Origin of the sequence: Streptomyces longhuiensis (genome assembly GCF_020616555.1) — a bacterium.
GTDB classification, from domain to species: Bacteria; Actinomycetota; Actinomycetes; order Streptomycetales; family Streptomycetaceae; genus Streptomyces; species Streptomyces longhuiensis.
This window is the reverse complement of sequence record NZ_CP085173.1, coordinates 7,483,574-7,944,946: the sequence shown is the minus strand read 5'-3', so window position 1 is coordinate 7,944,946 and position 461,373 is coordinate 7,483,574. Positions and strand designations below refer to the sequence as shown.

386 protein-coding genes, 2 tRNA genes, 8 pseudogenes and 1 riboswitch (1 of these 397 running past the window's edge) are annotated in these 461,373 nt (G+C 70.9%); of the genes and pseudogenes, 165 read left to right on the top strand and 231 right to left on the bottom strand.

The annotated features are described in order from the left end of the window. Positions 1–361 precede the first annotated feature (361 nt). The 5 genes from LGI35_RS36170 to LGI35_RS36150 all read left to right on the top strand — a co-directional run bounded on the left by LGI35_RS36170 (position 362) and on the right by LGI35_RS36150 (position 6,317). Entirely contained in the window at positions 362–916 is a 555-nt protein-coding gene (locus tag LGI35_RS36170; protein WP_227298479.1) for a hypothetical protein, read from the top strand. A 561-nt stretch (positions 917–1,477) separates the two neighbouring features. Further along, positions 1,478–2,356, top strand: coding sequence for a nucleic acid/nucleotide deaminase domain-containing protein (locus tag LGI35_RS36165; RefSeq protein ID WP_227298478.1), 879 nt, complete (start codon positions 1,478–1,480; stop codon positions 2,354–2,356). Continuing rightward, entirely contained in the window at positions 2,353–4,041 is a 1,689-nt protein-coding gene (locus LGI35_RS36160) for a WD40 repeat domain-containing protein (RefSeq protein ID WP_227298477.1), read from the top strand. The genes LGI35_RS36165 and LGI35_RS36160 overlap by 4 nt, the downstream gene beginning before the upstream one ends. Before the next feature lie 99 nt (positions 4,042–4,140). Then, entirely contained in the window at positions 4,141–5,721 is a 1,581-nt protein-coding gene (locus LGI35_RS36155) for a WXG100-like domain-containing protein (RefSeq protein ID WP_227298476.1), read from the top strand. A 20-nt stretch (positions 5,722–5,741) separates the two neighbouring features. Continuing rightward, positions 5,742–6,317: an SUKH-4 family immunity protein gene (locus LGI35_RS36150; RefSeq protein ID WP_227298475.1), complete on the top strand. Its 576-nt coding sequence runs from the start codon at positions 5,742–5,744 to the stop codon at positions 6,315–6,317. Positions 6,318–6,807: 490 nt separating this feature from the next. On the opposite strand, the gene LGI35_RS36145 is transcribed toward LGI35_RS36150, so the two are convergent. From LGI35_RS36145 to LGI35_RS36115, 7 genes are all read right to left on the bottom strand, one after another. After that, positions 6,808–7,473 (bottom strand): hypothetical protein, encoded by a 666-nt coding sequence (locus tag LGI35_RS36145; protein WP_227298474.1) that lies wholly within the window; start codon positions 7,471–7,473, stop codon positions 6,808–6,810. 40 nt (positions 7,474–7,513) lie between these two features. After that, positions 7,514–8,167, bottom strand: coding sequence for a hypothetical protein (locus LGI35_RS36140; protein WP_227298473.1), 654 nt, complete (start codon positions 8,165–8,167; stop codon positions 7,514–7,516). 819 nt (positions 8,168–8,986) lie between these two features. Continuing rightward, positions 8,987–9,349 (bottom strand): hypothetical protein, encoded by a 363-nt coding sequence (locus LGI35_RS36135; protein WP_227298472.1) that lies wholly within the window; start codon positions 9,347–9,349, stop codon positions 8,987–8,989. Between the two features lie 169 nt (positions 9,350–9,518). Continuing rightward, entirely contained in the window at positions 9,519–10,799 is a 1,281-nt protein-coding gene (locus LGI35_RS36130; protein ID WP_227298471.1) for a tyrosine-type recombinase/integrase, read from the bottom strand. 493 nt (positions 10,800–11,292) lie between these two features. After that, the gene (locus tag LGI35_RS36125) at positions 11,293–11,739 is read right to left on the bottom strand and encodes a helix-turn-helix domain-containing protein (protein ID WP_227298470.1); all 447 of its coding nucleotides are present in this window, start codon (positions 11,737–11,739) and stop codon (positions 11,293–11,295) included. A 356-nt stretch (positions 11,740–12,095) separates the two neighbouring features. After that, a complete protein-coding gene (locus LGI35_RS36120) occupies positions 12,096–13,049 on the bottom strand; it encodes a TRM11 family SAM-dependent methyltransferase (RefSeq protein ID WP_227298469.1) in 954 nt (317 codons plus the stop codon). Then, positions 13,046–13,696 (bottom strand): hypothetical protein, encoded by a 651-nt coding sequence (locus tag LGI35_RS36115; RefSeq protein ID WP_227298468.1) that lies wholly within the window; start codon positions 13,694–13,696, stop codon positions 13,046–13,048. Before LGI35_RS36115 ends, LGI35_RS36120 begins: the two co-directional genes overlap by 4 nt. A 188-nt stretch (positions 13,697–13,884) precedes the next feature. On the opposite strand from LGI35_RS36115, the pseudogene LGI35_RS36110 reads away from it, so the two are divergent. After that, positions 13,885–14,010 (top strand): annotated as a pseudogene (locus LGI35_RS36110) (IS481 family transposase); the annotation flags it as partial. A gap of 57 nt (positions 14,011–14,067) precedes the next feature. Further along, on the top strand, positions 14,068–14,190 hold the full coding sequence (locus tag LGI35_RS46195; protein ID WP_264484695.1) for a hypothetical protein: 123 nt from the start codon (positions 14,068–14,070) through the stop codon (positions 14,188–14,190). 138 nt (positions 14,191–14,328) lie between these two features. Here LGI35_RS46195 and LGI35_RS36105 read toward each other — a convergent pair whose 3' ends face one another. Next, positions 14,329–14,988, bottom strand: a complete 660-nt coding sequence (locus tag LGI35_RS36105) for a pentapeptide repeat-containing protein (protein WP_227298467.1) — start codon at positions 14,986–14,988, stop codon at positions 14,329–14,331. 509 nt (positions 14,989–15,497) lie between these two features. Between LGI35_RS36105 and LGI35_RS36100 the strand changes: the two genes are divergently transcribed. After that, positions 15,498–16,016, top strand: coding sequence for a hypothetical protein (locus LGI35_RS36100; protein WP_227298466.1), 519 nt, complete (start codon positions 15,498–15,500; stop codon positions 16,014–16,016). A 16-nt stretch (positions 16,017–16,032) separates the two neighbouring features. Here the strand turns inward: LGI35_RS36100 and LGI35_RS36095 are convergent, their stop codons facing one another. Both LGI35_RS36095 and LGI35_RS36090 read right to left on the bottom strand, forming a co-directional pair. Beyond that, the gene (locus LGI35_RS36095; RefSeq protein ID WP_227298465.1) at positions 16,033–16,308 is read right to left on the bottom strand and encodes a DUF6233 domain-containing protein; all 276 of its coding nucleotides are present in this window, start codon (positions 16,306–16,308) and stop codon (positions 16,033–16,035) included. Between the two features lie 53 nt (positions 16,309–16,361). Next, positions 16,362–16,931 (bottom strand): SMI1/KNR4 family protein, encoded by a 570-nt coding sequence (locus tag LGI35_RS36090; protein WP_227298464.1) that lies wholly within the window; start codon positions 16,929–16,931, stop codon positions 16,362–16,364. A gap of 469 nt (positions 16,932–17,400) precedes the next feature. Between LGI35_RS36090 and LGI35_RS36085 the strand changes: the two genes are divergently transcribed. The 10 genes from LGI35_RS36085 to LGI35_RS36040 all read left to right on the top strand — a co-directional run bounded on the left by LGI35_RS36085 (position 17,401) and on the right by LGI35_RS36040 (position 29,779). Then, a complete protein-coding gene (locus LGI35_RS36085) occupies positions 17,401–18,156 on the top strand; it encodes a hypothetical protein (protein ID WP_227298463.1) in 756 nt (251 codons plus the stop codon). A gap of 299 nt (positions 18,157–18,455) precedes the next feature. Then, positions 18,456–18,848, top strand: a complete 393-nt coding sequence (locus tag LGI35_RS36080) for a pilin (protein WP_481006951.1) — start codon at positions 18,456–18,458, stop codon at positions 18,846–18,848. A gap of 296 nt (positions 18,849–19,144) precedes the next feature. Then, entirely contained in the window at positions 19,145–20,803 is a 1,659-nt protein-coding gene (locus LGI35_RS36075) for a hypothetical protein (protein WP_227300677.1), read from the top strand. A gap of 7 nt (positions 20,804–20,810) precedes the next feature. Further along, positions 20,811–21,713: a PrgI family protein gene (locus LGI35_RS36070; protein ID WP_227298462.1), complete on the top strand. Its 903-nt coding sequence runs from the start codon at positions 20,811–20,813 to the stop codon at positions 21,711–21,713. Next, on the top strand, positions 21,710–23,542 hold the full coding sequence (locus tag LGI35_RS36065) for a VirB4 family type IV secretion system protein (protein ID WP_227298461.1): 1,833 nt from the start codon (positions 21,710–21,712) through the stop codon (positions 23,540–23,542). Before LGI35_RS36070 ends, LGI35_RS36065 begins: the two co-directional genes overlap by 4 nt. Next, positions 23,539–25,929, top strand: coding sequence for a DUF8128 domain-containing protein (locus LGI35_RS36060; protein ID WP_481006950.1), 2,391 nt, complete (start codon positions 23,539–23,541; stop codon positions 25,927–25,929). The genes LGI35_RS36065 and LGI35_RS36060 overlap by 4 nt, the downstream gene beginning before the upstream one ends. A gap of 47 nt (positions 25,930–25,976) precedes the next feature. Further along, positions 25,977–26,951: a replication-relaxation family protein gene (locus tag LGI35_RS36055; RefSeq protein WP_227298459.1), complete on the top strand. Its 975-nt coding sequence runs from the start codon at positions 25,977–25,979 to the stop codon at positions 26,949–26,951. Continuing rightward, positions 26,909–27,892 carry a C40 family peptidase gene (locus tag LGI35_RS36050; RefSeq protein ID WP_227298458.1) on the top strand — a complete coding sequence of 328 codons (984 nt, stop codon included), beginning with the start codon at positions 26,909–26,911 and terminating at the stop codon, positions 27,890–27,892. The genes LGI35_RS36055 and LGI35_RS36050 overlap by 43 nt, the downstream gene beginning before the upstream one ends. Further along, positions 27,889–28,713 (top strand): extensin, encoded by an 825-nt coding sequence (locus LGI35_RS36045; protein ID WP_227298457.1) that lies wholly within the window; start codon positions 27,889–27,891, stop codon positions 28,711–28,713. The genes LGI35_RS36050 and LGI35_RS36045 overlap by 4 nt, the downstream gene beginning before the upstream one ends. A 250-nt stretch (positions 28,714–28,963) precedes the next feature. Beyond that, a complete protein-coding gene (locus LGI35_RS36040; protein WP_227298456.1) occupies positions 28,964–29,779 on the top strand; it encodes a helix-turn-helix domain-containing protein in 816 nt (271 codons plus the stop codon). Between the two features lie 72 nt (positions 29,780–29,851). On the opposite strand, the gene LGI35_RS36035 is transcribed toward LGI35_RS36040, so the two are convergent. Then, positions 29,852–30,205, bottom strand: a complete 354-nt coding sequence (locus LGI35_RS36035; protein ID WP_227298455.1) for an SH3 domain-containing protein — start codon at positions 30,203–30,205, stop codon at positions 29,852–29,854. Between the two features lie 424 nt (positions 30,206–30,629). Here LGI35_RS36035 and LGI35_RS36030 point away from each other — a divergent pair. Then, positions 30,630–30,839, top strand: a pseudogene (locus LGI35_RS36030) (MerR family DNA-binding protein); the annotation flags it as partial. 96 nt (positions 30,840–30,935) lie between these two features. On the opposite strand, the gene LGI35_RS36025 reads toward LGI35_RS36030, so the two are convergent. After that, a complete protein-coding gene (locus LGI35_RS36025) occupies positions 30,936–31,223 on the bottom strand; it encodes a hypothetical protein (protein ID WP_227298454.1) in 288 nt (95 codons plus the stop codon). Positions 31,224–31,458: 235 nt separating this feature from the next. On the opposite strand from LGI35_RS36025, the gene LGI35_RS36020 reads away from it, so the two are divergent. Further along, entirely contained in the window at positions 31,459–32,589 is a 1,131-nt protein-coding gene (locus tag LGI35_RS36020) for a site-2 protease family protein (RefSeq protein WP_227298453.1), read from the top strand. 193 nt (positions 32,590–32,782) lie between these two features. Here the strand turns inward: LGI35_RS36020 and LGI35_RS36015 are convergent, their stop codons facing one another. From LGI35_RS36015 to LGI35_RS35905, 23 genes are all read right to left on the bottom strand, one after another. Further along, the gene (locus LGI35_RS36015; protein ID WP_227298452.1) at positions 32,783–33,091 is read right to left on the bottom strand and encodes a DUF7701 domain-containing protein; all 309 of its coding nucleotides are present in this window, start codon (positions 33,089–33,091) and stop codon (positions 32,783–32,785) included. After that, positions 33,088–33,513 carry a RipA family octameric membrane protein gene (locus tag LGI35_RS36010; RefSeq protein WP_227298451.1) on the bottom strand — a complete coding sequence of 142 codons (426 nt, stop codon included), beginning with the start codon at positions 33,511–33,513 and terminating at the stop codon, positions 33,088–33,090. The genes LGI35_RS36015 and LGI35_RS36010 overlap by 4 nt, the downstream gene beginning before the upstream one ends. Before the next feature lie 119 nt (positions 33,514–33,632). Beyond that, on the bottom strand, positions 33,633–35,648 hold the full coding sequence (locus LGI35_RS36005) for a hypothetical protein (RefSeq protein ID WP_227298450.1): 2,016 nt from the start codon (positions 35,646–35,648) through the stop codon (positions 33,633–33,635). A gap of 417 nt (positions 35,649–36,065) precedes the next feature. Then, positions 36,066–37,541 carry a hypothetical protein gene (locus tag LGI35_RS36000; RefSeq protein WP_227298449.1) on the bottom strand — a complete coding sequence of 492 codons (1,476 nt, stop codon included), beginning with the start codon at positions 37,539–37,541 and terminating at the stop codon, positions 36,066–36,068. A 103-nt stretch (positions 37,542–37,644) separates the two neighbouring features. After that, positions 37,645–38,145, bottom strand: coding sequence for a hypothetical protein (locus LGI35_RS35995; RefSeq protein WP_227298448.1), 501 nt, complete (start codon positions 38,143–38,145; stop codon positions 37,645–37,647). A gap of 130 nt (positions 38,146–38,275) precedes the next feature. Further along, complete coding sequence (locus LGI35_RS35990; RefSeq protein ID WP_227298447.1) at positions 38,276–38,689, bottom strand: hypothetical protein; 414 nt, start codon at positions 38,687–38,689, stop codon at positions 38,276–38,278. A gap of 41 nt (positions 38,690–38,730) precedes the next feature. After that, positions 38,731–39,207, bottom strand: coding sequence for a hypothetical protein (locus LGI35_RS35985; RefSeq protein ID WP_227298446.1), 477 nt, complete (start codon positions 39,205–39,207; stop codon positions 38,731–38,733). A gap of 123 nt (positions 39,208–39,330) precedes the next feature. Further along, positions 39,331–41,172: a vWA domain-containing protein gene (locus LGI35_RS35980; protein ID WP_227298445.1), complete on the bottom strand. Its 1,842-nt coding sequence runs from the start codon at positions 41,170–41,172 to the stop codon at positions 39,331–39,333. An 89-nt stretch (positions 41,173–41,261) separates the two neighbouring features. Next, the gene (locus LGI35_RS35975; protein WP_423835780.1) at positions 41,262–42,332 is read right to left on the bottom strand and encodes an AAA family ATPase; all 1,071 of its coding nucleotides are present in this window, start codon (positions 42,330–42,332) and stop codon (positions 41,262–41,264) included. Between the two features lie 343 nt (positions 42,333–42,675). Further along, positions 42,676–42,969: a hypothetical protein gene (locus tag LGI35_RS35970; protein ID WP_227298443.1), complete on the bottom strand. Its 294-nt coding sequence runs from the start codon at positions 42,967–42,969 to the stop codon at positions 42,676–42,678. Positions 42,970–43,703: 734 nt separating this feature from the next. After that, the gene (locus LGI35_RS35965; protein ID WP_227298442.1) at positions 43,704–46,397 is read right to left on the bottom strand and encodes an AfsR/SARP family transcriptional regulator; all 2,694 of its coding nucleotides are present in this window, start codon (positions 46,395–46,397) and stop codon (positions 43,704–43,706) included. Further along, positions 46,397–46,855, bottom strand: coding sequence for a pilus assembly protein TadG-related protein (locus LGI35_RS35960; protein WP_227298441.1), 459 nt, complete (start codon positions 46,853–46,855; stop codon positions 46,397–46,399). Before LGI35_RS35960 ends, LGI35_RS35965 begins: the two co-directional genes overlap by 1 nt. Further along, complete coding sequence (locus tag LGI35_RS35955) at positions 46,852–47,268, bottom strand: TadE/TadG family type IV pilus assembly protein (RefSeq protein ID WP_227298440.1); 417 nt, start codon at positions 47,266–47,268, stop codon at positions 46,852–46,854. Before LGI35_RS35955 ends, LGI35_RS35960 begins: the two co-directional genes overlap by 4 nt. Positions 47,269–47,278: 10 nt before the next feature. Continuing rightward, positions 47,279–47,635 carry a TadE/TadG family type IV pilus assembly protein gene (locus LGI35_RS35950; RefSeq protein ID WP_264484694.1) on the bottom strand — a complete coding sequence of 119 codons (357 nt, stop codon included), beginning with the start codon at positions 47,633–47,635 and terminating at the stop codon, positions 47,279–47,281. Between the two features lie 46 nt (positions 47,636–47,681). Further along, a complete protein-coding gene (locus tag LGI35_RS35945) occupies positions 47,682–47,873 on the bottom strand; it encodes a hypothetical protein (RefSeq protein ID WP_227298438.1) in 192 nt (63 codons plus the stop codon). Between the two features lie 33 nt (positions 47,874–47,906). Continuing rightward, positions 47,907–48,806: a type II secretion system F family protein gene (locus LGI35_RS35940; protein ID WP_227298437.1), complete on the bottom strand. Its 900-nt coding sequence runs from the start codon at positions 48,804–48,806 to the stop codon at positions 47,907–47,909. After that, entirely contained in the window at positions 48,803–49,675 is an 873-nt protein-coding gene (locus tag LGI35_RS35935) for a type II secretion system F family protein (protein WP_227298436.1), read from the bottom strand. Before LGI35_RS35935 ends, LGI35_RS35940 begins: the two co-directional genes overlap by 4 nt. Beyond that, entirely contained in the window at positions 49,672–50,985 is a 1,314-nt protein-coding gene (locus tag LGI35_RS35930; RefSeq protein WP_227298435.1) for a TadA family conjugal transfer-associated ATPase, read from the bottom strand. The genes LGI35_RS35935 and LGI35_RS35930 overlap by 4 nt, the downstream gene beginning before the upstream one ends. Next, positions 50,985–51,827, bottom strand: a complete 843-nt coding sequence (locus LGI35_RS35925) for a MinD/ParA family ATP-binding protein (protein WP_227298434.1) — start codon at positions 51,825–51,827, stop codon at positions 50,985–50,987. Before LGI35_RS35925 ends, LGI35_RS35930 begins: the two co-directional genes overlap by 1 nt. Continuing rightward, the gene (locus LGI35_RS35920) at positions 51,827–52,447 is read right to left on the bottom strand and encodes an SAF domain-containing protein (RefSeq protein WP_227298433.1); all 621 of its coding nucleotides are present in this window, start codon (positions 52,445–52,447) and stop codon (positions 51,827–51,829) included. The genes LGI35_RS35925 and LGI35_RS35920 overlap by 1 nt, the downstream gene beginning before the upstream one ends. Positions 52,448–52,633: 186 nt before the next feature. Further along, positions 52,634–53,182, bottom strand: coding sequence for a hypothetical protein (locus tag LGI35_RS35915; RefSeq protein ID WP_227298432.1), 549 nt, complete (start codon positions 53,180–53,182; stop codon positions 52,634–52,636). Positions 53,183–53,484: 302 nt separating this feature from the next. After that, the gene (locus LGI35_RS35910) at positions 53,485–53,865 is read right to left on the bottom strand and encodes a hypothetical protein (RefSeq protein WP_227298431.1); all 381 of its coding nucleotides are present in this window, start codon (positions 53,863–53,865) and stop codon (positions 53,485–53,487) included. Positions 53,866–54,568: 703 nt separating this feature from the next. Continuing rightward, positions 54,569–55,117 (bottom strand): ATP-binding protein, encoded by a 549-nt coding sequence (locus LGI35_RS35905; RefSeq protein WP_227298430.1) that lies wholly within the window; start codon positions 55,115–55,117, stop codon positions 54,569–54,571. 446 nt (positions 55,118–55,563) lie between these two features. Between LGI35_RS35905 and LGI35_RS35900 the strand changes: the two genes are divergently transcribed. Further along, positions 55,564–56,250, top strand: coding sequence for a hypothetical protein (locus LGI35_RS35900; RefSeq protein WP_227298429.1), 687 nt, complete (start codon positions 55,564–55,566; stop codon positions 56,248–56,250). 27 nt (positions 56,251–56,277) lie between these two features. Then, positions 56,278–56,393 (top strand): annotated as a pseudogene (locus LGI35_RS46415) (IS630 family transposase); the annotation flags it as partial. 168 nt (positions 56,394–56,561) lie between these two features. On the opposite strand, the gene LGI35_RS35895 reads toward LGI35_RS46415, so the two are convergent. Both LGI35_RS35895 and LGI35_RS35890 read right to left on the bottom strand, forming a co-directional pair. Further along, entirely contained in the window at positions 56,562–57,131 is a 570-nt protein-coding gene (locus LGI35_RS35895; RefSeq protein WP_227298428.1) for a hypothetical protein, read from the bottom strand. Positions 57,132–57,485: 354 nt separating this feature from the next. After that, positions 57,486–58,214 carry a phosphotransferase gene (locus LGI35_RS35890; RefSeq protein WP_227298427.1) on the bottom strand — a complete coding sequence of 243 codons (729 nt, stop codon included), beginning with the start codon at positions 58,212–58,214 and terminating at the stop codon, positions 57,486–57,488. A 152-nt stretch (positions 58,215–58,366) separates the two neighbouring features. On the opposite strand from LGI35_RS35890, the gene LGI35_RS35885 reads away from it, so the two are divergent. Next, on the top strand, positions 58,367–58,861 hold the full coding sequence (locus tag LGI35_RS35885; protein ID WP_227298426.1) for a GNAT family N-acetyltransferase: 495 nt from the start codon (positions 58,367–58,369) through the stop codon (positions 58,859–58,861). Between the two features lie 78 nt (positions 58,862–58,939). Here LGI35_RS35885 and LGI35_RS35880 read toward each other — a convergent pair whose 3' ends face one another. From LGI35_RS35880 to LGI35_RS35865, 4 genes are all read right to left on the bottom strand, one after another. Continuing rightward, positions 58,940–59,095 (bottom strand): hypothetical protein, encoded by a 156-nt coding sequence (locus tag LGI35_RS35880; protein ID WP_227298425.1) that lies wholly within the window; start codon positions 59,093–59,095, stop codon positions 58,940–58,942. Next, complete coding sequence (locus LGI35_RS35875) at positions 59,092–60,216, bottom strand: radical SAM protein (RefSeq protein WP_227298424.1); 1,125 nt, start codon at positions 60,214–60,216, stop codon at positions 59,092–59,094. The genes LGI35_RS35880 and LGI35_RS35875 overlap by 4 nt, the downstream gene beginning before the upstream one ends. 403 nt (positions 60,217–60,619) lie before the next feature. Next, positions 60,620–61,132, bottom strand: a complete 513-nt coding sequence (locus tag LGI35_RS35870) for a DUF6415 family natural product biosynthesis protein (protein WP_227298423.1) — start codon at positions 61,130–61,132, stop codon at positions 60,620–60,622. Next, positions 61,125–61,658, bottom strand: coding sequence for a hypothetical protein (locus tag LGI35_RS35865; RefSeq protein WP_227298422.1), 534 nt, complete (start codon positions 61,656–61,658; stop codon positions 61,125–61,127). The genes LGI35_RS35870 and LGI35_RS35865 overlap by 8 nt, the downstream gene beginning before the upstream one ends. 218 nt (positions 61,659–61,876) lie before the next feature. On the opposite strand from LGI35_RS35865, the gene LGI35_RS35860 reads away from it, so the two are divergent. The 5 genes and pseudogenes from LGI35_RS35860 to LGI35_RS35840 all read left to right on the top strand — a co-directional run bounded on the left by LGI35_RS35860 (position 61,877) and on the right by LGI35_RS35840 (position 67,965). After that, a complete protein-coding gene (locus LGI35_RS35860) occupies positions 61,877–63,163 on the top strand; it encodes an NsdA family TPR-like regulatory protein (protein ID WP_227298421.1) in 1,287 nt (428 codons plus the stop codon). Further along, positions 63,160–63,699: a GNAT family N-acetyltransferase gene (locus tag LGI35_RS35855; protein ID WP_227298420.1), complete on the top strand. Its 540-nt coding sequence runs from the start codon at positions 63,160–63,162 to the stop codon at positions 63,697–63,699. The genes LGI35_RS35860 and LGI35_RS35855 overlap by 4 nt, the downstream gene beginning before the upstream one ends. A 130-nt stretch (positions 63,700–63,829) precedes the next feature. Beyond that, a pseudogene (locus tag LGI35_RS35850) lies at positions 63,830–63,982 on the top strand (IS5/IS1182 family transposase); the annotation flags it as partial. 83 nt (positions 63,983–64,065) lie between these two features. Continuing rightward, positions 64,066–64,239: an ATP-binding protein gene (locus tag LGI35_RS35845; protein WP_227300776.1), complete on the top strand. Its 174-nt coding sequence runs from the start codon at positions 64,066–64,068 to the stop codon at positions 64,237–64,239. A 183-nt stretch (positions 64,240–64,422) separates the two neighbouring features. Continuing rightward, positions 64,423–67,965, top strand: a complete 3,543-nt coding sequence (locus tag LGI35_RS35840) for an nSTAND1 domain-containing NTPase (protein ID WP_227298419.1) — start codon at positions 64,423–64,425, stop codon at positions 67,963–67,965. Here the strand turns inward: LGI35_RS35840 and LGI35_RS35835 are convergent, their stop codons facing one another. The 16 genes from LGI35_RS35835 to LGI35_RS35760 form a co-directional block, all read right to left on the bottom strand. After that, the gene (locus LGI35_RS35835; protein WP_227298418.1) at positions 67,966–68,268 is read right to left on the bottom strand and encodes an NIPSNAP family protein; all 303 of its coding nucleotides are present in this window, start codon (positions 68,266–68,268) and stop codon (positions 67,966–67,968) included. It abuts the gene before it with no gap. 103 nt (positions 68,269–68,371) lie between these two features. Then, complete coding sequence (locus LGI35_RS35830; RefSeq protein ID WP_227298417.1) at positions 68,372–68,800, bottom strand: hypothetical protein; 429 nt, start codon at positions 68,798–68,800, stop codon at positions 68,372–68,374. 212 nt (positions 68,801–69,012) lie between these two features. Beyond that, positions 69,013–69,474 carry a hypothetical protein gene (locus tag LGI35_RS35825; protein WP_227298416.1) on the bottom strand — a complete coding sequence of 154 codons (462 nt, stop codon included), beginning with the start codon at positions 69,472–69,474 and terminating at the stop codon, positions 69,013–69,015. Positions 69,475–69,476: 2 nt separating this feature from the next. Beyond that, positions 69,477–69,974: a hypothetical protein gene (locus LGI35_RS35820; RefSeq protein WP_227298415.1), complete on the bottom strand. Its 498-nt coding sequence runs from the start codon at positions 69,972–69,974 to the stop codon at positions 69,477–69,479. Between the two features lie 28 nt (positions 69,975–70,002). Beyond that, positions 70,003–71,295 (bottom strand): hypothetical protein, encoded by a 1,293-nt coding sequence (locus tag LGI35_RS35815; RefSeq protein ID WP_227298414.1) that lies wholly within the window; start codon positions 71,293–71,295, stop codon positions 70,003–70,005. 71 nt (positions 71,296–71,366) lie between these two features. Next, positions 71,367–71,795: a hypothetical protein gene (locus LGI35_RS35810; protein ID WP_227298413.1), complete on the bottom strand. Its 429-nt coding sequence runs from the start codon at positions 71,793–71,795 to the stop codon at positions 71,367–71,369. 30 nt (positions 71,796–71,825) lie between these two features. Beyond that, positions 71,826–73,163: a type VII secretion-associated serine protease mycosin gene (mycP, locus tag LGI35_RS35805; protein WP_227298412.1), complete on the bottom strand. Its 1,338-nt coding sequence runs from the start codon at positions 73,161–73,163 to the stop codon at positions 71,826–71,828. Positions 73,164–74,971: 1,808 nt separating this feature from the next. Further along, entirely contained in the window at positions 74,972–75,520 is a 549-nt protein-coding gene (locus LGI35_RS35800; RefSeq protein ID WP_227298411.1) for a hypothetical protein, read from the bottom strand. A 476-nt stretch (positions 75,521–75,996) separates the two neighbouring features. Next, positions 75,997–76,467 carry a hypothetical protein gene (locus tag LGI35_RS35795; RefSeq protein ID WP_227298410.1) on the bottom strand — a complete coding sequence of 157 codons (471 nt, stop codon included), beginning with the start codon at positions 76,465–76,467 and terminating at the stop codon, positions 75,997–75,999. A gap of 619 nt (positions 76,468–77,086) precedes the next feature. Beyond that, positions 77,087–79,276 carry an AIPR family protein gene (locus LGI35_RS35790; protein WP_227298409.1) on the bottom strand — a complete coding sequence of 730 codons (2,190 nt, stop codon included), beginning with the start codon at positions 79,274–79,276 and terminating at the stop codon, positions 77,087–77,089. A gap of 122 nt (positions 79,277–79,398) precedes the next feature. Beyond that, positions 79,399–80,913 (bottom strand): HsdM family class I SAM-dependent methyltransferase, encoded by a 1,515-nt coding sequence (locus tag LGI35_RS35785; RefSeq protein ID WP_227298408.1) that lies wholly within the window; start codon positions 80,911–80,913, stop codon positions 79,399–79,401. A 79-nt stretch (positions 80,914–80,992) separates the two neighbouring features. Further along, the gene (locus tag LGI35_RS35780) at positions 80,993–82,546 is read right to left on the bottom strand and encodes a class I SAM-dependent DNA methyltransferase (protein WP_227298407.1); all 1,554 of its coding nucleotides are present in this window, start codon (positions 82,544–82,546) and stop codon (positions 80,993–80,995) included. Beyond that, on the bottom strand, positions 82,543–83,958 hold the full coding sequence (locus LGI35_RS35775; protein ID WP_227298406.1) for a restriction endonuclease subunit S: 1,416 nt from the start codon (positions 83,956–83,958) through the stop codon (positions 82,543–82,545). The genes LGI35_RS35780 and LGI35_RS35775 overlap by 4 nt, the downstream gene beginning before the upstream one ends. Continuing rightward, positions 83,955–87,641, bottom strand: coding sequence for a DEAD/DEAH box helicase family protein (locus LGI35_RS35770; protein ID WP_227298405.1), 3,687 nt, complete (start codon positions 87,639–87,641; stop codon positions 83,955–83,957). Before LGI35_RS35770 ends, LGI35_RS35775 begins: the two co-directional genes overlap by 4 nt. 97 nt (positions 87,642–87,738) lie before the next feature. Continuing rightward, positions 87,739–88,035 (bottom strand): HAD-IA family hydrolase, encoded by a 297-nt coding sequence (locus tag LGI35_RS46650; RefSeq protein ID WP_423835747.1) that lies wholly within the window; start codon positions 88,033–88,035, stop codon positions 87,739–87,741. Positions 88,036–89,341: 1,306 nt separating this feature from the next. Beyond that, positions 89,342–89,415, bottom strand: a tRNA-Pro gene (locus tag LGI35_RS35760). 150 nt (positions 89,416–89,565) lie between these two features. On the opposite strand from LGI35_RS35760, the gene LGI35_RS35755 reads away from it, so the two are divergent. Together LGI35_RS35755 and LGI35_RS35750 are read left to right on the top strand one after the other, a co-directional pair. Further along, a complete protein-coding gene (locus tag LGI35_RS35755) occupies positions 89,566–90,279 on the top strand; it encodes a thiamine pyrophosphate-dependent enzyme (RefSeq protein ID WP_227298404.1) in 714 nt (237 codons plus the stop codon). A 73-nt stretch (positions 90,280–90,352) separates the two neighbouring features. Further along, complete coding sequence (locus tag LGI35_RS35750) at positions 90,353–91,267, top strand: transketolase family protein (protein ID WP_227298403.1); 915 nt, start codon at positions 90,353–90,355, stop codon at positions 91,265–91,267. Here LGI35_RS35750 and LGI35_RS35745 read toward each other — a convergent pair. Together LGI35_RS35745 and LGI35_RS35740 are read right to left on the bottom strand one after the other, a co-directional pair. Next, entirely contained in the window at positions 91,233–92,657 is a 1,425-nt protein-coding gene (locus tag LGI35_RS35745) for an MFS transporter (protein ID WP_390955225.1), read from the bottom strand. The two genes, LGI35_RS35750 and LGI35_RS35745, sit on opposite strands and share 35 nt — an antisense overlap. A gap of 110 nt (positions 92,658–92,767) precedes the next feature. Then, entirely contained in the window at positions 92,768–93,130 is a 363-nt protein-coding gene (locus tag LGI35_RS35740) for an MmcQ/YjbR family DNA-binding protein (protein WP_227298402.1), read from the bottom strand. Positions 93,131–94,039: 909 nt separating this feature from the next. Between LGI35_RS35740 and LGI35_RS35735 the strand changes: the two genes are divergently transcribed. Then, positions 94,040–97,429 carry a ThuA domain-containing protein gene (locus tag LGI35_RS35735; RefSeq protein WP_227300675.1) on the top strand — a complete coding sequence of 1,130 codons (3,390 nt, stop codon included), beginning with the start codon at positions 94,040–94,042 and terminating at the stop codon, positions 97,427–97,429. A gap of 11 nt (positions 97,430–97,440) precedes the next feature. Beyond that, the gene (locus LGI35_RS35730; protein ID WP_227298401.1) at positions 97,441–98,286 is read left to right on the top strand and encodes a sugar phosphate isomerase/epimerase family protein; all 846 of its coding nucleotides are present in this window, start codon (positions 97,441–97,443) and stop codon (positions 98,284–98,286) included. Positions 98,287–98,322: 36 nt separating this feature from the next. Here LGI35_RS35730 and LGI35_RS35725 read toward each other — a convergent pair whose 3' ends face one another. The 5 genes from LGI35_RS35725 to LGI35_RS35705 all read right to left on the bottom strand — a co-directional run bounded on the left by LGI35_RS35725 (position 98,323) and on the right by LGI35_RS35705 (position 103,523). Next, positions 98,323–99,975, bottom strand: a complete 1,653-nt coding sequence (locus LGI35_RS35725; protein WP_227298400.1) for a transposase — start codon at positions 99,973–99,975, stop codon at positions 98,323–98,325. Beyond that, positions 99,972–100,547, bottom strand: a complete 576-nt coding sequence (locus LGI35_RS35720) for an IS607 family transposase (RefSeq protein ID WP_227298399.1) — start codon at positions 100,545–100,547, stop codon at positions 99,972–99,974. Before LGI35_RS35720 ends, LGI35_RS35725 begins: the two co-directional genes overlap by 4 nt. Positions 100,548–100,708: 161 nt before the next feature. Further along, positions 100,709–101,530 (bottom strand): ABC transporter ATP-binding protein, encoded by an 822-nt coding sequence (locus LGI35_RS35715; protein ID WP_227298398.1) that lies wholly within the window; start codon positions 101,528–101,530, stop codon positions 100,709–100,711. A 37-nt stretch (positions 101,531–101,567) separates the two neighbouring features. Further along, positions 101,568–102,596 carry an ABC transporter substrate-binding protein gene (locus LGI35_RS35710; RefSeq protein ID WP_227298397.1) on the bottom strand — a complete coding sequence of 343 codons (1,029 nt, stop codon included), beginning with the start codon at positions 102,594–102,596 and terminating at the stop codon, positions 101,568–101,570. Between the two features lie 63 nt (positions 102,597–102,659). After that, complete coding sequence (locus LGI35_RS35705) at positions 102,660–103,523, bottom strand: ABC transporter permease (protein WP_423835746.1); 864 nt, start codon at positions 103,521–103,523, stop codon at positions 102,660–102,662. Positions 103,524–103,782: 259 nt separating this feature from the next. On the opposite strand from LGI35_RS35705, the gene LGI35_RS35700 reads away from it, so the two are divergent. Next, positions 103,783–104,796 carry a LacI family DNA-binding transcriptional regulator gene (locus LGI35_RS35700; RefSeq protein WP_341483506.1) on the top strand — a complete coding sequence of 338 codons (1,014 nt, stop codon included), beginning with the start codon at positions 103,783–103,785 and terminating at the stop codon, positions 104,794–104,796. Between the two features lie 73 nt (positions 104,797–104,869). Here LGI35_RS35700 and LGI35_RS35695 read toward each other — a convergent pair whose 3' ends face one another. The 8 genes from LGI35_RS35695 to LGI35_RS35660 all read right to left on the bottom strand — a co-directional run bounded on the left by LGI35_RS35695 (position 104,870) and on the right by LGI35_RS35660 (position 115,747). Beyond that, positions 104,870–105,769: a LysR family transcriptional regulator gene (locus LGI35_RS35695; protein WP_116507520.1), complete on the bottom strand. Its 900-nt coding sequence runs from the start codon at positions 105,767–105,769 to the stop codon at positions 104,870–104,872. 143 nt (positions 105,770–105,912) lie between these two features. Further along, positions 105,913–107,127, bottom strand: a complete 1,215-nt coding sequence (locus tag LGI35_RS35690) for a glycine C-acetyltransferase (protein WP_227298395.1) — start codon at positions 107,125–107,127, stop codon at positions 105,913–105,915. A gap of 58 nt (positions 107,128–107,185) precedes the next feature. Continuing rightward, positions 107,186–108,214 carry an L-threonine 3-dehydrogenase gene (tdh, locus tag LGI35_RS35685; protein WP_227298394.1) on the bottom strand — a complete coding sequence of 343 codons (1,029 nt, stop codon included), beginning with the start codon at positions 108,212–108,214 and terminating at the stop codon, positions 107,186–107,188. A 213-nt stretch (positions 108,215–108,427) separates the two neighbouring features. Continuing rightward, positions 108,428–110,653 (bottom strand): right-handed parallel beta-helix repeat-containing protein, encoded by a 2,226-nt coding sequence (locus tag LGI35_RS35680; RefSeq protein ID WP_227298393.1) that lies wholly within the window; start codon positions 110,651–110,653, stop codon positions 108,428–108,430. A gap of 8 nt (positions 110,654–110,661) precedes the next feature. Next, positions 110,662–112,104, bottom strand: a complete 1,443-nt coding sequence (locus LGI35_RS35675; protein ID WP_227298392.1) for a M1 family metallopeptidase — start codon at positions 112,102–112,104, stop codon at positions 110,662–110,664. After that, positions 112,101–113,774 (bottom strand): type 2 periplasmic-binding domain-containing protein, encoded by a 1,674-nt coding sequence (locus tag LGI35_RS35670; protein WP_227298391.1) that lies wholly within the window; start codon positions 113,772–113,774, stop codon positions 112,101–112,103. The genes LGI35_RS35675 and LGI35_RS35670 overlap by 4 nt, the downstream gene beginning before the upstream one ends. Positions 113,775–113,838: 64 nt before the next feature. After that, positions 113,839–114,699, bottom strand: a complete 861-nt coding sequence (locus LGI35_RS35665; protein WP_227300673.1) for a carbohydrate ABC transporter permease — start codon at positions 114,697–114,699, stop codon at positions 113,839–113,841. Between the two features lie 91 nt (positions 114,700–114,790). Continuing rightward, a complete protein-coding gene (locus LGI35_RS35660; RefSeq protein ID WP_227298390.1) occupies positions 114,791–115,747 on the bottom strand; it encodes an ABC transporter permease in 957 nt (318 codons plus the stop codon). 298 nt (positions 115,748–116,045) lie between these two features. Here LGI35_RS35660 and LGI35_RS35655 point away from each other — a divergent pair, with 298 nt between their 5' ends. From LGI35_RS35655 to LGI35_RS35635, 5 genes are all read left to right on the top strand, one after another. Continuing rightward, the gene (locus LGI35_RS35655) at positions 116,046–117,032 is read left to right on the top strand and encodes a hydroxyacid dehydrogenase (RefSeq protein ID WP_227300672.1); all 987 of its coding nucleotides are present in this window, start codon (positions 116,046–116,048) and stop codon (positions 117,030–117,032) included. Between the two features lie 125 nt (positions 117,033–117,157). Continuing rightward, the gene (locus LGI35_RS35650) at positions 117,158–118,252 is read left to right on the top strand and encodes a LacI family DNA-binding transcriptional regulator (protein WP_227300671.1); all 1,095 of its coding nucleotides are present in this window, start codon (positions 117,158–117,160) and stop codon (positions 118,250–118,252) included. A 460-nt stretch (positions 118,253–118,712) separates the two neighbouring features. Continuing rightward, positions 118,713–120,095, top strand: coding sequence for a M60 family metallopeptidase (locus LGI35_RS35645; protein ID WP_227298389.1), 1,383 nt, complete (start codon positions 118,713–118,715; stop codon positions 120,093–120,095). Positions 120,096–120,134: 39 nt separating this feature from the next. After that, entirely contained in the window at positions 120,135–122,573 is a 2,439-nt protein-coding gene (locus LGI35_RS35640; protein WP_227298388.1) for a polysaccharide lyase 8 family protein, read from the top strand. Positions 122,574–122,669: 96 nt separating this feature from the next. Next, a complete protein-coding gene (locus LGI35_RS35635) occupies positions 122,670–124,577 on the top strand; it encodes a DUF2264 domain-containing protein (RefSeq protein WP_227298387.1) in 1,908 nt (635 codons plus the stop codon). A gap of 5 nt (positions 124,578–124,582) precedes the next feature. Here LGI35_RS35635 and LGI35_RS35630 read toward each other — a convergent pair whose 3' ends face one another. The 4 genes from LGI35_RS35630 to LGI35_RS35615 all read right to left on the bottom strand — a co-directional run bounded on the left by LGI35_RS35630 (position 124,583) and on the right by LGI35_RS35615 (position 128,134). Next, a complete protein-coding gene (locus LGI35_RS35630) occupies positions 124,583–125,176 on the bottom strand; it encodes a GTP-binding protein (protein WP_116507536.1) in 594 nt (197 codons plus the stop codon). Next, positions 125,154–125,525: a DUF742 domain-containing protein gene (locus tag LGI35_RS35625; protein WP_227298386.1), complete on the bottom strand. Its 372-nt coding sequence runs from the start codon at positions 125,523–125,525 to the stop codon at positions 125,154–125,156. Before LGI35_RS35625 ends, LGI35_RS35630 begins: the two co-directional genes overlap by 23 nt. A gap of 2 nt (positions 125,526–125,527) precedes the next feature. Further along, positions 125,528–125,962: a roadblock/LC7 domain-containing protein gene (locus LGI35_RS35620; RefSeq protein ID WP_100591713.1), complete on the bottom strand. Its 435-nt coding sequence runs from the start codon at positions 125,960–125,962 to the stop codon at positions 125,528–125,530. Between the two features lie 114 nt (positions 125,963–126,076). Then, on the bottom strand, positions 126,077–128,134 hold the full coding sequence (locus LGI35_RS35615) for a sensor histidine kinase (RefSeq protein WP_227298385.1): 2,058 nt from the start codon (positions 128,132–128,134) through the stop codon (positions 126,077–126,079). A gap of 344 nt (positions 128,135–128,478) precedes the next feature. Between LGI35_RS35615 and LGI35_RS35610 the strand changes: the two genes are divergently transcribed. Beyond that, the gene (locus LGI35_RS35610) at positions 128,479–129,258 is read left to right on the top strand and encodes a phosphotransferase (RefSeq protein ID WP_227298384.1); all 780 of its coding nucleotides are present in this window, start codon (positions 128,479–128,481) and stop codon (positions 129,256–129,258) included. A 186-nt stretch (positions 129,259–129,444) separates the two neighbouring features. Here LGI35_RS35610 and LGI35_RS35605 read toward each other — a convergent pair whose 3' ends face one another. Further along, positions 129,445–130,665, bottom strand: a complete 1,221-nt coding sequence (locus LGI35_RS35605; RefSeq protein ID WP_227298383.1) for an MBL fold metallo-hydrolase — start codon at positions 130,663–130,665, stop codon at positions 129,445–129,447. 367 nt (positions 130,666–131,032) lie between these two features. Between LGI35_RS35605 and LGI35_RS35600 the strand changes: the two genes are divergently transcribed. The 4 genes from LGI35_RS35600 to LGI35_RS35585 are packed head-to-tail and all read left to right on the top strand — an operon-like array spanning position 131,033 to position 137,185. Further along, positions 131,033–132,190, top strand: coding sequence for an acyl-CoA dehydrogenase family protein (locus tag LGI35_RS35600; RefSeq protein WP_227298382.1), 1,158 nt, complete (start codon positions 131,033–131,035; stop codon positions 132,188–132,190). 26 nt (positions 132,191–132,216) lie between these two features. Next, positions 132,217–133,830, top strand: coding sequence for a 5-guanidino-2-oxopentanoate decarboxylase (locus tag LGI35_RS35595; protein ID WP_227298381.1), 1,614 nt, complete (start codon positions 132,217–132,219; stop codon positions 133,828–133,830). Further along, on the top strand, positions 133,827–135,014 hold the full coding sequence (locus LGI35_RS35590; RefSeq protein ID WP_227298380.1) for a glutamate dehydrogenase: 1,188 nt from the start codon (positions 133,827–133,829) through the stop codon (positions 135,012–135,014). The genes LGI35_RS35595 and LGI35_RS35590 overlap by 4 nt, the downstream gene beginning before the upstream one ends. Further along, positions 135,011–137,185, top strand: a complete 2,175-nt coding sequence (locus LGI35_RS35585; protein WP_227298379.1) for an acetate--CoA ligase family protein — start codon at positions 135,011–135,013, stop codon at positions 137,183–137,185. The genes LGI35_RS35590 and LGI35_RS35585 overlap by 4 nt, the downstream gene beginning before the upstream one ends. Here the strand turns inward: LGI35_RS35585 and LGI35_RS35580 are convergent. Beyond that, positions 137,126–137,971, bottom strand: a complete 846-nt coding sequence (locus tag LGI35_RS35580; protein ID WP_376223125.1) for a helix-turn-helix domain-containing protein — start codon at positions 137,969–137,971, stop codon at positions 137,126–137,128. The genes LGI35_RS35585 and LGI35_RS35580 overlap by 60 nt on opposite strands. A gap of 130 nt (positions 137,972–138,101) precedes the next feature. Between LGI35_RS35580 and LGI35_RS35575 the strand changes: the two genes are divergently transcribed. Further along, positions 138,102–138,509, top strand: coding sequence for a hypothetical protein (locus tag LGI35_RS35575; RefSeq protein WP_227298378.1), 408 nt, complete (start codon positions 138,102–138,104; stop codon positions 138,507–138,509). An 83-nt stretch (positions 138,510–138,592) separates the two neighbouring features. Here the strand turns inward: LGI35_RS35575 and LGI35_RS35570 are convergent, their stop codons facing one another. Continuing rightward, the gene (locus tag LGI35_RS35570; protein WP_227298377.1) at positions 138,593–140,152 is read right to left on the bottom strand and encodes an APC family permease; all 1,560 of its coding nucleotides are present in this window, start codon (positions 140,150–140,152) and stop codon (positions 138,593–138,595) included. Between the two features lie 239 nt (positions 140,153–140,391). On the opposite strand from LGI35_RS35570, the gene LGI35_RS35565 reads away from it, so the two are divergent. Further along, positions 140,392–141,009, top strand: a complete 618-nt coding sequence (locus tag LGI35_RS35565) for a TetR/AcrR family transcriptional regulator (protein ID WP_227298376.1) — start codon at positions 140,392–140,394, stop codon at positions 141,007–141,009. Positions 141,010–141,116: 107 nt separating this feature from the next. On the opposite strand, the gene LGI35_RS35560 is transcribed toward LGI35_RS35565, so the two are convergent. Both LGI35_RS35560 and LGI35_RS35555 read right to left on the bottom strand, forming a co-directional pair. After that, a complete protein-coding gene (locus LGI35_RS35560; RefSeq protein ID WP_227298375.1) occupies positions 141,117–141,908 on the bottom strand; it encodes an SGNH/GDSL hydrolase family protein in 792 nt (263 codons plus the stop codon). A gap of 231 nt (positions 141,909–142,139) precedes the next feature. Beyond that, on the bottom strand, positions 142,140–142,955 hold the full coding sequence (locus tag LGI35_RS35555) for a M23 family metallopeptidase (RefSeq protein ID WP_227298374.1): 816 nt from the start codon (positions 142,953–142,955) through the stop codon (positions 142,140–142,142). Positions 142,956–142,957: 2 nt separating this feature from the next. Beyond that, positions 142,958–143,139: riboswitch (cyclic di-AMP (ydaO/yuaA leader) on the bottom strand. Between the two features lie 407 nt (positions 143,140–143,546). Here LGI35_RS35555 and LGI35_RS35550 point away from each other — a divergent pair. Next, the gene (locus tag LGI35_RS35550; RefSeq protein WP_227298373.1) at positions 143,547–144,344 is read left to right on the top strand and encodes a tyrosine-protein phosphatase; all 798 of its coding nucleotides are present in this window, start codon (positions 143,547–143,549) and stop codon (positions 144,342–144,344) included. A gap of 26 nt (positions 144,345–144,370) precedes the next feature. Here the strand turns inward: LGI35_RS35550 and LGI35_RS35545 are convergent, their stop codons facing one another. The 20 genes from LGI35_RS35545 to LGI35_RS35455 form a co-directional block, all read right to left on the bottom strand. Continuing rightward, the gene (locus LGI35_RS35545; RefSeq protein ID WP_227298372.1) at positions 144,371–144,544 is read right to left on the bottom strand and encodes a DUF6126 family protein; all 174 of its coding nucleotides are present in this window, start codon (positions 144,542–144,544) and stop codon (positions 144,371–144,373) included. Then, positions 144,541–145,182: a helix-turn-helix domain-containing protein gene (locus LGI35_RS35540; protein ID WP_227298371.1), complete on the bottom strand. Its 642-nt coding sequence runs from the start codon at positions 145,180–145,182 to the stop codon at positions 144,541–144,543. The genes LGI35_RS35545 and LGI35_RS35540 overlap by 4 nt, the downstream gene beginning before the upstream one ends. Before the next feature lie 115 nt (positions 145,183–145,297). Next, a complete protein-coding gene (locus LGI35_RS35535; RefSeq protein ID WP_227298370.1) occupies positions 145,298–146,683 on the bottom strand; it encodes an aspartate aminotransferase family protein in 1,386 nt (461 codons plus the stop codon). Next, entirely contained in the window at positions 146,680–148,593 is a 1,914-nt protein-coding gene (gene dxs / locus LGI35_RS35530) for a 1-deoxy-D-xylulose-5-phosphate synthase (RefSeq protein WP_227298369.1), read from the bottom strand. Before dxs ends, LGI35_RS35535 begins: the two co-directional genes overlap by 4 nt. Before the next feature lie 26 nt (positions 148,594–148,619). Further along, complete coding sequence (gene ispG / locus LGI35_RS35525; protein WP_227298368.1) at positions 148,620–149,786, bottom strand: flavodoxin-dependent (E)-4-hydroxy-3-methylbut-2-enyl-diphosphate synthase; 1,167 nt, start codon at positions 149,784–149,786, stop codon at positions 148,620–148,622. Positions 149,787–149,793: 7 nt separating this feature from the next. Then, entirely contained in the window at positions 149,794–150,816 is a 1,023-nt protein-coding gene (gene hpnH / locus LGI35_RS35520) for an adenosyl-hopene transferase HpnH (RefSeq protein WP_116507572.1), read from the bottom strand. A gap of 5 nt (positions 150,817–150,821) precedes the next feature. After that, positions 150,822–151,481, bottom strand: coding sequence for a phosphorylase family protein (locus LGI35_RS35515; protein ID WP_227298367.1), 660 nt, complete (start codon positions 151,479–151,481; stop codon positions 150,822–150,824). Then, complete coding sequence (gene shc / locus LGI35_RS35510; RefSeq protein WP_227298366.1) at positions 151,481–153,490, bottom strand: squalene--hopene cyclase; 2,010 nt, start codon at positions 153,488–153,490, stop codon at positions 151,481–151,483. The genes LGI35_RS35515 and shc overlap by 1 nt, the downstream gene beginning before the upstream one ends. Before the next feature lie 104 nt (positions 153,491–153,594). Continuing rightward, complete coding sequence (locus tag LGI35_RS35505; RefSeq protein WP_227298365.1) at positions 153,595–154,725, bottom strand: polyprenyl synthetase family protein; 1,131 nt, start codon at positions 154,723–154,725, stop codon at positions 153,595–153,597. After that, a complete protein-coding gene (gene hpnE / locus LGI35_RS35500; RefSeq protein WP_376223114.1) occupies positions 154,722–156,137 on the bottom strand; it encodes a hydroxysqualene dehydroxylase HpnE in 1,416 nt (471 codons plus the stop codon). The genes LGI35_RS35505 and hpnE overlap by 4 nt, the downstream gene beginning before the upstream one ends. Next, positions 156,134–156,283: a DUF6380 family protein gene (locus LGI35_RS46645; protein WP_423835745.1), complete on the bottom strand. Its 150-nt coding sequence runs from the start codon at positions 156,281–156,283 to the stop codon at positions 156,134–156,136. The genes hpnE and LGI35_RS46645 overlap by 4 nt, the downstream gene beginning before the upstream one ends. Then, positions 156,283–157,233 (bottom strand): presqualene diphosphate synthase HpnD, encoded by a 951-nt coding sequence (gene hpnD / locus LGI35_RS35495; protein WP_227298364.1) that lies wholly within the window; start codon positions 157,231–157,233, stop codon positions 156,283–156,285. Before hpnD ends, LGI35_RS46645 begins: the two co-directional genes overlap by 1 nt. Continuing rightward, a complete protein-coding gene (gene hpnC, locus LGI35_RS35490; RefSeq protein WP_227300668.1) occupies positions 157,230–158,135 on the bottom strand; it encodes a squalene synthase HpnC in 906 nt (301 codons plus the stop codon). The genes hpnD and hpnC overlap by 4 nt, the downstream gene beginning before the upstream one ends. 428 nt (positions 158,136–158,563) lie before the next feature. Next, positions 158,564–159,361 carry an ABC transporter ATP-binding protein gene (locus tag LGI35_RS35485; protein ID WP_227298363.1) on the bottom strand — a complete coding sequence of 266 codons (798 nt, stop codon included), beginning with the start codon at positions 159,359–159,361 and terminating at the stop codon, positions 158,564–158,566. Continuing rightward, positions 159,354–160,283 carry an ABC transporter permease gene (locus LGI35_RS35480; RefSeq protein ID WP_227298362.1) on the bottom strand — a complete coding sequence of 310 codons (930 nt, stop codon included), beginning with the start codon at positions 160,281–160,283 and terminating at the stop codon, positions 159,354–159,356. The genes LGI35_RS35485 and LGI35_RS35480 overlap by 8 nt, the downstream gene beginning before the upstream one ends. A gap of 97 nt (positions 160,284–160,380) precedes the next feature. Beyond that, positions 160,381–161,253 (bottom strand): glycosyltransferase family 2 protein, encoded by an 873-nt coding sequence (locus LGI35_RS35475; RefSeq protein WP_423835779.1) that lies wholly within the window; start codon positions 161,251–161,253, stop codon positions 160,381–160,383. Between the two features lie 8 nt (positions 161,254–161,261). Next, the gene (locus tag LGI35_RS35470; RefSeq protein ID WP_227298360.1) at positions 161,262–162,041 is read right to left on the bottom strand and encodes a CDP-alcohol phosphatidyltransferase family protein; all 780 of its coding nucleotides are present in this window, start codon (positions 162,039–162,041) and stop codon (positions 161,262–161,264) included. Further along, on the bottom strand, positions 162,019–163,083 hold the full coding sequence (locus LGI35_RS35465; RefSeq protein WP_227298359.1) for an iron-containing alcohol dehydrogenase family protein: 1,065 nt from the start codon (positions 163,081–163,083) through the stop codon (positions 162,019–162,021). Before LGI35_RS35465 ends, LGI35_RS35470 begins: the two co-directional genes overlap by 23 nt. Further along, a complete protein-coding gene (locus LGI35_RS35460; protein WP_100591690.1) occupies positions 163,071–163,823 on the bottom strand; it encodes a phosphocholine cytidylyltransferase family protein in 753 nt (250 codons plus the stop codon). The genes LGI35_RS35465 and LGI35_RS35460 overlap by 13 nt, the downstream gene beginning before the upstream one ends. After that, positions 163,820–165,643: a DUF5941 domain-containing protein gene (locus LGI35_RS35455; RefSeq protein WP_227300667.1), complete on the bottom strand. Its 1,824-nt coding sequence runs from the start codon at positions 165,641–165,643 to the stop codon at positions 163,820–163,822. The genes LGI35_RS35460 and LGI35_RS35455 overlap by 4 nt, the downstream gene beginning before the upstream one ends. Positions 165,644–165,905: 262 nt before the next feature. On the opposite strand from LGI35_RS35455, the gene galE reads away from it, so the two are divergent. From galE to idi, 4 genes are all read left to right on the top strand, one after another. Further along, positions 165,906–166,889, top strand: a complete 984-nt coding sequence (galE, locus tag LGI35_RS35450; RefSeq protein ID WP_227298358.1) for a UDP-glucose 4-epimerase GalE — start codon at positions 165,906–165,908, stop codon at positions 166,887–166,889. Between the two features lie 156 nt (positions 166,890–167,045). Beyond that, positions 167,046–167,978, top strand: coding sequence for a cation diffusion facilitator family transporter (locus LGI35_RS35445; protein WP_227298357.1), 933 nt, complete (start codon positions 167,046–167,048; stop codon positions 167,976–167,978). Positions 167,979–168,191: 213 nt separating this feature from the next. Further along, positions 168,192–169,445, top strand: coding sequence for a GNAT family N-acetyltransferase (locus LGI35_RS35440; protein ID WP_227298356.1), 1,254 nt, complete (start codon positions 168,192–168,194; stop codon positions 169,443–169,445). A gap of 114 nt (positions 169,446–169,559) precedes the next feature. Next, a complete protein-coding gene (gene idi / locus LGI35_RS35435) occupies positions 169,560–170,153 on the top strand; it encodes an isopentenyl-diphosphate Delta-isomerase (protein ID WP_227298355.1) in 594 nt (197 codons plus the stop codon). Between the two features lie 9 nt (positions 170,154–170,162). On the opposite strand, the gene LGI35_RS35430 is transcribed toward idi, so the two are convergent. Beyond that, positions 170,163–170,669, bottom strand: coding sequence for an ATP-binding protein (locus LGI35_RS35430; protein WP_227300666.1), 507 nt, complete (start codon positions 170,667–170,669; stop codon positions 170,163–170,165). Positions 170,670–170,982: 313 nt separating this feature from the next. Here LGI35_RS35430 and LGI35_RS35425 point away from each other — a divergent pair, with 313 nt between their 5' ends. Continuing rightward, the gene (locus LGI35_RS35425) at positions 170,983–171,741 is read left to right on the top strand and encodes an enoyl-CoA hydratase/isomerase family protein (RefSeq protein ID WP_227298354.1); all 759 of its coding nucleotides are present in this window, start codon (positions 170,983–170,985) and stop codon (positions 171,739–171,741) included. Between the two features lie 44 nt (positions 171,742–171,785). Here the strand turns inward: LGI35_RS35425 and LGI35_RS35420 are convergent, their stop codons facing one another. Together LGI35_RS35420 and LGI35_RS35415 are read right to left on the bottom strand one after the other, a co-directional pair. After that, positions 171,786–172,421: a DJ-1/PfpI family protein gene (locus LGI35_RS35420; protein ID WP_227298353.1), complete on the bottom strand. Its 636-nt coding sequence runs from the start codon at positions 172,419–172,421 to the stop codon at positions 171,786–171,788. Between the two features lie 14 nt (positions 172,422–172,435). Beyond that, positions 172,436–173,443, bottom strand: coding sequence for a GlxA family transcriptional regulator (locus tag LGI35_RS35415; protein ID WP_227298352.1), 1,008 nt, complete (start codon positions 173,441–173,443; stop codon positions 172,436–172,438). A gap of 186 nt (positions 173,444–173,629) precedes the next feature. Between LGI35_RS35415 and LGI35_RS35410 the strand changes: the two genes are divergently transcribed. Both LGI35_RS35410 and LGI35_RS35405 read left to right on the top strand, forming a co-directional pair. Next, the gene (locus LGI35_RS35410) at positions 173,630–174,505 is read left to right on the top strand and encodes an SCO6745 family protein (RefSeq protein ID WP_227298351.1); all 876 of its coding nucleotides are present in this window, start codon (positions 173,630–173,632) and stop codon (positions 174,503–174,505) included. Positions 174,506–174,605: 100 nt separating this feature from the next. Then, complete coding sequence (locus tag LGI35_RS35405) at positions 174,606–177,098, top strand: Tex family protein (RefSeq protein ID WP_227298350.1); 2,493 nt, start codon at positions 174,606–174,608, stop codon at positions 177,096–177,098. Between the two features lie 333 nt (positions 177,099–177,431). Here LGI35_RS35405 and LGI35_RS35400 read toward each other — a convergent pair whose 3' ends face one another. Together LGI35_RS35400 and LGI35_RS35395 are read right to left on the bottom strand one after the other, a co-directional pair. Then, the gene (locus tag LGI35_RS35400; protein WP_227298349.1) at positions 177,432–179,075 is read right to left on the bottom strand and encodes an ABC-F family ATP-binding cassette domain-containing protein; all 1,644 of its coding nucleotides are present in this window, start codon (positions 179,073–179,075) and stop codon (positions 177,432–177,434) included. 68 nt (positions 179,076–179,143) lie between these two features. Then, on the bottom strand, positions 179,144–180,169 hold the full coding sequence (locus tag LGI35_RS35395) for an oxidoreductase (RefSeq protein WP_227298348.1): 1,026 nt from the start codon (positions 180,167–180,169) through the stop codon (positions 179,144–179,146). Positions 180,170–180,235: 66 nt separating this feature from the next. Between LGI35_RS35395 and LGI35_RS35390 the strand changes: the two genes are divergently transcribed. Further along, the gene (locus tag LGI35_RS35390) at positions 180,236–181,195 is read left to right on the top strand and encodes an FAD-dependent oxidoreductase (RefSeq protein ID WP_227298347.1); all 960 of its coding nucleotides are present in this window, start codon (positions 180,236–180,238) and stop codon (positions 181,193–181,195) included. A 25-nt stretch (positions 181,196–181,220) separates the two neighbouring features. Here LGI35_RS35390 and LGI35_RS35385 read toward each other — a convergent pair whose 3' ends face one another. The 3 genes from LGI35_RS35385 to LGI35_RS35375 form a co-directional block, all read right to left on the bottom strand. Next, entirely contained in the window at positions 181,221–182,834 is a 1,614-nt protein-coding gene (locus LGI35_RS35385) for a BCCT family transporter (protein ID WP_264484732.1), read from the bottom strand. A gap of 108 nt (positions 182,835–182,942) precedes the next feature. Continuing rightward, positions 182,943–184,244: a M14 family metallopeptidase gene (locus LGI35_RS35380; protein ID WP_227298346.1), complete on the bottom strand. Its 1,302-nt coding sequence runs from the start codon at positions 184,242–184,244 to the stop codon at positions 182,943–182,945. After that, complete coding sequence (locus LGI35_RS35375; RefSeq protein WP_227298345.1) at positions 184,241–186,208, bottom strand: Xaa-Pro dipeptidyl-peptidase; 1,968 nt, start codon at positions 186,206–186,208, stop codon at positions 184,241–184,243. The genes LGI35_RS35380 and LGI35_RS35375 overlap by 4 nt, the downstream gene beginning before the upstream one ends. Positions 186,209–186,411: 203 nt before the next feature. On the opposite strand from LGI35_RS35375, the gene LGI35_RS35370 reads away from it, so the two are divergent. Further along, positions 186,412–187,902 (top strand): M1 family metallopeptidase, encoded by a 1,491-nt coding sequence (locus LGI35_RS35370; protein WP_227298344.1) that lies wholly within the window; start codon positions 186,412–186,414, stop codon positions 187,900–187,902. 105 nt (positions 187,903–188,007) lie between these two features. Here the strand turns inward: LGI35_RS35370 and LGI35_RS35365 are convergent, their stop codons facing one another. The 4 genes from LGI35_RS35365 to LGI35_RS35350 all read right to left on the bottom strand — a co-directional run bounded on the left by LGI35_RS35365 (position 188,008) and on the right by LGI35_RS35350 (position 191,331). Continuing rightward, positions 188,008–188,904: an oxygenase MpaB family protein gene (locus LGI35_RS35365; RefSeq protein WP_227298343.1), complete on the bottom strand. Its 897-nt coding sequence runs from the start codon at positions 188,902–188,904 to the stop codon at positions 188,008–188,010. 67 nt (positions 188,905–188,971) lie between these two features. Next, positions 188,972–189,295, bottom strand: a complete 324-nt coding sequence (locus tag LGI35_RS35360) for a hypothetical protein (RefSeq protein ID WP_227298342.1) — start codon at positions 189,293–189,295, stop codon at positions 188,972–188,974. Between the two features lie 9 nt (positions 189,296–189,304). Then, positions 189,305–189,817, bottom strand: a complete 513-nt coding sequence (locus tag LGI35_RS35355; protein WP_227298341.1) for a macro domain-containing protein — start codon at positions 189,815–189,817, stop codon at positions 189,305–189,307. 41 nt (positions 189,818–189,858) lie between these two features. Next, positions 189,859–191,331 carry an amino acid permease gene (locus LGI35_RS35350; protein ID WP_227298340.1) on the bottom strand — a complete coding sequence of 491 codons (1,473 nt, stop codon included), beginning with the start codon at positions 191,329–191,331 and terminating at the stop codon, positions 189,859–189,861. 345 nt (positions 191,332–191,676) lie between these two features. On the opposite strand from LGI35_RS35350, the gene LGI35_RS35345 reads away from it, so the two are divergent. Beyond that, positions 191,677–192,408, top strand: coding sequence for a MerR family transcriptional regulator (locus LGI35_RS35345; RefSeq protein ID WP_227298339.1), 732 nt, complete (start codon positions 191,677–191,679; stop codon positions 192,406–192,408). Positions 192,409–192,434: 26 nt separating this feature from the next. On the opposite strand, the gene LGI35_RS35340 is transcribed toward LGI35_RS35345, so the two are convergent. From LGI35_RS35340 to LGI35_RS35315, 6 genes are all read right to left on the bottom strand, one after another. Beyond that, entirely contained in the window at positions 192,435–194,615 is a 2,181-nt protein-coding gene (locus tag LGI35_RS35340; RefSeq protein WP_227298338.1) for a 3-hydroxyacyl-CoA dehydrogenase NAD-binding domain-containing protein, read from the bottom strand. A gap of 38 nt (positions 194,616–194,653) precedes the next feature. After that, the gene (locus tag LGI35_RS35335; protein WP_227298337.1) at positions 194,654–195,868 is read right to left on the bottom strand and encodes an acetyl-CoA C-acetyltransferase; all 1,215 of its coding nucleotides are present in this window, start codon (positions 195,866–195,868) and stop codon (positions 194,654–194,656) included. 68 nt (positions 195,869–195,936) lie between these two features. Further along, on the bottom strand, positions 195,937–197,079 hold the full coding sequence (locus LGI35_RS35330) for an acyl-CoA dehydrogenase family protein (protein WP_116507633.1): 1,143 nt from the start codon (positions 197,077–197,079) through the stop codon (positions 195,937–195,939). Positions 197,080–197,099: 20 nt separating this feature from the next. Then, a complete protein-coding gene (locus LGI35_RS35325) occupies positions 197,100–198,125 on the bottom strand; it encodes an LLM class F420-dependent oxidoreductase (RefSeq protein WP_227298336.1) in 1,026 nt (341 codons plus the stop codon). Next, positions 198,125–199,261, bottom strand: a complete 1,137-nt coding sequence (locus tag LGI35_RS35320) for a CaiB/BaiF CoA transferase family protein (RefSeq protein WP_279348672.1) — start codon at positions 199,259–199,261, stop codon at positions 198,125–198,127. The genes LGI35_RS35325 and LGI35_RS35320 overlap by 1 nt, the downstream gene beginning before the upstream one ends. A gap of 189 nt (positions 199,262–199,450) precedes the next feature. Then, positions 199,451–199,771: an MmcQ/YjbR family DNA-binding protein gene (locus LGI35_RS35315; RefSeq protein ID WP_227300663.1), complete on the bottom strand. Its 321-nt coding sequence runs from the start codon at positions 199,769–199,771 to the stop codon at positions 199,451–199,453. Positions 199,772–199,982: 211 nt separating this feature from the next. Here LGI35_RS35315 and LGI35_RS35310 point away from each other — a divergent pair, with 211 nt between their 5' ends. Next, a complete protein-coding gene (locus LGI35_RS35310; protein ID WP_227298335.1) occupies positions 199,983–201,185 on the top strand; it encodes a saccharopine dehydrogenase family protein in 1,203 nt (400 codons plus the stop codon). Positions 201,186–201,608: 423 nt separating this feature from the next. Here the strand turns inward: LGI35_RS35310 and nfi are convergent, their stop codons facing one another. Next, the gene (gene nfi / locus LGI35_RS35305) at positions 201,609–202,313 is read right to left on the bottom strand and encodes a deoxyribonuclease V (protein WP_227298334.1); all 705 of its coding nucleotides are present in this window, start codon (positions 202,311–202,313) and stop codon (positions 201,609–201,611) included. 55 nt (positions 202,314–202,368) lie between these two features. Between nfi and LGI35_RS35300 the strand changes: the two genes are divergently transcribed. Next, positions 202,369–202,668, top strand: a complete 300-nt coding sequence (locus LGI35_RS35300; RefSeq protein ID WP_227298333.1) for a YciI family protein — start codon at positions 202,369–202,371, stop codon at positions 202,666–202,668. Between the two features lie 17 nt (positions 202,669–202,685). Here LGI35_RS35300 and LGI35_RS35295 read toward each other — a convergent pair whose 3' ends face one another. After that, on the bottom strand, positions 202,686–203,810 hold the full coding sequence (locus tag LGI35_RS35295; protein WP_227298332.1) for a WD40/YVTN/BNR-like repeat-containing protein: 1,125 nt from the start codon (positions 203,808–203,810) through the stop codon (positions 202,686–202,688). Between the two features lie 245 nt (positions 203,811–204,055). Between LGI35_RS35295 and ssgD the strand changes: the two genes are divergently transcribed. Then, a complete protein-coding gene (gene ssgD, locus LGI35_RS35290) occupies positions 204,056–204,472 on the top strand; it encodes a spore wall synthesis regulator SsgD (protein ID WP_227298331.1) in 417 nt (138 codons plus the stop codon). A 27-nt stretch (positions 204,473–204,499) separates the two neighbouring features. Here the strand turns inward: ssgD and LGI35_RS35285 are convergent, their stop codons facing one another. After that, entirely contained in the window at positions 204,500–205,345 is an 846-nt protein-coding gene (locus tag LGI35_RS35285; protein WP_227298330.1) for an isocitrate lyase/PEP mutase family protein, read from the bottom strand. Positions 205,346–205,425: 80 nt separating this feature from the next. Beyond that, positions 205,426–206,151, bottom strand: coding sequence for a GOLPH3/VPS74 family protein (locus LGI35_RS35280; RefSeq protein ID WP_227298329.1), 726 nt, complete (start codon positions 206,149–206,151; stop codon positions 205,426–205,428). Positions 206,152–206,458: 307 nt separating this feature from the next. Here LGI35_RS35280 and LGI35_RS35275 point away from each other — a divergent pair, with 307 nt between their 5' ends. From LGI35_RS35275 to LGI35_RS35265, 3 genes are all read left to right on the top strand, one after another. Continuing rightward, positions 206,459–208,093: an ABC-F family ATP-binding cassette domain-containing protein gene (locus LGI35_RS35275; RefSeq protein ID WP_227298328.1), complete on the top strand. Its 1,635-nt coding sequence runs from the start codon at positions 206,459–206,461 to the stop codon at positions 208,091–208,093. A gap of 190 nt (positions 208,094–208,283) precedes the next feature. Beyond that, positions 208,284–209,060: a dimethylargininase gene (gene ddaH, locus LGI35_RS35270; protein ID WP_227298327.1), complete on the top strand. Its 777-nt coding sequence runs from the start codon at positions 208,284–208,286 to the stop codon at positions 209,058–209,060. Positions 209,061–209,225: 165 nt separating this feature from the next. Then, positions 209,226–210,203, top strand: coding sequence for an acyl-ACP desaturase (locus tag LGI35_RS35265; RefSeq protein ID WP_116507652.1), 978 nt, complete (start codon positions 209,226–209,228; stop codon positions 210,201–210,203). A 74-nt stretch (positions 210,204–210,277) separates the two neighbouring features. Here LGI35_RS35265 and LGI35_RS35260 read toward each other — a convergent pair whose 3' ends face one another. Further along, complete coding sequence (locus LGI35_RS35260; protein WP_227298326.1) at positions 210,278–210,541, bottom strand: WhiB family transcriptional regulator; 264 nt, start codon at positions 210,539–210,541, stop codon at positions 210,278–210,280. A 105-nt stretch (positions 210,542–210,646) separates the two neighbouring features. Then, on the bottom strand, positions 210,647–211,438 hold the full coding sequence (locus tag LGI35_RS35255) for a VOC family protein (protein WP_227298325.1): 792 nt from the start codon (positions 211,436–211,438) through the stop codon (positions 210,647–210,649). Positions 211,439–211,765: 327 nt separating this feature from the next. Between LGI35_RS35255 and LGI35_RS35250 the strand changes: the two genes are divergently transcribed. Continuing rightward, a complete protein-coding gene (locus LGI35_RS35250) occupies positions 211,766–212,992 on the top strand; it encodes a glycoside hydrolase family 64 protein (RefSeq protein ID WP_227298324.1) in 1,227 nt (408 codons plus the stop codon). Between the two features lie 12 nt (positions 212,993–213,004). Here the strand turns inward: LGI35_RS35250 and LGI35_RS35245 are convergent, their stop codons facing one another. Then, positions 213,005–214,594, bottom strand: coding sequence for a GMC family oxidoreductase (locus LGI35_RS35245; protein ID WP_227298323.1), 1,590 nt, complete (start codon positions 214,592–214,594; stop codon positions 213,005–213,007). A gap of 91 nt (positions 214,595–214,685) precedes the next feature. Next, positions 214,686–215,660 (bottom strand): multicopper oxidase domain-containing protein, encoded by a 975-nt coding sequence (locus LGI35_RS35240; RefSeq protein WP_227298322.1) that lies wholly within the window; start codon positions 215,658–215,660, stop codon positions 214,686–214,688. Between the two features lie 208 nt (positions 215,661–215,868). Between LGI35_RS35240 and LGI35_RS35235 the strand changes: the two genes are divergently transcribed. Beyond that, positions 215,869–218,385, top strand: a complete 2,517-nt coding sequence (locus tag LGI35_RS35235) for a ThuA domain-containing protein (RefSeq protein ID WP_376225514.1) — start codon at positions 215,869–215,871, stop codon at positions 218,383–218,385. 5 nt (positions 218,386–218,390) lie between these two features. Beyond that, the gene (locus tag LGI35_RS35230; protein ID WP_227298321.1) at positions 218,391–220,592 is read left to right on the top strand and encodes an OmpL47-type beta-barrel domain-containing protein; all 2,202 of its coding nucleotides are present in this window, start codon (positions 218,391–218,393) and stop codon (positions 220,590–220,592) included. A gap of 40 nt (positions 220,593–220,632) precedes the next feature. Here LGI35_RS35230 and ligD read toward each other — a convergent pair whose 3' ends face one another. Then, a complete protein-coding gene (gene ligD, locus LGI35_RS35225) occupies positions 220,633–221,658 on the bottom strand; it encodes a non-homologous end-joining DNA ligase (RefSeq protein ID WP_227298320.1) in 1,026 nt (341 codons plus the stop codon). Positions 221,659–221,738: 80 nt separating this feature from the next. Between ligD and LGI35_RS35220 the strand changes: the two genes are divergently transcribed. Continuing rightward, positions 221,739–222,800, top strand: a complete 1,062-nt coding sequence (locus tag LGI35_RS35220; protein ID WP_227300661.1) for an ATP-dependent DNA ligase — start codon at positions 221,739–221,741, stop codon at positions 222,798–222,800. A 124-nt stretch (positions 222,801–222,924) separates the two neighbouring features. Beyond that, entirely contained in the window at positions 222,925–223,872 is a 948-nt protein-coding gene (locus LGI35_RS35215) for a DUF3048 domain-containing protein (protein WP_227300660.1), read from the top strand. Between the two features lie 49 nt (positions 223,873–223,921). On the opposite strand, the gene LGI35_RS35210 is transcribed toward LGI35_RS35215, so the two are convergent. Then, positions 223,922–224,383: a MarR family winged helix-turn-helix transcriptional regulator gene (locus LGI35_RS35210; RefSeq protein ID WP_227298319.1), complete on the bottom strand. Its 462-nt coding sequence runs from the start codon at positions 224,381–224,383 to the stop codon at positions 223,922–223,924. 278 nt (positions 224,384–224,661) lie between these two features. On the opposite strand from LGI35_RS35210, the gene LGI35_RS35205 reads away from it, so the two are divergent. From LGI35_RS35205 to pcaDC, 7 genes are read left to right on the top strand one after another with little or no spacing between them, the layout of a single operon-like run. Then, positions 224,662–225,444, top strand: a complete 783-nt coding sequence (locus LGI35_RS35205) for a CoA transferase subunit A (protein WP_227298318.1) — start codon at positions 224,662–224,664, stop codon at positions 225,442–225,444. Continuing rightward, positions 225,444–226,088 (top strand): CoA transferase subunit B, encoded by a 645-nt coding sequence (locus LGI35_RS35200; RefSeq protein ID WP_227298317.1) that lies wholly within the window; start codon positions 225,444–225,446, stop codon positions 226,086–226,088. The genes LGI35_RS35205 and LGI35_RS35200 overlap by 1 nt, the downstream gene beginning before the upstream one ends. Then, the gene (locus tag LGI35_RS35195) at positions 226,085–227,287 is read left to right on the top strand and encodes a thiolase family protein (RefSeq protein ID WP_227298316.1); all 1,203 of its coding nucleotides are present in this window, start codon (positions 226,085–226,087) and stop codon (positions 227,285–227,287) included. Before LGI35_RS35200 ends, LGI35_RS35195 begins: the two co-directional genes overlap by 4 nt. Before the next feature lie 18 nt (positions 227,288–227,305). Next, the gene (pcaH, locus tag LGI35_RS35190) at positions 227,306–228,076 is read left to right on the top strand and encodes a protocatechuate 3,4-dioxygenase subunit beta (RefSeq protein ID WP_227298315.1); all 771 of its coding nucleotides are present in this window, start codon (positions 227,306–227,308) and stop codon (positions 228,074–228,076) included. Further along, positions 228,073–228,651 (top strand): protocatechuate 3,4-dioxygenase subunit alpha, encoded by a 579-nt coding sequence (gene pcaG, locus LGI35_RS35185; protein ID WP_227298314.1) that lies wholly within the window; start codon positions 228,073–228,075, stop codon positions 228,649–228,651. The genes pcaH and pcaG overlap by 4 nt, the downstream gene beginning before the upstream one ends. Continuing rightward, positions 228,648–229,982 carry a 3-carboxy-cis,cis-muconate cycloisomerase gene (gene pcaB / locus LGI35_RS35180; protein ID WP_227298313.1) on the top strand — a complete coding sequence of 445 codons (1,335 nt, stop codon included), beginning with the start codon at positions 228,648–228,650 and terminating at the stop codon, positions 229,980–229,982. The genes pcaG and pcaB overlap by 4 nt, the downstream gene beginning before the upstream one ends. Then, positions 229,979–231,127 (top strand): bifunctional 3-oxoadipate enol-lactonase/4-carboxymuconolactone decarboxylase PcaDC, encoded by a 1,149-nt coding sequence (gene pcaDC / locus LGI35_RS35175; protein ID WP_227298312.1) that lies wholly within the window; start codon positions 229,979–229,981, stop codon positions 231,125–231,127. Before pcaB ends, pcaDC begins: the two co-directional genes overlap by 4 nt. Positions 231,128–231,223: 96 nt before the next feature. Here pcaDC and LGI35_RS35170 read toward each other — a convergent pair whose 3' ends face one another. After that, positions 231,224–233,896 carry an ATP-binding protein gene (locus LGI35_RS35170; RefSeq protein WP_227298311.1) on the bottom strand — a complete coding sequence of 891 codons (2,673 nt, stop codon included), beginning with the start codon at positions 233,894–233,896 and terminating at the stop codon, positions 231,224–231,226. 174 nt (positions 233,897–234,070) lie between these two features. Between LGI35_RS35170 and LGI35_RS35165 the strand changes: the two genes are divergently transcribed. Beyond that, the gene (locus LGI35_RS35165; protein ID WP_227298310.1) at positions 234,071–235,141 is read left to right on the top strand and encodes a DUF2510 domain-containing protein; all 1,071 of its coding nucleotides are present in this window, start codon (positions 234,071–234,073) and stop codon (positions 235,139–235,141) included. 203 nt (positions 235,142–235,344) lie between these two features. Here LGI35_RS35165 and LGI35_RS35160 read toward each other — a convergent pair whose 3' ends face one another. After that, on the bottom strand, positions 235,345–235,965 hold the full coding sequence (locus LGI35_RS35160) for a TetR/AcrR family transcriptional regulator (RefSeq protein WP_227298309.1): 621 nt from the start codon (positions 235,963–235,965) through the stop codon (positions 235,345–235,347). Between the two features lie 149 nt (positions 235,966–236,114). On the opposite strand from LGI35_RS35160, the gene LGI35_RS35155 reads away from it, so the two are divergent. Both LGI35_RS35155 and LGI35_RS35150 read left to right on the top strand, forming a co-directional pair. Continuing rightward, positions 236,115–237,161: a phosphatase PAP2 family protein gene (locus LGI35_RS35155; RefSeq protein WP_227298308.1), complete on the top strand. Its 1,047-nt coding sequence runs from the start codon at positions 236,115–236,117 to the stop codon at positions 237,159–237,161. After that, positions 237,158–238,198 carry a DMT family protein gene (locus tag LGI35_RS35150; RefSeq protein WP_227298307.1) on the top strand — a complete coding sequence of 347 codons (1,041 nt, stop codon included), beginning with the start codon at positions 237,158–237,160 and terminating at the stop codon, positions 238,196–238,198. The genes LGI35_RS35155 and LGI35_RS35150 overlap by 4 nt, the downstream gene beginning before the upstream one ends. 129 nt (positions 238,199–238,327) lie before the next feature. Here the strand turns inward: LGI35_RS35150 and LGI35_RS35145 are convergent, their stop codons facing one another. After that, positions 238,328–238,918, bottom strand: coding sequence for a TetR/AcrR family transcriptional regulator (locus LGI35_RS35145; protein WP_227298306.1), 591 nt, complete (start codon positions 238,916–238,918; stop codon positions 238,328–238,330). A gap of 304 nt (positions 238,919–239,222) precedes the next feature. Here LGI35_RS35145 and LGI35_RS35140 point away from each other — a divergent pair, with 304 nt between their 5' ends. Continuing rightward, positions 239,223–240,722 (top strand): MFS transporter, encoded by a 1,500-nt coding sequence (locus LGI35_RS35140; RefSeq protein WP_423835744.1) that lies wholly within the window; start codon positions 239,223–239,225, stop codon positions 240,720–240,722. A gap of 20 nt (positions 240,723–240,742) precedes the next feature. On the opposite strand, the gene LGI35_RS35135 is transcribed toward LGI35_RS35140, so the two are convergent. The 4 genes from LGI35_RS35135 to LGI35_RS35120 form a co-directional block, all read right to left on the bottom strand. Then, on the bottom strand, positions 240,743–241,705 hold the full coding sequence (locus LGI35_RS35135) for an LURP-one-related family protein (RefSeq protein WP_227298305.1): 963 nt from the start codon (positions 241,703–241,705) through the stop codon (positions 240,743–240,745). A gap of 133 nt (positions 241,706–241,838) precedes the next feature. Beyond that, entirely contained in the window at positions 241,839–243,896 is a 2,058-nt protein-coding gene (locus tag LGI35_RS35130) for a phosphocholine-specific phospholipase C (RefSeq protein ID WP_227298304.1), read from the bottom strand. 192 nt (positions 243,897–244,088) lie between these two features. Beyond that, positions 244,089–247,178, bottom strand: coding sequence for an alpha-mannosidase (locus LGI35_RS35125; RefSeq protein WP_227298303.1), 3,090 nt, complete (start codon positions 247,176–247,178; stop codon positions 244,089–244,091). A 117-nt stretch (positions 247,179–247,295) separates the two neighbouring features. After that, the gene (locus LGI35_RS35120; RefSeq protein ID WP_227298302.1) at positions 247,296–248,624 is read right to left on the bottom strand and encodes a 6-phospho-beta-glucosidase; all 1,329 of its coding nucleotides are present in this window, start codon (positions 248,622–248,624) and stop codon (positions 247,296–247,298) included. Positions 248,625–248,680: 56 nt separating this feature from the next. On the opposite strand from LGI35_RS35120, the gene LGI35_RS35115 reads away from it, so the two are divergent. The 3 genes from LGI35_RS35115 (at position 248,681) to LGI35_RS35105 (ending at position 252,235) form a co-directional block, all read left to right on the top strand. Then, entirely contained in the window at positions 248,681–249,520 is an 840-nt protein-coding gene (locus LGI35_RS35115) for a hypothetical protein (protein WP_227298301.1), read from the top strand. 130 nt (positions 249,521–249,650) lie between these two features. Next, on the top strand, positions 249,651–250,994 hold the full coding sequence (locus LGI35_RS35110; RefSeq protein ID WP_227298300.1) for an MFS transporter: 1,344 nt from the start codon (positions 249,651–249,653) through the stop codon (positions 250,992–250,994). A gap of 101 nt (positions 250,995–251,095) precedes the next feature. After that, the gene (locus tag LGI35_RS35105; protein ID WP_227298299.1) at positions 251,096–252,235 is read left to right on the top strand and encodes a lactonase family protein; all 1,140 of its coding nucleotides are present in this window, start codon (positions 251,096–251,098) and stop codon (positions 252,233–252,235) included. Positions 252,236–252,433: 198 nt separating this feature from the next. On the opposite strand, the gene LGI35_RS35100 is transcribed toward LGI35_RS35105, so the two are convergent. Next, a complete protein-coding gene (locus LGI35_RS35100; protein WP_227298298.1) occupies positions 252,434–253,048 on the bottom strand; it encodes a hypothetical protein in 615 nt (204 codons plus the stop codon). Between the two features lie 398 nt (positions 253,049–253,446). Here LGI35_RS35100 and LGI35_RS35095 point away from each other — a divergent pair, with 398 nt between their 5' ends. The 5 genes from LGI35_RS35095 (at position 253,447) to LGI35_RS35075 (ending at position 262,569) form a co-directional block, all read left to right on the top strand. Next, positions 253,447–253,674 (top strand): type A2 lantipeptide, encoded by a 228-nt coding sequence (locus tag LGI35_RS35095; protein ID WP_116507716.1) that lies wholly within the window; start codon positions 253,447–253,449, stop codon positions 253,672–253,674. A 101-nt stretch (positions 253,675–253,775) separates the two neighbouring features. Then, on the top strand, positions 253,776–254,579 hold the full coding sequence (locus LGI35_RS35090) for an HlyD family efflux transporter periplasmic adaptor subunit (protein ID WP_227298297.1): 804 nt from the start codon (positions 253,776–253,778) through the stop codon (positions 254,577–254,579). Further along, positions 254,564–256,819 (top strand): NHLP family bacteriocin export ABC transporter peptidase/permease/ATPase subunit, encoded by a 2,256-nt coding sequence (locus LGI35_RS35085; RefSeq protein WP_227298296.1) that lies wholly within the window; start codon positions 254,564–254,566, stop codon positions 256,817–256,819. Before LGI35_RS35090 ends, LGI35_RS35085 begins: the two co-directional genes overlap by 16 nt. 67 nt (positions 256,820–256,886) lie before the next feature. Continuing rightward, entirely contained in the window at positions 256,887–259,679 is a 2,793-nt protein-coding gene (locus LGI35_RS35080; protein ID WP_227300658.1) for an NHLP bacteriocin export ABC transporter permease/ATPase subunit, read from the top strand. Positions 259,680–259,944: 265 nt separating this feature from the next. Next, complete coding sequence (locus LGI35_RS35075) at positions 259,945–262,569, top strand: glycoside hydrolase family 31 protein (protein WP_341483467.1); 2,625 nt, start codon at positions 259,945–259,947, stop codon at positions 262,567–262,569. 74 nt (positions 262,570–262,643) lie between these two features. On the opposite strand, the gene LGI35_RS35070 is transcribed toward LGI35_RS35075, so the two are convergent. After that, positions 262,644–263,354, bottom strand: coding sequence for a FadR/GntR family transcriptional regulator (locus LGI35_RS35070; RefSeq protein WP_227298295.1), 711 nt, complete (start codon positions 263,352–263,354; stop codon positions 262,644–262,646). A 164-nt stretch (positions 263,355–263,518) separates the two neighbouring features. On the opposite strand from LGI35_RS35070, the gene LGI35_RS35065 reads away from it, so the two are divergent. The 5 genes from LGI35_RS35065 (at position 263,519) to LGI35_RS35045 (ending at position 271,099) form a co-directional block, all read left to right on the top strand. After that, a complete protein-coding gene (locus LGI35_RS35065) occupies positions 263,519–264,793 on the top strand; it encodes a CynX/NimT family MFS transporter (RefSeq protein ID WP_227298294.1) in 1,275 nt (424 codons plus the stop codon). A gap of 91 nt (positions 264,794–264,884) precedes the next feature. After that, positions 264,885–265,670, top strand: coding sequence for a pentapeptide repeat-containing protein (locus LGI35_RS35060; RefSeq protein WP_227298293.1), 786 nt, complete (start codon positions 264,885–264,887; stop codon positions 265,668–265,670). Between the two features lie 16 nt (positions 265,671–265,686). Beyond that, the gene (gene eccD, locus LGI35_RS35055; RefSeq protein WP_227300657.1) at positions 265,687–267,051 is read left to right on the top strand and encodes a type VII secretion integral membrane protein EccD; all 1,365 of its coding nucleotides are present in this window, start codon (positions 265,687–265,689) and stop codon (positions 267,049–267,051) included. A gap of 11 nt (positions 267,052–267,062) precedes the next feature. Beyond that, a complete protein-coding gene (locus LGI35_RS35050; RefSeq protein WP_227298292.1) occupies positions 267,063–269,057 on the top strand; it encodes a hypothetical protein in 1,995 nt (664 codons plus the stop codon). Between the two features lie 152 nt (positions 269,058–269,209). After that, the gene (locus LGI35_RS35045; RefSeq protein WP_227298291.1) at positions 269,210–271,099 is read left to right on the top strand and encodes an AMP-dependent synthetase/ligase; all 1,890 of its coding nucleotides are present in this window, start codon (positions 269,210–269,212) and stop codon (positions 271,097–271,099) included. 73 nt (positions 271,100–271,172) lie between these two features. Here the strand turns inward: LGI35_RS35045 and LGI35_RS35040 are convergent, their stop codons facing one another. The 4 genes from LGI35_RS35040 to LGI35_RS35025 are packed head-to-tail and all read right to left on the bottom strand — an operon-like array spanning position 271,173 to position 276,023. Further along, positions 271,173–272,330, bottom strand: a complete 1,158-nt coding sequence (locus LGI35_RS35040) for a thiolase (RefSeq protein WP_227298290.1) — start codon at positions 272,328–272,330, stop codon at positions 271,173–271,175. Next, entirely contained in the window at positions 272,327–272,728 is a 402-nt protein-coding gene (locus LGI35_RS35035) for a Zn-ribbon domain-containing OB-fold protein (RefSeq protein ID WP_227298289.1), read from the bottom strand. Before LGI35_RS35035 ends, LGI35_RS35040 begins: the two co-directional genes overlap by 4 nt. Further along, positions 272,725–274,878, bottom strand: coding sequence for an acetate--CoA ligase family protein (locus LGI35_RS35030; protein ID WP_227298288.1), 2,154 nt, complete (start codon positions 274,876–274,878; stop codon positions 272,725–272,727). Before LGI35_RS35030 ends, LGI35_RS35035 begins: the two co-directional genes overlap by 4 nt. After that, positions 274,875–276,023, bottom strand: a complete 1,149-nt coding sequence (locus tag LGI35_RS35025; RefSeq protein ID WP_227298287.1) for an acyl-CoA dehydrogenase family protein — start codon at positions 276,021–276,023, stop codon at positions 274,875–274,877. The genes LGI35_RS35030 and LGI35_RS35025 overlap by 4 nt, the downstream gene beginning before the upstream one ends. A 280-nt stretch (positions 276,024–276,303) precedes the next feature. On the opposite strand from LGI35_RS35025, the gene LGI35_RS35020 reads away from it, so the two are divergent. Next, entirely contained in the window at positions 276,304–276,774 is a 471-nt protein-coding gene (locus LGI35_RS35020; protein ID WP_227298286.1) for a LysR family substrate-binding domain-containing protein, read from the top strand. A gap of 29 nt (positions 276,775–276,803) precedes the next feature. Here the strand turns inward: LGI35_RS35020 and LGI35_RS35015 are convergent, their stop codons facing one another. The 3 genes from LGI35_RS35015 to LGI35_RS35005 are packed head-to-tail and all read right to left on the bottom strand — an operon-like array spanning position 276,804 to position 279,990. Further along, complete coding sequence (locus LGI35_RS35015) at positions 276,804–277,709, bottom strand: HpcH/HpaI aldolase/citrate lyase family protein (protein ID WP_227298285.1); 906 nt, start codon at positions 277,707–277,709, stop codon at positions 276,804–276,806. After that, positions 277,706–278,599 (bottom strand): HTD2 family dehydratase, encoded by an 894-nt coding sequence (locus tag LGI35_RS35010; protein ID WP_227298284.1) that lies wholly within the window; start codon positions 278,597–278,599, stop codon positions 277,706–277,708. Before LGI35_RS35010 ends, LGI35_RS35015 begins: the two co-directional genes overlap by 4 nt. A 5-nt stretch (positions 278,600–278,604) precedes the next feature. After that, positions 278,605–279,990 (bottom strand): MFS transporter, encoded by a 1,386-nt coding sequence (locus tag LGI35_RS35005; protein ID WP_227298283.1) that lies wholly within the window; start codon positions 279,988–279,990, stop codon positions 278,605–278,607. Positions 279,991–280,272: 282 nt separating this feature from the next. Between LGI35_RS35005 and LGI35_RS35000 the strand changes: the two genes are divergently transcribed. The 4 genes from LGI35_RS35000 (at position 280,273) to LGI35_RS34985 (ending at position 284,736) form a co-directional block, all read left to right on the top strand. Beyond that, positions 280,273–281,496: an MmgE/PrpD family protein gene (locus LGI35_RS35000; protein ID WP_227298282.1), complete on the top strand. Its 1,224-nt coding sequence runs from the start codon at positions 280,273–280,275 to the stop codon at positions 281,494–281,496. Further along, the gene (locus tag LGI35_RS34995; protein WP_227298281.1) at positions 281,493–282,725 is read left to right on the top strand and encodes a CaiB/BaiF CoA transferase family protein; all 1,233 of its coding nucleotides are present in this window, start codon (positions 281,493–281,495) and stop codon (positions 282,723–282,725) included. Before LGI35_RS35000 ends, LGI35_RS34995 begins: the two co-directional genes overlap by 4 nt. Then, entirely contained in the window at positions 282,722–283,888 is a 1,167-nt protein-coding gene (locus tag LGI35_RS34990) for an acyl-CoA dehydrogenase family protein (RefSeq protein ID WP_227298280.1), read from the top strand. Before LGI35_RS34995 ends, LGI35_RS34990 begins: the two co-directional genes overlap by 4 nt. 104 nt (positions 283,889–283,992) lie before the next feature. Then, complete coding sequence (locus LGI35_RS34985; protein WP_227298279.1) at positions 283,993–284,736, top strand: GntR family transcriptional regulator; 744 nt, start codon at positions 283,993–283,995, stop codon at positions 284,734–284,736. A gap of 49 nt (positions 284,737–284,785) precedes the next feature. On the opposite strand, the gene LGI35_RS34980 is transcribed toward LGI35_RS34985, so the two are convergent. Next, positions 284,786–286,753: an oxidoreductase gene (locus LGI35_RS34980; RefSeq protein WP_227298278.1), complete on the bottom strand. Its 1,968-nt coding sequence runs from the start codon at positions 286,751–286,753 to the stop codon at positions 284,786–284,788. Positions 286,754–286,811: 58 nt separating this feature from the next. After that, a complete protein-coding gene (locus LGI35_RS34975) occupies positions 286,812–287,420 on the bottom strand; it encodes a TetR/AcrR family transcriptional regulator (protein ID WP_227298277.1) in 609 nt (202 codons plus the stop codon). A gap of 168 nt (positions 287,421–287,588) precedes the next feature. On the opposite strand from LGI35_RS34975, the gene LGI35_RS34970 reads away from it, so the two are divergent. After that, the gene (locus LGI35_RS34970) at positions 287,589–289,055 is read left to right on the top strand and encodes an APC family permease (protein WP_227298276.1); all 1,467 of its coding nucleotides are present in this window, start codon (positions 287,589–287,591) and stop codon (positions 289,053–289,055) included. On the opposite strand, the gene LGI35_RS34965 is transcribed toward LGI35_RS34970, so the two are convergent. Beyond that, a complete protein-coding gene (locus LGI35_RS34965; protein WP_227298275.1) occupies positions 289,001–289,729 on the bottom strand; it encodes a Mut7-C ubiquitin/RNAse domain-containing protein in 729 nt (242 codons plus the stop codon). The two genes, LGI35_RS34970 and LGI35_RS34965, sit on opposite strands and share 55 nt — an antisense overlap. 364 nt (positions 289,730–290,093) lie before the next feature. Here LGI35_RS34965 and LGI35_RS34960 point away from each other — a divergent pair, with 364 nt between their 5' ends. From LGI35_RS34960 to LGI35_RS34935, 6 genes are all read left to right on the top strand, one after another. Further along, positions 290,094–291,155 (top strand): beta-ketoacyl-ACP synthase III, encoded by a 1,062-nt coding sequence (locus LGI35_RS34960; RefSeq protein ID WP_227298274.1) that lies wholly within the window; start codon positions 290,094–290,096, stop codon positions 291,153–291,155. Between the two features lie 76 nt (positions 291,156–291,231). Beyond that, a complete protein-coding gene (locus tag LGI35_RS34955) occupies positions 291,232–291,534 on the top strand; it encodes a phosphopantetheine-binding protein (protein ID WP_227298273.1) in 303 nt (100 codons plus the stop codon). Then, a complete protein-coding gene (locus LGI35_RS34950) occupies positions 291,531–292,772 on the top strand; it encodes a beta-ketoacyl-[acyl-carrier-protein] synthase family protein (protein ID WP_227298272.1) in 1,242 nt (413 codons plus the stop codon). Before LGI35_RS34955 ends, LGI35_RS34950 begins: the two co-directional genes overlap by 4 nt. 101 nt (positions 292,773–292,873) lie before the next feature. Then, on the top strand, positions 292,874–293,866 hold the full coding sequence (locus LGI35_RS34945) for a 3-oxoacyl-ACP synthase III family protein (protein WP_227300656.1): 993 nt from the start codon (positions 292,874–292,876) through the stop codon (positions 293,864–293,866). Continuing rightward, entirely contained in the window at positions 293,863–294,561 is a 699-nt protein-coding gene (locus LGI35_RS34940) for a carboxymuconolactone decarboxylase family protein (RefSeq protein ID WP_227298271.1), read from the top strand. The genes LGI35_RS34945 and LGI35_RS34940 overlap by 4 nt, the downstream gene beginning before the upstream one ends. Next, entirely contained in the window at positions 294,558–295,775 is a 1,218-nt protein-coding gene (locus LGI35_RS34935) for a cytochrome P450 (RefSeq protein ID WP_227298270.1), read from the top strand. Before LGI35_RS34940 ends, LGI35_RS34935 begins: the two co-directional genes overlap by 4 nt. An 18-nt stretch (positions 295,776–295,793) precedes the next feature. Here LGI35_RS34935 and LGI35_RS34930 read toward each other — a convergent pair whose 3' ends face one another. Then, positions 295,794–296,324, bottom strand: coding sequence for a hypothetical protein (locus LGI35_RS34930; protein WP_227298269.1), 531 nt, complete (start codon positions 296,322–296,324; stop codon positions 295,794–295,796). 379 nt (positions 296,325–296,703) lie between these two features. Between LGI35_RS34930 and LGI35_RS34925 the strand changes: the two genes are divergently transcribed. Continuing rightward, a complete protein-coding gene (locus LGI35_RS34925) occupies positions 296,704–297,942 on the top strand; it encodes a L,D-transpeptidase (RefSeq protein ID WP_227300655.1) in 1,239 nt (412 codons plus the stop codon). A gap of 82 nt (positions 297,943–298,024) precedes the next feature. Here the strand turns inward: LGI35_RS34925 and LGI35_RS34920 are convergent. The 4 genes from LGI35_RS34920 to sucC form a co-directional block, all read right to left on the bottom strand. Then, positions 298,025–298,109, bottom strand: a tRNA-Leu gene (locus tag LGI35_RS34920). A 171-nt stretch (positions 298,110–298,280) separates the two neighbouring features. Then, positions 298,281–299,885, bottom strand: a complete 1,605-nt coding sequence (locus LGI35_RS34915) for an aldehyde dehydrogenase family protein (protein ID WP_376570997.1) — start codon at positions 299,883–299,885, stop codon at positions 298,281–298,283. Between the two features lie 110 nt (positions 299,886–299,995). Continuing rightward, positions 299,996–300,904 (bottom strand): succinate--CoA ligase subunit alpha, encoded by a 909-nt coding sequence (gene sucD, locus LGI35_RS34910; RefSeq protein WP_227298268.1) that lies wholly within the window; start codon positions 300,902–300,904, stop codon positions 299,996–299,998. A 43-nt stretch (positions 300,905–300,947) separates the two neighbouring features. After that, on the bottom strand, positions 300,948–302,078 hold the full coding sequence (gene sucC / locus LGI35_RS34905; RefSeq protein ID WP_227298267.1) for an ADP-forming succinate--CoA ligase subunit beta: 1,131 nt from the start codon (positions 302,076–302,078) through the stop codon (positions 300,948–300,950). Between the two features lie 144 nt (positions 302,079–302,222). Between sucC and LGI35_RS34900 the strand changes: the two genes are divergently transcribed. The 5 genes from LGI35_RS34900 to LGI35_RS34880 all read left to right on the top strand — a co-directional run bounded on the left by LGI35_RS34900 (position 302,223) and on the right by LGI35_RS34880 (position 310,210). Continuing rightward, positions 302,223–303,905 (top strand): thiamine pyrophosphate-binding protein, encoded by a 1,683-nt coding sequence (locus LGI35_RS34900; protein WP_227298266.1) that lies wholly within the window; start codon positions 302,223–302,225, stop codon positions 303,903–303,905. A gap of 11 nt (positions 303,906–303,916) precedes the next feature. Beyond that, the gene (gene frc, locus LGI35_RS34895) at positions 303,917–305,158 is read left to right on the top strand and encodes a formyl-CoA transferase (protein WP_227298265.1); all 1,242 of its coding nucleotides are present in this window, start codon (positions 303,917–303,919) and stop codon (positions 305,156–305,158) included. A 3-nt stretch (positions 305,159–305,161) separates the two neighbouring features. Continuing rightward, a complete protein-coding gene (locus LGI35_RS34890) occupies positions 305,162–307,315 on the top strand; it encodes an acetate--CoA ligase family protein (protein ID WP_227298264.1) in 2,154 nt (717 codons plus the stop codon). A gap of 122 nt (positions 307,316–307,437) precedes the next feature. Beyond that, complete coding sequence (locus LGI35_RS34885; RefSeq protein WP_227298263.1) at positions 307,438–308,823, top strand: OFA family MFS transporter; 1,386 nt, start codon at positions 307,438–307,440, stop codon at positions 308,821–308,823. A gap of 1 nt (position 308,824) precedes the next feature. Next, positions 308,825–310,210 carry an OFA family MFS transporter gene (locus LGI35_RS34880; protein WP_227298262.1) on the top strand — a complete coding sequence of 462 codons (1,386 nt, stop codon included), beginning with the start codon at positions 308,825–308,827 and terminating at the stop codon, positions 310,208–310,210. Positions 310,211–310,285: 75 nt separating this feature from the next. Here LGI35_RS34880 and LGI35_RS34875 read toward each other — a convergent pair whose 3' ends face one another. The 16 genes from LGI35_RS34875 to LGI35_RS34800 all read right to left on the bottom strand — a co-directional run bounded on the left by LGI35_RS34875 (position 310,286) and on the right by LGI35_RS34800 (position 329,903). After that, positions 310,286–311,443 (bottom strand): sugar phosphate isomerase/epimerase family protein, encoded by a 1,158-nt coding sequence (locus LGI35_RS34875; protein ID WP_227298261.1) that lies wholly within the window; start codon positions 311,441–311,443, stop codon positions 310,286–310,288. Between the two features lie 52 nt (positions 311,444–311,495). Then, positions 311,496–312,920: an alkaline phosphatase family protein gene (locus LGI35_RS34870; RefSeq protein WP_227298260.1), complete on the bottom strand. Its 1,425-nt coding sequence runs from the start codon at positions 312,918–312,920 to the stop codon at positions 311,496–311,498. Next, entirely contained in the window at positions 312,917–314,086 is a 1,170-nt protein-coding gene (eboE, locus tag LGI35_RS34865) for a metabolite traffic protein EboE (protein WP_227298259.1), read from the bottom strand. The genes LGI35_RS34870 and eboE overlap by 4 nt, the downstream gene beginning before the upstream one ends. Positions 314,087–314,089: 3 nt before the next feature. Beyond that, on the bottom strand, positions 314,090–314,938 hold the full coding sequence (locus tag LGI35_RS34860; RefSeq protein WP_227298258.1) for a TatD family hydrolase: 849 nt from the start codon (positions 314,936–314,938) through the stop codon (positions 314,090–314,092). After that, positions 314,938–315,576, bottom strand: a complete 639-nt coding sequence (locus tag LGI35_RS34855; RefSeq protein ID WP_227298257.1) for an EboA domain-containing protein — start codon at positions 315,574–315,576, stop codon at positions 314,938–314,940. The genes LGI35_RS34860 and LGI35_RS34855 overlap by 1 nt, the downstream gene beginning before the upstream one ends. Next, the gene (locus LGI35_RS34850) at positions 315,573–316,424 is read right to left on the bottom strand and encodes a sugar phosphate isomerase/epimerase family protein (RefSeq protein ID WP_227298256.1); all 852 of its coding nucleotides are present in this window, start codon (positions 316,422–316,424) and stop codon (positions 315,573–315,575) included. Before LGI35_RS34850 ends, LGI35_RS34855 begins: the two co-directional genes overlap by 4 nt. Next, on the bottom strand, positions 316,421–317,395 hold the full coding sequence (locus LGI35_RS34845; RefSeq protein ID WP_227298255.1) for an SCO3242 family prenyltransferase: 975 nt from the start codon (positions 317,393–317,395) through the stop codon (positions 316,421–316,423). The genes LGI35_RS34850 and LGI35_RS34845 overlap by 4 nt, the downstream gene beginning before the upstream one ends. Next, on the bottom strand, positions 317,392–318,510 hold the full coding sequence (locus LGI35_RS34840; protein WP_227298254.1) for an inositol-3-phosphate synthase: 1,119 nt from the start codon (positions 318,508–318,510) through the stop codon (positions 317,392–317,394). The genes LGI35_RS34845 and LGI35_RS34840 overlap by 4 nt, the downstream gene beginning before the upstream one ends. Before the next feature lie 95 nt (positions 318,511–318,605). Continuing rightward, positions 318,606–319,964, bottom strand: a complete 1,359-nt coding sequence (locus LGI35_RS34835) for a ThuA domain-containing protein (protein WP_227298253.1) — start codon at positions 319,962–319,964, stop codon at positions 318,606–318,608. 15 nt (positions 319,965–319,979) lie between these two features. Continuing rightward, entirely contained in the window at positions 319,980–322,436 is a 2,457-nt protein-coding gene (locus LGI35_RS34830; protein WP_227298252.1) for a PQQ-dependent sugar dehydrogenase, read from the bottom strand. A gap of 215 nt (positions 322,437–322,651) precedes the next feature. Then, on the bottom strand, positions 322,652–323,656 hold the full coding sequence (locus LGI35_RS34825; RefSeq protein WP_116507835.1) for a sugar phosphate isomerase/epimerase family protein: 1,005 nt from the start codon (positions 323,654–323,656) through the stop codon (positions 322,652–322,654). Between the two features lie 13 nt (positions 323,657–323,669). After that, the gene (locus tag LGI35_RS34820) at positions 323,670–324,872 is read right to left on the bottom strand and encodes a Gfo/Idh/MocA family protein (RefSeq protein WP_227298251.1); all 1,203 of its coding nucleotides are present in this window, start codon (positions 324,870–324,872) and stop codon (positions 323,670–323,672) included. A 54-nt stretch (positions 324,873–324,926) separates the two neighbouring features. Continuing rightward, on the bottom strand, positions 324,927–325,970 hold the full coding sequence (locus LGI35_RS34815; RefSeq protein ID WP_227298250.1) for a substrate-binding domain-containing protein: 1,044 nt from the start codon (positions 325,968–325,970) through the stop codon (positions 324,927–324,929). Between the two features lie 20 nt (positions 325,971–325,990). Next, complete coding sequence (locus LGI35_RS34810) at positions 325,991–327,001, bottom strand: ABC transporter permease (protein WP_227298249.1); 1,011 nt, start codon at positions 326,999–327,001, stop codon at positions 325,991–325,993. A gap of 86 nt (positions 327,002–327,087) precedes the next feature. Further along, a complete protein-coding gene (locus tag LGI35_RS34805) occupies positions 327,088–328,623 on the bottom strand; it encodes a sugar ABC transporter ATP-binding protein (protein ID WP_227298248.1) in 1,536 nt (511 codons plus the stop codon). Positions 328,624–328,721: 98 nt separating this feature from the next. Beyond that, complete coding sequence (locus tag LGI35_RS34800) at positions 328,722–329,903, bottom strand: ROK family transcriptional regulator (protein ID WP_227298247.1); 1,182 nt, start codon at positions 329,901–329,903, stop codon at positions 328,722–328,724. A gap of 209 nt (positions 329,904–330,112) precedes the next feature. Here LGI35_RS34800 and LGI35_RS34795 point away from each other — a divergent pair, with 209 nt between their 5' ends. After that, positions 330,113–331,369, top strand: coding sequence for a low temperature requirement protein A (locus tag LGI35_RS34795; RefSeq protein WP_227298246.1), 1,257 nt, complete (start codon positions 330,113–330,115; stop codon positions 331,367–331,369). A gap of 58 nt (positions 331,370–331,427) precedes the next feature. On the opposite strand, the gene LGI35_RS34790 is transcribed toward LGI35_RS34795, so the two are convergent. The 4 genes from LGI35_RS34790 to LGI35_RS34775 form a co-directional block, all read right to left on the bottom strand. Continuing rightward, the gene (locus LGI35_RS34790) at positions 331,428–332,105 is read right to left on the bottom strand and encodes a GntR family transcriptional regulator (protein ID WP_227298245.1); all 678 of its coding nucleotides are present in this window, start codon (positions 332,103–332,105) and stop codon (positions 331,428–331,430) included. Between the two features lie 131 nt (positions 332,106–332,236). Next, a complete protein-coding gene (locus tag LGI35_RS34785; RefSeq protein WP_227298244.1) occupies positions 332,237–333,184 on the bottom strand; it encodes a beta-ketoacyl-ACP synthase III in 948 nt (315 codons plus the stop codon). Between the two features lie 147 nt (positions 333,185–333,331). Beyond that, a complete protein-coding gene (locus LGI35_RS34780) occupies positions 333,332–333,469 on the bottom strand; it encodes an MFS transporter small subunit (RefSeq protein WP_227298243.1) in 138 nt (45 codons plus the stop codon). Further along, positions 333,435–334,772: an OFA family MFS transporter gene (locus LGI35_RS34775; protein ID WP_227298242.1), complete on the bottom strand. Its 1,338-nt coding sequence runs from the start codon at positions 334,770–334,772 to the stop codon at positions 333,435–333,437. The genes LGI35_RS34780 and LGI35_RS34775 overlap by 35 nt, the downstream gene beginning before the upstream one ends. 191 nt (positions 334,773–334,963) lie before the next feature. On the opposite strand from LGI35_RS34775, the gene LGI35_RS34770 reads away from it, so the two are divergent. The 5 genes from LGI35_RS34770 to fdhD are packed head-to-tail and all read left to right on the top strand — an operon-like array spanning position 334,964 to position 341,570. Continuing rightward, positions 334,964–335,941, top strand: a complete 978-nt coding sequence (locus LGI35_RS34770; RefSeq protein ID WP_227298241.1) for a 2-dehydropantoate 2-reductase — start codon at positions 334,964–334,966, stop codon at positions 335,939–335,941. Continuing rightward, positions 335,938–337,878, top strand: coding sequence for a molybdopterin oxidoreductase family protein (locus tag LGI35_RS34765; RefSeq protein WP_227298240.1), 1,941 nt, complete (start codon positions 335,938–335,940; stop codon positions 337,876–337,878). The genes LGI35_RS34770 and LGI35_RS34765 overlap by 4 nt, the downstream gene beginning before the upstream one ends. A gap of 8 nt (positions 337,879–337,886) precedes the next feature. Beyond that, positions 337,887–339,827, top strand: coding sequence for an NAD(P)H-dependent oxidoreductase subunit E (locus LGI35_RS34760; protein ID WP_227298239.1), 1,941 nt, complete (start codon positions 337,887–337,889; stop codon positions 339,825–339,827). Then, positions 339,824–340,684, top strand: a complete 861-nt coding sequence (locus LGI35_RS34755; RefSeq protein WP_227298238.1) for a 2Fe-2S iron-sulfur cluster-binding protein — start codon at positions 339,824–339,826, stop codon at positions 340,682–340,684. Before LGI35_RS34760 ends, LGI35_RS34755 begins: the two co-directional genes overlap by 4 nt. A gap of 7 nt (positions 340,685–340,691) precedes the next feature. Beyond that, positions 340,692–341,570, top strand: coding sequence for a formate dehydrogenase accessory sulfurtransferase FdhD (gene fdhD / locus LGI35_RS34750; RefSeq protein WP_227298237.1), 879 nt, complete (start codon positions 340,692–340,694; stop codon positions 341,568–341,570). 99 nt (positions 341,571–341,669) lie between these two features. On the opposite strand, the gene LGI35_RS34745 is transcribed toward fdhD, so the two are convergent. Then, entirely contained in the window at positions 341,670–342,116 is a 447-nt protein-coding gene (locus LGI35_RS34745) for a MarR family winged helix-turn-helix transcriptional regulator (RefSeq protein ID WP_227298236.1), read from the bottom strand. 93 nt (positions 342,117–342,209) lie between these two features. Between LGI35_RS34745 and LGI35_RS34740 the strand changes: the two genes are divergently transcribed. From LGI35_RS34740 to LGI35_RS34730, 3 genes are all read left to right on the top strand, one after another. Beyond that, positions 342,210–343,133, top strand: a complete 924-nt coding sequence (locus tag LGI35_RS34740; protein ID WP_227298235.1) for a quinone oxidoreductase family protein — start codon at positions 342,210–342,212, stop codon at positions 343,131–343,133. A gap of 135 nt (positions 343,134–343,268) precedes the next feature. Beyond that, positions 343,269–345,170 (top strand): exo-alpha-sialidase, encoded by a 1,902-nt coding sequence (locus LGI35_RS34735; protein WP_227298234.1) that lies wholly within the window; start codon positions 343,269–343,271, stop codon positions 345,168–345,170. A 10-nt stretch (positions 345,171–345,180) separates the two neighbouring features. After that, entirely contained in the window at positions 345,181–346,434 is a 1,254-nt protein-coding gene (locus LGI35_RS34730) for a hypothetical protein (RefSeq protein ID WP_227298233.1), read from the top strand. Here LGI35_RS34730 and LGI35_RS34725 read toward each other — a convergent pair. Continuing rightward, positions 346,367–347,383: a bile acid:sodium symporter family protein gene (locus LGI35_RS34725; RefSeq protein ID WP_227300653.1), complete on the bottom strand. Its 1,017-nt coding sequence runs from the start codon at positions 347,381–347,383 to the stop codon at positions 346,367–346,369. The genes LGI35_RS34730 and LGI35_RS34725 overlap by 68 nt on opposite strands. 159 nt (positions 347,384–347,542) lie before the next feature. Between LGI35_RS34725 and LGI35_RS34720 the strand changes: the two genes are divergently transcribed. After that, positions 347,543–348,412: a LysR substrate-binding domain-containing protein gene (locus tag LGI35_RS34720; RefSeq protein ID WP_227298232.1), complete on the top strand. Its 870-nt coding sequence runs from the start codon at positions 347,543–347,545 to the stop codon at positions 348,410–348,412. Here LGI35_RS34720 and LGI35_RS34715 read toward each other — a convergent pair. Next, a complete protein-coding gene (locus LGI35_RS34715; RefSeq protein ID WP_376596962.1) occupies positions 348,409–348,555 on the bottom strand; it encodes a hypothetical protein in 147 nt (48 codons plus the stop codon). The genes LGI35_RS34720 and LGI35_RS34715 overlap by 4 nt on opposite strands. Positions 348,556–348,569: 14 nt before the next feature. Here LGI35_RS34715 and LGI35_RS34710 point away from each other — a divergent pair. The 6 genes and pseudogenes from LGI35_RS34710 to LGI35_RS34685 form a co-directional block, all read left to right on the top strand. Then, positions 348,570–349,040 (top strand): annotated as a pseudogene (locus LGI35_RS34710) (hypothetical protein); the annotation flags it as partial. Between the two features lie 203 nt (positions 349,041–349,243). Then, positions 349,244–351,070 carry an AMP-dependent synthetase/ligase gene (locus tag LGI35_RS34705; RefSeq protein WP_227298231.1) on the top strand — a complete coding sequence of 609 codons (1,827 nt, stop codon included), beginning with the start codon at positions 349,244–349,246 and terminating at the stop codon, positions 351,068–351,070. 155 nt (positions 351,071–351,225) lie between these two features. Then, a complete protein-coding gene (locus tag LGI35_RS34700; protein ID WP_227298230.1) occupies positions 351,226–352,482 on the top strand; it encodes an ABC transporter substrate-binding protein in 1,257 nt (418 codons plus the stop codon). 12 nt (positions 352,483–352,494) lie between these two features. Then, a complete protein-coding gene (locus LGI35_RS34695) occupies positions 352,495–355,227 on the top strand; it encodes an ABC transporter permease subunit (RefSeq protein WP_227298229.1) in 2,733 nt (910 codons plus the stop codon). Continuing rightward, a complete protein-coding gene (locus tag LGI35_RS34690; protein ID WP_227298228.1) occupies positions 355,224–356,009 on the top strand; it encodes an ABC transporter ATP-binding protein in 786 nt (261 codons plus the stop codon). Before LGI35_RS34695 ends, LGI35_RS34690 begins: the two co-directional genes overlap by 4 nt. A 184-nt stretch (positions 356,010–356,193) precedes the next feature. Continuing rightward, positions 356,194–356,985, top strand: a complete 792-nt coding sequence (locus LGI35_RS34685) for an aldo/keto reductase (RefSeq protein ID WP_227300652.1) — start codon at positions 356,194–356,196, stop codon at positions 356,983–356,985. Between the two features lie 107 nt (positions 356,986–357,092). On the opposite strand, the gene LGI35_RS34680 is transcribed toward LGI35_RS34685, so the two are convergent. Then, a complete protein-coding gene (locus LGI35_RS34680; protein ID WP_227298227.1) occupies positions 357,093–358,055 on the bottom strand; it encodes a helix-turn-helix transcriptional regulator in 963 nt (320 codons plus the stop codon). 39 nt (positions 358,056–358,094) lie between these two features. Here LGI35_RS34680 and LGI35_RS46410 point away from each other — a divergent pair. The 3 genes and pseudogenes from LGI35_RS46410 (at position 358,095) to LGI35_RS34660 (ending at position 360,119) form a co-directional block, all read left to right on the top strand. Then, positions 358,095–358,569, top strand: a pseudogene (locus tag LGI35_RS46410) (hypothetical protein). Then, on the top strand, positions 358,569–359,033 hold the full coding sequence (locus tag LGI35_RS34665; RefSeq protein ID WP_227298224.1) for a hypothetical protein: 465 nt from the start codon (positions 358,569–358,571) through the stop codon (positions 359,031–359,033). Before LGI35_RS46410 ends, LGI35_RS34665 begins: the two are co-directional and overlap by 1 nt. Before the next feature lie 96 nt (positions 359,034–359,129). After that, positions 359,130–360,119, top strand: a complete 990-nt coding sequence (locus LGI35_RS34660) for an aldo/keto reductase (protein ID WP_227298223.1) — start codon at positions 359,130–359,132, stop codon at positions 360,117–360,119. A 77-nt stretch (positions 360,120–360,196) separates the two neighbouring features. On the opposite strand, the gene LGI35_RS34655 is transcribed toward LGI35_RS34660, so the two are convergent. Together LGI35_RS34655 and LGI35_RS34650 are read right to left on the bottom strand one after the other, a co-directional pair. Further along, positions 360,197–360,910 carry a class I SAM-dependent methyltransferase gene (locus LGI35_RS34655; protein WP_227298222.1) on the bottom strand — a complete coding sequence of 238 codons (714 nt, stop codon included), beginning with the start codon at positions 360,908–360,910 and terminating at the stop codon, positions 360,197–360,199. A gap of 6 nt (positions 360,911–360,916) precedes the next feature. Further along, positions 360,917–361,222: a 4a-hydroxytetrahydrobiopterin dehydratase gene (locus LGI35_RS34650; RefSeq protein ID WP_227298221.1), complete on the bottom strand. Its 306-nt coding sequence runs from the start codon at positions 361,220–361,222 to the stop codon at positions 360,917–360,919. An 84-nt stretch (positions 361,223–361,306) separates the two neighbouring features. Between LGI35_RS34650 and LGI35_RS34645 the strand changes: the two genes are divergently transcribed. Both LGI35_RS34645 and LGI35_RS34640 read left to right on the top strand, forming a co-directional pair. After that, positions 361,307–362,128 (top strand): helix-turn-helix domain-containing protein, encoded by an 822-nt coding sequence (locus tag LGI35_RS34645; RefSeq protein ID WP_227298220.1) that lies wholly within the window; start codon positions 361,307–361,309, stop codon positions 362,126–362,128. Positions 362,129–362,290: 162 nt separating this feature from the next. Then, positions 362,291–363,151 (top strand): helix-turn-helix domain-containing protein, encoded by an 861-nt coding sequence (locus LGI35_RS34640; protein ID WP_227298219.1) that lies wholly within the window; start codon positions 362,291–362,293, stop codon positions 363,149–363,151. Positions 363,152–363,294: 143 nt separating this feature from the next. Here LGI35_RS34640 and LGI35_RS34635 read toward each other — a convergent pair whose 3' ends face one another. From LGI35_RS34635 to LGI35_RS34620, 4 genes are all read right to left on the bottom strand, one after another. Continuing rightward, the gene (locus tag LGI35_RS34635) at positions 363,295–363,720 is read right to left on the bottom strand and encodes an OsmC family peroxiredoxin (RefSeq protein ID WP_227298218.1); all 426 of its coding nucleotides are present in this window, start codon (positions 363,718–363,720) and stop codon (positions 363,295–363,297) included. Between the two features lie 93 nt (positions 363,721–363,813). Beyond that, complete coding sequence (locus LGI35_RS34630; protein WP_227298217.1) at positions 363,814–365,199, bottom strand: amino acid permease; 1,386 nt, start codon at positions 365,197–365,199, stop codon at positions 363,814–363,816. A gap of 86 nt (positions 365,200–365,285) precedes the next feature. Beyond that, positions 365,286–367,367, bottom strand: coding sequence for a phage holin family protein (locus LGI35_RS34625; protein WP_227300651.1), 2,082 nt, complete (start codon positions 367,365–367,367; stop codon positions 365,286–365,288). Between the two features lie 156 nt (positions 367,368–367,523). Further along, positions 367,524–367,955 (bottom strand): hypothetical protein, encoded by a 432-nt coding sequence (locus LGI35_RS34620; RefSeq protein WP_227298216.1) that lies wholly within the window; start codon positions 367,953–367,955, stop codon positions 367,524–367,526. Positions 367,956–368,039: 84 nt separating this feature from the next. On the opposite strand from LGI35_RS34620, the gene LGI35_RS34615 reads away from it, so the two are divergent. Together LGI35_RS34615 and LGI35_RS34610 are read left to right on the top strand one after the other, a co-directional pair. Beyond that, positions 368,040–368,813 (top strand): MBL fold metallo-hydrolase, encoded by a 774-nt coding sequence (locus LGI35_RS34615; protein ID WP_227298215.1) that lies wholly within the window; start codon positions 368,040–368,042, stop codon positions 368,811–368,813. Positions 368,814–368,839: 26 nt separating this feature from the next. Then, on the top strand, positions 368,840–369,472 hold the full coding sequence (locus tag LGI35_RS34610; protein ID WP_227300650.1) for a DedA family protein: 633 nt from the start codon (positions 368,840–368,842) through the stop codon (positions 369,470–369,472). Here LGI35_RS34610 and LGI35_RS34605 read toward each other — a convergent pair. The 3 genes from LGI35_RS34605 to LGI35_RS34595 form a co-directional block, all read right to left on the bottom strand. Further along, positions 369,452–370,477 (bottom strand): MBL fold metallo-hydrolase, encoded by a 1,026-nt coding sequence (locus LGI35_RS34605; protein ID WP_227298214.1) that lies wholly within the window; start codon positions 370,475–370,477, stop codon positions 369,452–369,454. The genes LGI35_RS34610 and LGI35_RS34605 overlap by 21 nt on opposite strands. After that, on the bottom strand, positions 370,474–371,733 hold the full coding sequence (locus LGI35_RS34600) for an aminotransferase class I/II-fold pyridoxal phosphate-dependent enzyme (protein WP_227298213.1): 1,260 nt from the start codon (positions 371,731–371,733) through the stop codon (positions 370,474–370,476). The genes LGI35_RS34605 and LGI35_RS34600 overlap by 4 nt, the downstream gene beginning before the upstream one ends. A 219-nt stretch (positions 371,734–371,952) precedes the next feature. Further along, a complete protein-coding gene (locus LGI35_RS34595; RefSeq protein WP_227298212.1) occupies positions 371,953–373,584 on the bottom strand; it encodes an ATP-binding cassette domain-containing protein in 1,632 nt (543 codons plus the stop codon). A gap of 92 nt (positions 373,585–373,676) precedes the next feature. Here LGI35_RS34595 and LGI35_RS34590 point away from each other — a divergent pair, with 92 nt between their 5' ends. From LGI35_RS34590 to LGI35_RS34565, 6 genes and pseudogenes are all read left to right on the top strand, one after another. Continuing rightward, positions 373,677–375,182, top strand: coding sequence for a bifunctional phosphatase PAP2/diacylglycerol kinase family protein (locus LGI35_RS34590; RefSeq protein WP_227298211.1), 1,506 nt, complete (start codon positions 373,677–373,679; stop codon positions 375,180–375,182). A gap of 109 nt (positions 375,183–375,291) precedes the next feature. After that, positions 375,292–376,131 (top strand): class I SAM-dependent methyltransferase, encoded by an 840-nt coding sequence (locus LGI35_RS34585; protein ID WP_227298210.1) that lies wholly within the window; start codon positions 375,292–375,294, stop codon positions 376,129–376,131. A 118-nt stretch (positions 376,132–376,249) separates the two neighbouring features. Then, the gene (locus tag LGI35_RS34580; RefSeq protein WP_227298209.1) at positions 376,250–376,609 is read left to right on the top strand and encodes a VOC family protein; all 360 of its coding nucleotides are present in this window, start codon (positions 376,250–376,252) and stop codon (positions 376,607–376,609) included. Positions 376,610–376,694: 85 nt separating this feature from the next. Beyond that, positions 376,695–377,385: pseudogene (locus LGI35_RS34575) on the top strand (GntR family transcriptional regulator); the annotation flags it as partial. A gap of 205 nt (positions 377,386–377,590) precedes the next feature. Next, positions 377,591–378,889, top strand: coding sequence for an amidohydrolase family protein (locus tag LGI35_RS34570; protein ID WP_227298208.1), 1,299 nt, complete (start codon positions 377,591–377,593; stop codon positions 378,887–378,889). Beyond that, positions 378,886–380,067: an amidohydrolase gene (locus LGI35_RS34565; RefSeq protein WP_227298207.1), complete on the top strand. Its 1,182-nt coding sequence runs from the start codon at positions 378,886–378,888 to the stop codon at positions 380,065–380,067. Before LGI35_RS34570 ends, LGI35_RS34565 begins: the two co-directional genes overlap by 4 nt. Before the next feature lie 25 nt (positions 380,068–380,092). On the opposite strand, the gene LGI35_RS34560 is transcribed toward LGI35_RS34565, so the two are convergent. After that, positions 380,093–382,087 (bottom strand): DUF5107 domain-containing protein, encoded by a 1,995-nt coding sequence (locus tag LGI35_RS34560; RefSeq protein WP_227298206.1) that lies wholly within the window; start codon positions 382,085–382,087, stop codon positions 380,093–380,095. Between the two features lie 146 nt (positions 382,088–382,233). On the opposite strand from LGI35_RS34560, the gene LGI35_RS34555 reads away from it, so the two are divergent. After that, positions 382,234–382,587, top strand: coding sequence for a DUF6204 family protein (locus tag LGI35_RS34555; RefSeq protein WP_116507928.1), 354 nt, complete (start codon positions 382,234–382,236; stop codon positions 382,585–382,587). On the opposite strand, the gene LGI35_RS34550 is transcribed toward LGI35_RS34555, so the two are convergent. The 7 genes from LGI35_RS34550 to tatA all read right to left on the bottom strand — a co-directional run bounded on the left by LGI35_RS34550 (position 382,556) and on the right by tatA (position 390,743). Next, a complete protein-coding gene (locus LGI35_RS34550; protein WP_227298205.1) occupies positions 382,556–383,110 on the bottom strand; it encodes a GNAT family N-acetyltransferase in 555 nt (184 codons plus the stop codon). The two genes, LGI35_RS34555 and LGI35_RS34550, sit on opposite strands and share 32 nt — an antisense overlap. A 196-nt stretch (positions 383,111–383,306) precedes the next feature. Next, positions 383,307–385,127: a CocE/NonD family hydrolase gene (locus LGI35_RS34545; RefSeq protein WP_227298204.1), complete on the bottom strand. Its 1,821-nt coding sequence runs from the start codon at positions 385,125–385,127 to the stop codon at positions 383,307–383,309. Positions 385,128–385,250: 123 nt separating this feature from the next. Then, on the bottom strand, positions 385,251–386,189 hold the full coding sequence (locus tag LGI35_RS34540) for a S66 peptidase family protein (protein ID WP_227298203.1): 939 nt from the start codon (positions 386,187–386,189) through the stop codon (positions 385,251–385,253). Next, a complete protein-coding gene (locus tag LGI35_RS34535) occupies positions 386,186–388,192 on the bottom strand; it encodes a dipeptidyl-peptidase 5 (RefSeq protein WP_227300649.1) in 2,007 nt (668 codons plus the stop codon). Before LGI35_RS34535 ends, LGI35_RS34540 begins: the two co-directional genes overlap by 4 nt. An 87-nt stretch (positions 388,193–388,279) precedes the next feature. Further along, positions 388,280–389,614: a M20/M25/M40 family metallo-hydrolase gene (locus LGI35_RS34530; protein WP_227298202.1), complete on the bottom strand. Its 1,335-nt coding sequence runs from the start codon at positions 389,612–389,614 to the stop codon at positions 388,280–388,282. Further along, positions 389,607–390,440 carry a M55 family metallopeptidase gene (locus LGI35_RS34525; protein WP_227298201.1) on the bottom strand — a complete coding sequence of 278 codons (834 nt, stop codon included), beginning with the start codon at positions 390,438–390,440 and terminating at the stop codon, positions 389,607–389,609. The genes LGI35_RS34530 and LGI35_RS34525 overlap by 8 nt, the downstream gene beginning before the upstream one ends. 114 nt (positions 390,441–390,554) lie before the next feature. After that, on the bottom strand, positions 390,555–390,743 hold the full coding sequence (gene tatA / locus LGI35_RS34520; protein WP_227298200.1) for a Sec-independent protein translocase subunit TatA: 189 nt from the start codon (positions 390,741–390,743) through the stop codon (positions 390,555–390,557). 114 nt (positions 390,744–390,857) lie between these two features. Between tatA and LGI35_RS34515 the strand changes: the two genes are divergently transcribed. The 3 genes from LGI35_RS34515 to LGI35_RS34505 all read left to right on the top strand — a co-directional run bounded on the left by LGI35_RS34515 (position 390,858) and on the right by LGI35_RS34505 (position 393,250). After that, the gene (locus LGI35_RS34515; RefSeq protein ID WP_227298199.1) at positions 390,858–392,384 is read left to right on the top strand and encodes an LCP family protein; all 1,527 of its coding nucleotides are present in this window, start codon (positions 390,858–390,860) and stop codon (positions 392,382–392,384) included. A gap of 143 nt (positions 392,385–392,527) precedes the next feature. Further along, the gene (locus LGI35_RS34510) at positions 392,528–392,794 is read left to right on the top strand and encodes a GlsB/YeaQ/YmgE family stress response membrane protein (RefSeq protein ID WP_227298198.1); all 267 of its coding nucleotides are present in this window, start codon (positions 392,528–392,530) and stop codon (positions 392,792–392,794) included. Between the two features lie 54 nt (positions 392,795–392,848). Beyond that, positions 392,849–393,250, top strand: coding sequence for a hypothetical protein (locus tag LGI35_RS34505; RefSeq protein WP_227298197.1), 402 nt, complete (start codon positions 392,849–392,851; stop codon positions 393,248–393,250). On the opposite strand, the gene LGI35_RS34500 is transcribed toward LGI35_RS34505, so the two are convergent. The 4 genes from LGI35_RS34500 to LGI35_RS34485 all read right to left on the bottom strand — a co-directional run bounded on the left by LGI35_RS34500 (position 393,218) and on the right by LGI35_RS34485 (position 399,698). After that, positions 393,218–393,940, bottom strand: a complete 723-nt coding sequence (locus LGI35_RS34500; protein WP_227298196.1) for a class I SAM-dependent methyltransferase — start codon at positions 393,938–393,940, stop codon at positions 393,218–393,220. The genes LGI35_RS34505 and LGI35_RS34500 overlap by 33 nt on opposite strands. 127 nt (positions 393,941–394,067) lie before the next feature. Next, positions 394,068–396,509 (bottom strand): ATP-binding SpoIIE family protein phosphatase, encoded by a 2,442-nt coding sequence (locus LGI35_RS34495; RefSeq protein ID WP_227298195.1) that lies wholly within the window; start codon positions 396,507–396,509, stop codon positions 394,068–394,070. Between the two features lie 154 nt (positions 396,510–396,663). Continuing rightward, positions 396,664–399,075, bottom strand: a complete 2,412-nt coding sequence (locus LGI35_RS34490; RefSeq protein ID WP_227298194.1) for an MFS transporter — start codon at positions 399,073–399,075, stop codon at positions 396,664–396,666. A gap of 179 nt (positions 399,076–399,254) precedes the next feature. Then, a complete protein-coding gene (locus LGI35_RS34485; protein WP_227298193.1) occupies positions 399,255–399,698 on the bottom strand; it encodes an SRPBCC family protein in 444 nt (147 codons plus the stop codon). 143 nt (positions 399,699–399,841) lie between these two features. On the opposite strand from LGI35_RS34485, the gene LGI35_RS34480 reads away from it, so the two are divergent. The 3 genes from LGI35_RS34480 (at position 399,842) to LGI35_RS34470 (ending at position 403,227) form a co-directional block, all read left to right on the top strand. Further along, positions 399,842–400,888, top strand: a complete 1,047-nt coding sequence (locus LGI35_RS34480; RefSeq protein ID WP_227298192.1) for an Rv2578c family radical SAM protein — start codon at positions 399,842–399,844, stop codon at positions 400,886–400,888. 135 nt (positions 400,889–401,023) lie between these two features. After that, positions 401,024–402,598 carry an alpha/beta hydrolase gene (locus LGI35_RS34475; protein ID WP_227298191.1) on the top strand — a complete coding sequence of 525 codons (1,575 nt, stop codon included), beginning with the start codon at positions 401,024–401,026 and terminating at the stop codon, positions 402,596–402,598. Positions 402,599–402,657: 59 nt separating this feature from the next. After that, positions 402,658–403,227 (top strand): GNAT family N-acetyltransferase, encoded by a 570-nt coding sequence (locus tag LGI35_RS34470; protein WP_227298190.1) that lies wholly within the window; start codon positions 402,658–402,660, stop codon positions 403,225–403,227. Here LGI35_RS34470 and LGI35_RS34465 read toward each other — a convergent pair. Further along, positions 403,217–403,816 (bottom strand): adenylosuccinate lyase, encoded by a 600-nt coding sequence (locus tag LGI35_RS34465; protein ID WP_227298189.1) that lies wholly within the window; start codon positions 403,814–403,816, stop codon positions 403,217–403,219. The two genes, LGI35_RS34470 and LGI35_RS34465, sit on opposite strands and share 11 nt — an antisense overlap. 353 nt (positions 403,817–404,169) lie before the next feature. Between LGI35_RS34465 and LGI35_RS34460 the strand changes: the two genes are divergently transcribed. From LGI35_RS34460 to pssA, 9 genes are all read left to right on the top strand, one after another. Continuing rightward, positions 404,170–405,975, top strand: a complete 1,806-nt coding sequence (locus LGI35_RS34460) for a 3-hydroxyacyl-CoA dehydrogenase family protein (RefSeq protein ID WP_227298188.1) — start codon at positions 404,170–404,172, stop codon at positions 405,973–405,975. 127 nt (positions 405,976–406,102) lie between these two features. Beyond that, positions 406,103–406,933, top strand: a complete 831-nt coding sequence (locus tag LGI35_RS34455; protein WP_227300648.1) for a TetR family transcriptional regulator — start codon at positions 406,103–406,105, stop codon at positions 406,931–406,933. Positions 406,934–407,684: 751 nt separating this feature from the next. After that, positions 407,685–409,022: a crotonyl-CoA carboxylase/reductase gene (ccrA, locus tag LGI35_RS34450; protein WP_227298187.1), complete on the top strand. Its 1,338-nt coding sequence runs from the start codon at positions 407,685–407,687 to the stop codon at positions 409,020–409,022. 21 nt (positions 409,023–409,043) lie between these two features. After that, positions 409,044–411,092, top strand: a complete 2,049-nt coding sequence (locus tag LGI35_RS34445) for a protein meaA (RefSeq protein WP_227298186.1) — start codon at positions 409,044–409,046, stop codon at positions 411,090–411,092. After that, positions 411,089–412,054 (top strand): HpcH/HpaI aldolase/citrate lyase family protein, encoded by a 966-nt coding sequence (locus LGI35_RS34440; protein ID WP_227298185.1) that lies wholly within the window; start codon positions 411,089–411,091, stop codon positions 412,052–412,054. Before LGI35_RS34445 ends, LGI35_RS34440 begins: the two co-directional genes overlap by 4 nt. Positions 412,055–412,059: 5 nt before the next feature. Further along, on the top strand, positions 412,060–412,572 hold the full coding sequence (locus LGI35_RS34435; RefSeq protein ID WP_116507973.1) for a MaoC family dehydratase: 513 nt from the start codon (positions 412,060–412,062) through the stop codon (positions 412,570–412,572). Positions 412,573–412,574: 2 nt separating this feature from the next. After that, a complete protein-coding gene (locus LGI35_RS34430) occupies positions 412,575–413,780 on the top strand; it encodes an acyl-CoA dehydrogenase family protein (protein ID WP_227298184.1) in 1,206 nt (401 codons plus the stop codon). 171 nt (positions 413,781–413,951) lie between these two features. Further along, positions 413,952–414,608 (top strand): phosphatidylserine decarboxylase, encoded by a 657-nt coding sequence (locus tag LGI35_RS34425; RefSeq protein ID WP_227298183.1) that lies wholly within the window; start codon positions 413,952–413,954, stop codon positions 414,606–414,608. Next, positions 414,595–415,449: a CDP-diacylglycerol--serine O-phosphatidyltransferase gene (gene pssA, locus LGI35_RS34420; protein WP_100591520.1), complete on the top strand. Its 855-nt coding sequence runs from the start codon at positions 414,595–414,597 to the stop codon at positions 415,447–415,449. The genes LGI35_RS34425 and pssA overlap by 14 nt, the downstream gene beginning before the upstream one ends. A gap of 58 nt (positions 415,450–415,507) precedes the next feature. Here pssA and LGI35_RS34415 read toward each other — a convergent pair whose 3' ends face one another. Continuing rightward, the gene (locus LGI35_RS34415) at positions 415,508–416,554 is read right to left on the bottom strand and encodes a zinc-binding dehydrogenase (RefSeq protein ID WP_227298182.1); all 1,047 of its coding nucleotides are present in this window, start codon (positions 416,552–416,554) and stop codon (positions 415,508–415,510) included. Further along, positions 416,551–417,729 (bottom strand): LLM class flavin-dependent oxidoreductase, encoded by a 1,179-nt coding sequence (locus LGI35_RS34410; protein WP_227298181.1) that lies wholly within the window; start codon positions 417,727–417,729, stop codon positions 416,551–416,553. Before LGI35_RS34410 ends, LGI35_RS34415 begins: the two co-directional genes overlap by 4 nt. Positions 417,730–417,853: 124 nt before the next feature. Here LGI35_RS34410 and LGI35_RS34405 point away from each other — a divergent pair, with 124 nt between their 5' ends. After that, positions 417,854–418,705, top strand: coding sequence for a PaaX family transcriptional regulator (locus tag LGI35_RS34405; protein WP_227298180.1), 852 nt, complete (start codon positions 417,854–417,856; stop codon positions 418,703–418,705). Positions 418,706–418,846: 141 nt separating this feature from the next. Continuing rightward, a pseudogene (locus LGI35_RS34400) lies at positions 418,847–419,046 on the top strand (helix-turn-helix domain-containing protein); the annotation flags it as partial. Positions 419,047–419,094: 48 nt separating this feature from the next. On the opposite strand, the gene LGI35_RS34395 reads toward LGI35_RS34400, so the two are convergent. After that, entirely contained in the window at positions 419,095–420,246 is a 1,152-nt protein-coding gene (locus LGI35_RS34395; RefSeq protein WP_227298179.1) for a glycerate kinase, read from the bottom strand. A gap of 259 nt (positions 420,247–420,505) precedes the next feature. Here LGI35_RS34395 and LGI35_RS34390 point away from each other — a divergent pair, with 259 nt between their 5' ends. From LGI35_RS34390 to LGI35_RS34380, 3 genes are all read left to right on the top strand, one after another. Continuing rightward, a complete protein-coding gene (locus tag LGI35_RS34390; protein WP_227298178.1) occupies positions 420,506–421,567 on the top strand; it encodes an ADP-ribosylglycohydrolase family protein in 1,062 nt (353 codons plus the stop codon). Positions 421,568–421,611: 44 nt separating this feature from the next. After that, positions 421,612–422,109 carry an NUDIX domain-containing protein gene (locus LGI35_RS34385; RefSeq protein ID WP_227298177.1) on the top strand — a complete coding sequence of 166 codons (498 nt, stop codon included), beginning with the start codon at positions 421,612–421,614 and terminating at the stop codon, positions 422,107–422,109. A gap of 69 nt (positions 422,110–422,178) precedes the next feature. Next, positions 422,179–422,916: an SIR2 family NAD-dependent protein deacylase gene (locus tag LGI35_RS34380; RefSeq protein ID WP_227298176.1), complete on the top strand. Its 738-nt coding sequence runs from the start codon at positions 422,179–422,181 to the stop codon at positions 422,914–422,916. 30 nt (positions 422,917–422,946) lie between these two features. On the opposite strand, the gene LGI35_RS34375 is transcribed toward LGI35_RS34380, so the two are convergent. The 5 genes from LGI35_RS34375 to LGI35_RS34355 all read right to left on the bottom strand — a co-directional run bounded on the left by LGI35_RS34375 (position 422,947) and on the right by LGI35_RS34355 (position 427,341). Beyond that, positions 422,947–424,182: a cytochrome P450 gene (locus LGI35_RS34375; RefSeq protein WP_227298175.1), complete on the bottom strand. Its 1,236-nt coding sequence runs from the start codon at positions 424,180–424,182 to the stop codon at positions 422,947–422,949. Between the two features lie 24 nt (positions 424,183–424,206). Then, entirely contained in the window at positions 424,207–425,598 is a 1,392-nt protein-coding gene (locus LGI35_RS34370) for an NAD(P)/FAD-dependent oxidoreductase (protein WP_227298174.1), read from the bottom strand. Further along, complete coding sequence (locus LGI35_RS34365) at positions 425,588–425,812, bottom strand: ferredoxin (protein ID WP_053747430.1); 225 nt, start codon at positions 425,810–425,812, stop codon at positions 425,588–425,590. Before LGI35_RS34365 ends, LGI35_RS34370 begins: the two co-directional genes overlap by 11 nt. A gap of 111 nt (positions 425,813–425,923) precedes the next feature. After that, positions 425,924–426,562 carry a hypothetical protein gene (locus LGI35_RS34360; protein ID WP_227298173.1) on the bottom strand — a complete coding sequence of 213 codons (639 nt, stop codon included), beginning with the start codon at positions 426,560–426,562 and terminating at the stop codon, positions 425,924–425,926. A gap of 140 nt (positions 426,563–426,702) precedes the next feature. Further along, on the bottom strand, positions 426,703–427,341 hold the full coding sequence (locus LGI35_RS34355; protein WP_227298172.1) for a TMEM175 family protein: 639 nt from the start codon (positions 427,339–427,341) through the stop codon (positions 426,703–426,705). A 128-nt stretch (positions 427,342–427,469) separates the two neighbouring features. On the opposite strand from LGI35_RS34355, the gene LGI35_RS34350 reads away from it, so the two are divergent. Then, entirely contained in the window at positions 427,470–428,897 is a 1,428-nt protein-coding gene (locus tag LGI35_RS34350) for an alpha/beta hydrolase family protein (RefSeq protein ID WP_227298171.1), read from the top strand. 115 nt (positions 428,898–429,012) lie between these two features. On the opposite strand, the gene LGI35_RS34345 is transcribed toward LGI35_RS34350, so the two are convergent. From LGI35_RS34345 to LGI35_RS34295, 11 genes are all read right to left on the bottom strand, one after another. Continuing rightward, positions 429,013–429,501 carry a methylated-DNA--[protein]-cysteine S-methyltransferase gene (locus LGI35_RS34345; RefSeq protein ID WP_227298170.1) on the bottom strand — a complete coding sequence of 163 codons (489 nt, stop codon included), beginning with the start codon at positions 429,499–429,501 and terminating at the stop codon, positions 429,013–429,015. A gap of 13 nt (positions 429,502–429,514) precedes the next feature. Then, complete coding sequence (locus tag LGI35_RS34340; protein WP_227298169.1) at positions 429,515–430,981, bottom strand: DNA-3-methyladenine glycosylase 2 family protein; 1,467 nt, start codon at positions 430,979–430,981, stop codon at positions 429,515–429,517. An 88-nt stretch (positions 430,982–431,069) separates the two neighbouring features. Then, a complete protein-coding gene (locus LGI35_RS34335; protein ID WP_227298168.1) occupies positions 431,070–431,585 on the bottom strand; it encodes an O-acetyl-ADP-ribose deacetylase in 516 nt (171 codons plus the stop codon). Next, the gene (locus tag LGI35_RS34330; protein ID WP_227300647.1) at positions 431,582–432,991 is read right to left on the bottom strand and encodes a phytoene desaturase family protein; all 1,410 of its coding nucleotides are present in this window, start codon (positions 432,989–432,991) and stop codon (positions 431,582–431,584) included. The genes LGI35_RS34335 and LGI35_RS34330 overlap by 4 nt, the downstream gene beginning before the upstream one ends. A gap of 170 nt (positions 432,992–433,161) precedes the next feature. Then, positions 433,162–434,013 (bottom strand): inositol monophosphatase family protein, encoded by an 852-nt coding sequence (locus LGI35_RS34325; protein ID WP_227298167.1) that lies wholly within the window; start codon positions 434,011–434,013, stop codon positions 433,162–433,164. Between the two features lie 116 nt (positions 434,014–434,129). Next, a complete protein-coding gene (locus tag LGI35_RS34320; protein ID WP_227298166.1) occupies positions 434,130–435,974 on the bottom strand; it encodes a gamma-glutamyltransferase family protein in 1,845 nt (614 codons plus the stop codon). Between the two features lie 19 nt (positions 435,975–435,993). Next, complete coding sequence (locus tag LGI35_RS34315) at positions 435,994–437,040, bottom strand: ABC transporter ATP-binding protein (RefSeq protein ID WP_227298165.1); 1,047 nt, start codon at positions 437,038–437,040, stop codon at positions 435,994–435,996. Next, a complete protein-coding gene (locus tag LGI35_RS34310) occupies positions 437,037–438,074 on the bottom strand; it encodes an ABC transporter ATP-binding protein (protein ID WP_227298164.1) in 1,038 nt (345 codons plus the stop codon). Before LGI35_RS34310 ends, LGI35_RS34315 begins: the two co-directional genes overlap by 4 nt. Further along, entirely contained in the window at positions 438,071–438,946 is an 876-nt protein-coding gene (locus tag LGI35_RS34305; protein WP_227298163.1) for an ABC transporter permease, read from the bottom strand. Before LGI35_RS34305 ends, LGI35_RS34310 begins: the two co-directional genes overlap by 4 nt. After that, positions 438,943–439,896 (bottom strand): ABC transporter permease, encoded by a 954-nt coding sequence (locus tag LGI35_RS34300; RefSeq protein WP_116513313.1) that lies wholly within the window; start codon positions 439,894–439,896, stop codon positions 438,943–438,945. Before LGI35_RS34300 ends, LGI35_RS34305 begins: the two co-directional genes overlap by 4 nt. Before the next feature lie 80 nt (positions 439,897–439,976). Next, the gene (locus LGI35_RS34295) at positions 439,977–441,548 is read right to left on the bottom strand and encodes an ABC transporter substrate-binding protein (RefSeq protein WP_227298161.1); all 1,572 of its coding nucleotides are present in this window, start codon (positions 441,546–441,548) and stop codon (positions 439,977–439,979) included. 325 nt (positions 441,549–441,873) lie between these two features. Here LGI35_RS34295 and LGI35_RS34290 point away from each other — a divergent pair, with 325 nt between their 5' ends. Further along, positions 441,874–442,734 (top strand): AraC family transcriptional regulator, encoded by an 861-nt coding sequence (locus tag LGI35_RS34290; RefSeq protein WP_227298160.1) that lies wholly within the window; start codon positions 441,874–441,876, stop codon positions 442,732–442,734. 35 nt (positions 442,735–442,769) lie between these two features. Here LGI35_RS34290 and LGI35_RS34285 read toward each other — a convergent pair whose 3' ends face one another. Together LGI35_RS34285 and LGI35_RS34280 are read right to left on the bottom strand one after the other, a co-directional pair. Next, complete coding sequence (locus LGI35_RS34285) at positions 442,770–443,432, bottom strand: response regulator (RefSeq protein ID WP_227300646.1); 663 nt, start codon at positions 443,430–443,432, stop codon at positions 442,770–442,772. Positions 443,433–443,449: 17 nt separating this feature from the next. Continuing rightward, positions 443,450–444,625, bottom strand: a complete 1,176-nt coding sequence (locus LGI35_RS34280; protein WP_227298159.1) for a sensor histidine kinase — start codon at positions 444,623–444,625, stop codon at positions 443,450–443,452. Positions 444,626–444,825: 200 nt separating this feature from the next. Here LGI35_RS34280 and LGI35_RS34275 point away from each other — a divergent pair, with 200 nt between their 5' ends. Together LGI35_RS34275 and LGI35_RS34270 are read left to right on the top strand one after the other, a co-directional pair. Next, positions 444,826–445,830: a carboxymuconolactone decarboxylase family protein gene (locus LGI35_RS34275; protein WP_227298158.1), complete on the top strand. Its 1,005-nt coding sequence runs from the start codon at positions 444,826–444,828 to the stop codon at positions 445,828–445,830. A gap of 154 nt (positions 445,831–445,984) precedes the next feature. Beyond that, the gene (locus LGI35_RS34270; RefSeq protein ID WP_227298157.1) at positions 445,985–446,638 is read left to right on the top strand and encodes a hypothetical protein; all 654 of its coding nucleotides are present in this window, start codon (positions 445,985–445,987) and stop codon (positions 446,636–446,638) included. Between the two features lie 16 nt (positions 446,639–446,654). Here the strand turns inward: LGI35_RS34270 and LGI35_RS34265 are convergent, their stop codons facing one another. The 9 genes from LGI35_RS34265 to LGI35_RS34225 form a co-directional block, all read right to left on the bottom strand. Continuing rightward, positions 446,655–448,175 (bottom strand): NCS1 family nucleobase:cation symporter-1, encoded by a 1,521-nt coding sequence (locus tag LGI35_RS34265; RefSeq protein ID WP_227298156.1) that lies wholly within the window; start codon positions 448,173–448,175, stop codon positions 446,655–446,657. A gap of 150 nt (positions 448,176–448,325) precedes the next feature. Continuing rightward, positions 448,326–449,345, bottom strand: coding sequence for a TIGR03842 family LLM class F420-dependent oxidoreductase (locus tag LGI35_RS34260; protein WP_227298155.1), 1,020 nt, complete (start codon positions 449,343–449,345; stop codon positions 448,326–448,328). Between the two features lie 17 nt (positions 449,346–449,362). Continuing rightward, on the bottom strand, positions 449,363–450,769 hold the full coding sequence (gene hydA, locus LGI35_RS34255) for a dihydropyrimidinase (RefSeq protein ID WP_227298154.1): 1,407 nt from the start codon (positions 450,767–450,769) through the stop codon (positions 449,363–449,365). Between the two features lie 25 nt (positions 450,770–450,794). Then, on the bottom strand, positions 450,795–451,637 hold the full coding sequence (locus tag LGI35_RS34250; RefSeq protein WP_227298153.1) for a nitrilase-related carbon-nitrogen hydrolase: 843 nt from the start codon (positions 451,635–451,637) through the stop codon (positions 450,795–450,797). Positions 451,638–451,739: 102 nt separating this feature from the next. Continuing rightward, positions 451,740–453,284: a PucR family transcriptional regulator gene (locus LGI35_RS34245; RefSeq protein WP_227298152.1), complete on the bottom strand. Its 1,545-nt coding sequence runs from the start codon at positions 453,282–453,284 to the stop codon at positions 451,740–451,742. A 50-nt stretch (positions 453,285–453,334) separates the two neighbouring features. Beyond that, on the bottom strand, positions 453,335–454,621 hold the full coding sequence (locus LGI35_RS34240) for an aspartate aminotransferase family protein (protein ID WP_227300645.1): 1,287 nt from the start codon (positions 454,619–454,621) through the stop codon (positions 453,335–453,337). Between the two features lie 47 nt (positions 454,622–454,668). After that, entirely contained in the window at positions 454,669–455,511 is an 843-nt protein-coding gene (locus LGI35_RS34235; protein WP_227298151.1) for a nitrilase-related carbon-nitrogen hydrolase, read from the bottom strand. A 174-nt stretch (positions 455,512–455,685) separates the two neighbouring features. Next, positions 455,686–457,020 carry a hypothetical protein gene (locus tag LGI35_RS34230; RefSeq protein ID WP_227300644.1) on the bottom strand — a complete coding sequence of 445 codons (1,335 nt, stop codon included), beginning with the start codon at positions 457,018–457,020 and terminating at the stop codon, positions 455,686–455,688. A gap of 118 nt (positions 457,021–457,138) precedes the next feature. Beyond that, positions 457,139–457,390: a helix-turn-helix domain-containing protein gene (locus LGI35_RS34225; protein WP_227298150.1), complete on the bottom strand. Its 252-nt coding sequence runs from the start codon at positions 457,388–457,390 to the stop codon at positions 457,139–457,141. A 52-nt stretch (positions 457,391–457,442) separates the two neighbouring features. Here LGI35_RS34225 and map point away from each other — a divergent pair, with 52 nt between their 5' ends. After that, a complete protein-coding gene (gene map, locus LGI35_RS34220) occupies positions 457,443–458,210 on the top strand; it encodes a type I methionyl aminopeptidase (protein WP_227298149.1) in 768 nt (255 codons plus the stop codon). Positions 458,211–458,247: 37 nt separating this feature from the next. On the opposite strand, the gene LGI35_RS34215 is transcribed toward map, so the two are convergent. Together LGI35_RS34215 and ggt are read right to left on the bottom strand one after the other, a co-directional pair. Next, positions 458,248–458,946, bottom strand: a complete 699-nt coding sequence (locus tag LGI35_RS34215) for a glycoside hydrolase family 75 protein (protein ID WP_227298148.1) — start codon at positions 458,944–458,946, stop codon at positions 458,248–458,250. Between the two features lie 171 nt (positions 458,947–459,117). Continuing rightward, complete coding sequence (gene ggt, locus LGI35_RS34210; protein WP_376566135.1) at positions 459,118–460,986, bottom strand: gamma-glutamyltransferase; 1,869 nt, start codon at positions 460,984–460,986, stop codon at positions 459,118–459,120. A gap of 103 nt (positions 460,987–461,089) precedes the next feature. Here ggt and LGI35_RS34205 point away from each other — a divergent pair, with 103 nt between their 5' ends. Then, on the top strand, positions 461,090–461,373 hold the beginning of the coding sequence (locus LGI35_RS34205; RefSeq protein WP_227298147.1) for a hypothetical protein. The gene runs 475 nt beyond the window's last position; only the first 284 of its 759 coding nucleotides appear in the window; the start codon lies at positions 461,090–461,092; its stop codon lies off the right edge, out of view.

The window sequence follows — 461,373 nt, the reverse complement described above, 5'->3', positions numbered from 1 at the left end:
GCGCCGCGACGAGCATGGGGACTGAAACGCAGCCGCCCGGAAGAGCCTCCTCAACCCCATGCTCGGCCAGCACAGACCTCCGATGCGGCGTCAAGCCAACGACCGGCGGAGGATGAACGGTCGGTGCGGCTTGTACTCTCGATCGTCTACGCGGCTGCCGAGTTCCGTGATAATCCCTAGGGATTACGAGGTCGAGCACGATCATTGGTGAGGTCAAGTGCCCCAGAGGCGAGCGCGGTTGAGGGTTCGGCAAGTCACTCCGCGCCCTCCTATGGCTGCCGCCAACCGGATTCGTGGGGCGGGCTGCATCGCCCGCCTCAGGCGCTGGTATCAGCGCTCCGACTGGGCCAGGCACACAGCCGTGCTCGCGGCTGTCGTGGCCGCAGTCAGCCTCGCAATCACAGCCTGGGGAACCTACAAGTCCGCCCAGGTCGCAGATGATCAACTCGCTCAGTCTAAGGAGGACGGCGAGAAGGAGGCACGGAGCCAGGCCGTACGCGTATCAATGTGGGGAGATGGCAAGGTCTCGGTTGTTGCGAACCGTTCCCTGGACCCGGTGTGGGCAGCCTTCTTCCTGAACGACGAGCAACGGCGAGAGAAGCACGACGACTCGGTCACGTACGTGTTTGTTGGGGTTGTACCGCCGTGCACAGCCGTAAGCGTGCCGAAGGCTGTCACCTTCGCCAAGGCGACGAGGTTCACCGAGCCCTCCGGGCCCCGCACAGGTTGGATTTTTCAGGGACTGCACTTCATGGGGAACGACGGCCAAGCATGGGTGCGCTGGAACAACGGCGTACTGAGCAAGACCGCGGGCCCGCCCTCGAAAAGGGTCATCCGGCAACAGAAGGAGGGGGGCTTGATGGCTGACGATCGGGCGAAACAGAGTCGCCTCTCGGAGTGCGGCACGTCAGACTGAGATCCAAGATCATTTTTGCACAATTGCGCAAGCCCCGGATCTGTTCTTCGGTGGCCGCTCCCGATTCAAGCGCGAGGCCTCCACGTTCCGGGCGGAGAGATTCCCTTCGGGGTCAGAAACAGCGGTCACAGGTGCAGTGGCCGCGGAACAGCCGCTCCGTGCGTCGCTGTCGCGGCAGCTGCTGTTGCAGCCGGCCGGGCTAGGCCAGGGGTCGATGCGCGTGCCGTTCTTGCACTGCGGGCAGTCGACCGGCCGGGAGTTGCTGTCCCTCACGGACCGGACTTCGGCGCGGGTGAGTTCGGGGACTTCGTACGACTGGCTCATGCGGCGATCTCCAGGCCTCCGAGCGGCTGCCTGGCGTTGATGCGGTCGTGGAGCTGGCGCAGGCATCAACAGCTGTTCGACTCCAACCCAGGTATCGGGGAGTCTCCCGGTCTCGGCCCCGGGTGAGAAGCGTTCCCCTTTGGGCTCGTCGTGGAGGTCCTCGCATCCGGTTTCAGCGCTTTGCGCCGCGCCTACTAGGGTCAATGTCGACCGTCCCCCACCGTGAGAGGTAACCCGATGTCCGAGTCCTCCCCGGATCCGTCCGTCGCCCACTTCGGTCCCGACGGCGTGCGGTGCTTCACCGTGCCCAATGCCTACCAGAGCCGCCTGCCGGGAGAAGCGCTGCGCGTACTGGAGAATACGGGTGTGCCGCTCCATGTCTCTCCCTACTTTGCGGCGGCGAGGCAGACGGACAGCCTGACACTCAGACTCTTCGCTGGGCACCACGGGATCTCCCGCATCGGCAGCGACCTGGGTGACTGGCTCCGACTGGGGACCGACGGCCTGGCCCACCTGTGCCTGCGGCCCGACGGCGCCGTACAGGCGGTGTTCCTCGGCAATGAAGAGCCGGACATGTTCGTCAGCTCCGACGTCCCTGCTTTCAACACTGCGCTGGCCACGCTGGACCGGAGGCTGCCGGTCATCGCGGCATCGACGAGCTTGCCCGTGGCGGCCGCCGCGTTCCGTGAACTGAACGCGGAACTGCACCAGATTGATCCAGCCGCTTTCGAGGACCGGGAGAGCTGGTGGCAGCGAGTCCTCGACGACGTGCGGCACACCCTCAACTTCCCCTTCTCGGCGGCCATGGAGTACGCGGACGCGGCGGGCGAGAAGCAGATCGCCACAGAGATGACCGCGCCCGGCAGAGCGCACCCCGAGGAGCTGCTGTGGCAGCGGCTCCAGTCGGAGGGAGTGGAGGCACACCAGGTCCGGAAGGTGTACTGCGAGCTGGAACCGTGCATGATGCCCGGCCACTACTGCGCTGTGTGGATGCAAAGAGCCTTCCCGCAGGCTGAGTTCACCCACAGCTTCGACTACGGGGCAACCGCGGACTCGCGTGAACAGGGCATGAAGGACCTCATGACCTACGCCGCGCAGCAGGCCGGACAGCAGTGACAGAGGAAACCTGGGAACGCCCGACAGCAGGGCGGGAACCCGCAGGCGCGGCGCTGCTGGCCTGGCTGGCTGATCCCGATGCGCCGCGGCTGTGCGTGGTCACCGGCAGTGAAGGCTGCGGCAAGTCGGCCCTCGTGGCTTGGCTCGTTGGACATGGATCGCGTCCCGGCACGCGTTCGGAACGGCGGGTGCACGGCTTCGTTCCGCTCGCTGGCCAGAGCGCGACGACCGCAGCCTGGACGCTGGCTGAACAGCTGTCCTTGGCTGCGCGCACGCCAGGAGAACTGGTCAGCAAGTTGGGTGACGACGCGCGGCGCACCGTCTTGGTCCTGCCTGACCTGCATGATGCCAAGGGTCCTGAGGCCGTCAGCGAGTTCGTGACGCACCTCCTGCGCCTAGCTCACATCCGAATCGTGGTGGAGGTCCGCACAGGTCACCCCGAGGCCGGTCTCCTTTCGGCGCTGAAACCCGCGGTGATGGACCTCGACGATGCCCAGTGGACCGACGCTGCCCGGTACGCGGCATGGCGTGAGGCCCGCTCCCCCACATCGACGACACGTGCGGCGCAAACCGAGCGCCAGAGTCCTGCGACAGTCGATCTGAATGACGCCGCCGCGTTGTGCACGAGTGACCCGTGGGAGATATCCCGGCGCTTCGAAGAGTCCGAGGAGGAGCACGGAGGACTGCGGAGCGCATGGCTGCGTGTCGGCCCATCGCTGACCCGTGACCTGCCTCCTGCCGATCGGGCCCTGACGCTGCTGTCGGGGCTCGGGGACGATGCTGACCCCCGGCTACCGGACCAACTCCGCTCACTGGCAACGGGATCGGCATGGCGGATGGTGTGGCGCCGGGTCCGTGGGGACGTCAGGCCACCGTGGCCTGGCCCGGCCCGCGCCATGGTTGTGGGCCACTCGGCGCTCTCGGGAACGCTGGTGGTCGCCGACCACCAGGGGACAGTGAGAGTGCTCGATCTGCACGATGGCGCGTCCCGGGGACGCCTCCCGACCTTTCCAGGAGGGGCGCGGTCGGTAAGCACCTGCTCGGACGGCACCGTGATCGCCCTGAATGACCTTGGCGCCGCCCTTCACGCGCAGAGCTCATATGCCACTCCCAAGCCCACGGGAATCGCGGCGCTGCTCAACAACGGTCCACGACCGCTGGAAGCGCTCTTGGAGACTGCGAACGGCCTGCTGCAGGAACGTCACGGCACGGTCGTTGCTTCGTCCACGACCATGCTCGCTGTAGCGGACAACCGTGGATCCGTTCACGCACACGCCCTTGACGGTGCCGAGGAGCGGCATCTCACCACGAGGCTGCACGACGGCAGCGTGACCGCACTCGCAGTCCTTGAAGCCCCAATAGCCGACGGGCGGCACGCGCCACTCGTCTACAGCGGCGGAGCCGACGGGCACGTGCGGGTCTGGCAGCCCGGCGCGGACCCGCTCACTGCCCCTATCACGTCTCGGAATTGCCCGGTGACGGCCTTGGCCGCTGTCGACGTGGTGGATTCCGGCCCCGTTCTGGCCATCGGCTGGGCGGATGGGACTGCCGAGTACGTGTTCCTGGAGTCGGGCACTGTCCGTGCATTCCGCCCTGGTCCTCCGGTGCAGTCGGTGGCCTTGACCCGGGAGGGCCACCTGGCTGTGGGGACGGATGAGACGCTCGTCTGCCTGCAGCCATCGTGAGTCGTGGCACAGGTGGCTCGATCTGAGCTCTTCGATCTTGACGAGATTTTAGATTCCGGAAAGGGTAAGGGGGTTGACGTCTCACGGGGGGGATGACAAGTGGGCAAGACGCTGCCCGACGATCTCGTAAGTGTGCTGGATCTGGTCGGAGTCAACTGGCCAAACATCGACGAAGACGAAGTACGAGGCTCCGCCAAGGACTACCGCGACCTCGCTGACGGCCTCCGCGATGTCATCACCGAAGGCAACAGAGCCTGTGGCCACATTGTCAGCGGCAAGAGCAAAGGCAAAACGGTCCAAGCGATCGACCGACGCTGGGGCAAGCTCACCACCAAAGACCTGACGACCTTCATCAAAGCCCTCGACGACCTTGCCAACGCCCTCGATGACTGTGCCGGCTTCGTCGAGGGCTGCAAGATCGCCTGTATCACCGAGCTCACAGCAACGGCAGCGACCGCCACGGCCGGCGTCATCGGCATGTTCTTCACCGTGGGACTCAGCGGTCTGCTGAGCGCTGCCGCAATCGGCGCCTGCCGAATAGCCTTGCATGAAGCCATCGACTACGCGATCGGCGAGATCACCTCGGTCGTGACCGACAAGATCGAGGCGAAAATCCTCGGGAAGATCGAAGACCTCTTCACCGACCACCTCGACGCCCACGACGACAACCAGCTCGACCAGTACGCCACCGGCAGCGCGGACATGGCGCAGGACCTGGTCATTGAGTTCGACGACTTCGACAAGGCGTCAGGCGACTACGACAAGACGAAGAAGAACTTCGACAAGAAGAAGGGCCTGCACAAGGCCGGCGGGGGCAAGCGCCGCGGTTCCGTGAAGAAGGACAGCCGCTTCCACAAGCTCGCCGCTGTGATGGACAAGGCCGAGGACGCCGTCGACAAGAAGGCGGACGAGACCGTCCACGTGCTGGAGAAGCATGGCGGCAAGATTGACGCCAGCAAGAAGGAACACAAGAAGAGCGACAAGAAGACCAAGACCGATCTCGACAGCTGCGAGACCGGCAAGCCGATGTACATGGTCAACATCGACGGCTCGGTTGTCGAGCTCCACGCTGACGGCACCACGTCTGCCGTCAGCAAGGCCGACAAGTCCGGTATCAACATGCTGCTCACGGAGAACGGCGGCACACGGACCTGGCGCCCCAGAGACGGTGAGCCGAACCCTTACGGCGTCAAAGAGTCCGACAAGGACCGCGTCGAGTCCAAGCCCATCAAGCCCGGCTCAACGGAGCTCGCGCAAGCCACACAGGCAGCGCGCTATGCCCGCAAAGACTGGTCTGGCAACAACTACGCGGCCGGCAACTTCAACGACGGCAAGGGGCACGAGTTCGTACTCGTCGGCTACAGCAAGAGCGTCCATTCCGAACGCTCTGTCGGCTACCCCTTGCTCAAGGCCAAACAGCAAGACGGCCTCCAGAGTCTCTATACCGAGCGCGAGCCGTGCCAGAAGGCACCGTCGTACTGCGACCGCTGGACCGCCAAGTACTTTGACAAGGATCTTCCCGTCACGCACTCACAGTCCTACGACCAGTCACTTGAGCGGGAACCCGGCGAGAGCGACTACAAGTACAGGAAAAGAGTCGACGGCGAGCACATGCAATACCGTAAAGACCTCAAAAGCTGGTACAAGACCCACACCCCGCTCACGCCCTACCAGGGCTGAACGGACCACGGCAGGAACACATGATCTTCGACCTCTCCCACGGCGACCTGGTTCAGACCTTCGGCGCCGAACACGTACACCAGGTCCCCGAGGCAGCTGCCCAGGCCGCCGGATTCAGCGGTGAGACTCTCGCATTCCTCACCACGGTCGGGCTCCCGGAGAACGAGTTCGTCTCCTTCCCCAAGTTCACCGACGCAGCCGCTCGCTTCCGCCCCGTGGTCTCTGACGAGACCGAGACTCAGTGGGACCTGCCTCCCGCCGCAAGCCAGTGGATCACGTTGGGCAACTTCGAGATCAGTGCCATCGTCATGGCCCCCCAGTACGGGGAAGTGTACGAACTCGCCGAGGGCATCATGCGCCCCGTGCTGCTACACAAGGACTTGTCGTCGCTGGTGCACACCATCACCGAGCTGACGAAGATTGTCCAAGGGCTGCCCGAGGACTATGACGACGACGATGAGTACATGGAGCAGCTCGAAGAGACCCTGGACAGCCTCAAGGACGAGGTCGGCTCCCAGGACCCCAACCCGTTCAGCGGCGAGCACAATGAGTGGGTCGAGATCATCACCAACATCGGTGCCGGAATGTGGGGATAGCGCGCCACAGACCCACAACAGAGTCTCCCGCCTGCCCAGAACCACCCAAAGGCCACAAGCCCCGTGATCCATTGGCGCGGTGAGCCCGAGTCTGATACTCAAGACCCGAGTTGGGGGTCCTGGCCTGCGCCTGTGGCTCTCCGCCGGCTCTTCATGACGGCTGTCCAGCGTGCGCTGGACGGCGCGCCACGCGTCGCCCTCGTTGAGCCCGACCTCGGCGCCGATCGCCCGGTATGACATGCCGGTTGAGCGAAGGTCGGCGGCTCGGGCGTCGCGGGCGGCGGCGTGGTCGAGGGTGCGGATGCAGTGCCATTTGCAGTCGCGGGCTAGGCCGGGCGGTGGGGGCGGCTCGGCTGGCACCGGTGGTGCGTTGCTGGTTGGCACGGCCTGGTGGTAACGAGGGTGCGCAACTGGGCGGGATGGTGCGCGCAGGCCAGAGGCGGGCCTTCCTGATGCGCACGGGAAGGGCGGGCCTCTGGTGTGCTCAGGGTTACGCGGCGCGCGCTTTGCGGCACTCCGAGTTGACGACGTCGAGCGTCTCGTCGGTCAGTCGCTGGTCCTCAGGGGTCAGTGCTGGGATGCCGGAGGTGGTGGCCTGTTGACTGGCGAGAGCTGACATGAGGCGTTGAAGCGTGTTCATGCTGTCGGCGAGCCGGTTCCAGCGAGGGTCTTTGCTGGCCGCGGACGCGGCGGTATCTGCAATGTCGTTGAGGCCGTCCGCGACGTCTGCCCAGTCCACGGGAGCTTCGTCGTCGGTGTTTGTGTTGGGTACGGAGCCCATCCCGGCGCCCATGTCGACGCAGGCGGCGCGGGCTTGGGCGAGGCCCTCGTCGGCGCCCGAGCTGCAAGCGGTGAGGAGTGCGGCGGCAAGCAGGGTTGCTGCCATCGGTCTCAGGTCCCTGGCCCCCATGGTGAGTTGGATTGTCCGCCCGGGTGGCCCTCGCCGAGCTACAGCACGCCGTGCCGCCTCAGCCTTTCGGTTCAACGCGTTCGTCATCCGCACAGCCGCAATCGTGGCGAGGATGCCGACTGCGACGAGCAACACCTGAGTGACCACGCTGACGACCGCAATATCCTTCGTCGTGTTAACAATGATCAGCATGATCGCACTGCCCGACACCCATGCGGACCAGATGCGGAGCTTCTCGACCCGCACGGCCCTCTGTGTGTCGCTGTAGCTTGGCATGGCGGTCCCCCTACTTCACGTCACCCGTGAAGATCGCTGTCTCGGTCTCGAAGTCCGGTGACACCTCGATCTGCACCGTCCTCTCCGACTTCGGCAGCACGCACCCCCAGGTCACCGTTAGGGACCGGCCGGCGAGGAGCCGAGTGGTGGGCCCGCCGTTCACCCCGCGCTCGGAGTCGATTACGAGCTCGCCCTCCTTGCCGTCCTCGCCGTACGCGCAGCTCACGGAGAATGACGTCGTGTCGATGGTCGATGTCCCACCGTTCTTGACTCGGACCTCGAACTTCAGGTACGGCGTATTCTCCGGGGCGGCTGTGCTGCTCGACATGCGGCGGGAGAACTTCGACAGGCTGACCTCGACCTTGTTGTTGTACGTGACTATGTCGTTCAGGCCGAACACCTCCGGTCCAGTGTCCTCCGGCTCAGGCTCCTCGGTCGGCTCGTCGGCAGCAATCACGTCATCGCTGGTAGCAGAATCGGCGGCGCTCGCCGTGTCTGAACTCTTGGCGTCGTCACGGCTGTTGATGACGACGATGCCGGTGGCGACTATCGCCGCGATCACGGCGGCGGCCGATCCGATGATGGCGGCGTTCGTGCGACTCTTCTTCGCCGGCGGAGGCTGCGGCGGGAAGGCGGGCGGCGGTGGCGGCGTGGTGTTACTCATGGGTCCCCCCTGCGGTTTTGCTCTCTCTGCGCATGATGCTCCGTTGTGTGGGAGCCGTGAAGGTCACGTGTTGAATTCGTGACACGGCATCCGGTCACGAACTCATCACTCCCACACCCGACATCACGCCCGTACGCCAGATTCGCTCGCATGCCAGACACCATCACCGCGCGAGGCTGGCGGCCCTCGCGCACCATGAGAACCGTCGGAGAGATATTCGACCCGAAGGCCCCGTGTGCACCGACGAGCACCAAGGCTGACGTGCACGGTTGAGCCCACCAGTGCTGCCACCGTCGGCGTCGCCAAAGCTGTCGCGGCGACCCTCGCGAAGAAGCTCACATCCAAGTCGCCGGGACTAGACTTGGGGGGACGGGATGAGCGCAGGCATGTGTATGCCCGTTTCCAGGCGTCGCGCCCTGCGTCTCATCGGCGCCGCCGGGCGCCCGCGCCGAGGGCCGCCTACGTCAACAAGGAACCTTCGTACCCGAAGGGTTCTCGACACAGCTCCTCGCTCGCCCGTCTCTCCGTCCCCGGGACGCGCTTGTACTCGCTCAGGAACCCCGACGGTCCCCAGCCCTGGCTCGGGACTGGCTACCTCGATCGCGCGGGCGACCTCAACTCGTGTGCCTGGCATTTCAAACTCGCCGACAACCCAACCTTGTTGCCCGAGTGCGTCGCCGACCTCGCCTCCGAGTCCGTCAGCCGGTGGCGCAGCGGCATATCGTGGCGTCGGCGTCTGGCCTGCCTGCGGCGGCCCGGGCGGATCACATCCGTCCGGGCCGCCTGGGGCTCACCCCCGTTCAGGAGCGGTCACACCGGTTAGCGGTGGACCTTGAGGCACGGGTTCCCCGACGACTTGGTGGCCACCGCGCACAACCACGTCCCGTTCGGGAACTTCCGGTTGATCTTCCACGAGGCCGAGGCGAACTTCGTCATGCCGGCGCTGGTGAATTTGGCCAGCTTCCAGCGGGTCACGTTAGAGCTGCTGGCCGAGCTGCCCGTGTGCTTGTACACGCGGAACTTCTCACCGTTGCGCTGTTTGTCGGACGACACAGTGATGCGGTCAACGTGCAGTCCCTTGCCTTCGACGTAGATCGATACCGACCCGTCGGTGTCGTCCCCACTCATCGGTACTGACGCCGAGGAGGCGGGAGCGAGCAGCAGGACAACGGAAGCGGTCATCAGACCGGCCTTGATCACATTTTTTCGCATGATCGCCCTAACTCACATGCCGATCATGCAGATACGGCCCCCTCGACGATGATCACCCCGGGGAGCGATTTATATGACCGCGTCAGGTGTGCGATGTCATCTGAACCGGTGCCCCGCCCCTTGCGCCCGATCCCCTGGCTCATTGCAGCGCATCTTGGGCGGCCGCGGTGGGCGCCAAGGCGTGGTGGGTGAGAGAGCGTTGCCAGCGGGCTTCCAGGGCATCGAGGAGGCGGGCGTCGACGCTGTCCGCTACGTGGGCGTAGACGTCGGCGATGCCTTTGAGGGTGTGGCCCAGGCGGCGGGCCTGGGCTACTTCGGGGATGTTGTCCTCGATGAGCCAGGTCTTGTGGGTGTGGCGGAGGTTGTGGAAGGTGAGGCCGGGTTTGAGCGCGGGCCAGGCGGTGCCGTCGGTCAGGGTGGTGCCGCGGGAGGCGGGGGCCCACACCCGGCGGCTGAACGTGGAGCGGCGCAGGAGCTTGCCCTTGGTGCTAGTGAAGAGGTGTTCGCGGTCGTGGTGGGCGAGGTCTTGCTGGAGGAGGGTGTTGAGGAAGGGAGGGAGGGTGACGGTGCGGACGGAGGCGGCGGTTTTGGGCGGGCCGTAGCTGTGTCGGCCGTCGACTTCGAGGAGGTTGCCCGCGTTGGGGTGGATGGTCAGGGTTGCGGCCTGGGGGTTGTGGGCGGGGCGGCGCAGGGCGGCGAGTTCGCCCCAGCGCATGCCGGTGTACGCGGCAGTGATCACGAGTAGGCCCTGGTTGGCGTCGGCGAGGTGGGTGACGCGCCGGGCCAGAGTGATGACTTCGTGTTCGGCAGCCCATAGTTGGTCCTCTCCTTGGCGTTCGCGGCCGCGCTGGCGCGGGATGCGTACGGGGTTGTCGGGGAGGAGGCGTTCGATGACGGCGGCGGCCATGACCAGAGCGAAGAGCTTGCCAATAGAGGTGGTGGTGGCGCGGGCGTAGCGCTGTTGCAGGGACTTGAGCCACACGGTGACGTCGCTGGGTGCAATGAGGTGCAGGGGCATGGCACCCCAGCGGGGAAGGATGTGGTTCTTGAGGAGACTGCGGTAGTGGGAGGCAGTGTTGGGGCCGATGTCGAGCGTGAGCCACCAGCGGTGCACCCAGTCCGTGAGCAGGGTCTCCCGTGCCTCGAATTGCGGGGGCGCAGGCAGCACGGCCCCGGTGAGTGGCGGTGCGAACGGGACGGGCAGGACAGCCGATCGAGTCAGAGCCTGCGGTGACAGGACCCGCTGGCCGCCGGGTACGGCCCGGACGATCTCCGGGCGGGGCGCCCAGCCACGCGGCGGCAGAGCCGCGGCAGCGGCCCTCGGTGCGCTCCCCTGCTCCAGGGTGGAACGGTCCTCGCTGCCCGCATCGGCTCCCGCGCCCACGCCGCTGACGGGCAACTGCGGTGGCCATGGGACCACATACACCCCCTGGGTGTGCTGCGTCGGTTGGAGCAGCTGCAGAGTCGCGGGAGGAGCCGGTGGAAATGCGAGACGGACCGGGACGGCCCCAAAGACCGCTGGCGCGGAGGCCTCAACGCTCCCCGATGCGGGCGGTGTTGGGGTAGTGCGGGAGTTGGGGACAAGGGTGGCGGCGTGCGCGGCGGCGGCATCAGATGTGGGGAACACTCCGGCGCTACCAGCACGGCCGTCCGGTGTCCAGTAGCGCACTCGGTATCGGTTACCACGGCGTTCGACCCAGGCCATTGGATTCTCCTCACTGATGGTTCCGCCCTCAGCGGCACGTCATCCGCGCGAGGGTTGTGATGCGGTGGGGCGCTCGGGAGGGGGTCCCGATGCGGCACATGGGGACCCCCTCCCGGCGTTGAGGCACCCGGGTTATGTGCGCCCCGGGTGCAGGACCATCGACGCTCCATCAACAGCCGAAGGGGAAGCGGATCACGTGTGCGGGCCGTCACCCGTTCCGGGCATCAGGACCTCTCTGCCCCTGCGCGATGAGAGCGCGCAAGTCGCTTGTGCTGAAACGCAAGTGACGGCCGATCCTCGTGTGCCGGATGGAACCAGCCGCGGCCTTCTTGCGCAGCCACGATGGCGGCACTTGCAGCGCCTGCGCCGCCTGCTCAGCGGTGAACAGCCCCACCACATCGCTGCCGCTGCTGTCCGCCGCGTCGTTGGCCCCAACGGATCGAGGAGTTTGTTCTCGAGGCGAGGGACGTGAGCCGCGCTGGTCCTTACGAGAACTCACGGTTGTCCGGCGCTCAGCACAAATCACGGTTCCGACGGCTGGTGTCGGCTTGTCCGAGGAGGCAGGAGCACCGCCCGGGGGCAACGCCAACAGGGAGGTGATGTCCACCTCCGCACGGTCCGTCGGCGCCGGCACTTCGCCGGCGCCAGAGGTCATGCCGCACTCCTGAAGGCACGAGCCACGACCCGCACACAGGCGCATGTCGACGTACACCACGACACACGATGCCGGGCTCTACCGCGGTGGAGGTCGGGGGTCAAAGCGTCGCGCCCGATCATTCGGCAGCAGTCTCTAAGCGCAGGGGTAGGGGGACTGCACCCGTCATGTCGCGGTACTCGCCGACCGCACCGGCCTGGAGGTCGTGGTGCCGACTGAGCTACCCAGACTCGAGGACAAGAGAGCCCGGCGGCGGTGAGGACGCCGTACGGGGCGTCGACCCTGGGCGCCCCGGCGCACAGGCTGCTGATGCGCAGACTGGTTTCGCGACGTGCAGCGATGCAGCGGGCCATGGGTCAGGTCACCGCCCCGCCGAGGGTGAGGGACTGACTGCAGATGCGGTGTGCCGGGTGAGCGGGACCGTCGTCGGGGTGCATAGTCGGCGTGCCCTTCGCCGGGGCCGGGAGGGCCGGGCGTCGAACGACGAGGGTGTCTTCGTGCTGGATGACTGCGACGGGCAGGCCGCGGCGGCGGGCGTCGCGGACGTTCTTCATCTGGAAGAAGGAGGGGCGGGTGACGAGTTGACCGTCCCGGATGCCAGCGAGGAGGGCGACGCAGCGTTCGACGGGGGTGAGGCCGGCGCTCTCGGCGGCGGCCAGGACGGCGGTTGGCAGGTCGATGAGTTCGCCGCGTTCGCGCCAGGGTCGGGTGGTGATCACGGCGTGACCGCCCGGGCGGAGCAGGTGGCGGCACTGAGTGAGGATCTCGGTGAAGGCCTCAAGGAGGGTTTCGAGGCCGACGTGGGCGAGGTTCGCGGGGTCGTGGCTGTAGCGGTAGTCCTTCTTGACGACGCCGCGTTCGCCGCTCTCCCTGGTGGAGCGGACCTGGCCGTGGACGCTCGCCCCGTACGGGGGTGAGGTGAGCACAAGGTCTACCGTGCCGTGGAACGCGCCCGGGATCAGAGTGGTGAGGCGGCGGGCGTCGCCGCGGTAGACGGAACCGGCCCCGGGCGCGCCCTGGAGGTCTGCGTGGCGCAGGTTCCGGTCGGCGAGGTCGGCCCACTGCGGCTCGTATTCGGTGCCCAGGGCGTGGCGGCCGAGGTGGACGGCTTCGACGAGGGTGGTGCCGATGCCGCACATCGGGTCGAGGACCAGGCCGCCTGGGCGGGTGTAGGTGGTGATGGCGTGGGTGGCGATCGCTGGGAGCATCTTGGCCGGGTGGGCCGCGGAGCCAGGCACGTAGCGTCCCTTGCGCTGGGCAGGGGCGGAGGTGGGGGCGGTGTTCCACACTGAGTGCGGGCTCGGGTTCATGGCCGACTCCCTTGCGCACGCAAGACGAGCAGGTCGCTGTGGATGAGCCCGGGCGGGGCGTCGTCGGGTGGGGCGGGCACGATGCGGTCGCCGACCGGGTGGCCGTGGACGATCACGATGTGCTGGAGGTAGCGGAATCCGGCAGTGCGGGCGGCCGCGACGAGCAGGCCGAGTGGGTCGGTCAGCCGGTCGGCGTCACGGCGCTGGCGGGTGGCGAGCAGCAGGAGGCCGTTTCCGCGTAGGAGGCGGTGAGCGCGGTGGAAGAAGCCGGGCCAGGCGTCGTCGATGGCGCCTTGTTCATCGCTGCCGTACCGGCTGTGCACCTCGGCCATGGGGAGGGTGGCGGGGTGGAGTTCCGCGAGGAGCACCGGCGTGCTGTGTGATGCGTTGTGCGGGTGGACGGGGTCGGTGTCCTGCGTGCACGGGGTCCGGGCGTCCATGCCCTCGTCTGTGTCGCTGATGGCCAGGCGCAGGAGCGGGGCGGGCGTGCGTCCCGGACGACGGGTGAACTCCGTGCGGATCTTGTCGATGGCCCAAGAGGGCAGGACCGCCGGAGCCGTGGGCGAGATCTCCGAGTCGCGAGGGCCGGGCAGCCAGACAGTAGCCGGCAGCGGCGATGGGCTCGTCGTGGTGCGGGGCTGCGTCATGGGTGGACGCGCTGAGCGGGCCGGGCGGCCGAAACGTGCTGACACTCCATTAAGGAGGTTTTCGGTGGCCGATCGTGCCAGCCGCTAGGTGTATTGAGCATGAGCGTTGTTGACGTGTGGGTCTTGATGAATGGCGAAGACCTCCGATGTGGTGGAGCTGTCTAGGACCGCACCACACGGAGGCCTTCATGCCCCACCGTAACGCCCGGCTGACCCTTCACGGCAGGCGGATCCTGGTCGACCGCGTCTGCTCCGGCCGGCCGATCGCCCACGTCGCAAAGGAAATGGGCATCTCCCGCCCCACCGCCTACAAGTAGTCCTGGACGCCGACCACGAACGCGAAGTACCCGTGGTCCTACCTCGCCGTGCCGGTGCTGCGCATCGCACCCGACCCGAGCGTCGCCCGGCACATCCCCAGCAAGACGCCGGACGAGGCGTCCCGCTTCGAGTTCGATGTCCTGCACGGCACCGCTCAGCCCGCCCGGGACCCGTGACCCGACGACGCGCCGCCCGTCGTCATCGACGAAGAAGGACCGAGGGCCGCCCTCATCCAGCCGGGCCTGTTCTTCACCCTCGACCTGACCTCGCTCGCCCCGCCTGCCCGCTGACGGCCGGCACGCTGGTGCACGCATCTACGCGTCTCTCACCGTGAGACCGAGGACCTGGGCCAGTGCTGGTGCCAGGTCCAGGAGCTGATGGGTACTGATCGTCGCGCCCTTCAAGGCTTCGAGCCCGGAAGCGATACTCAGCCCGGCAGCCTCCCGCAGGTCGACCTTCGTCATCTTGGCGTTGTCGAAGTGTGCTCGGTCCAGGGTCGAGCCGGGGAAGGTGATGTTGGTGAGCACGGCTCCGCCGAAGTCGACGTCGCGCAGGAGACAGTCCACGAACGAGACATTCCTCAGCTTGGCCATACGGGCGTTCACCGAGTCGAACTTGCAGTTGTAGAAAGCGACGCGGTTCATGTGGGAGCCGGAGAGTTCCGTGCCGGCGAGGACCACGTCGCCACACTCGCTGTCCATCCAGGTGGTCTCTGCGAGGTCGGTCCCCACCATGCGCACGGTGTTCAGCCAGACGTCGTCGAACTGGGAGCGCCGGTAGCGGCCACGAGTCAAAGTCACTGCGGAGAACGCGGACTCGGTGAAGCCGGAGCTTCCGCCATCTACGTCCTCGAGAACGCAGCCGTCGAAGTGAAGCCACTCGTAGGTGCCCTCTCGTTCCATTGCCCCGGTGAACGGCGTCAGGCGGTGTGCGTACGGAAGCCTGGCGAGTTCACGGGGAGATCGGGCTCGCATCACGTTTCTCCAGGAGGCAGGGACCGGTCAACTGCCCGGGGCAGGGTGGACTCACCCAGGCGCCATTGGCATGGCGCCTGGCAAGAAGGGAGGCCCCTGTCTATCGCGGCTCGGCGCACTTTGCTCAATCGCCGAGATCCGGAATTCTGCTGCCCGCATAGGCGGCATCGCACGGAACACGGGCGGACATAAGGTGCATAGGCCGCATGAGGCGGCGGGGCTGCGTAACTGGACCCGAAGCCGGAGATGACGGTGCGTGCCCACGGAACCCCTCGCGGTGGGCAACTACCTTTGCTCAACTGGTTGTTCGGCCTCCCGTGGGAGGCGGGTGAGCGTCACTCGTCCCCGTGCAGCGACTTCCGTGAAATTGATTTTGCGCTCGGCCCACTCATCGCCCGATCCCACGAATGCAGCGACGTCCGTTCTGGACGAACCCTGTGCTGGGCTCCGGGGAACCTCTCTTCGCAGAACCCGGGAAAGCCATGCACAGCGTGCTGTAGGACTGCCTCATGGACGCAGGATTGGCCGCTGTCATCGCGGGGGCATCAGGGGCCGCTGGCGCGGCCTTGGCCGCATGGGCGACCGGGCGGGCGATGGTCCGTCAGGTCCACGTGCAGGCGCAGCAGGGCTTCGACCAGTGGCTCCGTGAGCGCCGGCAGGACGCGTACGCGGCGCTGCTCAGCGCTGGCGACGCCGTGCACGACGCGCTGGATGGTGTCATGGACCAGACGGTAGAGCCTGGGGGACCCGGTGCACGGCGGGCGGCATGGCGCGCGGTGAACGGCGCGCTCCGCACCTTTGACCGGGCTGGGCGCACGGCCGACATCGTGAGCCCTCCTGACGTCGGCTCGCAAAGGATCCTCATGCGTGAGGCCCTACAAGATGTTGTCGCTGTATGGCGCGCCCCCTCGGACCCACCGCTCGACGAGCGCCTCATCGCCCACGCCGCCGCCGATAGGGCATGGAGGGAAACCTCGGCGCGCTACCTCGCGCTGATCCAAAAGGACATGCAGAGCTTCGACGCCTAGGCCTCTACGCCCTGGCTCAGGCGTGCTCGTCGTCGTCGGGCACGGTGCGGCCGAAGACCGGCTCCAGGACCCTGGCGGCATCGCACTTCTTGCACGCCTTCGCCCCCGGCTGAGCGAGCGCGTCCAGCGCCTGCATGGCGTCGAGTTCGCTCGGGCCCCGCGGACTGTCCTCACACTCGTACTCGTGGACGATCGTGCCGGTGACGCGGCCCCGCCCGTTCGTCACCCGCTGCACGGCGAACGCCCACGTCGCCTGGGGCGGCTCGCTCGGCCGCAGGCGCCGAGTCACCACGTCCTCGGCGGGGTCGCACGGGGCCCTCTTGAGTGGGCTCAGATGCTCAGCGCCTACTCGGGTTGTGCCAGCACCTCATCCCATACGTTGCCGCCGTCTGCCCAGGTCCACAGCCACTGGCGCAACGACGGCGCCGCGTACCGCAGGCCGTCGTGAGGATCCTGGTCCCAGTCCGGTTCCCAGCCGTCGGCATCCCAGAGCAGCACCGGGTGGTCAACTGCTATCAGCGAGACGTGCCACTGCATGGTGCAGCCGCCGCCCGTCAGGAAGAACCACGATGCCGATGCCCCCCAACCTGGCTGCTCGGCGTGGATGGTTGTCGCACAAGGCCAGTCCGGCTCATACCAGTGCGGAACGCGGCGCGGCGTCAGCGATGCGAGGCCGCCCTCCGGTCCGAATCCCCCGTCACCGATCTCGGTGTAGATGCGCCGGAGCAGCTGGGGCAGCCGATATCCGAGCTTGCGTTCCGCGCGCTCGACTTCGGCCATCGCGAGCGGGGGGAACGGTTGGTCCGGGAGGCAGCCAGGTGACGGGATCACCCCCTCCGCACCCCACGCCAGGACGTGCAGCCTCTCCAGAAGCGCGTCATCATCCGCAGCAGTGCGGTGGGCAGCATCGGTCACGAGCCGTGACTGTAGTACGGGAGACGGGCACCTTCTTGGTCGAAGGCCCTGCGCAGTCTCAGACCTTAAAGAACAAGCTCAGCGTGCTCGCATCACGGAAGTTGAGCCAGAACGGTTCTTGTGGACACACCCATTGGGCATCACGCTCGCGTACCACCAGCAGATGAAGCAGGGGCAGGTCAGTACGTGATTTGCCGCGGCGGCGGCGCGCCAGACAGAGAGCGACGCGGGCCTCGAACCCGAGGTGGCGGGAGGCAGGTTCAGAGAAATTTCTCCGAGGTCCTTCTCCGGTGGCCTGATGCGGCAAAGGTGCAGGTCGGTTGCAGATCCGCCATGACGGGTCAGGGGTGTGGCGGGACCGTGGCGGGGCGGCGGCGCGCGTGCGGCTCGATGACGGCGGGGGCGTGGCGGGGGTGGCTGTCGGGATGGGTGGCGTCCGCTTCGCAGCTCGTAGGCAAGGAGCCCCGTCATGCGACGTACGAACATCCGCCCCTCTCGCCCGGTCCTGTCTGTCTCGCCGTTGGAGGAGGTCGAGTCGGCGTTTCTCGCTCTGGCTTCGCCGCCGTGGCCCCTCACGCTGCCGGGGTCGTTGCTGCCCGAGCCGGAGGTCGGGATGCTGGCGGTGACCCGGGTCCGTTCGCGGATGGCGCATCCCAGCTGCACCGCTGAGGCCCGTGCCCGTGTATGGCGGGAAGTGCTGCGCCGCCGCCAGGCGCACGGTGAGCCGTGGGGCACCGTGGCGGTCGGCTTCGCCATCCCCGGGCTGCGGCGCGCGCTGTCGCGGCTGCCCCGGCTGGCGGAGGTCGAGGCGTGCGAGCTGGAGCAGGAAGTGCTGACCGCGGTGACCACCGAGCTCACGGCCATGCCGCTGGGGACGGAGGAGGCCGGACTGCGGCTGCTGCGGGCCGGGGACCGGGCCGCGCACCGCCTGCTGTACGCCGCGCAGCGGGCGCGGCGCACGGCCCCCGTGCCGCTGGACGAGAACACGGTCGCGCGGCCGCTTCCCGTCGGCGGTCACGCGGAGGTGTTCGAGGTCCTGGAGCGGGCCGTGGGTGCTGGGGTTCTCGGGAAGGAGGAGGCCGAACTCATTGCACAGACACGGCTGGAGCGCCGGTTCATGGCGCAGGCGGCGAGCGAGGTGGGCATGAGTGTGCGCGCTGCCTTCCGGCGTAGGTCTGCGGCTGAGCAGCGTCTGGCCGCTGCGCTGGCCGTGGGGGAGTTCTGAATCCGGCCCCTGGCCCTGGCACGATCGCGTCCGGTTTTTCTCCTTAGAAGTGTGAAGGCATCTGCGGCAACTCCCGTTCCGTAGAGCTCCTTCTGCCTCATCTGTCCCTGGGGATTCGGGCACGGCGTCCCGTGCTGACACTCGGCTCCGCCCCTCCGCGTTCCAGTAGCTCGCCTTCCCCCATGAAGGAGGTGAAGCGCTGTTGCGGGCCAGCCCGAACCCCCGGGGACGAGGCACCACTTCTCCCCCGCTCCTTCCCCTGCTTTCTCCCCTTGTGCCGCTCCAGGAGGTGTGTGCACGTGCTCGTACGTCTGCGCCCACCGCGGGCCGGAGCCCGCCGACATGCCCGGCGGCGCCGCGCGGGCTTGATCGCGGCCCGGCTGCTCTTCATCGTGGCCTTCGCGCTCGTCACGCTGCTGTCCGATCCGCCGTCGTCGTGGGCGGTCGCGGACATCCCCACGGTGATCAACAATCTGCGGAACTGGATTGTCGGTCTCCTGGCCGGGCTTGCCACGCTGTTCCTCACGTTCGGCGGCCTGCGCTACCTGATGGCCGGCGGCGACCCGGGCGAAGTCGAGTCCGCCAAGCGGGCTTTGAAGGCCGCGGCGATCGGATACGGGCTGGCCGTCATGGCCCCCGTCCTGGTCACCGTGCTTCAAGGCATCGTCGGCGCCGGCGGGGGCGGACAATGACCCCTTCCCGCCGCCTCACCGGCGTCCTGCTCCTGCTCTTCGTCTCCCTGGGGTTCGCTCTCGGGCCGCTGTCTTCCCCGTACGCCCTGGCGGCCCCACGCCATGCACCGGCCACGCCGGCCGATCCGGAACCTCGTCCCGCGCCCGGGCCCGCACCCGATCCGCCTCTGACGCCCGCGCAGCCTGAACCTTCGCCCTCACCCGGCCCCTCGCCCGCCCCCGGACGACCCAACCCCAAGCCGAAGTCGCCCTCCGCCCCTGAACCTGCCCCCGGTCTGATCCCGCCGGCCTGCGAGGTGGAAGGCACCGACTGCACGCCGGGCGAAGGCTTCGGCGCTCTCCTCGATGTCCCCGCAATGATCGTGAACGCGGTCACCTCATTCCTCGGCAAGCTCGTCGAGCAGGTCATGAAACCCGTCCGCGAACTCCTGGCCGTCACCCTGCTCGCCACCCCGGACGTGACCCGGCAGGCCGACATCAAGCGCCTGTGGACCGGCTCATTGGGGATCGCGGCAGGGATCTACGTGCTCTTTGTGACCGCCGGCGGGATCACGGTCATGGGCTACGAGACCGTCCAGACCCGCTACGCCCTCAAGCAGATCGCCCCGCGGCTGCTGATCGGGATGATCGCCGCCGCCATGTCGCTGACCGTAATGGGCAAAGCAATCAGCCTTGCGAACGCCCTGTCGTACGCGGTGATGGGCACCGACCTGTCGGACGCTGGCCAGGGACTGGTGGAGCGGGTCATCCCGTTCGCGCTGTTCGGCGTCGCCGGGCTGCAGCTCTACCTGCTGATGCTCACCGTCATCATGGTCGTCCTGATCGTGGCTGTCCTCATCGGATACATCATGCGCGTGGCCGTGATCGCGCTGCTCGCCGTTTCGGCGCCGCTCGCGTTGTCCTGCCATGCGCATCCGGTCACCGATCCGCTGGCGCGCATGTGGTGGCGGGGGCTCGCGGGCTGCTTGGCGATCCAGGTGGCGCAGTCGATGACGTTCATTGTCGCGCTGAAGCTGTTCTTCGCCCCGGGTTCCAGCCTGCTGGGCTTTCCCAAGCCGAGCCAGCTGGGCACCACACTCGCCGGACTCGCCCTGTTCTGGATACTTTTCAAAATTCCCGGCTGGTGTCTGCGCTCCGTCCTGCGCTCCACCCCCGTAAGCCTCAATGCGCCTGCGCCGCTGCGGATGCTCCAGTCCGTCGCCATGTGGCGGCTGTTGAACCGTGCGGCGCCCGGACTGGGCGCTCTGCGTCCCGTCGGGGTCGGTCGAGGCGGCGGCTGGGGTGGCGGCGGCCGTGGGCGCCCTCGTGGCGGTGGCCCACCCACACGAGGGCCACGCGGTGGCGGAGGCGGCGGACGACCTGGCCGAGGTCCCGCGGCGGGCGGCCTGCCGCGGCCAGGGGGCGTCGCCGGGTTCGCCGTCCGCCGCGGTAGAGCCCTGCTGACCGGGCTCCGGGCACGCGCCACCCATGTCGCCTCCGGCTCCGGTGCGACAGCCGGAGGGCAGACCAACGCACAGACTGCTGCTCGGCGCGGCGGTGCGTCGTCCGGGCCATCGCGTCCGGCAGGAGGCCCTCGCTCCGTGATCCACCCCGCGCAGGCGCGGCATAAGCGGCAGTTGACTCTGCCCATCCCGGCGAAACGTGTCCCCGCTCGTCCCGGGCGGCCGACTCAGCTGCGTCTGCCGATCGCAGCCCAGCGTGTTCCCCGCACTGCACGCGCTCTCCCCGGCGGTGTTCCCCGCACGGGCAGTTCCGGACCAGGCCTCCAGCCCATCGTGCGGCCGGGTGGGCAGCCGAGCGTGACTGCCGCGCCTGCCGCCACGGCCAATCAGAGGCGTAGGCCGCAGCAGCTGGCCCTCCCCGTGCCTGCCGCCCGTGTCCGCAAACGCCCCGCACGCCCAGTGCAGTTGCGCCTGCCCCTGGAACCGCCCACTCCCCCAGCCTCCCGGAGATGAATCCGCTGTGACTGACCTGGATGACGAGTACGTCGCCTCGGCCCGTATCCCGGCCGACGTGAGCAAGTCGGATCAGGTGCTGGGCCCGCTCACTGCGCGGCAGACCGCCATCCTGGCCGTGGCCGGCCTCCTGCTGTACGCCGGGTACTGGGCAACGCGCCCGTTCATGGCACCGCTCGCCTACCTGGCACTCGTCGCACCCATCGCCGTCGTGGTGACCGTGGTCGCGGTGGGTCGGCGGGACGGCATCGGCATGGACCGGCTGCTGCTGGCCGCGGTCCGCTTCCACCGCACGCCGAAACGGCGTGTACCCGCCCCTGAAGGAGTCCGCCCGATGCCGGGCCTCGTCCCCGGCGCGTGGCGTGTGCAGGCCGGCCGGGAACCGGCCGCTCTGCGGATGCCGTGCCGCGAGGTCAGCGACACGGGTGTAGTGGACCTCGGTCACGAGGGCCGGTCCGCGCTCGCGGTGTGCAGCACGATCAACTTTCACCTGTGCACCGGAGGCGAACAGCAGGCGCTGACCGAGGCGTTCGCCCGCTGGCTCAACGCCCTCACCGGCCCCACCCAGATCCTGGTGCGCGCCCACCGTCTGGACGTCGCCCCACTCGTCGACGAACTGACCGACGAGGCACCGCAGCTTCCGCATCCGGCGCTCGAGCAAGCAGCACTCGCCCACGCCGACTTCCTCGATCAACTCGCCGCGGAGCGCGACTTGCTCACCCGCCAGGTCCTGCTCGTGGCCCGCGAACCGTCCTCCTCAGGCGGCGCACGGGCCGGCCACCGCCTCACCGAAGCAACGCGCGCTTTGGAAGGCGCCGAGATCACCGTCACCGCGCTGGATGCGGAGGCCACTGCCCACACGCTCCGGCTCGCCGCCGATCCCGAGGCCACCCCGATGGGAGGGGCATGATGCTCCGCTTCTCGCAACGCTCCGCTGAGCACGATGAGTTGGTAAACGCGCGCGAAGAGTTCGCTCACCTGGGCCCCGACGCCATCGAGGTACACGCCCGAACCCTCGCCGTCGGCGACTATCTCGCCGCCACGCTCGTCGTGACCGGGTACCCCGCCGAGGTGGTACCGGGGTGGCTGGACCCGTTGCTGACCTACCCCGGACGCCTCGATGTCGCCCTGCACATCGAGCCCGTCACGAGCGCGCTCGCCGCGCAGCAGCTCAAGAAGCAGCGCGCCCGTCTGGAATCCTCCCGCCGCGCCGGATCGGACCGGGGGCGGCTGGACGACCCTGACACCGAGGCAGCCGCGCAGGATGCGGCCGAACTGGCCTACCGGACCGCCCGCGGTGAGGGAAAGCTCTTCCGCCTCGGCCTGTACATGACCGTCTACGGCGAGAGCGAGGAACACCTTGCAGATGAAGTGGCGTTGGTCCGCTCGATCGCCGAGTCCCTGCTGGTGTCCACCGCTCCCGCCACCTACCGGGCGCTCCCGGGCTGGTTGGCCACGCTCCCGCTGGGCATCGACACCTTGAACGTGCGCCGCACGTTCGACACCGAGGCGTTGGCTGCCTGCTTCCCCTTCGCCTCCCCCGACCTGCCCGCTGACGTGGCGATGGCCCCGGGCGGCGTCCTATACGGCGTCAACACGGCCAGCGGCTCTCTGGTCCTTTGGGACCGCTTCGCCCAGGACAACTACAACTCGGTGCTCCTGGCCCGCTCCGGGGCCGGCAAGTCGTACCTGACCAAACTGGAGCTGCTCCGACTGCTGTTCACCGGCACGCAGGCCATGGTCATCGACCCGGAAGAGGAGTACGTCCGCCTCGCCGAAGCCGTCGGCGGCACCGTCATCCGTCTCGGCGACCCCGCGGTACGGCTCAACCCCTTCGACCTGCCGCACGAGAGCGGCACCGAGTCGGATGCCCTCACGCGCCGCGTCCTGTTCCTGCACACGTTCCTGACCGTGCTGCTCGGCGGGGAGCTGTCCACGGCGGAACGTGCGGTCCTGGACAAGGCCGTACTCGCCGCCTACGAGCTGGCGGGCATCACGTCCGATCCGGCCACGTGGTCCCGGCCCGCGCCGCTGCTCGCCGATCTGTCCGCCCAGTTGCTCGCGATGAAGGACTCCGCTGCCTCCGAGCTGGCGACGCGTCTGGAGCCGTACATCACGGGCTCCCACCGGCAGCTGTTCGCCGGGCCGAGCACGACCCGTCCCACCGGTCACCTGGTCGTCTTCTCGCTTCGCGAGATCCCCGAGGAACTGAAGACCGCGGGCATGCTGCTCGCACTGGACGCGATCTGGCGCCAGGTCGCCCATACCGGCAACCGGCGCAGACGCCTGGTCGTCGTCGACGAAGCGTGGCGCCTGATGCGCGAAGCGCACGGTGCGCGCTTCCTGTTCCAGATGGCCAAGGCAGCCCGTAAGTACTGGGCCGGGCTCGCGGTGGTCACGCAGGACGCCGACGACGTCCTGGCGTCCGAACTCGGCCGGGCCATCGTGGCCAATGCCGCCACCCAGCTTCTGATGCGCCAGGCTCCGCAGTCGATCGACCAGATCGCCACCGCGTTCCGCCTCTCGCGCGGCGAACGGCATCACCTGCTGGCCGCGCCTCGTGGCTGTGCCCTCCTGCTGTCCGGCCGGACCAAGATCTCCTTCAGCCCGATCGCCTCCGATACGGAGCACGAGCTGATCACCACCGACCCCGTCGAACTCCACGAAGCCGAGAACGCCGAGCAGGGCGAGGCGAACGATCTCTACGGACTCCCCGATCTGACCGGGCTGGAGCTGTGAACGCCCCTTCTCCGGGCGGGCCGTTTGGCACGTTCCTGACGGATCCCAGCCACTCCTGGCCCGCTCTGGTGGCGTCCAGCGGACGCTTTCTCGCCGACGCTTGGCCGTGGCTGGCGCCCATCACGGTGCTGGCCTGCGTCGGCGTCTTCGGTCTGCGCACCTGGGTGCAGCGCGATAGGCAGCGATCGCTTGCCGCCGGGGCCCGACTGGTCACGATCCTCGCCCCGCCCGCCGTGCCCGCCAAGGGCGGCGAAGTGCTGTGGGCGCAGCTTTCCGGTCTGCTGCGCCCCTGGTATCGGCGTCTCCTGCACGGGCAGCCGCACATCGGCTTCGAGTACGCGTGGAACACTGGTGGACTGGCGGTTCGGCTGTGGCTTCCCGGCTCCATCCCCACCGCCCTTGTCCGCCGCGCTGTCGAGGCCTCATGGCCTGGGGCCCACACCACTGTCACTGATGCCGAACCACCTTTCTCTTCGGGTCACTTGACTGCGTCGGGCCGCCTCCGCTTGGCCCGGATGGAGGCGCTGCCTCTGCGCACGGACCACAAGGACGATCCGCTGCGCGCACTGCTCCAGGCGGCCACCGGCATGGCGGAGGACGAGCACGCTTTGGTGCAGTTCCTGGCCCGGCCCGCGACCGGCGCCCGGCTGCGCCGCGCCAAACGGATGGCCCGCCGGCTCAAGGCCGGGCACACCGCGCCCCGCCTCTCCTCCGTCTTCCGGCTGTTCACCCATGCCCCGCAGCGCACCTCGCCCGCAGCTACCGACCCCTCGCACGGCGTTGAGGTGCGCCAGAGCGTCGGCAAACTCAGCGGCCCGCAATGGGATGTGCAGATCCGCTACGCCATCGCCCTCCCGGCGAAAACGCAGGAGGTGCAGGCGCGGCTGCGCGGTCGCGCCCACGCCATCGCCTCCTCGTTCTCCCTTTACGCGGCACGGAACTGGCTGGCCCGCTACCGTCTGCGCGAACCACATGCGGCACTGAGTGCCCGCCGCTTCCTTCACCGCGGTGACCTCCTGTCGGTGCCCGAACTCGCCGCCCTCGCCCACCTGCCCGTGGATTCTGACGCCCCCGGTCTGGCCCGGGCCGGCGCCCGTTCCATCGCACCGCCCCCGGCGATCCCAGCCCCAGGTACTGGCGTCAAACCGCTCGGCACAGCGGACACCGGTGCTCACCGTGGGGTCGGCTTGGCCGTCCCAGATGCCCGACACCACCTCCACCTCATGGGCGCCACGGGCTCCGGCAAGTCCACTCTCGTTGCCCAGCTCGTCCTCGACGACGTGACAGCAGGCCGTGGCGCGATCGTCATCGACCCCAAGGGCGACCTGATCACCGACCTTCTGCACCGCCTCCCGCCCTCATGCGCCGACAAGCTCGTGGTCATCGACCCCGACGACACCCACACCCCGCCCTGTCTCAATGTCCTGGACGGCGCGGACATCGACGTCGTCGTCGACAACATCACCGGCATCTTCCGCCGCATCTTCAGCGCCTTCTGGGGACCGCGCACCGACGACATCATGCGCGCGGCCTGCCTCACCCTGCTGCGTCACGCCCAGGCCACCAACCGCCTGGTCACCCTCGCCGACATCCCCCGCCTCCTGGGCGAGTCCGCCTACCGGATCCGCATGATCCCCACCATCAAGGACCCCGTCCTCAAAGGCTTCTGGCTCTGGTACGAGTCCCTGTCCGAGCCATCACGCGCCGCCGTCGTCGGACCGATCATGAACAAGCTGCGTGCCTTCCTGCTGCGCTCGTTCGCCCGCCAGACCATCGCCTCCGGCGAGTCCACCTTTGACCTGGCCGACGTCCTGGACGGCGGGATCCTGCTGGCCCGCCTGCCGAAGGGCGCGCTCGGCGAGGAGACCACCCGGCTACTCGGTTCCTTCATCGTCGCCAAGACCTGGCAGGCCACCACCGCGCGCGCCCGTACCCAGGAACGTGACCGGATCGACGCCTCCCTCTACGTCGACGAGGCACACAACTTCCTGACCCTGCCCTACCCATTGGAGGACATGCTCGCCGAGGCCCGCGGCTACCGCCTCTCCATGGTCCTCGCCCATCAACATCTCGCCCAACTCCCCCGCGACCTGCGCGAGGGCATCTCCGCCAACGCCCGCAACAAGGTCTTCTTCAACGCCTCCCCCGAGGACGCCGGCGCCCTGGAACGCCACACCCTGCCCACCCTCGGCGCCCACGACCTCGCCCACCTCGGCCCCTACCAAGCCGCCGCCCACCTGTTGGCCCACGGCGCGGAATCCTCGGCCTTCACCCTCACCACCCGGCCTCTAAGTCCGCCGGTGCCGGGTCGATCGGCCGAACTGCGGGCTGCCGCTGCCGCCCGGGTCGGCGGCACCACCAGCCGCTCCCGCTATCTCCCTCTGTAACCCCACCAGAGGTCCTCCGCGCGCCGAGCTTTCGACGAGGAGAGGTCATGCCCACGACCAGTCCAAACCCTGGCTACGTCCCCCGCGCCGCCTCCCGGCGGCGCCGACCGGTCCAACCCACCCGGGCCCGCACCGACCTCTCGCAGCTCGCCACTCGCCTCACCGCACGCGACGTGTGGCTCATCGAAATGCTCTACGAGCACAAGGTGCTGACCTCGCACCACATCACCGCGCTCGCCTTCACCGGCCACCGCACCGCAAACCGCCGCCTGCGCGAGCTGTACTTCATGGGCGTCACCGACTCCTTCCGCCCCCTGCGCCAGCGCGGCTCCGCCCCCGAGCACTACACCCTCGGCCGCGCGGGTGCCGAACTCCTCGCCGCCCGCGCCGGCACCGACCTGGCCGCCACCGGCTGGCGCAAGGACAACTGCGCCCGCATCGCCTTCTCCCCCACCCTTGACCACACCCTCGGCGTCAACACCCTCCTCATCCAACTCGCCACCACAGGCCACCTGACCGAGTGGCTGTCCGAGCGCTCCGCAACACGGCTCTGGGGCGACTGGATCCGCCCCGACGCCTACGCCCACCACACCGCCCCCAGCCATCAACTCCTACCGTTCTTCCTGGAGTACGACACCGGGTCCTACAACCTCGCACGCGTCGAGGCCAAACTCCCCGGCTACGCCGCCCTCGCCTCCACCACCGCCACCCACACCCCGCTCCTCATCCACACCGCCACCGCCCGCCGTGAATCAGCCCTGCGCCACCGCATCGCCGAGAGCGCGGACCGCCTCGAAATGCCCATCGCCACCGGCAATACCCAGCTCGCTGAACCAGCCGGCGCCGCCTGGCTCCCCCTCGGCCCCGCCCCGGCCAGGCGCCTCACCCCCGCCCAGCTCGCCGGCCACTGGAAGGGCCTCATCCCCGCGCTCACGCGTGACGCGGCGCTGTCTTCGCCCGGCCGCCCCACAGCCCTTCCGTGGCATCCGGTTCCGCCTCAGCCGCCGACTCCCGGCGGCTGACCGTGAGCGCGCTCGCCAAAACGGCCGCCGGGGTGGGCTGTGCCGTCCTCGCCCTACCGCTGCTCGCAGCCCTCGTCGTCGCCGCGCTGATCAGCTCAGCGATGCCTGGCACCAGTGGCGCGGCCGCCTCGCCCAGCAAGCACGCGCTCGCCGACATTCCGCGGGTCATGCTGGCCCTATACCAGCGGGCCGCGCCCGAATGCCGGGGGCTGTCGTGGACGATCCTGGCGGCGATCGGCAAGGTCGAAACCGACCACGGCCGCCACCCCACCATGATCTCCTCGGCAGGTGCGGTGGGACCGATGCAGTTCCTGCCGTCCACCTTCAAGTCCTACGCGCACCCGGTCCCGGCCGGCGGGAAGAACCCGCCCACCCCCTGGGATTCGGTCGACGCCGTGTACGCGGCAGAGCGGATGCTCTGCGCCAATGGCGCGAAGAACGGCCGCAACCTGCGCTCCGCGATCTTCAGTTACAACCATGCCGACTGGTACGTGGACAAGGTTCTGAAGATCGCAGCCCAGTACGAGGCCGCCGCCCCCGCACCCACTGCGGCCGCCGCGAAGGCCGTCGCGTTCGCCCGCGCCCAGCTCGGCCAGCCCTACGTCTGGGGCGGCGACGGAGCTGCCGAGGGAGGCTTCGACTGCTCCGGCCTCACCCAGGCCGCCTACCGCAAGGCCGGGATCAGCATCCCGCGCGTCGCCCAGGCGCAGTACGCCGCCGGCCTCCACCTCTCGGCCAAGTCACCTCTCGCACCGGGCGACTTGCTTTTCTTCGGCAGCAGCCCTGCCCACATCACCCACGTCGGCATCTACAGCGCGCCAGGCCGCATGATCGACGCCCCCCACCCCGGAGCCGTCGTCCGCGAACGTGCCATCGATCCCGCCGCCAGAGGCGACTTCCAGGGCGCCACCCGCCCCGCCGGCCACGGAGGTCCACGGTGAGCGCTCCCGCCCCGGCCGAGGCCCAGGCGCTGCTGAGCGCGCTCACCCGGGCTCTGGCCGGAGTAGCCGTCCTCGCGCTGGTCTTCACCGCAGTGAACGTCACCCTGTTCGCCACCAGTCGCGGCGTCGCTCCCGCTATCGCCATCCTGCTCGATCCGATGGTGGCCCTGGCCCTCGCCGCGATCCTGTACGCGGACGCCCGGCTCGCCGCCTGGGGCATCCGCCCACCCCGCTGGTCGGCAGCACTGCGCTGGTTCACCGGGATCACCGCCACACTGATGAACACCTGGGACTCGATCTGGCCCGACCGACAGATCGGAACACCGATCCACGCAGATCCCGCAGGCATCGTCCTCCACGGAGTACCGACCGTCCTCCTAATCCTGCTCACCGAAACCATCGCCGCCTACCGCCGCACCGTCGCCCCACTCCTCGACCCGATCACCCCCACCGCCCCCACACCCGACCCCGATCCGAGCGGCCCAATGCGATCCGGCGAACCGGTCGCGCTCTCCCACCCGTTGCGATCACCAGGACCAGCCCCGGGTGAGGGCACCGCCGCCGGTGGGCCCCACAGCGCCGACAGTCCGCCCGCCACACCCCCCGGCTCGCCCGCAGGTCTTGATCGCCCCGTTGGGGCGATCGACGCGGCCCTGTGGGCGCATGCCGTGGCGATCGACGATGCCGTGCGCACGGCGACCGGACGGCCGGCCAGCGTGTGGCGGCTGCGCTCCGAGCTGCACCTTGGTCCGGATCGGGCCAAACAGATCCACGCCCAGCTCCTCAAGCACGGCCCCGATGGGGCGCCACCACTCTCGTGACCAGCACCGATCGTCCTTTCTTGCTGTGATCGGAGAGTAGGGCGAGCGGCTTGACTTCGTCCCGGGCCAGAGCGTCCATGGTGGTCCACCCACCGGGCCTCGGGGTTCACGTATCCCGAGACCTGGCGGGCGGATCGGCGGGAGCATTCCGCGCTGCGCACGCGGCCCGCCGAACCCGCAACCGCCCCTGCGGCTGCACCCCGGCCGGGGACCTCACCCACCCTCAAACGCACTGGAACGAGGCCCCACCATGTCCGAGACCACCACCGAAGGCCGCACCTGCCGCGCCGTCCCCACTCCCGAACCGCTCACCGGCCTGACGGGCGCACCCGCCGCGATCTACAGCGAGCTCCTCGCCTCCCCCGGCGCGACCGTCACCGAACTCGCCCTGGCCGCAGGCATCGGCCGCTCCACCGCTGGCAAGGCCCTCACCACCCTCGAAGAGCACGGCCTGGCCATCCGTGACCAGGGCGAGCGCACCGGGCCCCGCCGCACCCCCGACCGCTGGAGGTGCGCCCAGGGCGAGCCCACCGACAGCGGCGAAACGGAGGAGCCCGACGACACCGTCAGCGCCACCCCGAACGAGTCCTCTGCCACGAAGCCTGTCCGCACGGAGGAGGCCGCGAAGACCGACGCCTCGCCGACGCCGGGTGATAGCCCCGCGACCGAAGTGGCCGCGAAGGCGCCGGCACACGGCGTAGCCCATCGCGCGCCCGAGGCGAACAGCGACACCGCGACTCTGGCGCCCGACTGCGCTCCCCAGGCAGCCGGACCTGCCAAGCCCGCCGCCGATGAGCCCCGCCACGCCGAGGGAAGGACACAGGTGCCGGTTCTGGCCCCGAAGACACGGCTGGCCCCCGGTGCGCTGCGCCAGAGGGTCATCGACCACCTGCAGGCCCACCCGCAGGACGCGTTCACCGCGACCCGGATCAGCCGAGTGATCGAACGGAGCTCTGGCGCAATCGCAAACTCTCTCGTCATCCTCGCCCGGCAAGGCATCGCCGAGCAGGTATCCGACAAGCCGCGCGCCTACCGCCTGGCCAGCCCGGAAGCGGCTACCGAGTAGACGCGAGCACCAGCACGGTGGCGGTCACCCCGGGGCGGGGTGACCGCCGCCGGACCTCATGGCACTGAACAGTCAGGGCCCGGTCTGGGCCAGCTCCTCCTTGCCCCAGGCGACGAGAGAAGAGTGCACATACCCGGTAGCACCGGTGCCCTTCATCGTCACCTTGACCCACGCCCCGTCACCCCCAGCCCATCGATGCGCTGTACAGGTGTCACCCTTGTACGCCGTACCCATGGCTGAAGCATTCTTGCGCGGCTGGGCGCGGACCGTGGCCGAGGATGCGGTGATGCGGCAGAAGTCCTTCTTGGCGACCACCTGTGCGACAGGCGCTTGCCCGGCCGGGGCGGCAACTGCGGGAGACGACATGGCGATCAGCGGGGCGGCGAGCATTCCGACGGTGAGCGGCAAGACGTGGCGGCGTGACAACAGACGTTCCTTCCGGCGTGTTCAGCCCCCGTGTGGTGAGGGGCGTCGCAAATCTCTCACCTACCAGCCGCGCTTTGACCAATTTCTAGATCGATTACATCGTTTCGAGTGATTGTCCCTAGATCGCCCCGGGCGCAAGGTAGGCCAGCAGGCCAGGCAGATTGGGTCGACGGTGCGCGGTTCCCAGGACCGTCCTCGCTTGCGTCTGGCGCTGACTTCAGCGCGCCACTTCGGCTGAAGGGCGCCGGGCGCCGCAGCGCGAGGCAGTCCATCGGAGTAATACCGGGCGAGGTTGATCCTTAGGCGGACGTCCGACTTCGATGCCTAGTTGCGACTTGTCCTGCAACACGGCGGTCCCAGTCTGGCGGGAGGACGCTGATCGAAGACAGCAACAACACCTGAAACGTGTCGTCCCCGCCGACGCCGCACCGCGCAGGCGCTCGGATTCTCACTGGCGGAGATCTCACGGCACGGCGAGGAATTGCGCGACGCGCCGGATGCCGCGAAAGCACCGTCTGCGTTGCTTGAGGAAAAGGTCTAACTCATCGACACGCGCATGGCCGAGCTCGCCACCCTGCGAGCCGACCTTGAGGTGCATGTCGGCACCGGATGCCCGTGGCAGGCAACCTATTGAGAAACCCTCACTGATTGCACGAGAGGTGCGGGGTCCGTCGGGCTGCGGAGAGCAGGCTGCGCACGTGACCCTGCCCGCAGTCGCGCAGTTGGGAGCTCACAGCATGGGACGCTCCGGCATGGGCTGCTCTACGCCGTCCAGCTCCAGCGTGCATCTGGGCTTGGACGGGGCGAGGTGCGGCTCTCGTATCCGGACCCGGAACTGGCGGGTGGGCTCTTCGGGAAGTTCGCCGGTCAGCAGGCTCGTCCCGGGGCCGTGCTCCAGCTGGCATGCGACCACCTTTCCGTTGACCAGGAGCTCGATCTCTCCGTTTCTCCCGGGCCCGACGTTCACGGTGATCGAGTGATCACCCTTATCTAGGTGGAAGTGGTGGCTGTGCTCCATGACGCACCTCCCAGAGCTGGAGGTACGTCCAGCCTAGATCCGGTGCTCTCCTCACCCGTACTTGCGCAGCGAGGTGATGAACGGAGTTCACGGAACCGAGAAGCGAGCGTCCCCTGGGCCTCTCGCCGACCGCGGGGAGCGACAATGGTGGTGGGTGCCGTGCTAGTCGGTTTGCGGAGCGCAGGTTGCGAGATCTTGCCCGGTGGACCGGTTCCGGAGCCGGCAGGAGACGACGATGAACGGCTCGGTTCGTGTCGGACAGGTGGTCGGGATACCGCTGCGCATGCACTGGAGTGTGCCGGTGCTGGTGGTTGTGTTCGCGTACGGTCTCGGCCGCCAGACCCTCCCCGTATGGACTCCAGGGCGCTCGAATGCGGTGTACACCTTCGCCAGTGCCGTAGGAGCCGTACTGCTCATGGGCAGCCTGCTGCTCCATGAGACCGCGCACGCGGTGACTGCCCGCAGGAAGAAGATCGCGGTCGAGGATGTGACGCTGTGGGCGCTGGGCGGGATGACCCGGATGGGGCGCCCGCGGACCGCGGCGGTGGCGTTCGCCGTGGCGGTCAGCGGGCCGCTCACCAGCCTGGCCATTGGGGGCTCCGCGCTCGGAGCGGGAATCGGGCTGCACCAGCTGTCGGGCTGGGCGGTGCCCGCAGCCGTTCTGGTGTGGCTGGGCTGGGCGAACCTGTTCCTGGGCGCGTTCAACCTGCTGCCCGCTGCGCCGCTCGACGGCGGAAGGGTGGTGCAGGCGGCGTTGTGGTGGCACACCGGAGACCGGGAACGTGCGGATCGGGCGGCCTCCCGAAGCGGTCAGGTCGTGGGTGTGCTGCTGACGGTTGTCGGCTGGATAAGCCTCCTGCGCGGGGGGCCGGGCGGGCTGTGGCTCGTCTTCGTCGGCCTCTTCATCACGGTCGTCGCCGGTGCGGAACGGCAGCGCGCCGTGATCCACACGGCACTGAGGGGCGTGCGGGTGGACAGTGCCATGTCCAGCCCGGTGACCACCGGTGCCGACTGGCTGACCGCCCAGCGGTTCATCGACGAGGTGGCAGTGAAGTCCCGCCATTCAGCCGTGCCGCTGCTCGATTTCGAGGGCCGTCCCAGCGGGATCGTTCAGGTACGCACGCTTGCCGGGATACCAGAAACGCGCCGGGAGGATCTTCGTGTGTGCGATGTGGCGATCCCGCTCGCTCAGTGCGCGGTTGCCGCTCCCAGTGATCTTCTGAGTGAGGCTCTCGACCGGCTCCGCCCGAGTACCGGCATGCGCATCCTCGTCGTGGACGACGGCCATCTGGTGGGGATCATCACCGCGAAGGACATCTCACGGCTGATGCGGCAGCACACTCTGCGGGGCCGAGGGTCCAATTGATCGATCCATGGAAGATGCCACACGCAAGTCGGCACTGTACGACGCCGCCCTACGGCCGGTGCTCAGCGCACGACAGTGAGCGGTTACGGTCAGCGATCAGCATCGACCTCATCACCGATTGCGCCTGGTGCAGATGAGACTCCCCGGAAACCGAAGACTCATCGACGCTGCCATCGCGGGTTGGGATCCGGTCTCACCCGCGTCGAGCGTCGCCCGCGCACCGTTCGGCCGCCGCGTGGATCGCGTGGACGTAGGCGGCGTCCAGCGCCTGCACCTCACCAGAGAGTTGCTCGAAGGGAACGAGGCTCCGGTGGTCGCTGCCACGACTCAGCATCCAGGCCGTCCACGCGTCGTGGACGTCTGAGGCGGTCGTCCGGGTGCCCTTGGCCCGCATCAGCACCGCGTACCCAAGGAACAACGACTCGTCGTCGCCCGGGGGTTCGGCGGTGGGAGGTAGGAGGCTCCGGATGAGCCGGGCCGCTTCGGTGAGGTACGTGGTCATCCGCTCAGTCTGCCCACGAGAAGCAGAACATGCAGGGCCGCCAGGAGAAGGGGGATGAGACGTTCGGTCTCGCCCAGTTCGAGGTACCTGAACTGGCGTAGTCTCCGGCGCTGCTTCAGGCTCGTCCACTCGTCGGTGTAGATCTTGGCTGGCAGCTGTTCCTCCAGCTTGTTGATGACTTCGAACTTTGCCTGGTTGAGCAGCTGGTAGCTGCGGAGTTGCAGCCACCAGAAGGCGGAGAGGGTGCAGCCAGTCAGGGCGATGGTCAGTGCCGCGTACCAACTGACGCGGTGGGCGGTTGAGTCCACCAGGCCGACACCGGCCAGCAGCGTGGTCTGGATGCCCAAGAAGAAGCTGTTGGCAGCACCGCGTCGGGCCGAGACCCGGTCCGCCATTTCGACGGCCAGTGCGTAACCGGCCATGAAATCCGGATTCCTGACGGTGGGTGAGGCGGGCTGTGGGGTGGAGGCGGGGTCCGACTGCCCGGGGACGGTGGGGCCGGTCCGGCGCAGGGCTGCTCGGCGCCCCGGATCGTCAGTGGTCATTTCTGCCCCGGCATCGCCGATGAGGCGCCCGACAGGATACTTCGTAAATGGTTCATGAGTGGAGTGAGGCGACTCTTGGCGACAAAACTGTCCATCCGGAAATTTCCGCTTACTGTAGAGGTGTTCACGGAAACCAGATGAGGTTCGCAATCACTGGTGAAATAGACCATGTACTTGAACCAGAACGCCCGATCGACTGGAGAGGAAAGGTAGTCGGGCAGTTCGGGAAGGAGGGGCGTCTCCCAGGACTCGCCGTATCGGCTCTTAAGTTCGTACAGCACGCCTTCCGCCTCCGCGACACTCGAAGCCTTGAAGCGTCGGTATTCAATCGGGTCCGTCACCAGCAGGACGAGCCGTGTGGGGTGTCTGCGGCGGAGGACCTCGGCGTACTCCCAGAGCGTTCCCGGCCCGGGGCCGGTCCCCATGATGATCACACCCGCGTTCTCGATGAGCCGGCCGACGGTGCCTTTCCAGTCGTCGAGCGGTAGGTACATACGCGCCGCCCCCGCGCCGCCCGGCACCTGCTCACCGGGGCTGCCGACCGCCAGCAGCGGCCCGAATTCGGTAAACAGGGCGCTGATGCGTTCCTCGTGGCTGCGGTGGGACTGCATGATCCACGTGCCCGGGTTGTTGAAGAAGTTCAGGTTCTTGCCGAGGGGCGTTGCCGCGGAGGCACCGACATCCTGGCCGAACGGCCGGAGATATAGGACGTACGACCCGCTGGAAATATGGTCCGGGGACGTGACGATATTGGCCAGGTACCGGTTCGCCTTCATCGCCGGGACGGAGGCGAATACCAGGACCGCGGCACCGGCCGTTCCGACCAGCAGGAAAATCACGAGAAGGATGTACCAGGGGGGCCCGTGATATCCGGGCAGGTCGGGAATCGTGGATACCGATTTCATTCCCAGGGCGGCGAGGAGCAGTACGGCCGTTCCCCCAAGGCGCATCGCCCAACTCGCTGTCCGCAGGGCCCAGCCGTGGACCCGGCGGCGCCGGGGAAGAGGTGCGCCGTAGCCTGCGCCCGTCCCGAGCAATCGCTGGGCTACGCGCCAGGCGGCCAGCGCTACCCAGATGTCCCAGCCGCCGACGCACAGGCTCATGAGGTCGAGGAGAAGGGTGTGCGGTGAGGACAGGTGCGACACCGTCGCCACGAGGTCGCCCACCGCGAGACGCAGGCTCACGAGCACGACGGCGAGCCCGGCTGTTCCGGTCGCCAGGCTCGTGAGCTGGATGGAGCCCACGCGCAGCTTCCGCGTGGTCGACAGGCGCCTCGATGGGCCAGGCGTCGCCAGCCCGAAGTGCCGCCTGGCGGCATTCCCGGCGACCGTTCCGAGCCGGAAGGCGACGACACCGACGGCTGCGGCGGACACACTGAGCGCGAGAACGAGGAGGAATGCCAGGCGGTCCGCTCCCGGCCGGGCCAGGGTGACCGAGGCCGCGTACACGGAGAAGGCGACCAGTCCGGCGCCTGCCGTTCTGCAGAGCCAGTGGGCCAGGCGCAGCGTCCACCCGGTCCAGAACGCGGCCCGCGTCACAGCTCGTCCCCGTCGGTCGGCCGTGCGACGCAACTCCCGTCCTGCCAGGAACACCGGTACGGAACAGAGGGCGATTCCGAGATTGACCAGCCACGTGAACCCGCCGCGCGCGGTAAGCACGAACATCTGCCCGCCCAGGACGAGAAGCCAGGCGCTGAGCCAGAACAGGGCGCCACCAGCTGTTCGAAGCGATCTCCGTTGGGGGTGTGGGGCGGGCTCCTCGGAGGCAGGTGGGGCGAGTGCGGCGTCAGGGCCGGGCGGGGCGGCGGGAATGGCCGCCCACGCCCCCAGGCCGAATACGAGCAGGGCCAGGACGATGCATGCGTGATCGAGAAGAAAGACGGAAAGATACGTGCGCGGTACGGAGCCACTGCCGGACGCCGGCCAAACGCCTGCGGGACGGGAGAGCGGCGCCGCCACGACCGCGAGGGTGAGGAAGAGGGTCCCCAACTTGAAGCAGCCCGACGCCACCATGTCGCGCGTCCATAACCATGCCCGTTGCCGGTATCCGCGGGCTTTGCTGCTGGCTCTACTCACCGTGAGTAGCCCCCCCTGCCTCGACGAGTTCACGATAGATGGCACTCGCGAACGCGGGCAATCGTTTCCCCGTTCATCGTCCGCATCGGTCCCGCTCGCGCCCATCGCGGCGACCCGCGCCGTCTTCAGCGGGTGCCCGCTCGGCGCCTGGTCGGCCGCGGTCCGTCCGACTCCAAAGCCCGCAGCGGCGATGTTCTGCCACCTCGCAGCCGACCTGCGAGGCGGAACTCAAACGGATGTAGATCAAGGAGCCGGCACTCCGTGGAGCAATAGGTGCGCCGAGGAAGCCCGTTTGCGATGAAATCGTTGATACAGCCAGCCGAACATGAGCGACACCGCGGTCCTGGGACAGCCTCACGGCCGTGCCCGCGGGGCAAGTTCAGCCCCGTCGAAGGCGAGTTCCGCTGGGATGGCATCGTCCAAGGCCCGGATCAGCCGCTGCCCGCCGCGATACCAGGCCGGATCGACTCCGACGCTACAGCCGCACCGTCCGATCAAGTTGCGCTCAGGACCCCACCGTTCGAGCGCAACGACGTCGTCGAAGCGGAGTTCGTGGTGGGCGCCGGGTGTGCACGAGACCACTGACTCGCCGGTAAGGATCACCCTGTGCCGTTCCGCTGTGCGCCTGAGTGCGCGTTTCGCCAGCGGTGGGCGGAACACCTGTCCCCACGGAGGGATTTCGTCCCAGGTCCAGCAGGAAGTGCACCACAGCCGACGCCCGTCGGGGCCCGTGAGGTGAAGCAGTAGACCTTCCGGGACGACCAATTGGGCGCGTTCCATTGCCCGTTGCCAGGCGTCGCGTACGTCCCGCGGGGTCACGCACTCCAAGGCACGGCGTCGGCTGCCTTCGTCGAGGAAAGGGGTCCCGAACAACTCCGCACGGGCTGCGTCGTCGAGGGTGACCAGCTCTTCCCGGGCCTCTTCCGACGGGGAACGGTGCCGGGCCACCTCGGCCGGAGCAGGTTCCTTGCTGGCCAGGCTCATTGCCTCCGACCACATCGTCGCAGCCGTACCCTCAGCATCGCCCGCAAGGGTCGGGGTGAGAAGTAGACGCACCACCGTGAGGGAGTCGTGCAGCGCTGTGGCCGCCTCAGTTGAGGCGGCGGGCATTGACTGGCCAGCGACAGCGGCGGTCACCCGTTCTCGGAGAATCCGGTGGGCGACTGACGCCGCCGCGGATGCGACGGGGGTTTCAACGGTCAGCGCAACGCCGTCGATGTTCCGGTGGGTCCAGGTGGCGCGTGATTGGCGGGCCTGGGGTGGGGAACGACGTGGGCGATCGCCCGGGGGCAGTGGGAGCCGCAGGCCCGCGGGGTTCGGTCCGGTCAGGGTCAGGACGGCGTTGGCCCTTGTGAACCAGGCCGCGGCGTGCCGGAGCAGCATGTCCGGCGTGGGCAGGTAGTGCGAGCTGCGCTCGTGCCCCTCGAGGCCCGTGGCCTGAGTGCCGTACCGGGCGTTCAGCGCACCCGCGGTTCGCAGGTCCAGGGGGCTCGCGACTTGGCCGTCGAGTTTGTGCGCCACTTCGCTGAGCTGTCCGACTGGCAGGTCGGACAGTGCGGCGCAGAGTGCTTCCAGGCAGTCGGAAACTTCTTGGTGGGTACCCGAGACGGTGAACCGAGTCTCCTCGAGGGTGGTGGACACTACGGGCTCCGCCAGCTCCGGGATCTGCTGCCGCGTCGCATGCGCGGCAAGGGTGGCGACCAGGCGGCTGATGCCGAGCGTACGGTACGTCTCGTCGCGTGCACCGATCCCGAAGCGCAGGGTCGCGTGGAGTGGCCCAGGCTCGGAGAGCCGGAAGACGGCTACGCCATCGACGTGGCTACGGTGCATGTCCGCACCCTAACCAGGACGTCTAATCGCCCCACAAGCAGGCTGCCGTGCCCGTGGCCGGCCCCTGGCGGCCCAGCGGCGCGGGGCGGCCAGAGGCACGTGTTCAGCGCCGTCCTGTACAGCCAGCGTGGCCGCAGCCGCCGCAGAACCCGCCTGTGCTGCATGCGCAGGTGCAGGGGCCTGCCGAGCGGCGCCGTGCGGGCCGTTTCGGGGCCGGGGTGGGGTGCGGCAGGTGCAGGGTGGTGATGGGACGGGTTTCGGTACGGCGTGCGGCCTCGGCCACCAGCATGGTGCGCTCGGCGTACGGGAGTTGATCGAGTGCGGTGAGGTGATCGGGCAAGCCGGTGTCGGTGAGCCGGGCGGGGTGGTCGGGGTTTGCGCACAGCAGCAGGCAGCGGGCTGCCTCCTTCACCGCCCAGCATCGTGACTGCGGTACACCGTCGAAGAGTTCAGTCTCCTCGATGCCGGCGGCCGCCTGGACAAGTACGTCTACGAGGCGGGTGGTCGTCTGCTGTCCCTCGCTGGCGGTGATCAGGGCATACGCGTGAGTGAGGATCCGGTGCGCTGCGTTGCGGTGGTGGCGCGGCAGGTGGATTCGGGGCATGGGGGGCGATCCTTTCGGGAGGACGAGCGCAACACGGGGGCTCGGGATGCGCCGAAGGATCCGGTGCCGGCCGAGTCGTGCATCCCCGGTGCCCGAGGGTGGGCGCTGGGGATGCGGCGTGTGGTGGTTGTCAGGGGGTGCTCTGACGGGCGGTTCGGTAGGTGTCGAGGACGAGCCCGAGTTGGTTCAGCTGTTGGGCGCAGCGTGCTGCGAGGAGGTCGGTGCTGTGCCCGCATGGGCCGAGCAGTCCGCTGACGGGGATGAACGCTGTGGTGCGGCGGTGGTCGAGGGCTTCGGTGAGGCGGTCACGGGAGTACGCGGCTTGCAGGCGCAGTCGGTCGTAGAGCCGGTCGGCCTCTCGGGCGGTTTCCATGACCAGTTGGGCCAGGGCGGCGTGAGGGCCGTCGGCCTGGGCCTGGGTCCGCAGACGCTGGTGGGCGTCTGGGCCGAGGAGGTCGTGCACGACCTGTTCGCCGGGGCGCTGCGGGGTGGCGGGCGGAGCGGTCTGGGTGGCGCCGTGTACGCGGCTGGAGGGGTTGGTCATGGTCGGTTGCCCTTTCGTGCCGTGGGATGGGCGGGATGGCGTTAGAGGTGCTCCCCGTAGCGGCAGGTGTCGGTGTGGCCCTGGTCACGGTCGAAGGTGTCGGGGGTTCCGCCCTGCCGGTCGCAGTCCGCGATCTGGAGGGGGCCGCGCGCCAGGTAGTCGCCGAGGTCGGCGAGGTGGCGGACCGTGGCGGCCGGGACGTCGGCGAAGCACGCCGGGCAGGGCCCGAGCAGTTCGAAGGGCTCGTCGTCGTAGACGGGGTAGCGGAGCAGGAAGCGGTACGTCTCTTTGGTGTCGGGGCAGGTGGCGGTAGCCAGTACGGGTTCGCCTGGTGTGGTGCGGCGACGGAGCCAGTCCGGTTCGGTGGTGATCTGGTCGAGGCCCAGCCCGAGGAGGGCGGCCAGGCGGATCGCGGTGCGGGCGTGTTCCTCGCCCCGGTAGCGGCCGTGTGGGCTGACGGCCATGTTGTGGCGGATGAACACGGCGGCGGCGTGGGAGCGTTCGGCGATCGAGGCCATGACGGGGGTGCTCCTTCGTGTGAGTTGGTCCGGTGGGTGGTGTGGGGGCCGCCCGCCCGGCAGGCGGGCAGCCCAGGGCGCTCGGGGTGTGGCGCGGCCGCAGGTGGGGCGGCCAGGGGGTGGTCAGGTGTGGGTGGCGGCGGTCAGGGCGGCGCTCGCGGCTGTTGCGATTGCGGCGGCGGCCTGGGCGGGGTCGGTCAGTTCGAGGAAGATGGCGCCGTCCAGTGGGCGGGCGTTGGGGGCGAAGGCGAGCCAGAGGACTGCGCAGCCGGTCGCGCGCAGGGCGGTGATGCGTGCGGCGGCGTTGGCGGCTTCTTCGGGGTAGTAGTGGCCGTCGGAGGCGATCACCAGGAGGCGGCCTGCTCCGGGGTGGTCGAGGCCGAGTCCGGCGGTGAGGGCGTCGATGGCTTCGGCCAGGCGGTGGCCGCTGCCGCTCGCGTCGAACTCGGTGACCCGGGCCGGGGTGCGGCCGGGGGCGGTGATGGCGGTCAGGGCACGGTCGTAGGCGACGGTGGCGCTGCGGGAGTCGGGGTCGGTCAGGGCGGTGGCGCGGGCCAGGATCCAGGCGGCCGAGGCGATGGGTCCGGCTGCCGAGCCCATGGAGCCGGACACGTCGACCGCGATGGCGACCCTGAGGGGTGGGGTGGGGGTGTGTTTGCGCTGGGTGTGGATCCAGGGGGTGGCGGTGGGTACGGCTCCGGCGGCTTGCTGGGCGTCGCGGGCCAGGGCCTGGCGCATGTTCAACCGGCCAGGGGGCGCTGCCGAGGCGGTGATGGTGGCGGTGCGTTCGCGGTAGGCGGCCGCCCGCAGGGCGCGGGCCAGGCGTCCGGCTGCCGCCTTCTCCGGCCCGGTGGGGGTGCGGGTGCCGGTCACCGGTGAGCGCAGTTTCCTGCGCGGTTGCGGGCGCCTGCCGGGCAGAACCGGGCGGGCGCCGGGCGTGAAGACCTGGCTTGCGGTCTGGGCGGCTTGCCGCTGTTGTTGGGCCTGTTCGGCTTTGGCCCGCGCTCGTTCCTGGCGGGCGGCGTCGGCCTGCTGACGCGCCTGGGCTTGGGCTTGTTCGTTGCGGCGTACTGCGCGGACCGTCTGGCCGACCGCCTCGGCCAGGGCACCGGATGCGCCGTGTGGCGGGGCGCAGGAGCCGGGGGTCGGGGGTGGTTCGGAGGCATGGGGTTTTTGGTCGAGCGCCTGGCACCAGGCCCGGCCGTGGCCGAGCATCGCCTCGGTGTCGTCATCGGCCGTGGCATGGGCGGCCGTCCAGATCGCGGCGAGCTGGGTGAGGAGGTCGGGGCCGAGGATCGCGGTGACTGCCTGCTCGACCGGTTCGCTTTCGTCGGGGTCGAGGATTCCGGCATCTCGGCGGGCGAGCAGGAGTCCGGCGATGAAGGCGGCGTGCCATCGGTCGGCGGGAGCCTGGGCCATCATCTCGGCCATCACCACCGTGTGCACCGTGGCCCGCAAGAAGCGTCGGTCGTCGGGGCGGCGCGCGAGGTGGGCGGCCTCGGCGCGGGACTCCTCCAGCATTTCGGCCGCCGCCCGCTGAGCGGTGCCGCTGGGCACGGTTGGGGTGAGCCATCGGGAGTGGGCGGCGTGTGCGGCTTCGTGGATCATCGCGCCCCAGGCCACCGGGTAGCGTTCCTCGTCCCCTGCCCGCTGCGGGTGCAGGGTGCGGGGGCGGTGCGGGGTGAACAGGGCCGCGTCGATCTCGAGGTTGGCGGTGGCGGGGAAGAAGGCGGCCGGGGCGCCGGAAAGGGTGCCCGGGGCGCAGGTCACCAGGATGTCCTGGCGTCCGGCGAGTTCGGGCAGGCGCTCGGTCAGTTCCGCCGAGATCCGCAGCCACTCGGCCGCCTCCGGGCGCGGCGCCGTGTCATAGAGCGGGCCGCCGTCGTCCTCCCAGCGGGCGAGTGCCTCCTGCGTCTCGGTCCGGGCGGGCGGGCGGTGCACGTGGGCGGGGGCAAGCGTGGTCATCGCAGGGTCCTTTCGAAGCTGTTGCGCGCAGGGGGCGGCCGGGCCGTACCGCCGGGGCGATACGGCAACCGGCAGGTGGGGGTGGGGTGTTAGAGCTGGCGGCCCAGGGCGAGGGCGGTGACCGGGTTACCGATGGCCTTGGTGACGATCTCGGTGACCGTGTCCCGGTCTTCCAGGGGTGCGATGCCGACCAGGTTGGCGAAGGCCACTGCGGTGCCGAGTACGTCGGCGATCTTCTGGAAGGCGATCAACTCGCGCAGTTGCGGGGCCCAGCCGACTTCTCCGGCCTCCTGGCGTGTGGCGAGGTTGCGGGCGACCCTCACGGCCGTGCGGTTGATGTTCAAGGAGGCGGCCAGGTCGTAGTCGGAGCCGACCTGGATCTGCATGCTGAACCGGGAGGCCAGGGCCTCGGTGAGGACCGCGCCGTGCACGCCCGGGTTGTGTCCGGCGATCACGTAGAACCCGTCGGCTGCCGTGATCGTCTCGCCCTTGTGCGCCTTGACCTGGATCTGCCTGCGGCCGTCCATCGCCGGGTACAGGGCGGCCAGGACTTTCGGGGAGATCAGGGTCGCGTCGTCGAGGAGGAGGGCGCGGCCCTCCTGCATGGCCGTGACGAGGGGGCCGTAGATGAACTCGTAGCCGCCCTGGTCGTCCTGGGTGTACTCCCCGATCAGGTCGCCGACCGTGGTGTCCCCGTCCCCCGCGACCGTGATCAGGTCCCCGAAGGCGGCCTCGATAAGGGAGGTCTTCCCGGTGCCCGGCGGCCCGTAGAGGAGGACCGGGACGGTCGCTTCGCGCAGGCGCTGGAGCGCCTCCACATCGGGCAGGTTCGCCAGCGCCCTGGGGTGGTAGCGCTGCCCGTTGGGGCGGGTGACCGGGGCGGGGCGCCCGCTCGGCGGCGGTGCGGGTGCGGGCACCGCGCCCACCTGACGGGGCCGAGGTGCGCTCGGGGCTGAGGCGGACGGAGTGTGCTGTGCGGCGGCGGCCGTGGTCGATGTCGCCCGGTAGGTACGGGGCTTGTCACGGAGCCGCTCCGCCTCGCCCCGGGTGACGAGGGTTTCGCAGGCGTTGCCGACCGCACCGCCCGAATGCCCCAGCTGCTTGGCCAGTTCGGTCACCGTGTACCGGCCCTGCGGACTGGTCGCCAGGATCCCGGCAATCCGGGCCCGCAGTTCACCAGGGCGGGACTTCCCTGATACGGCGGGCGTGGAGGTCGAGGGGGCAGGGGTGCTTGCGGCCATGGCAAAGCCTTCCTCTCACTGTCTTAAGGAGAAATCGGTGGGGGTTCGCGCCAGCCCTCTGCTCACTCGGCGCTCACCCGGCACGGCATGCGGGGCCGCCAGGGGCGGGCGATGGGGGCGGCGTAATTTCGGCATCGAGGTGCCGAGGTGCGGACCTGGAGGTGTGGTGGCAGTGGGGGTGCCGTCGCGGGGCGGGCCAAGGGCTGGCGGGCGGCACCGCAATACGAGGTTGGTCAGGGACGCGGCGGGCCGAGGCCCAGGGTCAGTCCTCGAGGTCGGTCAGCGTGACCGTGATGTGGCTGCCGAGCACCGAGGTGATCTCGACCGGCTGGCGGGTCGCCGGGGCGGTGACGCGCACCCGGACCCGGGACCAGGCCCGGCCCCTGGTGTGACCGTTTTCGACCGCCACGAGCGTTCCGCGGAACTTCACTCGCGTCCCGAACTCGCCGAAACCGAGTTCTTCCCATTCGTCATGGCACACGAGAGTTTCGAACTCGATCCAGTTCAGCGCGTCCGCCTGACACAGCTCTACCGCATTCACCTTATAGCCGCCCACCCGAATCCCCTTTCCATATTCGGCCACCCATTCGGAGAATCTCCCGCTGGGCACTTTCGGCCTTTCCGTCCCCGCCTTTCGGGAACAATTTAAATATAGCTCGATCCGGGGGTGCAGTGAAGGTGGAATTCCGGCTTGATAATGCTGGAATTCTCGCGAATTCGCGACGCTTATTGCGGCGAATTCGGGGCCGCTCAACGCTTCCGGTCGTGCCGCCGCGATTCCACGACCGAAGTCAAGGCCTGCCAGGGCGCCGGCGGAACCGGAAAATCGAGCGCACGCTCGAACGAGCCCCGGCGGCACGGCCCCGGCGGCACGGCCCCGGCGGCACGGCCCCGGCGGCACGGCCCCGGCGGCACGGCCCCGGCGGCACGGCCCCGGCGGCACGGCGGGCGCCTCCGGCTACGCCTGGGCGCCCGCCTCTTCCGGCCCGGGGCCGGCGAACCGGCTCAAGCAGAGAAGGAGGAAAGGAAGGGAGGGGATTGGAGGAGGAAGAGCAGGTGACAGCAATGGTGAGCAGAGAGGTAGTGAGCTGTGTAGAAGGGGAGAGCAGGGGTGGGCCGCCAGTTCCGCAGATCGGGACAGGTTCTCGTACCGATATGCAGGCTGGCCCGGTCCGCGGTGGCGGATCGAGCCGTGACCTGGGCTGACGCGCCTGCGGGGTGCTCCTGTGCAAGCAGGACGGCGGGATGGATCCCCGTGACAGGACGGGGGTCGGGACGAGCGGGAGGACTTCACCGTCGGATTGACGAGCTCCTGGCTGGAGTCGAGCGCGTGGGCGGGGCCTGGTTGAGGAGTGCGAGGGTGGCGGGTTCGGGTGCCTCGTCGATGGCGGCGAGGCGGTCCGTGAGCAGGCTCAGGGTGCGGTGGGCGGCATCGTCGCGTCCCAGGGTGATCTGGAGCTGGATGATGCGCCGGTAGACGCGCTCGTTTTCGGGGTCGAGGTCGGCGGCCTGGTTGAGCAGGTCAAGGGCGGGTTCGGGGTCGGTGGAGTGCTGTGCGGTGTGTTCGGCGAGGAGCATCAGGGCGTCGAGGGCGCGGCGGTGCAAGGCGGTCCTGAGGCCCTGGGCCCACAGGTAGTCGGCGCCTTCGCAGAGCTGTCCGGTGTAGAGGGCGGTGGCGTGCTGGAGGGCTGTGGCGCGTTGGTACGGGGAGTCGGCGCGGGTGGCCTGGGTGAGGGCGTCGGTGAACGCGGTGACGTCCGTGGAGATGTATTGCGGGTCGAGGCGGTGGATGGGGCCGCTGAGGGTGATGAAGGCGACCTCTTTTTTTCCGGTGGCGCTGCGGAAGACGCGTCGGGCGGCGCGCCGTAGGTTTTCGAGTTCGGATTTCATTTCGGTCGGGTCGTCTGCGAGTTGCATCTTCTCGGCGATTTCTTCGCCTCGGAGACCGTTCGCGTGGGCGGCGAGGAGGGCGATGAATTCGCGGGTCTCTTCTTTTCTGGTGTCGGCGAGTGTGCATTCTTTGCCGTGGACGAGGAGTTTGAATCCTCCGAGGAGAGAAAGGTGCACCGGGCGGGTCGGCGGCCCGGCGGCCTTAGCGGGATCAGGGGGCTGGGGGCGCGGGCTTGGACGGGCATTGTGGGGGCGATGAGGTGCCGTGGCGGGGCGTGGTTCGGGGGTTGAGGCGTCGGCGGGGCCGAGCGGGACGGTGTGGTGTCCGTGAGCGGCCAGCAGACCTTGGGCGAGTTCGTTGGCCGTGTCGGGGGTGAGGACGAACATCGTGGCGCTGTCCAGGGCGGCGGGGGCGCCGGTGCAGGTGCCGTCCCCGGCGATGGAGAGCTGGTGCTGGGCCCTGCCGCGCGTGCCGCCGAGGGCGACGACGGCGAGTTGGCCGGCGTCGGCTCGTGCGGCCAGGGCTTGCAGGCGACCTGCGTCTGTGTCGGGGCTTTCGCCGTCCAGGAGGAGCAGATGGAGGGCGGGTGCGTCGTGTTCCAACGCCTCGGTGTCCATGCGCTGTTGGTGGCGGGCGTGCTCGAGTAGCGCGTGCTCAGCGAGTTGGATCGCTTCGGTGGGATGTTCGGTGAGGGTCCAGGCCGGGACGGCTGCCTCGATGCCGAGCAGCAGGCGGCGCACGGTCGCTGTGTCCGCGAGGAGTTGTACGCGGGGCGGGGTGGGGCGTAGTCGCTGGGCGGCACCGGCGATGGCGATGAGCAGGTGGCGGGCGGCGCCGTCGGCGCCTGGCCCGTCCAGGTGTACGCCGCCGGGTACGGCGAGGGCGTCGATGTGTACTTCCCGGCCGGTGCGTTCGGCGATGGTGACGGTGCCGGGCTGCTCGGGGTCGGCCGGGGCGGTGCGCCGGGTCATGGTGTCGGGGTTGTGGTGGCGGGTGGCTCGGCTGGCCAGGTGGGCTTGGTTGCTGCGGTGCAGGGCCTGGCCCAGCTGAAGGTCGTCGTCCTCCAGGGGCGTGGCGAGGGTGTCGAGGCTGGGGGTGCGGCGTCGTGCAGCGTGCCAGCGGGCGAAGCCGAGGGCCGCCGCGATGCCAGCAGCGGTGGTGACGCCGATGGCGGAGGCGGTGCCGAGCGGGATGGTCGCCGGGCGATCGTCCGGGTCCGTCCGGCCATCCTGTTGCTGCTGGTCCGTCTGACGGTGCTCGTTGCCGTGTTCGCTGCGGTCGGGGGGCTGGTGCTCCTCCGGCTCAGGGGTGGGCGTCGGTGTGCTGGGGGACGGCGCGGGCGTCTCGGTGGACGGCCGGGGCGGGCGTGGCGCGGGTGCGGGCGAGTTGTGGACGGGCAGGTGAAGTCTCCAGCCCGGTTGGATGTGGTCTGGGTCGGAGAGTAGTTCGCCGTCGGATTGCCGGATGGCGCAGCTGAGTTGGTAGATCTTTGGCCAGTGCAGGGGGTCGCCGAGGTGCTGTTCGGCGATGTCCCACAGTGTGTCGCCGGGTTGCACGATGTAGGTGGCGTGCTCTGGCCGAGCGGTTCGCGTGGGTGGCGCATGCAGGGGCGCTGAGGTCGCAATCGGTGCTGCGGCGGGGTTCGTGGCAGGGGCTGTGGCGTGCGCGACGGGCAGGCGCCACATGGCGATCAGGGCGATGAGGAGGGTGCCGACGAGGAGTGCGGCGGCGGCCCGGTGGGCGGGCAGCGTTGCGGTGTGTCGCCGTAGGAGCGCCGTGTCCCGTACGAGCGTGGGAAGGCGCCGTAGCAGCCAGAGCGCTTCGCGCAGCACGGTGGCCGTGAAGTACGCCCAGCAGGCCCAGCCCACGAGCGCGAGGATCTGGAGGACGAAGGGGTCGCTGATCGGTTGCCCAAGGCGCGTGGCCAGCTCGTTGAATGAGGTGACTTGGCTGGGCCAGGGCGTGCCGAGGGTGGTGAGGAGAACGTAGGGGATGCCGGCCACCGCCGCGGTGAATGCGCTGCCGGAGGCCAGGAGTCGCACGGCGGCAGTCAGCCGGTTTGGTGTGTGGGGAGCCGGGGCCGGTCTTGTCATCAGGGCGCTCCTTGGGTGCCCTGATCCCAGGGGGTGGTGGTGCCGAGTTCGATGTGGGCGGTGGCGGATGCGGTGGTTGTGAGCCGGTCCAGGCCGACCAGTGAGAGAACCTGGGTTTTCTGGATGTGGGTGACGTTGACTCGTACCTGGTCCTCGCGTACCTGCACGCGGGCGGTGTCGCCGACGGCGGCCACCCGTCCGCGTGCCACGGCAGCCGCCTGTGGTGTGTTGAGTCTGGTGCGGTGGGTGGCGCGCAGGTAGTCGAGGTCGACTTCCTGGCAGGCGGCGCGCGCGGCCTCCTGCGCGGTGTCTGCGGCGCGTACCTTCCCGGCCAGGGCGAGGCCGCCGTCGATGACGAGTCCGGCGAACAGGAATAGTCCGGCCACCGACACGACGACGACTGCGGTGACCTGTCCCGAGTCTTCGCACGCCGCGCGTCGTCGGTATTTACGTCTCATGGCTCTACTCCCCGATACAGGTCGACGACGGAAGCGGCCGAGGCTGTGACATCCACGCTGCGCATGCCTGGGACGTCGAGGGAGACATGGCACGTCACTGTCACGCGCACCACTCCCCCGGGGGCGAAGGCGCCCAGTTCGGGGGCGATCCGGGGGCTGGTGCATGAGGATCCGGCTCCGGTCAGGCTGCGGTTGGCCGCCTGGCCGGCATTGGCCCGGGCCGCGTCGGTGGAGCGTGCCAGGCAGGCGGCGCGGGCCGCCTGGTGGGCGGCTTCGTCGGCGTCCAGGCGCGCGCCGACGAGCTTGCCGAAGGCGACGGCGACCAGCGCCAGCAGGATCAACAACGGTGTCACCAGGACGAGTTCGGTCGTCGCCGACCCGGCATCCCGTGGCCTGTGTAAGTGAGTGGTCACGTGCATCCGATCACCCTGTCTGTGCCGCCCATCTCTCGGTCGGTCCCGCAGCGTTTCCTGCCACCCGCAGATGCAGTCCCGGTACCACCGCAACGACCTCGCCCTCGACATGTGTCACCACGTTCTCGGCGCCGCGGCTGACCTTCACTGTGGGATGTGTGAGGATCCGGCCGCCCAGGAGTCGCAGCGTGGCCGCGGCGCGCGCGTCTCCGGCCGCGGCGGTGGCGTGCTGGGCTCGGGCGGCCGCCAAGGCGCGGGAGGCGGCCGTCTGCGCAATGTGCTGGGCGTGGAGCGCGAGGGCGAACTGCACGATGAGTAGCAGCAGGGTCATCAGCAGCGGGACCACGAGGACCAGCTCGGCACTCACGGCCCCACGGTCCGCCGGCCGCTTCATGCGTCGTCGTTGGCTTCCTTTAGCCAAGGTCGATCCCGCCCGCTTTGGCGGTCACCTTGGAGGCGATGATGCCGATGACCGCGAGGCCCATGATGACGAGGAGGGCGGTGACGATGACGGTCTCGGTGGAGTACCCGGCATCCTGGGCCATCGCCCTTCTGGCGCGTCGCCACCAGGTGCGGGTCCGGGCTTCGATCGAGCGAAGGTTCACGGCAAGCTCCGTTTTCGTAGTGAGTGTGTGTGGCTACAGGCCGGCGAGAACGTTCTGCAGGGCCGGGTAGCCGATGAAGACGAGGAAGCCCGCGAAGAGGACGACGACGGGCAGCGACATGCGTTCGGTGGCGGACTGCGCGGCGCCGTCGGCCTCGGCGAGGCTGCGGGTGCGCATCGCGGCGGCCTTGGCCTCCAGCGACACGCGGATCTTGGCGCCTTCGCTGCCGGCGAGTGAGACCGTCGCCGCGAGTTCCGTCAGTTCCCGCACGCCGGTGCGGGCTCCCAGTTCGCCCAGCTCGTGCCAGACGTTGGTTCGCCCGACCTCCGCGGCGGTCAGGGCGCGGCGCAATTGGGCCGCGCCCCATCCGTGCGCATTGGCTCCGGCGTCCGCGAGGGACTGGTGGATGCCGGCACCGCCCGCCAGGGCGATGACGACGAGGTTGAGGAAGACGGACAGGGTGTGGCGCAGTTCCTTGCGGCGCTTGCGGGCCTCGGCGCGTACGGACAGGTCTGGGGTGAAGAACAGCACCGTGCCGGTCAGCAGTGAGCCGAGGACCGTCAGTCGCACACCGAATCCGCTGCCGGTCAGCGCCCAGAGCAGCAGTGACGCGACGCTCGGCGCGAGAAGGCCGGCGAGGAAGGCGGCCGCCTTCTCTGCCAGGAAACGCTCGACCGGCACCTCGGCGACCGTGAGGTCGTCGCGAAGGCTCCGCGTGGGCAGGCCCAGGGCCTTCAGTGTCGGCACGGCACGCCACCCGAGCCGCGTCGCCCAGCCCTCTACCTTGTCTTCCACGGCCGCCGATGGTGGTGCGGCCGGGGGGTTGCCGAGTCTCGCGAGTGTGTCGGCGAGGGAGGCGCGGGGCGGGTTGATGCCGTACACCGCAAGTGCCAGGAATCCGCCGAGACCCAGCCCGAGAAGAATCACGGTCATCGGACCCCCGCCTCCCCCGGCGCGGGACGTACGGTTTTCAGGACCCGGGGTTCCTCCTCCAGGGTGGCGATCTTCATCAGCCACCAGAAGGCGAGGGCGAACAGGCCGCCCACCAAGGCGAGGACGAGTTGTCCCTCAGCGCTCGCGTACGGAGTGAGGTAGGGGCGGTTGAGGACGACCAGTCCCCCAGCCATGCCCAGAGTGGTGCAGGTGATGACGCGCACCGAGGTCCTCACCCGCCCGCGCCCGGCCTCCGTCTTGAGCCGCATGGTCACCTGTTCCCGGGTCGCGGCCGCCAACTGTCCCAGCAGTCCGGAAAGTTGGCGGGCTTGGCGTTCGGCGGCCATGACCAGTGCGGCCGTGACCATGTCGCAGGTGGCGTCGTCGACCTCGTCGGCGAAGGTGCGCAGCGCTTCACCCAGCGGATGCCCGTCGTCGATGCGGGTCGCAAGGCGGGCCGTCTGCTCGCGCAGGGCGGGCGGGGCGATGGGGGCTGTGGCGAGGATCGCCTGTTCCAGTCCGGCCGCCGCGGACAGGGTGTCGCGCAGCATCTCTGCCCAGGTGGCGACGGCTTCCAGCCTGGTCGTGCGGGCCGCTGCTTGGCGGTCTCGTCCCAGCAGTCGCGGCAGGGTGAGTACGCCGACCATGGTGAGGAGCCCTGCAACTGGCCAGCCTGTGAGGGCCATTGTCAGGGCGGCGGTGACAGCGGCGACCAGCCACTGCCGCCCGCTCGCCTGCAGGGGCAGTCGCAACCGCCGTTGTGCGGTGCGGCGGCCGGGCGGGCTCGGCAGGGCGCCGTACACGGTCAGCCAGAGGGACAGGGCGAGCCCTGCTCCCAGCAACAGTCCGATGAGCACGTGGTGGGTCATGGAGTCCTCCGCCGCTCGGCGCGCAGGAGGTCCACGTCCAGGCCTGCGTCGACGAGCTCGTCGAAGGTTTCGGTGCGCACCGGCGCCCCTGGCGCGGCGCGCCCGTCGGGGCCGGGCTTGTAGACCTCGTTGGAGACGATCTGCGTGCCGTCGGCGTCCACGACCTCGCGGATCGAGTCGATGACGCGCCTGCCGTCCGCGTCCCAGCCCACATGCACCACGAAGTGCACGGCCGAGGCGACCAGCAGATTCGTCGCCTCCAGCGAAAGCCGCTCCGGTGACTGGGCGGCGTAGGCGGCGAGTTTCGTGAACACCCCGCGTGAGGTGGAAGCGTGGATGGTGGAGAGGGAGCCGTCGTTGCCCTGGCTCATGGCGTTGCACATCGGCACGACCTCCGGGCCGCGGATCTCCCCGACGATCACCCGGTCCGGAGACATCCGAAGCCCCCAGCGCACCAGCTCCGCCTGGTCGACGGCGCCCTCGCCCTCCAGGTTCGCTTCACGGGCCTGCAGGGCCATCACGTTGGGGTGCGCGAGCGTGTCCTCGTGCAGCCCTAGTTCGAAGGTGTCCTCGATCGTCACCAGCCGCTCGTACGGTGGGATCACCGAGGCCAGGGCGCGGGCTAGGGTGGTCTTTCCGACGTTGGTGCCGCCGCCGATGATGATGTTCTTCCGAGCCCGCACCAGCGCGGTCAGAAGCGCTGCCAGGCGCCGGTCGCACACGCCGAGGCGGTCGACCAGGTCGTCCATGGTCACGCGCTTGAAGCGATGCCGGCGGATCGTCAGCCCCACACGGTGCGAAAGTGCCATGACCGCGAACAAGCGGGACCCGTCCGGCAGGCAGACGTTCAGGCTCGGTGATCCGCGGTCGAAGCGCCGTTCCTCCAGGCCCGAGCGCGCCGCGATCTGCCGTACGAGATCGACGAGTTCACCGTCGGAGGCGGCCACGGGGGCACGCTGCTCCTCGGTTCCGTCGGCGTAGCGGACGAAGACCTGGTCCGCGCCGTTGATCTGGATGTTCTCGATTCGCCCGTCGTCCAAGAGCTCCTGTAGCGAGCCGAGGCCGAACAGGGACTCCATCACCGAGCGTTCGATGCCCTCCCTTTCCACATCACTCAGGGCAGGCTTTCCCACTCTCAGTCGGCCCTGGTTGTGGGAGGCGATCTCATCGGCGAGCAGCTTCCTCGCCAGCGTGCGACGTTCACCACCGCTCTGCACCGGCAGTCCAGCCTCACTGCGCGAATGCGCGAAGCCGGTCAGGTTCGCGGCGATGTTCTCCCGGAACTTCTCCGCGGCCACGACATGGTCCATCACTGCGCACCACCCTTCTCCAGCGACCGCAATGCCCCGGACCGGCCGAGCAGCTGGCTGGGCAGGGCGCGCGAGCCGAGCTGCGCCAACTCGCCGCACAACCCGCCACGCGCCACGCCCGCATCGGCCCCTGCCAGCCGCCGCGCCAGGACGAATGCCGCCCGGGCCAGCGGCGACCGGCGCCACCGCCCTTCGGTCACACGCGCAGTACCGGCGAACGCCTCCGCGGCCCGGACATCCCAGGGCAGCAAGTGGATCCTGTCCCGCTCCATCTCGAGCGCCTGGGCGATGTCGGACTCGGAGTAGCGGCACTTCCCGACGACGGCGAGCTCCGTCGGGATTCCTTCCAGCCATTCGGGGCGAGCGGCCACATGGGCCAGGGCGTCCGCGCTGCCCCGGGCCACCAGCACCAAGCGGTCCGCCGCCCGCGCCAGCTCCCGCGACGGGGCAGCACCAAGGTGCCCGAGATCGAGCAGCACCGTCCCCTCGCTGCCGGCATCACCGCGCAGCACGGGCAGGCATGCCGCTACCTCCGCGACGCTCGGCAGGGCCTGATCCACTCCGGTCGGCGCCACCACCACACGCAGACCTCCCGCAATCTCCTGCGTACAGGCCTCAAGGTCCCGCTCCGCCCCAGGCCGCCGGGCGCCGGCCGCCAACGCGAGCAGGCCCGCCATGTCCGACAGTCCGAACCTCACTGCAAGGTCGCCCCCGGAAGCATCCGCCTCCACCACCAAGGGCGGCACCGCACCGCTGGGCGGCCACGCCGCGGCCAGTGCCAGAGCAAGCGTGCTCACCCCCGCCGCTCCCTTGAGTGACCCGAGCGCCACGATCTGCCGCATCAGGACACCGCCTTCACAGACGTGCTCAACACCGCGACCCTCGGGTCGCTCATCTGCGCCACCCGGCGCACCGCCCCGGCATCCACGAGCACCGTCACAGCGCCCTTGCCGGACGCCGACTCCGGCCGCCCCACCGCGTTCACCACACCCAGCACCGGATCCGGCACCTTCGCCTCTGCGTCAGCCGTGCCACGTCCGCCCGGCAGGGCGCCGGGCACCACAGCGATCCGCTGTCCCTGCGCCAGTCCAGCGGGCAGCATCCCCGGCTCCACACCCACGACGACGAGCGCCTGCCCATCCGGCGGGAACCCGGCCGCGTCGCCCAGCTGCCCGGGCGCGAGCAACTGCCCGGACACCAAAGGCACCACGGCCCGCCGACCGATCACCGCATCCCGATGGCCAGCGAGGACCAACTGCGTGGCATCATCGACACCAAGTCGTACGACACCCACGTCACGCGCCTCGATCACCTCACCCGCAGCCACCGGACGCACCACGGACAGCACCGGCTGCCGCTCTCCGGCATTACCTACCGTCCACGCGACACCGCCCGCGCAGGCGATGGCCCCGGCGACGCCGAGCGCGACCAGCCCCGGCCGCCACCGCCGCGGCGCCCCCACCGGCCCGCCACCTGCAGGCGGGCCCTCGGCCGGCTGCCTGGGCGGCCTGAGCCGCGCCCACGCACCGTTCGCACCCGCCGACCTGGAAGAAGACAAAGAGGTACCCACACTTCACCTAACTCGTTCTCGTTCAAGAAGATCTGGCCCAGGGCCCTCCGGCCCCGGTACTTTCGCCCTTCTCGGCAATCAGGCGGTGACCAGCGCCTGTGCCTCAGCGACCCGCAAGGGCATCTGCGCCTGGGTCTGCAGCCCCGGAATGAGGCCCTGCTGGCCCCCGCCGCGCCATTCCACGTCCCACGTGACAGTCACCGACACGGTGTAGGCGTCGTCCGGCTGGCCGGCGGAGGAGCGCACGTATGTGTGCCCACAGTCTGGAGAGCTCGAATCCGCGACGAACTTTGACGAGTACGGCGTCCCAGAGCCTTCGCACACCTCGGTTTCGCCATCGCCCATGCGCCATGTCGCCGAACGCGGTGTAGCCGTAGCCGTCACCGAAACCCCAGGCACCTTCGCGGTCTTCGCCACCGGCTTCCACATCGCCCCGTCCAACCACATCCAGGTCGGCACCCGCACCAACTGCGCGTGCTTCTCGTCCGGGCTGGTCTGGATCACCGGATCGGGCAGCACCAACTCCCGCACCACTTGCTGCGCGACCGCCGCGGGATCCGGCTTCGGCTCCACATCACGTCCCCGCGGCTTCGCCTTGTCACCGTCGAATCGAGGGAGGATCCCCATCCCATTACCGAGGTCGTACTCCCAGCCATCCGACTCGATCGTCGGTGGCCCCTTCGGACCATCACCTCCATTTCCCGCCGAAGCCCTGTGCGGCGAGGACGCCTTCGGCCTCCCCTCATTCGCCGGACGTGCCCTGCTCCTCGCGCCGACACCACACCGCCCCGGCTGGCGGCACTTCACTCCCGTTGCGACGTCCCAGGTCGAACCTCCGTCACCCGCCCAACTCGGCGTCGCTAGTGGCCAGAAGAGACACAGGGACAGCGTCACTGCAACGCCCCAGCGCGGCGCCGGGAGACCCCGCCTCACGTCATGCATGAGCCTGCCTCCGCCGAGTAGAGCTTGGAGACCTTCCACTGTCCGGAGGAGTGGCGAACAACAGTCGCTTCAGTGCGGTAGTGGCCTCCCGGCACGCCATCCGCCTGTCCGCCTGGCTTCACCTTCATCCACTTGGATCCGTCGAGGCAGTCCAGTAGCTCGACCTTGGTCCTGCTCGACTTCACCACCGTAGGCGCAGCTCTGGGCGCGCCCTGACTGGCCACCCCAGCCTTGCGGGACTGCTGCATCACGTACTGAAGGAGCCACAAAGCGTTCTTCTCTGCGTGATCGTCGAGCCGCGGATGTTTTGGATCCGAGGTCCGGGAGGCTTCGGCGGCGTCCTCCCACATAGCCTTGTAGGCAGCCACGGCCTCACCATCCGCCTCGCCGGTCGCAGAGGGGGACACCGAGACTCGAGGCTCCGAAGCTTGGGAACCTTTCCCGCTCTCCGGGCCGCGCGCACTGTGAGTGCACGCCCCCAACCCGCATGCCAGGACTACAGCGATGGACACAACCGCCCCCGTGCGCGCACTATTTGCTCTCACGTCTCCCCCGCTCCCACCTGCTACGCATCACTCAGCGTGGCCGACTCGTCACCATCACCACTGCAACCGTCATGCCCCAGGATTCTGGCGAGACAAACAAGATCCAGAAGATTCGCGTCCCGTTCACTCTTACGGTGCGAATAACCGGCGATCTCACTGCTCGCTGTCACGCCAATTCACCTGCATGGGTTCGGAGTTAGACGTGTCGATCAACCTGGAGCCGGGCAGTGGAGTCCGCCGCTGCAGCAGCGCACCTGCGGACCATGCCGTCAAACCGCTGAGCAAAGCGCCTCAAAGTCCGATGGACGGCGGCCTCCGGAGAACAGCCGCGGGTGCTTCGGAGAGGGCGCGTCTGCAGAGGCTGCGAACATCAGGGAGGCCCGAGTTCGGAGCCGGGCGACGGGGCGCCTACCTCCACGCCCGCGGGGACGGCCGGCTCGACCCGGGCCTCAGTGGGGACCGGCCTCCCGGGTCGGGCGCACACCGTGTGGATCAGCCCTCACAATCCCTCTCCGACTCTTCTGTCTCAACGATCCAGATCGTAGGCACGCTCGGCGCATTCGGATGCCTCATCGCGAGCACCGTTTTCCGGTCGCGTGACGATCTCTGTGAGGAGCGGCGGCATGTTTGCCGGGAACCGCGCCCACGCGACCTTCGTGGTGCGTGTGCACGTGAAACCCCAGGCTCCGCAGGTGAGTTCGTTCACGATGGAGAGCCCTCGGCCACGCTCGGCGAGTAGGTCCAGCAGGGCATCCAGCCCTCCTCCACGCCCTTCGGGGTCGGGAGCGAAGAGGGCACCCGAGGGAAATGCTGGAATCTCAGGGACGTGCGGATCTCTGTCCTCGATCTCACAGATGTACTCAGCCGCAGTGATCCGCAGCCTCAACTCGTACGGTCCCAGAGCGTGTTCAGTCGCGTTGGCCACGAGCTCGGACACGGCCAACACCGCATCACTGATCGCCTCACCGCTCAAACCGAGTTGGTCAAGGATGCGACGTAAGGCAGCTCTGGCCTGCGCCGACGGATTGGGGGTGCAACTCGTCCAACGCAACAAGACACAGGGGTTCGTGCTCATAGGCCGGGGGCGGGGCCGGTGCGGACGGTTCATCGCCGCCCTCCCCTCGCCGCATGCCGTCCTCGGGGGACGCGTCGGTGACGGCCAGGCCCCGGGCCCACGCGCGTACGCGCTTCGACGACGGCGAAGGGGCCCGCCAGCGCTACGGATGGCAGCATCAGAAGGGCGGTAGCCAAAAGAGGGACCACGATAGATACCTCCACGGTGATCGCGGTTGGGACGCGACCACGACACCGTGAATCTGCGAAGAGCGGACCACCCCTCACCCAGGTCTTTCAGGAACCAACAACTGGTGCCGCATCAGGTAACGTTCGCCCTCACCAGGGAGAGCCAGCCTGGGCTACCCGTAGCGGGGAGTGTCAGTAGGCAGTGCGATGCTGACGCCAACAACTCTGCTCACGGTGATCAATGGGGGACCGATGCCTGGTGAACGATCAGGATCTGACTTGTCCTCGGTCGGATTCGACTCCGCTTGGTGCGCCACCGACTTGGGTGAATACCGACCCTGCCGCTACACCTACGAGTACTACCCCTACGAGAGCCTGCCGCCGCTCGACTCCACCGAGTTCACGGGCGCCTTTCAATGGCTCGGTGGTACCGGCGAACCTGTTCCCGGACAGGTCACGACCCTGAATCGCTTGGCAGAGAACCTTGCAGCCAAGGGCTTGACGCTGCCTCGGGACTTCGTCACCTTCGAGGCCGACTCGAAGCTGCACTGCTCGCTGGATGACGTCTCGGTGACCTGCTGCTGGACCGATATCTCAGAGCCTCTGCCCAGTCCGGTCGAGCCTGGTGCCTTCCTTGTGCGATTCCTGCGGGATCAACAGGACTGTGTCATCTGGTACCTCTACCTCCGTTTTTCGGGTGAGGCGTTCGTGGTGCACTCCTATCTCGACTACGAATACGAGTACGAGGCACGGCGTGATGGGGAGGAGACGGAGACCGATCTCGACGATCCGGAGGAGCAAAGGGCTGCAATCCTCTGGTGTGCACCTACGTTCGAGGAGTTCGCCCATCGGTTCTGGATCGAGAACCGTCTCTGGCATGCCCTCAACGGCAATGAGCTGTCCGGACTCGAGCCTCAAGTGCGTGACTACCTGCGCCACTACACGCCGCCCGGGATACCCACATAACCGTGCATTGAACGAGATGGTGTGGGGGTGACAGAGCGGGTACGCGTTCCCGAGATCGATGACGACGAGGGGCAGCGCCTGCTGCGGATCATCCGTCGAGGCACCGTCCGGTGGTGACCTGGCGGCGGGCACAGATAGTGCTTGCTGCGCCGTGCCGGACGCTGGGCGATCCGGCGGGCAGGCTTGGGCAGGGCGACTGGCGTGGCCGGCTCAAGCGTGTGGCTGGCTGTCGTCCAACTCTAGGACTTGTCCGGCCGATCAGGTCACGGAGCTAGATGAAGGTGTCGGTCCGGTGCCGGTTAGCTCGGGGGTTAGAGAGGCGCCAACTCGACCCTGCCTGTGAATCGGCCGCCCACTTGATCCGCGAGCCAGTGGACGCGGGCGGTCTGTTCGCCGTTCCGGTTTCGAACGTGCACGTGGATGGTGTGGTCCTGCGACGGCTTCTCCTGATAAAGGTCCCGGGAATTCACCGTCAGGGTCAGGTACGCCCACTTCTGTGAGATCTCCTCCAGTCCCACTTCAGGAACCGCAGGCCATGCATCCAGATCCCACCGAACAGCCGCGAGGTCTGGTCCCAGAGCGGCGATGAAGGGCTCGGCGCGGTCCAGCGGACGGCACCAGTCGAATACGCGGATCGGCAGACAGTCTGCAGGGTCGTCGCCGGCCTCCGACGAGCCGTGCTCCTTGCCGGCCGATGCCCACCATTCGAGGTCGGGCAGGACGTCACGTACGTGCGCCAGGACGTCCGACGACCTGATGACGGCTTCCAAGTCGACCTCGCTCTGACGGACATCTGCGATGTCCAACAAGGTACGCACCGCACGTATCGCTTTAGCCAGGTCCTCGGTGGTGAGGATGGCAGCAGCCACAGAGTTGCTCATCCCGGAACCATAGGACAGCAGACGGCCCCTGCTCTCGCGCCTCTGACTTCACTCACGCTTGCCAGGACCGGAACCACATGGCTAGCGACGCTGCGGTGACCGTGCCGAGGAAGATGTAGCCACGCTTGTCGCCCCAACTGGCCACGGCTCTTGAGTGCTTCCGCGTGTTGACGGCCCTCGCCCTGCCAAGAGCCTGGATCCGCGCTGGACGGGCCGACCCTTGAGCAGTCGCAGGCGTACCACCGAAGTCTCTTGCGGTCCGTCGAAGTCAACTGAGCCGAGCCGGTGACGGATGCGTTCGGGGTCGTCCCACAGTCGACCGGGGGTGGAGAGTGCCAATTTCGGAGATCCTCGTCAGGATCTCGTCGCCGCGGCCCATGCTCCTGCCGCATCGCGTACGCGAGACACCCATGGCGCGTCGCTTGCCTCCGCGATGTCCTCCCACAGGGCCGTGGTCATGGCGGCGTGGGCGTGGCATGCGGCGGGGGCGGCGGCCTGGTAGGTGGGCACCCGCGAGGCCCAGGCGTGGGCGGCGCTGGGGGTATGACCGGATGCGACGAGCCAGATGCCCCAGGCTGCGGCATCGAGCCATGGGGCGCCCAGGGTGGCCCATCCCCAGTCGACGAGGTGAGCTGTGCCGTCCTTGGTGAGGAGGACGTTGTGCGGGTTCAGGTCGGTGTGGAGCAGCGTGTTGCCGGCGACGTGCCGCAGTTGGTCCTCCGTGCCGTACGCGGAGAGGCGTTGCTCGGCTCTGCGGAGGTCGACGCCCTCGGGGGTGGGAAGCCGGGCGATTTCCTGCAGAAGGTTGGCGATGGAGGCGAGGTCTACGGATTCGGGCCGGTAGTCGGCGTGGCGGGCGTCGTTGAGGTAGTCGAAAGCGACGAGATGCCAGCCTGACGTGCGGATCTGCCAGCGCGCCCGAGGCCCAAGTCCGTGCAGGTGACGGCTGATCTCGTACTCGCGGCGCTGTGTCGCGACCCTGCCCGGTGACGTGTCCGGCAGTCCCTTGACGAAGAGCGGTCCGAGGGCCGTGTCGAGGCGTACGGACAAGGGGCTGTTGTGCCCCGCAGCAATCGGGCTCATGGCCAGGACAGGGCCTGTCTGCCGTGCGACGGCGTCACGGACTGGGGCCGGCAGGCCGGCCAGAGTGACGGCTTCCATGTTCCCCATCCCTGTCTCTCTGCCCACGTAGGCTTCCTGGGTCGCAACGAGTCTGGAGCGTCTTCTTGTACACCATGCGTCTTGCCACCCTGGGCGACCACGACGCTATCGAGCGCCTGGCCGCAGACCGTTTCCAGTGGATGGCCGACCGCGGTTACGCACCTTGGCCGCAGCGTGCCGACGAGATCGCCGACAAGGCCGGCCATGCCCCCATGTGGTGCCTCCTCGACGGCGAGCGACTGTGTGGCGTCACGATCGTCGTAGACCGGCTCGGCACCGCTGCGTGGACCGAGGAGGAGCGCCAGGAGGCGAGTCGCCTATTGACCTCGACCGTCACCGACCCCGCCCGGGCCGGGCAGCGGCTCGGCACGCGCATTGCTTCGTGGGCGGTCGACTACGCCGCCCGTGAGGGAGCTCGCTGGGTTCGTCGCGTCACGACCGAGCGCCGGCTGGCCGTGTACTACCAGGAGCAGGGCTTTTCCCTGGTGCGCGAGCGCGAGTTCAACGGACGGCCGCTCTACGCCCTCCAGCGTCCGGCCCAGCGCCTCCCGAATCCCTTGGGGAACTGAGCGGACCCGGGGGCCCGCCGAGAAGCGGGCCCCCGGGTCTAGAATGCGGTGCTGCGTGGTCTGGGCGGCGGTGCCGGTCTAGTAGGGGTTGTCGTCCCCGGCGTTGCAGCTGCACTTCTCGCTCTCGACGATCGTCTCCAGGTCGTCGACGAGGGTGATCACGCTGCTCTTCACCGGGGCGATCTCGACGGGCACGGGCCCGGTCGCGGGTCGTTCGGTCGTGGTGGCGGTCATGTCGGTACCTCCAGTTTCGGGTGCTGGCAGTACATCTGCAGTGGTGCCTTCGCCTCCTGGTAGAGCTTGGCGAGCGGCCTGCACACCCGGCAGGTGCCGGACAGGGCGCAGCCGGAGCAGCCACCGGTGCGAAGCATGAGGCGATCCGCGATCTGGCCGAGGCGGCTGAGGCCGTCGACGCCCTCGGTGACGAGGTCGATCTGTTCGTCCCGGCCGACCTTGCAGATCGAGGTGCGGCCGTGCGGATCGGAGTGGAAGAAGGTGTGGCCGGCGTGGCAGCCGCCGAACGGCTTGCGTTCGCGCAGGTGGTCCTTCGACTGGGCGGGCAGTGAGTCGGCGCCGCCGTAGATCGTCGGGGACATGTTGGAGAACACGTGGTACGGCAGTCCCCACTGCTGGGCCATGCCGATCATCTGCCGCTCCTCGTGGGCGCAGCTCTCCGTGATGATCAGGTTGAGGGACAGGGCGAGCCCGGCATCCAGCGCGGCCTCGACGCCGCGCTGGAACTTGCGGAACGATCCGCGGCGCTTGGTGAGCCCGTCGAAGGATTCCTCGGACGCCCCGTAGACACTGACGGTGATCCGGTAGGGCCGCTGGCCGGTGAGCAGGGCGATGTTCTCCGGCTTCCACATCACCGAGGCGTTCGTGCTGACCGACAGCATCATGCCCAGGTCCCAGGCGTACCTGTAGGTCTGCGCCCACAGGCGGTCGATCATCGGTTCACCACCGGTCATCTGGAGCCAGACGACGCCGGCGTCACGCATCGCGATCAGCAGCTTCTCGCGGTCGGGCCAGTCCAGGCCGGCGAAGCGCTTCTGTGCCAAATAGCAGTGAGCACAGTCGAAGTTGCAGCCCAGGTTGAGCTCGTAGGAGGCGCGGCAGTAGCCGTAGCGCGATGCCTCGCGGACGAGGACCGAACCATCCATAGCCCGTCCCGCAAGGTGCACACCCCATGCCTGCTGGGCCGTGTCGGCGAGCCACTGCGGTGCTGTTCCGCCCCGATTCACGGTGTCGCGCAGCTCCTCATACATCGGCGCCGGGATCACGGCGCCTCGCTGCTGTCCGGGCCGCAGGAGTAAGTGCTTCTCCAGGAACGGCGCTACCAGAACCTCATAGGTCATCAGGGATCCTCCTGGGGGTGTAGGCGGACGAGCGACTTGGGTTGGGACCCGCGCCCCGGCCGTGCGACGGGGCGCGGCACGACCGGAGGCGGGAGTCGGGACACAGGGATCGGGCGCTTCGCGACGAAGTAGGCGCGGGCCTTGGCGGTCAGACGCTGGATGCACGGCTCGCAGGCGTAGAGCGGTGCGGCCGGGCCGTCCCACTGGACCGGGCCAAACCAGAGCACCGGGACCCGGGTGCGCTCGCACCACAGCCAACAATCGCCTGTGACCAACTCGCGTTCCACGATGGTCCCTTCGTTGCGTCAGTACTGGCTCCGGCCGCCCCCGTCAGGGCACGGGGCGAATGGCGGCCGGAGCCTCCTCGGAGACAAGGCGCATAGCCCCGAGGGGTCTTGGAAAGTCACTCACTGGCAGGGGCTGGCGACGGCAGCCGCTGCCTGTCGGTCAGGGGTCTGAGTCCGTAGCGCGCGCGGCAGGACACGCAGGCGAAGAGGGAGCCGCCCGGGCCGCTGCCGGCCTCGATGACCTGGATGAGGCGCGGGTCATCGCCGTAGTCCTGGCACCAGGTACACAGGATGCGGCCCCCACCGACGGACACGACAATGTTGGCCAGGAGCCGACAGACCGTCGCGAGGTGGTCGACATGCCACGTCGCGTCTACGAACTTCGGAGGACTGCAGGTCCGGTCGAGAAGGCGAAGCGTCCAGCCGAGGATCCGGGTGATCGCCTGCCGTTGGACGTCCAACTCTTCCGGGAGGCTGCCGAGGATGTCCCGCGTCTTCGGCAACAGGGACTGTGCCCACTCACGCAGCTGCTTGTCCCACTCGGCTGCCTCGCCTGCCGTACTGAGTGCGGGCACTCTTGCACCGAGGATGCGCAGGATCTCAACGGGTTCGGTTGCGTGGTCATTCATCGTCGGCTCTCTCCGCCGCGGCTCGCTTGAACCTGCCGTAATCGATGAGTTGCCTGACCGCGTGCGGGGAGCAGAGATCGCCAGGGCCGTCTATCGGCACGACCCAGTGGCAGCGGGCCTCACTCGGATCGTCGCGGCCAGGGCGTGGCACACCGAGGAAGGAGTTCCCACCGAGGCACTCGGCGTCAGGAACGGCGTTGTTCCGCCAGACGGGGCGCCTCGACGTGCTTGCCGGCACGAGGGCGTAGAAGCGGCGCGAGGACTGGTCAGCGAAGACGGGGCCGCGCAGCACGTGCGACAGGTAATCGCCCACCGCCGCCGGCTCGTCGGTCCCCACAGCTGCATAGACGACATCGGCATGGATGCGGACGGCCGTGAAGATGCCACCGCAACGGAGCACGGCCAGGCCGGATTGCGCCCATTCCGCTCTCGCGGCATTGGCCTTCGGGGCAGCCGCCAGGAGCCAGTGCTCGGCGGCGAGTGCTCGGTCTTCTGCCGTGTGCAGAGTGGCGCTACCGACGGTCACCGGTGTTCTCGCCGAGTTTGGGTTGCTCATGACTCTGTCCCGTCCACGCTGGAAGGAGGTCGCGCGGCCGCTCGCACTGAGGGACGGCCTACGACCAGACAACCCCCTTACGCAGTAGGCCGGTTAGGGTGAACAGAGAGACATCGGGCGGATTACCCTAGGGCGATTTGACCTTTCAATTACCTAACGCTCACGGACCCCAGCGCTACTGTGCGTGAATGGACGCCACGCAGAACGAAGCACTGACGGCGTGGATGGACGAGCACGGTTACAGCTCCAACACCCTTGCTGAGGCAGTCAACGAGGCCATCGAGCGACTTTCCGGGCGAACCGGCGGCCTGGACGGTTCATCAGTCCGGGACTGGAAGGCGGGCCGGGTCCGATGGCCAAAGTCCCTCACCCGCGCCGGCCTTGAGACCGTTACCGGCTTACCCGTCACCGACTTAGGGTTCGTGCCGCGGGGTCGGACAACGCCCACGCCTACCCCACCGCAGGAGGATCCCGACATGAAGCGCCGTACCCTCGTCGGCGGGGTGGCCGCGACTGCTGCCGCCGCAGCAGCAGCACCCGGCATTGCAGCCCCCCGCCGTATTGGCATGGGCGATGTCCAGCGACTGCAAAGCCGGTTCGCCGAAATCATTGCCAGCGACCACCGCCACGGCGGCCAGCTCGGCACCGAGGAGCGAGCCACCTCTCTCGCCAACGAAGCGCTCACCCTCCAGAACGCCGGCAGTGCCACGCAACGCGTGCGCAGCCACTTGTACGCGTCCGCGGCCGGTTTCCGTTCCTCCGCGATGTGGGCCGCTATCGACGGTCGCCGCTACAGCGAAGCCATCACGCACATGCGCGAGGCTCAGACGCTCGCCGAAATGTCGGGCGACCAGGCGATCAAGTTCCGCATCTGGAGCCACGCGGGCACCATGTACCGGCACATGGGACGCCCGGCCGACGCCCTCGCCGCAAACGACGTCGCCCGCGGGCTGCACATCACGCGCCGCGACCCACTATTCGCATCCCTCGGCCTGGCCCGTCAGGGCGCCATCCTCGGCGTAGCGCAGAACCGCACTGGCGCCCGCCTCGCGTTCGACCAGGCACAGGACGCCATGGACCGAGCGACCCCAGATGCCCACCGTCCCGTGTGGCTGGTCGCCTTCTACGACCAGGCGGAGCTGGATTCCCTCGCACTTTCCGCGTACCTCTCGCTCGGGCAACACCAGACCGCCGAGTTCCACGCACACCGCTGCCTGTCTGCTCTGCGCCCCCACATGCGCCGGTCGCGGGCCATCACCACAACCCGCCTCGCACACGCACAGCTCGCACAGGGCGACGCAGACACCGCCACGGCCACCGCCATCTCCGTCCCCGCCGACGCTGCCACCCAGCACGCCCGGGTAACCCGCATGCTCCAGGAGTTCGGAGCAGGCTTGCGCGCCACCGCTTCGAACAGCTCCACTGTTCAGATCTGGACCACGCACACTCGCGAAGCCTGGAGGACCACGGCATGACGACGGCACCCGCTATCGAACTCCGAACCACTACAACCCTCGAGCCGGTCCGCGGCGACCTGCTCAACGTGTACGCCGCCGTCCGCGCCCCACTCCTGCACCTGCCGAACTACGCCGTCACCTCGTTCGGTGAGCGCCTGGACAGGCACGGCGACGAGCCCGGGTTCGTGGCCGTACTCGCCTATGCCGGCGGCGAGCCGGTCGGATACGCCTACGGCAACACGATCGAGCACGGCGACCGGTACTGGCAGCGAACCAGCCCCGAGCCGACGGAGAAGTACACCCAGCACCCCGCCCTCGCCCTCAAGGAGATCGGCGTCGTGCCTGCATGGCGTGGAACCGGGACTGCGCTGCGCATTCATGACGCGCTCCTCTCCGCCCGAGACGAGCCTCACGTGACACTCATGGTGAACTCAGCGGCCGGCGACGGAAGGGTCCACGCTCTCTACCGGTCCTGGGGGTACGAGGACATCGGACAAAGCCAGCCATCGGCCGCTTCACCGGTACTCACGGTGATGATCCGCGCCATCCGCTGACCCTCGCACAGATTTGGCAGGAGGCAGCCCCGCCCGCCTGGGTTCACGCGGGACGGGGTTGTCAGAACGAACGCACCGTACCGCCAGGACTGACAACAGATGTGAAAGGAACTCGTTGACGCGGCCGTGATTCGGGATATCGAAGTCAACGGCGCACCGGCGGTTCCTGATCTGGTCCCGGGCAGGTGTGCGGGGCCTGCACGAGGCGATCCTGCACCGGTTCAACGACGCCAGCCTGCTCGACTTCTCCGGAGCGGTCGACTCCGCCCATGTGAGGGCGAAAGTCAGCGACCTCGTGACCAACTCCGTTGTCCACGCGTCGAGTTCGCCGGACATCTCTCCGTCCTCATCGAGTACGCCGGGGGCGTGCACATCGCCGTACGCGATACGAGCCCGGGGCTCCCCGCGCCGAGTATTGATCTGTCCGGCGACGCCGAGTGCGGCAGAGGCTTGATCCTCGTCGCCGCCCTCAGCACGGCCTGGGGTACGACCGTGTACAGCAGCGGCGACAAGGTCGTCTGGGCGAACCTGCCCCTCTGATAACAGCATCTGGAACCCGCGCGTGTCCGGTTCCTTCAAGGGCTGTTGAGATTGTCTGCCTGACCGCAGATGATGTTCTACGGGCCTCGGACATCGAAGCCGGGACGTGGTGACGGCTGAGTGGGGGCGGGAAGTGCGACGACGGCGTAGTGACCAGCATGCCGGTGTTGCATGAGAAACCGGATGCAGTTGCTGCTGCAGGTCATGCTGGTGCTCGTCGCCAGTCTGCTGGGGATCGTCACGAACTACGCGACCAACGAGGATGACGCACCGTGGATGTTGCACACGTTGCAGCGCGTTGCCATCCCCGCGATCGGTCTGTTGATCGTCACGATGGTGATCGTCCAGGTTGTGGTGTACCGCCTGGAGAACCCGGCACCGCCACCGACCTCTTGGCCACGTGATCGCGCTCCCTACCCCGGCCTGGACGCCTTCACCGAGGACGAGGCCCCGGTCTTCTTCGGCCGACGCGACCAGTCCGAGGACCTGACACGGCGTCTGCACGAGGCCCATGAGCGGCCCACCGACAGGTTCGTCGTACTCGCGGGCGCCTCTGGCAGCGGGAAGTCGTCTCTGGTGCGGGCGGGTGTGATGCCTCGGCTGCGCACCCGTCGCTGGTCGGTGCTCCCGGCCTTCTCGCCCGGCCCGAATCCCATGGGTGCCCTGGCTTCCGCACTCGCCTCCACCCGCACGGACCACGAACCGATCAGTGCCATCCTGCGCCGCCTGCGCAGCGAGCCCGGCGCGCTGCTCGCCGAGTTGGCGCGACTACGAGGCGGCAGATTCCGCCAAGTTCTCCTCGTCGTTGACCAGTTCGAGGAGGTCGTTACGCTCGCCGGGCAGCGCGAGCGCGAGGAGTTCCTCGACGCGCTGCGGGCCTGCGTCACGCACGATGCACGGGTGCGGGTCCTGGTGACGTTACGCGTGGACTTCCTAGGCCAGCTGCTCGCCGGCCGTCACGCCGGACTCTTCGAGCATCCGATCACCATCGGCGCGCTCAGCCGCAGCCAGCTTGCCCAGGCGGTGGAGCAGCCGGGCGCGCTGATGGACCTCGCGTTCGCCCCCGGCGTCGTCGATGCCATCGCCAACGAGGTCGGAACCAATGACGCGCTGCCGCTGCTCGCCTACCTGCTCCAGGAGCTGTACTTCGCCTCCGGGCCGGGCGAGACGGTCACCGAGGAGCTGTACCTCCGCCACGGCGGTGTGGCCGGCGCCCTCGCCCGTCAGGCTGACTGCACCGTGGCCGAGCTCGGCTCCGCGAACATCGGCATCGATGACATCCTGGGAGCGCTGCTGAAGTTCGTCACCGTCCAGGGACAGGAGGTAGCCCGCCGCCGCGTCCCGCTGGACGAACTGATGGCGCAGGAGCGGCACGTCGTGGACGCCTTCATTGATGCCCGCCTCCTGGTCTCCGACGCGGACACCGGTGAGTCGCCGTTCGCCCAGGTGGCCCACGAGGCGCTCTTCCGTCAGTGGGCGCCATTACGACAGGAGGTCGAAGCCCGAACCGATCAATTGCGACAGCGTGCGGAACTGGAACGCTGGGCTGAGGACTGGGAGCGATCCGGTCGCAGCAACGACTACCTCCTGACCGGCGAGCGACTCGCCCGCGCGCAGGGCTGGCTGCGCGCCCTAGAAGAGGGTGGCCAGGTCTCCCCCGCCGCGCAGTCACTGGTGGAGTCTTCGCAGCGGCGCGATCGCACGTTCCTGGAGCGTGTCTCAGAGAGCGTCGGGCAGCGTGCGCTCGACACCGTGGAGCAACACCCCGAGCAGGCATTGTTGTTGACCCTGACAGCGGTGGCGGAATGTGCATCCACGCCGACAGCCCGGCGGGCACTGATGACCGCGCTGGCATTCAGCCATCTACGTAACCAACTCGCCGTGCACACCGACACCGTCCGGCATGTCGCCTGGTCGCCGGACGCCCGCATGCTGGCCACAGCGTCACGTGATGGCACTGCGCGTCTCTTCGACGCCGACTCGGGTCGATGCATGAGGGTTCTACCTACCGAGGGCGGCGTCATGGTCGAAGGCGTGGCCTGGTCACCGGACTCCGCGCAGGTTGCCACGATCGGCCGCGACCACGTCGTACGGCTTTGGGACACCATCACCGGAGAGCCGCTACAGCTGCTGACTGGCGCTCGCGACATCGGCCGCCAAGTCGCTTGGTCTCCCAACGGGCGCTGGATCGCGGGCACCTGCCGCGACCGCACAGTGCGCGTGTGGGACGCGGCCAACGGCGCCCTTGTCCACGAACTGCACGGTCACACCGACGACGTGTGGGGCGTAGCCTGGTCTCCCAACAGCACGCGGCTGGCCACCGCCTCCCATGACCAGACCGCCCGCGTGTGGGACCTGGCCACCGCATCGGTCGCGGAGACGCTGACCGGCCACTCCGATTTCGTCGAAGGCATCGCCTGGTCCCCCGATGGCCGGCGCATCGCCACCGGCTCCGGAGATCACACCGTGCGCGTCTTCGACGCCGGCACTGGCGCCCTACAGCTCCTGCTCCGCGGCCACACAGACTACGTATGGAACGTCGCTTTCTCCCCCGACGGCCGGTACATCGCCTCGGCCTCATCCGACCGCACCATACGCATCGTCGACGCGCAGGACGCCAAGGTCATCGCGATCCTACGCGGGCACACAGACACCACCTGGGGCGTGTCCTGGTCACCGGCCGGAGACCAGCTCGCCACCAGCTCCACCGACTCCACAGCACGCGTCTGGGACCTGCGCCCCCACGGAGCCGAACACCGGCTCCTCGACGGACACCGCGGCCCCGTGAACCAGGCTGCTTGGTCCCGCGAAGGCACCCGCATCGCCACCGCCTCCGACGACCGGACCGTACGCGTCTGGAACGCCGCCACCGGCACAGCCACCGAGCTGGCAGCCGAGCAAAGGGACCGTGTCTGGAGTACGGCCTGGTCGCCATTCGACGACCGCCTGGCCCTCAGTAGCAACGACGGAACTCTCCGAGTCCTCCATGCCGATCGCACCACCGACCTCGTGCACCAAGGCTCCGTGGTGGAGTGCATGGCTTGGGCCCCGGACGGCACTCGCATCGCCACCGGTGACCACGACGGCACGGTGGCCATCTGGTCAACCCCCGCAAACGGCAGGGCACTTGCCCCGATCGCCAGCCTGACCGGACACCAGGACTGGATCAGCCGCATCGCCTGGTCCCCCAGCGGACGCCTGCTCGCCAGCGCCTCCGACGACCGCACCTGCCGCCTGTGGGACATCACAGAGAGCCGTCAACTCACCGTCCTGCGCGGCCACGACAACTACGTCGACGACGTCACCTGGTCCCCCGACGAAACCCGCGTGGCCACGGCATCCGGAGATTGGACGGCCGCAGTGTGGGACGTGACCACCGGCCGGCGCATCGATATCCTCAAAGGACACGAGGGCCGTGTGCGCGGTATCGCGTGGTCCCCCGACGGTCGTCGCATCGCCACCGCCTCGGACGACCGCACCGTACGCATCTGGTCCGCGGCCACTTTCGAGGAGGTCGCCATCGTGGGTGTCCATCAGGACAAGGTGTCCTCCGTCGCCTGGTCCCCCGACGGCACGCAGCTGCTCACCGCCTCCTTCGACGGCACTGCGCGGATCTGGCTCGTCTCCCCCGATTTCGACCACTTGGAAGCGACTGCCCGCGGCCGAGTCTTCCGCATCCTCAACGACGACGAGCGGCGTCAGCACATGCTCCCTGCCGCCCCGTGATCAGAGTTGCATGGGCTCGACCATCCGGTCATCGGTGGACACCAGATAGTCATCCGGGTCAAGGTCCATTGCCTTCCGCTTCGGCGAGGCCCAGTAGAGGGCGTTGCGCTCGGCGAACGACTCGGGACCTTCGTAGGCAATCAGCCACACGAACTGATTCCGCTCCCGGTCAACCCAGGCTCCACCGATCTCAAAGCCCAACTCCAGGCGTAGCGGCAAGATTTCTTCCCTCCACCGCGCCACCCACTCATCGAGGAGGCCCTCCTTGACCGTGTAGGTGCGCAGCTGCGTGGTCCTGGGCATGCAGGCTCCTCCAAGTCATCGACAGTGGCATCTTACGAGCGGACGACGATCAGCGATCAGTGTTGACGGAGAACCAGGCTCTGCTGGACGTCGTGCGGGACAGTCACGGTTTGTGCGTTCCTCGCCACGTCCAGCCAGCCGTAAGCACGACTTTCTGCAGCGGGTCGCGCAGGTCGTTCGAGTCGAATCTGAATTCGTCAACGCGCTGGCGACGGCCGTCAGGGCCCTTCTCGTAGTGCCCCCTCCAGGACTTCACACGGGTTCGCGGTCCTTTGCCTTTCATGCGCGCTACGACACGCTGGGGTGGGTCACCGGCCCGGGTCTCTTCCCGCACGTCGGCGCAGACCCGTACCTCGTGGGTCGCCCCGTCCAGACGCATGCGGAACTTGAATGTCCGCTCGACCTGTCGGCGTGCCATCCCGCTGCCCCAGGCCGGCTCGAGCATGTGCCACTCCGCCACCACGTCGGCCTTCTCCTCCGCGAGCGCGGTGCGCACGCGGTAGGGCTTGTTCGGGCCGTTGAGCGCGAACATGGCTGCCTCTACGTGGGAGCGCGCCAACGGCTCGACACCCTCGTCCGGGTATCTGGTTCCCGTCCGCCAATCCTGGAAGCGGCCCACTGCTGGTTCTCCTCCTGCGCGCTCGGGTGCGCGGTGCGAACGAAGTTCTCGAAGTCTTCGAGGACTTCGTGGTGCTGTTCTGTGGTGGATGTCAGCGCCGCTGTCCGCGGGCGGTTCCCCCATCGTCAGAGCCTGAACACCCCCCGCCAGGTCCACCCGGCGCGCAGCACCGTGCCCTCCAGGGGGTTTGTCATCTCTCGGGTGTCGAAACGGAACACCTCTACCCGTTGTTTACGGCCGTCGGGTCCCGTCACGGTCTCTCGCTGCGGGTACACCGCAGGCGCGTGGCCGCGTCCGTACTGCCCGTTGGCGTTACCTGCGGAACGGTTCTCCCACCGCTCGTGGATCACGCGAACCTCATGCTTCTCTGGGACCAGGCGCATGCTGGTCTTCAGCCTCACACCAACCCTCTTGATGTGGCACTCCGCCACCAGGTCCGCCTTTTCTCCCTGCTGCCCTTCACGCACGTTGTAGGGCACGTCCGGGCTGTTCAGTGCAAGCAGCGCGTCGCGCAGGTCTGCCTCAGGCTTCGGGGTGACAAGGCCATCGGGGATCCTTGTGCCGGTCCATTTACTCAAAAGGCCCATGGCTATGCTCGCGTCCCCGTGTCGGAGTGAATTGTGCGGATGAAGTCCTGGAATTCCCCCAGAACCTCGTCGTGCTGAGCCGCGGTGGCGGTCAGTACCAGCCGGATCACTACGCGGTTGGCTGGATTCTCGATGTCGGGCAGAGACAGGTACGCCTGTGTCTGGACGAGGTCGTGATGTGTGCCGTTGACGGTGGTGGAGAACGCCAGCCGCTGAGTCAGGGCGGGGGCGTCGGCGGGTCCCACCTCGCGGCGGTGTTCCACAATCACCGGCTCGATAACCTCGCGCAGGCGCTCGACCGACTCGTCCGCGATGTCCGCCAGCGTCGATGCCTCGGGAAGCACCTCGCCGGCGACGGTGATGTTCGCGGCGAATCCGGCATCCGGCTGCGGATGCACCGCCGCAAAAGCCACCTCCTCGGCCTCGGCCGTCTCCGGGCGGGCGGGAAGCCAGCCCTCCGGCAATCGGAAGTCGATCGGGATTGGCAAGGGTGTGGGCATCTCCTGCCCTCCTTCCTAAAGGGATGGATCAGTCAATCCAGCCGGTGACGGTGTCCTTGAGGGAACTGGCCCCGTCGCCGATGGCCTCTGCTCCGTCGCCCACCGCATCGGCGAGATCGCCAGCGGATTCACTGAACTTGTGCGGATCGACCGTGATCTCAAGCCCAACCGCCCCGCCGAGTATGGGGGAGGCGCCGGCCTTGCCCCCAAGATGGAACTCGCCGTTGTCGTCTTTCTTGTAACCCCACCACGCTTCGGCACCGGGACCGGCCCAGCCCTCGGCGGTCCCGCCGATGCCGATCCCGGCGACCTCGAAGCCCCCGGCTCCGGTTACCTTGCCCCCTGCGAATGCCTTCGCGCCAACAGTGAGCTCGTCTTTGGTGGCCTTGGCGTTGACGCCCGCTTCAGCACCCACGAAGCCCTCGCCCCGTGCATACCCGCCGACCCAGGGGCCGTACTCGGCGCGGCCTTCGGTCAATCCGCGTACTCCCGCGGATACCTCGGCCTTGCCGACGATGCCCTTGTTGTTGAATCCGTAGTTCGCGGTGGCCCGACCGCCGCCGTAGATGTCAGCGATCCCTGAGAGCGTCAGGTCTCCCTGTGTCAGCGTGCCCTTGGCGGTCTCGTGGAAGGCGTCGATGTACGCCTTGAGTGAGCCTTCCTTGCCGTACTTGGGGCCGGTGACCGTGAACCCCATGTGCGGCCACCCGTCAGTCTTGGTGTGGGGATCCTTCTTCTTGCCGAGGTACTGGTCGATGTCGCCGTGGGCCTGGCCGTTGAAACCGTTGGCGGTGCCGTCAAGGGGGTCGCCGTCCACCACCACCGACTGCAGGGCGGTCTGGACGTCCTTGTCGGCCGCGTCCGCGTCCTTCACGCACTGGTCAATGACCAACTGCCAGGCGCTGACAGCTTTGTGGATGCTGCTCTGGTAGTCAGGGTCGTGGACCATCGCGCTGCGCTCAGCGTCGGTCAGGTCCGTCGTGTCGAAGGACACCACCCCTTGGTCGGAGACCTTCATCCCTGCCTTGATGGCGTCGTCGCGAACCGATTCGAGTTGCTTGCGCAGGCTCGTGAACCCGGTGTGTGCGTCGCGGAGCAGAGAGGCGACGGCCTTCGCCTCCGTCTGAGCTTTCTGGAACTCCTTGAGGGTGACGTCGAAGCGCCCGTTGGCTGCCTGCGCGCTGAGCCCCGTCCAAGTGTTGCCCATGGAAATGCCGTGCACGTCACGGCGGTACGCGCTCTCCAGGTCATGGAACCTCTTAGTCGCCATGCGCTCCCACTGGTCGGCGGCCGTGGTGAGCGTGGACAGGTCGGTCGTCATGATCTCGTGGTACGTCGGCATGGGTTCCCCGTTGGATGATGCAGCGGCGTTGTCCGCCGGAACGGCTGGGATCAGAACGTGTCGAGAGAAGACGAGGAGCGCACCCCGGACCCGACCCCGACATCCGTTCCGGTCAACGTGGTGTTGCTGCCGCGCAATGCCGTCTTCTCGGAGGACAGCCGGCTCATGAGGTGCTGCACCTGGTCCCCCCACGCCTTGTGGGCCTTGCTCATCGCGTTGGACGTGAGCCACCCATGCCCGTCCTTCGGCCCGAAGGCCTTCACGACGCCTTGCGTCTCTTCGTCGGCCGCATCGCCCGCCTCCTTGGTCTCGGGCTGGATGTGGTCCTCGATAGCCCGTGCGGCCGCCTTCTTCTGCGCCGGACTCGACGCGAGATCCGGCTGTCCGCCGCGGGCGGGCCCTTCACCGGCGGGAGTCTGGTTCAGCCGCATACCGACCGCACCGTCCGGCGTGTGCTGTTCCCCGTTCGAGTCCGTCACGAAACCCGCCCCCACTCGATCCACGTCATGTCACGGCCTACCCGTGTGGTTGGTGTCCTGATACGGCCACGGCTGCCCCTGTCCCGGCTGCGGGCCTGGGTGAGGCGGCTGCGCCCATCCGTGCTGCGGCGTCGGCGGCACAGATGCGGTTAGGGCCGCGCGGCGCCTGTCGTTACGCACGGCGAGCGCCCCACCGCCAGCGCCCATCAGTACGAGCGCACCCACGCCCGCCAAGATCCACGGCAGGGCCCTCGATTCGTCACCGGAAGCCGCCGCAGGTGACGCCGACGCGCCCGTGGACGGCTTGGCGCTGGCACCTCCCTGCGCCGCTGCTGAGCCTCCCGGCTTATAGTCCGGCAGCGGGTACTCATCGGCCGGGCCCGGGTTCCCGGGGTCGGTGAGAGCGATCCGGGGACGCACGGCGCCGTATCCGATGGAGTCGGTGCGCTCCTTGCCGCTGACCGGGCCGCTCGCGGTGTTCAGCAGGACCCGCAGGACCTGGTTGTTCGTCCAGTCCGGATGCTGCGACCAGACCAGCGCAGCAGAGGCCGAGGCGAGGGCGGTGGCGTCACTGGTGCCGTGGGACTCACACAGCCCGGTCTTTCCGGTGCAGGCAGCGATCATGTCTGCCCCGGGGGCAACCAGATCGACTTGCGGTCCCTGCTGGGATTCCTTCGTCTTCTTCATGTCCTTGCCGATCGCGCCGACACCCACCACACCCGGCGTCGCGGCCGGGTACTGCAGCGGATTGGTCCCCGTTCCGAGGTTGCCCACGCCCGCGAAGATGAGCTTGTTCTTGGACAGCGCGTAGGCGACGGCCTTGTCCAGCTCCGACGAATTCCAGGTGCTGGCCTGGGAGATATTGATGACCTGAGCGTCCGAGTCGGCCGCGTAGCGGATGGCCTTGGACATGTAGGTGGGATAACTGTCCTGATTGCCGTCCTTGCGGGCGTTCTCGATGAAGTCCGGGACCCGGATCGGGAGGATCTTCGCCCCTGGAGCCAGGCCGTACGAGCCCGTCGTACTCCCCCTTGCTCCGGTACCGGCGATCAGGACTCCCATGCTCGTGCCGTGACCGTCGTAGTCCGAGTGCTCGTCGCCGGGATGACGGGAATAGTCCTTGCCCGGCAGGATCTGCCCGCGCAGATCGGCGAGATCCGCGTCGACTCCGGTATCGACGACAGCAACAGTGACGCCCTTGCCGGTGCTGGTCTTCCACATCTGCTCCGCGCGCATGGCATCCAGGTACCACTGCCGCTCACGCACGGTCTCCGCGTACGCGGGGGTGACTGCGATGCCCGCGAGCACGACGCCGGACAGGGCCGACGCCAGCCGAAGTCTGCGGACCTGCTTGGTACGGGTACCCATGGTCATCCTTCGTTGTCGTGCCTCGTCGTCGGGGGCATGCCCGGGAGACGCAGCGGGGGCTGCGGGGGCGCGGCCTGCTCGGGCTCTGCTTCCGCCCTCGCTGGTCGCTCCCCGCGTGGACGCTCCGCAGAAGTCTGTCGAGTCTCATCCTTACGGGCAGCAGTTGAGGAGCCACGAGCGGGTCCACGGCGCTGCGCCTCTGCGGCACCGCTGTCCGCTCCGCGTGCGTCTCCTGTTCCCGTGGTCGTCGCCGACGGCTGCCGCCGCGTCTTCGGCTGCTGAGCCTGTCCGCCGAGGACGCCGTCGGAATGCGCGGGCATGCGTGCTCCGGCCGATCCGCTCCCGCGCGCGCTGCTAGGGCCAGCCGCGCGACCAGGTGTCGCCTCGGTCCGTGGTTGGGTCGAGCCGCTGCCACGTAGACCAGGTGACTGCTGGGCCGGGGAACCGCCGACGACGGTGCCCCGAGGAATCGCACCTGTGGCGCGCCCCGTCTGCGGTGACGCCGGACGGCCACCTGCGATCCCGTTGGCCGGGCGTCCCGGGCTCGTGCTGCTCGGCCCCCGTACCGGCGATGCGGTGCCGCCCTGCACGCCCGGAATCCCCGGCCGTGCCGCCGCTGGAACGCCACGTCCGGGTGTACCCGTCCTCGGCGCGCCCGCTGCTCCCGGCGTGGAGCCCGCTGGTGCACTCAGCGGCCCACGTGGGCCAGAGGAGGACGGCACGCGGCCATTCCCTACCCCGCGCTGCGGAGCAGTGGAACGGCCCGCGCCTCCGAACATCGGCGACGCTCCCGGCGGCGGCGCGCCGAGGCCCGAGGTTCCCCCGGGCAGTGCAGACGGCGGCGATGTTGGCGAGGACGGCGCCGCCGTAGGACCAGTAAGGGACGGAAGGGTCCCCGCTCGGTCAAGGGAGGTACTCGTTCCGACCGAGGGCAGATCTCGAACCGGCCCTGTAACATGGGCGGTTGGGGCGGTGCTGTGCTGATGCCCGCTCGCCAACGAGGCGCCACGAGACGCTTCACCAAGCGCGGCAGCACCTACCGCGGCAACGCCCACTCCTCCTACCGCAGCCGCCGTCCCGGTGTTCGACGAGTCGCCGGTGGACATGGAGGCGTCCTCAGCGCCATGAACGTCTCTGGGCACGAACTGCTCCGGCAGCTTCGGGAACTCCGGTGCCTTCAACGCCCCGATCTGCTCCGTCGACGCCGAGTACGACTGGGCCAACTTGATCATCAACTGGGCTGCCTCGGCCCGGTCGTTGTCGTACTGCGTCTTGGCCGACTTCACGGAGGACTCCGACGGTCCGCCGTCGTGGTTCCCGACATCCGTCGCCTTGACCGCGTGCGCGTCCAGGATGGCGCTCGCCGAGGCACTGGAATTCTTCAGAGACTCCAGCTGCGGCTTGACCTCGTGCAAGGTGTCCGCCGCATGCCCCAGCCACTTCCCGGCGGACTCACTGTAGTCGCCCAGACTCAGCGTCGTCAGCGCGGCGTGGTCGATCCACTTCCGAAACGCGTCCCCGCCCTCGCCGTCCCACTCGACCGACGTGCTGTGCGTCTTCAGGTCGTCGCCGATACTCTTGATCGTCTTCGCTGCCGCCGTCAGCAGCACTCCGAGATCCGCAGCCGTCGCGCCGTCCGCCGGCTCGACCATCGCCCACAACTGCTCCGGGGTGTGCACGATGAAGCGGTACTGCTTGGCCATGCCCCACAGGTGAGAGCCCAGCTCACTCATGCCTCGTACCCCCCTTCCACGGTACTGATCTCAGTGTCGAGTGCGGCCGCGGCCTCGTCGCCAAAGCGTGACCCGTCACAGGCCACCCGCCTCGCTGTCCGTCGCCTTCGGCATGGGCTCGCCACCAGACGCGCCACCCGAACCACCATGGTCCGAACCCGGCGCCGCCTTCGTACCTGGGCCCACCAGTGCGTCTGCCTGTGTCCGGATGCGGCTCAGGCGCGCACGTATGTCATCGTCGAGATTGCCGTAACCCGCTTTCGACGCATCGACCGTCACAACCAGGCCCTCGATCTGCAAGGCCAGCATCTTGGACAGGTTCTCCAGTTGGCTGTGAACGTGCGTGTAGGCGGAGTGCAGCGCGTCCGCCTCATCGAATGCGCCCAACCGTCCGGCGGGCAAGGCCCCGTTCGCGATCGACTTCGGCGCTGCCTTCGACTTCTCCAAATTCCTCAACAGCTCATCGACCCTGCGCTTGAATGCCGAGAGCGTCTCACCCTCGACCCGCATAGCCTGCGCCACAGCCGCACCGCCGGCCGCAAGAAGCGACGCAGTCAAACTCCCCGCTGCCGCGCCGACTCCGGCCGCTGCCGACTGCGGCGCATCCCCCGTGCCGTCGGACACGATCTGACCCTCCCCGTACAACCCGCCCTCGGCAGGCGTCCAGTCCCGCCGAGGCTCTTCGTGATGTTCTCATCTGTAACAGATGCAACCTGAGCACGATATCCGGGCCCTACATCCCCTGCAGAGCCTCAACGGGTTCAGGCACGCGCAGTGGCCGAAAACGGCCGACATCTCAAGCTTCAGGAAGTCCGAGAACCACCAGCACGAGACAGCACGGCCCACGCGATTCCGCAGGCCAGCTGGATGGTAGAGGGCTCTGCACGCTGCTCTGGGTACCCATATCCCTCGCACTCACCGACATGGTCAGCGCGGGCGTCCGACGCCGTTTGGCGGCTTCTCACCGTTCGTGGAACCGCTCGTCGTTCCCACTGAACTTGCAGTCCGTAACGCCGTCTCGTCCCACTGGCTGCCACCCTACGGGCATCAACACGACGAAGCCACGAAGGGCCTACGACCAGCGGACTCGTCCGCGTCTCTCACTGGGGTGCCAGTTTGCCGTCAGTTGTGGCCCAGGGGATAGATGCGAGCCCGCCCAACGCCGACAAGGCCCGGCAACCGCCATGGGGTGCCGGGCCTCCGTACATTGGGTCTGGTGCACGATCGGGTGACATCTTCCCGTCCCGGTCCCGCAGGAAGCATCGGAACCGGTCCACCCTGTCGCGCAGGTCCATCATCAGGTTGCGGGCCTGCTGGGCCACCCCCTCCCCGTTCGGGTGGGTGGTGATGCCGAGGATGTGCACCCGGCGCGTTTCGACCTTCATCACGAACAGCACGTACAGACGCTGGCAGAAAGCGGTGTCCACATGGAGGAAATCGCAGGCCCGCAGCCCGGAGTCCTGGACGTGTAGGAAGGATGACCAGCTGTCGCGCGCCCGCTGGGGCGCGGGCGGCACCTTCGCCCGCCGCAGCACTGCCCGGACGGTGGCCGCCGACACTGCGACGCCCAACCTGGCCAACTCTCCCTGTACGCGCCGGTGCCCCCAGCGGGATCTCCCTGTCCAGGCGCAGGATCAACTCCTGTGTTTCCTGGGGGTATTGGCGGCCGTCCAGCTTTCTTGTTGGGGAAGGTCCAAGCGTCCGCGACCAACTCTCGGTGCCAGCGCAGCAGCGTCGCCGGGGTGACGAAGAAGCTCCCCCAGCGCTCCTTGGGCAGCAGCCGCGACAACGCCGCGAGCAACACCCGGTCTCCCGGCTCCAACTCAGGTCGGCCGACCTGTCGTCGCAGCACCGCAATCTGACGCCGCAGTACCAGGATTTCGACGTCCTTCGCCGCACTGCCCAGCATCCGCAGGCCCGCCAGCTCCAGCGCCCGGCGCGCCACCAGATAGATCCATGACCACCGCATGCCCCGATCATGTCCGAGCCGGCAGCCCTCCTGCAGCCGGTCATCGCAGACCAGCGGCCCAAACCCGGGTCTTCACGCGGGACAAGGCCGTGCAACAGGCCCGGAACGTCGCCACCTCGGCTAATGGGGGAGATCAAGGTGACTTCACTCCCGCCCGAAGGCCTCAGCCTCGTCCTCCCGCCTGCCGCAGCAGGAGCAGCAAGAGAACGCAGCCCTCTCGGTCAGCTTGTCTCTTGCTCACCCAATCCATCGCTCTCCATGTCTTCGAGCAATCGACGAGCGAGGTCAACGAGGGTGTCTCCGCCCTCAGTCGCCCAACGAGCCGTGCCCTGGTTGGAGACGGGACGCTCCTCCCATTCAGCGAGCTCCCACATGCGGGCGATGAGCCCGGAGGGCGAGTAGCGGTTGCCGTCGGCGGCCCACAAAAGCGGCTTGGTGTGGTGATTGACCCACGTGGCTCGCGCGCGCAGTTCGTTGGCGGCGAGCCAAGGCTCCAGGGCTTTGCGCTCGGGCTCGATGTAAGTGTGCAGGAACATCGGCGCGCCATCCTTCAACGCACCCTGACCTACGATGACGTGTACAGCATTGGGCCGACGGCGCTTGCGTTCCCGGGTCGGAAGATTGCGGTACTTCTCCGGGAGTTCACTACCGACGGTCGCCCCCGAGTCAAGGGTGTCGAGTACGTCCGTCACCAGCGCACGCACCGACCCGGCATCCGCGCACAGATACTGGATACGGGAGCGCTCGCCGATCGCATCCATGGCCATGACCAGAGCGGGGACGGCGCGAGCAAGCAGCCCCGGCACCTGACGGATGGCGTTCTGCGCCCAAGCAAGCGTGGGATCGGGTTCCTCGATGGTCCCGTCGGCCTCGTCCGCGTCACGGAGCTGCCGGAACACCAAATGGGCGATGAGGTACGTCCCGTGCTCGACGGCGGCGGCGGCCCTGCCTGAGTAGCTCTTGCGAAGTTCGGCCAATCCCGCGCGTACGGCACGCAGCACTCTCACCGCGTTCCATAGCAGGAAGACGCTCGGCTGCGGGCGGAAGAGCGCGTCGTACACGCCCTGTCCGCCCCGCTCCCAGAGAACGTCCAGGTTCGACGCGATGCGGGCCGCGTACTGGCTTCCCGGATGTGCACAGGCAAGGGCACACGCCGCCTCCACCACGGAGCAGCCGGCGTCCTGCATCGGTTCCAGCTCGCCACGCCGCACCCCGTAGGCGAGGCCGAACTCGGCCTCCATCTCCTCGATGAGGGCTGCCTGTACCGGGTCGAGGGAGATGAAGTCCCTTGCCTCCACGCTGTTTTGACGGTTGGTAGCGCGGGTTGCCTGTTTCGCGAACTCCGTCGCCCCACCGGTGACGATGACCCTGATCCCGACGTCCGCCGCGTACGCGTCGTTGCCGCCCTTGGCGACGGCATCGGCGATCGAGCGGACCGTCTGGGCGCCGTTGACGACGCTCGCTCCATGGATCTTCAGGTTGAGTGGATACCTCTCCGGCACTCCGATCTGCCGGTGCGTCGCCTCCAGGGACTCGCATAGGACAGTGATCCCGTTGTTGAAGTACCAGAAGTGATTGGGCTCTTCGACGAGCGTGGTGACGAGTTCGTTGTTGATCGAGGTCAGGCCGAGCGGGTTACGGATGTTGCGCGCGAAGAGACCATTGCCCGCCTGCGCCCATGAAGCGACCTGATCCGCTGACACCACGCCCTGATAGGACTCGTACAGGTTGGGAAGCTTGAACCAAGGGCTGAGGTCGGCTTCCAAGTCGATGGGCTCGTCCGCTATGTCGTCGCGCACCAGGGCGTAGATCTCGCGGGCGAGGATGACCTTGTGGCCAAGCCGGTCCCCGTGGTGATTGAACTCCCGTTCACCGTTTTCCAGAGCCTGGCGCAGCTCAGCCGACAGCGGATCGGTCCCCATGAGCACGATGACCTGCGTAACCGGAGCCATGCCACTGACCATCAGCTGCTTCGCCTGCTCCGCGAGGAGCCGCCCGCGCGGGTTGAACTGGGCGAACTGCTCGCTGTCGATCAGCCGCAGGCCGGCGAAGAGACCGTGGATCACAGGGAGCTTCGCCGTGGCGTTCCCCTTGTTGGACCACTTGCTCTGCACCAGGTAGACGTGCTTACGGTCGTGGTCCACCGCGATCGCGTCGATGCCCTGGTCGGCTCCACCGTCGATGACGGTGAGCGCGGCATCACTCGGGCTCCAGCCGGTGACAATCCGTACGGCGTGCGCGGCCAGCGCCCGGCTCCGGAAATTGCTGACCCGACTGTCCTCGGAGTGGTTGGCGAAGTCGCTGACGTCGATGAGGTCGGCATAGGTCTCGTCCAGGGCCCGGGCGACCTGACGGACCTGAGTGGGCACGTCCTGAGTGGATGGACGAGAGGTGCGGTGCGGTGCGGGCATGTACGCGAAATCCCCGTTCTTCCGTGCGACGACGGGCTTCGTCGACATGTTGCGGCTGTGTGCGGCTAGTACGGGCAGAGAACTACCCAGCGGTGCGACTCCCCCGGCGGACTCGACCGGCCTTACGCAAGGCTCTCCGCCACCGTGCGGAAGCGTTTTCCCGCCTCGTCAAGGTGCTCGGCAATGGACAGAGCGATCTCTCCGGGGGAGCCGAAGTCGTCGAGGGTTGCGGCGAGGCCAGCCTTCAAATCAAGGCTCACACCTGGCCCTTGGAGCAGCTCGCTCACCGGGTACGAATGAAATCGCGGGGACGTGGTGCGCCCTCTATGGTCGAGCTCGCCGGGCCGGTAGGCGGCGAGGAAGTCCGCGAAATCGGCCTCGGTGAGGGGCCTTCCCGTGTCCGTGTGGTGGTTGTCGGTCCGGGCGTCGTACACCCACAGCTCGCGGGTGGCAGGCTCACCGGTCGGCCGGGGAACGGACTTCGTGAAGAAGAGGATGTTCGACTTGGAGTTGGTGCCGTGGAAGATGCCCGTGGGGAGCCGCAGCAGAGTGTGGACGTCACAGTTCTTGAGGAGCGCTTCGCGGACGGTAGCCGCAGCACCGCTACCGAAGAGGACCCCGTCGGGAACGAACACAGCGGCCCGAGCGCCCTGCGGCAACGTGATGGCGAGGTGCTGGAGGAAGTTGGTCGGCAGGTCGGCCTTCTGCGCCCAGAAGTCGTCGCGCTGGTCGGTGTCGGGCACGACGTCGCCGCTCTTGAACGGGGGGTTGCAGATAGCCACGGTCGCGGCCACGTCTCGGTGGTACCGGCGGGTTGCGACGCCCTTTGCCTTGAGGGAGTCTGCGCGCAGGACGGGCGGCATGTCCGAAAGGACGCGTCCTGTGTTGAGCAGGATATTCATGGTGGCGAACCGGCACATCTGGGCATCGATGTCGGCCGCCGCGATAGCGGTCGAGTCGACATACGTGCCGGAGGCGGCCATCTCCCGGTGCGCAGCAATCAGCGTGCTGCCGAGGCCACCGGCCGCGTCGATCACTCTGTCTTCCCCGGTAACGGCGAGGGCCTTCGCGACGACGGCGAGGAGCGGAGGCGGGGTGAGTATCTGACCGGTCTGTCGCTTGGTGAGGAAGTCCTCTCGACACTCGGCGAGTATGGAGGAGAACGCTTCACCGAGGGCGCTCTGCGGTACGGCGGTCCACTGGTAGGGGGCGAATTCCTCGACGACGAGCCGCCTGAGCTCGGACATCCGGTCTATGTTCCAGGGCTGGGCATCGTGGAAGAGGACGCTCGCGGTAGCCCTGCGTGGATCAGTGGGGTTGGGGGCGCCGAGCTCCTCCATCAAGCGGGCGAGGAAGGCGTGCAGGTCCTCCCCGTTGAGGTCGGTGAGCGTGGGCCAGGTGCCGGCCGGGGCGATGGGCAGTTTGGCGAACCGCCCAGGGCGCTGGGTGTGTTCGTGGTCGAGCTTGAGGAAAAGCAGGTAGGCGATGTGCTCGACGAACTCAAGACGGGTCAGGGCCTTGGTGCTGGTCTTCTCCCGATAGAACTTCCACAGGCGCTCCGTGATCCGCCTGCTCGTCCATTCGGTTTCCTGCCGCTCCCCCGCCGCTCCTCGACCGATGCCCCGCCCGACCGTCATGCTTCGCCCTACCTTCCGTCGTGCTCCCGAGCGGGCCTGGGCCTCACGGCCCTGTCGACCCGCTCGGGGTGACGGCGGCTTACCGCTCTTGCGCTTCTTCGCCTTCGGTGGTGCTGTCGTCCGCGGTCTGCACACCCGTCTTGAGTGCGCGGGCCACTGTGGTGAACTGGGCCAGGGCCGTCTCCAGTTCGTCCACGATCTCCTGGGCGATCACGTCGGGAGACGCGAAGGCTGTGTCGGAGGACGAGGCGGACTGAAGGACCGACAGGTCCAGGTTGACCTTGTCGCGAGCGATCAACTCATCGTAATCGAACGCACGGAACCGTTCACTGGGCTTTCGCGACGAGTAGTCGGAACCGCCGGAGTGATAGGCCGCGACGAAGTCGTCGAGATGCTCGCGGCGCAACTGGCGCTGCTTGAGGGTGAAGCGCTGATCGGTGCGGAAGTCATAGACCCAGAGTTGGCGGGTGCCGGGGCGGCCGCCGGAACGCTGACCGGTCTTGTCAAAGAACAGGACATTGGCCTTGACGCCGTTGGCATAGAAGATGCCGGTCGGGAGCCTGAGGAGGGTGTGCACGTTGCACAGGTCGAGGAGATTGCGGCGGATCGTGGTGCCCGCGCCACCCTCGAAGAGGACGTTGTCGGGAAGGATGAGGGCGCCCCGCCCGTTCGTCTTCAGCAGGTTGTAGATGTGCTGGACGAAGTTGAGCTGCTTGTTGGTGGTGGGGGCCCAGAAGTCGGTACGAGCGGTGTACGCCTCGCCGGTCACGGAACCGACGCCGAAGGGCGGGTTGGCGAGCACGATGTCGTAGTGCTTGTGGATCGGCTTGGCCAGCGAGTCCTGAATGGTGATCAGCGGTTTGGCCTCGGAGGTTCCGATGCCGTGCAGCAGCATGTTCATCAGGGCGAGGCGGGCGGTCTCGCGGACCAGCTCGTAACCGGTGATCGAACCGGTCTGGAGCTTGCGGCCCTCGTCGCCGTACAGCTCGTCCTCGTAGTGAGTGGCGATGTGGGCGTGCGCGGCGATGAGGAAGCCGCCAGTACCGCAGGCCGGGTCGGTGATCGTCTCGCCGATCTTCGGCTGGATGCAGTCAACCATGGCGTCGATGAGCGGGCGGGGGGTGAAGTACTGGCCCGCACCCGTCTTGCGGTCTTCCGCACCACGCTGGAGGAGGCCTTCGTAGGCGTCGCCCTTGAGGTCCTGGTTCTCGGTGGTCCAGGTGTGCGGGTCGATCAGATCCTTGATCAGACGTTCCAGGACGGCCGGCTCATGGATCTTGTTCGACGCCTTGGTGAAGACCTCGCCGAGCATGGTGCCGCCGCGCTGACCGAGGTCCTTGAGGATGAACTCGTAGTGGTCGAGGAGCGCTTCGGCGGACCGGGTGGTCAGGCTCGTCCAGTCGCGGCCCTCGGGGACGAGGGGTGCCTCGGGGGCTTTGCGGCGAAACTTGGCGGGGCGCTTGGCGCGCTCGTCGGCCATCTTCAGGAAGAGGAGGTACGTGAGCTGCTCGACGTAGTCGAGAGTCGAGACGCCGGAGTGGCGGAGCAGCTCGCAGTACGACCAGAGGCGGTTGACGAGGGTGGAGGTCGAGACCGGGGCGGCCTGCTTGTCGGTACTCACGGCGGTGCTCACAGGGGAAGTTCTTCCTGGCCCGAAGAGGCCGGCTTGCTGGTGGTCTTGCGTGGGGTGCGCTTGCGTACGGGCTTGACGGCAGCCTGACGCTGGGCGCAGATGCGGTCGAGCAGAGCTGAGGCGGGCTCGTCGGCGGGGTCTTGGGGGACGAGGGTGCCGGTGAAAGCGGCGTGGAGGAGAGCGCCACGGAGCACTTTTGCCTGCACACTCGCATCCTCGATCACCGTGTGCATTGCAGCGACTTCGCTGCGACGATGTGCCAGCTCCGCCAGTATTTCCTTCTGGCGGCCCACCGGGGGAAGTGGAACGCGAATCTTTTTAATAAGACCCAGGCTCAGATTCGGCTGAACACCACCAGAGGCCAACGCCCTATTCTCCTCATACAGGGCCTCAAGGAGCGCCACCACCCACGCACGCCTCGATTCATACTCAGGATCAAGCTCGATTCCCGCACATGCCTGATTGGTGGTCGCACGAATTCCTAGCACAGCACATTTGCCACGAGTCTTCCCTTCCCCGTACATCGCCATAAGGATCGTCCCCGGAAGGTACTCCTTCACCGATGTCTCAGCTAGCGCAAGATTCGTAATGAACTTATCTGCGCGATCGACATACGTTTCGTTAAGAAGGGAACTGGTAACCCACGGCACAGACCCATTGTCATAATAGTCCGCCCTAGCCTTCAAAGGGGTAGCGCCTGATGAAACCTTGGCCATGTCACCAATCGTCAAGCACTCCCACGAGGGGGCCTCCGGATTCGCCTTCGTAGCCCGAGCGAGTAGCATCACTTCAAAGGTGCCCAACTGGCTCCGGGCTTCCGCAAGAGCCGCCTCGCCGACCTCGATGTGGGTGAGCTGTTCGTCCAGCTTGGCAACGATTCGGCGCTGCTCAGAGAGGGGCGGAACCGGGATTTCAAGGTTCGCCAGATAAGAACGCGGCACTCGGCGCTGCCCAACCGCGCCAGACATGTGCTGTTCGGCGACGCGTCGCACGTTTCGCTGAAGAAGGTAATGCATCAGATATTCAGGGAGAACTCCCCCCGCACTGCGGAGCACGTGGAACTCAGTACTCCCCAACGCCCGACCTCCAACGAGGCCTTGCGCCTTGGCAATTTTCCCATTCTCCATGCACGGCGTGATCTTCGCAAAGAGAACGTCGTTCTCCTGAAATCTGGTCAGCGATTTCTTCTTGAAGTCACCGAACCGCACTTGCGTCGAAGCATCCACCCGACCCGATTCCGCCTCAACCAAGGCCATCGGAACCTGAGAGATCAGGTCATCGTCGTCCGGTTCTTCGTCGAACGCTCGCGGATTAACCTCGCATAGTTCCCCGATTCGAGCGCGAACCCACCCCTCCGGCAGCCCCTCCCCCGGCGCGATCGCCACTGAATCCCCCACGCCCGAGTCCGTCACGCGCCCAGCTCCTTGTCCAGTTCGTCAATGATTTCTTCCGCCCGATTCGCACCGAATTCGGCGAGGAATCCGTCCGTTCCGTTGCGCGTGGTGAACGGGGCGTAGTCAAGGTCGGCGGTGTCGAAGCGTACACGCTCGATGGTCGCACCGACGATGTGGTCGAGCCACCAGCGTTCGCGCGTACTGAAGCTGACGCCGGACTGTTCCTGGCGTGCGAGCCAGGCCGAATACCGCTCCTGTACGGCCTCTTCGTGAGGGCGGGGCGCCGGGGCTCCGCGTTCTGCACCGCCGGCCAATTCGTAGCGCAGGAGGGCGAGGAGGTCGGCAGCGGTGCGCTTGGCCCGCTTGCGCACCAGTGCCTGGCCGAGGTTCTCGTACGCCTTCCAGAGGGTGTCGGGGGTCCAGGAACGCGGCGGCCTGGCTACGCTGCGGGCCACGTCCTGGAGGCGTCGTAGGGCGGCGGCGGGTGGGATGTCGGAGTCGGCGCCGAAAGCGATGGTCAAGGCCGCGATCTCGTCGCGGTTGTCGTCGATGTACTGCTTCCAGCCGCGGACGGTGGCCTGTGCGCTCTCCTCGTCGTCGACGGCCGCGCCCGCCCGGACCAGCGCGTCACGGCTGTTCTCGTCGTACAGGATGTCCTTGGCGCGGCGCATCTCCAGGAGCCTGGCGCGCAGTACCGGTGCGGCGGCAAGTGGTTTCAGAGCACGTTCGATGAGGTCGCGGACCGCACGTTCGGGGTCGCGGCCGGCGCGCTCGGCGGCCTCGCGGGCCTCCAGCTGGTCATCAGTCGAGACCGCTTTGACCATGCCGTGGACGATGTCCTTCAGCGATACGCCACCGCTGATTCGTTCGATCTCGGCGCGCTCCTCGCTCGTCATCTGGAGATCGAGTTTGGCGAGGCGCGAGGCGAGCGTGGATACCTCTTCCTCTTCAATCGTGTGCGCGGCAGTCTTACGGAGCAGCTTCTCCAGACTGATCTGCTTGTCACTGTGGCGCTCCAGGGGCGCGGCGTCGACCTTCGGCTTTCGTGTGACGCCGACCGCGTCGACCATGACGAAGCGGGTCTTGGGGCCGACGCCGGGTGTCACCCGCTCGAAATCGGTGAGGGAAAGGGTGCGCGCACCCCGGCCCTTCATCTGCTCGAAGTAGGCCCAGCTCTTGACGTCCCGCAGGAAGATCAGGCATTCGAGGGGCTTGACGTCCGTGCCTGTGGCGATCATGTCGACGGTGACCGCGATACGGAGCTGGGGAAGGTTGCGGAAGTCGGCGAGCCGTTCGGCCGGTTTCCGGGCCGCGTGCGTGATCTTGGTGCAGAAGTCGTTGCCCTTGCCGAAGACGTCCCGGATGACTTCGACGATCTCTTCGGCATGGTTGTCGTTCTTCGCGAAGACCAGGGTCTTGGGGACGTACATCTCGTCCCAGAGCAGTGCGCCGGTATCCCGGTCCCGCTTGGCGCGCTCCGGGAAGATCTCTGTAAAGAGACGGTCCCGGAAGGTCTGGATCACCGTGCGCAGCTGGTCCTTGCTGATGATGCCGACGCCGACCTCCTTCGCTCCGTACTCGATGTCCTCGGCGATGTCCTCGTAACGCTGGCGGCGGGTACGGCGGTCGCGGACCGGGACCGTGCCCTGGGCAATGACCCCGCCCTCGCCTGTTATCCGTGTCTCGATCTCGTACACGGAGAAGTCGACGTTGACTCCGTCGGCGACGGCCTCCCGGTAGGTGTACTCGCTGACCAGGTTGCCGTTGAAGTAGCCGAAGGTCTGGGCGACGGGGGTGGCAGTGAGCCCGACGATCGGGGCGTCGAAGTACTCCAGGACAGAACGCCACTTGCCGTAGATGGAGCGGTGACACTCATCAACGACGATTAGGTCGAAGGCTTCAGGAGGGATGGTGTCGTTGTAGCCGACCTCGATATCTCCAGGCACGTCGTACGGCAGATCGGCTTCGCTGCCCTCGCCTTCAGGCAGCGAATCGGGAAGACGACGGCCGGTGAGCTCCATGTAGAGGCGCTGGACGGTGGAAATGACGACCTTCGAGGAAGCCAGCATGCCTTCGGCGCCCAGCCGCTGGACGTTGAAGAGGTCGGCGAACTTCCGGTGGGTATCCGGGGTGGTGAAGTTCTCGAATTCAGCGAAGGCCTGTGCGCCCAGGTTGTTGCGGTCCACGAGGAAGAGAACGCGTTCGGCGCGAGCGTGTTTGAGCATGCGGTAGGCGAAGGTGACCGCCGTATACGTCTTGCCGGCCCCGGTGGCCATCTGAACAAGGGAGCGGGACTGGCCCATGCCGTGCTGGCCTCTGCCGAGGGCAACGGAGTTCTCCACTCCCTGGACGGCGGTGATCTGAGCCGGGCGCAGCGGGCGCTCGTCGAGTTCGGGCATCCGCAGCCGCAGCCGGGCCCGGTAGCTGGGGGCCTGGGGGTCCTCGTCGGCTTGGCGCATCCAGCGTGCCAGGGTGCGCGGTTGGTGGAAGGAGAAGATCCGGCGGGTGCGGGAATCGGGGTCGAGTGTGGAGCGGAAGCGGGTCTCGCCTCCATCGCTCACGTAGCGGAACGGCAGCGGGGTGCGCCAGGCCACCAGACGCTGCTGTGCGTCCGTGAGGTGGTCGGCATATCCATTGGCCTGGGTCTCTGCTGCCGAGAGGTCGGCGCCCTCCCTCTTGGCCTCGATGACGCCGACGAGCTTGGCCTCCACGTACAAGGCATAGTCCGCGCGGCCGCGTGCGGTGGTCACCTCACGTACGGCGACTCCGCTGCCGCGCCGGTCGCCCTGAACATGAAGGTTGAGGCCCGATGCGGCGTTCTGGACGTCCCAGCCAGCCTGCGACAGCATCTCGTCGAGCCTGGAACGGACCTGGGCCTCGGTGAGGGGCTCTCGGGAGGCCTGCTCCGCATTGTCGAGGAGGCGAGCGCGCTCCGCGACCGCGGCGGAGGCAGCGGCGGTGCTGGTGGCGTCGGCCCGGTGCCGGTGAGCACGCTCCCGGTCGGCCGCCGTCTCGATGGCCGCCAGCTGCGCCTGCATAGCGGCGACCTGGCGGGCCAGCTCCTCGCGCTCAGCCTGGGCCTGGGCGAGTTCGCGCTCGGCGGCGGTGCGCGCATCCTGCTCGACCTGGGCCTGGGATGCCTGGTCCTGGTAGCTGAGCCGGGCCTCCTCGAGTGCCTTGCGGGCAGCGGCGACATCGTCCGCCAGCCTGGCGTTCCGAGCGGCTAGAGTCCGGTCCGGACTCGGCGGTACGAAGGTGAGCTGTTCACGGGAGCCGGTGAGCAGACGGTGGTACCAGACGCCGAGCCGGAAACAGGCACGCAAAGCGCGGAAAGCATCTTCGGCACTGTCGTGGCCTTTGTGGTTGGCGTCATTGCCGAGTGTGCGGACCTCGTGGAACGCTTTGCCGACGTCTCCGTGGAGATAGCCCTCCCGGTCCAGAGCCTTGAGGCGGTCGAACTGGGCACTTCCCTCGACCCGGACCCGGCCGCGGCTCACCAAGTCCTCCGCGAGGGCTTCTCCGAACTGCCGCGACTTGATCAGCGAGGTGTTGGGATCGTCGAAGACGTGGCTCTCGGCAGCAGCCCCGTAGGCGACGAGGAGCGGAAGGTCGGGCAGAAGGAATCCAAAGTTCCTGGATTGCTGAGCGAGTCGTGCCAGCCTGGCGTCCGCCGCCGAACCGCCTGCGCTGCCTGCACTCATGTGACCCTGCCGCCTTCTCCAACTAGTCCGTGCCCACCCATTGGACCCGGGCGTGAACACGCTTCTCACCAGACGGGTGCGTGATCCTCCATCGACCCTAACGGTGCAGGTCCTCACACCGCCAAGATTTCTGGCGACACCGAACGAGGCCGCAGTTGGGCTCACGCGGCGCGAACCGCAGTGACGTCGAGGATGGCCTCCAGTTCGGACACCACCGCGGCCTGTCCGTGACGTGCATAGTGGCGATCCCCAGCTCGATCGCAGGCGGAAGATTCACCGCATGATCGTCCGCGAAGACACACCGCTCGGCAGGCAACCCGATGCACTCCAGGGCGAGCCGGTAGATCGATGGATCCGGTTTGGCCGTCCCGACCAACTCCGTTACGACATGCACGTCGAACGGGTCTCAGATGCCGACGTGCTCGTACGGGTCGAGGCCGTAGCTGTTGACAGCAGGGCGAGCCGATGACCGGCGGCACGCGCGAGCGGATCATGCGACGAGGCACAGGCACCTCGGACCAGGGCCGCCCCATCAAGTTCACCGGATCCAGATGCGCCCCGAGAGGGGCAGCCGTGCCCTCGTTCCACGAACCGCTGGGCCGCATCCATCCTCAACTTCTCGCGGAAGCCCCGCCGCTCGTCGGTCCGCCTCCTTGTGCATACCGCATGCAGTCGGCATACCGGAGGGATCACGGACCGTCGGCCCCTGCCGACACCACGCTTTAAACGTCAGCAGTACCCCGGCAAAACCGAGGATCAGGCCGCGCTGCTCACGCCCGGATCAACCATCAGCTGTGCTTGCCGTCGCCCAGATCGAGCAAGGCCGTGATGACGCTGTCGACGCTTTCGCGTCGCGACGTGGCTTCGAGCGGCAATGCCGTCGATGCGCTTCTCAGCTTCCGGCGGTGACACCCTGGGGCCCGCAACAGCTCGCCGATGCGGGGGCATGCCGACGATCGTCGCCCACCCGCGGGGGCTCCGCCCGTCGGGTGCAGCCAGTCTTCGCCCGGGCTCTCGCAGGGTCGAACACGAGTAACCCCGCTCGGCTTCACCGACTGCCTATACCGCCGGCGAAGAGTCCGCTTCTGTCGGTGGTCGCGCGGGGCGCTCGCCGGTCAAGCCCCCGGCCCGTCGAGGCCCTGGGCTCGGGCGAAGCCCGCCGTTGGCGGTGCCTCGCCCGACGGTGAGGCAATTGGCGGGGGGAAGCCCGATCTACAGCTGCAGCGAGCCCGCTCTGTTTCCCGTCTGCTGCACCTCTCACCTGCGCAGCATCTCCCAACCGCGTTCAACTTCTCGATGCTGCACGCAACGGCCCGGACAGGAATCCGGCATATGGGGTCCCTGAAATCGGACATGGGGCCAGGATTTCGCATGGCCCCATACCGTCGGTTCCAGTTATGGGGACGCCGCTCCCAGCCCCGCTCCCACTGGGAGCGAGTGTGACCTGTGCGAAGAGCACAAGCCCATACCCAAAAGGCCCCCCGAACGAAGGGGAGCCAGCCGTCACAAAACGGGCACGAATGTGAACGCATGGCCAAGAAATCGAATATGTGGCCAGCGGGCCGAGTGGGAGCAATCCGTTACGGGGACTGCGAGGGAGCGTACTCCCTCCCATCGCTCCCAGGGAGCGGGCCCGGAAACAGAAAAAGGGCCGTTATAAAAACGGCCCTTCACCTGCGACGTTCGATACGTTCGAACTGTCGGGACGACAGGATTTGAACCTGCGACCCCTTGACCCCCAGTCAAGTGCGCTACCAAGCTGCGCCACGTCCCGGTGCTCGTCTGACCTGGGCTTTCCCCTGGCCGAACGCGCACGGAAACCATACCGCACTCGGAGCCGTGGTCGCGCACCCCTTTCCTCCGAGGCCGGCGCGTGGCAGGTCGCTCTTGACCTCAAGCTGGCTTGAGGTTGCACGCTCCTGTCATGACAACGACAGCGGCACGTACAGCGGCGGCCTCCTACTCCTACGAAGACCTTCCGGCCCTCATGGCACGCATGACCGGCGACGAGAAGCACGGCCCTGCGGCGACCTCCACCCTCGATGTCCTGTGGGTGCTCTACGACCGCGTACTGCGGGTGACGCCCGACGGCGTACGGGATCCGGAACGTGACCGGTTCCTGCTGTCGAAGGGCCACGGCCCCATGGCGTACTACGCGGTGCTCGCGGCGAAGGGGTTCGTGCCGGTGGAGTGGCTGCCCGGCTTCGGGTCGTACGACTCCCCGCTCGGGCACCACCCGGACCGGGTGCTCGTCCCCGGCGTGGAGATCGCGAGCGGGTCCCTGGGGCACGGGCTGCCGATCGCCGTCGGGACTGCACTCGGGCTTCGCGCGCAGGGTTTCGCGGAGCCTGCGGTCTGGACGCTGATCGGGGACGCCGAGCTGGACGAGGGCAGCAACCACGAGGCCATCGCCTTCGCGGGGCCCGCCGCCCTCGACCGGCTGCACACCGTCGTTGTCGACAATTCCTCGGCCAGTCACGCCCGGCCCGGCGGTATCGCCGCCCGCTTCGAGGCGGCCGGCTGGTCCGCCGCGACCGTCGACGGACGCGATCACGAGGCCCTGTACGCCGCCTTCGCCGCGCCGCACCCGGGAAAGCCGCGCGTGGTCGTCGCCCGTGTCGAGCCCAAGAACGGCTGAGGCGCGGCGCCTCTCTCTGCGCCGCCCTCTCTCCTCCGCTCGCTTCTCTCTTCCCAGGAAGGACACCCACGTCATGGACACCATGCGTGATCGATTCGCCCCTGTCGTCTCCCGGCTGCTCGACGAGGACCCCCGGGTCGCCGTCGTCCTCGCGGAGATCGGCAGGGACCGCTTCGTGGAGGCGGAGCGCCGGCACCCGGACCGGGTGATCAATGTGGGCATCAGGGAGCAGCTGCTCATCGGGACGGGCGCGGGGCTCGCGCTGACCGGGATGCGGCCCGTCATGCACACCTTCGCCAGCTTCCTGGTGGAGCGCCCCTTCGAGCAGGTCAAGCTCGACCTCGGGCACCAGGACGTGGGCGGGGTCCTGGTGAGCGCCGCTGCCTCCTTCGACTGGCCGTCCGGAGGCTTCACGCACATGGCGCCGGGCGACGTGGCCCTGCTCGACACCCTCGACGGGTGGACCGTGCATGTGCCGGGGCACCCGGACGAGGCCGAGACGCTGCTCCGGCACGCGGTCGGCGCCGGTGACGACCGGGTGTACGTCCGCCTTTCGGTGCAGTCGAACAAGGACGCACTCGCCGTCGACGGGGAGCGCTTCCTGACTGTCCGCGAAGGCCGGGGCGGCGTCGTGGTCGCGGTCGGGCCGATGCTCGACGCGGTCCTGGCCGCTACGGAGGGCCTCGACGTGACCGTGCTCTACGCGACGACCGTGCGGCCCTTCGACGCTGGAGCGCTGCGCCGTGCCGCCGGTGCGGCCGACGCCTCCGACGTGGTGATCGTCGAGCCGTATCTGGCGGGCACGTCGACTGCGGCCGCCAACGACGCGCTCGCCGATCTGCCGCACCGCGTGCTGGGGCTGGGCGTGGGCCGCCGTGAGCTGCGCCGGTACGGACAGATCGAGGAGCACGTGGCCGCGCACGGCCTCGACCCCGCGTCTCTGCGGGATCGGATCAGCGGCTTCCTCGGCGGGCGGGCTCGCGGCTAGAGGCGGCCTTGTCCAGGCTCCGGCCCGGCACCGGCACGGTGCTGTCCACCCGTATCAGGCCCCTGATCGCGGGGACGGAGAGCAGGGCCGCCGCCACGAGGACGGTCGTGACGCCACCCGCGAGCAGGACGTGGCGGGTGCCGAAGACCCCGGCGGCAGGGCCCGCGAGCGCCTGGCCGACCGGTGTCATCGCGAGGGAGCCCGCGACGTCGTAGGCGTGTATGCGGTTGAGGACGTCGCGCGGGACCTGGGTCTGGATGCTGGTCGCCCACATGACGCCCCAGAACGACATGCCCGCGCCCGCGACGACCGCGCCCGCCGCCATCCACTCCACGCCGAATCCGGCGCCCACGGTCGCCGGGAACAGGCTGAAGCCGAACAGGGCGACGGCGCCGGCACGCAGCATCCGGCGGGGGCGCAGCCGCAGGGCGCAGACGCCGCCGATGACCGTGCCCAGGCCGAGCGCCGAGTTGACCAGGCCGTAGGCGCGCGGGCCGTGCTCCTGGACGACCTGCGTGGCGATGAGCGGGACGGCCGGGCCCCAGGCGGCGATCATCAACACGCACCAGATCGCAATGACTCCCCAGAGCCACGTGCGCGATCTGAACTCCCGCCAGCCCTCGACGAGATCGGCCCGGAACCCGCTGCCCCGGATCGCCTCGGTGCCGGGCTGGGCCGGAGGCAGCCGGAGCAGGAGCAGGCACAGGGCGCTCAGACCGTACGTGCCCGCGTGAGCCGCGAAGACGACTCCCGGCGAGGCGAACGCGACGAGCATGCCGGCGACGGCCGGACCCGCGAGCTGCGCCACCGACTCGGCCACGCGTATCGCGCCGTTCGCCGCCTGTACGTCGGTGGCGAGGCGCGGGACGGTGCTCGCGACGCCGGGCTGGAAGAGGGCGGCGGCCGCGCCGTTCACCGCGCCGATCACACAGATCTCCCACAGCACCACGTGCCCGGAGAAGAACATGACCGCGGCGAAGGACTGGGTGACGAGACGTGTGAGGTCGGCGCCGATCATCAGCAGCCGGGTGTTGAACCGGTCGGCGAAGACGCCGCCGAAGATGACGAGCCCCGCGAAGCAGGCCACGGAGGCGGCCATCGCGAGGCCGACGGCGCCCGCGCCGTACCCGTGCTGGAGCAAGCCCGCGGCGAGCGCCACCGGCAGCATCGTGTCCCCGAGCTTGGCCACGGCACGCGCCGAGAAGAACAGACCGAAGTCCCGCGACCAGATGCCCCCGCGCGGCCGTCTCGGTTCGCTGGGACCAGCGTTCGATCCCCCAGCCGAATCCCGCGGCCGCCCCGATTCATCAGGACCAGGAATCGCCCCCCCAGCCGAATCCCCAGCCCGCTCCCGGTCCTCCCCCGGCCCCCGTGGCCCTTCCTTCGACATTCCGCCCATGCCTGCCCGTACCCTCCCCGGCGGCGCGGCGGCCCCAGCGGCTCCGCGTCCCCCACCCCTGCCGGATCATGCCACGCGGCACTGACAGAGCCCCGCGAATATCAGCCCGTCGACTCCGGCGGGCCCAACTCCGGGTGGGCGTCCAGGAGTCGGCCCGGGGCGGCCTGGCGCCAAGAATCGGTGAGGATGTCACGCAGCTCGTCGCCGTCGTCGAGCGCTGCGAGCCTCACCCGCACCCACGCGAAGCCGGCCTCGTGGTCCGCGATCCAGAACTTCTTCGGCTCCGCGAGAACCAGTTCGTCGCGCTCCACCTTGGGGCAGCGCACCGCGATGGAGGTCTCCTCCTCGGGCATCGTGGCGAACATCTTCCCCGCGACCCGGAACGTCGGCATGCTCCAGGCGATCTTCTCCGTCACCTCCGGCAAAGCGAGTGCGATGGAACGTACGTCGTCGGCGTCTTGCATGCCAGAAACCGTAGCCAAGCCCACTGACAATCGCCGGTCGGAACGTATGCGCGGGCGGGCGGTCCACCGGTTCGGGCACGACCGGCACCGGGTCCCCAAACAACAGCCAGTCGGCCCGCCAGTTCGGGCGCCACCAGCACCAGGCCTCCACGAACGACTGCCGACCGGCCCACCAATTCGGACGCGACCATGCCCTGCGCCCCGCAAACAACGACCGGCCCGCCCTCCACTTCCGGCGCCACCGCCATCAGCCCTCCGCGAACGGCGCCCGGCCGGCCCACCAGTTCGAGCGCCACCGACACCGGGCCCCAGCCCCGCGAACAACAGCCAGTCGGCCCGCCAGTTCGGGCGCCACCAGCACCAGGCCTCCACGAACGACTGCCGACCGGCCCACCAATTCGGACGCGACCATGCCCTGGGCCCCGCGAACGGCGACCGGCTCACCACTTCCGGCGCGACCAGCGCCAGGCCCCCGTAAACAGCGACCAGCCCGCCCACCACTTCAGGCACCACCACCGCCCCACCATCGACACCCACCCCACGCCTTCGCCGGTGGCTGTCACCCGATCCTCCGCGATGGCGCCGCCCCCTCCCCACCCCCTGGCCCGTTCGGACCCATTGACCCCTCTCCGCCCGGAACCTACGCTAGCGACGCCATCGGGAAAGCGCTTTCTAGGCGCTCCGGCATTCCCGCAGCACTCACCGCACGCCCGAGTCGGCCCACCGGCCAACAGCCCAGGGAGCGCCATGAGTTCTACGAGTTCCGCCACACCCGTACCGTCCGGGAGACACGGTCCTCCCGTGCGCACCACGTCCACCGCGCGAAGCCCACTCAGGCGGCGAGGCCCGCACAGGTGCTCGCCCTGGACCGTTCTCCTCGCGCTCGTCGCCCTCGTCGTCGGCCTCGGTCTGGCGGCCCCGCCGCGCGCCGAGGCCGCGGCCTCGTACCGCGTGCTCGTCTTCTCCAAGGTCACGAACTTCGCCCACGACTCGATCCCGGCGGGTATCGACGCGATCAAGAAGCTCGGCAGTGAGAACGGCTTCGAGGTCGAGGCGACCGACGACGCCGCCGCGTTCACCGACGAGAACCTCGCCCGCTTCAAGGCGATCGTCTTCAACAACACCAACTCGACGCCGGAGTCGGGCGATCTGCTCGACGCCGACCAGCGCGCGGCCCTCCAGAAGTACGTCCGTGGGGGCGGCGGCTGGGTCGGCCTGCACGCCGCTTCGGCCAGTGAGCGGGACTGGGGCTGGTACGAGGGGCTCGTCGGAGCCATCTTCGACCAGCATCCCGCCGTACAGACGGGCCGGATCAAGGTCCTCGACCACGCGCACCCGTCCACGAAGGGGCTTCCGGAGCTCTGGGAGCGTACGGAGGAGTGGTACAACTGGCGCACCAACCCCACCGGGAAGGTGCACACGCTCGCGCAGGTCAAAGTGCGCGACGGGGTCACCGGCCTCGACGAGGGCGTCGACCACCCGTGGTCGTGGTGCCAGAACTACGACGGCGGACGCTCCTGGTTCACCGCGGGCGGGCACGCCAAGTCGGCGTACGAGGAGGCCGGTTTCCTCCAGCACATCCTCGGCGGCATCCAGTGGGCGGCCGGCGACAAGCCGGGTGACTGCTCGGCGACCAGGACCGGCAGCTTCCAGCGCACTCCGCTCGCGACGGCCGACCTCGCCGACCCGTTCGAACTGGCCGTGGCGCCGGACCGGCGCGTGTTCTTCATCCAGCGGACCGGCAAACTGAAGATCATCGACCAGGAGACGCTGAAGGTCACCACGGCGCTCGACCTCGCGTACACGCCCGAGATGACGAGTCAGTCGGACGGTCTGCTGGGGCTCGCGCTCGATCCGAAGTTCGCGGACAACCACTGGATCTATCTGCTGAACTCCGACAAGACCGAGAAGCGGATCAATCTCTCGCGGTTCACCGAGTCGGGCGGCAAGGTCGACCCGGCGTCGGAGAAGCGCCTGCTGACCCTGCCGACCTGGCGGGGCGAGGGGCGCGCCAACTCCCATATGGCGGGCTCGATCGCGTTCGACAACAAGGGTGACCTCTACATCGCGACGGGCGACAACACCGACCCCTTCGCGTCGGACGGGTTCAACCCGATCGACGAGCGTGAGGGCCGGCGTGCCTGGGACGCGCAGGGCACCGCGGGCAACACGAACGACCTGCGCGGCAAGGTGCTGCGGATCACCCCGAAGGCCGACGGGACGTACGGGGTCCCCGAGGGGAACCTGTTCGCGCCCGGCACCGACAAGACCCGGCCCGAGATCTACGCGATGGGCATGCGCAACCCGTTCCGGATCACGACGGATCCGGTCAGCGGGGCGCTCCTCGTGGGTGACTACGGTCCCGACGCGCGCAACGCGGTGGCCGACCGCGGGCCCGAGGGCACGGTGGAGTTCAACCGCATCACCGAGGCGGGGAACTACGGCTGGCCGTACTGCATCGGCGACAACACCCCGTTCAACGACTACGACTTCGAGTCGAAGACGTCCGGGGCGAAGTTCGACTGCGGCCACCTCGTGAACGACTCGCCGAACAACACCGGCCTGCGCGACCTGCCACCCGCGCACGCGGCGTCGGTCTGGTACGCGTACTCCGCCTCGGAACAGTTCCCGGAGCTCGGCACCGGCGGCGGTGGCCCGATGAGCGGTCCCGTGTACGCCTACGACCCCGCGAACCCGAACAAGACCAAGTTCCCCGAGTACTTCGACGGGAAGTGGTTCAACTACGAGCTGACGAGGCAGTGGTTCAAGACCTTCTCGATCCAGGACAAGGACCAGACGTTCACGGATCCGCGGTTCAAGCCGGCGAGGGCCGGCGATCTGCAGTCCATCAACTCCGTGTTCGGCGACATGAAATGGAACCAGCCCTTCGACGCGGACTTCGGTCCCGACGGGGCGCTGTACGTCATCGACTTCGGGCTCGGCAGCGGCACGGGCCGCGGCGGGAGCAACGAGGGTGCCGGCATCTACCGGATCGACTACGTCGCCGACAGCCGCCTGCCGGACGCGCGGGCAGCAGCTGCGCCTGACAGCGGTTCGGCACCGCTGGCCGTCACGTTCTCCAGCGCGGGTTCGGGTCTGCCGGACGGCAAGCCGGTCACGTACGCCTGGGACTTCGACGGGGACGGCACCACCGATTCGACCGACGCGAACCCGAAATACACGTACACGAAGAACGGCGTGTTCACGGCGCGGCTGACGGTGACCGGGCCGACAGGGCTGACCGGACTGGCCGTGCAGGACATCACCGTGGGGAACACGCGGCCCAAGGTGACGATCCAGCAGCCGCCGAACGGCGGGACGTTCAGCTTCGGCGACACGATCCCGTTCAAGATCAAGGTGGCCGACCGGGAGGACGGGCGTCCGATCGACTGCTCGCGCGTCGTCGTCCAGTCCCAGCTCGGCCACGACTCCCATCTGCATCCGCTGGACAACTACACGGGGTGCGCCGGGGAGATCGTGACGGACGCCGGGGACAGCCACGGTCCGGGTCAGAACCTGTACTACGGCATCAGCGCCCAGTACGAGGACAAGGGCGGGGCGGGCGGCGTGCCCGCGCTGACCGGGTCGGCGTCGCTCTCGCTGCGTACCTCGTTCCGTGAGGCCGAGCACTTCACGAAGACCGGTGGCGCGCACGACGGCGTCGTGGTCGCGAGCCGCGCGGACGCCTCGGGCGGCAAGCGGCTCACCGAGATCGAGCACGGGGACTGGGTGTCCTTCGATCCCGTGCACCTGAAGGGCGTCGACTCGGTGACCGTGGGCGCCGCGTCCGGCGGGATCGGTGGCGACGTCGAGTTCCGCGTGGGCTCCCCGACCGGCGAGCTGCTCGGCAAGGTGTCGGTCCCGAACACGGGAGACTGGGGCAACGTGGTGTCCCCCACCACCCAACTGGCCGACTACGACGGCACGTTCCCGCTCTACGCCGTCTTCACCAATCCGCAGTGGAGCGCCGACAAGCCCGACCTGTTCGCGGTCGACTGGCTGCACTTCAACGGGCCCGGGGTGGAGAAGCGCGCGGGCGCCAAGGTGAAGGTGAGCGCGACCCCGGAGGCCGGTGCACCGCCGCTCACCGTCGCGCTCAAGGGCACAGTGAAGCTCCCAGAGGGCCGTACCGCGGCCTCGTACCACTGGGACTTCGGGGACAACGGCAAGCCGAGCGGTACGGAGGGCGCCGACGCCCAGCACGCGTACGCGCGCGCGGGTGCGTACACGGCGCATCTGACCGTCACCGACGACAAGGGCGACACGACCACCGGCTCGGTCCGGATCACGGTGAAGTGAGAGGTGTGGGCATGAAGAGCAGCAGAAGGGCCTTTCTCGGTACGTCGTTGGGGCTCGCGGCAGCGGTCGGTACGGCGCTGCCCGCGTCGGCCGGGCAGCGGCGGCGCATCCCGCGCGGTGGCATCGGCATGCACCTCTACACGATGCGTGACGTCCTCGCGAAGGACTTCGCCGGCACCGTGGAGCAGCTCGCGGAGATCGGGTACGCGACGGTCGGTGTGAGCGGGCGGCACGGGTACGGGGCGGCGGACATCCGGCGGATGCTCGACACGGTCGGCCTGCGCGCGGTCCTGGAGCATGTCGCGTACACGACGCTGACGGGCAGCGGGCTGCCGCAGGCGCTGGAGGATCTGCACACCCTGGGCGCCAGGTGGCCGGTGGTGCCCAGCCTGCCGGGCTCGATGCACAGTCCGGCCGGATACCGGGAAGCGGCGAGGGAGTTCAACCGGATCGGGGCCGCGTCGCGCGAGGCGGGGCTCGGCCCCGTCCTGTTCCACAACCACGACGGCGACCACGACGTGCTGGACGGGGAGAACCTGTACGACATCCTCGTCCGCGAGACCGATCCGCATCTGGTCGCCTTCGAGCTGGACGTGTACTGGGCGTCGAAGGGCGGCGCCGATCCCGCCACGTACTTCGTGCGGCACCGGCGCCGCTTCCCCGCCCTGCACGTGAAGGACATGGCGCCCGACGGCGGGTTCGCCGACGTGGGGTCGGGGACGCTCGACTTCGCTGCCATGTTCGACGACGCACAGGTCGGCGGCGTGAGGCAGTGGCTGGTGGAGCACGACACCCCGAAGGACCCGTTCGCGACGGCCCGCAACAGCTACGAGTACCTGGCGGCGCTGCGGTACTGAGGAGGCCGGTGCAGGAGACCGGAAAAGGGACCGTTCCTAGTCAGTGTGCAGGAGTGAGTCTTGGACCCACTGCCCGGCACTGCGCGCATCCCGAACGGTTTTGGATGCACTGGTCACCCGCGTCCCCTGTTGTGTACCCGCTCGGGCACGTGCATCGTGTGCACGGTCCGTGACGCGTGGGCGGGTTCCCTCACGCTCCCGGATACCCGGTCGGGCCTGGACGGTCCGATGCCCACGACGATCACTCTGGTCGTCGTGGGGCGGTGCCGTCCGTCGCCGGATCGGGTGCCCGAGGGCGCGTCGCCCGATCGCGATGCCGGCGGCATCGTGACGGGACATCGTGCGGCGGGGTGTCCGCATCGGCTTGCGCCAGTGCTGGTCGCCCCACATCGAGGTGTAGGCCGGATCAACGGCCACGATGGACAAGCCCACCTCGGCGGCCATGGAGACGAGCCGGGCCTTGAGCTTCCCGGTCGGGATCCCTGAGATCAGCTGCCGGAACCCCTTCTTGCGGCCGTGCTTCTCGCGGGTCTTCTCGGCGGTGAAGTCCAGGTTCTCGATCCCGATGGCGGCAACGCCGCAGCTTTTCGCCCAGTGCAGGAGCCGGGTGATGGCGTGCCGGATCTGCGCGTCCCGGTGGCCCGCCGTCCCGCTGAGGCCGTAGGAGAAGCAGTGCGGGTCGCCTACCGGGTTGCCGTGCGGGTCGAGCCGGTACGCGGCGAAGTGATCCGCGTTCGTGTCCACGCCGATCATGCCCTTGGCGCGTGCGCTCTCCAACGGGATCGTGTGGACCACCGGCCGCTGCCACGAGGCGGTCAGGTACCAGCGGCCACGTTCCACGTCGTAGTGGATGCGGTAGGCGACAGCCCGGTTGCCCTCGATGCGGTCGGCCCACTCCTGGCCCCGATGCGCGAAAGCGACCCTGGAGACCAGGACATACCGGCCGTGCTTGCTGTTCGCCAGGCTGGCGAGCGGGGCCGGCAGCTTGATGGACACTTCGCCGTCGGGGGTGACGCGGATCGTCTCGTTCCCGTACCGCTTCCCGGACTCGCCGTCAGCCTGGAGGAACCAGCGCTGGGCCTGCCAGCGTTCCCGCCACTGGGCCTCGGTGAGCTGCGTGGCTTCGAGGTGGTGCCGGTTGCCCAGCAGCTTGCGGCCACCACGCACCACCTGCACGACACCGGCCTCCCAGTCCGCACGCGCCACGTCGAGACGGTGTTCCAGGATCGCCAGGCGCCGCGATTTGTGGAACCACTCGCCCTTGGAGCGGTAGCCGCCCGCAGCACCCTTGGCGCCCTTGTCACCGAGCGGAAGGGACAGACGGTGCCTCAGCATGCGCACACCGGCCTCAAGGCCCTGGATGTGGGCGAGCTGGCAGCGGCGGGACAAAGCCCACTGGTCGTGCGTGGCCTTCGTGATCGCTCCGGCCCACCGCGACGACGAGGCGCCCGTCAGGTCCCGCTTACGCGCCGCCCACCTCTCGGCGCCATGGTCACCCGCGTCCCGGCAGCGGGCCTTAAGGTCGCGGGACGCGAGGCGTCCGAGGTGTTCGCCGGCCAGGCGCAACACCTTGATGTCCTCGGGCGTGAGGTGCTTGAGACGGTCGCGTATCGCAACACCGGACGGCCCCAGGGCGACGAACGGCGCATCGATGGCACGCAGCTGCTGCTTCTTTTTCGGCTCAGTCATCGGACTCCAGCCGCCTCAAGAGCCTTCTTTGCCCGGTTCTTCGCGGAACGACGCCCGTACAGGCGGGCGCAGAACGAGGTCAGTACCTCCGCCATGTCCCGCACCAGATCGTCTTCCACCTCACCCTCGTCCAGGACCACCAGACGGCGGCCCGTCGCGGATAAGGCGGCCTCGACGAGTTCCACGTTCATCCGGCCCAGGCGGTCCTTGTGCTCGACCACGACCGTCGTCACATCCGGGTCGGCCAGAAGGCGCTTCGCTCTGGACCGGCCACCGTTCATGCCCGACCCGATCTCGGACTCCACACGCACCACCCGGTGACCGGTGCTGGCCGCCCAGACGGCCAGGCGCGCCAACTGCCGCTCCAGATCACTCTTCTGGTCATGCGAGGAGACACGGGCATACAGGCCCAGACCGCCCGTCACGGACGGTGAAGAGTCTGCCTCGATGTTCACCAGGATCGTGCGCGGACCGACCCGCTGAGCAGGTACCGGCAACGTGCCCTCACGGAACCAGCGATACGCGGTATGCGGATGCACACCATTCACTATCGCCCACTCCTTGAGGTTCACACGAAAAACATAACACCCACTCAGAAGCTTTAATACACAATAGAGTTGACTCAATCACGAGCAGTTCTGAACCCCGCACCCCGTGACGCTTGCGGAACAGCGTCGCGGGGTGCGGGGTCCCTGCCGTGTGCGTAAGGCGTACGCGTGGTGCCGGTGCGGGCTCAGTCGTGCGCCGAGACCGCCCCCAGAAGTTCACGGATGCGGCCCGTCGCCGTGCGGAACTCCGGGGTGGCGAGCGTCGCCGCGTAGTCCCGCTCCGCCGGCAGGCCGACGTCGATGATCTCGGTGACGGTGCCGGGGCGCGGGCTCATGACGACGACGCGGTCCGCGAGGTAGACGGCCTCCGCGATGGAGTGGGTCACCAGGAGGACGGTGGTGCGGGTCTGGCGCCAGATGCGGTTCATCTCGACGTTGAGCTGCTCGCGGGTGAGCGCGTCGAGGGCGCCGAACGGCTCGTCCATGAGCAGGACGGGCGGCTCGTGCAGCAGGGCCCGGCACAGGGCGACCCGTTGCTGCATGCCGCCCGACAGCTCGTGCGGATAGGCGTCCTCGAAGCCGGTGAGGCCCGTCATCCGGATCAGTTCGTCGGCACGCGCGCGTGCCGCTTCGGTGGCCATGCCGCGCATCTCCGCCTGGAGCAGGATGTTGCGGCGCGCCGAGCGCCACTCCAGGAGGGCCGCGCGCTGGAACACGTACCCGATGTCGTGGCGCGGGCCGCGCACCCGCTCCCCGTAGAGGCTGACCTCACCCGACGAGGGTGCGAGGAGCCCCGCGACGAGCTTGAGGAGTGTGGACTTGCCGCAGCCGGACGGTCCGACGATGGCGACGAACTCGCCGGCCGCGACGTCGAGCGAGACGTCGGCGAGCGCGGTGACGTCCTTCTTCTTCGTACGGAAGCGGACGTCGACGTCCGCCGCGCGCACGGCGGCCCCGACGTGTGCGCTCGCTCCGTCGGCCTTCTTCAGTGTCGCGTCCTTCGGCATGGTGCAGCTCTCCTTGTGGGCTGTACGGGACGAGTGCTCAGCCCTTGATCCCGTTGGCCGAATCCCAGTAGTCCGCCACCGGCTTCGGGCTCTTGACCATGCCCGCCTGGGCGAAGACGTCGATGGTCTGCTGCCAGTCGGCCTCGGTGTTGGCGCCGGGCGCCTTGCCCTGCGTCGCGTCGGTGTGCAGGAGGGTCAGGGTCGTCTTGAACTGCTCGGACAGCACGGTCTCCGGCGGGAGTTGCTCGGACGCGCCCTTCATGGAGGCGACGGCGGGCTCGGGGCTCTTCTCCGCTGCGGCCCAGGACTCGCTGACGGCCTCGACCATGCGCTTGGCCAGATCATCCTTGCCCTGAAGGGTCTTGGGGCCCGCGATGAGCCCGTTCGAGTAGAAGTTCAGGCCGTGCTCGGAGAAGCGGAGGTACGAGACGTCCTTCTTGGCCTTGTTCTGCATGGTGGGGCCCTGGTCGCTCGCGTAGCCGAGGAGGGCGTCGGTCTTGCCCGACATGACGGCGGCGATCTTGCCGGCCGGGTCGGTGTTCTGGACCTTGACGTCCGACTCGGCGAGGCCGTTCTTCTTCAGGAAGATGGGGAACGTCTTGGAGAGCGCGTCGCCCGCCGTCCCCGCGATGGTCTTGCCCTTGAGGTCCGCCGGGGACTTGATGTTCTGGCTCGCGAACGACTGCACCGACGCGGGCGTCGTCTGGAGGAACACGCCGAGGCTCTTCACGTTGACGCCCTGGTCCACGCCCGCGAGCACGGCGGGGGTGTCGGCCCAGCCGAAGTCGGTCTGGCCCGCGCCCGTGGCCTGCACGGTCTTCTGCGAGCCCTGTCCCGCGCGGATCTCCAGGTCGATGCCGTGCTTCTCGAAGATCTTCTGCTTCTTGCCGTAGTAGAACGGCGCGTGTTCGCCGTACGGGTACCAGTTGAGCGTCAGCGTGACCTTGTCGAGCTTCTTGCCCGAGTCGCTGGTCGTCGTGGATCCGGAGTCGTCGCCGCAGGCCGTCACCGTGAGGGCGACGAGCGTCAGGGGGACGAGTCCGGTCAGGAGTCTGCGCGCGTGCATGGGGCGGCCCTTCTCGCGGCGGTCGGTGGGTGGTCCGGGGCGGTTCGGGGGGAATGCCGGCGTTCAGTACGCCGTGGTCGCCGCGACGTCGCGGCGGCTCGCGTGCCACGGCAGGAGTAGCTTCTCGGCGATCTCGACGAGGACGAAGAGCACGACGCCGATCAAGGACATGACGAGCAGGCCCGCGAAGAGCATCGGGGTGTCGAGGTTGCCGTTGGCCTGGAGGATGACGTAGCCCAACCCTTCGTTCGCGCCCACGAATTCACCGACGACGGCGCCGGTGACGGCGAGCGTGACGGCCACCTTGAGGCCGGAGAACAGGTGGGGCAGGGAGGCCGGGAAGCGGATCTTGCGGAAGGTCTGCCAGGGGCTGGCGCCCATCGTCGCGGAGAGCTGGAGCATCTCCGGGTCGACGGCCTTGAGTCCGGTCACCATCGAGATGACGACCGGGAAGAACGCGATGAGCACGGCGATGAGGATCTTGGGCGCGATGCCGAAGCCGAGCCAGACCACGAACAGCGGCGCGATCGCGATCTTCGGGACGACCTGGGCGAAGAGCAGGATCGGGTAGAGGGTCTTCTCGACGGTCGACGAGTAGACCATGATCACGGCGGAGAAGATGCCTACGCCGACGGCGATGACGAAGCCGAGCAGCGTCTCGTACGTGGTCACCCAGGTGTGCTGCCAGAGGTAGTCCGGCTTGTCGAGGATGACGTCGAGGGTCCGGCCCGGCGACGGCACCAGATACGGCTCGACCAGCTCCGTCGCGGCGATCACCCACCAGGCGACGAAACAGACGACGAGCAGCGCGACGGGGCGCCAGCTCCGCTCGGCCACGTCCGCGGCACGCCGGCGCAGCCCGGGCGTCTGCCGGTCTGCAACTCCGGCTGTTTTGACGGGAGTTGCGGGCAGTGTGCTCTGACTCACGATGAACTCCTACGGAATCGGGAGGCAGTTGAGGAGAGCCGGGGTATCGGACTCGCGAGGTCGCGGATCCATGCTCACTACGGTGACGAAGTCCAGAAATCGCTTTCAGAAAGCGCTTTCTGGTACGATGTCAGCCACGCTAATGACTCGTGGAGCACAGGGTCAATAGGCCGTTCCGAAGTTTCCTGCGACCGGTGCCGCAACCGGAATCCGAGGGGGCAGAGTGAGCGAACCGCACGGGCACCCGCAACAACCGCACGTGACCCTCGACGCGGTGGCCCGCACGGCGGGGGTCTCCCCCGCGACGGCGTCCCGCGCCCTGAACGGAACCACCCGCGTCCGCGACGACCTGTTGCGCCGGGTACGCGCCGCGGCCGACGAACTCGGCTACATCCCGAACGCGCACGCGCAGGCCCTCGCCAGCGCCTCCAACAACACCGTCGGCGTCATCTGCCACGACGTGGGCGACCCCTACTTCGCCGCGATCGCCAGCGGGATCATGGCGCGGGCCGCCGAGCGCGGGCTGTTGGTGATGCTGTCCAGCACGTTCCGCGCGCCCGAGCGCGAGATCGCGTACATCTCCATGCTGCGGGCGCAGCGGGCCCGCGCGATCCTGCTCATCGGCTCCGGCTTCCAGGACCCCGCGTGGGAGCGTTCGCTGGAGTCCGAGGTCGCTCCCTATCTGCGCGGCGGGGGCCGGGTCGCGGTCGTGAGCCGGCACCGCAGTCTGCGTGTCGACACCGTGCTGCCGGAGAACCGGGCGGGGGCGGCGGCGCTCGCCCGGGCCCTGCTCGGTCTCGGGCACCGGGAGTTCGGGGTGCTCGCCGGGCCCGCACGGCTGACGACCGTCGCGGACCGGCTGACCGGATTCCGGCAGGGGCTCGCCGAGGCGGGGGTGCCCCTCGTGGACGCGCGGGTCGTCGAAGGCGCCTTCACGCGCGACGGCGGATACGCGGCGGCTAGCGAACTGCTGCGCCGCACACCCCGGCCCACGTGCGTCTTCGCCGTCACCGACGTGATGGCCGTGGGGGCGCTCGCCGCGTTCCGCGACCACGGGCTGCGCGTCCCTCAGGACATCTCACTGGCCGGCTTCGACGACATCCCTCTGGTGCGCGAACTGACCCCGCCCCTCACGACGGTGGCCCTCCCCCTGACCGGCATGGGCCGCGCCGCTCTCGACCTCGCGTTACGTGAACCTAGGGGGCCACGCTCGCGGGTTGAGCGGATCGTGGGCGAGGTACGGATACGGGCGAGCACGGGGACGCCGGGGTGACCGAGGGGCCGGGGTGACCGAGAGGCCAGGGTGACCGAGAGGCCAGGGTGACCGAGAGGCCTGCCGGCCCCGGCTACTCGGCGGCTTCCCCGAGCGCTTCCAGGACGGGCCTGATCAGGGGGTGCTCCTCCGCTCCGCAGCGGACCGCCGCGAAGACCCGGCGGGTCGGGGCCACCCCGTCCACCGGGCGGACGACCGCGTCGGACAGGTCCATGCCGCGCAGCGCCGAGCGCGGCACCAGAGCGACGCCCGCACCCGCCGAGGCGAGGGCGACGACGGCACGGAAGTCGTCCGAGGAGTGTTCGACCCGCGGCTGGAAACCGGCGTGCTCGCAGGCCAGGACCACCACGTCGTGACACGGATTGCCGGGGAACGGGCCGATCCAGGTGTCCTTGGCCAGCTCGGCGAGCGGCACCCGGTCGGACGCCGCGAGCCGGTGCGCCGCGGGAAGCACCGCGTCGAACGGCTCGGCGTACAGCGGTACGCGGGTCAGGCGGGCGTCGTCCGCGCCCGGCGCCCCCCGGTACTCGACGGCGACCGCGACGTCGACCTGCCGGTCGAGGACCATCGGCAGGCTCGCGTCGCCCTCGGCGTCCTGGACGCGGATCCGGATGCCGGGCGCCGTCCGCGCGAGGCGGGTCAGAGCCGGGGCGACGACCAGGCCGATCCCGGTGGCGAACGCGGCGACGGTGACCGTGCCGGCCGCCCCCGAGCTGTACGCGGCGAGCTCGGCCTCCGCCCGCTCCAGCTGGGCGAGGACCGCGTTCGTGTGCGTGAGCAGGATCTCGCCCGCCGGGGTGAGCCGGACGCCCTTCGCGCCCCGCTCGACGAGCCGGTGACCGGTCTCCTGCTCCAGGGCCGTCAGCTGCTGGGAGACCGCCGACGGGGTCAGATAGAGCGCGGCGGCAGCCGCCGTCACGGTGCGGTGGTCGGCCACCGCACGGAGGATGTGCAGCCGCCGCGCTTCGATCATGCGACCGATTCTCCCAAATGTGCCGCCGATGTCCGAACCGGGGGCTTGTCCGGCGGATCAGGCCGGAACCGGGTTGCCCGTGACGGTCCGTGCCGGAGCTCCGGACCCCAGGCCCCGGCGTGATCCGCCTGACAGGCCCCAGGTCAGCCGGCCGCCACGGCGGTCTCCGCGTCGAGCTCCGCGCGCGCCGCGACGAAGGCGTCCACAGCCCGGTTCACGTCCTCGGTGGAGTGCGCCGCGGAGAGCTGGACGCGGATGCGGGCCTTGCCCTGTGGGACGACCGGGTACGAGAAGCCGATCACGTACACGCCGCGCTCCAGGAGCAGCTCGGCCATGCGGCCCGCGACGGACGCGTCGCCGATCATGACGGGCGCGATGGCGTGGTCGCCGGGCAGGATGTCGAAGCCCTCCTGCGCCATGCGGGTGCGGAAGAGCGCCGTGTTCGCGGCGAGCCGCTCGCGCAGCTCGCCCGCCGACTCCAGGAGGTCGAGGACCTTGAGGGACGCGGCCGCGATCACCGGGGCGAGGCTGTTGGAGAAGAGGTACGGGCGAGAGCGCTGACGCAGCAGCGCGACGATCTCGGCGCGGGCCGCGACATAGCCGCCGGAGGCGCCGCCGAGCGCCTTGCCGAGGGTGCCGGTGATGATGTCCACGCGGTCCATGACGCCGTGCAGCTCGGGGGTGCCGCGGCCGCCGGGGCCGACGAAGCCGACGGCGTGCGAGTCGTCGACCATGACCATGGCGTCGTAGCGGTCGGCGAGGTTGCAGATCTCGCGCAGCGGCGCCACGTAGCCGTCCATGGAGAAGACGCCGTCGGTGACGATCAGGCGGCGGCGCGCGGTCTGCGCCTCCTTCAACTGCTGCTCCAGGTCCGCGAGATCGCGGTTGGCGTAGCGGAAGCGGCGGGCCTTGGAGAGGCGGATGCCGTCGATGATCGAGGCGTGGTTCAGCGCGTCGGAGATGACGGCGTCCTCCTCGCCGAGGAGCGTCTCGAACACACCGCCGTTGGCGTCGAAGCAGGAGGAGTAGAGGATCGTGTCCTCCTGGCCGAGGAACGCGGACAGACGCGCCTCGAGCTCCTTGTGGACCTCCTGGGTGCCGCAGATGAAGCGGACGGAGGCCATGCCGTAGCCCCAGCGGTCGAGCGCCTCGTGGCCGGCGGCGATCACCTCGGGGTGGTCGGCGAGGCCGAGGTAGTTGTTCGCGCAGAAGTTGAGGACCTCGCCGGGGCGGCCGCCCGCGGTGACGGCGACCGTCGCGGACTGCGGCGTGCCGATGACGCGCTCGGGCTTGTGCAGGCCCGCGGCGGCGATCTCGTCGAGGGTGGCCTGCAGATCGTCGCGTACGGAGTCGAACATGGTGACTTCCTTTAAAGAAGAGGTCGGTCAGGAGGTCGGGGGCTCACCGAGCCGGAAATCAGCTTTCCCAGTCGAGGATGACCTTGCCGCCGCGGCCGCTGGCCGCGTCGTCGAAGGCCGCCTCGAAGTCGCGGTGGCTGTAGCGGCCCGTGATCACGGGGGCGAGGTCGAGGCCGCCCTCCAGGAGGACCGACATCGCGTACCAGGTCTCGAACATCTCGCGGCCGTAGATGCCCTTGATCGTGATCATCGAGGTGACGATCCGGGACCAGTCGACGGCGAACTCCTCGGCGGGCAGGCCGAGCATGGCGATCTTGCCGCCGTGGGTCATGTTGGCGAGCATGTCGCGCATGGCGACGGGGTTGCCCGACATCTCCAGGCCGACGTCGAAGCCCTCGCGCAGGCCCAGGGAGCGCTGGCCCTCGGCGATCGTGGACTCGGCGACGTTCAGGGCGAGGCTGACGCCGATCTTGCGGGCCAGGTCGAGCCGCTCCTCGCTGACGTCGGTGACGACGACGTTGCGGGCACCGGCGTGCCGGGCGACGGCCGCGGCCATCAGGCCGATGGGCCCGGCGCCGGTGATCAGGACGTCCTCGCCGACCAGCGGGAACGACAGGGCGGTGTGCACGGCGTTGCCGAACGGGTCGAAGATCGCGGCCACGTCGAGGTCGACGGGCACCCGGTGGACCCACACGTTGGCGGCGGGCAGGGCGACGTACTCGGCGAACGCGCCGTCGCGTCCGACGCCGAGACCGACCGTGGAACGGCACAGGTGGCGCCGCCCGGCGAGACAGTTGCGGCACTTGCCGCAGACGAGGTGGCCCTCGCCGCTGACACGGTCGCCGATGGCGATGTCGGCGACGTCACGGCCGGTCTCGACGACCTCGCCGACGAACTCGTGGCCGACGATCAGCGGCGCGCTGATCGCCTGCTGCGCCCAGCCGTCCCAGTTGCGGATGTGGAGGTCGGTGCCGCAGATCCCGGTCCTGAGGACCTTGATCAGCACATCTCCGTGGCCGATGCCCGGCTCGGGCACGTCCGTCAGCCACAGTCCCGGCTCGGACTTCTCCTTGACCAGCGCCTTCAACGCACCGCTCCCGTCGTCGCACCCCGCGTCACGGCATGCCGGGACCGGCCGCCGTGCGAGGGGAAGAGTGAAATGACAGCACGGACGGGCGCCTTGGTGCGGCTGCGGCGCGCCCTGCTGCCGACGGGGGCAAATCTGCCGTACGGCGGCGCTCTTGGTCCATCGAGGATTTCTTAAGCGCCGCCGCAGGTTTCCTTCAGGCCTCCACCGGATCTACGGGTGGACCAGGACGTGGGCGAGTGCCACGCGTCCCGTTCCCGTGAGCTTGATCCGTACGTAGCGGGCCTCGGTGCCCCTGTCGGTGTCCAGGACGGTGGGCCGCAGGGCCTTGCCCGGGACGTGGAGGGTGGTGGCGTCGGCGAAGTCCGCGGTGCGGGCCAGCTGGACGTCGAAGCCGGTCGTGGTCATCGAGGTGTTGTTCCAGACCTCGACCTGGCCGACGCGCTGTACGGACCCCAGGTCGACCTGCCACCAGGCGCCCGCCTCGGACAGGGTGCGGGTGTCGGTGGACGTGTCGCCGTCGGTCGCGGCGGCCGCGGTGGCGGTGCCGTCCGTTGAGGACTGCGAGGCGGTGCCGGTGCGGGCGAGGTCGGGGCGCAGCTGTTCCACGCGGTCGTGCCCCTGGGCGCCCGCGGAGGCGGCGACCTTCAGCGCGTCGGCGGGGAGCCGGTCGAGCTTGGTGTGATTGTCGGCCGTCGTCGAGCCGGTGCCGGCGAGGGCGGGGGCGTCGGTGTCGGTCCAGTTGCCGGTGGCGTGGTTGTCGATGCCGTAGTCGGCCCAGTTGGACACCCATTTGTAGCCGAGTCGGGTGAGGACGTTGCCCTCGACGCGGATGTGGCTGGATTGCTCGTCGAGGTAGATGCCGTTGCCGTCGCGCTCCGTGTTGCCGAAGGCGCTGCGGTTGATGTAGTTGCCGGAGATGACGGTGCCGGGCTGGGCGCCCTGGGTGTAGATGGCGCCGCCGTCGTGCTGCTCGTGCTCGACGCGCATGACGTTCGTGATCCGGTTGTTCGTGATCCGGTTGTCGCGCAGGACGGACTTCTGCGCCTCGGGCTGGTTCCAGCCCCAGCCGACGGAGATGCCCGAGTAGGGCAGGTCGTCGAGGGTGTTGTGGTCGATGACGGTGGCGGCCTCGTAGCCGGCCCAGATGCCGACGGCGTCGGTGAACTCCACGCCGGTGCGGCGGATGGTGTTGTACGCCACCGTGTTGCGCGCGCCCACGAGTTCGGCGGCGGGCATGGGTTCCGTGTCGCCGATGTAGGCGGCTCCGGAGGACAGGTCCGTGAAGCGGGACCGGGTGACCGTCGAGTCCTGTGTACCGGCCTCGAAGACCACTCCGGCGCCGCCGAGGTGGCTGAACCCGACCTGGTCGACGGCCACATGCCTGCCGCCGCGCACGGTGAGGGCGGCGGAGGGCTTGGTGTAGTAGCGGCCCGCGTGGTCGACGGGGCCGGTGGCGCCGGTGAGCACGAGTCCCGCCTGCATGCCGGCGTAGCCCTCGTCGGTGGAGGGCTGGTGCCAGGCCGCGTACCGCAGCGCGATGCCCTCGACGCGTACGTCGTGGGCGCTGTCGAGGACGAGGAGCTGCTCGGTGGCGGGGGTGACCGCCTTGGCGCGGCGCATGTCCTCGCCCTTGCGCGGCAGGTATGTGAGGGTGCGGGCGTCCGAGTTCCAGACGAACTCCCCCGGCTGGTCGAGGAGTTCGGGTGCGTTCTCGAAGTACTTGACCTGCGTGTAGCGCGATGAGTCGACTGTCGTGGTGTCCCAGGCGGGGCCGGTGCGGTTCGTGCCGGAGGCGGAGTTGGTCCAGCAGGGCTGGGCGAAGGTCAGGACGTCGCCGGTGACGGAGTCGATGCGGCAGTGGTAGTTGCGCCAGCGGACGCTGATGACGGCCTCGGCGTCGGTGGGGCGGGCCCAGGAGGAGATGCCGGTGGCTTTCGCGCCGGTCATGCCGGTCTTGGTGGCGTCGCACACGGAGGCGGCGCACGACGCGCCGCGTGCGCGCACGGCCCGTACCCCGTCGACGAAGAGCTGGCGGGGCGTGACGCCTTCGGGGACGTGCGTGGTCCAGGTCCCGTCGGCGTTGCCGGCCCAGCCCTTGAGGGTCCTGCCGCCGGAGAGTACGGGGTGGGCGCCTCGCTCGGCGGTCCAGGTGACGGTGTGCCCGTCGCGCCCGGAGTCGGCTGCGCCGAGTTCCAGCGGCCTGCTCAACGCGTAGGTTCCGTCGGCGAGTTCGACGCGTACGTCGCGGCCTTCGACGGTGCGGGCGGCGTCGCGGGCGCCGTCCAGGGAACAGGGGCGGCCGTGCGTACAGGCGGTGCCGGAGCCGTCGGGGGCGGCGTGCAGGACGCGGGCGGACGGGTCGGCATGTGCGGCGGGGGCGGTGGACAGGAGGGCGGCCGTGGCGGCGAGGGCGACGGCGATGCGGGTGCCGTTCATGGTCGGCGTCAGCTCCAGTCGGGGTGGCCGGGCATGGGCGGGTTGTCCTTGCTGAACAGCCAGTCCTCCAGGAAGGGCCGCAGCGACGGGTCGTGCGTGACCCGTACCGCGTTGTCGATGAAGTCCTGGGAGTCGGCGTTGGCGTGCCGGTGCTTCGTGAGCCAGGACTTCATGATCGCGTCGTAGTCGTCCTGTCCGACCTGCTGGTTGAGGGCGTACAGCACGACGGCGGCCCCGTCGTAGATGTTGAATCCGCCGAGTTCGGTGGGCAGTCCGGGCGGCCCGTCGGTCTTGCGGACGGCGTCGAGCTTCCCGTACGCCGTCCGCATCTTGTCCTCCATGGAGGCGGTGCCCTGCTGGTCGGCCCACAGGGCTGCGTAGTAGACGGCCGGCCCCTCGTTCAGCCAGGCGCTCTGCCACGTGGTGGGCGTGACCGAGTCACCGAACCACTGGTGGGTCATCTCGTGGACCATGACGTTCGTGTATGTCGTGGACGTGGACGCGTTCTTGAACCAGCCCGGCCCGAACAGTGACAGGGTTTGGTTTTCCAACGCGTCGCTGTAGCCGTCGCGGACGATCTGCATCCCGTAGGTGTCGAACGGGAAGCGCACGCCGAGCGTCTTCTCCAGCCACGCGATCTGGCCGCCGGTCTGCTCGACGATCGGCCGGTACGTGGCCACCTGGTCGTCGGGGACGTAGTGGCGCAGCGTCACGCCGTGCGGTCCCTTGCCGGTCAGGAGGGTCTGCTTCTCCACGGAGATGCCGAGGAGTTCGGAGGCCATGGGGGTGTTCAGGCGGAAGTCGGAAGTGGTCTTCCCCTCCCCCGCGGGGCGGGTGCCGGTCAGGGTGCCGTTGGCGCCCGGCGTCCAGCCGTCGGGGGCGGTGAGGTGGAACGTCCAGCTCGCCTTGTCCATCGTGGTGTCGTTGACGGGGGCGAACGTGTCGGCGCGGGAGGACTGCGCGGCGGAGGCGAATCCACCGTCGCTCATGTAGCGCCAGCCGGGGGCGCCGATGGGCTTCGTCCTGCCGTTGCCGTGATAGGTGACGGCGACCTCGAAGGGCGTGTTGTCGTGCAGGCCGCCGGCGGGGGTGACCGTCAGTTCCTGTCCGCTCTTGCCGAGCGACACGGCGAAGGCCGCGTCCTTGCCGTCGACCTTCACCGCGTCGATGGCGAGCGAGTCGATGTCGAGGTTGAAGGAGGAGAGGTCCTGGGTGGCCTTCGCGCTGATCTTCATGGTGCCGGTGAAGTCGTATGTCACCGGCGTGAAGTCGAACGACAGGTCGTAGTGCCGGACGTCGTAGCCGCCGTTGCCGAGCGTCGGGAAGAGCGGGTCCCCGACGCCGTCCGCGCCGGGCTTCGGGTCGAACGGGTGCGCCTGCGCGGGCGCGGCCAGGGCGAGGGCCGCGCAGGCCGCGGCGGTGGCGACGGCGGCGCGTACGGTGCGGGTCACTTGTCGGTTCCCTTCTGGGCGGCGTCCTCGAATTCGGAGCGGCACTGCTCGCCGCCCTTGGCGAGGTAGTCCTTCACCAGGGCGTCGTAGTCCTTCATGGACTTGCGGCCGGAGATGATGTCCTTGAGCCCGTCCCCCTTGAGGGTGAGCAAGCTGCCGTACCCCTTCGAGTCCCAGGTCGGGGACGTGTAGTCCAGGTAGTCGGACTTCTCCAGCATCGGGATGAGCTTCGTGTACGCCTCGTGCGCGTACGTCACCGCGTCCTTCGACGTCGGCGAGAAGAGGGCCGGGATTCCGGAGGCGAGCTTGCCCCAGGGGACGCCGATGTCCTGGCTGCCGGTGGGTGTGAGCACCGGGATGCCCTTGGCGTCGCGCTTGAAGTCGGTGCCCTCCACTCCGAAGTTGATGAGGGTGTACTCCTCGGTGCCGAAGGGCGCGGCGATGAAGTCGAGGAGGCGAAGGATCTGTTCGACACGCGCCTTGGGGGCCTTCTTCACGAAGGACTCGCTGAGCGTGGCGTTGTCGGTCCAGGTGACGGCCTTCGTCCCGACCGGCACGAAGGGCCGGACGTCGTAGCTCTTGTCGATGGCGGCCATCGCGTCGACGTATCCGCTGGAGGGCTGAAGGTAGGCGGGCATGCCGTCGTAGACGTACGCGCCCTTGCCGTTCTTGAAGAGGTCCGTGTACTGGGCCTTCTGGGCTCCGGTCATGGCGAGGGTGCCCGGGTAGTAGCAGCCCGCCTTGTAGAGCTTGGCGGCCATCTCCACGGCGGAGCGGTACTCGTCGGTCTCCAGGTCCGCGGTGAACTTGCCGGTCTTCTGGTCCATCGACCAGAAGTAGGGGGCGCCCGCCGACATGGCGAGCATGCTGGTGGCGCCCGCGATGATCGCGTACTGCTTCTTCTTCGGCTGCGTCAGCTCCTTGCAGACCTCGAAGAAGCGGTCCAGGCCGGTGATCTGGTCGAGGCTGTCGACCCCGACCTCCTTGAACAGGTCGTGCCGGTAGAAGCCGGCGCCCGAGGTGCCGTAGCGCGTGACCGGAACGCCGTAGAGCTTGTCCCCGTAGAGGGCCTGCTGCCACGCGCTCGCCGGGATCGCCGCCAGGTTCGGGTACGCCTTGACCTTGTCGCCGGACAGGAAGGGCGTCAGGTCGGCGCACTCGGCGGCGAGGAAGGCCGCCTTGTGGTCGACGCCGCCGGTCTCCGGATACATGAAGACGTCCGCGAGGTCACCGCCCGCGACCATCGTCGAGAACTTCGCCGGGTAGTCGTCGGCGGCCACGGCGGTGATGTCGACCGTGCCGCCGAGCCGCTTCTCGATCGCCTGCCAGGCGGCGTTCCTGCCGCGGGCCGGGGCGGGCGGCGCGTAGGTCTCGGTGATCGCCTTGACGGTCTTGGCGCCCTTGAGCGGAGTGCCCTCGACGGAGCGGACCGGGCTCTTCGGGTAGCTGTAGAAGGCGTTGGGCACACCGGCGGCCGTGCCGGGGAGGTCTGCCTTGACGGTGTTGGCCGTGACGGTGGACGGCAGCACCTTGCGGCTCTTCGCGGCGGACTTCTCGGCGGCGCCGCCGTCACCGCAGGCGGTCAGCAGCGGGGCCGCGGCGAGGCCGAGGCCCAGGCCGAGGGATGTCCTCAGCAGGGTTCTGCGATTGATGGGGGTGGAGCGCGGCACGGTGAACTCCTCGGTGACGGAGGGGACATGGGCGCGGGGGGGTGTGGGACGGGGCTGTGCGAGGTCAGCCCTTGATGGCGCCGGTGAGGACGCCCTTGGTGAAGTAGCGCTGGAGGAAGGGGTAGACGCACAGGATCGGCACGACGGCGATCACCAGGACGGCCATCTGCACGGCCTGCTGGGGCGCGAGCGCCTCGCCGGCCGAGGCCCCTTCCAGGGACTGGCCCTGGAGGACGAAGGTGCGCAGGACCATGGAGAGCGGCCACTTGTCGTTGTCGCTCAGGTAGAGCATCGCGTTGAAGAAGGCGTTCCAGTACGTCACCGCGTAGAACAGGCTGATCACGGCGATGACGGCCTTCGACAGCGGCAGCACGATGCGCACCAGGGTGCGCAGATCGCCCGCGCCGTCCACCTTCGCGGCGTCGTACAGCTCCTCGGGCAGGTTCATGAAGAAGGAGCGCAGGACGACCAGGTTGAACGCGCTGACCATGGTGGGCAGCACGAGTGAGGCCAGGGTGTTGTACAGGCCGAGTTCCTTGATGGTGAGGAACTTGGGGATGATGCCCGGGTCGAAGAGCATCGTGAACAGGGCCGTCATGAGGATGAAGCGGGAGCCGGTGACCTCGCGGCGCGAGAGGCCGTACGCCATCCCGATGGTGACGAGGACGCTGGTCGCGGTGCCCACGAGGGTCACGCCGACGGAGATGAGCAGCGCGTGCGTGACGACGCCGCCGCTGAAGACCGTGCGGTACGCCTCCAGCGTCGGGTGGTCGGGCCACAGGACCAGGCCGGGGCTGCGGATGATGTCGGACTGCGAGGCGAAGCTCGTGCCGATCACGCCGAGCAGCGGGTAGGCGACGGCCGCGACCACCAGGACCAGCACAAGTCCCTTGAGGAACAGGCCGGTTCGGGTGGGCTTCTCCATCCAGGGCGGGCGGCCGTCGGACACCCTGACGCCGGTTTCGGCCGGGGCGGCCGGCTTGCGTGTGCGGCGTCCGGCGGCCGCCGTCTGCGTCTCAGCGGTCAGCACCGCGGTACACCCCTTCGTGGCCGAGCCGGTGGGCGAACTTGTTGGCGCCGAGGACGAGGACGGTGCCGATGACCGCCTTGACCAGTCCTACGGCGGCCGACGTGCCCCAGTCGTTGTTCTTGATCCCGTGGAAGTACACGTAGGTGTCGAGGACTTCACCGGCGGCGGGGCCGACCGCGTCGCGCTGGAGCAGGATCTGCTCGAAGCCGACGGAGAGGATCTGCCCCAGGTTGAGGATCAGGAGCAGGATGATCACCGGGGAGATGCCGGGCAGCGTGACGTGCCACAGGCGCCGGGCGCGCCCCGCCCCGTCGATCGCCGAGGCCTCGTACAGGCCACGGTCGATGTTGAGCAGGGCGGCGAGCATGATGATCGTGCCCCAGCCCGCATCCTTCCAGGCCACCTGGAGGGTGAGGAGCCAGGGGAAGGCGGCCGGGTCGGTCGTCATGTCGTAGCGGGGCAGGCCGAGTTGGCCGAGGAGGTCGGGCAGGACGCCGGCGCCGCCGAGGATCTGCTGGAAGATCGAGACGATGATGACCCAGCCGATGAAGTGCGGCAGATAGACGACGCTCTGCACGAACCGGCGGACCTTGTCGCTGACGATGCTGTTGAGCAGCAGCGCGAGGGCGATGGGGACCGGGAAGAAGAACACCAGCTGGACGAGCGCGATCTTCAGCGTGTTGCCGGTCGCCGACCAGAACGCCGGGTCGGCGAAGGCGGACGTGAAGTTCGAGACGCCCGCCCAGGCGCTGTGCATGTAGCCCAGATACGGCTGGTAGTCCTGGAACGCCACCACGTAGCCGAGGAGCGGTACGTAGTGGAACACGCAGAAATAGAGCAGGCCCGGCAGGGTCAGCAGCAGCATGACCTTGTCCCGCTTGAGCCGCTGCCCCAGCGAGAGGCGGTGAACGGCCTGTGGCGGGGAGGGCGTTGTGTCAGCCATGGGGCGGCAAGTTAGTAATCGGTTACCCCTCACGTCAATAGGTCCGGGCAACACCTGGGTTAAGCGAGTTTTTCAACTGACCGTTCCTGACGGGTATTTGGCGCTATCTCGGGTTAAGGCGGTCAAGGGTCAGGGTCGGCATGCTTGACGCTCCCCCCTCGTGATCCCTAGCGTGCGGTGACTTCATAGAACACGTTTACTGTCCGGAGGCAGGGTGCGTACCACTGACGAGTCGCCGGTCCAGGCCGACTCCGCCGGCTCCACACGGCCCCCACGCAGGCCCCGTACCGTCCTGGCGATGGACGCGGGGCTGCTCGACGACGTCTTTCCGCCCGCCGTACGGCTCCGGCTCGAGGAGTCCGCGGACATCCGGCCGCCACAGGTGGTGGGCGAGTTCGGGAGTCCCGAGGCGGTGGCCGCGCTCGCCGAGTGCGAGGTCCTGCTGACCGGCTGGGGCTGCCCGCACATCGACACGGCCGTGCTCGACCGGGCGCCGCGGCTGCGCGCGGTGATCCACTCGGCGGGCACGGTCAAGACGTTCCTGACCCCCGAGGCGTACGGGCGCGGCATCGCGGTGTCGTCCGCCGCGGCCGCCAACGCCGTACCCGTCGCGGAGTTCACCCTCGCGGCGATCATCATGGGCGCCAAGCGGGCCTTCCCGCTCGCCCAGCTGTTCCACACCCGCCGCTCCCACCGCACTGCGGCCGACCTCGACCGCCACCACTGGCTCGGCACGCACGGCATCACCGTCGGCGTGGTCGGCGCGTCACGCACCGGACGCAGGGTCATCCAGCTGCTGCGCTCCATCGACGCCGACGTACTGCTCCACGACCCGTACGTGAGCGACGCCGAGGCGGAGCTGCTCGGGGCCACCCGCACCGACCTCGACACCCTCGTCGCGACCAGTGACGTCGTGACCCTGCACGCGCCGTCCACTCCCCTCACCCACCACCTGCTCGACGAGCGGCGCATCGCGCTGATGCGCCCGGGCGCCCTGCTGATCAACACGGCACGCGGCCCACTCGTCGACACCGAAGCCCTCACCGCGCACCTGGTCAGCGGCCGGATCGACGCCGTACTCGACGTCACGGACCCCGAGCCGCTGCCCGCCGACCACCCCCTGTGGGACCTGCCCAACGTCTTCATCACCCCGCACCTGGCGGGGGCGCAGGGCAACGAGGTGGGGCGGCTCGGCGCGCTCGCGGTCGACGAACTCGCCCGCTACGCGCGCGGGGTGCCGCTCAACCACCCGGTCCTCCTGGAGGAACTGGAGCGGATCGCGTGAGCGGGGGCTCCGTGGACGCCATAGGCTCTGCGCACAGGAGGGTCGCGGGACAGGTCGCGGGGCCCTCCGCGCAGACCGGTGACCAGGACGGTCAGGACGACCACGACGACCAGGGGGAGGTCCGGATGCCCCGGCAGGGCTCTACGGCGAACGGACGGCGCGCGACCGTCGTGGACGTGGCGCGTCTCGCGGGCGTGTCGACCGCGACCGTGTCCCGCGTGATGAACCGCAACTACCCGGTCGCGGCAGCCACCCGCGAGCGCGTCGAGGAGGCCATGGAGGAGCTGGGCTATGTGGTCAACGCCCACGCCCGCGCCCTGGCCGGTGTCTCCGGACGCACCGTCGGCATCATCATCAGCGACGTGGTCGACCCCTTCTACGCCTACATCGCGCGTGGCGTGGAACGCGAGGCGACGGCGGGCGGCCGGCTCTGCCTGGTCTGCAGCACCCAGGGCGACCCGCAGCGCGAGCTGGCCTTCATCGAGCTGATGCACGAGCGCCGCGCCGACGCGGTGATCCTCGTCGGCGGCAGCGTCGCCGACCGCGGCTACCGCACCGAACTCGAACGCCGCGCCCGCGAATTGGACGCCGGCGGCTCGAAGCTCGTGCTGTGCGGCCGCCCCTCCCTCGGCAAGGACGCGCCCACGGTCGGGGTCGAGTACGACAACGAGGGCGGCGCCTTCGCGATCACCGACCACCTCCTGACCGAGGGCCACGAACGAATCCTGTACCTGGGCGGGCCGCCGGGGCTCTCCACCACCAAGGAACGGATCGCCGGCCACCGTCGCGCCCTGGAGCAGCGTGGGCTGCCGCGCGATCCGGCGCTCGTGCAGCCCGGGGCGTTCAGCCGCCAGTTCGGCCACCGCCGGATGACGGAACTGCTGCGCGAGGGACCGGAGTTCACCGCCGTCTTCGCGGCCAACGACATCGTGGCGGCGGGCGCGGCCCAGGCCCTGGAGGAGGCCGGGATGCGGGTGCCGCAGGACGTCTCCCTGGTCGGCTACGACGACGTGCCCGTGGCACAGGAGCTGCGACCGCGCCTCACCACCGTGCACATCCCGCTCGAGGAGATGGGCCGCCAGGCCGTCCGCGTCGCCCTCGCGGGCGGCGACGAGGACGACTGGCGGGCCCCGACGACGGGCACGCTGCGCCTCGGTACGCATCTGGTGGTACGCGATTCCGTGGCGGCGCCGCGTGGGGTGCGCCGGCGCCGGGGGTGAACTGCGTCCCGGCTTGGGGTGACTCGGCACAAGGCGCCTCGGCTTGGGGTGACTCGGCTCAAGGCGCCTCGCCTTGAGGTGCTTCGCCTTGAGGCGTTCCGGTTCGGCTTGCGGCGCCGCGGCTCACGACGTCCGGGCTCACGAAGTCCGGGGCCGGCTTACGACGCTCCGGCTCACGACGTCCAGGTCCGGCTTACGACGCTCCGGCTCACGACGTCCGGGTCCGGCGGTGCCGGCCTCGCGACGTCCTGGTCCGCCTTGCGACGCCCCGGCTCACAGCATGCCGTCCGGAGCCATTCGGCGGCTCTCCGCCCACCACTGTTCACCGGTTTCCTCCCTGACGTCGTAGTAACAGACAGAAACTTGCCGGACCCTCTTGCGGCGGGATAGCAAACGCTTACATGCTGGCGCGCAGCCCGCACATCACTCCGATGCTGTTGATCCCCATGGGAGTCTCTGGATGCGCCCTGCCCGTATGTCCTCCGCCGCCTCGGCCGACGCCGCTGTCCCCGCCGACACCCCTGCCACCTCGGGCTTCTCCCGTCGTGCGGTGCTCGCCACCCTGGCCGGCGCGGGAGCCGCCACCCTCCTCGGCACCGGCACCGCAAGTGCCCACGCCCCGGGCGGTGCCACCGTCCCGCTCATCGCACGCCCCTCCGCCGAGACCGAGCGCCTCCGCCTCGGACAGGCCCTGCGCGCCACCGAGTTCCAGCCGACCGGGCAGTACGTCCCGGCCGGGACCGCGCTGCGCTTCGACGTGCTGCCTCACGACGACCTCGTGCCCACGCTCTGGATCGGGCAGTGGGACTACTACGGCACGGTGACGGAGCCGCGCAGCTATGCGCTGAAGCCCGGCGCCAACACGGTCACCGACCCGCACGGCGGTCCCGTCTACTTCTCCCTGGAAGGCCACGGCGAACGCGCCGCCGTGAAGTTCAGGGCGGGCGCCACCCCGATGCCTGTCTTCAGGCTCGGCCACACCTCCGAGGCCGACTACCAGCGGCAGTTGGACACCCTCACCGACGTGCCGGTGGTCGAGCTGCACGCGCCGCGCACCATCATGACGCTCACGCGCGACGGCGCACTCCTGTACCGCGACCAGGACCACGCGGCGCTGCTCCGGCTCGTCGAGGAGATCATCGAGGCCGAGTCGCGGATCAGCGGGCTCGACGGGTCGAAGCCGGTGCACCGGCCGAAGGCGGGCGGTTATCACTTCACCGAGGTGTCGGTGGTCCCGTCCGGCGTCGGCGCCTACGCCACGCACGGCTACAACGGCTTCCCGCGCGCCTATCTCGACCGCGCCACCACCGTCGACGGACTGCGCACCCGAGGCTGGGGCCTCTACCACGAACTCGGGCACCTGCATCAGCAGATGGCGTACAAGCCGACGGGCCTGACCGAGGTCACGGTCAACATCTACTCGCTCGCGGTGCAGCGGGCCCTGAGCCAGCCGTCGAACCTTCTGACCGTCGACCCGAAGACCGGCCTCAACCCCTTCCAGTCCGCACACGCGAAGTTCGGCACGGACGGGCTGACGTACGAGAAGTCCTTCGGCGCCTACGAGAAGCTCGTGCCGCTGCGGCAGCTGGAGCTGGCCTTCGGCGACGACTTCTGGCCGCGGTTGCACCGGCTTGTGCGCGAGGAGAACCCGCAGTCCGACTACACCGAGACCGCCAAGCGGTATCGCGCCCTGTCGACCTACGCCAGCCGGGTCTCCGGCCGCGACCTCACGGACTTCTTCGTCCGTGACTGGGCCTTCCCCATCGACGCCACGGGACTGGCCGAGATCGCCGCGCTCCAACTGCCGAAGCCGACCGTCGAACCGGCCACGCTGACCGACTGACCCGACTGACGTGACCGACCCGGAGGGGACCCACCGAACATGGACCTCACTCGCAGACAGACCCTGACCCTCGCGGGCGCGACCGCCGCGGCGGCGCTCCCCCTGACAGCGGGCGTCGCGACGGCGGCGGACGCCGTGGAAGCGGCGGACGCCCCTGCCGCCGACGCTTTCGACGTACTGCTGGCGCGCGCCGAGGAGCAGCTCACCGGCGGCGCGTTCGACACCGCCGATCCGGACTTCGCGGCGGCCGTCAAGGCCCTCGACACTCAGGCGTCCGCCTGGTGGAAGGACCTCGACCGCAGCGCGGGCAGGAAGGCGCTGTGGGCCGACCTCTCCCCCGCGTCGGACCCCGGAATGTTCGGGCAGAGCTATCCGCGCCTGCGCACCCTGGCCACCGCCTGGGCGACCCCGGGCACCTCGCTGACCGGCAGCTCCGAGGTCGCCGACGCACTCGTCGCGGCGCTGGGATTCCTGGGCAGCACCGGCTACAACCCGGCCCGCGGCGAGTCCGGCAACTGGTGGTTCTGGGAGATCGGCGCACCCCGAGCGCTGATGGACACCTGCGTGCTCCTGCGGTCGAAGCTGCCTGCCGCGGATCTGGCCGGATACGTCGCGACCGTCGCGAAGTTCTGCCCGAACCCCGACCGCCGCACCAACTCCCCCTCCCTCTCCGAGACCGGCGCGAACCGCGCCGACAAGGCCGTCATCGTGGCCCTGCGCGGACTGCTCGCCCGGGACGCGGCCACCGTCGCGCTGGCCCGCGACGGCCTGTCGGACGTGCGGGACAGCGGACGCCGCAGCCTGTTCACCTATGTCACCTCGGGCGACGGCTTCTACGAGGACGGGTCGTTCGTCCAGCACGACAGCGTCGCCTACACGGGGACGTACGGGAGTGTGCTGCTCGGCAGTGCGGGGCAGCTGATCGCGCTGCTCGCCGGGTCGGACTGGGCCGTGAACGACCCGAAGGTGTCGGTGCTCTACGAGGCGGTGGAGCGGTCCTTCTCGCCCGTCGTGTTCGACGGGCTGATGATGGACGCGCTGCGCGGGCGGGCGATCTCCCGCGAGCGGGCCCGCGACTACAACGACGGTGCCGTCACCCTGACATACATCCTTCAGCTCGCCGCGGGCGCCCCGGCCCCGTACGCCGACCGCTGGCGTGCGCTCGCCAAGGGGTGGATCAGCCGCAACAAGGTCAGTCCGTACGCGGGTCTCGTCGGCGTCCCCGCCTTGGCGCGCGCGAAGGCGGTCCTCGACGACAAGGCGATCCCGGCGGCGGAGCGTCTCACCGGTCACTTCTCGTTCGCCGACATGGACCGCGTGGTGCACCGGCGCCCCGGCTGGGCGCTCGCCCTGTCGCTCTCCTCGAAGCGCATCGCGGCGTACGAGGCGGGCAATGGTGAGAACCTGCACGGCTGGTACACCGGCGACGGCATGACGTACCTGTACGACGGTGACGACCTCGGCCAGTTCGGCGACGGGTTCTGGCCGACCGTCGACCCGTACCGGCTGCCGGGCACGACGGTGGACACGCGCGCGCGTGCGGACCTCGGCACGGGGGCCGGCACCGGAACGTACCGCCCGAAGAACGCCGTGGCGGGCGGCGCCGTCCTTCAGGACCGCTATGGCGCGGCTGCCATGGAACTCATCGCCGACGGCAGCACCCTGCGGGCGCGGAAGGCGTGGTTCTGCCTGGACAACGCGGTCGTCGCGCTCGGCGCGGGGATCACCGCGAGCGACGGCCGCACGATCGAGACGGTCGTCGAGAACCGCAGTCTGCGTACGGACGGAGCGCCGCGCCTCCTGGTGGAAGGGCGGCGGCAGCCTGGCGAGCAGGGCTGGTCCGCATCGCTGTCCGGAGCCGAATGGGCGCATCTGGAGGGCACGGGCGGCTATGTCTTTCCCGACCATCCGGGACGGAGAGCGGGCGGCGGCGTCCCGCTGAGAGCGCTGCGGGAGGAACGTACCGGCACCTGGGGCGCCCTCAACTCCGGCGCGGACACCGGCGGCGACACCGACCCGGTCACCCGCCGCTACGTCACGCTGTGGTTCGACCACGGCTCCTCCCCCACCGACTCCACGTACGCCTATGTGCTCCTGCCGGGTGCGAGCGCCGTGGCGACCGGGGTCTGGGCGCACTCGCGGCCCGTGCGGATCGTGGCGAACGACGCCACGGTCCAAGCCGTCGAGGCGCGCCGCCTCGGACTCCTCGCCGCGCACTTCTGGGGTCCCGGCAGCGTCGGCGGCCTCACGTCGTCCGGTCCCGGCACCGTCCTGGTGCGGCGGCACGGCGACACCGTCGCGGTCGCCGTGGCCGACCCCGGGCGCACCGGGTCGACGCTCACGGTCGAACTCCCCTTCCCCGTACGCAAGGTGACGCGTGCCGACGACACGATCACGCTCACCCCGGGCCGCCGGCCCGTCCTGACGGTCGACGTCGCGGGCTCACGCGGGCACAGCCACACGGCGGAGCTCGCGTGAGGTCATGTCCGTCCGTTCCGACCGTCGACGTCCGTCCCAGGCGCGCATAGGGTCACCCCCGGCCGCCCACTTCCGATCAAGGAGCGACACGCCCCGATGCCCGCACCGCACCTTTCACTGCCGCCCACCGACCGTGTCCTGTCCCCGCTCACGGGCTGGACGCGGGCCCACTGGGAGACGCTCGCCGACCGGCAGTTGGAGGCGCTCGTCCCGTACGCGACGCCTGGGTTCGCGCAGTACCGGCTGCCGGGGCGGGCCAGCTGGTCGGGCGTCGTGTCGGACGGGCTCGAAGGGTTCGCGCGGTCATTCCTGCTGGCCTCCTTCCGTATAGCGGGCGCGGGCGGGGACGTGGATCCCCGACTCGTGGAACGCTACGCGGAAGGTCTGACAACGGGCACCGACCGCGGCCGCGGCACGGGCCTCGACGGCGAGGCGTGGCCCGAACTCACCGACTGCTCCCAGCAGATGGTGGAGGCCGCGTCCATCGCGATCGGGCTGCACGAGACCCGCCCCTGGATCTGGGACAAGCTCGACTCCCGGGTCCAGGAGCGGATCGTGGACTGGTTCTCCGGCTTCGTCGGCGGCCGCACCTGGGACAACAACTGGCGCCTGTTCCAGGTGGTCTCGGAGCAGTTCCTGGCCTCGGTCGGAGCCCCGTACAGCCAGGACGACATCGACGGCGGCCTGGACCGTATAGAGGACTGGTATGTCGGCGACGGCTGGTACACCGACGGAGACGGCCGCAACTTCGACTACTACATCGGCTGGGCCATGCATCTGTACCCGCTGCTGTGGGCGCGGATGGCCGGCCCGGACGGTGACGGCGGCCGCGCGAAGGTCTACCGGGAGCGCCTGTCGCAGTTCCTCACCACCTACCCTCACTTCTTCGGCGGTGACGGCGCGCCCGTGCACCAGGGCCGCTCACTGACGTACCGTTTCGCCGCCACCGCGCCCGTGTGGATGGGCGCGCTCGCGAACTGCACCCCGCTGGAGCCGGGACTCACCCGGCGCCTCGCGTCGGGCACGGCGCGGCACTTCGTGGAGCGCGGCGTCCCCGACGAGCGGGGCCTGCTGCCGCTCGGCTGGTACGGGACGTTCCTGCCGACGACGCAGCCGTACTCGGGCCCCGCCTCGCCGTACTGGGCGAGCAAGGGGTTCCTCGGGCTGCTGCTGCCCGCCGACCATCCCGTGTGGACCGAGCGCGAGGCGCAGCTGCCCGTCGAGAGGTCCGAGCAGTACACGGCACTGCCCGCGCCCGGCTGGCTGCTGCACGGCACGCCCCACGACGGGATCGTGCGGCTGATCAACCACGGCAGCGACCACAACCCGCTCGAAGGTCCCGCCACGGACGATCCGCACTACGCGAAGCTCGCCTACTCCACGGCGACGGCGCCCGAGTCGGCCCCGCACGCCTGGCAGCGGAGCGTCGACAATCATGTGGCGCTCGTCGCGGAGGACGGCACCCCCTCACGCCGCCGCCGCATCCACCCGATCTCCTGCGAGGGGCGCGTCGCCTCGTCCCGCCATGACGCCCAGCTGCCGGGATTCGACGAGGAGTTCCCGATCGAGTCGACGACCGTGCTGCACGGGCCGTGGGAGATCCGCGTGCACCGGGTGCAGGCTCCCGGGGGCGTGACGGTGCGCGAGGGCGGCTACGCGGTCGCCGACGAGACCAGCGTCCACGCCGAGCGCGGACCGGGCTGGGCGCTGACGCGCACGGAGTCCGGGGTGACCAGCGCGGTGGTGGCGCTGCACGGCTGGGACGAGGAGGCCGGTGTCGCACGGGAGGTCGAGGCCAATGCCTACGGCCCGCACTCGGCGACGCCCTACCTCCGCTCGACGGGCCACCCCGGAGGATCCGGCGTACACGTCACGCTCGCGGTCCTGACGCGCGACGTCGTGCATCCGCAGGCCCTGCGCGAGTCGATCTCATGCGTGGCGGACCCCGAGGACGGCGGGCAGGTGCGGATCACCTTCCCCGACGGCGGGACGGTCACCGTCTGAGGCCGTCATGTGCGGGCCCCGTACGTCGGGGCGGGGGCGTGGGCGAGGAGGTGCCTGACGAGGGTGAGGAGGGTCTGGATGCCCGAGCTGGAGATCCGGGCGTCGCACCGCACGACGGGCACCTGCGGGTCGAGGTCGATGGCCGCCCGCACCTCGTCGGGGTCGTAGCGGTAGGCGCCGTCGAACTCGTTGACGGCCACGATGAACCCCATGCCGCGCTCCTCGAAGAAGTCGACGGCTGCGAAGCAGTCCTCGAGACGACGGGTGTCCGCGAGGATCACCGCGCCGAGCGCCCCCTCGGAGAGCTCGTCCCACATGAACCAGAAGCGCTCCTGCCCGGGCGTGCCGAACAGATACAGCACGTGCTCCGGGTCCAGGGTGATCCGCCCGAAGTCCATCGCGACCGTCGTCTCGACCTTGTTCTCGATGCCTTCGAGGTCGTCGGTCTCGGCGCTGACCGTGGTGAGCAGCTCCTCCGTGCTCAGCGGGGCGATCTCGCTGACCGCTCCGACGAAGGTCGTCTTGCCGACACCGAAGCCACCCGCGACCAGGATCTTCAGCGCGGTGGGGAAGGCGTCAGAGCTGTCGTCGTAGTCCATCGAGCACTGCCTCCAGTAGGGACCGGTCAGTGGGGTTGTCGTGGAACGTGGGGGGCTTGGTGGTGATCGCCCCGCAGTCGACGAGGTCGGACAGCAGGACCTTCGTGACGGCGGCGGGGAGTTTCAGATGGGCCGCGATCTCCGCGATCGATGTGGGGTGGGCACACAGTTTGAGCGCCTCGCTGTGTTCGGGCCCCAAGTAGCCGAGCGGGGTGGCCCCGGTCGCCATCACCAGCGACAGGAGATCCAGCACAGTGGTCGGCTGCGTCCGCCCGTTGCTCACCGTGTACGGGCGGACGAGGCGGCCGGCCGCTGCGTCGAGCCACGGCCCGTCCTGCGGGGCCGTCATGCTCAGTTCCTCATCGCCGTGGGTTCGGCCGCGTGCTGGCGGGGTGCCGTCATCAGGTACGGGCGCACGCTCTTGACCAGCATGGCCATCTCGTAGCCGAGCACCGCGGCGTCGGCCTCACGCCCGGCGAGCACGGCGAGGCACGTGCCGGAGCCCGCGGTGGAGACGAACAGGAGGGTGGAGTCCAGCTCGACGACGACCTGCCGGACCTCACCCCCGTCCCCGAAGCGGACGCCCGCGCTACGGCCGAGGGAGTACAGGCCCGACGCCAGGGCCGCCATGTGGTCGGCGCTGTCGGCGTCGAGGCCGTGGACGGACTTGACCAGCCCGTCGGACGAGAGGAGGACGGCGCTGCGGGTGTGCGGCACACGCTGGACGAGGCCGCTCATCAACCAGTCGAGATCGGACACATGACCCGTCGGCACATCGCTCGCCATGGGGGATCGACTCCTTGGTGGACTGCTGGGGGTGCGTTGACTGTGGGAAGTGCGGTACTGCTTGCGGCACTTGGCGGGCGCTCGGGGGGTGGGCGCACCGGTGGCGGGCGAACGTCATCCGGCCGTATCGCTCCCGTCGTGCGGTGCGTCCGGTTCGTAGGCGTCGAGTGACCCGGTGGCGGGGCCGCCGGTCGGCTGGGGACCGGCCTCCGGCAGGTCGCGCACCCCGAGGGTCAGGTCCCGCGCCTCGGCCGCCTCCGCGAGCCCGATGCCGCGCTGGAACGCCGCCATCAGACCCGGGTCGTGCAGTACGGGCGCCTCGTTCTCGGGGCGGTCCTGCCGCTGTGCCGGGCCACCCCTCAGCTGCGGCGCGAGGTGTTCCTGGACACGACGCTTGGGAAGTTGGGGCCGGCCCATGGTGCCGCGCACGGCGCCGATGACCGGGGTCGGCAGGGCGGACGTGCGCTCCCCGCCGGCCTGCCGGTCCTCGGACCGGATGCCGGGCAGCGCGTCGGCGGGTGTCCGTCGCTCGTCCCTGGCGGTACGCAGGGGGAGGGGCGGCGCGACGCCGTTCGCCCCGGAATGCCTGCCGTCGGAGGCACCGCCCTGAGGCTGCCGCGGGACGACGGCCACGCCGGCGTGCGGGGTCTCTCGGGGCGGCGGGGGTTGATGGGGTGCCGGGTACTGCTGGGGGTCGAACGGCTGAAGGCCGGGCTGAGCGGGGCGGTGGAGCTGGTTCTGGGGCTGGATCTGGGGCTGGATCTGGGGTTGGGGCTGGGATTGGGGCTGGGGTGGCCGGCGGTGGGACTGTGGCTGAGGCTGCTGTTCGAGCTGGTGTTGCCGTTCCTGCTGGCTCTGGTGTTGCGAGAGTCGCCGTTCATGCGCCTGGTGCCGCTGGTGCATGGTCTGGGCGCTGTCGTCCGTCGCGTCCGCGGCGCTGCGTGGCCTCGGCGCGGACTCGATCTCGTCGCCGCCGAGCAGGCTCTGCGGCACGACGAGGACCGCCTGCACACCACCGTAGATATTGCTCTGGAGCCGGACCGTGATGCCGTGTCTGCGGGCGAGCTGCGAGACGACGAAGAGGCCGATGCGCCCGTCCTGGAGGAGACTCGCGACGTTGACCTGGTCCGGGTCGGCCAGCAGCGTGTTCATCTTGTGCTGCTCGGTGACGGGCATTCCGAGGCCGCGGTCCTCGACCTCGATGGCGAGACCGGACGTGACGGTGTTGGCGCGGAGCAGGACTTGGGTGTGCGGGGCCGAGAACACGGTGGCGTTCTCGACGAGTTCGGCGAGCAGGTGGATGCAGTCGGCGACGGCGTGCCCGCGCAGGGTCCCGTCGACCGGCGGGACAAGCTTGACCCGTGAGTACTGCTCGACCTCCGCTATGGCCGACCGCATGACCTCGGTCATGGAGACCGGGCGGCTCCACTGGCGTCGGGACACCGCGCCGCCGAGCACGGCCAGGTTCTCGGCGTGCCTGCGGATCCGGGTGGCGAGGTGGTCGACGTGGAACAGGCCCTTGAGCAGGTCGGGGTCCTCGACGTCGTTCTCGAGTTCGTCGAGGATCGAGATCTCGCGGTGCACGAGGGACTGCAGGCGCCGGGCCAGATTGACGAAGACCTCGACCTTCTGTTCGCTGCCCGCGTGGCTGGAGAGCTGGGACGCCTGGACGACGGCGGTGACGGCCACGTCCTGGGCGCGCGTCATGTCCGCGGCCAGCAGTTCGAACTCGTCGGCGCCCGGACCGGCCGCGGGGGCCTGCCTGCGGGGCGGCGGCCCCTCCCCCTTACGCAACTGCTCGACGAGACCGCGCAGTTCACCCTGCCCGCGCGCACTCGCACGGCGCAGGACACCGACCCGCTCGCGTACGGTCCTGGCCGCCCGATCGGCGGCCACGGCGGCGATCACGATGCCGGCCAGGGTGACGAGGCACGCTCCGGCGAGGACGGCCCAGAGGGCGAGCCCGGGGCGGGCGCCCGTGGAGCGGACGGTGAAGAGAACGGCCGCGCTGCCGCTCAGGGCGACGGCGAGCGGGGGAAGTACGGCAAGGCGCAGAAGCTGGGGCCGTATGTGGGTCTCGGGCTGCGGGGGGACGGACCGGCCACCCGGCCTGCCGTGCCGACCGCCCTCTCGGCGGTCTGCGCGGGGGGCCGGTGGGCGAAGGTGAGACATTCGGCGTCCTCGTACGTGGGGGCTCCTGCGGGTCGGCGCGAGGCGGGCAGGCGGCATCGCGCTCCCGGCCGGGAGCGGGTGGGAATGCCGCCGCTGCGTCGCTCAGCGAGCACACACGGTAGTCGGGGACGGCTCACATGCGGTGGGCAGTTGCCAAAGTCCGGCGGCCAAGGTCCCGCTCTGGTATGAGGCTTCGTACGACAGACCGATAACAGGGCCGGGCGCCCGATCGGTCATGGGTACGGATGTTCCATCGCCGGAGAGACGTCGCAGTGGGGACGGACGCCTGTCGGGAGCAGCCGTCGAACAGCTGCGGGCGCCGGCCTGTCGATACGCTCTCCGGCGTGATCGAGGACGGCGAGACAGACCAGGGCACCGTGACGACGGTTCAGCGGGTGGGCGACACCATCAGGCGCCCTCCAGGCCGTTGGACCCCGCTGGTGCACGCGCTGCTCGCCCACCTCGAGGCGGCCGGATTCCAGGGCGCTCCGCGGGTACTGGGCTTCGACGAGGGCGGCCGCGAGGTGCTGTCCCTGCTGCGCGGCGAGCCGGGGATGAATCCGTGGGGGCCGGCCCTCAAAGGCGAGGAGGGGCTGAGGCAGTTGGGGCGGTGGGCCCGCGACTACCACGAGGCCGTTCGCGGCTTCCGGCCGCCGCGGGACACCGAGTGGTTCGCGCCGGACGCGCGGTGGCGCCCGGGCCTGATCGTGCGCCACGGCGATCTGGGGATGTGGAACTCCATCTGGAGCGGCGATCGGCTGGCGGGGTTCATCGACTGGGACTTCGCGGAGCCCGGCGAGCCGGTCGACGATCTGGCCCAACTCGCCTGGTACGCGGCGCCGCTGCGTGACGTGGGGGTGCAGGCTCGCTGCGGCTTCCCGGACGGCGCCCCGGTGCGCGAGCGGTTCCTCGGCCTCTGTGAGGCCTATGGCGGCGGCATCGGGCCGGACCGGGTGCTGGCGGCGCTGGACCGCATGCAGGTGCGCGAAGCGGCCCGCATCCGCGAGCAGGGCGGGCGCGGCAGGGCCCCGTGGGACCTGATGCTGCGGCGCGGCGACGCCGAGGAGATCGACGCGGAACGCGCATGGCTGGCCCGCAACAAGGCGGTTCTGCTGGGCGGGTGAACGCCACCGGGGGTACGGCGGCCCACCGGACTCGCGGAGGTATGTCGGCGACCCACCGGACCCGCGGTGATACGGCGGCCCACCGGCCCCGTGGACCCAAGGACCCGGCAGGAGCGGCCCGCTCCTGCCGTCCCGCTCGCTCGACGGGGCGTCGAGCGCACCGCTGACCGCCCCGGTCCGACCGTCTCAGACCGCCGGTACCGCCTCCTGCTCGCCGGAGCCGGCCCCGGCGCCCGCGCCCTTTCCAGCTGCCGCGCCGGTGTCCGGCCGGTCCGCCGGCTCCGTCTCGGGCCAGCCTTCCGCGGGCTGCGTGGCGACGCCGCGCCACCACGGCTGGACGGGGAGCGTCTCGGCCGTGGGTTCGAAGGGCTCGCCCGGGCACGGGAGCGCGACCTTGGCCCCGGCCCGCTGTCCCGCCGCGAGCGTGCCCTCGCCGGGCTCGGACCACGGGTGCGGCGCCAGATTGAACGTGCCCCAGTGGATCGGCAGCATGGGACCGCCGCCGGGCCCGCCCTGGAGGTCGAGGTGGGCACGCATGCCCTCCTCGGGACGCATGTGGATGTCGGGCCAGAAGTCGCTGTACGCACCGATCTGGATCATCGTCGCGTCGAACGGCCCGTGCTCCTCGCCGATGTCCTTGAAGCCGGGGAAATAGCCGGTGTCACCGCTGTGGTAGACGCGGTGCTCGGGACCGGCGACGACCCAGGACGCCCACAGGGTGTGCTGCTCGTTGCGCAGGCCGCGGCCGCAGAAGTGGCGCGCGGGCGTGGCGGTCAGGGTCAGCCCCGCCACCTTCGTCGACTCGTTCCAGTCGAGCTCGCGGAGGCGGTCCGCGGGGACGCCCCAGTGCTCCAGGTGCGCGCCGACGCCGAGCGGCACCGCGAACACCGTGTCCGTGTCGGCCAGCGCACGGATCGTGGGCAGGTCCAGGTGGTCGTAGTGGTCATGGGAGATCACCACGACGTCCACCGGACCGAGCGCGGCGAGCGGCAGCGGTACGGGGTGCAGCCGCTTGGGGCCCGCGAAGGAGAACGGGGAGCAGCGCTCGCCCCAGACGGGGTCGAGCAGCACGCGGCGGCCGTCGATCTCGGCGAGGACGCTGGAGTGCCCCATCCAGGTGAGGCGCAGGCCGCTCGCCGGGGGCTTGGCGAGGTCGGCGAGGGTCGTGGAGTGCACGGGGACGGTGCCGGCGGGCGCCCTGCGGACGCGCCCCTCCTTGGCGAAGAAGACCTTCGCGAACTCGATCATGGAACCCGCGGGCCGGGTGCGTGCGCCCACCGGGTTCTGGAAGCTGCCGTCCGCGAAGTTCGGCGACCTCCGGATCCGCTCGAGTCGCTCTCCCGCCGGGTCCGCGCCGAAAGCGGCAGGCCGCAGCGGGCGGAGCCCGGAGCTCAGGGAACGTGACACAGCGCCTCCCGGTGGATCGATCGGGGTTTCCCGATCAGGGATTCCATTATGGGCGGCACCGCCGACAGTGCCCGATCCGGGCCCTGGACGCACAAGGAATTCCAAGGCACGCCCCGGTTGCGTGGCGCCGATGTCACTCGGCGTCACGGTCGGCACCCGGCGCGTGTCCCGCTCGGAGCCTCCCCGCGCGCCGGACAGGCGGAAGCCGCTGCGCGTGGCGTCGAAAAAACTGATCCATCATTCAGTAGCCGTTGCGTTGACATCGGTCTTCACGGGCTCGGATACTGACTGGCGATTCAGTAATCGGGGCAGTGATCCGCGCCGGTCGCGACCCCCTCGTCGGTATCCGTCAGTTTCTGGAGGCACCGTGTCAGAGCTCCCCATCGAGCTGGTCCCCCTCACCCCGGAGCAGCGGGACATCGTGGACCTCACGAGGACGTTCGCGCGTGAGGAGATCCGCCCGCGCGGGCGCGCCGTGGACGAGGCGGACGTGGAGACGCCCTGGGATCTGTGGCGCGCGGCCGCGAAGGTCGGCATCACCGGATTCATGCTGCCCGAGGAGTACGGGGGCGGCGGGTTCACCGACGTGTTCACGCAGGTCCTCGTCCAGGAGGAGCTGTGCGTCGGTGACCTGGGCATCGGCAACCTCCTGTGCTCGAACGGCTTCTTCGCCGACCCGGTCATGGAGCTGGGCACCGAGGAGCAGAAGCGCGCGTGGCTGACGCCGCTGGCCGGGCCCGACACCCCGATGACCTCGCTGGCGACGACGGAGCCGGGCTCCGGGTCCGACGCCGCGTCGATCGTGACGACCGCGACGCGCACGGCGGGCGGCTACCTCCTGAACGGCCAGAAGGCATGGATCTCCAACGCGGGCGAGGCCGAGCAGTACGTCGTCTTCGCCAAGACCGACCCGTCGCAGCGTTCGCGCGGTGTCACGGCGTTCCTGCTGCGCAAGGGCGCGGAGGGGCTCACGTTCGGTGAGCCGATGCGCAAGATGGGCCAGCGCGCGATCGTGTGCCGCGAGGTGTTCTTCTCCGACGTGTTCGTGCCCGACGCCGACCGTCTCGGCGACGAGGGACAGGGCTTCGCAGGCCTCATGCGGACGTTCGACATCTCGCGCGCCGTTCTGGGCGCGGCGGCCACGGGTGTCGCGCGGGCCGCGTACGAGTACGCCCGTGACTACGCACGCACGCGCGTGCAGTTCGGCAAGCCGATCATCGAGCACCAGGCCGTGGCGTTCCGCCTCGCGGACATGCGGACGCGGATCGAGCAGTCCCGTCTGATGACATGGCGTGCCGCGCGGCGTCTGGACGCCGGACTCGACGCGACCGCCGAGGCGGCCATGGCCAAGCTGACCGCGTCGGAGACGGCGGCGTACTGCACCTGGGCGGCCGTGCAGACGCTCGGCGGCTGGGGCTACTCGCGGGAGTTCCCGGTCGAGCAGTGGATGCGGGACGCCAAGCTGGAGGAGATCGAGGAAGGCACCTCCGACATCATGCGCCTGGTCATATCGAGGTCGCTGTGACCGAGGAGACGGTGACGGAGCATTCGGTGACGGAGCAGACGCAGACGTCGACCGGCGGCGAGGCGCTCGTCAGGGCGCTCGCCTCCCATGGGGTCTCCACCGCGTTCGGCATTCCGGGGACCCACAACCTGGAGATCTACCGGCACTTGGCGGCGTACGGCATCACGCATGTCGCCCCGCGTCACGAGCAGGGCGCCGGGTACGCGGCCGACGCCTACGCGCGCGTGACGGGCGATCCCGGGGTGGCGATCACGACGACGGGGCCCGCTCTCCTGAACATCGCGGCCGCAGTCGGGCAGGCGTACTCGGACAGCGTGCCGCTCCTCGTGGTCTCGCCGGGCATGCCGCTGCGCCATCCGCGCCAGTCGACGGGCCTGCTGCACGAGATGCGCAGCCAGACGGAGGCACTGCGGAACGTGGCGGCCTTCAGCCATCGGGTGTCCTCGGTGGAGGAGATCGGGGCGGCGGTGGCGCGCGCGTTCAGCCTGTTCCGTACGGAGAGGCCTCGGCCCGTGCACATCGAGGTGCCGCTCGACCTGCTCGAAGCGACGGAGTCCGCCGGGCCGGTACGGCGCGCTCCCCTGGCGGCGCCCCGCGCGGCGGACGGTCCGTCGCTCGACGCGGCGGCCGCCCTCCTCGCCGGCGCGATGCGCCCCGGCCTGGTCCTGGGCGGCGGCGCCCGCGGTGCTGCCGGGCAATGCCGGGCGCTGGCCGAGCAGTTGGGCGCTCCGGTGGCGACCACCGCGAACGGCAAGGGCATCGTCGACGAACGGCATGCGCTGTCCCTCGGTGTGTCCCTGCACAGCCCCGCCGTGCAGAAGTGGCTGGCCGACTGCGACGTCGTGCTCGCCGTCGGGACGGAGCTCGCCGAGTCGGACCTGTGGTCCGCGCCGCCCGCGCTCGGCGGCAGACTGATCCGTGTCGACGTCGATCCGGCGCAGATGTACGCGGGCCTCCCCTCGGACGTCGCTCTGGTGGGCGACGCGCAGGCCACGATGCAGGCGCTCGAGGAGCGGCTCGCCAAGGTGCCGGGCCCCGCGTCCACGGACGCGGCCACGCGGACCACGTCCGCCGTGCGCGCCGCACGCGACGACGAGACACGCGCGCGTGACGCTCGTTGGGTGCCGTATCTCGAAGCGATCAGGAGCGTCCTCGCGGCCGATGCCGTGGTGACCTCCGACAGCGCCCAGTGCTGCTACTACGGCGCGCTCCCGCACCTCCCCGTCGGCCCCGAGGGGCGCTATCTGCACCCCACCGGGTTCGGCACGCTCGGCTACGCGCTGCCCGCCGCGATCGGCGCGAAGACCGCCTGCCCCGACCGGCAGGTGATCGCGATCAGCGGGGACGGCGGGCTCCAGTTCTCCGTGCAGGAGCTGGCCACGGCCGCACAGCTCCAACTGCCGCTGCCCGTCGTCGTGTTCGACAACGGTGGCTACGGCGAGATCCGCGACGAGATGGCCGCACGCGGCGACGCACCGGCCGCCGTCGACCACGCACGCGTGGACCTCGCCGGCCTCGCGCGGGCCTTCGGCGGCAGGGGTGCCCCCGCGCACTCCCCCGGCGAACTCGCCGCGCTCCTGACCCGCGCCCTGGCCACCCCCGGACCCACCCTGCTCACCGTCCCCGAGGAGACCGCATGACCGCGCCCGCCACCCCCCTGATGTCGCTCACCTGGACCGACCACGTCACCGGCAGGCACGGCTACCTCGTCGTCGACCGGCTGGTGCGCGGCGTGTCCAGCGGCGGGCTCCGGATGCGTCAGGGCTGCACCCTCGACGAGGTCGCCGGCCTCGCGCGCGGGATGACGATGAAGGAGGCCCTGCACTACAACCCGCAGGGCCGCTACATCCCGCTGGGCGGTGCCAAGGGCGGCATCGACTGCGACCCGCAGGACCCGGAGGCGTACGGCGTCCTCGTGCGCTACCTGCGGGCCATGCGGCCCTACATCGAGTCCTTCTGGACGACCGGCGAGGACCTGGGGCTCACCCAGGACCTCGTCGACAGGGCGGCCGAGGAGGCCGGGCTCGTCTCGTCCATCCAGGCCGTCTACCCGCTGCTCGACGACGAGGCGGCCGCTCGCCGGCGCCTCGCCGACGCCTTCGCGGTCGATGTCGACGGCATCGGCCTCGACGAACTCGTCGGCGGCTGCGGGGTCGCCGAGTCGGTGCTCGCGGCCCTGGACCGGGCGGGCGTCCCGTACGAGGGGACCCGGGTGTCCGTGCAGGGCCTGGGCACCATGGGCGGGGCGACCGCCCGGTTCCTGGCACGCGCGGGTCTGCGGGTGGTGGCCGTCGCGGACGTGAAGGGCACCGTCGCCAACCCCGAAGGCCTGGACGTGGACGCGCTCCTCGCCGCCCGTGACGCCTACGGGACGGTGGACCGTTCGGCGCTGCGCGAGGGTGACCGTGAACTGCCGGGCGACGCCTGGCTGTCGGCCGACGCCGAGGTCCTCGTGCCCGCCGCCGTGTCGTACGCGGTGGACGCGGCGAACCAGGAACAGATCACGGCGCGCTGGATCGTCGAGGCAGCCAACATGCCCGTGCTGCCCGAGGCGGAGGAACTGCTCGCGCGGCGCGGCATCACCGTCCTGCCCGACGTCGTCGTCAACTCCGGTACGAACGCCTGGTGGTGGTGGACCCTCTTCGGGGACATCGAGGCCAACGCGGACGAGGCGTTCGCGTACACGCGGCGCTCCATGCGCGCGCTGATCGACCAGATGCTGGCCCGGGCCGAGGCGGACGGGACGACGCCGCGTGCCGCCGCGCACGCGATCGTCGCGGACCGTCTTCCGGTGATCGCGGAGCGGTTCGGGTGGTACAGGTGACGCCCGCGCCGGACGCCGGCGTGCACGCGCGCGTGGAGCTCGACGCGCTCTTCGACCCTCGGTCGGTCGCCGTCGTCGGGGCGTCCGACAACCCGGAGAAGTGGGGCTACTGGCTGGCGTCGGGGGCCCTGTCGGGCCGTGACCGCCGGGCCGTCCACCTCGTCAACCACCGCGGCGGCGCCCTGGACGGTGAACCGTTCCTGCCGGATCTCGCGTCGCTGCCCGTGCCGGCCGAACACGTCGTCGTCGCCGTGCCGCCCCGCCATGTGCGGCCGGTGGTCACGGACGGTCTCGCGGCGGGCGCCCGGTGTTTCACCGTGATCACGTCGGGCGGCGCCACCGCCGAGGAGGAGCGGGCGCTCGCCGAGCTCGTCACCGCCCGGGGAGCGCGGCTGCTGGGCCCGAACTGCATGGGCGTGGTGGACACGACGAGCGAACTACGCCTCAGTTGGGGTGAGTTCCCCTCCGGCGGCCTCGGTCTCGTGTCCCAGAGCGGGAATCTCGCCCTGGAGATCGGCCGTCTCCTCGCGCGCTCCGGGCAGGGCTTCTCCCGGTTCGTCTCACTGGGCAACCAGCGGGACATCGACGCGGCGGACGCCCTGGAGTCGCTGATCGCGCACGGCCCCACGAGAGCGCTCGCCGCGTACATCGAGGACTTCCGCGACGGCCGGCGGCTCGCACAGGTCCTGGCGGCCGCGCACGCCGCCGGGAAGCCCGTCCTGCTCCTGACCGTGGGGCGCAGCGCCGCGTCCGGGCGCGCCGCCGCGTCCCACACCGGCGCCCTGGTGAGCGCGCGCGCCACCGTGGAGGCGGTGTGCCGCGATGCCGGCGCCCTCCTGCTCGACACGGCGGGCGAACTGGTCGACACGGCCGTGTACTTGCTGGCGCAGGGTGTACGCGACCGGAGTGCGGGGCACGCCCGGTCCGGCGCCTCGCCCCACCTCCGGAGCGTGGCCGTGGTCGGGGACAGCGGAGGCCAGGGCGCCCTCGCCGCCGACGCGTTCGCCGCTCAGGGTCTCGACGTGCCCGCCTTCGCGGAGGGCACGCGCGAGGCGGTCGCGGAGCAGTTGCCGGGCGGAGCCGGGTGCGGCAACCCGGTCGATCTGGCGGGCGCGGGTGAGGCGGATCTCGGCAACTACGCGCGCGTGGCCGGCACTCTGCTGCACTCGGGAGACACCGACGCCGTCGTCCTCACGGGCTACTTCGGCGACTACGCGACCGCCAACCCGGCCCAGACGGACCGCGAATGCGAGGTCGCACACGCCCTCGCGGACGCCGCCGCCGCATCCGGGCGCGCCCTCGTGGTCCACACGATGGCCCGCGACACCCCCGCCCTGACGGTTCTGCGGCAGCGCGGTGTGCCCGTCTACGAGCGCATCGAGCAGGCCGCGACCGCCGTCGCCGCGGCGGCCCGCCTCGCGGCCCCTCCGCTCACCCGCGAGGATCCGCCGGCCCCGGCGACGTACAGGCTGGCGGACGGCGGTTACGAGAGCGTGCGGGAGCTGCTCACTTCCTATCAACTCGCCTTTTCCGCAGCCGAGTTCGTGACCGATGCGGACGGTGCCGTGGAGGCGGCGGAGCACAGGACGGGGTATCCCGTTGTCCTCAAGGCGATGGGGCTCGCGCACAAGACCGAGGCGGGCGGGGTCGCCCTGTCCATCGCCGACGCCGACGCCTTGCGGGCCGCGTTCGCCCGTATGAAGGCGGCGACGGGCGCGGACCGCTACGCCGTGGAGGCGATGGCCACACCGCCGTACGGACACGAACTGATCGTCGGTGTGCGGCGCGACCCGTCGTTCGGGCCCGTCGTCATGGTCGGCATCGGAGGGGTGACCGCCGAACTGCTCGCCGACACGGCGCTGGCCCTCGCACCCCTCACGCCCGCACGCGCGCGTGCCCTGCTCCTGCGGCTGCGGCACGCGCCGTTGCTGACGGGCTGGCGTGGCGCGCCCGGAGCGCATCTGGACGCGGCGGCCGCCGCCGTGTGCGCGGTCGCGCGGGCCGCCGTCGACCATCCGGAGCTGACCGAACTGGAGGTCAATCCCCTGCTCGTGCACCCGGGCGGCGCGATCGCCCTGGACGCGCACGGGGTGCTCGACCAGGCCGGCACCTCACCGGCGCCCGTCCATGGCGTCGGCGAGGAGGGCGGCGGTCTCCTGGTCGAGGGGTAGGAACGCCTCCAGTTTCAGCTCGGCGAGCGTGACGTCGACCGCCGTCCCGAAGTGGGTGAGCGTGCTCAGAAGGCGCAGCTCGCCCCACTTCGTGCGCAGTCGCAGCGGGACGGCGAAGCCGAGGTAGTCCGGACCGGCCTGTCGGGGCCGGTCCGGCACCATGTCCTCCAGTTCGGCGACCAGCTCCGTGAGAGCCCGGTTGGAATTCCGTACGGACTCGTCGTGCAGTCCGTCGATGACGTGCCAGGCCCACTCGTCCAGGTTCACGATCCGCGGCGCGAGGCCGCGCGGATGCAGCAGCACGCGCGCGATGTTCACCGGCGCCGAGAGCAGCGCCGGATCGACCCCTTCGGTCAGCGCGTCGAAGGCCTCGTTGCGCGAGACGAGATCCCCGCGCCGGTCGATGATGACCGCCGGATACGGCAGATGCGCCTCCATGACGCGCTCCAGGGCCGTACGGACCGCGGACAGCTGCGGGCCCCCGAAGTGCGACTCCTGGTACGCGGGTGCGTAACCCGCCGCAAGGAGCAGGGCGTTGCGCTCCCGCAGCGGCACCTTCAGCGCCTCCGCCAGGCGTACGACCATGGCGCGGCCCGGCACCGAACGGCCGCTCTCCACGAAGCTGACATGCCGCTGCGTGGTCCCCGCGCGCGTGGCCAGCTCCAGCTGGCTGACGCGCCGCCGCACCCGCCACTCGCGCAACGCGTCACCGAGCCCGCCCTGCGCCGCCCTGCCCGAGAGCCCTGCCCCTGCCCCTGCCTCAGCCGGTTCCGCCTGCGTCGTCACCGGACCGTGTCTACCCGACGGCGGGGTCTACGGGCCATTCCCTGCGGGGAATTGTCGCGCCGCACCCCGCCGCGCAGAGTTCACCCATCACAAACAGCCATCAGGGACAGGACAGAAAGCGAGCGATTCCATGCCGCACATCGACGCACAGGAGCTGGCCGGCCGGTACGCGGCCGTCTGGAACGAGCGGGACCCCGAGCTGCGCCGCAAGGCGGTGCACGCCCTGTGGTCCCCTGACGGCGTGCACGCCCTGCTGCCGCCGCAGGAGTTGCGGGAGACGGCCGTGCGCCTCGGCTTCCCCACGGCCGCCCTGGAGGCGCGCGGTCACGACGAGCTGGAGGCGCGGGTGGCGCGGGCCCACGAGGAGTTCGTGGCGTCCGGCGAGTACACGTTCAGGGCGACGGCCGCGCACGCGCAGCAGTTGAACGACGTCGTCACGTTCCGCTGGGAGTCGGTTCTCACGCAAAGCGGCGAAGTGACGGGCGGAGGACTGGAGTTCGTCGTCGTGGCGGAGGACGGGCGCATCGTGGGCGTCTGACCCGACGAGACGTTCCGTCGGGACCCGACACACCGGAGGGCCCTCCCCGCCCCGGGGAAGGCCCTCCCATGCGCGCGAACGCGCTACTCGCCCACGCGCCTGCGCGTCCGCGCGCCCATCGCGTAGAAGACGAGCCCGATGCCGACGAAGAGCAGCAGGGGCAGCACCTGGCTGAGTGTGTACTGGGCGCGCTGGCCTGCGAACGACTCGGGCAGTGAGTCCGCCGCGCTGCCCGCCGAGCCGAACCAGCCGACCCCGAAGCCGGGCCAGATCAGCACGATCACGGTGAACGCCACGAACCCGGTGGCGAGGACGCTCACGACCCATGCGCCCACGCGTCCGCCCGGGACGGCGTACGGGCGTGGCGTGTCCGGGTACTTGCGGCGCAGCACGGCGAGGCTGGGGAAGGTGATGACGTACGAGATGAAGGTGGTGCAGATCGTCAGGCCGAGACCCGCGGCGAAGTACTTCTCGCCGTTGCCGCCCGTGAGGTTGAGGGCGACCACGAAGAGGATCGAACCGAGGACGGCGGAGAGCAGGTTCACCCGCACCGGCGTCCCGTGCTTCTCGGAGATGTGGCCGAGCCACGCGGGACCCGCGCCGTCCGCGCAGGCGACGGCCTGCGCGCGGTGGGCGCCCATGGCCCAGGTGACGCCCGAGGTCAGCAGGCCGATGATCAGGCCCGCCGCGGCGACCCCGCCGAAGACGGAGCCGAGGCCGGTGAGCGTGACCGTGCCGTCGGCCGCGATCGACCCGCCGTAGACCGTGAACACGGCCTTGCAGGCGTCGATGAAACCGCCGAGGCTGCCGATCTCCTTGCTGGGCAGCACGAAGAGGATGCCGAGGATCGGGCCGCCGTAGAGGAGCACCGCCGCGAAGCCCGAGCGCAGGATCGACAGAGGGATGTCGCGCCTCGGGTTCGTCATCTCCTCTGCCGCGGAGCTGGGCAGTTCGAAGCCGACGTAGTTGAAGATCAGGACCGGGACCAGCGCCACGAAACCGGCGTACGTCGGGACGAACTCACCGGCGGGCAGCGCGTGCACGCCGTGCTGGACGGCGAACACCACCACGGAGACGAGGAAGAACCCGAGGAGCACGATCCGGGCGACGGCGCCGGCGATGGGCACCCACTTGCCGATGCGCACGGACTGTACGACGGCCAGCGCGCCGCCCCAGATGAAGACGAGGCCGGCCGCGTACTTCCAGAATCCCGGCAGCGGGGTGAAGAACTCCTCCCACGTGGTGAGCGCGATGATGCACAGGCTGCCGCCCACCCAGACGGGGTTGGAGATCCAGTAGAGGAGCTGGTTCACACCGGCGACGAGCCGCCCGAACGCCAGGCGCGTCCAGACGTAGGGGCCACCCTGCACGGGGAAGGCCGAGCCGAGTTCGGCCACGAGCAGCCCGTACGGGAGGAAGAACGCGAGGGCGAGGATCGCCATCCAGGTCAGGCCCTGCGGACCCTGGGCGGCCACGGAGCCGATCGTGTCGAGGCCGACGAGGGTGCAGATCAGGAAGAACAGCACGTCCAGCCTGCGCAGGTCCTTCTTGAGCCGGGAGCGCTGTTCACCCCACCCCTCGGACAGGTCGGGTGCGTCCTGGGCGGACGGCTCGGTCGGCGGTATCGGCGGCGCTTGGGTCACGGGGAAACTCCTGCTGCACGGCGGGGCACGGGGCGTGACGGTTGTTCTCGGACTGGACTGCGGCTCCTCTTGCGACGGTGCCGCTACTGGCTGTCCGGTCGCCCTATTGACTGAACGGCCAGTCAGTAAGCGAGACTGTGACGGGCACCACTGGGCACTGTCAAGAGTCGTGCACGAGGCGTTCGCGCCGGGTTCGCCACTCGGCGCCCACCGCCGGTGCCCGTGTGTAGGGTTACCGCGTGGCAAGAGTGCGGTTGAGCGTGGCCGAGCGGCGTGAAGAGTTGCTGCGGGCCGCCATCGAGCAGATCGAGGCGCGGGGCGTGGCAGCCGTGCGCATCGCCGACGTCGCCGCAGCGCTCGGGGTGAGCAACGCGCTGGTTCTGTACCACTTCTCGACGAAGGAGAAGCTCGTCTCGGCCGCGTTCGCGCACGCCGCGGAGGGCGACCTCGCACATCTGCGCAAGCTGCTGGGCAAGCGCACGACGGCGCTGCGCCGGCTGCGTTCGGCCGTGCGCTGGTACGCGCCGACCGGGCAGGCCAAGGGGTGGCGGCTGTGGATCGAGGGCTGGTCCGCGGCACTGCGCGAGCCCGCGCTGCGGGAGGTCACGCGCGACCTGGACAAGCAGTGGAAGGCGGCGCTCACGGAAGTCGTCGCGGAGGGCGTGGCGGCGGGCGAGTTCCGCTGCCCGGACCCCGCGGGCGCCGCACTGCGCCTGACGGCGCTCCTCGACGGTCTCGCGGTGCAGATGACCGCGTACACCGGGACGGTCTCACGGGCCCGCATGCAGGAGTGGGTCGACGACGCGCTGGCCCGCGAGCTGGGACTCGAGCGGGCGGACCTGACGGCGTCGGGCTGACGGCGCCGCGACGTCGGGCCCCGAACGGAGCCCGACGTGACCGCGTGGAAATGACGCGGGGGAGCCGCCCCCAAGGGCAAGCTCCCCCATGACGCGCGCGGCTGCTGTCAGAGCGGCAGCAGATCCGGCCGCTTCGCCGCCACATGGTCCCCGGACGACTCACCGCGCAGCCGTCGGCCGATCCACGGGACCAGGAACTCCCGCGCCCAGTGGATGTCGTCGCGCCGCACCTCCAGCGTGCCGCGCGGCGGCTGCGCCGGCCACGGCTGGTCCGGGTCCGCCGGTACCTCGACGCCGAGCGCCTGCCCCGCCCGCAGCGCGACCCGCGTGTGCCCCTCGGGCGAGAGGTGCAGCCGGTCGTCGTCCCAAGCACGACGGTCCTGGACGGTCTTGAGGGACCACAGGTCGAGCACCGGGCAGCCGTAGCGGTCGGCGACCGCGCGCACATGTCCGTTGTACGTCGCTATCTTGCCGCGCAGATGCTTGAGGACCGGGACGTCCCGGGTGTCGAAGCCGGTGGTCACCATGACCGTGCCGACGGCGGAGGTCAGCCGGGCCACGGCCTTCTCGAAGCGCTCGGCGACGTCGTCGGGGTCGGTGCCGGGACGGATGATGTCGTTGCCGCCGGCGGCGAAGGTCACCAGGTCCGGGGCGAGTTCGACGGCCCGCGGGAGCTGGTCCTCCACGATCTGGTCGAGGAGCTTGCCGCGCACGGCGAGGTTCGCGTACCGGAAGGAGTGCTCGGGGGTCCGGTCGTCCAGGAGGACGGCGAGACGGTCGGCCCAGCCCACGAAGGCCCCGTCGGGACCGGGGTCCCCGACGCCTTCGGTGAAGCTGTCCCCCACCGCCGCGTAGGACCGAATCGTGCCGCCGCTGAGTGATCTCGATTCGTTTGCCACGACCACACATCTTTCACCCTGCGATGTGACCTACGCGACCGTAGGAAGGGGTTGACGGGTGGTGATATAGCCCACCCGGTCAGTTCCGCGATTTCAGGAATACGACGGGACACGACGGAGGGGCACGACGAAGGGGCGGGCCCGGAACCGGACCCGCCCCTTCACCTCACGCCTCGACGAGACACCCGCACGTCACACCGTCAGGGTCGGAGCGACGTCACATCGTCGGGGTCAGATCGAGACCCCGTGCGCACGGAGGTACGCGATCGGGTCCACGTCCGAGCCGTAGCTCGGGGTGGTGCGGATCTCGAAGTGCAGGTGCGGTCCCGTGACGTTGCCGGTCGCGCCGGAGAGGCCGATCTGCTGGCCCCCGGTCACGGTCTGCCCGGAGGAGACGGAGAGGGACGACATGTGGGCGTACTGCGAGTACTTGCCGTCGGCGTGCTGGATGACGACCTCGTTGCCGTACGCACCGTCAAGACCGGCCGACACGACGGTGCCCGCGGCTATGGCCTTGAGCGGGGTGCCCGTCGGGACCACGAAGTCGACACCGGTGTGGTAGCCGCTGGACCACATGCTGCCCGCGGTCTTGTACGCCGTGCCGACGGAGGCGCTCTGGACGGGCAGCGCGTAGCCGGAGCCGGTGGCGGCCTTGGGTGCGGAGGCCTGCGTGGCGGTGGCCGGGGACTTCGCGGCGGGGGCCGCGGCCTTCTGGCCGATCGTCAGCTTCAGGCCCGGGTGGATCAGGGACGGGTTGCTGCCGACGACCGAGCGGTTGTCGGAGTAGAGCTTCTTCCAGCCGCCGCTGACGTGCTGCGCGTCGGCGATCTTCGAAAGGGTGTCCCCGCTCTTGACGACGTAGGTCGTGGCGGCGGCGGGAGCGGCCGCGGCCTGGACGACCGAGTGGGCGGCCGCGGGAGTCGCGGCGTGGGCGCCGGCGGCACCCACCAGCGGCAGCGCGAGCGCGGCGCCGCCCACTCCGGCGACGACGAGCGTGCGTGCGAAGCCCTGGGACTTGGGACGGCGGTGCTTACCCTTCGCGGGCATGGGGGTTTCCTCTCCGTCGCCTGCGAGGTGAGCTGTCGGGTTCGGGCTGGAGTTGCCCGGCCGCGCCCTTTCGGGCACGGCTTCACCCCGAGCCGCTTCCGGTGTTCCGGAAACGGCGGTCCACCTGGGTCCCCCGCTCCTGCCGAGCACGGATCGATGTGCGGATTCCGGGCGGCGGCAGGATTAGGCGGTCCGTCCGGATTGCGCCGAACGTAAGCGAGCGGGGAGCGCGGGGACAAGCCGCGAATTCCCCTGGGCATTCCGGTTCTTGATCCTTGAATGATCCTTTCCGGAAAAGGCCGTCACGCTCCGTCGATTCACGATCTTTGCAACTGCGTTACCTACGGGGAATTCATTCGGCCCCACCGCCACACACGGTCACCGCTATGACCCTGCTCACCCATCGACCACCATATGGCCTCATTTCAGGCTTAGTTATTCCGTAAGGCGCGATTGCCTGCTTTCAGTCTCATTTCGGGCATTTAGCGTGAAATCATCAGCCTCCGCTCACATGGTTGCCCCTGGCAGCCATGTCGTATCGTCGAAGTCGCCCGCAGCGAGCAGCGCCGCGGCCGACCGGGAGGAGCCCCCGTGACGCAGCAGGTCCCGTCCACCGAGCCCGAGTTGGCCGGAGTGCGCAACTTCCGCGATGTCGGTGGTCTCCCGACCGTGGACGGCCGGCGGGTCAAGCAGGGCGTGCTGTTCCGCAGTGGTCACCTCGCGCACGCCACGGACGAGGACGCCGCGTTCCTCTCCTCGCTCGGGCTGCACACGATCTTCGACTTCCGCAACGCCGCCGACCAGCGGCTCGAAGGCCCCGACGTCACGCTGCCCGGCGTACGGAACGTGAATCTGCCGCTGACCGACCCGGCGGACGGCGCCGAGTTCTGGCAGATGGTGCGCGACGGCAACCTCGACGACCTGCGCGCCGCCCTCGCCGAGGGCCAGGCCGCGAACCGGATGATCACGTCGTACCGGGCGATCATCACGGAGCGCACCGCCGAGCACAGCCAGGTCCTGCACTCCCTCGCCGAGGACAGCGTGCCGGCGCTCATGCACTGCGCGGCCGGCAAGGACCGCGCGGGCCTGTCGATAGCGGTCACGCTCCTGGCCGTGGGTGTGGAGCGCGACGCCATCGAGGCGGACTACCTGGAGTCGAACGCGACGCACCGCCGCTACAAGGTGCACCGCAGCAGTGCCTCGAAGGACGCGATGTCCCCCGAGGTCATGGAGCTGCTGAGCCCGCTGTTCGACGCCCGCGCCTCGTATCTGGCGGCCGCCTTCGAGCAGGTCGCGCAGACCTGGGGCTCCACGGACCGCTACCTGGAGGAGGGCCTCAAGCTGTCCCCCGCCCGGCGCGAGCGGCTGCGCGAGCGCCTCCTCGACTGAGACTCACCGGCCACGCGCGGGGCACGTCACCCGCGCGACGCCCCCAGCGTGAACAGCAGATAGATGAAGGCCGCGACGATGTGCCCGGCGAAGACGTAGACGAGCAGCCGCACCCAGATGCCGCGCGGAAGCTTGTCCTCCACGTCACGCCGGGCGGGCTGCCGCTGCGGCTCGGTCATGTCGTTCGGCTCTGCGTTCATCGAAGGCCTCCCTGGATCTGTTCGCCGCCGCTCGTCGCCGGGCCGAGACACAGCGCGGCGGACGGGCTCTGCAGCAGGGTGTGTACGAAGAGGAGCTCGGCGCCGTCGCGGTCGGCGGCGGCGATCCGGTGCGGGGTGAGCGAGTCGAAGTGCGCGCTGTCCCCCGGCGCGAGCGCGTACGCGGTGTCCCCGAGGCGCAGCCGCAGCCGCCCTTCGAGCACGTACAGCCACTCCTCACCGGGGTGGACCCGCACGATGTCGCCCTGGGCGCCGAACGGCACATGCACGCGCAGGGCCTGCATGCCGCGCCCCGGGGCGCCCGCCTGCCGGTAGATCCAGCCGCCCGCCTCGGTGGGCTCCATGTCGGCGGAGCGCACGACGGCGTCCCTGTCGGCGGGCGTCTCGCCCAGGAGCTCGGAGACCGTCGTACCGTAGGTGCGGGCGAGTGCGAGCAGCATGGGGAGCGAGGGCTGGCGGCGGCCCGTCTCCAGGCGGGAGAGGTGCGCGGGCGAGAGCCCGGCGGCGCGGGCCGCGGCCTCCAGGGTCAGGGCGGCGCGGCGGCGGAGTTCGCGCAGCTGCGGGGCGACGGCGGGCAGCTCCGTGGGTTCCGGATCCGGCTCCGGAGGGGCAGGGCTCATACCGTCGATTGAGCCAGAGCCGTACCTCTGAGGCAAATTTCTTGCCCCAGAGGCAAACGGTGTCCTGCTTGAACAAGCACCCCTACGAACGTGAACAAGCGCCCCTACGAAGCGGTCAGCGGTTGGCGACCGCCTGCTTCACCAGTGTCTTGCCGAAGTCCCACATCAGCCCGCCGCCCGAGTGAGCGTCGTCCATGACGGCGGTGAACGCCTCGACGAAGCGGTCCACCTCGCGCTCCCCGATGATCAGCGGCGGGATCAGCTTGATGACCTCCAGATGGTCGCCGGAGACCTGCGTGAGGATCCGGTGCTTCTGGAGCAGCGGCACGACGACCATCTGCGCGAAGAGACCCTTGCGCGCGGCCTGGAGCATCGTCCAGCGGCTGCGCAGCTTCAGCGACTTCGGCCGCCCGAACTCGATGCCGATCATCAGGCCTCGGCCGCGTACGTCGCTCAGCAGCTCGTAGCGGTCGACGAGCGCGGTGAGCCGGGACTTCAGGAGCTCGCCGGTCGCCCGGGCGTTCGCCACGACCTCCTCGTTCTCCATCACGGAGAGCACGGCGAGCCCTGCGGCCATGGCCTGCGCGTTCGAGCCGAAGCTGGCCGAGTGCACGAGCACGCGGTCCATGGACGAGTAGACCTTCTTGAAGATCCAGTCCTTGCCGAGGGTCGCGCCGACGGGCACGTAGCCGCCGGAGAGCGCCTTGGCCACGCATACGAGGTCGGGTTCGACGCCGTCCTCGTGCTGGTAGGCGTAGAAGTCGCCCGTCCTGCCGAGGCCCGTCTGCACCTCGTCCGCGATGAGCAGCGCCTTGTGCTGGTGGAGCAGCTCCTGGGCGGCGCTCAGATAGCCGGGCGGCGTCCCGTGGACGCCCTTGCCCTGGATGGGCTCGACGATCAGCCCGGCCACGTCGCCCTTGGCGAGCTCGGCGCGCAGGGCGTCGAGGTCGCCGAGCGGCACCGCCGTGTCCGGGAGGAGCGGCGCGAAGCCGTCCCGGAATCCGGACTCGCCGTTCACGGACAGAGACCCGGTGGTCAGCCCGTGGAAGGCGTGACCGCAGTACAGGACCCTGGGCCGGCCCGTGGCGTACCGGGCGAACTTCAGCGCCGTCTCGACGGCCTCCGTTCCGCTGTTGCCGAAGAAGACCCGGTCCAGGTGCGGGCTGTGCGCGAGGAGCCGTTCGGCGAGGAGGCCCGGCAGCGGCTGGCAGTCGAAGCGGGTGAGGTCGGCGAGCGAGGCGTCGAGGACGTCGTGCAGCGCCTTGCGGACCACGGGGTGGTGCCGGCCGAGGCCCATCACGCCGAACCCGGCGAGCATGTCCAGGTAGTCGTTGCCGTCCTCGTCCCAGAAGTAGGCGCCCTCCGCCCGCTCGTAGACCTTGTCGAAGCCGATGGTGTGCAGCATGCGCGGGAGCTGGTGGTTGAGGTACTTGGCGTGCAGCTCGTAGCGCTCGGCGCCGCGGTCGGCCAGGAGTCTTGCGAGATCGAACTCCTTGCTCATACGTCGTCGTTCTCCTTGCCGGCCACGAGGGCCGCGGTCTCGGCCTTCAGGGCCATGCTGGTGCCGATCCGTCCGGCGATCTCGACGGGCGTGAGCCCGATGTCGGCGAGCACCTCGCCGCGCTTGGCGTGCGCGAGGAACTGGTCGGGGATCCCGAACCGCCGTACGGGTACGTCGACCTCGGCCTCGCCGAGCGCGAGCGCCACGGCGGAGCCGACGCCGGCCGCCTTGCTGTTGTCCTCGACGACGGCGACGAGCCGGTGCCGTGCGGCGAGCGGCGCGAGGTCCGGGTCGACGGGTTTGACCCACCGCGGGTCCACGACCGTGCAGTTGATGCCGCGCGCCTTCAGGAGTTCCGCGACCTGGAGGCACACCGGCGCCATCACGCCGACGGAGACCAGAAGGACGTCCGGGTCATCGGCCCGGTGCAGCACGTCGAGGCCGCCGATCCGGTCCACCGCCGGGATCTCGGGGCCGACCGACTCCTTCGGGAAGCGGATCAGCGTCGGGGCGTCGTCCACCGTGACCGCTTCGCGCAGCTGCGCCCTCAGCTGCTCGGCGTCCCGGGGCGCGGCGATGCGCAGGCCGGGGACGACCTGGAGGACGGACATGTCCCACATGCCGTTGTGCGAGGCGCCGTCGACGCCGGTCACGCCGGCCCGGTCGAGGACGAAGGTGACACCGCAGTTGTGCAGTGCGACATCCATGAGGAGCTGGTCGAAGGCGCGGTTGAGGAAGGTGGCGTAGACGGCGACGACCGGGTGGAGGCCGCCGGTCGCGAGTCCGGCCGCCGAGACCGCCGCGTGCTGCTCGGCGATCCCCACGTCCCACACCCGGCCGGGGAACTCCTCGGCGAACTTGGTGAGTCCGACCGGGTGCAGCATCGCCGCGGTGATCGTCACGACGTCGTCACGCTCCCGTCCGATGCGGGCGATCTCGTCGCCGAACACCGAGGTCCAGGACGGGCCGTTGGACGGCGCGAGGGGCTCGCAGGTGAGCGGGTCCATCACGCCGACGGTGTGGAACCGGTCGGCCTCGTCCGCGAGGGCGGGCTCGTAGCCGCGGCCCTTCTCGGTGAGGCAGTGCACGAGCACCGGCCCGTGGAACCGTTTCGCGCGTCGCAGCGCCGACTCGACCGCGCCCAGGTCGTGCCCGTCGATGGGCCCCACGTACTTGAGCCCCAGGTCCTCGAACATGCCCTGCGGCGCGAAGGCGTCCTTGAACCCCTTCTTGGCGCCGTGCAGGGACTCGTACACGGTGTGTCCGATGACGGGGGTGCGCAGGAGGACGTCCTTGCCCCAGGCGAGGACCTTCTCGTAGCTGTCGGTGGTGCGCAGGGTGGCCAGGTGGTTGGCGAGGCCGCCGATGGTCGGGGCGTAGGACCGTTCGTTGTCGTTGACGACGATGATCAGCGGGCGGTCCCTGGCGGCCGCGATGTTGTTGAGCGCCTCCCAGGCCATGCCGCCGGTGAGCGCACCGTCGCCGATGACGGCGACGACGTGGCCCCGCTCCCCCAGGACCTGGTTGGCCTTGGCGAGGCCGTCCGCCCAGCCGAGCGCGGTGGACGCGTGGCTGTTCTCGATGACGTCGTGCTCGGACTCCTCGCGCGAGGGGTAGCCGGACAGGCCGCCCTTCCCGCGCAGCTTCGAGAAGTCCTGACGCCCTGTCAGTATTTTGTGCACGTAGCTCTGGTGGCCGGTGTCCCACAGGATCCGGTCGACCGGCGACTCGAAGACCCGGTGCAGGGCGATCGAGAGTTCCACCACTCCGAGGTTGGGTCCCAGGTGGCCGCCGGTCCTCGCGACCGCGTGGACCAGGAACTCCCTGATCTCCGCGGCCAGTTCGTCGAGCTGTTCCTCGCTCAGCGCCTTCAGATCGCGCGGCCCCCGGATGCTTTCCAGAATTGTCACGCTCGGGCCCCCTCTCCGGTTGTTCCTCAGCTCACGGTGACGTCAGGGGTGCCCGAGGCCACCCCGGCGTCCGTCATCTGCTCGGCGATCTTCATCGCCTCTTCGATGAGGGTCTCGACGATCTTCGACTCGGGGACGGTCTTGATGACCTCGCCCTTCACGAAGATCTGACCCTTGCCGTTGCCCGACGCGACGCCGAGATCCGCCTCGCGCGCCTCGCCGGGACCGTTCACCACACACCCCATGACGGCGACCCGAAGGGGCACCTCCATCCCGTCGAGGCCCGCGGAGACCTCGTCGGCCAGCTTGTAGACGTCGACCTGCGCCCGCCCGCACGACGGGCACGACACGATCTCCAGACGCCGCTCCCGAAGCCCCAGCGACTCCAGGATCTGGATGCCGACCTTGATCTCCTCGACCGGCGGCGCGGACAGCGAGACGCGGATCGTGTCGCCGATCCCCTCACTCAGCAGCGCCCCGAAGGCGACCGCCGACTTGATGGTGCCCTGGAAGGCCGGACCCGCCTCGGTCACGCCGAGGTGCAGCGGATAGTCACTGGCCGCGGCGAGCTGCCGGTAGGCGTTCACCATCACGACCGGGTCGTTGTGCTTGACCGAGATCTTGATGTCGCTGAACCCGTGCTCCTCGAAGAGCGACGCCTCCCACAGCGCCGACTCGACGAGCGCCTCGGGCGTCGCCTTGCCGTACTTCTTCAGCAGACGGGCGTCGAGCGAGCCCGCGTTCACGCCGATACGGATCGGGGTCCCGTGATCCTTCGCCGCCTGCGCGATCTCCTTGACCTTGTCGTCGAACTGCTTGATGTTGCCCGGGTTCACCCGGACCGCCGCGCAGCCCGCCTCGATGGCCGCGAAGACGTACTTCGGCTGGAAGTGGATGTCCGCGATGACGGGGATCTGCGACTTCCTGGCGATGGTCGCGAGCGCGTCCGCGTCGTCCTGCGTGGGGCACGCCACCCGCACGATCTGACAGCCGGACGCCGTCAGTTCGGCGATCTGCTGCAGCGTGGCCCCGATGTCCGAGGTCCGTGTCGTCGTCATCGACTGCACGGACACCGGCGCTCCGCCCCCCACCGCCACCGGTCCGACGTGGATCTGCCGACTCGTCCTGCGGTCGGCGATCGGTCGGACCGGCAGCGAAGGGAGCCCCAGTGAAACGGGCTCTCCGGAGGTCATGGCGGTGTCACCCGCGGTTTCCGGAGACGGTCTCGCGGGCCGCGCGGATCGACTCCTTGAGCGAGCCCATCGTGGCGAGGACGGCCGTCGGCTCGTAACCGCAGTGCGCCATGCAGTTGTTGCAGCGCTCGTCCTTGCCGCGCCCGTAGGCGTCCCAGTCGGTCTTCTCGATGAGGTCCTTGTACGTGGTGACGTACCCGTCCGCCATCAGGTAGCAGGGCTTCTGCCAGCCGAAGAGCGAGTAGTTCGGGATCGCCCACGCCGTGCACGGGAAGTCGACCTTGCCCTCGAGGAAGTCGAGGAACAGCGGCGAGTGGTTGAGGCGCCAGCGGCGCCTGTTGCCGCCCGCGAAGGCCTTCTTGAAGAGCTCGCGGGTCTGCTCCACGCCCAGGAAGTGCTCCTGGTCGGGCGCCTTCTCGTAGGCGTAGGCGGGCGAGAGCATCATCTCGTCGACCTCGAGGTCGTCGTTGAGGTAGTTCAGGACCTCGATGATGTTCTGCGGGGTGTCCGTGTTGAAGAAGGTGGAGTTCGTGGTGACGCGGAAGCCTCGCTTCTTGGCCTCCTTGATCGCCTCCACCGCCTCGTCGAAGACGCCTTCCTTGGCGACGGACTCGTCGTGGCGCTCCCGCATCCCGTCGATGTGCACCGTGAAGGCGAAATACGGCGAGGGCGTGAACTTGTCCATCTTCTTGCGCATGAGCAACGCGTTCGTGCAGAGGAAGACGTACTTCTTCTTCGCCACCAGCTGCCGGACGATCTCGTCGATGTGCGGGTGCATGAGCGGCTCGCCGCCGGCGATGGACACCATCGGCGCACCGGACTCCAGGACGGCGCCCACGGCCTGCGCCACGGGCATCCGCTGCTTCAGCACCCCGGCGGGATGCTGGATCTTTCCGCAGCCCTCGCACTTGAGGTTGCAGGCGTACAGCGGCTCCAGTTCGACAATGAGCGGGAACTTGTCGCGCTTGCGAACCTTCTGTTCAAAGAGGTACGTCGCGACCTTGATGGACTGACGAAGCGGCATGGCCATCTGGCTCACCTCCGGGGGAGCAGCAAAGAACGGTGCCATTCGAAAAATGCGGGAAGCACGGCACGAAGAACGCGGAAAGCCGATATTCCACCGCGCACCGTGCTGATACGGACGAGTTCATGTTCTGGAGCGTCCACGACCACTCGGACGGCCGCAACCGGACGTGGGCCCCGCGCGGCCGCCGTGCGCAGCGTGGTCGCGGACTCCATGTCCACGGCGATCGCGCCCGTGGCGAGCAGGTCGCCGCGCTCGTGACCGCGCACGACATGGTCGGATCCGGTGAGTGGACCGGTGTGCACGGTCCGTCCCGGTACCGCCCTGATCAGCTCCTTGACGAGGAGTTCCGTGCCGGTGCACGGCGTGGAGCCGTACGGGTCGCGGGTCTCCTCGGCGACGACCAGGTCGCCCGGGTGCATCCCGGGGGCGAGGCCGGCGCAGAAACCGGTCGCGACGACCGCCGCGTCCTGCAGGGCGGGGTCCTCAAGGACCTTGGCCACGGACCGTTCGGCCGCCTTGGGGCCCATGCCCGTGCGCAGCACGGTCACGGGGGCCGGTGCTCCCGTACGGGCGCCGGTGCGCAGGGCGAGGTGCTCGATGCCGAGCGCACAGGCGACCAGCAGCGGGGTGGTGTCCGGCGGGCGCGGGGCCGCCGGGGATCGGGCCATCAGCTCCCCTTGCCCGGCAGGGACGCCTGGTCGGCGAACGGCTCCCCATGGACGTACCGGCCGAGTGCCGTGAGCGGGAAGACATGGCGGTAGAGGTGGTAGTTGATCGAGAAGTCCCACGGGAAGCCGGTACCGGTGAAATACGGCTCGTCCCAGGTGCCGTCCTCCAGCTGGGTCTCGGTGAGCCAGGCGGCGCCCCGCTCGACGGCCTTGGAGTCCCGCTCCCCCGCCGACAGGAGCGCCATCAGCGCCCAGCCGGTCTGCGAGGCGGTCGAGACGCCGTGGCCCTTCCAGTCCTCGTAGCGGTAGGAGCGCAGGTCCTCGCCCCAGCCGCCGTCGTCGTTCTGGACGGATTCGAGCCAGGCGACGGCGCGGCTGACCGCGGGGTGCGAGGGGGGCAGCCCGGCGGCGGTCAGGGCGGGCAGCACCGACCCTGTCCCGTATACGTAGTTGACGCCCCAGCGGCCGAACCAGGCGCCGTTCGGCTCCTGTTCGGCGAGCAGCCACTCGATTCCGCGCCGGGTGCGCGGGTCGTGCGACATGCCCTCGACGGCGAGCATCTCCACCACGTGCCCGGTGACGTCGGCGGACGGGGGGTCGATGACCTCGCCGAAGTCGCAGAACGGCAGCCTGTTCGGGAACGGGCTGGTGTTGTCGACGTCGAAGGCGGCCCAGGCGCCGTTCCTCGACTGCATACCGAGGTTCCAGCGCACACCGCGCTCGATGGCCTTCTCCATGCGCACGCGGTCCGGGTGCCGGACGCGGCGCAGCGCGAGGACCACCTCGGCGGTGTCGTCGATGTCGGGGTAGTTGTCGTTGTGGAACTCGAACGCCCAGCCGCCGGAGGCGAGTTGGGGCCTGCGGACGGACCAGTCGCCGGGCCGGTCGATCTGCTCCCGGAGCATCCAGTCGGCGGCCTTGACCAGCCGGGGGTGGTCGGCGGGCAGGCCGGCGTCAGCGAGGGCGATCACGGCCAGGCAGGTGTCCCACACGGGCGACTGACAGGCCTCGATCATCCGGGCCCCGTCCTCGCGCCACACGGCGAACCGGTCGAGTGACTCCAACCCCGCCTTCATCACGGGGTGTTCGAGGTCGTAGCCGAGCAGGTGGAGGGCGATGACGGAGTACACCGCCGGGGGCTGGATCCCGCCCCAGCAGCCGTCGTTCTCCTGGCGCTCGATGATCCAGCGGGCGGCCGAGTTCATGGCCGCCTTGCGCAGCCTGCGCGGCGCAACCTTGCGGTACAGGTGCATCGCCTTGTCGAGCCGCTCGAATACGCCGTCCCAACTCGCCACCGGAGCAAGGGGCTTGGCCGGGTTGGGGTTCCGGGCGTCGGTGTGCAGCTCGTCGAGCGGGAAGGGCGCGGGCCGAACAGGGCGCTTCGCGGAGACGACCGTGAGCGGCACGATGGTCTGGCGGGCCCAGCAGCCGAAGTCGTAGATGTTGAGCGGCATCCACTTCGGGAAGTAGATGAGTTCCGGGGGCAGTTCGGGCAGGTCTTCCCACTTCCACCAGCCGAACAGGGCCAGCCAGATGCGGGTGAAGACGCGGCTCGCGGCGATGCCGCCCCGCTGCCGGATCCAGGCCGAGGCCTTCGCCATGTGCGGCGCGTCGGGGGCGTCCCCGGCCAGGCGCAGGGCTACGTACGCCTCGATGGTGGTGGAGAGTTCGCCGGGGCCGCCGAAGAAGGTGGCCCAGGTGCCGTCGTCGCGCTGTTCACCGCGGATGAAGAGCCCGGCGGCGCGGGTGGTCGCCTCGTCCCCGATCCCGAGGAACTGCCGCAGCAGCAGGTCCTCGGCGTCCATCGTGACGTTCGTGTCGAGGTCGCCCTTCCACCAGCCCTGGGCGTCCTGCCGAGCGAGCAGGAAGTCCGTGGCGCGCTGGACGGCGAGGGTGGCGGCGTCGTGCGTCCCGGCCGCCCCGGGGCTCGTGTCGGTCAATTGGGCAGTGGTGGCCGAGGTCGCGCCGGGAGCTGCCGCTCCGCTGCTTCCGTCGGTCGTCGCTGTCATGGCTTCCCCTTCGTGCAGTGCTCGATCTCTGCTGGGTCCGCCGTCGGCCGATGCCCTGGATGGACACCGGCCGGCGACTGCGAGTCATATACGGCCGATAGTGATCATCTCTTTCGTACGACGACGAAGTCCGCGAGCGCGACGAACTGCGCCCGCACGTGGTCCTGCATCTGGACGGAGTCCAGGGCCTCGATGGCGACGGCGTACTGCCGGCGCGCCTCCTCGGCGGTCCAGTCGCGGCCGCCGGCCTCCTCGATGAGGGCGGCGCGGGCCGCGAACTCCTCCTCGGAGAAGGTGTCGAAGTCGTTGCTCTTCGCGTCGGCGGCGAGGAGTTCACCGAGCCGCTCGGACGCGGGGCCGCCCGCGGCGAGCGCGGCGACGACGGGCAGCGACTTCTTGCGCTGGCGCAGATCGCTCCAGGTCTGCTTGCCGGTGGCCTCCGGGTCGCCCCAGATGCCGAGCAGGTCGTCGACGGCCTGGAAGGCGAGGCCGAGGTGGTAGCCGTACTTCTCCAGCTGGTCCGCCGTCCGGTCGTCGGCGCCGCCGAGCACGGCGCCGATGGAGGAGGCACAGGCCAGCAGGGCGCCGGTCTTGTTGCCCTCCATCTCCAGGCACTCCTCGACGGTGACCCGCTCGCGGTGCTCGTAGCTGATGTCCTGCGCTTGTCCGTCGATCAGGGCGCGCGAGGCGGCGGTCAGACGGCGCGTGGCGCGGCCGGCCTCGACGGTGCCGAGTTCGAGGAGCACCTCGTTGGCGAGGGCGAAGAGCGCGTCGCCGACGAGGATGGCCTGCGCCGGGCCGTGCACCTTCCAGACGGTGTCCCGGTGGCGGCGCTGTTCGTCGCCGTCCATCAGGTCGTCGTGCAGGAGCGAGAAGTTGTGCACGAGCTCGACGGCGACCGCGCCGGGCACGCCCACCTCGGGTGCCGCGCCGGGGACCTGGGCGGACAGCACGGCGAGCGCGGGGCGTACGGCCTTGCCGCCGTCGCCGTCGGCCGGGTTGCCCTGGGCGTCGATCCAGCCGAAGTGATAGGCGGCGACGGTGTCCATCGGGGGTGCGAGGCGGTCCACGGCGGCCCGCAGCACCGGGGTGGCCAGGGTCCGGCCGCGCTCGAGCAGCGCGGTCACGTCCACCGCGTCGGCAGCCGGTTCGGCCGAGGGCACAGCGGGCACAGGGTCTCCTTTTGTTGCGTCGCCGGGGGCCGGATGGTCCGCCCCCTGGAGATCGAGCTTCATGCCGCCTCCCGGAACAGATGACCGCGTGGGCGGTCGAGTGCGGCGAGAGCGGCATCGGCGGCGCTGACACCGCTGCGTACCGCGCTTTCCATGGTCGCGGGCCACCCGGTGGCGGTCCACGCGCCGGCCAGGTACAGGCCGGGGGCGTTGGTGCGGGCCGTGGGCCGCAGCGCGCCGACGCCGGGGGCCGGCGCGAAGGTCGCCGTGCGCTCCCGGGTGACGAAGAAGTCGAGTACCTTCGCGCCCCGCGCGGCGGGCAACAGCCGCTCGAACTCGGGCAGGTAGCGCTCGCGGAGCACGGCGACGGGCTCGTCGATCTCGTCCTGCGCGGCGGACTGGGACACCGCGAGGTACTGCCCCTCGGTGAGCCCGGACGCCTCCGTGCGGTCGAAGACCCACTGCACCGGCGAGCCCAGCGCGGTGAAGAAGGGCCGCTTGAGGACCTTGCGGTCGTAGACCACGTGCAGGTTGAGGATCGGCGCGGTCCCGATGGCGAGCAGCCGCTCGGCGTCGTCGAGCGCGCCGTCGGGCAGCAGGTCGTACGTCTCGCGCTGGGGCACGGCGAGGACGACGGTGTCCGCCGCGATCCGCTCCCCGGGAACCTCCACGCTCCAACGTCCGTTCTCGGTACGGGAGATGGAGGTGACGCGTGTACGGAGTTCGGTGCGTACGCCCGCGGAATCGAGCGCCTTGCGGGCGAGGGTGTCGTGGAGTTCACCGAGGGGGACGCGCGCCCAGCCGATGTCGGCCGCGCCCGGTTCGGACAGCAGCCCGGTCTTGAACACCATGGCGGCGAGCCCGAGCGAGGACTCGCCGGCGACGGCGTTCAGGGTGGCGACGCCCACCAGGTCCCACAGGGCCTCGACGGCGCGCCGCGACTGGCCGTGTTCGGCCAGCCAGCTGCCGAAGTCCCGTTCGTCCAGGGCAGGATCGCCCAGGTCGAGCCCCTTGAGGGCCAGCGCGGCACGCCCCACGTTGGCGCGCTCGGCGAGCGAGAGATGCGGATACGTGGCGAGGCTCGCGGCGAGGTGCAGCGGCACGGGCAGTGCGGTGCGGCGCAGTCTGCCGAGCCGGTTCCTGTCGGCGTCGAGGACGGGTACGTCGAGACGTTCCTGCAGGGGCGACAGGGCCGTGCCGTCGATGCGGTCGAGGAACCAGCGGTAGGCGGTGCAGCAGCGCAGGTACACGTGCTGGCCGTTGTCGACGGTGAGGTCGCCGCGCTTGAAGGAGAACGCGAGACCGCCCAGCCTCGGGCGCCCTTCGAGCAGGGTGACGTCGAGGCCCGCGTCGGCGAGCGCGAGTGCGGCCGTGGTCCCGGCGAGACCACCGCCGACCACGACCGCGGTCTGCCGTCCGGTGCCTTCGGCGGTGTCCGCGCCCGGCCCGTCGGGCCGCATGTTCCCGGTACTCATGCGCCCTCCCTTCCAGCCGTTCCGTCAGTGTGCGCGCGATGGTTGAAAGACGCACGGCAGGCCGCTGAAGTCATGGACGCGGCGTCGGCGCGGAGGGTTGCCCACCGTTTCCCGTCGGTGCGGACCGCTCTGTCGGACGTGCTCATCAGACACGCCTCCTGAGGTGCTGCCGGGAGACGCTGCGGGCGTCGAGACCGGACAGGCCGCGCACGGCGACGTAGGCCTTCTCGCGTCCGGGGAGCGAGACGCGGCCGCGCAGGACGGCCTCGGGCTCGCGCTCGATGCGGTCCAGGAGGCGCCGGTAGATGCCGGCCATGGCGGCGACACAGGCACCGCTGCGCCGGTCGAGCAGCGGAAGGAGCCGGTACCCCTCGGCGAACAGGGCGCGGGCGCGGCGCACCTCGAAGTGCACGAGACCCGCGAAGTCCGACCCCACCGGCGGTGTCGGGGCGTCGAAGCCGGCCGAGCAGCCGAACTTGGCGAGGTCGTCGGCGGGCAGGTAGGTGCGGCCGTCCGCCGCGTCCTCCCGCACGTCGCGCAGGATGTTGGTGAGCTGGAGGGCGAGCCCGAGCGTGTCCGCGTACTCGGAGGCGCGCTCGGCGCCGCGCGCGCCCGGCTCGGTCCCGAAGATGCCGAGCGAGACCCGGCCGATGGCGCCGGCGACGCAGCGGCAGTAGACCTTGAGGTCGTCCCAGGTCTCGTACGTCTCGCCGCGCAGGTCCATCAGGACCCCGTCGATGAGTTCGTCGAGGCCACCGAGAGGGATCGGGAACCGGTGCGCGGCATGCGCGAGGGCGACGCCCACCGGGTCGGTGTCGTCCTCCGCCACGTCGCCGTCGCGCACCCGGGCGAGCAGTGCCCGGGTCTCGTCGAGCCGGTCGGCCTTGACGTCCGGCGGCAGCGCGCCGTCGCCGATGTCGTCGACGCGGCGCGAGAACGCGTACACCGCCGACATGGCGCGCCGCTTGGCCGTCGGCAGCAGCCTGATGCCGTAGGCGAAGTTACGTGCCTGCTGTCCGGTCACGGTCTCGCAGTAGCTGTATGCGGCGAGCACCGCTGCCGACACGTGCTGGTCTGACTCCACGGTCCGGCTCACCCCTCTCCTCGCAGAGTCGCTCCCACCTCACGCAGCAACCGGAGCTTGGTGGGCTTGGGCGGTCCAGGAAGTACGTCGTACGAAACGGCGGCGATCGCGTCGACCGCCGCCTTCCCCCCTGCCACGAACCCGGCAAGCAGCAGCTTCAGCCTGCCGTGGACGCTACCCACGAGGGGGGTGCCTTCATTCAGGAGACCGAGGGCGCGTTCGGCCTCGAACGCGACCAGGGCGCGCACCGATGCGCCCGCCGTGGGTACGGCGAGGTCGGACTCCTGGACGTGGAACTGTTTCATGTCCTCGGCGGGCAGGTAGATGCGGCCCTGCCTCAGGTCCTCTCCGACGTCCTGAAGGTGTTCGACGATCTGCAGCCCGGTGCACACCGCGTCCGAGAGGCGGACGCGCTCCGGGGTCGCGGTGCCGGTGATCGCGAGGACGAGGCGGCCGACCGGGTTGGCGGAGAGCTCGCAGTAGGCCAGCAGGTCGTCGTACGTCTCGTAGCGCTTGACCAGTTGGTCCTGGCGGTTGGCCTGGACGAGGCCGAGGAAGGGTTCGGGGGTGAGGTCGCGGCGGTGCACGGTGGGCTGCAGGGCGCGCAGGAGGGGGTGACGGGGGGTGGAATCGAACACCCGGTGAAGGTCGGCCTCGAGGGCGTCGAGCAAAGCCAGCCGGTCCCCGTCGGCCCGTTCGGGTGACACGCCCAGGAGGCGGGCGTCGGCGCCGCCGGGAGCGAGGTCGCCGTCACCGATGTCGTCGACGAGACGGGCGAAGCCGTAGACCGCCATGAGGTCGTCGCGCCAGTCCCGGGGCAGGAAGAAGGGGGCCACCGGAAAGTTCTCGTCGGAGGCCTTGTCGAGGGTCGCCCCGGCCGGGGACCCGGCGGGCGCTCGCGATGATCCCGTCACCACGCGCTGCCCGGTACCAGGACGGCGAAAGCATCGTGGAGCTGGAGAGTTTCCATAGCCATTGCCGTCACATCTCCCGTTCTACACTGCTGACCCAAAACATCCTATTTCGGACACGCCGCCCATCCTTATGCGCGGCATACCAACCCCCGAGTCAGGATGTCGCGCTTTATCGCCCCTTTGCCGCGAATCGGCACCGGTACAGCTTACGTTGTACAACCGGCCCCACTCCGGCGGGGTTTGCTTTAGGTCACAACAACACACCGATCGGCCCCAAGATTCCCTGCGCGCAAGGAAGTTGACCTTCACTTGACCCTCGGCGGGAATCAATTGTCACCTACATGCATATCAAGGCCCCGCCGAAGAGATCCCGGCGGGGCCTTGAGACGCGAAAACGGGTGCAGAGGGTTGCCCAAGGGCCGCCCCGGCTACTTGCCCGTGAACTTCTCGTACTCCTTGAGTACCTCAGCTGTCGGTCCGTCCATACGCAGCTCGCCACGCTCCAGCCAGAGCACGCGGTCGCAGGTGTCGCGGATCGACTTGTTGTTGTGGCTGACGAGGAAGACCGTGCCGGCCTCCTTGCGCAGCTCGCGGATGCGGGCCTCGGAGCGCTTCTGGAACTTGCGGTCCCCCGTGGCCAGGGCCTCGTCGATCATGAGGACGTCGTGGTCCTTGGCCGCCGCGATGGAGAAGCGCAGCCGCGCCGCCATACCGGAGGAGTAGGTGCGCATCGGGAGCGTGATGAAGTCGCCCTTCTCGTTGATGCCCGAGAAGTCGACGATCTCCTGGTAGCGCTCCCGGATCTGCTCGCGGGACATACCCATCGCGAGCCCGCCGAGTATGACGTTCCGCTCGCCCGTCAGGTCGTTCATGAGCGCCGCGTTCACACCGAGGAGCGAGGGCTGGCCGTCGGTGAACACCTTGCCCTTCTCCGCCGGCAGGAGCCCGGCGATCGCGCGCAGCAGGGTCGACTTGCCGGACCCGTTCGAGCCGATCAGACCGATCGCCTCGCCGCGGTACGCGGTGAAGGTGACGCCCTTGACGGCGTGCACCTTGCGCACGCCGCGCTCCTCGCCGCGCTTGACGATACGGCTCAGCGCTGAGGTGGCGCTCCCCTTGCCCGTCTTGGCACCGTTGACGCGGTACACGATGTGCAGCCCGTCCGCGATGACGGTCGGGATGTGTCCCTTGCCTGCGTTCTTGCCCAGGATGTCTTCGTCAGCCACGGCCGTACCGCTCCTCTGCCTTCCAGAAGTAGACGAAGCCGCCGACGGCGACCAGCACCGCCCAGCCGGCCGCGACCGCCCACACATGCGGCGGCAGGTTCCCGGAGCCGTATCCGTCGATGAGCGCGAAGCGCATCAGGTCCATGTAGATGGCGGCCGGGTTCCACTGCAGGAGGTCGGCGACCCACGCCGGCTTGTCGGCCAGCATGATCGGGATGGAGAACATCACGCCGGACGCGTACATCCACGTACGCATCACGAACGGCATCAGCTGCGCCAGGTCCGGGGTCTTCGAGCCCAGCCTCGCCATGATCAGCGCGAGTCCGGTGTTGAAGAGGAACTGGAGCGCGAGCACCGGGATGATCAGCAGCCAGGACAGACCCGGGTAGCTGCCGAAGCCGATCGCGACGATGAACAGGACGATCATCGAGAACAGCAGCTGCTGGAGCTGCTGGAGCGCGAACGAGATCGGCAGCGAGGCCCGTGGGAAGTGCAGGGCGCGCACCAGGCCCAGGTTGCCCGAGATCGCCCTCACGCCCGCCATCACCGAGCTCTGCGTGAAGGTGAAGACGAAGACGCCCGTGACCAGGAACGGGATGTACACGTCCATCGACATGCCCCGGCTGGCGTGCAGGATGAGGCCGAAGATGAGGTAGTACACGGCCGCGTTCAGCAGCGGCGTCGCCACCTGCCAGAGCTGGCCGAGCTTGGCCTGGCTGTACTGGGCGGTGAGCTTCGCCTGCGAGAAGGCGAGGATGAAGTGACGCCGCCCCCACAGCTGGCTGACGTACTCGAACAGGCCTGGCCTGGCGCCACTGACGGTCAGACCGTACTTGGTGGCCAGGTCGGCCGGGGCGAGCCCCTCGTCGGGCGACGGACGCGCGGTCACCGCGACACCGCCGTCATGCGTTGTCTCACTCACTAGTGGAAACTTTCGTCTTCAAAGTGCGCAGCCTGGTCGGGCGTAGGCACGGGCCTGGGACCGGGGTGCGGGCCGAATGCTCTCAGACACGAGCTTGTCAGATGATGGGAGGTCGGCCCAGTCGGGTCAGGCGCCACACCGTACGCCACTTCATGGGACGCCTGGGCCCGCACGGGCTCGTCCAGCCTTCCTTGAACCCGCCGAACCAGGCCTTGAGCGCAGGTCCGGAGGGGCGGCGGGCGAGCGTGAGGAGCAGCCAGACCCCGAGGTAGACGGGGACGATGAGCGCGGGCAGATTGCGGCGGGCCAGCCAGACCCGGTTCCTGGCGACCATGCGGTGGTAGACCGCGTGCCGGGAGGGAGCCGTGGTCGGGTGGTGCAGCACCATGTCCGCGCGGTAGTCGATCATCCAGCCCGCGTCGAGGGCACGCCAGGCGAGGTCGGTCTCCTCGTGGGCGTAGAAGAACTCGTCGGGCAGGCCGCCGACCTCGGCGAGGACGCTGGTGCGCACCGCGTTGGCGCCGCCGAGGAACGTGGTGACGCGCGAGGAGCGCATCGGGTCGGCGGCGCGCAGGCGCGGGACGTGACGGCGCTGGGTGACACCGGTCTCCGGGTCGGCGATCCGGAAGCTGATGATGCCGAGCTTCGGATCGGCCTCGAAGGCCACGCGGCACAGCTGAGCGGTGTCGGTGTTCGGCAGGAGGCCGTCGTCGTCGAGGAAGAGCAGCACGTCCACGTCGGAGCCCGAGGGCCCGAAAGCCTCGATGCCGACGTTGCGGCCGCCGGGGATACCGAGGTTCTCGGGCAGTTCGACGGTGCGGACACCGGCAGGGACGTCCGGGACCGGGGAGCCGTTGCCGACCACGACCACCTCGACCCGGTCGCCGTCCTGCTTGGCGACGGAGTCGAGGAGGGCGCGCAGCTCCTCGGGGCGGTTGCCCATGGTGATGATCACCGCGCCGACCTTCATCCGCGTACTCACTTCAGCCTGCTCGACGCCAGGATGGACACCAGGTGCAGCAGGGTCTGGAGCAGCGCGATGCCGGCCAGAACCGCCACGCCGAGGCGTGTGAAGAACAGGTCGCCGCGGATCTGGTCGACGATCGCGAGGACCAGGATCAGCAGCGACGCCTCGATGCCGAGGATGAGGCGGTGGAACTTGAGCGCCGACGCCGCCCTGCGGGCGAGCGCCATGCCGGAGGCCCGGATCTCGGAGGCGGACTCCTTGACCTGCTCCTTGCCGTTCTGCGCGCGGGCCACGCCGACCAGGTCCGTCTCGGCCTTGATCAGGATGGCGCCGAGCGCGGCGAGCGTGCCGAGGAAGGCCCACAGCCAGTCGATCCGGCCCGAGCCCCACAGGTCGGCGGCGCGCAGACCGAAGCCGACGAGGACCGCGGCGTCGGTCAGGTACGCGCCGACGCGGTCCATCCAGACGCCGGCGAGCGAGTACTGCTTGCGCCAGCGGGCGATCTCGCCGTCGACGCAGTCGAGCAGCAGGTACAGCTGGACCGCGACGACGCCGAGGACGGCGCCCCAGACACCCGGGACCAGCAGCGCGGGCGCCGCGAGGACGCCGCACACGGTCATCAGGTAGGTCAGCTGGTTGGGGCTGACCTTGGTGTTCACGAGGTGGCGGTCTATGCGCAGCGAGATCTCGCGCATGTAGAGCCGCCCGCCCCAGTGCTCGCCGCTGCGCCGGTCCTTCACACCCGGAGGGTGAACGACCGGGCGCAGCTCAGCTACCGATGGCTTTTGCATAGTCGGCGTAGGCGTCCCTGATCTGGTCGGTGGACAGATTGAGGTGCTCGAGGATCGTGTACCGGCCCGGACGGGTCTGCGGCGCGAACTCCACGACCTGGACGAACTCGTCCACGGTGAAGCCGATCTCCTCGGGGGTCACGGGCAGACCGTGCCTGCGCAGGACCTCGACCATGTACAGCGACTCCTCGCGCGCTCCCCGCAGGAACATCGCGAAGGCCGCGCCCAGGCCGCACTGCTCGCCGTGGCTCGCGGCGCGCTTGGGGAAGAGGAGGTCGAAGGCGTGGTTGATCTCGTGGCAGGCGCCGGAGGCCGGACGGGAGTCGCCCGACACCGACATCGCGATACCGGTGAGGACCAGCCCCTCGGCCAGGACCTGGAGGAACGAGTCGTCCCCCACGCCGCCGGGGTGGCGCAGCACGGCCTCGCCGGCCTGGCGGGCCATGGCGGCGGCCAGGCCGTCGATGTCCTCGCCGCGCTCGCGCGCGGCCAGCTCCCAGTCCGCGATCGCGGAGATGTTGGACAGGGCGTCACCGATACCGGACCGCACGAAGCGGACCGGGGCCTCACGGATGATGTCGAGGTCGATGACGACGGCGATCGGGTTCGGCACGCCGTACGAGCCACGGCCCGCGTCGTTGTCGAGCGTCGCGACCGGCGAGCACAGGCCGTCGTGCGACAGGTTCGTCGCGACGGCGACCAGCGGCAGGCCGACGCGCGCCGCGGCGAACTTGGCGCAGTCGATGATCTTGCCGCCGCCGAGGCCCACGACCGCGTCGTAGCGGCCCTTCTTGATGGCCTCGGCGAGCTTGATCGCGTCGTCGAGCGTCCCGCCGCCGACCTCGAACCACTCCGCACGGGGCAGCTGCGGCTCGAGGCGCTTGCGCAGGACGGCGCCCGAGCCACCGCTGATCGCGATGGCCAGGCTTCCGGTGGACGACGAGATCCGCTGGTCGGCGAGAACGGTCGCCAGGTCGTCGATCGCCCCCGCCCGGATGTCGACGACAACCGGCGAGGGGATGAGCCTCGTCAGTACTGGCACGCGATCTCACGTCCCTTGGCGAGGTCGTCGTGGTTGTCGATCTCGACCCACTTCACCTCGCCGATCGGGGCGACGTCGATCCTGAAGCCGCGGTTCACGAGCTCCTGGTAGCCGTGCTCGTAGAACTGCTGCGGGTCCGTCTCGAAGACGGTCTTGAGCGCGTCGGCGAGCTCGTCGGCCGCCTCGCCCTCGATGAGCGTGACGCCGATGTACTCACCGGTCGCCTCGGCCGGGTCCATCAGCTTGGTGATCTTCGTCATGCCGCCCTCGGGGCCGACGACTACCTTCATCTCCTCGTCGGCGAGGGACTTCACCGTGTCGAGGGCGAGGATGATCTTCTTGCCGTCGCCGCGGGCGGCGAGCAGCGTCTTCTCGACGGAGACCGGGTGCACGGTGTCGCCGTTGGCGAGGATCACCGAGTGCTTGATCGCGTCACGGCCGCACCACAGGGAGTAGGCGTTGTTCCACTCCTCGGCCTTGTCGTTGTCGATCAGGGTGATCTTGACGCCGTACTTCTGCTCGAGCGCCTCGCGACGCTCGTAGACGGCCTCCTTGCGGTACCCGACGATGATCGCGACCTCGGTGAGACCGATCTCGGCGAAGTTGCCGAGGGTCAGGTCCAGAACCGTGAGGCTCTCCTCGTCACCCTCGGGGCCGACCGGCACCAGGGCCTTGGGCAGGGTGTCGGTGTAGGGACGCAGACGCCGTCCGGCGCCGGCAGCCAGCACGAGGCCGATCATGCGGGTTCTCCTTCATCGTGTACGGCGGGTGCGCCGCGCTTGTGGGCGGTCACCCAGTAGCGGATGCTCTCGACGAGCACCACCAGTGCCACGGCCACGGCGCAAACCGTGAGCGCGACTGTGAAATCTGTGTCGGTGAGCAGTGCGGCGATCACGGTGACCACCAGCGTCCTGCCCTCGTGCCCGCCGATCGCCCGGACCAGCCAGTGCGGGGGCGCGCCGGTGCCACCGCGGATGCGGTACACCGTGTCGTAGTGATGGTAGGCGACCGCGGCCACCAGCCCGAAAGCCGCCGGCAACGCTCCGTTTACGTCCGCTTTCGCTGCGATCAGCAGGATCGTGCCGTATTCGGCGGCGCGGAAGACGGGCGGGACGAGCCAGTCGAGGGGGCCCTTGAGGGGGCGCGAGACGGCCGCGGCGGAGGTCAGCGCGTAGACGGCGGCGCCGAGGACGGGCCACCAGCTGCCGTAGTCCGACAGCGCGGTGGCGAGTACGAGGACCAGGGCGCCGAGCGCGGCGATCGCGGGGGCCGTGTGACGAGGCACACCGCGCACCGCGCGCTGGAGCAGTTCGCTCAGCGGCCCGCTGTCGGAGAGCTCCGCGAGGGCCTGCGCGGCCCGGTCCGTGCGGGTGGCCCTGCGGGTCAGCGAGCGCAGGACGCGGCCGGCCGTGGTGTACGTCGCCGCGAGGGCGCAGCCGATCAGCAGGACGATGAACGTGATGCGTGGCGTCGTCAGTGCGGTGAGCACCGCGATCAGGGCCCAGCGTTCGCCGATCGGCAGCACTATCATCCGGCGCACCCAGACCGTCCACCCGACGCTGTCGAGCTTGTCCGAGAGGGCCGCGGTGGGGCTGGTGTTGGCCGTCGCGTCGTGGTTCGCCTCGTTGAAGGAGAAGTCCACGACATGGCGGCAGGTCTGCAGGACCATCGCGCCGAGCGCGAGCGCCCACACGTCGTCGCCGCCGCGGGCCGCGCCGAGCGCGAGGCCCGCGTAGTAGGCGTACTCCTTGGCGCGGTCGAAGGTCGCGTCGAGCCAGGCGCCGAGCGTCGAGTACTGCAGGGAGTAGCGGGCGAGCTGCCCGTCCGTGCAGTCCAGGACGAAGGAGAAGAGGAGCAGCAGGCCCGCGGCGACGAAGCCGACGCGGGTGCCGGTGGCCGCGCAGCCCGCCGCGATCAGCGCGGTGAACAGCGAGGCGGTCGTCACCTGGTTCGGGGTGAGACCGCGCCGGGCGCACCAGCGGGCGATGTAGCGGGAGTACGGGCTGATGCAGTAGGTCGTGAAGAAACCGTCGCGCGCCTTGACCGCCGTACGCAGCCGGATCGCCTCGTCGTCGACGGCGGCGACCGCCTGGCGGGCCTCGTTGCGGGCCTGCGGGTCGGCGGGGACGGCGGCGACGAGCTCACCGAGCTCGGGGTGGTGCACGTCGGTGCCGGTCGCGGTCAGGCGCTCGGCGACGCGGTCGGCGAGCACGCCGGCCAGGGTGTCGGCCCGCGTACCGAAGTCCGTCGCGGAAGGCCCCTGGGCGGTGTCACGCAGGGCGCCGGTCAGCGCCTCGCGGGCCGCGGGCTGTACGGAGACGGCTCCGGGGACGGCCGAGGCGGCGAAGCGGGGGTCGGTGAGGCCGAGGCGCAGGGCGTGGGTGTGGCCCACGAAACCCGCGTCGACGAGCGCGACCCGCTGTCCTGCCGGGACCGCGGCGAGCGCCGCCCCTGCCTGTGCGGCGTCCGGGGCGAGCCGCACGTCGAAGCCGAGTGCCCGCAGCTCACCCTCGAGCGACGACCCGGGTACCGGCTGACCGGTGACGATGGCGGTCGACAGACGAACTCACTCCTTGGATTGCCTGCACGCCGGCGCAGCGGGCACAGGCGTGGTGGGGGCGCCCCGGGCCGAGATCGGCCGGGCGGCACGTCGGCAGAGGCTATCGGATGATGAGAAGCGGACGTTCACCGCCCGTTTACGGCCCGATAAGAGCGGTCTGCGTGTGCGCGACCGCCCCCGTCATCATTGTCGATCAAGGCCCTGCCCCACAAACCGCAGGTCGCGGGAGGGCACATACGAGCACGGCCTAGGGTGGTCGACCATGACATGGCTGATCACAGGTGGAGCGGGTTATATCGGGGCACATGTGGCGCGGGCGATGGCTGCCGCCGGTGAGGCCGTGGTCGTCCTCGACGACTTCTCGACCGGGGTGTCCGAGCGGCTGCCGTCGGACATCGAGCTGGTCACGGGCTCGGCCCTGGACCCCGAGCTGGTGCAGCGGGTGTGCGCCGAGCACTCCGTGACCGGTGTGGTGCATCTCGCGGCCCGCAAGCAGGTCGGGCAGTCCGTGGAGCGGCCCGAGCTCTACTACCGCGACAACGTGGGCGGCCTGGCGGTACTCCTGGACACGATCGCCGCGGCCGGGGTGCGCCGCTTCGTCTTCTCCTCGTCCGCGGCCGTGTACGGCAATCCGGATGCGGACCTCATCACCGAGTCCACCCCCTGCGCGCCGATGAGCCCCTACGGCGAGACGAAGCTGGCGGGCGAGTGGCTGGTGCGGGCGGCGGGCCGCGCGCACGGCATGGCGACCGTGTGCCTGCGCTACTTCAACGTGGCGGGCGCCGCCGCCCCCGAGCTCGCGGACACCGGCGTCTTCAACGTGATCCCGATGGTCTTCGACCGGCTGAGCCGTGGCGAGGCCCCGCGGATCTTCGGCGACGACTACCCGACGCCGGACGGCACGTGTGTACGTGACTATCTGCACGTCGCCGATCTCGCCGAGGCCCATCTCGCGGCCGCGCGCCGGCTCGCGGAGCCGGGCGCGACGGGCGATCTGACGGTGAACATCGGCTCCGGCGAGGGCGTCTCCGTACGCGAACTGGTCGACCTGATCTCCGAGGTCAGCGGCGACCCGCGGGCGGCCGTGGTCGAGCCGCGCCGCGCGGGCGACTCCCCGCGTGCGGTGGCCTCCGCGGAACTCGCGGCGAAGGAGCTCGGCTGGGCGACGAGTCGCGGGGTGCGCGAAATGGTCGAGTCGGCATGGGCGGGCTGGCGGCTGGTGCACCCGGAGACCTCCGGCAACTGACCCTCGCGCCTCCTGACCTGCACCCATTTCCGCAGGTCAGGGCACATGACAACGGTGTTCAGTGCAGTGTTTGCGGATACCCCCTACCCGTAGTTCACTGTGATCGCGGGGGCGGCCGACGAGGTGCGCCGAGGAAACGGACGGAGGGCGGTTTCCATGGGGGCCGGACACGATCACGGGCACAGCCACGCGCCCACGGGCACGGCCTCGGCCGCGCATCTGGGCCGGCTGCGCATCGCGCTCGGGATCACGCTGACCGTGATGGTGGTCGAGATCGTCGGCGGGGTCCTCGCGGACTCGCTCGCCCTGGTCGCGGACGCGGCACACATGGCGACCGACGCGCTCGGCCTCGGCATGGCGCTGCTCGCCATCCACTTCGCCAACCGCCCCGCGAGCGAACAGCGCACCTTCGGCTTCGCGCGCGCCGAGATCCTGGCCGCGCTCGCCAACTGCCTGCTGCTGCTCGGCGTCGGCGGCTATGTGCTGGTCGAGGCGATCCAGCGGTTCATGGAACCCGCCGAGACCGAGGGCGGGCTCACGATCGTCTTCGGCGTGATCGGCCTCGTCGCGAACATGATCTCGCTGTCGATCCTGGTGCGCGGCCAGAAGGAGAGCCTCAATGTGCACGGCGCCTTCCTCGAGGTGGCCGCGGACGCGCTGGGCTCGGTCGCCGTGATCGTCTCGGCGACGATCATCCTGGCCACCGGCTGGCAGGCCGCCGACCCGATCGCGTCGATCGCCATCGGCCTCATGATCGTCCCGCGGACCGTGAAGCTGCTGCAGGAGACGCTGAACGTGCTGCTCGAAGCGGCTCCGAAGGGCGTCGACATGGCGGAGGTGCGCGCCCACATCGCGGGGCTCCCCGGCGTCCTGGACGTCCACGACCTGCACGCCTGGACGATCACCTCGGGCATGCCCGTCCTGTCCGCGCACGTCGTGGTGAGCTCGGAGGCCCTCAACGCCATCGGGCACGAGAAGATGCTCCACGAACTCCAGGGCTGCCTCGGCGTCCACTTCGACGTCGAGCACTGCACGTTCCAGCTGGAGCCCGTCGGACACGCGGAGCACGAGGCGAAGCTCTGCCACTGACCGCTCGGAACCCGCGGCGGGCGCGCACGCTGCGTGCTACGTTGGCCATGGATCTTTGAGGAGGTGGGTTGATGACTGTCGTCGCGGTGAGCGCTGCCCCGCGCAGCGACAGGTGCATCCCCATCTTCCGGGCCACCGGCTGACCCTCCCCCTCCCCTTTTGGGTTGTCGGGGTGTGCGTCGGCGGGGCCCACACACCCAAGGGTTCAAACCGTTGACAGACAACGTCGTACGTGACGCCTTCTTCGCCCTGCACCACGGACTTCCCCGGCAGGGCCCCGGCTCCGACTCCACCACCCTGCGACTCCTCTCCCTCGTGGGGCCGCTGCCCGAGCGCCCGCGCGTGCTCGACCTCGGCTGCGGTCCCGGCCGCTCCGCTCTGCTCCTGGCCGCCGAGACCGGCGGCGAGGTCACCGCGGTCGACCTCCACGAGCCGTTCCTCGACGAGCTGCGCGCCGCCGCGAAGGCGCGGGGCCTCGCCGACCGGATCCACCCCGTCGACGCCGACATGGGCGAACTCCCCTTTCCGGATGCCTCGTTCGACCTGATCTGGGCCGAGAGCTCGGCGTACTCCATCGGCTTCGACAACGCGCTGCGGCAGTGGAAGCGGCTGCTCGCCCCGGGAGGCTCGCTCGTGCTCACCGAGTGCGAGTGGACCGCCACCGACCCGTCCCCCGAGGCACGCGCCTTCTGGGAGCCGCACTACGCGCTGCGGACGACCGAGGGGAACGTCCGCGCCTGCACCGGCGCCGGATACTCCGTGCTCGGCGTCCATCCGCAGCCCGAGTCCGACTGGGACGAGTACTACGGCCCGCTGGCCGAGCGCGCCGACGCCGCGGACCCGCAGGCACCCGGCATGGCCGAGGCCGTCGCGGGCGCGCGCGCCGAGCTGGCGATGCGGCGTGACCACGGCCAGGAATACGGCTACACCGGCTACGCGCTGCGCCCCGCGGCGTCGTGGCCCACGCGGCCGGAGTCGGCCGCCGACGCCGCGGCCGTGTACGCCGTGAACGCCGCCGCCTTCCCGACGGAGGCGGAGGCCGACCTGGTGGACGCCCTGCGGGCGGACGCCGACGCGTGGCTGCCCGGCTTGTCGTACGTCGCCGAGGCGCCGGACGGCACCGTGGCGGCGCACGCGCTGATCACCCGCTGCCTGGTCGGCGGCGTACCCGCGGCGGCCCTGGCACCCGTCGCGGTGCTTCCGCGACACCAGCGCACGGGCGCCGGTTCGGCCGTCGTCAGGGCGGTGCTCGACGCGGCACGCGCGCGTGGGGAGCGGCTCGTACTCGTGCTCGGGCACCCGGAGTACTACCCGAGGTTCGGCTTCACGCAGGCCTCCGGGTACGGCATCCGACCAGGGTTCGAGGTGCCCGACGAGGCGATGATGGCGCTCGTCGTGGGCGCGGCGGACGGTTCCTGGCAGGTGCCGCAGGGCACGATCACCTACCCGGCCGCTTTCGGCGTCTGACCCTGTGCATGTCCCGCCCGGCCCCCGGGCGGGACATGCGGGCGCCGCCAAGTGCCAGGACTGTCTGCCCGGTACGGCAGACTTGGGGTTCGAGGACCGAAGCGAAGGATGGGTATGCCGACCACACCTGCCACCGCGGCGAACAGTTCGTCGAACGGCACCGGAGAAGCGATCTTGCTGGAACTCGTGGACGAGGACGGCAGGACGATCGGCACGGCGGAGAAGCTCTCCGCGCATCAGGCGCCCGGACAGCTGCACAGAGCGTTCTCCGTGTTCCTCTTCGACGAACAGGGCCGGCTGCTGCTCCAGCAGCGCGCGCTCGGCAAGTACCACTCCCCCGGCGTGTGGTCGAACACGTGCTGCGGGCACCCGTATCCGGGCGAGGCGCCGTTCGCCGCGGCCGCCCGCAGGACGTTCGAGGAGCTGGGCGTCTCGCCCTCGCTGCTCGCGGAGGCGGGGACGGTGCGCTACAACCACCCGGACCCGGACTCGGGCCTGGTGGAGCAGGAGTTCAACCACCTGTTCGTGGGGATGGTCCAGGCGCCGCTGCGGCCGGACGCCTCCGAGGTGGGCGAGACCTCGTACGTGACGGCGGAGGAGCTGGCCGCGCGGCACGCCCAGGGGCCGTTCTCGGCATGGTTCATGACCGTGCTGGACGCGGCGCGGCCGGCGATCCGGGAGCTGACGGGGCCGTCCGCCGGCTGGTGAGTCCGCCGCTCAGACGCCGGCGGGTTTGAGGGGCAGGGCGGCCCAGATCACCTTGCCCCCGCTCGCCGTGTGCTCGACGTCGCACACCCCGCCCGCCTCGCGGGTGACCTCGCGTACGAGGAGGAGGCCGCGCCCGCCCGTCTGCCCGTCGGTGGCTTCCAGGGCGGTCGGGCGGTAGGGGTGCTCGTCCTCCACGGAGACGCGCACCCACTCGGCGCCGACGGCGACCTCCACCGCGAGGACGGGCGAGAGCAGGGCCGCGTGCCGCACGGCGTTGGTGACCAGCTCGGAGACGATGAGCAGCAGCCCCTGGACGAGGTCGTCGGAGGCGGGTACGCCTTGGCGGACCAGCAGGTCACGTACGGCGTGCCGGGCCTGCGGAACGGACGCGTCGACGGCCTGCGCCGTGAAGCGCCAGACCCCCTCGTACGGCAGCGGACTCACCGGTACCTGCTCGGGGGGCGCTCCCCCAGTGCCTTGAGGACGCGGGCGGGACCCCCACCCCTGGTCGCTCATCGTCCGGTCGCCGCCCTTGCGCTCGATTGTCACCACGCATCGAGTGTTGGGAATCCACTGGTCCATACCGAATGACTGACCAGAAGTCAGCGAGTATCGACGCAATTTGACCGTTGGCGTATGACAGCGTCAGGTGTGCGACTGATCCTGCCGTTCTAGTTTCCTCTTCCAGGGCTATTCAGGTTGTACGCGTCGGGACTCGTCATCGGCCGTCCTGATCCCTACGACGCGTCGACCGGACGCGCCATGGCACCTCCGCGCCCGCCACCCCTTGTTGATCGCGCGTTCGGGCCCTGCGGATAGCATCCGGCGCATGTCGCACACACCGCCGCAGCTCACGCACTCGGTCACCGACGGCATCGCCACCATCGTCATCGACCACGCCGCCAAACGGAACGCCATGACGGACGGTATGTGGCACTCGCTCCCGCCGCTGCTCGCCCGGCTCGATGCCGACCCGGCCGTGCGGGTGCTGGTGCTGACCGGGGCGGGCGGGACGTTCTGCGCGGGCGCCGACATCTCCACGCTCGGCGGCTCGGGGTCGCGGGCACAGGAGCTCGCGGTCGAGGCCGAGGAGGCGCTCGCGGCCTTCGCCAAGCCGACGCTGGCCGCGGTGCGCGGGTACTGCGTGGGCGGCGGCTGCCAGCTGGCGGCGGCCTGTGACCTGCGGTTCGCTGCCGAGGACGCGCTGTTCGGAGTCACCCCGTCGAAGCTGGGGATCGTCTACCCGGCGGGCTCGACGCGCCGCCTCGCCTCCCTGGTGGGCCCGGCAACGGCCAAGTACCTGTTGTTCTCGGGCGAGTTGATCGGTACGGAGCGTGCCCTGCGGACGGGACTCGTGGACGAGGTGCTCGCCGGGGACGAACTGGACAAGCGCGTCGGTGAGTTCGCGCGGATCCTCGGTGAGCGTTCGCAGCTGACGCAGGCCGCGGCGAAGGAGTTCGCCGACGGGCGCGTGGACCGGGCCGCGCACTGGGCCGAGCAGGCGCGTGGAAGCGGCGACACCGCGGAGGGCGTCGCCGCGTTCCTGGAGCGCAGGAAGCCGCACTTCACGTGGACCACGTCAGGGTGAAGCGGGCCTCCTGGACCGCCGCGGGATGAAGCCGGTCTCCTGGACTACTTCAGGATGAAGCGGCTCTTCGCGCGGAACTCCTCGACGAGGTGCGCGGGGGCCTTCTCGGGCGAACCCGCGTCGTAGGGCGGCTGCGGGTCGTACTCGGTGAGCAGCTGTACGGCCTGCGCGTGCTCGTCGCCCGCGATCGTGCCGACGAGGGTCAGGCCCATGTCGATGCCGGAGGAGACACCGGCGGCGGTGACGTACTTGCCGTCGACGACGACGCGTTCGGCCGTCGGCTCGGCGCCGAACTCCTTGAGCATGTCGCGCGCCAGCCAGTGCGACGTCGCGCGCCGGCCGTCCAGCAGACCCGCCGCGGCGAGGAGCAGGGAACCCGTGCACACGGAGGTCGTCCAGGTGCTGGTGGTGTCGGCGGCGCGCAGCCACTCGATCAGCACCTCGTTGTCCATCTGCGCGCTCTGGCCCGGGCCGCCGGGGACGACGACGATGTCCGGGTCGGTCAGCTCCGACAGTGCCTTGTCGGCGGTGAGGGCGAGCCGCCCGGTGTCCGACCGCACGGGCCCGGTCCGCTCGGCGACGAAGGTGAGCTCCGCGTCGGGGAGTCTGCCGAGCGTCTCGTAGGGGCCGACGGCGTCGAGCGCGGTGAAGCGGTCGAAGAGGACGATGGCGATCTTCATCGGATGCCTTTCGGTCAGGATGTGAGGGATTCGGACGGGCGCCGCCCCGGAGTACGAGTGCCGGCTGCGCAGAAACGGCGGCGGTACTCGGCCGGGGACGCGCCGAGCGTTCTGGCGAAGGCGCGGCGCATCGCTTCGGGGGTGCCGTAGCCACAGGCGCGGGATATCTCCTCGACGCCGTCGGAGGTGTCCTCCAGGAGGCGGCGCGCCTGTTCGAGGCGGACCCGGTCGACGTACCGGCCCGGAGTCATGCCGGTCTCCGCCTGGAAGGCGCGGGCGAAGTGGCGTGGCGAGAGGCGGGCTCGGGAGGCGAGCGACTCGACGGAGAGGTCGTCGTCGGGGTGCTCGGTGATCCAGTGCTGGACCTCGCGCAGCGGCTCGCGCCGCGCGGTCTGGGCGGAGAGCTGGGCGCTGAACTGGGCCTGGTTTCCCGGGCGTCGCAGGAACACGACGAGGTGGCGGGCGACGGTCAGCGCGGTGTCGCGGCCGTGGTCCTCCTCGACGAGCGCGAGGGCGAGGTCGATGCCCGCGGTGACGCCGGCCGAGGTCGCCACGTTCCCGTCGCGTACGTAGATGGGGTCCGGGTCGACCTCGACGGCGGGGTGGTCGCGCGCGAGGCGGTCGCAGTACGCCCAGTGGGTGGTCACCCGGCGGCCGTCGAGCAGGCCCGCCTCGGCGAGCAGGATGGCGCCCGTGCAGACGGAGACGAGGCGCTGTGCGTGCGGGCCGTGCTCCCGCAGCCAGGCGGTCAGGCGCGGATCCGGGCGGCGCGTGCCGCGGCCGCCGGGGACGAGGAGCGTGTGCGGCTCGGGCGCGTCGGCCAGTGCGTGGTCGGGGACGAGCGTGAGCCCGCTGGACGTGCGGACGGGACCGCCGTCGAGGGAGGCGGTGCGGATGCGGTACGTGTCGGCGGGGCGCGGCCCTTGGCAGAGGGCGGCGCCGGCGAAGACCTCTGCCGGGCCGGTCACGTCCAGGCTCTGGACGTCGTCGAACAGCGGGATGAGCACGGTGCGGGCGGCCATACGGCCAGTGTTCGGGCCCGGCACGACGGCCGCAACGACGAGTACCCCACCTTTCCTGCCATCGCGGGCCGGGAGCGGTGGGAGGGGTCCGGTCAGCGGCTCGGCGAAGGCTTCGGCGCATGGTTTCGCCGCATGGTTCGCGCCCCGCACGTTCCACCCGTACCAACCAGTCGGTAACGTACTCGCATGACGACCTCCCCGGCCTCAGACCCCCGCGCCGCCCGCCGCTGCCACAACATGCTCAACCCGTTCCACTCGATGCACTACTTCTCGCCCGACCTGGGCAAGGAGCTGGGCGCCATCGGGATCACCCACCGCAGCGCTGCGTACTTCGCGGCCCGCGCGGCGGCGATGGGAGCTGTCGGCGCCGGCACCGTGACGGCGACGTTCTACAACTTCAAGCACGAGCTCGTCGCCGAACACGTCCCCGCGGTGTGGGAGACGGCCTCCCCGGAGACGGTCCTCGCGGCACGCGCGCGTGCCGTCGACTCGACGCTGCGCAGGCTCCTCGGCGACGAGACCGTGACCTCCCCGGAAATGGCCGAGGCGGCGACTCTCGCGCTGCGGGCCACGGAGGCCTGCACCCGCCACGCCCGGCCGCTCTACGCCGGCCACGCCGACCTGCCGGTGCCCGAGGAGCCGCACCTCGCGTACTGGCACGCCGCCACCCTGCTGCGTGAGCACCGCGGCGACGGGCACCTGGCCGCGCTGCTCGCCGCCGACCTCGACCCCGTCGAGGCGCTGGTGAGCCATGTGGCGACCGGCAAGGGCATGGCCCCGAAGTGGCTGCTCGCCACGCGCGGCTGGACCCGCGAGGACTTCGACGCGGCCGCCGACCGGCTCCGGGAGCGCAAGGTGCTCGACGCGCAGGGCGAGTTGACCGAGCTCGGGGTGGCGCTGCGCCGCGACCTGGAGGCGCAGACCGACCGGCTCGACCGGGAGCCGTACGCGCACCTGGGCGAGGCGGGCGTGGCCCGGCTCACGGAGCTGGCGGGCGGTTTCATGGGCACCGCGGTCGGCGCGGGCGCGTTCCCGGCCGACCTGATCGGCAAGGCCGCCTGAAAGGCCACCAGGCGCCCGCAGGCCGGTGGGCTACCCCCCGTTGTCGGCGCCACCTGCCACAATTGCCGCGCACCCTCAGTTGAGAAGGCGGTACGGCATCGTGGCAACACCCAGCGCAGGTCCCATCACGGGGTCCATCGAAGGCAGGATTGCCGAGGAGCTCGGCGTACGGGAGCGGCAGGTGAAGGCCGCCGTCGAGCTGCTCGACGGCGGTTCGACCGTCCCGTTCATCGCGCGCTACCGCAAGGAAGCGACCGAGATGCTCGACGACGCGCAGCTGCGCACGCTCGAGGAGCGGCTGCGCTACCTGCGGGAGCTGGAGGAACGGCGCGCGGCGGTCCTCGACTCGGTCAGGGAACAGGGCAAGCTGACCGACGAGTTGGCGGCGCAGATCATGGCCGCCGAGACCAAGGCGCGCCTCGAGGACATCTACCTGCCGTTCAAGCCGAAGCGCCGCACCAAGGCGCAGATCGCGCGTGAGGCGGGGCTCGAGCCGCTGGCGGACGGGCTGCTCGGGGACCCGACGGTGGAACCGGCCGCCGCGGCGGCCGCGTTCGTCGACGCCGACAAGGGCGTCGCGGACGCGCAGGCCGCGCTCGACGGCGCCCGCGCCATCCTCACCGAGCGCTTCTCCGAGGACGCCGACCTGATCGGCGAGCTGCGTGAGCGCATGTGGGGCCGGGGACAGCTGGCCGCCAAGGTCCGTGAGGGCAAGGAGGAGGCGGGCGCGAAGTTCGCCGACTACTTCGACTTCTCGGAGCCGTTCACCGCGCTGCCCTCCCACCGGATTCTCGCGATGCTCCGCGGTGAGAAGGAGGACATCCTCGACCTGACCCTGGAGCCGGAGGAGCCGGGGGACGCGGCCGGTGGCCCGTCCTCGTACGAGCCGATCGTCGCGGACCGGTTCGGGATCAGGAACCAGGGGCGGCCCGGGGACAAGTGGCTGGCCGACACGGTGCGCTGGGCCTGGCGGACCCGCATCCTGGTGCACCTCGGCCTCGACCTGCGGCTGCGGCTGCGCACGGCGGCGGAGGACGAGGCCGTGCACGTCTTCGCGGCGAACCTGCGGGACCTGCTGCTCGCCGCCCCGGCGGGCACGCGCGCGACGCTGGGCCTCGACCCCGGTTTCCGTACGGGCGTGAAGGTCGCGGTCGTCGACGCGACGGGCAAGGTCGTGGCGACGGACGTCATTCACCCGCACGTGCCCGCGAACCGGTGGGACGAGGCGCTGGCCAAGCTGGCCCGTCTCGCCCAGGAGCACAAGGTCGACCTGATCGCGATCGGGAACGGCACGGCGTCGCGCGAGACCGACAAGCTCGCCGGTGAACTGATCACCAAGCACCCGGAGTTGAACCTCACCAAGGTGATGGTGTCGGAGGCGGGCGCGTCGGTGTACTCGGCGTCGGCCTTCGCCTCGCAGGAGCTGCCCGACATGGACGTGTCGCTGCGCGGCGCCGTGTCGATCGCCCGCCGCCTCCAGGACCCGCTGGCCGAGCTGGTGAAGATCGACCCGAAGTCGATCGGCGTCGGCCAGTACCAGCACGACCTGTCCGAGGTGAAGCTGTCGCGGTCCCTGGACGCGGTCGTCGAGGACTGTGTGAACGGCGTGGGCGTGGACGTGAACACGGCGTCCGCTCCGCTGCTCGCCCGTGTGTCCGGCATCAGCTCGGGCCTCGCGGAGAACATCGTGGCGCACCGCGACGCGAACGGCCCGTTCACGTCGCGCAAGGGCCTCAAGGACGTGTCCAGGCTGGGCCCGAAGGCGTACGAGCAGTGCGCGGGCTTCCTGCGGATCCGCGGCGGCGACGACCCGCTCGACGCGTCGTCGGTGCACCCGGAGGCGTACCCCGTGGTGCGGCGGATGGTGAAGACGACGGGCGGCCAGGTCGCGTCCCTCATCGGGAACGCGGCGGCGCTGCGGTCGCTGAAGCCGGCCGAGTTCGTGGACGACACGTTCGGTCTGCCGACGGTCTCGGACATCCTGAAGGAGCTGGAGAAGCCGGGGCGCGACCCGCGTCCCGCCTTCAAGACGGCGACCTTCAAGGACGGCGTCGAGAAGATCTCCGACCTGGCGTCCGGGATGGTCCTCGAGGGCGTGGTGACGAATGTGGCGGCGTTCGGCGCGTTCGTGGACGTCGGCGTGCACCAGGACGGGCTCGTGCATGTGTCCGCGATGTCGAAGACGTTCGTGAAGGACCCGCGGGACGTCGTGAAGCCGGGTGACATCGTCAAGGTGAAGGTCCTCGACGTGGACATCCCGCGCAAGCGGATCTCGCTGACGCTGCGTCTCGACGACGAGGCGGCGACGGGCGAGCCGGGTGCCGGTGGCGGGGCAGGGGCAGGGGCCGCCGCCGGCGGCCGCCGCGAACGCGGCGGGCGCCCGCCGCAGCAGCGAGGGCAGCAGCGCCAGGGCCAGGCACAGGGCGGTCAGGGTCAGGGCGGCCAGGGCCGCCGCCAGCAAGGGCAGGGCCAGGCCCAGCGGCAGCAGTCCCAGGGGCAGCGGCGGGGTGGCGCGTCCGCGCCCCCGCCCGCGAACAGCGAGATGGCCGAGGCGCTGCGCCGCGCGGGCCTGCTCGACCCGAAGGGGCGCTGACACACCCGGGGCCGGTCACCACACAGGTGACCGGCCCCGGGCGCCACGCCGACGCGGCCGGCCTCACGTCAGCCCCGAGCCACGCCTCGGGCCGCGCGGCTCACGTCTCTCGCGTCTGCCCTCGCGGCACACGTCTCACGCCAGCCCCACACCACACATCAGCCCTCGCCGCACACGTCTCACGCCAGCCCCACACCACGCGGCACACCTCAGCCCACGCGCCACACATCGGCCCGCGCCGCACACGTCTCACGTCAGCCCGCGCCGCACACGTCTCACGTCAGCCCGCGCCGCACACGTCTCACGTCAGCCCGCGCCGCGCACCGCAGAACGTCAGACGGAGAGCTCCGTCACCTTGCCGTCGGCGACCTCGAGGCGCCGCTGCGTCCTGACGGCGTCCAGCATGCGGCGGTCATGGGTGACGAGCAGGAGCGTGCCCTCGTAGGAGTCGAGCGCCGACTCCAGCTGCTCGATGGCGGGCAGGTCGAGGTGGTTGGTCGGCTCGTCCAGGACCAGCAGGTTGACGCCGCGGCCCTGGAGCAGCGCCAGCGCGGCGCGGGTGCGCTCGCCCGGCGACAGCGTGGCCGCCGACCGCAGGACGTGACCGGCCTTCAGGCCGAACTTCGCGAGCAGCGTGCGCACGTCGGCCGGCTCGGTGTCCGGCACGGCCGCGCAGAACGCGTCGAGCAGCGACTCCGAGCCGTGGAACAGGGCCCGCGCCTGGTCGACCTCGCCGACGACGACACCGGAGCCGAGCGTCGCGTGCCCCGCGTCCAGGGGCACCCGGCCGAGGAGCGCGCCGAGCAGCGTCGACTTCCCGGCGCCGTTGGCCCCGGTGATGGCGATGCGGTCGGCCCAGTCGATCTGGAGCGAGACCGGACCGAGCGTGAAGTCGCCGCGCCGCACCTCGGCGTCGCGCAGCGTGGCGACGACGGCGCCGGATCGCGGCGCCGCCGCGATCTCCATGCGCAGCTCCCACTCCTTGCGCGGCTCGTCCACGACGTCGAGGCGCTCGATCATGCGCTGCGTCTGCCGGGCCTTGGCCGCCTGCTTCTCGCTGGCCTCGCTGCGGAACTTGCGGCCGATCTTGTCGTTGTCCGTGGCCTTGCGGCGGGCGTTCTTGACGCCCTTGTCCATCCAGCCGCGCTGCATCTGGGCGCGGCCTTCGAGGGCCGCCTTCTTGTCGGCGTACTCGTCGAACTCGTCGCGGGCGTGCCGGCGGGCGACCTCGCGCTCCTCCAGGTAGGCCTCGTATCCGCCGCCGTAGAGGTTGATCTCCTGCTGGGCGAGGTCGAGCTCCAGGACCTTGGTGACGGTGCGGGTCAGGAACTCGCGGTCGTGGCTGACGACGACCGTGCCGGCGCGCAGCCCGCGCACGAAGGACTCCAGGCGCTCCAGGCCGTCCAGGTCGAGGTCGTTGGTCGGCTCGTCCAGCAGGAACACGTCGTAGCGGGACAGCAGCAGCGAGGCGAGGCCCGCGCGCGCGGCCTGGCCGCCGGAGAGCGAGGTCATCTCCTGGTCGAGGCCCACGCCGAGGCCGAGGGAGCCGGTGATCTCCTCGGCGCGCTCGTCGAGGTCGGCGCCGCCGAGGTCGAGCCAGCGCTCCAGGCTGACGGAGTAGGCGTCGTCGGCCCCCGGGGCCCCGTCGACGAGGGCCTGGGTGGCCTCGTCCATGGCGCGCTGTGCGGCGTCGACGCCGGTGCGCCGGGCGAGGAACTCGCGCACGGTCTCGCCGGGGCGGCGCTCCGGCTCCTGGGGCAGGTGCCCCACGGTCGCGCCGGGCGGTGAGAGCCGCAGCTCGCCCTGCTCGGGGGTGTCGAGGCCGGCGAGGAGTTTGAGGAGCGTGGACTTCCCGGCGCCGTTGGCGCCGACGAGCCCGATCACGTCGCCGGGCGCGACCACGAGGTCGAGCCCGGAGAACAGGGACCGGTCGCCGTGCCCGGCGGCGAGGTTCTTGGCTACGAGAGTGGCAGTCATCAGACCGCCGATTTTAGCGATCGGGCGGACCGCCCACGCCCGCCGCTCCCCGTCAGCGCATGACCCCCTCACCGGGCCATGGGCGCCACCAGCACGCTCCCCGTGGTGCGGGCCACGACGAACGACTCGCCCCTGGTCGCCTTCGGGTCGAGCGCGATGCGGTGGCGGCCCGGTTCGAGTACGGCGTCGAAGACGTCCTCGGCGTGGGTGCGGTAGAGCCGGTCGAGGCGGTACGCGGTGAGGCGGACCCGGCAGGCGGACGTGACCTCCAGGCCCGCCTCCCCGTCGGCGGCGACGAGGCGGGTGAGGCGCCGCTGTGGGGCGGCGCGGCGGTCCAGGGCGCTCTCTATCTGGGCGACGAGGAGCGGGACGATCGGGGCGAGCCCGTCCACGTACGCCGCCTCGGCGCCCGCCCGCTCGAACTGTTCGCGCACCGCGGCCCGGTCGGACTCGCTGACGGCGCGCCCGAAGGCGACCGCGCCGTAGGTACGCAGTTCCTCGGGCGGCACACCGCTCGCGTCCTGGGTGATCTCGGCGCCGATGCCGATCGTGCGCAGCGCGGCGGCGAGTTTGGCGAGGACGGCGACGCGGGCCCCGATGAGCAGGACACGGCGGGCCGGGGCCGGCTCCGCGGCGCCGTCGAGCAGCGGCCTCAGCGCCTCGCGGTACGCGGCGCCGAGGAAGCGGAAGGGGCCTATGCCGTGGTAGCCGTTGAGCTCCAGGTCGGCCTGCTCCTCGGTCTGCCAGGCGAAGTCGCGCCAGATGACGTCGGGCCCGTCCGCCTCGATGACCGCGGTGACGGCCCCGCATTCGAGGCCCTCGCACTCGGGGCACCCGTAGATGACGTAGCGGTCGCCGGGCAGCGGCGCGTCCGCTTCGAGGAGCAGGCTGCGGACGTGGGCCGTGAAGATCGCCGGCGGGATGTCGGAGGCGAGCGGGGAGACGGCGTCGAGGTCGGAGAGCTGGAACAGCAGCGGCGAGCCGTTCACGATGAAGTCCAGGAACTCCCGGTGGACTTGGTAGTCCCCGTTCGTGAGAACTCCACCGGCGCGCATGGCCGGTGCCAGGCCGAAGGTCGCGTACTCGGCAGACATGTCCGGAGTATTCCCACCCACGTGCTGATGTGAGCACGGCATGACTCATTCCGCTACGGTCCGCTCGTGGACAGTGACGCGAGCAGTGATGTGATCGTGGTCGGCGGCGGGGTCATCGGCCTGACGACGGCTCTTGAACTCGTGGGTACGGGGCGGCGCGTGCGGCTCTGGACGCGGGATCCCACCGCTCTGACGACGTCGGCGGTCGCGGGCGCGCTGTGGTGGCCGTACAGGATCGACCCGGTGGCGCGGGTCACCGACTGGTCGCTGCGGTCCCTGCGCGTGTACGAGGAGCTGGCGGCGCGGCCCGGTCCGGCGGGCGTGCGCATGGCGGAGGGCGTGCACGCCGACACCGTCCTCGACGGTCTGGGGCCCTGGGCCGGCGGGGTGGCGGGGCTTCGTCCGGCGACCGCGGCGGAGTACGGGGGCGGCGCGGGCCTGTGGGCGCGGCTTCCGCTGGTCGACATGCCGGTGCACCTGGAGTGGCTGAAGGAGCGCTTCCTGGCGGCCGGCGGGCGCGTGGAGACGCGGGAGATCACGGACCTCGCGGAGGCGGGCGCGGCGGCTCCGGTCGTGGTGAACTGCTCGGGCATCGGAGCCCGGACACTCGTACCGGACGATTCGGTACGCCCCCTGCGCGGGCAGCTCGTCCTCGTGGAGAACCCGGGCGTGGACACGTGGTTCACCGGCGGCGGCGACTCCCCCGACACCTCGACGTACTTCTTTCCGCAACCCGGCCGGCTGATCCTGGGCGGCACGACACAGGAGGACGACTGGTCGCTCGAACCCGATCCCGCCGTGGCGGAGGCGATCGTGGCGCGGTGCGCGGGGGTGCGGCCCGAGATCGCGGGGGCGCGGGTCATCGGGCACCGCGTGGGGTTGCGGCCGACGCGGCCCGAGGTACGGGTGGAGCGTGAACGGGCACCGTGGGGCGGGGTGTTGGTCCACAACTACGGCCACGGCGGGGCCGGTGTGACGGTCGCGTGGGGCTGCGCCCAGGAGGCGGCCGGGCTCGCCGTCTCCTGAGTGCTTCGGCCGCACGGACCGGGGGCTAGCCGATCGGGTCGCCCTCGCGCTCCGTGCCCCGGCCCGGCCCGATCCGGATCTCGAAGTCGCCGTCGTACTGCTCGTGTCCGGCGATGACCGCCGCCTCGACGGCCTCGACACCCATGTCGCCGCGGACGATCAGCGGGTCGTGGCGCAGGTCCCGCATCAGGGCCACGCACATCCCGATCATGACGAGGGTGAAGGGCGCGGCGACGAGGATCGTCAGGTTCTGCAGTCCTGTCAACGCGTTGCCCGCGCCGTTGCCGATGAGGAGCATGACGGCGGCGACGGCTCCGGTGACGACGCCCCAGAAGATGACCACGAAGCGGCCGGGTTCGAGGGCACCCTTCTGCGAGAGCGTGCCCATCACGATGGAGGCCGCGTCGGCGCCCGACACGAAGAAGATGCCGACGAGGATCATCACGAGCAGGCTCGTCGCGGTGGCGATGGGGAACTCGTGCAGCACACCGAAGAGTTGGGCCTCGGGGGTGGCGGCATTGGCGAGTGCACCGCCCTCCTTCAGGCTCATCGCCGTGCCGCCGAAGACCGCGAACCAGATGAGACTGACGGTGCTGGGGACGAGGATGACGCCGCCGACGAACTGCCGGATCGTGCGGCCCTTGCTGATGCGGGCGATGAACATGCCGACGAACGGCGTCCAGGAGATCCACCACGCCCAGTAGAAGACCGTCCAGCTGCCCAGCCAGGCCGCGACGCCCTTGCCGCTGGACGCCTCCGTCCTGCCGATGAGCTGCGGCAGTTCACCGAGATACGCGCCCAGGGACGTGGGCACCAGGTCGAGGACCAGGATCGTCGGCCCGGCGATGAACACGAACACGACCAGGATCAGCGCGAGGACCATGTTGATGTTGGACAGCCACTGGATGCCCTTCTCCACTCCGGACACCGCCGAGGCGACGAAGGCGACGGTGAGGACCGCGATGATGGTGACGAGGAGCCCCGTGCTCGCCTTGTCCATCCAGTGGAGCACCTCGAATCCGCTGCCGATCTGCAGGGCGCCGAGGCCGAGGGACGCGGCGGAGCCGAAGAGCGTGGCGAAGATCGCGATGATGTCGATGACGCGGCCCCAGGCGCCGTGCGCGTGCCGCTCGCCGATCAGCGGGACGAAGACGGAGCTGATGGTCTGCCGGCGGCGGCGCCTGAACGTGCTGTAGGCGATGGCCAGTCCGACGACGGCGTAGATCGCCCAGGGGTGCAGCGTCCAGTGGAAGAGGGTCGTGGCCATGGAGGTCTCCATGGCCTGCGCGGAGTCGACGGGCCGGGTGCCCGGCGGGTGCGTGGTGTAGTGGGCGAGGGGCTCGCTGACTCCGTAGAACATCAGGCCGATGCCCATGCCGGCGCTGAACATCATGGCGACCCAGGAGACGGTCCTGAACTCGGGCGTCTCGCCCTCGGCGCCGAGCGTGATCTTCCCGTACCGGCTGATCGCCAGCCAGAGGGCGAAGACGACGAAGCCGGACGCGGCCAGCATGAACGCCCAACCGCCGTTGTGGATCAGCCCTTTGAGGAGGCGTGTCGAGACGTCCTCGAGGGAGTCGGTGGCGACGGAGCCCCAGATGACGAACGCCACGGTGAGTGCGGCTGTCACGCCGAACACCACCCGGTCGGTCGTCGGACTCCGTCGCCCCGTCGCCTCCGCGGCAGGTTTGATTTCGGGATTATTCACCCCTCAGGACCTACCACACATGACGAGATCGCCCCGGATTCAGCAGGTTGTGTCGGGCTCCCCCTCGATGAGGTGGTACGGAGCACGCGCGTCGAGGAGCAGGGTCACGAGCGCCCGTTCGGACTGGCGCAGCGGCACGAACGCCCCTTCCCCTGCCCGGTCCTTGCGCACGGTGATCCCGTGCAGCGCCAGCCTGTCCTTCACGGACGCGTACTGCGCCGCGTCGAGACGGTAGCCGCACGGCGGGTCCTGGATGATCTCCGCGGGTTCGGCCGGGTCGTTGTCCGCTCCTCCGACGTAGACGGGTCCGCGGTCGCGGTACCCGGCCACGCGGGCGGCGCCGGTGGCCGCCTCGATCCTGCCGCGGTGCCGGTCGGTGAACGTGAACAGGCCGCCGAGCGCGGAGAGTTGGCTCTTGACCCGGCGCCGGTTGTTGAGCGCCGGGTCGGCCTTCTCCGCGTCGGTCTGGGGGTCGACGCGGCTCTCGATGAGCAGTCCGACCGCGTGCTTCACGCCGGAGACGTTGCGCAGGATGCGCTCCTGCCCGTCCCCCGCGGTCTGCTTGACGGGCTCACCGGTCACCGGGTCGGTCCAGATGCCGTACGTGCCGGTGGAGTATCCCCCGGAGTTGGCGGCAGGACGGACGTACGCGGTGGAGAGGGTCTCCGCCTCGTCGTGGACCTGGGTGTCGGTGTTGAGATTGCGCGGCCAGAGGTCGAAGAGGTCCTTGTCGTAGTACTTGGGTGTGGCCCCGTACTCGTGGAGGTCGTAGATCACGTCGGGCTTGCGGTCGCGGATGACGGCGGCCATGGCCCGCGCCTCGGCGGTCTCCAGGGCGATGTGGTCGCGGTTGATGTCGACGCCGTCGGAGTTGCCGCGGGTGTTCGCGGCGCGGCCGTCGGGGTTGGCGGTGGGGACGACGAGCAGCGTGGTGCGGGACAGGAAGGCCTTCGTCTTCTTGTCCTTGGCGTAGGCGAGGTCGCGGATCGTGGTGAGACACGCCTCGCGGCCGGACGGTTCGTTGCCGTGCTGGCTGCAGATGAGCAACACGGTGTTCGCGGTCTGGTGCTCGCCGATGCGGACGAGCTGGACGGGCCTGCCCTGCTTGGTGGTGCCGGCTGTGTCGACGGAGACGCGGTCACTGCCCTTGTCGACCGCCGCGAGGAAGTCCTGCTCCTCGGGCTGACTGGTCCAGCCGGCTCCGTCGCGCTGCTCGAAGCCGGTCCGCGGCACCGCCGGGGACGCCTGGGCCGGGGCCGTGAGCAGGGGTGCGGCGAGGGCGGCCGCCGTCGCGGCCAGGGCGAGGGTACGGAGACGGGGTGTCACCGAGCGCGGTGTCATCGAGCGCTGCCTCCCGGGACGGGGCGGAACGGACGGGGGTCGGCCAGGCGCTCGGGAGCCGACGTGCGCGGCGCGGCGGTGTGGGTGCCGGCCGTGGCGGACGCGAACGCGTGGGCTCCGCCGACGAACGGGACGCGCGCGGACGTCCTGGCCAGGTCGAGGGTGAGCGTGGGCTTGGTGGACGGCGGGTCGATGAGGTCCTTGTCGGTGCCCGCGACGATCAGCGCGAGGCGGTGGCCCGCCGGGACGACGTGGTCGCTCGGGGCCAGGTCGAGGGTGATCGTGTAGGGCTTGCCCGGGGTGAGCGGCTTGCCCGTGCGGTCGGAGGCGTAGTTGCCGAGGTCGGCCCAGCCGCGGCTGAACACGGTCCGGTCGACGTCGGCGGTCTTGGCCTCGGTCCGCAGGAAGCAGGAGCTGTCGCCGGCCGTGCTCGCGCCCCAGCAGGTGCGGTCGGCGAGCGTGGTGATGCCCTCGCCGGAGTCGGCGTAGTCGCGGATGGTGGCGGGGCCGAGGTCGACGAGGACGGCCGAGAGGTGGGCGGTCGTGGTCGACGGGGTCGCGGTGACGGTGACCTTCGACGAGCCGGACAGGCGCAGGTCCTTGCCGAGCGGCTCGGTGATGAACCCGGCCTTGTCGGGCGTCGACCTGTCGATCTGCGCGGCCCAGTCGGTCTCGCTCAGCTTCGGGTCGTCGGTGAACACCTCGGTGCCCGAGCCCTGCTTGAGGCCGAGCTTGCCGACACCGGCCGCGCTGCCCTTGGCGGGGCTCAGGCGCACGGCGTCGGTGGTGCGGGGCGGCCAGACGCGGTCGGTGCTCCAGTGGTCGGGGGTGCGCTCGATGTCGGCCATCGGCTCGCGGTCCACGCCGTTGTCGTAGCCGAGGAGCTCATGGTCGAACCAGCGGTGGAGGGTGTCGACCCAGGCACTCCGGCGGGAGTCGAAGGGGTCGACGTGGCCGGTCTGCGCGAGCCAGATCTTGCGGTCGACGCCCGCCTTCGCGAGGGCGTCCCACCACTGGCCGAAGTGCTTGGCGCGGACGTTGAGGTCCTGCATGCCGTGCACGACGAAGACGCTGGCCTTGACCTTGCCGGCGTCGGGCACGTAGTTCCGCTCGTCCCACAGGCCGGTCCAGTCACCGGTCCTGGGCGCCTCGTCGACAAGTCGCTTCTGCACGGCGGCGCAGCGCGCGCGGGCCTCGGGGCTCTCGACGTAGTCGGACAGCCACTCGGGTCCGCTGTCGTACAGGGGCGCGCCCTGCTGGAAGTAGTAGTCGTACCAGGAGGAGATGCCGCCGATCGGGACGATCGTCTTCAGGCCCTCGACTCCGGTGGCGGCGACGCCGTTCGCGATGGTGGCGTCGTAGCTCTTGCCGATCATGCCGGTTCTGCCGTTGGTCCAGCCGGCCTTGGCGCGTTCGGTGCCCGTGCGGGTCGTGTAGCCCTTGCCGCGGCCGTTGAGCCAGTCGACGACGGCCTTGCCGGACTGGATGTCGGAGCGGCCGCCGACGTCGACACAGCCGTCGGAGCGGTTGGTTCCGGCGAGGTCGACGGCGACGAAGGCGTAGCCGCGCGGCACGAAGTAGTTGTCGTAGTACAGCGGGAACTGGACGACGTTCCCGTTCTTGTCGTACGTCTTCAGCTGGCTCTCGTTGCCGCGGCCGCAGCAGGAGTAGTACGGGCTCGCGTCCATGATCACCGGGACTTTGCGGCCCTGCTGTGCGGGTTCGCGCGGCCGGATGATGTCGACGGCGACCCGGTCGGTCTTTCCGTCGCCGTCCCCGTCGAGCCGGGTGTCGACCCAGACGGATTCGCGGATGGCCTTGTCGTACGAGTAGACGGGCTTCGACTCACGGGGCGCGGCGCTCTGGGCGGCCCCGGGAGAGACGAGGACGGCAAGGAGTGCGGCGGTGGCCGCTGTCGCAAGCGTCCTCCACAGGGGGCGCGTGCGTCTCTCAGGTATCGGCATGGGGCGGAAGCTACCCCGGTGAACTCCCTTGCAAAAGAGGGCAGTCCGTGACGAGCGAAGGTGCGATGAAAGGTCCATGGGACGATTGGCACATGTCGGCCGAATGGCGATCGTGTGACACATGAGGCCATGGACATGACCGGGGCGAGAGGGACTGAATAGGGTCGGCAACAACGTTCACGGGCCTACGACTTGGAGCTTTCGTGTACCGCAGACTCATCGCCCCGGGCGCACTGGCGGCCGCTCTCATGCTGGCGATCCCGGCATCGGCGGCGGACTTCACCCCTGGGGCTTCCGGCATCGGTGACCCCTACTACCCGGACTACGGGAACGGCGGCTACGACGTCTCCCACTACGACCTGCGGCTGAAGTACCAGCCGAAGACGGACCTCCTGGAGGGCACGGCGACGATCCTCGCCACGTCCACGCAGGACCTCTCGCGCTTCGACCTCGACTTCGGCCTCAAGGTCAGCGAGGTCCTCGTCAACGGCAAGAAGGCCAAGTTCGCCACCTCCGGCGTGGAGGAACTCGAGGTCACTCCGCCGGCGGGCCTGCCCAAGGGGTCGACGTTCACCGTCGTCGTCCGCTACGCCGGCAAGCCGTCCGAGGTGAAGCTGTACGGCTTCACGTCCTGGCAGCGCACCCCGGACGGCGGTGTCGGGGCGAACGAGCCGGAGTCCGCGGCCTGGTGGTTCCCGTCGAACGACCACCCGCGCGACAAGGCGACGTACGACGTGTCGGTGGCCGTGCCGGACGGGACGCAGGCGATCTCCAACGGCGTGCTCCAGTCGCAGTCGTCGAAGCTCGGCTGGACGCGCTTCAACTGGCGTTCCAACAAGCCGCAGGCGACGTATCTGACCACGCTCGCGGTCGGCAAGTTCGACATCACGACCGACAGGACGGCGGACGGCCTGCCGGTCGTGAACGCCTACAGCAAGGACCTGGGCGACAACTACGGCGCGGCGCGCGCCAGCGTCGAGCGGACCACCGAGGTCGCCGAGTGGCTGGAGACGAAGTTCGGGAAGTACCCGTTCAACGCGCTCGGCGGCTACGTCCCGAACGTGCCGTCCAGCTTCGCACTGGAGACGCAGACGCGGCCGTTCTACAGCCCGAAGCAGTTCGCGAACGGGTCGAACGTGTCGGTGATCGTGCACGAGCTGGCGCACCAGTGGTACGGCGACAGCGTCTCGGTCGACGGCTGGAAGGACATCTGGATCAACGAGGGCTTCGCCCGCTACAGCCAGTGGCTGTGGTCGGAGAAGGAGGGCGAGGGCACGGCGCAGGAGCTGGCGGACTACACGTACGCGCAGCACCCGGCCGACGACGCGTTCTGGCAGGTCAAGCCCGGTGACCCGGGCGCGGAGAACCAGTTCGACATCGCCGTGTACGACCGCGGGGCGCTGGCCATCCAGGCGCTGCGCAACGAGGTCGGCGAGAAGAAGTTCGCCGCGATCCTCAAGGGCTGGCCGCAGGAGCACGCGTACGGGAACGCGAAGGTCTCCGACTTCGTGAAGTTCGCCGAGAAGGTCTCGGGCAAGCCACTGGCGGGTCTCTTCGACACATGGCTCTACCAGCCGTCGAAGCCGGGCACGGCCGCGGCGCAGCGGGACCGGGTGGCGCGGGCCGGGGTGGCACCGGCGAAGCCGAAGTCGTGGAAGCAGATCGCCGCGACGAACTCGGTGCACGACCACTGACGCCTGATCGCGCCGTGGTGCAGTGGCCCTTGCTCGGGCCAGTGACCTTCGGGGGCAGCGGCCTTTAGGGGTCAGTGACCCCTCAGAGTCAGTGGCCCTTCAAGGTCAGTGGTCGCTCTGGGTCGCGGCCCTACGGGGTCGGCGGGCGCGGGTCGCTTCGGCGGCTCGCGCCCGTCTCGCCATCGGCAGATAGCGCAGGCGTTCCGGCAGGAGCGGCACCACCCGTCGTACGACCGCGCCGAACCGTCGCAGCCTGCGCTCCTGGACCGGGGTCCACGGCAGGCCGATGGCCTCCCGCGCGTCGGGCGGCATCAGCCCGATCGTGAGGAAGCGGCGGAAGCGGGCCAGCGGGGGCAGCAGCACCGGCCACAGTGCGCGCAGCACGAGCCTGACCGGCAGCGGCCCACGGTCGGGCGGCGGGACTGGCACGTCGACCGCGACGAGCTCACGGACGACGGCCGTCAGCTCGATCTCGTCGGCCAGGACCTTGCGGTAGTAGGGCCAGAACTCCTCGACGGTCTGCGGCATGTCGCGGTCGTGCAGGCCGAGGATCCGGCCGACCTGGAGCCACTCCGCGTAGAGCCGGCGCTCCTGCGCCTCGGTGAAGGGGCGGCGGCCGAGGTAACGCTGGGCCTGGCGGTAGACGGGGAAGCCGGTGGCGTGGACCCAGGCGTAATTGGCGGGGGTCAGCGCGTGGTAGCTGCGGCCCCGGGTGTCGGTGCCGCGGATGGTGCGGTGGAGCTGCCTCAGGCGGCGCCCCTCCTCCGCGGCGGCGTCACCGCCGTAGACCCACAGCATCACCGAGCGCAGCGACCGCTCGCCGCGGCCCCAGGGGTCCGTGCGGAACACGGAGTGATCGTCGACGCCGGCGCCGACGGCCGGGTGGGCGACCTGAAGGGTGAGCGCCGCCGGAAGCGCGAGCAGGGACCGCGCCTCACCTGCGATGTCCCACAGGACGCCGCCGGGCGGGGGCGGCTCCGGATCGGGCTCGTGCTGCTTCATACGGCTCCCCAGCGATTCCCGGGTGATACGTGATCCAGTATGCGACCGCGGGGCCAGGTGGTACCGGTCAGGGGTATGCCATGCCGCCCCTGCCCTGCGACTCGCTGCCCAACCGGGACGCCAGGTCGGACGCGAGCTCCGAGACACAGGTGCGCAGGTCCGCCTCGGCGGCGGCGACCGGGCCGCGCGGCACGCCGGTGAGGTCCGCACTGGGCCGGACGGGGGTGCACTGGCAAGGCTGAGGCGGTTGCTCGCACCCAGGGGCCGCCGTGCCCGGCGCTCCGGCCCACCGCCGCGCCCGGCCGAGGACACCGACCGCGAACAGGGCGACCGATGCGCCGACTTGACCCACCTTGAGGTGGAATTCCAGGGGCAGGGGTACGAGGGCCATGCCTTGGGCCTACCCGACCACCACCGCCTCGCAACGTACGGCTCGGTCCCGGTGGTCGTACACCGTCACCGCGATGCCGCGGGCCACGAGCCGGTCGGATATCAGTGGTTCGACCCGCGACCACTTCCCGCCCGCGAGACCGCATCCGATGCGCGGCATGTGCACGGAGGCGCCCAGCTCGGCCGCCTTGGCCGCGATGTCGGTGAGGCCGGCGTCCATCGCCTCGTAGCGGACGGGTACACCCTTACCGCCCGTGCGCGTGCCGCGCTGCCCGATCATGTGCGCGATCCACAGGTGGCGTTCGACCTGGACGTACTGGACTGCGCCGAGGCCGAAGTCGTTCTTCGCTCGCTCGCGGTGCCAGCGGCGGTACGCGGCCTCGGGCTCCGGCCGGCGCCGGGACAGCGCGAGGACGAAGCCCTTGCCCCGGCCACCGATGTCGTTGCAGACATGCGTGACGATGCGCGTCACCTCGCCCAACGGCAAGGTGGCGTCACCTCGGACATACGCGATCTCCGACATGACGCCACCGTAGGAGCTGCCACTGACAGTGGGGGGCGGCGTTACTCGCCGTCGGTCAGCTTGGTCAGTTCCTGGGTTGCCTCGCGCTGGATGCGGCGGCGGGCGGCGAACCAGCCGGCGACGAGCAGGACCGCGATGACCGGGATCAGCATCAGGGTCTTGCGGCCCGTGTCCGGGTCGTTCCACATGAGGCCGAGCACGAGCAGCAGGAAGACGATCGTGACGATCTCGGTGACCGGGGACCAGGGCAGGCGGAACGACGGCCGCTTGATCAGGCCCTGCTTGGCCCGCCGGACGAAGGCCAGGTGGGCGACCATGATCATGACCCAGGTGCCGATGATGCCGATCGAGGAGACCTCGATGACGATCTCGAAGGCGTCGTGCGGGAGGAGGTAGTTCAGGCCCACGCCCAGGACGCCGACACCGGCGGTGAGCAGGATGCCGCCATACGGCACCTGGCTGCGGTTCATGCGGGCGGTGAACTTCGGCGCGGAGCCCGACATCGCCATGGAGCGCAGGATGCGGCCCGTGGAGTAGAGGCCGGAGTTGAGGCTGGACATGGCCGCGGTGAGCACGACCAGGTTCATGATGTCGCCGATGCCGCCGACGCCCAGCTTGCTGAACAGCGTGACGAACGGGCTCTCGTTCGACGAGTAGACCGAGGACGGCAGCAGCAGCGCGAGGAGCAGCACCGAGCCGCAGTAGAACAGGCCGACGCGCCACATGATCGAGTTCACCGCGCGCGGGACGACCTTCTGCGGGTCGGCGGTCTCGCCCGCCGCGACACCCACCAGCTCCAGGGCGGCGTACGCGAAGACGACACCCTGCATGACGAGGACCACCGACATGGTGCCGCCCGGCATGAATCCACCGTGGTCCGTGATCATGCTCAGGCCCGGGGTCTGGCCGTCGATCGGGTGCTGGGTGGCGACCAGGAAGATGCCCACGAACAGGAAGGCGACGAGCGTGGCCACCTTGATGATCGCGAACCAGAACTCCATCTCGCCGAAGTACTTCACCGAGATCAGGTTCACGCCGAGCACGACCGCGAGGGCGATCAGTGCGAGGACCCACTGCGGGATCGTCGTGAAGGCACTCCAGTACTGGGTGTACAGGGCGATCGCGGTGATGTCCGCGATGCCTGTCATCGACCAGTTCAGGAAGTACATCCAGCCGGCGACGTAGGCGCCCTTCTCGCCGAGGAACTCGCGCGCGTACGACACGAAGGAACCGGAGGACGGCCGGTACACGACCATCTCACCGAGGGCGCGCACGACCAGGTACGCGAAGACTCCGCAGACGAGGTACGCGACGGCGAGTGCGGGGCCCGCCGAGTGGAGGCGGCCGCCCGCTCCGAGGAACAGTCCGGTACCGATCGCGCCACCGATCGCGATCATGTTGACGTGACGGGCCTTGAGGTCCTTGCTGTAGCCGGCGTCACCCGCGTCGGCGGGCGCCTGGGACGCATCTGTGCGGGATGCGTCCAGAGCCGTGTTGGCGGCTTCCTTGCTCACGTGGGGGGATCCCTCTGTGGTGCCCGGATCGCTCCGGGGTCCGGATGTGCTGCGGCCCGCGACATTCCTGACATGGCGCGGACCGACTGTGCACCTTCCCCCACGAGGCGAGCGGCACGCGGTGGCGGAGATCACATAGCGGCACTTCTCACATGATGATCAGCCTCTGTACAGCGGGTTCGGCGAGGCGTATAAGCACTCACTGATTCCTGAACGCCCCCTGCGCGTCCGCCTTTTCGGCCGAACCGCGCTTTCACAACATTGGTGTGTCAGCAATACTGTTGAACCTACCGGGCGTGGAGCCGGAGCACGGCACTACGCGGGAACCGAGAAGCGAGGCGCAGCATGACGACGGACACCGAGGAGCCGACGCTCACGGTCGACGAACTGGCCGCGCGCGCGGGCGTCACCGTCCGTACGATCCGCTTCTACAGCACGAAGGGCCTGCTCCCGCCGCCCGTGATCGGGCCGCGCCGGGTCGGCCACTACGGCCGGGACCACCTCTCCCGGCTCGCGCTGATCGAGGAGCTCCAGCACCAGGGCATGACACTCTCCGCGATCGAGCGGTATCTGGAGCAGCTGCCGACGGACCTGAGCGCCGACGATCTGGCGATCCACCGCGCCCTGGTCGCGACCTGGGCCCCGGACGCGGCGGAGGACGTCACGCGCGCCGAGCTGGAGCGCCGGGCGGGGCGGGCCCTGTCCGGGGAGGATCTGGACCGGCTCGCCGCGATGGGCGTCGTCGCGTACCTGGAGGAGAGCGACAGTTTCCGCGTGGACCCCGGTCTGCTGCGGCTCGGGGTGGAACTGCTCGGGGTGCCGATCGCGCACGAGACGATCCTCGCGGCGCGCACCGTCCTCATGAAGCACACGCGGGACGCCGCGCAGGAGCTGACACGGCTGTTCCGCGATGAGGTGTGGGGGCCCTACCGGGAGCAGGAATCGGACCCGGAGCACGTGGCGGCGATGAAGTCGCTGTCGGCCCATATGCAGCCGATGGTGGTGCAGGCCCTGGTGACCGCCTTCCAGCGGTCGCTCAAGGAGCAGCTGCGGGAGGCGTTCCGCGCCGAGGGCTGAGCCCCCGGCGCGGAACCCCGTGACGGTCAGGCGTCGGTGAAGGTCTCGCCCTTCTCGGCCTTCTCGACGAGCAGCGCGGTCGGCCGGAACCGCTCGCCGTAGCGCTCGGCGAGCTCGCGCGAGCGGGCCACGAAGCCGGGCAGGCCACCTTCGTAACCGTTGATGTACTGCAGGACTCCGCCGGTCCAGCCCGGGAAGCCGATGCCGAAGATGGAGCCGATGTTGGCGTCGGCGACCGAGGTCAGGACGCCCTCCTCCAGGAGGCGCACCGTGTCGAGCGCCTCGGAGAAGAGCATGCGCTCCTGCATGTCCTCGAACGGGATCTCGTACCCGGGCTTGGTGAAGTGCTCACGCAGGCCCGGCCACAGGCCGGCGCGCTTGCCGTCCACGTACTCGTAGAAGCCCGCGCCGCCGCTGCGCCCGGGACGGTCGAACTCCTCGACCATGCGGTCGATGACGACGTCCGAGGGGTGGCCGGCCCAAGTGCCGCCCGCCTCCTCCACGGCCCGCTTCGTCTCGTTACGGATCTTGCGGGGCAGGGTCAGCGTCAGCTCGTCCATGAGGGACAGGACCTTGGCCGGGTAGCCGGCCTGGGCCGCGGCCTGCTCGACGGAGGCGGGCTCGATGCCCTCGGCGACCATCGCGACGCCCTCGTTGATGAAGTGCCCGATCACGCGCGAGGTGAAGAACCCGCGCGAGTCGTTCACGACGATCGGGGTCTTGTTGATCTGGCGGACCAGGTCGAAGGCGCGGGCGAGCGCCTCGTCGCCGCTCTGCTCGCCCTTGATGATCTCGACGAGCGGCATCTTGTCGACGGGCGAGAAGAAGTGCAGCCCGATGAAGTCGACGGGCCGCTCGACGCCCTCGGCGAGGAGGGTGATCGGCAGGGTCGAGGTGTTGGAGCACAGCAGCGCGTCGGGCTCGACGACGTGCTGGATCTCCTTGAAGACCTTGTGCTTGAGCGCCGGGTCCTCGAAGACGGCCTCGATCACGGCGTCGCAGCCCGCGAGGTCCTGCGGTTCGGCGGTGGGCGTGATGCGGGCGAGGAGCGCGTCCGCCTTCTCCTGCGTGGTACGGCCGCGGGAGACGGCCTTGGCGCAGAGCTTCTCGGAGTAGCCCTTGCCCCGGGCGGCGGCGTCGGCGGTCACGTCCTTGAGGACGACCTCGATGCCCGCGCGGGCACACGAGTAGGCGATGCCCGCGCCCATCATGCCGGCGCCGAGGACGGCGACCTTGCGGACGGTGCGCTTCTCGATGCCCTTGGGGCGGTTCGCGCCGGAGTTGACGGCCTGGAGGTCGAAGAAGAACGCCTGGATCATGTTCTTCGCGGTCTGGCCGGTGACGAGCTCGGTGAAGTAGCGCGCCTCGATGACCAGGGCCGTCTCGAAGTCGACCTGGGAGCCCTCGACGGCCGCGGCGAGGATGTTGCGCGGGGCCGGGTAGGGGGCGCCGTTCAGCTGCTTCTTGAGGTTGGCCGGGAAGGCGGGCAGGTTCGCCGCGAACTTCGGGTTGGCCGGGGTGCCGCCCGGGATGCGGTAGCCGGGCTTGTCCCAGGGCTGCTGCGACTCGGGGTTGGCGTCGATGAAGGCGCGCGCCTGGGCGAGCATCTCCTCGGGGGTGGCCGCCACTTCGTGGACGAGGCCGTTCTCCAGGGCGCGCGTCGGGGTGTACTGGGTGCCCTGGAGGAGCACCTTCAGCAGGGCGTCGGTGATGCCCATGAGGCGTACGGTGCGGGTCACGCCGCCGCCCGCGGGGAGCAGGCCGAGCGTGACCTCCGGGAGGCCGATCTTGGAGCCGGGCGCGTCGAGGGCGATGCGGTGGTGGGAGGCCAGCGCGATCTCGTAACCGCCGCCCAGGGCCGCGCCGTTGATCGCCGCGACGACGGGCTTGCCGAGCGTCTCGATGCGGCGCAGGGAGTTCTTGATGCCGGTGCCGGTCTCGAACGCCTGCTGGGCGTTCTCGGGGCCGGCCTTCATCATGTCCTTGAGGTCACCGCCGGCGAAGAACGTCTTCTTGGCGGAGGTGTAGATGATGCCGCGGATCGAGTCCTTCTCGGCCTCGGCGCGGTCGGCGATCGCGGCGATGGAGTCCTTGAACGCCTGGTTCATCGTGTTCGCGGACTGGTTGGGGTCGTCGAGGACGAGCGTGACGATGCCGGTCTCGTCCTGTTCCCAGCGGATGGTGGTACTCGCCGAAAGTGCTGTCATTGCTGCTGCTCCGTAGATGCCAGTGCGGGAAAGGACGGTCAGAGACGCTCGACGATCGTGGCGATGCCCATGCCCCCGCCGACGCACAGCGTGGCGAGGCCGTAGCGCTTGTCCTGGCGCTCCAGTTCGTCGATGAGGGTGCCGAGGATCATCGCGCCGGTGGCGCCGAGCGGGTGGCCGAGCGCGATGGCGCCGCCGTTGACGTTGACCTTGTCGAGGGACAGGCCCATGTCCTTGACGAAACGCAGGACGACGGCCGCGAAGGCCTCGTTGATCTCGACGAGGTCGATGTCGCCGATGGTCAGACCCGCCTTGGCGAGGGCCTTGCGGGCCGCGGGCGCGGGACCGGTGAGCATGATGGTGGGCTCGGAACCGGAGACGGCCGCGGAGACGATCCGCGCGCGCGGGGTCAGACCGTGGCGCTCGCCGACCTCCTTGGTGCCGATGGCGACGAGGGACGCGCCGTCGACGATGCCGGAGGAGTTGCCCGCGTGGTGGACGTGGTCGATCTTCTCGACCCAGTGGTACTTCTGCAGCGCGACGGCGTCGAAGCCGCCGAGGTCACCGATGTCCGCGAACGACGGCTTCAGCTTGGCGAGCGAGTCGGCGGTCGTGCCGGGGCGCAGGAATTCGTCGTGGTCGAGGACGGTCAGGCCGCTGCGGTCCTTGACGGGCACGACGGAGCGGGCGAAACGGCCGTCCTTCACGGCGGCGGCCGCGCGCTCCTGCGAGAGCGCCGCGTACTCGTCGACGTCGCGCCGCGAGAAGCCCTCGATGGTGGCGATGAGGTCCGCGCCGATGCCCTGCGGCACGAAGCCCGTCTCGTAGTTGGTCATCGGGTCGGCGAACCAGGCGCCGCCGTCCGAGGCCATCGGGACGCGCGACATCGACTCGACGCCGCCGGCGAGGACGAGGTCCTCCCAGCCCGAACGGACCTTCATGGCCGCCAGGTTGACCGCTTCGAGGCCCGAGGCACAGAAGCGGTTCTCCTGCACACCGGCCACGGTGTCGGGCAGTCCGGCGGCGATGGCCGCGATCCGCGCGATGTCGGATCCCTGGTCGCCGACCGGGCCGACGACGCCGAGCACGATGTCGTCGATGGCGGCCGGATCGAGGTCCGGGAAGCGGGCCTGGATCTCGTGGATGAGGCCGACGACCAGGTCGATCGGCTTGGTCCCGTGCAGGGAGCCGGTCGCCTTGCCGCGTCCGCGCGGGGTGCGGATCGCGTCGTACACGTACGCTTCGGTGCTCACTCGCTTGCCTTTCAATGAGGGTGGGCCGGGCGACGAGGGTGGGCCGGGCCGGGAGGTCGGTGGGGGGGTCAGCCGAGCAGGGAGCGCCCGATGATCTCCTTCATGATCTCGGTCGTGCCGCCGTAGATCGTCTGGATGCGTCCGTCGGTGAAGGCCTTGGCGACGCGGTACTCCGTCATGTAGCCGTAGCCGCCGTGGAGCTGGAGGCAGCGGTCCGCCACGCGCTTCTGGAGCTCGGTGGCCCACCACTTGGCCATCGAGGCGTGCACCGCGTCGAGTTCGCCGTTCGAGTGGTCGACGATGCAGCGGTCCAGGAAGGTCCGGGTGACGGCGCACTCGGTCGCCATCTCGGCTATCTCGAACCGGATGTGCTGGAGCTTGGCGAGCGGCCGGCCGAAGGCCTCGCGCTCCTTGACGTAGGTCGTGGTGATCTCCAGGAGGTGCTCCGCGGCGGCGATCCCGGCGACGGCGATGCCCATGCGCTCCTGCGCGAGGTTCGTCATCAGGTGGACGAAGGCGCCGTTGAGCTCGCCGAGGAGATTCTCCTTCGGAACGCGTACGTCGTTGAAGAAGAGCTCGGCCGTGTCCTGGGACTTCTGGCCGATCTTGTCGAGGTTGCGGCCGCGCTCGAAGCCCTCCATACCGCGCTCGACGACCAGGAGGGACAGGCCGTGGGCGCCGCCGTCGGGCGTCGTCTTGGCGACGACGATCACGAGGTCGGCGAGGATCCCGTTCGAGATGAACGTCTTGGAGCCGTTGAGCACCCAGTGGTCGCCGCGGTCCTCGGCCGAGGTGCGGATGCCCTGGAGGTCGGATCCGGCACCCGGCTCGGTCATCGCGATGGCGGTGATCAGCGAGCCGTCGCAGAATCCGGGAAGCCAGCGGCGCTTCTGCTCGTCCGTGGCGAGTGAGGTCAGATACGGCCCGATGATGTCGTTGTGGAGACCGATCGCGAGGCCGGCGGCTCCCGCGCGCGTGAACTCCTCGGCGATGACGGCGCTGTAGCGGAAGTCGGCGTTGCCGCCGCCCCCGTACTCCTCGGGCACGGCGAGCCCGAGCAGGCCCTGGCGTCCGGCCGCGAGCCAGGCCTCGCGCGAGACGATGCCGTCCTTCTCCCACTGCTCGTAGTGCGGGGTGACCTCCTTGGCGAGGAAGGTGCGCACCGTCTCGCGGAACGCGTCGTGCTCCTCGGTGAAGATCTGCCGTTCCATTGCCATCGTGGTGCCCTCCCCTACAGCCAGTTCTTGACGGTCTCGACCAGCCGGGCGGGCTCGGGACCGACCGGGATGACGTTCAGCATGGTGACGCCCGCGGCGCGGAAGGCCTCGACACGCTCACGTACGTAGCTCTCGGGCCCGCACAGGCTCATGAGCTCGCAGAACTCGTCCGGGACGGCGGCCTCCGCCTCCTTCTTCTTCCCGGAGAGGTAGAGCTCCTGGATGAGCTTGGCCTCCTTCTCGTAGCCGTAGGCCACGGCGAGGTCGTTGTAGAAGTTCTTGCCGACGGCGCCCATGCCGCCCACGTAGAGGGCGATGTTGGGGCGGGCGAGGTCGCGCGCGGCCGCCGCGTCCTCGCCGATGGCGAGCAGGCCGCCGGCGACGACCTGGAGCGGTCCGAGCTCGGGGGCGCGCTTGGCGGCGCCCTCGGCGAGCGGGGTGCCCCACACCTGGTGGGCCTTCTCGGGGATGAAGAGGGTGGGTAGCCAGCCGTCGGCGATCTCGGCAGTCATCCGGACGTTGGCCGGACCCAACGAGGCGACGTACAGCGGGACTTCGGGGCGCACGGGCTTGGAGAGCATCTTCAGGGGCTTCCCGAGCCTGCCGCCCTTCTCCGGGGGCAGCGGCATGTCCGTGATGCCGTGGTGGTCGATGACCTCGCGGCGCAGGATGCGCCGGGTCAGCTCGATGGTCTCGCGGGTACGGCCGAGGGGCTTGTCGTACGCCTTGCCGTGCCAGCCCTCGACGACCTGCGGACCCGACGCGCCCAGACCGATGACGGCGCGGCCTCCGGAGACCGCGTCGAGTCCGGCGGCGGTCTGGGCGATGAGGGCGGGGGTGCGCGAGTAGACGTTGAGGATCGCGGCGCCGATCTTCATGCGCTCGGTGCGGGCGGCGAGATAGCCCATGATCGTGGGCGAGTCGAAGCCGTAGGCCTCCGCGACCCAGACGGCGTCGAGGCCCGCCGACTCGAGCGCGGCGGCGTCGTCGGCCGCCTGCCGGGGGTCGGCTGCGTAGGCGAGGGGGGCGGACAGCTCCATCAGTTCTCTTCCTTCGTCAGGCTCGGTACGTCCCAGTCGCGGGCCACGCCGGCGGTGTCGGCGCCCGGCTGCGCGGGGCCGCCGCGGACAGCGGTGGGGGTCGCGGAGAAGCGGGGTGCGGGGGCGGGCTGGGTGATGCCGCCGTATTCGGTGAAGGTGCCGCGCGCGGCCAGATGGGGGTGGCCGGGCGCCTCGCGCAGGGACAGGACCGGCGCCACGCACGCGTCGGATCCCTCGAACACGGTCGTCCACTCCTCGCGGGTACGGGTCTTGAAGCGGGCGGCGACGGCGTCGCGCAGCTCGCCCCAGCGGGCGAGGTCCTTGCGGGCGGGCGCCGTGTCCCCGATGCCGAGGAGCGCGATGAACTCGTCGTAGAACTGCTGCTCAAGAGCGCCGACCGCCATGTACTGGCCGTCGGAGGTCTCGTACGTCCCGTAGAAGGGGCAGCCGCCGTCGAGGAGGTTGCTGCCGCGCCGGTCCTGCCAGCCGCCGGCCGCGACCATGCCGTGGATCATCGCGGCGAGGTGCGAGGCGCCGTCGACGATCGCGGCGTCCACGACCTGGCCCGCGCCGGTGTCACGCGCGTGGTGGAGAGCGGCGAGGATGCCGACGACGAGGTAGAGCGAGCCGCCCGCGAAGTCACCGACGAGGTTCGCGGGGACGGTCGGCGGCTCGTCCGGCTTGCCGATCATGCCGAGGGTGCCGGTGAGGGCGATGTACGCGATGTCGTGCCCGGCGCGCTGCGCGAGGGGGCCTTCCTGGCCCCAGCCGGTCATGCGTCCGTAGACGAGGCGCGGGTTGCGGGCGTGACACGTGTCGGGGCCGACGCCCAGGCGCTCGGCGACCCCGGGACGGTAGCCCTCGATGAGGACGTCCGCCTTGGCGACGAGGTCGAGGACGCGCGCGGCGCCGTCCTCCGCCTTGAGGTCGATGATCACGGAGCGTTTGTTGCGGTTGGTGATGTCGTACGCGGGGTCGATCGCGAGCCCGGCGCCGCCGGGGCGGTCCACGCGCACGACATCGGCACCCAGGTCGGCGAGGAGCATCGCGGCGAACGGGCCCGGGCCGATGCCCGCCAGTTCGACCACGCGCACCCCGGCGAGCGGGCCGCTGTTCGCCATCCCTGCCACTGCCATCGAGCCCCCAGCACTGTGACACAACTGATGTAACACCAGCGATGCTAAGAACGTGTTCCACTCAGCACAACCCCTGGAGAGCAAGCGCTTAGTAATTTACGACGCGCTGCTGCGGTGTTGCCAGGAGACACGTACGGATTCGGCGGCACGGGCCTGTGACGGCATGCCGTCAGCTCCCGGGGGCGGCGCTCATCGCGCGTCCAGTTCGGCGACGAGCTTCTTCGTGGCCACCGTCCGATAGCTCTCCTCCACCCAGTCGCAGAGCAGCTCCGCGCCCGGGGCGCCCTTCACGTCCAGGGGTATCCGCACCCAGCCCGCCTTGCCGAGGCCGTACCCGGCGGGCTCGGCGCCCGGGGTCGTGAGCGCGTGCGCGTGCGCCTCCTCGTCCCTGAGCTTGACCGTGAGCCCCATCGGAAAGCTGCCGTCGTCGACACCGAGGAACACGAACACCTTCTTGTTCACCTTCGCGACCGTCTCACCCCACGGGAAGTCCTCCGTGGCCCCCGGCATCCCGAGCGCGAACTCCCGTACACGCGCCCACGTCTTGAGCGCCCGCTGCGACGGCTTCCTCGGCTCGGCCACGACGACCTCCCGCTCCAGGCGGGGCCCCTGAACCTCCGCTCACCCCTCACGCTAGCCTCGGCCACCGACAACGGCGCGGGGCGCAGGGCTGAGGGGTGTCATGACCAGGCAGGACAGCGGACACGGCAAGGATCGGGACATGCGGGACAGGCCCGGCAGAGCCGACAGGACAGGCCGCGAGTACGACATCGTGCTCTTCGGGGCGACCGGTTTCACCGGCGCGCTCACCGCCGAGTATCTGGCGGCGCACGCGCCCGAGGGACTGCGGTGGGCCGTCGCGGGGCGCGACACGGGGAAGCTGGAGCGGCTGCGCGAGCGCCTCACCGCGATCGACCCGGCGTGCGCCGTGCTGCCGCTCGTCCGCGCCGACGTCGCCGACCCGGCGTCCCTGCGCGCCCTCGCGGCCCGCACGCGCGTGGTGGCCACGACCGTCGGCCCGTACGTCACCTACGGCCAGGACCTCGTGGCCGCGTGCGCCGAGGAGGGCACCGACTACACGGACCTGTGCGGCGAGCCCGAGTTCGTCGACGTCACGTACGTGCGGCACGACGCCCGCGCGCGGGAGACCGGGGCGCGCCTCGTCCACGCGTGCGGCTTCGACTCGATCCCGCACGACCTGGGCGTGCACTTCACGGTGGGGCAGCTCCCCGAGGACGTGCCGCTGCGCATCGACGGGTTCGTGCGGTCGAACGCGACGTTCTCGGGCGGCACGTTCGCGTCGGCGCTGACGCAGTTCTCGCGGGGCCGGCAGATGCTGGCCGCCCAGCAGGACCGGCGGCGGCACCAGCCGCGCCTCGTCGGCCGCAGGGCGTACGCGCCGACGGGCGCGCCGCGCTACGCCAAGGAGGTCGACGCGTGGGCGCTGCCGCTCCCGACGATCGACCCGCAGGTCGTGCAGCGCTCCGCGCGGGCGCTGGAGCGCTACGGTCCCGACTTCCGCTACCGGCACTACGCGGCGGTGCGGCACCTGCCCGTCGCGTTCGGCGGCGTCGCGGCGACGGGCGCGCTGTTCGCCGCCGCCCAACTGCCGCCCGCACGCCGGTGGTTGTCGGGGCGGCTCAAGCCGGGTGACGGGCCGGACGAGGCTCGGCGCGCGGCGAGCTGGTTCTCGGTGCGCTTCGTCGGAGAGGGCGGCGGCCGCCGCGTGTACACGGAGGTCTCGGGCGGGGACCCCGGCTACGACGAGACGGCGAAGATGCTCGGCGAGTCCGCGATGTGCCTGGCCCTGGACGACCTGCCCGAGACCGCGGGCCAGGTCACCACGGCCGTCGCGATGGGCGACGCCCTGACGACCCGACTGCAGGACGCGGGGATCAGGTTCCGGGTGGCGGCTGAGCAGTAGGCGGCTACGCGCGCGGCAGCGACCAGGCGACAGGGGGAGGCCAGCCCGCGGGTGAGTACGCGCGCGTGGCCCTCCCCCGGCCCTCAAGCGTGCCCGATGCGAATGGCCGCGACGCGGTACCGAGTCGCTACGCGCGCGGGTGACGCGCCCTGGGGTTGCCCGCCGAGGACACGGCAGGTGGCCACGCGCGCGTGGCCCTCGCACGTGCCCGATGCGAGTGACCGCGACGCGATACCGAGTCGCCACGCGCGCGGGTGACGCGCCCTGGGCTTGCCTTGCCGAGGACACGGCAGGTGGCCACGCGCGCGGGGCCCTCCCCCGGCCCTCACGCGTGCCCGATGCGAGTGACCGCGACGCGATACCGAGTCGCTACGCGCGCGGGTGACGCGCCCTGGGCTTGTCCGCCGAGGACACGGCTGGTGGCTACGGGCGCGTCACCTTCTCCTGGGCCTCCGCCAGCGCCCGCCTGCACAGCGCGTCCGCCCTGCGGGTCGTTTCGGGCTGGCGGTAGTTCGGCGTGAGGCTCAGGGTGTGGGCGCACGCGGTGTCCAGGCTCGCGCGGTGGCCGACGGAGACGTAGACGGGTTTGACGCCGTCGCGGGTGCGCAGGGCCCGGCCGACCTCCTCGTCGCCGTCCAGCAGGGGCGCCGTGCTGCCGCGCGCAGCGTCCGGCTCCTCGTGCGTGAAGGTGAACGGGTTCTTCGCGACGCCGATCGTGGGCAGTCCCGTCAGGACACCGAGGTGGCTGGCGAGGCCGAAGCGGCGCGGGTGGGCCAGGCCGTACCCGTCGCAGACGACGAGCCCGGGGCGGGAGTTGAGCTTCTCCAGGGCGGCGACGACGGTCGGGATCTCCCGGAAGGCCAGCAGGCCCGGCACGTACGGGAAGGAGATCCGGCCGACGGTGGTGGCCTCCTCCACGACGTCGAGGGTCGCCGCGTCGAGCACGACGGCCGCCGCGGCGACGAGGTCGCGCTCGTCGTCGTAGGCCACGTCGACACCGGTGACGAATCCGGTACCGGGCGGGGGCCCCGGCTCGTCGAGGACGACGCGGGCGCGCAGTTCGTCCTGGACCGCGCGTGCGGAGCGCTCGTCGGTGGGCCAGTCGGCAGGGATCTGTTGGTGGCTCATGATGGCGACCACCATAGGTCGGGGGCGCCGGCGGGCCACGGGTAGCCTGGCGATCATGTTTGTACTTGAGCTGACCTACACGGCCCCGGTCGAGCGCGTCGACCCGCTTCTCGAAGCGCACGTCGCCTGGCTCGACGAGCAGTACGAAGCCGGTGTCTTCATCGCCTCCGGCCGCAAGAACCCGCGCGACGGCGGGATCATCCTCGCCGTCGGGGACGACCGCACGCAGATCGAGAAGATCACGGCGGCCGACCCCTTCGTCACCGGCGACGTGTGCGCGTACCGCGTCACGGAGTTCATCGCGACGAAGACGGCGCCCGAACTGGCCCGATTCCGGCAGCAGTTGGCCGGCTAGTCGGCTCCGGCCCCCGGTCACCGTTCCAGCCGGGCTACGCGTCCCTTCTCGCCCGAGGCCCAGCACGCGCCGTCGTGCGTGCAGTCCACCGTGTCGTACGAGCCCGTGTCGACGGTGCGCCAGGTGCGGCCCGCGTCGAGCGTGAGGTCGGTCCCCGTCGGGCCGACCGCCAGGGCGCTCGTGCGGCTGTGCGGGAGCCAGCTGACGCCCGAGCGGTAGGCGGGGACGGGGGCGGCGGACGCCGTCCAGGTGCGGCCGCCGTCGCGCGTCGTGGCCGAGGCCCGGGGCGACGCCTGGTCCGCGCGGTAGTCGCCGCCGACCGCGATGCCGTGCGTACGGTCGCGGAACGCGAGGCCGAAGACGCCGCGCGCCGGGTCGCCCGCCGGGATCGGGGCGTCGGTCGCCCGCCAGGTCAGGCCACGGTCCGACGAGTGCAGCACGCGCGCGCGTGCTGCACCGCCGGTGGCCAGCCACACGTCGCGCGGGCCGGAGCTGACCAGGCACTGGCCGCTCGCCGCGAACCCTGCCTCGCCCTCCTGCGCCGCGGGCATGCCGTCGCTGGGCAGGACGCGCCAGGAGCGTCCTCCGTCGCGCGTGGACAGGATCCGGTACTTGCCGTCGACGGGGTCGCTCATCGCGAGGCCGTGGCGCGCGTCGAAGAACGTCAGGCAGTCGTAGAACGCCTTCGGGTCGGGGTTGCGGAAGGACTCGGTCCAGGTGGCCCCGCCGTCGTCCGTGCGGAACACCCGTGAGGCGTCGCCCTCACCGATCGCGAGGACGACCGCACGCCGGCCGTCGAAGGCCTCGATGTCACGGAACTCCAGCTCGCCCGCGCCGGGCGGGGACACGTTCCGCCAGTGGGCGCCGCCGTCCGAGGTGCGGAGCACCGTGCCCTTGCTCCCGGCCACCCAGGCCGCGTCGCGGCTCACGGCGGCAAGCCCTCGGAACCGCGCGTCCGTGCCGGATTCCTTCAGCGCCCAATGCGGCTGCACCTGCGCGTGCCCTCCACCGGCTTTCGCGGCGTCTGCCTGTGAACCGGCGGCCTGCGCACCGTCGGCCTGCGCCGGACCCGCCGGAGCGAACGCCAGGGCGAGTGCCGCCCCGACCAGCCCCATGGACACCATGCGTCTCGTCTTCCCCATGCCCCTCATGGCGGGCGAAGCTAGCCCACTCCCCCGGCCCCGTCCAGACGGCCTGCCGACCGGAACGACGCCTGCCGGTGACCGAGGTCACTCACCTTCCTGAGCCGTCGGGTGCACGGATTCCCTCGTTCCGCCGTCTCTTCAAGTGGCGGGGAGTCCCACCCGTCGTCCGACATGCCGTCCGACTCGCCGTCCGAGCTGTTGCCCGAACCGCCGTCCGTTCAGCCGTCACAAGGGAGCAGGCGTTGTCCTCCGTCATCGAGCAAGCCGTAGAGGCCCGTCTCGTCGCCGCCGCGCCGCGGATGTCGACCATTCCCGCGACGTTGCGCTACGACATGCGGGACCCCTTCGCCGTGCGCATGTCGTTCCCCGCGCCGGCCACACTCGAGGGCGTCGACGTGAGCTGGACCTTCGCCCGCGAACTGCTCTCGGCCGGGGTGGGGGAGCCGGCCGGTGCGGGCGACGTCCGCGTACGGCCGTACGGCTTCGACCGCACGGTCCTGGAGTTCCACGCCCACGAGGGCACGGCGATCGTGCACATCCGGACGGGCGAGCTGCGCCGCTTCCTCAGCAGCACGGCGGCGATGGTGCCGATGGGCGACGAGCATCTGCACGTGGACCTGGACGGCGACCTCGCGGAACTGATGCGGGACGCGTACTGACCACCCGACCAGCCCGACCCCCCGGGGTCAACTCCCGCCGCCGAGCAAGGCGTTGAGCTCCCCGTAAGCGAGACCACCGGCGAGGCTCCCGTACGTTCCCTCCGTGAGCAGTTCCCGGGCCGCCCTGCGGACGAGGGCGTGCGCGGCCTGCGCGATACCCGCGCCGACGCTGATCCGGGCGACGCCGAGCGCGGCGAACTCGGCCACGGACGGCGCCCCGGGCCACGCCATCACGCCGAGCGGCCCCTCGACGCCGGCGACGAGCGCCTTCACGGTCACCGGGTCGACGACACCCGGCACGAAGATCCCGTCAGCACCCGCCGCGAGGTAGGCCGCGGACCGCTCCAGCGTCGCCGCGAGCCGCTCCTCCGGCTCCCCCGTGCCCATCAGATACGTGTCGGTACGGGCGTTCACGAACAGCGCCACGCCCTCCGCGTCCGCCGCGGCACGGGCCACCGCGATCCGCTCCGCCTGCGCCTCCACGGGCCGCAGCGGCGCGCTCCCGCCGTGCCAGGCGTCCTCGATGTTGACGCCGACCGCTCCGGCGTCGAGCACGGCACGCACGGTGATGGCGACGTCCCGGGCCGCGTCGGCGTAGCCGCTCTCGATGTCCGCGGTCACCGGCACGTCCACGGCGGCGGCGATACGCGCGACGGCGTCGAGCGCCTCGTCCCTGCCGAGCCGGTCCCCGTCCGCCGCCCCGAGGTCCCAGGCCAGACCGGCGCTGGTGGTGGCGACAGCGGTGGCTCCGGCGTCCGCGACGATGCGGGCACTCGCGACGTCCCAGGCATTGGGCAGGACGAGCGGGCTACCGGCGACATGCTGCGAACGGAAGGCCAGGGCCTGGTCATTCAGGTGCGTACGGTTCGTCATGCCGGACAGCAAACCATCCGGTCCCGGGGCGCGGCTGGCAGGAATCCGACACGTACGTGTGATGAGCGCTCACCCCGCGCTCAGCCCCCGCCCGCCGAGGCCCGCGCCGCCTCCGCCGCCTTGACGGCCGCGGCGAGCGCGGCGCGGATGTCGCCCAGGCTCCGGCCCAGCTCGGGAGACACGGCGCCGGCGCGGGCGGCGAGTTCGTCGAGGCGGTCCTTGTGCGTGCGCCGGGCCTTGCCGGCGATCAGCCGGCGCAGCTTGCCCGTGGCGGCGAGCACCGCGAGAACCGCGTCGTCCTCGTCCACCCGGTCGGCCGGCTCGGCCCCCTCCAGCGCGCCCAGCACCTCGGCCCGCAGCACCTCGACGTATCCGGCGCGCGCCAGGCCGTACCGGGTTACGGGGAAGAGCCCGAAGGCCCGCTTGCGCTCGGCCGACAGATAGCCCTCGGAGGCGAGTTGACGGCGCACGGTGTCGAGGCCGGCGCCTGAGCGGTAGCCGATCCAGGTACGCCATGAGCGCGGCCTCGACTCCTCGGCGAGTTCCATCAGTTCGTCGAGGACGGGGTCGCCGGTGCGCGCGTCGAAGACCGGGGTGACGACCCCGTCCACGTCGCTGATGATGCGGCGCCGGGCCAGTTCGACGAGTGCGGCGGCGCGGACGCAGAGCGCGAGGTCCGGGGCGCCGGAGACCTTGCCTTTCTCCGTGTCGAAGCCCAGCAGGCAGAGCCGGGCAGGCAGCGAGAGCGAGTCGTGGGGCACGAGGGCCTCCTCCTGGAGGGTGGGGGCGGGGGCGCGGGGGGACACGATATTTCGTTGACGGCCCGCATCCGCCTTCGTACGGTGTTGAGCGTTCCCGTTGATCCTGGTGTCGTCGATCGGAGTAGGACGTTGCTCTTCTGAGGTTCTGAGACACCGCGTCACGCGGGCGCACCCGACCGGTGCCCCACGTGTCCTGCGTGTGCGACCTCGGATGATCGAGCCGTCCTCCTGCCGGAAATCCGGCGCGGGACCGTCCTTCGCGCCTTTTGCGCTCTCGTTGCTTCCGGCTGTCGTCGCCCGCGGTGTCCCGACGCGTTGCCCACCGTTCCCACCGAGCGACCGCGAGGCCCGTATGTCTACCTCCCCCACATCCGTCACCTGCACCTCCCTCACCTACGCCTGGCCCGACGGCACTCGGGTCTTCGACGGCCTCCAGGCCGCGTTCGGCCCCGGCAGGACCGGGCTCATCGGCCTCAACGGCGCCGGAAAATCAACGCTGTTGAAGCTCATCGCCGAAGAACTCGTCCCGACCGACGGCACGGTGAAAGTGTCGGGCGAGGTCGGCTACCTGCCGCAGAACGTGACCCTCGAAACCTCGCTCCGCGTGGACGAGGCCCTCGGCATCGCACGTGCCCGGGCCGCGCTGCACGCCATCGAGGCGGGCGACGTACGCGACGAGCACTTCACCGCGGTCGGCGACGACTGGGACGTCGAGGAGCGCGCCGTCGCGACCCTGGACGGGCTCGGCCTGGGCCGCATCGGTCTCGACCGCACCGTCGGCGAGCTCTCGGGAGGCGAGTCCGTACTGATCCGCCTCGCCGCGCTGCTCCTGCGCCGCCCCGACGTCCTGCTGCTCGACGAGCCGACGAACAACCTCGACCTGACCGCGCGCAGGCGCCTGTACGCGGCCGTCGAGGCGTGGCCGGGCGTCATGGTCGTGGTCAGCCACGACCGTGAACTCCTCGAACGGGTCGACCAGATCGCCGATCTGCGCCCGGGCGGCCTCGTCCGCTACGGCGGGAACCTCTCCGCGTACGAGGAGGCGCTCGCGACCGAGCAGGAGGCGGCGGAGCGCATGGTGCGGGTCGCCGACGCCGACCTGAAGAAGCAGAAGCGCGAACTGGCTGACGCCCAGGTCAAGTTGTCCCGGCGCAAGCGCTACGGACAGAAGATGTGGGACACCAAGCGCGAGCCCAAGGCGATCATGGCCCAGCGCAAACGGCAGGCCCAGGTCTCCGCGGGCAAGCACCGCCAACTGCACGAGGGCAGGCTCGCCGAGGCGAAGGAGCGGCTCGACGAGGCGGTGGACGCCGTGCGCGACGACGACGAGATCCGCGTCGATCTGCCGCACACGGCGGTGCCGCCCGGCCGTTCCGTCTTCACGCTGAGTCAGCTGCGGATGGCCTACGGGGCGTGCGTGAAGGGCGAGTTCGAGGTGCGCGGCCCGGAGCGGATCGCGCTCGTGGGGCGCAACGGTTCGGGCAAGACGACGCTCCTGCGCACGATCGCGGGGGACCTCGGTCCCGTTGCGGGCGAGGCGGTGGCGCATGTCCCGCTGCGCTTCCTGCCGCAGCGGCTCGACGTGCTCGACGAGGGCCTGACCGTCGCCGAGAACGTGGCGCGGTTCGCTCCCGGGGCGACGAACAACCGCGTCAGGGCGCGTCTGGCCCACTTCCTGTTCAAGGGGGCGCGGGCCGATCAGGCGGCGGCGACCCTCTCGGGCGGCGAGCGGTTCAGGGCGACCCTCGCGGCCCTGATGCTCGCCGAGCCGGCACCCCAGCTGCTGATGCTCGACGAGCCGACGAACAACCTCGACCTGGCGAGCGTCCGGCAGCTGACCACGGCCCTGGAGTCCTACGAGGGCGCGCTGCTCGTGGCGAGCCACGATCTGCCGTTCCTGAAGTCCATCGGGGTCACGCGGACGCTGCTCATGGAGGGAGGCCGGCTCCGGGACATCACGAGGGGGGAGGTCGGATACGGCGGATAGCCGCGCCGGAGGGCGGGCGGCGGCGCGGGAACGGGGTGCGGGCAGGGGATTCCGTCGCCGGGGCCGGGATGTGCATGATGTCCGCGCCGGACCGTCGCGCGCCGGCCCGCCCGAAGAGCCCGCCCCGGTCCGCCCGCGAGACGTCCAAGCACCCGTGGAAGAGCGGCCCCAGCCCCGAGGAGTGCCGCCCGTGCCCAGCCAGAAGGCCTTGATCCGCCGCCCGGGACCCCGCCTCGCGGACGGGCTCGTCACGCATGTGGAGCGCACGCCCGTCGATCCCGAGCGGGCGCTCACGCAGTGGGAGGCCTACGTCGCCGTGCTGCGGGAGCACGGCTGGGAGACGGTGGAGGTCGGGGCCGCCGACGAGTGCCCCGACGCGGTCTTCGTCGAGGACGCGGTGGTCATGTACCGCAACGTCGCGCTGATCACCCGGCCCGGCGCCGCGTCCCGGCGCGGAGAGACGGCGGGCGTCGAGGAGGCCGTGGCCCGGCTCGGCTGCTCCGTCAACCAGGTGCGGGAGCCGGGCACCCTCGACGGCGGCGACGTCCTGAAGGTCGGCGACACGATCTACGTCGGACGCGGCGGGCGCACGAACGCGGACGGCGTGCGGCAGCTGCGGGCGGCGTTCGAGCCTCTCGGCGCACGGATCGTCGCCGTACCGGTCAGCAAGGTGCTGCACCTGAAGTCGGCGGTGACGGCCCTGCCCGACGGCACGGTCGTCGGGCACGAGCCGATGGTGGACGTGCCCTCCCTCTTCCCGCGTTTCCTGCCCGTCCCGGAGGAGGCCGGCGCGCATGTGGTGCTCCTGGGCGGCGGGAGGCTTCTGATGGCGGCGAGCGCGCCGAGGACCGCGGAGCTCTACTCGGGTCTCGGTCTGGAGCCGGTCCTGGTGGACATCGGCGAGTTCGAGAAGCTCGAAGGCTGTGTGACGTGCCTCTCAGTCAGGCTCCGCGAGCTGCACTCCTGAGGCGGAATAAGGCCGTAGAGGCCACTGACACCGGAGGGGCCAGTTCCGGGGGGACCTTTACAGAGGGTTTAACCTACGGCAACGTAACCTACGACACCGTAGGTACAACCGCTCGTGCCTGCGATTCGACTCCTCGCACTACTCCCGTCCCCCCCTGGAGCCCTCGTGACCATCACCTCTCCCCACCTCGGCAGCTCGTCCTCCACCTGGACCGACGCCCAGCTGCTGTACGCGCTGGAGGAAGTGGTCGAGAAGGAACTGAACCGGCACCTCAAGGTGGCCAAGGACTGGATGCCGCACGAGTACGTGCCGTGGGCCGACGCCCGTAACTTCCCCGGCTTCTTCGAGGACGGCGAGGCCTGGGCGAAGGACCAGTCCAAGGTCACCGAGATCGGCCGGATCGCGCTCGTCGTCAACCTGCTGACCGAGGACAACCTCCCCAGCTACCACCACGAGATCGCCTCCCTCTTCGGCCGCGACGGCGCCTGGGGCACCTGGGTGCACCGCTGGACCGCCGAGGAGGGCCGCCACGGCATCGTGATGCGTGACTACCTGCTGGCCTCGCGCGCCGTCGACCCGGACCAGCTCGAGCAGTTCCGCATGGCGCACATGGCCGAGGGCTTCGAGTCCGACAACCGGCACTCGATGCTGCACTCGGTCGCGTACGTCGCCTTCCAGGAGCTCGCGACCCGCGTCTCGCACCGCAACACCGGCCACCAGTCGGGCGACCCGGTCTGCGACCGCATGCTGGCGCGCATCGCCACCGACGAGAACCTGCACATGGTCTTCTACCGGAACCTGCTCGGCGCGGCCTTCGAGCTGGCCCCGGACCTCACGATGCAGGCCGTGCGCGACGTCGTCGTCAACTTCCGGATGCCCGGTCACGGCATGCCCGGCTTCGAGCGCGCCGCCGCCCAGATGGCCATCGGCGAGATCTACAACATGCGCATCCACCACGACGACGTGATCCAGCCCGTGCTGCGCTTCCTGAAGGTCCTGGACATCGACGGGCTCGGCCCGGAGGGTCTCAAGGCCCAGGAGGAGCTCGGCCTGTACATGGGCGGCCTGGACAGCGAGGCCGCCAAGTTCGACGAGAAGTTGGCTGCTCGCAAGGCCCGCATGGCGGCCCGCGCCGCCGGCTGACCCGCCCCCTGTCACGCAAGCACGCCCCGGGCCACGCGCCCGGGGCGTGCCGCGTCCCGGGCGTCTGCCCCCGCTCAGCCGCGGCGCAGTTGGTAACGCTCCTTCTCGGAGAGGCCGCCCCAGACCCCGAAGCGTTCGTCGTTGTCGAGCGCGTACTCCAGGCAGGCGGAGCGCATCTCGCACCTGCCGCAGATGCTCTTCGCCTCGCGCACGGAGCTGCCGGGCTCGGGAAAGAAGAAGTCGGCGCCCGTCTGGGCGCACAGCGCCTCGTCCTGCCATGAGGGGACGGGGGCCACGGGGGCGCTCGTCACGGGGCGCAGCGTGTGGTTCGAGTACATGCCGAAGATCGTGCCGCGTGGCGAAAAACAGACGATCAACGCCTGATCAACGCGGCGCGCCGGGCGGATCGCGACCTGGGCCCGCCCTTCCCTGCCCGGCCCGGCTCAGGTCTGGTCCGGGTCTCCCTTGATCACCGCGAAGCGGGCGCCCTGCGGGTCGGTCAGCTTGGCGATGCGGCCGACGCCCGGCAGGCTCGTGGGCGCGAGGCGCACCTTACCGCGGAGCTCCTGGGTCCGGGCGGCGATCGCGTCGACGTCCGGCACGTGGAAGTACGGCGACCAGTGGGCCCCGATGTCGGACTCCGACGGGTCGTCGCCCAGCGTGACCATGCCGCCGAACATGTCGTCCACGCTCGTGCCGGCCGGGTTCACCGTCACATACGTGCCACCGGGGAAGGGCACGTCGAACGTGCCCCAGCCGAGCACCGAGCCGTAGAAGTCCTTGGCCGCGGCGACGTCCGGGGTGTACAGCTCGATCCAGTTGAGCGAGCCGTCGTCCGTGGCGAGATCCAGGCCCTTGTTCCGCCCTGGCTGCCAGAGGCCGAACGTCGCCCCCGCGGAGTCGGCGATGACGGCCATGCGGCCCAGGTCCAGCACGTCCATGGTCTGGAACGGCGCGGATCCGCCGGCCTGCTCGGCGGCCTTCACGGTCGCGTCCGCGTCCTGCGTCTGGAAGTAGACGGTCCAGGACGGCGGGGCCTGGTCGGGCGTGACCTTCACACCGCCGGCGACGGTCCTGCCGTCCAGCTGGAACAGGCCGTAGCCGCCGACCTCGGGGCCGCCCGACTGGAACTGCCAGCCGAAGAGTCCGCTGTAGAAGGAAACGGCGGCGTCGAGATCCGGGGTTCCGAGATCCAGCCAGTTCGGCGAGCCGTCGACGAAACGGGTGGTGAGCATGGTGCCCTCCTCGTTGAGGGTGCCCCCCTTGCAGGGGTCCCGCTGTCTGCCTCACCGAGTCTGGCACCGCGCACCGACAATGGCCGTTCCAAACGCCGTCACCGCCCCGGACGGCCACCTGGCCGATACCGAACCACCGCGCCGCCGTCGCCCGGTCACCGTCCACCCATCGCGTCGGCGATCACGTCGGCCACCGTGTCAGCCATCCCGTCAGCCACCGCCAAGAGTTGAACGATTCACAGAAGTGGGAGCGCTCCCCGTCACAAGTCTTGACCCGTCGAGCCACACTCGCAACAGTAGGGCTCCCCCACACATCAGGAGTCCTCCGTGATATCGCGCAGACTGTTCCTGACCGGCGCCGCCACGGCCGCCACCGCACTCACCTACCCGGTCTGGGGCAGCGCCCTCAGCCCGGACGCCAAGGCGGCCCCCGCCACCTGCGAACTCGCCCTGCAGAACAAGTCGTTGCCCGGAACCGTGCGCGCCTACGTCACGGGCCACGAGCAGGGCACCGACCGCTGGGTGCTGCTCAAGCCCGACGGCGGGGTCTACCACCCCGACTCACCGGCCGCCCCGCAGACCCCGCTGCCCGTCGACTGCGCCATCCCCCTGGGCGCCGCGGGCTCGGCGCCGAAGGTACTGACGCTTCCTCAGATGTACGGCGCCCGTGTCTACTTCGTGCGCGACAACACGCTCGACTTCTTCCTCAACCCGGGCCCCTCGCTCGTCGAGCCGGCCTTCGCGACCTCCACCGACGCGAACTACGGGAAGACCTGGTCGTTCTGCGAATTCACCTTCAACTCCGACCAGTTGTACGCCAACATCAGCTACGTCGACCTCGTGACCGCCCTGCCCATCGGGCTGACCCTGGAGGGTGACGCCACGCACACCGTCGCGCCGCTCCCGGACGGCGCCGTGGAGAAGATCGCCGCGGATCTCGCGGCCCAGACCGCCAAGGACGGGCAGCCCTGGGACAAGCTCGTCATCCGCGGCGGAGACGGCAAGGTCCTGCGCGTCATCTCGCCGCAGAACCTGATGGCCCCGTACTTCGACCGCCCCGACCAGATGCCCTTCAGGGATGTCTGGGACAGCTATGTCGACCAGGTCTGGGAGAAGTACCGCACGACGGACCTGAAGATCGACCTCCAGGGCGGCCGGGGCGTGTTCACCGGTCGGGTCAGCGGCGACACGCTCACCTTCAACGGCGGGCACAGCTTCCCCAAGCCCGCCTCGAAGGACATCTTCACCTGCAACCACGGCCCGTTCACCAACAACCCGGGCGACCCCGACGACAAGAAGGGCCTCCTCGCCCGCCTCGCCGCCGGGTTCAACCGGAGCATCATGCTGACCCACCCCGAGCAGCCGAACGGCACCACGACGGCCGACTACTACCAGGGCGACGTCACCAACCACTGGTCGCGGGTCGTACACGCCAACTCCCCCATCGGCTACGCCTTCCCGTACGACGACGTGCGTCCCGACGGGCAGCCGGACGTGTCCGGCGCGGCGCACGACGGGAATCCGCGGCGCTTCACCGTCAGCGTCGGATCGTAGGTCCCGGGCGTCTCATGCCCCGGCGTCCTCGCGGATGAGTTCTGCCGCCTTCTCCGCGAGGGCGACGGTCGGGGCGTGGGTGTGGCCGCGGGTGATGCGCGGCATCACCGAGGCGTCGACGACGCGCAGGGCCTCCACGCCCCTGACCCGCAGGCGCGGGTCCGTCACCGAGCCCTCGTCGGCGCCCATGCGGCACGTGCCGACAGGGTGGTAGAGCGTCTCGGCGCCCCCGCGGATCACCTGCGCGAGCTCCTCGTCGCCGACGGCTCCCGGGTACGCCCCGAGGGGCCCGTCGGTGTACGGGGCGAGCGACTTGGCCGCGAGCAGTTCCTCGGCCCGGCGCACTCCGGCCATCAGCGTGCGCAGGTCCTCGTCGTGGGCGAGATAGCCGGGGTCGATCAGCGGCCGCGCCGAGGTGTCCGCCCCGCCCGGGGTGATGCGGCCCTCGCTCGCGGGCTGGAGCAGGACGACGCCGATGGTGATGCCGTGCTCGACGGGCGGGGTGAGTCCGTGGTTGACGAACGGCACCGGCGCGTAGATCAACTCGATGTCGGGGGCGGCCAGTTCGGGGCGTGTCCTGATGAAGGCGACCGCCTCTCCGACGTTCGACGTGAGCGGTCCACGGCCGGCCAGGAGGAAGCGGCCGACATTGGCGAGGGAGTCCGCGCCGGTGAGGGTGACGGGCCGGGGGCAGCGCATCGTGACGGCGAAGGAGAGGTGGTCCTGGAGGTGGCGGCCGACGTCGGTGGACGCGACGCGGACGTCGATCCCGGCCTCGGCGAGCTGTTCGGGGTCACCGATGCCCGCCTGCTGGAGCAGGTGCGGTGAGCCGATCGCGCCCGCGCTGAGGATCACCTCGCGGCGGGCGCGCAGGATGCCGGGGACTCCTTCGGCGACGACGCCGGCCACGCGGGTGCCGTCGAAGTCGAGGCGCGTGACGCGGGCATCGGTGTGGACGTACAGGTTGGGCCTGCGCGCGGCCGGCTTCAGATAGCCGTCGGCCGCGCTCCACCGTCGGCCGCGGCGCTGATTGACCGGGGTGAGCGCGAATCCGGCGTGGTCCTCGTGGTTCAGCTCCGTCAGCTCGCGCAGACCGGCGGCGCGGCAGGCGTCGAGGAAGGCGGACGTCGTCACGTTCGGGTCGCGCGGCGGGGAGATCCACAGCGGGCCCTGGGTGCCGTGCGGGGAATCCGGGTGCGGTGTGCCCGCCCAGCGTTCGGCGCGCTGGAAGTAGCGCGCGAGCTGCTCGTACGACCACTCCTCGCCGGCCGCCTCGCCCCAAGCGTCGTAGTCGTCGCGGTGGCCGCGCACCCACATCATGGCGTTCATCGAGGAGGAGCCGCCGAGTGTGTGGCCGCGCGGCCAGTACAGCTCGCGGCCGTCGAGCGCGGACTGCTTGGACGTCGAGTAGTCCCAGTCGTACGGCGTCCTGAACAGCTTCGGGAACGCCGCCGGGATACGGATCTCGGGTTTGCGGTCGCGCGGGCCCGACTCGACGAGCGCGACGCGCACGGCCGGATCCTCCGACAGCCGCGCGGCCAGCACACAGCCGGCCGACCCGGCCCCGACGATGACGTAGTCGTACTCGCTGTCCTTGCTCAACTCGACTCCCGGGGTGGGTGGTTGGGGGCCGGGTGGTGATCCCCCTCCTCCCGGGAGGTGTACACCCGTGGCGTGCCCCTCCGAAAGACCCCTAGCCGGTGTGGCCCGCCGGGTGGTGCGGCTCGTAACCCGGGATGGTGCCGTCCTCCTTCTTCACCAGGAACAGCCCCACCATCCCCATGTCGGAGTGGCTCTGGACATGGCAGTGGTACATCCAGGCGCCCGCCCCGACGCCCTCGCCCGCGATGACCTGGAAGCCGAACGAGTCCGCGGGGCCGACGATCTTGTTGTCGACGACCTGGCTCGGGTCGTCCGGGCCGGTGAGCATGCCCGTACGGTTGTCCGCCCAGCGATGACCGTGCATGTGGAAGGTGTGGTAGTACTCGCCGTGCGTGATCATGACGATCTCGACGCGATCGCCCACCGTGGCCTCGAAGTCGGGGCCTTCGTGCGCCGGCTTGTTGTTGATGGTCATGTCGTTGAAGACGATGGTGAACGTGGTGTCCGGGAGGACGTCGCCCTTGCGCCGGACGATCACCGGTCCGTACAGGCCCTTGCGGATGCCGCCGGTGCCGTGTTCCGTGCCGACGACGTGGTCGTGGTAGTGCCAGTACCCCGCGCTGCCCGCGCGCCACGTGCCGTCCTTGCGCCGGCCCGGGGCGTGCGTGCGCCAGGTGTAGGTGCGCTTGCCGCCGGGCTCGACGTCGCTCTTGTTGAGTTTGGTGCCGTCGCTGGAGACCTCGTAGTCGAGACCGTGGACGTGCAGGCTGGCCGCCACGTCCATGGTGTTCTCGAACTCGATGTGCAGTGTGTCGCCCTCGTTGAGCTCGATGAGGGGGCCGGGTACGGACGCCTTGCCCTTCTCGAACCCGTAGCCCATCTGCCCGTCCGCGAGCTTCTCCGCGTACATCTTGATGTGCTTGACCTCACCGCCGGCCGGGGCCGTGCGTACCGGGCCGTCCGCGGGGGCGGCATCCGTCGCCGCGATGAGTGACAACGATGTCGCGGTCGCCGCGGTGGCGGCCCCGCCCATCAGCACCCGCCGGTTGAAGCTGCGTCTGTCCATGCCGAACTCCCCACCCTCGTAAGGGACTTACGCGGACGTGCCACCAGTGCCTGTCGTGACGGCCAGAGAGACGGTAACCGGCTGATCTTCGTTTATCCACACTCAGGACAAAGTTCGTGCCATTGCGGCCATACCTATTGGCGAGCCGCGAAAAGAGGTCTAGCTTCGTCCGCGCCGTACCTGTGACCGACGAGGGGTGGGTGAACTCATGCGGTCCACGCCGCATCAAAAACCCTTGGGCGTAAGAGGGTTGGACAGAGACAGACGCAGACGACGACGCGCCGTTGCCGCGGTCCTGGCGTCCGGGGCGGTCGCCGCCGGACTCCTCACCGGGCCCGCCGCGAGCGCGCGTCCGTTCCCCGAACCATCCGTGACAACGATGTCCCTGCCGTCACCTCCCGGCGGGGCGAACGTGCGCGTCCTGGTGTACTACGGCTCCGCCGCGGGCGGTGACGAGTCACCGGTGGTGAACGCGGGGATCGCGGCCATCGAGAAGATCGGCCAGAGCGGCCCCGCCGCCCAGCGCTTCAAGATCACGGCGACGGACGACGCGTCCGTGTTCACCAACGCCACCAAGCTGGGCCGTTTCAACGCGGTCGTCTTCCTGACCGGCGGCGGCGACGTGCTCGACCCGGACCAGGAGGCGGGGCTCGAGTCGTACATGGAGGCCGGCGGCGGATTCGTCGGCATCCACGACGCGGCCCGCGCCGAGCCGTACTCGGACTGGTTCACCGGCCTGATCGGCGCGCGCCCGGCGGACTCCAGCCCGGCGAACGTCCAGCGGGCCACCGTCGAGGTCGGTGACCGTCAGCATCCGGCCACCAAGGACCTTCCCGTGCAGTGGAAGCGGCCCGACCAGTGGCTGAACTGGGTGAAGAACCCGTCCGGCTCGGTGCACACCGTGGCCCGGGTCCGCGAGTCGACGTACCAGCCGGGCGCGAGCGCCAACGGCGCGGACCACCCGGTGTCCTGGTGCCGCGACTACGACGGCGGACGCTCCTTCTACACGGGCATGGGCGGCACGGCCTCCAGCTACGACGAGGTCGACTTCCAGTCGCACCTGCGCGGCGCCCTGCTGTGGACGAGCCGCATCGTGCGCGCCGACTGCAAGGCCGCGATCGACTCCAACTACAAGGCGGAGCGCCTGACCCAGCCCAACCAGGCCGGCCAGAACGACCAGATCGGCGAGCCGCACGGCCTGGTCACCGCGCCCGACGGACGCATCCTCTACATCGGCCGCGGTGGCGCCGACTCCTCGCAGCCGGTGATCACCGACTGGAACAACCCCGATGTCGGCAAGGGCAAGGGCGAGATCCACGTCTACGACCCGAAGACCAAGAAGGTCACCCAGGCCGGGGCGCTGACCGTCTTCGGCAACAAGGGCGGCGGCGACGAGCTGACCAAGGTCGAGGAGGGTCTGCTCGGCATCGAACTCGACCCGAAGTTCGAGCAGAACGGCTGGGTGTACCTGCACTACACGCCGCACTCGCAGATCGACCGTGACAAGCAGATGGCCGAGCGCCGCGTCTCGCGCTTCACGCTCGACCTGAACACCAACAAGCTGGACATGGGCAGCGAGAAGGTGCTGCTCAAGTGGCCGGTGCAGATCCACAGTTGCTGCCACGCGGGCGGCGGGATGGCCTGGGACTCCAAGGGCAACCTGTACATCGCGACCGGTGACAACAACTCCTCCGGCTTCAGCGACGGCTACTCGGGCAACAACCCGCAGCCGAACTACAAGGGCGTCTCCTTCGCGGACGCGCGCCGCACCGCCGGCAACACGAACAACCTCAACGGCAAGATCCTGCGCATCCACCCGGAGGCCGACGGCACGTACACGCTGCCGGAGGGGAACCTCTTCACGGGCAAGGAGACGGCCGAGGGCGGCGGCAAGACGCGCGGCGAGATCTATGTGATGGGCGTCCGCAACCCGGCGCGCATCTCCGTCGACAAGAAGACCGACACGCTGTACGCGGGCTGGGTCGGCCCGGACGCCGGTGAGCCGTCGACGACCTGGGGGCCGGCGAAGTACGACACGTTCGCCGTCATCACCAAGGCGTCCAACCGCGGCTGGCCGTACTGCATGGGCAACAAGCAGCCCTACCGCGACCGCAATCTGCCGGACCCGACGAAGCCGCTCGGCTGGTACGACTGCGACCACCTGAAGAACGAGTCGCCGAACAACGACGGCCTCGTGAACCTGCCGCCGATGACCGCCAACAACATCTGGTACTCGCCGCAGGGCGGTGCGCCCGACTACCCGCGCGACGCCAACGGCATCCCCTCGTACAAGAAGGAGGAGGCCAAGTACCTCCTGCCGTGGCTGAAGGGCGGCGGCCAGGCCGCGATGGACGGTCCCGTCTACCGCTACGACGCCTCCGTCCCGAACGCCGACAAGTGGCCGAGCTACTGGGACGGCAAGTGGTTCGTCGGTGACTTCTACGACGCCACGCAGCCGCGGCACGCGGTGATCACCGACCCGAAGACGGCCGGCGACGGCGGCATCCCGGTGCACGCCGAGAACCTCAAGAAGATCGTGCCGGTCGGCAACGACGGCATCAAGAACCTCATGGACTGGAAGTTCGGCCCCGACGGCGCGCTCTACGTCCTCGACTACGGCCGCGGCTTCTTCACCTCGGACGCCAAGTCAGCCCTGTGGAAGGTGACTTACACGGGCGGCGAGGCGACCCCTGCGGCCGGTGACCTGGCCAGGAAGGCGCAGTGATGAGGATGCGCAGCAAGAACCGGCGAAGACTGTGGACGGCGCTGTTCGCCGCCCTGCTGATGGCGCTCGGACTCGGCTCCCCCGTCGCATTCGGGCAGGACGCCCCGGTCGCCGCCGCGCAGCAGGTCCTGACCTGGACCGGCAGCGACGACATCACCAAGTACGCCTCGGCGCCGACGACGGCGGTGGCGGGCGCGACGACGATCGTCTTCGAGAACAGCGCGGCGACCGGCAACACCATGGGCATGCCGCACACGCTGACGTTCGACACGTCGGACCCCGAGTACAACAACGACGTGCCGGTGAACATCCTGGCCAACCCGAACGACAGTGAGGGCGGCAAGCACTCGGTCGAGGTCACGCTGACCCCGGGCCGCTACCGCTATCACTGCTCGATCCCCGGCCACGAGGCCATGCAGGGCATCCTCGTCGTGACCGAGGGCGGCGGCGAGGACACGGCAGCGCCGGAGACCTCGGCGAAGGTCGAGGGGCAGAAGAACGCCCAAGGGGAGTACGTCGGTTCGGCGTCGGTCAGTGTGACGGCGACGGACGCGGGCTCCGGTGTCGACAAGGTCGAGTACGCGGTGGGCGCCGACGGCGCCTGGCAGCCGTACACGACCGCGGTGGTCGTCGACCAGGTCGGGGCGCACAAGATCCGCTACCGGGCGTCCGACAAGGCGGGGAACGTGGCGGCGGAGAAGTCGGTCGACTTCACTGTGGTCGCGCCGCCGACGGACGACAAGACTCCGCCGGAGACCTCGGCGACGGTCAGCGGTGAGAAGAACGACAAGGGCGAGTACCTCTCGATGGCGACGGTCACGGTGACGGCCTCCGACACCGGGTCCGGCGTCAACACCATCGAATACGCGGTGGGGTCGGACGGCGCCTGGCAGCCGTACACCTCACCGGTGATGGTGCACGAGGTGGGCGCCCACACCGTGCGCTACCGGGCCGCGGACAAGGCGGGGAACGTGGCCGCCGAGAAGTCGGTCGACTTCACCGTGGTCACGCCGCCCGTGCAGGACAAGACGCCGCCCGAGGTGTCGGCGAAGGTCGACGGCGACAAGAACTCCGACGGCGCGTACCTCAAGAGCGCCAAGGTGACGGTCTCCGCGACGGACGCCGACTCGGGTGTCGACAAGATCGAGTACTCGCTCGACGCGGGCCCCTACCTCGCCTACACGGCGCCGGTCGTGGTGGACCGGGCGGGCGCGCACACGGTCGCGTACCGGGCGAGCGACAAGGCCGGCAACACGTCGGCGGCGAAGTCGGAGGCCTTCACGGTCGCCACGGGCGGCGGGGTCCCGGCGCCCAACTGCGCCGAGTTCGACGAGCGGTTGACGGTGATCGTCGGCACGGTCGACACGGGCATCCCGAACCGGGTCACCAACAACCGCTGCCGGATCAACGAGTTGATCGAGGACGAGCGGGAGTGGACCTCGCAGGCCCTCTTCCTCAAGCACGTCAAGACCGTCACCGACAAGCTCCTCAAGGAAGGCGTGATCGACCAGCGCGAGTACAACAAGATCAACCGCGCCGCCAAGCAGTCGGGAATCGGCAAGCCCGGCCAGACCGAGGGCTACCGCAAGATCTTCGACGGCACGCAGGGCTCGCTCGACAAGTGGGAGCAGGTCGGCGGCGGCAAGTTCGGCCTGAACCCGGACGGCTCGATCACGTCGAGCACCACGGTCGAGGGCATGGGCATGCTGTGGTTCCCGCAGCGCAAGTACGGCGACTTCTCGCTGAAGCTCCAGTGGCGGGACGACGCGCCGGGCACGGGCAACGCCAACGGCGGTGTCTTCGTCCGCTTCCCGTGGGTCCACGACCACCCGGAGGAGTCGCGGCCGGAGTGGGTCGCCATCAAGTACGGGCACGAGGTGCAGGTCCTCGACCGTCCTGACGGCGACATGTACAAGACCGGTTCGATCTACGGCTTCGACCGTGTGGGTCTCGCGGGCGCGGGCGTCACCCAGAAGGGCACATGGAACGACTACGAGATCCGCGTGGTCGGCCAGCACTTCTCGATCCTGCGCAACGGCGTCCTGATCAACGAGTTCGACAACACGGGCGGTCAGGTCTTCGAACCGCCGCGCGGTGACGACCCGGGCACGGACGGCCGGCGGTTCTCCTCCGGCTATGTCGGGCTCCAGGTGCACAGCACGACGGACGTCATCTCGTACCGGGACATCCGCGTCAAGGAGCTGTAACAGGCATTATTCACAAGGCAGTTGAGCAAGATGAGCCGGGTCAGTCCTCGTGTCTGGCCCGGCTCGGCTGTACCCGCTTGGGCTCGCCCGGCATCTTCGGGTACTCGGGCGGGTACGGCATGTCGCCGAGGCCGCGATCCCGTTCGTCCTGGTCGGCGAGTTCGAGGAGCGCGTCGAGCCGGAAGGCGTGCTCGTCCATGTCCTCGTGGACGTCGCCGAGTTCGGCGTAACGGGCCGGCATGGAGCCGATGTCGAAGTCGGCCGGGCGCGCATCGTCGACCTCGTCCCAGCGCAGCGGCGCGGAGACGGGGGCGTTCGGCCGTGGCCGTACCGAGTAGGCGGAGGCGATGGTGCGGTCGCGCGCGGTCTGGTTGAAGTCGACGAAGATGCGCTCGCCGCGCTCCTCCTTCCACCAGGCCGTGGTGACGCGGTCGGGCATACGGCGCTCCAGCTCGCGGCCGCAGGCGATGGCGGCGCGGCGCACCTCGACGAACGTCCAGTGCGGGGCGATCGGCACGAAGACGTGCATGCCGCGGCCGCCGGACGTCTTGGGCCAGCCGCGCAGACCGCCGAAGTCATGGAGGACGGAGCGCAGCTCGTGGGCGGCGCGGACGGCGTCGGTGTAGTCGGTGCCGGGCTGCGGGTCGAGGTCGATGCGCAGCTCGTCGGGGTGGTCGGGGTGCGCGCGCCGGACGGGCCAGGGGTGGAAGGTGAGGGTGCCGTACTGGGCCGCCCAGATGACGGCGGCGATCTCGGTCGGGCACATCTCGTCCGCATGGCGCCCGCTCGGGAAGGTGATGGTGCCGGTGGGGATCCAGTCGGGCAGGTTCTTGGCGGCGCGCTTCTGGTAGAAGGACTCGCCGTCCAGGCCCTCGGGGTAGCGCTGCAGGGTGGTGGGGCGGTCGCGCAGGGCGCGCACGATGCCGTCGCCGACGGAGAGGAAGTAGCGGGCGAGGTCGAGCTTCGTGTAGCCGGGCTCCGGGAACATGACCCGGTCGGGGCTGGACAGGCGTACCGTCCGCTCCCCCGCCTCCAGCTCCACCGCCGCGCCGTTCGACTTGCCCATGCGGGCCACGCTAGGCGCATCGACCGACTTGCGCATACCGGGCGAGTGGGGGCGTATCGCGTCAGAATCGGCTCATGGTCATGGATCTGCCGGTGATGCCACCCGTGAAGCCGATGCTCGCCAAGTCCGTCGCGAAGATCCCGCCGGGGATGAGTTACGAGGCGAAGTGGGACGGCTTCCGCGCGATCGTGTTCCGGGACGGCGACGGCCTGGAGATCGGCAGCCGCACGGGCAAACCGCTGACCCGCTACTTCCCCGAGCTGGTCGCCGCGCTCCTCGACCGGCTGCCCGAGCGCTGTGTCCTCGACGGCGAGATCGTGATCGCCAGGGACGGCCGGCTCGACTTCGACGCGCTCACCGAACGCATCCACCCGGCCGCGTCCCGGGTGAAGACGCTGGCGGAGCGGACCCCGGCGTCCTTCGTGGCGTTCGACGTACTGGCCCTCGGTGACGAGTCGCTGATGGACACGCCCATGGTGGACCGGCGGGCCCGCCTGGCCGAGGCGCTGTCCGGTGCGACGCCGCCCGTCCACCTGGCCCCGTCGACGACCGACGCCGAGCTGGCGCAGACGTGGTTCGAGCAGTACGAGGGCGCGGGCCTCGACGGGGTGATCGCCAAGCCCTTCGACCTGCGCTACCGCGAGAACGAACGCCTGATGTTCAAGATCAAGCACGAGCGGACCGCGGACTGCGTCGTGGCCGGCTACCGCTTCCACAAGAGCGGCCCGGTGGTCGGCTCCCTGCTGCTCGGCCTGTACGACGACGAAGGCGTCCTCCAGCACGTGGGCGTGTGCGCGGCGTTCACGATGAAGCGGCGTACGGAACTGATCGCGGAGCTGGAGCCGCTGCGGCTGGAGTCCGCGCAGGACCATCCGTGGGCCGCGTGGACCGAGGAGTCGGCGCACGAGAAGGCCCGGCTGCCCGGGGCGACGAGCCGCTGGACCGGCAAGAAGGACCTCTCGTGGGTGCCGCTCGAACCTCGGCTGGTCGCCGAGGTGGCGTACGAGCACATGGAGAACGGCGCGCGCTTCCGCCACACGGCCCGCTTCCGCCGCTGGCGCCCGGACCGGACGCCCGAGAGCTGCACGTACGCACAGCTGGACGAGCCGGTCCGGTACGACCTGGCGGATGTGCTGCGCTGAGGGCCGCGCCTGAGAACTGTGCCGGCCGGGGCCGCCCACCGCCGAGCACTGTTTCGAACATGTTCGACCTGAGCTGATCGATCCGCCCCCGGGCGGGTATCACCCACTCGTGCGAATACGACGGATGCGGGTGACGCGTGGGCGACGGACCGTGATCGTCGCCGCGGTGCTGGCCGCCACGGCCGCCGGGTGCACCGTGGGCGACAGGCACCCGCCGGACGGCCACTCCGCGAGCCCCACCGCCGAGGGAGCCCGTGGCCCCGTCCTCGCGGTGAAGATCGACAACGTGGGTCCGGCGCGCCCGCAGACCGGTATCGGCCGGGCGGACATCGTCTACGCCGAGCAGGTGGAGAGCGGCCTCAGCCGGCTGATGGCCGTGTACGCGACCCGGCTGCCGCCCGTGGTCGGCCCGGTGCGCAGCGCCCGCGAGACCGATATCGAACTGCTGCGGCAGTTCGACCGCCCCGCGCTCGCCTTCTCCGGCGCCCAGTCGAAGCTCCTGCCGCTGATCGCCGAGGCCCCGCTCACCGCGCTTCCGCCCGGCGAGGCGCCGGCCGCGGCGTACTTCCGCGGCGGCGACAGACCGGCGCCGCACAACCTCTACCTCCGCCCCGCCAAGCTGGGCGTGACGCCGAAGGCGGGTGCGCTGGCGTCGGCCGGGGTCACGTTCGGGGCGCCCCCGGCGGGCGGGCAGGCGAAGAACACCCTCACGGTGCGCTTCCCGGCGGCGCGCTTCACTTTCACCTGGTCTACGCAGAGCGGCAGTTGGCAGGTGTCGATGGACGGCACCCGGGCGCGCACCACGGACGGCGGGCCGTTGAACGCTTCGACCGTCGTGGTCCAGTACGTGGATGTCCGCGGTTCGCGGTTCCACGACCGGTCGGGGAACACCTCACCGTTCTCCGACACCGTGGGTACGGGCAAGGCGACGGTACTGCGGGACGGGCGGGCCTACGACGTGCGGTGGGAGCGGCGTTCGGCGGCCGACGGCACCCAGTTCACGACGGCGGCCGGCGGCAAGCGCATGACGTTCGCGCCCGGACAGGTGTGGGTCCTCTTCGCCGAGCGGTGAGAGCCCCGGCCCGCACCGGGACTCCCCGGCTCGCATCGGGGCGCCGTCGTCAGGCCTTCGCGAGCGGCTCCGTCGGGTTGCGGAGCCCCTCCGCGGCGTCCGAGACGCGCTGGATCAGGTCGAAGAAGAGGGCCTGCTCGTCGGCCGAGAGCGGCGCGAGGAAGATCTGGTTCATCCGGGCCGTGCGCACGGTCAGTTTGCGGTGGACACGCGTGCCCTCGTCGGTGAGACGCAGCAGGGAGCGGCGGCCGTCCTGCGGGTCGCGCACCTTGTCGATCAGTCCGCGGCGGCTGAGGCGGCTGATGACCTCGGCGATGGTCGAGCGGTCGAGGCCGACGCGCTCGCCCACGGTGCGCTGGTCGAGGCCGGGCTCGGCGACGAGCGCGTTCAGGACGGCGAACTGCGGCGAGGTGATCTCCTCGGAGACCATCGTGTTCCACAGCAGGTAGTGCGCCTGCTGGAGGCGCCGGGCCAGGTGCCCCGGGTGGGTGGTCAGATCCACCGCGGCCATCGCGGACCTCCGGTCTGGGTCGGCAGGGCTTCCGAGTCGCGCCGCCGCGTCGTGCGGGACGTCGATCCATGGCCTGCTTTTCGAGTGTGTACTGACCAATACTCGACCATTGGGCAGCCCGTGTCGAGTCGACTCCCCCACGCCAACCGTCTCTACCCTTGGCTATTGACGGTCCGGGCAATGCGATGGCACCGTAAGCGCCAGTCACATAAATGCTCAGTGCGCTGAGTAATTCGGTGGCGAGTGATCGATCGACGTACGTGGAGAGGCTGGCTCGGATGGACAAGGTGGTGGCGACGGCCGCGGAAGCGGTCGCCGATGTGGGGGACGGGGCGTCCCTCGCGGTCGGCGGGTTCGGTCTTGTCGGCGTCCCGAACGTGCTCATCGGCGCGCTCCACGAGCGCGGCACCACGGGCCTGAGCGTGGTCTCCAACAACTGCGGGGCGATGGACTCGGGCCTGGCCGTACTGCTCGCGGCCGGGCGGATCGCCCGGGTCACCGGGTCGTACATCGGCGCCAACAAGGAGTTCGCCCGCCAGTACCTGTCCGGCGAGGTCGAGGTCGAGATGATCCCGCAGGGCACGCTCGCCGAGCGCCTGCGGGCCGGCGGCGCCGGCATCCCCGCCTTCTACACGCCCGCCGGCGTCGGCACCCAGGTCGCCGAGGGCGGACTCCCCTGGCGCTACGACGGTCAGGGCGGTGTGGCGCTGGCGTCCCCGCCCAAGGAGGTCCGCACCTTCGACGGCACGGACTACGTCCTCGAGCACGGCATCCGCACCGACTACGCCCTCGTGCGCGCCGCCAAGGGCGACCGCCACGGGAACCTCGTGTTCAACAAGTCGACCCGCAACTTCAACCCCCTCGCCGCGGCGGCCGGACGCATCACCATCGCCGAGGTGGAGGAACTCGTCGAACCCGGCGACATCGACCCCGACGCCGTGCACCTGCCCGGCATCTTCGTCCAGCGCGTCGTCGCCCTCACCCCCGAGCAGGCCACGGACAAGCAGATCGAACGGCGCACCGTCTCCGCGCCTCCGGCACGAGGAACGGTGAGCAGCTGATGGCCTGGACCCGCGAAGAGATGGCCGCACGCGCCGCACGCGAGCTGCGCGACGGCCAGTACGTCAACCTCGGCATCGGCCTGCCGACCCTCATCCCGAACCACCTGCCGCCCGGCGTCGAGGTGATCCTCGAGTCCGAGAACGGCATCCTGGGTGTCGGCCCCTACCCGGCCGACGACGAGGTCGACCCCGACCTCATCAACGCCGGCAAGGAGACCGTCACCGTCCTGCCCGGCGCCTCCTACTTCGACTCGGCGCTCTCCTTCGGCATGATCCGCGGTGGCCACATCGACGTCGCCGTGCTGGGCGCGATGCAGGTCTCCGCCCGCGGCGACCTCGCCAACTGGGCCGTCCCCGGCAAGATGATCACCGGTATCGGCGGGGCCATGGACCTCGTCCACGGCGCGCGGACGGTCATCGTCGCCATGACCCACACCGCCAAGGACGGCACGCCCAAGATCGTCGAGGACTGCACCCTGCCCCTGACCGGCAAGGCCTGCGTCAACCGCGTCATCACCGACCTCTGCGTCCTCGACGTCACCGCCGACGGGCTCGAACTCGTCGAGCTGGCCCCCGGCGTCACCGCCGACGACGTCACCGCGAGGACCGCGGCCAAGATCCGCCTCCCGGAGGAGACCCGATGAAGGACGTCTACGTCGTCGATGCCGTCCGCACGCCGGTCGGCAGGTACAACGGCTCCCTCGCCCCGGTCCGCCCGGACGATCTCGGCGCGCACGTCATCCGTGAACTGCTCGCACGGACACCGGAGTTGGACCCGGCGCTGATCGGCGACGTGTACTTCGGCAACGCGAACGGCGCGGGCGAGGAGAACCGCAACGTCGGCCGCATGGCGGGGCTCCTCGCCGGGCTGCCCACCTCCGTGCCCGGCGTCACCGTGAACCGGCTGTGCGCCTCCGGCCTCGAAGCCGTCATCCAGGCCGCGCGGGCCATCGCGCTCGGCGACGTCTCCATCGCCCTGGCCGGCGGTGTCGAGTCGATGACCCGCGCCCCCTACGTGCTGCCCAAGAGCGACCGGCCGTTCCCCGCGGGCAACGCGGAGCTGTACTCGACGACGCTGGGCTGGCGCATGGTCAACCCGCGGATGGAGCCGCAGTGGACCGTGCCGCTCGGCGAGTCGGCCGAGCTGATCGCCGACAAGCACGCGATCACGCGTGAGCAGCAGGACGCGTACGCGCTGAGCAGTCATCAGAAGGCGTCCGCCGCACAGAAGAACGGCCTGTTCGACGCCGAGATCGTGCCGGTGGCCGTCCCGCAGCGCAAGGGCGACCCGCTCGTCGTGGCGCGCGACGAATGCGTGCGCGAGAGCGCGTCGCCGGAGGCCATGGCCACGCTCAAGCCGTCGTTCCGCACAGAAAACGGCACGGTGACGGCAGGCAACGCGTCGCCGCTCAACGACGGCGCCGCAGCCCTGCTGCTCGTCGACGAGGAGGGGCTGAGGGCCACCGGCCGCGAGCCGCTCGCCCGGGTGACGGCCTCCGGGGTCGCCGCGATCGACCCGCACTACTTCGGGCTCGGCCCCGTCGAGGCGGTCCACCGCGCGCTCGCCAGGGCGGGCAAGGGCTTCGGCGACCTGACCACGCTCGAACTGAACGAGGCGTTCGCCGCCCAGGTCCTCGGCTGTGTCGCCGAGTGGCCCGAGTTCGACCCCGCGATCCTCAACCCGCGCGGCGGCGCCATCGCGATCGGCCACCCGCTCGGCGCGTCCGGCGCGCGGCTCGCCGGATCCGTCGCGCACCAGCTCAAGGCCGCCGGTTCCGGCACCGGCGTCGCCACCCTCTGCATCGGCGTCGGACAGGGCCTCGCGCTCGTCCTCGAACGCTAAAGGACTCAGGAACCCACCATGGCACTCACCCAGTCGGACATCGACGTCGAGGTCGCTGACCTCCAGAGCGCGTACGACAAGGCGCGCGCGGGCGGCGCCCCCGCCCAGCACCACCCGCCGCGCGACTACGCGCCGTACCGCAGCTCGCTGCTGCGCCACCCGAAGCAGCCGCTCGTCGCCGTGAACGGCGGTGACCCGGAGACCGTCGAGCTGTCCGGGCCCGTCTTCGGCGCCACGGACATCACCGACATCGACCAGGACCTGACGCGTCAGCACGCGGGCGAGCCGCTCGGCGAGCGCATCACCGTGTCCGGACGGCTGCTCGACAGCGACGGCCGCCCCGTGCGCGGCCAGCTCGTGGAGATCTGGCAGGCCAACGCGTCGGGCCGGTACGCGCATCTGCGCGACCAGCACCCGGCGCCGCTCGACCCCAACTTCACCGGTGTGGGACGGACCCTGACGGACGATCAGGGCCGGTACTCCTTCACCACCGTCAAGCCGGGCGCGTACCCGTGGCGCAACCACACCAACGCGTGGCGCCCCGCGCATATCCACTTCTCCCTGTTCGGCGACGCGTTCACGCAGCGGCTCGTGACGCAGATGTACTTCCCGAACGACCCGCTGTTCCGCTACGACCCGATCCTGCGGTCGGTGACGGACGAGTCGGCCCGCGACCGCCTGGTCGCGGCGTACAACCACGACCTGTCGCAGCCCGAGTTCTCCCTCGGCTACGAGTGGGACATCGTCCTCGACGGTCCCTCCGCCACCTGGATCGAGGAAGGCCGATGACCTCCGTGCCCGAGAAGCTGCTCCCCACGCCGTCGCACACCGTCGGCCCGTTCTACGGCTACGCGCTGCCCTTCCCCGAGGGCGAGCAGGTCGCGCCGAAGGGGCATCCCGACACGATCGCCCTGCACGGCCACGTGTTCGACGGCCAGGGCGACCCGGTGCCGGACGCCATCCTGGAGTTCTGGCAGGCGGGACCCGACGGCTCGCTCGCCGGGGCGCCGGGCTCGCTGCGCCGCGACACCACGACCGGCGGCTACCTCGGCCGCAACGGTACGGACTTCACCGGGTTCGGCCGGGTCGCCACGGACGCCGACGGGCACTACGCGCTCTTCACCCTGCCGCCGGGCAACGCGGGACTGCCGTACATCAGCGTGTGCGTGTTCGCGCGCGGGCTGCTGCACCACCTGTTCACCCGCGCCTACCTCGCCGACGGCGCGGACCCTCTGCTCGACGGCCTGCCGGCGGAGCGGCGCGCGACGCTGCTCGCGCAGCCGCAGGAAGACGCGCACCGCACGTACCGTTTCGACATCCGCCTTCAGGGCGAAGGCGAAACGGTCTTCCTGGAGTTCCAGTGACACACGTCGATCCCGACGCCGGGCTGCTCTCGCCCGGCCGGGCGGGTTCCCCGGCCGAGTCGGCCACCTCGGACGCGGCGGTCCTGCGCGGCCTGCTCGACGCGGAGGCCGGGCTCACCCGGGCGCAGGCCGCCCTGGGCCTGGCGCCCGCGGCCGCGGCGGACGCGGTGACGCGGGCCGCCGCGGACGAGGGGCGCTTCGACGCCCGTGACCTCGCGCTGCGCGCCCGCTCCGGGGGCAACCCGGTGATCCCGCTCGTCGCCGACCTGACGGCCGCGGTGGCCACGGAACACGCCCCGTACGTCCACCGGGGCGCCACCAGCCAGGACATCCTGGACACGGCGCTCATGCTGGTCGCGGCCCGGACGCTGGACGGGCTGCTCGGCGACCTGGCGCGCACGGAGCGTGCGCTCGGGCGGCTCGCCGCCGCACACCGGGACACCGTCATGCCGGGCCGTACGCTCACGCAGCACGCCGTGCCGACGACGTTCGGCCTGAAGGCGGCGGGCTGGCGTTCCCTCGTGCTCGACGCGCGCGACCGACTCAGCGCCGTAAGGGCTTCGCTGCCCGTCCAACTGGGCGGCGCGGCGGGCACATTGGCGGCCTTCGGCGTGTTCGGCGCCACGAACGCCGGGGAGCTGACCGAGGCGTACGCGGCCGAACTCGGCCTGGTCGCACCCGTGTTGCCCTGGCACACCCTGCGCACTCCGGTCGCCGACCTCGCGGGCGCGCTCGCGTTCACGGCCGGCGCGCTGGGCAAGCCGGCGGCGGACGTGCTCACGCTGTCCCGTACGGAGATCGGCGAGCTGGGCGAGGGTGCGGGCGGCGGTTCCTCCGCGATGCCGCACAAGGCGAACCCGGTCAGGGCCACGCTCGTCGCGGCGGCCGCCCGCCGCGCCCCCTCGCTCGCCGCCACGCTGTACGCGTCGATGGCGGCCGAGGACGAGCGCCCCGCCGGCGCCTGGCACGCGGAGTGGGAGCCGCTGCGCGACCTCCTGCGGCTCGTGGGCGGCGCGGCACGCGACGCCGCCGAGCTCGCCGAGGGGCTTCAGGTCCACGCGGACGTGATGCGTGAACACCTCTTCGCCACCCGTGGGTTGATCGTCTCGGAGCGTCTGGCCGCCGAGCTCGCGCCCCTGCTCGGGCGTACCCGCGCGAAGTCCCTGCTCACCGAGGCGGCGCGGCGCACCCGCGCCGAAGGCAGGACACTGGCCGGGATCCTGGCCGACGAGCCCGACCTCAAGGGCGTCGACCTGGCCGACCTCGCCGACCCCGTCCGTTACACCGGCTCCGCCGGAGCCCTCACCGACCGCGCTCTGGAGCGACATTGAGCACTGCATCCCCCGACCACGGCACGCTCCTTCACCACCGCGCCGAAGGCCCCGCCACCGCTCCCCCGCTCCTCCTGGGCCCCTCGCTCGGCACCTCCACCACGCTGTGGGACGCGGTCGCGCCCGAACTGTCCGTCACCCACCGGGTGGTGCGCTGGGACCTGCCGGGTCACGGCGAGTCCCCGGCCGCGCTGATCGGCCCCGGCGCGACCGTCGCCGATCTCGCCGGGCTCGTCCTGGATCTCGCCGACTCCCTCGGCATCGAGCGCTTCGCGTACGCGGGGGTGTCGCTCGGCGGCGCGGTGGGCCTGCACCTCGCGGTCCACCACCCGGAGCGGGTGACGAGCCTCGCGGTGATCTGCTCGTCGGCGCACTTCGGCGGCTCGAAGCCCTGGGAGGAACGGGCCGCGCTGGTACGCCGCGACGGGGTCGGCCCGGTCGCCGAGACCGCCGACCGGCGCTGGTTCACCCCCGGGTTCACCGTGCCGGCCCTCGTCGAGGACCACCGCACCGCCGACTCCGAGGCGTACGCGGCCTGTTGCGACGCGCTCGCCGCGTTCGACATCCGCGAGGACCTCTCCTCGATCACGGCTCCCACGCTGCTGATCGCGGGCCGCGAGGACCCGGCGACGCCGCCCGCGCATCTGCGGGAGATCGCCGACGCGGTGGCGGGTTCGTCGCTCGTCGAGATCGCGGGCGCCTCGCACCTCGCCCCCGCCCAGTGCCCCGAACCCGTGATCACGGCGCTGCGCGCCCAGCTCGGCGGGGGCGCGAAACGCGGGATGGAGGTGCGCAGGCAGGTGCTCGGCGACGCACACGTCGACCGCGCGCAGGCCCGGCAGAGCCCCTTCACTGCCCGCTTCCAGGACTTCATCTCGCGCTACGCGTGGGGCGAGATCTGGACCGACCCGACGCTGGCGCGCCGCGAACGCTCCATGATCACGATGACGGCGCTGGTGGCCCACGGCCACTACGACGAGCTGGCCATGCACGTGCGCGCCGCGCTGCGCAACGGCCTGACACCCGACGAGATCGGCGCCGTGCTGCTGCAGACCGCGGTGTACTGCGGTGTCCCCGCGGCCAATTCGGCGTTCGCCGTGGCTCAGCGGGTCCTCACCGAGGAGAGCGGCCCGGACGCGCCGTAGGCCCCGGCCGTCGGGAACCCGGGTACGCGCCGACCGCCCGTCACCTCCTGGACAGCGGTGACGGGCGGTCGGTGTACAGGCGCACCGCCGCCTCCGTCAGCGCAGGCCGCGTCCCGTGTCGAGCACCTCGCGGGCGCGGGCTGCCAGGCCGTCGGCGCCGCACGACTTGGCCAGGGTGAGGCCGCGGGTGAGTTCCGCGACCGAGCGGGCCGCGATGCCGTACTCGACGCGGGCCACCGCGTGTTCGTACGCGCAGGGTGACGCTTCGAGGTACGTGACCGACTTGGCGTACAGGGTCAGGGAGCGCTGGCCCGTCTCCAGGGCCGCCTCGCAGCGCAGGGCCTCCCCGATCGCCGTGTCCGTACCGAAGCGCTCGGCCTGGAGCCGGGCGTCGGCGGCGAGTCCCCTGGCGCGTTCGGGGTCCTCGGTGGCGAGCGCGCGGGCCAGGTCGCAGGCCCAGGGCGCCATGATCGTGTTGTGTCCGCCGCGGGCGGTGGCCGCCTTGGCCGCCGCCTCCAGCTCGTCGACGCCCTCCTTCGTGCGGCCCGCGGCGATCAGCAGGCGGCCGCGGACGGAGTGCGCGTCGGGCAGGACGATCGTGGAGGGGTAGGGCGGACCGAAGGAGTAGCGGTCCGCGATCTCCATGGCCTCGCCGGTCCGGCCGCGGGCCACGAGCGTGTCGATGAGCATGCACGCGGCGTCCCAGTGCATGGGCAGGCCGCGGCCGACTCGGTCGGCCAGGCGCAGGCTCTCGCGCAGCACGGCCTCGGCGTCGGTGAGGCGGCCGCGCCTGCGGTGGACGTAACCGACGAAGGCGTGCGCGAGCGCCAGATGGCCGCCGCTCCAGCCGGCGGTCTCGTAGGCGCGTACGGCCTCCGTGAACAGGCTCTCCGCGCGGTCGAGCCGGTCGGAGAAGAGATACGCGCTGCCGAGCATGGCGAGAAGTTCGAAGCCCCACTCGGGGTCGGTCCAGCCGAGGCCCGGCGCGAGGCGTTCGTTGACGAGGGAACGGTCGCAGAGTTCGACCACCACCTCGGCGTTCTCGCCGCGGGTCATCGCATCGAAGGCGCGCAGGACGAGCAGGACCCGCTCGGGGTTGTCCCGGCCGGTGAGGGAGCCCGCGAGCGCGGCGAGGCTGCGGGAGCGGCCCGGGGAGTCCTCCTCGCCGGCGTGGATGCCCTCCCACATGTAGCGCGTGGCCTGGAGGCGGAGGCGAGAGGGGCCCGGGTCGAGCCGGGCGGCCTCGGAGTCGATCTCGCGCAGCGCCTCTTCCAGCTGGTTGTTGTGGACGAGGGCCTGGGACAGCCGGCACACGGCGTCCACGCGCGCGTCGCCGTCGAGTCCCGGCTTGGTGCCGAGTGCCTGGCGCAGATGGCCGATGGTGACGGCGGGCGAGGTGAGGAGGGTGGCGCAGCCCAGCTCGTAGAGCAGTTCGGACCGTACGTCGGGGAGCGGGGGTTCCAGGAGCGCGCGCTCCAGACAGCGGCGCGCGGCCTCCGGGGCGCCGACCGCGAGGTGTTCACCAGCCGCCGTGCGCAGCTGCTCGACGAGTTCGGGGTCGTCGTCCGGGTGGACCTGGAGGAGATGCCGGGAGGCTGCCGCGGCGCCGTGGCCCGAGGCCGTGACAGCCCAGGCGGCCTGCCCGTGCATGGCGGTGCGGGTGGCCGCCGGGATGGAGCGGTAGACGGCGGTGGCGATCAGCGGGTGCACGAACTCCATTCCCACGGCGCCGTCTTCGTACGTCGCGTCGGTGAGGATGCGGGCGGCGCGCAGCCGCACGGCGCAGCGGCCGGCCTCGCCGGGAGTCATCCCGGCGAGCCGCGCCGCGAGGTCGTGGGCGATCCGGGTGCCGAGGATGGCGGCGGCCCAGGCGAAGCGCGTCGCGTCGGTGCCGAGGCCTTCGAGGCGGTCGATCAGACCGCGGCCGCGCGCCGACTTGTTCAGGGCGCGCAGTTCACCGGCCGAGGCTTCCGCGGGTTCGAGTTCGCTGTCCTGGACCTTGGCGAGGAGCTCCACGGTCTCGTACGGGTTGCCGCCGGTGACGGCCCACACCTCGCGGCAGAAGGGGGCGTCGGCGTGCTCGCCGAGACTGGCGCGGGTGAGGCCCGCGGTGGCGTCGGGGGTGAGGGCGCACAGGGTGGTGCGGGGCCGGGCGGCGGCGCCGACGGCTTCGAGGTGGCCGGTGGAGGCGGCGGTGGCCTCGCCGTCGCGGTGGGCGACCACGACGAGGACGGGCAGGTCGTCGAGGCGTTCGGCGAACGCGGCGAGCCAGTGGAGGGTTTCCTCGTCGGCCCACTGCGCGTCGTCGACGAGCAGGACGAGCGGCCAGTGCAGCCGGGCGAGCCGGGACACCGCCGCGACGAGTCCGTCGCGCACGCCCTGCGGGTCGGCCTGGCGGCCGCCCGGTTCGGCTATGCCGAGGGCCGGGCCCGCGATCTCGTACCAGTCGCCGAAGTACTCGCGGGCCTCCTCCTGCGAGAGCGCAATGAGGGCGGGCTGCAGCAACTGGCGTACGACGTTGAAGGGGACGGAGGTGACGGTCTCGCCGCCGCGGGCCGACCAGACCATGGCCCGTCCCGCCGCGATGCGGCGCACCTCTTCGAGGAGGGCGGTCTTGCCGATGCCCGCCTCGCCCCTGAACACGACGAGGCTGCCCGACGACGCCGCGTCCCCGCAGAGTTCGCCGAGCGCCCGCTCGACGACCGCGATCTCCTTGTCCCGCTCCCACAGGGCGGCCGAGGCGGCTCCTTCAGGCCGACTCTGCGTCATCCCGCACCCTCCCGAAGTCGCTCAATCGACGTACAGATGTTGAGAGTAGCCGTAGCCGGGGGGTTGTGGGTGGGGGTCTGCGCAGGTCTTCGCCATAAGTGGGAGGGGGCCCTTCCGGATCGGGACCCGCCCCCTCTCATGCCTCTTTCACGCACGCCTCATACTGTGGCGCCCATGACCCAGGTGACTCCCCCCGGCTGGTACCCCGATCCCGGCCAGAAGCCCGAAGGCCCCCGCACCGAACGCTGGTGGGACGGCAGTGTGTGGACGGAGCAGACCCGTGCCGCCGAGACCGGCGCCGCGCCGGGCCCGCCCGCGTACGCGCCGGCGGCTCCCGGCGCGCATCCGCAGGCGTACGGCTATCCGCAGACCTCGCAGCCGCCGGGGCAGTTCGGCCACCCCGGGTATCCGGGCTACCCCGCCTACCCGGAGCCGAAGCCGAAGCGCGGCCTCAAGATAGCCATCGCCGCCGTTGTCGCTGTGGTGGTGGTCGGCGGCATCGTCGGCGGTGTGTACGCGCTGACGTCCGGGGGCGGCGACGGCAAGAGCGACCGGGCCGACTCGTCGTCAAGTCCCTCTGCTTCTCCGGGACTTCCCCAGGCTCCGGGTGACGGTCCTGGCGGGAGCGGTGGCAATGGTGACAGCGGCGGCTCCGGCGGCTCCGGCGGGGAGAGCGGCGCTCCGCAGGCGCCGGGCTCGGGCGACGGTTTCGCCGCCGACCTCGTCAACGGGGTGTCGATGCCCGTGCTCGACGGCTGGACCGGCGGCACGACGAAGGGCGGCAACGCGGGGGTGACGACCGGCCCGTACGCCTGCCCCGGCGACACGAAGCAGCAGTGTGTGCGCGGCGGCGCGTTCTCGGCGTCGGCCGAGGCGCTGAAGCTCAAGGCGACGGGCGCGGAGGCCGCGGCCAAGGAGGACATCTCCAAGAACGCGCAGCAGTCGTACGGCGGCGCGATCTACGGAAAGATCACCTCGCACAAGGAGCTGGCCTCCGAGGCCGTCACCGTGGCCGGCCAGAAGGGCTACCTGGTGCGCTGGCAGGTCGTCACGGCCAAGGGCGACGACGGCTACGTCGAGTCGCTGGTCTTCCCCGCGCCCGCCAACCCCAAGTCGCTCGTCGTCGTCCGCTTCGGCATCGACGTGAACGACAAGGCGCCGGACGTGACGTCGATGGACAAGATCACCAAGGGCATCAAGAAGTCCGCGATCGCCGAGGGCGGCGGCAACGGGCAGGACGTGTAGGACGCGCAGGACCCGGCAGCAGGACGTGCGGGACCCCGTGAAGCACCCGGGGGCGTCACCGGGGAGAAAGCCCAAGGGCCGGGCAGGTCCCCCTCCGCTCAAGGAGGGACCAGCCCGGCCCGGGGGTGCGCGCCGCGCCCGTCCCCACGGTGCGGCGCGGGCAGACCGCCGTCCGGTCATCCCGACAGACGGCGGTCTCCCGTTCAGGGGGCTTCGTCCAGGCCGAGTGCGGGCAGCACCACGGCGTCGACGAAGCGGGTGAGGTAGTCCGCGTCCGCGTACCGGCCTTCGAGGACCGGGCGGATGCGCTGCACCCCGAGCAGTTGGGCGGCCAGGAACTCGACGGCCGGATGGTCCGCGGCGATCTCGCCGCGCGCCACGGCCCGGTCGATCATCTCCCCGAGCGCGGCAAGTTCCGGCTCGACCAGGGCCTCGCGCAGCGCCCCCTGGAGTTCCTCGTCGCTGAGGACCGCGTGACCCAGGGCCTGGACGAGCTGGGTGTCACGTCCTGCCTGCTGCGCCGCCGCGCGGGCGGCCGAGCGCAGGTCCCCCGCGAGCGTACCCGTGTCGACACTCGCGAACTTCACGCAGCGTCCCGCCCGCAGCGCGGCGGCCACGAGCTGCGGCTTCGTCTTCCACTGCCGGTAGAGCGTGGACTTGCTGCAGCACGCCTGGGCCGCGACGCCCTCCATGGTGAGCGATTCGTAGCCGTTCTCACGGAGCTGGTCGAGGACCGCGTCGTAGAACTCCCGCTCCCGCTCTGGAGTGATCTTGGAGCGGCGCGAAGTGGTCACTGATGTGCCTGCCTGCTCCTGGGACGTCATGGCTCTTCTCCTCGCGATCTTCGCTATCGATACGCCAGTGTACCGGTACGCCGGCGTTTCGGTACACTGGCGTATCGATGAGCGCGGTTCACGCCGTGCTCACCTCCGCATCACCGCACCACCCAGTCGTCATGAAAAGGGGCCGGGGGATGAATTCCCTTACCGAGCCTGCCGAACCGGAGCCGGACACAGCCGGCCGCGAGACGGACGCCGTCGGCCACCAGCCGGACGTCGTCGCCCGCCCGCCCCTGGTCCGGGAGCTCCTGCTGGTCGTCGGACTGTTCCTCGTCTACAAGTTCGGCAGGCAATTGGCCAATGGCCACACCGGCGAGGCGTTCCACAACGCGCACCGCGTGTGGGACCTCGAACGCGCCGTCCATCTGCCGGGCGAGGGCGCGGTCCAGCATGTGCTGCTGCACAGCGAAGACCTCGTACACATCGCGAACACGTACTACGCGACGGTGCACTTCCCGGCGACTGCTGCCTTTCTGACCTGGCTGTATCTGCGCAGGCCCCGGCACTACATATGGGCGCGCCGGGTGCTGGCCGCCCTCACCGCCGCGGCCCTTGTGCTGCATCTCACCTTCCCGCTGGCGCCGCCCCGGATGCTGGCCGCCGCGCACCTCGTGGACACCGGGCAGGTGTACGGGCCGACCGTCTACGGCGCGACGCCGCAGACCGACTCGATGGCGAACCAGTTCGCCGCGATGCCGTCCCTGCACTTCGGCTGGGCCCTGATGGTCGCCGTCGGCCTCATCGCCGCGACCCGCTCCCGGCTGCGCTGGCTGTGGCTGCTGCACCCGGCGCTCACCCTGCTCGTCGTCGTCGGCACGGCGAATCACTACTGGCTGGACGCGATCGTGGCGACGGCCCTCCTGGGGATCGCGCTCGCCGTGATCCGGCTGCCCGGCACCACACCGGCCGCGAAGCCCGGACAGTCCATCGGCCGGCGCCTGCTCCCCGCCCCGCGGCCCGCGGCCTCGCTCATGGCGACGGCCGAGACCATGGGCGCGGCGCTGCCCGCCCCGTGGACCCCGGCACACCAGCGCGGCGGATCCCTCTCCGCGTCCGAAGTGCTCGCACACATCCCGGTGTCGGTGACCGCGGGCTCGTCGTCCGCCGTCGCCGCGCCGCTCACGCCGGGAGCGGCGGGTCCGGGCCGCATGGCCCTCACGGCGACGGGAGCACACCGGTGAACGCCACCCTCCTCGCCGTCGCGCTCTCCCTCGTCTCGGCGGTCGCCTACGCGGCTGCCGCCGTCGCCCAGGAGCGCCTCGCGTCACGCACCGCGGGGACCGACTCCGGCATCCTGCGCCTGCTCGGCACCGGAGCCTGGTGGGGGTCGGTCCTGCTCAACGCGTCCGCCGCACTGCTGCACGTGGCGGCCCTCAAGTACGGCCCCCTGACCCTCGTACAGCCGCTGGGAGCGCTGACGCTCGTCGCGGCGGTGCCGCTCGGGGCGCGCATGGCCGGGCGGCGCGTCCTGTCCGTCGAATGGCGCGGCACCGCGCTCACGCTCGCCGGACTCGGCGCGCTCCTGCTCACGGCCTCGGGCCCGGCCCCCGAGGACACGCTCAGCCTCGGCGAGGCGCTCGCCGTCGCCGGTGCGACGGCCGCGCTGATCGGCCTGCTGTCGCGGCGCGGCGCGAAGCCGGGACTGCGGCACGCGACGGCCTCCGGTCTCGCCTCGGGCATCGCCTCGGCGCTCGCCCAGACCGTGACCGTCGCGGTCACCGACCGGACGGGGCCGCTGCTCAGCGTCAAGGTCGTCGTCGTGGCGCTGCTGATCGCGGCGTTCGCCGCGGGCGGCCTGCTCCTGTCGCAGGTCGCCTACCGCGGTGGCCTCGGCGCCCCGCTCGCGATGGTCACCCTCTCCAACCCGGTGGCCGCGGCGATCATCGGCGTCACGCTGCTCGGCGAGCGGCTCCAGGGCGGGGTCACGGGGATCCTGCTCGCGGCGGCGGGGGCCACGCTCGCGGCCCGTGGGGTCCTGCTCCTCACGCGTACGTCGCCGGAGACACGGGAGACTCCGGAGACCCGACCGGAACCGTCGCTCATCGCGGCGGAACGGCGGCCCGAGCTGCCGTCCCGGGCGACGGAGACGGGACCGATCGCGCCCCTGCCGGACCTTCAGGGTCTTCCCCCGATGCCCGTACTGCCCGGCACGGTGGTCATCCTGCCGTCGATCCCGACGCAGCCGGAGCCGACACCGGGCGCGCTCCAGGCATCCTGAGCGCGATCCCTTCACGGGTTCCGCGTGACGAGTTCCCCATCACAGGTTCCGCGCGACGAGTTCCCCATCACGGGTTCCGCGTGACGAGATCCCCATCACGGGTCCCCGCCACGAGTTCCGCGTTCCGCGTCACGGCTTGCCGGGCGCGGGGCGCGTCCTCATCCCGTCGAGCGTGATCCCGAAGACCCGGTCGCGCTGCTCGGTGTCCACGTAGGCCGCGCCGGTGACGCCCGAGATCAGACGCAGCAGGTCGTCGAACGACATGTCCGAGCGGACCACCCCGGCGGCCTGCGCGCGCAGCAGCAGCGGTTCGCCCGCGCCGAGCATGGCGCGGCGGCAGGCGACGAAGATGTCGGACTCCCCGCTGAGGGCGTCCCTGATGGCGCGCTTCGTGACGGTGTAGTCCACGAAGCGGCGCAGCCAGGTGACGAGCCCGTCCCACGGCGGGGCGTCCGCGAGGTCGTCGGCGAGCCGGCACAGGGCGTCGACCTCTTCGGCGTAGACCGTCTCGAAGAGGTGCCTGCGCGTGGGGAAGTTGCGGTACAGGGTGCCGATGCCGACACCGGCCTGGCGGGCGATGTCCTCGAGCGACGCCTCCGCACCCTTCTCGGCGAACGCGTCGCGGGCCGCGGCCAGGAGCGCGTCGAAGTTGCGGCGCGCGTCCGCGCGGCGCGGGCGCTGTGCCGCGACGATCCCGCCGACGAGTTCCCTGTCCGTCATGGGTGCCACTCCCGGGGTGAGGCAGCGCGGGCTGCCGAGGTTGTACCGGAGGCTTCCCTCCGCTATCGTCATCCAAGTCGAGGGGTGCCTCCACTTTAACAGTCGATGCACCCGGCGCCCCGCCGCACCGTGCTGCGGGCAGACCGGCCGAAACGGCCGGATCCCACATCCTCCCAGCTCGTGCGCGCCCGCAGGCCGCGGCCCTCGCCGCAGGTCATGCCGGTGCGCCCGGCCACCTTCCGTTCAGAGAGACACCGCCTTGAACCGGAATCGCACGCCCTCTCGTCGCACGACCAGGAACCCTTTGCCCGGGAATCCCACGTCCGGGATCCCCCTGGCGCCGAACCCGGCGCCCAGAAGCTCCAACCGCCTCACCTTCGCCGTCCTCGCAACCGGTGCCGGCGTCTTCTCGATGATGCAGTCGCTGGTCGCCCCGGCCCTGCCCACCGTCCAGCACGCGCTGCACACCAGCCAGGCCACCTCGACCTGGGTGATGACCGCCTACCTGCTGTCCGCATCGATCTTCACGCCCATACTCGGCCGGGTCGGCGACCTCGTCGGCAAGAAGCGCACCATGGTCGCGGCGCTCGTCGCGCTGACCGTGGGCTGTCTGCTCGCGGCCCTCGCCCCCAGCATCACCTTGCTCATCGTCGCCCGTGTCGTCCAAGGCATCGGCGGCGCACTCTTCCCGCTGTCGTTCGGCATCATCCGCGACGAGTTCCCCGGCCACCGGGTGAGCCCCAGCATCAGTAACCTGTCCGCCGTCATCGCGGCGGGCGGCGGTGTGGGCATGGTCGCGGCCGGACCGATCGTGGGCGCGCTCGACTACCGCTGGCTGTTCTGGCTGCCCGCGGCCGTCGTCGCGGTGACGGCGCTGATCGCGTACCGCTACGTGCCCGAGTCGCCGACGCGCGGCACGGGACGCGTGAACTGGCTCGGCTCCGTGCTGCTCTCCGGCTGGCTCGTCGCCCTGCTGCTGCCCATCAGCCAGGCCACGTCCTGGGGCTGGGCATCGATCAAGGTCGTCGGCCTGCTGGCCGCCGCCGTGATCCTCTTCGCCGCGTGGGTGCTGTCCGAGGCCCGCTCCGCGAGCCCGCTGATCGACCTGCGCGTCATGCGGCTGCCCGCCGTGTGGACCACGAACACGGCCGCACTGCTCTTCGGCGCGGGGATGTACGCGGTGTGGTCGTTCCTGCCCGGCTTCGCCCAGACACCCTCGTCCGCCGGATACGGCTTCGGGGCGAGCGTGACGGGTGCGGGGCTCCTGATGCTGCCGATGCTCGTGGCGATGTTCCTCGCCGGAGTGCTCAGCGGCCGGCTCGAACCCGTCGTGGGGGCGAAGGCGTTGCTCACCACCGGCGCCACGCTCGGCGCGGTCTCCTGCGCGATGCTCGCCGCCTGGCACACCGAGCCGTGGCAAGTCGCCCTCGCCGCAGGCGTGTTCGGGCTCGGCATCGGGCTCGCGTTCGCGTCCATGGCGAACCTGATCGTGCAGAACGTCCCGGCGGCGCAGACCGGCGCGGCCACCGGCATGAACGCCAACATCCGCACCATCGGCGGCTCGATCGGCGCCGCCGTGATGAGCATCCTGGTCACGGGGCACCTCCAGGCGTCGGGACTCCCCTACGCTTCCGGGTACACCCACGGCTTCACGCTGCTCGCGGCGCTGTGCCTCGCCGCCGCGCTCGCGGCACTGCTGGTCCCGGCCGCGCGCCGGGCGGGCGGACCGCGCGTCCCGGCCTCGCACGGGACGACGGCCGGGGCGGACGAGCAGGTGGGCCTGGAGCAGCCGATGTCACGGTGAACCGGCGGGCGCCGGCCCGGTCAGCCGAAGCCGCGCGCGTCCTGCTTGAGGGCGGTGTCCACGGTGAGGGCGGTCGCCACGACGAGGCTCAGGAGCGGCTCGGGCAGCTGGTAGTGGATCTGGAGAACGTAGTTGTCCGCGGTCGTGAACATCGTCTTGGCGAGTCCCTCCCACGTCTTCGTGATGCGGGCGACCTCGTTGTCGGCGTGGTCGACGATCGAGAAGTTCCAGGCCCGCCAGTTCTCGGCCTTGATGGCGCCGATCTGCTGGCCGTTCACGTTGATCGCGAAGTTGATCTTGCCGATCATGTTCTGCTGGACGATCTCGCCGACCGGCGAGCCGTCCGGACGCTCCACGACGACACGCGACTTCATGAACTTCGCGGGCCGGGTCATGACGAGCTGCGGCTGCCCGTACGCGTCACGGATCTCCAGCTTGTGGGTCATGAACTGGTCGAGGCTGGAGACGAAGCGCGCGACCTTCTTGAGCGTGCTCTGGCCGACCTGGACGACGGAGCCGATCTGGCCGCCGTTCTGATCCATGACGGTGTACTCGTTCGTCAGCTCGATCAGCTTGGCCTTCTGGTTCACCACCAGGACCGGCTCGGTGAAGAGGCTGCCGCCGCCCTGCGCGGTGGGCGCGACACCGGCCTGGTGCTGCACCTGGCGCTGCACCTTGGCGGGGTCGACGTAACTCTGTTGCTGCTGCGGGGCCTGCTGCCCGTACGGACCGGCGGCTTGCTGCTGGTGCTGCACAGGCTGCTGGTGCTGCTGCGGCTGCTGAGGGGCGAACTGGCCCTGGGCCGCCTGCTGCACGGGCTGCTGCTGAGGCTGCTGCGCCTGGTGCGGGACCTGCTGGCCGGCGGGCTGCTGCACAGGACTGGTGTGCTCGGTCCACTGCGCACCGTCCCACCACCGCAGGGTCTGGGGCGCGCCCTGGGGGTCCGGGTACCAGCCTGCAGGGGTGTTCGATTGCGTCGTCACCCGGGCACACTATCGCGCCATCCTGTGGCGGTACCCAGTGCGGACAGATGTGACGTACGCCGCCGCCCGAACCGGTACGGAACGGGCGGCGGCGCGGATTTCGAGTGCGTTCGGGTTCGAAGCGCCTACGGGGTCAGACCGCGAGGATCCCCGGGTCGCTCACGCCGGCCTGTCCGTTCTCGACATGGCCCGCGAGGCGACGCAGGTACGTGGCGTCGCTGTCGGCGGTCACCTTCAGGTCGTACCAGCGCTTGGTCGCGCGCAGGTCGACGGTCTGCGTGACGGTGGCACCGGCCCGCACGGTGTACGTCTGCGGCGTTCCGCCGTAGGCGTTGGTGACGGTGAGGTGGACGTCGGCGCCGGTGGGGTTCGTCAGCGTGAGCTTGAGGTTGCCCGTGCTCGCGTCGTGGCGGGCCGTGAGTCCGGGCTCGGCGACGGTGTTGGTGCCCTTGAAGGCGCGCAGGAATCCGTTCGGGCCGTGCACCGTGAGGTCGTACTTCCCGGCGGAGTAGGTGGAGTTCCAGGCGTCCGAGATCGACTTGCCGGCCTCGGTGGAGTACGTCCAGGGGCCGTCGGTCCGGTTGAGGGACCTGACCTGGAAGGCCGCGCCCGCGGAGGGGCCGCCGCTGAACGTGAGCTGGAACTTGCCGGTCGACGGCGTGGAGACCCCGTCGACATACGGCGCGTACGGCAGCGGCCGCGCGGGCCGGGAGCCCGACTCCTGCTTGGGCAGCACGGGCGTGGCCGGCGGCTTCGGCACGTAGCTGGAGTGGCGGTCGTGGTCCGGCGGCACGTACCCGGCGGTGCTGGGCAGTTGCGCCGGTGCCGGGTTCGTGAGGGAGAAGTCGAACGCGGAGGAGAGGTCGCCGCAGATCGCGCGGCGCCACGGCGAGATGTTGGTCTCCTTGACGCCGAAGCGCTTCTCCATGAACCGCAGGATCGAGGTGTGGTCGAGCGTCTCGGAGCAGACGTAGCCGCCCGTGGACCACGGCGAGACGACGATCATGGGGACGCGCTGGCCGAGGCCGTAGGGGCCCGCCGCGTAGCCCGCGTTGCCCTTGAAGTAGTCGAGCGTGGTGTCGGCGGTGGACAGGCCCTGGTTCGCGGAGGCGGGGGCGTAGGGCGGCACGACGTGGTCGAAGTAGCCGTCGTTCTCGTCGTACGTGATGAACAGAGCCGTCCTGCTCCACACGTCCGGGTTGGACGTGAGCGCGTCGAGCACCTGCGAGATGTACCAAGCCCCGTAGTTCGCGGGCCAGTTGGGGTGCTCGGAGAAGGCCTCGGGCGCGGCGATCCAGGAGATCTTCGGGAGCTTCCCGGCCTTGACGTCGGCCTTCAGGACGTCGAAGTAGCCGTCGCCCGCCTTGGCGTTCGTGCCGGTGCGGGCCTTGTCGTAGAGGGGGTCGCCCGGCTTGGCGTTGCGGTAGGTGTTGAAGTAGAGGAGCGAGTTGTCGCCGTAGTTGCCGCGGTAGGCGTCGTCGATCCAGCCCCAGCTCCCGGCGGCGTCGAGGCCGTCGCCGATGTCCTGGTAGACCTTCCAGGAGACCCCGGCCTTCTCCAGGCGCTCGGCGTACGTGGTCCAGCCGTAACCCGCCTCCTGGTTGCCGAGGACGGGCCCGCCACCGGTGCCGTCGTTGCCGACGTGGCCCGACAGCATGTAGTAGCGGTTGGGGTCGGTGGCCCCCATGAACGAGCAGTGGTAGTCGTCGCACACCGTGAACTTGTCGGCGAGCGCGTAGTGGAACGGGATGTCCTGGCGCGTCAGGTACGCCATCGTGCCGGTGCCCTTGGCGGCGATCCAGTTGTCGTACTTGCCGTTGTTGAAGGCGCTGTGGCCGCCGGCCCAGTCGTGGTCGAGGCCCGCGATGAACTGCATGCCGAGGTCCGCCGCCTCGGGATGGTAGGGCAGGACCTCCTTGCCGCCGCTCGCCTGGTTCCATACGGGCTTGCCGCTGGGGAGCGTGACCGGTCGCGGGTCTCCGAAGCCGCGGACGCCCTTCATCGTGCCGAAGTAGTGGTCGAAGGACCGGTTCTCCTGCATCAGGACGACGATGTGCTCGATGTCCTGGACGGTTCCCTTGACGCGGGCGGCCGGGATGGCCGCGGCGCGGTCGATGCTGTTCGACAGGGCGGTGAAGCCCGCGGTCGCGCCCGCTATCTGCAGGAAACGCCGCCGGTTGAGTTCAGGCATGGGTGTGGGGCCTCTTGGGTGTGTGGGGACAGAAGCGAGCAGAGTGTTCCAAGAGGACCGGCCAGAGGGGAAGGGGTGATGACACTTGCATGAAAACTCGCCGTATGCGTCAGAAACAATCACCCACGCGCCGAGGCCGCGATCGGCGGGGAGGACCGAACGGATTCCAACCGGTCCTCCCCGCCGCCTGCTTCAGCCCCGCTCGCCCACAGCGAGCCGCAGCGTCACGATCTGGAACGGCCGAAGCGCCACCCGCACCGCGTCACCGCCGTCCGCCGACTGCCGTACCTGGTCCGGCTGTTCGGTGAGCGGCCGCTCCAGGAGGTCGGTGACCTGGACGCCGGCGAGCGGGAAGCCCGTGCGCAGCGTGCCCGCCGCCCGGCCGCCGAGCGACTCGTAGAGCCGTACGACGACATCGCCCGAGCCGTCGTCGGCGAGCTTCACCGCCTCCACCGTCAGACCGTCGCCGTCCACCGACACCACCGGGTCGAAGGCACCACCCGAACCGGCCACGCGCAGCGGCAGGTTGAGCGCGTACCCCTCGGCCACGGCGTCGGCGATGCTCGCGCCGGGCAGCAGGGAGTAAGTGAAGCGGTGCGCGCCCTGGTCCGCCTCCGGGTCGGGGACGCGCGGGGCGCGCACCAGGGAGAGGCGGACCGTGGTGGTCGTGCCGCCGTCGTCGCGGGTCGTGCGCGAGACGTCGTGGCCGTACGTGGAGTCGTTGAGGACCGCGACGCCGTAGCCGGGTTCACCGATGTGGACCCAGCGGTGGCCGTACACCTCGAAGCGGGCCGCCTCCCAGCTGGTGTTGGTGTGCGTGGGGCGCTTGACGTGGCCGAACTGGATCTCGGCGCTGGAGTGGTCGGCGCGGACGTCGACGGGGAACGCGGCCTTGAGGATCTTCTCGGTCTCGTGCCAGTCGATCTCGGTCTCGACGTCGACGCGCTTGCTGTCCGCGCGCAGGGTCACGGTCTGCGTGATGCGGGAGCCCTTGCCGAAGGCGCGCTCCACGCGCACGGCGGCACGCAGCGGCCCCTCCTCGGTCAGCGTCACGGACTCGGCGTCGAGGAGGTCCCGGTAGTGGTTCTTGTAGTGCTTGTCGATGTCCCAGGCGTCCCAGTAGTTGGGCAGGTCGCTGTGGAGGCGGAGCAGGTTGCCCGGACCGGCGAGGACCTCGCGTTCCGCGGTCAGGTCGTACACGGAGGCCAGCGTCCCGTCGGGGCCGATGACGACGCGCACGAGCCCGTTGTCGAGGGTGCGGCCCTCCGTGACGGTGACGGGGTGGTCGGGGGCGGTGGGGACGAGGGGCGCCGACCCGCCTGCGGGCACGTGGGTGCGGGCCGGCTCACCGGCCGGGGTGCGGATCACTTCGGTACGGGGGTACGGGCTGGTGTTGAAGACGTGCGGCACGCTCTCCCCGAGCGCGCCCTCGCCCAGCGCGGCGACTGCTTCCGCGGTGAGCCCTTCGAGTTCGCCCGCCACACGCGCGTACTCCGCCTCGGCCTCCCGGTGCACCCAGGCGATGGACGACCCGGGCAGGATGTCGTGGAACTGGTGCAGGAGCACCGTCTTCCACAGCCGGTCCAGCCTCTCGTACGGGTACGCGTACCCCGGCGCGCGCAGGGCCGCGGTCGTCGCCCACAACTCGGCCTCGCGCAGCCGGTGTTCGCTGCGGCGGTTGCCCTGCTTGGTGCGGGCCTGCGAGGTGTAGGTGGCGCGGTGCAGTTCCAGATAGAGCTCCCCCGACCACACCTGGTCCTTGGGGATCTCCTTGCTCGCCTGCGCGAAGAAGGCGTCCGGGTGCTCGACCCTGACCTTCGCGGAGCCCTCCAGGTCCGCGAGCCGGCGGGCGCGCTCCAGCATCTCGCGGGTGGGGCCGCCGCCGCCGTCGCCGTGTCCGAAGGGCGCCAGCGAGCGGGTGCCGCGTCCCTTGTCCTGGTAGTTGCGGACGGCGTGCGCCATCTCCTTGCCGGAGAACTCGACGTTGTAGGTGTCGACCGGCGGGAAGTGGGTGAAGATCCGCGTGCCGTCGATGCCCTCCCACCAGAAGGAGTGGTGGGGCAGCTTGTTGGTCTGGTTCCAGGACAGCTTCTGCGTGAGGAACCACTCGTTTCCGGCGAGCCTCGCGAGCTGCGGGTACGCGGCGTTGTAGCCGAACGAGTCGGGCAGCCACACGCCCTTGGTCTCGACGCCGAAGTGCTCGATGAAGAAGCGCTTGCCGTGGACGAGCTGGCGGGCGATGGCCTCGCCGCCGGGCAGGTTGCCGTCGGACTCGACCCACATCCCGCCGACGGGCGCCCACTGGCCCTTGGCGACGGCCTCCTTGATGCGGTCCCACACGTGCGGGTAGTTGTCCTTGACCCACTCGTACTGCTGGGCCTGCGAGCAGGCGAAGACGAACTCGTCGTACTCGTCGGCGAGCGCCGTCACGTTCGAGAAGGTGCGGGAGGTCTTGCGTTTGGTCTCGCGGATCGGCCACAGCCAGGCCGAGTCGATGTGCGCGTGGCCGACGGCGGACAGGGTGTGGGCGCCGGCGTGCGCGGGCTTCGCGAGGGCGGGGGCGAGGACGGCGCGGGCTGCGGAGGCCGTGCCGGAGACGTCGTCGAGGTCGAGGCTGTCGAGCGCCGCTTCGAGGGTGTGCGCGATCTCGTGGCGGCGTGGCTCGTGTTCGCTCAGTTCCAGCATCAGCTCGCGCAGGACCTGGAGGTCGAGCGAGAGGTGGAAGACGCCCTCGTCGAGGACCGCGAGGTCGGCGCTCCTGAAGATGTAGAGCGGCTCGTCGCCCGCCGTTCGCGGGTCGCCGAGCGCGGTGGGGTGCGCGAAGCGGTCGGCGAGGATGTCCGGGTTGGAGGCGGCCTCGATGAGGTACTCGACCTCTTCGCCGCCCTGGGCGGGGCGGGCCACCGGCACGTACTGGTTCTGCGGGTTGACGGCCTTGAGGGGGCGGCCGTCGGGGAGGTGGACGAGGGCTTCCGCCTGGTTGCCGGGCCACTCGTTGACGAAACCGAGGTCGAAGACGGCCTCGACGCGGCGGCCCGCCCACTCGGCGGGGACGGTGCCGTGCGCCGTGAACCAGGTGGTGCCCCAGGGCGGCCCCCACGGGGTGCCGACGCCGAACGGCTTGTACGCGGCCGCTTTCGCCTCGGCGAAGGTGACGGGCTCGCCGGGCGCGTGCCAGGCCTGGAGGGCGAGCGGGACCCTGGCGCTGTGGACGGCGGGCTTGACGCGCTGGTCGTGGACGCGGGCGACGCGCTGCTCGATACGGCGGAGTTCGTCGTGCATACCTGCTCCTCTGCTAGGGCCTCTCGTTCGGGGTGTCCGGCGGATCACGGCCGGGGGCGCGACGCCTGGCACGGCACCTCGCCGCGACCTACCCGACCCGGAGCCGCGGGACACCCCCTAGCGGGTCAGGTAGGCGAGGCCGGGGTGGGCTGCCGTGTATCCCTCCAGGAGGCGGCGGGCCACGGTCACGGAGTCGACGAGGGGATGCAGGGCGAACGCCTTGACGGCGGTGGCGCGTGAGCCGCCCTCCGCCGCTGCGAGCACCTCACGCTCGACGGCCTTGACGGAGGAGACGAGGCCCGTGGCATGGCCGGGCAGCGGCGCCACGCTCACGGGGTGGGCGCCGTTGGCGTCGACGAGGCAGGGGATCTCGACGACGGCGTCGTCGTCGAGGGACGGCAGGGCGCCACGCCCGCGCACGTTGAGGATCAGCGTCGCGCGCTCGTCGCGGGCGATGGCGCGCATCAGGGCGAGCGCCACCTTCTCGTAGCCGCCCGACTCCTCCAGGTCCGCGGCGTCCCGCTCACCCGCGCCGGACGCCTCGCGGTTGTGCGCCATGTACGTGGCCTCGCGCTCGGCCCGGGTGCGCTCCCAACTGGCGTACGACGGGTCGGAGTAGAAGGCGGCCTGCTGGTCGAGCAGGAACGCGCCGCGGGTGCGTTCGGCCTCCTGGTAGGCGTGCACCGTCTCGCGGTTGAAGTAGTAGTAGTGCAGGTACTCGTTGGGGATCGCGCCGAGGGAGCGGAGCCAGTCCGTGCCGAAGAGGCGGCCCTCCTCGAAGGAGCCGAGCAGCTTCTCGTCGGCGAGCAGGCGGGGCAGCTCGTCGCGGCCGTTCACCCTGAGTCCGCGCAGCCAGCCGAGGTGGTTGAGGCCGACGTAGTCGATCCAGGCCTCGCCCGGGTCGGCGCCGAGGACGCGCGCCACGCGGCGACCGAGTCCGACGGGCGAGTCGCAGATGCCGATGACGCGGTCACCGAGGTGCCGCGACATGGCCTCGGTGACCAGGCCGGCCGGGTTGGTGAAGTTGATGACCCAGGCGTCGGGGGCGAGTTGTTTCACGCGGCGCGCGATGTCGACGGCGACGGGCACGGTCCGCAGGCCGTACGCGATGCCGCCGGCGCCGACCGTCTCCTGGCCGAGCACCCCCTCGGCGAGGGCGACCCGCTCGTCCGCCGCGCGGCCCGCGAGGCCGCCGACGCGGATCGCGGAGAAGACGAAGTCGGCGCCGCGCAGCGCCTCGTCGAGGTCGGTGGTGGCGTGCACGGCGGGCGCGTCGGGGACGCCGGTGGCTTGTTCCGCCAGTACGCCGGTGACGGCCCGCAGCCGGTCCGGGTCGGTGTCGTGCAGCGTGACCTCGGTGACCCGGCCTTCGGCGTGGTCGCCGAGCAGCGCTCCGTACACCAAGGGCACTCGAAATCCGCCACCGCCGAGAATCGTCAGCCTCATGCGCCGATCGTAGGGCAGCCTGGTCCGCGACCCGATCTTCGACCGGCGGAGGCCGCATGAAACCCCCCACGCAACGACGGACGAGACGCCAACTCCTCACTCTGGCCGCGACCCTGGGCGCCCTGTCGCTCGGCGCGGGCACGGCGACGGCCGCGCCCACCTGGACCGAGACCGGCACCGCGCGGGTGAGCTCACTCACCGGCAGCCAGGGCCTGGCGAGCCGTGCCGACGGCTCCCTGGTGTACCGGGGCCTCGCTTCCGTGCCGCTCGATCTGCGCGCGGCGGGCTGGTCGCACATAGGCGACCCGGACGTGGCGCAGGGCCACACGTTCGACGCGTACCAGGGCGGCGACGGCGCGACGAAGAAGATGTTCGTGGTGACAGCTCCCGACGGGCGGCGCACCACGTACGAACACGCCCTGGACCAGGGTGAGTTGCTCAACAACTCGTTCGCGACCGTGTCGCCCGACGGGCAGTGGCTGGTGGCGGGCGAGTGGGGCACCATGAACCGGCTGCAGGTGTTCCCGGCGCCCGTGCTCAACCCGTCCGCGCCCGCGCCCGGCGCGAACCTCCCACAGGCCGGGCAGATCAGCCTCGACAAGCCGGTCGACAACATCCAGGGCTGCGACTTCACCGACGCCACGCATCTGGTGTGCTCGTCCGACGGCTCGACGAAGGAGTTCCTGGAGGTCGCCCTCGACCGCCCGCTGGACGGCTCACCGGTCGCCGGTCACGTCACGGATGCGTTCGCGATCCCGCAACGCAGCATCTGCTCGGGCACGTTCGAGGCCGAGGGCGTCGACTACGACGCGGCGCGCGGCACGCTGCGCGTGGAGATGGTGCCGCCCTCGCCGTGCCTGGTGACGACGACGGTGATCTCGTACCGCAAGGGCTGAGACGACGGTGATCCCGTACCGCAAGGGCTGAGATGACGGCGATCCCGTACCGCGAGGGCTGAGCCGGCAGCGGCCTCGGACCGCGAGGGCCGAGGTGTGGGACGGCGGGGTTCGGGGGATGGTCGCGATCATGACAGATCGCCCGTCCCCCTCCCCGTCGCCCCCGTCCGGCCCCTCGGACCCCTCCGAACCGGCGGCCGCGACCTTGACCACCGCTCCCCCGCGCCGCCCGCTGCGCCAGCTCCTCGCCGCCTCGGTCGGCAACGCCGTCGAGTGGTACGACTGGTACGCCTACACCTTTCTGGCCACGTACATCGCGGGCCAGGTCTTCCCCAAGAGCTCGGGCAACTCCCTGGTGCCGCTGCTCTCCACGTTCGCGGTGTTCGCCGTGGGGTTCTTCATGCGACCGGTCGGCGGGCTCCTCATGGGAGCGGTCGCCGACCGGCACGGCCGCCGGGCCGCGCTGACCGTGACCATCCTCCTGATGGGCGGCAGCAGCCTGCTGGTCGGGCTCACCCCGACGTACGCGGCCGTGGGCGTCCTCGCGCCCGTCGTGCTCGTCCTCGCACGACTGCTCCAGGGCCTGTCCGTCGGCGGCGAGTTCGCGGCCTCGACCACCTTCCTCGTGGAGTCGGCGGGCCCGGGACGACGCGGCCTGTTCTCGTCCTTCCAGTACGTGTCGACGTCGGCCGGGCAGCTCGCGGCGTCCGGCGTCGCGGCGGCGCTGGTGAGCACGCTCGGCGACGGGCAGATGGACGGCTGGGGCTGGCGCGTGCCGTTCGTGCTCGGCGCGCTCCTCAGCCTGGTCGGCTTCTGGATCCGGCGCGGCGCGTACGAGACGCGCAGCGCCGAGCAGCGCGCGGCCGAGCGGCCCGGACTCTTCGACGCGCTGCGCCATCACCCGCGCGAGTCGCTCCTGATCTGCGGCATCACCGCGGGCGGCACGCTCGCCTACTACACGTGGACGTCGTACCTGCCCACGTACGCGGAGCTGAACGCGGGCATCGACAAGGCCGACGCCCTGGTCGCCGGCACCGTCGCGCTGGCTTTCTTCGCCCTGCTCCAGCCGGTCGGCGGAATGCTCTCGGACCGGTTCGGGCGCAAGCCGCTGCTCCTCTTCTTCGGCCTGGGTTTCGCGCTGCTCAGCGTGCCGCTGCTGCGCTCGCTCGGCAGCTCGTTCGCCTCGCTGCTCCTGGTGCAGTGCGCCGGGATGGTGCTGCTCACCGGTTTCACGTCGATCTCGGCCGCGGTCAACGCTGAGGTGTTCCCCGCGCGGGTGCGCGCGGCGGGCATCGGCTTCCCGTACTCGCTGACCGTCGCCGTCTTCGGCGGGACGGCGCCCTATGTCGGCACGCTGTTCAAGGAGACCGGGCACGCCGGGCTCTTCCCCTGGTACGTCGCCGTGCTCTGCCTGGTGTCGTCCGCGGTGTACCTGCGGCTGCCGGAGAGCGCGCACAAGGAGCTCGACCGCTGAGGCACGTTGCGCAGAATGCAACCATGGTTGCGCCTCTTGCCAGTTGAAGGGGTGCGCACCAGGGTAGGAGCCACGTCACTCTGACACCGGAGGTACCAGGAATGAGCAGCAGCACCGGCCGCCGCCGCTTCCTCGGCGGGATCGCGGCCGTCGCGGCCGGCGGTGTCGTCACGGCGGCGGCGGGTCCCGCGCAGGCCCGGGCGCCGCGCGCGGGACGCCCCCTGTTCCTCGGCACGTACACCTCCCAGGACGGCGGTGGCGGCGGCATCGGACTCGCGACGTACGACGCGAGCACGGGCCGGATCACGGGTACCGGCACGATCGGCGGAGTGGCCGACCCCTCGTATCTGGCGGTGCACCCGCGCGGCCACACCCTGTACGCGGTCGACGAGGGGCAGGACGGCGGAGTGACGGCGGTCAGGCTCGCGGACCGGCGCGTGCTCGGCCGGCAGAGCACCGGCGGCGCGGGCCCCTGTCATCTGTCGGTGCACCCGAGCGGCCGGTGGCTGCTGAGCGCCAACTACCTCTCGGGCAGCGTCGCCGTGCACCCCATCGCCGCGTCCGGCGCGCTCGGTGAACGCACGGCGCTCGTCACCCACGCCAAGCCCGCGCCCGGCCCCGGCCAGGAGGGCCCGCACGCGCACCAGATCATCACGTCCCCGGACGGGCGGCACGTGCTCGCCGTCGACCTGGGCAACGACACCGTCTACACGTACCGCCTCGACACCGCTGCCGGGACGCTCACGCAGGTGTCGTACGCGTCGCTGCGTCCGGGCGCCGGCCCCCGTCACCTCACGTTCCACCCGGGCGGCCGCTTCGCGTACCTCGCCGACGAGGTGGACAACACGGTGGTCGTCTGCGCCTACGACCCGCCGACGGGACGCCTCACGCCCGGCGAACCGCAGCCCACCGGCACCGGGTCCGGCACCAGCTACCCGGCGCAGATCCTGGTCACCGCCGAGGGCGGCTTCGCCTATCTCGCCAACCGCGGGCACAACAGCCTGACCCGGTACGCGATCGAGGGGGACGGCGCGCGGCTGCGCCTGCTCGACACGGTCCCCGTCGGCGGCGACTTCCCGCGCCACATCGCCTTCTCGCCCGACGAGCAACTGCTGTTCGCCGCGAACCAGAAGTCGGGGTCCGTGACCGTCTTCCACGTCGACCACTGCGGCGGCGGGCTCACCCCGGCGGAAGGTCCCGCGTTCGCCGCGCCGATCGCCGTCTGCGCACTGCCGCTGTAGCGCGCGCTCCGGGAGTCGCGCGGACGGCCGTGAGAGGGGGCTGGGTCCCGGCGGCGCTCCCGGTGCAGCGGGCCCTGGACGTCGCGCGGGTGGCGCACCTCGACGCGGACGAGGGCGCGCTGTCCGTCCAGTGGCCGATGTGTCCGTGATACGGACCGTGCGGGGGCCGGCGGCGGGCTCCAGGGGACGGCCGTCAGGTCACCGCATGATCCCGGTGAGCGCGTCCCCTTCCTTCGCGCACTCCCACGCGCCGTCGCAACACGCCTGCCAGGACCGGGCGTCGGGCCCCAGCAGCACGACGCGCTGGCCGGCGGCCGCTGGCGTCACCAGGGACAGGCGCAGTCCCGCGGTCTCGACGACCAGGCCGGTGGCGGTCCGGCCCTCTCCCGCCGCCGGGTCGTCCGGCAGCCGCGTGGCCTCGGGCAGGGCCTCGGCCACCTCGCACGCCGGGTAGCCGAAGAGGTCTATGTCGTCCCAGGCGACCGGCGTCGCGGGGGCGGGGACCGTGGTGGTGACCTCGAGCCGGGACAGCCGGTCCGCCGCGCCGGGGCCGCCGCCCCGAAAGCCGAGCGTGACGCCGTCGAACTCCGCCTCGAAGGCCCAGTCAGGTTCGTGGAGAAGCCCGTTGAGCCAGGCGTCGTGCGCGTGCCGCAGCTCGGAGTACTGCTCGCGCGTCAGCGTCATGCACTGCCGCCTGCGCGTGATCGCGCCCTCGGTGAGTGTGGAGAGCACCTCGTCGGGCGTCATCCCGAACCGCACCGCGCCCGCACCGTCGGGCAGCGTCACGCCTGTGTCCTGCGACAACTCCAGCATCGCCCCATTCTTCACGGCGGGGCCCGGGAGACAACCCCCCTGCGCTCCCGCGCGCCCCTCCAGCAAACCTGCACATCGAATGCGCAGTCCGGTCACGGCGTGCTGTGAATGCGCACAACCCTCAAATGCCGACCCTGCCATAAATGCGGGAGTGTCCATTTTGCAGAATTTCAGGGAGCCCGCTCGGAAATTCGGACCTGTGGATTCTGTGAAGGGTCTGCTCCCGAGACGTGAACACTCCTGCACGCGGCGGTAATTACGTGCCCACACAGCCTCTGACCGGGGACCTTCCGATTGGATGTGCGAGGCGTCATCGTGCTTTGATCCTCCGCACTGCGGGAGTTGCGCAAGTGATTCACGCATTCTGAGAATTACCAATGAGAAGGGCAGCTCACATCATGAACTCCACCCCCCAGGTTGAGACCCTCGAGATCTCCGACGCCGACCTCGACAACGTGTCGGGCGGCCTCGTCGGCGGTCTCGCCGCCAACCTGACCGGCACGGCCGACTCGATCGTCCCCGTCTCCGGCGTCGTCGGCGGCCTGACCGGCACCGTCGAGGGCCTGACCGGCGTCAACACCGCCGCCGTCACCGGCCTGGCCACCGGCCTGACCGCCGGTCTCTGAGCCACGGCTCTGCCAGGGCCCCGGAACCTCCCCCCGGTTCCGGGGCCCTTGGGCACTCCCGGCACGTCGCCGGACCGGAAGACACGTAAGGGAAGTACGTCGTGCAGTTCCGCCAACAGGCCCTGTCCAAACTGCAGTCGCCCGAGGAACTCGACCTTCCCGTGCGGCTCGCCAGGCCCCAGGGCGTACTCGCGCTGGCCGTGACCCTCGTCGTCATGGCGGCCGCGTCCGTATGGGCGGTGACCGGGTCGCTCTCCTCGACGCTGCGGGTCCCCGGCGTCCTCACCCACGCGCAGGGCAGTTACGTCCTCCAGAGCCCCGTCACCGGTCAGGTCACGGGCGTGCTCGCCAAGGAGGGTCAGCACCTCGGCGCGAACTCCCCGCTCCTCAAGGTCAGTACACCGCAGGGCGACCGCTATGTGCGGACCGTCGACGCGGGCCGCGTCACCACCCTCGTCGCCCGGATCGGCGCGGTCGTCACGACCGGTTCCGACGTGGCGACCGTCGAGAAGACCCGCACCAAGGACCCCCTCCTCGCGATGCTGTACGTCCCCGCGGACCGCGCGGGCACCGTGCCCGTCGGAGCGGACGTGGACCTCACCGTCCAGTCGGCACCGTCCCAGCAGTACGGCATGCTGCGCGGCCGCGTGCAGGCGGTCGGGCGCGGCGCGCAGAGCAGTCAGCGGGTCGAGGCCTTCCTCGGCGACAAGGAAATGGCCACGCAGTTCACGAAGGACGGCCCGACGGTCGCGGTCCTCGTGAAGCTCGTCGCGTCGTCCTCCACCAAGTCGGGCTACGCCTGGTCGTCCAAGGGCGGCCCCCCGTACGCGCTCGACTCGATGACCCCCGCCTCCGGCGCCGTGCACCTCGCCGAGCAGCGCCCGATCGATTGGCTGCTCCCGTGAGCCCCTCCCCCGCAGTCCAGCAGCAGCTGCCCCCGGCCGGACACGGCCGCCGCCGCGCGCGCCCCGCGCCGAAGCCGCCGCGCCGCCGTCACCGCACCGTCCGCACGCCCACCGTCCTCCAGATGGAGGCCGTCGAGTGCGGCGCCGCGTCCCTCGCGATGGTCCTGGCGCACCACGGCCGCCACGTCCCGCTGGAGGAACTGCGCATCGCGTGCGGCGTCTCGCGCGACGGCTCGCGGGCCAGCAACCTTCTGAAGGCGGCCCGCAGTTACGGGATGACCGCGCGCGGCATGCAGATGGAGCCGGCCGCGCTCGCGGAGGTCGAGGCGCCCGCCATCCTGTTCTGGGAGTTCAACCACTACGTCGTCTACGACGGCATGGGCCGGCGCCTCGGGCGGCGCGGCGTGCACATCAACGACCCGGACAAGGGCCGCAGGTTCGTGCCCTCCGAGGACTTCGACACCAGTTTCACGGGCGTCGTCCTCGTCCTCGAACCCGGCGACGACTTCCGCCCGGGCGGGCGCAGGCCCGGCGTCCTGCGGGCGCTGCCCGCGCGCCTTCGCGGCACGACGGGCACGATGCTCGCGGCGCTGCTCGCCAGCCTCCTGCTCGTCGCGGTCGGCGCGGCGCTGCCCGCGCTGAGCCGCACGTACATCGACATGTTCCTCATCGGTGAGCAGACCTCGCTCCTCGGCGCGCTGTTCGCGTCGATGGGGGCGATGGTGGCGCTCACGGCCGTGCTCACGTGGCTCCAGCAGGCCAATCTGCTGCGCGGGCGCGTCATCGCGTCCACACTGAGCAGCGCCCGGTTCTTCGGCCATCTGCTGCGGCTGCCGGTGACGTTCTTCGCGCAGCGCAGTCCGGCCGATCTGGTGCAGCGCCTCCAGTCGAACGACGCGGTCTCCGAGACGCTCGCGCGTGACCTGACCGCGGCGGGCGTCGACGGTGTCGTGGTCCTCCTGTACGCGGCGCTGTTGTGGACGTACGACCCGCAGCTCACGCTGGTGGGCGTCGGCATCGCGCTCGGGAACGTCGTCGCGATGCGGATCGTGATCCGGCTGCGGGCCACCCGGACGCAGAAGCTGCGCGCGGACACGGCGCGGCTCACCAACACCTCGTACACCGGTCTTCAGCTCATCGAGACGATGAAGGCGACGGGCGGCGAGAACGGGTACTTCCGGCGCTGGGCGGGACAGCACGCGACCACGCTGGAGGAGCAGCAGCGACTCGGGGTGCCGAGCGCGTGGCTCGGCATCGTGGCGCCGACCCTGGCGACGCTCAACAGCGCCCTGATCCTGTGGATCGGCGGCATGCGCGCGGTCGAGGGGCATCTGTCGGTGGGTCTGCTCGTGGCGTTCCAGGCGCTCGTCACGCGGTTCACCGCGCCGATCACGCGCCTCAACGGTGTCGCGGGACGCATCCAGGACTTCGCCGCCGACGTGGCGCGCCTCAAGGACGTGGAGAGCTTCCCGGCGGACGCCCTGTACACGCGGCCCGACGCGGCGGCGAGCACGCGCCGCCTCAAGGGACACGTCACGCTCGACGACATCACCTTCGGGTACAGCCCGCTGGACAAGCCGCTCCTCACGGGCTTCTCGCTGGCGGTCGGCCCCGGTCAGCAGGTGGCGCTCGTCGGCGGCTCGGGCAGCGGCAAGTCGACGGTGTCCCGGCTGATCTCCGGGCTCTACAGCCCGTGGGAGGGCACGATCCGGATCGACGGGCAGCGCCTGGAGGACATCCCGCGGGGCGCCCTGTCGGCGTCGGTGTCCTTCGTCGACCAGGACGTGTTCCTCTTCGAGGGCACGGTCCGTGACAACGTCGCCCTGTGGGATCCGTCGATCCCGGACGAGGCCGTCGTCGACGCCCTCAAGGACGCGGCACTGTACGACGTCATCGCGCGCAGGCCCGGGGGCATCCAGGGCCGGGTCGAGCAGGACGGGCGGAACTTCTCCGGCGGTCAGCGTCAGCGCCTGGAGATCGCGCGGGCCCTGGTGCGCCGGCCGAGCATCCTCGTGCTCGACGAGGTCACCAGCGCGCTCGACGCCGAGACGGAACAGCTGATCATCGACAACCTGCGGCGCCGCGGCTGCGCCTGCGTCGTGATCGCGCACCGTCTCAGCACCGTGCGCGACAGCGACGAGATCGTCGTCCTCGACCACGGCCAGATCGTCGAGCGGGGCCGGCACGAGGCGCTCGTCGCCGCCGGCGGGCCGTACGCCGATCTGGTCAAGGAGCACTGACGTGACGTACGCAGATCAGGAGTACGCGGCCGGCGACCAGGTGACGGCCTCGTTCGGCTCCCTGGGCATGCCGGTGGACTGCGCCGGCATGCGCAGCCTGAACCTCGAAGGGCCGCAGGTCCTGTGGCTGGTGGTCCAGGGCGCGCTCGACCTGTTCGCGGTCGACGCGGCCGCCCAGGGGCACTGGCACTTCCTGGGCCGCCTGGAGGCGGGCACCCTGCTGCTCGGTCCGGTCGAGGGACCCCAGCACACGCTGGTGGGCCGCCCGTTGCAGGGCTGCCTGCTGCGCCGTATCGGCCTGCGCGAACTCCAGCGACCCGACTACGGCGACGCCTCGTGGTCGTACGACCAGCAGTACCTCAGCCAGTACGACACCCAGGACGCGGCCCTCAGCCTTCTCGAGCACGCCTTCGCCCTGGGTGTGGGGCGCAGCCAGCGCGTCCTGTTCGAGGCGCCGCTCGACGGCCGGACGGCCGGCGACGACTCCGTGGGCGACGACGACATCCTGTGGCTGCCGATCCTGCCGGGCAGCGTGCAGTACGGAGCGTCGTACAGCGCGGACACCGTGGGCGAGCTGCTCGTCGACGGCTCGATGTGGCAGCGCATGGTCAACCAGCAGTTCCGTCTCCTGTCGGCGCTCGACCGGTGGATCGAACGCCTGGAGAGCGCGCACGAGACCCGGACGGCGGCCGGGATCAAGGCGGGCGAGACCGTCCGCGAGGAGGCCGACAGGACGCTGCTCGCGTCCATCGGCCGCCAGGGCAAGGGGGGTTCGCGGCGCGGCTCCTCGTCGGGGAACAGCGACGACGCGACGTACGCGGCGTGCAAGCTGGTCGCGGGCGCGGCCGGAATCACGCTCACGGCGCCCGAGCGCAGCGGCGCCGTCAGTGACCGCGTCGACCCGGTCGAGCAGGTCGCCGTCGCGTCACGGATCCGTACCCGCGCGGTCCGCCTCGACGGGCGCTGGTGGCGCGAGAACGCGGGCCCCCTGGTGGGTCACCGCGCGGCCTCCGGCGCCCCGGTCGCACTGCTGTGGCGGCGTGGCGGGTACGAGGCCGTGCATCCGTCGAGCGGGCGGCGGACCCGGGTGGACGAGGACAACGCGGAGGAGTTCGAACCGCGGGCCGTCATGCTGTACCGGCCGCTGCCCGACCGGGCGCTGAGCCCGCTGCGACTGCTGCGGTTCAGCGCGCGCGGCACCCGGGCCGACGTGCGCAACCTGCTGCTCGCCGGTCTCGTGACGGTCGCGATCGGGGCCTTGGTGCCGGTCGCCACCGGGCGGGTGCTCGGCGTGTACGTGCCGAACGCCCAGACGGACCTGATCGTGCAGGTCTCCCTCGCCGTCATGGTGACGAGCATCGTGTCGGCCGCGTTCATGCTGCTGCAGAACCTGACGATCCTGCGCATGGAGGGCAGGATCGAGAGCGCGCTCCAACCCGCTGTGTGGGACCGCCTGTTGAGGCTTCCGACGCGGTTCTTCGCGTCGCGTTCCACGGGCGAGCTGGCGAGCGCCGCCATGGGCATCAGTTCGATCCGCCGCCTCATGTCCGGCGTGGGCCCGGTGGTGGTGCAGTCCGGCACGGTCGGCGCGATGAACCTCGTCCTGCTCCTCCTCTACAGCGTCCCCCTGGCACTGACCGCGCTCGCCATGCTCGCGGTGATCGCCGGCGTGTTCCTCACGCTCGGGCTGTGGGAGCTGCGCTGGCAGCGCCGTCTCGTCGTCCTCGGCAACAAGCTCAACAACCAGGCGTTCCAGACGCTGCGCGGCCTGCCGAAGCTGCGGGTCGCGGGGGCGGAGAGCTTCGCGTACGCCTCGTGGGCCGGGGAGTTCGCGCGCAGCCGCGAGCTCCAGCGGCGCGCGGGCCGCATCAAGAACCTGACGACGGTCCTCAACGCGGTCTATCTGCCGCTGTGTTCGCTCGTGATGTTCATGCTGCTCGCGGGCCCCGCGCGAGGCACCCTCTCAGCGGGCGACTTCCTCACGTTCAGCACCGCGGTGACGATGCTGCTGTCGTCGGTCACGCAGCTCACGGGCGCCCTGATCTCGGCGGCCGCCGTCCTGCCGATGTTCGAGCAGATCAAGCCCGTCCTCGACGAGGCGCCCGAGGTGCGGGCCGCCAGCACCCAGCCGGGCGAGCTGACCGGCGAGATCGAGGCGCGCGGCGTCTCCTTCCGGTACACGGACGACGGACCGCTCGTCCTCGACGACGTGAACCTGTCCATCAGGCCCGGCGAGTTCGTCGCGGTCGTCGGGCCGAGCGGCTGCGGCAAGTCCACCCTCCTGCGCCTCCTCATCGGCTTCGACAAACCGGTCTCCGGCGGCGTCCTGTATGACGGTCAGGACCTCGGCGCGCTGGATCAGGCCGCCGTGCGCCGGCAGTGCGGCGTCGTGCTCCAGAACGCGCAGCCGCTGACCGGTTCGATCCTGGACTGCATCTGCGGCGCCGAGGTGTTCACGCAGGAGGAGGCGTGGGAGGCGGCGGCGATGGCGGGGCTCGCCGAGGACATCAAGCGGATGCCGATGGGCCTGCACACGATGATCGCCGGCGGCGGCGCCATCTCCGGCGGCCAGCGCCAGCGCCTGATGATCGCGCAGGCGCTCATCCGCCGCCCGCGCATCCTGTTCTTCGACGAGGCCACGAGCGCGCTCGACAACGAGACCCAGCGCACCGTCATCGACAGCACCCGCGCCCTGAACGCCACGCGCGTCGTCATCGCGCACCGCCTGTCCACGGTGATGGACGCGGACCGGGTGATCGTCATGGCGGACGGCCGCGTCGTCCAGCAGGGACCGCCGGCTCAACTGCTCGCGGACACGAACGGACGGCTGCACGAGCTGGTACGCCGTCAGATGGCGTAGCCCGCGCAGGGACGCGGCCCGCGCAAGGGCCGCAGCCCGCCGCAAGAACGCGGCCCGCGCAAGGACATTGACAGAACCTTCGAACCCTGTGAACCTTCGTGCTCGAAGTTGCTCGAAACGGCAATAGTTCAAGCACTGGTAAACATCGACCGGCCGGGCTCCACGGGTCACTCGGGTTGAGCGGAGATGCACCTTGCACGGATTGCGAAGAATGCGGCAACGGCGGCTGAGACGGCAACGACCTTCTCGCGGCGGCACCTTGGCGGTGATCGGCACGGCCGCGCTCCTCGGCGCGACCCTCCTCGGGGCTCCCGCTCAGCAGGCGAGGGCGGCGACCCCCGGCAGCGGCGTCCTGGACGACGGCCACAAGAGCGTGACGTGGCAGAGCCCCGTGTACGCGGCGGGGACCGTGGGCGATCCCGGCAAGTGCCCGGCCGCCGCGGCCGACCCCGACAACAAGGTGTGCGACCGCTTCGACCTCAAGGTGTCGGTCCCTGACGGCTACTGGGACGACAACCCCGAGGGCGGCGTCCCTGTCTCGATCGAGTGGGCGAAGCAGCCCACCGACGACTTCGACATGTACGTCTTCGACGACGCGGGCAAGCAGGTCGCCGCCAGCGCGGGCACCGCCGACCCCGAGGCCACGGTGATCCCGAAGGCCGACGGCACGTACCACGTCGTGGTCGTCCCCTACGACGTGCACGACAACTCCTTCGTGGGCAAGGCGTATCTGCCCGAGACGACCGACGCGGGCGACCTGACCTCCTTCACGGGCAAGGACGGCAGCTACACCATCGGGGCCGGCGCCCTGAAGGCGCGTGCCGACTTCCTGACGGGTGGTCGACTGCGGCTCCAGGCCGACCCGTCCGGCACGTTCAGCGACCCGGCCGGTTCGCAGATCGTGCGCAAGCAGCCCGCTCTCGACAAGCACACGTCGTCCTTCGACGCGGGCACCTACTACGGCATCCGCTCCGCCGGCGCCGTCCTGCGCGTCTACAAGAAGCCGCTGCGCTTCGGCCTCTACAAGGCCGACAACAGGACGCGGATCTGGCAGGAGGACAAGCCCCTGCGCTGGTCCACCGGCGGCATGCGGCAGAGCCTGGAGCGCGGCAAGGACGAGCAGTTCTTCGGCGGTGGCGAGCAGAACGGCTCCTTCTCGCACCGCGACAGGACGGTCTACGTCGCGAACAACACCAACTGGAACGAGGGCGGTTACAACAACTCGCAGCCGTTCTACCTCTCTTCGGCGGGCTACGGCGTCTACCGCAACACCTTCGCCCCGGGCGTCTACGACTTCGGCCCCTCGGTCCACGCGGGCCAGCAGGAGCGCCGCCTCGACGCGTACTACTTCCTCGGTGACGCGAAGAAGGTGATCGGCGGCTACACGTCGCTGGTCGGCAAGCCGTTCATGCCGCCGGTGTACGGCCTCGAACCCGGCGACGCCGACTGCTATCTCCACAACGCCAACCAGGGCGAGCGCCACACCCTCGACTCCCTGAAGGTCGCCGACGGGTATGTCGAGAACCAGATGCCGCTCGGCTGGATGCTCGTCAACGACGGCTACGGCTGCGGCTACGAGAACCTCGCCGAGACCGCGAAGGGCCTCCAGGACCGGGGCACCGAGATGGGTCTGTGGACCCAGGACGGCATCGACAAGCTCGCCGACCAGGTGAAGGCCGGGCAGCGCGTCGCGAAGCTCGACGTCGCCTGGGTCGGCAACGGCTACGGCATGTCCCTGGACGCCTGCGACAAGGCGAAGGCCGGCATCGAGGACAACAGCGACGCGCGCGGCTTCGTCTGGATGCCCGTCTCGTGGGCGGGCGCGCAGCGCTGCGGCGTGCTGTGGAGCGGCGACCAGAAGCTGTCGTGGGACTTCGTGCGCTGGCAGATCCCGACGTACGCGGGCGCCACGATGTCCGGCATCGCGTACAACACCGGTGACGTGGGCAGCATCTACAGCCACGACGCCAAGATGTACGCGCGTGACCTCCAGGCCAAGACGTTCCTGCCGGCCATCATGACGATGGACGGCTGGGCCACGGACATGGCCACCGGCAAGAAGATCAACCAGCAGCCGTGGGTGGACGGCGAGCCCTACACGTCCGTCAACCGCAAGTACCTCCAGCTGCGCGAGCGCCTGCTGCCGTATCTGTACACGCTGTCCGCCGAGGCGGCGAAGACCGGTGTCGGCGGCGTGCGCCCGCTCTACCTGGAGTACCCGGACGACCCCGCGACGCTCGGCGCGAACGCCAAGTACGAGTACCTGGCGGGCGACGACTTCCTGGTCGCCCCGGTCTACAAGGACTCTGACACCCGCGACGGCATCTACCTGCCCAAGGGCACGTGGACGGACTACTGGACGGGCAAGACCTACCACGGTCCGACCACGATCGACGGCTACCACGCGCCCATCGACACGCTCCCCCTCTTCGTCAAGTCGGGTGCGGTCGTGCCGATGTGGCCGAAGGGGACGACGTCGTACAAGTCCCGTGACGTGCACGAGCTGGACTGGGACGTGTACCCGCAGGGCCGCTCCTCCTACACGCTGTACGAGGACGACGGGGTGACCCGCGACTTCGCCAAGGGCGCGTCGGCGACGCAGCGCGTCACCGTCGACCAGGGCAAGCACGCGACCGAGGTCAACGTCGGGGTGAGCAAGGGAAGTTACAAGAACAAGCCCGACGCCCGCGCCTACCGGTTCACGGTCCACGGCGAGAGCGCGCCGCACCGGGTGTCGACGGAGGGGCGCACGCTGCCCCGCGTCGCCTCGGCGGACGCACTCGCCGCGGCCGGGTCCGGCTGGTACTACGACGCGGACACGGGGGTGACGACGGTGAAGACCACGCGCCAGTCCCTCGACCGCGACTTCACGGTGACGCTGCGGCGCTGATCCGCGGTACGGAGTGAAGTGGGGGCGGGTCCGCTGACGCGGGCCCGCCCTCGGCCGTCACCCGGCACGTCGAGTCAACTCCCATCGGTGTTGGGGCTGTTCGCCGTGATGTGCGCCAAGGCTTCCTCCACTGCGCGTGTGTGCTGCCAGGCCGCGCGCGACGCCGTTTCCGGGTCCCGGCGGGCGATGGCGTCCGCGAGATCGTCGTGCGCGTTCGCGCCGGGCTCCTCGTGCGGCCAGCTCGGGTGGAGCGCGGCGATGCTGTCGCGGACCGCCTCCGTGATGCTCTCGTAGAGGTCGGTCATGAGCGGGTTGCCGCTAGCGGCGACGACGGCACGGTGGAACTCCAGGTCACGCTCGACCATCTCGGCCCGATCGTTCCCCTCGTCGGCCCGGCGCCGCGCCAGGAGTGCCGAGATGATCCTCGCGAGATCCTCCTCGCCGCGCTCCCTGGCCGCGGCGGGAGCGGCCTCGCGTTCGAGGGCGAGGCGCACCTGGAGGACATGGCCGAGCTCGGCCTTGCGCAGCCGCCGCTGGAGCGCCGCGTTCAGATCGCTGGCCGCGCGTACGTACGTACCGTCGCCGCGGCGCGCTTCGAGCAGCCCGGTGTGGCACAGCGCGCGAACCGCCTCCCGCACGGTGTTGCGCCCCACCCCGAGCGACTCCACGAGCTGCCCCTCGGCGGGGATCTTCCGGCCCACGGGCCAGGCGCCGCTCTCGATCGCCTGCTGGATCCTGCCGATGGTCCGCTGGACCAGGGTGGTTCCGGACGCTGCCTCGGACAAGACGGTGGGCCTTTCTTGCGCGACGGGAAGGGACGACGGACACGACGAACACGACGAACTCTCAAATATCCCATATTTGTTTGCTGCAGTACAGGTTTTTTATTACAGTATGGACGATATTGGGTGACCTTTGATGCGAAACATGGGATGTTACGTTGGGGCACATGCCCCGAAGCGACGCCGCCCCCACCACCCCTGCCGCCCCTCCCACGGCCCTCCTCGCCACCGGCGTCCTCCTCATCGCCGTGAACCTGCGTCCCGGGGTCGTCTCCGTGTCGCCGGAGCTCGACGCGATACGTCACTCCACGGGCCTGAGCGCCTCGCTCGCCGGGCTCCTCACCACGCTGCCGATCCTGTGCTTCGGCCTGCTCGCGCCGTTCGCCTCGCGCCTGTCGCTCCGGATCGGCATGAGCCGCGCGCTCGGCGCGATGATGGTCCTCCTCACGGCGGGCATCGCGCTGCGCCTCGCGCCGGGTCTACCCGCCCTGTTCGCGGGCACGGTGCTCCTCGGGGCCGCCATCTCACTCTCGAACGTGCTCGTACCGAGCGTGATCAAGCGCCACTTCCACCGGCGCACCGGCCTGATGATGGGCCTGTACTCGGTCGCCCTCTTCTGCGGCGCGGCCCTCGCGGCGGGCGTCACCGTTCCGCTCGGGCAGGCCATCGGTCTCGGCTGGCGCGGCTCCATCGGCATATGGGCCGTCCTGTCGGCGCTGGCGTTCCTGGTCTGGCTGCCGCAGTTGCGCGCCGGGCGGCAGGAGGCCCCGACATCCCTCGCGGGCACGGGAGTCGGTGCACCCGGCGCCTCGCGCCGGCCTCTGCGCCGCTCGCGCCTGGCCTGGCAGATCACCTTCCTGATGGGCCTTCAGTCGCTGGTGTACTACGCGTGCGCCGCCTGGATCCCGGCCATGCTGACGAGCGAGGGCATGTCGAGCGCGGAGGCGGGCTGGATGCTGTCGCTGATGAGCCTGGTCGGCATCGTCGGCTCGCTCACCTTCACGGCGCTCGTGGGCCGCGCCCGCAATCAGGTCCCGTTCGCACTGTGCGGCACGATCCTGTTCGGTGCGTCGCTCGTCGGCCTCGCGTTCGCTCCCGTCGGCGGCGCGTACGCGTGGATGCTCATGCAGGGCTTCGGCAGCGGCCTCCTGATCAGCACCGCCCTCGCCGTCATCGTCCTGCGCTCCCCGGACAGCACCCGCGCCGCGCAGATGTCGGGCATGGCGCAGGGCGTCGGCTACCTGCTCGCCGCCGCGGGCCCGTTCGTGCTCGGTGCCCTGCACGACGCGACCGATGGCTGGACGGCACCGATGCTGCTGCTCGCGGCGCTGTGCGTACCGATGGGCATCGCCGGTGTCGGCGCGGGCCGTGACCGCCAACTCGACGACGAGCACACGGCGGACACCCTCACCCCAGGAGCACACGCACCTTCCGGTCGCTGACCCCGCACCAGGGGGTTTGCTCCTGCGACTCGGGCTGCTCGTACGATGTCCACGAGTGGGTCCGCGCGAGCGCACGGAGGGAGGGGCGAGGATGTCCGCTACAGCCGATTCGCGGCGCCGTGTCCGCGTTGCGCCCGCCCACCCCGAAGCGGCCGCCGTTCTCAGCTCGTGGGCCCGGCAAGGCGATTCACTGCTCGACGCGGCGGAACTCGACCTGTCCCACGCCGACCTTTCCGGCCTCGACCTGGCCGTAGGACTGCTCACGGGGACCGTGTTGCGCGGCGCCCGGCTCGTCGGCACGGACCTGTATCGCGCGCACATGGAAGAGGCGGTTCTGGAGGGTGCCGATCTCTCCCGCGCGTGCCTGACGAAGGCGGTCCTCGACGAAGCCGACCTGAGGGGCGCGGTCTTCGTGGAGGCGAATCTCGGCAGCGCGGAACTCTACGGAGTCGACGCGCGGGCGGCCTCTTTCCGCGGCGCGCGGCTCAACGGTGCCTCGTTCCTCGACGCGCGCCTGGAGGGCGCCGACCTCACCGGCGCCTCGGTGCGCGAGACGTCCCTCAAGGCGGCCCTCGACGACCGCACGCGCGTCGCGGGCCTCACCGGCACCGTCTTCGGTCCCGCACGCCTCGAAGGAAGCGGTCCGTCGCGCGAACTGGCGGGCTCTGCGCTCGAAGAGTGGCTGAACCACCGCGGGGCGGCCGTCCAGGTCCTCGGTTCCCGTACCGGCGCCCGCACGGACTCACACACCGACTCGCGTACCGCCTCCCGCACCGACTCCCGCACCGACGGAGCCGCAGGGAACGTACGCAGCCGGCCGTTTCCTCCCGCCGGAACCCCGTCCACCACGCCGACCAGCACGTCTTCGGCCCGATGATAGGTTCGACCGCGTGATGTCGACGGGGCCACTGAGCCGTACGGCGCTGAGCCGAGTCACTTTGGTGGGTGCGCGCGGACGCGCCGAACTCGTCCTGCCGTCCCGGGAGCCGCTCGGCGTGCTCCTGCCGGAAGTACTGCGACTCCTCGAAGACGGCTCCCCGCACATCTCGCACCACCGCCTCATCGCCGCCGACGGATCGGCGCTCGAAGCCGACAGCACGCTGGAGTCCGCGGGCGTGGCCGACGGTGCGGTGCTGCGCCTCGCGCCCGTAGAGGACTCGGTGTCCGCGCCTGCGACTCACGCCGAGCCTGCGGCTCACGCCGGCATCGACCTGGACACCTGGTGCTGGCGACCCGCCGCGCGCAGGGTGGTGGCCGGTGCGTCCACCGTCGTCTGGGCCGTGCTCGCCGGGCTCCTCGCACGCGATGGCCTCGCGGACGCCCTGACCACCGCCGGCGGCACGTCGGTCGCCGCCGCGGCCCTCGCGGCGCTCGCCGGGGCGCTCCTCGGGCGGGCCGGGCACAAGGGACTCGCGACGACACTACTCACGACTGCCGGTGCGGTCGGTGTGCTCGGTTTCTGGACGCTCGCCGACGCGCACGACTGGCCGGGTGCGGCGCGTCTGGCGTGCGCAGGTGGGGTGTTGGCCGGGGCGCTGCTGCTGCTCGGGCTGTTCTCGCCGGTGGGCCGGAGCGGTGTGGTGGGCGCGGCGGCCGTCGCCGGGTGCGGGGTCTGCTGGGAGGCCGCTCTCGCGCTGCAGTCGGGTGGCGGCACGGCGCAGGAGTCGGCCCGCGCGGGTGCGCTCGTCGCGGTCGCGTCCGTGGTCGCGCTGGGACTGCTCCCGCGACTCTCGCTCAAGGCGTCCGGCCTGTCGGGTCTCGACGACCGCCGGTCCGGCGGGGCCTCGGTCAGCCGCTACGAGGTGTCCACGGCGCTGGCCGCCACGCATCGCGAACTCGCGCTCGCCTCCGGCGCCCTCGCGGTCTCGGCGGCCGTCGCCACCATCTGCGCGCTGCGGGCGCCAACGGTGTGGACGGTGCTGCTCGCGGTGGCCGTCGCGCTCGTTCTCGCGCTGCGCGCGCGGGCCTTCCCCCTCACCGGGGAAGTGGTCGCGCTGCTCGCCGCCGGAGCGGTGGTGGCCGTACGGCTCGCGTGGGTGTGGCTCGACGACGGCTCGGGCGCGGCGGGTCCGCCGGCCGCGCTGGCCGTGCTCGCGCTGATGTCGCTCGGAGTGCTTGCCGTGCGGCCCGCGGAACGTGTGCGGGTCCGGCTGCGCCGGGTCGGCGACGTACTCGAATCGGTCGGTGTGATCGCGCTGCTCCCGTTGGTGATCGGCGTGTTCGGTGTGTACGGGCGTCTGCTCGGCACCTTCGCGTAAGGGCTCGGGGAATGACGCAGAACGACTGGCAGAACAACGTACTGCGGGACCTGCTCAGGCAGACCCAGGCACAACTGGGCGGGGAGGGCGGCGGGATGACGGCACCCGACGTGCCCGGCTCCGGAGTACCGGGTCCCGGGGTGCCCGGTTCCGAGGTGGCCGGTTCCGAGGTGGCCGGTTCCGGTGTACCGGAGCAGGACTCCGGGGCGGGTGGCGTGGCGGAGACCGCAGTGACGCCACCACCCGCGCCCGGGCGCGCCCGGCTTCCGCGCCGACGCCCCAACACGGCCCCGTCGCCGAACGCGGGCCCCGGCCCCTCGCCCTCACCGCCGCTCGATCCGGACGCCGACGCCACGGATGAGCCGGCTCCCCTGGCGGCCACCCCGGCGCCGCCCCGGACGTCCACCCCGGCCCCGCGCCGGACGGCGTCACTGGCGGCGCGCCTGGCAGCGGGCCGAGCGGACCGACCGACTCCGCCGACGGACGCGGACGCCGCCTCTGAGACTCCCGCACCCACGCATGCCCCGGCGCAGGACGCACCGACATCTGCGCTGAAGGCGTACATCACGGACGCGGCTCCGGTCCCGGAGGCATCCGACGCCCCCACCGACGCACCGGCGGCCGCAGAGCCCCCGGCACCAGAGCCCCGCCCCATCGGCACGGGTTCGTCTCCGATACCGAACGTGTCCATCGAGATCCGGAAGACGGCCACACCGACGCCCGTACCCCCGGCCGAGATCGCGGACGCCGCGCCGCCCGTTCCGGTAGCAGCCACCCACACCCCGGCCCCCGACGCACCCACCCCCACACCCCGAGCCGACATCACGGACACCCCGCCCGTCCCGATGACGGCCGAGATCACGGACACCCCGCCGCCCGCCCCGGTAGCAGCCACCCCCAACCCCCACATCACGGACGCCCCGGCGCCCACCCCACCCCCGTACACCCAGGCCTCACCGCTGCCGGCCGCTCCGGCCCCCTCGGGACTCCCCGCCCCCTACACGCCCGCGCCCGCGCCGGCCCCCCAGCCGCACACGTCCGCGGTCGCCCCCCATTCCCGCTCGCGGAACTCCCGCCTTCCCGCCATCACCCCCGAATCCGTCCCGACCGTCGACCCGCGGCTCGCGGGGGCGCTCGGGCGGGCTCAGCACGGGGACACCGTGGCGCGGCGTACCGGGCGCTCGCTGCGCAGGCTCGCCTCGTCCGCCGCGCAGGAGGTGTCCGAAGAGACGCGTCTCGCGCGGGAGTTGCAGCAGCCGGTGGCCAACGGCCGGGTGGTCGCCGTGACGTCCATCCGCGGGGGCGTGGGCAAGACCACCGTGTCCGCCCTCCTCGCCCGCACCCTCAACCACTACCGTCACGACCCGGTGCTCGCCCTGGAGGCGGACGCCGCACTCGGCACGTTGCCGGTGCGGCTGGGCGCCGAGTCGGTGCGCTGGTCGTGCCCGGACCTCGCGCAGATCCTCAAGCCGTCGATGCAGCTCACCGACGTCACCGGCTATCTCGTGCCGGTCACCGACGGCGGCTGGCTGCTGCCGGCGAGCCAGGGCCGCGTCGGTGCTCCGCTGGACGTGCGCACGTACAGGACCCTGTCGCTCGCGCTGCGGCGCTACTTCGCGATGACGGTCGTGGACTGCGAGACGCTGCCGGGCGAGGTGGCGCGTACGGCGATGGACACGGCGCACGCGCGCGTGGTGGTCGCCCCGATGACGGTGGAGGGTGTGGGCGGCACGCGCGTGGTGCTCGACTGGCTGGCGCAGCTGCCGAAGGCGGCCCTGGCCGCCACCGTCGTCGCGCTCACGTCGAGCGCGCCCGACATGACGCTCGACCTGAAGGCGGCGACGGCGCATCTGCGGGAGACGGGCGTCGCGGTCGTGCACCTGCCCTACGACCGTCATCTGGCCGCCGGAGGCCCGATCAGGACGGCGCTCCTGTCGGAGGCGACGCGCCGCGCGGCCACGGTTCTGGCCGCCGAGGCGGTGCAGCGGGCGGCCGCGGCCAGGTAGCGGCGGCGCGGCGGTCGGCGCACCGCCCGGCCCGGCCGGTACCCCGCGAGCCCGGCATGATCCGGACGGAAAGCCCTAGGCACAACCCGCGCGGCGGGGTAGCTTGCGCTGCCAATGGTTTAGTCCTGGTCCGCCGCCACGGAAGGGGACCCGTGCACGAGTTCACCGTCCAGCGCCTCGTCGAGCCACTGCGTTCGGGCGGGCTCGCCGACTCCGTGTTCGAGACCGCCGAGCGCGACCCGCGGCGCCTCCAGTTCTCCCGCCCGGGCGACCACGGCAGGGTCGGCGGCGCCCGCCGCGACATCCCCTGGATTCCCGTCACCGCGGCCGAGTTCCGCGACGACGTGCTCGCGGCCGCACGCGGTTTCCTCGCGAACGGGATCCGGCTCGGTGACCGCGTGGCCCTCATGTCCCGTACCCGCTACGAGTGGACGCTCCTCGCGTACGCACTGTGGACCGTCGGCGCCGAGGTCGTCCCCGTGTACCCCACGTCGTCCGTGGAGCAGGTCCGGTGGATCCTCCAGGACACCGGCGCCACGGGGATCGTCGTGGAGAACGAGAACCACGCGATGACCGTGGCCGCCGCGTACGGCTCGCAGACGGCGCTCACCCGGATCTGGCAGCTCGACAGCGGCTGCGTGGCGGCGCTCGAGGACGACGGGATGAGCGTGGCCGACGAGGACGTGCACCGGCAGCGCGCGGCCGTCGCCCCGGGGAACCCGGCGGCCATCTGCTACACGTCCGGCACGACGGGCCGCCCCAAGGGCTGTGTCATCACGCACGCGAACCTCGCGTCCGAGTGCGACAACCTGCTGGCCGGCTGGAGCAGTCTCCTGGAGGTTCCCGGCGAACCCCCGTCGCTGCTCGCGTTCCTGCCGCTGTCCCACTGCTACGGCCTGATGGTCGTCGTCGGTTCGGTGCGGGGCGGTGTGCACGTGGCGCACCAGCCCGACCTCTCCCCCGAGAGCCTCCTGCCCGCGCTCGCGTCGTTCCGGCCCACGTTCCTGTTCGGGGTCCCGTACATCTTCGAGACGGTCCTCGCCAGGTCCCGTGCGGCCGCGCAGGAGGCGGGCCACGGCACGCTGTTCCGCAGGGCGGCGCAGGTCGCGGCGCGGTACGCGGAGGCGGCGGAGCGGCAGTCGCTCGGCCGCGGCCAGGGACCGGGGCCGCGGCTCAGGCTGCGGCACGCGGTGTACGAGCGGCTGGTGTACGCGAAGCTGCGCGCGGTCCTCGGCGGGCGGGTGCGGCACGCGGTGTCGGGCGGTTCGCCGCTGTCCCGCCAGACGGGTCTGTTCTTCGCGGGCGCCGGCATCACGGTCTACGACGGTTACGGCCTGACGGAGACCACGGCGGCGGTGACAGCGCAGCCGGTCGGCGCGGTCCGCTTCGGCACGGTCGGCCGGCCGCTTCCCGGGTGTTCCGTGCACATCGCGCGCGACGGCGAGATCTGGGTGCGCGGCGACGTCGTGTTCAGCGGCTATCTCAACAACCCCCAGGCGACCGGGACGGCGCTGCAGGGCGACTGGTTCGCGACCGGCGACCTCGGGCATCTCGACGACGGCTATCTCGTCATCACCGGCCGCAAGAAGGACGTCATCATCACCAGCGGCGGCAAAAGCATGTCGCCGCTGGTCCTGGAGGAGGAGCTGCGCGGCCACCCGCTGATCTCGCAGTGCGTGGTCGTCGGCGACAACAGGCCGTACGTGGCCGCGCTCATCACCCTCGACCCGCAGGCCCTGCACCACTGGCAGCGTCTCAAGGGCAGGACCCCCGCCGAGCCGGGCACGCTGACCGACGACGAGGAGCTGCGCGCCCAGATCCAGCGTGCCGTCTCGCGGGCGAACACCCGGGTCTCGCGGGCGGAGTCGATCCGTGAATTCCGCATCCTGCCGGGCGAGTTCACCCCGGACACGGGCCTGCTCACACCGTCGCTGAAGCTGCGCAGGAGCGCGATCCTCGCCGCGTACGCGCAGGACGTGGAGCGGCTGTACACGCCCCGCGCGGCGGCGTCCTTCGCGCGGGAGCCGTTCGGACGCCGCTGACCTTGCCCGCGTCACGCGTCGACCACGGCTCGATCGCCCCACCCTCACCCGGGTATGGCGTGTGTCGGATACGTCAGTTGAGGGCTTCGGCGGTGCCGAGCAGCGCGGTGACCTGGCTGGAGAGCACGCCTCCGTTGCCGTGGGCGAGGGCGACGCGGGCCCCGTCGACCTGGCGTTCGTCGCAGGCGCCACGCAGTTGGCGTACGGCCTCGATGACGGTGAAGATGCCGTACATGCCGGGGTGGCCGTACGACAGGCCGCCGCCGTTGGTGTTGACGGGGAGCCTGCCGCCGGGCGCGATGCCGCCGTCGGCGACGAAGGGACCGCCCTCCCCCTTGGCGCAGAACCCGAGGTCCTCCAGGAACAGGACGGGGTTGATGGTGAACGCGTCGTACAGCTCGACGACGTCCACGTCGCCCGGGGTGAGTCCAGCCATCTCGAAGGCGCGGCGTCCGGACTCGGTCGCCGCCGTCACCGTGAGGTCGGGCATCCGCGAGATGTTGCGGTGCCAGGTGGCCTCGCCCCCGCCGAGCAGATAGGCGGGCTCGGCGGCCAGGTCGCGGGCCCGCTCGGCCGAGGTGACGACGAGGGCGCCGCCGCCGTCGGTGACGAGGCAGCAGTCCCGTACGGTCAGCGGGTCGCTGATCATGCGGGAGCCGAGGACGTCCTCGCGGGTGAGCGGCTTGCGTTCGAAGGCGGCCGGGTTGAGCTGCGCCCACGCCCGCGCCGCGACGGCCACATCGGCCAGTTGCTCGCGCGTGGTCCCGTACTCGTACATGTGCCGCGAGGTCGCGAGCGCGTACATGCTCAGCGGGTAGCGGGGGCCGTACGGCTCCTCGTACGGGTCCGGCCTGGTCGGGGAGACGAGTCGGCCGCCGTCGGAGCGCTGCGTGCTGCCGTACACGATCAGCGCGGTCGCGCACAGGCCCTGTTCGATCGCGGCGGACGCGTGCAGGAGGTGGGAGACGAAGGAGCTGCCGCCGATGTTGGTGCCGTCGAGGTGGCGGGGGCGGATGCCGAGGTACTCGGCGGTGTCCATGGCGGCCATCGGCAGGTACGACGAGGCGGTGAACAGGCCGTCGACCTCCGACTTGGCGATGCCCGCGTCCTCGAGGGCGCGGGCGGTGGCCTGGCCGACGAGGTCGAGGTGGGTCAGACCGGGGGCGACCTCACCGAGGTCGGACTCGGCCACGCCGACGACGGCGGCGCTGCCACGCAGCGACTGTGTCATCGGGCGTCCTCCTTCGGCTCGAAGACGGCGGTCTCGCCGTCCGCTGTCGTACGGAACCGGACACGGTCGCCGATCGCGACGTCCTCCGGAGCGGGCCCCTCGACCCGCGACATCATGCGGAAGCCGTCGTCGAGGTCGACGAGCACGACGTTGTGCGCGCCGTCGCGGCCGCGCACGACGGTGGTCGCGTACACGGTGCCGTGACCGGTGCTGCGTTCCCAGCTCAGCTTCTGCGTGCCGCAGTCGGGGCAGAGGGTGCGGGGCGGGAAGACGGCTGCCGCGCAGTGCGCGCAGCGCTGGTAGCGCAGTTCGCCGCGGCTGAGGCCGGCGCGGTGGGCGAGGGCCGGAGACCGGTGTTCCGGTGTCACGGTGTCTTCACGGGGGGCGAGTGGGTTCATCGTGCGTCCTGTTCCGAAGGGGCGCTCAGCAGGGCGAGGCAGTCCACGGCGACGGCGCCGTCGCCGGCCGGGCCGCACAGCAGCGGGTTCACGTCGAGTTCGAGGAGGTCGTCGGCGAGGTCGGTGGCGAGCCAGGACAGGCGGACGAGCGCGTCCGCCACGGCGTCGACGTCGCGCGGGGGCGCGCCGCGCACCCCGTCGAGGACCCGCGCCGCGCGCAGCGAGCGCAGCATGCGCACCGCCCCCGCGTGGTCGACGGGGGCCACGGCGACCTGGCTGTCGTCGAGTACGTCGACGAGGACGCCGCCGAACCCGGCGACCACGACGGGCCCGAACGCGGCGTCGCGCTGGATGCCGAGGATCAGCTCGGTGCGGTCGCCGCCCGCCATGCGCTGCACGAGGAGCCGCGCGTCGCCGACGCCCTCGCGGGCCGCGGCGGCGAGGACGTCCCGCGCGGCGTCGCGCACGCCGTCCGGCGTGGTCAGGCCGAGCCGCACGCCCCCCATGTCGCTCTTGTGGGCGACGTCGGCCGACAGCAGTTTGACGGCCAGGGGCCCTTCGAGGTCCGCCGCCGCGCGTACGGCTTCCTCGGGGTCGCGCGCGGTGCGAGCCTGCGCGGAGTGGAGTCCGTAGGCGGCGATGAGCCGGGCGGACTCGTGCTCGTCGAGCCGGGTACGGCCCTGCGCGCGGGCCTCGTCGATGATCGCGCGGGCGGCCCGCGGGTCGGTGCCCGTGGGGCGTGCGCCCGTCGGAAGGGGCGGGCGGAGGCTGAAGTCGGCGAGGTGCCCGAGGGCCGCGGCGGCCCGGCCCGGGTCGCTGTAGCAGGGCACGCCCAGCTCGCGGAGCCGTTGCCGCGCCCTGCCGTTGCCGCCGGTCCAGACGACGACGAGCGGCTGGTCGGTGGAGCCGTGCGCCTTCGCGATGGCGTCGGTCAGCTCGTCGATGTCGCCGTCGGCGTTGCCGAGCAGCACGCCGATCATGTCGGTTCCGGGGTGTTCGAGGGCGACGTCGAGGGCGCGGCGCAGCATGTCGGGTTCGCTGACCAGTGCGGCGGTCAGGTCGACGGGGTTGCGGGGCGAGCCGAACGGGGGGATGACGTCGGCCATGCGCCGCTGCCACTCCTCGTCCCAGGTGTCGACGGCGATGCCGTGGGTGACGGCCTCGTCGGCCATGAGGACTCCGGCGCCGCCCGACAGGGAGAGGGTGGTGAGGCGGCGGCCCCTGGTGCGGCGGCCGGTGGCGAAGATCTGGGCGGCGTCCAGCATGGGTTCGACGCCGCTCACGCGCGTGAGGCCGAACTGCCGTGCCGCGCCGTCGAAGACGCGGTCCTCGCCGGCCAGTGACGCGGTGTGCGACCGGGCGGCGCGGGCACCGGCGGCGGAGCGGCCCACCTTCACGGCGATGACGGGTTTGTCGGCCGCGTGCGCGGCGCGGGCCGCGTCGAGGAGTCCTGGGCCGTCGCTGACGCCTTCGAGGTAGGCGAGCAGGACCTTCGACTCGTCGGTCGCGGCGAACGCGCCGAGGAGTTCGGACACCGAGATGTCGACCTCGTTGCCGGTGTTGACGTAGTGGGCGAGGCCGATGCCGTACTGGCGGGCCTCACTGAAGATGAACGAGCCGAAGGCGCCGCTCTGGCTGACGAACGCGACGGGGCCCGGGCGCAGTTCGATGTTCTCGTCGAGCGCCGACGTGAAGGTGGGCACGGCCCGGTCGTGGACGCTGATGAGGCCGAGGCAGTTGGGCCCGAGCACGCGGACGCCGCTCTCCTCCGCTGCGGCCTTCAACTCCCCTTGCAGCAAGGCGCCTTGTTCGCCGGTCTCGGCGTATCCGGCGGCGGCGACGATCGCCACCTTGATGCCGCGGCGGCCGCACGCCCGGATGCCGTCGGCCGCGTGGGCGGCGTCGAGCATGACCATCGCGAGGTCGATGTCGCCGTCGATCGCGTCGAGGGTCGGGTGGGCGGGCAGGCCCTGGACCGTGGCGCGGCGGGAGTTCACGGGCAGGATGCGTCCCGCGTATCCGAAGCGCTTGAGGTAGTCGATGGGGCGCCCCGACAGCTTTCGGGGGTTGTCGGAGGCGCCGAGGACGGCGATCGAGCGGGGGTGGAGCAGGGTGTCGACGAGGTCCGTGCGGGACGGTCGCGCGCTCATGCCCCGGCCTCCCGCAGCAGCCCCTTGCCGATGATGAGTTTCTGGATCTCGCTGGTGCCCTCGTAGATCCGGAAGAGGCGCGCGTCACGGTAGAGGCGCTCGACGGTCGAGTCGCTCATGTAGCCGCTGCCGCCGTGCACCTGGACGGCGCGGTCGACGACCCTGCACACCATCTCGCTGCAGAACAGCTTGGCGCTGGAGGGTCCCATGCGGGTGTCGGTGCCCGCGTCGAACGCCTCGGCGGCGGCGAGCACCAGAGAGCGGCCCGCGAGGAGTTCGGCGTGCGACTCGGCGAGGAGTTCCTGGACGAGCTGGAAGCGGCCGATGGACTCGCCGCCCTGCTCGGCGGTGGCGGCGTAGCGCACGGCTTCGTCGAGCGCGCGGGCCGCGAGGCCGACGCACAGGGCCGCGATGTGCAGGCGGCCGCGAGTGAGGGAGGCCATCGCGGCGCGGAATCCGGTGCCGGGCTCGCCGCCGAGCACGGCGTCGGCGGGGACCCGCGCGTCGTCGAAGTAGACCGGTGCGGTGTGGGCGCCGCGCTGGCCCATCTTGCGGTCCGGCGGTCCGACCCGTACGCCCGGTGCCGTGCTCTCCACGAGGAAGGCGGAGATCCCTCGGTGGGCCTCGGCGTCGGGGTCGGTCCGCGCGAAGACGACGAACAGGTCGGCGTGGTCGGCGTTGGTGATGAACCGCTTGGCGCCGGACAGGACCCAGCCGTCGCCCTCGCGGACGGCGCGGGTGCGTACACCGCTGGGGTCGGAGCCCGCGCCGTCCTCGGTGAGGGCGAACGAGGCGACGGCGGAGCCGGCGGCGAGCGCGGGCAGCCAGCGCTTCTGCTGCTCGGGCGTGCCGAAGTTGACCAGGGCCTTGCCCGCGATGCCGTTGTTGGTGCCGAGCATGGACCGGAACGCCGGTGTGGTCCAGCCGAGTTCGATGGCGAGGCGCACGTCCTGGCGCATGTCGAGGCCGAGCCCGCCGTACTCCTCGGGCAGCGCCCAGCCGAACAGGCCCATGTCGGCGGCGCCGCGCCGCAGCCGCTCGGGTATGGCGTCGCTCTGCTCGATCTCCTCCTCCAGCGGCACGACTTCACCGCGGACGAAGCCCTTCACGGTGCGCAGGATGTCCTCGAAGACATCGGAGTCCATGGCTGTCTCCCTTGTGTCGGGGGGTGTGTCGGGGGGTGTCGGGGGTTGTCGGGATCGATATTTGACTGACCATCAAAATCTTGACCGTCAGAGCGCAGATCGTCAGAGCGCAGACCGTCAGATCCGGCCGGCTGTTGCGTATCGTCCACCGTCACGGCGTCCCACTCCTCGGCTCCCGCGGCGTGCGAGCAGGGCGCGGGCACCGAAGAGCGAGAGCAGCACCATCAGGACGGCGAAGGCCACGACGGACACAAGAGTTTCCCGAGAACAATCGCCGAGGGTGGTACGGCTCCCGCTGCCGGACGCCGGGCTGCGGGTGCGGGAGCTGCTGCGGCATCCGCTGGTCGCGGCCGTGCCCTCCGAACACCCGCTCGCCGCACGGGAGTCGCTGACCCTCGCCGATCGGCGGGGCGTGCCCTTCGTCAGCTATCCGGCCGGCCGGGGGTCGATCGTGCGGGACCTCGTGCTGTCGGCGTTCCTGGCGCAGGGCGCTACCCCGCGCATCGTCCAGGACGCGCCCGACACGCACACCCTGCTCTCCCTGGTGGCGGCGAGCGTCGGGAGCGGGCTCACTCCGGACTCCGCCGGGCATCTGGCGGTGCCGGGGGTGACGCTGGTCCCGGTGCTCGACGCCCCGGCGCTCCCGCTGGGCCTCGCGTCGCGGGCGGACGACACCGATCCGGCGGTGGCGGCGCTCGTCGACCTGGTCGACGGGTTCGCCGACGGGCTCCGGGACTTGCCGGCGACGTGACATCGCCGCGCGCGTCCCGTTCCTCCGTTCTACGCGGACGCGGACGCGCCCGCAGGGCCGGTGGTGAGCTCCACCCCGAGCAGCCGCCGCGCCCGCTCCTGCACCGGCTTGTCGACCATCACCCCGTCGACGGCCGACACCGCTTCGCCCACGTCGAGCACCTTCCTGGCCCAGGCCAGCTCCTCGTCCGAGGGCGCGAACCCCTCGGCGACCGCCTGGAGTTGCCTCGGATGGATGCACAGTTTGCCTCCGAAGCCGAGCCGTCGGGCGTGCCGGATGTCCTGCGCGAGGGCGTCGGCGTCGTCGAGCGCGGTGGTCACGCCGTCCAGCGGGGGCGCGACACCGGCGGCGGCGCACGCCATGACCAGCCGGGACCGCGCATACGCCAGCGCCAGGGTGTCGTCGTGACGCACGCCCAGCTCGGTGGCGAGGTCGACGCTGCCGAAGGCCGCGCGGACGACGCCGGGCGCGCAGCACACGTCGAGGGCGCGCTCGATCCCCGCCGCCGTCTCGACGAGCGGGATCACGGCGCAGACCTCCGCGATCCGTGCGATCACGTCGGGGTCCTCGGCCTTGGGCAGCATCACCGGACAGCCGAACGCGGTGACGAGGTCCAGGTCGGCGTCCCACCAGGGCGTGCCGGGCGCGTTGATCCGCACCACCACGTCCCTGCCCCGCGCGAGCCGGTCGGCGGCGTGCCGGCGGGCCGCGTCCTTGTCGTCGGGCGCGACGGCGTCCTCCAGATCGATGATCACGGCATCGGCCCCGGCCGCGGCCGCCTTCTCGAACCGGTCAGGGCGGTGCCCCGGGACGAAGAGCAGGGTGCGGGCGGCGGCGAGGCGGGTGCGGTCCCGGCCGAGGCGCGCGGGGTCGGCGAGTTCGGGACGCGCGAGGTCGGCACTCGCAGGGTCGACAGTGGTGCGCTCGGCGCTCACTTGAAAGTCACCTCCGCCGTCGCATGCCGCTCGTCCCGGCGCGTGGCGATCCGCAGCGCGGCCGACCTTCCGTCGTCCGCCACGTCGCCGAGCGCGCACACCTGCTCGCCCGCGAACACGGGCTTTCGGAGCCGGTAGGAGAGCGTGTGGATCTCCCGCTCCGGAGCCTCGCGGCGGGCGAGTTCCAGCATCAGCTGGACGAGGAGCGGCCCGTGGACGACGAGACCCGGGTAGCCCTCGACGTCGCGCACGTACGGTGCGTCGTAGTGAATGCGGTGGGCGTTCGCGGTGAGCGCGCTGTAGCGGAACAGCAGCGTCGGCGAGGGGCGCAGGGCCAACCGCCAGTCCGCGTCGGACGGTTCGGCCTCACCGAGGTCGAGGCCGAAGCCCCCGCTCCGCCCCTCGTCCTCGCCCACGCGGTAGACGAGGTCCTGCTCCTCGGTGACCCGCGTCTCCCCCTCCTGCGTGATCTCATGACGGACCGTCACGAAGGCCATCTCGCCGGTGCGGCCGCGCTTGATCTCGACCTTGGCGAGGGAACTCGTGCGCCGGGCGGGCACGCCGACCCGCAGCGCCGCGGTGAACTCCGCGCGGCCGCCGGCGAACATGCGCCTGCGGTCCGGGAGGGGCGGCAGGAAGTGGCCGTGCGCGGGGTGCCCGTCGGTCCCCAGCTCTCGCTGTGCGGGCCATTCGAGGAAGTGCAGCCAGTGCCACAGCGGCGGCAACGGCTCTCCCTCGCCGGCCACGGCCGCCTCCTGGTCGAGCACCTGGCTCAGCGCGGCGACGGGCCCGGCGGCGACGGGATCGTCCAGGGTCACGGGCGCCGGGGCCCAGGCGTCCAGATACCGCGCGAGCGCGAACTCGCCCTGGGCTGCGTCTGGTTGGGGCATGGCTCTCATTCTCCGATGCGTTGCGAAACGGGTGCCGCGGAAGCCACCGGGGCCGCCGCCGCGTCGTGCAGGGTCTCCAGGGAACGGCCGCGGGTGTCGACGCCGAAGAAGAACACGGTGGCCGTGGCGACCAGCCAGCATCCCGCGATGAACACGAACACGGCGACGTAGCCGAGCCCCGGCGCCGTGTAGATCGCCGCGACGACCAGCGGCGCGATGACGTTGCCGATCCGCCCGACGCCGTTGCCGAGCCCGGCGCCCGCCGTACGCAGGCGGGTGGGGAAGACCTCGGGGGTGTACGAGTAGAGCACCGCGATGAAGGTCTGGCTGAGCGCGGCGACGAGCGTGCCGAACACGACGACGGCCACGGTGGACGAGCTGAGCCCGTATCCGATGCCGAGGACCGCGACCACGAGACCGAGCACCACCGCGAGGTGCTTGCGCGGGTAGCGGTCGATGAACGGCCAGGCGAGGAACGCGCCGGGCACCGCCCCGACGGTGGTGACCGCGGACATGGTCATGCTCTTCGCGAAGTCCTGGCCGTGGTCGGCGAGCAGCGTCGGCACCCAGGACTGGAACCCGTAGAAACCGACGAGCCCGAAGAGCCACAGGACCATCAGGGCGACGGTGTTGCGCCGCTGGCCCGCGGCGAAGAGTTCGGTGAACCGGGGCCGGTCCGCTGCCGCGGGCGGCGCGGCCAGCGCGTCGGCGGACGGCTCCCAGTCGGGCACGAAGGCGCGTGTGACCTGCACGGCTTCGGCGTTGCGGCCGCGCGCGAGGAGCCAGCGCGGCGACTCGGGCAGGCGCATCAGGAGCGGTACGAGCAGGACGCCGAGCGCGCCGATGACGAAGAGGGCGCGCCAGCCGCCGGGGTCGTCGGCGGTCAGGCCGCGGGCCGTGAACGCCACGACGGGGATGCCGATCAGCCCGGTGCCGAGCGCCGTCGCCTGGGCGCGGCCGCGGCGTGCGGCCGGGGTGACCTCGGAGAGGTAGGTGATCGCGACGGAGGTCATGGCGCCGAGGCCGAACCCGGTCGCGAAGCGGGCCGCGGCCATCGCGCCCACCCCGCTGACCAGCGCGTTGACCACGGAGGCCGCGGAGAAGAGCACCACGGACCCCGCCATGACCCGGCGCCGGCCCACGTGGTCGGCGAACCGGCCGCCGAGGATCGCGCCGGCCGCCATACCGGCGAAGGCCAGGGCCGTGACGAACGCGATGTCGTCGACGGTGAAGAGATGCGCCCGGCGGATGGCGGGCGCGGCGAACGCGAACGTGTTCAGGTCGGCGAGGTCGAAGAAGAACATGGCGCTGACGGTGAGCAGCACCCGCCGGTGCAGGGCACCGTGCCGGGCGCCGCTGAGCGCGGCGAGCAGGGGATGCGCATCGCCCATGCGAGACCTCCGGGGACAGTCGGCCGGACAGCCGGCGGCCAGGTGGATTGCCGGGTACCTGGACGGGTGGCTGGACAGACCGAACGATGTGGCCGCCTCAATGGCGGATTGTGCCGTACAAAACGCGGCCCAGCGTCCGCCCCGACGGGCGTCCCGTCAACCCCCCTGAAGAGAAGTCGCATGTGAAGGCTTTAAGTTGCCCTGCCGGTGGCACCATTGACGGTCCCGCCATTTGGCCGTACAAAGTAACCACGCAGTGCAGGACATGTATGAAGGGAAGCCATGCCGGCCATCGCGGAATCGCTCGCCGAGTGGGCGTACGGATACGAACCCGACGCCGAGGACCTGGCGCTCGCCCGCCGCTCCCTCCTGGACACGGTCGCGGTCACGCTCGCCGCGCGCGACCACCCGGTGAGCGCGCTGGCAGCCGAGCTGCCGGACGCGGCGCGCTGGGCCGCGGTCGGTCACGTCCTCGACTTCGACGACCTGCACATCGAGTCCACGACACACATCAGCGTCGTGATCGTCCCCGCGGTCCTCGCGGCGGGCGGCGACGCGCGCGCCTATCTCGCCGGAGCGGGCGTGATGGCCCGGCTCGGCACGCTGCTCGGCTGGTCGCACTACGCGGCCGGCTGGCACGCCACCTGCACGGCGGGCGCCCCCGCGGCGGCCGTCGCGGCGGGCGTCGCCTGGGGCCTCACGCCCGAGCGGCTGGCGACGGCCATGGCGCTCGCGGTGCCCGGCGCGAGCGGAGTCCAGGCCGCGTTCGGCACCCACAGCAAGTCGCTCCAGGTCGGTTTCGCGGCGGAGGCGGGGGTGCGGGCGGCGCGCCTGGCCCGGGCCGGTGCCACGGCCGATCCGCGGGCGGTCGACGCGTGGCTGAAGCTGGTGGGCGCGCAAGGAGCGGACGGCGCCGCGGACGGTGCGCCCCACAGCGGCGGTCCCGCCGTACCCGGTGGCCTCGCCATCAAGATGTTCCCCTGCTGCTACGCGATGCAGCGCCCGATCGCGGCGCTGCGCGATCTGCGCGCCGAGTGCGGCCCCGACGACGTCACGGCCGTCCGCGTCACCACCCCGGGGGCCACCGTCCACCCCCTCATCCACGACGACCCGGACACCGGGCTCGAAGGCAAGTTCAGCCTCCCGTACGCGGTGGCGACGGCCCTGCTCGACGGGTTCCCCGGCTTCGGGGCCTTCACGGACGAATCGGTGCGCCGGCCCGAGGCACGGCGCCTGATGGCCACCGTCGAGACGGAGCGCACCGAGGGCGGTGCCGGGCTCCTCGACGGCGAGGTCGGCCTCGCAGTGACGCTCACCGACGGCCGGGTCCTGCGCTCCACCCTCTGCCACCCGCCGGGCTCACCTCAACGCCCGCCCACGGACGGAGAGTTGGTGGAGAAATTCGTCGCGTGCGGCAGCGACGTACCCGCCCTGCTCAAGGACACGACCTGGGAGTCGGCCCGCGCGCTGCTCCTCACCGAACTTCCCGGGAAGGACCCCGCATGACCGAGCCGCTCCCCCTCGAAGGCATCACGGTCGTCAGCCTGGAACAGGCCGTCGCCGCGCCCTTCGCCACCCGCCAGCTCGCCGACCTCGGCGCCCGCGTCATCAAGGTCGAGCGTCCCGGCGGCGGTGACTTCGCCCGCCGCTACGACACCACGGTGCACGGGCAGGCCAGCTATTTCGTGTGGCTCAACCGCTCCAAGGAGTCCCTCACCCTGGACCTCAAGTCCCAGGAGGGCCGGGACATCCTGGAGGAACTCCTCGCGGACGCCGACGTGTTCGTCCAGAACCTCGCCCCGGGCGCAGCCGACCGCATGGACCTCGGCCCCGCCGCGCTCCAGGCCCGCCACCCCCGCCTGATCCCCTGCACCATCAGCGGGTACGGCACCAGCGGCTCCTGGTCGCAGCGCAAGGCGTACGACCTGCTCGTGCAGTGCCAGACCGGACTGCTCTCCATCACGGGCTCGCCCGACGAGCCCGCCCGCGTGGGCATCTCCGTCGCCGACATCTCGGCCGGCATGTACGCGTACAGCGGCGTCCTCTCCGCCCTCTACACGCGGGCCACCACCGGGCGGGCGCCCGCCGTCGAGGTCTCCCTGTTCGAGGCGCTCGCCGAGTGGATGAGCCAGCCCGCCTACTACACGCGATACGGCGGCACGCAGCCGCCGCGCATCGGCGCCCAGCACGCCACGATCGCGCCCTACGGCCCCTTCACCGCCTCCGACGGGAAGGAGGTGCTGCTCTCCATCCAGAACGAGCGGGAGTGGCAGGCCCTGTGCTCCACGGTCCTCGGCCGTCCCGAACTCACCGACGACCCCCGCATGGCCACCGGCGCCGACCGCGTCGCCCACCGCGACGAGGTCAACGCGGCCGTCTCCGCCCGGTTCGCCGAGCTCGGCAGCGAGGACGCCATGGCGCTCCTCGACAAGGCCGGCATCGCCAACGCGGGTGTGAACTCCATCGCCGAGTTCCTCGCCCACCCGGCCCTCGCCGAGCGCGACCGCTGGCGCGACATCGCGGTGCCGGGGGCGCAGGGGCCCGTACAGGCACTGCTTCCCCCGGCGGACCTCTCCGGCGTCACCCCCCGGATGGACCCCGTGCCCGCCGCGGGAGAGCACACCGAACAGATCCTCACCGCCCTGGGCCGCAGCGCCGCCGACATCGAGCGGCTGCGGACGCAGGGCGTCATCGACACCACGCACGACCACGAACAAGGAGCGTCCGCGAAGTGAGCACCCTCGACACCCTCTCCTCCGACGAGCAGCTGATCGTCGAGACCGTGCGGAACTTCGTGGATCGCGAAGTGAAGCCGGTCGTACGGGAGTTGGAGCACGCCAACACCTATCCCGAGGCGCTCATCGAGCAGATGAAGGACCTCGGCATCTTCGGCCTCGCGATCCCCGAGGAGTACGGCGGCACGCCCGTCTCCACGCCCTGCTACGTGCTGATCACGGAGGAGCTGGCGCGCGGCTGGATGAGCCTCGCCGGCGCCATGGGCGGCCACACCGTCGTCTCCAAGCTGCTGCTGCACTTCGGCACCGAGGAGCAGAAGAACCGCTACCTGCCGAAGATGGCGACCGGCGAGATCCGCTCGACGATGGCCCTCACCGAGCCGGGCGGCGGCTCCGACCTCCAGGCGATGCGCACGGTCGCGCGGCGCGACGGGGACTCGTACGTCGTCAACGGCGGCAAGACCTGGATCACCAACTCCCGGCGCTCGCAGCTGATCGCGCTGCTGTGCAAGACGGACCCGGCGGCCGAACCGAAGCACCGCGGCATCTCCATCCTGCTCGCCGAGCACGGCCCGGGGCTCACCGTCTCGCGCGACCTGCCGAAGCTCGGCTACAAGGGCGTCGAGAGCTGTGAGCTGACCTTCGACGACTACCGCGTCCCGGCCGACGCGCTGCTCGGCGGCGTCGAGGGCAAGGGCTTCGGTCAGATGATGAAGGGCCTGGAGACGGGCCGCCTCCAGGTCGCCTCGCGCGCGCTCGGCGTCGGCAGGGCCGCGTTCGAGGACGCCCTGCGCTACGCGCAGGAGCGCGAGACGTTCGGCGAGCCCATCTACAAGCACCAGTCGATCGGCAACTACCTCGCCGACATGGCCACTTCGCTCACCGCGGCGCGCCAGCTCACGCTGTACGCCGCCCGCGAGGCGGACGCGGGCCGCCGCGTCGACATGGAGGCGGGCATGGCCAAGCTCTTCGCGTCGGAGACGGCCATGGAGATCACCCTGAACGCGGTCCGTATCCACGGCGGCTACGGCTACTCGACCGAGTTCGACGTCGAGCGCTACTTCCGCGACGCGCCCCTGATGATCGTCGGCGAGGGCACCAACGAGATCCAGCGCAACGTCATCGTGCGCCAGCTGGTCTCCCGCGGCGGTCTGGACGTCTGACCTGCGCACCGTCTTGTACGGCCATTAGACTCACGGCACAGGCAGGACGGTGAACGGCAGACATGACGCGTACGACACGCACAGAGCGGACGAGGGGGACACAGATGGCGGCCCCCGGGCGTGACAGCGCCTATGTACGCCTCGCGCGCGAGCTGCGCGAGGCGATCCTGCGGCACGACTACCCCGAAGGGGTGCGGCTGCCCACGGAGGCGGAGCTCGCCGCCTCGCACGGTCTCAGCCGGCAGACCGTGCGGCGCGCCTTCCAGGACCTGGTCACGGAGGGCCTCGTGCACCGGGTCCCGGGGCGCGGCACGTTCGCCGCGCCCCGCGAGGAGCAGTATCTGCGGCAGTTCGGCTCGGTCGAGGACCTCATGGCGCTGTCCCTCGACACGACGATGCGCCTGGTGTCGCCGCTGCGCCGCCGGGTCGACGTGGACGCGGCGGGCAGGCTGCGCGTCGGCTCCGACCGCGTGGACCACCTCTCGTTCCTGCGGCTGCACGAGGACACCCCGTTCTGTCTGACGACGGTGCATCTGCCGCCGGACGTGGGCGCGCTCGTCGCGGACCGCCCGGAGCTGACGGAGGCGGGCACGGACAGCCGCGTCACCATCATCGGCCTCCTCGACGGCCGGCTGCCCGAGCCGATCGCGGAGGCGGAGCAGTCCGTCACGGTCGCCCTCGCCTCGGCCGAGGTGGCGGCGCAGCTGGAGTGCCCGCCGCAGCATCCGCTGCTCCGGATCGACCGCCTCTACCTGTCGGCGTCGGGCCGCCCGGTCGAGCTGGCCGTCAGCCACTTCCTTCCGGAGCACTACTCGTACCGGGTGCGGCTGCGCCGCCATCCGCGCTGAGGCACGCACGGCGGCGCGGCGACCGGACATGTCCGCGTGGCTGCGCGGCTCAGAGGGACGACGCCACCGTCAGGCCCTCCAGTACGGCCTCCTCCACGGTTCGCGGTGACACGCAGTCCCCCGCCATCAGGACCTCACCCACCCGTCCGTCCGCCAGGCCGGCGAGTTCGCCCACCGGGTCGTGTCCCTGGGCGAGGACGAGGGCCGCGACCCCTTCGATGATCACCGGCTCCTCGGTGAGGGTGTGCTGGAAGTACGCCGTGTCGGCGTCGGCGCCGTAGGGACGCACCGTCGGCACGGTCTCGACCCCGGCCCGCGCGGCCTCGGCCAGCATCGACGCGCGCACGTACTGCTGAAGGTGTTCGCCCGCCCCGAAGCCGGTTGTACACAGCGTCACTTTCCGCCCCTGGCCCGCGAGTTGGACGGCCACGCCGATCCCGATCCAGTCACCGCGCCAGTCCGCGACGACGATCCGGCCCTTGGGCACGTCGACGGTGCCGCGGACGACGTCCCAGGCGTCCAGGACGACGGGGTCGTCGAGGAGTTCGAGCGCCGGCCGACGTGGCACCGCACCCGTGGCGACGATGAGCGTGTCCGCCTCCTCGCGGTCGAGCAGCTCGGCGTCGACACGGGACCCGGTGACGATCCGCGCCCCCGCCCGCCGCGCCTCGCCCTCCAGGTTCGTGATCGCACCGCCGAACTCGGCGCGCCCCGGCAGGAGTTGGGCGAGCAGCACCTGGCCACCGACGCGCCGGCCCGCCTCGTGCAGCGTGACGTCGTGCCCGCGGGACGCGGCCACGGCGGCGGCCTTGAGCCCCGCGGGACCGCCACCGGCGACGAGGACCTTCCGGCGCCTGGTGGGCAGGGGCAGCCGCGTGAACCGGCGCTCCCTGCCGGTCTCGGGGTGCTGGATGCAGGAGATCGGGTAGCCGCGCTGGAAGTGGCCGATGCAGGCCTGGTTGCAGCCGATGCAGGCCCGGATCTCCTCCGTGCGGCCGTCGCTCGCCTTGCCCGGCATGTCGGGGTCGCAGATCAGGGCGCGGGTCATGGCGCAGGCGTCGGCCTGGCCCTCCTTGATGATCTGCTCCGCCTCCTGAGGCTGGTTGACGCGCCCGGCGACCATGACCGGCACCTCGACCGCCGCCCGCACGCGCGCGGCGATGGGGGCGGTGTATCCCGCGGGCTGCGTCATCGGGGGTGCGATGTGCACGGCGCCGGAGATCGTCGCCGACGAGCCGGCGCAGACGCTCACATAGTCGACGAGACCCTCGCGGTCCAGCCGGGCGGCCGCCTCGACGGCGAGCTCGGCGGTGAGGCCGTCATGGCTCAACTCGTCGCCGGAGATCCGCAGTCCGGCCACGAAGTCGGGTCCGGTGTGCGCCCGCACCGACGCGAGGGCCTCGCGCAGGAACCGCAGCCGGCCGTCCACGTCACCCCCGTACTCGTCGGTGCGTACGTTGACCTGCGGGTTGAGGAACTGGGCCGGGAGGTAGCCGTGACTCGCGACCACTTCCACGCCGTCGAGCCCCGCGGCGCGCAGCCTGCGGGCGGCCTCTCCGTACCCGTCGACGACTTCACGTATCTCGGTCCCGGTCATGGCGCGCGGCATCACATGGAAGCGCTCGCTGGGCGTCGCCGACGCCGACCAGGCGACGGGCGCGGAGCCGTCGCGCGACTCCAGGATCTCGCGTCCCGGGTGGAAGAGCTGTCCGAAGACCTTGGCACCGTGCCGGTGCGCGGCCTCGGCGAGCCGCCGGTACCCCTCGACGCACGAGTCGTCGGTGGCCATGAGGACATGCGTCGTGTACCGCGCCGTCTCGTGAACTCCCGCCACCTGTACGACGATGAGCCCGACCCCACCCTCGGCGCGCGCCTCGTGATAGGCGACCAGATCGTCGGTGACCTGCCCGCCCTCGACGAGGACCGTGTCGTGACCGGAGGACAGGACGCGGTTCTTCAGGGTCACGCCGCCGATGACGAGCGGGCTGAACAGATGCGGGAATGCGGTCGACGTCATGGCGCGGTGCCTCCTGTGAACTGCGGCTCTGATGGAGTGGTGTGAGAGGGAAAGCAGCTCAGTCGCGTACGCCGAGGACCGAGCGGGCGGTGGCGAGGATGACGGCGGCGTAGCCCTCGGCCCCCATGCCGCTGCCCGACGCCACGGCCATGTCGCAGCCGTCGACGGCGGCGAGCACGGAGCGCACCGCGACGTCGGTGGGCACGACGGGCACGAATTTCCCGGCGGCGACGCCCGATTCGGCGATGCCGAGGACGAGCTCGCGCCAGTCCTGGTGCGCGCGGCGCACCCCGTCGCGCAGCTCGGGCCTGCGGGCGGCGCTCGCGCAGAACTCGGTCCAGGTCGCGCACCGGCGCTGAAGGTCGGGGTCGTCGGCCAGTTCGCGTACGAGGAGTTCGAAGCGGCGCCACGGATCGGGCTCGGCGGACGCGCCCTTGCGCCAGCGGGCGATGAGTTCGCCGATCGACCACTCGAAGGCCTCGCGGAACAGCAGGTCGCGGGTGTCGAAGTAGTGCTGGAGCAGGCCGATGGACACGCCGGCGCCGCGCGCCACGTCCCTCATGCGCGCCGCGTCGAAGCCGCGTTCGGCCATGACCAGGGCGGCCGCCCGCAGGATCCGCTCGCGCTGCACCTCGCCCGCGTCGCCACCGTTCTCCTTCTCCCCCATGCCCGCCCCTCGTTTCCCCGTCGGTCTCTCTGGAATTGGCCACTGCCGGACCCCTATCCCGGCCAACAATAACGAATTATTGTGACCGCCGACACACCCCGACGGCACCCACTTTCCGCCGCACGGAACCTTCTCCCGTCAGTCCCCCGACCGAGACAGGTGGCCCCCTTGAGCCAACAGCTGCACAAGTCCCTGACCTGGCGCGACGGCCTCGCCATCGCCATGGTGATCCCCAACGGCCTGCTCCTGACGGTGGGTTACACCGTGGGCGCGATCGGAGGCTGGACGGCGATCACCATCTGGTGCGTCGGGGCGCTCGTCGCGTTCGCGCAGAACATGCTGTTCGCCGAGACCGCCGCGATGTTCCCCGGCATGTCCGGCGGCATCAGCAGATACGCCACGGAGGGCTGGAAGCGCTACTTCGCCCCGCTGGGCGCCGTGGCGTCGTACGGGTACTGGATCGGCTGGTCGTTCAGCATCGCGGTCAACGGCGCGGCGATCGGCCACCTCATCACGGCCCAGTGGTTCCCGCACGCCCCGTCGCTCCCCTTCCCCGGCCATCGCATCGGCCTCCCGGAAGCGCTCGCGGTCCTGGCGATCGCCGGCGGCTGGGCCTGCAACTACTTCGGCGCACGGCTGGCCGCGAGCGTCTCCAAGGCCGTCGCGGCCCTGGTGATGTGCGGCCTCGCGGTGGTCGTCATCGCCCCGTTCCTGCGCCCGGGCAGCTGGGACGCGTCCCGTCTGACCTGGTACCACGGCGGCAGCTGGATGACGCTGATCGTGTGGTTCTACGTCACGGCCTGGACGACGTACGGCACGGAGATCTGCGCGTCGTTCGCCCCCGAGTACCGCGACACGGCCCGCGACACGGCGAAGGCCCTGCGGCTGACGTCCCTCATCTCGCTCGGCGTCTTCTTCGTCGTCCCGCTCGCGACGGTCGGCAGCGTCGGCGAGGAGACGCTGCGCTCGGACCCGGTCGGCGCGTTCGCCACGGCGTTCACCCAGGCGCTCGGCGGCTTCTCCGACGTCGGCGTCCTCATCCTGATCGTCTCGATGTTCTTCGGCATGGTGTCGTGCACGGCCGACGGGGGCCGGGCGCTGTACGGCCTGGCACGCGAGGGCATGACCGTACGGCAGCTCGACAAGGTGAACCGCTGGGGCGTGCCGGGCCGTGCCCTCACCCTGGACGCGCTCGTCAACGCGGCGATCGTGGTCCTGCTCGGCGAGCCCCTGAGCATCCTCATCGCCAGCAACTTCGGCTATCTGGTGGCCATGACACTCGCGGTCGCCGGCTTCCTGCTCCTGCGCAAGGACCGTCCCGACTGGCCCCGCCCGATCCGCCGCGCCCGCGCCTGGATCCCGGTCGCCTGGGTCATCCTGGCCTTCAACGTCGTGATCGTCTCGGTGGGCGTCACGCACCCGTCCCTCGCGGGCTACGGGGGCGCGACGGAGTCCTTCCTCGCGGTCGGCATCCTGCTGATCTCGGTGGTGCTGTACGCGTACCGCAGGGTGGTCCAGGACGGGGAACGGATCGCCTGGCGCATCGAACCGCCACTGATGCCGGAAGGCGAGGCAGCCCCTCAGCCCCCGAACTCGGCGACCGCACGCCCCACGATCCCCTCCAACCGGTCGTGATGGGCACCCCGCCAGTACACGCGCCCGCACGCGCGGCACTGGGCGAACACGTCGTACGTGCCACGCGTCCCGCCTTCGAGCAGGTCGGCGACGTCTTCCTTACGGGCTTCCTTCAGCAGCCCGTTGCAGGCGGTGCACCGGGTCCAGGGGCGCAGCTCGGGCGCGAACCGGCCCAGTACGTCGCGTAGTTGCTCGTCGGGCCGGTCGCTGTAGACATACGCGCCGGCCCACAGCTCACGCCGCCGCAGCAGCCCGCGGTCCCGGCTGAGCATGACACGCCGCTCGGCGGCGGAGCGGGTCGCCAGCGCGGGGTCGCCGATGTCCGTGGACTCGTACGCGGAGTCGACCCCGAGCAGCCTCAACCGCCGTGCCAGCGTGCCGAGATGGACGTCGAGCAGGAACCGCAGCGGTGCGCCCTCGACGCGCTGCGGCCGGACGACGGCCCGGACCTCGATCCGCTCCCCGGCCACGGGAATGTGCCCGACGGCCACCTCGCGCCCGTCCACGACCAGCGCCCCGACCTCCGTCAGCGGCACGCCGAGCGACTCGATCACATGCCCCAGCGTGGACACGCCGTCGGTGACGAGCGCAACGGCCGCTCCCCCGCGCCGCGCATGCGGAACGAAAAGCTCCAACTCGGGCACGACACTGACGAGGATCTCCGGTCCGTTCATCGGCTCAGGATGCCATGCGCGCGGGGGCGGGGACCTGGGGTTTTTCCCTCGCACGAAGCCAGGGCCGCCGCACGCCGAACCGCCTTACGAGTGACACTCGTTCGGCCCACCGAAGCCATTCCGGAATTATTACTTCCGCTTCTGAGCTGCGCGGATGCGGCCGGACAGCCGTTCTCTGGGATTTCGTTCGAAGGGGCCTTCTGTTTGTGAAGATCCTTTCTGTGCTTACAGTTTTCCCGGTTCGTACGGGAATCAACCTGCCCGTGCGGGGCGCAGCCTGCTTCGTACGGGAGTAGCACGCCTCGTGAGCAGCGGTTTCGTACGGGAATCGGCACGCAGGATCGAGACGTGGAACGAGGATCGGGTGACTTCGGCTGACGCGCACAGGCCCGCCGGCCCGTCCGGCGCGGTCCTGGAGGGGCTGGCGGGCTGGGTGCCACCGCGCCGGGTCACCAACGACGAACTCCCCGCCGCGTGGGACGTCGACGACACGTGGGTGCGGCGGCGGACCGGGATCGCGGCCCGGCACTGGGCCGGCCCCGGCGTCCGTACCGGCGAACTCGCCCTGGAGGCCGCCGTCCGCGCGCTGGCCGTCGCCGGCAACCCCGTCCCCGACACCGTGCTCGTCGCGACCTCCACCCCCGACGTGCCCATGCCCGCCATGGCCCCGCTCCTCGCCACCCGCCTCGGCCTCGAACGGGCCGCCGCCTGGGACATCTCGGCCGCCTGCAGCGGATTCGGCTACGGACTCGCGACGGCCGTGGGCGTCATCGCCTCCGGCGCCGCCGAACGCGTCCTGCTCGTGGGCGCGGAGGTCTACTCGACCCTGGTCGACCCCGCCGACCGCAGCGCGGGGACCGTCTTCGCGGACGGCGCGGGCGCGGTGGTCCTGCGCCGCGGCGCCCATGGCGGGCCGGGCAGCGTCCTCGCCTTCGACCTCGGCAGCGACGGCTCCGGACACGAACTGATCCAGGTGCCCGGAGGCGGCGCCGCCGAGCGCGCGGACCCGGCCGCCCACACCCCGGCCGACCGACACTTCCGCATGCGCGGGCGCGAGGTGTTCCGGCACGCGGTGACCCGCATGACCGAGTCGTCCCGCGCCGTGCTCGACCGCACCGCGTGGACCACCGAAGACGTGGACCGGTTCGTCGCCCACCAGGCCAACGCCCGGATCCTCAAAGCGGTCGCCGAACGTCTCCGGCTCCCCGCGCAGAGACAGGTGTCCAACATCGAGCACGTCGGCAACACCGGCGCCGCCTCCATCCCCCTGGCGCTCGCCGACGCCGCGTCCCGCGGCCTGCTGGCCCCCGGCCAGCGCGTCCTGCTGACCTCGTTCGGCGCGGGCCTCACCTGGGCCTCGGCCACGCTCCTGTGGCCCGAACTGCCGGCGGTCCCGCCGGTGCGTACGCCGCCCCAAGCCTCATAACCCTCCCCGTATCCCGACACACCGCACACCGCACACCACCGGAACCCCACGCACGCACGACCTGAAAGGACCGCTCATGTCCTCGTCGTCCCCCACCCCCCTCGCCTCCCCCTCGACCCGGGTGGCTTCCGCGTCCCGGGCCCGCGCCGCCGTCGCCGCCGTCCTCACGGAGAAATTCGAGGTCGGTGCCGACAGCATCCGCCCCGACGCCACCCTGGCGAGTCTCGACCTCGACTCCCTCGCCCTCGCGGAACTCGCCCTGGCGCTCCAGGACCGGCTCGGCGTACGCGTGGACGAGTCGGAGGCCACCAAGCGCACCACCGTCGCCGAGCTGACCGCCACCCTCGCCACCCGGCAGATCACGGCAGGGGTCCGGTGACGACGCCTTCCGACCGTACGATCTCCGTCACCGGCCTGGGCCTCATCACCCCGGCCGGCATCGGCCGCGAGGCGACGTGGGCGGGGGTGCTGCGAGGCCGGTCCACGGCCACCCAGGACCCCGAACTCAAGGAACTCCCGGTCGACTTCTCCTGCCGTATCCCCCTCATGACCCCCGAACAGGCGCGGATCGGCGGGGGCAAGTCCTGGCGGATGGGGCAGTTCACCCGGCTCGCGGTGCTCGCCGCCAGGGAGGCCGTCGCGGATGCGGGAATCGCTCCCGGCGAAGACTGGGGCGGAGCGCGGGTCGCCGTGGTCATCGGCTCGGGCCTGGCCGGCGCCGCGCATCTGGAGGAACAGTCGGAGCGGTTCCTCAAGTGCGGGCCCGACCTGGTCGCACCCGCCCTCATCCCCATGCTCATCTCCAACATGGCGGCGGGCGAGGTGGCTCTCGACCTGGGCGCACACGGCCCCTCCCTCGCCACGGAGAGCGCCTGCGCCTCGGGCGCGAGCGCCCTCGCCGTCGCCCGCGATCTGCTCCTGGCCGGCGCCTGCGACATCGCCGTCGCGGGCGGTACGGAAGCTGCCGTCACGCCGGTCATCACCACGGGGTTCCAGCGGATGGGCGCGCTGTCCGCGCGCAGCGACGAACCCGAGGCCGCCTCAAGGCCGTTCGCCGTCGACCGCGACGGTTTCGTGATCGCCGAAGGGGCGGCCGTCTGCGTACTGGAACGGTCGGCGGACGCACGGGCCCGCGGCCACCGCGTGTACGCGCATCTCGCCGGGGTGGGCCAGTCGACCGACGCCCACCACCCGACGGCGCCCGCACCCGGGGGCGCGGTCGCCGAGAGCGCGCTGCGCACCGCCGTCGCCGACGCGGGGCTCGCCCCGGGCGACATCGACCATGTCAACGCCCACGGCACCTCCACTCCCCTCAACGACCGCGCGGAGGCCGAGCTCATCGCCCGTGTCCTGCCGCACGCCCCGAGTGTCACCGCCCCCAAGGGCGTACTGGGCCACAGTCTGGGCGCGGCGGGAGCGATCGAGGCCGCGCTCACTGCTCTGACGATCCATCATGGCACGGTCCCACCGGTCGCGAACCTCACGCCCGGGACGCTCGGCTTCCCCCTCGACTGCGTGACCGGGGCACCACGCCCGCAACGCGTACGGGCCGCCGTCACCCACTCCTTCGGCTTCGGCGGGCACAACGTGGTGCTGACGCTGACGTCGGCGACGTGAGCTCGCCTCCGAGATCACGGACTCCCCAGCTCCCTTTTACTCCCAGCTCTCCGTCACGCCCCGCCCCCTCTGCCCCCGAGAGAAAACACCCCCCGTTGACCGTGTACAGCAGCATCCTTCACGCGGCGGTCCATGTGCCGCCCGGCCGACAGTCCGTAGCCGAGGCGGAGGAACGCTTCCGTAGCCATAATCCCCACGTCTCCCTGTCGCCGGGCGTCCTGGCGCACATGTACGGGCTCTCCGAGCGGACCGTCGCCCCCGCCCACGAGCAGCCCTCCGACCTCGCGGCCCACGCGGCACGCCGCCTGTTCGAGGCGCGCGAGATCACCGACCCCTCGGACGTCGACCTGCTGATCTTCGCCGGGATCCTCGCCGACCTGGAGGAACCCGCCACCGCACACGTGGTCGCCGACAAACTCGGCCTGAACTGCCCGGTGTTCGACCTCAAGAACGCCTGCAACGGCGTACTCAACGCCATCGAGGTGGCCGACGCCCTCATCAGGTCGGGCCAGTACCGCCGCATCCTCGTCACCACCGGAGAGGTGTCCACGCGCGCGAGCCGCTGGTCGGTCGACGACCCCGCCGACGTACTGACCGCGCTGCCCAGCCTCAGCACGGGCGACATGGGATCCGCGCTGCTGCTCGAAGCCTCGGAGCGCCCCGGCATCATCGGCTCCCGCTTCTTCGCCAATTCCTGGGGCTGGCGGGCCGCCACGCTGACCAACCCCTACTCCCATCACCGCGCACTGGGTCAACTGCGCATCGATTCGGAGCAGTTGGTGAAGTCGTTCACCGGTATGCCCGAAAGGGTGAGGGACGCGGTCACCGACCTGGGGGTCAAGGTCGACGAGCTGGACCTCGTGTGCGTGCACCAGCCGTCGGTCGCGTTCACCAAGGTGGCGTGCGCGTGGGTGGGCGTGGACCCCGACCGCGTACTCACCACGTTCCCCGCGCACGGCAACGTGGCCACGAACACGATCCCGCTGCAACTGGCCACGGCACTGGAGACAGGGCGACTCCGACGTGGGGACTTGGTGGGCATGTTCGGGTTCGCGAGCGGGGCCAGCGCGGGAGTGATGGTGTGCGAGTGGTGACACCCGAACACGGTGGGCGCACCCCCGAGCACCACGCCACTCCCGACCGAGACAGCCTGGGCATGGAGACCCCCGAACACCACGCCGGTCCCGGCGGCCGGGACGGTGCACGCACGGTGACCCCGCGCATCCCTCCGTTGCCGGCCGAGGAGTGGCCGCCCGTCCTGCGCGACCTGCTCGGCGCGTCGAGCCAGGACGGGCCGGGGCGCGTGAACCTCTTCGGCACGCTCGCCCACCACCCTCCGCTCGCCGAGGCATGGCTGCGCCTCGCCCAAGTCCTCACCCACCAAGGCACGTTGGCGTTGCGGGACCGGGAGCTGGCCATCCTGCGTACGTCTCACCGGCTGGGCTGCGACTTCGTACGCGCGCGGCACGAGGAGCACGCGCGGCTGGCCGGCCTCACCACCGCCGACGTAGCCGCGACGGCCTCCCCCGCCCTCTCTCCCCACCGCTGGCACCCGGCCGACCTGGCCGTCCTGCGTACGGCCGACCTCCTCGCCGACCACGCGGAGCTCCCCGAGGCCCTCTGGCAGGAGCTCGCGGAACGACTCCGCGCGGAGCAACTGGTCGAGCTGCTTCTGGTGATCGGCCAGTGCGCGATGGCCTGCACGACGCTGAACACGCTGGGTACGCCCCCCGACGCGACAAGCCCCGTCCCCTCCCTCGCCTCCCCGAAAGGGCGTCTCCCCGCATGACCGTCGTGCTCCCCCAGCTCGCGCCTCTCCGCCTACCCGCCCCCTACGGGGAATGTCCGTTCACCCCGCCGCCCGCCTACGCGGAGGCGGCGCGCGGGGGCCCGGTCACGCGCGCCGTTCTGCCGGACGGCTCACCGTGCTGGCTGATCTCGGGCTACCAGGAGGTGCGTTCGGTGCTCGCCGACGCCCGCTTCAGCGCCGACGCCCGTACACCCGGATTCCCGTTCCTCTCCCCCGCCCAGCGCCAACTGGCCACGGATCGCCCGAGTTTCATCCGCCTGGACGACCCGGAACACGCGAGGCTGCGCCGCATGGTCACCAGGGACTTCCTGGTGAGACGGGTGGAGGAGCTGCGCCCGGGGATCCAGCGGATCGTGGACGAGGCGATCGACACTCTCGACACGGCAACCGCAAGGGACCAACCAGCAGACCTCGTAAGGGACTTCGCCCTCCCGGTCCCGTCCCTCGTGATCTGCTTGATGCTGGGGGTCCCGTACGAGGACCACGACCTGTTCCAGTCGCTCAGCCGCACGCTGCTCGACAACACCGCGACCGAGGCGGAGGTCGCGAGGGCGCACCGCGGCTTGATGGGCCATCTCGCCGGGCTGGCCACGCGGAAGGCGCGGGAGCCCGGCGACGACATCCTGAGCAGGCTGGCCGTGCGCGACGACCTCACCCCCGAGCAGGTCGCCTCACTCGGTTTCATGCTCCTGGTCACGGGCCACGAGTCCACGGCCTGCATGTCGGCGATGTGCGTACTGGCCCTGCTCAGGAACCCCGCGCTCGCGGGACGGCTCCGCGACGACCCCGGCCTGATGCCCATGGCCGTCGAGGAGTTGCTGCGGAGCCTGACGATCATCCACCTCGGCCTGGCGCGCGCGGCGAAGGAGGAGGTGAAGGTGGGCGGGGTCACGATCGCGGCGGGCGAGGGCGTGATCTGCATGCTGTCGTCGGCCAACCGTGACGAGGACGTCTTCGGCCGCACCGCACCCGGACTCGACCCGACCCGACCCGACGCCCGCCGCCACCTGGCGTTCGGCTTCGGCGTCCACCAGTGCCTGGGCCAGACGCTGGCCAGGGTGGAACTCCAGATCATCCTGACCACCCTGCTACGCCGCCTGCCGAACCTACGCCTGGCGGTTCCGGAGTCGACCCTCACCTACCACACGGAGAACATCGTCTACGGGCTGAAGGCGCTGCCCGTCACCTGGTGAACCGGCGAGCCCGCCCGCTCAGCAGCCGCGCGCACGCGGCTCGAACTTCACGCGCGCGTGCTCGTCCTTGCCGTGGACCTCGCTGTAGGTGGCGGGGCTGACCCGGAACCAGAGGTCGTCCTTTTTGGCCTTCCCGTTCACGTCGTCGAGCCGCACACACCACCGCTCCGTCCGCACGACGCGCGTGTACGTCTCACTGCCCTTGCGGACCTTGTGGCACTGCTCGTAGCGCTCGGTGGTGTACCAGGTACGGGTCCTCTTACGCTTGCCACTGCCGCTGCGCGAAGTGTGCTTGACCTTCCGGGTGGCCGGATCACACTCCTTGACCATGTGCGCACGGGTGCCCTTGACGGTCTTGCGCGGAAGATGCCGCACGGCGTCGTAGAGCCCGCGCACCTGATCGGAGTGCGGCTTGGAGTACGCACCGCCGCCCATGCCGCCACCCTTGCCGCCACCGTGGGCGTCACCCTTGTCCGCACCACCGCCGCACGCACTGAGAACGGCCACGAGCATCAATGTCAGGCCGGCGAGTACCGGGCGCTGCTTCACGGACAGTTCTCCTCTTCAGGGGGCTCACACACCAGCGGTGTACACGTCATACATCGCGCCGCAGCGTATCCGATCACGCGTAGTGCTCAGCGCGCTGCCTACCCGGCGATCACCGTCCTGTCGGACGGGCGGGTCAAGAACATCCCGTTCTCGCCGACGCAGCGGGACTTCAACGTCGGGTCCCGCGGAGGCTGAGTGCCCTGCCCCTGCCCCCTGTCCTCGTCCCTGCCGGAGAACGTGCCCGGCACGATGCGTTGCATTCGCCACAATTTGCCCATTTTCGGTCGAATGAATGCATAAATGGTTCACTCGGGGCTGGTCGCTCTCCACTGGCGACCGGCCCCAGGCATTCGACGACCAGTGGACGGGAGACGGTTTGATCACGGTACGTAAGCGGACCACCGCTCTGACGGCTACAGCCGGCGTGCTCGGCGGCGTACTCGCACTCACGGCCCTCGGCGGGACGAGCCAGGCCGCCACCGGAGGAAACGGCCATGGTGATCACCCTCACTCGCAGGCGGGGGGACAGCAGGCCGGCGCGCAGGACGCTTCCGACGCCCGAATAAGGATCACGCCCGGGCAAGGTGCCCACCAGGTCGGGATCGACGAACCCGTCAAGGTCACCGTCAGCAACGGCAAGCTCACCAAGGTGACCATGGCCGCCGTCGCGACCGGTACCGAGATTCCGGGCACCCTGGCCGCGGACGGCACGTCCTGGCAGCCGGACAAGCCGCTGGAGCGAGCCACCAGGTATCAGATCGCCGCGGAGGCCGCGGACGCCAAGGGCCGCTCCGCCACCGAGAACGCCTCGATCACCACGGTCTCCCCGGCGGGCGACTTCATCGGGCACGTCTCCCCCGAGGACGGCTCGACCGTCGGTGTGGGCATGCCGGTGACGGTCACCTTCGACAGGGCGATCAGCGACAAGGCCGCCATGGCGTCGAAGATCCAGGTGAGCTCCAGCAGCGGCCAGCGCGTCGCCGGTCACTGGCTCAACGACGGCCGCCTGGACTTCCGCCCCCAGAATTACTGGAAGGCTGGCTCCACCGTCACCGTCAAGCTCACCGACCACGGCATCCAGAAGACGGTCACGTTCAAGGTCGGCCGGAGCCAGGTCAGCACGGTCGACGCCAAAACGAAGCAGATGACCGTTGTACAGGACGGCAAGACGATCAAGACGATCCCGATCTCGTCCGGCAGCGATGAGCACCCGACGTACAACGGCCGGATGGTCATCTCCGAGAAGTACCGGCAGATCCACATGAACGGTGCGAGCGTCGGCCTCACGGAGAAGGACGGCAAGCCCTCGTACGACATCGAGGCCGTACCGCACGCCATGCGCCTGACCGACTCGGGCACGTTCATCCACGGCAACTACTGGGGTGCCGACTCGGTCTTCGGCAAGGTCAACACCAGCCACGGGTGCGTGGGCCTGAAGGACGCCAGGGCCGGCGACGACGGCACGCAGCCGGCCGCATGGTTCTTCGACCACTCGATGACCGGCGACGTCGTGATCATCAAGAACTCCACGGACCACACCAAGCTGGCCCCGGGCAACGGCCTCAGCGACTGGAACATGCCGTGGAGCGAGTGGGTCGCGGGAGGCGCGACCGGCTGACGCGGCGTCACTCCGCTCGCATCCGCACAAACGAGGGCCCCGACCGTCTGGTCGGGGCCCTCGCTTGCGATATTACTTCTCGTGTCCGAGGGGGGACTTGAACCCCCACGCCCGATAAAGGGCACTAGCACCTCAAGCTAGCGCGTCTGCCATTCCGCCACCCGGACAAGGTGTCTGTCGCCAGGCCGGGGTGTTCCCCGCGGCGACATGGACAACAATACCAAGCTTTCGGAGTGCCTTTCACCTGCGTATCTGTCGTGGGCACACACGTGAGCGCACACGTGAGCGGCACACCACCCGCTGTCACGGAGGTGTGCCGCTCGGTGATGCCGGGTCGCCTACGGCATCAGATGGTGGTCCGGGAAGTTCCCCGGCAGGCGTTCTCCCTCCGGGCCCTTGGTCACCGCCCGCACCAGCAGCTCGCCGCCGACGAACGCTCCGCGCCACGACGCTCCGAAGCCCCCGAACAGCTCGTCCCGGTCGCCGCGCGAGCGCGGCTTGCCGCGGCCCGTCTTGAAGGCGCGGATCTGTGGGGCGAGGCGGTCGTACGTCGCGTCGTCGTCCGTGGAGAGGGTGGCGACCAGCGCGCCGTTGGAGGCGTTCATCGCGGCGAGCAGCTCCGCCTCGGTGTCGACCAGGACGATCGTGTCGACGGGGCCGAACGGTTCGGCGTGGTGGAGGGGCGAGGAGCGGGGTGGGCTCAGGAGCGTGACCGGGTGGACGTACGCGCTCGTGTCCTGGCCGGGCAGGAAGCGGGCGGGGTCCGGGGCGCCCCGGTGCAGTGGCACGGCACCGCGGTCGATGGCTTCCGCGACCTGGTCGGCGAGCTCCTTCGCCTTGGCCGCGTTGACGAGCGGGCCGAAGTCGAGCTGCGGGTAGGGGTCCTGGGGGTTCGCCACTGCCAGGGGGTGGCCGATGCGCAGCGTGCGTACGGCCGGGAGGTAGGCGGCGAGGAAGTCGTCGAAGAGGCTGCGCTGGACGACGAAGCGCGGGTAGGCGGTGCAGCGCTGCTTTCCGTAGTCGAAGAGCTTGGGGATCACGGCCGCGAGCTTGTCCCAGTCGGAGTAGTTCCAGATGCCCCAGGTGTTGAGGCCCTCCTGTTCGAGGATGTGGCGCTTGCCGAGGTCGGCGACGGCCGTGGCGACGGCGGCGCCGGTGTCGCGGCCGCCGACGAACGAGACGCAGCCGATCTCGGGGGCCCGCACCAGCGCCTCGGAGAGTTCGCCTCCGCTGCCGCTGACGAGGGTGACGGGGATGCCCTCGCGGGCGGCGAGCGCGCAGGCCAGGGTGAGGCAGGCGACGCCACCGTCGGTGGGGGTCTTGGCGATGACCGCGTTGCCGGCGAGTGCCTGGACCAGGACCGCGTGCACGAGGACGCTCATCGGGTAGTTCCAGCTGGCGATGTTCGAGACGGGGCCGTCGAGCGGGGCACGGCCCTCGACCATGGGCTCGATGCCGTCGACGTACCAGCGCACCCCGTCGATGGCGCGGTCGACGTCGGCCTGGGCGAGGCGCCAGGGCTTGCCGATCTCCCAGACGAGGAGGAGCGCGAGGAGTTCGCGGTGCTGGGTGAGGGCGTCGAGGGTGGCGCCGACGCGGGCGCGGCGCTCGTCGAGCGGGATGTGCCGCCAGGCGCGGTGCTGGTCGAGGGAGGCGCGCACCGCCCGGTGGGCGGTGGCGGCGTCGAGGCGGGGCGGTCCGGCGATGGGGCTGCCGTCGATGGGGGTACTGGCGGGCAGGGCGCGGCCGTCGGCCTGCCAGGTGCCGTTCCACAGGTTGAGTACGCGGTCGTCGCGGAACGCCTCGGGGGCGACGGCGAGGCAGCGCTGCCAGGCGTCGTGCCAGGAGGTGCCGGCCTTGAGGGTGGTCGCCACGGGGGTGTCCGGGCCGGTGACGTCGGCGCCGGGGGTGTGGTGCGTGAGATTGCTCGGGTTGTCTGCCATTTCGGGTTCTCCGCTCACGGTGCACAGTCGGGGCGGGGGGTGCATGGCTGGTGTGCGGTGGAGTGGGGAGGTTTCCCGGTGGGCTCCCTCCCCACTCCCGCTGTACGGCGTTACTGCGCCAAGCGGTCGAGGACCAGTCGGGCCGTCTCCGTCGGGGTGGAGCCGACACGGACCCCGGCCGCTTCCAGGGCCTCCTTCTTGGCCTGCGCCGTGCCGGAGGAGCCCGAGACGATCGCGCCCGCGTGCCCCATGGTCTTGCCCTCGGGGGCGGTGAACCCGGCGATGTAGGCGACGACGGGCTTGGTGACGTGGTCGCGTACGTAGGCCGCGGCGCGTTCCTCCGCGTCGCCGCCGATCTCCCCGATGAGGACGATCAGGTCGGTGTCCGGGTCGTCCTGGAACGCGGCGAGGCAGTCGATGTGTGTCGTGCCGATGACGGGGTCGCCGCCGATGCCGACGCAGGTGGAGAAGCCGATGTCACGCAGTTCGTACATGAGCTGGTAGGTGAGGGTGCCGGACTTGGAGACGAGGCCGATGCGGCCCGCCTTGGTGATGTCGGCGGGGATGATGCCGGCATTGGACTGGCCGGGGGTGATCAGGCCGGGGCAGTTGGGGCCGATGATGCGGGTGCCCTTCGCGGCGGCGTACGCGTGGAAGGTCACCGCGTCGTGGACGGGGATGCCCTCGGTGATGACGACGGCGAGGGGGATGCCCGCGTCGGCGGCCTCCGTGACGGCGGCCTTGGCGAAGACGGGCGGTACGAAGACGACGGTGACGTCGGCGCCGGTGGCCGCGATGCCCTCGGCCACCGAGCCGAAGACGGGGACGCTGGGGGCACCTCCCAGGTCCTTAAGACTCTGGGGGACGTCGAAGTCGACGCTGCGGCCGGCCTTGCGCGGGTTGACGCCGCCGACGACGTTCGTGCCGGCGGCGAGCATGCGCCGGGTGTGCTTCATGCCCTCGGCGCCGGTCATGCCCTGGACGAGGACCTTGCTCTCCTTGGTCAGATAGATCGCCATGTCCCGCTCTCCTTGGTCAGGTGGATGGCCATGTCCCGGCTCCTCAGTGCGCGTGGGCGAGTTCGGCGGCCCGGCGCGCGGCGCCGTCCATGGTGGTGGCCTGTTCGACGAGGGGGTGGGCGCGGCCGTCGAGGATGGCGCGGCCCTCCACGGCGCTGTTCCCGTCGAGGCGGACGACGAGCGGTTTGGTCAGCCGGACGGACTCCAGGGCCTGGACGATGCCGTCGGCGACGGCGTCGCAGGCGGTGATGCCGCCGAAGACGTTCACGAAGACGGACTTCACCGCCGGGTCGGAGAGGATGACGGAGAGGCCGTCGGCCATGATCTGCGCGGAGGCGCCGCCGCCGATGTCGAGGAAGTTGGCGGGGCGGGCGCCGCAGCCCGCGACCACGTCGAGGGTCGACATGACGAGTCCGGCGCCGTTGCCGATGATGCCGACCTCGCCGTCGAGCTTCACGTAGTTGAGGCCCTTGGCCGCGGCGGCCGCTTCGAGGGCGTCGTCGTGGGCGGCCTCCTGGGTTCCCCAACGCTCTTGGCGGAAGCGGGCGTTGTCGTCGAGGGTGACCTTGCCGTCGAGGGCGAGGATCTGGCCGCCGCTCGTGCGGACGAGGGGGTTCACCTCGACGAGTACGGCGTCCTCGCGGATGAGGACGTCCCAGAGGCGGACCAGGACGTCGACGGTCCGGTCGGGGAGGCCGGCGGCCTGGGCGATCTGTGCGGCCTTCGCCGTGGTGACGCCCTCGGCCGGGTCGACCGGGATGCGGGCGACGGCCTCGGGCCGGGTCGCCGCGACCTCCTCGATGTCCATGCCGCCCTCGGCGGAGGCGATGGCGAGGAAGCGTCCGGCCGCGCGGTCGAGGACGTAGGAGACGTAGAACTCGCTCTCTATGTCGACCGGTTGGGCCAGCATCACCTTGCCGACGGTGTGGCCCTTGATGCCCATGCCGAGAATCTGGCGTGCCGTCAGTTCGGCGGCGGCCGGGTCGGCGGCGAGTTTCACGCCGCCCGCCTTGCCGCGGCCCCCGGTCTTCACCTGTGCCTTGACGACGACGCGGCCGCCCAGCCTGCGCGCGATCTCGCGGGCCTCCTTGGGTGACTGTGTGACCTCGGCTTTCGGCACCAAGATGCCGTGTTCTTCGAAGAGTTCCCTTGCCTGGTGCTCGTACAGGTCCATCTCGGCTCCTGCCGTAAAAGTGCCGCACGCCCCCTGGACACCACCCACCGGATGCGGGATAACAAGCTTCATACAGTATTCGTCGACTGTATGCAATGTACTGCGACAGCGCACGACTCCCCTACGAAGGGACAGGACTTCGCCATGCCCGACGACAGCCAGGAACTCATCTCCGGTGGTCATCTGGTCGCCAAGGCGCTCAAGGCAGAAGGTGTGGAGGTCATCTACACCCTGTGCGGCGGTCACATCATCGACATCTACGACGGCTGCGTCGACGAAGGCATTGAAGTCGTCGACGTCCGTCACGAGCAGGTCGCCGCCCACGCGGCGGACGGGTACGCGCGCATCACCGGCAAGCCCGGCTGCGCCGTCGTCACCGCGGGCCCGGGCACCACCGACGCCGTCACCGGCGTCGCGAACGCGTTCCGCGCGGAGTCACCCATGCTCCTCATCGGCGGCCAGGGCGCGCACACCCAGCACAAGATGGGCTCGCTCCAGGACCTGCCGCACGTCGACATGATGACGCCCATCACCAAGTTCGCCGCGACGGTGCCGGACACCGCGCGCGCCGCCGACATGGTGTCGATGGCGTTCCGCGAGTGCTACCACGGCGCCCCCGGCCCGTCCTTCCTGGAGATCCCGCGCGATGTCCTCGACGCCAAGGTGCCGGTGGACAAGGCCCGCGTGCCCCAGGCCGGCCAGTACCGGGCCTCGACCCGCTCGGCCGGTGACCCCGAGGCGATCGAGAAGCTCGCCGACCTCCTCGTGCACGCCGAGAAGCCGGCGATCCTGCTCGGCAGCCAGGTGTGGACGACCCGTGCCACCGAGGACGCCATCGAGCTCGTACGCGCCCTCAACGTGCCCGCCTACATGAACGGCGCGGGCCGCGGCACCCTGCCGCCCGGCGACCCGCACCACTTCCAGCTCTCGCGGCGCTACGCCTTCTCCAACGCCGATCTCATCATCATCGTCGGCACGCCCTTCGACTTCCGCATGGGCTACGGCAAGCGCCTCTCCCCCGACGCGACCGTCGTGCAGATCGACCTCGACTACCGCACCGTCGGCAAGAACCGCGACATCGACCTCGGCATCGTCGGCGACGCGGGCCTCGTCCTGAAGTCGGTCACCGAGGCCGCCTCCGGACGGCTGAACGGCGGGGGCGCCAGGCGCAAGGAGTGGCTCGACGAGCTGCGGGCCGCCGAGCAGACCGCCATCGACAAGCGCCTGCCGAGCCTGCGTTCCGACGCCTCGCCGATCCACCCGTACCGCCTGGTCAGCGAGATCAACGACTTCCTCACCGAGGACTCGATCTACATCGGCGACGGTGGCGACATCGTCACCTTCTCCGGGCAGGTCGTGCAGCCCAAGTCGCCCGGCCACTGGATGGACCCGGGGCCGCTGGGCACGCTCGGTGTCGGCATCCCCTTCGTCCTCGCCGCCAAGCAGGCGCGGCCCGACAAGGAGGTCGTCGCACTCTTCGGCGACGGCGCGTTCTCGCTGACGGGCTGGGACTTCGAGACCCTCGTCCGCTACAACCTGCCCTTCGTCGGGATCGTCGGCAACAACTCGTCGATGAACCAGATCCGTTACGGCCAGAAGGCCAAGTACGGCGACGAGCGCGAGCGCGTCGGCAACACCCTCGGCGACGTCCACTACGACAAGTTCGCGCAGATGCTGGGGGGTTACGGCGAAGAGGTCCGCGACCCCGCCGACATCGCGCCAGCGCTCCAACGGGCCCGCGAGTCCGGTAAGCCCTCGCTGATCAACGTGTGGGTCGACCCGGACGCGTACGCCCCCGGAACCATGAACCAGACCATGTACAAGTGAGGAGCCCTGCCATGACGACCAAGGCTCTTGAGGGCGTCCGTGTCCTCGACATGACCCATGTGCAGTCCGGGCCCTCCGCGACCCAGCTCCTCGCCTGGCTCGGCGCGGACGTGGTGAAGCTGGAGGCGCCGACCGGGGACATCACGCGCAAGCAGCTGCGTGACCTGCCGGACGTCGACTCGCTCTACTTCACGATGCTCAACTGCAACAAGCGGAGCATCACCCTCAACACGAAGACCGAGCGCGGCAAGGAGCTCCTCACCGAGCTGATCCGGCGCTCCGACGTCATGGTCGAGAACTTCGGCCCGGGCGCCGTCGACCGGATGGGCTTCACCTGGGAGCGCATCCAGGAGATCAACCCGCGTATCGTCTATGCCTCCATCAAGGGTTTCGGCGACGGCCCGTACACCAACTTCAAGGCGTACGAGGTCGTGGCACAGGCCATGGGCGGCTCGATGGCGACCACCGGATTCGAGGACGGTCCGCCGCTGGCCACCGGCGCGCAGATCGGCGACTCCGGCACCGGTATCCACGCCGTCGCCGGCATCCTCGCGGCGCTGTTCCAGCGCGAGAACACCGGGCGCGGCCAGCGCGTGAACGTCGCCATGCAGCACGCGGTGCTCAATCTGTGCCGGGTCAAGCTGCGCGACCAACAGCGCCTGGCGCACGGCCCGTTGGCCGAGTACCCGAACGCCAAGAACACGGCCTTCGCCGACGAGGTGCCGCGTTCGGGCAACGCGTCCGGCGGCGGACAGCCCGGCTGGGCGGTCAAGTGCGCGCCCGGCGGCCCGAACGACTACGTGTACGTCATCGTGCAGCCCGTCGGCTGGCAGCCGCTGAGCGAGCTGATCGGGCGGCCCGAGCTGGCCGGCGACCCCGAGTGGGCGACGCCCGAGGCGCGCCTGCCCAAGCTCAACAAGATGTTCCAGCTCATCGAGGAATGGTCCTCGACCCTGCCCAAGTGGGAGGTGCTCGAGCGGCTCAACGCGCACAACATCCCGTGCGGGCCGATCCTGTCCACCAAGGAGATCATCGAGGACGAGTCGCTCGTCGCGAACGAGATGGTCGTCGAGGTGGCCCACCCGGAGCGCGGCACGTTCACCACCGTCGGCTCCCCCCTCAAGCTCTCCGACTCCCCCGTGGAAGTGGTCAGTTCACCCCTGCTCGGCGAGCACAACGCCGAGGTGTTCGTCGGGGAGCTGGGGCTCGGGGACGAGGAACTGCGCCTGCTCAAGTCGAACGGAGTGATCTGATTGATGGCCGAGGACCGTGAGCTCACGGTACGGGCGCTGCTCGCATCCGTGCGCGCGGAGGGCCGCAGCGCTCTCACCGCCCCCGAGGGCAAGGTGATCGCCGACGCGTACGGGATCTCCGTGCCCGGCGAGGAGCTGGCGACGGACGTGGACGAGGCGGTCGCGTACGCGGCGCGCTTCGGCGGACCCGTCGTGATGAAGATCGTCTCCCCCGACATCCTGCACAAGACGGACGCGGGTGGCGTGATCGTGGGCGTGGAGGGCGCCGCCGACGTACGGGCCGCGTTCTGCACGATCGTGAAGAACGCGCGGGCCTACGCGCCGGACGCCCGGATCGAGGGCGTCCAGGTGCAGGAGCTGCTGCCGACCGGGCCCTCCTCGCAGGAGGTCATCGTCGGGGCCGTCACCGATCCGACGTTCGGGAAGGTCGTCGCCTTCGGGCTCGGCGGTGTGCTGGTCGAGGTGCTCAAGGACGTGACGTTCCGGCTCGCGCCGGTCGGTGCGGACGAGGCCGTGTCGATGCTGGACTCGATCCGGGCGGCCGAGGTGCTGCGCGGGGTGCGCGGCGCGCGGCCGGTCGACCGGTGGGCGCTCGCCGAGCAGATCCGCCGGGTGTCCCAACTGGTCACCGACTTCCCGGAGATAGCCGAGGTCGACCTCAACCCGGTGATCGCGACACCGGAGGGCGCGGTCGCCGCCGACATCCGCGTGATCCTCGCCGACGGGGCACCGAAGCAGCGGCGTACGTACTCTCGCGAGGAGATCCTCAGGTCGATGCGCCGGCTGATGCAGCCGCGCTCGGTCGCCGTGATCGGCGCGTCCAGCGAACAGGGCAAGATCGGCAATTCGGTCATGCGCAACCTCATCGACGGCGGCTTCTCCGGGGAGATCCATCCGGTGAACCCCAAGGCCGATGACATCCTGGGCCGCAAGGCGTACAAGAGTGTCACGGACGTCCCGGGTGAGGTGGATGTGGCGGTCTTCGCGATCCCCGCCAAGTTCGTGGCCTCGGCCCTCGAAGAGGTGGGACGCAAGGGGATCCCGAACGCCGTCCTGATCCCCTCCGGGTTCGCGGAGACCGGTGAACAGGCCCTCCAGGACGAGATCGTGGCGATCGGCGAGCGGTACGGGGTACGCCTGCTCGGGCCGAACATCTACGGCTACTACTCGACGTGGCAGGACCTGTGCGCCACGTTCTGCACGCCGTACGACGTGAAGGGCGGGGTGGCGCTGACCTCGCAGTCCGGGGGCATCGGCATGGCGATCCTCGGCTTCGCGCGCACGACGAAGACCGGTGTCTCCGCGATCGTCGGGCTCGGCAACAAGTCGGACCTGGACGAGGACGACCTGCTCACATGGTTCGGTGAGGACCCCAACACCCAGTGCATCGCGATGCACCTGGAGGACCTGAAGGACGGGCGGGCCTTCGTGGAGGCCGCGCGGGCGACGGTGCCGAAGAAGCCGGTCGTGGTCCTCAAGGCGGGGCGCACCAGCGCCGGCGCGAAGGCGGCCGGTTCGCACACGGGGGCCCTCGCGGGCGACGACGCGGTGTACGACGACATCCTCAGGCAGGCCGGTGTCATCAGGGCGCCGGGCCTGAATGAGATGCTCGAGTACGCGCGGGCGCTTCCCGTGCTGCCCACGCCCAAGGGCGACAACGTCGTCATCATCACCGGCGCGGGCGGCTCGGGCGTGCTGCTCTCGGACGCCATCGTCGACAACGGTCTGACCCTGATGGAGATCCCCGAGGATCTGGACGCCGCCTTCAAGGCGTTCATCCCGCCCTTCGGCGCCGCGGGCAACCCGATCGACATCACGGGCGGTGAGCCGCCGTCGACGTACGAGGCGACCATCAGGCTCGGCCTGGAGGACCCGCGGATCCACTCCCTCGTCCTCGGCTACTGGCACACGATCGTCACCCCGCCGATGGTCTTCGCGGAGCTGACGGCGCGGGTGGTCGAGGAGTTCCGCGCGCGAGGCATCGAGAAGCCCGTGGTGGCGTCGCTCGCGGGCGACGTCGAGGTCGAGGAGGCCTGCCAGTACCTCTACGAGCGTGGGGTCGTGGCGTACCCGTACACGACCGAGAGGCCGGTGGCCGCACTCGGTGCGAAGTACCGGTGGGCCCGTGCGGCGGGGCTGTTGGGGGGCGCTTCATGAGGTGACCGGAGTGGGGGCCGGCCGGCGGTGCGCGCAGGCCGGCCCCGGGACCCATGCGCACGCGAAAGGAATTTGGACAGGGGGCGCTGGCCAGATCTTTCGACGCAAGGGGTGCGACCGTCATGACCGCAACCGATCTATCAACCTCCGTCCCTTACAGGGAGGTGACGGACGCCAACGGCCGTGTGTACCGGGTTGGCGAGACCGATATCGACATCTTGGGCCGCAAGCGCAAGTGGATGGTGATCCTGCCCTGGGTGGGCATGATGGGGATCTCCTCCGCCGAGTACGCGTTCGCGTCCGCCGAGGACACTCTGCACACCGCGCACGACTGGAACAGCCTGCACATCTTCTGGATGATGACCGTCTGGGTGTTCTTCCAGGCCGCGGTCGCCTTCCCCGCGGGCAGGCTGCGTGAGAGCGGCAGACTGCCGGCCCGCTGGGCGATGATGATCGGCGCGTCGGGCACCTTCATGGGCTATCTGTCGCTGGCCCTGGCACCACACGTCGTCTTCGCCTACATCGGCTTCAGCGTGCTGAGCGGCATGGGCGCGGGCATGGTGTACGCCACCTGCGTCAACATGGTGGGCAAGTGGTACCCGGAGCGCAGGGGCGGCAAGACCGGCTTCGTCAACGGCGGATTCGCCTACGGTTCGGTGCCGTTCGTCTTCCTGTTCACCGGCTACATGGACCTGACCAACTACCGCTGGGTGCTGCTGACGGTGGGCGTTCTGCTCGCCGCGATGGTCGCGTTCGCCGGTTCCTTCTTCAGGGATCCGCCGAAGAACTGGTGGCCCGCGAGCGTCGATCCGCTCAATCCGCCGGAGGACCCGCGCGCCCGGCGTTCCCTGGAGAAGAACCCGCCGGCCGTCAAGCAGTACACCCCGCTGGAGGCCTGGCGGACCGGCCGGGTGGCCCTGATGTGGTTCTGTCTGGCCTGCACTTCCGGCGTGAACATCTTCGGCATCGCCTTCCAGGTGGACATCGGCGAGGAGGCCGGCTTCGCCGGCGGAATCGTCGCCGCCGCGATGTCCTTGAAGGCGCTCGTCAACGGCACCGGGCGCGGCGTCATCGGCTGGCTCTCCGACCGCTACGGCCGCAAGCAGTGTCTGCTCGCCGTGTGCGCCATCCTCGGGTGCGCCCAGTTCGGCATCCTCTGGTCGGCCGAGGCCAAGAACCTGCCGCTGTTCCTGATCTTCTCCGCGATCTCCGGCTTCGGCGGCGGCGCCATCTTCCCGATGTTCGCGGCGCTCACCGCGGACTACTTCGGCGAGAACAACAACGCCACCAACTACGGCATGGTCTACAGCTCCAAGCTCGTCTCCGGACTGGGCGCGGGGATGGGCGCCGTGGTCGTCGGGGCCTGGGGACACTCCGGTGCCTTCGTCCTGGCGGGCTGCATCTCCTTCTTCGCCGGCTTCATCGCGCTCTTCCTGTCGCAACCCGGCAGGTCCAAGTCCCGTGACATTCAACCCAACCCGCAACCGCTCGGTGAGGAGATGGCTTGATATGACGGCTGAGCCCATCGCCGCAGGCAACTCAGCGACGACCACTGGTAGCAGGTACCGAGAAATCACCGACGAGAACGGCCGCGTCTATCGCGTAGGCGAGACGGACCGCGACATCCTCGGCCATTCCCGTAAGTTCATGGTGTATCTGCCATGGGTAGCGATGATGGCCATCAGCGTTTCCGAGTACGCGTACGGTTCGGCGGAGGACACGCTTTCCAGCGCACATGGCTGGACGCAGTCGAACACCTTCTGGATCCTGAGCGTCTGGGTGTTCTTCCAGGCGGGCATCGCCTTCCCGGCCGGATGGATGCGGGAGAAGGGCATCCTGACCGCCAAGGGCGCCACCATGCTCGGTGCCTTCCTCTGCCTGTTCGGATTCCTCGCGCTGTCCCACTTCGACAACGTGTGGCTGGCGATCCTGGGATTCGGTGTCATCGGCGGGCTGGGCTCCGGCCTCGTCTACTCGACCTGTATCAACATGGTCGGCAAATGGTTCCCGGAGCGAAAAGGCGGCAGGACCGGTTTCGTCAACGGCGGGTTCGCGTACGGGTCCCTTCCGTTCATCTTCATCTTCAACTACGCGTTCGACACGTCGAACTACCACCGTGTGCTCGACATGATCGGTGTCTATGTGCTGGTGGTCGTGCTCGCCTGTGCGTTCTTCTTCCGGGACCCGCCGAAGAACTGGTGGCCGCACGAGGTCGACCCGCTGAAGAAGTCGGGCTCGGACAAGGGCGCCAGGTCCCTCGCCAAGAACCCGCCCGCCGTACGCCAGTTCACGCCCATGGAGGCCGTCAGGACCGGCATGCTGCCGCTCATGTGGTTCAGCCTCGTGCTGACGGCCGGTGTGTCGATCTTCGGCATCTCGTTCCAGGTGGACTTCGCGAAGGAGGTCGGCTTCGGGCCGCTGGTCGCCGCGTCGTCGATGGGTGTGATGGCGGTCATCAACGGCGTCGGCCGTGCGGTCGTCGGCTGGCTCTCCGACATCTGGGGCCGCAAGGTCAGCCTGGTGTTCGTCATCGTCGTCCTCGGTCTCGCCCAGTTCGGCGTCATCTGGGCGGGTGACATCCACAGTGAGTGGCTGTTCCTGTTCTTCGCGTTCCTGTCGGGCTTCGGCGGCGGCGCGTTCTACCCGATGTTCGCGGCGCTCACGCCGGACTACTTCGGTGAGAACTACAACGCCACCAACTACGGCCTGGTGTACAGCGGCAAGCTGGTCAGCGGCCTGTTCGGCGGCGGGCTCGGCTCCATGGTGGTCGCCGCGTGGGGCTACAACGGTGCGTACGCGCTCGCCGGCGGTGTATCGATGGTGGCGGCGGCCGTGGCGCTGCTGCTGCGGCAGCCCGGGAGCGAGAAGGCGGAGAAGGTGGTGGCCACCGCGTAGGGAGCAGCCACTGGAAGTGCTCATGGGAGTGGGGCCCGGCCTTGTGGCCGGGCCCCACTCCTGTGGGCCCTGACGTCAGTGCTTCTTGCGCAGTCCGGCCAGGTTGTCGTAGCCGATCTTCGCGTACTTCAGGGACTGGCCGAGGTCGGTGTCGCTGGGCGCGTTGTCCTGCTCCACCATCGGGTTGTGGTAGTTCATCGCCCCGACACGGGTGAAGAACTTCTCGTAGTCGATGACTCCGGTGCCGAACGGCACCATGTCGTAGCCCATGCCGTTCGTCGTGTTGACCGTGCCGTCCTTGGCGTGGAACAGCGGGTAGCGCTTGTTGTTGCGGCGTACGAGCGCCGCCGGGTCGAAGACGTTCTCCCGCTGGGAGCCGTCGTGGGCGGTGTAGGTGTGGAACTTGTACTGGGCCACGTGCGCCCAGAAGATGTCCATCTCCAGCCAGACCGTCTTCGGGTCGGTCACCTTGAGGAAGTACTCCAGCTTGCGGATGCCGGAGCTACGGGTCGGCTTGCCCTGCGCGTCCAGGGGCCCGCCGTCGAGCAGGAAGCCGTACGCCGCGTCGTGGTTGTGCGTGTACAGCTTGAGTCCCGCGCTGTGGGCGATCTTGCCGAGCGCGTTCCACTTGTCGGCGGCGGCGTCCCAGTCGGACCGGTAGGCGCTGCCGGTGGGGTCGCCACCGGTGCCCATGTGGTCCATGCCGAGGATGTTGGCTATCTCCAGGTGCTTCTTGAACGTGTCGAGGTCGGGCTGGCTGAGCGGCCACGACCCCGGGATGAAGCCGTGGTTGCCCTGGGCGCGCAGGCCGTACTCGTCGAGCCAGGAGCGCAGCAGCTTGGCGCCCTCGACGGTTTCGAGGTTGGCGCCGCCGGGCGCGTTGGCGTGCTGGCCGTAGCCGGCGAACTCGACCTGCTTGTAGCCGTGGCGGGCGAGCTCCTTGAAGACCTCGCGGAACCCGGACGGCAGGTTCGAGGCGAGCGGGTCCCTGCCCGTGGCGTCGCGCACGGTGTAGAGGATGATGCCGCGCTTGGACGCCGGGACGAGGGCGTGGCCGCCGCCTCCGCCGCCGTTGTGCGCGCTCTGGGCGAGGGCGGGCGATGCGCCGAAGACGGGTGCGGCGATGGCGGCGGCCCCCGCCGCGGTGCAGGTGCTCAGAAAGCTGCGGCGGCTGACGCCGAGAGCGCGGCGAAGGGCGTCGCCGGGTCCGGATTCATCGTTGAACGCGGTCACGGTCTCTCTCTTTCTCGGGTGGGTGCGGGGAGTGTGCGGATGCGCACCGGGCTCATGCGAGACCGGCCAGGTCGAGCAACAGCGATTTCACGTCGGTGGCCGCGACACGGCCGGTGACGGCGCGGGGGGTGGAACACAGGATGAGCGGACCGTCGGGACTGTCGTCGCTCAAAGGGAGGCGGCCGTGGCTGCCGCGGATGGGTGAGGGATCGAGGGGCACGACCGCCATGCGGTAGCGCATGCCGAGCTTCTTGCGGGCCAGGGCACCGGCGGCCTTCACCTTGACGTAGGGGTCCTGGGGGTCCATGAACAGCTCGACGGGGTCGTAGCCGGGCTTGCGGTGGATCTCGACGAGCTGTGCGAAGTCGGGCGCGCGGTCGTCGTCGAGCCAGTAGTAGTACGTGAACCACGCGTCGGGCTCGGCGACGGCGACGAGTTCCCCGGAGCGCGGGTGGTCGAGATGGTGGGCCTTCTTGCCCTCGTCGTCGAGGAGTTGTTCGATGCCGGGCACGTCCTTCAGCGCCTCGCGGACCATGTCGAGGTCCTCCGGGCGGCGCACGTAGATGTGCGCGATCTGGTGGTCGGCGACCGCGAACGCCCGCGACGTCATCGGGTCGAGGTACTCCATGCCGTCCTGCGTGTGCACTTCGAGGAGTCCGGCCCGGCGCAGGACGCGGTTGATGTCGACGGGCCGCTCGACACGGGTGATGCCGTACTCGGAGAGGGCGACGACGGTGCGGCCCTCGGCCTTCGCGTCGTCGAGGAGTGGCGCGAGGGTGGCGTCGAGGTCGGCCGCCGCCCGGTGCGAGCGCGGGTCGTCGGGGCCGAAGCGCTGGAGGTCGTAGTCGAGGTGGGGGACGTAGGCCAGCGCCAGGTCGGGGTGGCGGGTGGCCATGATGTGGCGGGTCGCGTCGACGATCCACCGGCTGGAGACGAGGTCGGCGCCCGGGCCCCAGAAGTGGAAGAGGGGGAACGTGCCGAGTTTCTCGGTGAGTTCGTCGTGCAGGGCCGGCGGCCTGGTGTAGCAGTCGGGTTCCTTGCGGCCGTCGGCGTAGTACACCGGCCGGGGTGTGACGGTGATGTCGGTGTCGGCGCCCATGGCGTACCACCAGCAGATGTTGGCGACCGTGTACCCGGGGTGGCTGCGGCGGGCCGCGTCCCAGAGCTTGTCGCCGGCGACGAGTCCGTTGTGCTGACGCCACAGGAGTACGTCGCCCAGCTCGCGGAAGTACCAGCCGTTGGCGACGATGCCGTGCTCGGACGGCATGGTGCCGGTGAGGAACGTCGACTGGGCGGCGCAGGTGACGGCGGGCAGGACCGTGCCGAGGTGGGCCTGGGAACCCGTCCGGCCCAGCGATTTGAGGTGGGGCATGTGGTCGAGGAGGCGCGGGGTGAGGCCCACGACGTCCAGGACGAGCAGCGGGTTGGGGCCCGTCTCCGTCCGGTCGGCTGTCGTGTCCGTGTCGGGAGTTGTCATGGGAGTTCCTTCAGGCCGAGGTCCGTCAGGAGATCGCGGGCCAGGGTGAGTTCGGCGGCGATGCCGTCGGCGAGCTGGGTACGGGCGCGGGGGCGCAGCTCGGGCGGGAGCGCCTGCCAGGTGTACGTCTCGACCTCCAGGTGCCGGGTGAGCGGATGCGCGCCGCCGACCAGACGCGTGAGCGTGTCCTTGAGCACCGGGAGCGTGGAGGTGAGGGGGGCCGCGGGCGCCGCGTGCAGCGGTACGTGGAAGTGGGCGCGCCAGGGCGCGGTGTCGGGGAGCGCTCCGCCGGCGAGCGCCTCGCCGAGGTCGTCGGTGCCGCGCAGCCCTTCGGGGGTGAGGGTGCGGGTCTGGTGCAGGAAGCGGGGTTCGTCGAAGGCGGCGAGCGCCTCGCGGACCTCGGCCCTTTCGGGGTGCTCGGCGTGCAGTGCCGCGGAGAGCTGGGACTTGACGACGGGGATCGCGGCGGCGGCGAGGGCGGCGAGCGCGGTGGCCGGGTCCTCGAAGGACGTGGCGAGATGGCAGGTGTCGACGCAGACACCGATACGGTCGCGGGCCACGGCCATGAGCGGGGCGATCGCGTCGCCGGTCGTCTCGACGGTGCAGCCCGGCTCGGGTTCGAGGCCGATGCGGATGGAGCGGCCCGTCAGCTCCTCCAGGGCGTCGAGCCGCTCGGCGAGGGTGGTGAGCGCGGCGTACGCGACGTCCCGGCGGGCCGGGTCGATGGCGGTGCGCCATGCGAGGGGCAGCGTGGAGACGGTGCCCTCGGTGACGTCGGAGGGGAGCAGCGCGGCGAGGAGACGGGCCAGGTCGGCGGTGTGCGCGAGGCGCTCCGGGTCGGCCCAGTCGGGCTTGTACACGCGGTACTTGACCTCTTCGGCGCCGAACCCCTCGTACGGGAAGCCGTTGAGGGTGACGACCTCGAGGCCGCGCCGGTCGAGTTCGGTGCGCAGGCCGCGCAGGGCGACGGGGTCGGTGGTGAGGGCTCGGGCGGCGTCCTTGGCGAGCCACAGGCCGATGCCGAGCCGGTCGCGGCCGAGGCGCTTGCGGACGGGTTCGCAGTGGTCGCGCAGCTGGGCCAGCACGCCGTCGAGGGTCTCGGCGGGATGGACGTTGGTGCAGTACGCGAGGTGGACGGTGGACCCGTCGGGGTGGCGGAAGCGCATCGCTCACGCCCCGCCGCGCAGGATGGAGTTCCCCTCGTGGGTGGCGTCGGTCCCCGCGACGTCGAGATCGAGCCGGCCGCTGAGGCCGTAGAACGTGACGGGGTTGCGCCACAGGACGCGGTCGACGTCGTCCTCGGTGAAGCCGGCCTTCAGCATCGCGTCGGCGACCTTGCGGGTCTTGAGCGGATCGCTCTTGCCCCAGTCGGCGGCCGAGTTGACGAGGACCTGCTCGGGTCCGTACTCGGTGAGGATCGCGACCATCCGCTCCTCGTCCATCTTGGTGTCGGGGTAGACGGAGAACCCGAGCCAGCAGCCCGCGTTCTTGGCCTCCTTCACCGTGGTCTCGTTGAGGTGGTCGATCAGGACGCGGTCGAGCGGGAGGGCCGACTCGCGCACGACGTCCAGGGTGCGGCGCAGTCCGGCGAGCTTGTCGCGGTGCGGGGTGTGCACGAGCGCGGGGAGTTCGTGGTCGGCGGCGAGCTGGAGCTGGGCGGCGAGCGCGGTGTCCTCGGCGGGGGTCATGGAGTCGTAGCCGATCTCGCCGACGGCGACGACGTTGTCCTTGACGAGGTAGCGGGGCAGCGCGTCGAGGACGGGCGTGCAGCGCGGGTCGTTCGCCTCCTTGGGGTTGAGGGCGAGCGTGCAGTGGTGGGCGATCCCGTACTGCGCGGCGCGGAAGGGCTCCCAGCCGAGGAGTGCGTCGAAGTAGTCGAAGAACGAGGCGGGCGAGGTGCGGGGCTGGCCGAGCCAGAAGGACGGCTCGACGATCGCCCGTACGCCGGCGGCGTACATGGCCTCGTAGTCGTCGGTGGTGCGCGACGTCATGTGGATGTGCGGGTCGAAGATGCGCATCAGGACTCCTCGGCCTTGTGGGGAGGTGGCGTGGTCAGGGCCAGTACGCGGTGCAGGTCGTCGGGGACGGGACGGCCCGCGGCGGTGCGCTCGTTCGCGTAGTCGCCGAGCATGCGGGCGAGTTCGGCGTCGCCGCGGGCGCGTTCGGCGAGCTCGGCGACGGCGGACACCGGTACGCCGGTGAAGAGGCACTTCAGGACGGCGTGCCGCCAGTGGTGCGCGGTGAGGTGCTCGGCGGCGTAGGGACCGACGGCGGCGGCGACGAGCCGGGTGTCGTTCGTGCGCAGCGCGTCCTCGACGAGGGGCAGCGCTTCGGGTCCCGCGACGAGGTGGGGAAGGGCCGCGAGGACGGCGCGGCGTTCGGCGGCGGCGCCCTGTTCGTAGAGCCGGGTGAGGGTGGCGGTGTCGGCGCGGGCCGCGTGCAGCAGGACGATGCGGGCGCTGTCGGCGTGCTCGGCACCGCAACGGCGCCCGGCTTCGGCGAACCGCACCTCCCATGTTGGATAAGCCTGTTGACCGTCCGCGTCATCTGCGGCGGCCTCTGCCGCGGCCTTGTCGAGCCATGTGCGGGCCGTCTCACCGAGGGAGGCGTCGGTGCGGGCGCGGAGGGCGGCGATGCCGGGAGGTGTGCCGGTCATGGGGTGCCTCCTTCGGCGGCGACGCGGAGGAACCGCAGCGATTCCTCGGCGAGCTGGGGTCCCGCGTGGGAGTGGCGGGGCAGTTCCACGACCGCCAGTCCCTGGTAGCCGGTGGCTTCGAGGGCTTCGAGCACCGGCGGGAAGTCGATCTCGCCGTCGCCGAACGGGAGGTGCTCGTGGACGCCCCGTCGCATGTCCTCGATCTGTACATGCTTCAGCCAGGGGGCGGCTTCGCGCACACAGTCGGCGGGCGGCAACGGCTCCAGGCACTGGCAGTGGCCGATGTCCAGGGTGAGACCGAGCGCCTCGGGGCCGCCGAACTCCTCGCGGAGGTAGTGGAAGTCGGCGAGCGTGGCCAGGAGGTGGCCGGGCTCGGGCTCGATGGCCAGCGGGACACCGGCGGCGGAGGCCGCGTCGAGGACGGGGGCCAGCGCGTCGGCGAGCCGCTTCCACGCGGTGCCGTCGTCCGTGCCGTCCGGGGTGATGCCGCTGAAGCAGTGCACGGCGTGGGCGCCGAGGTCTGCGGCGACCTGCACGGCCCTGATGAGCAGCCTGGTACGGGAGGCTCTCGCGTCCGGGTCGGGGTCGAGGAGCGAGGGGCCGTGCTTGCGGCGCGGGTCGAGGACGTAGCGGGCGCCCGTCTCGACGGTGACGCTCAGGCCGTGCCGGTCGAGGACGCGGGCCACCTGCCGGGTGCGGGTGGGCAGGTCGGGGACCAGGGGGTCCAGGTGCATGTGGTCGAGGGTGAGGCCGACGCCGTCGTAGCCCAGGTCGGCGAGGACCGCGAGGGCGTCCTCCAGGCGGAGGTCGGTCAGGCCGTTGGTGCCGTATCCCCAGCGGATGGTCATGTGACGCTCACCTTCGGGGCGATGCGCTGCGCGAGCGGCGCGAGGGCGGCGGTGATCAGGGCGGTCCTGGGGGCGCCGGCCCTGGCGGCCAGGGCCGCCTGGAGGGGGATCAGGGAACGGATGCCCGCGCCCACTGCGCGTTGGGTGAGGGGTGGGGAGGGGTTGAGGGCCGCGTGGAAGTAGGGGCGGGCCGTCGCCCCCGCGTAGGCGGCCGCCAGGGCCGTGGTGATGGAGCCCGACAGGCCGGGGGCGGCTGCTACCCGCCGGCCTGCCGGGAGTTCGTGGGTACGGCCCGTCCACCGGGCCAGGGTGAGGGACGCGGCCAGGGCGGCCAGGGGGGCTGCGGTGTTGCCTCCCTGGGTCTCGTTGCGGGACACCGTGGTGACAGCGAGGATGTGGGCGGCGATCGTTGTCGCCGTGGGGAGAGCGGCCCCCAGGCCGTGTTCCGGGTCCCCGGCGTCCGGGGCTGTGCCCACCCGTCCCGCCTTGCGGAACGCCTGCCCGCGGCGGGGGGCTGTGGCGGCCGCCCCGAGCAGGACGTCCAGCCCTCTCGCCGCTGCCATGGCCACCGGACCCGCCTGGGTCCTCTTCAGGCCGAGGTCGTACGCCCAGACCGTGCCGGCCAGAGCGGTTGCCAGCAGTGTCGCCGGGCGGCCCGCCCGGTGAGCCAGGGCCAGACCTCCCGCCGTGAAGGCGCCCGCTGCCGCGAGGGCCGCTGCGGGGCGGATTCGCCCTGACGGCAGCGGGCGGTGCGGGCGGTCCACGGCGTCCTCGGCGCGGTCCGCCCAGTCGTTGAGGGCCATCCCCGCCTCGTAGAGGCACAGGGACGACCCGATGGCGAGGAAGGTGCCCCGGCCGGGGCGCAGGCCCACCGCGGACGCGCCCGCGAGCGCGTCGCCGGGGACCGTGAACAGGGCGGGCAGACGCAGGAGTTCGGCCCAGGCCCGCAGGTGCTGCGCGCGGCCGGTCACCGCAGGCGTCCAGCGAAACCGAGCAGGGTCGCGTACTGCTCGGCGAGCGCGGGGGACGCGTCGCCGTCGGGGTCCTTGAAGTAGAAGCCGAGTTCGGGCAGGGGCCCCTCGACACCCTTCTCGTGGGCGCGCAGGAGGAGGCGGGCCAGATCGAGGACGAGGGGGGCGGCGAGCGCGGAGTCGCAGCCCTGCCAGATCGTCTGGAGGATCATGCGGGAGCCGAGGAACCCGTCGAAGGCGATGTGGTCCCAGGCCGTCTTCCAGTCGCCGAGCGCGGGCACGTCGTCGATGTGGACCTCGCCCTCGGGCGCGGCCCCGAGCGCGTCGGCGAGGACGCGTTCCTTGCCCGCGTTCTTCGCCGCTGCGGCACCGGGGTCGGCGAGCGCGGCGCCGTCGCCGCCGCCGAGGAGGTTGGTGCCGGACCAGGCCCGCACGGACAGGGAGCGCTGGAGGAACATCGGCGCGAGCACGGACCGCAGGAGGGTCTGGCCGGTCTTGCCGTCGCGCCCCGCGTGGGGCAGGCCGCTGGTGGCGGCGAGATCGGCGAGCGAGGGGTGGTGCAGGCCGGTGGAGGGGGTGAAGTTGACGTACGGGCAGCCCGCGCGCAGGGCGGCCGCCGCGTAGAGGGAGCTGGCGGGCAGCCGGCTGCTGTCGGGGGCGGGTTCCGTGGACGCCACGTTCACGACGACGGCGCCGGCGAGTCCGCCGCGGTCGACGAAGTCACGGATGTCGGCGGCGAAGTCGGCGACGAGTTCGTCGTCGGAGCGGGAGTCCCCCGGCTGGGGGCCTCCGGGGCGTATCTCCCGGTCGGCGGCGGCGAGTTCGGCGCCGACCGCGGCCGGCAGGCCGTACGGCAGGACGCCTCCGGCGGCGAGGTGTTCGGCGCGTTTGGGCAGGGGGCAGTCGACCGTGTCGTGCCCGCCGAAGACGAGCGACGACAACGTTGGCAGACCGGCGCCCGCGAAGGGTTCGGTCTCGGTGACCATGCCGGTCGGGGGGTGCAGGCCCGCGCCGACGGCGGCGCAGCCCGCGACCGCGGTGGTGGCGACGGAGCCACGGGCCCCGATGAGCCAGACTCCGAAGCGGGCGGTGGGGGACGTGGGTTCGGCGGACATGGGCAGCCTCCTTGTCGTACGCGAACCGGGAACCGGAGTTGCGGTGGTGGTGCGGGACGACGGGCGGGGGTCCGGCGTCCCCCGCCCGCCGTCGTCTAGTGGCCGGACCCGGCGCCCGGCTTCGCGGGCAGGTCCTTGACCCGGATGTCACGGAAGGACACCTGGTCGTCGTTGCCGTGGTTCTGGATCCCGACGTACCCGTCGCGCAGGCTCCGGGCGGGGTCGGTGTTGGTGAAGTCGTTGACCTTCACGCCGTTGAGCCAGATCCGCAGGTGCTCGCCCTCGACCCGGATCTCGTACGTGTTCCACTCCCCCGGCGGGTTCAGCGCGCGGTCGCGCTTCTTCACGTCGGCCGACTGGAAGCTGTAGACGGACCCGGTGGTGCGGTCGGGTGCGTCGGTCGCGTCGATCTGGACCTCGTAGCCGTTGTTCACGGCCGACCAGGGGTCGTCGGACTCCGGGAAGCCCACGAAGACACCGGAGTTGTCGTCCCCGGCCATCTTCCAGTCGAGCTTCAGGGAGTACGAGCCGAGTGAGCGGCCCGCGTACCAGAGCATGCCCATGCCGCCGGACGAGGTGAGCGTGCCGTCGTCCGAGAGCTCGAAGGAGCCGGGTCCGGCCTGCTTCCAGTCCTTGAGCGACTCGGCGGTCCCGTCGAACAGGGACGTGTAGCCGCTCTCGGGCCGACAGTCGGCCTGCGCGGCGCCACTCGCCCAGCGGATCCCGCCGAGCAGGTGCTGCCGGAAGGCCGGGTCGGCGTACGACTCCTTGGTGTGGCCCGCGCCGGTGTAGAAGGAGCGGCCGCCCTGGTAGTTCTGGCACCAGGAGATGGGGTGGTCGCCCGCCATCGTGCCGCCGGTGTACGACGACTCGTCGAGCGAGGCGAGGACGTGGGCGTGTTCGCGCGGGTTGGAGCGGTAGTTGTACCACTCGTCCGTGCGGTTCCACGTCGGGGCGAGGTGGGCGGTGGCCGGGTTGCCCCGGTCCTCGACCTTGACCGTGGCGGGCTGGATCGCCGGGTGGTTCTGGAAGTAGGCGCCGGCGAGGCCGCCGTAGAACGGCCAGTCGTACTCGGTGTCGGCGGCCGCGTGGACGCCGACGTAGCCGCCGCCCTTCTTGATGTAGTGCTCGAAGGCGGTCTGCTGGTCGGGGCCGAGCACGTCACCGGTGGTGGAGAGGAAGACGACGGCGTCGTAGCGGCGCAGATTGGCGTCGGTGAAGGCGCCGGCGTCCTCGGTGGCGTCGACGGCGAAGCCGTTGGCCGCGCCCAGGTCCTTCACGGCGGCGATCCCCTCGGGGATCGAGTCGTGGCGGAAGCCCGCGGTCTTGGAGAAGACCAGGACCCGGCCCCCCGCCCCCGCGTCCCCCGGTGAGGAGGACGCGGGAGCGGAGGCACAGCCGATGAGCAGGGCGGCCGCGGAGGCCGCGAGGGCGATACGGGTGGAGGTGCGCACAGTCCTGCTCCTTCCTCAGCCGGTGGTGAAGGTGAAGTCGTCCACGTCGAAGAGGGCGTCGGTGCCCGAACCCTTGAAGACCAGGAAGAGCGTCGTGGTCTTGGCGGGTGCCTTGCTGATGGTGCCGGTGACGTCCTTGTACGTCTCCCAGGACCCGGTGGGTTCGACCTTGGCGCTGCCGAGGAGGCGTCCGGTGGCGGAGCCGCTGCGGATCTCCAGCGTGCCGCCGCTGCCGGCGGAGGCGACGCTCGCGCTGAACGACTTGACGTTGCTCAGGACGTACGGCTTGAAGGAGATCCAGTCACCGTTGTTGATGTCGCCGACCGTCTTGCCGCCCTCCGCCGGGGTGTGGGCGGTGATGCTGACGCCCTTGGAGTCGCCGTAGTGCTCGGCCTGGCGGTGCTTCTGCTGGGTGACGTTCTGGTCGTGGGTGGTCAGCGCGGGCTGGCCGTTGGCGCCCTGGTCGGTGTACTCGGCGTCGAAGACCCCGAAGATGTTGGCATTCGGGTCGTGCTCGCTGTCCGCGGAGGTCTTGATGGTGCCGGAGCAGCCGTTGGCCGAGGTGATCGGGTGGCCGTGGCTGTCGTGGCCGAGGATGTGCGTGACCTTGACCTTGGAGCAGTCGATCGTCCCGTCCTCGGGGTCGGTGACCGTCACCTTGAAGGGCACCTCGTCACCGAAGGTGAACAGCTGCCCGTCCGCGGGGAGCTCGAGTGTCACCTTGGGCGCGGTGTTGCCGACGACGAGGTGGGTGTCGGCACTGCCGGTGCGGCCCGTCGCGTCCTTGGCGGTGACGGTCGCGGTGTACGTGCCGTTCTTCTTGTACGTGTGGCTGGGCGCGGCGCCGGTGCCGGTGGTGCCGTCACCGAAGTTCCAGGAGTACGTCAGCGCGTCGCTGTCGGCGTCGGTCGCGGTCGAGGAGAAGCGGGCCTTCAGCGGGGCCTGGCCGGAGGTCTTGTCGACCTTGGCGTCGACGACGGGCGAGTGGCCGTCGGTGGCGTTCTCGATGCGGTAGAGGCCGGAGTTCTCGTCGCCGCCGAACCACGACAGGCCGTAGTCCAGGACGTACAGCGCGCCGTCCGGTCCGAAGGCCATGTCCATCACCTGCGTGCCGGTCCAGGGGAACGGGTTGATCGAGGTGACCTTGCCGTCCCCGTCCTGCTCGATCCGCTTGATCCACTGGCGGCCGAACTCACCGGCGAAGAAGTCACCGTCGTAGGCCTCGGGGAACTTCACGGGCGAGGTGTTCGCCGCGTCGTAGCGGTAGACCGGGCCGCCCATCGGGGACTCGGAGCCGGTGCCGAACTCGGGCACGGAGCCGCCGTCGTAGGGGATCCAGGCCGGCTGGGCGGGCGGCAGGTCGACGATGCCCGTGTTGTGGGGCGAGGTGTTCTTCGGCGCGGCACAGTCGAAGGCGGCGCCGGACGTCTTGGTGGCGAAGTCGTAGTCGATGTACGCGTCGTTGTCGCCGGTGCAGTACGGCCAGCCGAAGTTGCCGGCCTTGGTGATGCGGTTGAACTCGACCTGGCCGGCGGGGCCGCGCTTCGGGTCGGCGGTGCCGGCGTCGGGTCCGTAGTCACCGACGTAGACGATGCCGGTCGGCTTGTCGACGCTGATCCGGAACGGGTTGCGGAAGCCCATCGCGTAGATCTCGGGGCGGGTCTTGTCCGTGCCCGGGGCGAAGAGGTTGCCGTCGGGTATGGAGTACGTGGCGTCGTCGTTGACCTTGATGCGCAGGACCTTGCCGCGCAGGTCGTTGCTGTTGCCGGCCGAACGCCGCGCGTCGTAGGCCGGGTTGCGGGTGGGCTGCTCGTCGATCGGCGTGTAGCCGTCGGAGGAGAAGGGGTTGGAGTCGTCGCCCGTCGACAGGTAGAGGTTGCCGTCCTTGTCGAAGTCGATGTCTCCGCCGACGTGGCAGCAGATGCCGCGCGAGGTGGGGATCTCCAGGATCTTCTTCTCGCTGGCGTTGTCGAGCGTGCCGTCCGCGTTGAGCACGAAGCGCGAGAGCTGGTTGTAGCCGTCGAAGGGCTTGAAGTCCGCGGCCGTGCCGTCGTTCGGGGCGTCGCCCGCGGGGGTGTCGAGCGGCGGCGCGTAGTAGAGGTAGATGAAGTGGTTGTCGCTGAACTTCGGGTCCACGCCGACGCCTTGGAGGCCCTCTTCGTCGTGGGAGTAGACGTCGAGCTTGCCGGCGACCTTGGTGGTGCCGTTCTCGTCGGTCAGGCGCAGCACGCCGTCGCGCGAGGTGTGCAGGACCTTGCGGTCCGGCAGGACGGCGAGCGACATGGGCTCGCCGACCTCTTCGGCGCCCTTGGCGAGGGTGACCTGCTGGAAGTCCTCCGCGGCGGCGACCGCGGCGTCGGGGGCGGGCGCCGCGCCGGCGTGCGGGGCGCCGATCGCGAGTGAGGCTCCGGCGAGAAGTGAGCCGGTGAGGAGTGCGAGTGCCTTGCGGAATCTCGGGCGTTTCCTGTGCACGGAGTTCCTCCGGAAAAGGGCGTGCGTACGGACGGGGGCGTGTCGCGCATGCGCTCTGCGGGTGCGATCGGTACGCCGGGGTGCGCCGTCACCCCGGAACTGTGCATGTCCTGTACAACATTGGACCGTAGCCACGTTTGTCCGGGACGGAAAGCCCTTGCACAGCAAAGGAGTTGACTTTCTCCCCGCGCAGGACAAACGTGGCCGCCTTGCGGCTAGTCGGAGCCGCCGAAGGCCGCGTCGAAGGACGCCGTGGGCGGCTCGAAGTCGAAGGCCTTGAGGTGCTTGAGCGCCTCCGGGGCACCCTGGAGCCGGTCCATCCCGGCGTCCTCCCACTCGACCGAGACGGGCCCCTCGTAGTCGATGGAGCGCAGCATCCGGAAGACGTCCTCCCAGGGCACGTCGCCGTGGCCCGCGGAGACGAAGTCCCAGCCGCGGCGCGGGTCGCCCCAGGGCAGGTGCGAGCCGAGGCGGCCGTTGCGGCCGTCCAGGCGGCGCCGGGCCTCCTTGCAGTCGACGTGGTAGATCCGGTCACGGAAGTCCCACAGGAAGCCGACCGGGTCGAGGTCCTGCCACACGAAGTGGCTGGGGTCGAAGTTCAGGCCGAAGGCGGCCCGGTGGTCGACGGCGTCGAGGGCGCGCTGCGTGGTCCAGTAGTCGTACGCGATCTCCGACGGGTGGACCTCGTGCGCGAACAGGACACCGTTCTCGTCGAAGACGTCGAGGATGGGGTTCCAGCGGTCGGCGAAGTCCTGGTAGCCGCGCTCGATCATCGACTCGGGCGCGGGCGGGAACATGGCGACCAGGTGCCAGATGGACGAGCCGGTGAAGCCGATGACGGTGTCGACGCCGAAGGCCGCCGCGGCCCGTGCGGTGTCCTCCATCTCGGCCGCGGCCCGCCGTCGCACGCCCTCGGCCTCGCCGTCGCCCCAGATGCGGGCCGGCAGGATCGCCCGGTGGCGCTCGTCGATGATCGCGTCGCACACCGCCTGCCCCACCAGGTGGTTGGAGATCGCCCAGCACTTGAGGCCGTACTTGTCGAGCAGGGCGCGGCGCGAGTCGAGGTAGCCGGGGTCCGCGAGGGCCTTGTCGACCTCGAAGTGGTCGCCCCAGCAGGCGAGTTCGAGGCCGTCGTAGCCGAAGTCGCGGGCCAGCCTGCACACCTCTTCGAGCGGCAGGTCGGCCCACTGTCCGGTGAACAGGGTGAACTGGCGTGGCATGAGCCGTGCCTCCTCAGACCGGGATGGGGGTGTAGACGGAGTTCTTGAGCGCGCTCTCCTCCACGGCGGCGAGCACGCGCTGCACGCGCAGGCCCTCGGCGAAGGACGGTTCGGGCTGCCGGCCGGCGGCGATGGCATGGACCAGATCGCGGGCCTGGTGCACGAAGGTGTGCTCGTAGCCGAGGCCGTGGCCCGGCGGCCACCAGGCCTCCAGGTAGGGGTGACCGGGCTCGGTGACGAGGATGCGGCGGAAGCCGGCGCTGACCCCGGGTTCGGTGTGGTCGTGGAACGAGAGCTCGTTGAGACGTTCCAGGTCGAAGGCCAACGATCCCTTCTCGCCGTTGAGTTCGATGCGCAGGGCGTTCTTGCGGCCGGAGGCGAAGCGGGTCGCCTCGAAGGAGCCGAGCGCCCCGGAGGCGAAGCGGGCCGTGAAGAGCGCCGCGTCGTCCACGGTCACGGGGCCGCGCCCGGTCCCGCCGCCGCCCGCCGCGAGCCCGGCCGACGCCCCCTCCAGGATCGGCCGTTCCCGTACGAACGTCTCGGTGAGCGCGGAGACCCCGACGAGGGACTCCCCCGCCAGGTACTGCGCGAGGTCGACGGCGTGCGCGCCCAGGTCGCCGAGGGCACCCGAGCCCGCGTACTCCTTCTTCAGCCGCCAGGTGAGCGGGAAGTCGGGGTCGACGAGCCAGTCCTGGAGGTAGGAGACGCGGACGTGGCGCAGGGCACCGAGGCGGCCCTCCTCGACCATGCGGCGGGCGAGCGCGGTGGCGGGGACGCGCCGGTAGTTGAAGCCGGTCATCGCCAACTGACCCCGTGCAGCGGCTCGTTCGGCGGCCTCGACCATCGCCTCGGCCTCGTCCACCGTGTTGGCGAGCGGCTTCTCGCACAGCACGTGCTTGCCCGCCTCCAGGGCCGCGACGGCGATCTCCGCATGGCTGTCGCCCGGGGTGCAGATGTCGACGACGTCGACGTCGTCCCGGGCGATCAGCGCCCGCCAGTCCGTCTCGGCCGCGGCCCAGCCGAGCCGGTCGGCCGCGGCTCGGACGGCCTGCCCGTCCCTGCCGCAGACGGCCGCGAGGACCGGTCGCAGCGGCAGATCGAAGACGCGGCCCACGGTGCGCCAGCCCTGGGAGTGGGCGGCACCCATGAAGGCGTAGCCGACCATGCCGACACCCAGGGGGCGCGGTCCGGCCCCGGGCTCCTCAGTCGTGCCCATGCAGTAGTCCTCCTCGTCGACGCCGGTCCCGCGAGATGCGCTGTGGGGCATCCATCACTTGAAGCCGGTCGGCATGTACTGGGCGACGTTGTCCTTGTCGACGACCGCCGAGAAGAGCGTCACGTGGGCCGGGATCTCGAACTCGGCCATGCCGCTGACGCCCTTGTTCTGGCCGAGGGCGCGCGCGAGGTCGATCGCGGAGGCGGCCATGGTCGGCGGGTAGAGGACGGTCGCCTTGAGCACGCTGTTGCCGGCCTCGATGGCCTGCATGGCGGAGAGCGCTCCGGCGCCGCCGACCATCAGGAAGTCGTCGCGGCCTGCCTGCTTGATGGCGCGCAGGGCGCCGACGCCCTGGTCGTCGTCGTGGTTCCACACGGCGTCGAAGTTCTTCTGCGCCTGGAGGAGCTGCGACATCTTCGCCTGGCCCGACTCGACGGTGAACTCGGCGGCCTGGCGGGCGACCTTCTTGATGTTCGGGAAGTTCTTCAGGGCGTCGTCGAAGCCCTGGGTGCGCTGCTTGGTCAGCTCCAGGTTGTCGAGGCCCGCGAGCTCGACGACCTTGGCGTTCTTCTTGTCCTTGAGCTGCTCGCCGATGTAGTTGCCGGCGCTCAGGCCCATGCCGTAGTTGTCGCCGCCGATCCAGCAGCGGTACGCCTGCGGGGTGTTGAAGATCCGGTCGAGGTTGACGACGGGGATCCCGGCGCGCATCGCCTTCAGGCCGACCTGGGTGAGGGCCTTGCCGTCGGCCGGCAGGATCACCAGGACGTCGACCTTCTTGTTGATGAGCGTCTCGACCTGCCCGATCTGCGCGGCGGTGTCGTTCGAGCCCTCCGTCGCCTCCAGGGTGACGTCGGAGTACTTCTTGGCGCGTTCCGTGGCGTTGTCGTTGATCGCGTTCAGCCAGCCGTGGTCGGCCTGCGGTCCCGCGAACCCGATGGTGACGTGCTTGCCCGGCTTGTCGTCCGCGGCGGGCTTGTCGTTCGCCGCGGGCTTCGCGTCCTTGGGCTCGTTGCTCGTGCAGGCGGTCAGCAGTCCGCCCGTGGTGACGGCGGCTGCCGCCCCGAAGAGCAGTCCTCTGCGGCTCGTGGTCTCTGGCATGTCGGTGGGCCCTTCCCGAGTCAAGAAGTGGTGGTGGAGGTACGTCGCTGGACCAGGACCGCGGCGACGATGATCGCCCCCTTGGCGATCTCCTGGACGTCGCTCTGCAGATTGTTGAGCGCGAAGATGTTGGTGATCGTGGTGAAGATCAGTACGCCGAGCACGGAGCCGGTGATGGTGCCCCGGCCGCCGGTCAGCAGGGTGCCGCCGATGATCGCGGCGGCGATGGCGTCGAGTTCGTAGAGGTTGCCGTTGGTGTTCTGTCCGGAGCCGGCGAGGACGATCAGGAGGAAGGCCGCGATGCCGCAGCACAGGCCCGACAGGAGGTAGAGGTAGAGGCGCTGGCGGCGTACGTCGATGCCGGCGAGCCGCGCGGCCTCGGCGTTGCCGCCGACGGCGACGGAGCGGCGGCCGAACGTCGTACGGTTCAGGACCAGCCAGCCGACGACCGTGACGGCGGCGAAGACGAGGACGAGCGGCGGGATGCCGAGGATGTAGGCGTCGCGCTCGCCGAGCTTGAGGACGCTTTCCACGGACACGGTCTGCGTCTTGCCGTCGGTGATCTGGAGGGCGAGACCGCGGCCCGAGGCGAGCATCGCGAGGGTGGCGATGAAGGGGACCATGCCGCCGTACGCGATCAGCAGCCCGTTGACCAGCCCGCAGGCGACGCCCACGACGACGGCGGTGAACAGGATTCCGGCGAAGCCGTAGTCCTGCGTCGCGACGGTGGTCGCCCAGACGCTCGCGAGGGCGACGATCGCGCCGACCGACAGGTCGATGCCGCCGGAGATGATCACGAAGGTCATGCCGACGGTGACGACACCGATGACGGACGCCTGGGTGAGGATCAGCTGGACGTTGTTCGTGTCGAGGAACGAGTCGGGCTGGGTGATGCCGCCGATCAGGATCAGCGCGGCGAGCACGCCCACCAGGGAGAGGGTCCGCATGTCCGGGCGGAACCCTTTCGGGCGGGGGCCGGCGGGCGTGGTCTTCGAGGTGGCGGGCCGGGCGGGGGATGCGGGCTGGGTCATGGTGCCGGGCTCCCTTCGGGTGCGGGTTGTCTGTGGGTGAGCGCGCCCACGTGGCGGAGCCGCGCCTGCGGCGGCCCCGCGCCCCTTCAGGGGCGCTCCTGATCAGGCGTCTCGTGGGCTCCGGCGAGGACCAGGTCGAGCACCCGGTGTTCGTCGAGTTCCGTCGCCGGCGACTCGTGGACCACCGCGCCCTCCCTCAGCACCAGGACCCGGTCCGCGAGGCCGAGGACCTCGGGTACCTCGCTGGAGACCATGAGGACCGCGAGGCCGTCGTCGGCGAGGCGGCGGATGACGGCGTAGAGCTCGGCGCGGGCGCCGACGTCCACGCCCCGGGTCGGCTCGTCGAGAAGCAGGACACGGCAGCCGCGCAGGAGCCAGCGGGCGAGGACGGCCTTTTGCTGGTTGCCCCCGGACAGGGTGCGCACCGGCACGGACGGGTTGTCGGGGCGCAGGGACAGCTCGCGGGTCGCGGCCCGCGCGGCGTCGAGTTCCTTGCCGCGGTCCAGCCAACCCCCGTAGGAGAAGCGGGACATGGAGGAGACGGAGACGTTGCGGGTGACGGACTCCAGCATGAGGAGGGCTTGCGCCTTGCGTTCCTCGGGGGCGAGGCCGAGCCCGGCGCGGACGGCGGCACGTACGCTGCCGGGCCGCAACACCTGTCCGTCGACGACGACTTGTCCGGTACTGGCCTTGCGCGCGCCGTAGATCGTCTCCAGGATCTCGGAGCGCCCCGAGCCGACGAGACCCGCGAGGCCGACGATCTCGCCGGGGCGAAGTTCCAGGTCGAGCGGCGCGAACTCCCCATGCCGGGAGAGGTTCCTGACCGTGAGGACGGGTTCGGTGAGCAGGGGTCCCGTGGGGCGCTCGGGGAACACGTACTCGACGTTCCGGCCGGTCATGAGGGCGACCACGTCCCGGGTCGGCGTCTCCTTGGCCGGCAGTCCGCCCGCGACCGCCCGGCCGTCCTTGAGGACGGTGACGCGGTCGCCGATCCGGCGGATCTCCTCCAGGCGGTGCGAGATGTAGACGACGGCGACGCCGTCGGCGGTGAGGGAGTCGACGATGCGGAAGAGGTTGTCGACCTCGTCCGGGTCGAGGGCCGCCGAGGGTTCGTCCATGACGATGAGACGGACGTCGTGGGAGAGCGCGCGAGCCATGGAAACGATCTGCTGCTGGGCCGCCGAGAGGTCGCCGACGAGTGTCCCCGGATCGATCTCACCGTGCCCAAGTCGCTTCAGCAGTGCGGCAGTGGTGGTACGGGCATCGCGTCCGCGGACCACGAAGCCGGCGGTGGTCGGCTCGTGTCCGAGGTAGACGTTCTCGGCGACGGACAGCCCCTCCACCAGGTCGAGTTCCTGGTAGATGGTGGCGATGCCGAGGCGCATCGCGGCGATGGGCGACTTGAGCACCGTGCGCTCGCCGCGCCAGGTGATCGCGCCGTCGTCGGGCTGGTGGGCGCCGGCGAGGACCTTGATGAGGGTGGACTTCCCCGCGCCGTTCTGGCCGAGGAGGCAGTGCACCTCACCGGCCAGGACCTCCAGGTCCACGCCGTCGAGGGCGCGGACGCCGGGGAACGACTTGGTGATGCCGGACATGGTGAGCAGGGGTGGTTCCGGTGGCATGAGTGATCCCCTCGGCGGATGCGGGCCGGTGCCAGGGCAGGGCGGAGCTGAACGCCGTACTGGTGTGGTGATCGCGTGCGGTGTCGTGCCGGGCGGTGTTACGCCGGTGAGAACAGGTGGTCGCTGATCAGGCGGGCCGCGCCGATGACTCCGGCGGTGGGGCCGAGCTCGCCCAGGACGATGGGGAGATTGCCGGTCGCCAGGGGCAGCGACTGGCGGTAGACCTGGGTGCGCAGGGCGGCGAGCAGTGTGTGGCCGAGGCCGGTCACGCCACCCCCGATCACCACGAGGCCCGGATTGAAGAAGCTGACGAGTGAGGCGATGACCTGCCCGGTGCGGTTGCCGCCCTCGCGGATGAGATCGAGTGCGGTGGCGTCACCGGCAGCCGCCGCGACGGCCACGTCGGCCGCGCTGAGTTTCCCGGCCCCTTCGAGCAGGGCCGCGAGTTCGCCGGAACGGCCCTCGCGGGCGGCCTCCTCGGCGTCGCGGGCGAGTGCCGCGCCGCTGAAGTAGGCCTCCAGGCAGCCCTTGTTGCCGCAGGCGCACTGGCGTCCGTCGGGCTCGACCTGGATGTGGCCGATGTCGCCGGCGCTGCCCGTCGTACCGCGGTAGACCTCTCCGCCGACGACGATGCCGCAGCCGATGCCCGTGCCGATCTTGACGCAGAGGAAGTCGCGCGCGGAGCGGGCGACGCCCGCGTGCTGCTCCCCCATCGCCATCAGGTTCACGTCGTTGTCGACCATGACCGGGCAGCCGAGTTCCTGGCTGAGGGCCTCGCGGACGGGGAACCCGTCCCAGCCCGGCATGATCGGCGGCGCGACCGGCACGCCCTCGGGGAACCGGACGGGTCCGGGGACGCCGATCCCGGCTCCGTCGAACCCCTCGGCGAGCCCGGAGGCCCTCAACTTGGCCGCCATCGCGAGCACTTGCTCGAAGACGGCGACCGGTCCCTCGCGGACGTCCAGGGGCTGGTTGATGTGCCCGAGGACTTCCAGTTCGGCGTTGGTGACGGCGACGTCGACCGAGGTCGCGCCGATGTCGACGCCGAGGAAACGCAGTTCGGGGGCGAGCCGGATGTTGTGGGAGCGGCGCCCGCCGCGCGAGGCGGCGAGTCCGTCGGCCACGACGAGGCCCGTCTCCAGGAGCCGGTCCACCTCGACGGCCAGCTTCGACCGCGAGAGGTCGATCTGATCGCCCAGCTGGGCACGGGAGTTGGGTCCGCCGTCGCGCAGCAGACGCAACAGGCGCGCCTGGTGCGCGTTCGCGGGTCGAGCCGTCATGCGTCTCACGTGCCCCTCACCGCCTCACCGGGCCGCCTGTCGTCCCGTCTTCGGGCTTTCGAGGGGAACGTAGCAGTGCTTGCCGGGAGTGGGAAGAAGTTGCGCAGCAATTACCCATGACTTTCTCCAGTGACAGGACAAAGAGTCCGGAGGGAGGTTCCGCGTACCCTGTCGCTCGCGCAACTGATGGACGTCACAAGGGGGTTGGAATGACGGAGAGCACGCGGGCGCCGGCGGGGCGGGGAGAGGAACGGCCCGCCGCGCGGGAAACGGAGCAGCCCGCCGCGGAACTGCGGGTCAGCACGCTGGAGCTCTTCTTCGACCTCGTCTTCGTCTTCACCCTGACGCAGATCACCGTGCTGCTGGCGCACGACCTGTCCTTCGCCACGGCGGGGCGGGTCGTCCTCATCTTCGTCGTGCTGTTCTGGATGTACGGCGCCTACGCCTACCTCACCAACCAGGTGCCGCCCGACCGGCCCTCACGCCGGCTGCTGCTCATCGTCGGGATGGGCGCGTTCCTCGTGTGCGCGCTCGCCATCCCGCGCGCCTTCACCGACGGCGGCGTGGTCTTCGGCCTCGGTTTCCTGCTCGTCGTCGTGGTGCACAGCGCGCTGTACACGCGCAGCCACGGCCGTGACGTGATCTGGTACGCGGTGCCGAACGCGCTGGCCGCGCTCGCCGTGACGACGGGCGGGTTCTTCCACGGGCTCGCCGCCGACGCGTGGTGGGTCCTCGCGATCGTGCTCCAGATCGTGACGCCGTTCCTCGCCCAGATCGGCCCCCGCGGCCGGGGCGGGCGCACGACGGACGACCTCAGGGGTCAGCTCGGCGGACTGGAGCCGGGGCACTTCGTGGAGCGCCACGGCCTGCTCCTGATCATCGCGTTCGGCGAGTCCGTCATCGCGATCGGCATCGGCATCGGCGACCAGCCGCTGACGGTGGGCCTGTTCGGGGGCGCGTTCCTGGCGCTGGCGGTCGCGGTCGCGCTGTGGTGGACGTATTTCGTACGGGACGAGGGCGCGGCCGAGGAGACGTTCCGGGCGACGTCGCCGGCGCGCCGGTTCCGCCTCGCGATGAACGCGTACTACTACGCCTTCCTGCCGATGCTGCTCGGCGTCGCGTTCCTCGCGGCGGGCGTGAAGAAGTCGCTCGGGCACCTCGGTGACCATCTGCACACCGGGCCCGCGCTCGCGCTCGCGGGCGGTGTCGCGCTGTTCCTGGCCGGCGATGTCGCGTTCAGGGCCGCGATGCGGCTCTCCCCCCTGGCCCTCAGGGCGGCGGCCGTGCCGGTGGTGCTCGGCGCGGCGCTGCTCGGGACGCACGTGGCCGCCGTGGCGGAACTCGTCGCGCTCGTCGTGATCCTCGTGGCGATGCTGGCCGCGGAGGCGCGGGCCTGTCGGGGCGTTCCTTCGGGCGACGGGTCGTCTGCGGCTGGTCGCGCCCACGCGGCGGAGCCGCACATGTAGCGGTCCCGCGCCCCCTTCAGGGGCGCGCCCCGACCGTGATCCGTGGGCGGGCGCGGCCCTACGACCGGTCGCGCCGGTGGTACGTCTCGCGGGTGTGCTCGGTGTGGGCCCGCATGACCGCCGTCGCGCGTGCCTCGTCCCGCTGCGCGATCGCCGCGATCAGCTCGCGGTGCTCGATCCAGGACTGCTTGCCGCGCTGGCGGGCCACCGGCTGGTAGTACCAGCGCACGCGGCGGTCGACCTGTCCGGCGAGCTCGCCCAGGACGACGTTCCCCGCGAGTTCCATGACCTTGGCGTGGAAGGCCGCGTTCGTGGCGACGACGAGTTCGACGTCGCCGTCGGCGACGGCCTGCTCGCCTCTGGCGCACAGCTCTTCGAGCGCGGTGATCCCGGGCTTGCCGGCGTTCGCTGCGGCAAGGCGGGCCGCCTCGGCCTCCAGGAGCGTACGGACCGTGAGGAGCTGGTCCGCCTCGTCCTCGGTCGGCTCGTGCACGAAGGCGCCCTGCGCGGGACGGAGATCGACCCAGCCCTCCGTGTTCAGCCGCTGGAGCGCCTCGCGCACGGGCTGCCTCGACACCCCGAGGTGCCCGGCGAGTTCGCTCTCGACCAGGTGCTGGCCGGGCTGAAGTGCGCGCGTCGTGATCAGTTCGAGCAGCGCCTCGTAGACCCGCTCGCGCAGCGGTCCGGGGCGCTCGAGCTTGGGCACCGCCCCCTGCGGCAGTCCTGTGGACAACATCGCGGTCCCCCTCCTGTGCAACGGAGAAGCCAGTATGAATTGGCTTTCGTCTACAGTCTACCGAGCACAATGGCCAGTAGGGGCGGGAGTTGGGCTCGTCACACCCGTGAACGCCGCGAAATCACGCCTGCTCAAGGGCAGTGGACGACCTGGCCCGCGTACGACAGGTTGCCGCCGAATCCGAAGAGCAGCACCGGCTGGCCGCTGCGGATCTCGCCGCGCTCGACGAGCTTGGAGAAGGCGAGCGGGATGCTGGCGGCGGATGTGTTGCCCGAGTCGACGACGTCACGCGCGACGACGGCGTTCACCGCGCCGATCTTCCCGGCGAGCGGCTCGATGATCCGCAGGTTCGCCTGGTGCAGGACGACCGCGGCCAGATCCGCGGGCGTGTACCCGGCCCGCTCGCACGCCGCGCGGGCCAGCGGCGGCAGCTGCTGTGTCGCCCAGCGGTAGACGCTCTGGCCCTCCTGCGCGAAGCGCGCGGGCTCGCCCTCGATGCGCACGGCGTTGCCCATCTCGGGCACGGAACCCCACAGGACGGGCCCGATGCCCGGCTCGTCGCCGGGCGGGCAGGCCTCGACCACGACGGCGCCCGCGCCGTCGCCGACGAGGACGCAGGTGGTGCGGTCCGTCCAGTCGGTGACGGCGGACATCTTGTCGGCGCCGATCACCAGGGCGCGCGTCGCGGCGCCCGCCCGTACCGCGTGGTCGGCGGTGGCGAGCGCGTGCGTGAAGCCGGCGCACACCACATTGACGTCGAGCGCGGCGGGCGAGGGCACCCCGATGCGGTGCGCGACGCGTGCGGCCATGTTCGGCGAGCGGTCGACGGCGGTGGAGGTGGCGACCACGACGAGGTCGATGTCGCTCGCCGTCAGTCCCGCCGCCGCGAGGGCCTTCGCCGCGGCGTGCGCGGCCAGCTCGTCGACCGGCTCGTCGGGACCCGCGATGTGACGCGTGCGGATGCCCACGCGGCTGCGGATCCACGCGTCGTCGGTGTCCACCATGGCCGCCAGGTCCTCGTTGGTGAGGACCCTGGCGGGCTGGTAGTGGCCTACGGCGGTGATGCGCGAACCGGTCATGGGTGGAGTCCCCTCGGTGTTCGAGATGCGGATCCACCAGTCTGGTGAGCGACTCACCGGTACGAGGGCACGTAAAGCGACAGGATTGGGGTGCCCTGGTTGGAGGGTGCCCCACATCACCCTGCGGCGTCCGGGCTCCGCCCCGGTCTACCCCGTGAAGAGCTGCCTCGCCTTCTGCACGAGTTCGTACAGGCCGTACACGAGCGGCACCCCGACCCACAGCCAGGCGCACAGGGTGAGCGCGCGGCGGCTAGGCGGACTGCCGGCGCTCTGCGGCTGCGTCATCGGTGGCCTCCCTCGGGGCGGGGATGTGGTGGCGGGCGTGGACGGGACGGATCAGCTCGTTGGCGACGAATCCGACGACGAGCAGCCCGATCATGATCGTGAAGGACAGGCCGTAGAGGTCCTGGCCGTGCTTGCCGGCCTCTTCCTGGCTGTCGGCGACCCGGTTGACGATCAGCGGGCCGAGTACTCCGGCGGTGGACCACGCGGTGAGCAGCCGGCCGTGGATCGCGCCGACCTGGTAGGTGCCGAAGAGATCCTTGAGGTACGCGGGGACGGTGGCGAAGCCGCCGCCGTAGAAGGAGAGGATCACCAGCGCGCAGCCGATGAACAGGGGCTTGGAGGAGTCGCCGAAGCGGGCGATCAGCAGGTACATGACGGCACCCACGCCCAGGTAGAGGCGGTAGACGTTCTTGCGGCCGACCAGGTCGGAGGCGGAGGACCAGCCGATGCGGCCCGCCATGTTCGCCGCCGACAGGAGCGCGACGAAGCCGGCGGCCGCGGAGACGCTGACGGGGGTGCCGCTGTCCTTGAAGAAGTCCGTGATCATCGGGGCGGCCTTCTCCAGGATGCCGATGCCCGCTGTCACGTTCATGCAGAGCACGAGCCACAGGCACCAGAACTGGGGGGTGCGCACGGCGCCGCGGGCCGAGACCTGCACCCCTTCGAGCGGCGCGGGCGCCCCTGGCCTGGGTGCCCCCTCGGTACGGGGCACCCGCACGAGCAGCACCCCGAGCGACATGAACACGGCGTACGCGAGTCCGTGCACGAGGAAGGCGAGGGCGATGCCCGAGGAGTCGGCGCCGAAGGACTCCAGCATCTGCGCGGACCACGGCGAGGCGATCAGCGCGCCGCCGCCGAAGCCCATGATCGCGATGCCGGTGGCCATGCCGGGCCGGTCGGGGAACCACTTGATCAGGGTCGACACGGGCGAGATGTAGCCGATGCCGAGGCCGATCCCGCCGACGAAGCCGTAGCCGAAGACGATCAGCCAGAACTGGCCGGTGGCGGCGCCGAGGGCGGAGAGCAGGAAGCCGGAGGAGAAGCAGATGAGGGCGACGGTCATCGCCCAGCGCGGACCGTTGCGCTCGACGAGCGTGCCGCCGAAGGCCGCGGAGAGGCCGAGCATCACGATGCCGAGCTGGAAGGGGAGGGCGCTCTCGGTGCCGCTGAGGTGCATGGCGGACTCGAGCGGGGGCTTGAAGACGCTCCAGGCATAGGCCTGGCCGATGGAGAGATGGACGGACAGAGCGGCGGGCGGAACGAGCCAGCGGCTCCAGCCGGTTGGCGCGACGGGGGGCCTCATGATCCCGAACGTTAGGGAGCCGTACGGGAGTTGGGAAGAGCATGCACCGGAATCCGTACACGGTATGCGATGCGCCACCTCTTGTCGGCCCATCTTCCATACTGTAGACAATATTCCATCGACAGTCCGACGGTCCTCCGCACTCTCCTCCCGTGAGAGCAGGAGCCCTCGACCGAACGGAGCTCGCCATCGTGAAAGTCGCAGTCCTCGGCGCCGGTGCGATCGGCGCCTACGTCGGAGCCGCGCTGCACCGCGCCGGCGCCGACGTGCATCTCGTAGCCCGTGGACCGCACCTCGCGGCCATGAGGCAGCACGGCGTCCAAGTACGCAGCCCCCGCGGTGACTTCACCGCCCGCGTCCACGCGACCGACGACCCCTCGGGGATCGGCCCGGTCGACTATGTCTTCCTCGGCCTCAAGGCCAACTCGTACGCGGCGTGCGGGCCGCTCATCGAGCCACTGCTGCACAGCTCGACGGCCGTGATCGCGGCCCAGAACGGCATCCCCTGGTGGTACTTCCACCGGCACGGCGGCCCGCACGACGGGCAGCGCGTCGAGAGCGTGGACCCGGGCGGCGCGGTCAGTGCGGTGCTCGCGCCCGAGCGGGCCATCGGCTGTGTCGTCTACGCGGCGACGGAGCTCGAGGGCCCCGGCGTCGTACGCCACCTCGAAGGAACCAGGTTCTCCATCGGGGAGCCCGACCGCTCGGTGTCGGACCGCTGCCTCGCGTTCAGTCGGGCGATGCAGGCCGGGGGCCTCAAGTGCCCGGTCGAGCCCGAGCTGCGCGGTGACATCTGGATCAAGCTGCTCGGCAACATCTCGTTCAACCCCATCAGTGCGCTGTCCCGGGCGACCATGCGGCAGATGTGCCTGCACGGCGGCACGCGCCGGGTCATCGAGATCATGATGACCGAGACGCTCGCCGTCGCCGGGGCGCTGGGCTGCCGGCCGGACATCTCCGTCGAGCGGCGCCTGGCCGGGGCCGAGCGCGTCGGCGACCACCGCACCTCGACACTCCAGGACCTGGAGCGCGGCAAACCGCTCGAACTCGACGTGCTGCTCGCGGCCGTCGTGGAACTGGCGGAGATCACCGGCGTCCCGGTCCCGACGCTCCGCACCGTCCACGCCATCTCGGATCTGCTCGCCGACCGCATGAGGAGCGCGGCATGAAGAAGCGGGACCGCACCCCGAAGACGTACACCCGCCTCACCCATCCCCTCGTCCGGGACGCACGCGACGAGCCGTTCCGCCGTGCCACCTGGGACGAGGCGCTCGCCAGGGCGGCTGACGGGTTCCGGCGCACCAGGGAGGCGCACGGCCCGGACGCGTTCGCGATGCTGTCCTGCGCGCGCGCCACGAACGAGATGAACTACGTGGCGCAGAAGTTCACCCGCGTCGTGATGGGCACCAACAACGTCGACTCGTGCAACCGCACCTGTCACGCACCGAGCGTCGCGGGCCTGTCCGCGGCGTTCGGCTCGGGCGGCGGCACCTCCTCGTACGAGGAGGTCGAGCACACCGACCTCGTCGTGATGTGGGGCTCCAACGCCCGCTTCGCGCACCCGATCTTCTTCCAGCACGTCCTGAAGGGGATCAGGAACGGGGCGCGGATGTACGCCGTCGATCCGCGCCGCACGTCGACCGCCGAGTGGGCGGAGAGCTGGCTCGGCCTGAACGTCGGCACGGACATCCCGCTCGCCCACGCCGTGGGGCGCGAGATCATCCACGCGGGCCTGCACAACAAGGCGTTCATCGAGCGGGCCACGACCGGCTTCGACGAGTACGCCGAGCTGGTCGAGCCCTGGACCCTCTCCCTCGCCGAGAAGGTCACGGGCGTCCCCGCCGCCGCCATCCGCGACCTCGCGCACGCCTACGCCACCGCCGAGCGCGCCCAGCTGTGCTGGACCCTCGGCATCACGGAGCACCACAACGGCACGGACAACGTACGGGCGTTGATCAATCTGTCGTTGCTCACCGGGCACGTCGGCCGCTACGGCTCCGGCGTCCAGCCCCTGCGCGGGCAGAACAACGTCCAGGGCGGCGGCGACATGGGCGCCATCCCCAACCGCCTGCCCGGCTTCCAGGACATCCTCGACGCCGCGCACCGCGTCAAGTTCGAGCGGGCGTGGGGCGCGGCCATCCAGCCGCGGTACGGGATGACGCTCACGGACATGTTCGAGGCGATGGAGCACGGTGAGCTGCGCGCCGTGTACTGCATCGGCGAGAACCCCGCGCAGTCCGAGGCCGACAGCGAGCAGGCGATACGCCGTCTCGCGGCCCTCGATCACCTGGTCGTGCAGGACATCTTCCTGACGAAGACGGCCGAGATGGCCGACGTCGTACTGCCCGCGACCGCCGCGTGGGCGGAGACGGACGGCACGACGACCAACAGCGAACGCCGGGTCCAGCGCGTGCGTGCCGCGCTCACCCCGCCCGGCGAGGCCCGCGAGGACATCGACATCATCTGCGAGGTCGCCGCGCGGCTCGGCCACGACTGGAAGTTCGCCGACTCCGAGGCCGTGTGGAACGAGCTGCGTGCCCTGTCGCCGGACCACTTCGGCATGACGTACGACCGTCTGGAGGAGCATCAGGGCCTTCAGTGGCCGTGCCCCGACCTGGAGGTCCTGCCGTCGAGCTTCCTGCACGGGAGGCTGTGGGAGTCGGACCCGGCGCTGCGCGGTCCCGCGGCGCCCTTCGGGCTCGTCGCGCACGACCCGCCGGTGGACCTGACGGACGAGTCGTTCCCGATCCGCCTGACGACGGGCCGCCGCCTCGACTCGTACAACACCGGTGTGCAGAGCGGGGGTTACGCCTCTCCGCTGCGGCGCGGCGAGTACATCGAGCTGTGCCCGGAGGACGCGGAGCGGTACGGCGTCGTGGTGGGCGAGGAGGTGCGGGTGTCGTCGCGGCGCGGCGTCGTGGTGGCGCCCGTGTGGGTCGACCCGGCGCTGCGGCCCGGCCTCGCCTTCATGACCATGCACTTTCCCGACGAGGTGGACACCAACCAGCTGACGATCGAGGCGAACTGCCCGATCGCGGGGACCGCGGAGTTCAAGGCCTCGGCGATCCGCATCGAGAAACTGCCGGTCGCGGCCGTGAGGAGCTGAGGCAGGACATGGATCTGCACTTCGGTGACAGCAAGCCCACCGACGAGGAACGCGAGGCGGTGGACGCGCTGCTCGGGCCGCCCGGGTCGGCGTGGGAAACGGCCTTCGGTGACGCGGCGGTCCGTTCGGACGCCGATCTGCGCTGGGCACGCGGCGGCCGTGCGGCGCGGGAGCGGCGGGACCTGCTGTTGCCGGGGCTGCACGCGGTCAACGACCGGGTCGGCTGGATCAGCGAGGGCGCCCTCGACTACCTGTGCCGGCGGCTGACGGTGCCGCCGGCGGAGGCGTACGGGGTGGCGACGTTCTACTCGATGTTCTCGGTGAAACCACGCCCGGCGACCGTATTGCACGTGTGCACGGACGTGGCGTGCGCGGCGAAGGGATCGGCGGAGCTGTGCGCGGGGGTGGAGGGGCGCCTCGGGCCGGGGAGCGGGGTGTCCGTGGAGCGGAGCCCGTGCCTCGGGTTGTGCGAACGGGCGCCCGCGGCACTGGTGGTGCGGGCGGGGGCCGCTTCGGGTCCGGATGCGGCGGCGGGTGGGGGTTCGGGTGCGGCGGTCGGTGGGGGTTCGGGTGCGGCGGTCGGTGCGGGTCATGGATCCGTGGCCGAGAAGCCGTACGCGACCGCCGTCATAGCCCCCGCCACCCCCGAGGCCGCCGTCCTCGCCGCCTCCGCCCCCGAGGCCGCCGAGCCCGAACCGGCCGCCTCCCTCGCCGTCCCGCAGGCCGGGCAGCCCGGCCTCACCCTGCTGCGCCGCATCGGCGTCGTGGACCCCGCCTCGCTCGACGACTACCGGTCCCACGGCGGATACACCGCCCTGCGCCGGGCGTTCGAGCTCGGGCCCGCCGGGGTCATCCGTGAGGTGACCGACGCGGGCCTCGTCGGGCGCGGCGGGGCGGCCTTCCCCACCGGTGTGAAGTGGAAGGCCACCGCCTCGCAGCCCGACCATCCGCACCATCTGGTGTGCAACGCCGACGAGTCCGAGCCCGGCACCTTCAAGGACCGGGTCCTGATGGAAGGGGACCCGTACTCCCTCATCGAGGCCATGACGATCGCCGGGTACGCGGTCGGCGCTCACAAGGGGTACCTGTATCTGCGGGGTGAATATCCGCGCGCGCTGCAGCTGTTGGGCAACGCGATCGAGCAGGCACGCGCCCGCGGGCTGCTCGGTGACGACGTGCTCGGTCAGGGCTACGCCTTCGACATCGAGATCCGGCGGGGCGCGGGCGCGTACATCTGCGGCGAGGAGACCGCGCTCTTCAACTCCATCGAGGGCTATCGCGGCGAGCCCCGCTCCAAACCTCCCTTCCCCGTGGAGAAGGGCCTGTTCGGGAAGCCGACGGCCGAGAACAACGTCGAGACGCTCGTGAACGTGCTGCCGATCCTGACCATGGGCGCCGAGGCGTACGCGGCGATCGGCACGGAGAAGTCGACCGGACCGAAGCTGTTCTGCGTGTCCGGGAGCGTCGAGCGGCCCGGTATCTACGAGCTGCCGTTCGGCGCGACGCTCGGCGAACTGCTCGGCCTGGCGGGGAAGCCGGAGAATCTGCGGGCCGTGCTGCTCGGCGGCGCCGCGGGTGGTTTCGTGCGCGCCGACGAGATGGACATCCCGCTCACGTTCGAGGGGACGCGCGCGGCCGGCACGACGCTCGGCTCGGGTGTCGTCCTCGCCATCGACGACACCGTGCCGTTGCCGCGCATCCTGCTGCGCATCGCCGAGTTCTTCCGGGACGAGTCGTGCGGGCAGTGTGTGCCGTGCCGGGTGGGCACGGTGCGGCAGGAGGAGGCGCTGCACCGGATCGCCGAACGGACGGGCGCGGCGGCCGCCGGTGACATCGCGCTGCTCAGGGAGGTGGGGCGGGCCATGCGGGACGCCTCGATCTGCGGTCTGGGGCAGACCGCGTGGAACGCCGTGGAATCCGCCATCGACCGCCTGGGGGCGTACGAATGACCGCCATACCGCTGGGAGTGCCGCGCCGCCTCGTCGAGTTCACGCTGGACGGGCAGGAGGCGCGGGTGCCCGAGGGGGCGACGATCCTGGACGCCTGCCGGGCCGCGGGCAAGGACATCCCGACGCTGTGCCAGGGCGACACCCTCACCCCGAAGAACGCGTGCCGGGTCTGCGTCGTCGAGGTCGAGGGCGCCCGCACCCTCGCCCCGGCCTGCTCGCGCAAGGCCGAGGCGGGGATGGAGGTGCGCACGGACACGGAGCGGGCCCGGCACAGCCGCAAGGTCGTCCTCGAACTGCTCGCCTCGTCGGTGAACCTGTCGACGACGCCGCGCGCCGCCGAGTGGATCAAGGAGTACGAGGCGAAGCCCGACCGGTTCGGACCGGACGCGGCGCGGGTGGACGAGGAGCCCCGCGTCGACAACGACCTCTACGTCCGGGACTACGACAAGTGCATCCTCTGCTACAAGTGCGTCGACGCGTGCGGTGACCAGTGGCAGAACACGTTCGCCATCTCGGTCGTGGGGCGCGGCTTCGACGCGAGGATCGCCGTGGAGCACGACGCGCCGCTGACGGACTCGGCGTGCGTGTACTGCGGCAACTGCGTCGAGGTGTGCCCGACGGGCGCGCTGTCCTTCAAGTCGGAGTTCGACATGCGGGCGGCGGGGACCTGGAACGAGGCGGAGCAGACGGAGACGACGACGGTGTGCGCGTACTGCGGAGTGGGCTGCAACCTCACGCTCCATGTGCAGGACAACGAGATCGTCAAGGTCACCTCGCCGCACGACAACCCGGTGACCCACGGCAACCTCTGCATCAAGGGCCGCTTCGGCTATCAGCACGTACAGAACCGGGACTGATCGACACATGGGACGAGTCACGGAACGACGCAAGGTGCTCCGCATCCGGGACGAGCAGGTCTCCAGCAGGCCCGACACGCTCGTCGCCGAGGAGCCCCTGGAGATCCGGCTCAACGGCAAGCCCCTCGCCATCACGATGCGCACCCCGGGCGACGACTTCGCGCTCGCGGCGGGGTTCCTGGTCAGCGAGGGTGTCCTCGGCGCGACGGAGGAACTCCAGAGCATCGTGTACTGCGCGGGGGCGACGATGGGGGTCCCCCCAGGCCCTTCAGGCTCCGGGGGAGGATCCAACACCTACAACGTCGTCGACGTGCGCACCGCTCCCGGTGTGGTGATCCCCGACATCACGCTCGAACGCAACGTGTACACGACCTCGTCGTGCGGCCTGTGCGGGAAGGCGAGCCTGGACGCGGTCCGTACGACGACGCGGTTCGCGATCGACGACACTCCCCCGGTCCGGATCGAGCCCTCGCTCCTGGCGAGCCTCCCCGACCGGCTGCGCGAGGCCCAGCGGGTCTTCGACCGGACCGGGGGTCTGCACGCCGCGGCGCTGTTCTCGGAGGCCGGGGAACTGCTCGACATCCGTGAGGACGTGGGCCGGCACAACGCGGTGGACAAGCTCGTCGGGCGCGCCCTGCAGAACGGCGGCCTTCCGCTGTCGCGGGCGATCCTGCTCGTCTCGGGCCGCGCCTCCTTCGAGCTCGCGCAGAAGGCGGTGATGGCGGGCATCCCGGTCCTCGCGGCCGTGTCCGCGCCGTCGTCGCTCGCGGTCGACCTGGCCGCCGAGACCGGCCTCACGCTGGTCGGCTTCCTGCGCGGGCCCAACATGAACGTGTACGCGGGAGAACACCGCATCGCCCTGCGGGCCGCGGCCGCCCAGGGCTGACCGGTTTCCCCGCGGCACGGCGACGGGGCCCGGATCCGGCGGGGAGCGCCCCCTGCGCCGGCCGGGCCCCACGCGCCGCCGCACCGATGCCCCTCTTCGCTACGTGCCCGGCTCGCCGGATATCCGCCCCAGCATGTCCAGGAACGCGGCGCGCTCCCTGGCCGAAAGCGGCGCCAGGAGCGCGGCGTTGGCGTCCTCGGCGGCGGCGGCGCACCGCCGTAGCGTCGCGCTGCCCTTGTCCGTGACCGTGACGGCGTTCTTGCGGCGGTCCTTCGGGTCGGGGGTGCGGACGACGAGCCCCGCGTCCTGGAGGTCGTTCAGGACGCCGACCATGTCCTTGGGGTCGAGCGAGACACTGCGCACCAGGTCGGCCTGGGCCACGGGTTGCAGGTCCGTCACCGCGCACAGGACCACGTGGTGCCACATCTTCAGGCCCTCGCGGGCGAGCGCTTCGGCGACGAGGCCGCGCCCGCGCTCCGCGGCGCGGCCGAGGCGCCAGCTGGGGAGGGTGCGGATGGCGCCCAGGGCGGGCGGGTTCTCGGGCATGGCGGCAGTTTAGCCAATAACCGTTGGACTTCCCAATGAATCTCCGTATCATTGGTGCTCCCAACGACTCCACTCCGGTAAGGCGGTGTGCCGATGCGGCGCGTCCGGTACGAACACAGCGGTGGCCCCGACGTCCTGTTCCTGGAAGACGCGCCCGTCCCCGAGCCGGGACCCGGTGAACTCCTCGTCCGCACCGAGGCGATCGGCGTCACGCTGCCCGTCGTCCGCAAGGTGCGGGAGCCGCGCGAACCCATCGCTCTGGGCGGCGAGATCGCCGGTACGGTGGCGGCCTCGGGTCCCGGCGTGACGGAGTACACCCCTGGCGACCGCGTCACCGGCCTCGTCTTCGGGCACGGCTACGCCGACTACGCGCTCCTGCACGTCGCCATGGCGTCACCCGTGCCCGACGGCGCGGGCGCCACCGACGCGGTGGCCCTGGTCCGCAGCGGGCTCGTGGCGTACGGAGCGTTGCAGGCCGCACGTCCCGAGCCGGGCGAGGCGGCGCTCGTCACGGCGGCGGCGAGCGGGGTCGGCCATCTGGCCCTGCAACTCGCGGCATCGAGCGGGGCATCCCGGGTCACAGGTGCGGTGTCGGGGCCCGGCAAGGCGGAGTTCGTCCGCGGACTCGGCGCCGACGACGTGGTGCTCTACGGCGACGAGACCTGGGGCGAGCCGGTCGACTATGTCCTGGACGCGGTGGGCGGCGGGCTGCTGACGCCGGGCCTGAAGGCGCTCGCGCCGCACGGGCGGCTCGTGGCGTACAGCTCGGGCGGCGGCACCGTCGAGGCGTACGACCTGCTCGTGGGCGCCAAGTCCGTGATCGGTTTCCAGATGGCGCTCATCGCGCGCGGGAAGCCCGAGACGTACGAACGGTGGCGCAAAGAGCTGTGGCGGCTGTTCTTCGAGGGGACTCTGCGGCCCGTGGTGCACGCGGAGTTCGCCCTGGAGGACGCGGCACGGGCCCACGAGGCCATCGAGGGGCGAGCCAATCTCGGCAAGGTCGTCCTGATCCCCTGATGCACGGTGCTTGTGGCGTGCCGAGCGTCCCAAGTAGCGTCTGTGACCCGGACATTGGACGTGGGATGTCTTGATGTCCAGACGCATGAGCCGTGACATCAGCCTTGACATGAGCCGTTGAAGGGTGGCCGCACCATGTCGTCAAGTCTCCGCGTACGTCTGAGATCCCTGGGCACATCCGTCGTCGCGCTGCTCGCCGTCGCCGCCGGAGCCGTACTGCCCGCGCACGCCGCCGAACCGGCCGGCGCGGCGCGGGCGGCCCGGGCGGCCGCGCCGCAGCCGCCGTTCGAGCAGCAGATCCTCTTCAAGGCTTCCCAGGATCCCGGGTACGCCTGCTACCGCATTCCCGCCGTGGTGAAGACGAAGCAGGGGACACTGCTCGCCTTCGCCGAGGGGCGGACGAACGACTGTTCCGACGCGGGCGACATAGACATCGTCGTCAAGCGGTCCGAGGACGGCGGCCGCACCTGGAGCCCGCTCCAGGTCGTCAACGAGGGCGCCGGTGACACACACGGCAACCCCGCCCCCGTGGTCGACCTCAGGACGGGCCGCATCCTGCTCGCGGAGACGTACAACACCGGCCGCACGGACGGGAAGAACTGCGACGTGCCGTGCGACCGCACCCCGCACCTCCAGTACAGCGACGACGACGGCCGCACCTGGTCGGCGCCGCGCGACCTGAGCGAGGAGATCCTGCCGAAGGACTGGAACTCCTGGTACGCGACCGGGCCCGTGCACGGCATCCAGCTCACCCAGGGGCGCCACCGCGGACGGCTCGTCTTCACCGTCAACGCCGAGACCTGGAACGGCAGCCGCGTCACCGCGAACCACGCCGCGCTCATGGTCAGCGACGACGGCGGCAGGCACTGGCGGGTCGGCGCGAAGGACTCCTGGCCGATCGCGGACGACGGCACCTTCCGGCAGAAGCCGTCCGAGATGACGGTGGCCGAACTGCCCGGCGGCGCCCTGTACGTGTCCGGGCGCGAGCAGGACGGCACCGACCTCGGCCACCGCACGCACACGTGGAGCCGGGACGGCGGCGACTCGTTCACGCGGCGCTTCACGGCGCTCCCCGACCTCTACACCCCGCAGGTGCAGGGTTCGGTCCTGCGCACCGGCAACCGGCTCCTGCTGGCCTGCCCCGGCGACCCCGACCGGCGCCGGACCATGACCGTCCGTTCCTCGTACGACGGCGGGCGGACCTGGGACAGCTTCGACCGCTCGACCGTGGTGACGACCGACTGGTCCGGCTACTCGGACCTCGTGCAGGCGACCCGCGACCGGGTGGGCCTCATGTACGAGGGCGGCGCGGTCGACGCCCGCGACGAGATCCGCTTCGCGCGCTTCACCGAGGACTGGCTGACGCCGCGCCGCGGCGCCGACCCGACGACGGAGGACCGGGCCCGCCACGCGCGGGACGCGGCCGTGCTCGGCGGCGCCTCCCCGACCGCCGGCCGCTTCGGCGGGGCGCTCTCCTTCGACGGCAAGGACGACGCCGTACGGCTCCCGTACAGCGACCGGCTGCCGCTCGGCACGAAGGACTTCACCGTGTCGCTGTGGTTCCGCTACTCCGCCACGACCGGCGAGCAGCCCCTGCTGTGGATGGGCGGCATCGGCACCACGCAGCCGCAGGTGTGGCTGCGCGCCGAGCCGGCGAGCAACCGCATCACGGGCCTGATCACCACGCGGGACGGAGCCGCGGCCCCGCGAACGGCCTCGGTGCGCACCACCGCCGCGTACAACGACGGCCAGTGGCACCGTGTCGTACTGCGGCGCGGCGGCGGACAGCTGACGCTCACCGTCGACGGCACCTCGGTCGGTACGCCCGACGTCCCGGGCTCCGTCAGCCGTAACTCGCCGTTCGGCGTGCACGTGGGCGAGCGGATGGACAGCCGGGCGCACTTCACCGGCGCGATCGACGAAGTCCGCGTCCAGGACCGGGCGTTGAGCGACGAGGAGCTCAGCACCCCGCTCACCACTGTGACCCCGGACACCGTCGTGTGGCTGCCCATGGACCGCGTGCGCGGCGGCCACTAGCGTCCGAACGGTGCCCGCGGACACGGAGGCGGTGCGCCGCAGGAGCGTGGGAGCGGGTCTCGGCCTGCTGCTGGCCCTGGTGTGCGCCGCCGCCCTGCTGACCGCTCTCCCGGACGACGACCGGGAGGGCGGTCGCCCGTGCGCGGCGCGCAGCGTCGCCTCGTGGTCCGCCGACTCCGGCCTCACGGGGGCGTTCGCACGCTACGGCGACGACGCGTCGCGAGGCGACGACTGGACGGGCGGCGACGGCACGCACTCGGTGCGGCTCCCGGACGGGCGGGTCCTGTGGCTGTTCTCCGACACCTATCTCGGGCAGGTGCACGCGCCGCCCAACCCGGCGGGCCAGCCGCACGCCTGGCGGGACATCTCGGCTCCGTTCGTGCGCAACTCGGCCGTGGTGATGGGCCGTTCCGGCACCCTGGAGCGCACGCTCCCCGCGCCCCTGTTCCCCGACCCGGTGCCGCAGCAGTGGCGCTGGCCCGTCGCGGCCCGCGTAGAGCCCCGCTCCCCCGGCTCCGCCGAGCGGGTCGTCCGCGTCCTGCTGTGGACCCGTACGACGGGGACGGGTCCCTGGATCTACGGCATGCCCGCCGCCACCGAGGTCGCCACGCTCTCGCTGCCCGGCCTGCGCGTGGAGAGCGTCGCCACGGTCCTCGACCAGCGGGGCGTGCCGGACCCGGCGCGACGTGTCCTGTTCGGCACGACGGCCGTCGACCGGGGCGGCTGGACGTACGTGTTCGGCGGTGACGACGGGCCGGGGGCCACGCGCCGCGCCTATGTCGCGCGGGTGCCGCGCGGCCGGCTCGCCGAGCCGGGGGCGTGGCGCTACTGGGACGGCTCGCGCTGGACGCGGACTCCACGGCCACGGCCGGTCCTCGGCGACGGTGAACGGCGCGGGGTCGGCAGCGCGTTCACCGTCGTGCGCGACGGCGGTACGTACGTCCTGTTCACGATGGCCGCCGGGACCGCGGGCCTGACCCGCGTCACCTCTTACTGGGCCTGCACGCCGACCGGGCCCTGGCACGGTCCCGCGAAGGGCTTCGAGGCGCCGCTGCCGCGGGACGGCGCGCTCCCGCAGGACACGGCCGCGTACAACCCGCAGGCGCACCCCGCGCTCGGCGGTGGTGACGGGCGCGTGCTGCTCAGCTACGACGTCAACTGGCTGGACGCGGCGCCCGCCACCGCGCAGGCGCAGGTCAGCCGGAACGTGTCGCTGTACCGGCCGCGGTTCGTGGCTCTGCGGCTCGCTCCTCCGCCGCGCTGACCTGCTCCAGCGGGTCGCGCGCCCGGCGCTTGGCGATCACGGCGCACACCATCAGCTGCATCTGGTGGAACAGCATCAGCGGCAGTACGGCGAGGGACGCGTGCGCCCCGAACAGGACGCTCGCCATGGGCAGTCCGGCCGCCAGGGACTTCTTCGACCCGGCGAACTGGATCGCGATACTGTCCTCGCGCCCGAAGCCGAGCGCCTTGCCGCCGTACCAGGTGACCGCCAGCATCACGGTGAGCAGTACCGCCTCGACGACGAGGAGCCCGCCCAGGCGCACCGCGCTGACCTGGTGCCAGATGCCCTGGACCATGCCCTCGCTGAACGCGGTGTAGACGACGAGCAGGATCGAGCCGCGGTCGACGTAGCCCAGGACCTTCTTGTGCCGCGTGATGAAGGGGCCGACCCAGCGGCGCAGGAACTGCCCGGCGAGGAACGGCACGAGCAGTTGCAGCACGATCTTGACGAGGGAGTCCGCGGAGAACCCGCCGCCGCTGTTGCCGAGCAGGCCCGCCGCGAGCAGCGGGGTGACGACGATGCCGGCCAGCGAGGAGAAGGAGCCCGCGCAGATCGCCGCGGGCACGTTGCCGCGGGCCATGGAGGTGAAGGCGATCGACGACTGGATCGTCGAAGGCACGAGGGTGAGGAAGAGCAGGCCGTCGTAGAGGGACGGCGTGAGGACCACGGGGACGAGGCCACGGGCCGCGAGGCCGAGGAGCGGGAAGACGACGAACGTGGCGGCGAGGACGGTCACATGGAGCCGCCAGTGCCTGAGTCCGTCGAGCGCCTCGCGGGTCGACAGGCGCGCCCCGTAGAGGAAGAAGAGGAACGCGACGGCGGTGGTCGAGGCGCCGGACGCGACGTCGGCCGCACCACCGCGCGCGGGCAGGAGCGCCGCGAGGCCCACCGTCCCTATGAGCGCCAGGATGTAGGGGTCGACCGGCATCCAGGACGGCCAAGTCAGGCGTTTCACGGGTTCCATGTTCCTTGCTGTCGGTTCAGGTCGTGCCCTCTCCATCGTCCTCCTGATCACCGCGATCGGGAATCCTGCATACCGCACTGACTGTCATCACGTTCCGCGATGGCCGCGGGTAGGGTCGGGGGCATGTACGACCCCTCGCAGCTGCGCACGTTTCTCGCGGTGGCCCAGACGCTGAGCTTCACGCAGGCCGCCCGGCGCCTCGGCCTGCGCCAGTCCACGGTCAGCCAGCATGTGCGCCGCCTGGAGGACGCCACGGGCCGGACCCTGTTCACCCGGGACACGCACACCGTCGAGCTCACGGAGGACGGTGAGGCGATGCTCGGCTTCGCGCGCCGGATCCTGGAGGTGCACGAGCAGGCGTCGGCGTTCTTCACGGGTACGCGACTGCGCGGCCGGCTGCGCTTCGGGGCCTCGGAGGACTTCGTCCTGACCCGGCTGACCGAGATCCTGGAGGCGTTCCGGCACGACCACCCCGAGGTGGACCTGGAACTGACGGTCGAGCTGTCCGGGACGCTGCACGAGCAGCTCGACGCGGGCAAGCTCGACCTGGTCCTCGCCAAGCGGCGGCCGGAGGATCCGCGCGGCGAGTCCGTGTGGCACGACCGGCTGGTGTGGATCGGCGCGGAGCGGCTGCGCCTGGATCCGGACCGTCCGGTGCCGCTCATCGTGTACCCGCCGCCGGGCATCTCGCGGGCCCTCGCCCTCGAAGCCCTGGAGCGGCACGGCCGCGCCTGGCGCGTGGCCTGCACCAGCGGCAGCCTCAACGGCCTGATCGCGGCGGCCAGGGCGGGCCTCGGCGTGATGGCGCACGCGCGCGGCCTGATCCCGCCCGGCCTGGTCCGCGTACCGGAGCGGGCCGGGCTGCCGGAGCTGGGCGAGGTGGACTTCGTGCTGCTGCACGGGCCGCGGCACGGCCGCGCGCAGGGCGAGGCGGCGCAGGCGCTGGCCCAGGCGATCCTCGACGGGGGCGACCGGCTGCACCGCAACCGCTAGCAGGGGCGCCGGCGAACGGGCGGCTGGTACGTCAGCTGCTTGTCCTTCCGCATGAACGGCGACGTCTCCGCGTGCCGGACGCCTTCGAGCCGGCCGAGCTTGCCGCTGATGTACGCGTGCAGGTCGGCTGTGTCCCGGGTCACGACGGTGGCGACCAGGTTCGAGGACCGGGTTCGCCTCGCCGGGGATCGCGGGCGCCGCGCTCGCCGCGGTGGAGCCCGAGCGCGCGGGCGTGGCGGGCGGCGCGGTGAACACGTTCCGGCAGCTCGGCCACGCGCTCGCGGTGGCCGTCCTCGGCACCGTGCTGACGTCGACGATGCGGGACTCCCTGTCGCACGGCGCCGCGCACACGCTCGCGGGCTGCGGGGCGCGGGCCCTGGACGGGGTGGTCCCGGAGCACACGCTGCGGGTGGCCTTCGCGTCGGGGCTGAACACGGCGTCCGTGGTCGCGGGCTGTGCGGCGCTCGTCGCGGGGGTGCTGGTCCTCGCGCTGGTGAGGGCGCCGCGGGCCGCCCACCGCCCCCCGGGAGCGACCGCCGCCGCGGTCACCGGGGACAGTCGTGGACCGTCCGTGGAGAAATCGGAAGCGACCAGTCCGCCCAAAAACCCCGCAGCGGACCCCCGGTAAGCGCTCCGTACAGATTCCGTGGAGATTACGCCACCGAAACTTACTGAACCGTAAGAATTCTGTCCCGCCCTTCCCCTTGTGGCCGTATTTCACCGGCTGACCAGTGCATATTCCACGCGCTCCGGCCCATTTGGACCCCTCCCGCCGGGGCGCGCGGTGGGGTACCGTCACCGGCGCTGTGCGGAGCGCCACAAGGAGCAACATTGCGCGAGTTCACCAATCCTCCTCTGGCGTCGGCGCCGCCGGTGGGCGGCCTGGCCGACGCCGTGTTCGACCACGCCCTAGAGGATCCGCTGCGCGTCGCGCTCGGCCGCAAGGACGACGCGGGCCGCTGGTACGACGTGACCGCCGCCGAATTCCGCGACGAAGTGCTCGGGCTCGCCAAAGGGCTGCTCGCGCAGGGCGTCCGCTTCGGCGACCGCGTCGCGATCATGTCGAGGACCCGCTACGAGTGGACCCTCTTCGACTTCGCGCTGTGGACGATCGGCGCCCAGGTCGTGCCCATCTACCCCACGGCATCCGCCGAGCAGGTCTTCTGGACCCTGCACGACGCGCAGGTGTCGGCAGCGATGGTGGAGCACGAGGACCACGCGATGACGATCGCCACCGTCATCGACCGCCTGCCCACGCTCGGCCGGATGTGGCAGCTGGACACCGATCCCGTGCCCCGTCTCATCGAGGCCGGCGCCCACATCGACGACGAGGTGGTGCACCGCCATCGGCGCGCCGTCACCCCCGACTCCATCGCCACCATCATCTACACCTCGGGCACCACGGGCCGCCCCAAGGGCTGCGTCATCAGCCACGCGAACTTCATGTTCGAGTCGGACACGATGGTCAGCCGCTGGGAGCCGGTGTTCCACTCCAAGCGGGGCGACGAGGCCTCGACCCTGCTGTTCCTGCCGCTCGCGCACGTCTTCGGGCGCATGGTGCAGATCGCCACGATCCGCGGCGGCGTGAAGGTCGGCCACCAGCCGCAGCTCAACGCGGCGGCCCTGCTGCCGGACCTGCAGGCGTTCCGCCCGACGTTCATCCTCGCCGTGCCGTACATCTTCGAGAAGGTCTTCAACGCGGCCCGCCGCAAGGCCGAGAAGGACGGCAAGTCGGGGCCGTTCGACAAGGCCGTCGAGTGTGCCGTCAAGTACGCGGATGCGCAGGAGGCCAAGGCGTTCGGCACCGGACCCGGGCCGTCCGCGTCGCTGCGCATGCAGCACTCGCTCTTCGACAAGCTCGTCTACTCCAAGGTCCGCGAGGCGATGGGCGGCCGGGTGCGGCACGCCATGTCGGGCGGCTCGGGCATGGACCGCCGCCTGGGCCTGTTCTTCGCGGGCGCCGGCGTCACGATCTACGAGGGCTACGGGCTCACCGAGTCCACGGCGGCGGCGACCGCGAACCCGCCGGAGCAGACCCGCTACGGCACGGTCGGCCAGGCCATCCCCGGCACGACGGTCCATATCGCCGACGACGGCGAGGTCTGGCTGTACGGCGGCAATGTGTTCCAGGGGTACCTCAACGACCCGAAGGCCACCGACGCCACGCTGCACGACGGCTGGCTGGCCACCGGCGACCTCGGCGCGCTCGACGACGACGGCTACCTGACGATCACCGGCCGCAAGAAGGAGATCCTCGTGACCTCCGGCGGCAAGAGCGTGTCGCCGCAGCAGCTGGAGGAGCGGGTGCGCGACCATCCGCTGATCGCCCAGTGCATCGTCGTCGGCAACGACCGCCCGTACATCGCCGCGCTCGTCACGCTGGAGGCCGAGGCCGTCGAGCACTGGCTGAACATGCGGGGCAAGCCGCCGCTGAAGCCCGCCCAGCTGGTCCACGACCCGGACCTGGAGACCGAGGTGCGCAGGGCCGTCGTGGCGGCCAACACCCTGGTCTCGCAGGCCGAGTCGATCCGTACGTTCCGGATACTGGCCTACCAGTTCACCGAGGAACACGGGCTGCTCACGCCGTCCCTGAAGCTCAAGCGGAAGGCGATCGAGACGGCGTACGCGGAGGAGGTCGAGGCGCTGTACCGGGGCTGATCGCGCGCCGGTACGTTCCCGACGGTAACCCCGCCACAAGGCCCTGACCCGGTCGCGAACCGTTTCTGACGGTTCATCAATTACCGATGCGTCAGTTATTGACGGTTCATCAGGTCGCACACAGAATCACCCTCACCCGACGGAGGGGGCCCATCGTGTCGCGAACTGTCCGCGCCATCACCGCCACTGTGGCGGCACTGCTGCTCGCCACCGCCTGCAACTCCGCGGCAACCGGCAACTCCCCTGACAGCAAGGGGAGTTCGGTACGCGGAGTGACGGATGACGCCATCAAGGTCGGCGGCATCGTCTCCATGACGACCGCCAGCGGCTACAGCAAGAAGGACACCGACCTCGGCGCGCGGGCCCGCTTCGCCCGCGCCAACGCCGAGGGCGGGATCAACGGCAGGAAGATCGACTACCTGGGCGCGGAGGACGACGGCCAGGACCCGGCCAAGAACCTCGCCGCGGCCCGCAAACTCGTCCAGCAGGACAAGGTGTTCGCGATCTCGCCGATGAGTTCGGTCACCTTCTCCGGCGCCGACTTCCTCCAGAAGCAGAAGGTCCCCACGTTCGGCTGGGGCACGATCCCGTCCTTCTGCGGACCCACCTACATCTACGGCTTCGGCGGCTGCATGGTCCCGATGCCCGGCGGCACCATCTCGCAGACCTGGCCCGAGGGCCTCAAGCAGGTCACGCACGGCGCCAAGGGCAAGACCGTCGCCATCCTCGCCAACGACAACGACGCGGGCACCTTCGCCATCCGCACCTACAAGCAGAGCTTCGCGTCCGCCGGATACAAGGTCACCTTCGCCAAGTCGTCGGTGCCCGCGACCTCGGTGCCGAGCGACTGGTCGGCGTACACCAAGGAGATCCTGCGCAGCGACGGCGGCAAGGCGCCCGACATCGTCGTCTCCGTCATGCAGACCCCGTACAACATCGGCCTGTTCACCGCCGCCAAGCGCTCCGGGTACCGCGGCGTCCTCACCGACCCGACCGACTACGACCCGGGGCTGCTCGCCAAGAGCGCGACGAAGGAAGCGCTCGACGGGGTGCACATCCTGCTGACCTTCGAGCCCTTCGAGACGCGCTCGGCGGCGATGAAGCAGTTCAAGGCGGACATCAAGAAGGCGTCGGGCGGGAAGGACGTGCCGCTCAACATGCACATGATGACCGGCTACATGTCCGCCGACCTGTTCCTCTCCATCGCGCAGAAGGCCGGCCGGAACCTCACCGTCGCCTCCTTCCAGAAGGCCGCGAACGGGTTCTCCGACACCGGCACGATGGTCGGCGACCGCGCCCTGCCCAAGGGGCAGAAGGAGTCGTTCGGCTGCGGCGCACTCGTCCAGCTCAAGAACGGCGCGTACCGCGTCTCGTCACCCTTCAAGTGCTACGAGCCCATCCCGTTCAAGTAGGGGGCGACCCGCATGTCCGACCTGCTGGCCTTCGTGCTGAGCGGGCTCGTGTCAGGTGCGCTGTACGCGCTCCTCGCCACCGGCCTCGTCCTTTCCTACTCGGCCTCCGGCCTCTTCAACTTCGCCCACGGCGCCACCGCCTACCTGTGCGCGCTCGCCTTCTACGAACTGCACTCCGGTCTCGGCTGGCCCGCCGTACCGACCGCGCTCCTCCTCACCTGTGTCGCATCCCCCGTGCTGGGCTGGGGACTTGACCGGCTGATGTTCCGCAAGCTGGCGCGCGTCGGCGAGACCGCGCAGATCGTCGCGACCATCGGCCTGCTCGTCGCGCTGCCCGCGCTCGGCCTGTGGGTGGTGGAACTGCTCGATGACGCGGGCGTCTCCGTCAAGCCCGCCGAGAACCAGTTCGGGCTGCCGGGCGTGGGCCCGAGCCCCGCGAAGAACTGGCAGCTCATGGACGGAGTCGGCATCGACTCCGACCAGCTGATCACCTGGGTGGCGACCGCCGCCGTCGCGCTCGGCCTGTGGATCCTGATGCGCCACACCACCCTCGGCCTGCGCCTGCGGGCCGCCGTCGACAACCGCTCACTCGTCGAACTGCGCGGCATGAGCGCCGACCGGCTCTCCACCGTGGCGTGGATGCTGTCGTCCGGGCTCGCGGGCCTCGCCGGCGTCCTCGCCACCCCGCTGCTCGGTCTGTCCGCGCACGACTTCACCCTGTTCCTGTTCGTGTCGGCGACCGCCGCCGTCCTCGGGCGCTTCGCCTCCGTACCCCTCGCCTTCGCGGGCGGACTCGGCCTCGGCGTCCTGCAGAACCTCGTCGCCGGCTACTCCTCCTTCGCCGAACGCATCACGGGGTTCCGCACCGCCGTCCCCTTCCTGATCCTCTTCGCCGGACTGCTGCTGCTCACCCGGCGACAGCGCACGGCGGGAACGGCCGCCGCCGACGCCCCGCCCGTCGACTACCTCGCGGGCCGCCCCTGGGCACGGAAGTGGGGGCCGTGGGCGGTGGCCGCCGTGCTGCTCGCCGCCGCCTTCTACACGGTGACGACCCCGTTCTGGAGCGGCATCCTCGCCCAGGGCCTCGCCCTCTCGCTCGTCTTCGTCTCCTTCACCGTCGTGACGGGGCTCGGCGCGATGGTGTCCCTCGCGCAGGCCACCTTCGTCACCGGCGCGGCGCTCGTGGCCGGGCTCCTGATGAGCCACGGCTGGCCGTTCATCGCGGCGGCCCTCGTGGGCACCTGTGTCGCGGCCGTCCTCGGAGCGCTCGTGGCACTGCCCGCGCTGCGCCTCGGCGGCCGCACCCTCGCCCTCGCCACGCTCGCCCTCGCCTTCCTCGCCGACCAAGTCCTCTTCCAGATGGGCTGGTTGAGGAACGGCGACACCGGCTGGGAGATCCCGCGCCCCGTCTTCGGACCGGTCGACCTGAGCGACGACCGGGCGATGGGCGTCGCCATGGTCGTCCTGTGCGCGGCCGCCGTGGCCGCCCTCGGCGCACTGCGCAACTCCCCTTCGGGCCGCGCGATGCTCGCCGTGCGCTCGGCCCCCGCCGCCGCGATGGCCTCCGGCGTCTCCGTCATCCGCACCAAACTTCTCCTCTTCACCCTCTCGGCCGGCCTCGCGGGCTTCGGAGGCGTGATGTACGCGTCGTACAACACCCGGATCACCGCCACCGACTTCACCGCGATGACGGGCCTGATCTGGCTCGCGGTGGTCGTCGCGGCAGGCGTACGGCGCCCGCAGTTCGCGGTCGTCGCGGGCCTCGTCTACGCGATCGTGCCGCACCTCGTATCGGACTACGTCACGGACTCCGTCCATCTGCCGGTCGTCCTGTTCGGCCTGGCGGGCCTCGCGCTCGCCAACGACCCGGACGGGTACTGCGCGGCGATCTCCGTACGACGGCACAGGCGCAGGAGCACGAAGACGGGGGCGACGGGCATCGGTCCGTCCGAAGCGACAGGTCCGCTGCCCGCTCCCCCTCAAGAAAGCGGCGCCCCACCGGCCCTCGAACTGCGCGGCCTGCACGCCGGATACGACGGCGCGCCGGTCCTGCACGGCGTCGGCATCACGGTCCGCCCCGGCGAGATCGTCGCCCTCCTCGGCCCCAACGGCGCCGGGAAGTCCACGACGTGCCGTACCGCCGCCGGACTTCTCACACCCCTGCGGGGGCAGGTGTACGTCGCCGGGCGGGACGTCACACGCGAGGGCCCCGTCCGCCGGGCGCGGGCCGGCGTGCTCCTCGCCCCCGAAGGGCGCGGCATCTTCCCCGCCCTCACCATCGACGAGAACCTCACCCTGCACCTCCCCGACAAGCACGCGCGCGAGGCCGTGTACGAGCGCTTCGCCGGGCTCGCCGCCCGCCGCAACGTCACCGCGGGCGCACTCTCCGGCGGTGAACAGCAGCTGCTCGCCCTCGCCCCGCTCCTCCAGGAGCCGCCCCGGGTCCTCATCGCCGACGAGCCGTCCCTCGGTCTCGCGCCACGCATCGTCGAGGACGTGTTCCGGCTGCTCACCGAACTCCGCGACGCCGGAACGGGGTTGCTCCTCGTCGAGGAGAAGGCCACCGAGATCCTCGGCGTCGCCGACACCGTCGCCTATCTCGACCGGGGCCGCGTCTCGTGGTGCGGCCCGCGCGCCGAGGTGCGGGCCGACCGGCTCACCGAGGCCTACCTGGGGCTCGCCGCGAGCGGACCGGGCACGGCGCAGAAAGCGGAAGAAGAAGAGGAAGGGGCGGTGCGGCCATGAGCGGGACCACCGGGGGGCCCGTGCTCGAAGCGTCCGGGATCGGCGTCCGGTTCGGCGGGATCCGTGCGCTCGACGGGGTCGGCGTGACCCTGCGCGCCGGCGAGGTGTGCGGCCTCATCGGCCCGAACGGCGCGGGCAAGACCACGTTCTTCGACGCCGTCTCCGGGATCCGGCGCCCCGACGAGGGCCGCGTCCTCCTGGACGGCGAGGACATCACGCGCCGCTCCCCCGTGTGGCGGGCCCGCCACGGGATGCGCCGCACGTTCCAGCGCCAGCAGCTCTTCGGCCAGCTCACGGTCGCGGACAACCTGCTGGTGGCGCAGGAGTGGCGGGGCGGCGGGGGCGGGCTCGCCGCCGATCTGCTGGCGGCGCCGACCAGACGGACGTACGAGCGCCGGCGCCGCGAGCGGGCGTCGACGATGCTGCGCGCGTGCGGCCTCGACGCGCTGGCCGGGGAGTACGCGGGGGCGCTGCCCGTGGGCCAGGCACGCATGGTGGAACTGGCCCGGGCGGGGGTGGAGGGGGCGCGGGTGGTGCTGCTCGACGAGCCTGCGTCAGGAATGACAGATGATGAAATCTGTCAGCTGAAATCTGTCATCCGTCATCTGTCGGACCAACAGGGCTGCGCCGTGCTCCTCGTCGAGCACAACGTCGCCTTCGTCATGGACCTCTGTTCCCGCATAGTCGTCCTCGACCTCGGGACCGTGCTGGCCGAGGGCACCCCGGCGGCGGTTCGTGCCGACCCGGCCGTGCGGGACGCCTATCTCGGTTCGGCCGGGTGAGCGGAGCCCTGGGCACCCCGGGTTCCGCCGGGTGAGCGGAGCCCGGGGTGCCCCCGTGAACACGTCGTGAACGGGAATGCGTCCCGGGTCGTGATCGTTGACGATGGGAGTACCAACCGACAACGCGAAGGATCGAGAGCTCGTGAGCAAGGTCCCCCCGATCATCCTGAACAACGGCGTCGAGATGCCCCAGCTCGGTTTCGGCGTCTGGCAGGTGCCGGACGCCGAGGCCGAGAAGGCTGTCGCGACGGCCCTGGAGGCCGGGTACCGCAGCATCGACACCGCCGCGATCTACGGCAACGAGGAGGGCACCGGCAAGGCCATCGCCGCCTCCGGCATCGCCCGCGAGAAGCTCTTCGTCACCACGAAGCTGTGGAACGCCGACCAGGGCTACGACGCGACGCTGCGCGCCTTCGACGCCTCCCTCGACAAGCTGGGCCTCGACTACCTCGATCTGTATCTGATCCACTGGCCGCTGCCCTCGAAGGACAGCTACGTCGACACGTACAAGGCCTTCGAGAAGATCCACGCGGACGGTCGGGCCAAGGCCATCGGTGTCTCCAATTTCCTTCCGGAGCACCTGGAGCGCCTCATCGGCGAGACGTCGATCATCCCGGCGGTCAACCAGATCGAGCTGCACCCGCACCTCCAGCAGCGCGCCGCGCGTGAGTTCCACGCCGAGCAGGGCATCGCCACCGAGGCCTGGTCGCCGCTGGGCCAGGGCAAGGGCCTTCTCGAGGTCCCGGCGATCGTCGCCATCGCCCAGAAGCACGGGCGCACGCCGGCTCAGATCGTGCTGCGCTGGCACGTGCAGCTCGGCAATGTCGTGATCCCCAAGTCCGTGACGCCGTCGCGGATCGTGGAGAACATCGACGTGTTCGACTTCGAGCTGGACGTCGAGGACATCGCGGCGATCAGCGCGCTGAACGAGGACCGTCGCCTGGGTCCCGACCCGGCGACGTTCGACGTGGCCTGACCGCTCCACGCGTACAGCTTCGTGTGCCCCGTCTCCATCCGGAGGCGGGGCACACGTGTGTGACTTCAATGCCTTCAATGCCCCAAAGCCCCAAAGCCCCAAAGGCTTCAGCCGTAGAGGTCGGCGAGGGCTTCGACCGTGGCCCGGATGCGGTGGCGCAGCTCGGCGGGTTCCAGGACCTCGATGTCGGCGCCGAGGCGCAGGAACTCGGCGTGGGCGTGGTCGGCGGACTCGATGGGGAGGACCGCTCTGGTCCAGCCGTCGGGTTCCGGACGGGCGGTGGTGCGCGCCGCTTCGCGCAGGGCGGGGCCCGGGAGGCGGTCGGCGGCGCCCGGGGCCAGGCGTACGACGGCGTCGCCGCTGTGGAGGCGGCCCTGGAAGTCTTCCTGGTAGGCGCGCCAGTACGCGGCGAGGTCGAAGTCCGCCGGCGGCTCGAACTGCTCGTCGTCGAGGTGGAGTTGGAGGATCTGGTCGACGCGGTAGGTGCGGGGGTCTCCCGTTCCGGCGGAGGCGATCACGTACCAGCGGCCCGCCTTCAGTACGAGTCCGTACGGTTCGAGGCGGCGTTCGACGTCTGTGGGTGCGCGCCAGCGCCGGTAGCGGACGTGCAGGACGCGGCTGTTCCAGACGGCGGTGGCGACGGCCGGGAGGTGGGGGACGTCGTCCTCGTCGGCGTACCAGCCGGGGGCGTCGAGGTGGAAGCGGGCGCTGATGCGTTCGGAGTGGGCGCGCAGTTCGGCGGGGAGCGCCGCGCGGACCTTGAGCTGGGCGGCGGCGAGTACGGGGCCGAGGCCGAGTTCGGCGGCGGGTCCCGGGGCGCCGGCGAGGAAGAGGGCTTCGGCCTCTTCGGTGGTGAGCCCGGTGAGGCGGGTGCGGTAGCCGTCGATGAGCCGGTATCCGCCGGCGTGCCCGGCGTCGCCGTAGAGGGGTACGCCCGCTGCGTGCAGGGAGTCGATGTCGCGGTACACGGTGCGTACGGAGACGTCGAGTGCGGTGGCGAGCTGGGCGGCGGTCATCCGGCCGCGGGTCTGGAGCAGCAGCAGGATGGACACCAGTCGGCTGGACTTCACTGACACAGGATGTCAGTGAAGCGGTCGTACCTTCCAGCCATGGCTTTCGAGGAGAAACTGTTGTGGGCGCTGCCGCCCGTCGAGGTGGCGGGCCGGCGCGTCAAGCGCTATCACGTGAGCGCGGATCCGGCGGGGATCGCGCCGGAGGTGGAGAAGGCGGCGTACACGATGCTGCCGGAGCTGCTGCCGGAGCCGGACGGGACGCCTCCGGCGACGTTCGTCGTCCTGCACCGCGGCGGTGACGACGGGGCGTACATCAACGCGTACAGCTGGGTGTGGGACAACGTCCTGCACTTCCGGGGTGCGGCGGCGGGGGCCGGTGATCGGCTGCCCCGACAGTGATCCGACGCGGTTCGTGATCCTCGACCTGCCGTGGATCGGCTGTGTGTGGGAGCTGCCGCCGGTGCTGCACGAACGCGATGCGTGGGTGCGGCACATGCTGGCCCCGGACGCCCCGGACCTCGACGGATATCTGGCCGATTCACTCACCGACGGCACTACGGGAGACCGCTGATGAGCACCGCGCACGACTTCGACTTCTTCTTCGGCGACTGGGACGTGGTCCACCGCAGGCGCACGGACTTCCTCGACGCGCACAGCGGCCGGGAGGAGTTCGCGGCGACGAACCGCTGCTGGAGCCTGTTCGACGGGGCGGCGAACATCGACGAGATGGACTGCCCCACGGAAGGTTTCAAGGGGCTCACGCTGCGGCTCTTCGACCATGCGGCCCGTACGTGGTCGCTGAACTGGTCGTCCAGCCGTACGGGCATCCTGTTCCCGCCGGTGATCGGCCGTTTCGACGGGGACGGGCGGGGCGTGTTCGAAGGGGATGACACGCATGACGGCAAGGACGTCCGGGTGCGGTTCGTCTGGTCGGGGATCTCGGCGACGACGGCGCACTGGGAGCAGTTCTTCTCGGTGGACGGCGGGGACACGTGGCTGTCGAACTGGACGATGGCGTTCACCCGTCGCGCCTGAAGCGGCCCTGCGCCACGCCTTGACCTCGCGTGCGCTTCAACGCCGAGACTCCCTCCCGTGGCCCGGCATCCGCGCCGGGCACGGGAGGGACCCGTCATGAAGTTCCGTACGATCGGCGCCGATCCGGCCACCCGCCGCGAGGTCAGCGTGCTGAGTCTCGGCGCGATGCTGTTCGGCACGCTGACCGACGAGGAGACGTCGTACGCGATCCTCGACCGGTACGTGGCGGCGGGCGGCACGTTCGTCGACACGTCGGACAACTACGCGTTCTGGCACACCGGCAGCCGGGGCGGGGAGAGCGAGGGCGTGCTCGGGCGGTGGCGGCGCAGCCGGGGCGTAGGCGGCGAGATCGTCGTCGCGACGAAGCTCGGGGCGAGCCCGCTGACTCCCGGCACGGGGTACGTCGACAACCCCGAGGGCCTGTCCGCCGGTGCGATCCGGCGGGCCGTGGAGGGCAGCAAGGAGCGGCTCGGGATGGAGCGGCTCGACCTGCTCTACGCGCACATCGAGGACCCGAAGGTCGAACTCCTGGAAACCGTCGAGGCGTTCGCGGGGCTGGTCGCCGAGGGCAGCGTCGGACTGCTCGGGGTCAGCAACCACTGGGCGTGGAAGGTGGAGCGGGCGCGGGGGATCGCCGAGCGGGCGGGGCTGCCCGGTTACGAGGTGCTGCAGTACCGGCACAGCTATCTGCGGCCGCGCACCGACCTGCCGGCGGACCTGTCGCCGGACGGCAGCCAGGGCCTGGTCGACGGTCAACTCCTGAGCTACGTACGGGCCGAGGGCGGGAGGCTCGCGCTCGTGGCGTACTCGCCGCTGCTCGCGGGCGCGTATGTGCGGGGCGACAAGCCGCTGGGCGCGGAGTACGACCATCCGGGCACGCCGGCGCGGCTGGCCGCGCTGCGCGACGTGGCGAAGGAGGCCGGCGCCACGGTGAACCAGGTGGTCCTGGCCTGGCTCATCGGCGGCGAGGTTCCGGTGATCCCCCTGGTGGGCGCGTCATCGGTGGCCCAGCTCGACGAGAGCCTGGCGGCGGTCGACCTGGAGTTGACGGCGGATCAGCGGGCTCGACTCGACGCGGCCCACTGATGCTGCGTCAGGTGTGCTGAGGCAGGTGCACTGGGTCAGGTGTACCGAGACAGGTGTGCGGGATCAGGTGTGCCGGGTCAGGTGTGCCGCGTGAAGGCGTGCACGGTGAACTGTGGGTCCGCACGCCGGACTTCGGGGTCGGGGAGCGCGGCGAGACGGTCGGCGAGCGCGGCGCCCCCGGCCGCGTAGACCCTGCCGCGGCGCACGTCTTCGGCGAGGCGCCTCGGGGTGCGGCCCTGGCCGTGTCCGGGGAAGCGGGCCTCGCCGCTCCGCCGCAGCCCGTGGCCGGCGGCGTGGGCGGCGACCTCTGCGGCCGCGTCGGAGGGGAGGCGGCCACGATAGGGGGCCACGAGAGCGTCGATGTCACTGCCCACGTCGTGGGCGGCGGCCTTGTCGACGGTGGTCACCAGGACCCCGCCGGGCCGCAGGACGCGGGCGGCCTCGGCTATGACGGGGCGCGCGTCGGGCAGCAGATGCAGCAGCCAGATCACGCTCACGACGTCCACGGAGGCGCTGCGGAACGGGAGTTGGCGGCTGTCTCCGCGGACGGCGGCGCCGTCGAGGCGGGGCGCCGCGGCCCGCAGCATGCCCGGGGCGAGATCGATGCCGACGGGGCGCAGGCCCGGCCGGGTGAGCCGCATGGTGACGAGTCCGGTGCCGCAGGCCAGGTCGAGGAGGGTGCGGGCGGTGGGCGGCACGAGGCCGAGCACCGCCTCGGCGGCGGACCGGGCGCGGGGTATGCCGCCGCGCGTCGCGTCGTAGACCGCGGCTTCCTTGTCGTAGTCCAGCACCGGCGTTCAGCTCGCGCCGTGGGTGGGGGCGATCTCCTGGACGCGCTGGGCGAGGCCGAAGTCGAGGTGGGTGAGGAGGCCGCCCACGCTGTGGGTGTTGACGGAGAATTCGACCGTGTTGTAGCCGAGGGTCAGGTCGGAGTGGTGGTCGAGCTCGTCCTGGATCTGCGCGATGTGCACGACGAGGGCGGTGGCCGCGAAGTGGTTGGCCAGGCGGTAGGTGCGGGTGAGACTGTCATCGGCCACGCTCCATCCGGGCAGCTCGGCGAGACGGTCCTCGATCTCCTTCTGGGACAGCGGCTCCACGGGCATGACCAGGTCCTTTCCCTGTGATGTGCGAGGAGATCCAGCGTCCCACAGGGATGGCGCCGCGCGCCCCTCGGCTACGGTCGTGGCATGTCGACTGCCACGCGTGCTCGCCAGTCCGGAATCGGTCCTCTGCTGCGGGAGTGGCGGGAACGGCGGCGGGTGAGCCAGCTCGAGCTCGCCCTGCGCGCCGATTCGTCCGCCCGGCATCTCAGCTTCGTGGAGACGGGCAGGTCGCGGCCGAGCGAGGAGCTCGTCCTGCGGCTCGCGGAGCACCTGGACGTGCCGGTGCGGGAGCGCAACGCACTGCTGCTCGCGGCGGGTTACGCACCGCGCTTCGCGGAGACCCCGCTCGACGACCCGTCGATGGGAGCGCTGCGGGAGGGCCTGGACCGGCTCCTGCACGGCTACGAGCCGTATCCGGCGCTGGTCGTCGACGCGACGTACACGGTGGTCGCCGCCAATCGGGGCATCGCGATGCTGATGGAGGGGATTCCCGAGTCGCTGCTGACCCCGCCCCTCAACGCGATGCGGCTCACCCTGCACCCCGAGGGCCTCGCGCCACGGATCCGGAACCTGCGCGAGTGGCGGGGGCATCTCCTGGCGCAGATGGAGCGGCAGATCGCGCTGGACCGCTCGGAGGCGCTGCGCGCGGTGTACGACGAGGTCAAGGCGTATCCGGTGGCGGACAGAGACAGGGACGGGGGCGACAACCACGGGGAGAGCGGCGGGGCGGTGCCGTACTTCGCGCTGCCGATGGTGATCGAGCACGACGGGCAGGTCCTGTCGTTCGTGTCGTCGATCTCGACGTTCAACACCCCGATGGACGTGACGGTGGCCGAGCTGGCGATCGAGACGTTTCTGCCCGCCGACCCGGCGACGGTGAAGTATCTGCGGTCGCTGACGCCGTAGTCGGGGAGGCTCCCGGCCGGAACTGCACGGTAGTGGGCAGGCCATTGATCGCACTGGTACCGTTCACGCGGCTCGCGCACATGTTCAGTGCGCGCAGTGCCGCGGCTGGGAGCGCACCGGCTCCCGAATCCGCTCGCCGCCCGGCACGTGGGGAGACGTGACGTGAGTGAACGGCGGCCCGCGCCGACCGTGGGTCAGGTGGTTCTGGGCAGACGCCTGCGGGAGCTGCGGGAGTCGGCCGGACTCAATCGCGACGAGGCCGCCCGCGCGCTGCGCGTCACCGGCGCGACGATACGCCGCATGGAGACCGCGGAGGTCGCCCTCAAGATCCCGTACGTGCAGATGCTCCTGGAGCTGTACGGGGTGCCGGAGCCGGAGGCCGAGGCCTTCGTCGGGCTCGCCGAGGAGGCGAATCTGCCGGGCTGGTGGCAGCGGTTCCACGACATCCTGCCCGACTGGTTCAGCCTGTACGTGAGCCTGGAGAGCGCGGCCGGGCTCATCAGGTCGTACGAGCCGCACTTCGTGCCGGGGCTGCTGCAGACGGAGGAGTACGCGCGGGCCGTCCTGGACGCGGGCACCGTCGGCCGCACGCAGCCCGGTGACCTCGAACGCCATGTGACGCTGCGGATGGCCCGGCAGGCACTGCTGACCCGTGAGGACGCGCCTCATCTGTGGGTCGTGATGGACGAGACGGTGCTGCGCCGGCCGCCGGGCGGCCCCAAGGTGCTGCGCAAGCAGCTCGACCGGCTCATCGAGGCGGCCGAGATGCCTCAAGTGACGCTCCAGATAGCCGAGTTCGCGGCGGGCCCGCACCCGGGGACGTTCGGCCCGTTCACGCTGTTCCGGTTCCCGGTGCGCGAGCTGCCCGACATGGTCTTCAGCGAGTACGTCACGGGCGCGCTCTATCTGGACGGCCGGGCCGAGGTGGGCACGCATCTGGAGGTGCTCGACCACATCGCGGCGCAGGCGGCGTCCGCGGAGCGCACGGTGGAGCTGCTGCGGAAGGAGCGCGACGCGCTCTGACACATGACGTGTGGCGACGGCCGACGTGTGGTGACCGCGACGCGTGGTGACCGCGAGATGTGGTGACCGCCGACGCCTGACGACAGCAGTGCCGCGGCCCCGTCGTCACGGGACCGCGGCACATGAAGGCTGCGTGTGCGCCCTCAGACGAGCTTTGCCGTGAGGGTGATCGTGGTGCCGGTGAGCGCCTGGCTCACCGGGCAGTTCTTCTTGGCGTCCTCGGCCGCCGCGGCGAATCCGGCCTCGTCGAGCCCGGGCACCGTGCCCTCCACCGTGAGGTGGATGCCGGTGATGCCCTCACCCGGCTGGAACGTGACGTCCGCGGACGTGACGAGCTTGGTGGGCGGGTTGCCGCCGGTCGTCAGGCCGTTGGACAGGGCCATCGAGAAGCAGCTGGAGTGCGCGGCGGCGATCAGCTCCTCCGGGCTGGTCTTGCCGTTGGCCTGCTCGGCGCGGGAGGGCCAGGACACGGCCTGCCGGCCGATGCCGGACGAGTCGAAGGTGACGACGCCGCTCCCCTTGAGCAGATCGCCTTCCCACACGGTGTGCGCGGAGCGCGTGGTAGCCACGGTGATTCCCTTCAGTCGGGTGCCGGTTGGGGCGTTGGGCACCATCCGACCACACCCGGACCGCTTATGGCCGGAATGCGCACGGGGCACGGATCAGTCGGTGGTGTCCCCGGCGACGCGCTTCTTGCGGGCCGCCATCCACGCGTAGACGAGGACTCCGGCGAAGAGGAACAGGACGCCCTGGTACACGGCCGCGTATCCGGCGCCGCCGACCAGCCACAGGGAGAAGCCGAACGCGGCGAGGGCGAGCACCATGTCGCGGGCCAGGCGCGGGCCGCTGACGCGGTGGCCCTGCCCGGACAGCAGGAAGTAGATCTGGGCGGCGGTCGCGAGCAGGTAGGGGACGGTCGCGGTGAACGTGGTGACCAGGACGAGGGTCTCGAAGACCCCGGCCGAGCCCGCCGTGTAGTTGTAGACCGTCAGGAGCGAGGCGAGGATGACGGCGACGAGGACGCCGACGGTCGGGGTGCCGCGCTTCTTCTTGGTGAACACCGCGGGGAACAGGCCGTCCTTGGCGGCGGCGTACGGGGTCTGGGCGCTCAGGAGCGTCCAGCCGTTCAGGGCGCCGAGCATGGAGACGATCGCGGCGATCGCCACGGCGGTGCCGCCCCAGGTGCCGCCGAACATGGCGTTGACGGAGTCGGAGAGAGGCGCGCTGGAGTCGACGAGCCGGTCGTGGGCGACGGTCCCGAACACGGCGACCGTGCACAGCAGGTAGAGGAGGGCGGCGAGGCCCGTGCCGAGGACGGTGGCGCGGCCCACGTTGCGCTCGGGGTCGCGGACCTCGCCGGCGCTGACCGAGGCGGACTCGACGCCGAGGTAGCTGAAGAGGAGGATCGCGGCGGACGCGGAGACGGCACCCAGCGAGGAGTCGCCGCCGGCCCGGAACGGTCCGAGGTTGTCGGCGTGGAAGAAGAACAGGCCGCCGACGGCGACGAGGAGCAGCGGCGCGAACTTCAGGACCGTCGACACGAGCTGCACCGCGCCGACGTAGCGGGTGCCCGCGAGGTTGGCGAGGGCGGGCAGCCACTGGACGGTGAGCGCGGCGACGATGGTCCAGAGCCTGGAGCCGTGGATCGGCAGGAGCACGTCGAGGTAGCCGACGGCGGCCACGGCGAGGGCCGCGTTCGACACCCAGGTGGTGATCCAGTACGACCAGGAGGCCAGGAATCCGGCGAAGTCGCCGAACGCCTCGCGCGCGTAGACGTACGGTCCGCCGGTCTGGGGGTGGCGGCGGGCCAGGCGGCCGAAGACGAGCGCGAGCGCGATGGCCCCGACGGTCAGCACACCGAACGCGACGAGGCTGATGGTGCCGTAGGGGGCGACGGAGGCCGGGAGCAGGAAGATGCCGCCGCCGATGATGTTGCCCATCACGAGGGCGGTGGCGACGGGGAGCCCGAAGCGGCGGGCGTGCTTGCTGGGGAGCTCTTCGTGCTGCGGGGCCGGAGCCGGCTTCGTCACGGTTCCGGTGTGGGGCATGGGGTGCTGCGCCTCTCTCGTGCGGGCGCCGACCGGGATCGCCGGGCGACGTCCCATGGTCGACCCCCGGCACACATCGTTCAAAATCAGGCGGAATTGTCCTGTGGAGTGACCGTCGCGGCCGTAAATGATGCGTCGGGGGCGGGCTCGTGCCGGGATTCGTCCAGCGGGACCTGAGGGCCGCTGCCCTCGCGCAGCCAGCGGCGGAGCACGTGGTGGACCTGCTGGGCGCCCACCAGTTCCGCGCCCTTCGCGACCGGCGGCGAGAAGACCTCCGGAGCGAGCAGGAACGGGTGGCCCTGGGCGCCGCCGAGTCCTCCGTGGGAGCCGATCTGCTCCTCGAAGGCGAGCACCTCGCCCTCGGCCGGGTCGTACCAGGAGTTCACCATGATGTCGGCGGTGTGCGGGAAGGAGTCGGTGCGGCGGACGGCGTCGGCGGCGTGCGCGCCGAAGTCGGCCAGCGGGCCAGGGCGCTCGTCGAGGTCGGCCAGGGGGATCTCGGCGCCGCGCGCGCCGAGGACGACGGCGCCGTGTGCCTCGCTGCGCACCAGCAGGAAGCCGATGCCGGGGTGGTTGGCGAGGGTGGGCAGGAGTGCCGGGTGGCGGGCGTCGATCTCCTCCTTGCTCATGCGGTGCGGCACGTCCGGGAAGGAGACCAGGCCGAGGTTGCCGGAGGCGAGCACGATCGGCTCGGAGCGGCGCGACGCCGGGCGGTGCTTCTCGTCGCCCTCCTCGACGGGCCTGCGCAGCGCGGCCCTGACGGCGGCGCGGGCCTCGGCGCCACTGTGGGTGCGCCGGGCACGGCGCGGCACGGGCAGGCCGCAGCCCGCCCGGACGAGGTCCTGCAGCCCGAGACCGTAGCGGGCGCGGAACGTCTCGCCGGGGCTCTGCCCGTGATCGGACAGGACGACGATCCGGTACGGGCGCGGGGCGTGCTCGGCGACCTTCGCGATCAGCGCGAGGGAGCGGTCGAGACGCGCGAGGACCTTCTCGGCGTCGCGGCTGACGGGCCCGGAGTGGTGGGCGACCTCGTCGTACGCGACGAGGTCGGCGTAGACCGCGCTGCGGCCCGCGAGCATGTCGCCGATGACCGCGGCGACGACGACGTCCCGCTCCACGACGGTCGCGAACGCGCGGATGAACGGGTAGAGACCGCCGCGGCCGACACGGGGGCGCTGCCGGGTCAGGCGGGCCCGGGTGGACTGGCCGATCTCGCGGCCGACCTCGGCGACGAAGGACAGGGCGGTGCGCACGGCGTTCGCCGGGTCGCTGAAGTAGGCGAAGTAGCCGGCCCGCGAGCGGTTCTCCTTGCCGCGGCGGGCCGCGACGGACAGCACGAGGGCGACCTGTTCGGCGCCTCCGCTGAAGAGGTTGCCCCGGCTGGCGCCGTCCAGGGTGAGCAGGCCGCCGTCGCCGGTGTGCTCGATGGCGCGGCGCTGGAGTTCGGCGGCGCTGGTGGGCCGGTTGGAGACCTGGATCTCGCGGGTGTCCTTCTCGTACCAGCGGAACGCGGGCACGTCGTAGTTGCTGCCGTGCAGGATGCCGAGCTGGCTGGCGCCCGTCTGGCTGGACCAGTCGGTGCGCCAGGGGGTGAGGCGGTGGGTGCCTGCGCCGAGCCAGGCGCCGACGGTGGGCATCACGCCCAGGTCCACGGCGTCGCGCAGGACGTCGTGGCCGACGCCGTCGAGCTGGAGGAAGACGGTGCCGGGGGTGGACGGTCCCGCTCCGGCGCTCCCTCTGCGGCGGCGCCGGTCGGCGAGGCGGTACAGGCGGCGGCGGTAGGCGTCGTCGTCGCGTACGGCGAGGGCTCCCCCGGTGGCGGACGCGACCGCGGACATCACGGCGGCGACGACGACGGCGGTCTCGGGGTTGGCCTCGCCCCGGCCGTCGGGGACGAGGGCCAGGGCGAAGATCAGCAGGCCGCCGTTGAGGAAGAAGACGACGAGGCCGAGGACGAGCGCGGGCACGAGGAGCAGGGCGCGCACGAGGAGCGGCCACACCAGCGCGGACAGGATGCCGAAGGCACCGGCGCCGAGCGCGGCGGTGAGGGCGATGCGGGTGGCGCTGTCGCCGTTGTCCGACTGGAGCTGGAAGTCCGGCAGGATCCCGGCGAGCACGAGCATCGTGACGGTGCTGACCGCCCACACGGCGATCGACCGCCACCACATGCCGGCGAACCTCCGCCAACGCCCCACGCCCACGCCCCGCTCACCCTCTCGCCGTCTCGTCGTCCCCGGGCCAAGCGTGTCATATGGGCGCGATACGTCCGGGTTTTCCCCTGACTGCGAACACACGTGCCCGGCACGGGACGCGCGGGTGCCGGCTCAGCAGCCGTCGTAGCCGGCCGTCGGCATCGACATGCGGCGGTGGACGCGCTTCTTCATCTCCGCGTCGTACGACGGCTCGGCGAGACCCGCGGTCTCCAGGCGGACGCCGCGGCGCTCGCACTCGGCCGTGAACTCGTCGACCGAGCGCAGCGCGGCCCGCAGGACCCGGTCGCTCGGGGCGACGAACAGGTCGACGAGGCCGGCGTCGACGTCCGCCCACAGGACGTCGTGGTCGGAGCGCAGCGAGTGGACGAGGAGTTCTCTGGTCACGACGTAGCCCCGGTCGGCGGCCCAGCGGGCGCACATCGCGTGCTGGCTGCGCGAGTCCACGAGGAAGGGGTCGGCGTCCAGCTCCTCCAGCGGTGTCAGACTGGCGATCGCCGTGACGCGGACCGCGCCGGCCGCCGTCTCTTCCGCCGGTTCACCCATGGTGTCCCCCTCACCTCCGGTTTCCCCGACGACCCTACTCCTGCCCGTAGGCTCGGGGGGAGTCGCACGGAGGAGGTCCTGGAGGTGCCGGTGGAGATCACCTGGTGGGGTCACGCCACCTGCACGGTCGAGGACTCGGGGATCCGGGTGCTCACCGACCCGCTCTTCACGCGCCGCCTCGCCCATCTGCGCCGGCGCCGCGGGGCGCCCCCGCCGCCCGAGGCCGCCGTCGCCGACGTCGCCCTCGTCTCGCATCTGCACGCCGACCATCTGCACGTCCCGTCCCTGGCCCGGCTCGCCCCGGGCACCCTGGTCGTGCTCCCGCGAGGGGCCCGGCGCGCGGTGCCCGGCCTGCGCAAGCTCACGCATCTGCGGCTCACGGAGGTCGAGCCGGGCACGCGGCTGAAGGTGGGCGGCCTCGTCGTACGGGCCGTGCCCGCGTCGCACGACGGGCGGCGCATCCCCGTGGGACCGCACCGCTCCCCCGCGCTGGGGTTCGTGGTGAGCGGCGAGGCCCGCACGTACTTCGCCGGTGACACCGGGCTTTTCGACTCCATGGCGGAGGCGGTGGGGGAGGTGGATGTGGCGCTGCTCCCGGTCGGGGGGTGGGGGCCCTGTCTCGGGCCGCACCATCTGGACGCGGGCCGGGCCGCCGAGGCGCTCGCGCGGATCGCGCCGCGCAGCGCCGTGCCGGTGCACTACGGGACGTACTGGCCGATCGGCATGGACGCGGTGCGGCCGCACGAATTCCACACGCCGGGCGACGAGTTCGTGCGGCGCTCCGCCGAGCTGGCGCCCGAGGTGACGGTGCATCTGCTCGGTCACGGCGAGAGCGTGCGGCCGGAGGTCGCCAGGTGAACCCCGCCGCTCGCGCGGGCCACGAGCTGTTCGCCGCCGCGGTGACGCACACGCCGCCCGAGTCCACCCAACAGGCGGTCGGATACCCGTCGCTGTTCCTGCTGGTCGTGATCGGGGCGCTCGTGCCGGTCATCCCCACGGGGGCGCTCGTCAGCTCGGCGGCCGTGGTCGCCTTCCACCAGGCGGCGCCGTTCTCGCTGCTCCTGGTGTTCGGTGTCTCCGCGCTCGCGGCGTTCCTCGGCGATGTGGCGCTGTACTGGCTGGGGCAGCGCGGGATGGGTTCCAAGAACGGCTCGAAGTGGCTGGCCGCGATCCGTGACCGGGCCCCCGAGGAGCGGCTCGCGCAGGCGCAGGACAAGCTCGCCGACCACGGGGTGATGGTGCTCGTCCTGTCCCGGCTCGTGCCCGCCGGGCGCATCCCCGTGATGCTGGCGTGCCTGATCGCGAGGATGCCGCTGCGGCAGTTCGCCCGCGGGGATGTCCCGGCGTGCCTGGCCTGGGCCTTGACGTATCAGCTCATCGGCATCCTCGGTGGCTCGCTGTTCAGCGAGCCGTGGGAGGGCGTCGTGGCGGCGGTCGGCCTGACGCTGCTGATCAGCGCGGCGCCCGCCGTGTGGCGCCGGCTGCGCGGGGGCCGCTCAGACGGACAGCACGCGTGAGGCGCCCACCGGCAGGTCCCACAGGTCCTTGCGCGCCAGGCCGGCCTTCTGCCATGCGGCCCGTACGCGCGTGAGGGGTTCGAGGACCGGCTCGGCCGAGAGCAGGAACGTCGCCCAGTGCATGGGCGCCATCCGGCGCGCTCCCACGTCCTGCGCCGCCCTGACCGCTTCCTCCGGGTCGCAGTGGACGTCCCGCAGCCACCAGCGCGGCTCGTACGCGCCGATGGGCAGGAGCGCCAGGTCGATGCCGGGGTAGCGGCTGCCGATCTCCGAGAACCAGTGCCCGAATCCGGTGTCCCCCGCGAAGTAGACCCGCTGTCCCTCCAGGTCGGTGAGGACCCAACCGCCCCACAGGGTGCGGCAGGTGTCGACGAGGCTGCGCTTGGACCAGTGGTGGGCCGGGACGAAGTCGAAGCGCACGCCGTCCAGTTCGGCCGCCTCCCACCAGTCGAGCTCCGTGACGCGGGTGAAGCGGCGGCGCGTGAACCACCGGCCGAGTCCGGCGGGCACGAACACGGGGGTGTCCCTCGGGAGCCTTTTGAGGGTGGGGGCGTCCAGGTGGTCGTAGTGGTTGTGGCTGATGACGACGGCGTCGACGCGCGGCAGGGCGCTCCAGGCTACGCCCGGGGGTGTGACGCGGGCCGGGGTGCCGAGGATCTTGCGGGACCAGACGGGGTCGGTGAGCACGGTGAGGCCGCCTATGCGCAGCACCCAACTGGCGTGTCCCGCCCAGCTGACGGCGACGGTACGGGCGTCCACGTCCGGCAGCGGGCCCGGCTCGAACGGCAGGGCGGCGATCTTGGTCAGGGCCTCGGGGGGCGGCCGCAGCGCGCCCTCCCTGGCGAACCGGGCGAAGGCGCGCAGTCCGGGCAGTGGCGCCGTCAGGCGGTCGGCGAACGACTTGGGCCAGGTGCGTCCCCCGCCGAGCGGCTTCGGCTCGGCGAGGGGTACGAAGGACGCGGGGGCATCAGCTCGCTGTGCCGTCGACTCGGACTGCTGCGTCATCGAGGACTCTCCCATCCCTTGACGTCGGCCCTGAGATCGTCGAGTGCCGACTCCAACATGCTCAACGCGCGCTGTACGTGCGGCAATTCCAGAGGTTCCGGTGTGGTGAGAGACGTCATGCGCTCCTGCGGGGTTGAGCCGAGGAAGGGGCCGGTGGACAGGCGTACGCGCAGTGCGGCGAGGTCGTCGCCGAAGCGGTGGCCGCCGGGGGTGGGCATGCCGAGCCGCTCGGAGAGACGGTCCTCCAGGTCCTGGGCGTCGCCGACGCCGCGGGCGGCGAGTGCGGGGCGCAGCCGGTCCAGGTCCGCGTACAGGTGACGGCCGGCCTCGGGCGGCCGGGCGAGTCCGCCGGAGACGAGCAACGCGCGGTGCACGGCGGCGGCCACGCGCGCGTGGACGGCGGTCGTGGCGCGCAGGCGCGCGGTGACTTCGGCGGGTTCGCCGAGCGCGTACGCGGCGGCCGCCGCGGCGGGGACGGAGAGGACCGCGCCGAGCGCCGTGAGGACGTCCAGGACGCGGGCGCGCAGGACGGCCCCGCGCGCCGTGGCGGGGAGGCGGGCGACGGCCGCGGGCAGTCCGGGCGGCAGGTAGGCGCCGGTGAGGTCGGTGACGACGGTGACGTGCTCGGGCAGCATCTCGGCGGGGCCGATCAGGACGGTGGCGCGGTCCGGGTCGTGGTGCAGGGTGTCGCGCCAGGTCTCGTCGCTGACGATGTGCAGGCCCTCGGCCACGGCGGCCTCGACGGCCTCGTGCAGGATCTCGGGCGGCGGCACCGTCCCGGTGGGGTCGTCGGCGACGGACAGGACGAGGAGCCGCGGGTCGCCGCCCTCGGCGCGGACCCGGCGCACGGTTTCGAGGAGGGCGTACGGATCGGGGACGCCGCCGCACTCGGCGGGCGTCGCCACGTGGAAGACCGACCGGCCCAGCAGCCGCGCCTGGGGCTCCCACCAGGCCGGGCAGGGCCGGGGCAGCAGCACGTCGCCGCCGATCGCGGCGGTCAGCGCGAGGAGCAGGGGTACGCCGCCGGGCGCGGCCGCGGTGCTGCCCGGCTCGGTGGGAAGGCCGCGGCGCAGCCAGTAGCCGCAGGCGGCGTCGAGGAGTGAGGGGGCGCCGCCGGGCGGTTCCGGGACGGCCGGGTCCGCGGTGGCGGCAGCGGCGGCCAGCTCGGGCAGGACGGGAAGGCCGTCGTCCGGCAGCGGCGGCCCGTACCGGACGGGCCCGTGACCCTCCAGGATCCCGTGGTCGTCGCCCCGCATGTGCCACCTCCACGCGCTGCCCGTCCGCCCTGCCGGGACCTCCTGGGCACCTCATACCCTCCCCAGCCTCTCCCGAGCCGCACACTCCCGCGCGGTCTGCGCGGGAGGGCCGGTGCCGGTCGCCGGGGAGCGGGAGCACGGGGGATGGCGGTGAGGGGAGGGTGCCGCGGGCCTGGGCCGAGTGGGTGACGGGACGGCAGCGGGGCGCCGCGGTGGCGGTTACCCGCGCGCCCGCTCCACCCTGCGCTCGTCCCAGACGGGTTCGTCGGACTCCCGCAGGCGGCCGTCGCTGCCGAAGACGAGGTAGCGGTCGAAGGAGCGGGCGAACCAGCGGTCGTGCGTGACGGCGAGGACCGTGCCGTCGAACGCCTCCAGGCCCTCCTGGAGCGCCTCGGCGGACTCCAGGTCGAGGTTGTCCGTCGGCTCGTCGAGGAGGAGCGCCGTCACTCCGGCCAGTTCGAGCAGCAGGATCTGGAAGCGGGCCTGCTGGCCGCCCGACAGACGCTCGAACTTCTGCTCGGCCTGGGCCGTCAGCTCGTAGCGCCGCAACCTCCCCATCGCAGCGCCACGGTCCTTGGCGTGGTCGAGCCAGAGGATGTCGAGCAGGGTGCGGCCCTGGAGCTCGGGGTGGGCGTGGGTCTGCGCGAAGTGACCGGGCACGACGCGCGCGCCGAGCTTCCACTCCCCCGTGTGCGCGACCTCGTCGTCGGGGTTCCCGGCGAGCAGCCGCAAGAAGTGCGACTTGCCGGAGCCGTTCGAGCCGAGGACGGCGACCCGCTCGCCGTAGAAGACCTCCAGGTCGAAGGGTTGCATCAGGCCGGTCAGCTCCAGGCCCTTGCAGGTGATGGCCCGCACCCCGGTGCGGCCGCCGTGCAGGCGCATGGTGATGTCCTGCTCGCGCGGCGGCTCGGGCGGGGGTCCCGCCTCCTCGAACTTGCGCAGGCGGGTCTGCGCCGCCGCGTAGCGGGACGCCATCTCGTGGCTGACGGCGGCCGCCTGCCGCAGGTTGAGGACGAGCTTCTTCAGCTGGGCGTGCTTCTCGTCCCAGCGCCTGCGCAGCTCCTCGAAGCGCGCGAACCGCTCGCGCCGCGCCTCGTGGTACGTCGCGAAGCCGGCACCGTGGACCCAGGCGTCGGCGCCGGCGGGTCCCGGCTCGACGCTGACGATCTTCTCGGCGGAGCGGGCGAGGAGCTCCCGGTCGTGGGAGACGAACAGGACCGTCTTACGGGTCTCGCGCAGCTTCTCCTCCAGCCAGCGCTTGCCGGGCACGTCGAGATAGTTGTCCGGCTCGTCGAGGAGGAGGACCTCGTCGGTGCCGCGCAGCAGCGCTTCGAGGACGAGTCGTTTCTGCTCGCCGCCGGAGAGGGTGCGGACCTCGCGGAACTGCGCCGTCTCGTACGGGATGCCGAGGGCGGCCGTGGTGCACATGTCCCAGACCGTCTCGGCCTCGTAGCCGCGTACCTCGGCCCAGTCGGACAGGGCCTGCGCGTATTGGAGCTGCGCCGCCTCGTCGTCGACGGTCATGATCAGGTGCTCGGCCTCGTCGACGGCCTTCGCCACCTCCCTGAGCCGCGGGGTCGCGACCGACACGAGCAGGTCGCGCACGGTCGTCTCGTCGCGCACCGAGCCGACGAACTGCGACATCACGCCGAGCCCGCCGCCGACGGTGACGGTGCCGCCGTGCGGCTTCAGCTCGCCGGAGATCAGCTTGAGGAGCGTCGTCTTTCCCGCGCCGTTCGGCCCGACGAGGGCGACGACGGAGCCCTCCCCGACCCGGAAGGAGACATCACCGAGCAGCGCCCGCCCGTCCGGCAAGTAGTACTCGAGGTGCGCGGCTTCCAGATGTCCCATGGTCCGCATTGTGGGCGCCCGGCCGGGTGAGGAGCAAAACGATTTCGGCACGCCTTGGGGGTGCGGCGGCCCGGTGCGGGTACACGTGCGCAATGTGCGCTGACCTCGACCCTTTGACGACCTGGCGGAACACGCCCCCTGCCGGGCCCGGCCTGCGCGGCCGCCTCGCCGCCCTTGACCTGCGCGTTTTCGAGTACGCGGCGCGCCGGCACTGGCCGGGCGGCGACCGTGTCCTGCCCCGGCTGAGCCGCAGCGCGAACCATGGGGTGCTGTGGTTCGCGGTGGCGGGCGCGCTGGCGGTGGGCGGCTCGCCGAAGGCCCGCCGCGCGGCCGTGCGCGGTGTCGCCTCGCTCGCCGTGGCGTCCGTGACGATCAACACACTCGGCAAGCATTCGGTGCGCAGGCCGCGGCCCGTGCTCGACCCGGTTCCGCTGGTGCGGCGGCTGAAGCGGCAGCCGGTCACCACGTCGTTCCCGTCCGGGCACGCGGCGTCGGCGGCCGCGTTCGCGGCGGGCGTCGCGCTGGAGTCCCGTCCGCTGGGCGCACTGGTGGCGCCCCTCGCGCTCTCCGTCGCCGCGTCCCGTGTCTACACGGGCGCGCACTTCCCGGGCGATGTCCTCGCGGGCGCCGCGCTCGGGGCGGGCGCGGCGTTCGCGGTACGGGGGCTCGTGCCCACCCGCGACCAGATGCCCTCGCCGGGCCGCCCGCTGGTGGACGACGTGCCGAAGCTGCCCGGCGGTGAGGGCCTGGTGATGGTGGTCAACACGGGCGCGGGCAGCCCGGACCAGGCGCGGACGCTGCGTGGGCTGCTGCCGCAGGCCGAGATCGTCGAGGCCTCCGGGTCAGATCTGCCGGCCGCGCTGGAGAAGGCGGCGACCCGGGCGCGGGCACTCGGGGTGTGCGGCGGGGACGGCACCGTGAACACGGCGGCGGGCGTCGCCCTGCGCCACGGCCTGCCGCTCGCCGTGCTCCCCGGCGGCACGCTCAACCACTTCGCGTACGACCTGGGGATAGAGGACCCGGGCGACCTGTCGCGGGCCGTCGAGGCGGGCGACGCCGTCGCGGTCGACGTCGGCCGCTTCCGGTCGTCGGCCACCTCCGGAATCTTCCTCAACACTTTCAGCCTGGGCGTGTACCCGGAGCTGGTGAAAGAGCGCGAGCGCTGGTCGCGGCGGATCGGCGGACGGCTCGCCGACGTGGTCGCCGCCACGCACGTGCTGCGCCGCGACCACCCGTTGCAGGCCGAACTGGACGGCGCGCGGCGGCCGTTGTGGATGGTGTTCGCCGGGAACTGCACGTACCGCCGGATGGGGCTCACGGCGGGGCGGCGCGCGGATCTCGCGGACGGCCTGCTCGACGTGCGCGTGGTGCACGGCGGCCGGCTGCCGGGCCTGCGACTGCTGGCGGCGGCGTTCGCGGGGCCGCTCTCCCGCTCCCCGTTCCACGCCGCGATCCGGCGCACGAGGCTGCGTATGGACCGCATCAGCCCCGGCACGCCCCTGGCCTTCGACGGTGAAGTCGGGCCGTGCGGACCGGAGTTGATCATCGACAAGCAGCACGAGGCACTGCGGGTCTACCGGCCGATGACCCTACTGTGACACCAGACATGCGGTCCGCATCATGAGATGCCCATCTCAATATTCGGAGGAGCGGCGTACGGTGATCCCACTGGGTTCACCGCTCACCGATCTTGCGAAGGGGTCCGCCATGCCGAAGGAGACCGCTGTCTACACGCACGGCCATCACGAGTCCGTGCTGCGCTCCCACACCTGGCGCACCGCCGCCAACTCGGCGGCGTATCTGCTCGGTTCACTGAAGCCGCACATGAAGATCCTGGACATCGGGTGCGGCCCGGGGACCATCACCGCCGACCTGGCGGCGCTGGTCCCCGAGGGGCATGTCACCGGCGTGGACCAGGCCGCGGGGATCCTCGACCAGGCCCGGGCGACCGCGGCCGAACGCGGCCTGGCCAACGTCGACTTCGCGACCGCGGACGTCCACGCACTGGACTACCCGGACGACACGTTCTGCGTCGTGCACGCCCACCAGGTGCTCCAGCACGTCGGTGACCCGGTGCAGGCCCTGCGCGAGATGCGCCGCGTCACCAAGCCCACCGGGTTCATCGCCGTCCGCGATTCGGACTACGCGGCCATGACCTGGTACCCGAACGCGCCGGCCATGGACGACTGGCTGGACCTGTACCGGCGGGTCGCCCGCGCCAACGGCGGCGAGCCGGACGCGGGCCGGCGTCTCAAGTCCTGGGCGCTGGAGGCGGGTTTCGCCCCGGCCGACATCAACGCGTCCTCCTCCACCTGGTGTTACTCCGCACCGGACGAGACCGACTGGTGGAGCGGCCTGTGGGCCGACCGCACCGTCGCCTCCGCGTACGCCGACCGCGCGACGGAGGCCGGCCACGCCACGGCCGGTCAGCTGGAGAAGATCTCCGAGGCGTGGCGGACGTGGGGCAAGCAGCCGGACGCCTGGTTCTCGGTGCTGCACGGCGAGATCCTGTGCCGCAAGACCGATCGCGAGGGCGCCACGAGCTGAGCCGAACGATGCGGGGCCCGTGCCGCCGGCCTCCCGGCGGCACGGGCCCCGCCGCCCGCTCATGGCCGATCCCCGGAAACGATCACGCGTCCGCGCGTGGCCAACTACGCTCACCGCTATGGAGATCCTGGGAACCACGCTGCGTATCTGCGTCGAGGACCTGGAGTCCTCGGTCGCGTTCTACGAACGGCTCGCGGGCAGCCGGGCCCTGCGCTTCGAGCGCGGCGGGGTCTCCGTCGCGGCGGTCGGCTGCTTCCTCCTGATGAGCGGTCCGAAGGAGGAGATCGACGTCCTGCGCAAGGTCGCGGCGACGATCGCCGTCCCGGACGTCGACGAGGCGCACGCCGTCCTCAGCGCGTCCGGCGCCCACGTCCTCGCGGGGCCGGTCCCGACACCTGCGGGCCGCAACCTCATCGCGATGCACCCGGACGGCTCGGTCTTCGAGTACGCCGACCGGCAGGGCCAGGCCCCGGCTTAGCACGAGGTCGCGGGCCCGTCCCCGCATCCTCGCCCGGGGCACGCGGGAGCGAGCACGGTGGACGTGGCGGGCAACGTCGGCGGCTGTGCCCGGGAGGCCGGGGAATCCACGAAGAGCGGCGGGGCCCGGCCACCGCTCGGCACGCGCGCGGGACGCGATCCTGGAGCGCATCGTCGACCGGCGCCACCCGCGGGGGTCCCGGCTCGTGGAGCGCGAGGTCGCCGAAGAACTCCGGATGTCGCGCGTCCCCGTGCGGGAGGCGCCGCGTTCGCTCGTCACCTAGGGCCTGCTCGAACTCCTGCCGCACAACGGCGTACGCGTACGGCGGCCGGCCCGGGCCGACGTGGAGCACCTCTACGAGGTGTGGGAGCCGCTGGCCGTACAGGGGTCCCGGCTCGCGGCCCGGCGGGTCGCGCGGGACGCGCGGGCCGCGCCACGGAAGCCGGAGGGGCTCGGCGCGCTGCGCGGGACGCTGGACGTGGCGGAGCGGGCGGCCGCGGCCGGCGAGGGCGCGCGTGAGGTGGCCGCGCACACCGCGTTCCACGAGGGCATCGTGATCCTGTCCGGGAACCCTCTGCCGGCGCGCACCATGGAGCAGCTCGGCTCGCAGCTCCAGCTGCTGTTCGGCCTGCGCGAGGAAACCCGCCCACCTGCGGGCGCAGCATGCGGTGATCTTCCGGCACATCGTCGCGGGCGGCGAGGAGACGGCCGCCGCGAGCACGCAGGTGCACGTGCGTGACAGCCGGTCGGTGGCGCTGCGCTCGCTCTGCGGTGACGAGGGCGATGACATCCGGGGTGGCGGCCACGAAGACGCCAGTTTGTATACCAGCCTCTATTGGATCCCTCTTTGGCTGACCAGAATCTGGGCAGAATGCGCAGGTCAGAACCGAGCGGAACCATTTCCTCCTTGCTCGCTCCCTCATCTTGGTATACAAAATGTCGACCAGCCGATCCCTCCCGCCATCCGCCGAGGAGCCCCGCATGTGCGTCGAGAACTGCCCCCCGCCGTCGAACCGGCTGACCCGCCGAGGCGTACTCGCGGGTGCCGCCGCACTGGCGGGCACCACCGCCGCCCTCGCCGCCGCGCCCGGCGCGTCCGCCGCCGCCCCGATGACCCGCACGTCCGCCGCCCGTTCCGGGAGCGCCCCCCGCGGCGGTGACCTCGTCATCGACGGCGGCACGCTCCTCGACCCCGCGACGGGGGACGTCACCGAGGACGCGGTCGTCGTCATCCGTGACGGCGTCGTCCGCGCGGCCGGCAAGCGCAAGAACGTCGACGTGCCCACCGGCGCCACCGTCCTCGACGCGCACGGCCAGTGGGTCCTGCCCGGTCTCGTCGACTCGCACATCCACCTGAACACCGCCGCCGAGGCCGCCAGGACCCTCGCCCTCGGCGCCACCACCGCGCGCAGCGGTTCGACGAACTTCTACCAGGACATCGCCGTCCGCGAGCTCTCCCGGCAGGCTCCGGGTCTGGCCCCCGGGCTGCGCGCGGCCGGCATCTTCGTCACGCCCGACCTCGGTGACACGATCCTCGCGGACCCCGACCTCACCCCGCTCGCCCGCCTCAAGGGCGGCGTCACCTCGACCGAGGCGCTGCGCCGCGTCGTCGAGGTCAACCTGGCCCGTGGTGTCGACACCGTCAAGACGCGCGTGAACCCGCGCGCCGGCCTGGCCGAGCAGGACCCGCTGGAGCAGGTCTACAGCCGCGAGCAGCTCTCCACGATCGTCGCCACCGCTCGCCGCGGCGGCAAGGACGTGCTCTGCCACAGCTACAGCGAGCGGGGCTGCCACGACGCCGTCATGGCCGGCGTCAAGTCCGTCGAGCACGGCGCGTTCATCAGTGAGCGGACCCTGCGCGAGATGCGCCGCCGTGGAACGTACTTCACGCCCACGATGGTCGCGATCGGTGGCATGATCGGCGACCCCGACCCGGTTCTCGACGAGCGCGGTCGCACCTACCTGCCGAAGCTCAAGGCCGCCGCGAAGCTCGCCCACGAGCTGGGTGTGGGCCTGGTGTCCGGCACGGACTCGTCGGGCGGCTCGGTCGAGCCGATCGGCGCCGAGATCGAGATGATGCACTCGGCAGGTCTGTCCGCGCTCGACGCGATCCGCACCGCGACCACCAACGCGGCCCGTCTTCTCGGCTTCGAGGGCAAGGTGGGCCGTCTCGCGCGCGGTTACGCGGGCGACGCGATCCTGTTGTCCGGCGACCCGCTGGCCGACATCTCGGTCCTGAAGAAGCCGGTGCGCGTGGTGCGCTCGGGTGTTGCCGTATGAGCGCCGTCGTCTTCGGGAACGTACGCCCGCTCGGTGCGACGGAGGCCGTGGACCTCACGGTCGTCGACGGGGTGATCGTCGACGGTCCGGCGCCCGAGGGTGCCGAGCTCGTCGACTGCGGCGGCCGGATCGCGCTGCCGACCCTGGTGGACGCGCACATCCACCCGGACAAGACCGCGTGGGGCGAGCCCTGGGTGTCGCGCAAGCCCGCGTCGGGGATCGCCGAATTCGCCGCCGCGGACGCCGAGTTGTACCGCTCGCAGACCACGCCCCTCAAGGACCGCGCACGGCGTCTGATGGCGCACGCGGTCACCCGGGGCACCCGGGCGATGCGGGCCCATGTCGATGTCGCGCCCGCCTTCGGCCTTGCCGGTGTCGAGGGTGTCGGCGCCGCGCGTGAGGCGCTGCGGGACGCCGTCGACGTGCAGATCGTCGCGTTCCCGCAGCACGGCGTCCTGCGGGCGCCCGGGACCGCGGAGCTCCTGGAGGAGGCGGCCCGCTCCGGTGGCATCGACATCGTGGGCGGCATCGACCCGATCGGCTTCGACGAGGCGCTCGACGCCCAGCTCGACCTGGTCTTCGGGATCGCCGACCGGCACGGGGTGGGCGTCGACATCCACCTCCACGACCGGTCCGTCCCCGGTCTGACTGCGGTGCACGCGATCATCGACCGGACCAGGGCGCTGTCCCTCCAGGGCAAGGTCAGCATCAGTCACGCGTTCTGCGTCCCCGGCCTCGAAGGGGTCGAACTCGACCGCATGGGCGCCGAGTTGGCGGACGCGGGCATCTCCCTGACGACCGTGGCGCCCTCGCGGCCGCTGGCCCTGCCCACGCGCCGGCTCCGCGAGCTCGGGGTGCGGGTCGGGCTCGGTTCGGACGGGGTGCGTGACTCGTGGAGCCCGTTCGGCAACGCGGACATGCTGCACCGGGCGCAGTTGCTCGCCCGGGCCCAAGGGGCGCGTCTGGACGAGGAGTTGGCCGACGCCTTCCGTGTCGCCGCCGATGACGGCGCCCGCGTGGTCGGCCTCCCCCACCTGGATCTGTCCGCCGGTTCACCGGCCGACTTCTTCCTGGTGCGCGGCGAGTGCCTGCCCCAGGTCGTGGTGGACCTGCCCGCGCGTGACCTGGTGGTCAGGGCGGGCCGGATCGTGGCCAGGGACGGCGAGCTGCTGCCCTGACCACCCGCGCCGTGCGCGCGCCGGGTCAGGACTCCCGGGGCCGCATGCTGAAGTCGTACTGGGCGGGCAGCCGTTCGCCCGGTGCGGCCAGGTGCGCCCACAGCTCGGCGATGACCTCCGAGCCCTCCCGCAGGTCGGCGACCTCGAAGCCCTCGTCGAACACGGCCCGCGCCGCCTCCTTGTCGCCCTCGGCTATCAGGAGGCGGGCCTCGACGAGCCGGAAGCGGCCGCGGGCGCGGGTCGCGGCGTGCAGCCGCTCCCAGACGGCGCGGGCCGGTCCGGGGCGGCGGGCCGCGAGCAGCGCGTCGATGGCCTCGCGGCCCAGTGCCGCGGTGGCCGCCGTCCAGGCCTCGCCGTCGTCGCGCCGCTCCTGGCACAGGTCGTCGAAGGCTTCGGCGTAGCGGTCGGCGGCGCGTTCACGATGGCCGGCCTCCTGGTCGGCGACGGCCAGGCAGCGCAGCAACGGCCAGAGGGACGGGGAGAGTTCGAGGCCCCGCTCCCAGCTGCGTACGGCCTGTGCCAGGTCGCCCGCGTGCCATTGGGCGACGCCGAGGTGGTACTCGGTGAGCGGCTGTGCGGGCGCCGTCTCCAGCATGTCCCGCCAGTGCGGCGCGACGAGGGTGGGCCCGGGCGGTCCGACGCGGCGCGGCTCGGGGATGGAGCCGGTACGCAGGAGGTCGAGCCAGGGTGTCTGCGCCGGGCCGAGGGTCGACTCGTCGAAGGGGGTGCCGGGGAGCTTGAAGTCGCCACGCAGCACTTCGAGGGCGCCCCAGCCGGAGCCGGCCGCGAGCAACTCCCCCGGTTCGGTGTCGGCGTGCGGGCGCCAGGCCTCGTAGGCGGAGTCGACGTCGGCCCTCGACAGCGCGGCTTCGAGGCACTCCTCGACCTCGCCCCGCGCGGCCGCCCAGTCCTCGGCCGAGTGCACGGCGTCGGGCGCCGCGGACAGCGGTCCGTACGACTCCAGCCACGCGAACTCGCCCTCGGCGTCCAGGCGTACGTGCTCCAGCTGGGTGCGGGCGAGGCCCGCCTGGATCTCGGCGTAGCCGCCCGTGCCCGGCTCGGTCAGCCACTCCTGCCAGCGCCGGCCGCCCGCGCCGTGGCCCCAGAGGAACAGCTTGCGACCGCGCAGCAGGTCGGTCGAGGTCTGTACGAGTCCGTGGCCGTCGTCGTCGAGGGCGGCGATCCAGCGGCGCTGTCCGTCGGGGACCTCGTAGAAGTAGTCGGCCGGGTATTCGCCGCTGAGAGGGTAGGTGCGGTCGACGCCGTCGAACTCCGGGACGGGGACGCGGCGCAGGCTGCGCTCGTAGCCGAAGTGCCAGGCCTCGTCGGCGGGGGCGAGGACGCGGTGTTCCTCGGGGACGGCGATGTTCGACCACCAGTAGACGGGCGCGGGCCGCTCGTGGGGGTTGCGTATCCGCACGCCCACGTGGAGGAAGTCGGATCCGGCGGGCAGCCACAGGTCCACCTGGAACGGCAGGTCGCGCAGCCGCTCCCACTCCCACAGGCGCAGCATGTCCCCGCCGTCGGGCGCGGTGACGCGGGCGGCGTGCAGGGGTGCGCAGGACAGGGTGGTGTGCCCGGTCGCGCCGATGTTCCACTCGATGCCGCCGGAGAACCAGGCGCCGTTGAGCGCGAAGTCGGCGGGCTGGAACACCGGGTTGCGGTAGAGGAGTTCACGGCCGGTGGGCTTGTGGAACATCGAGTGGATGCGTCCGCCGAGTGCGGGCAGGACCGTGACGCGCAGCCGGTCGTTCTCGATCACGAGCGTGTCGAGGGTGAGGGGGGCCCGCTCGCGCCCGTAGCTGTTCTTGAGCCGCTCCGGCAGTACGCTGCGCAGCTTCTCGTAGCCGATCTGGCGGGCCATGTCGCGCGGCATGCCCTGCTTGGAGCGGTCGTCGAGTTCGTGGAGTTCGTCGAGGGGCCGCAGCGGCGGCAGCGGGTCGGGGGCGCCCACCGCCACGCCGGGCAGGGTCAGTACGTCGCGTCGAAGGGTCGTCCGCTCGGCCTGCGAGTCCGTCAAGTCCGCCTCCCGGTTCGCGGGGCCCGCCGTCCGCACGCGGTGTGCCCCGACGACCATGGAACAGGCTCGCCCCTGAGCTGACCAGGGGTGACCCGGGTCAGAATTAAGCAAAGGCGCATTTCGGCCCGCCGGGTTACTCTCCGCGGATGGGAACGCAGCACACCTATCGGGTCATCGTCCGCGGCACATGGGACGGTCTGGCGGACGGCGCGCGCGAGCGGCTGCTCGCCGAGGTCGACGAGCACGGGCTCGCGTCGATGAGGTTCACGCCGGAGGGATCGCTCACGTACGACCGGGTGCTGAAGCACTTCTCGTACCGGTTCGTCGTGGAGTCGGATGCCGAGGACGGCGAGGAGATGGCGGAGGCGCTCGCCGAGGAGCGGGCCGAGGCGTCGCTCAGGGCGCTCGGTGAGGGGTACGGCTTCGGGGCGCTGAAGTCGTCGGCGACCGACATGGACACGATGAAGGTCAACCGGAAGCACCGGGCATCTCGGCCGTGAGCGCCCAGCGCTCGTGGTCGCGCCAGGCGCCGTCCATGAAGATGAAGTCGGGCGAGTAGCCCTCGAGGCGGAACCCGGCGCGGCGGGCGAGCGCGATGGACGCCTCGTTGCCCGGCTGCACGTTGATCTCCAGGCGGTGCAGTGCGAGGGGGCCGAAGGCGTACCGGACGACGAGGCCGAGGCCCTCGCTCATGAGGCCGCGGCCCGCCGCGTGCGCGAACGCGCCGTAGCCGAGGGCGCCGCAGCGGAAGCCGCCGCGGACGATGTTGTTGATGTTGATGAAGCCGGCGATGCCGCCGCCCGCCCGCTCGTACACCAGGCAGCCGAACCGCGTCGGGTCGTCGATGAGGGCGCCCGCGTAGGCGGCGTAGGTGTCGGCGGCGGTCGGCGGGTAGAGCCAGGGGTGGTGCAGGTCCTCGCTCTCCCGCGCCCGCGCCGTGAACTCGTCGCCGTCCGTGAGGGCGAAGGGGCGTATGCCCACGCGGGGTCCTTCAGCGAGGTGACGGTGGCCGGTGGCAGACATCCGGCCAGCCTACGCGGCGACCGTGGGCCGGTGACGTGTCCTCGGGGCTCATCGGTGGACCCTTCCGTCGGGGCGGCCCGTGCCTTCCCCGCCCAGCCTGTGCGGCCGGGCGGGGTTCGGGCACGGCGGGGTGTCCCTCCGGGGTGAGGTGTGGGCCGTACGGGTGACGGCGCCGCCGGCCGGACCCGGGGCGGGCCTACTGTCCGACGACGGGCAGTTCCAGGACGCCGGTGTCCTCGGGCGCGCTGACGACGGTGACGGGCTTGATGCCCTTGTTGCCGCCGTACGCGTCGTCGCTCGCCGCGATGACGAACTGGAGCCGGTGCCCCTTCTCGTAGCGGTGGACGATGCCGGGCAGCGACACGGTGAAGGGGCGGGTCACGTCCGGCACGCGGACCGGTGCGACCAGGCGGTGCACGAGTGTCTTGCCGCCGTCCGGCGCGATGTCGTACAGCTTCGCGAAGAGGACGAGCTTGTCGGCGGCGTCGTCGGAGTTCTGGACCCGCTCGGTCTTCGGCGAGACGACCTTGAGGGTGGCCTTCGGGGAGCCCACGACGTCGGTCGTGCGGGTCAGCGGCTCGCTGGTCCAGCCGAGGTAGGTGCCCGCGGTGTCGCGCGGGGCGGGGTCGGGGAGGCCGATCAGGCCGGCGAGGGAGGACTCGGAGTGGCTGGTGGGGATCAGCCAGTTCCGGTACTCGCGGCTGCCGCGCGCGACCTTCGACCGGTTGTCGACGAGCTTGCCGTCGCCGGAGAGGTACAGCTTCCGGTTCAGCGCCGGGACGCTCCGCGCGGTGGCGTAGGTCCGGCCGGGGTCCGTGATCCAGTCGCGGTAGTAGGCGAAGGCGGGCCCGGTGTCGACGTTCTTCTTGTGCTGGAGGTAGCGGTCGAACCAGGCGAGGATCCGCTTGCCGACGTACGAGGTCTCCAGGTTGCCCTGCGCGAGGTTGAGTTCACCGCTCGCCGGATCGGTGAGGCCGCCGCTGTGGCCCCACGACTGCCAGATCATCTTCGTGGTGGTGCCCTGTGCCTTGAGGGTCCCGTACGTGGCCTGCGCCTCGTTCAGGTTGAAGAGGCTGTCGGACTGGCCCTGCACGAGCAGCGTCGGCGCCTTGACCTGCTTCAGATACGAGACCGGGGAGACGCTGCGCGCGTAGTCGAGCATCGGTCCCGTCTTGCCGGACGGGTAGCGGCCGGAGTTCAGGGTGCTGATCGTCTCGCAGGCGTCGGTGACGAAGTGCAGGCAGGTGAGCTTGTTGATCCGGGACGGGTCGAGGGACGGTTCGAGGAGGGGCTGGCCCTCGCCGATCAGGTAGAAGCCGTTGGTCCACTGCCATTTGAAGGCGCCGGGGACGGAGCGGTCGGCGGCGTTGTTCGGGTCGAGGGAGTACGCCAGGTCGTTCCACGTGATCATCGGGACGAGCGCGTCGACACGGTGGTCGACCGCCGCGGTGGCCAGCTGGATCGCCCCGCCGTAGGAGCCGCCGATCATGCCGACGCGGGGGTCGCCCTTGCCGTCCTTGGTGACGTAGTCGGCCTTCGTGCCGTCGTCGGCCGCGCGGGTCCCGGCGAGGAAGTCGACGAGTCCGGAGGCCGCGGCGCCGTCGATGCGGGGGTCGTCGAGCGAGACGAGGCACCCCGACTTGCCGAAGCCGAGGCCGGAGTAGACGAGTCCGACGTAGCCACGCGCGGCGAAGGCCTTGCCGATGGCGTCGGTCGAGCCGTCGGACTTGCTGCCGCCGAAGCCGTTGGTGGCGAGGACGGCGGGCGCGGTGCGGGTGGCGTCGACGCCCGCGGGGCGGTAGAGGTCGGCGTCGACGACGCAGCTGCGGCCGCCGGACCGGATCGTGAACTTCAGTGCGGTGACGGTGTATTCGCCCGTCTGCTGCGTCTGCGGCGCGGCGTTCGCGGGCGCGGCGAGGGCGAGCGGCGCGGCGACCATGGCGCCGAGGGCGAGGGCCGGCGCCAGTGGAGATCGCGGTCGGGATCGGGGCACGGCACGGGACACGGCTACCTCCACGCTGAGGAAGACCCACCGGCTACCGACCGGTAAGTCTGGGCGTGGTCATGTTGTGACACGTGTCATACACGGGTCAATCACCGCGACGCGTGTTTCTTGACGAAGATTCAGTAACCGAACGATTCAGGCCAGCGCGGGCACATCCAGGGTCAACGTCCGTGCGTCCGCGTCGAGTTCACCGGGAATGCCGAACGGGATCGTCAGCGCCCCCTCGCAGTGACCGAAGCCGAACTCCTCGACGACGGGCACCCCCAGCCCGCCGAGCCGGTCGACGAGCAGCGCGCGCAGCCCGTCGTACGCGTCGCACTCGGCCCAGGACCCGAGCAGGATCCCCGAGACACCGTCCAGCCAGCCGGCACGCAGGAGTTGGGTGAAGTAGCGGTCGATGCGGTACGTCTCCTCGCCGGTGTCCTCCAGACACAGCAGCCCGCCCGCGGCCGACGGACGGGCGTACGGGGCACCCAGGTCGGCGGCGAGCAGACAGAGGCAGCCGCCGAGCGTGACGCCGCGCGCGGTGCCGCCCACGAGCGGCCGCCCGCCGTCCGCGGCCGTGATCGTCCGTACGGTCTCCGGCTCGAAGAGCGTGGCCCTCAAGTGCTCCTGCGCGCGGGCGCTCTTGAGGAAGTCGGCCGCCGCGACCATCGGCCCGTGCAGGGTCGCGAGACCGAGCCGGGCGGCGAACGCCTCGTGCAGCGCCGTGATGTCGCTGTACCCGACGAACACCTTGGGCCCGGCGGCCCGCATCGCGTCCCAGTCGAGCAGGTCGGCCATGCGCTGCGCGCCGTATCCGCCCCGCGCGCACAGGACGGCGTCGACGGACGGGTCGCACCAGGCCCGCTGGAGACCGGCGGCGCGCTCGGCGTCAGTGCCCGCGAGGTAGTCGAACCGGTCGTGCACGGCGCGGACCTGGGGCTCGACGACGGGCTCCAGGTCCCAGCCGCGCAGGATGTCGAGCCCTGCCTCGAGCCGGTCCTCGGGCACAGGCCCGCTGGGCGCGACGACGGCGACGCGGGCCCCGGGGGCGAGGCGTGCGGGGCGGGTGAGCGGTGTCGGTGACGTCACTTGGACAGCTCCAGCGTGGGAATCCCGGTCGGATGGAGGCCGAACACCTGGGCGTACAGGGAGAGTTCGGACTCCAGGACGCGGATCATGGTGTCCGCGCGCCGGAACCCGTGGCTCTCGCCCTCGAAGGCGATGTACGCGTGCGGGACGCGCCGGCCGTCCAGGCGGGCGAGGAACCGCTCGCACTGCGCGGGCGGGCAGATCACGTCGTCGAGCCCCTGGAGCAGCAGGAACGGCGCGGTGAGCCGCTCCGCGTGCTCGGCCGGCGAGCGCTCGACGTACCGCGCGGGCACCTCGGCGAGCGGCCCGACGAGCGACTCCAGGTACTGGGACTCGAAGTCGTGCGTCTCGCCGGAGCCCCAGGCCGTGAGGTCGAGGATGGGGTAGAGGATCGTGCCGCAGGCGTAGACGTCGGTGCTGGTCAGGGAGGCGGCCGTGGTCCAGCCCCCGGCGCTGCCGCCGCGGATCGCGAGCCGGTCGCGGTCGGCGGTTCCCTCGGCGGCGAGCGCGAGCGCCACGGCGGCGCAGTCCTCGACGTCGACGACGCCCCACTGTTCGCGCAGGCGGTTGCGGTACTCACGGCCGTAGCCGGTGGAGCCGCCGTAGTTGACCTCGGCGACGCCGATGCCGCGCGAGGTGAAGTAGGCGATCTCCAGGTCGAGTACGAGGGGCGAGTGCCCGGTGGGGCCGCCGTGTGCCCACACGACGTAGGGCGGCAGCTCGTCGTCGGGCGCGGCGTGAGTGGGACTGTGCGGCGGGTAGATGTGGGCGTGGATGTCCCTGCCCTCGGGGCCCGCGAAGGTGCGGATCTGGGGCTCCGGGCAGTAGGCGGGGTCGACGGCGTCGGAGTGCGCGGCGCCGACGACGCGCGCCCGGCCCGTACACGTGTCGAGCTCCACGACCTCGTGGCCGGTGCGCGGGCTGGCCGCTATGCCGACGACGCGGGTGCCGTGCACCGCGAGCGAGGGGCTCCACTCGGTCCAGGGTCCGGCGGCGTCCACGACCTCGCCGGTCGCCGGGTCGAGGACGCCGAGCGCGGTGGCGCCGACGCCGTGGACGACGGCGATCAGGCCGCTCTCCAGCGGGGCGAACCAGCGGTGGCCGATCTTCCAGAGCGGTCCGCCGAACTCCTCCTCGCGCGGGCACAGGGGCCGCGGCGCGCCGTCCGGGCCGACGCGGTAGAGGTTCCACCAGCCGCTGCGGTCGCTGGAGTAGACGAGGGCGCCGTCCGGCGCCCACTCCACCTGCGCGACGGACTCGTCGGGCCCGCCGAACGCCGTCCTCGCCCCGCTGAACGTGCCGTCGGCGGACACGTCGGCGACGACCAGCTCCGTGCCGTCCCACGGCATGCGCGGGTGGTCCCAGGCGAGCCAGGCGGCGCGGCGGCCGTCGGGCGAGAGGCGGGGGCCCGTGACGAACCGGTGGCGACCGTCGGAGAGTTCGCGCACGGATCCGCGGTCCTCGGCCGCGCTCCCGTCGAGCGGCACCGCGGCGGCGACGCGGCGCACGTCGGTCGGCCCGTCCCCGGTGAACTCCTCCAGGACGCACCAGACTTCGCCCCGGTCGAGGTGGATCTGCGGATCGGCCCAGCGCAGCCCGTCCCCCACCGCGGAGACGGGCGTGAGGGGGCGGGGCACGGCGCCGGGGGCGTCGGGCTCGTAGGCGTAGAGCCGCTGGTCCGCGAAGTCGACGAACACCACCAGCGGACCGTGCGGGCCTTCGGGGCGCCCGGCTCCGGCCCACGGCTGTCCGCCGTACTCGATGACGCGGCTGCGCACGTTCCACGGCGCGGGCAGCACGGTGTGCTCCGTGCCGTCCGCGTGCCGCCTGATCAGGGCCCGCCGGCCGCCCTCGGCCGGGCGGGGTTCGGTCCACCACGCCTCGTCGCCGACGAAGCCGACGTACTCCGGCTTCCCGTCGTGCGCCGCGGCGAGCGCGGCCGTGATCGGCGACGGCCACGAACCGTAACTCTGGATCAGCACCAACTTGTCCACGTCCCCCATGACTTCAGAGGCCCCCATGTTCTCCACGTGTGACGCCATTTCCTAGACCGTCTCCCCAACCGCTTGCCGAAACCCTCCCGGCGGCGCCTACGCGGACCGCAGGAAGCGGTCGAGCACGCGGACTCCGAAGTGCAGCGCCTCGACCGGGACCCGCTCGTCCACACCGTGGAAGAGCGCCTGGTAGTCGAAGCCCTCGGGGAGCTTCAGCGGCGCGAAGCCGTAGCCCGTGATGCCGAGCCGCGAGAACTGCTTGGCGTCGGTGCCGCCCGACATGCAGTACGGCACGACGTGCCCCTCTGGCGCGAACTCCTCCACCGCCGAGCGCATCCTCGCGAACGTCGGCGAGTCGACCGGCGCCTGGAGCGCGACCTCGCGGTGCTCGAACTCCCACTCCACATCGGGTCCGGTGAGCCGGTCGAGGGTCTCGCGGAACTCGTCCTCGCCGCCCGGCAGATACCGGCCGTCGATGTGCGCGGTCGCCTCGCCGGGGATCACGTTGATCTTGTATCCGGCGGTCAGCATCGTCGGGTTGGCGCTGTTGCGGACGGTCGGCGCGACGAGCGCCGCGGCCGGGCCGAGCTTGGCGAGGAGCTCGTCGGCCGAGAAGTCCGGGGAGTCCACGCCGGCGTCGATGCCGTACAGGGCCGCCAGTTCGGTCAGCGCGGCGGACACGGTCGGCGTGAGCCGCACCGGCCACTCGTGCTCGCCGATCCGCGCGACGGCGGCGGCGAGCCTGGTGACGGCGTTGGCGTGGTTCACCTTCGAGCCGTGGCCCGCCTTGCCGCGGGCGGTGAGCCGGAGCCAGCCCGTGCCGCGTTCGCCCGCCGCGATCGGGTAGATCTGCTTGCCGTAGCCGTCGTGGAAGGTGAAGGCTCCCGATTCGCTGATGCCCTCGGTGCAGCCCTCGAAGAGGCCGGCGTGCCGGTCGGCGAGGAAGCCGGAACCGTCCTCGGCGCTCGCCTCCTCGTCGGCCGTGAAGGCCACGACGATGTCGCGGCGCGGGCGCACACCGGCGCGGGCCCACTGCCGGACGACGGCGAGGATCATCGCGTCCATGTTCTTCATGTCGACGGCGCCGCGGCCCCACACGACCCCGTCGCGGATCTCCCCGGAGAACGGGTGCACGCTCCAGTCGGCGGCCTCCGCGGGAACGACGTCGAGGTGGCCGTGGACGAGCATCGCGTCGGCGGACGGGTCCGTACCGGCGATGCGCGCGACGACGTTCGTGCGCCCCTTGGTGCGTTCGAGGAGGGTCGGCTCCAGGCCCGCTTCGGCGAGCTTCGCGGCAGCGTACTCGGCGGCCGGGCGCTCCTGGCAGTCGCCGCCGCCGCGGTTGGTGGTGTCGATACGGATGAGCTCGGACGTGAAGGTCACGACCTCGTCGAGCGCCTGCTCGTCCACCTGAAATGCCTGCTCAGCCATACTGTTCCTCCACCGCGGCCGAGACGATCGTGGTGACCGCCTTGAAGGCGCGGATGCCGTCGTACATGTTGTCGTTCGTGTAGGAGATCCTGCGTTCGCCGGTGCGCCGGACGCCGGGCACCACCGTCGCGGCCATCGAAAGATGCTCGGCGTCGAACTCGAGCTCGATGGTGAACGGGCCGCCCTGGACGGGCTCGTGGCGCACGGCGAGTGCCGCCGCCTCCTTCGCCGCGGCCCGGATGTCGGCGGCGGTCCGCTTCGGCGTACGGCAGACAGCCGCATACCGGGACACATAGTCCTTGACCGCGACCTTGCGGGCCTCGGGCGCGTAGCCGAGCGCGTCGTCGCAGGTGAGGTCGTCGCCGGTGACGAGGACGACGGGTACGCCGTACTCGGCGACGACGTGCGCGTTGAGCAGGCCCTCGCTCGCCCGTACGCCGTTGATCCAGACGCCGGTGATGGAGTTGGCGAGGTACGTGTGGGCGAGGACGCCCTCCGTGCCGGCGCCCGTGTGGTAGCCGATGAACGCGATGCCGTCGACGTCACCGTGCTGGACGCCCTCGACCATGGAGAGCGTCTTGTGGCGGCCCGTGATCATCTCCGCGCGCTCGTCGAGTTGCTCCAGGAGCAGGTTGCGCATCGACCAGTGGGCCTCGTTGATGAGCACCTCGTCGGCGCCCCCGTCGAAGAAGCCGAGCACGGCGGCGTTGACGTCCGAGGTGAACAGGGACCGGCAGCGCTCCCACTGCGGGGTGCCGGGCAGCACGTCCCCCGGCCAGGTCACGCCGGTGGCGCCCTCCATGTCGGCGCTGATGAGGATCTTCATGGCGCATCACGGTACGCGTCGGAGAACGCGCAGGCCAGAGCCACCCTGAGAGCCAGAGGTCCAGTCCACCGAAAGGCGGCGGGCGCCCCTCCGGTCGGAGGGGGATCCATGACGTCAGGACGCGGCTGTGTCCCGGCGCTCCTCGACCTCGTCGGTCTTCATCGCCGCGGTCTCGCTCTTGAGGATCCGCAGCGATTTGCCGAGCGCACGTGCCGTGTCGGGGAGTTTCTTCGAGCCGAACAAAACGATGACCACGATCGCCACAATGAGCAGGTGCCAGGGCTCCAGACCGTTGCGGAACATTTTCGCCCCACCCTTCGTCTCTTCGGATGAGGTGTGCGCCACGGACGGCACCCACCAAGAAGCTTGCTAGATTGCGCAACTGTACAACCCCGGATCCGAGTGAGGGCGCACCCCATGGCAGGCACCCGTGAGCAGTTGTCACCCCCGCGCCGAGGAGGCAGCGCCAGGACCGCCCCACGCTCGCGGCGACCGAGGCGCAGCCGCGTGCGCTTCACGCTCGCGATAGCCCTGTCCCTGCTCGTCCTCCTGACCGGCGGCGCGGGCTGGGTGTACCTGAAACTCGGCGGCGACATCAACACGTTCAGCTCGGACGGCATCTCCGGCGACCGCCCGGACGCCGACGCGTCGAAGGGTGAGAACGTCCTCGTCATCGGCTCCGACGCGCGCACCGGCGGCAACGAGGCGCTGGGCGGCGGCGACAAGGGCGACATCGGCCGCTCGGACACGGCGTTCCTGCTGCACGTCTACGCCGACCATCGCAACGCCGTCGCGGTGTCGGTCCCGCGCGACACCCTCGTCACGATCCCGCCCTGCAAACTGCCCGACGGCAGCTGGACCAGGACGCGGCCCGACACGATGTTCAACGCCGCGTACTCGACCGGCGAGACCGCCCGCGGCAACCCCGCCTGCACGCAGAACACGGTGGAGAAGCTGACGGGCCTGCGCGTCGACCACACCGTCGTCGTGGACTTCAAGGGCTTCGCCGCCCTGACCGACGTCGTCGGCGGCGTGGAGGTGTGCCTCCCGCAGCCCATCCACCAGCGCGATCTCAACCCCCATCGCACGACCCCCGGCAAGCTCCTGTTCCCGCGCGGCGAACAGAAGGTCTCCGGGCAGAAGGCCCTCGACTACGTCCGCCTGCGTCACGGCATCGGCGACGGCTCCGACATCGGCCGCATCAAGCGACAGCAGGCCTTCGTCGGCAGCCTCATCAAGAAGGTCAAGAGCGACGGCCTGACACCCACGAAGCTCCTGCCGCTCGCGAACGCGGCCACGCGGTCGATGACCGTCGACCCCGGCCTCGGCTCCGCCGACAAGCTCCTCTCCTTCGCGATGTCCCTCAAGAACATCGACCTGCACAACACCAAGTTCGTCACCATCCCCTGGCGCTACGAGGGAAGCCGCGTCGCGGTCGTCGAACCGGACGCCGACGCCCTGTGGGCCTCGCTCAGGGACGACCGGACCATCGACGGGAAGGACGCCAGCGGCAAGAAGGACGCCCGGTCGAGCGCCTCCCCCGCGCCCTCCGCCGCACCGAGTCCGGGGGACGGTATCCGCGTCGCCGTCTACAACGGAACGACCGTCATGGGACTGGCCGCCCAGGCCGCGCGCACCCTGGAGGACGACGGGTTCACCGTCACGGGCACGGCGACGGCGTCCACCCAGGACCAGGCCACCACGCTGATCCAGTACGGCCCGGGCGAGAAGGCGCGAGCGGGCACGCTCGCCCAGCGGTTCCCGGGCGCCCGCCTGGAAGAGAGCTCGACCGCGGGCATCAAGGCGATCCTCGGGCAGGACTACGCGGACCATCCGTCGGCCGCCGCGACGGCGTCGCCGGCACCCCCCGCCATACCGTCCGAGGTCTCCGACGACGCCCGCTCCGCCGACGACAACCTGTGCTCGAACCTGTCCTACGGCTGACCTGGTGCAACCGACCGGGGCGGTATCGCGTCTTCATCTCTGTCTGTACAGTTGCGCAAATTCGCAACGCACGAGCTCAGCCGGAAACACAGGCGAAGCACAGGCGCAAGGCACCACCCATCACCGAGGGGAACGACGCACACGTGGGCATCATCAGCTGGATCATCCTCGGCCTCGTCGCCGGAGTCATCGCCAAGGTCCTGCTCCCCGGCCGCGACCCGGGCGGCCTGATCGGCACGACCCTCATCGGCGTCGCCGGCGCGTTCGTCGGCGGCTGGGTCTCGTCGCGGTTCTTCGACCGCCCGATCGACAACCAGTTCTTCGACGGGCCCACCTGGATCGCGGCCATCGGCGGCTCGCTCGTCCTGCTCATCGGCTACCGAGTCCTCTTCGGCAACTCGCGCGACTGACGGGCGGGTCGATCCCTCATGGGCTCCGGCCCGCCGGCGTCACCGTCCGGGCCGGTGCGCCTCACGAGCATCCCTCCCCGCACGGCGCGCGGCGCCGGTGAGGTGCTGCTCCACGACGAGAGCGGCGCGCTCGTCGGCCAGGTCCGCTTCCGGCTGTGCGCGCCGTGCCGCGCGGGCCGGCTCCTCGGCATCTGGATCCTGGAGTCACGCCGCCAGGAGGGGCTCGGCCGGCGGGTGGTGCGGGTCGCGCTGGCCCACGGCCACGGTTACCGCTGGAACACCACGCTCCAGACCCGGCTCGGCCGCGGCTTCTTCCTCGCGGTCACCGCACACGATGGCGTCCCGCTCCGGCACGGCCGGCCGCTCTGCCCGCATCTCCTGGGCCCTTTCGGCAACGCCCTGAGGCGCCTGGGCCTGCGGCGCCTAGTGTGCCCGCCCCACGACGAGCCATCGTGACGGGAGCTCGATGCGGGTGCCGTCGGGTGTGTACTCGGTGGTGGTGAGCGGGAGTTCGCCGCTCGCGAGCACATCGAGACCCGCGGTCCGTACGTGGTCGGGGACCGCCGCGTCGGACACCTCGCCGGGCGCGATGCCGTGGGCGAAGACCGGTGCCAGCTTCGCGGGCGGGCCCGCGGGGCTCTGCGCGAGAGACATCAGGACGGGCCGGGCCGCCTCGGCGAGCTCCACGACGAAGGCCCGGCCGCGCTCGCCGACGAGCGCCGCGATGCCGTCGACCAGCGGCTGACGGTCATCGGACTCGCACTGGTGCAGCACGCCCCGCATGTACACGTTCGCGTCGCCGAGTTCGGCGTGCAGCCGGTGTGCCTCGGTCTGCTCGGTGGCGTCGATCTGCCGGAAGTCGGCCCGTCCCGCGGGGTCGGCGTGCCGGGCGTGGTCCAGGGCGGCGACGGAGAGGTCGGCGCCGACGACACGCGGGTAGCGGTCGGCGAGGAAGCGGGTCTGGGTGCCGTTCCCGCAGCCGAGGTCGACGACGGGCAGGCCCTTCGTCAAGTGCGGCTCGAACAGGGCGAGGTGGACAGCCGCGGTGAGGTCGGGCTCGGCGTCCCAGAAGACCCCGCCGGGTTCGCCGGGAGCCTCGCGCCAGAAGCTCTCCCAGGCGTCCTTGTACCGACTCGTCACGCTCATCTGCAGCTCCCGGGGTGCGGTGGCACGGCAAGATCGGTCTACCGCTCCCCGGGCCCGCCCACAAGCACCCGGCGCATACCTTCACGCCGCATTCGATGCATGTCCGCCGAGCGCCCCGCGCCGCCAACTACGTTCGTGGCAACGCCAGTTCGAACCACACGGTCTTCCCGGAACCCGTACGGCTCGTCCCCCACTCCCTGGCGAGGGCGCTCACGACGCGCAGGCCACGGCCGAACTCGTCGCCCGGGCCCGCGTTGAGCAGCGTGGGCAGCCTCTGGTCGTCGTCCTCGACCTCGCACACGAGGGTCCCCGAGCGCACCAGGCGTACCCCGACGCTGCGGGTGCGGGCGTGCCGCACGGCGTTGGTGACGAGCTCCCCCACCATGAGTTCGGCGGGGGCGGTGAGCGCGCCGAGACCCCAGGCCGTGAGCTGGTCGCGGACGAGGGCGCGTGTGCGGGACACCTCGGCGGGCTCGGGAGCCACGTTCCGGTGGGCGACGTCCTCGGGCGCGATGCCGTTGAGCCGGGCCATGAGGAGGGCGACGTCGTCCTTGCGGCCGCCGCGGGTGTTCAGGGCTCTGATGATGGTGTCGCAGGCCGCGTCCATGGAGGCCGCCGGGTGGGCGGCGGACTCGCACAGGGTGGCGAGGCCGACACCGATGTCCTCGCCCCGCACCTCGACGAGGCCGTCGGTGCACATCACGAGCCGGTCGCCGGGCGCCATCGGGACGCGGACCGATTCGAAGGGGACGCCGCCGACGCCGATGGGCGCGCCGGTGGGCAGTTCCAGCAGTTCACTGCGGCCGTCCTCGGCGCGGACGAGGACCGGCGGGATGTGCCCGGCGTTGGCGAGCTCCAGCTCGTTCGCGATGGGGTCGTAGACCGCGTACAGGCAGGTCGCGAGGTAGTGCTCGCCGAGGCGCTGGGCGAGGTCGTCCAGGTTGCGCAGGAGCTGGGCCGGTGGCAGGTCGAGGGCGGCCATGGTCTGGACGGCGGTGCGCAACTGGCCCATCATCGCCGCCGAGTTGAGGCCGTGGCCCATGACGTCGCCGACGACGAGCGCCGTGCGCGAGCCCGGGAGTTTGATCGAGTCGAACCAGTCGCCGCCGACGCGGCCGAGCAGGGTGCCGGGCAGGTAGCGGGTGGCGAGGTCGCAGCCGGGCATGCGGGGCTCGATGTGCGGCAGCATGCTGTCCTGGAGGGTCTCGGCGACGCTCTCCTGGTACGTGTACATGCGGGCGTTGTCGAGGACGAGGCCCGCGCGGGCGGCGAGCTCGGCGCCGGTGACGCGGTCCATGTCGTTGAAGACCGGGCGTTCCCGGTGGCGCAGCAGGATCATGAACCCGAGGACGACGTTGCGCGCCTTCAGGGGCACCACCAGCATCGAACGGTCGGTGATGAGGGGCCTGATGTCGCGCTTCTCGAACTGCGACGCGATCGCGTTGCCCATCTCCTCGGTGATGCGCGGGACGAGGACGGGCTGCCCGGAGGTCATGCACTGGAAGAACGGCGTGTGCGCGGGGAACGGCATCGACTCGCCGACGGGTACGATGTCGTCCCAGCGGCCCGGCTCGTCCGTGTGCTCCAGGGCGACGCGGTGCCACATCGTGGTCGCGTCGGGCGGGCCGTCGGGGAACCCCTCGCCCGCGACGACCTGTTCGCGCAGATACGTGCCCGCGACGTCCGTGAAGCGCGGCACGACGGCCCGGCTGACCTCGATGATCGTGCGGGACAGGTCGAGGGACGAACCTATGCGTCCACTCACCTCGTTGAGGAACTCCAGGTGTTCGCGCACGGCCGCGTACTCGAGGTCGCCGGCGTCGTCGTCCGCCTCGTCGTCGGGCGCGCGGCGCGGTGCGGGCAGTCCGGCGGCGGCCGCGCGGGCGGCCTCCTCCCTGCGGGCCTTGCGCTCGGCGCGCCGGGGCACGCCCCAGTCGGCGGTGACGGGCACGCGGTCGTGGAGGCTGAACTCCAGGACGGGATAGCCGAGTTCGAGCACCTGGGAGACGATGCGGGCGCTCTCGCCGACGCTCATGCTGGGCAGGATGGCGGGGAGTCCGCGGGCCAGCTCGTCGGCTCCGGGGAAGTCGGTGTGCAGCGCGAAGCCGGGCGCGATGCGCTCCAGCGGCTGCCCGTCGGGCACGTCGTCGGCGTGCAGCCGGCCGGCGTCGGCGGCGAGTACGAGGAGCTTCTCGGGCCCGGGGCCGACGAGCGGGTAGGCCCACCACAGGACGTCGATGCGCTCATGGCCGGGGGCTTCGAGGCGGGCGCGGCCCGCGGCGGGATAGGAGGCCCGCCCGTCGAGCGAGGACTCCAGGTCCGGGCCGAGCCCGTCGTACGCGCTCTCGTCCTCGTACGCCCGTGAGTCGAGCCCTTCGGGCAGTGCGCCGGAGACGGGCAGCAGGTCGGTGGCGGGGCGGCCGACGGCATCCTCGCGCGCGGGGCCGAAGAGGCGGCGCGCGCCGGTGCTCCAGTGCGAGACGCGTCCTGACGCGTCGACCACGACGACCGCCAGGGGTACCCGGCCGGGCACGGGGCTCTGCGGGGCCGTCCCGGTGCCACTGTGCATGGCCTGCGCTCCCTTCCCCGCGCGGCGACCGAGCGTCATTGGTTCGGCCCTTTCCCGTTCCACGGTACGCGGTACGGGGATACAGGGGGCTGCATCGGCCGAATTGAACGGGCGCGGCGGGCCGGGGCCGGGCGCCCTGCCCGGCCCCCAACGCTCAGTCCTCGTGGCCCAGTTGCAGGTCACGCTCCGTGCGGCCGCCGCCCGCCATGTGCAGCACCGTGGCGACCGGCGGGTAACCGGCGGCGATCACGGTGTACTCGCCCGACGACAGGTCGACGAAGCGGAACGTGCCGTCGATACCGGTCGTGAGGGTGTCGACGACGTTGCCCGCCGCGTCGAGGAGCGTCACGCGCGCGTCCTCGACGGGGCGGCCGCCGCCGGCCCTGACCGTGCCGCGCAGCACGGCGCCGCCCGCGAGTTCGACGTCCTGGCGGGTCTCGCGCGCGGCCATCACGGTGACGGGGAGCGCGGCGGGGCGGAACGCGGGCGCGCTCCCGGCGAGCGTGTACTCGCCGGCCACCAGTTCCGTGATGACGTAGCTGCCTTCGCGTCCGCTGCGGGTCGTGGCGACGACCTCGCCGTGGACGTTGGTCAGGGTCACGGTGGCGTCGCGCACGGGCGCGCCGTCGGCGGTCAGCACGCTTCCGGCGAGCCGCCCGGCGCCGCCAAGGACGACGTCGAGGTCGACGGGCCGCTCCCCCACGGTGACGGTCACGGCCTGGGGCTGGTGTCCGCCCGCGGCCGCGATCAGGACGTAACTTCCGGAGCCGGGTGTCGACAGGGCGTACCGGCCGTCGTCACCGCTCGCGCCGCGCCCGATCTGCTGGCCGCCGACGTCGATGAGGGTGAGCGCGGCGCGCGGCACCGCGGTCCCGTCGGAGTGCTGGACGATGCCGCAGACGGGGACGCCGGCGCCGTACGGGGGCCGGGGCTGGGAGGGGACGGAGGTGGTCTCGCCGCTCGGGGCGCTGTGGGGGGCGGCACTGGACAACAGGGGTGTCTCCTTGAGGAAGAAGGCGATCACGAGGCCGAGGACGAGCACCGGGACGAGGTAGAGGAAGATCCGGGGCATCGCGTCGGCGTACGCCTGGATGTAGCCGTCGCGCAGCGCGGGCGGCAGGGCGTGGACGAGCTGCGGGGTGATGGACTCCGGGTCGGGCAGGCCCGCCCCCTTGGGCAGCCGGTCCGCGAGTGCGTCGGCGAGCCGGTCGGCGAAGAGGGTGCCGAAGATCGCGGCGCCGACGCTGCCGCCGATCTGCCGGAAGTAGTTGTTGGCGCTGGTCGCGGTGCCGATGTCGGCGGGGCGTACGGCGTTCTGCACGGCGAGGATCAGGACCGGCATGATCAGGCCGATGCCCGCGCCGAGCACGGCCATGAAGAGGCTGTAGTGCAGCCGCGGGGTGTCCACTTCGAGGCGGGAAAGGAGCCACATGCCCAGCGTCGAGAGGGCCCCGCCGAGGATCGGGTAGACCTTGTAGTGCCCGGTGTGGCTGATGAGCTGGCCCGAGACGATCGAGGCGATGACGATGCCGCCCATCATCGGGAGCATGAGCAGCCCGGACTCGGTGGCGCTCGCGCCGTCGACCATCTGGAGGAAGGTCGGCAGGTAACTGGCCGCTCCGAAGAGGGCGATGCCGATGACCATGCCGACCAGGCCGGTGATGTTGAAGACGGGGTCGCGGAACAGCCGCAGCGGGATGATGGGTTCGGCGGCGAAGCGCTCGGCGACGACGAACAGCACGGCCGTCACGGCCGCTCCGGCGGCGAGCCCCAGGATGACGCGCGAACCCCAGGCGTACTCGGTGCCGCCCCAACTGGTCAGCAGCACGAGGCAGGTCGATGCCGCCGCGAGCAGCAGGGCCCCGAGGACGTCGAGCCTGGCCTTGGTCGTCGGGCGGGGCAGTTTGAGGACGACGGTGACGACGGCGAGCGTGACCAGGCCGAAGGGCACGTTGATGTAGAAGCACCAGCGCCAGGTGAGGTGGTCGGTGAAGTAGCCGCCGAGCAGCGGGCCCGCGACGGAGGCGAGGCCGAACGCGGCGCCGATGAGGCCCATGTAGCGGCCGCGTTCGCGGGGCGGCACGATGTCCGCGATGATCGCCTGCACGCCGATCATGAGACCGCCGGCGCCGATGCCCTGGACGGCGCGGAACGCGATGAGTTCGTCCATGGTGCGAGACCAGCCGGCCAGCGCGGAGCCGACGACGAAGACGGCGATGGCGAACTGGAAGACGCCCTTGCGGCCGAAGAGGTCGCCGAGCTTGCCGTAGATCGGCAGGCCGATGGTGGCGGTCAGGAGATAGGCGGTGATCGCCCAGGACATCTTGTCGAGGCCGTGCAGCTCGCCGACGACCTTCGGGAGCGCGGTGGCGACGATCATCTGGTCGAGCGCGGCCAGCAGCAGCGCCAGCATGAGTCCGAAGAAGACCATCCGGACCCGGCTCGGGCTGAGGCCGTGGTCGGGGAACTGCCGCTGCTCCGCGGCCGGTTGGGGCTCGGGGTGCGGGGTCGGTTCCGTCGCCGGCACCGGCCCCGGCTCACTCGTCACCAGCGTCGTCGTGCCCACCTGTCGCTCCCCTCGTCGCGCCTGCGCCGCATATTTCTCGCATTACGCGACAACTGCGGGCAAGCGCGACGAGGGGCGGCTCCGGCGGGTTCCGGGCGCGAATGCGCCGGTGGGAGCCCTACGGCGTACAACCGCGCGCGAGCGGAAAACCACTCGAAACGGTGAGCACTACATCGGGGTCACTTCTCCACCTCGGCGGCGAGCTTCGTGAGGATCTCGTCGTAGATGCGGCCGAGGCCCTTGGGGGCGAAGGTCTTCTCGAAGAAGCCGCCGATGCCGCCCGCGCCGTTCCACACGGTGGTGACGACGACACGGGAGGCGCCCTCGCCGGAGGGGGTCACGCGCCAGGTGGTGACCATCGAGGAGTTGCGGTCCTTCTCGACGAGCTCGCCGTCGGTGGGCTCGCCGACCTCGAGGAGGCAGTCGCGGATCCGCTTGCTGGTGGCCTGGAGCTTCCAGTGGACGAGCGTGCCCTCGCCGTCGCCGCCCTCGCGGACCTCGTACTCGCTGAAGTGCTCGGGCAGCAGCTTCGCGCGCGTGCCGCTGTAGTCGGCGAGCGCGTCGAATACGTCGTCCGGCTTGGCGGCGATGACCCGCTCCGTGATGGCCTCGACCTGCGCCATGGCACTTCCTCCAGCAGTCGGTGTTCTCAATGTTCGAGAGGGAGCCCAAGCCAACCACCCTCCGCATCGGCCGCCAAAATCGGGGTCGCACGATCAAGGGAACATGTGTTCTATTCTGTGCCCAGTGCTAGCTAGGAGGCGTCATGCGCTGGGAGAACCTCACGGAGAATCCGGCCGATATCCCGACAGGGAGGGTCGCGGACGCCGCGCTGTTCGGCGCGGACACCGTCACGACCCGCACGTTCGACACACCCGAATTCGCGGGCGTGACCTTCCACGAGATCCGGGCCAGGTCGATCGTGAACCGCGTGCCCGGCGCCTCCCGCATGCCGTTCGAGTGGACGGTCAACCCGTACCGGGGATGCACGCACGCGTGCGTCTACTGCTTCGCCCGCAAGACCCACAGCTACCTGGACCTCGACACGGGCCTCGGCTTCGACAGCCAGATCGTCGTGAAGGTGAACGCGCCGGAGCTGCTGCGCCGCCACCTCGCCTCACGCCGCTGGCACGGCGAGCACATCGCGATGGGCACGAACGTGGACTGCTACCAGCGCGCGGAGGGGCGATACCGGCTGATGCCGGGGATCATCGAGGCGCTCAGGGACTACGCGAACCCGTTCTCGATCCTCACGAAGGGCACGCTGATCCTGCGCGACCTCGACCTGCTGCGGCAGGCCGCCGAGGTCACCGACGTCGGCGTCTCGGTGTCCGTCGGCTTCGTCGACCGCGAGCTGTGGCGCACCGTCGAGCCGGGCACGCCCGCGCCGGAGCGCCGCCTCGACGTCGTCCGCGCCCTGGGCGAGGCCGGCATCGGCTGCGGGGTCCTCATGGCCCCCGTGATCCCGTTCCTGGGCGACCACCCCGGACAGCTGCGGGAGACCGTACGGGCCGTAGCGGCGGCCGGGGCGACCTCCGTGACCCCGCTCGTGCTGCATCTGCGGCCCGGGGCACGCGAGTGGTTCATGTCCTGGCTCGGGCAGCACCACCCGCACCTGGTGCGGCGCTACGAGCGGCTGTACGCGGAGGGCGCCTACGCGCCGAAGTGGTACCAGCGTCGGATCACCCGTCAGGTGCACGAGCTGGCGGCGGAGTTCGGCATCGGACCCTCGCGCGCGCAGAGCCCGCGGCGGCTGCGCGCACGCCATGAGCCGGAGCCCGCCCCCGCGGCCACCCAGCTCACGCTTCTCTGATCGCGCGACTCCCGGACACGTACACGCCAATCGGGTCAACTCTGCGCAGAACAGGACGTTCTAGGCCTGGATTCGGGGACCATGCCGCGGGGGCCGCGCGCTCGCGGCCCCGAACCCTCCGTCCTGGGAGGCCCGATGAAGAAAAGCGCAGCCGCCGTGTGCGGCGCCGCCACCATGGTGGCCGGCATGCTCGCCGTGGCACCGGCCGCCGCGGCCCCGACCCTTTCCGTCCAGCGCGCAGCCCTCACCTGGAAGGACTGCGGCACCAAGAACTACCCGAAGCTCCAGTGCTCCTCGGTGCGGGTGCCGCTCGATCACGACCGGCCGGGCGGTGAGCAGATCACGCTCGCCCTGTCCCGGGTCCGGCACACCGCGAAGACGTCACAGGGCCCGCTCCTGGTGAACCCCGGCGGCCCCGGCGGCAGCGGCCTGTCACTGGCGGGCTTCGTGGCACGCGAGCTGCCGAAGAACGTCGCCGCCCAGTACGACGTCGTGGGCTTCGACCCGCGCGGCGTCGGCAAGAGCAAACCGGCCCTGAACTGCCGGCCCGGGCACTTCGCCGCCGTGCGCCCGCCCAGCGTGCCGTCCACCCCCGCGATCGAGCGCGCCAACCTCGACCGCGCGCAGGCGTTCGCGAAGGCGTGCACCACGAAGTACGCGGACGTACTCCCGTACTTCGACACCGTGAGCACCGTCAGGGACATGGACGCGATCCGCTCGGCGCTCGGCGCGCGGCAGATCAACTACTTCGGCTACTCGTACGGCACCTACCTGGGCGCCGTCTACGCCAAGCTCTACCCGCAGCGCGTGCGGCGCCTGGTGCTCGACTCGATCGTCGACCCGGGCGGGGTCTGGTACGACGACAACCTGGGCCAGGACCATGCGTTCAACGCCCGCCATCAGGCGTTCCTCGCCTGGGTCGCACGGCACGACGCGACGTACAAGCTCGGCAAGGACCCGGCGAAGGTCGAGGCCGAGTGGTACGCGATGCGCGACGCCGTGCAGAAGAAGCCGGCGGGCAAGAAGGTCGGTGCCGCCGAGCTGGAGGACACCTTCCTGCCGGGCGGCTACTACAACGGCTACTGGCCCTATCTGGCCGAGGCGTTCGCGGCGTACGTGAAGGACAAGAAGCCGGCCCCGCTGGTCGCGGCGTACAAGAAGTTGGGCGCCGTCGACGCCGCGGGCGACAACGGCTACAGCGTCTACACGGCCGTGCAGTGCCGCGACGCCCGCTGGCCGCGCGACTGGAACCAGTGGCGCGACGACAACTGGCAGGCGGCCGAGAAGGCCCCCTTCTCCACCTGGAACAACGCCTGGTACAACGCGCCGTGCGCGTTCTGGCCGACGAGCCCGCTGGACGTGCCGGACGTGTCCAACGACGACCTGCCGCCGACGCTGCTCTTCCAGGCCACCGAGGACGGGGCCACGCCGTACGAGGGCGGGGTCGCCGTCCACCGCGAGCTGCGCGGCTCCAGCCTGGTGGTCGAGCAGGGCGGCGAGAACCACGGCGTCAGCCTGAGCGGGAACGCCTGCCTGGACCGGTACCTGGCCGACTACCTGCGCACCGGCAAGGTGCCGCGCGGCAGCGGCGAGGCCGACGCGACGTGCAAGAAGCAGCCGGAGCCCAAGCCGCTCACGAAGAAGGGTGCCGTCAGCCCGCATCCGTCACGCGGCGTGCGCCTGCACGGGCTGATGGGCTTCCGCGGCTGAGCACTCCCCTTTGATGCATACCCTGGCCGGGGCGGTGTCCGCCGGGTCACGATGGGCGCATGAGCACCCCTCGGGCCCACGACACCGCCCCAGCTTCGGTCCCGGCGGCGAAGATCCGCGTCCGGGACATGACCGACGCCGACTGCGAGGCGGTGGCCGGGATCCGGATCCGCGGCTGGCGGACGGCGTACGCGGGCCTGATGCCCGCGCCCTTCCTCGCCGCGCTGAGCATCGAGGAGGACGCGGCACGCCGCCGCGAGCGTCTCGCGCGGGCCGGTTCGTCCGTGGTGAACGTGGTCGCCGAACGCGCCGGCGACATCGTCGGCTGGGCCTGTCACGGCCCGTCCCGCGACGACGATCTCCCGCCCGGGGAAGCCGAGTTGTACGCGATCTACGTGCACGACGGCCAGCTGTCCACGGGCGTGGGCCGCACCCTCCTGCACAGCTGCCTGGACCGCTGCGCCGTCGCCGGTTACGAGCGGATACGCCTGTGGGTGGTCAAGGGCAACACCCGCGCCCGCAGGTTCTACGAACGCTCCGGGTTCGCCCCCGACGGCGCCGAGGAGCCGTACGAGGCGGGCGGGGAACTCGTACCGGAAGTGCGCTACGCGCGGGCTGTCAGTCTCTGACGCCGCTCGGGCTCTCACGCTGCTCGGGCAGTCGCGCGAGCGCGCGCACCGCGGCCTCCGCGAGCGCCGGGTGGGCGAGGGCCTCGGTCAGGACCGGCCGGGCGCGGGCGTCCCCGAGGCCGCCGAGCCCCTCCACGCACGCGAGCGCGACCGCGCGGTAGGGATCGCGGGGGCCGAGGCGCCGCTCCAGGGTGGTGATCAGCGCCGGCGCGGACTCGGGCGCGCGCAGCGCGGCCAGGAGCCGCACCGGGTGCAGCGCGTACGCGACCCGCAGCTCGTTCGTGGCGAGCGCCGCGGCCGCGCGTGCGGTGCGCGGGTCGCCGAGCGCGGCCAGAGCGTGCGCGGCGGTGGCACAGCGTGCCGGGTCGCGGTGGTTGAGGAGCAGGACGAGCGCCTCGAAAGCCCGGCGGTCCCCGGCCACTCCCAGGCGGTACGCCGCCAGCTCCCGCGCCCACAGCTGCCGACCGGGCTCGGTCAGCACGGCCGCGAGCTCGTCCACGTCGCCGGTCGCCGCGAGGCGGTCGAGGAGAGGGGAGGCCCCCGACTCGGCCCGTAAGCGCTCCGTGACCGATCGCAACTCTTCGTCCATGCGGTCCAGCGTAGACAGGCCCGGGGCCCCGGCGACGTAGATCACAGAGACTGATGAACGCCGAGGACTGGCGCGCTCGTTACTCGCCGGTTAACCTCAATTGAGCGGGGCACACTCCCCGCACCCCACTCCTGGCGGCCTGGTGACGCAGCCGCCGAGAGTGTCAGTCGGTTCGGTGCCTCAGGTACCGCAGTACGGCGCGGCCCCGGGACAGGGCCCGCCGAATCTTCCTCTCACCGATTCACCGGACGCCTGCGTGCGTCGCGTCCGGGCTCGAATTCCCGCACTCCGTGCGCCCGTCGGCGTATCCGCGTGTGCCCCTCAGTCGTCACTCCTCCCTCCTGGAGTCCCAGATGGACGCTCCTCTGTCCCCCGCATCCCCGGCCACCCTCCCGACCGTCGCGGTCGTCGGCCTCGGCACGATGGGCACCGGCATCGCCGAGGTGCTCGCCCGCGCCGGGCGTGAGGTCATCGGTATCGACGTCAGCGAGGCCGCGGCCAAGCAGGCCGTCGCCGCGCTCGAGGCCTCGACGGCGCGTGCGGTGCGCCGCGAGCGCCTCACCGAGGACGAGCGGCGGGACGTCCTCGCCCGCTTCCGCACGTTCACGGACCTCCAGGCCGCGGCCGACGCCGACCTCGTCATCGAGGTGGCTCCGGAGTCGTACGAGATCAAGCAGCAGATCTTCCGGGAGCTCGACACCGTCGTGCGGCCCGAGACGATCCTCGCGACCGGTACGAACGCCCTGTCCGTGACGCGGCTCGCCGCCGACTCGGCCCGCCCCGAGCGCGTCCTCGGGCTGCACTTCTTCAACCCGGCGCCCGCGATGAAGCTCGTCGAGGTGGTCTCGTCGGTGCTGACCGCGCCCACGGCCGTCGCGGCGGTCACAGATCTCGCCCTCGAACTGGGCAAGGAGCCCGTCGCGGTGGGCGACCGGCCCGGCTTCGTCGCCGACGGCCTGCTCTTCGGCTACCTGAACCAGGCCGCCGCGATGTACGAGGCCAAGTACGCCTCCCGCGAGGACATCGACGCCGCCATGAAGCTGGGCTGCGGCCTGCCCATGGGTCCCCTCGCGCTGCTCGACCTCATCGGCATCGACACCGCGCGCACGGTCCTCGACGCCATGTACGCCGAGTCCCGCGACCGCCTGCACGCGCCGGCGCCCGTCCTCAAGCAGCTCAGCGAGGCGGGTCTGACCGGCCGCAAGTCGGGGCGCGGCTTCTACACCTACACGGAGCCGGGCAGCTCCGAGGTGGTGCGGGACGCGCTCACCCCGCTCGCCGGCGAGGCCGTGGCCGGCGCGCGCACGATCCGCTCGGTCGGCGTCGCGGGCTCCGGGACCATGGCGTCCGGCATCGCGGAGGTCTTCGCGAAGGCGGGCTACGACGTGGTGCTCGCCGCGCGCAGCGAGGAGAAGGCCGAGAAGGCCAAGTCCCGTATCGGCAAGTCTCTTTCGCGCTCTGTCGACAAGGGCCGCATGACCCCCGAGGCGGCGGCGCAGACCCTGGACCGGATCACTCCGGCGGGTTCGTACGACGCCTTCTCGGACGTCGACCTGGCCCTGGAAGCGGTCGCCGAGGACCTGGAGATCAAGCAGCAGCTCTTCGGGACGTTCGACAAGGTGTGCAAGCCGGGCGCGGTCCTGGCCACCACGACCTCGTCGCTGCCCGTCGTGGCCTGCGCCCGCGCGACCTCGCGCCCGCAGGACGTGATCGGCATGCACTTCTTCAACCCGGCCCCTGCGATGAAGCTCGTCGAGGTCGTGCGGACCGTGCTGACCGGTGACGACGTGCACGCCACCGTTCGCGAGGTGTGCGCGAAGATCCGCAAGCACCCGGTGGACTGCGGTGACCGCGCGGGCTTCATCGTGAACGCGCTGCTGTTCCCGTACCTGAACAACGCGATCAAGATGGTGGAGGAGCACTACGCGACGCTCGACGACATCGACGCCGCGATGAAGCTCGGCGGCGGCTACCCGATGGGTCCCTTCGAGCTCCTCGACGTGGTCGGCCTCGATGTCTCGCTGGCCATCGAGAAGGTCCTGCACCGCGAGTTCCGCGACCCGGGCCTGGCCCCCGCGCCACTGCTCGAGCACCTGGTGGCCGCGGGCTGCCTCGGCCGCAAGACCGGCCGCGGCTTCCGCGAATATGCCCGGCGCTGACCGGCCCACGGGCAACGGCACCGCCCGCCCCACGGACTGGGGCGGGCTGCTGCGGCCGCCCGGCCTCACACCCCCCGCCCTGGTCCCGGGCGGGGGGAACCCCGCTCGGGCGCACGCCACCGCGCATATGCAGTACGTTCATGGCATGTCCAAGGCCGCCAAGTCCTCCCGTACGACGCCCACGCCCGACGCTCCGGAGAGCGCCGCGGGGTCCCGCGCCGCCGCCCAGCGGCTCAAGATGCGCCGGGAGCTGGCGGCCGCGGCGATGGAACTCTTCGCGACGAAGGGCTACGAGGCCACGACGGTCGACGAGATCGCGGCCGCGGCGGGCGTAGCACGGCGGACCTTCTTCCGCCACTTCCGCTCCAAGGAAGAGGCGATCTTCCCGGACCACGACGACACCCTGATCCGGGCGGAGGCGGTCCTCAACGCGGCGCCCGCGCACGAGCATCCGCTCGACACGGTGTGCCGCGGCATCAAGGAAGTCATGAAGATGTACGCGGCGTCGCCCGCCGTGTCGGTGGAGCGCTACCGCCTCACGCGCGAGGTACCCACCCTGCGCGAGCGCGAGATCGCCTCGGTGGCCCGCTACGAGCGGCTGTTCACCCGCTATCTCCTCGGCCACTTCGACGAGCACGCCCACCAGCACGGCAATGACGACCCGCTGCTCGCCGAGGTCGCCGCGTCCGCCGTCGTCACCGCCCACAACCACGTGCTGCGGCGCTGGCTGCGGGCCGGCGGCCAGGGCGACGTCGAGAACCAGCTCGACCACGCCTTCGCGATCGTCCGCAAGACGTTCGGTACGGGCATCGGCGCGGGCCGGGACACCACCACCGCCGGCACCCCGGCCGCCTCGGTGAGCACCGGAGGCGACGTCCTGGTCACCGTGGCGCGTACGGACGCGCCGCTGGACGAGATCATGGGGACGATCGAGAAGGCGCTGCGGGACCGCGGCTAGCCTCGTCGGAGATTTCCTCAACTCCTCGGCGAACAGGGGCTGTTGAGGCCTCTCTCGGAGAACCGCACACCCGGCGCTCCCCCGGCCCTCCGCCCTCCCCCTGCGCTCCCGGCGCGGACCCCCGGACACCCCCGGCGTGGGCCCGCTCGGCGACCACCGCCGCCCCCAGCAGGCCGTCCGGCGCGATCGGCGCGCCCGGCCCGCGGAGGGCGGCGGCTGCGCTCCACCGGTGCCGGCCGGCCAAGCGCCAGGACCGAGGTGCCGCCCGGCCACAAGACGCGCGACCCGCGAGCCGCCCTCTCGCCGCATCCCACCCCCGCGCAGCCCCGGCCACCCGGAGGCCCCCAAAGGCCCCCATGGACCCCCTCCAGGGCTTCTGAGACGCAGCTCAGGGCCGCCGATGACCTCCGGTGCCATCGAGCCACACCACCCCTGACCTGCACTGATCGATCATCGCTCAAAAACTTGTGGCACCCAGTGTCTTGCCGACTGGCACGCGGTGCCATACGTTGAATGTGTCCGGGCGGCCGGCGTACAGAGAACTTCCGTACGTCGGCTGTCCCCACAAGCCACCCCAAACCGTGGCGAGTGCGCCCGGACGCCTGCGTCACAGGCAAACTTCTCGCGCCGACCAAGCGCTGCCGTAGCAACACCCCCGCCGAACCGACGGCACCTCTTCACCCACACAGCAGCTCTCCACCCCGACGTACCCCTCAACGTCCCCCTGGGACGCATCGCCGGAGGCAATACCGTGAAGGAAATCCTGGACGCGATTCAGTCGCCGGAGTCGACCTCCGCCGACTTCGCCGCTCTGCCGCTCCCCGAGTCGTACCGCGCCATCACCGTGCACAAGGACGAGGCGGAGATGTTCGCCGGCCTCGACACCCGGGACAAGGACCCCCGCAAGTCGATCCACCTGGACGACGTGCCGGTCCCCGAACTCGGCCCGGGCGAGGCGCTCGTGGCCGTCATGGCCAGCTCCGTGAACTACAACTCGGTCTGGACCTCGATCTTCGAACCCGTGTCCACCTTCAGCTTCCTGGAGCGCTACGGACGCCTGTCGGAGCTCACCAAGCGCCACGACCTGCCGTACCACATCATCGGTTCCGACCTCGCGGGCGTCGTGCTGCGCACCGGTCCCGGCGTCAACGCCTGGAACCCCGGCGACGAGGTCGTCGCGCACTGCCTCTCCGTCGAGCTGGAGTCCTCGGACGGCCACAACGACACGATGCTCGACCCCGAGCAGCGCATCTGGGGCTTCGAGACGAACTTCGGCGGCCTCGCCGAGATCGCGCTCGTCAAGTCCAACCAGCTGATGCCGAAGCCGGACCACCTGAGCTGGGAAGAGGCCGCGGCCCCCGGCCTGGTGAACTCCACCGCGTACCGCCAGCTCGTCTCACGCAACGGCGCCGGCATGAAGCAGGGCGACAACGTCCTGATCTGGGGCGCCAGCGGCGGACTCGGTTCATACGCCACGCAGTTCGCGCTGGCCGGTGGCGCCAACCCGATCTGCGTCGTCTCCAGCCCGGAGAAGGCCGCCATCTGCGAGGCCATGGGCGCCGAGGCGGTCATCGACCGCAACGCCGAGGGCTACAAGTTCTGGAAGGACGAACACACGCAGGACCCCAAGGAGTGGAAGCGCTTCGGCAAGCGCATCCGCGAGCTGACCGGCGGCGAGGACGTCGACATCGTCTTCGAGCACCCGGGCCGCGAGACCTTCGGCGCCTCCGTGTACGTCACCCGCAAGGGCGGCACGATCGTCACCTGCGCCTCGACCTCCGGCTACAACCACGAGTACGACAACCGCTACCTGTGGATGTCCCTCAAGAGGATCGTGGGCTCGCACTTCGCCAACTACCGCGAGGCGTGGGAGGCGAACCGCCTGGTCGCCAAGGGCAAGATCCACCCGACACTGTCGAAGGTGTACTCGCTCGAGGACACCGGCCAGGCCGCCTACGACGTGCACCGCAACCTCCACCAGGGCAAGGTCGGCGTCCTCGCGCTGGCCCCGAAGGAGGGCCTGGGCGTCCGCGACCAGGAACTGCGCGCCCAGCACATCGACGCCATCAACCGCTTCCGCAACATCTGAACCCCTGAGGAGTAGCGGAACATGACTGAGCGCCAGAAGGACCGGCCGTGGCTGATGCGCACGTACGCCGGTCACTCCACGGCTGAGGCGTCCAACGAGCTGTACCGGCGCAATCTCGCCAAGGGCCAGACGGGTCTGTCGGTCGCCTTCGACCTGCCGACGCAGACCGGCTACGACCCGGACCACATCCTCGCCCGCGGCGAGGTCGGCCGGGTCGGGGTGCCGGTCTCGCACCTCGGTGACATGCGCCGGCTGTTCCAGGACATCCCCCTGGAGCAGATGAACACCTCGATGACCATCAACGCCACCGCCATGTGGCTCCTGGCGCTCTACCAGGTCGTCGCCGAGGAGCAGGGCGCGGACATCACCCAGCTCCAGGGCACGACGCAGAACGACATCGTCAAGGAGTACCTGTCGCGGGGCACGCACGTGTTCCCGCCGGGTCCCTCCCTGCGGCTGACGACGGACATGATCGCGTACACGGTCCGGCACATGCCGAAGTGGAACCCGATCAACATCTGCAGCTACCACCTCCAGGAGGCGGGGGCCACACCGGTCCAGGAGATCGCGTACGCGATGTCCACCGCCATCGCCGTTCTCGATGCCGTACGCGACTCAGGGCAGGTCCCCGCCGAGAAGTTCGGGGACGTCGTGGCCCGCATCTCCTTCTTCGTGAACGCGGGTGTCCGCTTCATCGAGGAGATGTGCAAGATGCGGGCGTTCGGGCGGATCTGGGACCAGATCACACGCGAGCGATACGGCATCGAGAACGCGAAGCAACGCCGCTTCCGCTACGGCGTCCAGGTCAACTCCCTGGGCCTGACCGAGGCCCAGCCGGAGAACAACGTCCAGCGCATCGTCCTGGAGATGCTGGCCGTGACGCTGTCCAAGGACGCCCGCGCCCGCGCCGTCCAGCTCCCCGCCTGGAACGAGGCGCTCGGCCTGCCCCGCCCCTGGGACCAGCAGTGGTCCCTGCGCATCCAGCAGGTCCTCGCACACGAGAGCGACCTGCTGGAGTACGAGGACATCTTCGCGGGATCGCACGTCATCGAGAAGAAGGTCGACGAGCTCGTCGCCGACTCGTTCGCCGAGATCGAGCGGATCCAGGAGATGGGCGGCGCGATGGCCGCCGTCGAGTCCGGCTACCTCAAGTCGCAGCTCGTCTCCTCGCACGCCGAGCGGCGGGCGCGGATCGAGGGCGGCGAGGAGAAGATCGTCGGCGTGAACATCCACGAGTCGACCGAGCCGAACCCGCTCACCGCCGACCTGGACGCCGCGATCATGACGGTGGATCACCAGGTCGAGGCACGGGTCGTGCGGGCCATCGACGAGTGGCGCACCACGCGCCAGGAGTCGAGCGAGCGGCAGGGCATGGGCGACCCGTTCCACTACCCGACCACCCAGCAGGCCGTGGAGCGTCTGAAGGAGGCCGCGGCCGGCAACGAGAACCTCATGGAAGCCACGCTCGAATGCGCCCGAGCGGGTGTCACCACCGGCGAGTGGTCACACGCACTGCGCGAGGTGTTCGGCGAGTTCCGCGCCCCCACGGGCGTCTCGTCGGCGCCGGTCGCCGTCACGGCCGAGGCGGGCACGCCGCTCGCCCTCGTCCGCGAGAAGGTCCGCCGCACCGGCGACGAACTCGGCGGCAAGCTGCGCCTGCTGGTCGGCAAGCCGGGCCTCGACGGGCACTCGAACGGCGCCGAGCAGATCGCCGTCCGGGCCCGTGACGCGGGCTTCGAGGTGGTCTACCAGGGCATCAGGCTCACACCCGAACAGATCGTGTCCGCCGCGCTCGCCGAGGACGTGCACTGCGTCGGCCTGTCGATCCTCTCCGGGTCGCACTCCGCGCTGGTGCCCGACGTCCTCGACCGGCTGCGCGAGGCGGGCGCCACCGAGATCCCGGTGATCGTCGGCGGCATCATTCCCAACGGCGATGCCGAGGACCTGAAGCGCGCGGGCGTGGCCGCCGTCTTCACCCCCAAGGACTTCGGCATCACGGAGATCATCGGACGTATCGTCGACGAGATCCGGCAAGCGAACAAGCTCGACCCTCTGGAGGTCCCCGCATGACCGCGCCCATCAACCGTCTTCGTCCCCGCCGCTCGTGTCTCGCGGTCCCGGGATCGAACCCCCGCTTCCTGGAGAAGGCCCAGGGTCTGCCCGCGGACCAGGTGTTCCTGGACCTGGAGGACGCCTGCGCGCCGCTCGCCAAGCCGGAGGCGCGGCACACCATCGTCAAGTTCCTGAACGAGGGTGACTGGACGGGCAAGACGCGCGTGGTGCGCGTGAACGACTGGACGACCGAGTGGACGTACCGCGACGTCGTCACGGTCGTCGAGGGCGCGGGCCAGAACCTCGACTGCATCATGCTGCCGAAGGTCCAGGACGCGCAGCAGATCGTCGCGCTGGACCTGCTGCTCACGCAGATCGAGAAGACGATGGGCTTCGAGGTCGGCAAGATCGGTATCGAGGCGCAGATCGAGAACGCGCAGGGCCTCAACAACGTCAACGCGATCGCGACGGCCTCCCAGCGTGTCGAGACGATCATCTTCGGCCCGGCCGACTTCATGGCCTCCATCAACATGAAGTCCCTGGTCGTCGGCGAGCAGCCGCCCGGCTACGACGCCGACGCCTACCACTACATCCTGATGAAGATCCTGATGGCCGCCCGCGCCAACAACCTCCAGGCGATCGACGGTCCCTACCTGCAGATCCGCAACCAGGAGGGCTACAAGGCGGTCGCCAAGCGCGCCGCGGCCCTCGGTTTCGACGGCAAGTGGGTGCTGCACCCGGACCAGGTCGCCGCGGCGAACGAGATCTTCTCGCCCTCGCAGGAGGACTACGACCACGCCGAGCTGATCCTGGACGCGTACGACTTCTGCACGTCGGAGGCCGGCGGCAAGAAGGGCTCGGCGATGCTGGGCGACGAGATGATCGACGAGGCCAGCCGCAAGATGGCCCTGGTCATCTCCGGCAAGGGACGCGCCGCGGGCATGCAGCGCACCTCCAAGTTCGAAGCCCCGGAGGCCTGAGCACCATGCAGTTCGGACGCACCTACGAAGAGTTCGAGGTCGGCGCGGTCTACAAGCACTGGCCCGGAAAGACCGTCACGGAGTACGACGACCACCTCTTCTGCCTCCTGACGATGAACCACCACCCCCTCCACATGGACACCAACTATGCGGAGAACACGACGGACTTCGGCAAGAACGTCGTCGTCGGGAACTACATCTACTCGCTGCTCCTCGGCATGTCCGTCCCGGACGTGTCGGGCAAGGCGATCGCGAACCTCGAGATCGAGTCGCTGCGCCATGTCGCGCCGACCTTCCACGGCGACACGATCTACGGCGAGACGACGGTCCTCGACAAGACGCCCTCCCGCTCGAAGAACGACCGCGGGATCGTCTACGTGGAGACCAAGGGCTACAAGCAGGACGGCACCCTGGTCTGCGTGTTCCGCCGCAAGGTCATGGTCCCCACCGAGACGTACATCAAGGAGCGCGGCGGCGAGCAGCCCGGCCGCCCGGAACTCAAGTCGCAGGAGAAGTAGCCATGGCGCGACTCGCCCAGACCGCCGGTCTCACCGACGTCCAGCAGGAGATCCTCTCCACCGTCCGCGACTTCGTGGACAAGGAGATCATCCCGGTCGCGACCGAGCTGGAGCACCGCGACGAGTACCCGCAGCAGATCGTCGACGGCCTCAAGGAATTGGGCCTGTTCGGCCTGATGATCCCCGAGGAGTACGGGGGCCTGGGCGAGTCCCTTCTCACGTACGCGCTGTGCGTCGAGGAGATCGCCCGCGGCTGGATGTCGGTCTCCGGCATCATCAACACCCACTTCATCGTGGCGTACATGCTCAAGCAGCACGGCACGCAGGAGCAGAAGGACCACTTCCTGCCGCGCATGGCGCTGGGCGAGACGCGCGGCGCGTTCTCGATGTCGGAGCCGGCGCTCGGCTCGGACGTGTCGGCGATCTCGTCGAAGGCGGTGAAGGACGGGGACGAGTACGTCCTGAACGGCCAGAAGATGTGGCTGACGAACGGCGGCTCGTCGTCTCTGGTGGCCGTTCTGGTCAAGAGTGACGAAGGACACCCCGAGGGTACGGCGCCCCACAAGTCGATGACGACCTTCCTCGTCGAGAAGGAGCCCGGCTTCGGAGAGGTCCGCCCCGGCCTCACGATCCCGGGGAAGATCGACAAGATGGGTTACAAGGGCGTCGACACGACCGAACTCATCATGGACGGACTACGCATTCCGGCCAATCGGGTGCTCGGCGGCGAGACCGGCCGAGGGTTTTACCAAATGATGGACGGAGTCGAAGTCGGCCGCGTGAATGTCGCGGCACGTGGCTGCGGTGTCGCGCAGCGTGCGTTTGAGCTGGGGGTTTCGTACGCCCAGCAACGCCACACCTTCGGCAAGCCGATCGCTCAGCACCAGGCCATCCAGTTCAAGCTCGCGGAGATGGCTACCAAGGTCGAGGCCGCCCATGCGATGATGGTCAATGCAGCACGCAAAAAGGACTCCGGGGAACGAAACGACCTCGAAGCAGGAATGGCGAAGTATCTCGCCTCCGAATACTGCAAGGAAGTGGTCGAGGACGCCTTCCGGATCCACGGCGGCTACGGCTTCTCCAAGGAGTACGAGATCGAGCGTCTCTACCGCGAGGCACCGATGCTCCTGATCGGTGAAGGTACCGCCGAGATCCAGAAAATGATCATTGGCCGCCGCCTGCTCGAGGAGTATCGATTCCAGGGCTGAATGTCCGCTACAGGGTGTTTTGTTCGAGAAGAAGATCACACCCTGTCAGCACTCTTCAGCCGCCGACTCAGCTTCCTGGCTTGCCCAGTTGTGGCCCGCAACCGATAGCATCCCGGAAAAGCCGCCGTCCCCCCGTACAGAGCGCGGCATCATCCGCTACGAAGGTCATCCATGCCCCACAGCCAAACCTCTGCACCACGCGACGGCGTCCTCGGTGGACGCATTGCGCGCGGAGCATCGCCGTGGCTCCTGCCGACCGTCGCCACAGCCGCCCTGAGCCTGGCCCGTTCGCGTCGCTCCAAGAAGGCCGCCGCAGTAGCCGTACCCGCCACCGCTCTGGCGGCCGGCATGCTGTGGTTCTTCCGCGACCCCGAGCGTGAGATCGCCCCCGGCCGGGTCATCTCCCCGGCCGACGGCGTGGTGCAGAGCATCATGCCGTGGAAGGACGGGCGGACCCGGGTCGCGATCTTCATGAGCCCGCTGAACGTCCACGTCAACCGCGCGCCCCTCGCGGGCACGGTGACGTCCGTGGAGCACATCCCCGGCGGGTTCGTCCCGGCGTTCAACAAGGAGAGCGAGAACAACGAGCGCGTTGTCTGGCACTTCGACACCGAGCTCGGCGACATCGAGATGGTGCAGATCGCCGGCGCGGTCGCCCGCCGGATCGTCCCGTACGTCCCGCAGGGCACCAAGCTCGAGCAGGGCGAGCGCATCGGTCTGATCCGCTTCGGGTCGCGCGTCGACATCTACCTCCCCGAGGGTGTCGAGGTCGCGGTCGAGGTCGGTCAGAAGACCGTGGCTGGGGTGACTCGCATTGACCGTGACTGATCCAGAGACGCAGGCCGGGTGGGTGCCCGAGGCCGAGGAGGCGGACGAAGCGGAGGAAATGCCGCTTTCACTGCGCCTGTCGATAGCGGACACCCTCACGCTCGGTAACGCCACGTGCGGCTTCATGGCGGTGTACTTCACCACCACCGGCATCCTGATCCCGCACCTCCAGGGCAGCCAGGAGTCGGGCATGGCCCGGCACAGCGCGGCCACGGCCGTGATCCTGATGCTGGCCGCGGCGATCTTCGACCTGTTCGACGGCCTGGTGGCGCGCAAGCTCCGCTCGTCGCCGATGGGCGCCGAGCTGGACAACCTCTCGGACCTCATCAGCTTCGGCCTCGCGCCCGCCTACTTCGTCCTCGTGTACGGCATGGTCGCGGACGACGCGCATCAGCGGGTCGCGGCGGTGGGCGCCATCGTGGTGCTCCTGGCCGTCGTGCTGAGGCTCGCGAGATTCTCGTGCGTCACGGTGAAGGACGGCACCTTCCAGGGCATGCCGAGCCCCTTCGGGGCGCTCACGGTCGTGTCGATCGTGCTCCTCGAGCTGCCGTTCGTGGCCACGGTCCTCGCGATCATCGGGACGGCCTGGCTGATGGTGAGCCGCGTCGAGTACCCGAAGCCGCGCGGTCCGCTCGCGGTCGCGATGCTGGGGTGGATCGTGGCGGCGATGGGGCTCCTGGCGGCCTGGGCGTTCGACGCCCCCGGCGGCCAGCTGCTGCTCCAGACCGGCTGCGCGCTCCAGCTGGTCCTCGGCGCCGTGATCCCGCTGTTCGCCACGGCCCGGAGGGTGAACAACTTCCGGGACAACCGCCGCGAGGCACGCGCCGCACAGCTGCCGTAACCCGCACCTGTACGTCCGAAGGGCCCCGAACCGCTTGGTTCGGGGCCCTTCGCCTGTCTCAGGGCGCCGGATGCAGGCCGGTGCCGGGCAGCCCGGGGCGCACCAGGACCTTCACGTGCTCGTCCGGCTGCCGCAGTGTCTCCAGCGCCGCCGACACCCCGCCCAGGCCCACCTGTCCCGTGACGAGCGCGGCCGCGTCGATCGTGCCGTCCGCGACGCGCTCCAGGGTCCTGCCGAACTCCTCCGGCGGGTACGCCATGCACATGGTCACGGTGATGTCCTTGTAGAGGCCCACGACGGGGGTGAAGACGTCCTCCGTCATGCAGGCCCCGATGAGGAGCACCCGCGTCCTGCGCGGCGCCCTGTGCAGGATCTCGTCGAACATGCCGGCGCGGCCCGAGCACTCCAGGACCGTGAGCGGCGTGTCCGCGGGCGCGGCCGCCCGCCACGCGTCGAAGGGGTCCTGCGCCGCCGGGTCGACGCACACGTGCGCGCCGAAGCGCTCGGCGAGGGCGCGTCGCCGCGGGGACGGCTCCGACACGACGACGGGTGCCACGCCCCGCTCCACGAGCGCGGCGACGGCCCCGAGGCCGATGGGCCCCGCCCCGATGACGACGGCGCCGGAGCCGGGCTCGGGCGCGGCCCGCGCGACGTTCCCGAAGCCGACGGCGAGCGGCTCGGTGAGCGCGGCGACATGCGGCGGCACGTGGTCGGGCACGGGGATCAGCGCGGCCTCCTGCAGCACGACGCGCTGCCCGAAGCCGCCCGGGAAGGCGGTGGCGTATCCGACGGTGCGCAGGGTGCCGCCCCCGTCGAGCACCCATGGCAGCCCGACGACGACCTTGCCCTGCCACTCCCCTGGGCTGAGCACCCGCGCGCACAGCTCGTGCCCCATGACCAGATCGGCGTCCGGGTCGAACAGGAACGCCTCGGTGCCGGAGTCGCGGGAAGCGCGCAGGAAGGCGTCGGTGTGGCGGGCGGCGGACAGGTCGGAGCCGCAGATGCCGGTGGCGAGCGGCTCGGCGAGGACCTGGCCCGGGCCTGCCACGGGCTCGGGCACCTCGTCCTCGACGAACCGGCCGCGGCGCAGGACGGCGGCCCTCATCGGACCTCTCCCCCGCCGCGCACGGCCGCCTCGACGGCGCTGCGCATCGCCCCGACGAACCGCTCGCTGTTCTCGTGGGCCCAGGCGGCCGACGCGGTGCGGCGCCGGTTCGCGCCGGTGCAGTGCGGGACCACGTGCTCGGCGAACAGCTCGTAGCTGCGGCGCTTGGCGGCGGGGGTGCCGGTCGGCAGGTCGAGCAGGAGGAGCGTACCGAAGCCGCCGCAGGCCTCGGCGAGCGCCTCGATACGGGCCAGCGCGTCGTCCGGGGTGCCGATGGTGGCCACCCCGAAGACCGGGAAGCCCTCGGTCGTCCACCGGTCGAGCGCGTCCTTCGCGGTGCGGCCCCAGGGCAGCTCCGTGCCGGACAGGCCCTCGATGTAGCGCACCAGGTGCAGCACCCCGTGCGCCGCCTGCTCCCGGGCCGCATCGCGGGTCTCGGCGAGGTGCATCGGCACAACGAGGCGCCAGGCGGCGCGGTCGGCGGTGTGGCCGTGCCGGGCGCAGGACTTCTCGTACGCCGTCCAGTTCCCGTTCAGGGCCGCGAGCCCGGCCGGGTCCGCGGCGGCGAGGGACAGCAGGCCGATGCCGTGCCGGCCCGCCTGGACGGAGCCGGAGGGGGAGACGGTGGAGGCGACGGCCATGTCGAGGCCCTCGGGCCGGTAGGGGCCGAGCTGGAGGCGCGCGTCGGCGAGCTCGTACCAGTCCGTGCGCTCGGTCACCGTCTCGCCGCGCACCAGGCGCACGATCGCGTCGAGCGCCTCGGCCATCATGGCGCGCTGGCGCAGCGGGTCGATGCCCATCATGAACGCGTCGGAGGCCAGCTGGCCCGGGCCCGCGCCGAACATCACCCGCCCCATCGTCTGGTGGTCGAGCTGGAGCAGCCGGTCGGCGAGGATCAGGGGGTGGTGGTACGGCAGGGAGTTCACGCCGGTGCCGAGCCTGATCCGCCGCGTGAGCTCGGCGGCCGCCGCGATGAACACCTCGGGCGACGCGACGGTCTCGTACCCGGCGGAGTGGTGCTCGCCGATCCACGCCTCGTCGTAGCCGAGGGTGTCGAGATGACGGACCAGGTCGAGGTCGCCGCGGATCTGGAGGGCGGGGCTGCCGTCGGTTCCGTGGTACGGGGCGATGAACGCGCCGAAGCGTGTGGGCAGTCGATGCGCTGGAGAGTGCACGCGTACGCCTTTCGTCGGCCAGGACATGAGACACAAGGTCGGGCATCGTGCTTCTTACGTCCTATAGCGACGCGGCGTATAAATCAACAGACGCACACGGCAACAGCGGCAGAGGGAGCGGGAGTTGGAAGAGCCACGGACCCGGCGGCGGGGCGACGGTTCGCCCAGTGCGCGCACGCTCGCGCTCACCGTTCTCGGCGAGTACGTGCGCTATCCCGGCGACGGGAAGGTGTGGTCGGGGGCCGTCGTGGGCGCGCTCGGCGCCTGCGGCATCGGCGAGGCGGCGACGCGCCGCGCCCTGACGCGGCTCGCGCGGGAGGGCTGGGTGCGCACGGAGCCGGCCGGGCGCCGGACCCGCCTCGTCCTGGAGCCGCGCCTGGTGACGCTGCTCACCGCGTGGACGCATCGGCTGGAGCGCGCGGTCGACGAGACGGCGTGGGGCGGCGCGTGGCAGCAGCTGCTGCTGCGGGTTCCGGCCGGCGCGTGGCGTGAACGGGCGCTGGTGGAGCAGCAGTTGGCGTTCGAGGGGTTCGGACCGCTCGGGCAGGGGGTGTGGGTGGCGGCTGACGCCGGTGGTGTGCCGGTGCTGCGTGAGCTGCTGCGCGAGCAGGGCCTCGACGCGTACGCGCTGTGGCTGACGTCCCGTACGCCGGACGACGCGCGGCTCATCGAGCGGGCCTGGGACCTGGCCGCGGTCCGCGAGAGCCACGAGCGGTTCGTGGCGCGTTTCGCCGACCTCCGCGCAGCGGAGAACGCGTCCGGCGACGCGGCCGCGTTCGTGGCCAGGACCCGGCTGGTGCACGCCTGGCGCGGGACGTTCGAGCGGGATCCGCGACTGCCCGGCGCGCTGCTGCCGGACGACTGGCCGGGCCGCGCCGCGACCCGGCTGTTCGTCGACGCGTGGCGGGCGCTGCGGGAGCCCGCCGACCGCTACTGGCACGGCCTCACCGGGGATCAGGCCACGGACGGCGTGTAGCCCTTGGCGACCTCCGACTCCTGTGCCTGGCGCACGACCTTCATGCCGCCGGTCACCGACTTGTCTGGCTGAAGGATCACCGACCGGTTGGAGGAGGGGCAACGCGGGCTATCCGGTGTGGGACGCGCTCCTCTAGAGCCCGTCCTGCTGGAGACGCTCGACGCGTGGCTGTCCTGCGAGGGCTCGGCGGGCCGGGCGGCGGGCCGCCTCTGCTGCCACCGCAACACGTCTTCAACCGCCTGCGGCGCCTCGAACAGCTGACGTCCAGGTCGCTGTCCCGGCCGCGCGACCTGATGGAGATGACCCTGGCCCTCGGCGCGTACCGGCTCTCGCCGGGATGAGGGTCACCCCTCACCCCGGCGCGCGTCAGGCGTCAGGCGCCACACAATTCACGCGAGGAAATCGCGGGCGATCCGCTCCGCCACCGTCTCCAGGATCGGGCCCGCCTCGGCGATGCAGCGGGCCACGTCCGGCTCCACGTCCGTGAGGGCGTAGGCGCGGCGGATGCCCGCGCGGCCCAGGGCCTCCGGCTGGAGGGCGAGACGGCCGCAGACCGCCACGACCTCGATGCCCGCCGCGCGGGCCGCCGCGGCGACGCCCGCCGGGGCCTTGCCGTGCAGCGTCTGCTCGTCGAGGGAGCCCTCGCCGGTGATGACGAGGGTGGCGCGGGCGAGCGCGGGCGCGAAGCCGAGGACGTCGAGCATGACCTCGATCCCGGCCCGAAAGCTCGCTCCGAGGCCGACGAGGGCCCCGTAGCCGATGCCGCCGGCGGCTCCGGCGCCGGGCGAGTCGGCGTACTCGAGTGCCTTCGGGCCGATCGCCTTGGCCAGGACCCGAGCGAAGTGGGCCAGCGCCGCGTCCAGGGTGGCGACGTCGTCTGTCGTCGCGCCCTTCTGCGGGCCGTACACCGCGGGCGCGCCCTTCGGGCCGGTCAGCGGGTTGTCGACGTCGCTGGCGAGGACGATCTCCACGTCCGCCAGGCGCGGGTCGAGCCCCGAGAGGTCGGCCGTGGCCAGGTCGGCGAGGGGCCCGCCGCCCGGGCCGACGGGCTTGCCGTCCGCGTCCAGGAAGCGCGCGCCGAGCGCGGCCAGCATTCCGGCGCCGCCGTCGGTCGTGGCGCTGCCGCCCACGCCGAACACGATGGAGCGGGCGCCCGCGTCGAGCGCCGCGGCGAGCAGTTCGCCGGATCCGTACGTGGTCGAGGTCAGCGGCGCGAAGACGCCTTCGGGCAGCAGCTGGAGCCCGGACGCCTCGGCCATCTCGACGACGGCGGTGCCGTCGCGCAGGGCGTACGCCGCCGTGACCTCGTCACCGAGCGGCCCGGTCACCCGCACCTCGCGGCGCTCGAAACCGGCCGCCACGGCCGCGGCCACCGTGCCGTCCCCGCCGTCCGCGACGGGCACGGACTCGACCGTCACCCCGGGCGCGATCCGCCGCAGGCCGGCCGTGACCCGCTCCGCGACCTGCACGGCCGTGAGCGAGCCCTTGAACTTGTCCGCGGCGATGAGCACGTGCTCCGCCGTCACTCCAGCGTCCGCCACCTTGCATTCCCCTTGCTTTCGCGCCTTGCTCCCGCAAGGCAGTCGCGCCGCTGCGACCTTAACCGGAGGTGGGGGCCGCTGCCCATGGCTGTCCGGTCCGCGAAACGGCGCACCCGGACGATAAGTCCTTACATTCCCGCTCATAGCGGGGCGCCCCGAGCGCGGAAATGATCGATCAGCCGGGCGCGGTGCGGCCGGTCCGGCGCCCGGTTCGGGACGCCTCGCCCCGCCGCGCCCCCTCATCGGGTACACCAAGGACATGACCCCAGTGGGCAGCGACCTTCAGGACCGGGTGCTCGGCGGCTGGCTCGGCCGGATCGCCGGCAACATGCTCGGCAAGCCGGTGGAACAGGGCGAGTACTGGACCCGGGCGCGCATCGACGGCTATCTGCGGCGGGCCGCCGCCCTGCCTCTCACGGACTATCTGCCCGAACCCGCCGACGAGTCGGACGGCCTCGCGCTGCGTCCGGAGTGGCGCCGGTGCGTGCGCGGGCGGATCCATGGCAGCTGCCGGGACGACGACGTGGACTACGCGATCCTCGGCCTGCACCTCCTGGAGACGTACGGCTTCGCCTTCTCCACGGAACAGGTGGGTGATCTGTGGCTGCTGAGGCTGCCGTATCTGCAGACGTTCACCGCGGAGCGGGTGGCGTACCGCAATCTCGCGAACGGGCTGAAGCCGCCGCTCACGGCGACGTACGACAACCCGTACCAGGAGTGGATCGGCGCGCTGATCCGGGCCGACGTCTTCGGCTGGACCTGCCCGGGCGACCCGCGCCGCGCCGCCTCCCTGGCCCGCCGCGACGCGGTCCTGTCCCATACGGGCAACGGCGTGTACGGGGCGATGTGGGCGGCGGCGCTCGTCGCGGCGGCGTTCACGGCGCCGGGCCCGCGCGCCGCGCTGGAGACCGCGCTCACCGTGATCCCGGCGAGCAGCCGACTGGCCCGCACGGTGCGCCGCACGGCGACGCTCCACGCGTCGCGGCTGAGCTGGGAGGAGACGCTGGCCACGCTGGAGGAGGAGACGGCCGGGCTCGGCTGGATCCACACGGTCCCGAACGCGGCCGTCATCACGGCCGGACTCCTGTACGGCGACGGGGACTTCACCCGCACCCTCGCGCTCACGGTGCGCGGCGGCCTGGACACCGACTCGAACGGCGCGACGGCCGGGTCCGTGGCCGGTGTGCTGTGCGGGGCGGCGGCGATCCCGGCGCGGTGGAAGGACCCGTTGGAGGACCGGGTGCGCAGCGCGGTGTTCGGGTTCGACGGCGCGCGGATCAGCGAACTCGCGGCGCGTACGGTCGAGTTGGCCGAGGCGTAGTCCGGCGGGCGCGGGCCCCGGCTCACGGTCGTTAGGCTTCCCGCATGACTGCCTCCGCCGAGTTCGCCGCGTACATCGCGGGTCTCCCCCGCGTCCTGTGCGGCGCCGCCGCGCTCTTCCGTGACTCCGAGGGGCGCGTGCTGCTCGTCGAGCCGAACTACCGCGACGGGTGGGCGCTGCCCGGCGGCACCGTCGAGTCCGACACCGGGGAGACCCCGCGCCAGGGGGCCCGGCGCGAGACCGCCGAGGAGATCGGCCTCGACGTGGAGCTCGGCCGGCTGCTCGCGGTCGACTGGGTGTCCGGCACGGCCGCGCGGCCGCCGCTCGTGGCGTACCTGTACGACGGCGGGGTCCTGGACGAGGACCGCTTCAAGGCGATCAGGCTCCAGGAGGAGGAACTGCTCTCCTGGCGCCTGGTGGACCGCGCCGACCTGCCGGAGCACCTGCCGGGCTCGCTCGGCCGCCGCGTCCTCACGGCGCTCGACGTGCTCACGGGGGGCGAGGGCACGGCCGAGCTGGAGGACGGCAACCGCGTGGGCTGACGCGGCCTCGCGCGGCATCCGCCGATATCGCCTCGCGGTTCCCGCGGCGGGGCGCCTACCCTCGGCGGCATGAGCACGCAGCCCCTCGTCGCGATTCTCAGTGGTGCAGGCATCTCCACGGACTCCGGGATCCCGGACTACCGCGGGCCGAACGGCCTGTGGCGACGGGATCCGGAGGCGGAGAAGCTCGTCACGTACGAGTACTACATGGCTGATCCGGAGATCCGGCGCCGGTCGTGGCAGATGCGGCGGAAGAACCGGACCCTTGCCGCCGAACCGAACGGCGCGCACCGGGCCGTCGCCGAGCTGGAGCGGGCCGGTGTGCCCGTGCGGGTGATCACGCAGAACGTGGACGGGCTGCACCAGCTCGCCGGGATGCCCGCCCGCAAGGTCCTCGAACTGCACGGCTCCGCACGGAGTTTCGTGTGCACCGGCTGTCATGCGCGCGGGCCCATGCAGGACGCCCTCGCCCGGGTCGAGGCCGGCGAGGACGACCCGCCGTGCCTGGAGTGCGGGGGGATCCTCAAGTCGGCGACCGTGATGTTCGGGGAGCGGCTCGATCCGGTGGTGCTGGGTGAGGCCGTCGCGATCACCAAGGCGTGCCAGGTGTTCGTCGCCGTGGGGAGCACTCTTCAGGTGCAGCCCGCCGCCGGGCTCGCCGGTGTTGCCGCGGACAACGGGGCACGGCTCGTCATCGTCAACGCCGAGGCGACGCCGTACGACGAACTGGCCGACGAAGTCATCCGCGAACCCATCGGCACCGCGCTGCCGAAGCTGCTGCGCCAACTCGGCACGGCGCACCCCTGAGGCCGGACAGGCCCCAAGGGCGGACGGGCCCTAAGGGCGGATCCCGTCGCAAGCGATGGACAGATGCCGCGGCCCGCGCAGCACGGCGTTCTGCCGGTACGGCGGCGGATCCTCCAGCAGCCGTGGGTTCTCCAGCCTCCGGGCCAGTTCCGACAGGGCGAACTGGGCCTCCAGCCGGGCGAGTGGTGCGCCGAAGCAGCTGTGGATGCCGCTGCCCAGGCCGAGGTGCTGGATGTCGCGGCGGTCGGGGTCGAAGCGGTCGGGGTCCTCGAAGCGCTGGGGGTCGCGGTTGCCGGAGGCCAGGACCAGCCACAGCGAGGCGCCCTTGGGAATGGTGACGCCGCGAACCTCGATGTCGGTGAGGGTGGTGCGCTGCGGCACCAGTTGTACCGGCGGCTCGAAGCGCAGCAGCTCCTCGACGATGGGCACGGCCAGCCGAGGATCCGCCCGCAGCCGCTCCAGGACATCGGGATTGCGCAGCAGGGTCAGCATTCCGTTGGTGACCAGATTGACGGTGGTCTCGTGCCCCGCGATCAGCAGCAGCGCTGCCGTGCTGAGCAGTTCCATGGTGGTCATCGCCCCGTCCTCGCCCGTGGCGGTCGCCAGTTCGGAGAGCATGTCCTCCCCGGGATTCTTGCGGCGCTCCTCGACCAGGCCGGCCAGGTACATGCCCAACTGCATACGGGCCTCCTGCGAGACCTTGCCCCGCTCGGCCGGATCCGCGTCCGGGTCGGGATCCAGGCCGGCGGCGATGGTGTCCGCCCAGGTGTGGAAACGTGCCTCGTCCTCGCGCGGCACCCCCAGCAGCCGGCAGATCACGGTCACCGGGAAGGGGTACGAGAACTGGTCCACCAGGTCGATCCGGCCCGGGTCGCCGATGTCGTCGATGAGGCCGGACACGATGCCGTGCAGCTCTTGGCGCATCCCGTCGACCCGGCGGGGGGAGTGCGGCGGGCCGAAAGGCCGGTTCGTCATGCGTCGCAGCCGGTCGTGTTCCGGCGGGTCGAGCCGGAGGAAGCTCGGCGGCAGGGCACCTTCCCCCTGGGCCCCCTCGGCCAGCGGGTCGTGGGTGGTCGAGGACAGATTGCGGGCGTCGGAACTGATCCGAGGATCGTGCAGGAGGCTGCGGATCTCGTAGTACGTGCTGATGACGTACGGCCCGTCGGCTTCGTGATGGATCGGCGTCTTCCGCAGCTCTTCGTAGATCGGGTACGGATCGGCGCGGTTGGCGTAGTCCAGGACCTGGTGCAGCAGGGATGGCGTCATGGCGAGTCCTCGTGGCCGTGCGCGTCAGTGCGCGGGGGTGAACGTCATCCGGCGGTCGGCCGGCGAGTAACCGCTGAGGGTCACGGTGGGGCCGTGGGTGGGGACCGACGGATCGGGGAAGTCCGCGTCGATCGGCCGCTGCCCGTCCGGGCGCCGGTCGACCGTGTCGAAGGGCGGCGGGAACGACGCGGTGGTCTCGATCAGCTCCTGGTAGAACGGCAGCCACTTGGCCTGGTCGAAGGCGACCGCGCCGATGACGCGCCCCTGATACCCGTAGACACCGACGAACCGCTGGTCCTGGAGCGAGCCCTGCGAGATGAGGATCTCCGTCCCCAGCGACGGCACCCCGACGGACTTGATGTTGACTCCGAACTGCGCGGACCAGAAGGCCGGCACCTCCATGTGAGGGAGGCGGTCGGTGCTCTCGCTGAGCATGTTGTGCGCCGCGATCCGGGCCTGTGAGACGGCGTTGCCCCAGTGCTCCAGGGACAGGAACTGGTAGCTGAACAGGGCGTGAGGGGAGCGGGCGACGTCGCCCGCCGCATAGATGTCGTCGGTGACGATTCCGCGGATGTCGAAGGCGCGGCAGCCGGCGTCGCAGGCGATGCCGCGGGGGCCCGCCCCGAGTCCGGACCCGGAGAGCCATTCGGTGTTGCGGATGGCCCCGAGCGAGACGATCACCACGTCGGCCTCCACGGTGGAGCCGTCGGACAAGTGCGCGACGCGTACCCGGCCCGAGGTGTCGCCCTCCAGAGCGGTGACCATGACCCCGCATCGCAGGTCGACACCGTGCTGGCGCTGGAGCTCGGCGGCGACCGCGCCGACCACCCCGCCGAGGGCGCCGACCAGGGGCGCCGCGCCGCGCTCGGCGACGGTGACGGGGAGGCCGCGTTCGCGGCAGGCGGAGGCGATCTCCGAGCCGGTGAACCCGGCCCCGATGACGAGGACCCGCTGGGGTCCCGCGTCGAGCCGCCGCGCGAGCGCGGCACTGTCGTCGCGGGTCCGCAGGACGAAGACGCCGTCGAGTTCCGCCTCGGCCGCACGCGGCCAGGGCCGCGCCCGGACCCCGGTGGCGATCAGCAGCCGGTCGTACGGCACCTCGTCGCCGTCGGCCAGCCGCACCCGCCTCGCGGCCCTGTCCAGGCCGGTGGCCGGGACACCCAGCCGCCAGGTGGCGTCCACCGATCGGAGCCTGGGCAGTGCGGTGCGGTCGGCGCCGGCCCTGCCCAGCAGCACCTGCTTGGAGAGCGGGGGCCGGTCGTACGGCTCGTGGGGCTCGTCGCCGATGATGGTCAGGGAGCCCGCGAAGCCCTCGCTCCGCAGGGTCTCGGCAGCGCGCAGGCCGGCCAGTGAGGCGCCCACGACGACGATGCGGCCCTCGCGTTTGAGCTGTTCCAGGTATCCGTCACCGAGCACCGGACACCGCCTCGGCCGGTACGTCCACCGCGTCGACGAGGATGGCCTGAACCGGGCAGGCAGCGGCGGCCTGGGCCAGCTTCGCGCGCTGCGCCTCGTCGGCCTCCGGGTCGTACAGCAGTGCCTCCTCGCCGTGCATGGCGAAGATCTCCGGCGCGAGGAACGCGCACTGCGCGTATCCCTGACAACGGTTCAGGTCGACGGCAATCCTCACCACGGGATCGGTCCTCTCCAACAGCCCTGTCAGCCCCCTGTGACCACCCTCGGGGTCCGGACGGGATGCGGCGACGAGAAGGCAACCGTTCGAGTGAGCGGTGCGATCGGCTCAGGTCGGTGTGACCGGCTGCGGCCGGGCGGGACGCCGACCCCGCAGGATGTTCAGGCTGAGGAGCAACGCCCAGGCCGGGAAGACCAGTTCGGACCAGGGCACGTTCGCTCCCACCACGAGCAGCGTGAGGCCCGCCAGATAGCCGAAAACGATGAGCGGGCGCGGAAGGACGCCGAGACGACGGCCGATGGTCGACGTCGTGATGATGAACACGGCCGCCATCCGCATGGAGTACGTGGTCATCAGGACGTAGGCGAAGTGCCGGCCGAAGGGAGGGTGCTGCTGACTCTCGGCGAGCACGGTTCCCGCTGCCGCGGCAGCGCCGAACAGGGTGGCGACGAAGACCAGGCCACTGCCCAGGAACACGGTGGACAAGAACCGGTCCTCGCCCTCTCCGGCATGCTCGCGCACGGCGCCCATGAACCACAGGAAGGCGATCCCGGCGAACGGGAGCAGCTCCAGCGCCGTCCGCAGGGCGCTGCGCTGTCCGGCACCGACGGTTACGTGGCCCCCGCCGGTGCCGTCGGGCAAGGCGATGCGCATCAGGACGATCGCCGCGGCCATCAGGATCGCGAACACCACCCCGGCCACCCCGGCGGCCCAGGGTGTCGCGAGGCGCTCGTGCTTTCGCTCCATGGTCTCCCGCTCTCTGCCCGGTCCTCCTTCGTACAGACACCAGCGATCCAGGGACTCGCGCCACCGGAGTCACCCGCGAGGGAGACCGCGGTGCGCCATACAGGCGCCTCGGCGGATCCAGCGCCACCGGCCCGGGCTCTTCATCGCCGGCCGGCCGCGCGAAGGCGCTTGCCCCTGTTCCCCGTCACGGCTTTGACAGGGATCAGTACCACCCACCACCACTTCGCGCCCGCCGGGGACACGAAGGCGAGGGGCACGGCGACGGCGAAGACCAGCACGACCGATGCCAGATCGGCCACATCGTTGCGCGCGACGGGATCGGGAAGTGCCTCGCGACCGAGCCACGGGCGCTTCCACAACACGACTGCCAGCGCGAGCTGTGCGGCCCCCATGGCCGCGACGGCGCCGGAGTAGAGGGCCACCGCCTGCGGCTGGTCCCCGTACTCGGCCAGCAGGGTGGTGGGGAACGGCATCAGGGCGATCAGTCCCAGGCCCAGCAGCCCGATCCGGATGACCGTCCCATCGACTTCCCGTGTGGACCGGAACATCTCGTGGTGGCCCCGCCAGAACGCCGCGATCACCAGAAAGCTGATGGCGTACGCCCACAGGTTGGGCACCACATCTCCCAGCGCCCGCTCGAAACCGGCGGGGTCCAGCCCGGCGGGCAGCGTGATGTCCAGCGCCAGCAGCGTCATCGCGATCGCGAACACGCCGTCCGACAGCGCGAGGAATCGCGCCGCGCTCCCCTCGTCGTCCCGTGGTCGCTGATGGCCGTTCACAACCCCTCACCCTAGGGTCAAATGCCCTGAACTGCCCTGATAGATCCTTGAAGATGCTGCGACCGTTCGGAGGACCGTCGGGAGTGGCGGGCCGCTCCCGCGCAAGGCCTGCTCCTACGTTCGGTCTCATGACGAACGCAGACACAGACCGCGCGCAGGCGCCCACCCGACGGGGCGCGCTCGCCGGGCTCGCCGTCGGCGCGGGGGCCGTCGTGCTGTCCGCGGCGTCGGCCTGCTCTGCGAGCCCGGACCCGGCGTTCGTGACGAGGCGTGGAGCCGACGCCTCGGCCCCGGCCTCGGCACCTGCGGCGTCGCCGACGCCCGGTGCCATGCGGTTGTTCAAGGACCCCGGGCTCAACTTCAACGCGCTGCTCGCGCTCGGCGGCGCCGGGTTCGGCGCGGCCGAGGTCGGCGAGGTGCTGACCGCCGTCAACGCCATCAACGCCGCCGGGGCGAACGAGCAGACCTACACCGCCGAGTTCCGCCGCTGGGGCGACCGGCTGACCGCCGACGCCTCGCCCCACCGCCAGACGCGCCGCGCCCACGCACTGCGCGCCGCCCAGTACTACGGGCAGGCGCTGTTCTTCGTCCTCGGCTCGGACGCCCCGGGGGACGAGAAGAAGCTCTACCTCGCGGGGCGCCGTTCGTGGGACACGTTCGCCCGGCTGTGCGCACCGGCGGCCGTCACCGACCAGGTCCCCTACCGGGGCGGGGTCAAGATCCCCGTCTGGTTCTTCCGCCCCGACGACTCGGGCCGGGCCCGGCCGACCGTCATCCTCACCAACGGCAGCGACGGCCCGAACGTCGACATGTGGACCTACGGCGTCTCCGCCGCGCTCGCCCGCGGCTGGAACGCGCTCGTCTACGACGGCCCCGGCCAGGGCCGGCTGCTCTACGTCGACGAGCAGGTCTTCAGCCCGCGCTGGGAGCAGGTGGTCTCGCCGCTCGTGGACTGGCTGGAGCGGCGCAAGGACGTCGACGCCCGCCGGATCGCGCTGACCGGCCTGTCCATGGGCGGTGACCTCGCACCGCGCGCCGCGGCCTTCGAGCACCGGATCGCCGCCCTGGCCGCGCTGCCGGGCTGCCTCGCCCCGTGGCTGGGCTTCCCGCAGGAGCTCCGGGACATCGTGACCCCCGACAAGGCGGAGACCAACCGCATCTGGAACGAGGAGGTCGCGCCCGAGCTGAAGCCGTCCGAGCGGTTCGTCATCACGAAGCGGATCGAGCCCTTCTCGATCCCGGCGATGCTCGCCGCCCGGCGAGGCCGGCTCTTCACCGACTTCTGGACACCGGCCCAGCGGATCAGGGCGCTCGACATCACCCGGGTCGTGCGCCGCATCGCGTGCCCCACGCTGGTGCTCGACTACGACGACGAGCTGTTCTACCCGGGGCAGCCGCGCAAGTTCTTCGACCTGCTGCGCACGCGCAAGGAGTACCGGCTCATGCGGGCGGCCACCGGCGCCCAGCTGCACTGCTCGCCGATGGCGCCGCAACAGCACTGCGAGGTCGTCTTCGACTGGCTGGAGGACACCCTGGGTCGGGGCGATCGCCCGTAGCGCCGCGAGGGATCCCGCACGAGGGATCCCTCGAAAGGGATCCCTCGAAAGGGATCCCTCGAAAGGGATCCCTCGAAAGGGATCCCTCGAAAGGGGCGCCTCGTAAGGGGTGCCGCTAGAACAGCGCCGCGCCCCGTTCGAAGTCGAGCAGGCGCTGCTTGCGCTCCAGGCCGCCGCCGTAGCCGGTCAGGCCGCCGTTCGCGCCGATGACGCGGTGGCAGGGGACGATGACGCCGACGGGGTTCTTGCCGTTGGCGAGACCCACCGCGCGGGACGCGTTCGCGTTGCCGAGGGCCTCGGCGAGCTCCCCGTAGGTGCGGGTCTCCCCGTACGGGATGCGCTGGAGCTGCTCCCAGACGCCGCGCTGGAACGGGGTGCCTTCGAGGCGCAGCGGCAGGTCGAACTCTTTCAACTCGCCCCGGAAATAGGCTTCCAGCTGATCGACGACCGCCCCGAAGGGCCGGCCGTCGCGCTCCCCGAAGGTCTCCTCGGCGGGGCGGTGGCGCTGGTCGGTCATGTAGAGGCCGCTGAGCGTGCCGTCGGTGGCGACGAGCGTGAGCGGCCCGTAGGGGCTGTCGATGACGTGGTGCTGCTTGCCGGTCATGGTGCTGAATCCCTTACGCGGGGAGGAAGTTGATCGGGTGGTCGTCGGTGGCCCACAGGTACTGGACGGCGTACGCGCGCCAAGGGCGCCAGGAAGCGGCGCGCGCGGTGAGCGCGGCCGGGGTGTGGGGCAGCCCCAACTCCTGTGCGGCGCGCCGCATTCCGAGGTCGGTGGGCAGGAAGGCGTCCGGGTCGCCGAGGGCGCGCATCGCGATGACCTCGACCGTCCAGGGGCCGAAGCCGGGCAGCGCCATGAGCCGGTCGCGGGCCTCGTCCCAGTCGCTCTCGGGGCCGAGGACGAGGGTGCCCTCCGCGAGTTCGCGCACCAGCGTCGTCAGGGTGGTGCGGCGGCTGCGCGGCAGGGCGAGCGCCTCGGGGTCGAGGGCCGCCAGGGCCGCCGGTGAGGGGAAGAGGTGGGTGAGGCCGCCCTCGGGGTCGTCGACGGGCTCGCCGTGCGCGGTGACGAGGCGGGCGGCGTGGGTGCGGGCGGCGGCCGTGGACACCTGCTGGCCGAGCACGGCGCGCACCGCGAACTCGGGCTCGTCGACGGTGCGCGGCACCCGGCGGCCCGGCGCCTTGTCGACTAGCGGCGCGAGCAGCGGGTCGGCGCGCAGCTGCTCGTCGACGGCGACGGGGTCGGCGTCGAGGTCGAGCATGCGGCGGCAGCGGCTGATCGCGACGGTCAGATCGCGCTGGTCGGTGAGGACGAGGCGGCAGCCGATGTGGTCGGGGGCGGGTGTGAGGGTCACGATGCCGTGCCCGTAGGGGAGGCGCAGCGTGCGCCGGTACGCGCCGTCGCGCCATTCCTCGACGCCGGGTACGGCGGTCGCGGCGAGGTGGCCGAAGAGGTTGTCGGGGTTGAGCGGGGCGCGGAACGGGAGGCGCAGCGTGATCGCGCCGGGTGCCGACGCGCCGTTCCTGGGCGCGCGGGTGCGCAGCTCGCTCGGGGAGAGCGCGAAGACCTCACGGACCGTGTCGTTGAAGGTGCGGATCGAGGAGAAGCCCGCGGCGAACGCGATGTCGGCCATCGGCAGCTCGGTCGTCTCGACGAGGATGCGCGCGGTCTGGGCGCGCTGGGCCCGGGCCAGGGCGAGGGGACCCGCGCCCAGCTCGGCGAGGAGCTGGCGCTCGACCTGCCGGGTGCTGTAGCCGAGGCGTCCGGCGAGGCCGGGGACGCCCTCGCGGTCGACGACGCCGTCGCCGATGAGGCGCATGGCGCGGGCCACCAGGTCGGCGCGCTGGTTCCACTCGGGGGAGCCGGGGCTCGTGTCGGGGCGGCAGCGCTTGCAGGCCCGGAATCCGGCCTGCTGGCAGGCCGCGGCGCTGGGCAGGAAGGTCATGTTCTCGGGCTTCGGAGGCACTACCGGGCAGCTGGGCCTGCAGTAGATCCGGGTCGTCAGGACGGCGGTGAAGAACCAGCCGTCGAAGCGGGCGTCCTTGGACTGGACGGCCCGGACGCATCGGTCGGTGTCGGTGTGCATGAAGCAAGCATGGCCGAAGGCCGCCGCCCCCGGCTGGCGAGAATCCGACATCAAGGTGTGTGCCGGTCCGGCTCCCGAAGAGGAGCTGTCAGTCGGCGAGGGCCTCGGCGAAGGCGGCGTACGCCCTGTCGTCGAAGAGGACGAACCGCACCTCTTCGACCGGCGGCCCGGCGACCTCCCGCACGGTGCGGACCGCGATGCGCGCCCCGTCGTCCAGCGGCCAGCCGTAGATCCCGGTCGAGATCGCGGGGAAGGCCACGGTCCGGGCGCCGAGCCCGGACGCCACGCGCAGCGACTCGCGGTAGCAGGAGGCGAGCAGCTCGGATCGGTCCAGGGAAGCGGACCACACCGGGCCGACGGTGTGGATCACATGTCCGGCGTCGAGGTTCCCGGCCGTCGTGGCGACCGCCTGCCCGGTGGCCAGGCCCTTGCCGTAGTGCGAGGCGCGGAGCCTGCGGCACTCGGCGAGGATCTCGGGGCCGCCGCGCCGGTGGATCGCGCCGTCGACCCCGCCGCCACCGAGCAGCGAGGAGTTCGCCGCGTTCACGATCGCGTCGGCGGTCTCGGCGGTGATGTCGCCCTTGACCAGGGTGATTCGGGTCATGACGCGCGGATCCTCCTCCACACGGCCTTGGCCGCGTTGTGCCCGGACATGCCGTGGACTCCCGGCCCCGGCGGGCTCGCGGACGAGCAGATGAAGACGGCGGGATGCGGCGTCGTGTACGGCGACAGGGACAGCTTCGGCCGCAGCAGCAGCTGGAGCCCGCTCACCGCGCCGCAGGCGATGTCACCGCCCACATAGTTCGCGTTCCGCGCGGCCAGCTCGGGCGGTCCGGCCGTGGCCCGCGCCAGGATCCGGTCGCGGAACCCGGGTGCGAAGCGCTCCAGCTGCCGCTCGACGGCGTCGGTGAGATCGCCGTCCCAGCCGCTCGGGACATGCCCGTACGCCCAGAAGACGTGCTTGCCCGCCGGGGCCCTGGAAGGGTCCATGACACTGGGCTGGACGGTGATGAGGAAGGGCTTGTCCGGGGCGCGGCCCTCGCGGGACGCGGCGTGCAGGGCGGCCGCGATGTCGCGGCTGCCGGGCCCGACCTGGACGGTGCCCGCGCTCCTGGCCTCCTTCGCCGTCCACGGCACGGGTCCGTCGAGCGCGTAGTCGAGCTTGAAGACGCTCGCGCCGTACCGGAAGCGCTCGTAGTAGCTGCCGAGCCCGGCGATGCGGGCGAGCGCCGTGGGCGAGGTGTCGAAGATGTAGGCGCGGGCGGGCGGCAGGTCGTCGAGGCGCTTGATCTCGTAGTTCGTGTGGACGGCTCCGCCGAGGTCCTCGAGGTACGCGGTGAGCGCGTCGGAGATCGACTGCGAGCCGCCGCGGGCGACGGGCCAGCCGCGGGCGTGACCGGCGAGCGCGAAGACGAGGCCGACGGCTCCCGTGCCGAGGCCGCCGAGCGGGGCGATCGCATGGGCGACGAGGCCGGAGAACAGGGCGCGCGCCCGGTCGTCGCGGAAGCGGCGCATCAGCCATGTGGACGGCGGGAGCCCCGCGAGCCCGAAGCGGGCCAGGGTGAGCGGGTCGCGCGGCAGGGTGGTCAGCGGCAGCGCCATGAAGTCGCGCGCGAGGGCGTCCCACTTGGGCAGGAAGGGGGCGACGAGCCGGCGGTAGGTGCCCGCGTCGTGCGGCCCGAACGAGGCGGCCGTCTCGGCGACGGAGCGTGACAGCACGGCCGCGCTGCCGTCGGGGAAGGGGTGCGCCATGGGGAGCTCGGCGTGCAGCCACTCCAGGCCGTACCGCTCCAGCGGCATGTCCCTGAACGCGGGTGAGTTGATCCCCAGAGGGTGAGCGGCCGAGCACGGGTCGTGACGGAATCCTGGGAGGGTGAGCTCCTCGGTGCGCGCGCCTCCGCCGACGGTGTCCCTGGCCTCGAAGACGGCCACGGAGAGGCCTCGGCGGGCCAGCTCCACGGCAGCGGTCAGGCCGTTCGGTCCCGCACCCACGACGACGGCATCGAGCATCGACGGCACCTTCGGACTCCTTTGTCAGCCGAGGCCACTGGCCGCCAGGATATGCCGGATGGCTGACAGAGCCGGGGCGCGGGGCGTTCCCGGACGGACTGCGCGAGGGTGCGCCGAGGGTCGGTGCAGGTCATGGGCGCGGGCGCCCGCCGGGGCGCCCGGCCGCCGGGTCACTCGCCGCCGAGCAGGCCCACCACGCGCCGGGCGGTGGCCTTGTCCCGGGCCGCCGTGAACGGCAGTGCGTTCCCCCCGGTGATCCGGAAGGGCTCGCCCGCCTTCGTCAGGTGCGTGCCGCCCGCCTCCTCGACGAGCAGCACCCCCGCGGCGTGGTCCCAGGCGGCTTCCCACGAGAAGGCGGTGGCGTCCAACTCACCGCGGGCGACGGCCAGATACTCGAGGCCGGCCGAGCCGCACGGGCGCGGGCGCACCCCGTCGGCCCACAGGCCCAGGAGGTCGCGCTTCTGCGCGTCCGTCGTGTAGTCGGGGTGCGACGTCGCCACGTCGATGGACTCGTCCGCACCGGGCGAACCCGCGTGCAGCGCCTCGCCGTTGAGCCAGGCTCCCTTGCCGCGGACCGCCACGGCGAACTCGCCGAGCGCGGGTGCGAACGTCCAGGAGGCGTGGACCGTGCCGTGCTGGGCGAGCGCGACGAGCATGCAGAACCCGGGGTCTCCGTGGACGAACTGGCGGGTGCCGTCGACCGGGTCGACGATCCACACCGGGGCGTCCTCACCTATCGCGTCGTAGACCGCGTAGTCGGCGTGCACCGCCTCCTCGCCGACCACCACGGAGCCGGGCAGCAGGGCGCCCAGCTCTCGGGTCAGATATTCCTCGGCCAGCCGGTCGGCCGTGGTCACGAGGTCGTGCGGGCCGCTCTTCTGGGAGACGTCACCCTCGGCGAGCTGCCGGAAGCGGGGCATCACCTCTGCTGCGGCGGCGGCGCGCACGGCGCGCTCCACCTCGGTGACCCCGTGTGCGAGAAAGTCGTCGATGCTTTCCGTCGTTTCCTGTGCTTCGATCATGCGTCCATGAGAGCACGCTCCACTGACAATTCGTACCCGCCCGGTGTACGAGGGGTGGAATCCCCGTGAAATCCGCGGAACCCCACCCCTGATCCGTCCGTACACCGCCCGATCGGTCAGCGGCCGACGGCGTACCCCTGCATCCCGCGCGGGTTGGCCGCGGCCGACAGGACACCGGTCTCCGGGTCACGGGCGACGGCGCACAGACGGCCCTCCGACCAGGGCTCGCCGACCGTCACGTCGTGGCCGCGGCGGCGCAGCTCCTCGATGACGTCCTCGCCGACGCGGGACTCGACGGTGACGCTGCCGGGCCGCATGCCGCGCGGGAAGAAGGAGCCGGGGAAGGAGTCGTTGTGCCAGTTCGGGGCGTCGACCGCGCCCTGGAGGTCGAGCCCGCCGCGCACGGCCGCGCGCAGGGCGACGGCGAGGAAGAAGTGGACCTGCCACTGGTCCTGCTGGTCGCCTCCGGGTGTGCCGAACGCGAGGACCGGCACCCCGTCCTTCAGGGCGAGCGAGGGCGTCAGCGTCGTACGGGGACGGCGTCCCGGCGTGAGGGAGTTCGGCAGACCCTCTTCCAGCCAGGCCATCTGGAGACGGGTGCCGAGCGGGAAGCCGAGCTCGGGCACGACGGGGTTCGACTGGAGCCAGCCGCCGGAGGGCGTCGCGGCGACCATGTTGCCCCAGCGGTCGACGATGTCGAGGTGGCAGGTGTCGCCACGGGTCGCGCCGTCCGCGGCGACCTCCTGATCACCGCTCTTGGCGACGGTGGGCTCACCGGCTCCGGCGCCCGCGATCCCCATGGCGTCGAACCCGTCCTCCCCCGCGGCCACGGCGTGCGCGTGCGCGGAGATCCGGGGCTCGGCGCCGAGCGGGCTGCCCGGCCGCAGCTCGTGGGACGCCTTGTCGCCGATGAGGGCGCGGCGCGCGGCGTTGTACTCGTCGGACAGGAGCTCGGCGACGGGCACGTCCCCGGGGCCGGCGTCCCCGTACCAGGCCTCGCGGTCGGCCATGGCGAGCTTGCAGCCCTCGATGAGCAGGTGGACGTACTCGGCGGAGCCGTAGGCGGGCAGCTCGGCGGGGAGGAGGGCGAGCTGCTGGAGGAAGGCGGGGCCCTGGCTCCAGCCGCCGGCCTTGCACAGGGTCCAGCCGTTCCAGTCGTACGTGGCGGGCGCCTCGTAGGTCGCGGACCAGCCGGCCAGGTCGGCGGCGGTGAGCGTGCCGGTGTGGTGGGTGCCGCTGGTGTCCATGGTGGGCCGGCCGGCCTGCCGGACGAGGGCCTCGGCGATGAAGCCCTCGCGCCAGATCGCGCGGGCGGCCTCGATCTCGGCGACCCGCTTGTCGCCGGCGTCGCCCGCGATCTCCCGGGCCTCCTCGATGACGCGCCGCCACGTCGCGGCGAGCTGCGGGTTGCGGAAGAGCTCGCCGGGCTTCGGGGAGGCGCCGTCCTTGAGGTAGACCTCGGCCGAGGAGGGCCACTCGTCCTCGAAGAGGGCGCGCACGGTCTCGACGGTCTCGCCGACGCGCTCCACGGGCGCGTGCCCGTCCTCCGCGTACCCGATCGCGTAACTCAGGACCTCCGCCAGGGACTTGGTGCCGTGGTCCTTCAGGAGGAGCATCCAGGCGTCGAACGCGCCGGGCACGGCGGCGGCCAGGGGGCCGGTGCCGGGGACGAGGTCCAGACCGAGGGCGCGGTAGTGGGCGACGGTGGCCCCGGCGGGCGCGACGCCCTGCCCGCACAGGACGCGGACGTCCTCGCCGACGGGGGCGAGGATGATCGGGACCTCACCGGCGGGGCCGTTCAGGTGGGGTTCGACGACGTGCAGGACGAAGCCCGCGGCGACGGCGGCGTCGTAGGCGTTGCCACCGCTCTCCAGGACGGCCATGGCCGACTGGGAGGCGAGCCAGTGGGTGGACGAGACCATGCCGAAGGTGCCTTGCAGGGTCGGCCGGGTGGTGAACAAGGGTGGAGCTCCTCGGGCGTCAGGCGGATGCGGGGCGGCTGTGAGGGATCGTACGAAGTGAGGTGTCGGCGTCCGCGGGACGGGGTGCCGCGGCGTCGGGGGCGGTGCCGTCGTCGGCGACGAGGTGGCAGGACACCTCACGGCCGCTGTCCAGGGTGCGCAGGGCCGGGACCTCGGTGCGGCAGCGGTCGACGGCGAGCGGGCAGCGCGTGTGGAAGCGGCAGCCGGGCGGGGGCGCCAGCGGGCTGGGGAGTTCGCCGCTGAGGACGATCCGTTCGCGGGTGCGCTGGGTGACCGGGTCGGGCACGGGCGCCGCGGACAGGAGGGCCTGCGTGTAGGGGTGCTTGGGGTCGGCGAACAGCTCGGCGGTGGGGGCCTGTTCGACGATCTGGCCGAGGTACATGACCGCGATCCGGTCGGCGAGGTACTCGACGGCGGCGAGGTCGTGGGTGATGAACAGGCAGCCGAAGCCGCGGTCGCGCTGGAGGTCGGCGAGCAGGTTGAGGACGGACGCCTGGACGGACACGTCGAGGGCGGAGGTCGGCTCGTCGGCGACGAGGAGCGCCGGGTCGACCGACAGGGCGCGGGCGATGGAGATGCGCTGGCGCTGGCCGCCGGACAGCTCGTGCGGGTGCCGCTCGGCGTGCTCGGGGCGAAGGCCCACCTGGGCGAGGAGTTCCGCCACGCGCGCGCGTGCCGCCTCGCCCTTCGCGATGCCGTGCAGCCGCAGCGGCTCGGCGACGATCTGCCCGACGGTCATGCGCGGGTCGAGGGACGACGAGGGATCCTGGAAGACGAGGTGGAAGTCCTTGCGCAGGGGGCGCAGGGCGCGCCGGGACATGGCCGTCACGTCGGTGCCGTTGATGTGTACGGTGCCGCCGGTGGGATCGTCGAGGCGTACGGCGCAGCGTCCGACGGTGGACTTGCCGCTGCCCGACTCCCCGACGAGGCCGACGACTTCGCCGCGGCCGACGGTCAGGGTGACGCCGTCGGCGGCGCGTACGGTGCCGCCGGGTGCGGTGAAGTGCCGCTCCAGGGCGTCGAGTTGCAGGACCGGGGTGCTCACTGTGCGGCCTCCTGGAGGGTGTTCGGGTGCCAGCAGGCGGTCAGGTGCGGGGCGCCGTCTCCGGCGCCGTCTCCGGCGTCGTCGGTGACGGACTTGAAGCCGGGCCTCGTCGTCGTGCACCGCTCGTCGGCGCGGGCGCAGCGCGGGGCGAAGGTGCAGGCGTCGGGCTGGGAGTCGAGGCTCGGCACGAGGCCGGGGATCTCGGGCAGGCGCCGCTTGCCGCCACCGTCCGCGGCCGCCGAGGCGCCGGGCCGCAGGACCGCCGAGAGGAGTCCGCGGGTGTACGGGTGGCGGGGCGTCGCGAACAGCTCGTCCACGGGGGCCTGTTCGACGGGCCGGCCCGCGTACATGACGAGGACGCGGTCGGCGATGTCGGCGACGACGCCGAGGTCGTGCGTGATGAGGACGATCGCCGTGCCGAGGCGTTCACGCAGCGACTGGAGGACCTCCAGGATGCCCGCCTGCACGGTGACGTCGAGGGCGGTGGTCGGCTCGTCGGCGATGAGGACGGCCGGGTCGCAGGCGACCGCGATGGCGATCATCACGCGCTGGCGCATACCGCCGGAGAGCTGGTGCGGGTACTCGTCGACGCGCTGGGCCGGGGCGGGGATGCCCACGAGGTCGAGGAGTTCGACGGCACGCGCGCGTGCCTCCTTCTTGCTCAGGCCCTGGTGGCGGCGGAGCACCTCGCCGATCTGCCGGCCGATGGTGAGGACCGGGTTCAGGGAGGTCATCGGCTCCTGGAAGATCATCGCGATGTCCTTGCCGCGGATCTTCCCGTACGCCTTGTCGTCGCCGCCCGCGAGTTCGCGTCCGCCGAGCCTGATCGACCCGGTGATGTGCGCGGTGGGCGGGAGCAGGCCCATGACGGCCATGGAGGTGACGGACTTGCCGCAGCCCGACTCGCCCACCACGGCGAGGACTTCACCGGCCGCGAGGTCGTACGAGACGTGGTCGACGGCGTGGACGGTGCGGGTGTCCGAACGGAAGGACACCGAGAGGTCGCGGACACTCAGCACGGGGTCGGGGCTCATCGGGTCGCTCCACGGGGGTCGAGGACGTCGCGCAGGCCGTCGCCGAGCAGGTTGAACGCCAGGGTCGCGGCGACGACGGCGAGGCCGGGGAAGACCGCCATCCAGGGCGCGGGCGCGAGGAAGGACTGGGCGGACGACAGCATCACGCCCAGGGACGGCTCGGGCGGCTGGACGCCGAGGCCGAGGAAGCTGAGCAGGGCCTCGCCGATGATCGCGGCGGGGATGCCGACGGTGGCCTGGACGACGAGCGCGGAGGTCGCGTTGGGCAGGATGTGCCGGAACAGGACGGTGCCGTCCCCTCCCCCGTTGGCGACGGCCGCGGCGACGTAGTCGACGTGCTTGAGCCGCAGGGTCTCCGCGCGGGTGATGCGGATGACGGCCGGGATCTGCGAGATGCCGATCGCGATCGTCGCGTTGGTGAGGGACGGGCCGAGGACGGCGGCGAGACCGACGGCCAGGACCAGGAAGGGGAACGCGAGCATCGTGTCGGTGACGCGCGAGACGACGCTGTCGGCGAGCTTGCCGTAGTAGCCGGCGAGCAGTCCGAGGGGGACGCCGATGATGAAGGCGAACACGACGGCGAGCACGCCCACCTGCATCGAGGCCCGGGCCCCGTAGACGACGCGGGACAGCTGGTCGCGGCCGAGGTCGTCGGTGCCGAGCCAGTGGCTCCAGCCGGGCGCCGCGAGAACGTTGTCGAAGTTCGGCTGCGCGGGGTCGTAGGGCGCGACGAGCGGTGCGAACAGCGCGGCGAGCACGAAGACCGCGGCGATGACGGCGCCCGTCATGGCGAGCTTGTTCCTGCGCAGGGCGCGCAGTTTGCCGCTCTTGGTCGCGCGGACCCGTATTCCTGTGAGGGCGAGCGTGGTCACCGGGCACCTCCGAGCCGGATGCGCGGGTCGATGACCGAGTACGCCACGTCGACCAGCAGGTTGATGAAGATGTACGCGGCCGACGTGCACAGCACCACGCCTTGCAGGGTCGCGTAGTCACGTGTGAAGACGGCGTCGATGGTGAGCTTGCCGAAGCCGGGGAGCACGAAGATCTGCTCGGTGACGACCGCGCCGGAGATCAGGTGGCCGAGCTGCAGACCGAGCACGGTGACGACCGTGACCAGGGAGTTCCGCAGGGCGTGGCCACCGACGACCTCGCGCCGGGACAGGCCCTTGGCGCGGGCGGTGCGGACGTAGTCGGCCGACAGGGAGTCGAGCATCGCGGCGCGCGTCTGACGCATGACGACGGCGGCGAGCCCGGATCCGAGGACGATCGCGGGCAGCACCATGCGGCGCAGGTTGTCGATCGGGTCGGTGCCGAAGGGGACGAAGCCGGAGGCCGCGAAGACGGGGACGACGATCGCGAAGGCGAGCACGAGCACGATGCCGAGCCAGAACGTGGGGACCGAGAGGCCGAGCAGGGCGAGGCCGTTGGCGATCCACTCCGCGGGCCTGCCGCGCCGCACGGCCGCGACGACACCGGCGCCGATTCCGAGGACGATCGCCAGCAGCAGGGAGAGCGCGGCGAGTTCGAGCGTGACGGGCAGCGCCTGCCCGATGGCGTCGGCGACCGGGAGGCCGGTGCGCGAGGACGTGCCCAGGTCACCCTGCAGGGCGTGGCCGATGAAACGCCCGTACTGGATCACGATGTTGTCGTCGAGCCCGTACTCGGCGCGGATCGCGGCGAGCGCGGCGGGGCTGCGCTCCTCACCCGCGAGGGCGAGGGCCGGGTCGCCCGGCAGGGCGCGGATCCCCGCGAAGACGACGATCGAGACGAGGATGAGCGTGATGACCGACTGCCGGACGCGGGTCAGGACGTACTTGGCCATGGGGTGCCCGGCGAGCAGCCCCTGCCCTTTCGCTGAGGCCTTCTTCGGCGTGGCCTGCTCTTCGGTGAGGTGAGCGGTCGTCACTTGGCGTACCCCGCATTCTTCACGCGGATCAGGCCGTCGCCGTAGACGCGTACGCCCGCGACGTCCTGCCCTGCGACGACGTAGTTCTTCTGGCGGTAGAGGTAGATGAGCGCGTGGGCGTCGTTGGCGCGGCGGGTCAGCTCGCCGTAGATCTTGGCGCGTTCGGCGGGGTCGGCCTCGGCGCGGCCGCGCTCGATGAGGGCGTCGATCTTGTCGTCCGAGAGGCCGTACGCGTTCATGGCGCCCTTCGTCTGCAGGAAGCTGGCGATGTTGCCGTCCGGGTCGAGGCGTCCGGACCAGCCGCTGTTGAACGCCTGGTAGTGACCGTCGTCGGTCTCCTCGAGCATGGTGGCGTACTCGGTGGGGCGCAGCGTGACCGCGAACCCGGCGTCCTTGGCCATGGCCTGGATGACCTGGCCGATGCGGCTCCACTCGGGCGTCGTGGAGGTCTTCAGCTCGACGTGCACCGGGGTCTTGACGCCCGCCTGCTTCAGCAGCCGCTTGGCCTTGGCCACATCGCGCCCGGGGCACTGCGACGCCTTGACGCCGGGCGCGAGCGCGGACTCCGGGGAGATCGGGCCGCACGCGGGCTCGTACATGCCCTGGAAGACGACCTTGTTGATGAGTGCGCGGTCGATGGAGAGCTCGAAGGCCTCGCGGACACGGACGTCGTTCGCCAGCGGGCTGTCGACGTGGCCCGGCGCCTGGCCGAGGCCCTTCACGTTGCCGACGTTGATGCCGATGCCCTGGTAGCCGAGCGACGGCGAGTTGAAGAGCTGGAGCTTGTTGTCGGTGAGGGCGCTCTTCACGTCCACGGGCACCATCTGGTCGCCGACCTGGATGTCGCCGGAGCGCAGGTTGGCGAGGCGGACGCTGCCGTCGGGTATCGGCTTGTAGATCACCTTGTCGAGGTGGACGTCGCGCGCGTCGTAGTAGTTCGGGTCCTTGGCGAGCACGATGCGGTCGCCGCCGACGCGCTCGACGAACTTGAACGGGCCGACGCAGGAGGGGTGGTTCGTGAAGTTCTTCCCGTACTTCTTGAGCGCGGCCGGGGACATCACCATGCCGGAGCGGTCGGCGAGCACGGCGGTGAGCGGGACGTAAGCCTGCTTGAGGGTGAGCTTCACCGCGTACGCGCCGGTGGCCTCGGCACTCTTGAGCGGGGTGAGTTCGGTGGCGCGGGCCGATCCCGGCAGGTCGCGGTGGCGCAGCAGCGAGGTGACGACGGCGGCCGCGTCGAGGGAGGTGCCGTCGCTGAACTTCAGGCCCTTGCGGACGGAGAAGGTGACGGTGCGGCCGTCCGCCGAGGTCTTCGGCAGCGCGGTGGCGAGCTGCGGGACGACCTTGCCCGCCTCGTCGACGTCGTAGAGCTTCTCGCACATGCCGGCGAAGACCGTGCGGCCTACGAGGGTCTGGGCGAGCGAGGGGTCGAGTTTGTCCGGGTCCGCGTTGAGAGCGACGGTGAGCGTGCCGCCGTCCCGTACGGGCCGGTCGTCGGTCATGCGCTCCCCGCCGACCTCGGTGGCCGAGGACTGGAGGGAGCCGCAGCCCGCGGTTGTGGACAACACCAGGGCAACTGCCGTGCAGGCAACCGCTGTTCGGCGCACGAGGAGATACCTCCGCCAGGGGACGAGTGTGCGGGACATCCTGTGGATGATCCGTGTGTGATCAAGGAATACCGCAGAACGTATTTCGCATACAGTCCACAGGCAAGAGGGTTGTCCGCATGGCGGAACACATTTGATGAAGATTGAATAACCGACCCCGACAAAGAAGGTCACAAAGCCCCTACCGGCCGGAACGGGCACGCCCGACCGGAACGGGCACAGGATGTCGGGTCCGCGACCATGGGCCCTCCCTAGCGTGAGCGATGTCAACAGGAAGGAGCCCGGGGTGCTTGACCGGCTCAACGAAGCCATGGACCACATCGAGCGCCACCTCGACCAGCGGATCGAGATCACCGAACTGGCCCGGATCGCGGCGACGTCGGAGTACCACTTCCGGCGGATGTTCTCCGCGCTCGCGGGGCTGCCGCTCTCCGAGTACATCCGGCGCAGGCGGCTGACCGTCGCCGGCGCGGAGGTGCTCTCCGGGGAGCGGACGCTCCTCGAGATCGCGGTGCGTCACGGCTACGGCTCGGGCGAGGCGTTCGCGCGGGCCTTCCGGGCCCTGCACGGTGTGGGCCCCGGCGAGGCCCGGCGGACCGGTGCGGCCCTGCGGTCCCAGCCCCGGATGTCCTTCCGGCTCATCGTCGAAGGGAACAGCACCATGCGATACCGAGTGATGGAGAAGCCCGAGTTCCACGTGGTCGGCAGGAAGGCGCGGGTCCCCCTCGTCCACGAGGGCATGAATCCGGCGATCGCCGACTTCATCCGGGGCATCGACAAGGAGACCGTGCGCCGGATCCACGCGCTGTCCGACCAGGAGCCCGAGGGGACCGTCTCGGTGAGCGACGATCTCGATCCGAGCCGCGCGGAGGGCACCGAACTCGACTACTACCACGCGGCGGTGTCCTCCGCCGCCGGTCCCGACGACCTGGACACCCTCACCGTCCCGGCGGGCACCTGGGCCGTCTTCGACAGCTCGGGCCCGTTCCCGCAGACGCTCCAGCACCTGTGGCGGGACGTGTTCACCCAGTGGTTCCCGTCCAACCCGTACCGGAGCCGTCCGGGCCCGGAAATCCTCAGCACGCGCCTGTCGTCCGACGCTTCGCAGGCGGACGCGCAGCTGTGGATCCCGGTCGAGCGGGAGTAGTTCCCTGACGGGCTCGCACCGCGGGCGCCCGCGTGTCAGCGTGTGCGCGCCGCGACCAGGCCCGACTCGTAGGCGAACACGACGAGTTGGGCCCGGTCGCGGGCCCCGAGCTTCGTCATCGCGCGGCTGACATGGGTCTTGGCGGTGAACGGGCTGACGACCATGTGCGCGGCGATCTCCTCGTTCGTCAGGCCGCGCGCCGCGAGCGCGGTCACCTCGCGTTCGCGGCGCGTGAGGCACTCCAGGCCCGGCGGCGTGGAGCGGTCCGGTGGCCGGGACACGAACTCGCCGATGAGGCGGCGCGTCACGGCCGGCGACAGCAGTGCGTCCCCGCGGGCCACGACCTCGATCCCGGCCAGCAGGTCCTCGGGCTCGGTGTCCTTGAGCAGAAAACCGGACGCCCCGGCGCGCAGCGCGTCGAAGACGTACTCGTCCAGGCCGTAGTTGGTGAGGATGACGACGCGTACGCCGCTCAGGCGCGGGTCGGCGGCGATCCGGCGGGTCGCCTCGATGCCGCTCATCACGGGCATCTGGACGTCCACGAGGGCGATGTCGGGCACGTGCTTGCTCACGAGGGCGACCCCTTGCTCCCCGTCGGCCGCCTCGCCGACCACTTCGATGCCGTCCTCGGCCTCCAGGAGGGCGCGGAACCCGGCCCGCATGAGCGCCTGGTCGTCGACGAGCACGACCCGGATCACCGGACTGCTGCGACCGCTCATGGGGCCGCCCTCTCCGCCATGTCCCTTACGTTTTCCACTTCTCCTTCTGCAAGCTGGGCCGACCCGTCCACCGGCAGGCGGGCCCGCACCGCGAAGCCGCCCTCGGGGCGTGGCGCGGCGTCGAGGCTTCCGCCGAGCGCGGCGACGCGTTCGGCCATGCCCTTCAGCCCGTTGCCCGAGACCGGCGGGCGCGCGGGGTCGGCGGCGCCACCGTCCTCGACGCAGATCACCAACTCGGTCTCTTCATAGGCGAGTTGTACGGTCACCGCCGCCGGTCCCGCGTGCCGGGCGACGTTCGTCAGGGACTCCTGGACGATGCGGTACGCGGCACGGTCCAGGGCCGTCGGAAGCAGCCGCTCGCGGCCCGTCACCACCAGCTCGACGTCGAGGCCGGCCGAGCGGGCGCGCTCGACGAGGAGCGCCGGGCTTCCCGTGGGCTCGTCGGCCCGCAGCACGTCCAGGGTGGAGCGCAGCTCGCGCATCGCCTCGCCACTGGCCTCCTGGATCGCGAGCAGCGCGGGCGGCACCTCCTCGCCGCGCTTGCGCGCCAGATGCACGGCGACGCCCGCCTGGAGCTTGACGATCGAGATGCTGTGCGTGAGCGAGTCGTGCAGCTCGCGGGCGATGCGCAGACGCTCCTCCCCGGCCCGGCGCAGCGCGGCCTCCTCACGGGTGCGCTCCGCCTCCAGGGCGCGCTGTTCGGTCTGGCGCAGATATGCCTGCCAGTTCTTGTCGGCGAGCCCGGTGACCACGGCGCACAGGAACCAGCCGGCGAGGAGCAGACAGCTCTCCAGGGGGCGTCCCGCCACACCGCACACGACGAGGAACGCGGCGCCCGCCAGCGCGGCGAGCAGGCGGTGCCCCGCACGGGACGCCGTGTGCACGGCCGCCAGGACGGGCAGCGCGGCGAGGGCGCCCGGCTCCGCGTGGAGCACGTAGCCCGCGGTGCACGCCGTGGCGAGCGCGAGGACCGTGCGCGGCGCCCGCCGGTAGGCGGCGAGCGTGAGCGAGCCCGCGGCGATCAGGACGGCATCGAGCGCCGTCACTCCCCCGTCGGCCACCGCGGCGGCCACGACGAGCGCCCCGATGACGACGGCCAGCGTGACGTCGCCGATCAGGGCCTTGCGGTCCACGCCGACCGGACCTGTGCGGCGCCTGCGGTCCCCCTCCATGCCAGCACCATAGACCGGGCCGCCGACAAGGGCGTCACCCCTGGGGACCGCCCCTGGACTACTCCCCGTGCAGTAGTGGGCGGCGCGTTCGGCCTCGGGGGCGCAGTGCCAACTCACCTCCGGCGTACGACGCGTGAAGGTGCGGCGTCCGGCCACTGTGGGGTGTGCCGGAAGCAACCCGCAGCCACCAGGAGGACCCGATGTCACGGACGTTCCGCTACACCAGCCCGCCGCCCCCGCAGTCGGCCACCGGTCGCGTGGCCGAGGTCTACCGGCAGCTCGGCGAGGACTTCGGGATCGAGCGCGCCGCCACCTTCGTGGTCCTGGCGTCGGCCCCCGAACTCCTGGCCCCCGCCTGGGCGTTGATGCGGGAGTCGCTGATCGCGGGCGCGGGGACCCGTACCGACAGGGAGCTGGTCGCCGCCGGGGTGTCGCTCGCGAACCGGTGCCCGTTCTGCGTGGACGCGCACACCATGCTGCTGCACGCCACCGGCGACCACGCGCTCGCCGAGTCCCTGGCACGCGGCGAGGCACCGTCCGACGAGCGGCACGCGCGCGTGCTCGAATGGGGCCGCGCGACCCGCACGCCCGGCTCCCCCGGACTCACCCCGCTCCCCTTCCCGAGTGCCGAGGTCCCCGCGCAGCTCGGGACCGCGTTCGCCTTCCACTTCATCAACCGCGTCGTGTCCGCCCTGCTCACCGAGAACCTGCTGCCCTGCAACGCCCAGCGCCTGCGCCCCGTGCGCAGCCTCGGGGGCCGGAGCCTGGCGCGGACGGTGCGCCGGGACCACGTGCCGGGCGCGAGCCTCGCCCTGCTCGACGATCCGGGCCCCGGCCCCGCCTGGGCGGCCGGCACCCCCGTGGGCCCGGCGTACGCCGCGCTGCTCGACGCGGCGTCCACGGGCGCGGGACTGCTCGACGACGTCGACATCGCCCTCGTCGAGGAAGCCGTCGCCGCCTGGGACGGCTCGCATCCACCGCTCGTCTGGGACGAGCTGCCCGACCGCGAACGGCGGCCCGGGGCGCGCCTCGCGGTGCTGGCCGCCGTCGCCCCGTACCGCATCACCGACGAGGACGTGGCGGCCTGGCTGAAGCCGCCCTTCACCGATCACTGTCTCGTCCATCTGATCGCGTACGGCGCCTTCGCCGCGATCGACCGCATCGAGTCCGCCCTGCCCCTGTCCGCTCTCATGGAGAGGCCCTGACCGCGTACGCGGAGGACCCCTATGGGGTGAAGGGGCAGCGGTGCGGGGGTCCTGAACTGCGCGTGAGACGCATGAGGGGCAAGGGGGCGGTGTTGTCACGGGGCAACTCGTGTGACACTGGCGTCCCCTCCCCCTCGCACAAGGGGCGTACGCCGTGCGTTCTCTCCCTCTCCCCCTCGCGCTGACCGTGCGGGTCCTGCCGGTCGTGGTGCTCGCGTGCGCCGGCTGGGCCTGGACCTCGGGCCCGATGGCGGACTCGTCCGAGCAGCCCGCCGCTGCCCCGCAGCCCTCGCCGAAGCGTGCCGCGCAGTCAACGGGGTCCGCGACGAGCCGCGCCTACGACAAGCCGCCCGAGCCCTGCTCGGCCGTCACGGCGAAAACGGTCGCGGACCTGGTGCCGAAGGCCGACCCGTCGGGCAAGGAACTGGCCGCCGCCGACCGCTCGTTGCGCCGCGGCTGCTCGTGGAGCGCGCTGAAGGACTACGACTACCGCTGGCTCGACGTCTCCTTCGAGATCAAGGAGTCGGCCGCCGCGGCGGACACCTCCTTCGCCGCGCGCGGCAAGGGCGAGGCGGCGCCCGGCCTCGGTGACGAGGCCAGGATCGCCGTCGCCCTCACGACGCACGACAAGCAGAACACCCGGGAGGCCGTGGTGACGGTCAGGGCCGGCAACGCCCTGGTGACCGTCACCTACAACGGCAGCGACTTCGAGTCCCACGGCGCGCCCCCGGCGGACGGCATCCACAAGGGCGCCCTGAAGGCGGCCGGGGACGCGGTGGCGGCGCTGACCGGCAAGGAATCCAGCTGAGACGTGTGGGGACGGGTCAGACCCGGGCCCCGCGCGCCTTGGTCAGCGCCACGTAAAGGATCAGCGAGGACCCGAGCCCGACCGCCCAGCCGTAGTCCGCGAGCGGCTTGAGGAACGGGATCAGGCCGTCGACCGGGAACGGGCCCTGCTTGGCGCCCTTCGCGTCGACCGTCGAGTACGAGCCGCCGACCGCGAGGACGCCGCCCACGGCGAAGGCGATCACCGCGTTCCAGTTCCAGCCGCCCGAGTACCAGTACCGGCCGTTCGGCAGATACAGGTCGGCGAGGTGGAGCACCGTGCGGCGGATGATCCAGTAGTCGGCGATGAGGATGCCGGCGACGGTGCCGAGCAGTCCGCCGACGACGCCGAGCCAGGTGAAGATGTACAGCTCGGGCGTGGACGTCAGCTTCCACGGCATGACGAGGACGCCGATGACCCCGGTGATCAGGGCGCCGGTGCGGAAGTTGATGAGCTTGGGCGCGAGGTTCGCCAGGTCGTACGCGGGTGACACGACGTTCGCCGCGATGTTCACGGAGATGGTGGCGACGAAGACCGTGATGAGCGCGAACAGCAGGCCGAAGACGTTGTCGGTCTTGCCGGCGAGCGCGACCGGGTCCCAGATCGCGGCGCCGTAGACCTTCTCGGACCCGGACGTCACCAGGACGGACATCAGGGCGAACAGCGTCATGGTCGTCGGCAGGCCGAGGGTCTGCCCCCAGACCTGGGCGCGCTGTCCTTTGCCGAAGCGCGTGAAGTCCGGGATGTTGAGGCTGAGTGTGCTCCAGAAGCCGATCATGCCCATGAGGCCGGGGAAGAAGATCTTCCAGAAGTCGGCGCCCCAGCCGACCCGGGACGGCTCGTCGAGGAGCGTGCCGAAGCCGCCCGCCTTGTTCGCGATCCACACGAGCAGGACGACCGCGCCGACGAGGACGAACGGCGCCGCCCAGTTCTCGAAGCGGCGCAGGGTGTCCATGCCCCGGTAGATGATGGCGAGTTCGAGGACCCAGAAGAGCACGAAGCACAGCCACAGGGTCCACGGGTAGCCGCCGACCTTCGACACGTCGGCCCAGCCGCCGAAGACCTTCCCCAGCAGGACGAACACGCCCTGCCCGCCGATCCAGGTCTGGATGCCGAACCAGCAGCAGGCCACCGCCGCCCGGATCAGCGCGGGCAGATTGGCGCCCCGCAGGCCGAACGAGGCCCGGGCGAGGACGGGGAAGGGTATGCCGTACTTGGGTCCCGCGTGCCCGGTGAGCAGCATCGGCAGGAGCACGATGACGTTGGCGAGGGCGATGGTGAGGACGGCCTGCTTCCAGTCCATGCCCAGCGCGACGAGGCCCGAGGCGAGGGTCCAGGACGGGATGCAGTGGGCCATGCCGATCCACAGGGCCACGAAGTTGTAGGTGGTCCAGCGGCGTTCGGCGAGGGGGACGGGGCGCAGGTCGTCGTTGGCGTAGCGGCTGTCGGAGGGGTAGGCGTCGGCACTGAGGTCGATGCCGCCGCCCGCGGGCAGCGTGGGTGGCGCGGTGTCGGTCATGAGCAGGCCATTCGTTCGGGAGCCGGGGGGCTCGGACAGCGGGGAGGTGCGAACGGGCCGTGCGGGTGCGGGCGGTGGGGACCCTGGCGGGGAGGACGGGGGTCACGGGGTGGACCGAGATGGGGCTCAGGTGTTCACCACGGGAACGCCTCAGGCGTTCACCGCCGCAATGATGTGCTCCCCGTACGCGTCGATCACCTCCTCCTTCGCGTCGTGCATCGCGTAGACCGCGAACTGGTCGACGCCGAGGTCCCGCAGGGCGCGCAGCTTCTCGACGTGGTCCTGTGCGGTCCCGATGACGCAGAACCGGTCGACGATCTCGTCCGGCACGAACGCCGTGTCGGGGTTCCCGGTCCTGCCGTGGTGGGCGTAGTCGTAGCCCTGGCGGGCCTTGATGTAGTCGGTGAGTTCGTCGGGGACCATCGACGAGTGCTCGCCGTACTTGGTGACGAGGTCGGCGACGTGGTTGCCGACCATGCCGCCGAACCAGCGGCACTCCTCGCGCGCGTGGGCGAGGGACTCGGGCGAGTCGTCGGCGGTGACGTACGCGGGCGCCGCCACACAGATCTTCACCTCGGAAGGGTCGCGGCCCGCGCCGGCGGCCGCGTCCCGCACGGCCTTGATCATGTACTGGGTCAGATACGGGTCGGCGAGCTGGAGGATGAACCCGTCGGCCTCCTCGCCGGCCATCTTCAGGGCCTTGGGCCCGTACGCGGCCATCCAGACGGGCAGTTGGGCGCCGTCCCGCACCCACGGGAAGCGGATCACCGTGCCGCCGAGGTCGGCCTCGTCGCCGCGGCCGAGCGACCTGATGACCTCCATGGCCTCGCTGATCCGGGCGAGCGTGTTCGGCTTGCGTCCGGCGACGCGCATCGCGGAGTCGCCGCGGCCGATGCCGCAGATGGTGCGGTTGCCGTACATGTCGTTGAGGGTGGCGAAGGTGGAGGCGGTGACCTCCCAGGTGCGGGTGCCCGGGTTGGTGACCATCGGGCCGACGGTCAGGTGCGACGTCTCGGCCAGGATCCGGCTGTAGATGACGAAGGGTTCCTGCCACAGCACGGCCGAGTCGAAGGTCCACCCGTGGGTGAAGCCCTCACGCTCGGCACGCTGCATGAGGGAGACGACGCCGGAGGCCGGGGGGTCGGTCTGGAGGACGAGTCCGAAGTCCATGTGATCCGCCAATTTTTCTAGTTCAGGTACTGGCAGGTGGAGCGCGCGGTGTACACGCCGTGACCGGCGCGGCCCGTGAACTCCCGCTGATCGATGACGAGTTCACCGCGCGAGAGCACCGTCTCGACGCGGCCGGTGATCCGTTTGCCCTCGTACGCCGAGTAGTCGACGTTCATGTGGTGGGTCTCGGCGGAGACGACCTGCTCGGCGTGCGGGTCGTAGATGACGACGTCGGCGTCGGCGCCGGGCGCGATGGTGCCCTTCTTCGGGTAGAGGCCGAACATGCGGGCCGGGGTCGCGCAGGCGATCTCGATCCACCGGCGGCGCGAGATGTGTCCGTCGACGACGGCCTGGTGCAGGAGGTCCATGCGGTTCTCGACGCCGGGCATGCCGTTGGGGATCTTCGAGAAGTCGCCGCGGCCCAGCTCCTTCTGTCCGGTGAAGCAGAACGGGCAGTGGTCGGTGGACACGACCTGGAGGTCGTTCGTGCGCAGGCCCCGCCACAGGGCCGCCTGGTGGTCCTTGGGCCGCAGGGGTGTGCTGCACACGTACTTGGCGCCCTCGAAGTCCGGCTCTGCGAGGTTGTCCGTGGACAGGAAGAGGTACTGCGGGCAGGTCTCGCCGAAGACGTTCAGGCCCTCGTCGCGGGCGCGGGCGATCTCGGCGAGCGCCTCCTGCGCCGAGACGTGCACCACGTACAGGGGCGCGCCCGCGACCTGGGCGAGCTTGATGGCGCGGTGCGTCGCCTCGGCTTCGAGGAGCGCCTTCCTGACCTCGCCGTGGAAGCGTGGGTCGGTCTCGCCGCGCTCCAGGGCCTGCTGCACGAGGACGTCGATCGCGATGCCGTTCTCGGCGTGCATCATGATGAGGCCGCCGTTCTCGCCGGCCCGCTGCATGGCCCGCAGGATCTGCCCGTCGTCGGAGTAGAAGACGCCGGGGTACGCCATGAACTGCTTGAACGACGTGACCCCTTCGGCGACGAGCAGGTCCATCTCCTTGAGCGTCTCGTCGTGCACGTCGGAGACGATCATGTGGAAGCCGTAGTCGATCGCGCAGTTCCCGTCGGCCTTGGCGTGCCAGGCGTCCAGCCCCTCGCGCAGGGTGTGCCCGACGGACTGGATGGCGAAGTCGACGATGGTGGTCGTGCCGCCCCAGGCCGCCGCCCGGGTGCCCGTCTCGAAGGTGTCGGCGGCGAAGGTGCCGCCGAACGGCATCTCCATGTGGGTGTGCGCGTCGACACCGCCCGGGATGACGTACTTCTGGCGTGCGTCGATCGTCCGGTCCGCGGTCCAGGATTCCGCGGCGTCGGTGCCCGCCGCGGCGAGGGCGGCGATGCGCCCGTCCTCGATGAGTACGTCGGCGTGGATCTCGTCGGCGGCGGTGACGACGAGTCCGCCGCGGATGACGGTACGGCTGCTGCTCATGCTCCCTCTTCCGTGTCTACGCTGCCTACGGGTTGGTCAGCGGCGTGTACGCGCCCGGCGCGCGGTCGCGGTAGAACTGCCAGCGGTCGCGGACCTCGCGCAGTTTGGCCATGTCGAGGTCCCGTACGACGAGTTCGGGTTCCTTGTCCCCGGCGACCTCCCCGACGAACTGGCCCTCCGGGTCGACGAAGTAGCTCGTCCCGTAGAAGTCGTTGTCGCCGTACTCCTCCTGGCCGACGCGGTTGATCGCGCCGACGAAGTACTCGTTCGCGACGGCGGACGCCGGCTGTTCCAGCTGCCACAGGTAGCCGGAGAGGCCGCGCGAGGTCGCCGACGGGTTGAAGACGATCTGCGCGCCTTCCAGGCCGAGCGCGCGCCAGCCCTCGGGGAAGTGCCGGTCGTAGCAGATGTAGACGCCGATCTTCCCGACGGCCGTGTCGAAGACGGGCCAGCCGGAGTTGCCCGGACGGAAGTAGAACTTCTCCCAGAATCCCCTCACTTGCGGGATGTGGGTCTTGCGGTACTTGCCGAGGTAGGTGCCGTCGGCGTCGATCACGGCGGCCGTGTTGTAGAGGACGCCGGGCTGCTCCTCCTCGTACATCGGCAGCACGAGGACGATGCCGTGCTCGGCGGCGAGCGCCTGGAAGCGCCGGACGGTGGGGCCGTCGGGGATCGCCTCGGCGTACTCGTAGAACTTCGCGTCCTGCACCTGGCAGAAGTACGGGCCGTAGAACAGCTCCTGGAAGCAGAGGACCTTCGCCCCCTGCGCGGCGGCGTCGCGGACGGCCTGCTCATGGACCTGGATCATGGACTCTTTGTCGCCCGTCCAGGCGGTCTGGAAGATCGCGGCGCGGATCACGGTGCTCATCGGGGACCTCCGGTCGCTCGGTGTGCCGTGAGCCTAGGAAGTCCGCGCCGCGTACCGGAGTTGCACCGTGTCACGTCTGGAGCCGTGAGGCGTTCCACGCTGTCACCCTCTCTGCGCGTCGTGGGCGAGGAGGGCGATGTGGACGGACGCGGCCTGCTCGAAGTCGTCGAGGTCGAGACCGAGGAGCGACTCGATGGCCTCCAGCCTGCGGTAGAGGGCGGGGCGGCTCATGTGGTGGAGCTGCGCCGTGCGCGACTTGTTGCGCCCGGTCGCGAGATAGGTCCGCAGCACGGGCAGCAGGCCCGGGTCGTCGGCGTACAGGAGCCCGTCCAGCTCGCGTTCGGCGAAGGCCTGGACGTGCGGGTCGTCGCGCAGGAGCCGTACGAGGCCCCGCAGGCGGACGTCGCGCAGGCGCACGACGGGCGGGACGTCCGGGGTGCCGGCCGCGGCCTGCGCGATGTGCAGCGCCTCGCGCAGCCCGGCGGGCACGTCGTCCCAGCCGGTGCACGGCTCGGCGGCCGCCACGACGACCTGCTCCCCCGCCCCGGTGCGCAGGCGGGTCGCGAAGTGCTCGGTGAGCGGTCCCGCGGCCTGGTCGCGGGCGAGGCTGAGCAGGACGGCGGTGGCGCCGTCCGCGAGTTCGGCGGCAAGTCCGGAGAGCCCCAACAGGCGTAGTACGCGGTCGAGTTCGGCCGGGTCGCCGTCACGGACGACGAGCGGGACGAAGGTGCGGCGGTTGACGGGGAGCCCGGCGGCCCTGGCCCGGGGCAGGAGCTGGCGGGCCGGTACGACGCCGGAGACGAGGTCGGTGAGGATGCTCTGCGCCGACTGTTCCTCCCAGGTGTGGGCGGCGCCGCCGAGCATGCGGTGCAGGACGAGGGCCTCGGCGGCGCGTTCGGCGAGGAGCCGTCCGGTGGGGCCGTCGCCCCGGTAGCCGCACAGCACGACGCTGCCCCAGCGTTCGCCGCGCCCGTCGAGGTCGGCGCGGTACCAGTCGGCGCCGTCGGCGCAGCCCGCCCGGCGCGCGATGCGTTCCCAGTCGCGCAGCACGTCGTCCACGGCGGACCGCTCACCGGCGGTGGCGAGGACACGGTGGGCGAGGTTGGCGACGACGACGGGGCAGCCGCTGTGCGCGGCGATCTCGTCGAGGAGCCGCTGGAGCGGGGCGCCCGCCGTGATGAGTCCGGTCAGCGCGGTGCGGATCCCCTCGGAGAGGCTGACGGCGGCGAACTTCCGCCTCACCAGCCTCGATTGGACCTCCTCCGTGAGTTCGGCGAAGGGGAACGGGCGGTGCAGGACGACCATCGGCAGCCCGTACCGCTCGGCCGCGCGCCGCATGTCCTCGGGCGGCGACGGGAAGGCACGGCCGAGCCCGAGGACGACGGCCGCCGCCTCCGCGCGGTGCAGGGACTTGATGTACTCGGTCCTGGCCCGGGTGTTCCCGGCCAGGAGGACGCCGGTGGTGAGGACCATCTCGCCGCCGCTGAGCATCACCCCGACGTCGGCGGCCTCGGCGACGTGCACCCAGCGCACGGGCCGGTCGAGGTGACCGGCCCCCGCGATCACCTCGGGGTCCCCCGCCGCGATCCGCTCCAGGGCGAGTATCTGCCGTACGGACAGGGCGTGTTCGGCGGCGGTGACGGTCATCGGGGCCCCTTCTTCTACACTGCCTTCGGCTGGCAGACCCGCTGCCTCGGCTAACAGGCGCTGTGCAGGGCCCGCTCCAGGACGGCCGCGCCCTCTTCCGCCTCGGCGACGGTGAGCGTCAGGGGTGGCGCGATGCGCAGCACGCTGGTGTTGTGCCCGCCGCCCTTGCCGACGAGGAGTCCGCCCTCGCGGGCCGCCTCGATCACGCGTGCCGCCGCGTCCGGGTCGGCCTCGTCCGTGCCGGGTTTCACCAGTTCGATGCCGATCATCAGGCCCCTGCCGCGCACTTCCCGTACGCACTCCGTGGTGGCGCCGATGGCCCGCAGCCGCTCGATGAGGAGGCCGCCGACGCGGCGGGCGTTGCCCTGGAGGTCGTGTTCGAGGAGGTAGATGAGGTTGGCGAGGCCGGCTGCCATCGTCACCGGCGAGCCGCCGAACGTCGAGATGGAGTTGGAGTCGAGGCAGTTCATGACCTCGGCGCGCGCGACGACACCGCCGATGGACATGCCGTTCCCGATGCCCTTGGCGAAGGTCAGGATGTCGGGGGGACCGTTCTGCCCGTGCGCCTGCCAGCCCCAGAAGTGGTCGCCGGTGCGTCCCCAGCCCGTCTGGACCTCGTCGGCGATCCACAGGATGCCGTGCTCCCGCAGCACCTCGCGGAACGCCGCGTACAGGCCGTCGGGCGGCGAGGTGAACCCGCCGACGCCCTGGATGGGTTCGGCGATGAGCGCGGCGACCCCCCGGGTCTGGCCGAGGATGTCCCGCAGGTCGTCGACGCACGCCTCGATGAACTGGGCGTCGGTCAGATGGGAGTACGGGCCCCGGCTGCGTACCCCGCCGTGGACGTACAGCGTCTGGAGGGGGGAGAGGCTGGTCGGGGACCAGCCGCGGTTGCCGGTGATGCCGACGGCGGAGAAGGACCGGCCGTGGTAGCTGTTGCGCATCGCGAGGATCTGGTTCGAGCGGCGGTACGCGGTGGCGAGCAGCAGCGCCGTGTCGTTGGCCTCGGTGCCGGAGGTGGTGAAGAAGACGCGGGCGTCCGGAATGCCGGACAACGAGGCGACGCGCTCGGCGAGTTCGACCATCTGCCGGTTGAGGTAGAGGGTCGAGGTGTGGATGATGCGTCCGGCCTGCTCGCTGACCGCCTTGGTCACCTCCGGCAGGGCGTGCGCGGTCATCGTCGTCAGGATGCCGCCGAAGAAGTCGAGGTACTTGTTCCCGGCGGCGTCCCAGACGTGGCGGCCCTCGCCGTGGGTGATCTCGATGGGGCGGTCGTAGTACAGGGCGAGCCAGTCCGGCAGGACGGCGCGGTGACGAGCGTGGAGGTCGGGGGTCATCAAGGTCGCACGGGTCCCTTCGTCGGCTCCGTCACGAGTGACAGTGGTCATGGCTGCACCAGCCCTTCGTATGCGTCGGGCCGGCGGTCCCGGTAGAACGCCCACTGCTGGCGTACCTCGTCGATGAGGCCGAAGTCGAGGTCCCGTACGAGGAGTTCCTCGTCCTTGTCGCTCGCGGCGTCGCCCACGGTCCGCCCACGGGGGTCGACGAAGTAGCTCGTGCCGTAGAAGTCGTTGTCGCCGTACTCCTCCACGCCGACGCGGTTGATCGCGGCGATGAAGTACTCGTTCGCGACGGCGGCGGCCGGCTGCTCCAGCTGCCACAGGTACGCCGAGAGGCCGCGGCTCGTGGCGGACGGGTTGTACACGAGCTGGGCGCCGTTGAGGCCGAGCTGGCGCCAGCCCTCCGGGAAGTGCCGGTCGTAGCAGATGTAGACGCCGACGCGGCCGACGGCGGTCTCGAAGACCGGCCAGCCCAGGTTTCCCGGCTTGAAGTAGTACTTCTCCCAGAAGCCCTTCACCTGCGGGATGTGGTGCTTGCGGTACTTGCCGAGGTACGTGCCGTCGGCGTTGATCACGGCCGCGGTGTTGAAGTAGAACCCGGACTGCTCGACCTCGAAGACCGGTACGACGACGACCATCCCGGTCTCGCGGGCCAGCGCCTGCATCCTGGTCACGGTCGGCCCGTCCGGCACGGGCTCGGCCCAGCGGTAGTGCTCGGCCTCCTGCACCTGGCAGAAGTAGGGGGCGTTGAAGACCTCCTGGAAGCCGATGATCCGGGCGCCCTGCCGGGCCGCCTCCCGCGCATGTTCCTCATGCTTGGTGATCATGGATTCGGTGTCGCCCGTCCAGGTCGCCTGGACCAGCGCGGCGCGTACGACGTGGGCCATGTGCCGCTCCTTTGCCTGTTGCCCCCGCCGGGGGACGTCAGAGAGCCTCTACGCCCGTAGACACAGGCCGTAGAGGGACGAACGTAAGCCTCACCGGCGGCCTTGCCAAGACCATCGCCGTTAACCGGCGGAATCGATCATGTTTCGCACCCGTGCGGGTGAGAAGCGACCGGACTACGCGTGGAACCCGGCGACTCTGAGCGCGTGCACGACGTCCCAGTACCGCTCGTCGGACACGCCGCGCGCCGCCTCGACGAGCAGCGGGACGAGGCGCCCCGGGTCGTCGCGCACGCTGCGGGCGGCTTCTTCGGGGGTGCGTACGCGGACGTACGCGTCGAGGAGCGCGCGCGTCTCGCGGTGGCGGCCCTCGCCGGCGAGGCGGAGCACGGACGTGCCGATCTCGGTGGCGGGTCGGGCCACTCCCTGGCGCAGGATCTGCTGCGCGTCGGCGGTGCGTCCCGCGGCGGCGAGCGCGTCGGCGGCGGCCACGAGGAGGTCGGCCGGGAGCGAGGCCGTCTCCCAGAGCAGGGTCGCCCAGTCGGCGCCGAGGCCCGCGCGGTTCAACTCGGCGGCGAGCAGCGGGAATCGGGCGGCCGGCCAGTGGGCGGCCTCGACGAGCACGCCGTGCGCCTCCCCGCCGCGGCCCTCGGTGCGCAGCCGCAGCAGGGTGCCGGCGCAGGCGGCGACGGCGGCGCGCGCCTCGCTGTCGAGGCGCTGCGGGGCGGGCGGTTCCGCCGCCTCCCCTTCGGCGGCTCCGGCGAACCGGGCGCCGCGGGGGCTCGCGGTGGAGTCCCGTGACGGGCCCTGAACGGCGAGGGCCGTGGGCAGGGCCGTGTCGTCGGCGGGCGCGGCCTCGTCGAGCATCCCGGCGAATCGGGCGCTGCCGCGGGGGCGACGTCTGCGCTCCTTGGGCGCTTTGGAGCGTTCCGGGGGTTCGGGTTCGGGAGGCGCCGGCCGCGGACGCCGCTGCGGTACGGGCACGGGTGGTGGCGGCGGCTGGCGATCCAGGTCCGCGATCCTCCGGTGGAGCTCCGCGCAGCGGGCCGTAGCGCGTTCGTGGTCGTCCCGCGCCCAGGCCAGGTCGAGGCGCGTCGCCTCCGCCTGCTCGCGCGTGGCGGCCGTGCGCAGATGCCGGGCCAGCTCCACCTGGCGCTCGGCGGCGTACCGCTGCTCACGGAGCATCACGTCGAGCCGGTCACCGAGCAGGTCACGGCCGCCGGGCCGCGCGTCGAAGGCGGTGAGCGAGGCGCGGTGCAGGACCCGGGCCCGTACCGACTCGGCCTCGACCTCGGCCTCGCAGGACCCCCCGCCCACGCCCAGATCCTGGAGCAGGGCTTCCACGACATCCCAGGGAGGCACCTCGGCGCCGGTGAGGCAGACCCTCATCCCGTCGGGGTCACGCTGCCAGAAGATGCCGCACCAGCCGGAGTCCTGGTCGAGCCGGGCCAGCAGGTCCCGCAGGTACACCGCGAACTCCCGGACCTGGTCAGGGAGTTGTTCCACTTCCATCACACGCCGCCCGATCCCTCCGCAGAGTGGAGTCTTCCGGTTCGGAAGAAAACACCCTCCGTGTTTCGAGGACGCTACGGGCGGTTTTCCGGAGTGGCACCGTCCTCACTCGCCGCAGCTAGACGGTCACCGGTGAGCAGCTCGCCACGATCTCGTCCATGGACAGGCCGAGGGTCCGGGCGAGGGCCGCGACCGTGAAGAAGGCGGGGGTGGGCGCACGGCCGGTCTCGATCTTGCGGAGCGTCTCGGCGGACAGACCCGCGCTCGCGGCGACCTCGACCATGCTCCGCCCGCGCCGGGCCTCGCGCAGCAGCAGGCCGAGCCGCTCACCGCGCTCGCGCTCTTCGGGGGTCAGGGGGGTTCGGACCATGCGTCCAGTCTACTGGCAGAACCCCCATTCAAATACCGGTATTGTAATTGGCATGGTGGAACTCAAGACAGACACATCGATCGACGAGATGCGGGAAGCGGGCCGGGTCGTGGCCCAGGCGCTCGCGGCGGTCCGCGAGAAGGCGGCCGTAGGGGTCTCGCTCCTGGAGCTGGACTCGGTGGCGCACGGCGTGCTGCGCGCGGCCGACGCGAGCTCCCCCTTCCTCGGCTACCGCCCCTCGTTCGCGCCCACGCCCTTCCCGGCGGTCCTGTGCGCGTCGGTGAACGACGCGATCGTGCACGGCATCCCCGACGGGTACCGGCTGCGCGACGGCGACCTGCTCTCGGCCGACTTCGGCGCCCAACTGGGCGGCTGGGCCGGGGACTCGGCGATCAGCTTCACGGTCGGCACGGCGCGCCCCGAGGACGTACGCCTCATCGAGACGGCGGAGCGCGCGCTCGCGGCGGGCATCGCGGCGGCGGTCGTCGGCAACAGGATCGGGGACATCGCCCACGCCATCGGCAAGGTGTGCCGGGCGGAGGGTTACGGCATCCCGGACGGCTTCGGCGGGCACGGCATCGGCCGCAAGATGCACGAGGACCCGCCCGTCCCGAACGAGGGACGGGCGGGCCGGGGCATGCGCCTCAAGCACGGCATGGTGATCGCGATCGAGCCGATGGTGATCGCCGGAGGCATGGACGACTACTACGCGGCCCCGGACGGCTGGACCCTGCGCACGGGCGACGGCACCCGCGCCGCCCACGCCGAACACACGGTGGCCGTCACGGACGCGGGGCCACGGATCCTGACGGCGCTGTGAGGAGGAGGCCCTTGCGGCGGGTGCGTCGCCTGCGTCCTCAGTTGTCCTGGAGGAACTTCCTCGCCAGGGAGTCGCCGAGGGTCACCGCCGCGCTGTGGCTCTCGATCGGGGACGTCTGGTTGTTCTTGAACACGATGTACGTGACGCCGGAGCCCGTGCCGCCGGTCGCCGGGTTCGGGTCGATGCCGAGGGCCTTCGCGGTGGCGTAGGACGCCTCACCGATGATCTTGTCCGGGCCGGTGTCGCCGACCACCGCGTACTCGACCTTGTTGTTGTAGATGACGGCCACGACGCCGCCGCCCTTGATGCCGGCTCCGGCGTAGTTCCAGATGCTGCCGGCGCTGGGCACGACGACGTAGGGGAGTTTCTCGGCGCTCAGCGCCTTGCCGTCGGACTGGTGGAAGGCCGTGTCGTCCTGGAACCAGGGGTCGGTGCCGGCGTTGCACTGCGTGGTGATCTGGCCGTCGCAGTCGATGTCCATGTCGGCCTTCCAGAACACCGCGCCGTTCTTGCCGCAGACCGGCACGGTCGCCGAGGTCTCCTCGTCGGTGCGGTACTTGCCGTTGGATATCTGCGAGCAGGACGTGACTTTGGCGAGCAGGTCGGCCGCGCCGACCGTGCCCTCCTGGGCGCGCTGGGGGCCGCTCTCGCGGGCGGTGGCGTTCGTGGGGAGCAGAGCCGTCGCGAGCAGCGCGGCCCCGGCGGAGGCAGTGAGGGCGAGCGTTCGGGTACGCACGTGGGGAGACCCTTCTGTTAGGAAAGTTTCCTTACCTTCGGAGGCCAAATCTCGTGCCACCGCAGGTACCTGTCAACCCCTCGAATGCGTCAAGGGGCCCGCGGCTCCCGCCAGTTGACGTCGATCGCACATCAACCGGCGGGACCCACGGGCCCCTCACCGCACGTTCGGTCAGCCGCCGGAAGCCGGCCTCACCACCATCGCCGAGCCGCCGCCGCGCCGCACCTTTTCGGCCGCCGCGAGCCACTGGCCGTTCTTCAGGCGCTGCACGCCCGTGGCCGCGCCGATCTCCGGGTTCTGCTTGAAGACGTGGCCGAGCGCCTCAAGACGCGCCCTCGACGGCGAGTCCCACAGGCCCGGTTCGAGCTCCGTCGCCGCCGCGTTGCGCTGGCTGGCGCGGGGTGCTGCGATCGCGTCCACCAGGGGCAGCCCGCGGTCGACGAAGCCGGTCAGCGTCTGCAGGACGGTCGTGATGATCGTCGCGCCGCCGGGCGAGCCGAGGGCCACGACCGGCCGGTCGTGCCGGTCGAGCACGATCGTCGGGGAGATCGACGAGCGCGGGCGCTTGCCCGGCCCCGGCAGGTTCGGGTCATGGACCGCCGGGTTGGCCGGCGCGAACGAGAAGTCCGTGAGCTCGTTGTTGAGCAGGAATCCCCGCCCCGGGACCGTGATGCCGCTGCCGCCCGTCGACTCGATCGTCAGCGTGTACGCGACGACGTTGCCCCACTTGTCGGCGACCGTCAGATGGGTCGTGTTCTCGCCCTCGAACGTCGTCGGGGCGGCCTTGTCGCCCGGCTCACCGCACTTGCCGGGGTGCCGCGGGTCGCCCGGCGCCAGCGGGCTCGTCAGGACCGCGTCGTCCTTGATGAGGCACTCCCGCGAGTCGGCGAACCGCTGCGAGAGCAGTTCCTTCGCCGGGACATCCTCGAAGCCGGGGTCGCCGACCCACCGCCCGCGGTCCGCGAACGCGATCCGGCTCGCCTCGATGTAGCGGTGCAGGTACTGCTCCTGCGTGGCCTTCGACAGGTCCGTCCGCTCAAGGATGTTGAGCGCCTCGCCAACCGTCGTGCCGCCCGAGGACGACGGCGCCATCGAGTAGACACCGAGCCCGCGGTACGAGGTTCGCGTCGGGGCCTGGAGCTTCGCCCCGTACGCCTTGAGGTCCTTGACGGACAGCTTGCCGGGCCGCGCCACCCGGCCCGACGCCGGGTCCACGGGCGGCTTGTTCACGGTGCGTACGACGTCCTCGCCTATGTCGCCCCGGTAGATGGCGCCGACGCCCTTGTGCGCCAACTCCTCGTAGGTGCGCGCGAGATCGGGGTTCTTGAACGTGGAGCCGACGACGGGGAGCGCGCCGCCCGGCAGGAACAGCTCGGCCGTGGCGGGGAAGTCCTTGAACCGCGCCTGGTTCGCCTCGGTCTGGGAGCGGAACGTTGCGTCGACCGTGAACCCGTCCCGCGCCAGCTTCTGCGCGGGCCGCAGCACCGAGCCGAGGCGCTCGCTGCCCCAGGTGTCGAGCGCGGTCTGCCAGGTGGCGGGCGTGCCCGGCGTCCCGACGCTCAGTCCGCTCGTCACCGCGTCGTTGAAGTCGAGCGGCTTGCCGTTCTCCAGGAACAGCCCCGAGTCCGCGGTGAGCGGGGCCGTCTCGCGGCCGTCGATCGTGTGCACCTTGCGGGTCTTCGCGTCGTAGTAGACGAAGTAGCCGCCTCCACCGACACCCGCGGAGTACGGCTCGGTGACGCCGAGCGCCGCGGCGGTGGCGACGGCGGCGTCGACCGCGTTGCCGCCCTTGCGCAGGACCTCGATGCCGGCGGCGGACGCGTCCGCGTCGACGCTGGAGACCGCGCCGCCGTAGCCGACGGCCAGCGGCACCTTCGTCGCGTTCGCGTCGTGAGCCTCGGACGCGGGGGAAGCCGGGGGTGCGGCGGCCCCCACCGTCACCAGCGTGGCCGCGACGGCCAGTCCCGAGAGATTCCGCAGGTTTCGCAGACCTCGCCGATTCCGCTGATTCCGCAGATTCCGCGCAACAGGACGTCTCATCCGTACCTCCAGTCAACAGCCGTCCGCGCAGCGTAACTTCACTTCCGCGAGCCGTCATGACCCCCTCGAACAAGGATCCGTCCGCCCGCTACCATGCGCCCCCATGACGGAAGACGTGCGCAACATCGTCCTCGGCGTGATCGCAGCCGGGATCAGCGCCGCCCTTGGCTGGCTCGCCCGCTCCTACCTGTGGAGGCGCAAACTCCGCCGCAGGCAGGCCTTCTTCGGGCTGCCCGACAACTCCGAGTCGCTCCTCGTGGTCAACCGCGACGCGGGCGGCCCCGAGCTGACGGTGAAGCGTCACGACGTCTTCGCCCTGCTCGAACTCTCGGCGATCATCAAGGACTGCGGGGCGCACGCGCAGGTCGTCGCGCACGACACGGCCCA

Excerpts from the sequence above, each read along its gene's own strand:
- LGI35_RS36165 (WP_227298478.1), top strand. The coding sequence starts at position 1,478 with ATGTCCGAGTCCTCCCCGGATCCGTCCGTCGCCCACTTCGGTCCCGAC.
- LGI35_RS36150 (WP_227298475.1), top strand. The coding sequence starts at position 5,742 with ATGATCTTCGACCTCTCCCACGGCGACCTGGTTCAGACCTTCGGCGCC.
- LGI35_RS36140 (WP_227298473.1), bottom strand. The coding sequence starts at position 8,167 with ATGAGTAACACCACGCCGCCACCGCCGCCCGCCTTCCCGCCGCAGCCT.
- LGI35_RS36135 (WP_227298472.1), bottom strand. The coding sequence starts at position 9,349 with ATGACCGCTTCCGTTGTCCTGCTGCTCGCTCCCGCCTCCTCGGCGTCA.
- LGI35_RS36125 (WP_227298470.1), bottom strand. The coding sequence starts at position 11,739 with ATGACCTCTGGCGCCGGCGAAGTGCCGGCGCCGACGGACCGTGCGGAG.
- LGI35_RS36120 (WP_227298469.1), bottom strand. The coding sequence starts at position 13,049 with ATGAACCCGAGCCCGCACTCAGTGTGGAACACCGCCCCCACCTCCGCC.
- LGI35_RS36115 (WP_227298468.1), bottom strand. The coding sequence starts at position 13,696 with ATGACGCAGCCCCGCACCACGACGAGCCCATCGCCGCTGCCGGCTACT.
- LGI35_RS36105 (WP_227298467.1), bottom strand. The coding sequence starts at position 14,988 with ATGCGAGCCCGATCTCCCCGTGAACTCGCCAGGCTTCCGTACGCACAC.
- LGI35_RS36100 (WP_227298466.1), top strand. The coding sequence starts at position 15,498 with ATGGACGCAGGATTGGCCGCTGTCATCGCGGGGGCATCAGGGGCCGCT.
- LGI35_RS36085 (WP_227298463.1), top strand. The coding sequence starts at position 17,401 with ATGCGACGTACGAACATCCGCCCCTCTCGCCCGGTCCTGTCTGTCTCG.
- LGI35_RS36065 (WP_227298461.1), top strand. The coding sequence starts at position 21,710 with ATGATGCTCCGCTTCTCGCAACGCTCCGCTGAGCACGATGAGTTGGTA.
- LGI35_RS36055 (WP_227298459.1), top strand. The coding sequence starts at position 25,977 with ATGCCCACGACCAGTCCAAACCCTGGCTACGTCCCCCGCGCCGCCTCC.
- LGI35_RS36040 (WP_227298456.1), top strand. The coding sequence starts at position 28,964 with ATGTCCGAGACCACCACCGAAGGCCGCACCTGCCGCGCCGTCCCCACT.
- LGI35_RS36025 (WP_227298454.1), bottom strand. The coding sequence starts at position 31,223 with ATGGAGCACAGCCACCACTTCCACCTAGATAAGGGTGATCACTCGATC.
- LGI35_RS36020 (WP_227298453.1), top strand. The coding sequence starts at position 31,459 with ATGAACGGCTCGGTTCGTGTCGGACAGGTGGTCGGGATACCGCTGCGC.
- LGI35_RS36015 (WP_227298452.1), bottom strand. The coding sequence starts at position 33,091 with ATGACCACGTACCTCACCGAAGCGGCCCGGCTCATCCGGAGCCTCCTA.
- LGI35_RS36010 (WP_227298451.1), bottom strand. The coding sequence starts at position 33,513 with ATGGCCGGTTACGCACTGGCCGTCGAAATGGCGGACCGGGTCTCGGCC.
- LGI35_RS36005 (WP_227298450.1), bottom strand. The coding sequence starts at position 35,648 with ATGGTGGCGTCGGGCTGCTTCAAGTTGGGGACCCTCTTCCTCACCCTC.
- LGI35_RS36000 (WP_227298449.1), bottom strand. The coding sequence starts at position 37,541 with ATGCACCGTAGCCACGTCGATGGCGTAGCCGTCTTCCGGCTCTCCGAG.
- LGI35_RS35995 (WP_227298448.1), bottom strand. The coding sequence starts at position 38,145 with ATGCCCCGAATCCACCTGCCGCGCCACCACCGCAACGCAGCGCACCGG.
- LGI35_RS35990 (WP_227298447.1), bottom strand. The coding sequence starts at position 38,689 with ATGACCAACCCCTCCAGCCGCGTACACGGCGCCACCCAGACCGCTCCG.
- LGI35_RS35985 (WP_227298446.1), bottom strand. The coding sequence starts at position 39,207 with ATGGCCTCGATCGCCGAACGCTCCCACGCCGCCGCCGTGTTCATCCGC.
- LGI35_RS35980 (WP_227298445.1), bottom strand. The coding sequence starts at position 41,172 with ATGACCACGCTTGCCCCCGCCCACGTGCACCGCCCGCCCGCCCGGACC.
- LGI35_RS35965 (WP_227298442.1), bottom strand. The coding sequence starts at position 46,397 with ATGACAAGACCGGCCCCGGCTCCCCACACACCAAACCGGCTGACTGCC.
- LGI35_RS35960 (WP_227298441.1), bottom strand. The coding sequence starts at position 46,855 with ATGAGACGTAAATACCGACGACGCGCGGCGTGCGAAGACTCGGGACAG.
- LGI35_RS35940 (WP_227298437.1), bottom strand. The coding sequence starts at position 48,806 with ATGACCGTGATTCTTCTCGGGCTGGGTCTCGGCGGATTCCTGGCACTT.
- LGI35_RS35935 (WP_227298436.1), bottom strand. The coding sequence starts at position 49,675 with ATGACCCACCACGTGCTCATCGGACTGTTGCTGGGAGCAGGGCTCGCC.
- LGI35_RS35930 (WP_227298435.1), bottom strand. The coding sequence starts at position 50,985 with ATGGACCATGTCGTGGCCGCGGAGAAGTTCCGGGAGAACATCGCCGCG.
- LGI35_RS35925 (WP_227298434.1), bottom strand. The coding sequence starts at position 51,827 with ATGCGGCAGATCGTGGCGCTCGGGTCACTCAAGGGAGCGGCGGGGGTG.
- LGI35_RS35915 (WP_227298432.1), bottom strand. The coding sequence starts at position 53,182 with ATGGGGATCCTCCCTCGATTCGACGGTGACAAGGCGAAGCCGCGGGGA.
- LGI35_RS35905 (WP_227298430.1), bottom strand. The coding sequence starts at position 55,117 with ATGAGCACGAACCCCTGTGTCTTGTTGCGTTGGACGAGTTGCACCCCC.
- LGI35_RS35895 (WP_227298428.1), bottom strand. The coding sequence starts at position 57,131 with ATGAGCAACTCTGTGGCTGCTGCCATCCTCACCACCGAGGACCTGGCT.
- LGI35_RS35890 (WP_227298427.1), bottom strand. The coding sequence starts at position 58,214 with ATGAGCCCGATTGCTGCGGGGCACAACAGCCCCTTGTCCGTACGCCTC.
- LGI35_RS35885 (WP_227298426.1), top strand. The coding sequence starts at position 58,367 with ATGCGTCTTGCCACCCTGGGCGACCACGACGCTATCGAGCGCCTGGCC.
- LGI35_RS35880 (WP_227298425.1), bottom strand. The coding sequence starts at position 59,095 with ATGACCGCCACCACGACCGAACGACCCGCGACCGGGCCCGTGCCCGTC.
- LGI35_RS35875 (WP_227298424.1), bottom strand. The coding sequence starts at position 60,216 with ATGACCTATGAGGTTCTGGTAGCGCCGTTCCTGGAGAAGCACTTACTC.
- LGI35_RS35870 (WP_227298423.1), bottom strand. The coding sequence starts at position 61,132 with ATGAATGACCACGCAACCGAACCCGTTGAGATCCTGCGCATCCTCGGT.
- LGI35_RS35860 (WP_227298421.1), top strand. The coding sequence starts at position 61,877 with ATGGACGCCACGCAGAACGAAGCACTGACGGCGTGGATGGACGAGCAC.
- LGI35_RS35855 (WP_227298420.1), top strand. The coding sequence starts at position 63,160 with ATGACGACGGCACCCGCTATCGAACTCCGAACCACTACAACCCTCGAG.
- LGI35_RS35840 (WP_227298419.1), top strand. The coding sequence starts at position 64,423 with ATGCAGTTGCTGCTGCAGGTCATGCTGGTGCTCGTCGCCAGTCTGCTG.
- LGI35_RS35835 (WP_227298418.1), bottom strand. The coding sequence starts at position 68,268 with ATGCCCAGGACCACGCAGCTGCGCACCTACACGGTCAAGGAGGGCCTC.
- LGI35_RS35830 (WP_227298417.1), bottom strand. The coding sequence starts at position 68,800 with ATGTTCGCGCTCAACGGCCCGAACAAGCCCTACCGCGTGCGCACCGCG.
- LGI35_RS35825 (WP_227298416.1), bottom strand. The coding sequence starts at position 69,474 with ATGGGCCTTTTGAGTAAATGGACCGGCACAAGGATCCCCGATGGCCTT.
- LGI35_RS35820 (WP_227298415.1), bottom strand. The coding sequence starts at position 69,974 with ATGCCCACACCCTTGCCAATCCCGATCGACTTCCGATTGCCGGAGGGC.
- LGI35_RS35815 (WP_227298414.1), bottom strand. The coding sequence starts at position 71,295 with ATGACGACCGACCTGTCCACGCTCACCACGGCCGCCGACCAGTGGGAG.
- mycP (WP_227298412.1), bottom strand. The coding sequence starts at position 73,163 with ATGGGTACCCGTACCAAGCAGGTCCGCAGACTTCGGCTGGCGTCGGCC.
- LGI35_RS35790 (WP_227298409.1), bottom strand. The coding sequence starts at position 79,276 with ATGCCCGCACCGCACCGCACCTCTCGTCCATCCACTCAGGACGTGCCC.
- LGI35_RS35785 (WP_227298408.1), bottom strand. The coding sequence starts at position 80,913 with ATGACGGTCGGGCGGGGCATCGGTCGAGGAGCGGCGGGGGAGCGGCAG.
- LGI35_RS35770 (WP_227298405.1), bottom strand. The coding sequence starts at position 87,641 with ATGAGTGCAGGCAGCGCAGGCGGTTCGGCGGCGGACGCCAGGCTGGCA.
- LGI35_RS35755 (WP_227298404.1), top strand. The coding sequence starts at position 89,566 with ATGACAACGACAGCGGCACGTACAGCGGCGGCCTCCTACTCCTACGAA.
- LGI35_RS35750 (WP_227298403.1), top strand. The coding sequence starts at position 90,353 with ATGGACACCATGCGTGATCGATTCGCCCCTGTCGTCTCCCGGCTGCTC.
- LGI35_RS35745 (WP_390955225.1), bottom strand. The coding sequence starts at position 92,657 with ATGTCGAAGGAAGGGCCACGGGGGCCGGGGGAGGACCGGGAGCGGGCT.
- LGI35_RS35740 (WP_227298402.1), bottom strand. The coding sequence starts at position 93,130 with ATGCAAGACGCCGACGACGTACGTTCCATCGCACTCGCTTTGCCGGAG.
- LGI35_RS35730 (WP_227298401.1), top strand. The coding sequence starts at position 97,441 with ATGAAGAGCAGCAGAAGGGCCTTTCTCGGTACGTCGTTGGGGCTCGCG.
- LGI35_RS35725 (WP_227298400.1), bottom strand. The coding sequence starts at position 99,975 with ATGACTGAGCCGAAAAAGAAGCAGCAGCTGCGTGCCATCGATGCGCCG.
- LGI35_RS35715 (WP_227298398.1), bottom strand. The coding sequence starts at position 101,530 with ATGCCGAAGGACGCGACACTGAAGAAGGCCGACGGAGCGAGCGCACAC.
- LGI35_RS35710 (WP_227298397.1), bottom strand. The coding sequence starts at position 102,596 with ATGCACGCGCGCAGACTCCTGACCGGACTCGTCCCCCTGACGCTCGTC.
- LGI35_RS35695 (WP_116507520.1), bottom strand. The coding sequence starts at position 105,769 with ATGATCGAAGCGCGGCGGCTGCACATCCTCCGTGCGGTGGCCGACCAC.
- LGI35_RS35690 (WP_227298395.1), bottom strand. The coding sequence starts at position 107,127 with ATGTTCGACTCCGTACGCGACGATCTGCAGGCCACCCTCGACGAGATC.
- LGI35_RS35680 (WP_227298393.1), bottom strand. The coding sequence starts at position 110,653 with ATGAACGGCACCCGCATCGCCGTCGCCCTCGCCGCCACGGCCGCCCTC.
- LGI35_RS35665 (WP_227300673.1), bottom strand. The coding sequence starts at position 114,699 with ATGGAGAAGCCCACCCGAACCGGCCTGTTCCTCAAGGGACTTGTGCTG.
- LGI35_RS35660 (WP_227298390.1), bottom strand. The coding sequence starts at position 115,747 with ATGGCTGACACAACGCCCTCCCCGCCACAGGCCGTTCACCGCCTCTCG.
- LGI35_RS35655 (WP_227300672.1), top strand. The coding sequence starts at position 116,046 with ATGGACGCGGGGCTGCTCGACGACGTCTTTCCGCCCGCCGTACGGCTC.
- LGI35_RS35650 (WP_227300671.1), top strand. The coding sequence starts at position 117,158 with ATGCCCCGGCAGGGCTCTACGGCGAACGGACGGCGCGCGACCGTCGTG.
- LGI35_RS35645 (WP_227298389.1), top strand. The coding sequence starts at position 118,713 with ATGCGCCCTGCCCGTATGTCCTCCGCCGCCTCGGCCGACGCCGCTGTC.
- LGI35_RS35640 (WP_227298388.1), top strand. The coding sequence starts at position 120,135 with ATGGACCTCACTCGCAGACAGACCCTGACCCTCGCGGGCGCGACCGCC.
- LGI35_RS35635 (WP_227298387.1), top strand. The coding sequence starts at position 122,670 with ATGCCCGCACCGCACCTTTCACTGCCGCCCACCGACCGTGTCCTGTCC.
- LGI35_RS35630 (WP_116507536.1), bottom strand. The coding sequence starts at position 125,176 with ATGGACTACGACGACAGCTCTGACGCCTTCCCCACCGCGCTGAAGATC.
- LGI35_RS35625 (WP_227298386.1), bottom strand. The coding sequence starts at position 125,525 with ATGACGGCCCCGCAGGACGGGCCGTGGCTCGACGCAGCGGCCGGCCGC.
- LGI35_RS35620 (WP_100591713.1), bottom strand. The coding sequence starts at position 125,962 with ATGGCGAGCGATGTGCCGACGGGTCATGTGTCCGATCTCGACTGGTTG.
- LGI35_RS35615 (WP_227298385.1), bottom strand. The coding sequence starts at position 128,134 with ATGTCTCACCTTCGCCCACCGGCCCCCCGCGCAGACCGCCGAGAGGGC.
- LGI35_RS35590 (WP_227298380.1), top strand. The coding sequence starts at position 133,827 with ATGACCGCGCCCGCCACCCCCCTGATGTCGCTCACCTGGACCGACCAC.
- LGI35_RS35575 (WP_227298378.1), top strand. The coding sequence starts at position 138,102 with ATGCCGCACATCGACGCACAGGAGCTGGCCGGCCGGTACGCGGCCGTC.
- LGI35_RS35555 (WP_227298374.1), bottom strand. The coding sequence starts at position 142,955 with ATGCCCGCGAAGGGTAAGCACCGCCGTCCCAAGTCCCAGGGCTTCGCA.
- LGI35_RS35545 (WP_227298372.1), bottom strand. The coding sequence starts at position 144,544 with ATGAACGCAGAGCCGAACGACATGACCGAGCCGCAGCGGCAGCCCGCC.
- LGI35_RS35540 (WP_227298371.1), bottom strand. The coding sequence starts at position 145,182 with ATGAGCCCTGCCCCTCCGGAGCCGGATCCGGAACCCACGGAGCTGCCC.
- LGI35_RS35535 (WP_227298370.1), bottom strand. The coding sequence starts at position 146,683 with ATGAGCAAGGAGTTCGATCTCGCAAGACTCCTGGCCGACCGCGGCGCC.
- ispG (WP_227298368.1), bottom strand. The coding sequence starts at position 149,786 with ATGACCTCCGGAGAGCCCGTTTCACTGGGGCTCCCTTCGCTGCCGGTC.
- hpnH (WP_116507572.1), bottom strand. The coding sequence starts at position 150,816 with ATGGCCATGCCGCTTCGTCAGTCCATCAAGGTCGCGACGTACCTCTTT.
- LGI35_RS35515 (WP_227298367.1), bottom strand. The coding sequence starts at position 151,481 with ATGGCCCGATCCCCGGCGGCCCCGCGCCCGCCGGACACCACCCCGCTG.
- shc (WP_227298366.1), bottom strand. The coding sequence starts at position 153,490 with ATGACAGCGACGACCGACGGAAGCAGCGGAGCGGCAGCTCCCGGCGCG.
- LGI35_RS35505 (WP_227298365.1), bottom strand. The coding sequence starts at position 154,725 with ATGAAGCTCGATCTCCAGGGGGCGGACCATCCGGCCCCCGGCGACGCA.
- hpnE (WP_376223114.1), bottom strand. The coding sequence starts at position 156,137 with ATGAGTACCGGGAACATGCGGCCCGACGGGCCGGGCGCGGACACCGCC.
- LGI35_RS46645 (WP_423835745.1), bottom strand. The coding sequence starts at position 156,283 with ATGAGCACGTCCGACAGAGCGGTCCGCACCGACGGGAAACGGTGGGCA.
- LGI35_RS35475 (WP_423835779.1), bottom strand. The coding sequence starts at position 161,253 with ATGAAGGTCGGCGCGGTGATCATCACCATGGGCAACCGCCCCGAGGAG.
- LGI35_RS35470 (WP_227298360.1), bottom strand. The coding sequence starts at position 162,041 with ATGCAAAAGCCATCGGTAGCTGAGCTGCGCCCGGTCGTTCACCCTCCG.
- LGI35_RS35460 (WP_100591690.1), bottom strand. The coding sequence starts at position 163,823 with ATGATCGGCCTCGTGCTGGCTGCCGGCGCCGGACGGCGTCTGCGTCCC.
- galE (WP_227298358.1), top strand. The coding sequence starts at position 165,906 with ATGACATGGCTGATCACAGGTGGAGCGGGTTATATCGGGGCACATGTG.
- LGI35_RS35445 (WP_227298357.1), top strand. The coding sequence starts at position 167,046 with ATGGGGGCCGGACACGATCACGGGCACAGCCACGCGCCCACGGGCACG.
- idi (WP_227298355.1), top strand. The coding sequence starts at position 169,560 with ATGCCGACCACACCTGCCACCGCGGCGAACAGTTCGTCGAACGGCACC.
- LGI35_RS35430 (WP_227300666.1), bottom strand. The coding sequence starts at position 170,669 with ATGAGCGACCAGGGGTGGGGGTCCCGCCCGCGTCCTCAAGGCACTGGG.
- LGI35_RS35425 (WP_227298354.1), top strand. The coding sequence starts at position 170,983 with ATGTCGCACACACCGCCGCAGCTCACGCACTCGGTCACCGACGGCATC.
- LGI35_RS35420 (WP_227298353.1), bottom strand. The coding sequence starts at position 172,421 with ATGAAGATCGCCATCGTCCTCTTCGACCGCTTCACCGCGCTCGACGCC.
- LGI35_RS35415 (WP_227298352.1), bottom strand. The coding sequence starts at position 173,443 with ATGGCCGCCCGCACCGTGCTCATCCCGCTGTTCGACGACGTCCAGAGC.
- LGI35_RS35410 (WP_227298351.1), top strand. The coding sequence starts at position 173,630 with ATGACGACCTCCCCGGCCTCAGACCCCCGCGCCGCCCGCCGCTGCCAC.
- LGI35_RS35400 (WP_227298349.1), bottom strand. The coding sequence starts at position 179,075 with ATGACTGCCACTCTCGTAGCCAAGAACCTCGCCGCCGGGCACGGCGAC.
- LGI35_RS35395 (WP_227298348.1), bottom strand. The coding sequence starts at position 180,169 with ATGTCTGCCGAGTACGCGACCTTCGGCCTGGCACCGGCCATGCGCGCC.
- LGI35_RS35380 (WP_227298346.1), bottom strand. The coding sequence starts at position 184,244 with ATGACACCGCGCTCGGTGACACCCCGTCTCCGTACCCTCGCCCTGGCC.
- LGI35_RS35375 (WP_227298345.1), bottom strand. The coding sequence starts at position 186,208 with ATGCCGATACCTGAGAGACGCACGCGCCCCCTGTGGAGGACGCTTGCG.
- LGI35_RS35365 (WP_227298343.1), bottom strand. The coding sequence starts at position 188,904 with ATGAAGCAGCACGAGCCCGATCCGGAGCCGCCCCCGCCCGGCGGCGTC.
- LGI35_RS35360 (WP_227298342.1), bottom strand. The coding sequence starts at position 189,295 with ATGGCCCTCGTACCCCTGCCCCTGGAATTCCACCTCAAGGTGGGTCAA.
- LGI35_RS35355 (WP_227298341.1), bottom strand. The coding sequence starts at position 189,817 with ATGTCGGAGATCGCGTATGTCCGAGGTGACGCCACCTTGCCGTTGGGC.
- LGI35_RS35345 (WP_227298339.1), top strand. The coding sequence starts at position 191,677 with ATGACGACGGACACCGAGGAGCCGACGCTCACGGTCGACGAACTGGCC.
- LGI35_RS35340 (WP_227298338.1), bottom strand. The coding sequence starts at position 194,615 with ATGACAGCACTTTCGGCGAGTACCACCATCCGCTGGGAACAGGACGAG.
- LGI35_RS35330 (WP_116507633.1), bottom strand. The coding sequence starts at position 197,079 with ATGGAACGGCAGATCTTCACCGAGGAGCACGACGCGTTCCGCGAGACG.
- LGI35_RS35325 (WP_227298336.1), bottom strand. The coding sequence starts at position 198,125 with ATGGAGCTGTCCGCCCCCCTCGCCTACGCAGCCGACCCCCGGCAGGCG.
- LGI35_RS35320 (WP_279348672.1), bottom strand. The coding sequence starts at position 199,261 with ATGGCAGTGGCAGGGATGGCGAACAGCGGCCCGCTCGCCGGGGTGCGC.
- LGI35_RS35315 (WP_227300663.1), bottom strand. The coding sequence starts at position 199,771 with ATGCCGGGGGCCACGGAGGACTTCCCGTGGGGTGAGACGGTCGCGAAG.
- LGI35_RS35310 (WP_227298335.1), top strand. The coding sequence starts at position 199,983 with ATGCGGGACAGGCCCGGCAGAGCCGACAGGACAGGCCGCGAGTACGAC.
- nfi (WP_227298334.1), bottom strand. The coding sequence starts at position 202,313 with ATGAGCCACCAACAGATCCCTGCCGACTGGCCCACCGACGAGCGCTCC.
- LGI35_RS35300 (WP_227298333.1), top strand. The coding sequence starts at position 202,369 with ATGTTTGTACTTGAGCTGACCTACACGGCCCCGGTCGAGCGCGTCGAC.
- LGI35_RS35295 (WP_227298332.1), bottom strand. The coding sequence starts at position 203,810 with ATGGGGAAGACGAGACGCATGGTGTCCATGGGGCTGGTCGGGGCGGCA.
- LGI35_RS35285 (WP_227298330.1), bottom strand. The coding sequence starts at position 205,345 with ATGACGAACCGTACGCACCTGAATGACCAGGCCCTGGCCTTCCGTTCG.
- LGI35_RS35275 (WP_227298328.1), top strand. The coding sequence starts at position 206,459 with ATGTCTACCTCCCCCACATCCGTCACCTGCACCTCCCTCACCTACGCC.
- LGI35_RS35260 (WP_227298326.1), bottom strand. The coding sequence starts at position 210,541 with ATGTACTCGAACCACACGCTGCGCCCCGTGACGAGCGCCCCCGTGGCC.
- LGI35_RS35255 (WP_227298325.1), bottom strand. The coding sequence starts at position 211,438 with ATGCTCACCACCCGTTTCGTCGACGGCTCGCCGAACTGGCTGGATCTC.
- LGI35_RS35240 (WP_227298322.1), bottom strand. The coding sequence starts at position 215,660 with ATGGACAGACGCAGCTTCAACCGGCGGGTGCTGATGGGCGGGGCCGCC.
- LGI35_RS35235 (WP_376225514.1), top strand. The coding sequence starts at position 215,869 with ATGCGGTCCACGCCGCATCAAAAACCCTTGGGCGTAAGAGGGTTGGAC.
- LGI35_RS35230 (WP_227298321.1), top strand. The coding sequence starts at position 218,391 with ATGCGCAGCAAGAACCGGCGAAGACTGTGGACGGCGCTGTTCGCCGCC.
- ligD (WP_227298320.1), bottom strand. The coding sequence starts at position 221,658 with ATGGGCAAGTCGAACGGCGCGGCGGTGGAGCTGGAGGCGGGGGAGCGG.
- LGI35_RS35220 (WP_227300661.1), top strand. The coding sequence starts at position 221,739 with ATGGATCTGCCGGTGATGCCACCCGTGAAGCCGATGCTCGCCAAGTCC.
- LGI35_RS35215 (WP_227300660.1), top strand. The coding sequence starts at position 222,925 with ATGCGGGTGACGCGTGGGCGACGGACCGTGATCGTCGCCGCGGTGCTG.
- LGI35_RS35210 (WP_227298319.1), bottom strand. The coding sequence starts at position 224,383 with ATGGCCGCGGTGGATCTGACCACCCACCCGGGGCACCTGGCCCGGCGC.
- LGI35_RS35205 (WP_227298318.1), top strand. The coding sequence starts at position 224,662 with ATGGACAAGGTGGTGGCGACGGCCGCGGAAGCGGTCGCCGATGTGGGG.
- LGI35_RS35200 (WP_227298317.1), top strand. The coding sequence starts at position 225,444 with ATGGCCTGGACCCGCGAAGAGATGGCCGCACGCGCCGCACGCGAGCTG.
- LGI35_RS35195 (WP_227298316.1), top strand. The coding sequence starts at position 226,085 with ATGAAGGACGTCTACGTCGTCGATGCCGTCCGCACGCCGGTCGGCAGG.
- pcaH (WP_227298315.1), top strand. The coding sequence starts at position 227,306 with ATGGCACTCACCCAGTCGGACATCGACGTCGAGGTCGCTGACCTCCAG.
- pcaG (WP_227298314.1), top strand. The coding sequence starts at position 228,073 with ATGACCTCCGTGCCCGAGAAGCTGCTCCCCACGCCGTCGCACACCGTC.
- LGI35_RS35170 (WP_227298311.1), bottom strand. The coding sequence starts at position 233,896 with ATGACGCAGAGTCGGCCTGAAGGAGCCGCCTCGGCCGCCCTGTGGGAG.
- LGI35_RS35165 (WP_227298310.1), top strand. The coding sequence starts at position 234,071 with ATGACCCAGGTGACTCCCCCCGGCTGGTACCCCGATCCCGGCCAGAAG.
- LGI35_RS35160 (WP_227298309.1), bottom strand. The coding sequence starts at position 235,965 with ATGACGTCCCAGGAGCAGGCAGGCACATCAGTGACCACTTCGCGCCGC.
- LGI35_RS35155 (WP_227298308.1), top strand. The coding sequence starts at position 236,115 with ATGAATTCCCTTACCGAGCCTGCCGAACCGGAGCCGGACACAGCCGGC.
- LGI35_RS35145 (WP_227298306.1), bottom strand. The coding sequence starts at position 238,918 with ATGACGGACAGGGAACTCGTCGGCGGGATCGTCGCGGCACAGCGCCCG.
- LGI35_RS35130 (WP_227298304.1), bottom strand. The coding sequence starts at position 243,896 with ATGCCTGAACTCAACCGGCGGCGTTTCCTGCAGATAGCGGGCGCGACC.
- LGI35_RS35125 (WP_227298303.1), bottom strand. The coding sequence starts at position 247,178 with ATGCACGACGAACTCCGCCGTATCGAGCAGCGCGTCGCCCGCGTCCAC.
- LGI35_RS35120 (WP_227298302.1), bottom strand. The coding sequence starts at position 248,624 with ATGAGGCTGACGATTCTCGGCGGTGGCGGATTTCGAGTGCCCTTGGTG.
- LGI35_RS35115 (WP_227298301.1), top strand. The coding sequence starts at position 248,681 with ATGAAACCCCCCACGCAACGACGGACGAGACGCCAACTCCTCACTCTG.
- LGI35_RS35110 (WP_227298300.1), top strand. The coding sequence starts at position 249,651 with ATGACAGATCGCCCGTCCCCCTCCCCGTCGCCCCCGTCCGGCCCCTCG.
- LGI35_RS35105 (WP_227298299.1), top strand. The coding sequence starts at position 251,096 with ATGAGCAGCAGCACCGGCCGCCGCCGCTTCCTCGGCGGGATCGCGGCC.
- LGI35_RS35100 (WP_227298298.1), bottom strand. The coding sequence starts at position 253,048 with ATGCTGGAGTTGTCGCAGGACACAGGCGTGACGCTGCCCGACGGTGCG.
- LGI35_RS35095 (WP_116507716.1), top strand. The coding sequence starts at position 253,447 with ATGAACTCCACCCCCCAGGTTGAGACCCTCGAGATCTCCGACGCCGAC.
- LGI35_RS35080 (WP_227300658.1), top strand. The coding sequence starts at position 256,887 with ATGCCGGTGGACTGCGCCGGCATGCGCAGCCTGAACCTCGAAGGGCCG.
- LGI35_RS35065 (WP_227298294.1), top strand. The coding sequence starts at position 263,519 with ATGCCCCGAAGCGACGCCGCCCCCACCACCCCTGCCGCCCCTCCCACG.
- LGI35_RS35060 (WP_227298293.1), top strand. The coding sequence starts at position 264,885 with ATGTCCGCTACAGCCGATTCGCGGCGCCGTGTCCGCGTTGCGCCCGCC.
- eccD (WP_227300657.1), top strand. The coding sequence starts at position 265,687 with ATGTCGACGGGGCCACTGAGCCGTACGGCGCTGAGCCGAGTCACTTTG.
- LGI35_RS35050 (WP_227298292.1), top strand. The coding sequence starts at position 267,063 with ATGACGCAGAACGACTGGCAGAACAACGTACTGCGGGACCTGCTCAGG.
- LGI35_RS35040 (WP_227298290.1), bottom strand. The coding sequence starts at position 272,330 with ATGACACAGTCGCTGCGTGGCAGCGCCGCCGTCGTCGGCGTGGCCGAG.
- LGI35_RS35035 (WP_227298289.1), bottom strand. The coding sequence starts at position 272,728 with ATGAACCCACTCGCCCCCCGTGAAGACACCGTGACACCGGAACACCGG.
- LGI35_RS35030 (WP_227298288.1), bottom strand. The coding sequence starts at position 274,878 with ATGAGCGCGCGACCGTCCCGCACGGACCTCGTCGACACCCTGCTCCAC.
- LGI35_RS35025 (WP_227298287.1), bottom strand. The coding sequence starts at position 276,023 with ATGGACTCCGATGTCTTCGAGGACATCCTGCGCACCGTGAAGGGCTTC.
- LGI35_RS35010 (WP_227298284.1), bottom strand. The coding sequence starts at position 278,599 with ATGCCCCAACCAGACGCAGCCCAGGGCGAGTTCGCGCTCGCGCGGTAT.
- LGI35_RS35005 (WP_227298283.1), bottom strand. The coding sequence starts at position 279,990 with ATGGGCGATGCGCATCCCCTGCTCGCCGCGCTCAGCGGCGCCCGGCAC.
- LGI35_RS35000 (WP_227298282.1), top strand. The coding sequence starts at position 280,273 with ATGCCGGCCATCGCGGAATCGCTCGCCGAGTGGGCGTACGGATACGAA.
- LGI35_RS34995 (WP_227298281.1), top strand. The coding sequence starts at position 281,493 with ATGACCGAGCCGCTCCCCCTCGAAGGCATCACGGTCGTCAGCCTGGAA.
- LGI35_RS34985 (WP_227298279.1), top strand. The coding sequence starts at position 283,993 with ATGGCGGCCCCCGGGCGTGACAGCGCCTATGTACGCCTCGCGCGCGAG.
- LGI35_RS34980 (WP_227298278.1), bottom strand. The coding sequence starts at position 286,753 with ATGACGTCGACCGCATTCCCGCATCTGTTCAGCCCGCTCGTCATCGGC.
- LGI35_RS34975 (WP_227298277.1), bottom strand. The coding sequence starts at position 287,420 with ATGGGGGAGAAGGAGAACGGTGGCGACGCGGGCGAGGTGCAGCGCGAG.
- LGI35_RS34965 (WP_227298275.1), bottom strand. The coding sequence starts at position 289,729 with ATGAACGGACCGGAGATCCTCGTCAGTGTCGTGCCCGAGTTGGAGCTT.
- LGI35_RS34955 (WP_227298273.1), top strand. The coding sequence starts at position 291,232 with ATGTCCTCGTCGTCCCCCACCCCCCTCGCCTCCCCCTCGACCCGGGTG.
- LGI35_RS34935 (WP_227298270.1), top strand. The coding sequence starts at position 294,558 with ATGACCGTCGTGCTCCCCCAGCTCGCGCCTCTCCGCCTACCCGCCCCC.
- LGI35_RS34915 (WP_376570997.1), bottom strand. The coding sequence starts at position 299,885 with ATGGCAGACAACCCGAGCAATCTCACGCACCACACCCCCGGCGCCGAC.
- sucD (WP_227298268.1), bottom strand. The coding sequence starts at position 300,904 with ATGGCGATCTATCTGACCAAGGAGAGCAAGGTCCTCGTCCAGGGCATG.
- sucC (WP_227298267.1), bottom strand. The coding sequence starts at position 302,078 with ATGGACCTGTACGAGCACCAGGCAAGGGAACTCTTCGAAGAACACGGC.
- LGI35_RS34900 (WP_227298266.1), top strand. The coding sequence starts at position 302,223 with ATGCCCGACGACAGCCAGGAACTCATCTCCGGTGGTCATCTGGTCGCC.
- frc (WP_227298265.1), top strand. The coding sequence starts at position 303,917 with ATGACGACCAAGGCTCTTGAGGGCGTCCGTGTCCTCGACATGACCCAT.
- LGI35_RS34890 (WP_227298264.1), top strand. The coding sequence starts at position 305,162 with ATGGCCGAGGACCGTGAGCTCACGGTACGGGCGCTGCTCGCATCCGTG.
- LGI35_RS34885 (WP_227298263.1), top strand. The coding sequence starts at position 307,438 with ATGACCGCAACCGATCTATCAACCTCCGTCCCTTACAGGGAGGTGACG.
- LGI35_RS34880 (WP_227298262.1), top strand. The coding sequence starts at position 308,825 with ATGACGGCTGAGCCCATCGCCGCAGGCAACTCAGCGACGACCACTGGT.
- LGI35_RS34870 (WP_227298260.1), bottom strand. The coding sequence starts at position 312,920 with ATGACAACTCCCGACACGGACACGACAGCCGACCGGACGGAGACGGGC.
- eboE (WP_227298259.1), bottom strand. The coding sequence starts at position 314,086 with ATGCGCTTCCGCCACCCCGACGGGTCCACCGTCCACCTCGCGTACTGC.
- LGI35_RS34860 (WP_227298258.1), bottom strand. The coding sequence starts at position 314,938 with ATGCGCATCTTCGACCCGCACATCCACATGACGTCGCGCACCACCGAC.
- LGI35_RS34855 (WP_227298257.1), bottom strand. The coding sequence starts at position 315,576 with ATGACCGGCACACCTCCCGGCATCGCCGCCCTCCGCGCCCGCACCGAC.
- LGI35_RS34850 (WP_227298256.1), bottom strand. The coding sequence starts at position 316,424 with ATGACCATCCGCTGGGGATACGGCACCAACGGCCTGACCGACCTCCGC.
- LGI35_RS34840 (WP_227298254.1), bottom strand. The coding sequence starts at position 318,510 with ATGTCCGCCGAACCCACGTCCCCCACCGCCCGCTTCGGAGTCTGGCTC.
- LGI35_RS34825 (WP_116507835.1), bottom strand. The coding sequence starts at position 323,656 with ATGCCACGCCAGTTCACCCTGTTCACCGGACAGTGGGCCGACCTGCCG.
- LGI35_RS34820 (WP_227298251.1), bottom strand. The coding sequence starts at position 324,872 with ATGGGCACGACTGAGGAGCCCGGGGCCGGACCGCGCCCCCTGGGTGTC.
- LGI35_RS34815 (WP_227298250.1), bottom strand. The coding sequence starts at position 325,970 with ATGCCAGAGACCACGAGCCGCAGAGGACTGCTCTTCGGGGCGGCAGCC.
- LGI35_RS34810 (WP_227298249.1), bottom strand. The coding sequence starts at position 327,001 with ATGACCCAGCCCGCATCCCCCGCCCGGCCCGCCACCTCGAAGACCACG.
- LGI35_RS34805 (WP_227298248.1), bottom strand. The coding sequence starts at position 328,623 with ATGCCACCGGAACCACCCCTGCTCACCATGTCCGGCATCACCAAGTCG.
- LGI35_RS34800 (WP_227298247.1), bottom strand. The coding sequence starts at position 329,903 with ATGACGGCTCGACCCGCGAACGCGCACCAGGCGCGCCTGTTGCGTCTG.
- LGI35_RS34795 (WP_227298246.1), top strand. The coding sequence starts at position 330,113 with ATGACGGAGAGCACGCGGGCGCCGGCGGGGCGGGGAGAGGAACGGCCC.
- LGI35_RS34790 (WP_227298245.1), bottom strand. The coding sequence starts at position 332,105 with ATGTTGTCCACAGGACTGCCGCAGGGGGCGGTGCCCAAGCTCGAGCGC.
- LGI35_RS34785 (WP_227298244.1), bottom strand. The coding sequence starts at position 333,184 with ATGACCGGTTCGCGCATCACCGCCGTAGGCCACTACCAGCCCGCCAGG.
- LGI35_RS34780 (WP_227298243.1), bottom strand. The coding sequence starts at position 333,469 with ATGACGCAGCCGCAGAGCGCCGGCAGTCCGCCTAGCCGCCGCGCGCTC.
- LGI35_RS34775 (WP_227298242.1), bottom strand. The coding sequence starts at position 334,772 with ATGAGGCCCCCCGTCGCGCCAACCGGCTGGAGCCGCTGGCTCGTTCCG.
- LGI35_RS34765 (WP_227298240.1), top strand. The coding sequence starts at position 335,938 with ATGAAGAAGCGGGACCGCACCCCGAAGACGTACACCCGCCTCACCCAT.
- LGI35_RS34760 (WP_227298239.1), top strand. The coding sequence starts at position 337,887 with ATGGATCTGCACTTCGGTGACAGCAAGCCCACCGACGAGGAACGCGAG.
- LGI35_RS34755 (WP_227298238.1), top strand. The coding sequence starts at position 339,824 with ATGACCGCCATACCGCTGGGAGTGCCGCGCCGCCTCGTCGAGTTCACG.
- fdhD (WP_227298237.1), top strand. The coding sequence starts at position 340,692 with ATGGGACGAGTCACGGAACGACGCAAGGTGCTCCGCATCCGGGACGAG.
- LGI35_RS34745 (WP_227298236.1), bottom strand. The coding sequence starts at position 342,116 with ATGCCCGAGAACCCGCCCGCCCTGGGCGCCATCCGCACCCTCCCCAGC.
- LGI35_RS34740 (WP_227298235.1), top strand. The coding sequence starts at position 342,210 with ATGCGGCGCGTCCGGTACGAACACAGCGGTGGCCCCGACGTCCTGTTC.
- LGI35_RS34735 (WP_227298234.1), top strand. The coding sequence starts at position 343,269 with ATGTCGTCAAGTCTCCGCGTACGTCTGAGATCCCTGGGCACATCCGTC.
- LGI35_RS34725 (WP_227300653.1), bottom strand. The coding sequence starts at position 347,383 with ATGCCGGTCGACCCCTACATCCTGGCGCTCATAGGGACGGTGGGCCTC.
- LGI35_RS34720 (WP_227298232.1), top strand. The coding sequence starts at position 347,543 with ATGTACGACCCCTCGCAGCTGCGCACGTTTCTCGCGGTGGCCCAGACG.
- LGI35_RS34695 (WP_227298229.1), top strand. The coding sequence starts at position 352,495 with ATGTCCGACCTGCTGGCCTTCGTGCTGAGCGGGCTCGTGTCAGGTGCG.
- LGI35_RS34690 (WP_227298228.1), top strand. The coding sequence starts at position 355,224 with ATGAGCGGGACCACCGGGGGGCCCGTGCTCGAAGCGTCCGGGATCGGC.
- LGI35_RS34685 (WP_227300652.1), top strand. The coding sequence starts at position 356,194 with ATGCCCCAGCTCGGTTTCGGCGTCTGGCAGGTGCCGGACGCCGAGGCC.
- LGI35_RS34665 (WP_227298224.1), top strand. The coding sequence starts at position 358,569 with ATGAGCACCGCGCACGACTTCGACTTCTTCTTCGGCGACTGGGACGTG.
- LGI35_RS34660 (WP_227298223.1), top strand. The coding sequence starts at position 359,130 with ATGAAGTTCCGTACGATCGGCGCCGATCCGGCCACCCGCCGCGAGGTC.
- LGI35_RS34650 (WP_227298221.1), bottom strand. The coding sequence starts at position 361,222 with ATGCCCGTGGAGCCGCTGTCCCAGAAGGAGATCGAGGACCGTCTCGCC.
- LGI35_RS34645 (WP_227298220.1), top strand. The coding sequence starts at position 361,307 with ATGTCGACTGCCACGCGTGCTCGCCAGTCCGGAATCGGTCCTCTGCTG.
- LGI35_RS34630 (WP_227298217.1), bottom strand. The coding sequence starts at position 365,199 with ATGCCCCACACCGGAACCGTGACGAAGCCGGCTCCGGCCCCGCAGCAC.
- LGI35_RS34625 (WP_227300651.1), bottom strand. The coding sequence starts at position 367,367 with ATGTGGTGGCGGTCGATCGCCGTGTGGGCGGTCAGCACCGTCACGATG.
- LGI35_RS34620 (WP_227298216.1), bottom strand. The coding sequence starts at position 367,955 with ATGGGTGAACCGGCGGAAGAGACGGCGGCCGGCGCGGTCCGCGTCACG.
- LGI35_RS34605 (WP_227298214.1), bottom strand. The coding sequence starts at position 370,477 with ATGACGCAGCAGTCCGAGTCGACGGCACAGCGAGCTGATGCCCCCGCG.
- LGI35_RS34600 (WP_227298213.1), bottom strand. The coding sequence starts at position 371,733 with ATGCGGGGCGACGACCACGGGATCCTGGAGGGTCACGGGCCCGTCCGG.
- LGI35_RS34595 (WP_227298212.1), bottom strand. The coding sequence starts at position 373,584 with ATGGGACATCTGGAAGCCGCGCACCTCGAGTACTACTTGCCGGACGGG.
- LGI35_RS34590 (WP_227298211.1), top strand. The coding sequence starts at position 373,677 with ATGTGCGCTGACCTCGACCCTTTGACGACCTGGCGGAACACGCCCCCT.
- LGI35_RS34585 (WP_227298210.1), top strand. The coding sequence starts at position 375,292 with ATGCCGAAGGAGACCGCTGTCTACACGCACGGCCATCACGAGTCCGTG.
- LGI35_RS34580 (WP_227298209.1), top strand. The coding sequence starts at position 376,250 with ATGGAGATCCTGGGAACCACGCTGCGTATCTGCGTCGAGGACCTGGAG.
- LGI35_RS34570 (WP_227298208.1), top strand. The coding sequence starts at position 377,591 with ATGTGCGTCGAGAACTGCCCCCCGCCGTCGAACCGGCTGACCCGCCGA.
- LGI35_RS34565 (WP_227298207.1), top strand. The coding sequence starts at position 378,886 with ATGAGCGCCGTCGTCTTCGGGAACGTACGCCCGCTCGGTGCGACGGAG.
- LGI35_RS34555 (WP_116507928.1), top strand. The coding sequence starts at position 382,234 with ATGGGAACGCAGCACACCTATCGGGTCATCGTCCGCGGCACATGGGAC.
- LGI35_RS34550 (WP_227298205.1), bottom strand. The coding sequence starts at position 383,110 with ATGTCTGCCACCGGCCACCGTCACCTCGCTGAAGGACCCCGCGTGGGC.
- LGI35_RS34535 (WP_227300649.1), bottom strand. The coding sequence starts at position 388,192 with ATGGGGGACGTGGACAAGTTGGTGCTGATCCAGAGTTACGGTTCGTGG.
- LGI35_RS34530 (WP_227298202.1), bottom strand. The coding sequence starts at position 389,614 with ATGGCTGAGCAGGCATTTCAGGTGGACGAGCAGGCGCTCGACGAGGTC.
- LGI35_RS34525 (WP_227298201.1), bottom strand. The coding sequence starts at position 390,440 with ATGAAGATCCTCATCAGCGCCGACATGGAGGGCGCCACCGGCGTGACC.
- tatA (WP_227298200.1), bottom strand. The coding sequence starts at position 390,743 with ATGTTCCGCAACGGTCTGGAGCCCTGGCACCTGCTCATTGTGGCGATC.
- LGI35_RS34515 (WP_227298199.1), top strand. The coding sequence starts at position 390,858 with ATGGCAGGCACCCGTGAGCAGTTGTCACCCCCGCGCCGAGGAGGCAGC.
- LGI35_RS34500 (WP_227298196.1), bottom strand. The coding sequence starts at position 393,940 with ATGAGCGTGACGAGTCGGTACAAGGACGCCTGGGAGAGCTTCTGGCGC.
- LGI35_RS34495 (WP_227298195.1), bottom strand. The coding sequence starts at position 396,509 with ATGCACAGTGGCACCGGGACGGCCCCGCAGAGCCCCGTGCCCGGCCGG.
- LGI35_RS34485 (WP_227298193.1), bottom strand. The coding sequence starts at position 399,698 with ATGGCGCAGGTCGAGGCCATCACGGAGCGGGTCATCGCCGCCAAGCCG.
- LGI35_RS34480 (WP_227298192.1), top strand. The coding sequence starts at position 399,842 with ATGCGCTGGGAGAACCTCACGGAGAATCCGGCCGATATCCCGACAGGG.
- LGI35_RS34475 (WP_227298191.1), top strand. The coding sequence starts at position 401,024 with ATGAAGAAAAGCGCAGCCGCCGTGTGCGGCGCCGCCACCATGGTGGCC.
- LGI35_RS34470 (WP_227298190.1), top strand. The coding sequence starts at position 402,658 with ATGAGCACCCCTCGGGCCCACGACACCGCCCCAGCTTCGGTCCCGGCG.
- LGI35_RS34465 (WP_227298189.1), bottom strand. The coding sequence starts at position 403,816 with ATGGACGAAGAGTTGCGATCGGTCACGGAGCGCTTACGGGCCGAGTCG.
- LGI35_RS34460 (WP_227298188.1), top strand. The coding sequence starts at position 404,170 with ATGGACGCTCCTCTGTCCCCCGCATCCCCGGCCACCCTCCCGACCGTC.
- LGI35_RS34455 (WP_227300648.1), top strand. The coding sequence starts at position 406,103 with ATGCAGTACGTTCATGGCATGTCCAAGGCCGCCAAGTCCTCCCGTACG.
- LGI35_RS34445 (WP_227298186.1), top strand. The coding sequence starts at position 409,044 with ATGACTGAGCGCCAGAAGGACCGGCCGTGGCTGATGCGCACGTACGCC.
- LGI35_RS34440 (WP_227298185.1), top strand. The coding sequence starts at position 411,089 with ATGACCGCGCCCATCAACCGTCTTCGTCCCCGCCGCTCGTGTCTCGCG.
- LGI35_RS34435 (WP_116507973.1), top strand. The coding sequence starts at position 412,060 with ATGCAGTTCGGACGCACCTACGAAGAGTTCGAGGTCGGCGCGGTCTAC.
- LGI35_RS34430 (WP_227298184.1), top strand. The coding sequence starts at position 412,575 with ATGGCGCGACTCGCCCAGACCGCCGGTCTCACCGACGTCCAGCAGGAG.
- LGI35_RS34425 (WP_227298183.1), top strand. The coding sequence starts at position 413,952 with ATGCCCCACAGCCAAACCTCTGCACCACGCGACGGCGTCCTCGGTGGA.
- LGI35_RS34415 (WP_227298182.1), bottom strand. The coding sequence starts at position 416,554 with ATGAGGGCCGCCGTCCTGCGCCGCGGCCGGTTCGTCGAGGACGAGGTG.
- LGI35_RS34390 (WP_227298178.1), top strand. The coding sequence starts at position 420,506 with ATGACCCCAGTGGGCAGCGACCTTCAGGACCGGGTGCTCGGCGGCTGG.
- LGI35_RS34385 (WP_227298177.1), top strand. The coding sequence starts at position 421,612 with ATGACTGCCTCCGCCGAGTTCGCCGCGTACATCGCGGGTCTCCCCCGC.
- LGI35_RS34380 (WP_227298176.1), top strand. The coding sequence starts at position 422,179 with ATGAGCACGCAGCCCCTCGTCGCGATTCTCAGTGGTGCAGGCATCTCC.
- LGI35_RS34375 (WP_227298175.1), bottom strand. The coding sequence starts at position 424,182 with ATGACGCCATCCCTGCTGCACCAGGTCCTGGACTACGCCAACCGCGCC.
- LGI35_RS34360 (WP_227298173.1), bottom strand. The coding sequence starts at position 426,562 with ATGGAGCGAAAGCACGAGCGCCTCGCGACACCCTGGGCCGCCGGGGTG.
- LGI35_RS34350 (WP_227298171.1), top strand. The coding sequence starts at position 427,470 with ATGACGAACGCAGACACAGACCGCGCGCAGGCGCCCACCCGACGGGGC.
- LGI35_RS34345 (WP_227298170.1), bottom strand. The coding sequence starts at position 429,501 with ATGACCGGCAAGCAGCACCACGTCATCGACAGCCCCTACGGGCCGCTC.
- LGI35_RS34340 (WP_227298169.1), bottom strand. The coding sequence starts at position 430,981 with ATGCACACCGACACCGACCGATGCGTCCGGGCCGTCCAGTCCAAGGAC.
- LGI35_RS34335 (WP_227298168.1), bottom strand. The coding sequence starts at position 431,585 with ATGACCCGAATCACCCTGGTCAAGGGCGACATCACCGCCGAGACCGCC.
- LGI35_RS34330 (WP_227300647.1), bottom strand. The coding sequence starts at position 432,991 with ATGCTCGATGCCGTCGTCGTGGGTGCGGGACCGAACGGCCTGACCGCT.
- LGI35_RS34325 (WP_227298167.1), bottom strand. The coding sequence starts at position 434,013 with ATGATCGAAGCACAGGAAACGACGGAAAGCATCGACGACTTTCTCGCA.
- LGI35_RS34310 (WP_227298164.1), bottom strand. The coding sequence starts at position 438,074 with ATGAGCCCCGACCCCGTGCTGAGTGTCCGCGACCTCTCGGTGTCCTTC.
- LGI35_RS34300 (WP_116513313.1), bottom strand. The coding sequence starts at position 439,896 with ATGGCCAAGTACGTCCTGACCCGCGTCCGGCAGTCGGTCATCACGCTC.
- LGI35_RS34280 (WP_227298159.1), bottom strand. The coding sequence starts at position 444,625 with ATGGAGGGGGACCGCAGGCGCCGCACAGGTCCGGTCGGCGTGGACCGC.
- LGI35_RS34275 (WP_227298158.1), top strand. The coding sequence starts at position 444,826 with ATGTCACGGACGTTCCGCTACACCAGCCCGCCGCCCCCGCAGTCGGCC.
- LGI35_RS34265 (WP_227298156.1), bottom strand. The coding sequence starts at position 448,175 with ATGACCGACACCGCGCCACCCACGCTGCCCGCGGGCGGCGGCATCGAC.
- LGI35_RS34260 (WP_227298155.1), bottom strand. The coding sequence starts at position 449,345 with ATGGACTTCGGACTCGTCCTCCAGACCGACCCCCCGGCCTCCGGCGTC.
- hydA (WP_227298154.1), bottom strand. The coding sequence starts at position 450,769 with ATGAGCAGCAGCCGTACCGTCATCCGCGGCGGACTCGTCGTCACCGCC.
- LGI35_RS34250 (WP_227298153.1), bottom strand. The coding sequence starts at position 451,637 with ATGAGCACCGTGATCCGCGCCGCGATCTTCCAGACCGCCTGGACGGGC.
- LGI35_RS34245 (WP_227298152.1), bottom strand. The coding sequence starts at position 453,284 with ATGACCGTCACCGCCGCCGAACACGCCCTGTCCGTACGGCAGATACTC.
- LGI35_RS34240 (WP_227300645.1), bottom strand. The coding sequence starts at position 454,621 with ATGACCCCCGACCTCCACGCTCGTCACCGCGCCGTCCTGCCGGACTGG.
- LGI35_RS34235 (WP_227298151.1), bottom strand. The coding sequence starts at position 455,511 with ATGGCCCACGTCGTACGCGCCGCGCTGGTCCAGGCGACCTGGACGGGC.
- LGI35_RS34230 (WP_227300644.1), bottom strand. The coding sequence starts at position 457,020 with ATGGAAGTGGAACAACTCCCTGACCAGGTCCGGGAGTTCGCGGTGTAC.
- LGI35_RS34225 (WP_227298150.1), bottom strand. The coding sequence starts at position 457,390 with ATGGTCCGAACCCCCCTGACCCCCGAAGAGCGCGAGCGCGGTGAGCGG.
- map (WP_227298149.1), top strand. The coding sequence starts at position 457,443 with ATGGTGGAACTCAAGACAGACACATCGATCGACGAGATGCGGGAAGCG.
- ggt (WP_376566135.1), bottom strand. The coding sequence starts at position 460,986 with ATGAGACGTCCTGTTGCGCGGAATCTGCGGAATCAGCGGAATCGGCGA.